The sequence below is a fragment of the Nocardioides cavernaquae genome (assembly GCF_003600895.1).
GTDB lineage: Bacteria > Actinomycetota > Actinomycetes > Propionibacteriales > Nocardioidaceae > Nocardioides > Nocardioides cavernaquae.
The window spans coordinates 2,035,711-2,494,561 of the sequence record NZ_QYRP01000002.1; the positions used below are offsets into that span (position 1 = coordinate 2,035,711).

The following is a 458,851-nucleotide window of genomic DNA, read 5'->3' on the forward strand; positions in this document are numbered from 1 at the left end:
ACATCACCTCCAAGCCCCCGGGCACGATTGAGTGGGAGTGAGTGGCCCTCAGGCCTGGAGCGAGCAGCTCGCTCGCGAAGGCCGGGTGGTGTTCCGGCTGTCGTTCTGGAGGACCCTCAAGATCCTCCTGCTGGTCTTCGGCGTCTGGTTCCTGACGCTCGGGATCTTCGTCGCGGCCGTTGTCGACGGGGCCATCGGCATGGCGGTCCTGGGTGGTATCGGCCTCATCGTGTGGACGCCGCTCGCGGTCGTCATGCACCTGGACCAGCTCACGTCCGGCAGCCCGCGCCTGTACGTCGACACGCTGGGCGTGCACATGGCTCGCTGGCGTCGCCTGGACATCCCGTGGGGCCAGATCCGCGGCGTCACGCACTTCGCGCCGAACAGGTTGCTCTCCAATCCTGTCGTCCACACGACCCCGGAGTTCTTCGTCGGCTACCAGCAGTCGCTCGGCAGCGTGCTCCGGGTGGTGACGGGGATCGGTGGCGCCCTGGCCGGCGCTGGCTTCTACGCCACCCCATGCCTCAAGGGCGACACCTGGGAGATCGCCGACTGGCTGGACGCCCAGGTTGCCGAGCGCACCGGGCGCGACGAGAGCAGGGCGTGAGCAGGGCGTGAGCGAACCCACCTGCCCGGTGGGGGTTCAGCCGCGCCGGATCGTGGAGACTGGATCCATGGATCGTGCCGAGCAGCTTCTCGATGCCCACGTCGCCCATGAGCTGCGCCAGCTGCAGGGGGACAACTTCACCGCGCTGGTCGCGAGCGAGGTGGACTACGCGCTGGCAGCGGCAGCGACGCTGACCCTCGACCAGGTCATGCACCGCGACCAGGTGAAGGCCGTCGCGGTCAAGTACGTCGCGACGTTCCGGCTGCCGGGTGCGATTCCCGAGATCGCGACGGACATCGCCACCCTGGTCCGCCACAGCCCCGCGAACGACGTTGCGCTGGGGACGTTGGTCAGCCGCCCCCGGATCGAGGAGCTCGTCAGCGTCATCGCCGAGATGCGGTCCGTCCGGATCGGCATCCTGCGCGGCATCGCGGACAGCTCCAGCCTGCAGGCCGGCGTCGGGGGCCTGGTGCGTGGTGTCGCGACCGGAGCCATTGGTTCGGGGCGCCGGTGGATCTCCCGTGTGCCGGGTGCCACCGCGGGGTCCGCACTTGCCGGCATGGTGGCGGGCCAGGCCTCGCGTGCGCCCGGTGTCGCTCGCGTCGGTGAGGCGGTGGACGGGCTGGTCTCGCCCGTAGTCGAAGGTGTCGACCAGCGCAGCAGGGAGTTCTCCGAACGGGCCGCGCGGATGCTGCTCGGCTACCTCTCCGACAATGCGGCCGTGGCCGTCACCGATGACGAGTTCCGCCAGGCCGCCCTCGAGATCTGGGACACCCTCGCGACGAGCCCGGTCCGGGTCTTCATGGATGCGGTCACGGACGACCAGCTCGTCGACCTCTTCGTCGCGGCGTACCAGGCGTGGCTGGACCTGCGGACCTCCGACTACCTGCCGGCACTCGTCGAGGCGGGCGTCGACGTCTTCTTCGACACCTACCGCGACTTCACGCTGGACAAGCTCCTCGAGGAGTTCGGGCTCGGTGCGGCCGACCTGGTCGAGGAGGCGCTGCGGTTCGCTCCGCCCGTGATCGAGGCGATGCTCGAGACGGGTCTCCTCGAGGAGCTGATCCGGCGCCGGCTGGCCAGCTTCTACCTCTCCGACGAGGGACGCGCGCTGATCAACGGCTGACCTGCCCCCGATGGTCCCCAACGACAGGACCCCTATCCGTAGCGGATAGGGGTCCTGGTGTTGGGGGGACTATCGGTGGATCAGTCGTCGTCCCAGTCGCGGCGGGGTCCGGTCATCTCGTCGCGCTTGGCGGCGTCGATGCGCGCGGAGCCGACCAGCGAGGCGACCGTGGTCACCAGCAGGGTGCCGAGGATGACCGAGAGCGACACCCAGATCGGGATGTCCGGGGCCCACTCGACGTGGTGGCCACCGTTGATGAAGCCGAGCTGGTTCTCGTGCAGTGCATGCAGGACGAGCTTCACACCGATGAAGCCGAGCAGGAACGCCAGGCCGTAGGACAGGTAGATCAGGCGCTCCAGCAGGCCGCCGATCATGAAGTAGAGCTGGCGCAGACCCATCAGGGCGAAGATGTTGGCGGTGAAGACCAGGTAGGGGTCCTTGGTCAGGCCGTAGATCGCCGGGATCGAGTCGAGAGCGAAGAGCAGGTCGGTCGTGCCGAGCGTGAGGATCACCAGGAACATCGGGGTGATCAGTCGCTTGCCACCCTCGACGACGGTCATCTTCGTGCCGTGCCACTCCTTGGTCGCCGGGAGGTGGTTCTCGGCGAACTTCACGAGCTTGTTCTCTTCGTACTCGTCCTCGTCCTCCGCGCCCTGCTTCGCGAGCTTGATCGCGGTGTAGATGAGGAACGCGCCGAAGAGGTAGAAGACCCAGCTGTACTGGTTGATCGCAGCCGCGCCGACCACGATGAAGATGCCGCGGAAGATCAGCGCCAGCACGATGCCGATGAGCAGCGCCTTCTGCTGGTACTGCCGCGGGACGCCGAAGCTGGCCATGATGATGATGAAGATGAACAGGTTGTCGACCGACAACGAGTACTCCGTCAGCCAGCCGGCGAAGAACTCGGCAGCGGGACTGGGGGAGAGCTCGTGCGGCTCGGCGAAGATCGCCAGGCCGAGGCCGAAGGCGACCGCCAGACCGATGAAGAAGATCAGGTGGCGGGTCACCTCCTTCATCGACGGCTCATGCGGCTTGCGGCCGATGACGACGACATCGATGAGCAGGATGCCGACGGTCACGAGCAGCGTGACGAGCCAGACGGTGGGGGAGGCGACGGAGTCGCCGAGGAGTGCATCCACGAAAGGTTTCTCTCTTCCGGAGTGGTGCGCGGAGTCGACGTACGAGGACAGGCTGCGTGTGCAGCAACCGACATCAGGGGTCGACCGGACAGGTCTCCGGAGGTCTCTTCCGCCTTGAAAAGGCCAGTGGCACCGGGACTCGCGTCCGTATTGACGACACCACCACGAAGGAATACTCCCCTCCTGGGTGGCCCCATCCTAGGGTGACGACATGAGTCTTGCCCAGCGGGCGATGGAACACCGGCTGCTCGCACCCGTCTACCAGCGGGTCTGGCGGCCTGCGTGGTTCCTCTCGGCGATGGCGTTCGACGTCCCGCACTTCCTCCACGAGCGGGAGAAGGCGGTCACTGCGCTCCGCCTCGAACCCGGCGACCGGGTGCTCGACATCGCCTGCGGTCCGGGCAACTTCACCGGTGACTACGCCTCCGCGGTCGGCGCCCCCGGACTGGCCGTCGGCATCGACCTGTCACGCCCGATGCTGACCCGCGCGCTGGTCGACAACGCTGGGACCGGCGCGCACTACGTGCAGGGGAGCGCGCACCTGCTGCCGTTCGCGGACGGCAGCTTCGACGCGGTCGCCTGCTATGGCGCGCTCTACCTGATCCCGGACCCGTTCCGGGCAGTCGCGGAGATGATCCGGGTCGTGCGTCCCGAGGGTCGTGTCGCGGTCATGACCAGCGTGGCGCCGGACGCAGTGCGCCGCCTGGCGCAGCGCGCGGTCGGACCCGCGGGACTCCGGGTCTTCGGCCCCCACGAGGTGACCGAGCGGCTCGAGGCAGCCGGATTCGGCGAGGTGAGCCAGGAGACGCACGGCTTCTTCCAGTACGTCGCGGGCACGGCGCCCCCGTGAGCAGCCGGGGGATGTCCCGGTCGATCGTCAGGGTTTGTCTGGATTCTTCCCCCGACATCTGCCGAAATGAACGATGTTGTCACCAACCATTCGGCACAGTGATGGGGTGATCAGCATGGGGCCCGCGCGATTCGTCGTCCGCAAGGTGCGCACGGCTGCCTTCAGGGCGGCCAGTCGGCGCGGCGGCATCGACCTGTCGCGTCTCGACCGCATCCCCGAGTCGTGGCGCTGGCCGCTCGAGCGCGACGGTGTCGAGGCATCGCCGAAGCTGCGCGAGGCGCCTCCGATCTCCCGGATGGCCTCCATCCTGGGCATGGACGTCTGGCTGGTGACCGGCTACGACATCGCCCGCGACGTCCTCATGGAGACCGCGGCGTACAGCACGGACATCAGGCCGTACGTCGGCGCACGCGGCGCCAAGGGCGGCGACATCGGGGGGCTCGGCTTCACCGACCCGCCGGAGCACACCGAGCTGCGCAAGCTGGTCACTCCCGAGTTCACCCGGCGCAAGCTCGAGTCCATGCGCCCGCGCATCGAGCAGATCGTCGAGGACCAGCTCGACCTGCTGGAGGAGCGCGGGCGTGCGGGGAAGCCCGTGGACTTCTCCTCGACCTTCGCCTTCGACGTGCCGTTCCTGGTGATCTGCGAGCTGCTCGGCCTGCCGATCGATGACCGCGCCACCTTCCGCACCCTCGGCAGTGCCCGGTTCGACGTGTCCGGTGGCGGCATGGGCGCCTTCGGGGCGATCTCCGGCTCTCGTGAGTTCCTCATGGCCGCAACGGCTCGCCAACGCATCACCCCCGGCCCGGGCCTGATCGGCCGGATCGTCACCGAGCACGGTGACGAGATCTCCGACCACGACCTCGGCGGGCTGGCCGACGGCGTCTTCACGGGCGGCATGGAGACCAGCGCGTCGATGTTGGCGCTGGGCACCGGGGTCCTGCTCGACCACCCGGAGGTCTGGGCCTCGCTGGCCGCGGGCGCCGACCCCGAGCCGATCGTGGAGGAGCTCCTGCGCCACCTCGCGGTCGTCCAGGTGGCCTTTCCGCGGTTCGCGCGCAAGGACCTCGTGGTCGGCGGCCAGCAGGTGCGCAAGGGCGACGTCGTACTCGTGTCGATCCCGGGTGCCAACACCGACGGCCGCGACCAGTTCGACCCGACCCGTGAGCCCACCTCGCACCTGGCGTTCGGACATGGACTGCATCGCTGCGTGGGCGGTGAGCTGGCGCGGCTCGAGCTCCAGATCGCGTTCCCGGCACTGGCGCGGCGCTTCCCGACGTTGCAGGCGGCCGGCGCTCCGGTCTACCGCGAGAGCTCGCTCGTGTTCGGCGTCGACGCGATGCCGGTGCGGACCGGCTGCCCGGTCGCGCACTGACGTCTCGGCGAGCCATGCGTGACGTTTCGTCCAACCAGAACTGACGTCTCGGCGGGCCAAACCTGACACCTCGGCGTCACCGGGGGTTTGTGTGGGCATGGGATCAAAGGTGCGTGAGCACCATCGAAACCCGCACGGTTCCTGGCCTCGGGCAGAGTCTCATCCCCACTCCTGCGGTCGTGGGGCACCGCGGCGCGAGCGGTGAACGGCCCGAGCACACGCTCGAGTCCTACCGGCTCGCCATCCGCATGGGTGCCGACGACATCGAGCTCGACCTCGTGATCACCGCGGACGGCGTGCTCGTCGCCCGTCACGACGCAACGCTCTTCGACACCACGGACGTGGCCGAGCGTCCGGAGTTCGCGGACCGTCGTACGACGAAGGTGGTCGACGGCTCCGAGCACACCGACTGGTTCGTCGAGGACTTCACCTTCGCCGAGCTGCGCACGCTGACCGCCCGTGAGCGCTTCCGCAAGATCCGCAAGACGAACACCGACTTCCACGACCGGCTGCCGGTGCCGAGCCTCGACGAGGTGCTGACGCTGGTCGCGCTGGAGTCACGCCGGGCCCGACGCACCGTCGGCGTGATGCTCGAGCTCAAGCACGCGGCATACTTCGAGCAGCGGGGGCTCTCGCTCGTCGCTCCGCTCGTCGGCGCGCTGCAGCAGCACGGGCTCGACCACCCGCGTTCGCGCGTCACGGTGATGTCCTTCGAGCCGACCGTGCTCAAGCAGCTCGCGGCACGCACCGAGGTCAGCATCCTCCAGCTGATCGAGAAGAAGGGCCGCCCGGCCGACCTGGTCGCTGCCGGTGACCCGACGAAGTACCCCGACATGTGTACGCCGGCAGGACTCGCCGCGATCGAGGAGTACGCCGACGGCATCGGTGTCCACAAGCACCTGGTGCTCCCGCGCGATGCTTCCGGCCACACGGCGGAGGTGAGCTCGCTGGTCGCTGATGCCCACCAGCGCCTGCTGACGGTCCATGTCTGGACCCTGCGTGCGGAGAACAGGTTCCTGCCGCAGGAGCTGCGCTCCGACGACCGCCCGGGCCACCACGGCAACCTCATCGCCGAGGCACGGATGTTCCTCGCGGCCGGGGTGGACGGGTTGATCACCGACCACCCGGATCTGGTGCTCGCTGCCCGGGTCCAGCACCTCAAGAGCCTGCGCGTCTCCTGAGAAAAGGCCGGCGCAAGAGCAGCGAACGCAACAGGGTGAAGACTGTTCGTCATCTGCTGACGAACAGTCTTCACCCTGTCTGCGGGCCCGACCGGCCCACCTGCCGGCTGGCGCTCAGCGGCCCTTGCGCTGGTTGCGTGACTGCGACACCAGGACCGCGACCAGGCCGATGCCGCCGCCGAGCAGCCAGGGCACCGGCAGGAGCCAGCGGATGTCGTCGTTCGGAACGGTGTCACTGACCACCAGCGCCCAGATCACGAGCAGGCCGGTGAAGGCGAGGCCCATGACCAGGTGGCCGACGTTGATCGGGTGCCGACCGCCGGTCGGGGTGGCCTCGCGGGCCTCCTCGGGCAGGGGAGGGATGACGGCGGTGTCGCCCGTGTCGCCGGTGGTCCCGCTGGTGGGTGCCTGCTCGTTCATCAGTCCTCATCCCTCTCGTCGTTCACGTCGTGTGCTTCGCTGGCGGTCTGTACGACGATCTCGCCGAACCCGTTCTCTGCGTCGACGGTGAAGGTCGGCGCCTCAAGTCCGCCGTCGTGGCTGGCGGTCTGCTCGGTGCCGATGCCGCCCCCCTCGATCTCGAACAGCTCGTAGCCGCCCGGCCCGTGGATCCAGGACGTCGCCTCCACGTCGACGTCGTCGGGCACGATGATCTCCATGCGACCGAAGTCCATGTTGACCTCGAGACGTCGGCCGTCGAGCTCCTTCGGATCCATGGCGGTCAGGTCGATCACCATCTCGCCGGCACCGAGGCGGTAGCCGAACTCGGGGATCTCCGCGTAGGTGAGCGGCTTGTAGGTCAGCGTGTCGGTCTCGATCTCGCCGGCCGCAGTGGTGGCGGCAGTGATCGGCACGAGCAGCAGGCCCAGGAGGATCAGCCCGCCGGCGCGGCCCCAGAAGGAACCGAGGAGCAGCAGCACGGCGATGATGGCGAGCGCCAGGGCCGGGTACGCCGCGTCGATGACGCCGGCGCCAGCCAGGTCAACCACACCGAGCGTGCCGAGGGCGAGCGCGATCAGTGGGATCGCGATCCAGAACAGCTTCGGCCCACGCTTGCGCGGGTCACGCTGCCAGCGGTAGCCCTTCGCGGGGTCACCGACCACCTGCCACGCACCCATGTCCTTGTACTTGGCCGGATCCGCCTTCGCATCGGCGGCCAGCTGGGCGCCGACGCCCTGGCCGGACGTTCCGTAGGGCGCGGCGTACGGGTTGTTCATGTCCTGGTCCGGGCGGTAGTGCAGGCCGCGGCGGCGGTTGCGCCGGGTCAGCACGACCCAGGCGATCGCCGCGATGACGATGGCGGGGAAGAAGCCCCAGACGCCCGGGCCGCTGTCGAAGGAGTCGCCGATCACCGAGAGCGCGGCGATGACTCCGGCGATGATCAGCACGAACCCGCGGGTGCGCGGCTCCAGGTCGAAGGGTGCACTCGACTCGTCGTCCTCCGGGACGAACAGCCAGCACGCGCCGTACAGGATCAGGCCGGCGCCGCCGAAGAAGGTGAGCACGACGAAGGCGATCCGTACGATCAGCGGGTCGATGTCGAAGTGGCGCGCGATGCCGCCGGCGACACCGGCAACGTGGCGGTCGGTCGTGGAGCGGCGCAGGCGACCGAGGTCGCGCATGTCGCTGCTGTCGACACGGGGGCCGCCCGGGGTCGCCGAGTGCTCCGGTTGACCGGGCTGGTCCGGGTTCGACCCGGTGGGGTCTGCGTTCTGGTTCTCGTCCATGGCTCCAGCCTGTCGGAGCCACCGCCCCACAACCATCGGGGAGAGCCCTGAGCGTCCCCCGGGGTGCTGTCTGCGGGGTGGGGCATCAGGTCAGGGTCGACTCGGGGCCTGTCCCGATGTGTGCGTGCGCCCGCGCGTGCCACGATGGCCGCACGATGACCGAACACGCACCCTCCGGACCTGCCTACGTGCCGCGGCGAGCTGCCCGCGACACGGCTGCCGGCTACCTCGGTGGGGTCGCGGCCGGCCTGGCCGAGCACCTGGCGCTCCCCGTGCTCTGGATCCGGGTCGCGTTCGTCGCCTCCGGTGCCCTGGGCGGCCTCGGCATCGTCATGTACGGCGCGTTGTGGCTCGCGCTCCCCGCCGCAACGCGCGACCCGGACCTTGCCCCGGGCCTCGCGGCAGCATCGCGCGGAGGACGCCGGCCCGGCACGGGCAGGCGGCTCGCGGACGTCGGTCCGGCCATCGCGCTCGCGGCGCTCGGGTTCGGCGCGCTGCTCCTGCTGGAGTCCGTCATCGGACGCGGCACGGTGTTCTGGGTCCTCGCTCTGGGGCTCACTGGTGTCGCCCTGATCTGGCGTCAGGCCGACGAGGCGCAGCGCGAGCGCTGGCGCGACTCCGGTGGCCGCGTCGACCCGGTGCGTGCCCTGATCGGCAACGGCGGCTGGGCCGCCTGGGCCCGCCTGCTCAGTGGCGCTGCGCTCGTGCTGACCGCGTTGGTTCTCTTCGCGCTGCGGAGCGGGCAGCTGCAGGTCGCGCGCGACGTACTCATTGCCACGCTGCTCGGGCTCGTCGGGTTGCTGCTGACCCTCGGACCCTGGGTGATCCGGCTCGCCACTGACCTCTCCGACGAGCGCGAGAAGCGGGTCCGCACCGAGGAGCGCGCCGACGTGGCGGCTCACCTGCACGACTCCGTGCTGCAGACCCTCGCCCTGATCCAGAAGAACGCCGCTGACCCGGCGCAGGTCTCCCGGCTGGCTCGTGCACAGGAGCGTGACCTGCGCACCTGGCTCTTCGAGGGCGACGTCGTGGCCGGCACCCTGTCCGCCGCGCTCGCCGAGATCGCGGCGGACGTCGAGGCCGAGCACGCCATCGCCGTCGAGGTGGTCACCGTCGGTGAGCTGACCCTCACCGAGCGCGCCCACCCCATCGTCCTCGCCACCCGCGAAGCGGTGGTCAACGCCGCGCGCCACTCGGGCGCCACTCGCGTCGACGTGTACGCCGAGGTGGCCGGCGGCGTCCTGTCGGTCTACGTGAAGGACCGCGGTGTCGGTTTCGACCCCGCAGGTGTCGCGGGCGACCGCCAGGGAGTGCGCGGCAGCATCGTCGACCGCATGGTGCGCCACGGCGGCGCTGCCGTGGTGACGTCCACACCAGGCGAGGGCACCGAGATCGTGCTCCGCATGCCCTTGGAAGAAGGAAAGTCATGACGCGCGTCCTGATCGTCGATGACCACGCGATGTTCCGCGGAGGTGTGCGGGCGGAGCTGTCGTCCGAACCCGCGAGGGCCGCAGGTGTGGAGATCGTGGGCGAGGCGGCAGACGTCGACTCCGCGGTGGCTGCCGTCGTGGCACACCGGCCCGACGTCGTACTCCTGGACGTGCACCTGCCCGGCGGCGGTGGTGCCGAGGTCATGCGGCGCACCGGTCCGTCCGGACCGCGCTTCCTCGCGCTGTCGGTCTCCGACGCGGCCGAGGACGTGATCGGCACGATCCGTGCGGGTGCCCGCGGATACGTCACCAAGACGATCACCGGTCCCGAGCTGGTCAGCGCGATCGGGCGCGTGGCCGAGGGCGACGCGGTCTTCTCGCCGCGGCTGGCGGGTTTCGTGCTCGATGCCTTTGCGGGGGCTGGGCTGTCCGCCGACATCGCCGCCGTGGACGAGGACCTCGACCGGCTGACCGAGCGCGAGCGCGAGGTCATGCGGCTCATCGCCCGGGGCTACTCCTACAAGGAGGTCGCGAAGGAGCTCTTCATCTCGGTGAAGACCGTCGAGACCCACATGTCGGCGGTGCTGCGGAAGCTGCAGCTCTCCTCCCGGCACGAGCTGACTCGCTGGGCCAACGACCGCCGCCTGCTCTGACCCATTTACGCTGTGGCCATGGATCTCCTGCGTCAGCTGCTCCTCGTCGTCCACCTCGTCGCGTTCGCGGCCCTGCTCGGCGGGCTGCTCGGTCAGGCGAAGGCCACGCAGAAGGCGGTCCACCAGTCGACGCTCTGGGGCGCGCGCATCGCATTCCTCGCCGGCCTGCTGCTGGTCGGTGTGCTCGAGGGTGGCGACGCTGACGTCGACCACACCAAGGTGGCGGTGAAGCTCGTGATCGGCTTCGCCGTGGTCGGTCTGCTCGAGGCGCGCAGCAAGAAGGGCCTCACCGACGTCCTCTACTGGGTGGCCGTCGGTCTCACTGTTGCCAACGTCGCCGTCGCGGTCCTCTGGACCTCGGCACACCACGCCTGACGGTTCGCGGCGCCAGTCTTGACGGTTCGGCGGACCAAACCTGACCTCTCGGCGGGTGGGGCCGAGTGTCGGTCGCGGGACGTAGGGTTGGCGTCAGCATGAGCACCCCTTTTCCGATCCCCGGCCTTGAGCACCTCCAGCCCGCCCCTGCGACCGATTCGCGCGCCAGGGCCCTGACGGCGGAGGCCCTGCTCGAGGGCCTCAACGCGCCGCAGCGCGCCGCTGTCGTGCACGCGGGTGCCCCGCTGCTGGTCGTGGCGGGCGCCGGCTCGGGCAAGACCCGTGTGCTGACCCGGCGCATCGCGTGGCTGGTCCAGGAGCGGCGAGCCCATCCGGGGAGCATCCTCGCGATCACCTTCACCAACAAGGCCGCGGCCGAGATGAAGGAGCGCGTCGAGGACCTGATCGGCAAGCGCGCGCGGGTGATGTGGGTCAGCACCTTCCACTCCGCGTGCGTGCGGATCCTGCGCAAGGAGGCCGACAAGCTCGGCTTCAAGAGCAACTTCTCGATCTACGACGCGAGCGACTCCAAGAGACTGATGCAGCTGGTCTGCAACGACCTCGACCTCGACCCGAAGAAGTTCCAGCCGCGCGCGGTCCTCAACTGGGTCTCCAACCAGAAGAACGAGCTCAAGGACCCCGACGAGGCGGCGAAGGACGCGGCCAACGGCTTCGAGCAGTCCTACGCCGCGGCGTACGTCAACTACCAGCGGCGGCTGCGCGAGGCCAATGCCCTCGACTTCGATGACCTGATCATGACCACGGTGCACCTGTTCCAGGCGTTCCCGGAGGTGCGCGAGGTCTACCGTCGCCGCTTCCGCCATGTGCTGGTCGACGAGTACCAGGACACCAACCACGCGCAGTACGCGTTCATCCACCAGCTCTGTGCTGACTCCATGGAAGAGGACACGAGCGGTGGCGAGCGTGTGCCGCCGGCCGAGCTGATGGTCGTCGGTGACGCCGACCAGTCGATCTATGCGTTCCGTGGCGCCAACATCCGCAACATCATGGACTTCGAGCAGGACTTCCCCAACGCCAGCTCGATCCTGCTCGAGCAGAACTACCGCTCGACCCAGACCATCCTCAACGCCGCCAACTCGGTGATCAGCAACAACAAGGGCCGCAAGCCGAAGCGGTTGTGGTCGCAGGCCGGCGACGGGGCCAAGATCGTCGGCTACGTCGCAGACGACGAGCACGACGAGGCGCGGTTCATCTCGCGGGAGATCGACACGCTCACCGACGGTGGCTCGCGGCCGGGAGACGTCGCGGTCTTCTACCGGACCAACGCCCAGAGCCGCGTGTTCGAGGAGATCTTCATCCGCCACGGCATGCCCTACAAGGTCGTCGGCGGGGTGCGGTTCTACGAGCGCAAGGAGGTCCGCGACGCGCTGGCCTACCTGCGCATGCTGGCCAACCCGGCCGACGAGATCTCGCTGCGCCGCGTGCTCAACACCCCCAAGCGCGGCATCGGCGACCGCGCCGAGGCCTGCGTCGCGGCGTACGCCGAGCGGGAGCGCATCACCTTCTGGGAGGCACTGCTCAACGCATCCGAGGCTGCGGGCATCGCGACCCGGTCGCTCAACGCGATCAAGCTGTTCACGGACATGGTCCAGGAGCTGCAGTCGATGGTGGCCGCGGGGGAGCGGGCCGACGTCATCCTGGAGTCGGTGCTGACCCGGTCCGGCCTGCTCGCCGAGCTGGAGAGCTCCGACGACCCGCAGGACGAGACCCGCGTCGAGAACCTCGCCGAGCTCGTCGCTGTCGCGCGTGAGTTCAGCGACGACCCCCAGGCCGGCCCGTCCGCCGACCCGGCCGACGTCGACGCCGGCACGGTGACCCCGGGGTTGTCCGACTTCCTCGAGCGGGTCGCCCTGGTCGCTGACTCCGACCAGATCCCCGAGTCGCCGGAGGCGGAGGAGAAGGGCGTCGTCACGCTGATGACGCTCCACACCGCCAAGGGCCTGGAGTTCCCGGTCGTCTTCCTGACCGGCATGGAGGACGGCGTCTTCCCGCACATGCGCGCGCTGGGCGACCTGCCCGAGCTCGAGGAGGAGCGCCGGCTCGCCTACGTCGGCGTCACCCGCGCCCGCGAGCGCCTCTACCTCTCCCGCGCCGTCATGCGCTCGGCCTGGGGCGCACCGTCGCACAACCCTGCCTCGCGCTTCATCGACGAGCTCCCGGTCGACCTCGTCGACTGGCGGCGCACCGAGGGCTCGCAGACCACCTGGCGCCGCTCGTCGTACGACGACAGCTCGACGTCGTGGGGCTCCGGGGGAGAGTCGTTCGGGTCGGGCTTCGCGACTCCGACTGCTGCGGGCCGACGCAACTTCGGCTCGGCGGCCCTCCGCATCGATGCCGCTGCCAAGGCCAAGAAGGCCCGCGCGATCCCGTCACTGGCTCCGGGCGACCGGGTCACCCACGACTCGTTCGGCCTGGGGACTGTCGTGGCCGTCGAGGGGGCAGCCGAGAAGGCGGTCGCGTCGATCGACTTCGGGTCCGAAGGCGTCAAGCGGCTGCTGTTGCGCTACGCCCCGGTCGAGAAGCTCTAGCGTCGACACGGCGCTACTTCGGCGTCGACACGGCGCGACTTCGGGTGTACGCCGCGTCCCTGCGGTTCGCCCGACTCGCTTCGCTCGTTACGGGGTGACCCCGTTGGCCACCAGCGCGGCGTAGGGGTCAACCCCATCTCCACCGCCGGGGTGGACCTCGAGGTGGAGGTGGTTGCCGGTCGAGTGACCGGTGGTGCCGACGTAGCCGATGATCTGGCCGGCCGTGACGCGGGTGCCCACCGAGGTGGCGATCGAGCTCTGGTGGCAGTACTTCAGCTCGGTGCCGTCGTCGAGCACCTGCATCGTCATGTTGCCGCAACCACCGGCGTAGCCGGCGAACGTGATGGTGCCGCTGGCGACGGCGTGGATCGGGGTGCCGCTCGGAGCAGCGAAGTCGAGGCCGGTGTGGGCGTAGCCGCGCCACGAGTAGCCCTCGCCGAAGCCCTCGGAGATGCGGTAGGTGCCGGCATCGAGCGGGAGGACCCACTGGTTGGCCTTGATCTCCTTGGCCTGGTCCTGCGCGGCGCGGGCCAGCTTGGCGAGCTCGGTGGCGCGCTGCTCGGCCTGCTCCTCGGCGGCGTCCTGGAGCTTCTCGGAGGTGGCGGTCTCGAGCGCGTCGCGCTGCGAGTCACGCGAGACGACCTCGGCGCGGGCGTCGTCGAGCTGCGTCGAGCCGACGTCGGTGGAGCCGGAAAGAGCGTTGGCCGGCGCGGCGAAGCGCACGGGCGCGGAGGCGGCTGCGGTCTCGTCGGCGGCCGCGCTGACGGCGCCGGTGGCGGACAGCGAGAGTGCTGCGACGCCAAGCATGACGGGCGCGGACGGCAGGCCCTTGATGATCGGGCCGCGCGGGGCGGCGTGCTTCACAGCCTTGCGCTTGCCAGCGGTGCTGCTCGCTGCTCCGGGGACCCCTCGGCTTGCGTCACGCGCGCCGCGAGATGCTCGGTGGTCAGCCATGAATTGAAATCCTCTGGTCGGGAACGAGACAGCGTGCCCGACTCTAATGGACCCCCGCAGGCCCCGGCCAATCAATGTGACCTGTTCGGTGGAGAAACTACGGAAAGTATCACTCTCCAGAATCGGAGGCGAGTCGGCCCCGGTACGCCGCAGCCTCGCTGCGCCGCGGCGTACGCCCTGTCCGGTCGTTGGAAACGGGGCCGACACCCCGTGAGGTGGTGAGATCCGGTGTGCGATGGGCCACGTTGACCCCCGGATGACCGTCCAAGATCAGGTCCTCATGGTCGCGGGGCCCACTGCAGGTCTAGGGTGCCTGAGGAATCCCCGGACTGTGTCAATCGAAAAGGACTGGGTGGATCAGTGGATCTCATGGAGTACCAGGCGAAGGAACTCTTCGCCAAGCACGGCGTCGCGACCACCCTGGGTGTTGTCGTCGAGACCGCCGAAGAGGCCAAGGCCGCTGCCGAGCAGATCGGCGGCGTGACCGTCATCAAGGCGCAGGTCAAGGCCGGCGGCCGCGGCAAGGCTGGCGGCGTCAAGCTCGCCAAGACCCCGGACGAGGCGTTCGAGCACGCGACGAACATCCTCAACCTGACGATCAAGGACCTTCCGGTCAACCGCGTCCTGGTGACGCCCGCGACCCCGCCGGAGGAGGAGTACTACTTCTCCTTCCTGCTGGACCGCTCGAACCGCCAGTACCTCTGCATCGCGTCCGTCGAGGGTGGTGTCGAGATCGAAGAGGTCGCGAAGACCAACCCCGACGCCGTGAAGAAGATCGCGATCGACCCGGGCAAGGGCGTCGACGCTGCCAAGGCGCGCGAGATCGCGACCGAGGCCGGCTTCCCCGAGGCCGTCTTCGAGCAGGCCGTCACGATGATCGAGAAGCTCTACACGGTCTTCGTCGAAGAGGACGCGACCCTGGTCGAGGTCAACCCGCTTGCTCGCCTCGCCGGCGACAAGCTGGAGGCCCTGGACGGCAAGGTCTCGCTCGACGAGAACGCCTCCGAGGTCCGTCACCCCGACCACGAGCAGTTCGAGATCGCCGAAGAGGCTGACCCGCTCGAGGCGAAGGCCAAGGCGCTCGGCCTCAACTACGTGAAGCTCGACGGCTCCGTCGGCATCATCGGCAACGGCGCGGGTCTCGTGATGAGCACCCTCGACGTCGTCGCGTACGCCGGTGAGAACCACGGCGGCGTGACCCCGGCCAACTTCCTGGACATCGGTGGTGGCGCCAACGCTGAGGTCATGGCCAACGGCCTGGACGTCATCCTGAACGACGAGCAGGTCAAGTCGGTCTTCGTGAACGTCTTCGGTGGCATCACCGCGTGTGACGAGGTCGCGAAGGGCATCGTCGGTGCTCTCGAGCTCCTCGGCGACGCTGCGACCAAGCCGCTGGTCGTCCGTCTCGACGGCAACAACGTGGACCTGGGCCGCCAGATCCTCGCCGAGGCGAACCACCCGCTGGTCACCCTCGTGGACACCATGGACGGTGCGGCCGACAAGGCCGCCGAGCTCGCGAACGCCTGAGGGGACGAGACATGAGCATTTACCTGAACAAGGACAGCAAGATCATCGTCCAGGGCATCACGGGTGGCATGGGTGCCAAGCACACGGCCCTCATGCTTGACTCGGGCGCGACGATCGTGGGCGGCGTCAACGCCCGCAAGGCCGGCACGACCGTGACCCACAAGGACGCCACTGGCGCCGACGTGGAGCTCCCGGTCTTCGGCTCGGTCTCCGAGGCCATGAAGGAGACCGGCGCCAACGTGTCGGTGCTCTTCGTCCCGCCGGCGTTCACGAAGGACGCGGCGATCGAGGCGATTGACGCCGAGATCCCGCTCATCGTCGTGATCACCGAGGGTGTCCCGGTGCAGGACACGGCCGAGGTCTGGTCGTACCTGCAGGGCAAGTCCACGCGCATGATCGGCCCGAACTGCCCCGGCATCATCACGCCGGGCGAGTCGCTGGCCGGCATCACGCCGCACACCATCGCGGGCAAGGGTCCGGTCGGCCTCGTGTCGAAGTCCGGCACCCTGACCTACCAGATGATGTACGAGCTGCGTGACTTCGGCTTCACCACCGCCATCGGCATCGGCGGTGACCCGATCGTCGGCACCACGCACATCGACGCGCTCCAGGCCTTCGAGGAGGACCCGGAGACGAAGCTGATCGTCATGATCGGTGAGATCGGTGGCGACGCCGAAGAGCGTGCGGCTGACTACATCAAGGCCAACATCACCAAGCCGGTCGTCGGCTACGTGGCTGGCTTCACCGCTCCGGAGGGCAAGACCATGGGCCACGCCGGCGCCATCGTCTCGGGCTCCGCGGGCACCGCTGCCGCCAAGCAGGAGGCCCTCGAGGCCGTCGGCGTCAAGGTCGGCAAGACGCCGTCCGCGACTGCTGCTCTGGCGCGCGAGCTCCTGATCGGCCTCGGCATCGAGCCGAACGCCTGAGCCAGGCAACAGCAGTGACGAAGGGCCCCGGCATCACGCCGGGGCCCTTCGTGCATCTGTCGGTACGCCGCGTGCCGCAGTGGTCCCGCTTCAGCAGCCGTCCTGGGTGAACAGGCACATCTTCGGTGCGATCTGCTTGGTGATCTCGGTCATCCACTGGGCGTTGTCGCGCAGGGACTCCGGGCTTCCGCCCTCGCCCGCCCAGACGATGCCGACGAGGGCGCGCCCGACGCGGGTGTACTGCCAGGTGTAGCCGCCCTCCTCGCCGATGGCCCGTGAGGCGGTCACGGTGCTGTAGCCAGTGGTGACGTCGTGGGTGCTCCAGGTCGCTTCGATGCCGTTGGTGAGGGTCTCGTTCGGGCAGTCCGCGACCGCAGCGGCAAGGTTGTCGAGTGCTGCCTGGGCGGTCGCGGCGTCAGGATAGGTCCGGAGCTCGCGCATCTCGTGGAACTCCGGGCCCATCAGGTCGTAGTCGAGCCGGTCGACCGGCTCGCTCACCAGGATCCCCTTGCTGTCGCACGGGTCGGCGTGGGTCATGCGCTCACCTGCGGGGGTGCCGTTCACCGTCCCGTCGGAGCCCAGCGGGTTGGCGAGGCCGAGCGGGAAGTCGGAGGGGATCTCGGTCGTCGACGAGCTCGGGCCGCCACACGGGTCGCTGGCGTAGATGCACATCGCCGCCGTCATCGTGCCGGACCAGCCGACCATCTCCTCGACGGCGCTGCTCGTCTGCTCGTCCGTCATGCCGCCTTCGTTGCTCTCGGTGGTGAGGAAGAGCGCGTTGCCCACGCGGGTGACCAGGAGCGTGGTCATCCCGGGCATGTAGCCCGTCGTCCCGGCCATCTGGTAGCGAGTCGTGATCAGGAAGGTGTCGTCGCTCGCCGGGATCTGGGCGCCCCACACGGTGTTGCGCTTGGTGGTGCCGTCGGCCGTCTCCTCGTCGCAACCCGTGGCTGAGTCACGTGCCCCATCGAGAGCGAGCTGTGCCGCACGGGCGTCGCTGTAGGTGGCGATCACCCGGTCGCGGTAGTCCTCGGGGCCGTTGAAGTCGACGCCCTTGTGGGCAACCGTGCCCGTGTAGCTCCACGGTGTCGTCCCGCAGAAGTCCATGGGCTCGAGCACGAGCCTGGAGGTCGTCGTGGTCTCCTCGCCTTGGTCATTGCGTTCCGGGAGGTCGTGGAGCAACGGGAAGTCGTCCGGGATCGTGGTCCTCCAGCCGCCCGGTGGCGCGGGCTCGGCACTGTCCGTGACGCTGGGGGTGACGGTCGGCGTGATCGTGGTCGACGGCGGCTCGGGCCTGTTGGGCCCTCCACCGAGGAAGGCGAACGGCGCCGCGATGACGGCGACGACGGCGACTGCGCCGGTGGCCACGACGGCATTGCGCCGGGTGCGGCGGCGGTCGCCGAGGCGGCGTACCTCGGCGGGGGACAGGGGAGTCACGGGCACACCTCCGGTGCCGAAGTTCTCGAGATCACGGATCGGGTCGCGCTCAGACATGGTGGGCTCCCGGGTCGCTCTGGGTGTCGGGGGAGAGCAGCACGGCGAGGGCCGCTCGGCCGCGGGAGAGGCGGGCCTTGACGGTCCCCTCGGGTACGCCGACCTCGCGGGCCACGTCATGGACGGGAAGGTCACAGAGGTGGTGGAGGACGAGCGCCTGTCGCTGTGCCTCGGGCAGCTGCCGCAACGCGGTCACCAGGGCGACGCGCGTCTCATCGGACGCCTCGGTCTGCGTCGGCGGCGAAACCGCCCGGTCTGCCGGCCTCCGGCTCAGGCGGGTACGCCGCCAGCGGCTGACCGCGAGCCGGTACGCCGTGGTGCGGACCCATGCCTCGGGGTGGTCCGCCTGGGAGAGCTTGCGGCGATGGGTCCAGGCGCGGACGAACGCTTCCTGCACGCACTCCTGGGCTTCGTCGCGGTCCCCGATCATCGCGTAGAGCTGACCGGTGATCCGGGCGAACGACGCGGTGTAGAAGTCGTCGAACTGCTTCTCATCCATCGCGCTCATCCATCGCGTTTCCCCGTTCCGTGGCTGCTGTCGAGGGGGATACGCGCGGTGTGCCTGCGCGGTTGCGTCCCGACAGGATCATTCTGCGCGCGACACGCCAACCAAGCGCCGTGTCGACCTCAAGGTTGCGACGTGTCGACGGGGAGAGGGGTCAGGTGGGCGGGAGGTTCTCGAGGCGTGCCAGCGCTCGCGCAGCAAGGTCCTCGAAGGCGTCCGTGCCGAACGATGCCTTCTCGACCGGGACGAAGCCGATCTGCGCGACGACGGCCCCGCGGCGTACCAGCGAGACGTAGTAGTCGACCTCGGCCTGGTCGGAGATGGCCGCGGTGAACCGCCAGCTGGTGATCTCGCTCGTCGCGCTGCGCGAGCGCGCCAGCGGCTGCACGGTCGCGGAGAGGTCGCGCTTCTCGCAGCTGCCCATCCGCTTCTGGATGTCGCTCACGAAGCGCTTCGCGGCAGCCTCGTCCTTGAACCGTCCGACCGTCTCGCTGAGGCCGAAGCGTGCGGGCAGGCGCGCCTCGGGGACCAGGAACGTGCGCGTGGCAGACCACGGGATGCCGGCGAAGACGGCCCGGTCGCACGTGGTCGCGGCCGGGTTGGCCCTGGCCGGGACAGGCGCGGTCGCGACCCAGGGCTGGTCGACTCCCCGCACCGGGGGCAGGTCGACGGACTGCAGCATGCCGTGCGCGCTCGGGCCGGGCGCCGGAGCGGCCAGGGTCTTGCGCGGGGTCGTGGCGCAGGCGCCGCCGCCGTCCTCCTTGCAGAGCGAGGACACCGAGCCGCCGACTGCGGACACGAACGGCGGGAGCTCGGGGCCGACGCTGTCGCCGACCGAGCGGCTCAGCGAGGTGACGATCGAACCCGTGCGCGCGACGGCAACGGTGTACGTCGTGACGGGTGCGGCCCAGTCGCGGAGCACCACGAGCGCGGCCTCGTCGCCGGCGCCGGTGAGGGAGTACGACGCGAGGAGCTGCACGCGCTGGTCGGCGCAGTCGGAGAACCACGCCAGCGTCGCGCCGTACGCCGTGTGGGCGGACGTGGCGTCGGTGGACCGCTCGACGACCTGCACCGCGGATGCGGCCGGCTTCGCCGTGCTGCTGAAGGTGCGGACCAGGGCGTCGTGTCCCTTCGTGTCCGCGAACCGGGTCGACTGGCACGGGAGGTTGAGGCCTTCGCCGACGGTGTTGTCGGTGGTGGCGACGGTGCTGAAGGTCGCGCCCGCGGCGAGCCCGGCCAGCTGCTCGGGCGCGAGGAGCGCAGCAGCGGCGAGGTGCGTCTCGGGAGCCACGCGCGCGGGGGCGTCAGCGCCCCTGGCGGAGGCGAGCACGGCGCTGACCCCGGGCCCTGCGCCGACGACGGTGCCGGCTGCAGCCACGGTCGCGAGGCCGAGGGCCACTCCGACGAGCGTGTGGGTGCGGCGGCGGGCCGTGCCCGTGCGGCGCACGATCGTGGCACGGGGGAAGCGGACTTCCTCGGTGCGGGCTGAGAGCCCGCGCAGGGTCGCGCCGACCTCGTCGGGACCGATGTCGCGGTGGATCGCGAACTGGGCCGCAGCCAGTCGCCGCTGGCGATCGGCGGACGCCTCGGGCAGGCCGAGCTCGCGTGCCAGGTCGACTCCCGACAGGCCTGCGAGCTCGTGGAGCAGGAGCGCCTTGCGCTGCTGGCTGGTCAGCTCGCCGAGCGCGTCGAGCGTGGCCCGCAGCTCCGGGGCGAGGCTGCGGTCGCGGTGCCACAGCCGGGCGGTGTGACGGCGCTGGGCGTGCTGCCACGCGTGTGGGCGAACCCACGCTTCCGGCTCGCCGCGGCGGGTGACCTTGTGCCAGTGGTGCCAGGCGGCCACGAAGGCATCACGGACCGCGCTGCGCGCTGCGGGCAGGTCGCCTGTGAGGGCGTAGGTCTGCAGCAGCAGACGCTGACGCGTCTCGGCGTAGAACGCATCGAACTGGTCCGGATCTCGCATGGCGCGACCACGGTACCCGGCGAGTCCTCTCCTGTGCCGCCCGCACTACCGGGGAGGATGGCCCTGTCATGTCGAGTCGCAGCTTCCCCACGCCATCCACCCGGTCCGCCCCTCCTGTCGGGGCCGGTCCTGACGACGAGCGACGGCCGCTGGCCCTCGTCGCGGTGTACGGCGGTGCTGCCGCCGCGTTCGTCCCGCTCCTCGCGATGATGCTGTTCGGCGTCGTGGGGTGGTTCCTCACCGACGGCGGCATCCACGGCTCACCCCGTGACGGCCTGCGCAGCGGTGCTCTCGCCTGGCTGATCGGCCATGGCTCCGGTGTCCACGTGAGCGGCACGCCGGTCACCGCGATGCCGCTCGGGCTGACCCTGATCTGCGCCTTCCTGGTCGCCCGCATCGGCCTGCGCACCGGCGAGCGACTCTCCGACCACGGCCCCGACGCCCACGCGCTCACGGACGGTGAGCGCGACTGGACCGTCCCGGCCGGAGCGACGATGTTCGCCACGACGTACGCCGTGCTGGCGGTGCTGGTGGGCGTGCTCGCCGGCACCGCGTCGACGCAGCCCTCGCTCGGGGGCGTGCTCGGGTGGGCCCTGCTCCTCGGCGGAGCCGTCGGTGGCGCCGGCATCGCGGTCGGCTCCGGCCGCGCTGCAGTCTGGCTGGCGATGGTCCCGCTCGCGGTCCGGGAGACGGTGCAGGGCGCGGTGCGGATCCTCGGCACCTACTTCGTGGTGGCGGGCCTGGCCTTCCTGGTCGCCCTCCTGCTCGACGGCGGCACCGCGCTGACCGTGCTCTCCGAGCTGCAGACCGACCTCGCGGGTGGCCTGCTCTTCGTCCTGCTCAGCCTGCTGGTCGTGCCCAACGCAGTGCTCCTCGCGGGCAGCTACCTGCTCGGTCCGGGCTTCCAGGTCGGCACCGGCACACTGGTCTCGCCCACGGTCGTGGCCCTTGGCCCGGTGCCGATGTTCCCGCTGCTGGCAGCCCTTCCGGACAACGGTCCGACTCCGTTCTGGACCCCGTTCCTCATCGCGTTGCCGCCCCTCGCCGCGGCGTACGCAGTGGCCCGGCACCTGCGCAACCGGCCGCTGCTCGGATGGGACGTCGGCGCCTTGCGTGGGCTCGCCTCGGGTGTGGTGGCGGCGGTGCTGTTCGGCCTGCTCGCCGGCATTGCCGGGGGCGCCGTCGGGCCGGGGCGCATGGCGGACGTCGGCCCCCTGGTCGGCTCGGTCTTCTTCCACGGCATCGTGTCATTCGGCATTGGAGGTCTGGTCGGCGGGCTCGTCGCGACCTGGTGGTCACGTCGCCACCCGGTGCTGGACCTGCCCGACGCCGCCCCGCAGGCTGCCGTGAAGGAGCCGGAGGCGTCGGCGGAGTCCGACACCGAGCGCACGGTGAAGCTGCCCGGGCTGAAGTTCCCGGGACGCAAGCGGGACGAGACGACGTCAGGGGAGACCCCCTCAGACCGATAAACTTCGGTCCCGTGTCCACCCCTTCCAGCTCCGACGACGTCGCAGCGGCCGCCGGTTCTGCTCCGGCCCGCGTCGCGGTTCTCGTCTCCGGGGCCGGCACCAACCTGCAGGCGCTGCTCGACGCGGCGGCCGACCCGGCGTACGGCGCGTCCGTCGTGGTCGTGGGCGCGGACCGCGACGACATCGAGGGCCTTGCCCGCGCGGACCGCGCCGGCGTCCCGACGTTCGTCACCAAGGTGGGCCAGTTCAGCTCGCGGGAGCACTGGGACCTCGCACTCGCGGACCGGGTCGCCGCGTTCGAGCCCGACGTCGTCGTGCTCGCCGGGTTCATGAAGCTTGTCGGCCCGGCCTTCCTCGAGCGGTTCGAGGGGCGTGTGGTCAACACCCATCCGGCGCTGTGCCCGTCGTTCCCCGGCACGACCGGCCCGGCCGATGCGCTGGCCTACGGCGTGAAGGTCACCGGCGCCACCCTCTTCGTGGTCGACGCAGGCGTCGACACCGGGCCGATCGTGGCCCAGACCGTCGTGCCGGTCGAGGACACCGACGACGTCGAGTCGTTGCACGAGCGGATCAAGGGCGCCGAGCGCCGCATGCTCGTCGAGAACGTGGGCCGCATGGCCCGAGAAGGCATCACCATCACCAACAGGAAGGTCCGGTTCGGACTGTGAGCTCCATCGACACCACGAACGTCGTCACCCAGGACAAGATCGCGATCAAGCGCGCTCTCGTCTCCGTCTTCGACAAGACCGGTCTCGAGGAGCTTGTCCGCGGCTTGCACGAGGCCGGCGTCGCGCTGGTCTCCACGGGCGGCTCCGCTGCGCTGATCGAGTCGCTCGGCCTGCCCGTCACCAAGGTCGAGGAGCTCACCGGCTTCCCGGAGTGCCTCGACGGGCGCGTGAAGACGCTGCACCCGCGCGTGCACGCCGGCATCCTGGCCGACCGTCGCCTGCCCTCGCACGTGGAGCAGCTGGCGGAGCTCGACATCGAGGCCTTCGACATGGTCGTGGTGAACCTCTACCCGTTCGTCGACACCGTGATGTCGGGCGCCGGCATCCAGGACTGCATCGAGAAGATCGACATCGGCGGTCCGTCGATGGTGCGCGCCGCGGCCAAGAACCACGCCAACATCGCGATCGTCACCGATGGCGCCGACTACGCCGCTGCCCTCGCCGCCGCGCAGGGTGAGGGCTTCACCTACGAGGAGCGCAAGGTCCTCGCGACGAAGGCCTTCGTCCACACCGGCACGTACGACGTCCAGGTCGCGTCGTGGATGGGTTCGGTCCTGACCGACTCGTCCGTCGACGCCGAGGGTGTCTCGACCGGCTTCCCGGCCTGGATCGGCGGCACCTACGACAAGGCTGCGGTCCTGCGCTACGGCGAGAACCCGCACCAGAAGGCGGCGCTCTACCTCAACGGCTTCGGCCCTGCCGGGCTGGCGCAGGCCGAGCAGCTGCACGGCAAGGAGATGTCGTACAACAACTATGTCGACACCGACGCCGCGCGCCGTGCCGCCAACGACTTCGCCGAGCCTGCGGTCGCGATCATCAAGCACGCGAACCCCTGCGGCATCGCCATCGGCTCCTCCATTGCCGAGGCCCACGCGGCCGCGCACGCCTGCGACCCGGTCTCCGCGTTCGGTGGCGTGATCGCTGCCAACCGCCCGGTCTCGGTCGAGATGGCCAAGCAGGTCGCCGAGGTCTTCACCGAGGTCATCGTGGCTCCGGGCTACGAGGACGGCGCCGTGGAGATCCTGACCCGCAAGAAGAACATCCGGATCCTGGTCGCAACGGTCGACGGTGGCTCCCCGGTCGAGACCCGTCCGATCTCGGGTGGCCTGCTGATGCAGCAGGTCGACCACGTCGACGCCCCCGGAGACGACGTCGCCAACTGGACGCTCGCCACCGGCGAGGCTGCCTCACCCGAGGTGCTCGCCGACCTCGCCTTCGCCTGGAAGGCCTGCCGCTCGGCCAAGTCCAACGCGATCCTGCTGGCTCGCGATGGCGGGTCCGTGGGCATCGGCATGGGCCAGGTGAACCGGGTCGACTCGTGCAAGCTCGCGGTCGAGCGCGCCAACTCGCTGGTCGAGGGTGAGGAGCGGGCGCGGGGTTCCGTTGCTGCTTCGGATGCGTTCTTCCCGTTCGAGGACGGCCCGCAGATCCTGATCGAGGCTGGCGTGAAGGCGATCGTCCAGCCGGGCGGATCCGTGCGCGACGAGCTCACGATCGCAGCCTGCAACGAGGCCGGCGTGACGATGTACTTCACCGGAACGCGTCACTTCTTCCACTGAGTCACAGCTTCATCACGACAGGCGGTCGCCCCGGAAAACCGGGTGCGGCCGCCTGTTGTCCTTTGCAAGGATCACGGCGTGCTGCCGTATCTCGGGCGGATGCTCCCGCCGACCTCCCTCGAGCGTCGGCTCGTCCTCCAGTCGGTGCTGTCCGCCTTCGCGACCGGATCGTTCCTCACCGGGACCGCTGTCTTCTTCACCCGGATCGTCGGGCTGAGCGCCTCCCAGGTCGGACTCGGCCTGTCGCTGTCCGGCCTCGTGGTCTTCGCGCTCTCCGTGCCCGCAGGCCGTCTCGCGGACCGGATCGGTGCCCGTCGCCTCTGGCTGATCGCGTCGGTGCTCGAGGCGCTGGCCTATCTCGCCTTCCCGCTCGCGCGCGGGTTCGTCATGTTCGCGATCCTGATGGCCGTCCTCGGCACCATCGAGACCGCCGCGCGCTCGGGCCGCGGCGCCTACTGGCTGGTGATCTTCGAACGTGAGACCCGCGTGCGCGGCATGGCCTACATGCGCTCGGCCCGCAACATCGGCTACACGCTCGGTGCTGGCGCGGGCGGCTTCGCGCTCGCCATCGGCACGCGCCCGGCGATCATCGCGGTGCCGTTGCTGACGGCGTTCCTGCTGGTGATCAACGCGGTGCTGATCAGCCGCATGCCCGACGTACGCCGGACGGCCGACGCCGGCCCCGACGTCGCGGTCGCTGGGCTCGCCGTCGAGGGCGTGGAGGCCGGGCCAGGTCAGGGCGGCGTACCGGGTCTGCGCAACGTCGGGTTCGTCATCCTCGGCCTGGCCAACGGTGTCCTCGGCACCAACCAGATCCTGCTCAACGTCGTCGTCCCGCTCTGGCTCGTGGAGCGCACGGATGCGCCGCACATCCTGCTGGCCTGGCTCTTCGGCACGAACACCGTGATGGCGGTCCTGCTCCAGGTCCGTGCCGCAAGGGGTGCCGACACTGTGACCGGATGCTTGCGGCTCACCCGCTGGTGCGCGTGGTCGTTCGTGCTCTCCTGCCTGCTGATCGCGGTTACCCACGACACGGTGGGGTGGGTGTCGATCGTGCTGATCTGGGCCGGCCACGTCACGATCACCGGCGCGGAGCTGTGGCAGTCGGCCTCCGCCTGGGGATTCCTGTCCGAGCTGTCGGACCCCGCGCGGCTGGGGGAGTACCAGGGCGTCTTCCACCTCGGCTGGCAGGCCGCCTCGATCATCAGCCCCGCCCTGTTCACCTGGCTCGCGATGGAGCAGGGGGCGGCCGGCTGGTCAGTGATCGCGGCCATCGCGGTTGTCGCGGCGGCCGTCTCGCATCCTGCGGCGAGAGTCGCCGAGGCCCGCCTCCAACAGGAGGCCGCCGTCGTGACGGTGTGACCACGTGCGCGGCAACCCGAGGGACTATGGCGCGGTGACCGGCGCGGCCCTACCGTCGGTGGATGGAGTTCACCCCGGAGCAGCGGGCGCTGCAGGACCAGTTCGACAGCCGGCGCATCGCCGACCGGATCGACCACTTGCTGGTCAATGACGAGATCGATCAGGGCGCCGCGGCGTTCATCGAGTCCCGCGACATGTTCTTCCTCTCGACCGTCGACGCCTCCGGCCAGCCGAGCTGCTCCTACAAGGGCGGCGCGCCCGGCTTCGTCCGCGCGCTCGACGCGGGCACGCTCGCCTTCCCCGTGTACGACGGCAACGGGATGTTCATCAGCATGGGAAATGTGGCCGCCACCAGCAAGGTGGGGATGCTCTTCATCGACTTCGAGCACCCCGGCCGGTTGCGCGTGCACGGCAACGCCACGCTCTCCGTGGATGACGAGCTTGTTGGCAGCTGGCCGGGTGCCATCGCGGTGGTGCGTGTCGCGGTGACGGAGGTCTTCCCGAACTGCCCGCGGTACATCCACCGGATGCAGCGCGTCGCGGAGTCGCCGTACGTCCCGGCGGTGGGGGTGGTCCCGCCGATCCCGGACTGGAAGCGCGCGGAGTGGGCCAATGACGCGCTGCCGGCGAACGATCCGGCGAGGCTCACGTGACGCTCAAGGTGGCCGCCGCGCAGTACGCACCGGTCTTCCTCGACAAGGCAGCCACGCTGGACAAGCTGGAGCAGGTCGCGCGGGAGGCGGGCGCCCAGGGCGTCGGCCTGCTCGTCTTCCCGGAGACCTTCGTCCCGGCGTACCCGGACTGGGTCTGGCGCGCGAAGCCGTGGGACCGCGACTCGCAGGACCTCTACGCGCGCCTGCTGGAGGAGTCGGTCGAGGTCCCGGGACCGGACGCCGAGCGCCTGGGCAGGGTTGCGAGGGTGAACGGGCTGTGGCTGGTCGTCGGAGTCAACGAGCGCGTGGGCTCGACGCTGTGCAACACGCTGCTCTGGTTCGCGCCGGACGGGTCGCTCGCGCACCTCCACCGCAAGCTGATGCCGACCGGGGGAGAGCGCCTGGTCCACGGCTACGGCGACGGCTCGACGCTGCGGGTGCTCGAGACACCGATCGGTCGGCTGGGCGGGCTGATCTGCTGGGAGAACTACATGCCGCTGGCCCGTGCGGCGCTCTACGACCAGGGCATCGAGGTCTACGTCGCGCCGACCTGGGACACCAGCGATGTCTGGGTGCCGACGCTCCAGCACATCGCGAAGGAGGGCCGCTGCTTCGTGATCGGTGCGTGTCAGGCCATCCGCGGTGCCGACATCCCGGCCGACGTGCCGGCGCGGGGTTTGTGGCAGGACGACGAGTGGCTGGCTCGTGGGCTGTCCACGATCGTGGCTCCCGGTGGGTCGGTGATCGCGGGTCCGCTGGAGGAGAAGGAGGGGCTGGTCGTCGCGACGATCGACGTCACGGCAGCTGCCCGCGGACGGATGACGTTCGACCCGACCGGCCACTACGCGCGCCCCGACGTACTGTCCCTGCGCGTCGACACCACGCCGCGTGCGCCGGTGCAGTTCGGCGCGGTGTCCGGCCCGGAGCACGGTGAGCCGGCGAAACCACCGACTCCCTAGAATGAGGCGCGTGACTGCACAGAAGCTGGACGGCAACGCCACCTCCGCGGCGATCAAGGACGAGCTGAAGGTCCGGATCGCCGCTCTCCGCGAGAAGGGCGTCGTGCCCGGACTCGGCACGGTCCTGGTCGGCGACGACCCGGGCTCGCGGTGGTACGTCAACGGCAAGCACAAGGACTGCGCCGAGGTCGGCATCAACTCGATCCGCGTGGACCTGCCGGAGACCGCGTCGCAGGAGGAGATCGAGGAGGCTGTCCGCACCCTCAACGAGGACCCTGCGTGCACCGGCTACATCGTGCAGCTCCCGCTCCCGCGCGGCCGTGACGAGAACCGTGTCCTCGGCCTGATCGACCCGTCGAAGGACGCCGACGGCCTGCACCCGACGAACCTGGGCTGGCTGGTGCTCGGCACCGAGGCACCGCTGCCCTGCACCCCCTACGGCATCGTCGAGCTGCTCCGCCGCCACGACGTCCCGATCGCCGGCGCCGAGGTGGTCGTCGTCGGTCGCGGTGTGACCGTGGGTCGCCCGCTGGGCCTGCTGCTCACCCGCCGCTCGGAGAACGCCACCGTCACGCTGTGCCACACCGGCACCGTCGACCTCGCCGCCCACGTCCGCAAGGCCGACATCGTCGTGGCGGCCGCCGGTGTGCCCGGCATCATCACCGCCGACATGGTCAAGCCCGGCGCTGCCGTCCTCGACGTGGGTGTGTCCCGGGTCGAGGGCAAGGTCACCGGCGACGTCGCCGCCGACGTGTGGGACGTGGCCGGATGGGTCTCGCCCAACCCCGGTGGTGTCGGCCCGATGACCCGCGCCATGCTCCTCGCCAACGTCGTCTCGATCGCCGAGAGCAAGCTGGCCTGACGTGGTCGACGACGCCGAGCAGCCGGTCGAGCCGGTCGACCCCGAGCTGGGGGAGACCGAGCTGGGGGAGACCGAGCCCGGCGAGGTCGACGAGCGCGAGCACGCGCTGCTCGAGGGCCGTGCCCCGTTGCCCCCGCTGCGCGATGTCGCCCGGCTCAAGCAGCCCTCGACACTCGGTGGTGCGATCTATCTCGTGGTCCTGGTGCTCGCCATCGTTGGCGTTGTCATTGCTGCGACAGGTGCATGGCGCCAGGGCGTCAGCTGGCTCGGCGCCTCGATGATCGCAGCCGCGGTGTCCCGCGTGATCCTGCCTGAGGAGAACGCCGGCATGCTGCACGTGCGGCCCAAGCTACTCGACGTACTCACCCTGGCGGGAGCGGGCGGGCTCCTGCTCTTCCTCGCGGCGACCATCCCCAACCAGCCCCACTGATCTCGAGATAGTCCCTAACGAAAAGCGCCCCGGATCCGAGATCCGAGGCGCTTTTCGTTAGGGACTACCGGGGGAGCAACAGCCTCAGATCAGGCCGAGCTCCGTGACGGCCTGACGCTCCTCGGCGAGCTCCGCCGTGGACGCGTCGATCTTCGCGCGCGAGAAGTCGTCGATCTCGAGACCCTGGACGATGCTCCAGTCGCCGTTGGACGTGGTGACCGGGAAGGACGAGATGAGGCCCTCCGGGACGCCGTAGGAACCGTCGGAGACGACGGCCATGGAGACCCAGTCGTCGGCCGGGGTGCCGTTGAGCCAGTCGCGGGCAGCGTTGCAGGTCGCCGACGCGGCGGAGGCAGCCGAGGAGGCGCCACGGGCGTCAATGATCGCCGCGCCACGCTTGGCGACGGTCGGGATGAAGTAGTCCTCGACCCAGGCCTGGTCGTTGATGACCTCGGCGGCGTTCTTGCCGGCGATCTCCGCGTGGAAGAGGTCGGGGTACTGCGTGGCCGAGTGGTTGCCCCAGATCGTCATCTTCTTGATCTCGGTGACGGGGGTGCCGGTCTTGGCAGCCAGCTGCGAGATCGCGCGGTTGTGGTCCAGACGCGTCAGCGCCGAGAACCGCTCACGCGGGATGTCGGGAGCGTTGGTCATCGCGATCAGCGCATTGGTGTTGGCCGGGTTGCCGGTGACACCGATGCGCACGTCGTCAGCGGCGACGGCGTTGAGGGCCTTGCCCTGCGCGGTGAAGATCGCGCCGTTGGCGGACAGCAGGTCGCCACGCTCCATGCCCGGGCCGCGCGGACGCGCGCCGACGAGGAGGGCGAGGTTGACGCCGTCGAAGATCTCGTTCGGGTCGGAGCCGATCTTGACGCCGGCGAGACCCGGGAACGCGCAGTCGTCGAGCTCCATGACGACGCCCTCCAGCGCCTTCAGGGCGGGCTCGATCTCGAGCAGGCGGAGCTCGATCGGACGGTCGCCGAGCGCGCCGCTCGCGAGACGGAAGAGAAGGCTGTAGCCGATCTGGCCGGCGGCGCCGGTGACGGCCACCTTGAGGGGAGTGCTGCTCACGACATCTCCTGGAGAGGGTCGGACAAGGACTTGCCCGACGCTAGCAGCGTGGAGCGCTGTGAGGGAGTGAGTCCGTCTGCCGATGCGCGAGCCGATGTGTACGCCGCGTGCGCGGCGCCCGCGAATGCCAGGAGGCCCCGACGGTGTCGGGGCCTCCTGGTGCTGCCTGCCGGTCGCCCGGCAGTCGTGCGTGTGGAGCTCAGTCCTCGCGGCCACCGATGAAGTGGTGCGTGAAGCCGGCAACGGCAGCGCCGACGACCGGAGCGAGGATGAACGCCCACACCTGGGTCAGGGCGTCCCCGCCGGCGAACCAGGCGACTCCGAGCGAGCGGGCCGGGTTCACGGAGGTGTTGGAGACCGGGATGCTGACCAGGTGGATCAGGGTCAGCGACAGGCCGATCGCCAGGCCGGCGAAGCCGGGAACCGCTGCCTTGGCGCTGGCGCCGAGGATCACGTAGAGGAAGACGGCGGTCAGGACGGCCTCGACCACGAGCACGGCGAGGAGGGAGTAGCCGTCGGGTGACCGGTCGGCGTACCCGTTGGAGGCGAAGCCGTTGTCCAGGGTGAAGCCGTCCTTGCCCGAGGCGACGACGTAGAGGACGGCGGCGGCGATGGTCGCGCCGACGACCTGTGCGATCGCGTAGCCGGGGACCTCGCTCCACGAGAAGCGCCGGGCGCTGGCCAGGCCCACGGTCACGGCCGGGTTGAAGTGACCGCCCGAGATGTGGCCGAACGCGTAGGCGCCGGCGATGACTGTGAGGCCGAACGCGAGGGCGACGCCGATGAAGCCGACGTGCTCGCCGGCGAGGACGGCCGTGCCACAGCCGCCGAAGACAAGGATGAACGTGCCGAGCGCCTCGGCGCTGAGCTTCTGGGTCGTGCTGGGTGTGGACAAGCGAATCCTCCGAGAAAAGAGTTGGGTTGACCTACACGCACACGCTAGAGCCCAAGCAGGCATGACATCCTGACGACATGCGCGCTGCTCTGGGGTTCGGTCGCCTGGCTCTCGTCCTGTCCGTCCCGTTCGCTCTTGCCGGATGTGTCGGCGAGCCGCCGAAGACCGAGCCGGCCGGTGTCGACGAAGTCCCCAGGCCGACGGCATCCACGGACGAGCACTCGCTCGACCCGAGTGACTTCGTGAAGCGGATCGACAATCCGTGGCTTCCCCTCGAGCCCGGTCGCTCCTGGACCTACAGGTCGGTCTCCTCGGACGGCCCGCAGCAGATCACGGTCACGGTGCTCGAGGAGACCAAGGACATCGACGGCGTGACGGCGACCGTCGTGCACGACGTCGTGACCGGACCGCGGGGCAAGGTCCTCGAGGACACCTACGACTGGTACGCCCAGGACAAGAAGGGCAACGTCTGGTACCTCGGCGAGGCCACCACGGAGTACGACGGCAAGTCGTCGTCGACTGCGGGCTCCTGGCAGGCGGGCGTGGACGGTGCCCGCGCGGGGATCGCCATGCTGGCCAGGCCGCGGGTCGGTGACGGCTACAAGCAGGAGTTCCTGAAGGGGGAGGCCGAGGACCAGGCCCAGGTGATCGAGCTCGACGCGGAGGTCGTCGGGCCGGCAGGCAGCTGGGTGGACGAGGTCCTGGTCACGAAGGACACGACGCCGCTGGAGCCTGACCTGGTCGAGCACAAGTTCTACGTGCAGGGCATCGGCGTCGTGCGGGAGCTGACTGTCGAGGGCGGCGACGAGGAAGTCGAGCTGGTGAAGTTCACGGTGCCTGCCGGCGAGACGCCGAGCCCGACGCCCAGCCCGACATCGAGCGCCTCAACCGGCTCCTGAACGACCCCTCGCGCTCGCGCGTGCCCTCGGGCAGGATGGGCCACGGGTCGAGCACGGCCCGGCTGGCCAACAGGCCTGAGATATCTTGATGTCGAGACATCACCCACAGTCTGCAACAAGAGGAGCCCCGGTGACGGACGCTGGCAAGACCCGGATCATCTACACGCACACGGACGAGGCGCCCCTGCTGGCGACGTACTCCTTCCTGCCGATCGTCCAGGCGTACGCCGGCAAGGCCGGCGTTGCGATGGAGACCCGCGACATCTCTGTCGCATCGCGCATCCTGGCGCAGTTCGGCCTGGCGGACGACGCGCTGGCCGAGCTCGGTGCCCTGGCCAAGACCCCGGCCGCCAACATCGTCAAGCTCCCCAACGTCTCCGCCTCGATCCCGCAGCTGAAGGCGGCCATCGCCGAGCTGCAGGCCAAGGGCTACGCGGTCCCCGACCTCCCCGAGTCCGCCGACTCGGAGGAGGACAAGGCGATCCTCGCCAAGTTCGACAAGGTGAAGGGCTCCGCGGTCAACCCGGTCCTGCGCGAGGGCAACTCCGACCGCCGCGCGCCGCTCTCGGTGAAGAACTACGCCAAGAAGCACCCCCACACCAACAAGCCGTTCACCGAGGGCTCGAAGACCAACGTCGCCACCATGGGTGAGCACGACTTCAAGGCCAACGAGAAGTCCGTGACCCTCGCCGCCGACGACACCCTGTCGATCGTGCTCGAGACCGCCAATGGCGAGACGAAGACCCTGCTCGAGGGCCTCAAGGTCCTCGCGGGCGAGATCATCGACTCCACCAAGATGGAGGCGGCCTACCTCGACGAGTTCCTCGTCAACGCGCTGGCGAAGGCCAAGGCCGAGGACGTCCTGTTCTCCGTCCACCTCAAGGCCACGATGATGAAGGTCTCCGACCCGATCATCTTCGGCCACGTCGTGAAGGCCTTCTTCAAGGACGTCTTCGCTCAGTACGGCGACGACCTGGCCGCCGCCGGTCTCTCGGCCAACGACGGCCTCGGTGCGATCCTCGCCGGCCTGGGCGAGCTGCCCAACGGTGCGGAGATCAAGGCTGCCTTCGAGGCCGGCCTGGCAGGTGGCCCGCGCCTGTCCTACACGAACTCCGACAAGGGCATCACCAACCTGCACGTCCCGTCCGACGTCATCGTCGACGCGTCGATGCCGGCCCTGGTCCGCAACGGCGGCCGCCTGTGGGGCGTCGACGGCGGCGAGGACGACACCCTCGCGGTGATCCCCGACTCGTCGTACGCCGGTGTCTACCAGGCCGTCCTCGACGACGTGAAGAAGCACGGCCCGCTCGACCCGGCCACGATCGGCACGGTCCCCAACGTCGGCCTCATGGCGCAGGCCGCGGAGGAATACGGCTCCCACAACAAGACCTTCGAGATCGCCCAGGCCGGCACCGTGCGGATCCTCGGCTCCGACGGCACCGTCCTGATCGAGCACGACGTCGAGGTCGGCGACATCTGGCGCGCGTGCCAGACCAAGGACATCCCGGTCCAGGACTGGGTGAAGCTGGCTGTCACCCGCGCCCGCGCCTCGGCCACGCCCGCGATCTTCTGGCTGGACGAGACCCGTGCGCACGACGCCGAGATCATCAAGAAGGTCACCACCTACCTGGCCGACCACGACACCGACGGCCTGAAGATCGAGATCCTGGCGCCGTCGCTCGCGTGCTCCTACTCCCTCGCGCGCCTGCGCAAGGGTGAGGACACCATCTCGGTGACCGGCAACGTGCTGCGTGACTACAACACCGACCTGTTCCCGATCCTCGAGCTCGGCACGTCGGCCAAGATGCTGTCGGTCGTCCCGCTGATCGCGGGCGGTGGCCTCTTCGAGACCGGCGCCGGTGGCTCCGCGCCGAAGCACGTCGAGCAGCTCGTCAACGAGGACTACCTGCGCTGGGACTCGCTCGGCGAGTTCTTCGCGCTGGTGCCCTCCTTCGAGAAGTACGCCGAGCAGGCCGGTGTCCCGGCCGCCCAGGTGCTCGCCGACACCCTCGACCGCGCCACCGGCACCTTCCTCGACGAGGACCGTTCGCCGGGCCGCAAGCTGGGCACGATCGACAACCGTGGCTCGCACTTCTACGTCGCCCTCTACTGGGCCGAGGAGCTGGCCGCGCAGACCGACGACGCCGAGCTCGCTGCCGCCTTCGCCCCGCTGGCGAAGACGCTGCGTGAGAACGAGGCGACGATCGTCGAGGAGCTGCTGGCCGTGCAGGGCAAGCCCGCCGACATCGGTGGCTACTACCTGCCCGACCCGGAGAAGACCGCTGCGGTCATGCGTCCCTCCGCGACGCTGAACGCCGCCGTCGACTCTCTCTGAGTCAAGTGCCGCAACGGCGCCCGGGTCCCCCAGGGGCCCGGGCGCCGGGCATTTCGCCGCCCTTTCCGGATACGGTCCGGGCATGAACGTGGTCTGGCGGATTCTCGGGTTCCAGCTCCTCGCGCAGGTCGGGGCGCGTCTGCCCGCCCGCTACGCGCGACTGGTGACGGTCGCCCTGCTCGTGGTCTCCAACCTGGTGCCGCTGGTCGGCGCCGCGATGGGGTGGATGAGCCTCGGCGACGTCTTCGCCGTCTACTGGCTCGAGAACGTGATCGTCTGGATCTTCTCGACGATCCGGATCGCGACGGCGAAGGGACCGACGAGCCCGCTCGCCTCGGCGGCGTTCTTCTGCTTCCACTACGGCATATTCACTGTCGTCCACGGTGTCTTCACGATCGTCATGATCGCGATGACGGGCAGTGGATTCGTCCACTACCGCTCGTGGCTGATCGCAGGGGCTGCACTCTTCGTGAGCCACCTGCTGTCCCTGGTGATCCACTGGTTCGGCCGCGGCGAGCGCCTGGTGACGACGCCCCGTCAGGCGATGTTCTGGCCGTACCCGCGCATGCTCGTGCTGCACGTCGCCATCATCGGCAGCTTCTTCCTCCTGCTGCGCGGCCTTGCGGAGGACGGCACTGCCGACGAGGTCCTGCCCGTCTTCCTGCTGGTCGGGCTCAAGCTGACGATCGACATCGTGCTGCACGTGCGCGAGCGGGTCCGGGCAGCAGGCGGCACGGTGTGACCCCGGCTGACCTGGTCGCGGCGGTGCGGGGCTCGCTCGTCGCCGCTGCGGACCCGTCGCTGGCACCGGCCCAGCAGGCCTACATGAAGTCCGCGATGCCGTTCCTCGGTGTGCGTGGCCCCGAGGTGCGCCGGCTGACGCGCGCGGCAGTGCGGGAGGTCGGCGTACGGGACGGGGGAGCGCTGCTCGTCGCATCGCGCGAGCTCTGGGACAACGCCACCCACCGCGAGGAGAGGTACGCCGCGAGCGAGCTGCTGTCGCTCGGCGCGCTGAAGGGCGACTGGTCGCTGGTGCCCCACCTCGAGCACATCGCGCGCACCGGGGCATGGTGGGACCACGTCGACGGCGTCTCGCGCCGGGTGGCAGACCTGCACGACGCGCATCCCGAGGCGACAGCCGCGCTCGTGCGGACCTGGTCGCTGGACGACGACTTCTGGCTGCGGCGACTCGCGATCATCTCCCAGCTGGGCCGCGGTGACCGCACCGACCGGGACCTGCTGGCCGAGGTGATCGGGCCCAGCCTGACCGACCGCGAGTTCTTCCTGCGCAAGGCGATCGGGTGGTCGCTCCGCGACCTGGCGAAGACCGATCCCGACTGGGTGCTGGCCTACGTGGGAGCGCACGAGCTGAGCCCGCTGAGCCGTCGCGAGGCGTTGAAGCACATCGCCGGCTGAGGGCGGGCGTTATCGAGGTGTGACCGAACATGAGGAATGCCTCGGGCATTCGCTCGGTTGGGGCAGACGATGACTGCCACAAGCACGAACACCAGTGATGCCGCTCCGGTCGACCCCGGGGCGGCACCCGTGTACACGGACCAACGCCAGCGCCACACCGGGCTGGCGATCCTCGCGCTCGCGATGGGCGGCTTCACGATCGGGACGACGGAGTTCCTGACGATGGGGGTGCTGCCGGAGATCGCGCGCGGCGTCTCCGTCTCGGTGCCGGCCGCCGGCCACGTGATCTCGGCGTACGCGATCGGGGTGGTGGTCGGCGTGCCGATCCTCGCCTTCTTCGGTGCGGCGCTGCCGCGGCGCGGCGCGCTGATCGGCCTCATGGGCGCGTACGCCGCGTTCAACGTGCTCAGCGCAGCAGCCCCGAACTACGAGGTGCTGACGATCGCCCGGTTCCTCGACGGACTGCCGCACGGCGCCTTCTTCGGCATCGCCAGTCTCGTCGCCGCGGGCCTGGTCGCACCCGAGAGGCGGGGCCGCGCGGTCGCGGCGGTCATGCTCGGGCTGAGCGTCGCCAACGTCCTCGGAGTGCCCGCCGCCACCTGGCTCGGGCAGCACGCGGGCTGGCGCGCGTCGTACCTCCTCAGTGCTGTCCTCGGTCTCGCCGCCGTTGCGATGATCCTCGCCTTCGTGCCGTCGGTCCCGGGCAACAGCGAGGCGAGCGGCCGACGTGAGGCGCGCGCGTTCTTCGGCAACATGCAGGTGTGGCTGACGATGGCCGTCGGTGCGGTCGGCTTCGGCGGGCTCTTCGCGGTCTACTCCTACGTCGCGAAGACCGTCACCGACGTCGGCGGTCTGGACCGCGGCACGGTCCCGGTCTTCGTGCTGGCCCTCGGCCTCGGCATGGTCGTCGGCACCTGGATCGCCGGCGAGCTCGCGGCGTGGTCGGTCTTCCGGTCCTTGATCGCCTCGTCCGTCGGCGGAGCGGTGATCATGGCCGTCTACTGGTTCGCCGCGCCCCACGGCTGGCTGCTGTGGCCCGTCGCGTTCGCGGTCACGGCGATCGGCTCGATCCTGGTGATCAACCTGCAGCTGCGGTTGATGGACGTCGCTGGCGATGCCGTCACCCTCGGTGCCGCGATGAACCACGCCGCGCTCAACACGGCCAACGCGCTCGGTGCCTGGCTCGGCGGATCGGTCATCGCAGCGGGCTACGGCTACCGCTCGCCGGCACTCGTCGGCATCGTGCTCTCGCTCGTGGGCCTGGTGATCCTGCTGGTTTCTGCCCGGCTCCACGTGCGCGGGCGCGCGACCGCCTGAACCCTTCAGCCCTCGGGGAAACGCAGGGGCACGTCCGTCCAGGTCCTGCCGTCGGCCGACTCGGTGACCTTCGGCGACATGCTGTAGAGCCTGCCACCGCTGGCACGGAGCTCGTTGCGGTCGACCTCCGAGCGGTCGTCGGTGTCGGCCAGGGAGACCAGCGTCCCGCCATCCCCGTCGAACGGGGCGATCAGCACCCGGTCGCCGACGAGGCCGAGGATCCACGCATCCTCGAACGGCGGATCGAACGACGTGACGGTCCACATCTTCTCGCCGGCGGAGCGGGTGATCCAGCCAGCCGTCTGCTGCTTCTCGTCGACGAGGGGCACGAGCGTGCGGTCCTGGTCGACGACGAGCCGGGCGGCGTCGATGTCGAGTCCCGGGGGCAGCTCGATCGCCTTGCGCTCCCACGTCGTTCCGCCGTCAGTGGAGTGGAGCAGCACCGGCTTGCGGACGGTGCCGGAGATCGAGGTGATCGCGCCGCTGCCGTCGAGCGCGGTGGGCATCATGCCGCCGAGCGGGTCCTCCTCGGCGACGGGTAGCGGCGCGAAGGTGTGCTCGGTGGGACGGTAGGCCAGGCCGCCGTGGCCGCCGAGGACCAGGTCGCCCGCGAGGACGCGACGGGGGTGCCCGAGGGTCGGCGTCCTGGTGATGACCTCGCCGTCCTCCGACACCAGTCGTGGGTTCGCGAAATCGCCGGCGTCGGGGCCCGCGACGAGGAACCCGCCGTCGTACGCCGCGGGCGGGGCGGGCAGGAACGTGCCCGCCGACTGTGATCCGGTCAGCGTCCCGTCGGGCGCGAACGCGATCCACGCCGAAGCGGTGCGCTCGCCCTCCATCCCCGCGACGCTCCAGGCCAGCAGCGTCGCGCCGCTCGGAGTGCGAACGATGCTCTCTGGTGGGCCTCCGACCTTCGCCAGCGCCAGCGCGTCGTCCTCGCCGATGCCGTCGACGACGTCGGTCACCTCATCCTGGTCGGCCTTCTGCACCCACGGGGCGGCTCCGGCGGGGACGTCGGAGCCGGTGTCGCACGCGCTTGCGCTCAGCGGCAGCAGCAGGACGAGCAACGCTGGAGCAAGCTGGACACTCATGGGACCTCCGGGGGATGTGGCGCCAGCATCTCAGTGGCCCCGGCCCGAGGCCAGCAAGCCCGGCCCTCCTGACAGAATGGACCGTATGTCCAGCACCGAAACCACGACCGCACCAGTCGGCGCGGCCCGTCCCCGGGTGCTCTCGGGGATCCAGCCGACCGCCGACTCGTTCCACTTCGGCAACTACCTCGGTGCGCTGCGGCAGTGGGTGGACCTCCAGGACGAGCACACCCCGTTCTTCTTCATCGCCGACCAACACGCGATCACGGTCGAGCAGGACCCGAAGGTGCTCCGCGAGCGCTGTCTGCGCGCGGCCGCCCAGCTGCTGGCCATGGGCATCGACCCGTCGCGCTCGGCGATCTTCATCCAGAGCCACGTGCCCGCGCACGCGCAACTCGGCTGGGTGCTGAACTGCATCACCGGCTTCGGCGAGGCGCGCCGCATGACCCAGTTCAAGGACAAGTCCGCGAAGCAGGGGGAGGGGCACGCCAGCGTCGGCCTGTTCACCTACCCGATCCTGCAGGCCGCCGACATCCTGCTGTACCGCCCGGCGTACGTGCCGGTGGGCGAGGACCAGCGCCAGCACCTCGAGCTGACCCGCGACCTCGCGCAGCGGTTCAACAGCCGCTACAAGAAGACCTTCCGCGTCCCGGAGCCCTACATCCTCAAGGAGACCGCGAAGATCCTCGATCTCCAGGTGCCGACCGCGAAGATGTCCAAGTCCGCGTCCTCCCCGAGCGGCATCATCGACCTGCTGGACGACCCGAAGGTGAGCGCGAAGAAGATCCGCTCCGCGGTCACCGACTCCGACACGGACGTGCGGTTCGACCGTGAGGAGAAGGCCGGCATCTCCAACCTGCTGACGATCTACAGCGCGCTCACCGGCACCACGATCGAGGCACTCGAGGAGAAGTACGCCGGGCGCGGCTACGGCGACTTCAAGGGCGACCTGGCCGAGGTCGTGGTCGAGTTCGTGACCCCGTTCCGCAACCGCACGCTCGAGCTCCTCGAGGACCGCGACACGCTGCTCGGCGTACTCGGTGACGGCGCGGCGCAGGCCAACGCGGTGGCGGAGGCGACGCTGCGCGACGTCTACGACCGGGTCGGCTTCGTCCCGCCGATCTCCCGCTAGGGTCGCTGCATGCCCACCATCGGTGTGTCGATCGCCCTCCCGGAGCCCTGGGCCAGCCAGCTCCAGGAGTACCGCACGTCGATCGGCGACCTCACCGCCGCGAAGATCCCCACGCACATCACGCTCGTGCCTCCGACCGAGGTGAGCGACGAGGAACTGGTGGCGATCGAGGACCATCTGGCCGTGGTCTGCGCAGATTTTGCCGCCTTCCGCATCCACTTGCGCAGCACGGGTACTTTCCGGCCGGTGTCACCTGTCGTCTTCGTCAATGTCGTCGAGGGCATCTCCCAGTGCGAGCAGCTCGCCGCCATCGTGCGCCGTGGGCCCCTGACCGGCGACCCGGAGTTCCCGTACCACCCCCACGTCACCATCGGTCACCACCTCGACGACGCTGCGCTCGACCGCGCGTTCAACGAGCTGGCCACCTTCGACGGCAGCTTCATCGTCAACGACTTCCATCTCTACCTGCACGACGAGGAAGCGGGCTGGCGCATCGACCGGTCGTTCCCGCTGGTGCCGGTGCCGATCGGTGCGGGTGCCTGAATCGATGGCGGGGGTCAAGGAGCGGCTGACCGGGGCCATCGCCACCGCCCGGGAGCGTGTGCCGGTCCTCGACCACACGATCCGCACCGTCGGGCACTACAGCTCGGTCAACGGGAGCCTGCAGGCCGCGGGCGTCACCTACGCGGCGTTCCTGTCGTTCTTCCCGATCCTCGCGCTCGGCTTCGCTGTCGTCGGGTACGCCGCACGGTGGCTGCCGGACGGGGCGGATGCCGAGGCCAACCTCGTTGCGGCGATCAAGAGCGTCTTTCCGGGCTTGATCGGCGACGGTCCGAACGAGATCAGCCTGGACACCTTCCGGTCGGCCGCTCCCGCCATCCTCTCGATCGGCCTGCCGCTGGCGGTGTGGTCCGGCCTCGGGTGGCTCTCCAGCATGCGCACCGCGCTGCTCGAGGTCTTCGCGCTGCCATCCGATGCGCAGCCCAACTGGCTCTTCGGCAAGCTCCGCGACGTGACCGCGCTGGTTGCGCTCGGCGGCACGCTCTTCCTCGCCGTGGCTGTGTCCGGCGTGGTCGGCGCGCTCTCGGAGCGGATCCTCGGCCTCGTCGACCTTGAGGAGTTCGACTGGGTCCTGGCCTCGCTCGTGCCGCTGGTCGGCATCGCGGCCAACGCGGTGCTCTTCTTCGCGATGTACCAGCTGCTGGCCCGCCCGCAGCTGCCCCGGCGGTCGCTCTGGGCCGCAGCTGCGATCGGAGCTGTCGGCTTCGAGGTGCTCAAGCAGCTCTCGGCGTACCTGCTGAAGTCGACCGCGCAGCAGCCCGCATTCCAGGCCTTCGGTATCGCGCTGGTGCTGTTGGTCTGGATCAACTACTTCACCCAGCTGGTGCTCTACACCGCCGCCTGGGCCCAGACGTCCGACGATCGGAAGAGTGACTGATGCAGTTCGAGAAGAAGCACGCCCGCCTGCTCCTCGGAGTCGCCCTCTGGATGGTCATCACCTGGAGCATGTTCATCAAGAACCTGTCGGCGGCGTACTTCGATGGTGAGGTCCGCCCCGCCGGCTACTGGGTCGCGCACTCGATCCTGATCGTGGTGAACCTGGTCATCGCCGCCATCCTCGGCTCGCTCGGCTGGAAGGCCCACAAAGCCACCCGCTGACGACCGAAATGCAGAACGGCGCCGCGCCCACGAGGGGAGCGGCGCCGTCCGGCGTACTGCTGGTGTGGCTCAGTAACCCTGCGCCATCGCGGTGCGGAGGTCCTTGTTGAGCCGGGAGATCACGTCGAGCGGGATCTCCTTGGGGCACGCGGAGGCGCACTCACCGATGTTGGTGCAGCCGCCGAAGCCCTCGGCGTCGTGCTGGCCGACCATGGAGACGACACGGGTGTCGCGCTCCGGCTGGCCCTGCGGCAGCGAGCCCAGGTGGGTGATCTTCGCGCCGAGGAACAGCGAGGCCGAGCCGTTGGGGCAGGCCGCGACGCACGCGCCACAACCGATGCAGGTCGCGACGTCGAAGGCCAGGTCGGCCAGCGCCTTCTCGACCGGGGCGGCGTGGGCGTCGGGAGCGGAGCCCGTGTTGGCGGAGATGAAACCGCCGTTCTGGATCATCCGGTCGAACGCCGAGCGGTCGACGACGAGGTCCTTCACGACCGGGAACGGGTCCGCACGCCACGGCTCCACCGTGATGTCGTCGCCGTCCTTGAAGGAACGCATGTGCAGCTGGCAGGTCGTGGTGACTTCGGGGCCGTGCGCCTGACCGTTGATCATCAGGCCACACATGCCGCAGATGCCTTCGCGACAGTCGCTGTCGAACGCGATCGGCTCCTCGCCGGCCTCGTTCAGCTGCTCGTTCAGGACATCGAGCATCTCCAGGAAGCTCATGTCCTCGCTGATGCCCTCGAGCTTGTAGCGGTGCATCGCGCCCTTGTCGGATGCGGATGCCTGACGCCAGATGTTGAGGGTGAGGTTCATCGTCGCGCTCACTTGTAGCTCCGCTGCTTCATCTCGATGGCCGTGTAGATCAGGTCTTCCTTGTGCAGGACAGGCTTGCCCATCGCCTCGGGGGTGTCACCACCGGTGAACTCCCAGGCCGCGACGTACGCGAACTCCTCGTCGATGCGAAGAGCCTCGCCGTCCTCGGTCTGCGACTCGGCACGGAAGTGACCACCGCAGGATTCGCGACGGTTCAGCGCGTCGATGCACATCAGCTCGCCCAGCTCGATGAAGTCGATCGTGCGACCGGCCTTCTCGAGGGACTGGTTGAGCGTGTCAGCGGTGCCGAGCACCTTCAGGTTGGTCCAGAACTCGTTCTTCAGCTCCTGGATCAGGCCGATGGCCTTCTTCAGGCCGTCAACGGTCCGCTCCATGCCGCAGTACTCCCACATGATGTGGCCGAGCTCCTTGTGGAAGGAGTCCGCGGAGCGCTCGCCGCCGATGGAGAGGAACTTCTCGATGCGGTCCTCGACCGAGGTGCGGGCCTCGACGACCGCCGGGTGGTCCTCGCTGATCTTCTCGAACGGCGCGTCCGCGAGGTACTCGCGGATGGTGTTCGGAAGGACGAAGTAGCCGTCGGCCAGGCCCTGCATCAGCGCCGAGGCGCCGAGGCGGTTGGCGCCGTGGTCGGAGAAGTTGGCCTCACCCGAGCAGAACAGGCCGGTGATGTTGGTCTGCAGGTGGTAGTCCACCCACAGGCCGCCCATCACGTAGTGAACGGCCGGGTAGATGCGCATCGGCGTCTCGTAGGGGTTCTCGCCCGTGATCCGCGCGTACATGTCGAAGAGGTTGCCGTACTTGGTCTCGACCGCGTGCTGGCCGAGGCGTTCGATGGCGTCGGCGAAGTCGAGGTAGACACCGCGACGGGCCATCACCTCGTTGCCGTCGGCGTCCTTCTCCTTGACCAGGGGACCGACACCGCGACCCTCGTCGCACATGTTCTTGGCCTGACGCGACGCGATGTCGCGGGGGACCAGGTTTCCGAACGAGGGGTAGATCCGCTCCAGGTAGTAGTCGCGGTCCTCCTCGGGGATGTCGCGCGCGTCCTTGCCGCAGTCCTCGGCGTTCTTCGGGACCCAGATGCGACCGTCGTTGCGCAGCGACTCCGACATCAGGGTCAGCTTCGACTGGTGGTCGCCGGTGACCGGGATGCAGGTCGGGTGGATCTGCGTGTAGCAGGGGTTGGCCATGTAGGCGCCCTTGCGGTGCGCACGCCACGCGGCGGTGACGTTGGAACCCATCGCGTTGGTGGAGAGGAAGAAGACGTTGCCGTAGCCACCGGTGGCGAGTACGACGACGTCGGCCAGGTGGGTCTGGATCTCGCCGGTGACGAGGTCGCGGGCGATGATGCCGCGGGCCTTGTCGTCAACGATGACGACTTCGAGCATCTCGTGGCGGGTGAACTGCTCGACCGTGCCGGCCGCGACCTGGCGCTCCATGGCCTGGTAGGCGCCGATCAGCAGCTGCTGACCCGTCTGGCCACGCGCGTAGAACGTGCGGGAGACCTGCACACCACCGAAGGAACGGTTGTCCAGCAGACCGCCGTACTCGCGGGCGAAGGGGACACCCTGCGCGACGCACTGGTCGATGATGTTGGCCGACACCTCAGCGAGGCGGTAGACGTTCGACTCGCGCGAGCGGTAGTCGCCGCCCTTGACGGTGTCGTAGAAGAGGCGCTCGGTGGAGTCGCCGTCCTCCTTGTAGTTCTTGGCGGCGTTGATGCCACCCTGCGCGGCGATCGAGTGCGCACGACGCGGCGAGTCCTGGTAGCAGAAGGACTTCACGTTGTAGCCGGCCTCGCCGAGCGTGGCGGCTGCGGCGCCGCCAGCCAGACCGGTGCCGACGATGATCACGTCGAGCTTGCGGCGGTTGGCCGGGTTGACCAGGCGGTTCTCGAACTTGCGGCGCTGCCAGCGGGTGTTGATCGGGCCGGTCGGGGCCAGCGGGTCGACCAGCGGCGTACCGAGCGTGTAGTAGCCGGCGGCGTCGTCAGTGACCTGGACCGAAGCGGTGTTGGTCGGGACGTTGCCCGACGGGTCAGGGGTACCCATGTTCAGAAATCCCTTACTTCTCGACGATGCCGAAGAGGACGGACAGCGGGACGAGCGCGAAGCCACCAGCGATGACGATCGCGACCAGCAGGCCGGCGTCCTTGGCACGGGCGCGCGAGCGGGCGGAGTTGGTGAAGCCCAGCGTCTGGCAGGCGCTCCACACGCCGTGCAGCAGGTGCATGGCGAGGGCGAACAGCGCGGCCAGGTAGATCAGCGTGATCCACCAGGTCTCGAAGTTGTCGACGACGAGGTTGTAGGGGTCGTTGGTCGCACCACCGGTGGGGTTGACCTTGCCGACGGTGAAGTTGATGAGGTGCCAGATGATGAAGAGGAACAGTGCCACGCCGCCCCAGCGCATCGTGCGCGAGGCGAGCGAGGAGCCCTTGTTCTTCTTCACGACGTACTTCGTCGTCCGCGCCTTCTGCGCACGCCGGGTCAGCGCGACGGCAGCACCCACGTGGGCCACGACCGCGAGGATCAGCACGACGCGGATCACCCACAGCAGGCCCTCGTGCGGAAGCATCGGCTCGCCGATGGTCCGCAGGTGGTGCGCGTAGTCGTTGAACGCGTCGTGACCGGCGAACACCTTGGTGTTGCCGTACATGTGGGCGAGCAGGTAGCCGATGAAGATCAGGCCACTCACTGCCATGAGCATCTTGAGAGCGATGGTCGAGTGCGTCGACCGGCTGCCAGTTACGAGAGTCGGGTTTGCCACGGGGGTCACCGTACCGCCACCCGCAGGGGTGATGCGTGGATCCACGATGTGACATATCCCCGGTTACCAACCGGTTGGGAACTTCCGGGGATCTCGACTCGTCGTACCCTCTTCGGTTCTCACAACCTCACAGCAATTCTGCTGTCGGTCGTGGCCGAAGTCAGGCTGCCGGGATCGCCTTGCCCTGCTGGGCTCTGGCCAGGTGGAGCTCGAGAAGCTCGGTGGCCGCAACGGTCCAGTCGCGGGTTTCGGACAGCTCACGGGCCCTGACGCCGAGGCGCGTGCGGAGCTCCGGATCGGCGAGCAGGTGCGACACGGCCCTGCGCAGCGCCTTCGGCTCGCTCGGGTCGTAGAGGAGTCCGGTCTCGCCGTCGCGGACGATGCCCGGGCTGCCTCCTGCGTTGGGGGCAACGACGGGTACGCCGCTGGCCAGGGCCGCGCGCACGAGGTGTCCGCACGTCTCGATCTCGCTGGGCTGCACGAGGAAGTCGAGGCTGGCCAGCGCAGTGGCGAGCTCGCCGCTCGCGAGGGCTCCGGTGAACTTGGCGTCGGTGACCTGGTTCTCCAGCCAGGTCCGCTGCGGGCCCTCGCCGATGACGACCAGCCGCCCGCCGGGCACGCGCGCGGCATCGACCAGGCGGCGTACGCCGTGACGGCGGCGCAGCTCGCCGGCATGGCCGACCACGATCCGCGCGCCGCCCTTGGAGCGGGCCTTGGCGTAGCTGTCGTGCAGGTAGGCGTCGCGCAGGGCGGGGGTGAACGCGCGGGCATCGACGCCGGGTTCCCAGACCTCGGCGTCGGCGACACCGAGGTCGGCGACCCGCTGCTTCATCCAGGGCGCCGTGACGACGAGGCGGTCAGCGCGCGCACCCACCGTGCGGCTCCACACCTCGGCATCCAGGGTCGCGACAGGGGAGGCCTGGACGACGAGCGTCGGTACGTCGAGCCGGCGGGCGTGCTTGAGCGCCTTCCGGCCGATCTTCGCGGGGGAGACGCTGATCAGTGACTCCGCGCCGAAGTTGAGAAGGGCTTCGCGCACCTGGGCTCCGCGGCCCTCGAGGAGCGTGATGCGGGCGACCGTTGCGCCGCGGTAGTCAGCCAGCCCGGGGGCCGGCGCGAGCAGGAGGACGTCGTGGCCGGCGTCGATCAGGTGGTCCAGGACGGCCTTGACCGTGCGGGTGTCGGTGTCGACAGCCGGGTAGAAGGCCTCGGAGCTGATGGCGATCCTCATGCTTCGAGGTTGCTCGCCCAAGGTGTCCGTTTCGGGCAGTTCGCATGGAGTGAGGGTGAACGAAGTCCGTGACCCCACCCACGTCGACACGGCGCAACTTCGGTGTCGACACGGCGCAAGGTTGGCGTCTCAGGCGGGTCGGGGAGCATCGATCGTGCGTGCCGGGATCTCGCCGCGGCGTACGGCGTCAGCGATCTCGTGGATCTTCATCGCCGACCCGCGCCACTCGCCTGCATCGATCTCGGTCCAGGCGCGCCACCCGCGGCGGAGCTCGACATGCCAATGGCGGCCGAACACCACTCGCCCAAGCACTGCAAACGGCATGAGGACGAGCAGGAGAACGACCTCGAAGGCAGCAAAGAAGATCACCAGGACGATCGGAGCGACCAGGAAGAGCACGAAGACCACGGCGAAGAAGATCAGGCTTAGCCCGAAGTCATCGCCACCGACGTCGGTGGGGAGCTCGAGCCCGATGTCGTCCTTGTTCCGGACGCTGCGACGCCAGGGCAGCCAGCGCCTGCTCACGCGCCAGGTCTGCCCGTCCGGATCCCTGACCTTCATGGCCACACCGTAGGCGGCGAGCGAAATGCCCTCGTCGATCCGAACAAAGAGCCGTGTCGGCACCGAGGTTGCGCCGTGTCGACGTCCGCATGGACGTACTAAGGGTTGGGAAAAGTCACATGGTGTGGCAGGGGAGGCGGATGCTCCCTATTGTTCGCAACATGACTGGCCCTACCACGGACCGTCTTGCACTCGCTTCTGCCGAGGACCAGCACACCGCCGCTGATTGGGAAAAGATCACCGCGGGCGTGCTGCGCAAGTCGGGTCGCCTCACGGATTCCGACCCCGACGACGCTGTCTGGACGAAGCTTGCTCGCACGACGCTCGACGGCATCTCCGTCGCACCGATCGGCACGCTCTCCGACCTCGACGGTCTGGCGACCGCCGGACGTCCCACCCGCGAGGGCGACTGGGACATCCGTGCGCAGTTCGACGGACCCGACGCGAAGGCGGTCAACGCTGCGGCGCTGATGGACCTCGCCAACGGGGTGAACTCGCTCTGGCTCCAGCTCGGCAACGGCTTCGGGCCCGCTGACCTCGAGACGGTCCTGGCCGGTGTCCTCCTCGACATCGCACCGGTCACCCTCGACGCAGGGGCCGACGCCGTCGCTGCCGCGCAGGCGCTGGCCGCCCTCCTCCCGGAGAACGCCAGCCCGGCCACCAACCTTGGCGCGGACCCGTTCGGCACCCAGGTCCGCGGGGGTGCCGCCAGCCTCGACGACCTCGTCACCGTCGCGAAGCTCGCGCAGGAGAAGAACGTGCTCGGCGTCGTCGTGGATGGCACCGCGGTCCACGACCTCGGCGCCTCCGACGGCCAGGAGCTCGGCTACAGCCTCGCCGTCGGCGCGGCGTACCTCCGCGCGCTGACCGAAGCCGGCCTCACCGTCGAGGAGGCCGCCGGTCTCCTCGAGTTCCGCTACGCCGCGACCCCGGAGCAGTTCCCGACGATCGCGAAGTTCCGCGCCGCGCGCCGGCTCTGGGTCCGCGTCCTCGAGCTCTCCGGCCTGGCCGGTGGAGCGCAGCTGCAGCACGCGGTCACCAGCCGTCCGGTCATGACCAAGTACGACCCGTGGGTGAACATGCTCCGCGTCACCGTGGGTGCATTCGCCGCCGGTGTCGGTGGCGCAGAGTCGGTCACCGTCCTGCCGTTCGACTCGACCGCAGGGATCTCCGACGCGTTCGGTCGCCGGATCGCCCGCAACACCTCGAGCCTGCTGATCTCCGAGGCGCACGTCGCCAAGGTGGTCGACCCGGCCGGTGGCTCCTATGCGGTCGAGAAGCTCACTGACGACATCGCCAAGGTCGCCTGGGCCGAGTTCGGCCGTATCGAAGAGGCCGGCGGCATCGCCGCAGCGCTGGCCGACGGCAGCCTCCAGGCCCGCATCGACGAGGTCGTCGCGGTCCGCGAGAAGCAGATCGCTCAGCGCAAGCGCCCGATCACCGGCATCAGCGAGTTCCCTAACCTCGGCGAGACGCTCCCCGAGCGTCCGGCCAGCCCGGCCGCCGACAAGGTCCGTCGCTACGGCGCCAGCTTCGAGGCGCTGCGTGACGAGCCCGTCGCGAGCACGGTCTTCCTGGCCACGATGGGCCCGGTCGCTGCGCACACCGCGCGCGCCACGTTCGCGACCAACCTGCTCGCCGCCGGCGGCATCGCCGTCGACGTCGCAGGTGCGACCGCCAACGCCGACGAGCTCATCAGGGCCTACCAGGGCCAGAAGGTCGTCTGCCTCGCCGGCACCGACGCCGTGTACGCCGAGTGGGCACCCGCCGCGATCGACGCGCTCCGCGCTGCCGGCGCGGCGTACGTGATCCTGGCTGGCAAGCCCGGTGACCTCGCTGTCGACGACTCCGCCGCAATGGGCCTCGATGCCCTTGCGTTCCTCAACAAGACAAGGGAGGCGCTGGCATGAGCATCCCCAGCAGCTTCGCCGGCCTGCCCCTCGAGGGCGGCACCCCGAGCGGCCCGTCGACCAGCGCAGGCGAGGCCTGGCCGAGCCCCGAGGGCATCCCGGTCCTCCCGGTCTACGGCCCCGAGCACCTCGAAGGCCTCGACGCCCTCGACACCTGGCCCGGCCTCTCGCCGTTCCTCAGGGGCCCGTACCCGACGATGTACACCACGCAGCCGTGGACCGTCCGTCAGTACGCCGGGTTCTCGACCGCCGAGGAGTCCAACGCGTTCTACCGCCGCAACCTCGCAGCCGGCCAGAAGGGTCTGAGTGTCGCGTTCGACCTGGCGACCCACCGCGGCTACGACTCCGACCACCCGCGCGTGCGCGGTGACGTCGGCATGGCCGGTGTCGCGATCGACTCGATCTACGACACCCGCACGCTCTTCGACGGCATCCCGCTGGACACGATGAGCGTCTCGATGACCATGAACGGCGCGGTGCTGCCGGTCCTGGCCCTCTACATCGCGGCTGCTGAGGAGCAGGGCGTCGCGCCGGAGAAGCTGACCGGCACGATCCAGAACGACATCCTCAAGGAGTTCATGGTCCGCAACACCTACATCTACCCGCCCGCCGGGTCGATGCGGATCATCTCCGACATCTTCGCGTTCACCGCGCAGAAGATGCCGCGCTTCAACTCGATCTCGATCTCCGGCTACCACATGCAGGAGGCCGGGGCCACGAACGACCTCGAGCTCGCCTACACGCTGGCCGACGGTGTCGAGTACATCCGCGCGGGCCTCGCCGCCGGCATGGACATCGACTCGTTCGCCCCGCGCCTGTCGTTCTTCTGGGCCATCGGCATGAACTTCTACATGGAGGTCGCCAAGATGCGCGCCGCGCGCGCTCTCTGGGCCCGCCTCGTGCGCGAGTTCAACCCGCAGAACCCCAAGTCGCTGTCGCTGCGCACCCACAGCCAGACGAGTGGCTGGAGCCTCACCGCGCAGGACGTCTTCAACAACGTCGGCCGCACCGCGATCGAGGCGATGGCCGCGACCCAGGGTCACACCCAGTCGCTGCACACCAACGCGCTTGACGAGGCCATCGCGCTGCCGACGGACTTCTCTGCCCGCATCGCGCGCAACACCCAGCTGATGCTCCAGCAGGAGTCGGGCACCACGCAGATCATCGACCCGTGGGCCGGTTCCTACTACGTCGAGAAGCTGACGCACGACATCGCCGAGCGCGCCTGGGCCCACATCCAGGAGGCCGAGGCAGCCGGCGGCATGGCGAAGGCGATCGAGCAGGGCATCCCCAAGATGCGCATCGAGGAAGCCGCCGCCCGCACGCAGGCCCGCATCGACTCGGGTCAGCAGAAGGTCATCGGCGTCAACACCTACCGCCTGCCGGTCGAGGACAAGCTCGACGTCCTCAAGGTCGACAACAACGACGTCTACAAGCAGCAGGTCGCGAAGCTCGAGCGCTTGCGCGCCGAGCGCAACGACGAGGACGTACGCCGCACGCTCGACGCCCTCACGGCCGCCGCCGCAGCCGGGTCCTCGACGGACCTTGACCAGAACCTGCTCAAGCTGGCCGTCGACGCCGCGCGCGCCAAGGCCACGGTCGGCGAAATCTCCGACGCGGTCGAGAAGGTCTACGGCCGCCACCAGGCCGTGATCCGTACGATCTCGGGTGTGTACCGCAACGAGGTCGGCAACGACGACGCAGCAGCCGCCGTGCTTGCCGCGACCGAGAAGTTCGAGGAAGAAGAGGGCCGCCGCCCCCGCATCCTCGTCGCCAAGATGGGCCAGGACGGCCACGACCGCGGCCAGAAGGTCGTCGTTTCGGCCTTCGCCGACCTCGGCTTCAACGTTGACGTGGGCCCGCTCTTCTCCACGCCGGAGGAGGTCGCCCAGCAGGCGGTCGACGCCGACGTGCACATCGTGGGCGTCTCCTCGCTGGCGGCCGGTCACCTGACCCTGCTGCCCGCACTGAAGACCGCGCTCGAGGAGCTCGGCCGGCCGGACATCATGGTCGTCATCGGTGGCGTCATCCCGCCCGACGACGTCCCGACGCTGAAGGAGATGGGCGCCGCGGCGGTCTTCCTCCCCGGCACGGTCATCGCCGAGTCCGCGATCGAGCTGCTCGAGAAGCTGTCGGCGGACCTCGGTCACTGATTCACGGCGTACGACGGGCGGTCACCCTTGCGGGTGGCCGCCCGTCAGCGCATTTCGACGCGAAGGGCCATCTCCGACGTCAACGCCCACCGACACGCCGCGCCAGCAGCGTGTCGCGGCTACCCGTCGTCGCAGGTGGTCGTGTCGCCGTGCCATCCGACTAGATTTCAGCTGACCTCCCAACTCGCAAGGAGCACCCATGCCGCACGTCGTCGACTTCGTGAACGTCTCGACCGAGGGGCTGGAGTCCTCTCCGGTGGCCGAGGCCCTGGCCGGACTGCGGGCCAACGAGGCGCGCTACTTCTCCAACAAGTACAAGCACGTCTACACCACCGTTCCAGCGGAAGAGGCGCCCGAGCTGGTGGGCTGGGTGACGCGGATCCTCAAGGAGGAGCGCGGGCTCGAGTTCGCCTCGCCCCTGCTCGAGGTCGCCGACGTCACCGTCGAGGACGAGAAGGCCGGCGCGATCACGTGGCCGGAGCTCTACTTCGAGTCGGGACTCGTGGTCAACGTGCTCTGGACGATCGAGGTCGGCGGCAAACGCGCGGTCGGGTTCAAGCTTTCCGAGGGCATGGAGATCCCCGAGGAGCTGGCGGCCGCGGGCTTCAAGTTCGCGCGCCAGAAGTCGAAGCTCGCCGGTGAGATCCGCGGCTCGTTCTTCGTGATCAAGGGCAGCTACTGAGTCGTGGCCATCCTGCGCTGATCTGGACAGCGGCCCTAGGCTCCCTGTTCATGACCTCTCCTGATCCGGCCCTCTCCGCGAGCGCGAGCGCCGGGTTGCGCGGTGCGCGCGCCTCCTTCGCCCTGCAGGAGCTGCCCGCGGCGCTGCCACGCGCATTTCCCTCGGTCTTCCGGATGCCGCTCGGCGTGAGCGCGGGCCGGGTGGTGTCGGCGGCGCTGTTCCCGGCGCGGGCCGCGATCGCCTTCGGGCACGCCAGCATCGGGGTCGCGCAGCTCGTGCAGCCCGGTGGGCCGATCCGGCTGCTTCACCTGCTCTCGGCGGTGACCGCGGACGACCGCCCGCTGGGTCAGGCGATGCAGCCCGGCGGCGTGATCGACCGGGTGCTCGACGAGGACGGTGTGGTCTCCCTGCTGTCGCAGAGCGACGGAGTCCTCGACCGGATCATCGCTCGCGACGGGCTCCTGGACCGGATCCTTGCCAAGGGTGAGGCCGTCGATCGGCTGCTGGCGCCGGGCGGGTTCGTCGAACGGTTGCTCTCGCGCGACGGTCTGGTCGATCGCCTGCTCGCCACGGATGGAACTGTCGACCGCCTGATCGCGCCCGGTGGCGCACTCGACCGCGTGCTTGCGCAGGGTGGACCACTCGACCGGCTCCTCGCCGAGGAAGGTGCCGTCGACCGGTTGCTCGCCGCAGACGGCACCGTCGACCGCCTGCTGGCCCCTGAAGGCGTGCTCGAGCAACTTGTCGGTGAGGACGGCATCGTCGAGCGTCTCGGCGGCCTGATCGAGAACATCGACCGGCTCAGCCCGGTTCTTGCCTCACTCGAGAGTGTCGTCAACGGGATGGATGACTCGGTCCGGAGCCTGGAGGGCAACCTTGGTCAGCTCTCCGCGGCGCTGGCGCCCCTGAGTGACATCGCCGGCCTCGTGCCCGGCACCAGGCGGCGGCTCGCTGCCCGCCAGACGGCACCGGACGCGTCGGCCTCTCAGGGCTGACGCGACCCGGCCGGGCGCTGCTTCTGCAGCGCTCCCGGCGAACGCGGGTGCCGGCGGGCGTGGATCGTGCGGCGGGCGAGCACCAGCCAGCACACGATGGCGAGGCTCGAGAGCAGCGCCGGGATGCGGTGGTCGAGCAGGACCGACGCGGCGACGGCACAGCCGAAGGCCGCAAGGTTCAGCACCACGTCGTACGCCGGAGCGGTGAAGCGCCTGTTGAGGACATGGGCGAAGGCGATCACGACGCCACAGGCGAACGTGACCGAGAGCAGGAAGCTGACCACGGAGGGAAGTGTGGCAGCCGGACGAAGGCCCGTTAGCCTTGCCGACGTGGTGACTGGAGCAGAGCAGGCGACCAAACGGCGCCAGGTCGACGTACCCGCGCTGGTTGAGGGTGTGCGTGCAGGACAGCGCGCGGCGATCTCCCGCGCGATCACGCTGGTCGAGTCCTCCCGCCGCGACCACCGCCTCGCTGCCCGCGAGCTGCTCGCCGAGCTCACGCCGTACGCCGGCGGCGCGGTGCGGGTGGGCATCTCCGGCGTCCCGGGCGTCGGCAAGTCGACGACCATCGAGGCGCTCGGCTCGAACCTGACCGCGGCCGGCAAGAAGGTCGGCGTCCTCGCGGTCGATCCGTCCAGTGTCCGCACCGGCGGCTCGGTCCTCGGTGACAAGACGCGCATGGCCCGCCTGAGTGTCGACCCGAATGCCTACATCCGCCCGAGTCCTTCGGAGGGCACGCTCGGTGGCGTGGCCCGCGCGACCGCGCAGGCGATGACGATCCTCGAGGCGGCCGGCTACGACGTGATCCTCGTCGAGACCGTCGGCGTCGGCCAGTCCGAGGTCACCGTCGCCGGCATGGTCGACACCTTCCTGTTCCTCACGATCGCCCGCACCGGCGACCAGCTGCAGGGCATCAAGAAGGGCATCCTCGAGATCGCCGACGTCATCGGCGTCAACAAGGCCGACGAGGGGGAGCAGGAGATCGCCGCGAAGTCCGCGGCCCGCGAGCTCTCCGGCGCACTGCGGCTGGTCCGCGGCATGGCCGGCGCGCCGAAGGTGATCACCTACTCCGGGCTGCACAACCGGGGCCTGGACGAGGTCTGGGCCGAGATCGAGGCGCACCGCGAGAAGCTCGGTGACGAGGGCCTCGCGAAGAAGCGCGCCGACCAGCAGCTCGACTTCACCTGGGCACTCGTGCGCGACGAGCTCGAGCAGCGGCTGCGGCACAGCTCGCACGTCGCGGCGATCCGCGAGGAGGTCAGCCAGGCCGTGAAGGCGGGCGACATCAACGCCCCCGAGGCCGCCGACCGCATCCTTGCTGCCTACGACCTGGATTCCGTCGTCGAGGACTGAGCACAGCCAGTTAGATCACTGGCTGGTAACGGTTCGGATTTCGACCTCGCCGCGGTCGCTCGCCCGGTCTACTGTGAGCGCGATATGCGCCCCCGGTGGTTCGGGTGCGTCGAGCATTCCATCGAGGAGGCATCTCTTGCGTCGGTCCACCAGGTTGGCAGCTGTTGTCGCTGTGTTCGCGCTTGCGCTCACGGGCTGCGGCGGCAAGAAGGAAGTTGAGAAGGCGGGGAGCGACGCGCTCTGCGCCAAGACGGGCGACGGACCCAAGATCGGTCTTGCCTACGACGTGGGCGGTCGCGGTGACGACTCCTTCAACGACCTTGCCGCCAAGGGTGTGCGGGACGCGGCGAAGGAGCTCGACGCGACCTGCACCGAGCAGGAGGCCGACAAGGGCGAGCCGGAGACCGCCAAGGAGGAGCGTCTGCGCACGCTCGCCGAGGCGGACCACAACCCGGTCGTCGCTGTCGGTGCGGCCTACGCGGTCGCCACGGCGAAGGTTGCCGCGGAGTACCCCGACATCACCTTCGCGGTGGTCGACGGCTTCACGGAGGCGAAGAACCTCACCAACCTCTCCTTCACGCCGGAGCAGGGCGCCTACCTCGCGGGCATGGCCGCGGGACTGAAGACCGAGACCGACAAGCTCGGCTTCGTCGGCGGTGTCAAGGGTCCGGTCATCGACCCGTTCGCGGCCGGGTTCCAGGCCGGCGCCAAGTCGGTGAACCCGAAGGTCAAGGTCGAGTTCAAGTGGCTCTCCGATGCCCTCGACGACAAGGCCTTCAAGAACATCCCGGGCGGCCGCACCGCTGCCACGGCGCTCTTCGACGGCGGGGCAGACATCGTCTTCCACGCGGCGGGCGAGTCGGGCAACGGTGTCTTCGAGGCCGCTGACACGGCCGACAAGTGGGCCATCGGCGTGGACGCCGACCAGTACCTCGGCGCGGACGAGAAGTTCAAGGACAACATCCTGACCTCCTCGCTGAAGAAGGTCGACGTCGCAGTGATCGACTTCCTCAAGGCCTTCGAGGCGGGCACGGTCAAGGCGGGCTTCGACGTCTACGACCTGAAGCGTGACGGCGTCGGCTACTCCACCAGCGGTGGCCACATCGACGACATCACCTCGCAGCTCGACGAGGCGAAGGCGAAGATCATCGCCGGCGACATCAAGGTGCCGAACACCCTGTGACGTTCGTGGAGGGGCCCGGGGCCACGCAGTAGCGTGGGCCCGGGCCCCTCGCACGTGGACCCGTCGACGGTTTTCCGGGAGTTGGGGATGACTGCAGTAGCGAACGAGGTGGTCGCGGCGAACACCGCCGTGCGACTGCGGGGGATCGGAAAGCGGTTCCCGGGCGTGATCGCCAATCACGACATCGACCTCGACATCGAGGCGGGCACGGTCCACGCCATCGTCGGGGAGAACGGCGCCGGCAAGTCGACGCTGATGAAGATCCTCTACGGGGTGCAGAAGCCCGACGAGGGCACGATCGAGATCGATGGTGCCCCAGTCAGCTTCGCCTCGCCGTCCGAGGCGATCCGGGCCGGCGTGGGCATGGTCTTCCAGCACTTCATGCTGGCCGACAACCTGACCGTGCTCGAGAACGTCGTGCTCGGTGCCGAACGCATGCACGGGATCGGAGCCCGCGCGCGCAAGCGCCTTCGCGAGCTCTCGCAGACCTACGGCTTCGACGTCGATCCCGACACCCTCGTCGAGGACCTGGGGGTCGGCGAGAGGCAGCGCGTCGAGATCCTCAAGGTGCTCTACCGCGGCGCACGGGTCATCATCCTCGACGAGCCGACCGCGGTCCTGGTCCCGCAGGAGGTCGACGCGCTCTTCGACAACCTGCGCGAGCTGCGCCGCGAGGGGCACACGCTCGTCTTCATCTCCCACAAGCTCGACGAGGTGCTGGCCATCGCCGACGACGTCACCGTCGTCCGCCGCGGCACCACCGTCGGCCGGGTCAAGCCCGGTGACGTCAGCGCCCGTCAGCTGGCCGAGCTGATGGTGGGTTCGGAGCTGCCGTCGCCGGAGACCAGCGAGTCCACCGTCACCGACCAGCCCGTGCTCGACCTGGCCGGAGTCACCCTCCACGACGCTGCCGGACGAGCCCTGCTCGACGACATCTCGTTCACCATCCACCGCGGCGAGATCCTCGGCATCGCCGGCGTCGAGGGCAACGGACAGACCGAGCTGGTCGAGGCCGTGATGGGCATGCGGCGCCCGACCGGGGGCACGATCAGCCTGGTCGGCGACGACCTCACCCAGGCCTCGACCCGGACCCGACGCGAGGCAGGCATCGGCTACATCCCGGAGGACCGCCACCGTCACGGCCTCCTGCTCGACGCCCCGCTCTGGGAGAACCGCGTGCTCGGTCACCAGACCCGGGAGCCGTCCGCCAGGGGCGCGCTGATCGACCGTGGGGGCGCGCGCCGCGACAGCGAGCGCATCGTCACGGCGTACGACGTCCGGACGCCGTCGATCGACACCACCGCGCGGGCGCTCTCCGGCGGCAACCAGCAGAAGTTCATCGTCGGCCGCGAGATGAGCGGCGAGCCGGTGCTCCTGCTTGCTGCGCACCCCACCCGTGGGGTCGATGTGGGCGCGCAGGCGGCGATCTGGGACCACATCCGCGAGGCGCGCCGGCAGGGACTCGCGGTCCTGCTCGTCTCCGCCGACCTCGACGAGCTGATCGGCCTGTCCGACACGATCCGGGTGATCCTGCGCGGACGGTTGCAGGGCACCTTCGACCCGTTGTCCGTCACGCCCCAGGACCTGGGCAGCGCCATGACCGGCGCGGGAGAGGACCACTGATGCCCCGTCGTCTGCTGCTCGGCCTCGCGGCTCCGGCACTCTCCGCGCTGATCGCGCTGGTGATCACGCTCGGTGTGCTCATCGCCACGGGCAACTCGCTCGGCGACTTCCTGTCGGTGATGCTGGATCCGCCCAAGGGCCGCAACGTCGTCAACATCCTCAACAACGCCTCGGTGCTCTACCTGTCCGCGATCGCTGCCGCCATCGGCTTCCGGATGAACCTCTTCAACATCGGTGTCGAGGGGCAGTACCGCATCGCCGTGTTCGCCGCGGCCGTGTTCGGTGGCCAGGGCTGGCTGCCCGGCCCGCTCAACGTGCTCGTCGCCATCCTGATCGCCATGCTGACCGGTGGCCTGTGGGCCGCGATCGCGGGCATCCTCAAGGTCACCCGCGGGGTCTCCGAGGTGATCTCGACGATCATGCTCAACGCGATCGCGATCTCGCTGACGTCGTACCTCCTGCGGCAGTGGGGCGAGCGCGCCGGCAGCACCCTCACCACGGACCGGATCCCGGAGGACTCGTGGGTCCCGGGCATCCCGCTGCCCGGCTTCCTGCCGGACGCGCCCAACGAGGTCCACGGCCTGGCCCTGCTGGCCGTGGCGGTCGGCATCGGCTACTCGGTCCTGCTCTCGCGCACGCGCTTCGGCTTCGAGCTCCGCACGACGGGACTCTCGGCCACCGCCGCGGTCGCCAGCGGCATCGACGTACGCCGCATGGTCATCGCCGCGATGCTCCTCTCCGGCGGCGTCGCAGGCCTGGTCGGCCTGCCGATCCTGCTCGGTGATGCCCACAGCTTCACGACGACCTTCCAGACCGGACTCGGCTTCGCCGGCATCGCGGTGGCCCTCCTCGGTCGCAACAACGCGGTCGGCATCGCCTTCGGAGCACTCTTGTTCGCCTGGCTCACCGAGCAGAGCAGCAAGCTCGGCATCGAGGCCGGCATCTCCAACGACCTGATCTCGATCACCCAGGGCGTCCTGGTGCTGTCGGTCGTGGTCGCCTACGAGGTGGTGCGGCGCTACCGGGTCGCCCAGGAGCAACGAGCGGTCGCGCAGGCGCTGGCCGCAGCCCGCCGCGAGAGCACGGAGGCATCCCGATGACCGTCGCCAACGACATCTTCACGCCGTCCTCGCCGCCTGCGGTCGAGAAGCGGCGCCCACTCCCGGTCTGGGTCTGGACGACGGGTGTCCTCCTGCTGGCCCTCGTGCTGATCTCGACGGCCCGGGTGATCACCGGCAGCGAGGAGGTCGACTCCTCGGGCACGCTCCGCGAGGCGATCATGGCCATCGTGCCGATCGCGCTCGCGGCGCTCGCCGGCCTCTGGTCGGAGCGCGCGGGCATCGTCAACATCGGTCTCGAGGGCATGATGATCCTCGGCACGATCGGCGCTGGCTACTTCGGTTTCTGGTACGGGCCGTGGGCCGGCGTGGCAGGTGCCATCGCCTTCGGTGCGCTCGGTGGACTGCTCCATGCCATCGCCACGGTCTGGATGGGCGTCGACCACATCGTCTCCGGTGTGGCGATCACGATCATGGCGGGCGGCGTCGCGGCGTACCTCGCGGCGACCTGGTTCACCGGCCTGCCCGGCGGCAACCCGACGGCCTCGCCGCCGGTGGAGAACCCCGGCACGATCACCCTCGCCGGGGTCGCCGATGCCGCCCGCTCGGTCGAGGACAAGCACTGGTGGCTGGTCTCGGACCTGGCCTCGATCCTCGGCGCCCTGACCCGTGGCATGTCGGTGCTGACCATGCTCGCCGTGGTGCTGATCGTCGCGACCTACTTCATCCTGTGGCGCACGTCGTTCGGGCTGCGGCTCCGCTCGTGTGGCGAGAGCCCGGCGACTGCGGAGAGCCTCGGCGTCAACGTCTACCGCTACAAGACGATCGCGGTGGTCATGTCCGGTGCGCTCTCCGGCCTCGCGGGCGCGTTCATCGTGCTGGCCTGGGCAGGCAGCTACTCCAACGACATGACCAACGGCCGGGGATACCTCGGCCTGGCCGCGATGATCTTCGGCAACTGGCGCCCGGGCGGCCTGCTGGTCGGTTCGGCGCTCTTCGGCTACACCGACGCGCTCCAGCTGCGTGCAGGCGGTGGGGCGGTGCACGCACTGCTGCTGGTGATCGCGGTCGTGCTCGGCGCGTACGCCGTGTGGCAGTTCGTGCGCGGCGCACGCATTGCTGGTGCCGTGACCGCGGTGACCGCCGTGGCGGTCCTGGCCTGGTTCCTGCTGACCGACGAGGTGCCGGAGGACTTCACGCGGATGACGCCCTACGTGCTCACGCTCTTCGTGCTCGCCTTCGCTGCCCAACGGCTGCGCATGCCGGCTGCCGACGGACAGATCTACCGGAAGGGGTCGGCCGGGTGACGGACCAGACCACCTGGCAGGCCCTCCGCAGGTCGGCAGCCGAGGCGATGACGCGCGCCTACGCGCCGTACTCCTCCTACCCGGTCGGCGCCGCTGCCCGCGTCGACGACGGCCGGACGGTCGTTGGCTGCAACGTCGAGAACGCGTCGTACGGACTGACGCTGTGCGCCGAGTGCGGGCTGGTCTCGGAGCTCCACGCATCCGGTGGCGGCCGGCTGACGCACTTCGTCTGCGTGGACGGGCGGGGCGAGCTGCTCATGCCCTGTGGACGCTGCCGCCAGCTGCTCTTCGAGCACGGCGGGTCGTCACTCGAGGTCCTCACCGCGCGCGGCGTACGACGCATGGACGAGCTGTTGCCCGACGCCTTCGGGCCCGACGACCTGAACGAAAGCAAGGAGACGCAGTGAGTCCGCACGACGCCGTCGAGGTGATCATCGCGAAGCGTGGAGGTGGCGCGCTGAGCGACAGCCAGATCGACTGGGTCGTCGACGCCTACACCCGCGGGGAGGTCGCCGACGAGCAGATGTCCTCGCTGGCCATGGCGATCCTGCTCAACGGCATGTCGCGCGCGGAGATCGCGCGCTGGACCAACGCGATGATCGCGTCGGGGGAGCGCATGGACTTCTCCTCGCTGTCGCGGCCGACTGCGGACAAGCACTCCACGGGCGGCGTCGGCGACAAGATCACGCTGCCGCTGGCTCCGCTCGTCGCGGCCTGTGGCGTCGCTGTCCCGCAGCTGTCCGGTCGCGGACTCGGCCACACCGGTGGCACGCTCGACAAGCTCGAGTCGATCCCGGGTTGGCGGGCCTCGCTGTCGAACGCGGAGATGCTTGCCCAGCTCGAGGCCGTCGGAGCCGTGATCTGCGCTGCTGGCGACGGTCTCGCGCCGGCCGACAAGAAGCTCTACGCGCTGCGCGACGTGACCGGCACGGTCGAGGCGATCCCGCTGATCGCCTCCTCGATCATGAGCAAGAAGATCGCCGAGGGCACCGGCTCCCTGGTGCTCGACGTGAAGGTCGGCACGGGTGCCTTCATGAAGTCGGAGGCGGACGCGCGCGAGCTGGCCCGCACGATGGTCGATCTCGGCACCGACGCAGGGGTGCGCACCGTTGCGCTTCTCACGGACATGTCCACGCCGCTCGGGCTGACCGCGGGCAACGCGATCGAGGTCGCAGAGTCCGTCGAGGTGCTCGCGGGTGGGGGACCGGCCGACGTCGTCGAGCTGACCCTCGCCCTGGCGCGGGAGATGCTCACCGCCGCCGGAGTGACCGACATCGATCCGGCTGACGCGCTGGCCAGCGGCAAGGCGATGGACGCGTGGAACGCGATGATCCGCGCGCAGGGCGGAGATCCCACTGCTGCGCTCCCGGTGGCCCGCGAATCACAGGTTGTCACGGCGCCCTCCTCGGGGGTGCTGACCCGGCTCGACGCGATGGCGGTCGGCCTCGCGGCCTGGCGCCTCGGTGCCGGTCGGGCCCGCAAGGAGGACCCGGTGCAGGCCGGGGCGGGCGTCGTCTGGCACGCGCGTCCGGGCGACACGGTCACCGCCGGCCAGCCGCTGTTCACACTGCTCACCGACGAGCCCGCGCGGTTCGACCGGGCACTCGGGTCGCTGGTCGGCGGCTACGACATCTCTCCTGCCGGCACGGTTCACTCGGCGTCGCCCCTCATCATCGACAGGATCTCCTGATGCTCACGCTCGACGACATCCGCGGCCTGCCCAAGGTCCTGCTGCACGACCACCTCGACGGTGGGCTGCGTCCGGGCACCGTGCTCGACCTCGCCGCGGAGTGCGGTCACCAGCTGCCGGACGGCCCCGATGGCAAGCCGATCGGTGACGCCTCCACGCTGGGCGAGTGGTTCCGCGATGCTGCCGACTCGGGGAGCCTGGTGCGCTACCTCGAGACGTTCGCGCACACCGTCGCGGTGACCCAGACGACCGGCGCGCTGACCCGGGTGGCCCGTGAGTGTGTCGAGGACCTGGCCGCCGACGGCGTCGTCTACGCCGAGGTGCGCTACGCGCCCGAGCAGCACCTCGAGCAGGGGCTCACCCTCCACGAGGTCGTTGCCGCGGTGCAGGAGGGCTTCGACGCGGGTGTGGCGGCGGTGTCTGCCGCTGGTGGGCTGATCGTGGTCCGTCAACTGCTCACTGCCATGCGCCACCAGGCCCGCTCGCAGGAGATCGCCGAGCTCGCGGTCGCCTGGCGTGATCGCGGTGTGGCCGGATTCGACATCGCCGGCGCCGAGGCGGGCAACCCGCCCACGCGCCACCTCGATGCGTTCGAGTACCTCCAGCGCGAGAACGCCCACTTCACCATCCACGCCGGCGAGGCCTTCGGTTTGCCGTCGATCTGGGAGGCGCTGCAGTGGTGTGGCGCCGACCGGCTCGGGCACGGCGTACGCATCGTCGACGACATCACGGTCGACGAGTCCGGCGAGGCGAGGCTGGGCCGGCTCGCGGCGTACGTCCGCGACACCCGCGTGCCGCTCGAGATGTGCCCGACCTCCAACGTGCAGACCGGCGCCGCGGCGTCGATCGCCGAGCACCCTCTCGGCGAGCTGACGAAGCTGCGCTTCCGGGTCACCGTCAACACCGACAACCGGCTGATGGGTGGCACCACCCTGAGCGAGGAGTTCTTCGCCCTCGTGCTGGCGTTCGGCTACGACCTCGACGACCTGCGCTGGTTCACCGTCAATGCGATGAAGTCGGCGTTCCTGCCGTTCGACGAGCGGCTGGCGCTGATCAACGACGTGATCAAGCCCGCCTACCGGCGCTGAGTGCCGGGTCGCTCTCGGGCTGGACCTTTGCAGCACACGTGTGCCCCCACGATGACCGGACCAGTGCGGGCGCGTCAGGGGAGCAGGAGCACGACAGTCTCCGCGACGAGTGCGGGCTTGGCCTCTCCCTCGATCTCGATCGTGTGCTTGACCGTGAGCTGCTTGCCCTTGGCGATGTCGACGACCTCACCGAACCCCGTGGTCAGCCGGATCTTCTTGCCCACCAGCAGCGGGGCAGGGAAGCGCACCTTGTTGACGCCGTAGTTCAGCTTCGCGCCCGGCGTGGCCAGTTTGAAGACCTGGCTGCCCAGCCACGGCACGAGCGACAGCGTGAGGTAGCCGTGGGCGATGGTGCCGCCGAACGGACCCTCCTTGGCGCGCTCGATGTCGACATGGATCCACTGGTGGTCACCGGTCGCGTCGGCGAACTGGTTGACCCGGCGCTGGTCGATCGTCACCCATTCGCTCGAACCGAGCTCGGTGTTGGCGGCTGCGGCCACTTCGTCCAGGGTGCTGAACACGCGCATGGGGTTCCTCCTCGAGACTGCGTCGACGTGCTTGACGTCACTTCACGAGAGAACCTAGCGGTTCGCCGTGACGAGCGGGGCGCGTGTCGGACGACTTTTCTCAGTGCGCCGACTTCTCAGTACGACGCGGAGCCGCTGCCGTCTCCGGCGCCTGCCAGCAGCGCGCGACTGCCCGAGACCCCGAGGCGGGTGGCGCCCGCGGCGATCATCGCTTCCGCCTGTTCGAGCGTGCGCACGCCACCCGACGCCTTGACCTGCACGGCCGGGCCGACCGTCTCGGCCATCAGCCGCACCGCGTGCTCACTCGCGCCGCCGGCCGGGTGGAAGCCGGTGGAGGTCTTCACGAAGTCGGCGCCCGCGTCGGCAGCGGCCACGCAGACGGCCACGATCTCCTCGTCGGTCAGCGCCGCCGACTCGATGATCACCTTGAGGATGGTGGGCAACGGTGCCGCGGCACGCACGCCCCGGATGTCGGCGTGGATCGCGTCGTACCTGCCCTCCTTGGCGGCGCCGATGTCGATCACCATGTCGATCTCGTCGGCGCCGTCGCGCACCGCGCCGGCGGCTTCGACGGCCTTGACGGTCGGGGAGTGCTTGCCGCTCGGGAAACCGCAGACGACGGCGACCTTGAGGTCGCTGCCGTTGGGGATCTGGACGGGAAGCATCGACGGCGAGACGCAGACCGAGTAGACGCCGAGCTCGACGGCCTCGGCGATGAGCGCTTCGACGTCGGCCCGGGTGGCCTCCGGCTTGAGCAGCGTGTGGTCGATCATCCGGGCGATGTCAGCGGTGGCGGTCACGTGTCTGAACCTATTCCTTGGTCAGGGAGGGGCTGGTGGGGGAGAGGCGGGGTGCGAGGTCCTGGCGAAGGGCGTCGAGGCGACCGGCGGCGACGATGCGGGCGGCGGCCACGGCCTCGGTGCGCGGTTCATCGGCCTCGACCGGCACGACCACCTCGAGGTAGCACTTCACCTTGGGCTCGGTGCCGCTCGGGCGGACGATCACGCGGCCACCGCCGGCGAGGCGATAACGCAAGCCGTCCGTGGGTGGCAGCCCGTCGCCCCCGAGCGCGAGGTCGTCGACGCGCTCGACAGCGAGCCCGCCGAGGGACGTGGGAGGGGCGGCGCGGAGATCGGCCATCGCCTGCGTGATCAGGGACAGGTCGGCGACGCGCACGGAGAGCTGGTCGGTCGCGTGCAGGCCATAGGCCGCGGCGATCTCCTCCAGCCGGTCCGTCAGCGTCTGCCCACTGGCCTTGAGCAGTGCGGCGAGCTCGACGATGCGCAGCAGCGCGGAGACGCCGTCCTTGTCCTTCACCTGGTGCGGCGCGACGCAGTAGCCGAGCGCCTCCTCGTAACCGAAGACCAGTCCCGGCACGCGCGCGATCCACTTGAACCCGGTCAGGGTCTCCGCGAACGGCTGCCCGTGCGCTGCGGCCATCTTGCCGAGGAGGGAGGAGCTGACGATGGAGCACGCGTAGGTGCCGTGCACGCCTGTGCGGAGCAGGAAGTCCGCCAGCAGCGCCCCGACCTCATCGCCGCGCAGCATCTGCCAGCCGTGGGGGCCCTTGACCGCCACTGCTGCGCGGTCGGCGTCGGGGTCGTTGGCCACCACGATGTCGGCGTCGACCTCCGCTGCGGCTGCAAGGGCAAGGTCCATCGCGCCGGGCTCTTCGGGGTTGGGGAAGGCGACGGTCGGGAAGGTGGGGTCGGGCGCGAACTGGGGCTCGACGATCGTCGGCGCCGCGAACCCGGCCAGGCCCATGACGCGTTGCACGGTTGCACCGCCGACCCCGTGCATCGGCGTGTAGACGACGCTGAGCCCGCGGGGCCCGCAGGTGTCGACCAGCGCGCTGGTGGCCGCCAGGTAGGCCGCCAGCACCTCACGCCCGAGGGTCGTCCAGGCGTCGCTGCGGGGCAGGTCGGCGATCGCGCCGATGGTCGCGATCTGGGCGGCGATCTCGACGTCCGCAGGCGACACGATCTGGCTGCCGTCGCCGAGATAGACCTTGTAGCCGTTGTCCTGAGGCGGGTTGTGGCTCGCGGTGACCATGACACCGGCGGCTGCCTCCAGGTGCCTGATCGCGAACGCCAGCACGGGCGTGGGCAGCGCGCTGGGCAGCACCAGCGCATCGAGTCCGGCGCCCTGCATGATCTCCGCGGTGTCACGGGCGAACACGTCGGAGTTGTGCCGCGCGTCGTACCCGATGACGACGGGGCCGGTCTCGCCGTTGGCCAGGAGGTACGCCGCCAGCCCGGCCGCCGCACGGGCGACGACGACGCGGTTCATCCGGTTGGGACCGGGACCGAGTGCTCCGCGTAGGCCGGCGGTGCCGAACTCGAGCGTGCCGGCGAAGGCATCGGCGAGGTCGACGGGGTCGCCTCCCGCCTCGATCGCCCTGATCGCTTCCTCGAGCTCGGCGCGGGTGACCGGGTCGGGGTCCGCGATCGCCCAGGCGCGTGCCCGTTCGACGAGTCCGCCACGAGGGGTGCTGTGGTCCATGCCGCCACGCTAGCGGCGCCCGGGCCCTGTGCCCGCGCGCGAGGCCCGGCCGTTATCGAGTTGTGAGCCCCGGCCGCGCGTCGTCCTTCAACCCTGCCCGCCGAGATGTGGGTCGTGGCCCGCCGAGATGTCGATGATGGCCTGCCGAGATGTCGATGGTGCCAATCGACGGGCCAGCCCGGCTCGAGCCCCCGCCATCATCCGGGCGTGGTTCCAGCGCAGCAGCGGCCGCGCGACGTACGACGCACAGGCGAGGAGGCGGTCGGTCACCACGACCTCCTGCTCGAACACGAGACGGCAGCCGTCGCCCTCGGGGGCGAGCCGCCAGCGGACCCAGCCCTCGAGGTCACCGGTGATGGTGGTCTCGAGGACGTCGGGCTCACGACGCTCCGCGTGGAGGCGCATCTCGAGCGTGTAGGGGAGCGCCGAGCGACAGAGGACCAGCCCGTCGTCAGGGCCCAGGTGGAGGCACGCGATCACCTGTGGCCACCACTCCGGGTAGCGCTCGACGTCGATCAGCGTCGCGTGGACCGCCGCCACCGTATGGGGCAGCCACCACGTGGAGTGGAACGCGTAGGTGCGCATGGTGCCATGGTGCCGTGGGTAGGGCCATGAGTGACATCTCGGCCGGTCAAACCCGCATCTCGGCGGTCAGAGGCGCGGGACGACCCGCGAGAGGAGCGAGCCGAGGCGTTCACCGGCGGCGCGACCCGCGTCGAGCACCTCACCGTGGTCGAGCGTGTCGCCGCTCATGCCCGCGGCCTGGTTGGTGACCAGCGACAGGCCGAGCACCTCGAGACCCGCGGCGCGGGCCGCGATCGCCTCGAGCGTGGTGCTCATGCCGACCAGGTCGCCACCGATGACCGACGCCATGCGGATCTCGGCAGGGGTTTCGTACTGCGGCCCGGTGAACTGCACGTAGACGCCCTCGTCGAGGGTCGGGTCGACCTCCTTCACCAGCGCGCGCAGGCGTGGTGAGTAGACCTCGGTCAGGTCGACGAAGGTGGCACCGACGAGCGGCGTCTGTGCGGTCAGGTTGATGTGGTCGCGGATGATCACCGGCGTGCCGGGGGACCACTCGGGGCGCAGGCCGCCGCACCCGTTGGTGAGCACGACGGTGCGGCAACCGGCCGCGGCCGCGACCCGGACCGGGTGTGCGACGGACGCGGGCCCGTGGCCCTCGTAGAGGTGCGTGCGGCCGGAGAAGAGGAGCACCTCGAGCCCGCCGACGGACACGCTTGCCACGCGGCCACCGTGGCCGGGCACGCCCGACGCGATGAAGCCGGGCAGCTCCTCGGAGGCGACCTCCAGCCTCGGCGTACCGAGGGCCTCGGCGGCGGCGCCCCAGCCGGAGCCCAGCACGAGCGCGACGTCGTGCTTGTCGACGCCGGTCAGTACGCCGATGCGGTCAGCTGCCTGCTGCGCGAGTGCCTGTACGTCGTCCACGCCGGCGAGCCTAGTGCCGGCGGGGCCGCCGACGAGCCCTCGTGCGCTAACCGTGATCCATCCGTTAGGGGCGGCTGGTCACAGACCGGTCGAGCGGCATGCACGCCGGCGCAGCGCGCCGACGTAGTCGTCCGGAGCATCGGCGGCCTCGGCCGCGTTGGCCAGCACCCCGAGGTACGACGCGGACGGCAGCCCGCCCTCGTGGGCGTCGAGCACGTAGACCCAGACCAGCTGCTCGCCGGTCAGTGTGGAGACGCGGACCTTGGTCTTGCGGAACAGCCCGGTGTCCGCGGACTCCCAGCCGTCGAGCGACTTCTCGTCCTCCGGCGTGACGTCGTAGACCGCGACGAAGACCTGCTCGAAGGGGTCCTGGACGATCGTCGCGAGGGCTCCGTCCCAGCCGTGCTCCTCGCCGCCGAAGGTCAGACGCCAGCCTTCCAGCCAGCCCGTGGTGCGCAGCGGGGAGTGCGGACAGCGCTCGGCCATGCGGAGCGGATCGAGGTTCGTTCCGTAGGCGGCGTACAGGGTCACGAGGTGAGACTAGTCGCCTACTTGCCGGTATCCGGGGACCCCTCACTAGGCTGGCCTCGTGACCCACTTCAACGTACTCGTTCTCGGTGCCGGTCCCGGCGGTTATGTCGCCGCGATCCGCGCCGCCCAGCTCGGCCAGACGGTTGCCGTCATCGAGGAGAAGTACTGGGGAGGTGTCTGTCTCAACGTCGGGTGCATCCCGACGAAGGCCCTGCTCAAGAACGCCGAGCTGGCGCACGTGCTCACGCACGAGAAGGCGAAGTTCGGCATCGAGGGCGACGCCACGATGGCCTACGGCCCGACCCACGCGCGCTCGCGCGCGGTGAGCGCCGGCATCGTCAAGGGCGTCCACTTCCTGATGAAGAAGAACAAGATCAAGGAGATCGACGGCTTCGGCACGCTCACCGGACCGAAGGCGGTCTCGGTGAAGGCCGCCGACGGCACCGTCACGGCCTACACCTGCGACAACCTGATCATCGCGACCGGTGCGCACGTCCGCTCGGTCCCCGGTGTCGACCCCAATGGTCAGAACATCGTCACCTACGAAGAGCTCATCCTCGACGCGAACCCGCCGAAGTCGATGATCATCGGCGGCTCGGGCGCGATCGGCGTCGAGTTCGCCTACGTGCTCAAGAACTTCGGTGTCGACGTCACGATCGTCGAGTACCTCGACCGCATCGTGCCGACCGAGGACGCGGACGTGTCCAAGGAACTGCTCAAGCAGTACAAGAAGCTCGGCATCAAGATCCTCACCTCGACCGCGGTCAAGAAGGCCGTCGACACCGGTGACGGCGTCGAGGTCACCGTCGCGCCCGCCGCTGGTGGCGAGGAGACGGTCCTCAAGGCCGACAAGATGCTGGCCGCCTTCGGCTTCGCGCCGAACGTCGAGGGCTACGGCCTGGAAGCCGCCGGCGTTGCGCTGACCGAGCGTGGCGCCATCGCGGTCGACGGACGTGGCCGCACCAACGTCGAAGGCGTCTACGCCATCGGTGACTGCACCGGCAAGATGATGCTGGCCCACGTCGCCGAGGCCATGGGCATCGTCACCGCCGAGACCATCGCAGGTGCCGAGACCATGGAGATCAACTTCGACATGGTCCCGCGCGCCACCTACTGCCAGCCGCAGATCGGCTCGTTCGGCTACTCCGAGCAGCAGGCGCGCGACAAGGGCTACAACGTCAAGACCTCGACGTTCCCCTTCGCTGCCAACGGCAAGGCCCAGGGCCTCGGCGACGCGGTCGGCTTCGTGAAGGTGATCGCCGACGCCGAGCACAACGAGATCCTCGGTGCCGCGATGATCGGCCCCGACGTCACCGAGCTGCTCCCGGTGCTGACCCTCGCACAGCAGTGGGACCTCACCGCTGACGAGGTCGGGCGCAACGTCTTCGCGCACCCGACCCTGGGTGAGTCGGTCAAGGAAGCCATCCACGGCATCGCCGGGCACATGATCAACTTGTGATCCTTGCAGGTCTCTGACCTGCGCTTATGCAGTGGACGCGGCGTCTGGGTACACATTGGGTACACAGATGGCCGCGTCCACTGCGTTTCTGACGCGTCCGTCGCTGTTCGGCATCAGGTGCGTGTAGGTCCGCAGCGTGAAGGCCGGATCCGCATGGCCGAGGTACTCGCTGACGACCTTGATCGACACCCCGGCATCGAGCAGCGTGCTGGCGTAGAAGTGCCGCAGGGCGTGGCATCCGGTCTCTCTGCTGGGCAGCACGCCAATCCGCCGTAGGGCCGGCCACCACGTGCCCTCGTTGAACACGTCCCGCTTCAACGCCTGCCCCGTCGTCGTCGCGAAGAAGAGTCGGAAGGTCACCGGATCGCCGTCCGGCTTGGCCCACGGGTGGGTCACGTCGGCCGTGGGCCACTGCTCAAGGTGCCGCTCGAAGGCCTGGCGGACCGATCCGGGCAGCGCGACCGTGCGTGTCTTGCCACCCTTCGGGAGGTCGAAGTAGCGGACGTGCCCCCGGTAGAGCTTCACCTGGCGCCTGACCTCGATGACGTCGCGCTCAAGGTCGAAGTCCGATGGAGACAGCCCGAAGATCTCGCCCTGGCGGAGCCCGGTGCCCGCAGCCAGGACGGCTACCAGCTGGTGTCGCGCCACGATCGACTCGATGAGCGCGTTGACCTGGTCGGGTGGCCACGGCACGACCTTGCGCTGCTCAAGCGCCGGCTTCCTCACCGAGGGTGCCTTGCACGGGTTCTTCGCAATCAGCCCGTCATCGACTGCGGCGTTCAGGATTGTCATGACGTGGTCAAAGAGCACCCGCCGGTAGTTGACGGCAAGGTGGTCGAGCCCCTTGAGCCAGGACTGGATGGCTGAGGGCCGCAAGTCACGGAGTTGTGTGTTGCCGAGCACCGGCAGCGTGTGCAACCTCAGCCGGGTTTCGATCAGATCGCGCGTCGCGGGTGTGAAGGTCTGCGCCATCAGCCACTCGGCGGCATGCGTCCGGAACAACACGCGTCCGGCGTCCGGATCGCGGTAGGCGTCGCGGACCAGGTCGGCTGCGATGGTGCTGCGGAACCGGTCGGCGTCGCCCTTGCGGATGAAGGTCTTGGCCTTCTGTCTTCCGTCGGGATCCCGCCAGCGGACCCGGTACCGGATCTCCGTCTTCCCGGACGCGTGTTTGCGGGTCAGCCGCTCGACGCTCGCCATGTCACGCCGCCTGCTCGTCGAGCCATCGCTCGAGTTCGGCCACGGCGTAACGAAGGTGCCTCCCCACGCGAATGCACCGCGGTCCTGAGCCCTTGTGCCGCCACTGATAGAGCGTCGTGACCGGGATGCCCAGGAGTTCCGACACCTCCTCGGTGGTCATCAGTTTGTCCATTTCCCTCTCCTTCCGATCGATCAGGCCGCGGGTGCGGTCTGACGGGCTTGAGTTGCCGAACGGGGTCCGGCGCGTTTGGCCTCGAGATACTGCTGCCGTCTGGCCTGTGCTTCGCGGAGTGAGGCGAGCACGGCGACCCGCCACAGTCCCGAGCTGATGTCGCGTGGGTTGACTGGCTCCCAGCGGAAGCGACCTTCCTCCACATCGGCCGAGCAGCGGTTCAGCGTCGGAATCGACTCCGGGTCGACGCCGGCCTCTTCGAGCACCTGACGCACCACGGCGGCGCGGTCGGCACGATGCTCGTCGAGTGTCTTGCCGGTCCATTGCCGGGACACCAAGACACGTCGCCCGCCGAAGCCCAGGTTCTCGGGATCGTGTGCAGCTCGCGAGCAAGCGCCCGGCTCCAGACCGGCAACAGCGTCCTTCGGCTGGATCCCGAAGCGCAGCCAGTTCGCGCATTCCGGAGAGCAGGGGAGCCAGCGAACCTCGTGCATCAGGCGATCGACGTGGGCGCGCTGGCGGCCCGAGATCGAGTCGGGGTCGTAGGTGTCGGCGATCGACTTGGTCAGGTACTTCGTGACGTAGCCCAGGACCTTGTCAGTGCGAACCGAGTCAGCGACCAGCCACTTGTAGTCGGCTTGCTTGCCGAACCGGAGGACGTGGGCGGGCTGCTTCGCAGGGTTGGCCTCCAGTTCGGCGTCGAGCTCGTCCATCGCCTGTTGCCACGTCTGGAGCGGAGCGCCGGACCACGGGCAGACGTAGGTCTCCAGTTGTTCGTTCCACTCGGGGAAGCGCGTCGTGTAGACGGGCTCGTCGCAGGGCGGCCACCACACCTGGTGGTAAGTCGCGGCGACGACCTGCAGGACGACCGAACGGGGGATCACGCCTCGCACCGCTGCATGGAGGTGAGGGGCGAGCCGCTTCTGTTCCTCGACTGCCGAGAAGTACTGCACCTTGAATCCCGCGCAGCGGCGGAGGTTCTGCCAGAGCCGGTCGACCAGGCGGGGAAAGTGCATCGCGTCGAGCGCCGCTTGCCGGTAGCGGTAGGTGTCGGGATCGAGCGGTGTCCCGTCGGCACGGACCCGGCCGTACGACGGCAGCGTGAAGGTGAGGAACATCGATGGCCGGTACGTCTTCCCGGACGGGGACATCATTGCGCGGCCGACGGTGCGCTCCGTCATCTGCAGCCGTGGGAGGTCGGCAACGTCTTGGCGGCGCCGAGTCGACCGAACGCGACGGGTGACCTCCTCTGGGTCCTCAGGCTCGACGTCGTCGGATTCCTCGGTGTCCTCAGTTTGGTCCTCGGATGCATCGAACTCGGGCTCGTCCTCCCGGTGCCAGCCTTCGCGACACTGCTGGATGCGGAGCCGACGAGCCTTGGCCGCGCAGGGCGGGCACTTGGATTCGCGGGTTGCGCCGCAGGGGATCGCCACTGTGCGGGCGACGCCGGTCTTCGTGTCGATCAGTTCCTGAAGGACCGGCCGAACGCACACGCCGTTGGCCTCGGCAGTCGCGCGCAGGAGGCCGTCATCGCGCGCGAGCTCGAGCTGCTCGAGAGAGGTCATGCGACGTCGCCGCCATCGATGAGGCGCAGGTTGGGCGGGCCGGCGAGCAACCGGATGTCGTCATCGCTGATGAACGGGAAGCGCACGCGCACCGGTTCTGCGACACCGTCCAGCACGACGTAGCCGATGCCCGGCAGGCCTTCGGAGATGCGGTCGCAGAGCGCGCCGCGGCGTCGAGCTCCGTCACCGAGCGTCATGTCCACCTGCTCCGGTTCTGTCAGCCTCAGGGCGATTCGGGTCGGGAAGAGGTCGCGGAACGGCAGCACGTCCTTTCGCGGGTCCTGCAGGGCAGCAACGACAACGACTCCGACGGCACGCCCCTGCGAGAGCAGCAGCGACAGCGCCGCCTTGATCCGCGCCTTGGCATCCCGGTCGTTGACGTACGCCGTGAGCGACGCGAGCTCGTCGACGAAGACGACGATGAGCGGGTCGTCTGTAGTCGGTTCATGCAGTCGCGTGACGCCCCGAAGACGCGATTGCCGGTCGCGCATGACCGAGACGGCCGCCTCGAGGAACCGCGCGAACGCGAGTTCGTAGGAGCGCACCTCGAGCGGGTGTTCGGCGTCCTGGTCTCCGTAGCAGTAGCGCTCGAAGAGCGGAGCACCCGCCGCGAACTCCATGCCGCCCTTCGGATCCAGGACCCACAGGTGGGCCGACCCGGCCCGGAGGGCACCCTGGAGCGACCAGACGAGGGACCAGAGGACCGATCCCTTGCCAGCGCCCGTCGCGCCGACAACGAGGACATGGTTGCCACGGAGCCGAAGGTGGTAGGTCTTGGCGTCCTCACGAAGGGCGACCGGCAGCGCCTCGAGATCGGGCGACTCGTCGGCGTCGAACGTCGGGACCATCTCGCGGAGCGGGTCGTTCACCAGGAACCACAACTCGACCTGACCATGCTTCTGACCGGTTCGGACACGGCACTCCACGGCATCGAGCGTCATGGCGAGGCGCTCGGCCTGCTCTGCGTAGTCCTCGAGGATCTGCCCAGGAAGCATCCGGACCTGCACGCGGTCGACGTTGCCGGTTGAGCGCACAGGACCGAGCTGCGGCAGGTACTGCTGATCGACCACCCGTGCATCCAGTCCGCAGGTCACCATCGCGGGTTGCCACATGCGGCGGTAGACGAATGTCCGGCGGATCGTGGACCGGACTGGCCACGCGACAACCCGCCGGAACGACTCGGGCGCGAGCTTTGCCCAGCCCGCCAAGGTGCTGCCCAAGGCAAAGAGCGGCAAGAAGAGGCCGAGCGGTCCTGTCGCGCGGATCGGGATCACCAGAAGCACGGCCGGGAGCCAGATGCCCGGTCGACGGATGATGCTGGTGATCGATCGCGTCAGCCAGCGTCCCAACAGACCGGCCACGACGATCCACAGCGGCACCTTGACCGACTCCGGACGGAGCGCGAGACCGCGGCCGCCGTACTTCTCGCCAGAGATCCCGATCCGCGCGTCCATCACAGGGACCGTCCGTTCGACCAGATCCAGCCACCCGTTGCGTCCAGCGCCCGGTCGATCCCGGGGCCAGCAGGAGTGGCCGACAGCACGAGGCCGAAGGTGACGGCAACGACGGCGGGGAAGGGCGACAGTCCGTTGCCCTTCATCAGGAGCAGCAGCACCAGTGCGAGCACTAGGGCGACGCTGACGGCAGTCACGACGCCACCTCCTCGACGACTACCCGGGGCGACGACGACAGAACAGCGGGCTCGGCCGCCTCGAGGCGGATCGCGAGTGGACGACGCTGACCTTCGACAATGGTCTGCCGCCATGCCGACCAGGTGCGAACAATCAGCTCGGTCCCATCGGGAAGCGTCTGCACGTCGTGGTCCTCCGACTCCCGAAGCCCGAGCCACCCAGCGAACGCGTTGGCCGCCGTCCAGTCCGCTGCGGTGATTGCGAGCTCGGTGGCGTGTTGTGGCCGGCTGTCTTCAGGGTCGAGAACGAGGGACCGCAGGCGCACGGTTTCGAGAGCATCGCGCGGTCCGTTCGTCAGCAGCAGGATCGCGGGCAGCAGTTCGTCGAAACGGGCAGCCATCACGCAACCGCCTTGTCGCTCGGCTTCTGCGTGGTGGTCTTGGCAGCCGCCGGGACCAGACGCTTGATGGACTCCGCGTCCCAGCGCTCGACCCAGCCGCCGGCCTTGTTCACGCGCGCCTCGACCTTGAGCACGTCGAAGACGATGGGGGAGTAGACGTCGGGGTTGGGCTCCTGCTCAGCGCCGACGGTCACGCCAGCGGTCACGGTGTGCTCACGGCCGAACACCTCGGCCCGGTAGGTGACCTCGATCTGCCAGAGCCGCATGCCGGTGTCCTCGTGGCGGATCTGGAGGTCACCGGGCCGGCGTCGGCCGTCCGGGGTTTCGATCCACTCCATGACCGGCGTGACGATCCCGGTCGCGGTCATCTTCTGGCGCTCGCTGTCGACGTAGTACGTGCTCATGACGGTTCTCCTTGGTGAGTTGCTTGCCCCCGGAGGGGTGGTCGTGTTCGACTCGCTTTCGACGCTAAGGACAGTTCGACTCGGGAACCCGGAATCTTTTTCCGGGGTCTGTCGGAAGGCGGTGCGACGCTCAAGTCATGCGAGGAATGACGGCAGAGCTCACGGTTGGCGAGCGCATCGCCTGGTATCGGCAGCGCCGCGGCTTCTCCCAGGAGGTGCTCGCTGGCTTCGTTGGGCGCACCGCCGACTGGCTCGGGAAGGTCGAGAACGGGCGGATTGAACTCGACCGTGTCTCCGTCCTGCGCCACATCGCTCGCGCACTCGACGTGACGCTGGGTGACCTACTCTCCGAGCCGTCACTGATGGAGTGGACGCCCGACAGCGGCCAGGAGACCGTGCCTGCGCTCAGGGCAGTGCTCATGGACTATCGGCAGGTCAGCGGCCTTGGTCAGAAGCCGATCAATGACGAGCCCGTCGCGCTCGACGTACTACGCGAGGACCTGGACGACGTCTGGTCGGCTTACCAGGAGTCGCGATTTGGCTACGTCACGAACCGGCTGGTCGGGCTGATTCCCACCATGAAGGACGCAGCCAGCCTGTACGACGGTGACGATCGCCGTGTGGCGTCCGGTCGACTGGCGCTGACATACCAGGTCGCCGCCAGCGTGCTCACCAAGCTCGGAGAGGCTGACCTCGCGTGGGGTGCCAGTGACCGGGGCATCAGGGAGGCGCAGGCCAGCCAGAACCCGGTGATCGTCGGATCCCTGCTCCGCTCGGTCGCACATTCGCTGCTGTCGACTGGCGCGTTCGCCGAAGCATCGAACCTTGTCCAGGACACCGCCGACTACCTCGAGCCCCACCTCAAGAGGGGCGGATCCTCGCTGGTGTCCGTCTACGGAACGGCGCTACTCGTCGGAGCGATGGCGGCGGCGCGCAACGAGGACCGCAGCGGATCCCGCGACTTCCTCGACGAGGCAGACCGAGCCGCGCGCCGGCTGGGCGGCGACCACAACCGCCTGTGGACTGCGTTCGGGCCCACGAATGTCTCGATCCACCGCGTATCCACGGCGATGGAGTTGGGCGACGTGCAGATCGCCGTCGATCTTGGACCCGACCTGGACACCTCAGCCGTGCCCACAGAGCGCCGTGTTCGCCACTCGCTCGAGGTGGCGCGGGCGCTGAGTACGACGAACAAGCGCGAGCTCGCACTTGCGGCGATCCTCGATGCGGAGCGGATCGCGCCCGAGCAGGTGCGCTATCACTACCTCAGCAGGCACCTGGTGCAGATGTGGGTCCGGACTCAGAAGGGCAAGCCGAGCCACCAGCTCGCGGGACTCGCCCAGCGACTCAACGTCGCTTGACCTGGTTCCCCTTAGGGTCTTCGCATGACTGACGGCCTGCCTTTGAGTGCTCGTCCCCGCGTAGCCTCCGGCGCACTCTTCGTCAACGACGTCGGCCACGTGCTTCTCGTGAAGCCGACCTATAAGGACGGCTGGGACATCCCGGGTGGCTACGTGGAGCCGGGGGAGACCCCGATCGAGGCATGCGAGCGCGAGATCCGCGAGGAGCTCGGGTTGGAGGTTCACGTTGGCAATCTCCTGGTATCCGACTGGGCTCCCTCAGAGCGCGAGGGCGACAAGCTTCTGTTCGTGTTCGCTGGCGGACGACTGTCGGTAGAGGAACTAGATGCCATTGAGCTTCAGCGGGAGGAGCTCGAGTTCTGGGAGTTTCACGCCATTTCGCGTTTTTCCGAATTGATGCCCGACCGCCTCGCGCGACGCTTGATCGCGGCAGTCGATGCACTGGCTTCGAATACGACCGCTTACCTTGAGCACGGCCTGCTCCGTACGTAGGCAACGAATCAGCGCGTCAGTCGCCTTGGGGATCGTTCGTCAGGTTTGACATTGTTACAAACACTGGCGCGACACCTTCTATCCAATGGCTCGGCGGGTGCGCCATTTACGGATTTTGGAAACAATCCCTTTTCTCCTATTGGAGACGCCGGCTTTCGGTTGCGGCTTCGTTCGAGTTCCGACACGCTCTTGCGCACCACAACAAGTCGACGCGCTCGGGACGTGTCGGATCCAACGGGGGTCTCGCATGTTTGGTCGTTGCTCGGGTGTGCTGCGCGTCATTTCGCCGGCGTTGTCGACTGCCCTGATCGTGGCTGCGTGCCAGGTCGTCGCTGCATCTGAGAGCCCCGCGGTGGCCGCTTCGAAACCAGCCGTCGTGGCTGACAGGCCGGATGCAATCTCGGCGATGTCGACCGCCCGGGCGCAGAAGAAGCGGGTGGAATCGCTTACCGACCGCACCCCCTCCACGGCGACCTTCGCGAACCCCGATGGCACCTGGACCACAGAGGCCTACTCCGGCGTCGTTCGCTCCCGAGGGGACGAGGACAAGTGGGTCGCGGTCGACCCGACGATCGACTCCGCGGGCAAGGGCTTTGCCCCGAAGGCTGTCCCGTACGACGCGGTGTTCTCCGAAGGTGGCGACAAGACGCTCGCCACGCTGAACGGCGCCAACGGCAAGGCGGCGCTGACGCTTGAGTGGCCCACCACGTTGCCGCAGTCGACGCCGAAGGACGACAAGCTGACGTTCGAGGACGCAGCCGGTACCGGGGACCTGGTCCTGACCTCAATGCCGGATGGCTTCAACTTCTCCGTCGTCCTGGACGAGGCCCCGGCCGCCGATGCGACCCCGATCGAGTACCGCGTTCCGCTGCACCTGGCCGAGGGCCGCTTCGTGCCGGCCAAGGATGGCTCATTCGAGGTCCGCAAGGACGGCAAGACCCTCGCCACGATGACCGCACCGGTGATGTGGGACTCCGCCGAGAAGACCGACCGCCAGCCGGTCGATGCCACGCTCGAAGGCACCGGCGCTGACCGGACCCTTGTGCTCCGACCGGATATGAAATACCTCACCGACCCGGCGCGCGTCTATCCACTGACCGTGGACCCGACCCTGCTGATCACCACCATCGGCGACACCTACGTCCAGTCCGCCGGCGACACCTCCACCCAGCCGCTGTCTGCTGAGCTGCGGGTCGGATCAATCGACGCCGGTGCAACGATCGCCCGCTCGTATGCCGTCTTCGACATCGCATCCCTGACGTCCAAGCCGGGCGCGATCGTGTCCTCAGCGACGATGAGCTACTCAAACTTCGTGACCGGGGCCTGCGCCGGCACGGCGACCCGGATCTCGCAGGTCACCGCCTCCTGGGCCATCGGCAACCTCACCTGGGCCACCCAGCCCACGACAACGTCGACTGGATCGACCACCTCGACCCAGTCCTTCGGAACGACAGGATGCGCCACCGAGGGCACGGTCTCGTTCGACGCCAAGACCATAGTTCAGGCCTGGCAGGGCGGCGCCGCCAACTACGGCGTCCAGGTCAAGGCTGACAACGAGACGGCCGCCTCGGGTTGGCGGAAGTTTCGGTCGCTGGAGAACGGCGACTCGGCCAAGGCCCCGAAGCTCTCCATCACCTACAACACCCCTCCGGCGGTCCCGGACTACACGATGGTGACGCCGGCCGGCTCGGTCGGCTCGACCTACAAGACCAGGTCGACCACGCCGACGTTCTCCACCACCCCGGCCGACGCTGATGGCGGCAATGTCACTGCGGAGCTCCGCATCCGGCAGGGCTCGACGGTGGTGCAGTCCTGGACGTCCGGGTCGGTGCTCGCGGGCACGCAGGTCTCCCGCACGTTGACCACTGCACTGGCGGCAGGTTCCTACACCGCCTCCTGGCGGGTCTCGGATGGCATCGCGACCTCGGCATGGTCGACCGATCAGGCTTTCGATGTCGACCTGACCCCACCAACGGCGCCGGCGATGTCGTGCCCGAACTACGCCAACGGCTCCTGGCAGACCACTCGACCGGCGCCGACTACGACCTGCACGATCACCGTCTCGTCCGACACGCAGTGGATCTTGATCAATGACGGCCACGAGTGGGTCACGGTCCCGCCGACGGCGAACAACCAGACCACGCTCCCGCTCGATGTCGCGATCGATTCCACGTTCGTGTTCGGTCTGTATGCCTACGACGCGGCCATGAACGTCTCCGCGTCCTCCTACACCTTCGGTGTCGGTGATGGCGGCTTCACGACCCCCACACCGGGCGCGGCGTTTGCCGGTCAACTTCAGGTCAATGCAGGTAGCCCCGCCGGTATCGGCACCGCCGTTTTGAAGTGGCGCGCTGCAGGAACAAGCACCTGGACCACTGCGACCCAGGTGAAGAAGGCCGGCACGACATGGAACGGATCTGTCGACACGAACGGCGCCATCACCCGCACCGGTGACCTGGTCTGGGACGCCGAAGCCGAAACGGGACTCTCGGCCCCGGCGAACCTCGAGATCCAAGCTTGCTTCACCTTCCCGCCAGCAGCCCAGACCTGCGGCAAAGCCCGTCCGGTGACGCTGGTCGCGCATGCCTTCGGCCGCATGTTCCCCACCGCGACCGTCGGCCCCGCTGAGGTCGCGCTTCTGACGGGTGAATACCAGCACTCCGAGACCGACGTATCGGTGCCCGGTTACCGCACCGACCTCTCGGTGGCCCGTACCTTCCAGTCTCTCGGCGCCGGCGCACGCACCCCGGCTGAGTCGGTCTTCGGGCCCGGCTGGGTAGCGAACCTGCACGGTCCGCAGTTTGGGTTCGCAGGCGCTCAGGTCGTCGACTCCACCGCGGCCGACGGCACGATCACGCTGCTTGACACTGAGGGCTCATCGTCGGTGTACAAGCTCGGCGGACCGGCCGCGCAAGCCGTCGGCGTCTATCTGGGTCAGGGCGAGACCGCAGCCGACAACGACAAGCTCGAACTCAAGACCGGAACACCGAAGACCCTCACCCTGACCGAAGAAGACGGCACCGTCACCACCTGGACCCACGCCGGGGGTACCGCCTGGAAGGCGTCCGGGGTCAAGGAGCCCTCAACGGCACCGTCAGTGACGTACGGCTACACCGGCCCGAGCAGCGAGTACGTCTCCGGAATCTACTCCGGACCGCCCGGCGTCACCTGCAACGCCACCACCCAGGCCCGGGGTTGCCGCGCCTTGGTGCTGACCTACACCGGCACCGGCACGTCCACCCGCCTCGCGCAGGTCGACCTCAAGATCTGGGACCCGAAGCCCGGTATCGACGGCGCCCCGACCGCTGCCGCAGCGATGGTCACTGTCCCGGTGGCGAAGTACTCCTACGACGCCAACAACCGCCTCGCCTCGGTCTGGGACCCGCGGCTGGACTACAACGCAGGCGCCAACCACGTCGCCACCAGCTACGGCTACACAACGATCGCAGGCCGAACCCACCTCGCCTCGCTCACCCCGCCCGGCGAGAAGACCTGGACCTTCACCCTCAACGCCACCACCGGCAAGTTCGAAGGCGCCACCCGCGCCCAAGACGCCGCCGTGGGCGGCACCGCCACCTGGGCGGTCAAGTACGACCTCGCGATTTCGGGGTCCGGGCTCCCCGACCTCACTGGCGACACCAGCAAGGCCTGGGGCCAGAAGACCATCCCCGCCGCCGGGGCTGCCGTCTTCGGGCCCGACGCCCCCGGCACCACGGACTACACCTACGCCGACCTGACCTACTTCACCGCCGACGGCAAGGTCACCAACACCGCCTCCTACGGTGCAGGGGCCTGGTTGATCGACACGGTCGAGTACGACTCGAACGGCAACCAGACCTGGTCGCTGGACGCGGCAGCTCGTGCGAGCGGCCTCGCGACCGGCTCGACCGCGAACCAGATCCGCTACTACAACGGCTCCGTCAACGTCTACTCGGCTGACGGCACGCGCCTGGAACAGTCGTATTCACCGATCGACTGGGTCGTCCGCAACGACCGCAGCTCACTGTGGGGCCGCCAGCGCGTCGACTACCTGTATGACGACGAAGCCACCGCCGCTGAGATGCCCGGCAAGCCTGCCACGTGGACGCCTGCCGACACCCCACGGCACAACGTCGTCATCAAGACCACGAGCTCGGTGGCTGACATGGCCAACGCAACGGCGGATGCTGAAGTTACCTGGAACCGGTATCAGCCGGTCGTCGCTGGTGATGGCGATGGCTGGATCCTGGGCCAGCCCACTCGTGTCTCGACCTCGCTGGGTGGGGGATGGTCCACCACGCTGATCCGCTTCACCCCCGAGGCCAAGGTAGTCGAGACCCGTACCCCGCAAGGTGTCGCCGCCCTCGACGGGGCCGGTTCAGATGCGCGGTCCCGAATCGTTCGCTACTACACCGCCGACGGCTCCAGCCCTCTCGCCGCGTGCCGCAACAAGCCCGAATGGGTCGACGCCGTCTGCTCGGTGGGCCCAGCGGGCGGCAGCGCGCCGACGACCACGTCGGAAGGTTTCGACTACATCGGCGGTCCGACCCGGTCGGTCGAAACTGCCGGCACCACCCAGCGGATCTCTGTCACCACACGGGACAGTGCAGGTCGTGCGACCAAGGACGCAGTGACGTCGGTCAACGCCCCGGCCGGTCAGGTCGCGGTTCCCGACAAGACGTACGGCTACGAACAGACCACCGGCGCTCTGAATGCCACGACCGGAAACGGCCAGACGGCCGCCACCACCGTCGACACCTGGGGTCGGACCCTCACCCAGACCGACGGCAGCGGCAATACGGGAACCTCGACCTACAACGCGGCCGGGAACCTCGCGACGTTCAACGACGGCAAGGGCACCTACACGTATACGTACGACGGCGCCGACGCGAACGGCAAGACCGAACGACGCGGCCTGCTCACCAAGCTCGACGTCGGCCTCTCAACCGGCCCGGACCTCTTCACGGCTGCGACCGACGCGGACGGGAACCTGACCAAGGTCGTGTACCCGAACGGGGTCGTGCGGACCAGCACCTTCACCAATGCCGGCGCCGAGTTCACCCGGACGTACGAGAACGCCGCGGGTGCCGATCTGGTCGGCTGGACCATGTACCGCGACGTCGACGGCCGGGTTCGTCTGGACGTCAATACCCTCGGGTACCAGTGGTACGACTACGACCAGCGTGGCCGCCTGACGAAGGTCGAAGACGGCTTCTGGAATCTGTGCACCACCCGCATCTACGGCTTCAGTCTCGACTCCAACAGGAACACGCTGACCTCCTACGCGCCCGGCGCGGGCGGAGCCTGCCAGACGACCACCCCGAGCTCGACCGTGAACGGAACGTTCGACGGCGACGACAAGAAGACCGACACCGGCTACGTCTACGACACCCTTGGGCGGACCACAACCCTGCCGGGCGCGGACACGGTCGATCCAGCCAACGGCAACCTAACCGCGACGTACTACGCCAACGACCTCGTCGCCTCCCTAACCCGGCCCAACGCCGCCGGCGGCGCCCAAGGCCAGACCTGGGGCCTGGACGCGAACGGGCGCCTCGCCACCATGTCGTCCACCACCGCTGGGGTGGAGCTCCGAAAGACGACCAACCACTACGCCGGCGGGTCGGACTCCCCGGCCTGGCAGTCAACTGACACCCGACCCGACGCAGTGACCGCGTGGACGAACAAGTGGACCCGCAACGTCACCGGCATCGACGGCGGGCTCGCGCTCTTGGCCAACTCCACCGGCGGCGACAAGATCCAGCTCGCCAACCCCCACGGTGACGTCACAGCCACCATGGCCAACACCGTCGGCGCAGCAAGCCTGGAGACCTACTCCGAAACGACCGAGTACGGCCTCTACCGGCCCCAGGCGCCTGCAGCTGGTGGGCAGTACGGATGGCTCGGCTCCAAGCTCCGCTCCGGTGACGCCCTCGCCGGGCTCACCCTCATGGGCGTCCGCCTCTACAACCCCGCCACGGGACGATTCCTTACCCGTGATCCGGTCTACGGCGGCAACGACAACGCATACGTGTACCCCGCGGATCCGATCAACGCGTTCGATCTTGACGGATTGTCGTTCTGGTCGAAGGTGAAGTCCGCGACGAAGTCCACGGTTAAGTTCGTCTCGAAGCACAAGGTCGACATCGCCCTAACCGCGGTCAGCTTCATTCCAGCAGGCGCAGCCGCTCGCGGCGCGTATATGGCCTACAAGGGTGTCCGGGCTGTCCAGGCCGCCCGCAAGACCAGTACTCTCGCCAAGGCGGCAAAAAGCGCCTGCAGCTTCAACTCCTTCGACCATGACACGCCCGTCCTCATGGCCGACGGCACGCTCAAACCGATTAGCGAGGTGGAACTCGGCGACTCCGTTTGGGCGGCCGATCCTGCGACCGGCGAGGAAGGCCCACGTGTCGTTGTCGACCTGATCCGCCACGCCGGCATCCACACCATGGTCGCCATCAGGCTCGCCGACGGCACGATGATCGACGCCACCGACGGACACCCCTTCTGGGTCGAAGGACGCGCCCCGCCGGGCGAAGCCGGTGTGAGTGGAGCCTGGGTCAATGCGATCGACCTTGCCATCGGCGACTGGCTTCTTGATGCGGACGGGCAGGCTGTCCAGATCGAAGGGCTCGCCGTTTCGATCAACGATCTCACGGCCTACAACCTGACAGTTGCGGACCTTCACACGTACCACGTCGGCACTGACTCGATCCTCGTGCACAACCACAAGTGCGAGCCGGGCGGGCTCACTAGACTCAGCAAGAGCTTCGCGAAGCAGCTGACGAAGCGCCACGGCACCGACCCCGAGGCGTTCAAGGCCGAGTACGTCGGGGCGCGCAACGGCGGGCGGTTCGACCTTGCCAAGTGTTCGTGCACGCGAATCAACCTCATTAGCAAGAACGGTCGGGTCAACATCCCAACGTGGATGAAGGCCGACTAGTGGCCGTCTTCAGAGCGCAGCTCGCCATCGAGAGCACCTCACTATCGCTCCAAGAGCTCACGACCGCATTGGGGCGTGAACCAGACGAGGGAGTCGATATCGGTGCAGAAACGTCCCATCGTCCTGGGTTTGCCCGCGCATGGTCGACATGGACGCGATACCTCCGCTGGGAGGATGCCATGCACCCTGGAACAGAGGGCCTGTCCCAAGCAGTAGAGGGGCTCGGCGATGAGGTGGCCACTCGTGTAGCCACATTGGTCGAGCTCGGCTGCGAGGCGGTCGTGACCGCAGTGCAGGAGCTGGACCCCGCCGATTCGGTCACCACAGGTCTTCACCTGTCGAGCGGTGCGCTTCGCTGGCTCGCACTGGCTCGTGCTGAGCTCGACATCGACCAGTACGTCCTCGAATTGGGCGAGGGCGAGGGATGATCCAACGGGACCGGCGGGCGCCCAACCGTGCGGCCGTGCCGCGACCAGTTCCTCGTCGGGCGCAGAGTCCGTCAGGATCTTTGTGTAAGTGCCACCGCGTCATGCCGGGAATCGAGTCCGATGTGGAAGGAACATCACGTCCTGGAGTCCTACTTCGGAGCAATCGCTTGGGCCCGATCGTTTGCTTGAGCGGGCGGTGTCAGCCACTTTCCCTGCCGCATTGACCTCTTAGAACCATCAAGGCCGGCTTCGCCGGCTGGGCCGACTGCGGGCGGCGCTGGCGCGCCGTCCTCGGCGACCCCTACCTCTCTCGCGCCGCAGGACCTGAGGCACGTGGCTGGAGAAGGGGACGGCGTCGTCCTGGCTTCGCGGCAGCTCGTCGTCCAGCGACTCAGCCACCAGCTCGAGGTCGAAACGGTGCCCACTCGCCGAAGGTTTGGCCGGGCCGCCCGGCCAACGTGAGAGGTGGGCGCCCCATCGCCCTGGGCACACATTGGGTACACATGCCAACGAAAAACGGCGGTTGACGCCGCGAAGCGCTGGAAGGCGTTTCCACAGGTCAACCGCCGTTTTCGGCAGGTGTTGCTAGGTGGTGCAAAACCCCGACATCAGAGGATCAACTTCTGATCCTCAGCAGTACGACGGCCGGTCGCCCCTGTGGGGCGGCCGGCCGTTTGCTGTTGCCAGGGTCTCGTCCTCGGCCCTGCGGGCGAGGCGGGCGGAAGCGCGTCACCAACCATTCACAGCAGGCGCGGATACCGAAACAGGCCGTTTACGCAGGGGCGGTTGCCGGGGCTCGCGAACTTCCAGACTGGATGACGTACCAGGGACGCCGCCGGCGTGCCGATCCACGCGCCGAATCCACGATGCGAGCGCCCCAGCAAAGGAAGAACCCACGTGTCCGAGACCAGATCAGCGGGCGTGACCTACACGCGACCCGACGACGAGTACTTCGAGAAGCGGACGCTCAAGCGGAGCGCAGGAGTGTGGGGCCTGTGGGGCCTGGCAGTCGCCGCCGTCATCTCGGGTGACTTCTCCGGTTGGAACTTCGGCGTCGACTTCGCCGGCTTCGGCGGCATGCTGGTCGCCTTCGCGCTGCTGACCGTCATGTACTACGGCATCACGTTCTCCATCGGCGAGATGGCGGCCGCGATGCCCCACAGCGGAGGCGCGTACTCGTTCGCGCGTTCGGCGCTGGGCCCCTGGGGCGGTCTGGCGACCGGACTCAGCGAGACGATCGAGTACGTCGCCACGACGGCCGTCGTCGTCTACTTCTCCGCGTCGTACGCGGACGGGGTGACCGGCGAGCTCCTCGGCCTCCACCTGCCCGGACCGGTCTGGTGGGCCGTTCTCTATGCGACGTTCATCCTTCTGAACACAGCTGGTGCGCACGTGTCGTTCAACGTTGCGATCGCCCTGTCGATCATCAGCATCGCGATCATCGGAGTCTTCTCGCTGATGGCAGTCGTCAGCGGCGCGTTCTCGGTCTCGTCGCTCTGGAACATCGCAGCCGACGGCAGCTTCGGCGCTTCGTCGTTCCTCCCGCACGGGGTCTATCCGATCCTGTTCGCGCTGCCCTTCGCGATGTGGTTCTTCCTCGGCATCGAGGAGCTGCCGCTCGCGGCGGAGGAGTCCCACAACCCGGTCCGGGACATCCCGCGAGCCGGTCTGTGGGCGCGCGGCACCCTGATCGTCACCGGCCTTCTCATCCTCGTCCTCAACACGGGCGTGCTCGGCGCGGAGGACACGGCGACGTCGCTCGAACCGCTCCTGGACGGCTTCCGTGTCATCGTCGGCGACACGGCCGCGGCCGCCCTCGCGCTGGTCGCGCTGATCGGACTGCTCGCTTCCCTGATGGGGATCATGTTCGCCTACGGCCGCAACATGTACTCGCTCTCCCGCGCCGGCTACTACCCGAAGGTCCTGTCGCTGACCGGTCGCAGTCAGACCCCGACCGTCGCCCTCATCGCCGGCGCCGTGATCGGCTACGCCGCCCTCGTCATCGTCGATGCCGCCGGGGGCTCGTCCAGTCCTGCCGGTGCGATCGTCCTGAACATCGCCACGTGGGGTGCGGTCGGTGCCTACGCGCTCCAGATGGTCTCGTTCATCGTGCTGCGCAAGAAGTTCCCGCTGGCCGAGCGGCCCTACGTGAGCCCGTGGGGCCTGGCCGGTGCCTGGTCGGCGCTGGCCATCTCGGCGGCGGTGTTCTTCGGCTTCCTGCTGAACCCGACCTTCCTGCCGGCGATCCTCGCGATCATCGTGGTCTACGTGTTGATCTTCGTCGTGTTCGCCATCTGGGGGCGGCACAACCTGATCATGTCGCCCGAGGAGGAGTACGCGCTCAACGGTGGGCTGCACGCTCGGGTCGACGCCGCGATCGACGCACCCGCTGGCAGCGTCGAGTTCAGCTGATGGTCTTCCGCCACACCCTGCGGGGGCGTACCTACCAGTTCGGGTCGCTCGCCGTGCTCATGGGCAAGGCATCGCCGCTGCGCTCCGGTGACCAGCTCGCCGGATGCGCGGCGGCGACCGCCGAGGAGCGGGTCGCCGCGGCGTACGCTCTGGCGGACGTGCCGCTCCGCCAGTTCCTGACCGAGGTCGTCGTCCCCTACGAGCAGGACGAGGTCACCCGGCTGATCCAGGACGGGCACGACGCGGTGGCGTTCGCCCCGATCGCGTCGCTCACGGTCGGCGAGCTCCGGGAGCACCTGCTGGGGCTGACGCTGCTGGCGGACTGCGCGGAGCGGCTCCGTCAGCTGGCTCCCGGCCTGACGCCCGAGATGGTCGCGGCTGTCTCGAAGATCATGAGCAACCAGGACCTGATCCAGGTGGCTGCCAGCGCCGAGGTCATCACCGGCTTCCGTACGACGATCGGCGGCCGCGGGCGTCTCGCGACGCGGCTCCAGCCCAATCACCCGACCGACGATCCGACCGGGGTCAGCGCGGCGATCCTGGACGGCCTGCTGATGGGATGCGGAGACGCGGTCATCGGCATCAACCCCGCATCGGACTCGCTCCGTAACGCCACCGACCTGCTCGTCCTGATCGACGAGGCCCGCACCCGCTACGACATCCCCGTGCAGTCCTGCGTCCTCACGCACGTCACCTCGACGATCCAGCTGATCGAGGCCGGCGCACCGGTCGACCTGGTCTTCCAGTCGATTGCGGGGACGCAAGGCGCCAACGCGGCGTTCGGCGTCGATCTCGCCGTGCTCCGCGAGGCCAACGAGGCAGGACGGTCCCTGGGGCGCGGCACGGTGGGGAACAACGTGATGTACCTCGAGACGGGTCAGGGGTCGGCGCTCTCCGCAGGGGCGCATCTCGGCGTCGGTGGCGTCCCGATCGACCAGCAGACGCTGGAAGCGCGGGCCTATGCGGTCGCCCGGGACCTCGATCCGCTGCTGGTGAACACCGTTGTCGGCTTCATCGGTCCCGAGTACCTCTACGACGGGAAGCAGATCATCCGCGCGGGCCTGGAGGACCACTTCTGCGGCAAGGTGCTCGGCCTGCCGATGGGCGTCGACGTGTGCTACACCAACCACGCAGACGCCGACAGCGACGACATGGGCACGTTGCTGACGCTCCTGTGCGTAGCCGGCTGCAACTTCGTGATCGCGGTCCCGGGCGCGGACGACGTCATGCTGGGCTACCAGAGCCTTGCCTTCCACGACGTCCTGTACGCCCGCCAGACCCTGGGGCTGCGGCCGGCGCCCGAGTTCGACGCCTGGCTCGCCTCGGTCGACATGCTGGACGAGCGTGGTCGCGTGTCGCCGGCCAGCCTGGAGTCGTCGGTGCTGCGTACGATCGCTGGACCCGTGGAGGTCGTCCGATGACACCGAGTCCTTCGATCTCTCCGTCCGACGACCCGTGGGCGCTGCTGCGGTCGACCACCCAGGCACGCATCGGCCTCGGGCACTCGGGGCACGCGATGCCGACGGCGCATGTCCTCGCCTTCCGGGCGGACCACGCCGCCGCGCGCGACGCCGTGCACGCCGAGCTCGACCTCGATGCCCTGGCGGCCTCGCTCCGTGCGGGCTCGGGACCCGGCCGGCACAGCAACGAGCCGATCGTGGAGGTCGCGAGCCGCGCGACGTCGCGTGGTGAGTACCTCCGGCGCCCGGACCTGGGCCGTCGCCTCCGTGCGGACGACGTCGACCGTTTGCGGACCATCCGTGCCGGGGCGCCCAGCGAGCGCGACCCGGACCTGTCCATCGTGTTGTGCGACGGCCTGTCGTCGACCGCGGTGGCGACGCACGCCGCGCCGTTCCTGCGGGCGGTCGAGCGGGCACTCGGTCCCGGAGTCGAGCTCGGGCCCCTCGTCGTGGCCACCCAGGCGCGGGTGGCCCTGGGCGACGAGGTCGGAGGGGCGCTCGGCTCCCGCGCCGTGCTCGTCCTGATCGGGGAGCGCCCCGGCCTGTCGGTGCCCGACAGCCTCGGTGCCTACCTCACGTTCAACCCCGAGGTCGGCCGTCTGGACTCCGAGCGGAACTGCGTGTCCAACATCCGCCCGCCGCACGGCCTGTCGTACGACGCTGCGGCGCGCACGATCGCGGCACTGTTCGGCGCGGCCCGGGCGCTGGGTCGCACGGGCGTCGACCTCAAGGACCCGACGGAGCTGGACCCGGGGAAGGCGCTCGCCTGAGGGTGAGCCCTCAGCTGGTCAGCCACGCACGGTCGGTCAGGTACCTGTCGGCCACGGTCACGGCACCGGAGACGATCTCGTCGCGCAGGTCGGTCGGGATCGCACCGAGATCGTGCGTGGTCGACCAGCCGAGCATGGTGAGGCGCCGGATCATGGTGAGGCTGCCGATGAGCGCCTCGTCGGCGCTGCTGAGCGGGGCAACCGACCGATAGCCCTCGCACCATGCGGACAGCATGTCGCTGGCTTCGGGAAGGTGCTCGTAGAACGACAGGGCCGCGGCGGCGTCGTACAGGTAGTACCCATGGCCGCAGTCGTCGAAGTCGATCACGTGGACCTCGACGCCGTCGGCGAGCACGTTGCTGGGCCGGAGGTCGCCGTGGATCAGCCCGAAGTCGGCCGGGCCGGTGGTGAGGCCGGCCCGGACGTGATCGACGGCGGCACTCTCGGCGCGGCGCAGGAGATCGTACTCGGTGCCGCCCAAGTCCGCCAGCTGCCAGCGACCCCAGCGCGCCTCCGGCCCGATGAGAGCGTCGAGCCCCCAGCCGAACCGGCGGAAGTGCGCGGGCGGCTCCCACCCCCGCGCGTGACGGTGCATCTCCGCCGTGATGCGCCCCAGCTCAGGGTAGAACCGCTGCGGTCGGGGCTGGCTCTCCAGCGTGGACCCGCTCACGAACTCGAAGGCGACGGCGAGCCAGGCCACTCCGTCGGGATCGCGAAGGGTCTGGATCTGGTCGCCGTCGGCACCGGGAACCGACCGGGGGGTCCTGAGGCCGATCTCGCGGTGGAGTGCCGCCGACCAGCAGAGCTCGGACCGGAGGTGCGTGGCGTCGTCGGAATACCCTGGGCGCGCGACGCGGATGACCATGGTCGGCACATCGAGCAGCTCGACGACGTAGGTGGCGTTCTCGGACACCACGAGCAGCCGGATCGCCGCATTGTCGGGCAGGGCCCAGGCGGCCCGAAGTGCCTCGCTCATCCATGAGTGCGTCGATCGGTCCGGTGCGACAGCGATCGCCTGAGGCGTGCGGGAACGGGACACTGCTCGCACGACGCCTCCTTCGAACTCGACGCTTCCGACCACCCGTCGGCAAGGAGATTCGATCATCCGTAACGAGCCATGTCGTTTCCGTCGCGTTACGCCACACGAACGACGCGCCCTGAGTCGTACGATGACCGACCATGAGCCATCGCCCCAGTGACCCGGACCACGCGGGTGGCGACGAGCGCGTGAGCGCCGCTACCGCGGCGATCATCGCCCGGGTACGCCAGTTGGCACGTGCCAACGAGCTGCTTCCCGGGGAGCGGTTGGGGTCGGAGCGTGCTCTCGCCGAGTCGCTGTCCGTCGCACGATCGGCCCTTCGCAGCGCCCTCGAGTACCTCGAGCAACGAGGCGAGATCCGGCGCGCGATGGGGCGCTCAGGCGGAGTTTTCGTGAGCGATGGCCGGATCGAGCGGAACCTGAACACGATCCAGGGCGTCCCCGATCTGCTGCGCTACCAGGGCTTCACGTCGAGCACGGAGGTCATCCGTGCCGGGCTCGCGACGGCGGGCCCCGCGGAGCGGCGTCACCTGCAGCTGCGGGAGGGAGCGAGCGTGATCAGGCTCCTGCGGCGCAGGGATGCCGACGGGGTGCCGCTGTCCCTCGATGCGATGTCGCTGCCGGCTCAGCTCTTCCCCGGATGGCTGCAGCTGGACCTGACCTCGAGCGTCTACCAGCTGATGTCTGCCCATTACGGCGTGGAGGTCGCTCGGGCGGAGGAGTCGAGCGACGTGAGGGCGGCGTCCCCGGAGGAGGCTGCGATCCTCGGCATCGGGACGGGCGACCCACTCCTGCAGGTCTGGCGCACCACCTGGGATGCCGACGAGCGACCGGTGGAGTTCGCGCACGATCTCTTCAGGGCGGACCGCACGCGGATCACCATGCGGCGCTACGGCGCGAGGTGGAAGCGCGCGGACTGATCCGACGCGCCGGGCAGGAGGACCTCGACCAGGGCCTCGTGCCCGGTCAGGCGCGCGCCGCCTCGACGAGGGACACGAGCTGGGTGGCGACCAGCTCCATCGGCTCGCTCGACTTCCGGGCGAGGCTGAGGATCACGGCGCCCTCGATCGCGGCGAGGGCCAGTGTGGCCAGCGGTCGGGCTCGTTCGTCCGGGACGCCGTCGTTGGTGAGCATCCGGGTGAGGGTGTCGGTCCAGGTCGCGAAGGCATCCCCGGCGAGCTGGCGGGGGATCGGTTCGCTGGTCCCACCCAGGGCGGCTGCGGCGATCGGACATCCGGCGGTGTAGTCGCTGGCCTCGGCCTCCGCTCGCCAGAACTCGACCATCAGCGGGATGGCGTCCACGGAGGGAAGGGTGGCGAGGTACTCGATGCCCGCGGTGTACTCGTCGATGGCGCTCCTGACGGCGTCGGCGACCATCTCGGTCCGGCCACCGGGGAAGTAGTGGTACAGCGAACCCCGGGAACCGCCTGATGCCTTGACCACCTCGAGCATCGTCGTCCCGGGCACGCCGTTGCGCCGGATCAGGTCGCGGGTGGTGCGGACGATGCGGTCGCGGTTCTCGGGGTTCGCTGAGCGGGCCATGGCGGAGTCAGAGCCCCCGGCGGCCGACGCGGACGCTGTCGATCCCGTTGCGCACGAGGTACTGGACGACATTGATGGCCGGGTGGCGGCGGGGCGCGGGCTCGCGGCCGTCGGCCATCCGCCACATCTGCACCGTGTACGCCGTGAGCTCGGTCAGGTTGTCGATCACCTTGATGCCGCTGCGCTTGGGAGTGACGGTGCTCCTTGTGATCGTTCCATCGAGGAGCTGGCCCGGGACGTCGGGCTCGACGGCCAGCGGACGGCCGAGGCCGACCAGGTCGACCGCGCCCGAGGCGATCGCGTCGTTCATGCTCTCGACGGACCGGAAGCCGCCGGTGAGCATCAGCGGCAGGTCGGGGAGCTCGGCCCGCACCCGCTCGGCGTAGTCGAGGAAGTAGGCCTCCCGGCGACGCGTGCTCTCCTTCAGCGACGGGTCGACCCCGAGCATCGCGGCGGAGGAGTAGGTGCCGCCGGAGATCTCCAGCAGGTCGATGCCTTCCGCTGCCAGCGCTCGCACGACCTCGAGCGACTCGTCCTCACTGAACCCGCCTCGCTGGAAGTCCGCGGAGTTGAGCTTGATCGCGAGGGCGGCATCCGGGCCGATCTCGGCGCGGATGGCGCGCACGATCTCGATCACGAAGCGGCGCCGCTTCTCCGGCGTACCTCCCCATGCGTCGGTGCGGTGGTTGGCGAGCGGGGAGAGGAACTGGCTGACGAGGTAGCCGTGGGCGCCGTGGATCTGGACCCCGTCGAACCCGGCGCGGACCAGCACGCCCGCGGTGGTGGCGAACCGCCGGATGATGTCCTCGATCTCGTCGTGCGTGAGCTCGCGAGGTTCGGCGAACATGCCTGCCGTGCCAGTGAGGGCGACCGCCGAGGGGGCAACCGGCTGAGGTGTGAGTGTGCGAGGCGCCTGGCGACCGGGGTGGTTGATCTGCGCCCACGCGGTAGCGCCACCTGAGTTGATGATCTGCGCCCACTCGACGAGGTCATCGAACGCCCGGTCGTCCTCGACGACGACGTTGCCCGGCTCGCCGATCGCGCGGCGGTCGACCATGACGTTGCCGGTGATGACCAGGCCGAGGCCGTTGTCGGCCCAGCGGCGGTAGAGGTTCTTGATCCGCGTGCCGGGCGTGTGGTCGCGGCGCGCCAGGCTCTCGCTGAGGGCGCCCTTCGCCAGGCGGTTCTTGATGACGATGCCGTCGCGCAGCGTGAAGGGCTGGCTCAGTGCGTCGACATCGCTGGCCGTCAGAGTGGGGCGGGTGGCGTTGGGCATGGCAGGGCTCCATCAGTGGTTGGTGCGATAACTATGCACCTATGCATAGTTATCGCACAAGGCTCGCGATGCGTGATGTGGATCGCTGCCCGGCCGTGGTCCCGGAGGGCAAGGCGTGGCAGGGTTCGGGCATGAAGCGCTTTCGTGAGGCCGTCGAGGCCCGTGACCTCGGGTCGGTGGCTGACCTGCTTGCCGACAACGTCGTGTTCACCAGTCCTGTGGCCCACAAGCCCTACGAGGGCAAGGCGATCACCGCGGCGATCCTCCAGACCGTGATCGAGGTGTTCGAGGACTTCCGCTACGTGCGCGAGCTCGAGAGCACCGACGGTGCCGACAGTGCGCTGGTCTTCGAGGCGCGGGTGGGCGACAAGGCGATCACCGGATGCGATTTCATCCACGTCGACGACGACGGGCGCATCGACCAGTTCATGGTGATGGTGCGACCGTTGAGCGCGGCGCAGGCGCTGGCTGCAGCCATGGGGGAGCGGTTCGACGACATCGTGAAGCGCGCCGGCCTGGGCTGACTCGATGGGGCAGGTCGCGCGCCGGATCAGCTCGTGGTGCGCGTGACTAGCTCGGTGGGCTCCTTCCCGATCGCGATCGGCGGGGACCCGACGACGGGCTCGTCTGTCGGCGTACGTCGGCCGACTCGCTGGGCACCTGCTCCTGCCGCCACCACGAGCGCGATCCCGACCAGCTGGAACGCGGCGGGCGTCTGGTGGAGGACCATCGCCCCGAGCAGCACGCCGAACGCCGGCTCGAGCGCCATCAGCGTCCCGAACGCCGTCGGTGTCATGTGGCGAAGTGCGACCATCTCGCACACGAACGGCAGCACGGGCATGAGGAGCGCCAGCCCGAGCGCGGTCAGCAGGACCTGGCCGCTGAGGTGACCGTGGGCCTGGGGGATGCCGGCCACCGCCGCGGTGAGTGCCGCGACCGGGATGGTGAGCGAGAGCCCCGTCGTGCCGGCGTACCGGTCGCCGATGCGCTGCGTCAGCAGGATGTACGTCGCCCAGCCGACGCCGGCGAGCCCGGCGAAGGCGAGGCCGGCGGTGTTGATCTCGCCGGTCCACGGTCGCGTCATCAGCACGACTCCGACGACGGCGAGGGCGGGCCAGGCGAGGGCGCTGCGGGCATGGGCGCGCCATGCGGCGACGGCGAGAGGGCCGAGGAACTCGACGGCGACGGCGGTGCCGAGCGGGATGCGCTCGATGGCGGCGAGGAAGAAGACGGTCATCAGTCCGGTCGCCACACCGAGTACCAGGATCCACGGCACCTCTGGGCGCCGCAGCGACCGAAGCGGCGGACGCGCGATCGCGACGAAGATGACCGCGCCCATGCTCAACCGGAGCCACGCAGTGCCGGCCGGACCGACGGCGTCGATGAGGCCGACCGCGAGTGCCGAGCTCAGCTGGACGGAGAGCATGGCGGTGACGGCGACACTCCACGCCGGGACCGGCAGCGCGCCCGCGCGCGGGCTCACGACCGCCCGCCGACGTCAGGCTCGAAGACGCTCAGGCGGAATCGAGCGGCTCGCTTCCCGGCGTTGGCGTAGCTGTGGGGCACGTCGCCAGGGAACGAGATGGCGTCGCCCTTGCCCAGCGCGAAGGTCTCGCCGGCGATGTCGAGAGTGACCGTCCCGGTGTCGACCATGAGCAACTCCTTGGTGCCGGCCGCGTGTGCCTCGGCGCCGTGGGCCTCGCCGGGCTCGAGGGTCCAGTCCCAGAGCTCGACGACGTCGGGACGCTCCGTGCCCGCCACGAGTACGCCGCGGCCCCCGTTGTCGCCGGTCCACAGCACCGCACCAGTGCCGGCCCGGGTCACCTTCACCGCGGCGGGCTCCGGGGTCTCGACGAGCGCCGGTAGCCCGACGCCCAGAGCGTCGCTGAGTCGCAGGAGCGTGCCGACGCTCGGGTTGGCTGCTCCCTGCTCGACGTTGATGACCATCCGGCGGCTCAGGTCAGAGGCGGTCGCCAACTGGTCGAGGGTCCAGCTGCGGGCCTGGCGTTCCTTGCGGACGCGGGCGCCGATGGCTGTGGCGAGGGAGGAGGTGGCTGCATCCATAAGTGCAGGATAGTGCACTCAGAGTGCAAGGATGAAACCACCTCGACACTCAGCCCGCGGCGCGGGTGATCAGCTCGGTCAGCTTCATCTCGATCGCGGCATTCATCGCGGTCACGGCGTACACCGTCGGCCAGATGTCGCCGTCGTCGAGCTGGGCGAACTCGTTGAACCCGACCTCCGCATAGCGCACCTTGAACTTCGCGGCCGGCTTGAAGAAGACGATGACCTTGCCGTCGCGCGCGTAGGCAGGCATGCCGTACCAGGTCTTGGGCGCCAGGTCCGGCGCGACCGTGGTGACGATGCGGTGCAGCGTCTCGCCGACCGCCTTGTCGGTGCCGTCCATCTCGGCGAGCTTGGCCAGGCAGTCGGCCAGGTCGGCCTCCGCCTTCTTGGCGCCGGCGCCCCGCTTCGACGATGCCTTGAGCTCGGCGGTGCGTTCCTTCATCGCGGCGATCTCGTCCTCGCTGAGCCCCGCGTACGTTGACTTCTCGCTCATGGTCGTTCCTTCCCTCGTGTGTCGATGACTCGAGCGTAGGGAGGGGAGCCGCGTGATGACTTCTCCGATCCTGCTCGATCACCGGAGCGGGGTCGGCGGCTCAGGCGGGTGAGGTGTTGCGCAGGCCGAGGACCGCGGCCGCGACACAGGCCAGGGCGGCGGCTGCCGCGAACCACGGATAGATCGCCGCGAGCCCCCACTCGGTCGCCGCGGCGCCGGCCGCGATCGTCGGGAACGCCATCGCGGAGTAGGCCAGCAGGTAGTACGCCGACATGGTCTCGCCGCGACGGTCCGCCGGGACGACGTTGGAGAGGTGGCGCAACGAGCCGCCGAAGCTGAGGCCGAACGCTCCGCCGAGGGCCGCAGAGACCGCGAACACGGCGTACGGGTTGTGGCTGATCAGAGCGGGGATGGTCAGCAGGAGGGTGGCCGCCATGGCCACGTCCCCGATCAGTGCTGCGCGCCGCGCCTCGAGGTCGGTCACGACCATCTGGACCAGCGCTGCGGCGAAGGCCGACACCGCGACGACCGCACCGCCGAAGACGAGGTTGTGCACGCCGGTCCTGGCGGCGGCGAGGGTCGGGAACAGTGAGAGGAGCACGCCCAGCACGGACCACGAGGCCATCACGCCGAGGGCTGCGAACCAGAAGTCGGTCCGGATCTCGGCGGGGACCGACGGCTTTGCGATGCGCAACGGACCCGAGGTGCGGTCGGTGTGCGTCTCCCGGAGTGCCAGGACGCCGATGCCGATCGCGACCACGAGTGCGCCGATGACGACGAACGGCAGCCGGAGCGGGTACGGCGAGTACTGCGCGAGCAGCGAAGAGCAGAGGATCGCGAAGGTGATGCCGATGTTGAACGCCACGCCGCTGAGCTGACCCGTGCGACGGCCGTGGTCGGGCCGCAGGTCCATCAGTGCGGCGGCTCCGGCGACCACGATCGAACCGACGGCCGCGCCGTGCAGCGTCCGGGCGGCCAGCAGCATCCAGACGTTGCTGGCGAACAGGAAGATGACGAGTCCGACGACCAGCGTCACGGTCGCGGCGAGCAGGACCGGCTTGCGGCCGACTGAGTCCGAGATCGTGCCGGACACCAGGACCGCGCCGAGGGCTGCGAACGCGTAGACGGCGAAGACCACGGTCGTGGTGAGCGGGGTGAGGTGCCACTCGGACTGGTAGATCCCGTAGAGCGGGGCCGGCATGCCGGAGACGCCGAGCGCGATCCCGGTGAGGGTCAGGACCAGGCCGTAGGCCCATCGCTGGACCTCGGGGGAGTCTGCCAACGCGTCGACGGCGGGTGTGGCCGCTGCGCTCGTCACGGTGTGGTCGCGGGGAACGCAACCCCGTTGAGCGCCTGGACCACCGGCGCCAGCTCGGGCTGCTCGTCGGCGAGTACCAGCGCCCTGGCGAGCGCGTCGTCATGGAGGGGCCGCGCTGTGCGGTAGAGCTTGCGCCCTGCCGGGGTGAGCTCGGTGTAGATGCCGCGGCGGTCGTCGGCGCACAGGATGCGGGTGAGCAGTCCCCGGTCCTCGAGGCGGGTGACCAGGCGCGTGGTCGCGCTGGGGGAGAGGGCGGCAGCCCGGGCCAGCTGCTGCATGCGCATGTGCCAGCCGTCCTGGCGGCTGAGCGCGTCGATCACGGTGTACTCGACGACCGACAGCCCGGCCGCACCCGCGAGCGCACGCTCGAGCTCTGCCTCGATCAGGCCGTGCAGGGCTGCGAGGGTCCGCCAACCCTGGGCGCGGACCTCGAGCGCCTCGTCCGTGATACCCATCGGGCCTCCTTGCACGAAAGAACAGATCTTTGCTTGCGCTGGTTACTTGCGTGTGCAACGATAACTTTCATCACGCAACATCCAGCGTGTGCAACTACTCTCTCACATCCAGAGGAGAAACCCATGCCCCTCGGTCTGATCGCTCTCGCACTCGGGAGCTTCGGCATCGGGCTCACCGAGTTCGTCATCATGGGCCTGCTCCCGGAGGTCGCTGCTGACTACGGCGTCTCCGAGTCTGCGGCCGGCTGGCTGATCTCCGGCTACGCCCTGAGCGTGGTGGTCGGCGCCCTGGTCCTCACGGCGGCCACCACGCGCCTGGACCGCAAGAAGGTCCTGCTCGGCCTTGTCGTGCTCTTCATCGTCGGCAACGTGATCACCGCGGCCGCGCCGACCTACAGCATCGCCATGACCGGCCGCATCGTCGCGGCACTGTGCCACGGCGCCTTCTTCGGCATCGGCGCGGTCGTCGCTGCCGGCCTCGTCGCACCCGAGAAGAAGGCCGGTGCGGTCGCGATCATGTTCACCGGCCTCACCGCCGCCAACGTGCTCGGCGTCCCGTTCGGCACCTTCCTGGGCCAGCAGGCCGGCTGGCAGGCCACGTTCTGGGCGATCGCCGGCATCGGGGTCATCGCCCTGGTCGGCATCGCGCTCCTCGTCCCCGACCTCCGGACCGGCACCGAGGAGGTCAGCCTGCGCCGTGAGCTCGGCGCGTTCGCCTCCGGCCAGGTCTGGTTCTCGCTCGTGATCACGGTCCTCGCCTACGGCGGCATGTTCGGCGCCTTCACCTACATCGCCTACACGCTCACCGAGGTGTCCGGCTTCGCCTCGTCGACCGTCCCGTGGCTGCTGGTCCTCTTCGGCGCCGGCCTGGTCGTCGGCAACTGGGTCGGCGGTCGCCTGGCAGATCGCTCCATCGACGGAACGCTGATCGGCGTGGTCGCAGCACTCGTCGTCGTCCTCGCCGGGTTCGGGCTCGTGGCGGGCTCCCAGCCCGCGACCATCGTCGCGCTCTTCCTGATGGGCACGCTCGGGTTCGGCACCGTGCCGGCGCTGCAGAGCCGCGTCATGGCGTACGCCGGTCAGGCTCCGACGCTTGCGTCCGGTGCCAACATCGGAGCGTTCAACGCGGGCAACGCACTCGGCGCCTGGGCGGGCGGAGTCGGCATCTCTGCCGGCCTCGGCTACACCGCACCCATCTGGATCGGTGCGGGCATCACCGCGCTCGGCCTCGTGGTCGTGCTCATCGCGCGGACAGCAGCCACCAGCTCGCTCCGGACCGCAGCGGCCGCTGAACCGGCCGTCGCCACCGTCTGACCGTCCTCACCCCACTCCTGACCACCCGAAAGCAGGCAGAACCATGACCGTCCCCACTGTTCCGACCGTCACCCTCAACAACGGCGTCACGATGCCGCAGCTCGGCTTCGGCGTCTTCCAGGTGCCCGATGACGAGACCGCGGCTGCCGTGACCACCGCCCTCCAGGCCGGCTACCGCAGCATCGACACCGCCGCCATCTACGGCAATGAAGCAGGCGTCGGCCGCGCCATCGCCGACTCCGGCATCTCGCGGGAGGAGCTCTTCCTCACCTCGAAGGTGTGGAATGCCGACCAGGGCTACGACGCCACCCTTCGCGCGTACGACGCGTCCCTGGCGCTGCTCGGCACCGACCACCTCGACCTCTACCTGATCCACTGGCCCACTCCGAGGAAGGAGCTCTTCGTCGACACCTGGCGGGCGTTGGAGCAGATCTACGCCGACGGCCGCGTGCGCGCGATCGGGGTCTCCAACTTCGAGCCGGAGCACCTGCGCCAGGTCGTCGAGGCCGGCAGCGTCGTGCCCGCGGTGAACCAGGTCGAGCTGCACCCCGCCTTCCAGAACCGCGACGTGGCGGCCGCTGACGCGGCGCACGGGATCCTGACCGAGGCCTGGAGCCCGCTCGCCCAGGGCGCCGTCCTCGGCGAGGCGATGGTGACCGAGCTGGCCACCCGGCACGGCAAGACGCCCGCGCAGGTGATCCTGCGCTGGCACCTGCAGCAGGGCCGCATCGTGATCCCGAAGTCGGTCACCCCGTCGCGCATCGCGGAGAACATCGACCTCTTCGACTTCTCGCTGACCGACGAGGAGCTGGCAGCGATTGACTCACTCGAGAACGACGGCCGCACCGGCCCGCACCCGGACGAGTTCCACGGCTAGGACTCCGGGGCCAGCCCGAGCGCGTTCATCGTGAGCCGCTCAACCAGCTGGGCGGCGATGTAGAGCAGCACCGAGGTCAGCGTGGTCACCACCAGCAGCGCCCAGACCAGGTCGAACTGGTAGACCGCCAGCGCCTCGTTGACCGCCTTGCCGATGCTCGGTGGCGTCGTGAAGAACTCCGCGATCAGCGCGCCGGTGATCGCTCCGGGCACGGAGACCCGGATCGCCGCGAACACCGACGGCAGCGCCGAGGGGTAGGCCGCACGCAGGAGGACGTCGGAGGTCGTGCCGCCGTAGACCCGGATCACGTCCTCCATCTGCGCGCTGAGCGAACGCAGGCCGAACGAGATCGTCACCAGTGCGGGGAAGAAGACCACGATGCCGCTCATCACCGCGACGGTCGCGAAGCCGTTGCCGAACACGAGGGTGATGATCGGCGCGAGCGCGACGAGCGGGATCGTGCGCACCACCATGGCGGCGGGCATGGTGGCGGCCTCGACCCCCTTCGACAGGTAGGTCGCGGTGGCGACCGCTGAGGCAGCCGCGAGGCCCGCGACGAATCCGATGCCCGCGTCGAGCAGTGTCTGGCGCAGCGGCGCGAGCACGGCGCGGCGGTGCTCGGCGGCATCGGGCGTGCCGAAGAGGTAGTCCAGCACCTCGGCCGGACGACGCGTGACCAACGGGCTGACGTCGGAGACCTGGAGCAGCACCGTCCAGGCGACCAGGAGGCTGACCACCACGAAGGCCAGGTTGGCCGCGGGCCGGAGGGCGGGGCGGAGGGTGGCGATCATCAGGGCTGCCCCTTTGCCCACGGGGTGACGGTGCGCCCGATCAGGCCGATCAGCACGTAGGCCAGGCCGGAGACCAGCGCGCAGCTCAGTCCGAGGGTCCACGCCAGCGCGGTCTCGCGGTTGTTCTGTGCGAGGTAGAGCGACGGCCCCACTCCGACCTCGAGGTGCCGGTCGAACCACTCGCCCAGCAGTGCGCCGAGGTAGGCCGTCGGGGCTGCCAGCTGCAGAGTGCTGAAGATGGCGGGGAGCGCGGACACCACCCGCACCCGGAAGAACTGCTGGACCGAACCGCCGCCATAGACGCGCACGACGTCGAGGCTGGTGCGATCTGCCGACTGGAAGCCGACGACCGCACCGACGACGGTGGTGAAGACGACCAGGAGCGCGGCGAGGTCGACGGCTGTCTGGGAGATGCCGCCGACGGTCGGGATCTCGTGGCAGATGATCAGGATCGGCGCGAGGACCACGATCGGCACGCAGTAGGTGATCACCGAGAACTGCATGATCACCGGCTCCAGCCAGGGCACGAGCAGCACCACGGTCGCGAGTGCGAGCGCGATCCCCACGCCCCAGAGGTAGCCGATCGCCGCCTCGTGGAGCGTGATCGCGAAGATCCGCTCGTAGTAGCCGAAGCCCTGGTCGTGGAACTCGCGGACCACCGCGAGCGGCGTCGGAATGCCGTGACCCTTGAGCAGGAACGCTGCCGTCAGCCACCACAGCACGATCAAACCGGCGAGCGAAGCTGCACCCACCCCCGCGGTGCGCAGCTTCTCGGGGTCCGGCCGGAGCCTGCCTCGCAGTCCTGCCCTCCCTGCCATCACTCGTCCTCCGCGGCCGCGCCGCCGGTGCCGAAGAGGAGCTCGCTCGCGTGGTCGTGGAGCGCGTGGAACTCCGGCGTGCGCAGCATGTCCGGCGTGCGTGGTCGGGGGAGGTCGACGTCGATGACCTCCTGCACGCGACCCGGCCGGGCGCTCATGACCGCGACCTTGTCGGAGAGGAAGATCGCCTCAGAGATGCCGTGGGTGACCATCAGCGTGGTGGCCGGCTTCTCGGTCCAGATCCGCAGCAGCTCCAGGTTGAGACGCTGCCGGGTCATGTCGTCGAGCGCGCCGAACGGCTCGTCGAGGAGGAGGACCGACGGCCGCACCACCAGCGCGCGGGCAATGGAGACACGCTGCCGCATGCCGCCGGAGAGGTGCGCCGGCTTGGCCTTCTCGAAGCCCTCGAGTCCGACGAGCTTGATCAGCTCCTGAACCAGGCCGGCATCGGCGGAACGTCCCGACACCTGGAAGGGCAGGCGGATGTTGGACTCCACGCTGCGCCACGGGAGAAGGGCCGAGTCCTGGAAGGCGATGCCCAGCGCGTTGTCCTGACGCAGCTCTGCCGGCGTCCTCCCGTTGACCAGCGCCGTGCCCGAGGTCGGTTCCTCGAGCCCGGCCAGGATCCGGAGGATCGTCGACTTGCCGCAGCCCGAGGGTCCGAGCAACGACAGGAAGCTGCCCTCGTCGGTGAAGAGCGTGGCGTCCTGCAGTGCGGTCACCTTGCGGCGGCCGCTGGTGAAGGTCTTGGTCAGCTCGTGGACCCTGACGCCGGTGCCGGTGGAACCCGGCACCGGCGTCAGGTCGGTGGAGATCGTCACTTGAGGCCCGGCTCCTCGGCGTACAGCTCGTCGAGCAGCGACATGTCGAAGAGGTCGTCGGCGGTGATGTCGATGCCGGCTGCCTTGATCGAGGCGATGTTGGCCGCGATCATCTCGGCGCTGATCGTGAAGAGGCCGTTGGCCGCGGTCTCGTCGCTGTTCACGAGGAGCTCGCACTGCTGCTTGGACTGGGCGATCTCCTTGTCCAGCTCCAGCGGCGGGTCGATCTCCTTGCCGTACTTGTTGATCGCGAGCTCGGCGCCGGCCTTGTAGCCCGCCTCGCCGTCGCAGGCGTCCTTCCAGCCGAGGATGTCGGCCTTCAGGAACGCCTTCACCTTGTCCGGGTGATCGGCGATCATCGCGTCCGTCGTGGTGATCGTCTCCGCCACGAACGGCAAGCCGTTGTCGGCGAACATCATGTCGACCGTGTCGAAACCGTGGCCCTTGACCAGCAGGGACTCGTTGGTCGCGTAGGCGACCAGGCCGTCGATCTCGCCGTCCTCGAGCGGCGCGACGTCGAAGCCGTTCGGCACGATGGTGATGTCGCAGGTCAGCTTGTTGGCCGCCACCAGGGCCTTGAAGAGCGAGAGGTTCGGGTCGGCGACACCGATCTTCTTGCCGCACATGTCCTGGGGCGTCACGATGTTGCCCTTGTCCTTGCGCGACAGGATCGTGAACGGGTTCTTCTGGTACGTCGCGCCGACGATCTTCAGCGGGAACTTCGAGTTCGCGATCGCGGAGGCGACCGAGACCGCGTTGCTCATGCCGAAGTCCGCCTTGCCGGTGGCGACGATCGCCTCCTGGGCGACCGGGCCGGAGAGGAATTCGACACTGGAGAACCCGGCGTCCTTGAAGTAGCCGTTGGAGTCGGCGAGGAACTCGCCGGCGAACTCGGCGTTCTTGATCCAGGAGAACTGGACGCTGACCTTGCCCAGGCCCTCGGTGCTGTCGGTCGTCTCGGGAGTGTCCGAACCGCACGCCGTGAGTGCGGCGGAGGAGGCGAGCAGGAGTCCGGCGGCAATCGCGCCGTGCTTGCGGATGTTCATGGAGGCCTTTCCACAGGTTCGGCCGGCCCGAGGCACGGCTCTCGACGTCTGCGGTGGACGCTAGGCGCGCCCGATTTCGGTTGTTGGTCCCCAACGTTTCCCGCGCATTAAAACAGTTGTTTCACGCAATGAAACGAACGCATCAATCAGTAGGTCGCGCGTGCCTCATGAGCCAGCCAGGCAGCGAACGGAGCGAAGGCGCCGCGGTGCTTCCCGGCGTCGACCACCGTGGGCCAGACCGCGTCCGGATCCCCGAAGAGCTCGTAGAACTCGCGATCGTCGAAACCGCCGGCAGCGGCGTCGTCCCGCGTCGCGGCGTACACGACCCGGTCGAGGCGTGCCCACAGCGAGGTGGCGAGGCACATCGGGCAGGGCTCGCAGGAGGTGTACAGGGTCGCGCCCGCCAGGGAGTGGCTCTTGACGGCCCGGCACGCGGCGCGGATCGCGCAGACCTCCGCGTGCGCGCTCGGGTCGAGGTCGCGGGTGACCCGGTTCTGGCCGGTGGCGATCACGAGTCCGTCGCGCACGATGACTGCGCCGAACGGCCCGCCGCCCTCGGCCACGTTGGCGACCGCCAGGTCGACGGCTTGCTTCAGGTAGGTCTCGTCGCTCATCTGGACTCCTCGCGGATCAGTCGCCACACGCGATCGCGGCTCATCGGCAGATGCCTGGCCCGGACGCCGGCGGCGTCCCGGATCGCGTTGGCGAGTGCGGGTGCAACGGGGTTGTAGGGGGCCTCCGACATCGACTTGGACCCGCTCGGGCCGAGCGGGTCGAAGGTGTCGGCGTAGAGGATCCGCGTCGGCGGGACGTCGGCGATCTGCGGGAACCGGTAGTTGCGGAACGTCCGGGTCAGGACCTGCCCGTCGCGGACCACCAGCTCCTCCTGGAGGGCCGAGCCGATGGCCTGGGCAATGCCGCCCTCGACCTGTCCGCGCAGCTGCTCGGGGTTGATGATGACGCCCGCATCGACGGCCTGCACCGAGGTCAGCACGCGGACCGAGCCGGTCGCCGGGTCGACCGCCACCCGGAAGCCGTGGACGTTGAAGGCCACCGAACGCGGGGTGCCGTCGTGCTCTCCGAAGGCCGTCAGCGGAAGGTCTGCACCGTCGTCGATCGCCCTGCGGAGCGAGGTCGCGGCACGCTGCACCGCAAGGCCCGCCACGGCCGAACCGGCGGACCCGAAGGCACCCGTGTCGTACGCCGCGGCGTCGGTGTCACCGGCCACGAGGCGCACGCGTCCGGTCGGCACTCCGAGTGCTTCCGCGGCCAGCTGCACATGGACGGTGGCGGTGCCGTTGCCGAACTCGGCGCTGCCGGCCTGCACCGTGAAGCTGCCGTCGCTCTCGGCGGTGACCGAGGCGGTGGCGTGGTGGCCGCGCGGCGGGATCGTGGCGATCATCGCAACCGCGAGACCTTCGCCGACCGACCAGCCCTCTGGTGCCGTGTCACCCTCGCCCGACGCGAGCGCCGCCTCGACGAGGTCGAGACACTGGTCGAGCCCGTAGGAGCCGTACTGGAGATCGTCAGGCGCGTGCGCGTTGACGACGAACTCGTCGCCCGGGGTGACCACGTTGCGGCGGCGGATCTCTGCCGCGCTGATGCCGATCTCACGGGCCAGGTCGTCGAGCGCGGACTCGACCGCCCACATGACCTGACCCAGGCCGTAGCCCCGGAACGCGCCGCTCGGCGGGTTGTTCGTGTAGACCGCCTCGGCATCGACCCGCTTGTTGGGGCATCGGTACTGCGCGACGGACTCGTGGCAGCCGTGGAACAGCACGCCCACCGCGTGGTTGCCGTAGGCACCGGTGTCGGAGACGACGTCGAGCGCCATCGCGGTCAGCACGCCATCAGCGTCGGCGCCGAGCGTGAGGTCGACGATGAACGGGTGCCGCCACGGGATGGCGGTGAACTGTTCCTCTCGGGTCAGCTCCCACTGGACCGGCCGGCGCAGCCGCAGCGTCGCCAGCGCCACGACGTCCTCGACCAGCAGCTCCTGCTTGCCACCGAAGCCGCCCCCGACCCGCGTCGTCAGGACCCGGACCTGGTCGGCGGGCAGGCCGAGCAGCTGGGCCAGCTCGTCGCGCACGAGGAACGGCACCTGGCTCGAGGTACGAACCACGAGGCGGCCGTCGTCGTCGAGCCAGGCCCGGGCGCCGTGCGTCTCCAGGCTGGCGTGGGTCACGGGGGAGGTGGTCCAGCGGCCGCTGACCGTGGCGGCGGCCGTTGCCAGTCCGGCAGCGACGTCGCCGACCTCGCCATGGGTCTGGGCGACGACGTTGCGGGCGGGATCGGAGATCCGGGCAACGACCGGGTCCTTCTCGCCGTGCAGCAGCGGTGCCCCCGGGAGTCGCGCAGCCTCGGGGTCGAAGACGGCCGGGAGCTGCTCGTAGGTGACGTCGATCAGGTCCAGCGCGCGGGTGGCGATGGCCACGCTGTCGGCCACGACGACCGCGACGCGCTGGCCGGCGAACCGGACCACCGGGTCGAGGACGAGGGTGTCGTCGGGGTCGTCGAGCCGGCTCTCGTGCCGCGCGGTCGAGAAGTGCATGGAGGGGGAGTCGCGGTGGGTGAGCACCAGGTGGACCCCGTCGAGCGCTTCCGCGCGGACCGTGTCGATCGCGATGATCCGCGCGTGAGGGTGCGGACTGCGAAGCGCCTTCGCGTGCAGGACTCCCGCCTCGGGAAGATCCAGGGTGAAGGGCTCTCGCCCCGCCACGATCCGTCGTCCCGCGGGGGCGCCCACGGGATCGCCGAACGTCGAGCCGCCGACGTTGACGGAGCCGGCAAGTGAGTCGCGGATCGCGCGGTAGCCGGTGCAGCGGCAGTAGTTGCCCTTGAAGGTGCGCTCGAGGTCTGTGCTGTGCGGAGCATGACCGGATCCGTGCGCCGTGACGACGAAGCCGGCCGTGCAGTAGCCGCACTGGAACCCCGCTCCGTCGACGAAGCACTGCTGGGTCGCGCACAGTGCACCCTCCGGGGCGAGGCCGGCTGCGGTGGTCACCTCATGTCCGATGGCGCGGACCGCGGGAGTGATGCAGGAGTGCACCGGGCGGCCGTCGAGCAGCACCGAGCACGCGCCGCAGTCTCCGGCGTCGCAGCCCTTCTTCACCGCGGTGTCCCCCTGCTCGCGGAGGTAGGTGCGCAGGCACTGGCCGGGGCGCGGGTCGGTTGTGACGGAGCTGCCGTTGATCCTCATCGCAGCAGCTCCTCGGCCACCTCGGTGACGGCCGAGCCAGTCACGGCAGCACGCCAGTCCGGGCTTCCGTGGACGTCGTCGTGCCAGGTGGTGATCGACCGGACCGCGTCGTCGAGCTCGGCGACAGAGCTGCCGCGCAGGACCACCGGGGCAGGCGTTGACGCCGTCACCGTAAGAACCAGCCCGTCGGACGTTGCCCGGCCGACGACCACCGCCGCCGAGCGGCCGAGATCGGTCAGCGCGTGACGCCGGAATGCGGTCGGCGCGGTGAGGGCTGTCGCAGCAATGTCGAAGGCGCGGATCACCTCACCGTCGCGCAGCGCGGTCGTGCCCGCGCCGGTGATCAGCGCGGCGACCGGCACGTGGCGTTCGCCGTGGCCGGACCGGAGGACCGCCACCGCATCGAGCCCGGCGAGCAGCGAGGTCATGGCGCCGGCAGGAAGACCGAGAGCGACGTTGCCGCCCAGCGTGGCGGCGTACTGGATCTTCCAGCTCATCAGCAGGGCGTCGGCGCACTGGTGCGCGAGCAACGCCGTCGACTCCAACGGCCACGGCACCCGCTCGAGGTCGGCGATGGTGCAGGTCGCCGACAACCGGAGTCCGCCGTCGGGGAGCGACTCCCATGTGGGCCAGCCGAGCGAGGTCAGGTCGACGAGCCCGGTCACGCCGCGCTGCGGTTCGGAGAAGAGCCAGGTGCCGCCGGCGAGGTAGCGCTCACCAGGGAGGAGAGCGAGCTCCGGATCCGTTCGTGGTCGGCGAAGGGTCTCGACATCGACGAGGTCCATCACTCGACCTCGCCGAGATCGCCGTACGCGCGGCTGATGGCGGCGACCCGTTGGCTGCCCTCGCGCCCGCGCTCACCGAGTACGCCGTCGGCAAGGGCCGCGACGAGGCTCATCGCGGCGGCGTAGGAGTCGAACGCGAGCCTGCCCTCGACCGGACACTCCAGGCCCACGTGGGCCCGCGCGAGGTGGACGCGGCCGGTCGGGTCGGCGAGGACGACGAGGCGTGCGTCGGTCTCGAGGACTGCGTCGATGAAGCTGCCGAACAGCTTGGGCCGGCGGCGGAACCCGATCGCCACGACGACATCGTCGGGCCCGAGATCCGTGACCTCCTCACCGATCATCTGGCCGGGCACGGGACCGACGGCGACGGTCGGGCGAGCCTGGATGAGCTGCTCGCGCAGGTGCAGCGCGACGGGATAGGAGTTGCGCCAGCCGACGACGAGGACCTGGCGTGCTCCGGCAAGGAGCTCGACCGCGTCGGCCAGGGCCGGCTGCTGCAGGGCGGCCTCGATCGACGCCGTCTCGGCTGCGGCAAGGGAGGCGATGTCGGGTGGGCCATCGATCCGTTGCGGTTCGCCGGAGGTGCGCAGCGACCGGAGGTGGTCACGCACTTCGTCGAAGTCGGCGAAGCCGAGCGTGCGGAAGAGGCGCGACATGGTCGCCTTCGACACGCCCGCGAGGGCTGCCAGCTCCGCAGCGCGGTAGGTCGCCAGGTCGTCGAGGTGTTCGAGCAAGGTGTCGGCCGCGCGTCGCTCCTGCGGCGGCAGCGTCCCGTAGGACCGCGTGATGCGGCTGTCGAGGCGTTCGGAGGGCTGCGGCGCGGTCATCAACGGACCTCAGCGGAGCCCGGGCACGGGGGCCCAGGCGCGCGGCTCCTCGACGGCGTCCGGGCGCCGAACGGTCGCGGAGATCAGGCCGTAGGGACGGTCGGCGGCGAAGAAGACCTCGCCGGGGTTGTCGAGCCCGAAGGGTTCAAGATCGACCAGGAAGTGGTGCTTGTTGGGGCAGGCGATCCGGATCTCGGCGACCTCGGCACATGCCTCGAGCGCGGCACTGGCCATCGCATGGATGGTCTGCTGGAGCGCGAGGCTGTGGGTCGAGGCGAAGGCGTCGAGCATCGCCGTGCGGATCGCGTCGTACGCAACGTCGAAGTCGACCGTCGCCTCGCTGCCCGGGGCATAGCGCCAGGTCGCGGTCACGCTGGTGGCGAGGACCCGGTCGGAGGTCTCCTTGAGCGCGGTGTAGCGGTCGCGTGGGAATCCGTGGAACTCGCTGCCGGTGCTCTTCAGGACGGTGAGGTCGGTGAGCCCCGCGACGACGAACGTCTCCTCGCCGTCGGTCTGCACGGTGGCGGTCCGGATCTCCTGCCCCGACCGGACGAACGAGTGGCCGTTGGCCGGCAGCCGCAGCCAGGAGTACTCCTCAGCGGTGAAGCAGGTCCCGGTCACCCACTCCTGGGTCCGCCAGTGCGCAGCGAGGGTCAGCAGGAACGCCTCCGGCGTCGCGACGCCGTGCTGGCGAGCGAGTGCGTAGACCGTGTTCTTCTGGGTGTCGGTCGCGTGCACGTGGGCGTTGTCGCCCTCGGTGTACGCCGTGGCGAAGTCGCCGCGCAGCTGCGTCGTGACGTTGAGATCGCGCAGCTCGTGGACCGCGTCGGGCCCTTCGGAGCTGCGCTCGACCTTGACCAGGCGGCACTCCGCCTTGCCGTGCTGCAGGTCCGACAGGATGTAGGAGTTCATTCAGCTGCCTCGGTAGGTGGTGTAGGCGAAGGGACTCAGCAGGAGCGCGACGTGGTGGTGCTCGCCTGCGACGACCTCGAAGCAGACCTCGATGGACGGGTAGAAGGTCGCGCGGTCCTGGGCCGCGAACCACGGTCCGGTCTCGAACGTCAGCGTCCAGATGCCGGGGGCGGCGCCGTCCGGCAGGCGCGCACGACCGTCGGCGTCGGTGCTCAGCGGGTGCGCGGTCCCGTCCGGGTCGGTGAGCGTGAGCGGCAGGTCGGCTGCCGGGCGTCCGAGTGCGGCGTCCAGCACGTGCGTCGAGATGGTGGCAGGTGTGCTGCGACCCGCGTTCTGGTCCGCGCTGTGGCTTGCGTTCTGGTCGGGAGTCATGGCGTGAGGTGTCCTTCCAGGCGGATCAGGGCAATCTCGGCCAGCTGGCCGTGGGTGACATCGAGCTCGGTGGCGAGGTCGTTGCCCAGCCGCTCCTCGAGGAGCCCCAGCATCTCCTCACCAGTGCGTCCCGCGGCACGAACCAGGTAGATCCGCCCGAACCGCTCCTCGTAGCGCCGGTTGCCCTCGGCCAGCCGATCAGCCAGTTCCTCGCTGACGCCGGACTGCTCGCGGCGAGACAGCGCGGTCGGCTTCTCGCCGATGCGGGGGTGCTCGGCCAGGGCGGCGGTGACCTCGACACCGGTCCAGGCCGTGGCGAGCTCACGGGCCCGTTCGAGCAGGGCGGGAGCCGTGCCGAAGGGTCGTGCGGCAACGAGGGAATCGATCCACGAGTCGATGTCGACGCAGCTGCGCAACAGGGCCTCCGCGGTCGCCGCGGGCGCTGCGTCGAACTCCTCGATCCTCATGTTCCCCACTCTATGAAACGTCTGTTTCGATTGATGGCACGAGCGTTTCAATCGTGTTTCGTGTGTGCGGAGCGGCTGTCGCGGCCGGGTTCTGGCAGCTAGCCTCGCACCCCAGGAGCCCATCGTGGCGCAACCGGCAACAGGAAGTGGGCGCTGATGCGCGAGGTCCTCGCCCCCTTGCTCGCGTGGTGCCGTGACGGCGAAGCGGTCGGCGTCGCCACCGTCGTGAGCACCTCGGGATCCACCCCGCTGCCCGTCGGCGCGACGATGCTGGTCGGGCCCGGCGGCACGGCGTACGGCTCGGTCTCCGGGGGTTGCGTCGAGGCCGATGTGCACGCCGTGGCGAGCGAGGTCGTCGTGACCGGCGTCCCCGTCCTGCGGCGTTACGGGATCGCGGACGAGGTGGCGATGAACGTCGGCCTGACCTGTGGCGGGGCACTCGACGTGTTCGTGCGCTGCATCTCGCACCACGACCTCCCCGACCTGGAGGGTCTGATGCGCGCGATCGCCGACGACCAGCCGGTCGTCGCGGCGACGGTCGTCGAGCATCCGGATGCCACGGTCGTGGGCCGGCGAATCGTCGTGCGACGAGATCCTTCCGATGCCACGGACGCAGCGGGTGGCGCGCCCTTCGGTGCCGACGAGCAGGGCCGACGACTCCTGCAGACGGTGAGCTCCGATGCCGCCGGCGTGCTGGCGTCGGGGACGAGTGCGACCCTGTCCTACGGGCCCTCGGGGGAGCGGCAGGGCGTCGGCGCCCGGGTGCTCTACGAGGTGTCTGCGCCGCAGCCCCGGCTGATCATCTTCGGAGCCGTCGACTTCGCCGCTGCTCTTGCCGCTGCGGCGAGCCTGCTCGGCTACCGGGTGACGGTCTGCGACGCCCGGCCGGCTTTCGCCAACCCGGAGCGGTTCGCGGGGGCCGACGAGGTCGTGGTCGACTGGCCGGACCGTTACCTCGCTGCCGAGATCGACGCCGGGCGCATCGGCCCCGACACGGCGCTTGCCGTGTTGACCCATGACCCGAAGTTCGACGTGCCGCTGCTGGCGCTGGCACTCGCGCGCCACCAGGCGCGCGAGATCGGCTACATCGGAGCGATGGGCTCGCGGCGGACCCACGACCTGCGCGAGACGCGGCTGCGTGAGCATGGGCTCGGCGCTGCCGAGCTGGCCGGCCTGCACAGCCCGATCGGGCTGGACCTGGGTGCGCGGACGCCCCAGGAGACCGCCGTCAGCATCCTTGCCGAGATCGTCGCCCATCGATGGGGCGGCTCTGGCAGGCCGCTCGCCGCGGTGACCACCCCGGTTCATGCGCCCGGTCTGTGAGGCTCGTCCGTGAGGCTGGTCCGTGAACTCAGCCTGAAAGGTCAGGACATCAGCCGCGACAGCAGGAGCGGGCCGAACGGCGCGTCGACGCCGAGCACGACGCGGGTCAGGGGCCCATCGCTTCGTGCGCGGCGATCCGCCACCGTCGCGCCCCGGTGGGGACCGTCCGAGGTGTCGACCACGACGTGGGTGTCATGTGCGATCACCGCGCGCACGTCGTCGATGGCGACGGCGGCCGCGAGCGGATCGTGCAGCGCGCACTCCCGCACGCCCAGCCGCGTCGCGTAGAAGTCCAGGTAGAAGTCGACCATCGCGGAGATCGCGACGACCGCGGGTGCTCCGGCCTGTGCCAGTGCTGCGCAGTCGGCTTCGGTGAAGCGGTGCTGGAGGGTGAGGTCCAGCGGCACGAGGGTGACCTTCCAGGCGGCGGACAGCACGGCGGCCGCAGCCTCCGGATCGTTGTGGATGTTGGCCTCCGCGATCGAGGTGACGTTGCCGCCGCCGAGCACGGCTCCGCCCATCACCGTCACCGAATGCACAAGCCCGGCGAGGTCGGGCGCCTCCTGCAGCGCCAGCGCGAGATTCGTGCACGGCCCGATCGCGAGCACGCGCAGCTCGCCCGGGTGTGCTCGTGCAGCACGGACCAGTGCCTCCGCGGCCGACCCGGCCACCGGGCTCGCGTCCGGAGCCGGAAGAGGTACGCCGCCGACACCGTCCGCGCCGTGCACCTGGGGAGCACCGCCACCGAACGTCCCGATCAGCGGGTCGGTCGACCCGATCGCAACGGGGATGTCGATGCGCCCGTCGAGCTGGAGCAGCGCGAGGGTGTTGTGTGCCGCCTGCGCGGCTTCGATGTTGCCGCCGACGGTGCCGATGCCCACGAGATCGACGCCGGGGTGGCGCAGCAGGTAGGCAAGGGTGAGGGCGTCGTCGATGCCGGTGTCGCAGTCGAGGAAGAGCGGAACGCTCACGCCCGGACCCGCTCGCCCGAGGCGGTGTCGAAGACGTGGATCCGTGCCGGATCGGCCGCAACCCGGAGTCGGTCGCCGAACCGGAGATCCTGACGCGTCGATGCCCGGACGATGACCTCCTTCTGCTCCCCGTCGATGCCGGTGGTGCAGTAGACGTAGCCGTCGGCGCCGAGCTCCTCGACGACCGAGACGACGACATCGAGGCCCTCCACGTCCGGGCCGACGACCTGCCACGCCTCGGGCCGCACGCCGACGGTGACCGCGCCGGTGACGGGCATCGGCAAGGTCAGGACGTAGTCACCGATCAGCGCAGTGCCGCGCTCCGCGTACGTCGGAAGCAACGCCATCTGCGGTGAGCCGATGAACGACGCGACGAAGAGGTTGGCGGGCTTGTCGTAGAGGTTGAGCGGGGTGTCGACCTGCTGCAGCCGCCCGTCCTTCATCACCGCGACGCGGTCGCCCATGGTCATGGCCTCGATCTGGTCGTGCGTGACGTAGACGGTGGTGATCCCGAGCTCGCGCTGGAGGCGGGCGATGTCGGTGCGGGTCTGGACCCGCATCTTTGCGTCGAGGTTCGACAGTGGTTCGTCCAGGCAGAAGACCTGCGGCTCGCGCACGAGCGCCCGGCCCATCGCGACCCGCTGGCGCTGGCCGCCGGAGAGTGCCCGCGGCTTGCGGTGGAGGAAGTCGGTGAGGCCGAGCAACTCGGCGGTCGCATGCACCTTCGCGGTGCGCTCGGCGGCCGGCATGCCGGCCATGGCCAGCGGGAAGGCCATGTTGTTCTCGACCGTCTTGTGCGGATAGAGGGCGTAGCTCTGGAAGACCATGGCGATGTCGCGGTTCTTGGGGGCGACGTGCGTGACGTCGCGGTCTCCGATCAGGATCCGGCCACCGTTGATGTCCTCGAGGCCGGCGAGCATCCGCAGGCTTGTCGACTTGCCGCAGCCCGACGGCCCGACCAGGACCATGAACTCGCCGTCCTCGATGGTCAGGTCGAGTCCAGGTACGGCGGGTTCGTCGGTGCCGGGGTACCAGCGCTGGGCGCCTTCGAAGGTGATGCTGGCCATGAGGGTGCTCCTTGGAGGTGGGGTGGGGGTCAGCGGGAGGTGGCTCGAGTGACGGACAACGGCTCGACCAGCTGCGGTGCGACCAGCCGGGAGACGGCACCTCGGCCCTCCAGCTGGTCGACGAGGGCATCGATCGAGGCGGAAGCGGTGGTGTCGATCGGGTTGACGATCCGTGGGAACGGACTGGCGTCGTCACCCTCGAGGCCGGTGCTTCCGAACTCGACGACGTCGCGCTGCGGATCTGCATCGAGCAGCGCGCAGAACTTTCCGGGGAGCCCCTCGGCCCGGTCCAGCCGGCTCGAGAAGGCCAGCCCGGTCGCGCCCGAGTGCTCGACCAGATCGGTGAGGGCTGCTTCGTCGACAGCACGATCGTCCACGGGGTGGTACTCCGTCAGGGTGATCCCGAGCGCCGCGGCCGCCTCCCGGAAGCCCTCCATGATCCGCCCGACGTAGAGCTGGCCGGACTCGACCTCGACCCTGCGAGGACCGAGGTGGATGACCCGGGTGTGCCCGGCGTCCTGGAGCCTGGTCAGGGCGACGACGGCGGCGCGCCGGAAGTCGTAGTCGACATAGGCGAGTGCGCCGTCGGTGGGTTGTCCCAGCGCCACCGCAGGGAAGCGCAGCTTCTCCACCGCAGCGATCCGGGGATCCGCCCGGATGACTGACATCAGGACGACCCCATCGGCGCGCTGCGCGCGGGCGATCTCGCGGACTGCGTCTGCGCCCCCCGCGGTCTCGACCGACACCAGCAGGTCGTATCCCCGACGCCGGGCAGCGAGGGTGAGCCGCATCAGGTAGAAGCCGACCCAGCTGTGGTGGCTGGCCTCGTGGTCGAGGAGCGACACGGCGAGGATGCCGCTGCGTCCGCCGCGCAGTGCCTGGGCCGCGGCGCGCGGTGCGTAGTCGAGCTCCTGGATGGCCGCATCGATCCGCTCCCGCACGTCCTCGGAGATCGGGCGTGCGCCGCTCAGTGCGTAGGAGACGGTGCTCTGCGACACCCCTGCGCGCAGCGCCACATCCTTCATCGAAGGTGCGGGACGCCGGTCCTGTTGCTTCACGACGGTCTCCTGCTGGGTCGGGATTTCTGGTCGTCATCTTTGTCGAACCGAATCGATGATGACACCTATTTCTTTCCGTCGTGTAACGGAAACGCGCTCCAGGTAAATGTCCTGTTGCAAGCGTGGCTTACCTCTGGAACTGATCTACGCAAGCGTTTACGTTAAACATCGATACGAATCGACAACATCCGTGAACACAGTCCCTGAGCTCGGGCCCTCAGCCATCAGAGAGAGACCACCATGCGTCGCAATTCCCCCTTCCGCCGTAGCGCCGTCGCTGGCCTCGCGGTGCTGACCACCAGCGCACTGCTCGCCGCCTGCGGCGGGTCCGGCTCGGACGGCGAGAGTGCCTCCGACACCGTCACCGTCTGGACCGGCCTGCCCTACGACACCTTCCAGAAGCCGAACGCCGAGATCTTCGCCGCGTGCGAGAAGGAGACCGGCATCAAGGCCAAACTGGCCGACTTCCCTGCCGGCGAGCTGACTTCCAAGGCCCTCAAGGCCGCCACCTCGGGCGACCTTCCCGGCCTGCTCTACCTCGAGGGCACCGACCTCGGCCGCGTCGTCGAGACCGGCCTCCTCACCGCGCTGACCGACTACGGCATCACCGGCGACGACTACTCCGAGACCGTGCAGGACATGGGCTCGATCGACGGCGAGCTCTACGGCATCGCCCCGGGTGTCAACACGGTCGCCGCCTTCTACAACAAGGACCTCTTCGCCGCGAAGGGCGTCAAGGTCCCCAGGACGTACGCCGAGTTCCGCGCCGCCGCGAAGAAGGTCAGCGACGACAAGACGATCGGATTCTCCCTGGCTGCCGACACCGGCACGGGCCCCTACGTCTTCCTGCCGTTCCTGCTCGGCGCGGGCGGCGACCCGGCCGACCTCGCCACCCCGGAGGCAGCCACCGCCCTGCAGCTGTGGAACGACCTCGTCGCCGACGGCAGCGCTCCGAAGTCGGCAACCACCGTCGGTTGGGAGGCGCAGGACGCCTTCCGCGAAGGCAAGGCCGCCATGGTCCTGGCAGGCGCCTGGCTCTTCGGTGAGGACCTGCCCTTCGAGGTCGGCGCCTTCCCGGTCCCGACCCCGGACGGCACCGGCAACCCGATCTCTCCCATCGGTGCCGAGCTGTGGACGATCCCCGCGACCGGCGAGAAGACCCAGAAGAACGCGGCCAAGCTTCTTGCCTGCGTCACCAGCGACGAGAACTCCCTGGCGATGGCGGAGGCCTCGCACCGCACCCCGTCGAAGACCACGATCTCGGCGGACTACCTCGCCAAGTTCCCCGCGGAGCAGCCGTTGGTCGACCTCATCGACGACGCCTACCTTCGCGACCCGGAGACCGCGGGCGCCGAGGCTGAGGCCCTGGCCACCGCCATCCAGGACAGCCTCGCCAACGGGACTGCTCCGGCCGACGCTCTCGCGGCGGCTTCCAAGTAGTCCGCCGCAGGGCCGGGTGGCCGCGGCGCAACCCGTCGCGGCCACCCGATCCGGAAAGGAATGGCGCATGCTCGCCCGACTCACTCTCGGCCAGCGCGACCGGCTCGGCCACCTGCTCTTCGTGGTCCCTGCCTACCTCTACATCCTGCTGTTCTTCGGCTACCCCCTGGCGAAGAACGTGTGGATGAGCTTCGTCGACTTCCGCACGGCCACGTTCGTCACCGGCGAGGCCCCCTGGGTCGGGCTGCAGAACTATCGCGAGGTGCTCGACCTCTCGGTGCTCCCGACCGCGACGATCAACACCCTCCTGATCACCGCGGTCACCGTCGTTGCCCAGTTGGTCATCGGCCTGGCCCTCGCATCGTTCTTCACCCGCAGCTTTCCGGGATCGCGGATGCTGGCCAGCGTCATCCCGCTCCCATGGCTGCTTCCCCTTGTCACCACTGCCGCGATCTGGCAGTGGCTGCTGCGTGACGACGGTCCGCTGGTCCGGCTGTTCGCCGCGTCGGGTTCGCCACTGGCCGACCCCGACCTGGCCCTGGTCGTACTGATCGGCGTGAACATCTGGCTGGGCGTGCCGTTCTACGTCATCATCCTGACCGCCGCGCTGCAGAACGTGCCGGTCGACCAGCTCGAGGCGGCCGAGCTCGACGGCGCGGGCCCCTGGCGGCGGTTCGTGCACGTCACCCTGCCGAGCATCCGTCCGCAGCTGGCCGTCTCGACCACCCTGACCATCATCTACACGCTCAAGATCCTCGAGCTGCCCCTCATCCTCACCGGCGGGGGACCGGCCAACTCCACCCAGACCCTCGGCACGGTGGCCTACAACCTCTCGTTCGAGAAGTTCGAGTTCGGCCAGGGCGCTGCGGTCGGCAACCTGCTGATGCTGGTCACCCTTGTCTTCGCCCTCTTCTACGTCATCCAGGCCACCCGGGGAGAGCACCGATGAGCACGCGGACGAGCACCTCCCGCCGGCGCGGTGGGCCCCTCGCGACCCTGCTGGGCATCGCCGTCGTGGCCGTGTTCCTCTATCCGGTCTACTGGCTGGTCAGTGCCTCGCTGCAGCCGGGGACCACGACCTCCTCGGTCCGGGCCGTGCCCGCCTCGCTCGACTTCTCGTCGTACGGCACCGCGCTGGCAGACCAGGGCGGCAACATCCTGACCAGCCTCACGGTGGCGATCGGGTCCGCGATCCTGACGGTGGCCATCGCGGCACCTGCGGCGTTCGGGCTCTCCCGGCTCCGGAGCCGGTTCGTGGACGTCGTCCTGATCACCATGTTCGTGGCCCAGATCGTGCCACCGATCGTGCTCACCAACTCGCTCTACACGATGTTCAACAGCGTCGGGCTGGTGAACACCCTGCCCGGCCTGATCCTCGCCAATGCCAGCGGCACGTTGCCGTTCGCGATCCTGCTGTTGCGCTCCTTCATGCTCGAGCTCGACCCCGAGGTGCTCGAGGCGGCGCGGCTCGACGGGGCGGGGCGGTTGCGCTCATTCGTGCTGATCGTGCTCCCGCTGTCGCGCAACGCCATGGTCGCTGCCGCCGTCTTCGGCTTCCTGGCCGGATGGGGTGACTTCCTCTTCGCGGTCACCCTGACCACCGGGACCGAGCTGCGCACGATGACGGTCGGCATCTTCCAGTACCTCAGCTCGCCCAACGTGCCCTGGAGCGTCGTGATGGCGACCAGCGTGCTGGCCAGCCTCCCCGCCGTGCTCCTGCTGCTCCTGGCTCAGCGTTCGCTCCGCGCAGGCCTGGGCGTGGGGTCCGGCAAGTGAGCCACACCCCCATCTCCCGGAAGGACCCCATGTCTCACCTCGCCGCGTCCGAGTGGTGGCGCACCGCCGTCATCTACCAGGTCTACCCGCGCTCGTTCGCCGACTCGGACGGCGACGGGATCGGAGACCTGCCCGGGATCGCCGCCCGCCTCGACTCCCTGGCGGCGCTCGGCGTCGACGCGCTCTGGTTCTCGCCGTTCTACCCCTCGCCCCAGAACGACGCAGGGTACGACGTCGCGGACTACTGCGACATCGAGCCGGAGTACGGCACCCTGGCTGACTTCGACGCCCTGCTTGCCCGGGCACACGGTCTGGGGATGAAGGTCGTCGTCGACCTGGTGCCCAACCACTCCTCGAGCGCCCATCGCTGGTTCCAGGAGGCGCTCGCGGCGCCCCCGGGCAGCCCCGAGCGCGCGCGCTATCTCTTCCGCCCGGGCGCCGGACCGGACGGCGCGCAGGCGCCCAACAACTGGCAGTCCTGCTTCGGCGGTCCCGCCTGGACCAGGGTCGTCGAACCCGACGGGACCCCGGGGGAGTGGTACCTCCACCTCTTCGACAGCTCGCAGCCGGACTTCGACTGGAGCAACCCATGGGTGCGCGAGCAGTTCCGCGAGATCCTCCGGTTCTGGCTCGACCGGGGCGTCGACGGCTTCCGGGTCGACGTCGCGCACGGACTGATCAAGGAGAACGGACTACCGGACAACCCGAACGGTCCGGACGACTTCTTCGCCCCCACTCCGTTCTGGGCGCAGGACGAGGTCCACGACATCTACCGCGACTGGCGGAAGGTCCTCGATGAGTACGACGGCGACCGGATGATGTGCGGCGAGGTCTGGGTCACCCCGCTCAGCAAGCTCGCCACCTGGGTCCGGCCGGACGAGATGCACCAGGCGTTCAACTTCGTCCACCTCTCGACCGCCTGGGACGCTCCTGCCCTCCGCGGCACGATCGATGACTCGCTGGCCGCCTTCCACGAGGTCGGTGCACCCAGCACCTGGGTGCTCTCCAACCACGACGTGGTCCGTCACGCGACCCGGCTCGGGTTCGCCCCGGACGCCTGGCTGTTCCACGGCATCGGCCCGGACACCGTGGACCTGCCCGACCCCGAGCTGGCCCTGCGGCGAGCGCGCGCCGCGACGCTGTTGATGCTGGCGCTGCCCGGCTCGGCCTACCTCTACCAGGGCGAGGAGCTCGGCCTCCCCGAGGCGGTCGACATCCCCGACGAGGCCCGCCAGGACCCCGCCTGGCACCGCACGGCCGGCGAACGCTACGGGCGCGACGGGTGCCGGGTGCCGATCCCGTGGGAGGCCGACGCTCCGGCGTACGGCTTCAACGACACCGGGGCCAGCTGGCTGCCCCAGCCGGCCGACTGGGCGGCGTACGCCCGCGATGCCCAGGAGCACGACCCCGCGTCGACGCTGCACCTCTATCGCACCGCGCTCGCGGAGCGTCGGGGTCACGACCTCGGCGGCGGTGAGCTGCTGTGGGTCGAGGACGCCGGCGACAACGTGCTGGCCTTCAGCAACCGCGACATCGTCGTCATCGCCAACCTCGGCACGACCCCGGTGCCGCTGCCCGCCGGCTCCACGGTGCTGGCACGGTCGTCGGGCGGCGGTCCCGACCTCGGCACCGACGAAGCAGCCTGGCTGGTCCCGGCGGTGCGTCGGTGACGGCGGATCTCTCCGACCTGGATGCGTACGTCGAGCGGCTGACGCTCGCGGAGAAGGTCGCGCTGACCAGCGGGTCGAGCTTCTGGGAGACGACCGCCGTGCCCCGCACAGGTCTCCCGTCGGTCGTGCTGACCGACGGTCCGCACGGGGTCCGGCTGCAACGTGCCCAGGCCGATCACCTCGGCATCAGCGAGAGCGTCCCGGCGACCTGCTTCCCGCCGGCCGTGACCCTCGGCTCGACCTTCGACCCCGAGCTGCTCGAGCGGGTCGGTCGGGCGCTCGGCGAGGAGGCGCGCGCCGAGGGTGTCGGGGTCCTGCTGGGACCCGGCATCAACATCAAGCGCTCGCCCCTGTGCGGACGGAACTTCGAGTACCTCTCCGAGGACCCGCTGCTCTCGGGTGTGCTCGGCACCGCCCTGGTCAGGGGACTGCAGTCCCAGGGCGTGGGGGCGTCGCTGAAGCACTTCGCCGCCAACAACCAGGAGAGCGACCGGCTCCGGGTCTCGGCGGACATCGACCCGCGGCCGCTGCGCGAGATCTATCTGCGGGGCTTCCAGCGCGTCGTCGAGGACTCCCAGCCGTGGACGGTCATGTGCTCCTACAACCGGGTCAACGGCACCTATGCCAGCGAGGATCCCTGGCTGCTGACGACGGTCCTCCGTGATACGTGGGGCTTCGACGGTCTCGTGGTCTCCGACTGGGGCGCCGTCGAGGATCGTGTCGCCGGAGTGCGTGCCGGGCTCGACCTCGAGATGCCCGGCGGCGACGGCCACACCGATGCGCAGGTGCTCGCGGCCGTCGAGTCGGGCCGGCTCGACGAGGGGGTTCTGGATGTCGCAGTACGACGCGTGCTCCAGCTGGTGGCCCGGGTGTCCGCCGGTTCGCAGGACGGCTCCACCTACGACAGGGAGGCGCACCACGCCCTCGCGCGCGAGGCGGCGGCTCGTGGCGTCGTACTCCTGAAGAACGAGGGCGGCGCCCTGCCGCTCGCGGAGGGCGACAGCGTGGCCGTGCTCGGCGAGTTCGCCCGGACGCCGCGCTACCAGGGGGCCGGGTCCTCCTTGATCAACCCGACGCGGCTCGACAGCCCGCTCGCCGAGATCGAACGAATCGCAGGCACGGGGCGGGTCGCGTTCGCGCCCGCCTTCACCCTCGCCGGGACGGATCCGGCCGCCGACGCGAGGCTCTCCGCGGAGGCCGTTGCCGTGGCCGCAGCGGCTCCCGTCGTGGTGCTCTTCCTCGGTCTTCCTGACCGCGACGAATCGGAGGGCTTCGACCGCGAACACCTCTCGCTGCCGGCCAACCAGCTCGCTCTGCTCGACGCCGTGCGTGCCGTCAACCAACGCGTCGTCGTCGTGATCTCGAACGGTGGCGTCGTCGAGCTGCCCTTCACCGACGACGTGCCCGCGATCGTCGAGGGGTGGCTCGGGGGACAGGCGGGCGGCGGCGCGATCGCCGATGTCCTCTTCGGCCGGATCAACCCGTCGGGACGGTTGGCCGAGACCATCCCGATGCGCCTCGAGGAGACCCCGGCGTACCTCGACTTCCCCGGCGAGTTCGGGCATGTCCGCTACGGCGAGGGCCTCTTCGTCGGCCACCGCTGGTACGACGCCCGGTCGGCGCAGGTGCGCTTCCCCTTCGGCCACGGCCTCTCCTTCACGACCTTCGCCTACACCGGCCTTCGGGTCACCGCAGGCCCGCTCGGGCTCGAGGCGAGGGTGGCCGTGACCAACACCGGCACGCGGTCCGGACGAGAGGTCGTCCAGCTCTACGTGTCCCGACCGGACTCCGTCGTCCAGCGTCCGCCGCGCGAGCTCAAGGGCTTCGCGACCGTCGACCTGGCGCCCGGCGAGACCCGGGAGGTCACGATCGCGGTCCGTCGGTGCGACCTCGCCTACTGGGACGTGCGGGTCGATGACTGGGTGGTCGAGGACGGGCCCTACGCCGTCGCGATCGGCGCATCGAGCCGTGACCTGCGGGTGGCTGCGTTCGTCGACGTCGTGGGGGACCAGGTGTGCCTGCCGCTCACGATGAGCTCGACCGTGGCGGAGCTGCTGGCCCATCCCGTCACTGCCCAGGTGATCGCCGGGGCGCTGGGCGAGATCGACAGCGCGATCATGGCCGACGACGCAGGTCTGGTGAAGCTGATCGGATCCATGCCGATCGGTCGCTGGATCGCATTCCCCGACAACCGCCTCGACCGGGAGCAGGTCGAGGACCTGCTTCGGCAGGCGAACGCCACCCTGATCGGGCCGCAGCGCGATGTCGATCGTCGTGGTCGTGGATGGCCGCTGTCGCGGGCAGCGCATCACTGAAACAATGCCGACCATGCAGCGCGTGGTGATCATCGGTGGCGGCCCTGGTGGATACGAGTCGGCGCTGGTCGCCGCCCAGCTCGGGGCGGAGGTCACCGTCGTCGACACCGACGGCCTCGGCGGCTCCGCGGTGCTCACCGACTGCGTGCCGTCCAAGACCCTGATCGCCACCGCCGAGGTGATGACCGAAGTCGAGGTCGCCGGGGAGCTCGGCATCTTCCTGCGCGACCACCACGGTGACGCGGCGGCCGCGATCGGGGTCGACCTGGCCCGGGTCAACGCCCGCGTGAAGAAGCTCGCCGCCGACCAGTCCCACGACATCGAGGCCCGGCTGGCCCGGGAGGGGGTCCGCGTCGTCAAGGGCCGGGGTCGGCTGGCCAGCCCGTCCAAGGTCGTGGCAACGCTGCCGGACGGCTCCGAGGAGACGTACGACGCCGACGCGGTGCTCATCGCAACGGGTGCATCTCCGCGCACCCTCCCGAGCGCGATGCCCGACGGCGAGCGGATCCTGACCTGGGAGCAGGTCTACGACCTCGACGAGACACCCGAGAAGCTGATCGTGGTCGGCTCGGGTGTCACCGGTGCGGAGTTCGCCAGCGCCTACAACGCCCTCGGCGTCGACGTGACACTCGTGTCGAGCCGCGACCGCGTCCTGCCCGGTGAGGACGCCGACGCCGCGACGGTGCTCGAGGAGGTCTTCGCCCGCCGTGGCATGCAGGTCCTCGGCCGCTCGCGCATGCAGTCGGTCTCCCGCGAGGGGGACACCGTCACGGTCACCCTCAGCGACGGCCGCACGGTCACCGGCTCCCACTGCCTGCTCGCCCTCGGCTCCATCCCCAACACGCAGGGGATCGGGCTGGAGGACGCCGGGGTCGAGGTCGACGAGGGCGGCTTCATCAAGGTCGACCGGGTCTCGCGCACCACCGCTCGCGGCGTCTACTCCGCCGGCGACTGCACCGGCGTCTTCATGCTGGCCAGCGTCGCCGCGATGCAGGGCCGCATCGCCATGGCCCACGTCCTCGGCGACGCGGTCAACCCGCTCGACCTGGGGGTCGTCGCCTCCAATGTCTTCACCGCACCCGAGATCGCGACCGTCGGTGTCACCCAGACCGGCGTCGACGAGGGCAAGGCGTTTGCCGAGGTCGTCCTCCAGCCGCTGGCCACCAACTCCCGCGCCAAGATGCAGGGCGTGCGCGACGGTTTCGTGAAGCTCTTCATCAGCCCGGGCTCCCGGCGGGTGCTCGGCGGTGTCGTCGTCGGACCGCGCGCGAGCGAGCTGATCCACCCGATCGCGATCGCCGTCGACCAGCGCATCACGGCCGACCAGCTGGCCCATGTCTTCACCGTCTACCCGTCGATGTCGGGCTCGGTCGCGGAGGCTGCGCGGCGGCTGCACCAGAGCAGCTGAGAACTACAGATCTGTAGTTCTCCCAACTCGCTTTGAGCGGCGTGGGATCCGTGTTCTCCTGTTGGAGCCCCATGCTTCCCAGCAGCCCCATCAGCAACGGAGCTCCCCTTGCATCGCGTTCTCCAGATCGCACTGTCGGCCGTCCTCGCGGGCGCGCTACTCGGCCTGCCGAGTGCCGCTGAGGCGGACACTGCGCTGCCGGTCCCGGCCACGGGCACCATCACCCTGACCGGGCACGGCTACGGCCACGGTCACGGCATGTCGCAGTACGGCGCACAGGGCGCAGCGCGTCAGGGCAGGACCTGGTCCGAGATCGTCGCCCACTACTACCCGGGCACCCAGCGCGGGAAGATCGCCCGCAACGTGCGTGTCCTGATCAGCGCCGACACGAGTGACGACGTGGTGGTCAGCCCCCAGACCGGGCTCACCGTCATCAACACCGCAACCGGCACCGCCACGACGCTCCCGGCCAACGGAGCCGATCGGTGGCGGCTCGCCGTGGCAGCCTCGGGGAGCCGCACCGTCGTCCACTTCCGCAAGGGTGGCGCCTGGTCCTACTGGAGCAGCTTCGTCGGTGACGGTGCCTTCCGCGACGGAGGTGGTCCGATGACGCTGTGGATCGGCAGCACTGCCCGCCACTACCGCGGCAACCTCGTGGCCGCCTCGCCGTCGGCCGGCTCCCGGTCCCGCGACACCGTCAACGAGCTCGGGATCGAGCCCTACCTCCGGGGGGTCGTCGCCCGCGAGATGCCGTCCTCCTGGGCGCCTGCCGCGCTGGCGGCCCAGGCCGTCGCGGCGCGCAGCTACGCGGCGTACGAGCTGCAGCACCCGCGTGCCTCGCACTACCAGCTCTGCGACACCACGTCGTGCCAGGTCTTCGGTGGAGTGGACGCCGAGACTGCGGCCACCGACCAGGCGATCCGCTCGACCGGTGGCGTCATCCTGACCTACGGAGGCGGACCGGCGTTCACGCAGTTCGCGTCGAGCAGCGGCGGGTTCACGAGCGCCGGCAGCGTGCCGTACCTCGTCTCCAAGGCCGACCCGTGGGACGACTGGACCGGCAACCCGGTCCACGACTGGACCAAGGAGATCGACATCCGGGTGCTCGAGCGGGCCTTCCCTGCCGTCGGCGACCTGAAGTCGATCCAGGTGACGGCGCGCTACGGACCGTCGACCGCCGAGTGGGGCGGGCGGGTCTCGAAGGTCCGCCTGACCGGGGTGAAGAACGGCGTGAAGACGACCTTCGACACCTACGGCGACACGGTCCGCTCGAAGCTCGGCCTGCGGTCGACGTTCTTCACCTTCAGCAAGGCGACCCCCACGCCGACCCCCACGCCGACGCCGACCCCGACTCCCTGATGCAGCGATAGTCCCTAACGAAAAGCGCCTCCAGATCAGATCTGGAGGCGCTTTTCGTTAGGGACTATGCGGAGTGGAGCGTCAGTCCTTGAGCTCGCAGATGACTGCGCCGTTGGAGACCGTGACGCCGACCTCGGCGTCGAGGCCGGTCACGGTGCCGGCCTTGTGGGCCTTGAGCGGCTGCTCCATCTTCATCGCCTCGAGCACCACGATGACGTCGCCTTCGGCGACGGTCTGGCCCTCTTCGACCGCGATCTTGACGATGGTGCCCTGCATCGGCGAGGCAACGGCGTCACCGGAGACAGCAGCACCGGCCTTCTTGCGCGCGGCCTTCGGCTTCTTCGCCGCGCCACCACCGGCTGCACCGCTGCCGATGCCACCGAGGCCTGCCGGGAGGACGACCTCGAGGCGCTTGCCGCCAACCTCGACGGTGACCTTCTGGCGCTCGCCCTGCTCCTCGGCCTCGCCGGCAGCGCCGGCGTAGGGAGTGATGGTGTTGTCGAAGTCGGTCTCGATCCACGTCGTGTAGACGTCGAAGGAGCCCTCGCCGGACGGGTTGGACGCACCGACCCAGGCCGGGTCGTTGACGATGACCTCGTCGAACGTGAGGGCGGTCGGCATGCCGTCGACCTCGAACTCGGCGATGGCACGACGCGAGCGCTCGATGGCCTGCGTGCGGTCACGACCGGTGACGATCAGCTTGGCGACCAGGGAGTCGAACGAGCCCGGGATCGTCTCGCCGACCTCGTAGCCACCGTCGACGCGCACACCGGGGCCGCCGGGGATGTTCCACTTCGTCAGCGTGCCGGGGGCCGGCATGAAGTTGTTGCCGCCGTCCTCGGCGTTGATGCGGAACTCGATCGAGTGGCCACGGACCTCGGGGTCGTCGTAGCCGAGCTCCTCGCCCGCGGCGATGCGGAACATCTCGCGGACCAGGTCGATGCCGGTGACCTCTTCGGAGACACAGTGCTCGACCTGGAGGCGGGTGTTGACCTCGAGGAACGAGATGGTGCCGTCGGCGGCGACGAGGAACTCGCACGTGCCCGCGCCGACGTAGCCGGCCTCGCGCAGGATCGCCTTGGAGGAGTCGTAGAGGCGCTGGTTCTGCTCGTCGGTCAGGAACGGCGCGGGCGCCTCCTCGACCAGCTTCTGGTGGCGACGCTGCAGCGAGCAGTCGCGGGTGGAGACGACCACGACGTTGCCGTACTTGTCGGCGAGGCACTGGGTCTCGACGTGGCGCGGCTTGTCGAGGAACTTCTCGACCAGGCACTCGCCGCGACCGAAGGCGCTGATCGCCTCGCGGACGGCAGATTCGTAGAGCTCGGGGATCTCCTCGAGGGTGCGCGCGACCTTGAGGCCACGGCCACCGCCGCCGAAGACCGCCTTGATGGCGACCGGAAGGCCGTGCTCCTTCGCGAAGCCGATGATCTCGTCGGCGTCCTGGACCGCGTCCTTGAGGCCGGGAGCCAGCGGGGCGCCGGCGGCGAGGGCGATCTGCTTGGCCTTCGCCTTGTCGCCGAGGCCCTCGATCGCGTCCGGGGACGGACCGATCCAGATCAGCCCGGCGTCGATGACGGCCTGGGCGAACTGGGCGTTCTCGGCGAGGAAGCCGTAGCCGGGGTGCACGGAGTCGGCACCCGACTCCTTCGCGACGGCGAGGATCTTGTCGATGACGAGGTACGAGTCGCCGGGCGTGGAGCCGTTGAGCGAGTAGGCCTCGTCGGCCATGCGGACGAACAGCGCGTCGCGGTCGGGCTCGGCGTACACCGCAACGGAGCCGATGCCGGCGTCCTTGCAGGCGCGGATGACGCGGACGGCGATCTCACCTCGGTTGGCGATGAGGACCTTCTGCAGGGGCTTGATCTCGGGCACGGCACACTCCTGTTTCCATGTCGGGCTCGACGCGAGTCTAGGGGTACCGGGCGGTAACGGGCCCACGTGTCCGTGTGGGGAATTGCACGTTGTGCCGGGGGCGCAACGAACCTCAGTCCGAGACGACGTCGCGTCGCCGGAACGCCATGGCACCGAACGCGGCGAGCCCCACGGCCGCCCCGAAGGAGAGGAGAAGGGGCCGCTGGTGCCGCTGACCTGGGCGGCAACAGCCCCGACCGCCGCGAATGGCGTCGCAGGCCGGACGATCCCGCCGGGGAGATCCGATCCGGAAGAAATCCCGCTCGTGACGCAACCGTTTCGCTGTCGCAGCAGTCGTCATCGCAGGAGAGTGGCTCCGACGACCGCGAGACGAGGTGGCATGGACAAGCTCCGGGACGTGTTCGACACGTCGTACCGGCGGCTGGTGGGCCAGCTGTACGGCGTGTGCGGCGACCTCGCCGAGGCCGAGGACGTCGTGTCCGAGGCCTTTGCCCGGGCGGCTGCACACCGTCGCACCTTCGACGCTGTGGACAACCCCGAGGCCTGGCTGAGGACCGTCGCGGTCAACGTGGCGCGGACACGGTTCCGGCGCCGGGCGATGGGGGATCGGCTGCTGCGGAGCTCGCGCACCACGGAGACCCGGCACCCCGACCTGGCCTCGGACCGGCTCGCGCTGGTCGCGGCGATGCGCACCCTTCCGCACGCACAGCGCGAGGCGCTCGCGCTCCACTACTTCGCGGACCTGCCCCTCCACGACATCGCCGTCGCGGCCGGGGTCCCGGTCGGCACCATCAAGGCCCGGTTGAGCCGCGGACGCTCCGCCCTCGCGGGCCTCCTCGACGCACCGGCACGGGAGGACGACCATGCCTGACTACTCGCACGTCTCCCGCGACGCGGGCGCCGAGGCCACGGTTCCGGACTTCTCAGAGATCGTGCGGCGCGGTGCCCGGCAGCGGCGGCGTCGCCGCGCGGCGTACGTCGGGGTGGCGGCGCTGGCGCTCAGCGGCGCCCTCGGGCTCAGCGCCCTCGTGGGCGGCGAGGACCCGCCCCAGCCCACACCCACACCACGGATGGACGGACTGGTCTTCACCCGCGACGACGGCAGCACGTTCCGCGCTGACGACTTCACCGTCTCCTGCGTCCCGGACGAGAACGATCCGGAGACGATGCTGGTGAGGGCGTCGACGACGTTGCTCGGCCCCGGCCGCTCGGGCCACGTCGAGGTGTCCGCGCCGATCGACCTCGTTGCCGACGGTGGCACCTTCGCGCTTCCGTCGCGCGACGCCGTGGGTGACGCGCAGCCTCGGCTCTTCGCGGTGGACCCGCTCGACCGCAACGAGCTCACCACCAACAACGAGCGCTCCCGCGGCCGGCTCTCCGTCACCGCCGCACGCTGTGGTGCGGACCCGGCGCTCTCGTTCACCATCAGCGGGGTGCTGGACAGCGAGCTCGGTGACATGCCCACCGTGCGGGTCTCCGGCGGCGTGGTTGCGCCCACCGCGCCTCGCACACCGGTCGCAGGAACTGCTGCCGAGATCGTCGCCGACCCGCGGTCCCGCATGGAGACCTTCGCCGTCTCGTCGGACGACCCTGATGTCCGCGCCGCAGTGTGGCAGGGCTGCAGCTCGGACCAGCGCTGCGAGCGGAAGTACGCCGTGGCGGTCACCGACGACGGGTTCCGGCACCGGACCGTGCTGCCGACGATCTACCGGGAGGCCCCGATGGTCCACGCGGGCGAGCGTTCCTTCCTCGTGCGCACCGGGCTCGGCACCGGCATCCGTGTCGACGTCGACGGGGCGACGACGGACCTTCGCGTCGACGAGGGCGCAGCGCTGCCGGACAAGGGCCCGGTCGTCAACCTGGGCAGTGGCCAGGGCGTGTGGGTGGTGGCCGATCTCGACGGCGGGGTCGTCGTCCCGATCCCCGGCAGCGCGGACCTGTTCCAGGTCGTGCGCCTGGGCGACGGGAGCCTGGCGTCCCTCTCGCAGGCAGAGGGGACCTCTGGCCTCGGTGACGCCGTGCTCCAGCGCTCCACCGACGGGGGACAGACCTGGAGCCGGCTCCCGCTCGACCTCGGCGAGAACGCACTCCCGTCGATCATCCCGAGTGACGGGTCCGTCCTTGCCGTCGACCAGGGTGGCGACGGGGCGACGCTGTCGCCACTGACCGCGATCCACCGGTTCCTTGCGGGGGAGACGGAGCCGGTCGTCTTCGACTCGTCCGGTCCGACGGCGTTCACTGCCGGGATGGTGGTGCTTCCGGACGGAAGGCTGCTGGTGGCGGTCGAGGAGTGGAGCGGTGGCGACGAGGACCCGGGCCTCTTCGCGGCGCCGGCGGACGACTGGTCGAGCTTGACCCGGGTGCCGAGGGGGGCGCCGTTCGACGACATCGCGGAGCTCGACGGGGGCTTCCTCACGACGACCGTGACGGCAGACCGGGTGTCGGTCTACGTGGCGGCGCCACCCGGCGGCGACCACGCGGCGTACCGGTCGGACGACGGCGGAGGCACGTGGGAGCCGGTGGCCCTGCGCTGACTCAGCGGTCGCTCAGCCCTGCTTCCAGAAGCCGGTCCAGCCGTGCCCGATCTCGGCCAGGAGGTTGCGGACGAGGGGAAGCGAGACACCGACGACGTTGTGGTGGCAACCCTCGATGCCGGTCACGAATGCCCCGCCGAGTCCGTCGACGGTGAAGGCACCTGCGACGTAGAGCGGTTCGCCGGTCGCGACGTACGCCGCGATCTCGGCGTCGGTGACATCCGCGAAGTGAACGATCGTGGAGGCGGTCTTCGAGACGGTCTTTCCGGTGACGGTGTCCGTGAGGGCGTGGCCGGTGTGCAGCACGCCGGAGCGCCCACGCATCGCCTGCCAGCGGTTGATCGCGTCGGCGGCGTCGTCGGGCTTGCCCAGGGCCTGGCCGTCGAGCTCGAGCACGGAGTCGCAGCCGAGCACGACAGCGCCCTCAGGGAGGTCGTCGCGGGCAACGACCGCCGCGCACTTGAGCTGTGCGAGCTGGAGCGCGAGCTCGATCGGCGGAAGCCCGTCGAGCTGGTCCTCGTCCACGCCGCTGACGACCACCTGCGGGTCGATGCCCGCCTTGCGCAGGGTGGCGAGGCGAGCGGGGGAGGCGGAGGCGAGGACGAACGTGGTCACGGGGCCCGACCCTATCCGCGCGGCGGTGGCAACGCTGCGTCGTACGTCAGTCGGGGTCGAGTGAGCGCAGGTGCTTCAGCACGGCCAGGCCGCGCGGGGAGAGCCGGTAGCCAGGACGCAGGCTCTCGGTGAGGCCCAGCTCCTTGAGCCGGCGGATGTCGGCCTTGAACGGCAGCTTCTCGCGTCCGATGCTCGCCGCGATCGTCTCGGCCAGCTCGGAGGGGCGCGAGGCAAGCAGCTCGAGGTGTTCGCGGGTCCACGGTCCGCGCTTGCTCCGCGCGTCCATCCCGGCGAGCTGGTCCACGAGGGCGTCGCGCTGCCTCGGGGTGAGGCGCGACTTCTCGCGCAGCGCCACCCGCTCGTCGGCTCCCGCCCAGCTGAGCCGGATCCGGTAGACGTCACCCGGCTTGCGCCCGAGCACCTCGAGCAGCCGGTCGAGCGTCATCCCGGCGCGCGCGGCCTCGGCCTCGGAGATGTCCTCCGGCTCGACGACGTCGACGGAGTCGAAGCGGATCACGCCGACCGAGGTCCGCTGCGTGCCGCCCGGCACGTGCATCCGCTTGTTCCAGCGGCGGAACGCGAGGTCGATCTCGCCGGCGACGACACCGTCGAGGACGGCACGGGGAAGCATCACCCGCCCAGTCTGCACGCTGAGTCTGCCTGCGCGGGATGCCCGCCCGAAATGGCAACTGGTCTTGATCAACAGCCGGAGGACCGGAAAACCTGCCGTTCAAGACCAGTTGCGAGGGCGGATCAGCGGGGGAGCGAGCTGGCCTTCCAACCACCCAGGCCGTGCGGGCGCGTGACCCGGGCCTTGCGCGCGTTGGCGCTCCACTGCGACACCGGACGCTTGGCCGGAGCAGCCTCGCCCGAGCCGATCGCGGAGAAGACCGCCACGATGGCAGCGATCTCCTCCGGGGTCGCGTTGGCGTTGACGACCTTCAGCAGGGGCTGCTGCGGGGCGGCCTCGGCCTCAGGGGTCTCGTTGGTGCCCGATTCGCTGGCCATCAGAGGGGGATGTTCCCGTGCTTCTTCGGCAGGGTGTCGACGCGCTTGCCCTTGAGCAGACGCAGCGCCTTGACGACCTCGGCGCGGGTCGTCGAGGGCTTGATGACCGCGTCGACATAGCCACGCTCGGCGGCGATGTAGGGGTTGGCCAGCGTGGTCTCGTACTCGTCGATCAGCTCGGCGCGACGGGCCTCGACCTGCTCGACGGACGCACCCGAGTCAGCCAGCGCCGCGAGCTCGCGGCGGTGGATGATGTTGGCCGCGCCCTGGGCGCCCATGACCGCGATCTGCGAGGTCGGCCACGCCAGGTTGACGTCGGCACCGAGGTGCTTGGAGCCCATGACGTCGTAGGCACCGCCGTAGGCCTTGCGGGTGATGATCGTGACCAGCGGGACCGTCGCCTCGGCATAGGCGTAGAGCAGCTTCGCGCCGCGTCGGATGATGCCGGTGTGCTCCTGGTCGGTGCCCGGCAGGAAGCCCGGGACGTCGACGAAGGTCAGCACCGGCACGTTGAACGCGTCGCAGGTGCGCACGAAGCGGGCGGCCTTCTCGGAGGCGTCGATGTCCAGGCATCCGGCGAACTGCATCGGCTGGTTGGCGACGACACCGACAGGCGAGCCCTCGACACGGCCGAAGCCGACGATCAGGTTCGGGGCGAAGAGCTCCTGGACCTCGAGGAAGTCCTCGTCGTCCACGATCGCCTCGATGACCTTGTGCATGTCATAGGGCTGGTTCGCGCCGTCGGGGATGATCGTGTCGAGCGACAGGTCGAGCTCCGTCGGCTCGAGGTCCGCGACCTCGTCGTACGTCGGGAGCTCGTCGAGGTTGTTCTGCGGGAGGTGCGCGAGCAGACCCTTGACGTACTCGATCGCGTCTTCCTCGTCGGCGGCCATGTGGTGGGCCGAGCCGGACTTGGAGTTGTGCGCGCGAGCGCCGCCCAGGTCCTCCATCGAGATGTCCTCGCCGGTGACGGTCTTGATGACGTCAGGTCCGGTGATGAACATCGCGGAGGTCTGGTCGACCATGACGACGAAGTCGGTGAGGGCCGGCGAGTAGACGTGGCCTCCGGCGCAGTTGCCCATGATCAGGGAGATCTGCGGGATGACACCCGAGGCGCGGACGTTGCGCTTGAAGATCTCGCCGTACAGGCCGAGCGAGACGACGCCCTCCTGGATGCGCGCGCCGGCGCCCTCGTTGATGCCGACGATCGGGGAGCCGGTCTTGATCGCGAGGTCCATGACCTTGCAGATCTTCTCGCCGTAGACCTCACCCAGCGACCCGCCGAAGACGGTGAAGTCCTGGGAGAACGCGCAGACCTGGCGGCCGTCGACCGTGCCGTAGCCGGTGACGACGCCGTCGCCGTAGGGGCGGGTCTTCTCCAGGCCGAACGCGACCGAGCGGTGGCGGGCGAACTCGTCGAGCTCGACGAAGGAACCTTCGTCGAAGAGCAGCTCGATCCGCTCGCGGGCGGTCTTGCGGCCCTTGGCGTGCTGCTTCTCCTGCGCCTTCGCGGCCGGAGCGTGCACGGCTTCGTCGGTGCGTCGCTCCAGGTCGGCGAGCTTGCCGGCGGTCGTGTGGAGATCGATCTCGGGGATCGACTCGGCTGCAGTCATGGGGGTCTGGCCTCCTCTTGGTGTGCTGCGCCAATCTAGTGCCCATGACGTCTTCCGCGGACCTTCGCCCACCTCTTGATCCCAGTCGACTTCCTCACACGGTCGAGATCGTCGATGAGGCGGGATCGACCAACGCCCTCGTCGCCGAGCGCGCCCGGGGAGGCGCCGATGCCGGTCTGGTGATCGTCGCCGAGCACCAGACCGCCGGCCGCGGCCGCCTCGACCGCTCGTGGGAAGTGCCGCCCCGCGCAGCGCTGACGTTCTCGGTGCTGGTCCGGCCGACCGTGGAGCCCGCTGCCTGGCCCTGGCTCCCGCTCCTCACCGGGTACGCCGTCCACGCGGCGCTCGCGGACCGTGCCGAGGGCATCGGCCTGAAGTGGCCCAACGACCTTCTCGTCGACAGCCCGAAGGGGCCGCTGAAGCTCGGCGGGATCCTGGTCGAGCGCGTCGAGACCCCGACCGGTCCGGCCGCCGTCCTGGGCATCGGCATCAACGTCCACCAGACCCAGTCCGAGCTGCCGATCCCGGAGGCCGTGAGCCTCGAGCAGCTGGTGGAGGGTGTCCCGGACCGCACCGAGCTCCTGTCGGTGATCCTCGGGTCGCTCGACGCGCTGATGCCGCTGCTCGAGGACACCGAGAGCCTCCGTCGTGCCTACGCCGGCGAGTGCCTCACCCTGGGCAAGGAGGTCCGGGTCGACGTGCCGGCGGGGGAGCCGGTGACAGGCACCGCGATCGACCTCGACGCGGGCGGCCGTCTCGTCGTCCAGACCGCCAGCGGCGAGGTGGCTGTCGGCGCGGGAGACGTGATCCACGTCCGATCCACGGAAGGCTGAGCCCGTGCCCACCTTCCCTGCCCGGCTCCTGAGCGACGGCGAGCGCATCGTCGTCTCCACCCGCACCCACCCCAAGGCGCTGGTCCTTCCGGCGCTGGTCCTCGTGGTCACGCTGGGAGCCGCCGGCTGGCTGACGACTCTCGGCAGCGGCGACGCGGGCAAGGTGCTGCACTGGGTCGTCTGGCTCGTCGCCGCAGCCGTCCTCGTGTGGTGGGTGCTGGTCCCGCTCGTGTCCTGGCTGACCACGACCTACACCTTCACCAGCCGCCGCTTCATCAAGCGCTCCGGCTTCATCGCCAAGATGGGCCGCACGATCCCGCTCAACCGGATCAGCGGCGTCGACTTCGAGATCGGGGTCGTCGACCGGCTCTTCGGCTGCGGCACGCTGGTGGTGAGCGATGCCAGCGAGCAGGGTCGCGTCGAGCTGCACGACATCCCGCGGGTCGAGCAGGTCCAGCTGCTGGTCTCCGACGAGCTGCACCGCCTGGCGGGCGGCGACGACCGCAACGACGACGGCAGCTGACATGCCTCTGCCCCGCGACGAACATGCCCTGGACCGGATCGTGCTCGGCGGCGATCCGGTGGTCTCGGCGCGCGAGCTCGCGGAGTCGCTCGGCATGCCCCTCGACGAGCTGCGGCGCATCTGGCGGACGCTCGGCTTCCCCGAGGCGGACCCCGACGTCCTGTCCTTCACGGACACGGACGCGAGCGCCCTCGGCCTGATCAAGATGGTCCTCGACTCCGGGCTCATCGAGCGTGACGCCGTCATCGGGGTGATCCGCTCGCTCGGGCAGACGATGGCGCGCCTGGCCGACTGGGACGTCACCACGCTGGCGCCTCGGGCCGAGCCGGGGGAGTCCGCCGAGGAGCTCGCCGGCCGGCGGCTGGCCCGGGCACGCCAGATCCTCGACGAGTTCGGGACCATCCGCGACAGCCTGCTGGTCTATGCCTACCGCCGGCACATCACTGCGGCGATCGCCCGGATCCTCGTCGTGGACGAGCCCGTCGCGGACGCCGCGGGCTCGGCGGACAGCCTCATCGACGTGCTCGGGGCCGAGTCGATCCGCGCCGCCGACGTGACCGTGGGGTTCGCGGACCTGGTCGGTTTCACTGCGCTCTCCAACGAGCTCGGTGAGGACCGCATCGGAGACCTGGTCGAGATCTTCGAGTCCCGGTGCCATGACGTGGTGACGGTCTCGGGCGGCAGGCTGATCAAGAGCCTGGGCGACTCGGTGCTCTTCGTGGCCGAGAGCCCCGAGGTCGCCATGGACATCGCCGACGGCATCGTGAAGATGATCGGCCGCGACGAGCGCATGCCCGATGTCCGCATCGGCATGGCGTCCGGGCCGGTCTCGACGCGCCTCGGCGATGTCTTCGGGCCCGCGGTCAACATGGCTGCGCGGCTGACCGCGGTCGCGCGTCGCAACCGGATCATCATCGACGACCGCACCGCGGAGCTGCTGCCCCAGGAGCACTTCGAGGTACGCCGCCTCCCGGCGCGGCCACTGCGCGGATTCGGACTCGTGGAGCCGGTGACCGTCCGTCGTCTGTAGGGTTTCCTGCGTGTCCGCAGCTGCCCCCACCCTCGCGATCATCGGTGGCGGCCAGCTGGCCCGGATGATGGCGGCTCCCGCGCTCAACCTGGGCCTGCCGCTCCGGCTCCTTGCCGAGGCACCCGGCGTGAGCGCTGCCCAGGTGATCCCGGACCAGGTGGTCGGCGACTACCGCGACCTCGACACCCTCCTTGCGGTGACCGAAGGCTGCTCCGTGGTCACCTTCGACCACGAGCACGTCCCGACCGAGCACCTGCACGCGCTCGAGGCCGCCGGCCACACCCCGCGCCCCGGCCCGGCGGCGCTGCTCTACGCCCAGGACAAGGGCGAGATGCGTGCGCGGCTCACCGCGATGGGCGTGCCCTGCCCGAGGTTCTCCCTCGTGTCCTCGGTCGAGGAGGTGGAGGCTTTCGGCTTCCCCTGTGTCCTCAAGACCACCCGCGGTGGCTACGACGGCAAGGGCGTCTGGGTCGTGCGCTCGTCCGCCGGTGCCGTGGAGGCCTTCGAGGTCGCGCAGAGGACCGGCGTGCGGATCCTCGCCGAGGAGCTCGTCGACTTCCGGCGTGAGCTGTCGGCGATCATCGCCCGGTCGCCGAGCGGCCAGGCCGCGGCGTACCCGGTGGTGGCGACGACCCAGCGCGACGGCATCTGTCACGAGGTGGTGGCTCCCGCGCCCGACCTCGACCCGGCGCTCGCGATGCAGGCCCAGGAGGCCGCGCTGCGGATCGCCAAGGAGCTCGATGTCACCGGCGTGATGGCGGTCGAGCTCTTCGAGACCAACGACGGCCGGATCCTCGTCAACGAGCTCGCGATGCGCCCGCACAACACCGGCCACTGGACCCAGGACGGCGCGGTCACCAGCCAGTTTGAAAATCATCTCCGGGCGGTCATGGATCTCCCGCTGGGCTCACCCGAGCCGCGCCAGCCCTGGACCGTCATGGTCAACATCCTTGGGGGTGACCCCGAAGCAGGGCACCTCTACGACGGCTATCCGCACGCCTTCGCGCGCGACCCGAAGCTGCGGGTCCATCTCTACGGCAAGGACATCCGTCCGGGTCGCAAGGTCGGTCACGTCAACACCTATGGCGACGACCTCGACGACTGCCTGGAGCGCGCCCGCCACGCGGCGGCCTGGTTCGCGGGCGACCTCGGCAACGACTCCGACTGAACTCTGGAAGAGTGACTGACATGAGCGAGCAGCAGAGCCCCCTGGTCGGCATCGTGATGGGTTCGGACTCCGACTGGCCCACCATGCAGGCCGCGGCAGACATCCTCACCGAGTTCGGCATCCCGTGGGAGGCCGACGTCGTCTCCGCCCACCGCATGCCGGTCGAGATGGTCGAGTACGGCCGCGAGGCCGCGCGCCGTGGCCTCAAGGCGATCATCGCGGGAGCCGGCGGTGCCGCTCACCTGCCCGGCATGCTCGCCTCGCTCACGCCGCTCCCGGTCATCGGCGTGCCGGTGCCGCTGAAGTACCTCGACGGCATGGACTCTCTGCTCTCCATCGTGCAGATGCCCGCCGGCATCCCGGTCGCCACCGTCGCGATCGGCAACGCCAAGAACGCCGGCATCCTCGCCGCGCGCATCCTCGGCACCTCCGACGCCGCGCTCCAGACCCGCCTCGAGGAGTACGCCGAGGGGCTGAGCGACCAGGCGCACGCCAAGGGCAAGGTCGTCCGCGATGCGAGCGCCGGCCGGCCGAAGCTCGGCTTCTGACGCCAGTCCTTTCGGATCAGCTCTGGGGGGTCCCCTCGGGCGTGGGGCTCGCGAAGGCCTCGGGGGAGACCCCGCGCTCCTCGAGCATCGTGCGGAGCACCAGCCACACCTGCCGTGCCAGCCGGTCGACGAGGGCTTCGCGCTCCTCGTCCCTGTGGTGCACCCACCACACGATGCTGGTGTCGACCATGCCCTTGAGGCCGGCGAACACCGCGTCGAGCGGCACGTCCTCGTAGCCCTCTTCCCTGAGGCGGCTCGCGGCGGCCTCGACCAGCTCCCCGAGGAAGTGGCTGCGTCCCGCGCGGCCGCGCTCCAGGTCGCGGGCCTTGCTGCGGTCCATCAGGAACAGGTAGAGGCCGGGGTTCTCCGCCGCCCATGCGACGGCCTGCTCGATGGGTGCCCGGGTCTTCTCCAGGATCGTGCCGTCGACGGAGAGGGCCGGCAGGACGCGCGCCTTGAGTGACGACGCGGCGTACCGGGCCGTTTCGAGCATGAGCTCGTCCTTGCTGGAGAAGTGCCGGTAGACGTGGGGGCGGGCGACTCCGGCGGCCGCTGCGACCTGGCCGGTGTCGGCGTTCACGCCGTGCTCCTCGATGGCGGCCGCGGCGGCCTGGATGATCCGCTCGCGCGCGGGAGCACGGTGACCGGCCTGGCTGCTCGCCCGGCGGGCCTTCGTGGTGTCCTCCCACTTCTGTGCACTGCTCACGACGCGAACGTAGCAGCGGGGACGGAATGTACCCATATCTGGAACACCGCGTATCATCTTCAGCATCGAAGGGGTACACCGCGTACCCGCCTGAGCATCTTTCTCCCTGGAGGACTTCACATGGCCCGCCCCGTGTCCCGCTGGATGGATGAGGACCTCGCGGACTTCCGCGACCTCGCGCGCACCTTCTGCGAGAAGGAGATCAAGCCCAACATCGAGAACTACATCAACAACAAGCAGGTCGACCGCGACCTGTGGAACCAGGCCGGCAAGGTCGGGCTGCTGTGTGCCTCGATCTCGGAGGAGTTCGGCGGCGGTGGCGGCACCTTCGCCCACGAGGCCGTCCTGATCGAGGAGCAGGCGTACGTCGGCGACTCGTCGTGGGGTGCTTCGCTGCACTCCGGCATCGTGGCCCACTACATCCAGGCCTACGGCACGCCCGAGCAGAAGAACGAGTGGCTTCCGAAGCTGGCCTCCGGCGAGGCCGTCGGCGCCATCGCGATGACCGAGCCCGGCACCGGCTCGGACCTGCAGAACATCAAGACCAAGGCGATCCTCGACGGCGACGAGTACGTCGTGAACGGCGCGAAGACCTTCATCACCAACGGCGCCCAGGCCGACGTCGTCCTCGTCGTCGCGAAGACGAAGCCGGAAGAGGCTGCTGCGGGCATCTCGCTGCTCATCGTTCCCACGGCGACACCTGGTTTTGCTCGCGGTCGTGTGCTCGACAAGATCGGCATGAAGGGCCAGGACACCTCCGAGCTCTTCTTCGAGGACGTCCGGATCCCGGCGACCAACCTGCTCGGCACCGAAGAGGGTCAGGGCTTCATCCAGCTCATGCACCAGCTCCCGCAGGAGCGGCTCATCGTCGCGGTTTCCTGTGTTGCGGCCATGGAAGCGCTTCTCAACCTGACGTTGGAGTACACCGAGGCGCGCAACGCCTTCGGCAAGCCGATCGGCAAGTTCCAGAACACCAAGTTCAAGCTGGCGGAGATCGCCACCGAGGCCCGCGTGGCCCGCGCGTTCGTCGACGAGTGCGTCGAGGCGCACATCAAGGGCGAGCTCGACATCCCGACCGCGGCGATGGTCAAGCTCTGGACCTCCGAGCGCGCTCAGAAGGTCGCCGACATGTGCCTGCAGCTGCACGGCGGCTACGGATACATGAACGAGTACCCCGTCGCCCGTGCGTGGGCCGACCTGCGCATCTCGCAGATCTACGCCGGCACCTCGGAGATCATGAAGGAGATCATCTCCCGCTTCCTGAAGTCGGGTGACGTGATCCCGCGCTGACCGAGCGTGACGAGGCTGTCGGGACGACCGGCGGTACGACGAGGGGCTGGCGCCTGTGTGCCGGCCCCTTTGTCGTCGTGTCTCAGCCGGGTGCCGGGGGAGTGCCGGCCAGAGCGGCGCGCACCCGCTCGGCGACCGCCTCGATCCCGCCAGATGCGCCGATCACGACGACGGCGGTCTCCCCGGTCTCCACGGTTTCCCCGGTCTGAGGTCGCTGGTTGTCGAGCACCAGCGCCATCGCCTCGTCCAGATCGCGCTCGGGAGTGTCGGTGCCTCCCCGCAACCAGGTGCGCAGGACATGGTTGTGTGCGGTGACGACTCCCGCGGCGGTCAGCTCGGCCCGGAGCGCTCCGTTCGGTTCGTCGGACCACCAGTCCGACAGGAGCTGGGTGAAGAGCCTCTGATAGGCGCGCAGGCCGGAGATCTCCCGGGCCTTGAGTGCCGGCACCGTCGAGGTCAGCCGGTAGCGGGCCCGGGCCACCTCGCCCTCGTCGAGGTAGTGCTGCAGCACGACGCGGGCCCCCTCGGCGACTGCCAGCAGGCGGGTCTCGGGTGCCGAGGTGGTCAGCCGCTCCTTGATGCGCGCGAGGATCGCCTCGTGGTCCGGGAAGATCACGTCCTCCTTCGACCCGAAGGTCCGGAAGAAGGTGGAGCGGCCGACGCCGGCACGCTGGGCGATCTCCTCGACGGTCGCTCCGTCGTACCCGTGCTCCTCGAAGAGCTCGAACGCAGCCGTCACGAGGCGGTCTCGTGCTGACGTCTTCACCTGGGGCATGTCCTCACGCTACGATGTTGAAACCGAGTTTCGCAATCATGGCACTCAGTTCCATCCCAGAAAGGTGGGCCGCGCCCCGCATGTCCGAGTACCCGATGTTCGCCCTGTCCGACGAGCAGCAGGAGATCCGCAAGGCGATCCGCGACATCTGCGACGCCAAGATCGCGCCGTACGCCGCGGCCGTTGATGAGGAGGCCCGCTTCCCGCAGGAGGCCTGGGACGCACTGCTCTCGACCGGCTTCTTCGCGCCGCACGTCCCCGAGGCCTACGGCGGTGCCGGTGCCGACGCGCTGGCCACCGTGATCGTGATCGAGGAGGTCGCCCGCGCTGACGTCTCCGCCTCGCTCATCCCCGCGGTCAACAAGCTCGGCTCGCTCCCGGTGCAGATCGGTGGCTCCGAGGAGCTGAAGGCGAAGTACCTGGGCGCGCTGGCGCGGGGTGAGGGTGGCTTCTCCTACTGCCTCTCGGAGCCGGATGCCGGTTCCGACGCCGCCAACCAGAAGACCCGCGCGGTCCGCGATGGCGACGGGTGGGTTCTCAACGGTGTGAAGCGCTGGATCACCAACGCGGGCCAGTCGGAGTTCTACACCGTGCTCGCGATGACCGACCCCACCAAGAAGTCGAAGGGCATCTCCGCTTTCGTGGTCGAGAAGTCGGATGAGGGCGTCTCCTTCGGTGCCCCGGAGAAGAAGCTGGGCATCAAGGGCTCTCCGACCCGCGAGGTCTACCTCGACAACGTCCGTATCCCCGGCGACCGGATCATCGGCGAGGAGGGCAAGGGCTTCGAGTACGCCATGAAGACCCTCGACCACACCCGCATCACCATCGCCGCCCAGGCTGTCGGTGTCGCCCAGGGTGCGCTCGACTACGCGCTGGGCTACGTCCAGGAGCGCATGCAATTTGGTAAGCGGATTTCGGAGTTCCAGGGCATCGAGTTCATGCTCGCCGACATGGGCATGAAGATCGAGGCCGCGCGCCAGCTCACGTATGCCGCGGCCGGCCGCTCCGAGCGTGGCGACAAGGACCTCACCTTCTTCGGTGCCGCTGCCAAGTGCTTCGCGTCCGACGTCGCCATGCAGGTCACGACGGACGCGGTGCAGCTGCTCGGTGGCTACGGCTTCACCCGTGACTACCCGGTCGAGCGCATGATGCGCGACGCCAAGATCACCCAGATCTACGAAGGCACCAACCAGGTCCAGCGGATCGTCATGGGTCGCCAGCTCCTCGCCGGCATCCAGTCGACCCTCTGAGCTGGGGTAGGCGACCAGAGGCGACTCAACGGGTCTCGACTCGCCGTCGGTGTGGCGAGTCGGGGCGCGTTGGCGTCGTAGGCGGCCGGGTCAGTCACGGGGCCGTCACGGGGCCGTCACGCGATGACGGCCTGAACGGTCCGGATGACGTAGTCACGGTTCGCCATGACCTGCTCCCAGGCGAACCTCAGCACGTGCCAGCCAGCTGCGGTGAGGGCGTTGTAGCGCTCGCAGTCCCGCAAGAAGTCAGCCTTCTCCATCCCGTGGTGTGTGTAGGAATCTGCTTCGACGGCGATCCCGAGGATCGGGTTGGCCATGTCGGGATGAAGCGTGAGCCGCTCCGTGACGACCTCGTACTGCGGGATCACCTCGAGCCCCGCGTCGATGCAATGGGCCCGCAGCGCCGACTCGAACGGGTTGGCCGCGCGATCGTCCGCGTACCGGGCCACTCGGCGCGCCCTTTCGCCCTGGGGGCCACGCATGCTCGCCGTCTCCTGGATGAGTTCTGCCTGTGTCACGGCTGCGGCCCGCAGCGCCGAATCCGCGACGGCCAAACCCTCCGCGAAGGTAAGGTCCCGCGCGCAGTCGACGACGGTCCGCAGAGGCGTGGTGGTCCAACCCGCAAGCTCGTCCGGGCGCAGGTGGCGGTGGTGAATCTCTGCGACTTCCAGCGGTTCGACCGGGAGGCGTCGGTCGGGCGGAGTGGTGATGTGAGGAACATCAGGCACGACTGCCACCGGTCAGCCGTGCATCAACGCGGCGGAGGCATGCGACACCACCCCTCCAAAGGACCGCGCGGCTCGCTCCGATCGCCCCTCCAGCGGGAGTGCTAGTTGCTGGCGATGGCCGAGGCGGACGACGTCGCCCCGCTCCTCTGCAGTGCGAAGCCGTCGCCGCGAGCTGAGCTTGACGACCGCGGACACGGACGCGACGCCGCCAGGACGTGTCAGGGCCTCAGTGGCCGAGAGAGGGGTGCCAGTCATCCGGTCAGCGTGCGCCGACCACGTACCCGCCTGCTCTGGATATCCACAGGCCCTGAGCGACGCCACGCAAGCGCAACCCGCCGGCGTACCGGTGTGTCGGGGTAGGCACGCGTCACTGGTGGTCGGGCGGGGAGCCTACTTCTTCAGGCCCGACTCGGTGCAGAGGTCGTTGCCGATCTTCTCGGTCTCGTCGGTCTTGATGAGCTCAAAGAACCGCAGCGCGCGCTGGCGGTCCCAGTGGACCGCGAGGTCGGAGATGGGAACGCCGCAGCTCTTGTCGGGGCTGGACATGGCCAGGGCGAAGCGCCCCAGTGCCACGGCGCCGGTGCCCTCCGAGACGGTGAGGGTCTCGGCGCCGGCGTGGGTCAGGTTCCAGTACCGGACCGGGTTCAGGACGGACCAGGGCGAGACCGCCTTCTTGCCCACGGCGCCCACGACCTCGCGCTGGTGCTTCGCGCGATCGATGTCGCCGAGCGTCTGCGCGTGGCGGGAGCGGGCGTAGCCGAGAGCGGTGAGTCCGTCGACCTCCTGGCAGCCCTTCTTGATGTTCAGTCGAGCATCGCGATCCACCATCCGCTTCTTCGGGCAGATCTCGATGCCGCCGACGGCGTCCACGACGTCGACGAAGCCGCCGAAGCCGATCTGCACGACGTGGTCGATCCGCACACCCGTCACGTTCTCCAGAGTCTGCACGAGCAGGGGTGCGCCGCCGTAGGCGTACGCCGAGTTGATCTTGGTGGTCCCGTGACCGGGAACGGGAACGAGCGAGTCTCTAGGAATGCTTACCAATGTGTCCGGACCCGAGCCGATGTGCAGCAGCATGATGCTGTCAGTGCGTGCGCTCGAGCGCTTGCCTGCGCGGATCGCGCGGCGCTGCTCCGGGGTCAGGCCGTCGGCCTTGTCCGAGCCCAGCACGAGGTACGTCGTGCCGTCCTGCTCGGCCGGGCGCTCGCCCTCCGGGACGGCTGCCATGTTCTCGACCTGCTGCATCGCGAGCAGGGGTACGACGACCAGCCAGGCCACCCACGCCGCGAGCACGAGCAACACCCAGCGGCGTACGCGGCGGGGGCGGCCGCCACCCCGCGACGGGGACGGCGGGGGAGCGACCGGACGCCGCGGAGGTACGCCGGGCGGCGGGGTCGCGGTCCGGTCGGAGCCCCGGTCCGAACTGGTGCGCGTCGAGGGCCGGTCACGGGGGAGCAGCGGCGGCGGCACGGCCATCACCCGGGTCTCGTCCGAGCCCGCATCAGGCAGGGGGACCGGCCGCTTCGTGCCCGATCCGGCAGGAGTCGCCGAGGTGTCCTCGGGGTCGCCGTAGAGCCAGCGGTACTCCGGCGAGCCGGGCTCAGGTGGATTGCGGCGCTCTGGCATGGCCCCAGACGCTACCGTGCGGTCCATGAATGCTGCCCCTGCCACCGCGTCCGGGGACCGTCCCGCGCTCACGTCCGCCTACTCGGCGGTCTCGCTGGCGATGCTCATGCACACCGCCGAGGCCAACCTCCTGGGCAACGTGCACGGCGGCGAGATCATGAAGCTGGTCGACAGCACGGCCGGCGCGACGGCCCAGCGACACAGCGGCGGCCCGGCCGTCACGGCGGCGATGGACGAGATGGCCTTCCTCGCCCCGGTGCACGTCGGCGACATCGTGCGCACGCACGCGCAGGTCAACTGGGCCGGTTCCTCGTCGATGGAGATCGGGGTCCGGGTCGAGGCCCAGCCCTGGAACGACGCCCAGGGCGAGCCGATACACGTGGCATCGGCGTACCTCGTCTTCGTGGCGATCGACGAGCACGGGCGGGCTCGCCCGGTGCCGGCGTTGCAGGCCGAGACCGAGGAAGAGGTACGCCGCCTCCGTGAGGCCGAGATCCGGCGCTCGCACCGGCTGGCGGCGAAGCAGGAGATCCTGCTCGGCCGCGAGCACCCCTGAGCCGCAGCGCCTGACCTCGGCGCGGCGTGACGGGAGTTGCGCCTGTGACTGGTGATACTGACTCTCGAGTCGCTGTCGAGGAGAGAGGCCTGCGATGCCGCCCGTTCTTCCCCCCGGGTCGCAGCTGGAGAGCCGTGAGCACGAGCGCGCTGCGCGCATCCGGTTCCGGCGTGCCGTGACGCTGATGGTCATGACGCTGCTGCTGCCGGGCTCGGCGCAGCTCGTCGCCGGCAACCGCAAGGTCGGCCGTGTCGCCCTGCGGGTCACCATCCTGACCGTCGGCATCGGTCTCTTCCTGCTGCTGCTCTCGCTGGTCTGGCACGACTTCGCGCTTCGCTCCGCGACCAACCCGCTGCTGCTCGGCCTGCTCCGGCTGGTCATGATCGGCCTCGCACTCGGCTGGGCCGGCCTCTTCGTCGACGCCTGGCGCCTCGGGCAGCCGCTCTCGCTGATCAAGAACCAGCGCCTCGCCATGGTCGGCATCAACGGCCTGTTGACCTTCTCGGTCGCGGGCACCCTGCTCTTCGGCGCGCACCTCGTCGGCGTGCACCGCGCCTTCATCGTCGCCAACTTCGGCGACGGTCATGCCACCGGACCGCACGACGGCCGCTACAACGTGCTGCTGCTCGGCGGCGACTCCGGCGCCGGTCGTGACGGCATGCGCCCCGACAGCATCACCGTCGCGAGCATCGATGAGGAGACCGGCCAGACGGTCCTCTTCGGCCTCCCGCGCAACATGCTCAACTTCACCTTCGCCGAGGGCTCGGTCATGGCCGAGCAGTTCCCCGACGGCTATGACTGCGGCACCGAGTGCGAGCTCAACTCGCTCTCCACCTGGGCCAACGACAACAAGTCGCTGTTCAAGGACAGCGAGCGGCCCGCGGGTGTCCAGGCCACCATCGATGGCGTCGAGGGCATCACCGGCCTGAAGATCAACTACTACGCCCAGGTCAACCTCGACGGCTTCAAGAAGTTCGTCACGGCCATGGGTGGCCTGACCCTCAACGTCCGCGACCGCATCCCGATCGGCCGCATCGGCAAGATCGAGGGCTACGTCGAGCCCGGCATCCGCAAGCTCAACGGCTACGAGACGCTCTGGTACGCCCGCTCCCGCGCCGCCGCTGACGACTACTCGCGCATGGCCCGCCAGAAGTGCGTGCTCAACGCGATGCTGCAGCAGCTCACGCCGGGCATGGTGGTCCGCAAGTACCAGAAGCTCACCGAGGCCACCGCCGGCCTGATCGAGACGGACCTGCCTGCCTCCGAGCTCGCGCGGTTCGCCGACCTCGCGCTCGAGGCGAAGGCCAAGCCGGTCCGCACGGTCTCGTTCGTCCCGCCCGCGGTCAGCACCAGCAACCCCGACATCGACGAGATCCACGACATGGTCGACAAGGCGCTCAGCTCCGCCAAGGAGAAGGCGAAGAAGAAGGCCAAGCCCGCGGCGCCGAAGGACGGCTTCACCCGCGACAAGGTGCAGACCCAGGGCGCGTCGAAGGGCAGCTACTCCAGCGGCTACTCGGCCAACGAGGCCACCGACCTCGGCTCGGCCTGCTGAGTGTGACCAACGGTGCGCTCGGTGAGCCCGCTCGCGGCGGCCGCCGTCACCTAGGGTGTACGCCGTGACCCCGGCGCCGAAGACCCCCGACATCATCGCCGTGGTCGTCACCTTCAACCGCCGCGCGCTGCTGGAGAGGGTGCTCGATGCTCTCCGCGTGACGCCCGACCTGGCCGAGATCGTGGTGGTCGACAACGCCTCCACGGACGGCACGACGCAGTGGCTCGCGTCCGGCGTCGTCGCTGACGGGGTGCCGGTGCACGCCGTCACCCTGAGCGAGAACCTCGGGGGCGCCGGTGGCTTCCACGAGGGGCTGCGGCTGGCCCTCGAGCGTGGCGCCGACCTGGTCTGGCTGATGGACGACGACGGTGTGCCGGTGGAGGGTTGCCTGGCGACGCTGCTCGAGCACGACTACGACTTCTGGGGCCCGGCCGTGCTGGCGGAGCAGGACCCGAGCCGACTCTGCTTCCCGATCCGGTTGCCCGGGCGCTCGCAGGTGGTCCACGCGATGGCGGACGTCGAGTCGGCGGCCGCCACCAACGGCGGCGTCCTGGACGACATCGTGATCCCGTTCAACGGCGTCCTCGTGACGCGGCAGCTCGCCGAGGAGATCGGCCTGCCCCGCGAGGAGTTCTTCATCTGGGGCGACGACCACGAGTACCGCCTCCGCGCCGAGAAGGCCGGCGCACGCATCGCGACCGTCGTCGACGCCCACTTCCTGCACCCGGCCACCGACGACCTCGGCACGCCCATGGCGTTCGGCCGCACGACGTACAACCACACGCCGAGCGACCTGAAGCACTACTGCATGGCCCGCAACAACGTGGTCAACCTGCGCGACTACCGCGGCTGGCTCTTCGTTCTCGCGTTCGTGCTCAAGACGCTGTGGTTCTACGCGTTCACGCGCCCGTCGGCCCACCGGATCAGGCTCAGCGCCGAGGGCATCCGGGCCGGCCTGCGCAACGACTTCTCGGGTCACCGGAGGTTCCTCCAGTGAGCGTGGCCCAGGGCGTCGCGGTCGTCGTCGTCACCTACAACCGCGCCGACCTCCTGGTCGGCATGCTCGACGGACTCGCCGCGCAGACCCGTCCGGCCGACGCGATCATCGTCATCGACAACGCCAGCACGGACCACACGCGCAAGGTCCTCGATGCCCGGACCGACCTTCCGCTCGTCATCACCACGACCGAGGACAACCTCGGCGGAGCGGGCGGCTTCCACCTCGGCATGCTCCAGGCCTACGAGGCCGGCCACGACCGCATCCTGCTGATGGACGACGACGTGGTGCCCGCTCCTGACTTCCTCGCGGTCATGACGGCGCACGACGGGCCCTGCCAGATGGCCGTCCGTGAGGACCGCCAGGGCCGGCTGGTCGAGAAGGCCGCGATCCGCTTCGACCTCGACAACCCGCTCGCCATCAAGCCGAAGACGGCGAGCGTCGACTCGACGTACGCCGATCGGGCGAGCCTGCCGGTCGAGGTGCCGGTCGAGGCCGTGGCCTTCGAGGGCTTCATGGTGCGCCGCGAGGTGATCACGGCGATCGGCCTGCCCGACCCGAGCTTCTTCATCTTCTACGACGACGTCGACTTCGCCCTGCGCGCGCAGCAGGCCGGGTTCGGCATCGTCTGCCTGCGTGATGCCGTGCTGGTGCGCCAGCTGGACTTCGACCAGCAGCACGCGCTCGACACGTGGAAGGGGTTCTACATGTACCGCAACCTCTTCGTCGTGCACTTCCGCTACGGCTCCAACGTCCTGGTGCGGCTCAAGCCGTGGCTGATCGTGCTCATGGTCGTCCTCCTCAGCCCGCTGCGCGGAGGGCGCCGGGAGGCGGCCAACGTGATCAAGGCCATCCGTAGCGCGCGACACATGCGCGCGCTTTCCCCCGCGGCGTCCCCCGCCGCCCTCCTTCGCCATCGCTAGACTCACGGTCGATCGGGCCCCGCGGCCTCGAGCAGAATTAGTAGGAGAAACGTGACTGCCCCTGAGCTCCCCGCCCAGACTGATCGGCCTGACCTTGTCGTGGTCGGCTCCGGCTTCTTCGGCCTGACCATCGCCGAACGGTGTGCCACCGAGCTCGACCTCAAGGTGCTGATCCTTGAGCGCCGCTACCACCTGGGTGGCAACGCCTACTCCGAGTTCGACCCGGAGACCGGCATCGAGGTGCACAAGTACGGCACCCACCTGTTCCACACCTCCAACGAGAAGGTCTGGGACTACGTCAACCGGTTCACGACCTTCACGAACTACCAGCACAAGGTGTTCGGCAAGTTCGAGGGACAGGTCTACTCCCTGCCGATGAACCTCGCGCTGATCAACTCCTTCTTCGGCAAGAGCCACACGCCCGACGAGGCCCGTGCCCTGATCGCGGAGCAGTCCAGCGAGATCGACACCAAGGACGCCAAGAACCTCGAGGAGAAGGCGATCTCCCTGATCGGGCGCCCGCTCTACGAGGCGTTCATCAAGGGCTACACCGCCAAGCAGTGGCAGACGGACCCGACGGAGCTGAGCGCGGACATCATCACGCGCCTCCCGGTCCGCTACAACTTCGACAACCGCTACTTCAACGACAAGTACGAGGGCCTGCCGACCGACGGCTACACCGCGTGGCTCGAGCGGATGGCGGACCACCCCAACATCGAGGTCCGCCTCGACACCGACTTCCTCGACGAGGACGTGTCCGCCGAGTTCAAGGGCAAGGTCCCGATCGTCTACACCGGTCCGGTCGACGAGTACTTCGACAACGTCGAGGGCCGGCTGTCCTGGCGCACGGTCGACCTCGAGGTCGAGACCGTCGACGTCGACGACTACCAGGGCACCGGCGTGGTCAACGCCAACGACCCGGACGTCCCGTTCACCCGCGTGCTCGAGTTCAAGCACCTGCACCCGGAGCGCACCTACCTCCCGGGCAAGTCGATCGTCGTGCACGAGTTCTCCCGTTTCGCGGAGCCCGAGGACGAGCCGTACTACCCGATCAACACCGCTGACGACCGCGAGAAGCTGCTGAAGTACCGCGACCTCGCCGAGAAGGAGCCGATGGTGCTCTTCGGCGGTCGCCTCGGCACGTACAAGTACCTCGACATGCACATGGCGATCGCCTCCGCGCTGTCGATGTACGAGAACAAGCTGAAGCCGCACTTCGCGGACGGTGCCGAGCTCAAGAGCGGGGGAGTCGACGCATGAGCGCTGACAACCAGAGCGCGACCCGGGTCCTGCAGCGGTTCGTGATGCCGCTGGACAAGGACCCCGACGTCTTCCCGCTCTACGTCGACCCCGAGGCGATCGTCCTCGATGCCGACAAGGACACCGTCGGTGGTGACAAGTCGGCCAAGGCCCTCAACGCCGCCGCGAGCCGCCAGTCCACCACCACGGGCGCCAAGATCGCGGTCGAGGACGTCCTGGGCCGCCACTCGTTCCGGGTGCGCGCTGGCCAGGAGCTCTCCTTCGGCACGTACTTCAACGGCTTCGCGGCCGGCTACTGGCGTCGCTGGACCATCGTGGACTCCGTGCGCCTCGACGTGACGCTGACCGGTGCCGGTGCTCACCTGATCGTCTACAAGTCGATGGCCAACGGTCGCTCGCAGAAGGTCGACGACGCGGTCGTCACCGGCGACGGCGAGTCGACGCTCTCCTTCGACCTGACCCTCACCCCGTTCCAGGACGGTGGCTGGTACTGGTTCGACGTGATCGCCGGTGGCGCCGATGCCGTCATCACGGCCGCGACCTGGTCCGCCGAGGTCCCCGAGGACCGGGTCACCCCCGGCACCGTCACCGTCGGCATCACGACGATGAACCGCCCCGACTTCTGTGCCGCGCTGCTCTCGCAGATCGGCTCCGACGACGAGGTCAAGGCACTGCTCGACGAGGTCCTCGTCATGGAGCAGGGCACGAAGAAGGTCGCCGACGACGAGGGCTTCCCGGCCGCGGAGAAGTCGCTCGACGGCAAGCTCCGGGTCATCGAGCAGGCCAACCTCGGCGGCTCCGGCGGCTTCGCCCGCGCGCAGCTCGAGACCCTGCGCGCCGGCAACTCGTCGTACGTCCTCTTCCTGGACGACGACATCATCGCCGAGCCCGAGTCGATCCTGCGCACGGTCACCTTCGGTGACCTGGCCCGCCGCCGCACCATCGTGGGCGGCCACATGTTCTCGATCTACAGCCGCGCGGACATGCACTCCTACGGCGAGGTCATCAACCGCTTCCGCTTCTGGTGGCAGTCGGCGCCCTCCGTGCTCCCGAACTGGGACTTCGGAGCCCGCAACCTGCGCTCGACGCGCTGGCTGCACAAGCGCATCGACGTCGACTTCAACCCCTGGTTCTTCTGCCTGATCCCGGTCGAGGTCATGGAGAGCATCGGTCTCGGCCTCCCGCTCTTCATCAAGTGGGACGACTCCGAGTACGGCGTGCGCGCCCAGGCCGCTGGCTTCCCGACCGTCTCGATGCCGGGTGCCGCCGTCTGGCACGTCCCGTGGACGGACAAGAACGACGCGCTCGACTGGCAGGCCTACTTCCACCAGCGCAACCGCTTCGTGGCGGCGCTGCTGCACTCGCCGTTCAAGCGCGGCGGCCGGATGGTCTTCGAGTCCTTCCAGCACCAGGTCATGCACCTGATGTCGATGCAGTACTCCGTGGTCGAGATGCGCCACCAGGCGCTGCTCGACGTGCTCGACGGCCCCGACAAGCTGCACGCCGACCTGCCGACCAAGCTCGGCCAGGTCCGCGAGCTGCGCAAGCAGTGGCAGGACGCCGACCTCCAGGGTGACCCGGACGCCTTCCCGCCGCCTCGTCGCGCCAAGCCCAAGAAGCGCGACATGGACACCGAGGTCCCGACCCGCCGCGAGCAGACGAAGTCGAAGCTGATCGGCGCGGTCCGCCAGTTCAAGGGCGTGCGCCCGCTGTCGCGGGAGTTCCCCGAGGCGGTGCTGCCGGCGATGGACGCCAAGTGGTACCGGCTGGCCACGCTCGACGCAGCGGTCGTCTCGATGCCCGACGGCACCTCCGCCGCCTACTACCAGCGCGACCCCGAGCAGTTCCGGGCCGCGCTGAAGAAGACGGTCGACATCCACAAGCGCCTGCACGCCGAGTGGCCGCGTCTGGCCGCTCTCTACCAGGAGCGTCTCGGCGACGTGACGTCTCCGGACGCATGGGCCCGGACCTTCGGCATCGAGGATGCCGGATGAGGGAGGACTACGCAGACCTCCCTCTTGTCGACCCCGCCGGCGGCAACGGACTGCTCGAGGTCCGCAAGCACCGCTACCTGCTCCGCCTGCTCGTACGCCGCGAGCTGCAGGCCCGCTACTCGGGCTCCGTCTTTGGCATGGCGTGGAGCTACGTCAACCCGCTCTCGCAGCTGTTCATCTACTGGTTCGTCATGGGCAAGATCATGGGCATGGGGGACGAGGTCGAGAACTTCGCGATCCACGTCTTCGTCGGCCTGATCACGGTGCACTTCTTCACCGAGACCTTCAACGCCGGCACGCGCTCGATCGTGCGCAACAAGGCGTTCGTGAAGAAGATGGCGCTGCCGCTGGAGATGTTCCCAGTCTCCTCGATGCTGGTCTCCGCGTTCGGGATGATCCCGGAGCTCGTGATCCTGCTGGTGATCTGTGTCAGCACCGGGTGGACGCCCGATGCGGTCGGCGTCCTCGGGTTCCTCATTGGGGCCGGGATCATGGCGGCGGCCGGCACCGGCCTCGCGTTGATGTTCAGCGTCGCCAACGTCTTCTTCCGCGACTTCGGCCAGCTGGTCGGGATCCTGGTCAACTACGTGCGCTTCGCGGTGCCGATGATGTATCCCTTCACGCTGGTGATGGACAAGTTCCCCAACCACATCGAGTGGTACCTCGCGAACCCGCTGGCCGAGGCGGTCCTGCTGCTCCAGCGGGCCTTCTGGGCGGGCACGACCGGCACCGACGTCGCGGTCATCGAGAACTCCCACTTCCCTGACCACCTGATCGAGCGCGGCCTGATCGCCCTCGGCGTCTCGCTGGTCATCCTGCTGATCGGCCAGCTGGTCTTCACCAGGTTCCAGAACCGCATCCCGGAGCGTGTGTGATGGCCACCGCGATCAAGGTCGAGCACGTCTCCAAGCGCTTCACGATGAGCTACCACCGCACCATGAAGCAGATGGCGGTGGCAGCCTCCAAGGGCAACAAGGTCAGCGAGACCTTCCTGGCCCTCGACGACGTCAGCTTCGAGGTGGAGCAGGGTCAGGCCATCGGCCTGATGGGCCTCAACGGATCCGGCAAGAGCACCCTGCTCAAGCTCGTGCAGGGCGTCATGCGGCCCGACTCCGGCACCGTCCGGACCCGCGGCCGCATCGCCGGCCTGATCGCGACCGGTGCCGGGTTCCACCCGCAGCTGAGTGGTCGCGAGAACATCTTCCTCAACGCCGCTGTCTTCGGCATGAGCGAGGCCGAGACCCGGCGCAAGCTGGACTCGATCATCGAGTTCGCCGGTGTCGGCAAGTTCATCGACACCGAGGTGGGCCACTACAGCTCCGGCATGGGCGCGCGCCTGGGCTTCGCGGTCGCGGTGCACGTGGACTCCGACATCTTCCTGGCCGACGAGGTCCTGGCGGTCGGCGACAAGCCGTTCCGCCAGAAGTGCATGCAGAAGATCGACGAGATCCGCAAGGAGGGCCGCACGCTCTTCTACGTCAGCCACTCCGCCGGGTCCGTCCGCCGGGTCTGCGACCGCGTGATCGTGCTGGAGAAGGGCGTCCTCGGCTTTGACGGCGGCGTGGATGAGGGCATCACCTACCTGCACTACGACGACGATGACGACTCAGGCACGGAGGAGTCGCTCGGCGCCGACATCTGACGCCAGTCACACGACGTACGACGAACGCCCCGGTCTTCTTGACCGGGGCGTTCTCGCATTCTGCCCCCACGAGGCGGGGGAGAGGCGCATCCTGTTCGGGCCGATGAATTTGACATTTCTGCGATTCGTCGGCGTGTCGACTGGAAATTACAGGTTTGTAGTTACTCACGAACTCTTCCGTTATTGGTGTGGCTGTTGTGAAACTTGGGACTCCTGTGACACTTCCCCGCACCGGAGAGCCGGAGATCATGCGCCACAACAAGGCCCGTTTCGTCACCATCTGCCAGCAGGTACTGGTCGTTGGTGCGGCCCTTGCCGTGCTCGGGCCCGCCGCCGATGTGATCTCCCTGGACGTGGTGACGCGCCCCGAGGCCGCCGTCGGGACCTACTCCGACGTTCCTGCCGGCACGGCCACTCCGAGCCCCGCTCCGGTTGCTCCCGCGGCGCCCACGCGTGTCGAGAAGGCGCCGGTCGACCCGACGGTGACCGAGGTCCCGGTCAAGCCGGTGGAGGCAGCATCGCCGCAGGCGGCTGCTTCGGACGCCGACGTCCCCCGGGGCGGACAGGTGCGAGTCAGTGCTCCCGAGGCGGTTGCCGGTTACGGCGCTGTGGGCGTGACCTGGGAAGCCGGCGCAGCTCCGGTGGAGGAGGACCAGATCACGGTCCAGGCGCGGACCCAGCAGGGTGGCACGTGGTCGGACTGGTCCGATGTGAAGTACCACGCGGAGGAGGGCCCCGACGCCCGGAGCGCGGAGGGGCGCAACGCCCGGCCCGGCACCGACCCGCTCATCGTGGGTGACGTCGACCAGGTGCAGACCCGCGTGATCACCTCCGCCGGGGTCAACGCCGACGACCTGCAGATGGCTGTCGTCGACCCGGGCCGCAGCAAGGCCACGGGCGAGGAGACGCCGGCGATCGACGGACCCGCCACGCCGTCCGAGTCGGATGCGACGACCCTCGAGACCAACCAGGGCGACATCGCCCTCCAGGCCGGCACGGTGGCCCGGCCGACCATCTACTCGCGTGCCCAGTGGGGTGCCGACGAGTCGCTGCGCCGCGCTGCCCCGTCGTACGGCACGATCACGGCCGGCTTCGTGCACCACACGGTGAACGCCAACAACTACACGGCCGAGCAGGTTCCCGGCATCATCCGGAGCATCTACGCGTACCACGTGAAGACCCGCGGCTGGAACGACATCGGCTACAACTTCCTGCTCGACCGCTTCGGCCGGGTCTGGGAAGGCCGCTACGGCGGCGTGGACCGGCCCGTCGTCGGTGCGCACACCGAGGGCTACAACTCCTACGCCTTCGCCGGCTCCGCGATCGGCAACTTCGAAGAGGTCCAGCCCACCACCGCGCTGCTCGACGCCTACGGCAAGCTCTTCGCCTGGAAGCTGTCGCTGCACGGGGTGAACGCGCAGAGCACCACCCAGAAGGTGGGCTCGCGGACGCTCCCCGCGATCAACGGGCACCGCGACGTCGGTTCGACCGCCTGCCCGGGTCGCTACCTGTACGCCCAGATCCCGACCATCCGCACGAAGGCCGCGCAGGCGCAGGCCGGCGGCACGCCGACGATGACGCCACGGGCAGGAAACCCGCGCGTCCCGAACCTGGCCGGCGACGCCTATCCCGACCTCGTGGTGCGCCGCGCTTCCGACGGCGCCGCGATGGTGGTCCCGACCGGCGGCCTGCTCTCCTTCGGTGCGCAGAAGACGCTGAGCACGGGCTGGAGCCGCTACGACGTGCACCAGGTCGTCCCGGACATGAATGGCGACGGCAGGGCCGACATGTTCGTCCGCGTGGCCAGCACGGGCACCGCGGGCATCCGTCCGGGCAACGGCGCCGGCGCGTTCGGCCGCGCGCTCAAGGCGACCACGTCCTTCATCGGCTACGACCTGATCACCCCGGTGGGGCGTTTCGACGGCAACCGGACCACGGACATGGTCGCCCGCCAGAAGTCGACCGGAAACCTGGTGCTGTTCCGGGGCGACGGCACGGGCGCCTTCAGCCGCGTGAAGATGGCAACCGGCTTCGCGAAGTACGACCGACTCGTCGCCACCGGCGACCTCACCGGTGACGGCAAGGTCGACCTGCTGGCGCGTGCTGCCGGGTCGCTCGACCGCTTCGCGGGCAACGGCGTGAGTGGTGTCGGGGCGCCTGTGCGCCTGCCGGGCACCTGGGGCACGTCGGTCCTCGCCGGGTTCGGCGACCTGACCGGCGACGGCCGCGGGGACCTGCTGCTGCGCAACAACGCCGGCAACACGTACGTCGCGCCGGGCACCGGCAAGGGTGGTTTCTCCGCCACGCTCGGACCACTGACCGGCAGCCTCGCCGGCCTCAGCTCGGTCGCCACCGCGAACATCACCGGCACGGCCGACAACGACGCCGTCGGCTTCGTCGGTGACTCGCTCGTCGTGGTCCCGCACACCGGCCGCCAGAACCTGCGACCGGCGATCGCCGCCGGCGTGAGCTTCGCGAACGCCAACCTGGTCCTCAACGTGGGCGACTGGGACGGCGACGGTCTCGGCGACGCGATCACCCGCGTGGCGAGCAGCGGTGACCTGTTCCTCTACCGCGGCCTCGGCGCCGGCCGGCTCGCAGCGGGAACCCTGGTCGACACCCGCAACTTCAATGGCGTCACGGAGCTGGCTCCGGCCGGCGACGTCAACGGCGACGGTCGCCCGGACCTGATCGCACGCAAGGCCGGCAGCGTGGTGCTGTTCCCCGGTGCCGGCCTTGCGGCGCTCGGCACCTCGGTCACGTTGCGCGAAGCGGTCACCGGCGACGGCCTGCTCAGCCTGGGCCGCTGGAACGCGGACAGCACGCTGGACCTGGCGGTCCGCAACTCCGCACCGCTGACCTGGCTCCCCAACAGCACGGACGCGCCGCGCGCCCTCGCCGGCGACCTGAGTGGCCTGGGCACCGCGATCAGTGCCGGTGACGTCACGGGCGACGGCCGGGTCGACCTGCTCGGCGTCGAGGGCAGCCGGACCTGGCTCCTCGCCGGAACCACGACGGGCTTCGCTGCCCGCCGCTACCTGGGCGTCGAGCTGGCGGCGTACGACCTGATCGGCTGATCGGCTGATCGGCTGATCGGTTGACCGGTTGACCGGCGCCGCTGGCTCAGGCCTCGCGGGCGACCAGGTGCGTGGCGGTCACGCGCTCTGAGTCGCGGAGCCGGTCCAGCCGGTCCGGGTCCTGGTCAGCGTTGCGCCACAGCACGACCGAACCACCGCCGGCGAGCGGCTGCAGCAGGACGGCGGGATCGCGGAGCGGGTTCACCGTGGTGAGCAGGCGCTCCCCGGTCCACGATCCGGCCAGCGGCAGCTCACCCCACGTCGATCCGTGGAAGAGCCGGTCCTCCGCCTCGGGAACCTCCCACGGCGTGAAGGCGTCGGGCTGGCCCCAGACCTCCACCCCGAAGTCACGTACGCCGGGTGGCAGGGCCTCGCGGAACCGGACCCCGAGCGGCAGCAACGCCGAGGCGAGCACCGGCGCCGAGCCGGCGGCGTACGACTCGAGGCGGCTCGGGATCGGGCTGGCCACCACGAGGTCCACGTCCTGCTCGTTGGTCACCTCGGCGCCGATCGTCCACGCCGCCCCGAGGAACACCGGGACGAGCCAGTGGATCGGGAGGTCGATCAGCACCCGGCTGCCGCGCTCGACGTCGAACTCCTCCGCCAGCAGCGACGCGGTCTTGGCGACCCAGTTGGCGTAGGTGGTCACCGAGAGCTCCACGCGCTCGCCGGTGGCGTCGTCGTAGAACGTGATCAGGGGCCGGCCCGGGTCGCGGCGGAGCAGGTCCGAGAGGAGCTCGGCGAAGGTCGCGGGCTGGCGGCTCGGAGGGGTCATGCGCGCAAGCGTAGGGAAGGCGTCTAGCCTTCGCTGTCATGACCTCGGTTGCGAACTTCTGGGCGGTCATTCCCGCCGGCGGAGCGGGCACGCGCCTGTGGCCCCTGTCCCGGGCCGGCGCGCCCAAGTTCCTCCACGACCTGACCGGCTCCGGTCGTTCGCTGTTGCAGGCAACGGTGGACCGGCTCGACCCGATCGCCGAGGGACGCGTCCTGGTCGTCACCGGCGCCAACCATCGCGATGCCGTCGCCGTCCAGCTGCCCGATCTCTCCGACGAGCACCTGATCGCGGAGCCCTCTCCGCGTGACTCGATGGCGGCGATCGGACTGGCAGCTGCCCTGCTCGAGCGCGAGGACCCTGACGCGGTCATGGGCTCGTTCGCCGCCGACCACGTGATCCTCGACGACGAGGCCTTTGCCGCGTGCGTGCGCGACGCGGTCGCTGCTGCTGCTGAGGGATGGCTGGTCACCCTCGGCATCACGCCGACCCACCCGGCCACCGGCTTCGGCTACATCCACGTGGGTGCCCCCATCGACGGCGTGCCTGCTCATCACGTGCTCGAGTTCGTCGAGAAGCCGTCGGTCTCCGTCGCGACGCAGTACGTCGAGTCGGGCAGCTACAGCTGGAACGCCGGCATGTTCGTCGTCAAGCCGACCGTCCTGCTGGACCTGCTCGCCGAGTCCGACCCGGACTTCGCCGCCGACCTGCGCTCGATCGCCCAGGGTGGCGCGGACGCGATGGCAGAGATCTGGCCGACGCTCCCCAAGATCGCCCTCGACCACGCCGTGGCTGAGCCCGCAGCGGCCGCGGGCCGTGTGGCGGTCGTCCCGGCCGGCTTCGACTGGGAGGACGTCGGCGACTTCGCCTCGCTCGGCGACCTGCTGGACCCCGCGGACTCGGGTGCGCTGACCGTGCTCGGCGATGAGAGCCTGATCCAGCAGTCCCAGGCCTCGGGACTGGTGATCCCGGCGTCGGGTCGCGTCATCGCCGTGATCGGCCTCGACGACATCGTCGTGGTCGACACCCCGGACGCCCTGCTGGTGACCACCCGTGAGCGCGCCCAGGACGTCAAGGCGATCGTGGCGGCCCTCCGTGAGGCGGGCCGCACCGACCTCGTCTGACCGGCATCAGCCGGCGGTCGGCTCCGGGCTGTTGAGGTACGGGTACGTCGCCATGAAGTCCTTCAGGGCGGCACCGGAGACTCCGGAGCAGTAGGTCCACACGCCTGCGGAGTCGGTCACCTTGGCGGCGGCCGCGATCTTCGCGTCTTCCTCGGCCGCGGTCTTGGCCCAGTGGCTGAACGCGACGTGCTGGCCCTTCGGGAACGCCTTGCCGTCGGCCTTCAGCCACGGAACGGCCTTGAACTTCATGCGGTAGTCGTCCTCGCCCTGCAGCTTGTCGGCGATCGCGCGCAGCTCGCGCATCTGGTCCTTGTCGTCGGCGATGGTCTCGTCGTACCAGAGGATCGTGTAGCCGTGCTCGAGGTTGTGGACCAGCATCTCGACGCGCGGGCGGTCCTTCTCCGTGTACAGCTTGCGCGTGATGGAGTCGGGCGCGACCTCGTGCTGCCCGAACGCGGGAGGCGTGTCGGCGTACTTCACCTCGACGCCGGGCTGGACGTGGTCCTGGACGCCCGTGGCGGCCTTGATCACGCGCGGCTGGCAGGCCTTGGCGCCCTCGCCGATCTGGGCGAGCGACTTGTCGGAGAGCGAGCGCAGCGCCCACCAGTCGGTGACCGGCTTGAACGCAGCGATGCCGATGATCACGGCGGCAACCAGGACGCAGACACCGACGATGATCCGGCCCTGGCGCTGGTCGGCGCGCTTCTGGTCGCGACGGATCTTGTCGACGGCATTGCGCCGGTCGGACTTGTTGGAACTGGCCACGGGAGCAGGCTCTCTTCGTCAGGCGGTCAGGACGGCGTGGGGGAGTCTACGGAGTCGAGGGTGGGACCGGGGTCTCAGCCCACCAGCTCGATCGCTGCGGTCGCCATCGTGGCGGTCGCCGCGTGGTCGGTCATCAGCAGCGGCACGGCGCGGCACGCCATGCCGAGCGCCTCGACCTCCGCCACCACGGCCGCGTCGGTCGAGTCGACCAGCCAGCCGTCGAGTACGCCGCCGGCCGAGCGCGCGGCGTACAGCTTCGCGACCCCGGCGGCCGAGACCTCGACCCCGGTCGCGGTCATCAGCTGCTCGCCCATGGACCCGGTGCTGGCCCCCGCGTTGGCGCTGCCCACGAACCGGTCGCCAATGACAGGGGAGACACCGACGACCTTCGCGCTCGTCGCCCGCAGCGCGTCGACGATGCCGGGCACGCCGAGGATCGGGCCGAGCGACACGATCGGGTTGGACGGCGGCAGGATCACGAGGTCCGCCTCCGCGATCGCCGCGAGGACGCCCGGCGCGGGGACGCTCTCGTCCAGACCGATGACGGCGACGGCCTCCGCGGGCACCTCGGCGTGCAGCCGGACGAAGTACTCCTGGACGTGCACCACGCGGCGACCCGACGGCGCGTCGGGATCGGCGATCGCGACATGCGTCTCGACACGGTCGTCGGACATGGGGACCAGTCGCACCGTGTCGCCGTACGCCGGCGAGAGCCAGCGCTTGCAGAGCGCTGCGGTGATCTGCGACAGCGGATAGCCCGCCTCGAGCATCTGGGTGCGCACCAGGTGGGTGGCGATCTCGCGGTCGCCGAGGGTGAACCAGGTCGGCTCCACGCCATATGCCGCGAGCTCCTCCTGGGCACTGCGGGTCTCGTTGCGCCTGCCCGACCCGTGCTCGGGGTCGATGCCGTCACCGAGGGTGTACATCACCGCGTCGAGGTCGGGGGAGATCTTGAGACCGTGCATCCAGACGTCGTCGGCGGTGTTCGCGACGATCGTCACACGCGCGGTGGGGGAGACGAGGCCGCTGTGGATCCCGTGCAGGAGTCCCTGCAAGAATCGTGCTCCGCCCGTGCCGCCGGACAGGACCGTGATCGCGTTCAACTGGCTTTCCATGGTGCACAGCCTGCCTGATGCAGGCGATCTGTCCGATCCGTGTGCGTATAGCAGATACGGGCTTGACTTCCCGGGTATGACAGGCATGTAATTCCCATAGTGTTCTTCACACGGGGAAGTCGTGAAGGGCACCGGCCGGGACACATCGTGACCCGGTGATCAGGGTCGAAAGGGGAGTTCCTATGCGTGAGCTGTACCTGCTCGAGAGCGACGTAGAAGAAATCGGTTGGCAGGAGCGTGCACTGTGCGCCCAGACCGACCCGGAGGCCTTCTTCCCGGAGAAGGGCGGCTCCACCCGTGAGGCGAAGAAGGTCTGCCACACGTGTGAGGTGCGCGACGACTGCCTGGAGTACGCGTTGATGAACGATGAGCGCTTCGGGATCTGGGGCGGTCTGTCGGAGCGTGAGCGTCGCAAGCTGAAGAAGCTCGCGGTCGGATGAGCCCTGACCCGGGCTGATCCGGCTGGAGCGGTAGGGACACGACCGAGGGGCAGTTAGGGTTTCCCCTCGTGACAGTCACTGCCCTGCTCGTCAGCCATGACGGTGCGCGCTGGTTGCAGGCGGTCCTCGACGGACTTCGGAGTCAGCTGCACCGCCCGGACCGCGTCCTCGCGGTCGACACCGGCAGCAGTGATGAGTCAGTCGGCCTGCTGACCGCTGCGTTGGGGGCCGGCGCTGTCCGGTCACACGCGGGTTCCTTCCCGGAGGCAGTGGCCTCCGCACTGGACGAGATCGACACCGACTGGGTGTGGATCCTCCACGACGACTCGAACCCGGCGCCCGAGGCGCTGGGTGTCCTCCTGGCCGCCGCCCGCGAGCGCGGCGCGGCCGTCGTCGGACCGAAGCTGCGGGAGTGGCCCTCCCTGCGGCGCCTCCTCGAGGTGGGCGTGACCATCTCCGCCACCGGCCGCCGCGAGACCGGCCTCGAGCGCGGCGAGTACGACCAGGGCCAGCACGACGCGGTCCGCGAGGTGCTCGCGGTCAACACCGCCGGCATGCTGGTGCGCCGCGACGCACTGCTCGCGGTCGGCGGCTTCGACCCGGCCCTGCCGCTCTACGGCAACGACATCGACTTCGGCTGGCGGATCGCACGCGCCGGCCTCCGCACGATCGTGGCGCCCGAGGCCGTGGTCTTCCACGCCGAGGCCGCCCACCGCGGCGTACGCCGCAGCGCGCTGTCAGGCCGCCGCACCCGCACGCACCGTTACGAGCGCGAGGCGGCGCTCTACACACTGCTGGCCAACACGGAGGGGCGCTGGGCCTGGCTCCAGGGGCTCCGTCTCGTGGTCGGGACCCTGCTGCGCAGCATCGGCTTCCTGCTGGCCCGCCAGCCCGGCCACGCCGGCGACGAGCTCGCCGCGCTGGTGGGTCTGATGGGAGACCTCGGCGCGATCCGCGAGGCCCGTCGCCAGCGCGCCCAGCTCACCGGCGGAGACCCCGCACGCGTACGCCGCCTGCTCGCGCCGTGGTGGTTGCCCTACCGGCACGGCCTGGACGTCCTCGGTGACTTCGCCAACGCCCTGGCCATCCAGGGGCGCGAGGCGGCTGAGCGGCGCAAGGAGGCTCGCGCCGCGCGGCTCGGGCTGCCCGAGCGCCCGGTCGAGGAGGACGAGCTCGAGGACGACACCGGCCTGCTCGCCCGCTACCTGACCAGCCCGCTCGCACTGAGCCTGACCGCGCTCGCCGTGCTGGGCCTCTGGGCGGCCCGCGCGGCACTCGGTCCGCTCGCTGGCGGAGCGCTCTCGCCCGCGCCCTCCGAGGCGTCCGACTGGTGGGGCCTGGTCGCTCACGGGTGGCACCAGCTCGGCCAGGGCACCGACGCTCCGGCACCTGGCTACCTGCTTCCCTTCGCTGCCGTGGCCTCGCTGCTCGGCTCGCCGACCCTCGTCATCTCGCTGCTGTTCCTGCTGGCGGTCCCGTTCGCGGGCTGGGGAGCCTGGCGCTTCCTGCGCGCTGTCGCCGAGCTGGCCACCGGCCGCTCCGACGCGCCGGCCGTCTGCTGGGGCGCCCTCGCGTTCGCCGCGATCCCCGTCGCCAGCGGTGCGTGGGGCCAGGGCCGGTTCGGTGTCGTCGCCTCCGCTGCTCTGCTCCCGTGGCTCGCCCATGCGGTGACCGGCCTCTTCGAGACCTCCGCCGACCGACGGTGGCGTGCCGCCTGGCGTGGTGGCGCGCTGCTCACCCTCGTCACCGCGTTCACGCCGGCCGCGTGGCTCGTCGCGGTGCTCGGTGTGCTGGTGCTCCTCGGCCTCGGCCTGCTGCTCGCGCCCACCGTCGTCCGTGCCGCATCCGTCTGGGCTCCGCTGGTCGTCGTCCTCGTCGTGCCGGCGGTGCTGATGCTTCCCGGCGCTGTCGGGATGGTCGGGCACGACCCCGCTGCGCTCTTCCTGGAGGCCGGGCGGCTGGCGCCGACCCCGGGTCCCTGGGACCTCATGTCCGGCCGGCTGGGTGGCATCGGCGCACCGCACTGGTTCGGCGCGCTGCTGATCATCCCCGGTGTGGTCGCGCTGCTGCGTTCGCGCACGCAGGTGCCCGTACTGGCCTGCTGGATCCTGATCGCGGTCGCTGCCGTCGTTGCCGCGGTGCTCAGCCGCGTCACGGTCGAGCTGCCGGCCGGCCCGGTCCGCCCGGGCCTCGGTTTCCTCGTCGTCGTCATCCAGGGCGCCCTGGTCACCGCTGCGGTCGTCGCCGCACAGGGACTGCGCCCCACGCTCGAGCGGCGCTCGCTCTCCTGGCAGCAGGTCGCCGGCGTGGGCGCTCTCGTTGCCGCGGTCCTGGTCCCTCTCGGAGGCCTCGGCTGGTGGGTCGTCTCCGGTGATGACGAGCTGCACCGTCCGCAGGCGTCCGACGTCCCGGCGTACATGATCCAGGCGGCCGAGGACGGCCTCGGCCACGGCGTGCTGCTGATCCGCGGCGACGTGCCCCGCGGGCTGACCTGGGAGGTTCACCGTGGCGACGGAGTCACCCTCGGTGAGGACGAGGTCCTCGCGCTGACCGGCCCCGACGCGCGTGTCGACAAGGCCGTCGCCGACCTCGTCTCCCGCCCGACCCCCGAGGTGCTCGCGACGCTGACCCGGGAGGGCATCGACTACGTCCTCCTGCCGGCTCCGGCGTCGACCCAGGTCGCCGCCACGCTCGACGCGGCCGATGGCCTGGCGCAGGCGAGCGCCACCGACCGGCGTACCCGGGCCTGGCAGCTCACGGAAGTCGCCAGCGGCGACGCCATCGCCAGGTCGGGGCCGACCTGGCACGGCGTGCTCGTGGCGCTTCAGCTGCTCGCCGTGCTGGTCGTCGCCGTGCTCTGTGGTCCCACCCGACGCGAGGAGGACGCATGAGCGGCCAGCTGCCCGGTCGCCTTCCCGGCCGTCGGATCGCTGATCGGGCCGTCAGGAAGCTCGGTCCCGGCGTGATCATCGCGGTCGCCGCGCCCCTCGTCACGACGGTGGCGCTGCTCGCCCAGGCGCCCGCGGACACGCAGGTCGACACGGCGACCCACGCCCCGACCCGGCACCCGCTGTCGGCCGTCGACCTCATCTGCCCGCCGTCGTCCCACGGTCCGGTGACGCTCGGTTCGGTCCGCCCGGACACGGAGGAGCCCGAGGGTTCGCTGACCTGGCGCGTTCCCGGTTCGGACGCCCGCACAACGGTGGCCCTCGCGGCCGGCGGCACGGCCCAGCTTCCCGACGGGCATGCCCTCCTCCTGCACGGTGACGGTGCCGAGGCGCGTGGCCTCTTCGGCGCGCGGTTCAGCAGCGGCCGTCCCGCTGCAGCAGAGTGCGCGTCGCCCGCTGGAGTCCGCTGGTTCGTCGGCGCCGGCTCAGGGGCCGCGCACCTCTCGACGCTCACGCTGGCCAACCCCGACGGAGGCCCCGCGGTCGCCGACGTCACGATCTGGAGCGTGGACGGCAAGCTCGAGCAGATCGAGTCGCGCGGCCTGACCATCCCGGGCGGGCACGTCTCGACGCTGCCGCTCGAGCGGTTGGCCCCCAACGCGGACGAGCTCGCGGTCCGCGTCGTCGTCGCACGCGGCCGGCTCTCGTCCATGCTCCGTGACGAGTACGGCGATGTCGGCGGCCCGGTGCGCACCGACGGACTCCCGGCCTCGGCGACGCCGGCGCGCACCCAGCTGGTTCCTGCGCTCACGCGCAAGGCGTCCTCGCGGGTCCTCACCCTCGTGAACCCGAGCAGCCACGAGGCCCGGGTCAAGCTGCAGCTCGTCGGGGCGAGGAGCACCTTCACGCCCACCGGGCTGGAGGAGATCCGCGTGCCTGCGGGCCGGGTCGTCGTCACGGACCTGACCAAGGCCCTCAGCTCCGTCATCGCGGAGGAGGACGTCGCGCTCCGGCTGGAGTCGACGTCTCCGGTGACCGCCGGGCTGCGCGAGATCGTGGCGGGCGACCTCCTCCACCACCCTGCCGTTGCCCTGGGCAACGGCTCGACCGCGTCCGTCCTGCCCGCGGCCGGCACGCGTTCGGTCGTGGTCTCCGCGGGCGCGACCGCAGGCCAGGTCACGTTGACCTGGCCGGGTTCGAGCGCGGCAGCGACCGTTGTGCGCCTGGCACCGGGCACGAGCCAGGCGTTCGAGGTGCCGAAGGGCGCGACCACGGTCGTGGTGTCGTCGAAGGTCGACTACGTCGCCGCGGTGCGCGTGCAGTCGGGCGACGGTGCCACGGTGATCCCGCTCCGGCCGCTGCTGTCGGACCTGCTGGTGCCCTCGGTGCGACCGGCCTGGCCGCCGCGCTAGCTCGCTCAGTCGCCCTGGTAGCGCGGGTCGACGTCGTCAGCGTCGATGCCGAGCAGGTCGGCGATCTGCTCGACGATCAGCGTGAGCACGAGCGCCTCGAGCTCCTCGCGCCCGGTCGCGCGATGCTCGATCGGCCGCCGGAAGAGCACCATGCGGTGGGGGCGATCCGGGGTGCCGCGCACCAGCGAGGACAAGGGAGCGGCCTGCTCGCCCCAGTCCTCGGGCAGCAGCGGCGTGTCCTCGACGGCGTACTCGACCGGGCCGAGCTCCTTGGTCCAGCGACGCTCGACCTCGGTGCCGATGGCGAGCACGATCTCGTCGAAGCGCTCCCGCCGGGTCGGTCGTGGCGGCAACGAGCGGACGCCTCCGAGCGAGGGGGGATAGACGGCCGGGCCACGCATGCCACGGCCCCGGCGGTCCCGGACACGACCTCGCGAACTCACGGCCCAACCCTATGACACCGGGCCATGACACGGGCGAGCCTCAACGGGTCTGTGCAGAACGGGCGGTAGCGTCTGCCTCGTGAGTCCTGTCCGTCGTTGTTCGCGCACTGCGTGTGGCCGCCCTGCGGTCATGACGCTGACGTACGTGTACGCCGACCAGACCGCGGTCGTGGGCCCGCTCGCGACCTACGCCGAGCCGCACGCCTACGACCTGTGCGAGGTCCACAGCGAGCGCCTCTCCGCGCCGCGTGGCTGGGAGGTGCTGCGTCTGGCAGCCGACCCGAGCATGGCGGGGCCCTCCGGTGACGACCTGCTGGCACTCGCGGATGCCGTGCGCGAGGCGGCCCGCCCGATCGTGCCGGCGCCAGTGGCGCCGCGTCCTGTGGAGGGTGGTCGCGAGACCGGTCGACGAGGACATCTCAGGGTGCTCACCAGCTCCGACTGACTGGCTATAGGCTCCAGCCATGTCCGCGACGCTCTCTCCGGAGAACCTTCACGCCATCTTCAAGGCCTACGACGTCCGCGGTCTCGTGGGCAGCCAGCTCGACGAGGTCCTCACCCGGCGCATCGGCGCAGCGTTCGTGCAGGTGCTGGGAGTGGACAAGGTGGTCGTCGGCTATGACATGCGGCCCTCCTCGCCCGGCATGGCGGGTGCCTTCGCCGACGGTGCCGCGCAGGCAGGCGCCGACGTCGTCCTGATCGGCCTGGCCTCGACCGACCAGCTCTACTTCGCTGCCGGGCACCTGGAGATGGCCGGCGCGATGTTCACCGCCAGCCACAACCCAGCGGCGTACAACGGCATCAAGCTCTGCAAGGCAGGCGCGGCCCCGGTCGGCATGGAGTCGGGCCTCAAGGAGATCCGCGACCTGGTGCTGAGCGGTTTCGAGCCGGCCGCCGGCATGGGCGGGCGCGTGGGCGAGATCAGCAGCCACGACGTCCTCGAGGCCTACGCGGCGCACCTCCTCTCGCTCGCCCCGGTCGCCGGCCGCCCGCTCAAGGTTGTCGCCGACGCCGGCAACGGCATGGCCGGTCTCACTGCACCCGCCGTCTTCGAGCGCCTCGGTGCGGGCAGCAAGGGGCAGATCGAGCTGATCCCGATGTACTTCGAGCTCGACGGCACCTTCCCCAACCACGAGGCCAACCCGATCGAGCCGGACAACCTCGTCGACCTGCAGAAGCGGGTGCTGTCCGAGGGCGCCGACATCGGCCTGGCCTTCGACGGCGACGCCGACCGCTGCTTCCTCGTCGACGAGCGGGGAGCACTCGTCTCCCCGTCGACGCTGACCGCGCTGATCGCGGCCCGCGAGCTGCTGCGCGTCCCCGGGTCCACCATCATCCACAACCTGATCACGTCGCGCGCCGTGCCGGAGATCGTCACCGAGCTCGGCGGCACCCCGGTCCGCACCCGGGTGGGCCACTCCTTCATCAAGGCCACGATGGCCGAGACCGACGCCATCTTCGGCGGCGAGCACAGCGGCCACTTCTACTTCCGCGACTTCTGGCGCGCCGATTCGGGCATGCTCGCCGCGCTCCACGCGCTGGCGGCACTCGCCGAGTCCGGAGGCACTCTCTCGGAGCTGCTCGCGGAGTACGACCGCTACCCGATGTCCGGAGAGATCAACTCGACGGTCGCCGATCAGGCGGCCGTGATCGCGGAGCTCAAGGCGACCTATGCCGACCAGCCGGGCGTGACCATCGACGAGCTCGACGGCATGACCGTCGCGCACACCGACTGGTGGTTCAACGTCCGCGCATCCAACACCGAGCCGCTGCTGCGCCTCAACGCCGAAGGCAAGGACGAGCCCACGATGACCGCCATCCGCGACGCCGTTCTCGCCGTGATCAGGAGTGACCGATGACCCCGCCACTGAACCTCGACCCGCGTCTGCTGGACATCGTCCGCTGCCCCGACTGCCGGGGCCTGCTCGCGCCCGCGGCCGAGGAGCTGGTCTGCCAGGGCTGCGGTCTTGCCTACCCCGTGCGCGACGACATTCCTGTCCTCCTGGTCGACGAGGCCCGGCAGAGTCGAGGCTGACCCGATGGACGAGTTCGACGAGTCCCTGCTCGACGACCCCGACGTCCTTGCGCGAGCGGACGTCCGGCTGCGTGAGCTCGCCGAGTCCGGTGCCCGCGTACGCCGCGAGGCCGGGCTGGCTGCCGAGGCGATCGACGCTGCCGTCGCCGAGAGCGGCGACGCGCGTCCGCGCGCGGTGATCGCTGCGGGTCCCGACTCGCGACTGCTCCGTGCGGTCCTCGAGCCGTGGTGCCCGGTGCCGTTCGTGGCCTGGCCGGGTCCTGCCCTCCCGGGTTGGGCCGGGAGCCTCGATCTCGTCGTGATGCTGGCACCGCAGGGCTCCGACCCTGCTGCCGCGTCCGCTGTCGCCGAGGCAGTCCGCCGCGGCTGCCAGGTCGTCGTCGCGTGCGCGCCCGGGTCGATGGTGGCCGAGCACGCCGAGGGCCGCTGGAGCTACCTGCTGCCGACCACGGCCGGCGACCAGCTCGCCACCGCGGTCCTCATGCTCGACTACCTGCACCGGATCGGACTCGGGCCGGCCTGCGACGCCGAGGAGGTGGCCCGGTCGCTCGACCAGGTGGCCCTCGACTCCTCGCCGCACAGCGACCTGTCGTCCAACCCGGCCAAGGAGCTGGCGATCGCCCTCGCCGACGCCACGCCCGTGGTCTGGGGCGGCTCCGTGCTGGCCGCCCGTGCCGCCCGCCGGATCGCCGAGCAGCTGCGCCGGTCGTCGGGTCGCACCGCGCTCGCCGGCGATGCCGAGCACCTGCTGCCGGTCCTGGAGGCGGCCCGTCCGCGTGACGTGTTCGCCGACCCGTTCGACGGCGCTGTCGACACCCGCCCGCTCCTGCTGATCCTCGATGACGGCGCAGAAGACCCGGTCGTTCGGGAGCAGCGAGGTCGCCTGCAGGCGGCCGCCGCGCGCGCCGGCGTACGGGTGGAGACATTGACCAGTGACGCCGGCAGCGAGGTGGCGCGCTATGCGTCGTTGCTCCTCGCCGGCACGTACGCCGCGGAGTTCCTGCGGCTCGGGAGGACCTCATGAGTGCCGGTCTGTTCGGACTCCTCGACGACGTGGCCGCGCTGGCCCGTCTGGCAGCCGCATCGGTGGACGACGTGAGCGCTGCCGCGGGCCGCGCGACCGCCAAGGCCGCTGGCGTGGTGGTCGACGACACGGCCGTCACCCCGCAGTACGTCCACGGCGTCGCGGCGCAGCGTGAGCTCCCGATCATCAAGAAGATCGCGGTCGGCTCGCTGCGCAACAAGATCTTCTTCATCCTCCCCGCCCTCCTGGTGCTCAGCCAGTTCGCCGAGTGGGCTCTCACCCCGATCCTGATGATCGGCGGCACCTACCTGGCGTTCGAGGGAGCCGAGAAGGTCTGGGAGCGGATCCGGGGTCACGACGACCACGTCGCTGACCTGCCCGCTGCCGCGCCCCACGCCCACGTGGACGAGGCAGAGGACGAGCGCACGCTGATTGCCGGCGCCGTCCGCACCGACTTCATCCTGTCCGCCGAGATCATGGTGATCGCGCTCAACGAGATCGCTGCCGAGGGCTTCGTCTCCCGGCTGGTGATCCTCGCGGTCGTCGCGGTCTTCATCACCATCGCGGTCTACGGCGTGGTGGCCCTGATCGTGAAGATGGATGACGTCGGCCTGCACCTCGCGGGGCGCAGCTCGCGGGCCTCGCAGAAGATCGGTCTCGGACTCGTCGCCGGCATGCCCAAGCTGCTCGCGGTGATCTCCACGGTCGGCGTCGTGGCCATGCTCTGGGTCGGTGGCCACATCCTGATGGTCGGCGCCGACGAGCTCGGCTTCCACGCGCCGTACGAACTGGTCCACCACCTCGAGCACGAGGTCGAGGTGGCCCTGCACGGTGCGGGCGCTCTCGCCGGTCTGGCCGCCTGGCTGGTCAACACGATCGCCTCCGCGATCATCGGCCTGATCGTCGGCGCGGTGGTGGTTGCGGTGATGCACGTCCTGCCGATCAGCCACGGTGCGCACGAGGGTGCCGGCAAGACGGCGCCCGAAGACGCAGCGGAAGACGCATCGGGCGACGCCCCCGAAGTCGCGCAGGATTGATCGCTCCGGTTGGCGAACTTGTAGGCTGGGCGAACGTCCTGCGCGGGAGATCCCGAACGAGTGCAGATGCACCGCAGACCGCCCTTTCCAGCATGAGGAAATTCATTCATGGACTACAAGGTTGCTGACCTGAGCCTGGCCGAGTTCGGCCGCAAGGAGCTCACCCTCGCCGAGCACGAGATGCCCGGCCTCGTCTCGCTCCGCACGACGTACGGCGACGCCCAGCCGCTCAAGGGCGCCCGGATCGCCGGCTCGCTGCACATGACCATCCAGACGGGCGTTCTCATCGAGACGCTGGTCGCCCTCGGCGCCGACGTGCGCTGGGCCACCTGCAACATCTTCTCCACCCAGGACCACGCCGCCGCCGCGGTCGTCGTTGGCCGGCCCGAAACGGGCGGCACCGCCGAGAACCCCAAGGGCACGCCCGTCTTCGCCTGGAAGGGCGAGACCCTGGCGGAGTACTGGGACGAGGCCGAGAAGGTCTTCGACTTCACCGACGAGGCCGGCAACCCGGTCGGCCCGAACATGCTCCTCGACGACGGCGGGGACATCACGATGCTCCTCCACCTGGGTGTCGAGTTCGAGAAGGCCGGCGCGGTGCCCGGTCAGGACTCCACCGACAACGAGGAGTTCAAGGAGGTCCTCCGGGTCCTCGCTCGTTCCCTGGAGAACAGCAAGACCCGCTGGACGAACATCGCCAACGACGTCAAGGGTGTCTCCGAGGAGACCACCACCGGCGTCCTGCGCCTTTACGACCGCTTCAAGGAGGGCTCGCTCCTCTTCCCGGCGATCAACGTCAACGACTCGGTCACCAAGTCGAAGTTCGACAACAAGTACGGCTGCCGCCACTCGCTGATCGACGGCATCAACCGCGGCACCGACGTCATGATCGGCGGCAAGGTTGCCGTCGTGTGTGGCTACGGCGACGTCGGCAAGGGCTCGGCCGAGTCCCTGCGTGGCCAGGGCGCTCGCGTGATCATCACCGAGATCGACCCGATCTGCGCGCTGCAGGCGGCCATGGACGGCTACGAGGTCAAGCGCCTCGAGACCGTCGTGGACTACGCCGACATCTTCATCACCACGACGGGCAACTTCGACATCATCAAGGTCGAGCACTTCGAGAAGATGAAGCACCAGGCGATCGTCGGCAACATCGGTCACTTCGACAACGAGATCGACATGGCCGGTCTGGCCAAGATCCCGGGCATCGTCAAGGACGAGATCAAGCCGCAGGTCCACCAGTGGATCTTCCCCGACGGCAAGAAGGTCATCGTGCTGTCCGAGGGTCGTCTGCTGAACCTCGGCAACGCCACGGGCCACCCGTCGTTCGTCATGTCGAACTCCTTCACCAACCAGGTGCTGGCGCAGATCGAGCTCTACACGAAGACCGAGGAGTACCCGGTCGGCGTCTACGTCCTGCCGAAGCACCTCGACGAAGAGGTTGCGCGTCTGCACCTCGACGCCCTCGGTGTCGAGCTGACGATCCTCACCCAGGAGCAGGCCGACTACCTCGGCGTCCCCGTCGAGGGCCCGTTCAAGTCGGACCTCTACCGCTACTGAGATCCAGCGCTACTGATATCCCTACGGGGCGCCTCGGGGCGGGACGGAGAAGAACACAGTGACTGAGCAGCCGGTCGGCTATGCCACGAAGGGGCGCGTCCTCGTCGTCGACGACGACGCGTCCCTCGCCGAGATGCTCACCATCGTGTTGCGCCAGGAGGGCTTCGACAGCCGCGTGTGCACACGTGGCGACCTGGCCCTCGCGGCGTTCCGTGAATACCGCCCCGATGTGCTCCTGCTCGACCTGATGCTGCCCGGCAAGGACGGCATCGACGTGTGCAAGGAGATCCGCGCCGAGTCCGGCGTACCGATCGTCATGCTCACCGCCAAGGGCGACACCGTCGACGTGGTCGTCGGCCTCGAATCCGGGGCCGACGACTACGTCGTCAAGCCGTTCAAGCCCAAGGAGCTCGTCGCCCGCATCCGTGCGCGCGTACGACGCCTGGACGCTCCCGCGTCCGAGAACCTCCAGATCGGCGACCTGTCCGTCGACGTCGCGGGCCACTCCGTCACCCGTGACGGCCAGGCGATCAACCTGACTCCGCTCGAGTTCGACCTGCTGGTCTGCCTGGCTCGCAAGCCCTGGCAGGTGTTCACTCGCGAGGTGCTGCTCGAGCAGGTCTGGGGCTACCGTCACGCGGCCGACACCCGGCTGGTCAACGTGCACGTGCAGCGGCTCCGCTCGAAGGTGGAGCACGACCCCGAGAACCCCGAGATCGTGGTGACCGTCCGCGGTGTCGGCTACAAGGCAGGACATTCCTGAGCGTGCCGCACGGGTCGGGGCGCAACCTCTCGGCCGCGCTGCGCAGGGGGCTGACCTTCTGGCGTCGGTCCATCCAGGCACGCCTCGTGGTGAGCACGGTGCTGCTCGGCACGGTCGTGATCAGCGGCATGGGCTGGTTCCTGCTGCGCCAGACCGAGCAGGGCCTCGTCGATGCCCGGGTCCGCTCCGCCATCGCGGAGGCGGCCAACGAGACGGTTGAGGCGGAGAAACGACTGGCGTCCGTGCCCGGCACGGACGCCGATGCCGCCCAGCAGATCGCGCTGCTCTTCGAACCGATCGTCGAGCGCGGCACCTCCCGCGGCTTCGGCGTGGTGCTGGTCGGACCGATCACCGAGGGGCCGGACGCCAGCGAAGGCGGCACCCGGACCTCGCCGGGCCTCGACACCGCCGGCGTACCCGAGTCGCTGCGCGACCACTTCGCCGATGCCAACAGGACCGCCTGGACGTTCACACGGGTCCACCAGCGCCTGGGCGAGGGCGAGGTCGACACGGCGGGTGTTGCCGTCGGGCACCTCGTCCACCTGCCTGCGGATCGAGGCCGTTATGCCCTGTACTTCCTCTTCCCCATGGACCAGGAGGAGGAGACGCTCGCGCTCGTCACCCGGGCCCTGCTCACCGCCGGGGTCCTCCTGCTGGTCCTCGTCGCGGGCCTGACCTGGCTGGTCACGCGCCAGGTGGTCACGCCGATCCGGCTGGCACGGCGGGTCGCGGAGCGGCTTGCCGCCGGTCAGCTCGAGGAGCGGCTGCGGGTTCGGGGCGAGGACGACATCGCCCGTCTGGCCCAGTCCTTCAACCAGATGGCGGCCAACCTGCAGCGGCAGATCCGCCAGCTGGAGGAGCTCTCGCGGGTCCAGCGCCGGTTCACCTCCGACGTGTCGCACGAGCTGCGCACCCCGCTGACCACGGTGCGCATGGCGGGCGACGTCCTGCACGACGCCCGCGGCGACTTCGACCCGGTCACCGCGCGTGCGGCCGAGCTGCTGCAGACCGAGCTCGACCGCTTCGAGGGGCTGCTCAGCGACCTGCTCGAGATCAGCCGGTTCGACGCGGGTGCTGCGGTCCTCGACGTCGACGACGTCAACCTGGTCGACCTCGCCCACCGGATCGTCGACATGACGCGGCCGCTCGCCGAGCAGCGGGGCACCGAGGTGCGGGTCCTGGCGACCAACGCTCCCGTGCTCGCCGAGGCCGACCACCGTCGCGTCGAGCGCATCCTGCGCAACCTGGTCACGAACGCGATCGACCACGCCGAGTCCTCGGGGGTCGTGGTCTACGTCGCGGGCAACGAGCATGCCGCCTCCGTGGCCGTCCGCGACCACGGCATCGGGCTGGCGGCGGGGGAGTCGGCCCTCGTGTTCAACCGCTTCTGGCGTGCGGACCCTGCGCGCGCCCGGACCTCGGGCGGCACGGGTCTCGGGCTCGCGATCTCCCTCGAGGACACCCATCTCCACGGCGGCTGGCTCCAGGCCTGGGGGCAGCCGGGCAAGGGTGCCCAGTTCCGGCTCACCCTGCCGCGTCACGCCGGCGGGATGCTCCGGCAGTCGCCCCTCCCGCTCGTGCCGACGGATGTCAGCGCCACCCCTGCTGGCCGGGAGCAGTCGTGAGCACGCTGCGCGACCTCCGGGTCCTCCTTGCCGGCCTGCTGCTGACCAGCGTGGCCACCGGCTGCGTCCGTCTGCCCGACTCGGGCCAGGTGCGCAGGGTTCCGGAGGAGCGTCCGGCAGTCCTCGAGGAGGGCATCCCCTACCTGCCGCCGGGCCCGTCCCGCGGAGAAGGTCCACGGGATGTCGTGCGGGGCTTCCTCGACGCGATGATGGCCAGCCCGCTCCAGCTCTCCACGGCCCGGGAGTTCCTCACCGAGGACGGCGCGCAGGCATGGCGGCCCCAGCGGCGAGTGGTCACCTACACCGCAGCCACGCTGGGCACGGTCGCGGGCACGGCCGAGATCGACCTCGGCGGCGCGCAGTGGATCGACGCCCGCGGCCGGTGGCGCGGGGAGCTGCCCGCGCGGCAACGCGTCGTACAGCTGCCGCTCGTGGTCGAGGACGGCGAGTGGCGCATCGACCAGGTGCCTGACGCGATGCTCGTGCCCGAGACCTGGTTCGCGGAGCACTACCAGCAGGTCTCGCTGGACTTCCTGGACCCGACGACGAGCATCATCGTTCCCGAGCCCGTCTTCGTCCCGCGCGGCGAGCAGATGGCGACTGCCCTGGTCCGTGGGTTGATCGCCGGCCCGCCCGACGCCGCCGGAGCCGGACTGGTCTCGCTGCTGCGCGGCGCCCACCTGATCGGTGGGGCCGTGACGATCGAGGACGGCGTCGCGTCGGTCGCGCTGGACGGGGACATCACCGCGACCACGGAGGAGAGCCGCGAGCTCCTTGCCGCCCAGCTGGCGTGGACGCTGCGTCAGGTGCCGATCGTGTCCGCGCTGCGCGTGCGCCTCGGGTCCGCCCCGCTCGCGCTGAAGGGTGGCCTCACGGAGTTCCCGGTCGGCATCGGAGCGGCCTACGACCCTCGATCCGCAGGTGCCGCCGACGACCTCTTCGGCCTGCGCAACGGGCACCTGGTCGGTCTGGTCGGGGGAAGCCCGGTTCCCGCGACGGGCCCGCTCGGCACCGGACCGCGGCTGCGCGACGTCGCGGTGTCGCTGCCAGGGAGCATGGCCGCGGGCGTGAGGTCGTCGGGACGTGACCTCCTGGTGGCACCGGTCGATGACGAGACCGGCAGCGCGCTGAAGACTCCGATCCGCGGCGCAGAGGACCTCGCGCATCCGGCGTGGGACTCCGAAGGCCGGCTCTGGGTGCTCGACCGGCGTCGCACCGGAGCAGTGGTCTCGGTCCTGGTCGACAACCGCGTCACGGAGGTGGAGGTGCCGGGGGTGTCGGGTGAGGCAGTCGTCGACCTGCTGGTCTCGCGTGACGGCACCCGCCTCGTCGCCGCCGTACGCCGCGTGGGCGGGGACGAGGTGAGGATCAGCCGCCTGGACTGGCACACCGGCAGGGTCCGTGCGTCCGCCGCGCAGCAGATCGCCCGCCTCGACAGCAGCGGCACCCCGATCCGGGACCTGGCCTGGCGCTCGCCGACCGAGCTCCTCGTCCTCAGTGCCCTCTCCACGCGGCTCGCTGAGGTGCGCACCGTGTCCGTGGACGGGTCTCCCGCCCGGGTCCGTGATGCTGGTCCGCCTGAGCTGGTCCGCGCCGACGTACGCCGCCTCGTCGCCTCACCCGCCGATCGCGCGCTGGCGTGGGCGGAGACCGCTGACGGTGTCCTGGTCGGCGTTGGCCCGATTGGCTCGGCCACCCCGCCCGCCGGGGCACAGCAGATCACCTACGTCGGCTGAAGGCGGGCCGTCGGGGCGGTCGTCCACAGGCGGCTCTGCCCGTGGTTGCCCGCGGGTTCCCGACGGGCTTCGGTGGAGCCCGTGATCCGCATCGGCGTCGACCCGCTGCTCGACCTCCTGGCAGGCAGCTCCTGCGTCGGCTGCCGTCGCCCGGGGCGCCAGCTCTGCCCGGCCTGCGCGACGGCCGTCAGCGGCCGGGCCCGAGCGGTCCGACCGACTCCGTGCCCACCCGGCCTCGCGCCGTGCTGCGCCGCGGGGGAGTACTCCGGGATGCTGCGGGCCCTCGTCCTCGGCCACAAGGAGCATCATCGCCTGCCCCTGCGCGCCCCTCTCGGCTCGCTGCTCGCCGACGCCGTCCTCGTGCTGCTCGCGGGAGACGCGATCGGCCCGGTCGTGCTGGTTCCGGTGCCCTCCCGGCCGGGCAGCGCCCTGCGGCGTGGCCACGACCCGACCTGGGACATCACCCGGTCCGCGGCGCGTGAGCTGGGCCGGCGCGGGGCCCGTGCGTCGGCGCACCGGTTGCTGAGGGTGGGGCGGGTCGGAGACCAGCGCGAGCTCGATGCTGCCGGCCGTGCCGCCAACCTCCGGGATGCGATGTCGGTCGACGGACCGCGGCTCGCCCGGCTGGCGCGCCGCCACGAGCGCGCGGTGATCGTGCTCTGCGACGACGTGCTGACCACCGGATCGACGGCCCGTGAGGCGCAGCGAGCCCTTGCCGCGACCGGTGTGGGCATCGCCGGGGTCGCGGTGGTGGCCGCGACGCGGCGACGCGCACCACCTCATGGCGAAACTTCAGGGAGATTGCTTTCATCGATGGGCCGAAGGGTCTAGCGTCGGTGCATGGAGTCCATTCGGGTCCGTGGTGATGTCAGCGAACGGCCCGTGGTCGGGCCGCGCAGGCAGGCCGAAACCCGCCGAACGGGCTCCTTCTCCGTTCCCGTCACCGTCCCCTGACGGTGACGTGCTGCACCCTGCACACGACACCGAGAAACACGGAGGTCTCCATGGAAATTGTGGTCAACGCCCGGCACTGCGAAGTGTCCGACCGGTTCCGCAGCCACGTCGAGGAGAAGCTCGTTCGCCTGGAGAAGCACGATCATCGGATCATCCGCATGGCAGTTGAAGTAGAGAAGGAACGCAACCCACGACAGACCGACCGTGCTGTCCGCGTCGAGCTGACGGCGTTCTCCAAGGGCCCGGTGATCCGCGCGGAGGCCGCAGCGGTCGACAAGATGGCGGCCCTGGACCTCGCGCTCGACAAGATGGCGTCCCAGATGCGCCGCGCGGCGGATCGTCGCCGCGTGCACCACGGCCGCCACACGCCGGTCTCGGTGGGAGAGGCTCTTGGGCGCAGCGTTCCCGAGCCTGTCCTCCTTTCCGAGGACACCGTCCTCGAGCGCCAGGTCGGACCGATCACCGTGACCGGGGACGGTCCACTGGTGGTCCGCGAGAAGTCACACCCCGCAGCGCCGATGACGCTCGACCAGGCCCTCTACGAGATGGAGCTGGTTGGACACGACTTCTATCTGTACGTCGACAAGGAGAGCGAGCGCCCCGCAGTCGTCTACCGCCGCAAGGGCTATGACTACGGCGTGATCTCGCTGGATCTGGTCAGTTGACCTGTCGTGGCACGGTCCCCACTCGGGACCGTGCCATGATGCACATGTGACAACGATGGACATCTCGGGAGAGCGTGAACCGATCCGCGTCCTGGTCGTCGACGACCAGGAGCTGTTTCGTGGCGGGCTGACGATGATCCTCGGCACCGACCCGGGCATCGAGGTGGTCGGCCAGGCCGGCGACGGCATCGAGGGCACCACCCTTGCGGCGGCCCTTGCGCCGGACGTGGTCCTGCTCGACGTGCGCATGCCCAAGCGCTCGGGCATCGAGGCCTGCGTGGCGATCAAGGAGACGGTCCCGTCCGCCAAGATCATCATGCTCACCGTCAGCGACGAGGAGGCCGACCTCTACGAGGCGGTCAAGTCCGGAGCTGCGGGCTACCTGCTCAAGGACTCCTCGATCGACGAGGTCACCCAGGCGGTGCGGGTGGTCGCCGACGGACAGTCGCTGATCTCCCCGTCGATGGCGGTCAAGCTGATCGACGAGTTCAAGCAGATGTCGCGTCCCGACCGCGACCAGGTCTCGCCGCTGCGGCTGACGGACCGCGAGCTCGAGGTGCTCCGGCTGGTGGCCACCGGCATGAACAACCGCGAGATCGCGCGGCAGCTCTTCATCAGCGAGAACACCGTCAAGAACCATGTGCGCAACATCCTGGAGAAGCTCCAGCTGCACTCGCGCATGGAGGCCGTCATGTATGCCGTCCGCGAGAAGCTGCTCGACATCCCCTGACCGGCGTTCCGACGGAGTTGTCGGTGCTCGGTTCTAGGCTGCCGACATGGAGTCGCTGAGCAACGCCCAGGCGCGTCGCATCGCGCTCGCGGCGCAGGGGTTCCTTGACCCGCCGCACGAGCGACCGACGCTGCGCACGTTCGACCGCACGATCGCGCGCACGGGTGTGCTGCAGATCGACTCGGTCAACGTCCTGCAGCGGGCGCACTACATGCCGCTCTACGCGCGCATGGGCCCCTACGACACCGACCTGCTCCGGCGAGCCGCCGAGGAGCGTCCCCGCCGCGTGGTGGAGTACTGGGCGCACGAGGCCGCCTTCATGCCCGTCGACCTGTGGCCGTTCCTGCAGCACCGCATGGAGCGGGCACACACCCAGGCATGGGGAGGGCCGCGTTCCATCGCGCAGGAGAACCCGGGGCTGGTCAAGGACGTCCTCGACGACGTACGCCGCCGCGGCCGGCGGTCGGCGCGGCAGATCGATGCCGACCTCACCGGCGACCGTGATCGCGCGCGCACCCACTGGGGGTGGAACTGGTCAGACGTGAAGAAGGCGCTCGAGTTCCTCTTCTACGCAGGCGACCTGACCGTCTCGGGGCGCAACGCCCAGTTCGAGCGGCTCTATGACGTCCCGGAGCGGGTGCTGCCAGCTGACGTCCTCGACACCCCGACACCGTCACCCGCCGAGGCGCAGCGCGAGCTGGTCCGGCGTGCAGCACGAAGCCATGGCGTGGCGAGCGAGCGGTGCCTGCGTGACTACTACCGGATGGGCGCCGACGAGGCCCGGGTGGCGGTCGCGAGCCTGGTCGAGGCCGGCGAGATCGAGCCGGTCACCGTCGAGGGCTGGGGCCGCCCGGCGTACGTTCATCGTGATGCGCGCCTGCCGCGCCGGGTCGCCGCGCGCACGCTGTTGAGCCCGTTCGATCCGGTCGTGTGGGAGCGGACCCGCACGGAGGCGCTGTTCGGTTTCCGCTATCGGATCGAGATCTACGTGCCGGCGGAGAAGCGCGTCCATGGCTACTACGTGCTGCCTTTCCTCCTCGGTGACCGGCTCGTCGGGCGGGTGGACCTCAAGGCCGACCGCGGCAACCGGCGACTGCTCGTTCTGGGCTCCTACGCGGAGCCCGATGCACCTGCCGACACCGCCACGGAGCTCGCGCATGAGCTGCGGAGACTGGCGGGCTGGCTCGACCTCGACGATGTTGTCGTCTCGCCCCGCGGTGACCTCGCCACCGCCCTGAACGAGGGTTTGCTCCGCGGGTAGCATGACCGGCGGCCCGTTCGAATGAATCGGGCCCGACTACTTCCAGGAGATCCGCAGTGGCCGTGCTCGACAAGATCCTCCGCATCGGCGAGGGCAAGATCCTCCGCGAGCTCGAGGCGATCGCCAAGGCCGTCAACGCCATCGAGGACGACTTCGTCGCGATGAGTGACGACGAGCTGCGCGGCCAGACCGCGGAGTTCCGCGAGCGCCTGGACAAGGGTGAGTCCCTCGACGACCTCATGCCGGAGGCCTTTGCGACGGTTCGTGAGGCAGCGCGCCGGGTCCTCGGCCAGCGCCACTACGACGTGCAGCTCCTGGGTGGTGCCGCGCTCCACCTCGGCAACATCGCCGAGATGAAGACCGGTGAGGGCAAGACCCTCGTCTCGACGCTGCCGGCCTACCTCAACGCCCTCGCGGGCGAGGGCGTCCACATCGTCACGGTCAACGACTACCTGGCCAAGTTCCAGTCCGAGATGATGGGCCGCGTCCACCACTTCCTGGGCATGAGCGTCGGCGTCATCCTGCCGTCGATGACGCCTGCGGAGCGCCGTGAGGCCTACGCCTGCGACATCACCTACGCGACCAACAACGAGCTCGGCTTCGACTACCTGCGCGACAACATGGCGACGAGCATCGAGGACTGCGTCCAGCGCGGCCACGCCTACGCGATCGTCGACGAGGTCGACTCGATCCTCATCGACGAGGCCCGCACGCCGCTGATCATCTCCGGTCCGACCCAGGACGAGGTGAAGTGGTACGACGAGTTCGCCAAGATCGCGGCGACCATGACGCGCGACGTCGACTACGAGGTCGACGAGAAGAAGCGCACGATCTCGGTCCTCGAACCCGGCATCACCAAGGTCGAGGACTACCTCGGCATCGAGAACCTCTACGACACGGTCAACACTCCGCTGATCTCGTTCATGAACAACTCCATCAAGGCCAAGGAGCTGTTCCGCAACGACAAGGAGTACGTCGTCATGAACGGCGAGGTGCTCATCGTCGACGAGCACACCGGCCGCATGCTGGCCGGTCGCCGTTACAACGAGGGCCTGCACCAGGCGATTGAGGCCAAGGAGGGGGTGCAGGTCCGCGAGGAGTACCAGACCCTCGCCACCGTCACCCTGCAGAACTTCTTCCGGCTCTACAAGAAGCTCTCCGGCATGACCGGCACGGCCATGACCGAGGCCAGTGAGTTCGACAAGATCTACAACCTCGGCGTCGTCCCGATCCGCACCAACAAGCCGATGCTGCGCATCGACCAGGCCGACCTCGTCTACCGCACCGAGCTGGCGAAGTACGCCGCCGTCGTGGACGACATCGCCGAGCGCAACAAGGCCGGTCAGCCGGTCCTCGTCGGCACCGTGTCGGTCGAGAAGTCCGAGCACATCTCCCAGCTGCTGAAGAAGAAGGGCGTCCCGCACTCGGTGCTGAACGCCAAGTTCCACGCCGACGAGGCCAAGATCGTCGCGCTGGCCGGCCACAAGGGCGCGGTCACGGTTGCCACCAACATGGCGGGGCGAGGCACCGACATCATGCTCGGTGGATCGGTGGAGTTCCTCGCCGACGCGGAGCTGCGCAAGAAGGGCCTCGAGCCCGTCGGGGAGACCGCCGACGAGTACGACGCCGCGTGGCCCGAGACCATCGAGCGGATCAAGGCGCAGGTCCAGACCGAGCACGACGAGGTCAAGGAGGCCGGCGGCCTCTACGTCGTCGGCACCGAGCGCCACGAGTCGCGCCGCATCGACAACCAGCTCCGTGGTCGTTCCGGTCGTCAGGGTGACCCGGGCGAGTCCCGCTTCTACCTGTCGCTGCAGGACGAGCTCATGCGCCTGTTCAAGTCGGACTGGGTCGACCGGATCCTCACCGTCCTCAAGGTGCCGGACGACGTGCCGATCGAGAACAAGCGCGTCACGGGCGCGATCGCCAACGCCCAGGGCCAGATCGAGGGCCAGAACTTCGAGTCCCGCAAGAACGTCCTCAAGTACGACGACGTCATGGACCGCCAGCGCAAGGTCATCTACGGCGAGCGCCGCGAGGTCCTCGAGGGTGCCGACATCCGCGAGCAGATCCGGGGCTTCGTCGACGACGTCGTGGCCGGCTACGTCGGAGGTGCCACCGACGGCTATGCCGAGCAGTGGGACCTCCCGGCCCTGTGGACCGCGCTGCGCCAGCTCTACCCGATCACGCTGCGCCACGAGGACGTCTCCGGCCTCGACCGCGAGGAGCTCATCGCGGCGATCCAGGCCGACGCCCACGCGGCGTACGACGTGCGTGAGGACGACCTCGGCTCCGAGACCATGCGTGAGCTCGAGCGCCGCGTGATCCTCTCGGTGCTCGACCGCAAGTGGCGCGAGCACCTCTACGAGATGGACTACCTGCGCGAGGGCATCTACCTGCGGGCCTACTCGCAGCGCGACCCGCTGGTGGAGTACCAGCGCGAGGGCTTCGAGATGTTCACCGCGATGATGGACGCGATCAAGGAGGAGTCGGTCGGCTTCCTCTTCAACGTGGAGGTCCAGGTCGAGGGCGATGCGGAGCCGGTCGAGGGTGGCGAGTTCCACTTCCACGCCGACGGCACCCGCCACGAGGGCCCGATGCACGAGGGCGCACTCGCGGAGCCCCCGGCGGCAGCGCAGCGGCCCCACGTCCAGGCGAAGGGCCTCGACGCGCCCGCTGCGCCGCGGAACCTCTCCTACGCCGGTCCTACCGAGGACGGCGAGGTCGAGATCCGCAAGGACGCCGCTGAGGAGGACCCGTTCGCGGGCACCGGTCGCAACGACAAGTGCCCGTGCGGCTCCGGCAAGAAGTTCAAGCAGTGCCACGGCGCCCCGGGCGGCCCCACCGGTCTGACCACGCGGGTGAATGGCTGACCTCAGCCGAACTCGAGGGCGGTGCACTGCCATCGGCCGCTGATCACTTCGAGCCGGGCCGCGATCGCGCGGTGACGGGCGCCGTGCTGGACGGTGAGCGCCACCTCGGCGACCCCCGCGCCGACGAAGCACGCCCGCACCTGGCGCACCTGCGGGCGGACCGCCGGACGACGGGGACCGTGCCCGCCGGCCTGACGCAGGGTGGCCTGGGCGACCACGCGCGCGCGGTAGGCCAGCTCACGGTGGATCGACGGCGTGGTCCAGCGGACGAGCTGGGTCACCGGTCGATCACCCAGGACGACCTCGAGGCAGGCCTGGCCGAAGGTCAGGGCCCACTGCTGCAGCTCGCTCCGGACGGCGGGGGAGACGACGACCGTGTCGGCGCCCCGGAGCGCGGACGTCTCGGGGGTCATCGGTCGCGGTGCCGGCGAGGGCTCCGCGCCGAGGTCGAGTGCCAGCGAACCCTGGACCGCGCGCAGCGGCACGGGTGCCGGTGTCCAACGGACCTCCGCGACGGCGCTCATCGACCCGCCTCCGGCATCGTGAGTCGCTGACCGGGGAGGATCAGATCAGGGTCGGTGCCGACCGTGTCGCGGTTGGCGGCCCAGATCGCGCGCCACTGGCGGTCGACGTCGGCCGCCGTGGCGTCGGGGGACAGGCTGACCTCGGCGAGGTGCCACAGGCAGTCGCCCTCGCGGACGTCCACGGCACGAGCAGTCGGGGAGGCCCCTGTCGTGGACGCCACGGGTGTGGGCGGCATCCCGGCCTGGCCGGTGTCCGCGTTGGCGGGCGCCACGCTCGCGGCGAGCGCCACTCCGCAGGCGGTCATGAGGACCCGCCTGACCGCGCGTGGGCAACCGGGCAGCGTCCTCATCCGGGCGCCGCGTGCCGCGTCGTACGCCGTGAGGGAGGTGATGAGCCAGAGCCAGGCGGTGCACGCGGCCAGCGCGACGGACGCGGCGCGCGTCAGGGCGCCGTCGAAGTCCGGCGGCGCGGCGCCGAGGTCCCGGCCGAGCAGGGCCAGCAGAAGTGCGGAAACGGCGGTGACCGCCGACCAGACGAGGAGGCACCGGAGGACAGGTGCACGCCGAAGATCCCGAGACATCGACCCCAACCTTTGCGTTTGCGTGTGTTTGCATCACTACACGTCTATTCGACGACGATGTCAACGCCTTCTCCACAGGTTCATTCGTAGACTCCGGGGAATCACTTCTCGGGAAGGTGCGCAGCGTGGACGAACCGTGGGAGGCGCGACTCTTCGCGTTCCTCGATGACCTCGAGCAGCAGGCGGGGGCGACCTTCGCCGCTGAGCGCGACCAGGAGGTCGCCGAGCGGGCGCGCGCGGAGTACGCACGGGTGGTGCTGGCGGCCCGGCTGATGGCCAGTGTCGAGCGCGACGTGACGCTCACCGTCGACGGCGTGGGGCCGGTGTCGGGCCGGCTGCGCCGCGTGGCGGACGGCTGGTGCCTGGTCGTCGCGTCGACCGGTAGCTGGATCGTCCGCCTGGACGCCGTCGCCCTCGTGCGTGGCGGCGCAGCCACAGCGGTGCCTCCAGAGGCATGGCCGGCCACCGCCCGGCTCGGACTCGGCTCCGCGCTGCGGCGGCTGACTGGCGAGCGCTGCCAGATCCACCCCCGGAGGGGAACCCCTTATGAGGCGCGTCTGGGCCGCGTGGGTGCTGACTTCGTCGAGGCCGTTGTGGGCGCCGATCCCGCGCCGGTGCTCATCGCATTCAGCGGCCTGGCCGCGGTGCAGCAGCGGGGCTGATCAGGCTCTGTCGCGGCGCACAGGCGTCCCGGACTACGTCGCGTCGGCGTCGTACGGCGGGAGCTCGCCCTCGGCCAGCGGACGCAGCCCCTCGCGGACTGGTTCATCGTCGGCCAGCGCCATCGCGTCGGTGATGTGCTTGCGGACCAGGTTGCGTGGGTCGAGGTCGCGCAGCTCGAGGTCGGAGTACTCCGGGCCGAGCTCGCGGCGCAGCTCGTCGCGCGCGACGTCGGCATAGCCCTTCATGCGACGCACGAAGCGTCCGGCCTGCGCCGCGAACTCGGGCAGCCGCTCCGGTCCGAGCACGAGGACTGCAACAAGGGCGATGATCGCCAGCTCGCCGAGCCCGATGTCGAACATGCGTCAGAACTTGCTCGACGGAGTGAGGCCGAGCTGCAGGCCGGCAAGTCCGCGTCCGCGCCCGGAGAGGTCGTCGGCGATCTTCGTGATCGCCACGGCGGCGGCTGAGGTCGGGTCGGAGTCGACGATCGGCTTGCCGGAGTCGCCGCCCTCGCGCAGCGACGGGTCGAGCGGGATCTGTCCGAGCAGGCGGACGTTGTAGCCGAACCGCTGCGAAAGGGTCTCCGCCACGCGCTCGCCACCGCCCGAGCCGAAGACCTCGATGCGCTCGCCGGACGGAAGCTCCATCCAGGACATGTTCTCGACGACGCCGATGACGCGCTGGTGCATCATCGAAGCCATGGTGCCGGCGCGCTCGGCCACCTCGGCGGCGGCCTCCTGCGGCGTGGTGACGACGATGACCTCGGCGTTGGGCAGGTGCTGGCCCAGCGAGATGGCGATGTCGCCGGTGCCCGGGGGAAGATCGAGGAGGAGCGCGTCGAGGTCGCCCCAGTAGACGTCTGCGAGCATCTGCACGAGGGCACGGTCGAGCATCGGTCCGCGCCAGGCGACGACCTGGTCACGCTTGGGCTTGAGCATGCCGATCGAGATGACGGAGACGCCCGAGGCGGTCGGCACCGGCATGATCAGGTCCTCGACCTGGGTCGGTCGGGTGTCCGCGATGCCGAGCATGGCCGGGATCGAGTGGCCGTAGATGTCGGCGTCGACGATGCCGACCTTGAGGCCCTGCTTGGCGAGCGCCAGGGCGAGGTTCACCGTGAGGGACGACTTGCCGACGCCGCCCTTGCCGGACGCGATCGCATAGACCTTGGTCAGCGAGCCGGGCTTGGCGAACGGGATCTCGCGCTGCGCCTGACCGTTGCGGAGCACCTCCTGCAGACCGGCACGCTGCTCGGCCGTCATCACGCCGAGGTCGAGGCTGACTCCGGTCACGCCGGGGACCTTCGAGACCGCAGCGGTGACGTCGCGGGTGATCGTGTCCTTGAGCGGGCACCCGGCCACCGTCAGCAGCACGACGACGGCGACGTGGCCGTCCTCGCCGATGACGACCGAGTCGACCATGTTCAGGTCGGTGATGGGGCGCTTGATCTCCGGGTCGTTGACCGTGGCCAGTGCCGCGTTGACCTGCTCGAGAGTGGGGGTGCTCATGATGCCTCAGCCTACGTGGTCGGGACACGTGGTCGCCCACAGGTCCGGTCCGGGATCAGCGGGTGGAGGCGTGATCCTCGTCGCCCGAGCCGTCCGGGTCGGGCGTGAGGTCCTCGCGCAGCGAGCGGAGCTCCGAGCGCAGGAAGTCGCGGGTCGCGACCTCGCCGACGGACATGCGGAGCGAGGCGACCTCGCGGGCGAGGAACTCCATGTCCGCGTGGGCCCGGGCGTTGGCCTGACGGTCCTGCTCGGCGATCACCTTGTCGCGCTGCTCCTGACGGTTCTGCGCAAGCAGGATCAGCGGCGCGGCGTACGACGCCTGGAGGCTGAGCATCAGGGTGAGGAAGATGAACGGGAACTCGTCGAACCGCAGGCTCGCCGGCGCGAGGGCGTTCCACGCGACCCAGGCGGCCACGAAGAGCGTCATCCACATCAGGAACCGGGCGGTGCCCATGAAGCGGGCGAACTGCTCGGCGAAGATGCCGAACACCTCGGGGTTGTAGGCGGGGCGCGGCAGCGAGCGCCGCTGGTCGCGGGGCTGGTCCAGGCGTGCCTTGCGGGAGGACGGCCTGCGGAGGTCGCTCACGGCCGCACCGCCTGGTCACGCCAGCCGCTGGGCAGCATGTGGTCGAGCAGGTCGTCCACGCTGACGGCACCGAGCAGCCGGTGCTCCTCGTCGACGACCGGCGCAGCCACGAGGTTGTACGTCGCGAGGTGGGCTGCGACTTCCTGGATCGACATCTCGGGGCGCAGAGGCGACAACGAGTCATCGAGCGCCGCGGCCACCAGCGTGGACGGGGGCTCCCGCAGCAGGCGCTGGATGTGGGCGACGCCGAGCAGCCGGCCCGTCGGCGGCTCAAGAGGAGCGCGGCACACGTAGACCAGTGCGGCGAGGGCGGGGGTCAGGTCGGGGTTGCGGACGTGGGCCAGCGCGTCGGCGATCGTGGCGTCGGGTCCGAGGATCACGGGCTCGACGGTCATCATGCCGCCGGCCGTCTCCTCGGCGTAGGACATGAGGCGCTTGACGTCCTCGGCCTCGTCCGGCTCCATCAGCTCGAGCAGCGTGGCCGCGGTCTCGGGGGAGAGGTCTGCGATCAGGTCGGCAGCGTCATCGGGTGACATCTCCTCGAGGACATCTGCCGCTCGCTCGGAGTCGAGGTGCTCGAGGATCTCGACCTGGTCCTCCTCGGGAAGCTCCTCGAGGACGTCAGCCAGGCGCTCGTCGTTCATGGCCGCGACAACCGCGCTCCGGCGCTCGCGGGGCAGGTCGTGGATCGCGTTGGCGGCGTCGGCAGGGCGCATCTCGGCGAGGGAGGCGATCAGGTGCTCCGCGCCCTGGGCCGCCTGGCCCTGGGTCAGGCCGAGCACGTCGCTCCACTCGATGATGTGGCTCTGGCCACGCCGGCGAAGGCCCTTGCCCGGCTCCTGGATGGCAACCCGCGAGAGCACCCAGTCGCGGGTGCGGGCCTGCTCCATCGCGACGTCGTAGACGGTGCCGGCAACCGCGCTCGCGCGGGCGGTGACGGCGCGGTCGAGCATCTCGCCCATGACCAGGGTCTCGGTGGCCCGCTGCTCGAAGCGGCGCATGTTGACCAGGCCGGTCGTGTGCACCTGGCCGCTGTCGATGCTGATCACGCGGGTCATCGGCACGAAGACCCGGCGGCGGCCCAGGACCTCGACGACGAGCCCGAGCACGCGGGGCTGACGTCCGTCGGTGCGGAGTGTCACGACGACGTCGCGCACCTTGCCCACCTGGTCGCCCCGGGGGTCGAAAATCGGCATCCCGACGAGGCGGGCGACGAAGACGCGGGAGGGGGAGGTGCTCACGTCAGCCAACCGTAGCGGTTCACCACGTGCCGAAGGCGTTGAAGTTCTGGTAGCCGTTCAGGTTGCTGCCCGGGAGTGCCGGAAGCTGCAGCGCAGTGGTCACCAGGTTGGCGGCGTAGGCGTTGCGCACCGGCTGCCACCCGGAGTAGGGCGGGATGGTGGCGCTGGGCCAGCGCAGGTCCGGATTCATCCGGTACAGGTCCTGGCCAGCGGGGACCGCGGGACCCCAGACGTAGAACGGAACCCGGGTCGATCCGAGGGTCTTGGTGACGTGGTCGCGTCGGGCACCACCGTGCTCGCCGGCGACGACGAGCAACGTCTTTCCCTTCAGCCGGGGGTTCGTGCGGATCGCGTTCCAGATGCCGCGCAGCTGGCTGTCGGTGCGCTTCACCGCGCTGAGGTACTCGGCCGAGCCGAACCCGTAGCGGTGGCCGGCGACGTCGGGGGCGGACAGCTGGACATAGCTGAACCTCGCGGGTGCCGTGGCGAGGCGGTCACGCGCGGCAATCGCCAGTCGCTGCGACACCGGGTCGACCCGGAACAGGTCGATCTTGTCGCGGCCGTTGTCGGTCCAGGTCGTGTCGACGGCGCCATATTTCGGGCCCCAGCTGCGGTCGAGGAGCGCAGCGGCCGGATCGCTGGAGAACAGCGCGGTGGAGTACCCGTTGTCGTGGGCAACGTCGAAGATGCTCGGCACGTAGCGCCCGGCGGTCTGCGCCACCGTGGTCGCCCGCGTGCCGTCGACGACGCCGTGGCCGCTCATGGTCGTGGTGACCGGCCGGCCCGTGAGCATCGAGGTGACGTTGGACAGGCTGGTGGTGCGCTCGACGGTGCGCGCGTTGGAGGTGGCGGATCCTTCTGCGCCGAGCTGGTGGAACGCCGGCGCCTGGGTCGGGCCGAGCGTGGAGATGGAGCTCGAGGTGAGGCCCTCGACCGAGACCATCACGACGTGGGTGATGCCGGTGGTGGCTGTGGCACGGGGCGGGATGGCCACGTTGCTGATGACGACGGGGTGGTCGGTCGTCTTCCGGACGAGCGCGTCCTGGTACTTCGTCCACCCGCTCAGAGCCGCCGGAGCAGTCCCGAAGACCCAGTCCACGGGCATCGGGTACGCCGGGGGCTTGCAGGCCGTGGGTGTCGCCCAGCCGCCGTTGGCGGCTCGCAGAGCGCTGTTGCCGACCAGCTTGCAGAACGTGGCCTCGCGCTCGTTGAAGTCGCCGGTGAAGATGACCGGCACACCCGGGTTCTCGGTGGTGAGCCGGTTGGCCAGGGCGATCTCGGCGGCGATCTCCTCGTTGCGGCGGGCCTGGGCGCCCCCGGAGATCTCGCTGTTGAACTTGTCGGAGACATTGTGGAAGTTGGCCATGATCATGGTCTGGCCGCTGACCTTGTTGCGCAGCCACACCACGGGGTAGTTCACGGTGTTGTCGTTGTTGACGTACCGGTGGGACTGGTACTCCCGGCGCGTCGCCTCCCAGACGTCGGTGCGCCAAGCGAGGCTGTTGGCGATGTGGCGCTGCGCGAAGACGGTGGTGTTGACCGGGCGCTCGGGCCACACGTCCCAGCCGGTGCCCGTGAGGCGGTTGAACTCGTCGTACTGGTCGAGGCGCATCTCCTGGAAGCCGACCGCCGACAGGCCCTGCTCCCGCAGGATCCGCACGGTGTAGCCCATGCGGACCACGCCGGAGGCCATCGTCGGGTTCTCCGTGCCGGGGCCGGTGTGGCCCGATCCGAGGACGTTGAAGGTGGCGAGTCGCAGGCGCGTCGACCCGAGCGGGTACGGCGGGGCCGGGGGCGGCGTGTCCGCCGCCTTCTCGGCGCGGGTGGGGCCGTCATGATGACCACCGAAGGTGCCGCTGCGCCAGGTCAGGAGACCCGCCGCGACGAGCGCGAGCACCAGAGCGGTGATGATCATGAGCGGCACGCGGGTGGCGTGCCGGGGAAGGGCCCGCATCGTGAATCCTTTGGTCGGTGACTGGCCGTCCTTGCATCGTAGGTTCGCACCGGCCGGTTGGAGGGGAGGACGCGCGTACTGGTGGCTATCATGCGTCCCACGGTCCGGCCCACCTGTCGGCCGGACCCGCCCAGGAAATGTCAGGAGTCGCGCTTGAGCGCCAGAGCGAAACGGTCGGGACTGTCCGGTCTTCGCGTCGACGACGCCGGCATCCACGCCACCTCGCGAGCCGAGGCGATCCTCGACGTCCATGTCGACGGACGACGGATCTTCTCGTTCTGGCTGCACCGTGACGGAGTGCCCGAGGGCGAGGGTCACCTGATGGCGTGGCCCGAGACGCTGCGCTCGTTCCTCGACGGTTCGGCGCGGATCACGGTCGCCGAGCACGGCACCGACCAGGTCGCCTTCGACGAGCAGGTCGTCCTCGGCGCGGGGACGGGCATCATCAAGTTCGAGACCGCCGACGGCAAGCCGATCGCGCTCGACAAGTCCATGCGGCGCGTGCAGACCTTCGACACCCGCTCGGCAGAGCACGTCGTGCCGTTGATGCGGGCGATCGATGACGTCCTCAAGGTGCTGCACGGCCTCGGGATCGACGCGTTCCTGGCCTACGGAACCCTGCTGGGCGCGGTCCGCAACGGGCAGCTGATCGGCCATGACAGCGACGCCGACCTCGGCTACGTGTCGCACTACGAGCACCCCGCCGACGTCATGCGCGAGTCCTTCAACCTGCAGCGCGCCCTGATGGAGCGTGGCTACCCGGTCACGCGCTACTCCGGTGCCGCGTTCAAGGTCGACGTCCGTGAGTCCGACGGGTCGGTGCGCGGCCTCGACGTGTTCGGCGGCTTCATGCTGGACGGCAAGCTCCACCTGATGGGCGAGATCATCACGCCGTTCCGCAGCGAGTGGGTGCTCCCGCTCGGCACGGCCACGCTCGAGGGCTGGGAGTTCGCGGTCCCGGCCGACACCGACCGCTTCCTGACGGCGACCTACGGCGCCGGATGGCGGGTCCCCGATCCGGCCTTCCACTTCCCGACACCGCGCTCGACCCATCGCCGCTTCAACGGGTGGTTCCGCGGCACGCGCGACGGGCGCAACGTGTGGGACCGGTTCTACTCCGTCTCCCGGGAGCCGTCCTTCGAGCCGACGGACGTCGGCCGCTGGGCGGCCGAGAGCGAGCCGGATGCTGTGCACGTGGTCGACCTCGGCTGCGGCTACGGCTCCGACGTCTGGTGGTTCGCGGGCCGCGGGGTGAAGGCGACCGGCCTCGACTTCGTCAGGCGGTCCTACGAGGACATGGCCGCGCGCGTCCGCGACGACGGCCGCGACGCGACGTACCTCTTCTTCAACCCGCTCGAGCTGCGATCCGCCCTCAGCACGGCGGCGCTGGTGGCCCGCACGGAGGGGCCGCGGGTCCTCCTGTCGCGCCACATGATCGACTCGATGCACACCGGCGCGCGCCTCACCCTGTGGCGCGCGGCCGACATGATGCTGCGCGACGGCGGGCGGCTCTACCTGCAGTTCCTGGCCGTCGCCGGCAAGGACGGGTACGCCGCGCGGTTGCGCTCCACGCCGCTCGATCCGGACCGGATCGCGGCCGAGCTCGAGGCGTCCGGTGCCACGATCGTGCACCGCGAGCTGCGTGACGTCACGACCAGTCAGGGCGTCTCCGGCGCCTCCCAGATCTGTCGAATGGTGGTCCAATGGGATCGATGAACATCAAGCAGCGGGTCAAGACGCGTGCCTCCCAGAGCGCCACGTTCGACCTGCGCAAGCGCGTGAAGGTGCTCGAGGACGAGGTCCAGGAGTGCCGCCGGCTGAACCTCCGGGTCGCCGAGCTCACCGACCTGGTCATGGAGCTGCTCCTGCCGGTCTCCCAGCAGGACGAGCAGAAGGTTCGCGACCTGCTCGTCCGCTACCAGGACAGCCTCTGATCCGTGGCCGCCAAGGTCTTTCTCCACGTCGGCCTCCCCAAGACGGGCACGACCTACCTCCAGTCCGTTCTCTGGGCGAACAGGGACCGTCTGCTCGATCAGGGGGTCCTGCTCCCGGGAGCATCGGCGCGCGAGCAGATGTGGGCCTCGCTGCAGGTCCGGCAGCACCCCGGCAAGCACCTGCGCCACCCGGACGCACAGACAGCGTGGCCGCGGATCGTCGAGCAGGCGAACGCCTGGTCGGGGACTGCGGTGATCAGTCACGAGTTCTTCGGAGCGGCGACCGAGGAGCAGGCCGCCGACGCGATCGCTGCGTTCGGCGAGGCCGAGGTGCACCTCGTGGTGACCGCTCGTGACCTGCTCACGGTCGTCGCGTCGTACTGGCAGGAGTACGTCAAGCACGGCTGGTTCGACCAGACCCTCGAGGAGTTCCCGTCCGAGGGGCTCCACTACGAGGAGTGGAGCTGGCGCACCCTCGACCTCCAGGCGGTGCTGACCCGCTGGTCGGCGACGCTTCCCGCCGACCGGGTCCATGTCCTGGTCCTTCCCGGTCCCGACGAGCCACGTGAGGCGCTCTGGCTGCGCTTCGCCGAGGTCCTCGGTGTGTCCGGCGCGGGGGACTTCGACACCGAGAGAGCTCGGGAGAACAGCTCGCTCGCGGTCGTGGAGGCCGAGCTGATGCGCCGCATCGGTGAGGCCTCGCCCGAGTTCGCCAACGCCCTCGACCGGGGTGTGTGGCTCCGCAGCTACCTCGCGCACGGCAAGCTCGTGCCGCGTGGGGGAGACCGGGCATTGCCGTCGGAGCGCCGGATCGACGAGCTGCGCAGTCGCGCCGACGACGCGGTCGCCCACATCGCCGGGTCGGGGTTCGAGGTGGTCGGCGATCTCGAGCGACTCCGCGTGCCGCTCACCCCTCGACCGGGGCGGGAGCCCGACACCGTCACCGAGGAGGAGATCGCGGCTGCCGGCGTCGCGACCATCGCCGCGATGCTGATCGACGTACGCCGTCTCCGGCAGGAGAACACCGCCTTCCGGAAGGCTGAGGCTGAACGGCGGCAGGAGGACGCGCGGACCGCTGAGGAACGTTCCCGAACGTTCACCAGCCGGGCCCGGCGGATGGCTCGGCGCTGGCTAGGATGACCGCCATGTCGGCCATGTCGGGGACCCCGGGACGCGCGCTCTTCCTCCACATCGGGTTGCAGAAGACCGGGACGTCCTATCTCCAGAGCATCTTCTGGCAGAGCAAGCAGGAGCTCGCGCGGCAGGGCCTCGACATGGTGCCGGGGTCCAAGCGCGACACGTTCCACCTCATGCTCCGGGCGCGCGACCGCTATCGGCCTGCGGTGGATCCGCACAGCGTCGAGGGCGCGCTCGACCGGCTCCCGCAGCAGCTCGCCGACGCACCGGGGGACCGGGCTCTCATCACCGAGGAGTCCTTCGCGCCTGCGCCGCCGGAGCAGATCGAGCGTCTCCTCGCGCACTGCGGCGACCGCGAGGTGCACCTCGTCGTCACACTGCGCGACCTGGGGCGCCAGATCCCGTCGGCCTGGCAGCAGGACATCCAGTCCGGTGCCTACCTCTCGTACCCCGACTACTTCCGCCGGATGCGGGAGACCGCGGACGACCCGCTGGGACGCTTCTGGAGCAGCAAGGACGTCCCGGCCATCCTCGAGCGCTGGGGCGCGCACATTCCTCCCGAGCGGATCCACGTGGTCACGGTGCCGCCCCCGGGCAGCGACCCAGAGCTCCTGCTGCACCGCTTCTGCGAGGTGCTGGGTGTGGATCACGCGACCCTCGACAAGGAGGTCGCCCGGTCCAACCGGGGCATCGGCCGGGTCCAGGTCGAGGTCCTCCGGCGGGTGAACCGCCAGCTCGCGCCCGAGAACCGCCGTCGCGACGTCTTCGGTGAGGTCGGCAAGCGGTATTTCGCGGTCCAGGTGCTCGGCTCGCAACGCGGCGAGAAGATCCTCGTCCCGGAGGAGGAGGCAGCGTGGGTGCGCGACCTGTCCACCCGCTACTCGGCCGCCATCCGGGCCGGCGGTTACCACGTGGTCGGTGACCTGGCCGATCTCGATCCCGCTCCCGAGGCGTTCGTCCAGGGCTCCGACGAGGTCTCGGCGGAGGATGTCCTGACTGCTTCGTCCGAGGCGCTGGCGTTCATGCTCGCCGAGCGGATGGAGACCGTCCGCGAGCGCCGGGCCGCCGCGACAGCCGCAGACCAGCAGGTTCCCTCCAGCCGCTGGGCGCGTGTCCTTCGGCGCTGACGCGCCCGTGACCTGCGCCATTCACGAGCAGGGGAGTGGGTCTGCTGTGGTCTACTGAGTCTCCAGACTTGTGCATCACCATGGGGGTTTTCACGTGTTCCGCCGGACTCTTGTCGTTATCGCTGCCGTGCTGCTCGTCGGCTCGCTGTCCTCAGCGCCGTCGCAGGCGGCCGACACCTGGGTCCCGCCCGGCGGGGCTGCGTTCAACAACCCCGTGGCCGGCTACACGGGCCGGACGGCACTCGTCCGCCGTGTCATCGCAGCCGTCGACCACAGCCCGCGTGGCTCGGTCATCCGCATCGCGGCGTACTCCTTCGATCGCAAGGACGTCGCCGATGCGCTGGTGCGCGCGCACCGTCGCGGCGTCCTGGTCCAGATGGTGCTGAACGACAACTGGACCTCGACGCAGACGCGACGTCTCCGCAAGATCCTCGGCGGCAACCCCAGCGCCTCCCGCTTCGTCCGCATCTGTGACGGCAGCTGCCGCGGCGGTGCCGGCAACCTCCACATGAAGGTCTACGCCTTCTCGCGGACGGGCGCGGCGACCAACGTGATCATGACCGGTTCGGCGAACATGACCGACCGTGCCGTCCAGCTGCAGTGGAACGACATGGTCACCCTGCGCGGCCAGAACGGTCTCTTCAACACGTTCGTCGGGGTCTTCAACCAGCTCAAGTACGACCGGCCGGTCTCGCCGCAGTGGGTCTACTACGAGCAGCCCGACATGCAGGCGCAGTTCTACCGCACCTCCGCGCGGCAGCGCACCGGCACCACGACGTCGCGGACCCCCACGCCCGACGAGGATCCGGTGATGAAGCGTCTCCGTGCGGTCAACTGTGTGGCACAGCCCGGGTTCGGCCTCAACGGCAAGACCCAGATCCGGGTCATGATGTATGGCTGGAACGGCGATCGCGGCAAGTACCTCGCTGACCAGGTCGCGCGGCTGAAGCGGCAGGGCTGCGGCATCAAGGTGATCACCAGCGTCGCCGGTGGTGGCGTGATCAAGGTCCTGAACGAGGCCGGCATCCCGGTCAAGAGCGCCGACTACAAGTACCTCTCCGACGGCACTGTCGACTTCTACTCGCACCTCAAGGTCATGTGGATCGACGGCACCATGCGCAAGCCCGTCACCACGACGACGACGCCCGAGCCGACCCTGACCGACCCGAGCCCGGCGCCGACCACGACCACGACGATCCAGAACGTCGGCACGCGGATGGTGTGGACCGGCTCCGAGAACTGGTCGGAGATGTCGTTCCGCAACGACGAGCTCTGCCTCGGACTCACCAACTCGACGATCGTGCGGAAGTACAAGTCCGAGTTCGACTACCTCTGGACCAACTACAGCCACCGGGTCGGCCTGCGTCCGCTCAACAAGCCCCGCTACGTGGGGTGACCCGTCTCATGCCGGACGTCGACCGCCTTCGGTGACGTCGGCTACTAGACTCTGCCCGTTTGCGGCCCCCGTAACAGGGACTGTTCTGCCGCCCATCCAGGAAGGGACACCATGGCGAAGCTGTGCCAGACCGAGGACCTGACGGAGATCCAGCAGGAGATCCTGTCGACTGTTCGTCAGTTCGTGAACGACAAGATCATCCCGGTCGCGCAGGACCTCGAGCACGCCGATGAGTACCCCACCGACATCATCGAGGGCCTCAAGGAGCTCGGTGTCTTCGGCCTGACCATCCCCGAGGAGTTCGGTGGTCTGGGTGAGTCGATCCTGACCTACGCCCTGGTGGTGGAGGAGATCGCGCGCGGGTGGATGTCCGTGTCGGGTGTCATCAACACCCACTTCATCGTGGCGTACCTGCTGATGCAGCACGGCACCGATGAGCAGAAGGCGAAGTACCTTCCGCGGATGGCGACCGGCGAGGTCCGCGGTGCGTTCTCGATGTCCGAGCCGGGCCTGGGCTCCGACGTGTCCGCGATCGCGACCAAGGGCACGAAGCTGCCCGACGGTGGCTACTCGATCACCGGCCAGAAGATGTGGCTGACCAACGGCGGCACCTCCACCCTGGTCGCGCTGCTGACCAAGACCGACGAGGGCGCTGACTCGGTCTACAAGAACATGACCACCTTCCTGGTCGAGAAGGAGCCGGGCTTCGGCGAGACCGCCCAGGGCGTCACGGTGCCGGGCAAGATCGACAAGATGGGCTACAAGGGCGTCGAGACGACCGAGCTCATCCTGGAGGACCACCGCATCGGTGCCGACCAGATCCTCGGCGGCGAGCCGGGCAAGGGCTTCTTCCAGATGATGGACGGTGTCGAGGTCGGCCGCGTCAACGTCGCCGCCCGCGCCTGCGGTCTGGCCTGGCGTGGTTTCGAGCTGGGGGTGGCCTACGCCCAGCAGCGCAAGACCTTCGGCAAGGTCATCGCCGAGCACCAGGCGATCCTGTTCCGGCTGGCTGACATGGCCACCAAGGTCGAGGTCTCGCACTCGATGATGGTCCGCGCCGCGCGCCTGAAGGACACCGGCAAGCGGATGGACGTCGAGGCCGGCATGGCCAAGATGGTTGCTGCCGAGTACGCCAACGAGGTCGTGGAGGACTCCTTCCGGATCCACGGTGGCTACGGCTACTCCAAGGAGTACGAGATCGAGCGCCTGATGCGCGAGGTCAAGTTCATGCTGATCGGTGAGGGCACCTCCGACATCCAGAAGATGATCATCGGCCGCCAGCTCCTCAAGGAGTACAAGCTCTGACCTGAGCAGCCGTGCGCCCGACTTTCTCCTCGGGCCAGGTGCAATGCGTTCGACATCGGTGGGGCCGGGATGTGATGGTGGAGACACCTGCACGTCCCGGCCCTGCTGCGTTCCCGGAGGACACATGAGCAACGAAGATCTCAAGGCCAAGATGCGCGAAGCGCTGGACAAGAAGAAGGCCGCGTCGCACGGCTCGGCCCAGTCGGCCGACGCCCAGGAGAAGGTCCACGGCTCGGAGGTCGTGGGCGGTGGACCGAAGATCCACCGCCGCAAGGCGGGCGCGTCCTGACCCTCCTCTCGCGCCGGTAGACTCTGCGCCCGCTGCACACTGCCCGCGCGAGAGGACCCCATGAGCAAGACGAATCCCGGCAACTTCTTCGAGGACTTCTCGATCGGTCAGGTGATCGAGCACGCCACGCCGCGCACCGTCACCGAGGGTGACCGCGCGCTGTACGGCGCGCTCTACCCGACCCGCTTCGCCGTGCCGTCTTCTGCCGAGTTCGCCGCGTCGGTCGGCCTCACCGCGTCCGGCAAGGGCCACCCGGTGGAGGAGCTCATCGCCTTCCACATCGCCTTCGGCAAGACCGTGCCGGACATCTCGCTGAACGCCGTTGCGAACCTCGGCTACGCCGAGTGCCGCTTCCACCAGCCGGTCGTGCCGGGCGACACGCTGCGCACGAAGTCCGAGGTCATCGGCCTCAAGCAGAACTCCAACGGCAAGTCGGGTGTCGTCTACGTCCGCTCGACCGCCACCAACCAGCGTGGCGAGGTCGCCCTGGACTGGTGCCGCTGGGTGATGGTGCACAAGCGTGATGTCGACGCAGCGGCCCCCGAGGTCGTCGTGCCCGAGCTGGCGCCGGTCGTCGCTCCCGAGAACCTGGTCATCCCCGATGGCCTCGACTTCGCGTCGTACGACTTCGGTGCGGCGGGGGAGACCTTCCGCTTCGACGACTACGCGGTCGGCGAGAAGATCGACCACGTCGATGGCGTGACGCTGACCGACCCCGAGCACATGCTGGCCACGCGCCTGTGGCAGAACACCGCCAAGGTGCACTTCAACACCGAGGCCCGTCCCGATGGCAACCGGCTGATCTACGGCGGTCACGTGATCTCGATGGCGCGTGCGCTGTCGTTCAACGGCCTGGCCAACGCCCAGCTGATCGCCGCGATCAACGGTGGCTCGCACGTGGCCCCTGCCTTCGCCGGCGACACGATCTACGCGTGGTCGGAGGTGCTCGACAAGGCCGTCATCTCCGAGAGCATCGGCGCACTCCGGCTGCGACTGGTCGCGACCAAGGGCCGCGACGAGTCGACCACGTTGCGCAACGCTGAGGGAAAGTACGCCGCGGGCGTGCTGCTCGACCTGGACGTCTGGGCCCTCGTCCCGCGATGACCGCCCCGCCCCTGCACCGCGATCCCGGCGCCGGCTCGTGATCCCGAACCTGCTCATCGCCGGAGCGCAGAAGTCGGGCACGAGCTGGCTCCACCGGATGCTGGTGCACCACCCTGCGTTCGAGATGTCGCGGCGCAAGGAGCTGAGCTACTTCAGCCTGCCCGAGGCTGCGTACGACGAGGGCTGGGGCGCCTACCAGGAGAACTGGTCGACCTCCGCGCGCTGGCGGGGCGAGTCGACGCCGCACTACTTCTGGAAGCGCGAAGGCCCGTTCGGGCCGGCGCAGGGGCCCGATGTCGCGCGGCGTGTCGCCACGCGACTCGGGGCCGATGTCGACGTCCTGGTGTCGCTGCGCGATCCCGTCTCGCGCGCGATCTCGGGCTACTGGCACAACTTCTCCCGGGGACGCTTCGACCTGCCGACGAGCCTGTTCCAGCTGGCGCCGTCGATGGGTGTCATCGACCTCGGGTTCTACCGGCGACACCACGAGCACTGGATCCGCACCCTGGGCGCGGAGCGTGTCCACGTCCTGCTGTACGACGACCTGCGCGCTGACCCCCGCGCGTTCCTCGCGGGGGCCCTCGAAGCGCTCCGTGCCCCTGTCGACGACCAGGCGTTCTGGCGGGCTGTTCCGCTCGACAAGGTGGTCCACCGCAAGGACTGGATGGCCCCCATCCGCGAAGCCCGGAACCCCGTCACCGCGACGGAGGTGGCAGCGCTCCTCGAGCTCTACCGCGACGACATCGCCTACGTCGAGCACCTCATCGGACGGGACCTCTCCGAGTGGCGCGACCTCGACGTGCTGATCGCCCGCCACGTGCGGAGCTGAAGCCTGCTCGTGCGGGCGCGCGGGCGGCGTGGAGCGGTCGCCCGATACGGTGGGGGCATGGCATATGGAGCGGGCCCTGAGCTGTGGTTGGTCCGGCACGGCGAGACCGAGTGGAGCCGCGACGGCCGGCACACCTCGACGACCGACCTGCCGCTGACCCCGGAGGGCGAAGCTGTTGCCGAAGGACTGAGCGCGGTCCTCGGCGACGAGCACTTCGATCTCGTGCTCACCTCACCGCGGCTGCGTGCGCGACGCACGGCCGAGCTGACCGGGTTCGGGTCTGCGGAGACCGACGACGACCTCGTCGAGTGGGACTACGGCTCCTACGAGGGGATCACCACCGCGGAGATCCGCGAGACGGTGCCGGGCTGGACCGTGTGGAGCCACCCGGTGCCCGGCGGCGAGAGCGCTGACGCGGTGGCGGAGCGGCTCGACCGTGTCGTCGCCCGTGCGCGTTCGGTCGACCAGGCCCTGGTCTTCGGCCACGGTCACGCGCTCCGGGCGCTGGCTGCCCGCTGGCTCGGCCTCCCGGCGACCGATGGCCGCCTGTTCCGCCTCGACACCGCCACCGTGTCCGTGCTCGGCTTCGAGCGGGAGTCGCCGACGATCCTGCACTGGAACGCCTGACCCTGTCTCAGGGGGCCTCTCGCCGCTACCGTGGGGGGATGGCGCTGCTGGCTGGGTGTCCGCGTTGCTCGGCCTCCGTCTCCGGAGCCGCCGAGGACTGGGAGTGCCCGGAGCACGGTCCGGTGACGCCGCTCTGGCGACCGGCCGAGGCGTCGTACGACGCGTTCGTCGAGCACCTCTCGCTGGCCGAGTCCTTTCCGACGTACCTTCCCTGGCCGCTCGGGCCTGGATGGCAGGTGACCGACTTCGGCACGGTGGGCACGCCGGGTCGCGCGCGGGCCTCCTTCAGCGCGGTCACGGGCACGAGTGACCTCGACGGCCCCGTCGAGGTGCTGCTGGTGGCCGAGGAGCCCGGCGTCGGGCTCGGGGCGCGGGTGGCACGCACGCGCCACTCGGATCCGGGCACCGAGATCGCCGGACGCCAGCCCGAGGCACGCCTCCGGCTGGGTTCGACCTCGGTGCCGCTCTGGTCGATCTCGACCCACGACACGGATGCCGAGCTCGACCGCAGCGTGCTCGCGGGCGAGGCGGAGGGCCGCTGGCTGTGGGTGGTCCTGCGGCCTGCCTCGGCCATTCTGCTGATGTCGGATGCGTGGAAGCTGGCGGACGCCTCCGAGTTCGGCCCACACCTGGTCGCGACGCCTTTCGGCGGGCATCCGTCGGTCTGGTGAGCCCGGCCGGTTCTCCCGGGATGGCTCCGAGGTCCTAGGCTGCTCGCGTGCGCATCGACCTCCACACCCACTCGCGGATCAGCGATGGCACGCAGTCCCCGACCGAGCTGGTCCACGCCGCCAAGGCAGCCGGGCTCGACGTCCTGGCCATCACGGACCACGACACCGCCGCCGGTTGGGCCGAGGCGGCCCGGGCCGCGGACGAGGTCGGCATCGAGCTGGTGCGGGGCATGGAGATCAGCACCCGCCACCGCGGTCGTGCCGTCCACCTGCTGGCCTACCTGCCCGACCCGTCGTACGAGCCGCTGGTCAGCGGGCTGCAGAAGGTCCTCGACGGTCGCAACTCGCGGGTGCCGGCGATCCTCGAGCGCCTGGACGCGATCGGCCTTCATCTCGAGCTCGCGCAGGTGCAGGCGGTGTCCGGTGATGCGGCGGCTGTCGGCCGCCCCCACGTCGCTGACGCGCTGGTCAACGCCGGCTACGTCCGTGATCGGGACCAGGCCTTCGCGGAGCTGCTCAGCCCCGGCCGCCCGGCGTACGTCGATCGGTATGCCGCGCCCCTGGAGCCGATGATCCGCACGGTCGCCGAGGCCGGGGGAGTCAGCGTGATCGCGCACCCCTGGGGCCGCAACAACGATGCCGGACCGCTCGGGGTGGACGGCCTCGCCGGTCTGCGCGAGCTCGGGCTGGCAGGCATCGAGGTCGACCACGAGGACCACGACCCCGAGACCCGCACCCGGCTCCGGGCGATCGCGCGCGACCTCGACCTCGTCGCGACCGGCTCCAGTGACCACCACGGGGTCGGCAAGTCAGGTCACGGGCTGGGCTGCAACACGACCGGACCCGACCAGTACGCCCGCCTGCTCGATCTTGCCGCCGCTGCGTCGGCGTTGTCGGGCCGCTCGACCCCGCAGGTGGTCACGCCATGAGCGTCGTCGACTCGGTCCTGCTCGCCGAGGTCTTCGTGACCCTGTTCGTGATCATGGACCCGCCGGGATCGATCCCGATCTTCCTGTCGCTGACCGCCGGGCGCGCGCCCGGCGCAGTGCGTCGAGCCGCGTGGCAGGCCGTGCTGGTGTCGTTCTCCGTGATCGTGGTCTTCGCGTTCTTCGGCCAGGGGATCCTCGGCTACCTGCACATCTCGCTGCCCGCACTGCAGGGCGCGGGCGGCCTGCTGCTGTTGATGGTGGCCCTCGAGCTGCTCACCAACAAGGACGGGCTGGAGCCGACGGCGCCCTCGGACGTCAACGTCGCGCTCGTGCCGCTCGGCACACCGCTGCTGGCCGGCCCCGGCGCGATCGTGGCGACGATGCTGTTCACGAAGCAGGTCGATGACGGACCGAGCTTCCTCGCCGTTGCCGGCGGCATCCTCGGCGTGCACCTGTGCATCTGGATGGCCATGCGGTTCTCGGTCCCGATCCTGCGCGTGATCCGGGAGAGCGGCGTCCTGCTGGTCAGCCGGATCGCCGGTCTCCTGCTGTGCGCGATCGCGGTGCAGATGATCGCCGACGCGGTCCGCGCCTTCGTCACCAACGAGTTCTGAGCGTGCGCTCGGTGATCCGCAGGATCACTTGCGGCCGAGCGACTGCGCCTTCTGGAGCACGCCGCGCGGCACGGCTCTCGACACGCTGACCAGCGCCTTGTAGCGCTTGCTCGGGATCGAGAAGACCTTGCCGGCCTCGAAGTCCGCGAGGGCGTCGGCGACGAGCCGGTCGGCGTCCAGCCACATCCACGCGGGCGCGCTGGCGTCGCGGTCGATGCCGAGCCGCTCGTGGAACTCCGTCTTCACGAAGCCGGGGCACAGCGCCATGACCTGGACCCCGCGGGCGGCGTACTCGTTGTGGGCCCACTCGCTGAAGCTGTTCACCCAGGCCTTCGCCGCGGAGTAGGTGCCGCGCGGGAGGAACGCGGCGACGCTGGAGACGTTGAGGACGCCGCCGTGGCCGCGCTCGGACATGCCGCCGAGTGCAGCATGGGTCAGCCGGAGCACGGCGCGCACGAGCACGTCCTGCTGCGCCTGCTCGAGCGCGATCGGGTTGTCGAGGAAGCGCTCCTTGAGGCCGAAGCCGGCATTGTTGACGAGCAGGTCGACGGGACGGCCCGCGTCGGCGAGACGCGCCTCGACCACGGCCAGCTGGTCGGCGTCGGCGAGGTCGGCGGGCAGCACCTCCACACGTACGCCGTGGGCAGTGGTGAGCTCGTCGGCGACGGCCGCGAGGCGGTCGGTGTCGCGGGCCACGAGCACGAGGTCAAGGCCCCGGGCGGCGAGCTGACGGGCGAACTCGAGGCCGATCCCGGCGGTGGGGCCGGTGATGAGGGCGGTGCCGGACAGGGTCTGCGAGGAGGACATGGTGGCCAGCATTCAGGGCGGAGCGTGATCCGGGCAACTCGTCAGGCATGATGGGACGTGATGACCACCACGCTCGCCATCGCCAACCAGAAGGGTGGCGTCGCCAAGACGACCACCGTCGCCTCGCTCGGTGCTGCGCTTGCAGAGGCCGGGCACAAGGTCCTGCTCGTCGACCTCGACCCCCAGGCCTGCCTGACGTTCTCGCTGGGCATCGACCCGGAGGACCTCGAGCTCTCGGTCCACCACGTGCTCACCAAGGGTCTGGACGCCCGCGAGGTGATCATCCAGACCGAGGAGGGTGTCGACCTGCTGCCCGCGACCATCGAGCTCGCCCGCGCGGAGGCAGACCTGCTGACCCGCACCGGCCGCGAGCAGGTCCTCAAGGGCACGCTGGAGGACCTTGCCGAGGCAGGAGCCGACTACGACTGGGTCCTGCTCGACTGCCCGCCGTCGCTCGGCGTGCTGACGGTCGCGGCGCTGACCGCTGCACGCGGCGTACTCATCCCGTTGCAGTGCGAGACGCTCTCGCACCGCGGTGTGGGCCAGCTGCTCGACACGGTCCACGACGTGCGCCGGTTCACGAACCGTCGCCTCGAGGTCTGGGGCGTGCTCCCGACGCTGTACGACGGCCGCACCAACCACTCGCGCCGGGTGCTGGACACGATCTCCGAGACCTACGAGCTCGCGGTCTTCGAGCCGCCGATCCCGAAGACGATCAAGTTCGCCGAGGCACCCGCGAGCGGACGGTCGATCCTGTCGACGAACCGCACCAGCAAGGGCGCGGTGGCCTATCGCGAGGTGGCCGAGAAGCTGGTCGCCCGCGCTGCGCAGAAGTGAGCACCGCGACCGCGCCGCGGTCGCCGTGAGCTGACCGGGAAATGACGAATCCCGGTGCCGCTCCCCGCAGTGGGGGAGCAGCACCGGGACCCGGTGCAGGTCAGGCGGTGGCAGGAGCCTCGCTGGGCGTCGTGCCGCCCTGGCCGCCACCGGAGCGACGACGACGGTTGCGGTTGCGGTTGCGGCTCGGAGTGCCCTCGCCGCCCTCGGCGGAGTCGGTCGACGTGGTCGGCTTGTCCTCGGCCTTGGTTGCGGGCGCATCGCCGGCCACGGTCTGGCCGCTGCGGGTCCGGCTGCGGTTGCGGTTGTTGCTCGAGGTGCGCTCACGGGAGGCCCCGTCACGCGAGCCGCCGTCACGCCCACCGCGCTCGCCGCCACGGTCCTCGCGCGGCTTGCGCTCGACCGGGGCAGCATCCTTGATCCGGCCCTTGGTGCCGGCCGGGATGCCCTGGTCGTGGAACAGGTGCTCCGAGGTGGAGTAGGTCTCCGTCGGCTCGTCGAACGGAAGGTCGAGGGCCTTGTTGATCAGCTTCCACTTGGTCAGGTCGGCCCAGTCGACGAAGGTGATCGCGGTGCCCGTCGCGCCCGCGCGGCCCGTGCGGCCGATGCGGTGGACGTAGGTCTTCTCGTCGTCCGGCGACATGTAGTTGATGACGTGGGAGACGCCCTGGACGTCGATGCCGCGGGCGGCGACGTCGGTGGCGACCAGGACCCGGATCTTGTCCTCGCGGAACTTGGTCATGGCCTTCTCGCGCGCGACCTGCGCCATGTCGCCGTGCAGCGGCGAGGCGGAGAAGCCGCGGTCGACCAGGTCATCGGCGACCCGCTGCGCCTGGCGCTTGGTGCGGGTGAAGATGACGACCTTGTCGACGTCGTCGGCCTGCAGGACGCGGCCGATGATCTCCGGCTTGTCGAGGTCGTGCACCTGGTAGATGAACTGCGCCGTGGCGGGGACCATCTGGTCGTCACCGGCGGACTCGGCGCGGATGTTCATCGGGTGGCGCATGTGCATGCGGGCCAGCGTGATGATCGCGGCCGGCATGGTCGCGGAGAAGAGCATCGTCTGGCGGGTCTCCGGCGTCTGACGGAGCAGGCGCTCCACGTCGGGGAGGAAGCCCAGGTCGAGCATCTCGTCGGCCTCGTCGAGGACGAGCGACTTCACGTGCGAGATGTCGAGCGCGCGCTTGTTCATCAGGTCGATGAGGCGGCCCGGGGTGCCGACGACGACGTCGACGCCCGACGCGAGCGCGTCGAGCTGCCCGTCGTAGCCCACGCCGCCGTAGACGGTGAGGACCCGGACGCCGCGGTCGGCGCCAGCCAGCTCGAGGTCGCTGGAGACCTGGAGCGCGAGCTCACGGGTCGGGGCGACGACGAGGGCCTGGGGCTTGCCCTGGGCCATCTCGGCGTAGTCCGGGTCATGCTGGACGACCGTGCGCTGGAGGATCGGGATGCCGAACGCCAGCGTCTTGCCGGTGCCCGTGCGGGCCTGGCCGATCAGGTCCGTGCCCAGGAGGGCGATGGAGAGGGTCATCTCCTGGATCGGGAAGGCTTCGGTGATGTTGCGGCGCTCGAGCGCCGTGCAGATCTCGGGCAGGACGCCGAGCTCTCTGAAGGTGGTCACGATGTGGAGTTCTTCCGTCGAGGGGCTGTCTGCAGCCGACACCAGGACGGGTCCGCCGCGCACATACAGGGGGTGTTGCAAGGCCGATCCTACCGGTACGCCGAGAAGCCCCCCGCATTGTCGGTGCGAGGGGCTCCTGCGGACGGTCGGCCCGTGTGATGGTGCGTGTGATGGTGCGGGTGGTGCGTCAGGCCTTCTTGCTGCGACCCGTGATGCCGGCGGCGATGACGACGAGGACCGCAGCGACGACGATCTGCGTGAGGTGCCGGAAGAAGTCGAAGCCCTCGGCGTCGGCCTGGCCACCGAAGACCTCGGTCCACAGGTAGGTGCCGGCGACGATGCCGCCGATGCCGCACAGGATGGTGAGCCACAGCGGGATCTGGTCACGGCCACCCGGGGCGACGACCTTGCCGAGGATGCCGATGATCGTGCCGCCGATGAGGGCTACAAGGATGTCCGAGATCCCCATGAGTACACCTTTCGCAGGCGGACCGGCCGCTGTCGGCCGGACCTCATGCCCGCCACCTTGCCAACTATCGGGTCCAATGGCAACGACCGCTCTCCGGCGTGGCCGGAAGAGCGGTCGTCAGCCGATCAGGTTGGTTCAGGAGCGGAAGCCGACGTGGCCGGCGACCCCGCCGCCGAAGTCGACGTACGCCAAGGAGGCGCCGGGGACGGCGATGTGGCGCCCCTTGCCGTCGGTGATCGTGAGCACGCCGCCGTCGGCCATGGCGCCCGCGACCAGCTTCTCGATCGCCTCGACCGTCTCGTTGGTCTCGATGACCAACTCGCGGACGACGTTCTGGATACCGATCTTGACCTCCATGAGGTCCTCCTTCATAGCGTGGGGTGAGCGTTGTGGCCGAGGGTGATGACGGGATGCGGCGAGAGGTCAGTCGTGGCGGGGGTAGCCACCGATGCCGCGCCAGGCCAGGCCCGCGATCAGGGCGGCGGCCTTCTCGCGCGGGGTCGTCGACTCGTCGGCCAGCCAGTAGCGGGCACTGACCTGCGCCATGCCGACCAGGGCGACGGCGAGCAGGTGGGACGCCTCGGCCGGAAGGCCGGTGTCCTCGGCGATCACCTGGGTGATCAGCTCGGCGCACTCGGTGGTGACCCGCTCGACCTGCTCGCGCACGCTGGGCTCGTTGGTCAGGTCGGACTCGAAGACCAGGCGGAAGGCACCGGTCTCGGAGGCGACGTAGTCGAAGAAGACGTCCATCGTGGCGGCGACGCGCTGCTTGTTGTCCTGGGTGGAGAGCAGCGCCTGGCGGCAGTTGTGGATGATCGTGTCGCAGGAGACCTCGAGCAGGGCGAGGTAGAGGTCCAGCTTGCCGGGGAAGTGCTGGTAGAGCACCGGCTTGGACACACCCGCGCGCACGGCGATGTCATCCATGGCGGCAGCGTGGTAGCCCTGGGCAGCGAAGACCTCGAGGGCGGACTCGAGGAGCTGGGCCCGGCGCGCCTTGCGCGGCAGGCGACCACCACGGGGGCGGGCGGCGTCTAGATCGGGCCGCTGCTCGATGGTCATGATGTTCCTCTCGGTCCTGCGTGCTGAAGCAGCCTACAAGCAGCGAAGGAGGGACCCCGTGACCGGAGCCCCTCCCACGCCGCCAATGTTCAGCGGCAGTGCTCAGCTGGCGGGATTCGCCACGGCCACAGACAGGACCCCGCCGGTCTCGCCGGTGACGGTCGCGGTGACACCGTGACCGGCGACCTTGACCGAGTTCTGCGGGTTCACCGACGACCAGTACGCCAGCGGGTCGCTGTCGTCGAAGGTCGGCTTGGCCGCCAGGTCGGTCGCACATGCGGCGTACGTCGAGTAGCCAGCGGCCGAGGTGTCGGCGACCTGCTTGTGCAGGCAGACCGGGTCGACCGGCTGGAGCCCGAAGGTCGCGTCGAACGGCTGGCGCCGGTTGGACGGACGCGTGCCGTCGGGGTAGGTCAGCGAGAGCGGCCGGGCGTCGACCACCATCGCACTGCCCGCGCCCGGGTGGGCACTGACGTTGTTGTCGGCGTAGGAGCCGTCGACGTACCAGACCAGCATGCCGTCCTGGAAACTGAAGTGCTCCACCCAGTCGGGCCGGGTGACGGCCTCGCTGAACTGGTACGGCCCGGTCTCCAGGGTCGCGTCGTAGCCGACGTACTGGCGGTTCTCGATCAGGTAGTAGCGCGGCGACGTGTTGCTCTCCGAGCCCGTGCTGATCGTGAAGCCCTGGGGTGTCCAGCCGTTGTTGCCTGCCTCGGCACCATCAGCGAACGAGTACGCCGTGCCGGCACCGACGACGATGCTGTCGACGAACGCGCCGGCCTCGTTGACGCCACCGTCGGTCTGGTAGCGGAACCGGAACAGCGACGGCTGGCCACCGGCGTTGTAGGACCAGCGCTTCGTGACCCAGCCGCGCGAGGCCCCGTCGATCGGGGTGCCGGTGCGGTTCCAGGTGGCGCCACCGTCGGTGGACCACTCGGCGTACAGGTAGTCGTAGCCGGCCTCGATCTGGTGCCAGACGTCCGCCTTCACCGTGACCCGGCCCGCAGCCGGCACCTCGCGGGTCAGCTTGTTGTTGAGCTGGTCGCCACGGCCGGTCCACCAGGCGTGCGTGCCCTCCGGCGGCGTCGTGTACGACGTCGTCGTGACCGCGTCCGGGAGGTTCACCTTGACCGCCTGCTCCTGCCCGTCGACGGTGTTCTGCGAGGGGGAGAGCTGGTAGCTGCCGGACTGCCCGGGGGAGACCTCGGCGTAGTCGAGCCAGCCCAGGTAGAGCTTCTCCTCGGGCCCCATCAGGCCGGGCACGGAGCCGATGTCCTCGGTGCCGTGGTTGAGCCAGGATCCGGACGACATGAGCGTCCAGAAGGCGGTGCCGTTCTCGCCGCCGGCGGTGTCGTAGTAGTCGGGCAGGCCGAGGTCGTGGCCGAACTCGTGGGCGAAGACGCCGAGGCCGCCGTTCTCCGGCTCGACGGTGTAGTCGCCGATGAAGTACTTCGAGTCACCCACGCGGGTGCCGCCGAGCAGGTTGGCAACAGGTTCGGGGCCGCCGACCGTCGGACCGGTCTGGCCGTAGAGGTTGCCGTCGACGTACCACCGGTGGGACCAGATCGCGTCCTCGCCGAGACTGCCGCCACCGGCCTCCTCGCCCTCCCCGGCGTGGACCGCCTGGAAGTGGTCGATGTAGCCGTCGGCCTCGTTGAAGTCGCCGTCGCTGTCGTGGTCGTAGCGGTCCCACTCGTCGAACTGCGCCAGGTAGGCGTCGATCTCGGCCGGTGTCTTGCCGGCCGCGACCTGCCCGGCGTACCAGCTGTTGACGGAGTCGGTGATGAAGTCCCACGAGCCGCCCTCGTCCTCACGTGGGTTGGCGCCGTAGTACTGCCCGTTGTAGGGGACCGTGGTCCAGTCCTCGACGGTGTTGATCGCGGTGTACTTCCCGCCGGAGAGCTTGGCGTAGTAGTCGGCGAAGGACTCGCCGGAGCCGTTGAACATCTCGTCGTAGTGCGCCTGGGAGAAGTCCTGCGTCCAGATGGTCGAGTTGTCCCTGGCGCGGTCCGGCTGCGCGATCTGGTTGTGCAGCGGGCCCGGCGTGCGGCCGTACTTGCCGGCGGTCTGGGTGCCGAACTGGCTGAGCACCGTCCAGACCTTCTCCTGCTTGTCGGTCGGGAACTCGACGAACGAGTCAGCATCGAGCTGGACCGTGGAGCCGCCCTCCGGCTGCGCCTTGGCACGCCGCGAGCCGTTGTCGAGCATCGTGAGGGCCTTCTGCTTCAGCCTCTCCTGCCGGGCCGTGAGGGGCCCCGGACGGTTGTCCTCCCGGTGTGCCTGGTGCCGCTCTGCCTGGGCCGCTGTCGTGTCCTGTGCCGCTGCGGACTGGACCGGGCTGAGCGCCAGTGCAAGTCCGATCGACAGTCCTGCCGTGCCGGCTCCGAGGCCGGTTACGAGCTTCTTCACTTGACGAGGTGCCTTCCTGTCCCGAGACCAATTCCCCCACGTGACTCTCGTCCGCGACCCACGCGATGTCCAGACACAGTGCGGACGTCGTTTGGTTGCGATTCGGTCACGGGGGAGAATCGGGAACACGCCTCACCATGTGTTTGTTGGGAGGCCGTAACGCACTTGTCCTGACTGAGGAGACCCTGTGTCCTTTCCCGCTCTCGTGGAGCCGGCAGCCGAGCTGACCGTCGACGAGGTCCGTCGCTACAGCCGGCACCTGATCATCCCGGACGTCGGCATGACCGGCCAGAAGCGCCTGAAGAACGCCAAGGTCCTGGTCATCGGTGCCGGTGGCCTCGGCTCGCCCGCGCTGCTCTACCTCGCCGCCGCGGGCGTCGGCACGCTGGGCATCGCCGAGTTCGACACCGTCGACGAGTCGAACCTGCAGCGCCAGGTCATCCACGGCGTCTCCGACATCGACAAGCCCAAGGGCCAGTCGGCCAAGGAGTCGATCGCGGAGATCAACCCCTACGTGAAGGTGATCCTGCACGAGGAGCGCCTCGACAACGACAACGTGTTCTCGGTCTTCGAGGGCTACGACCTGATCGTCGACGGCACCGACAACTTCGCGACGCGCTACATGGTCAACGACGCGGCGTACTTCCTGAAGATCCCCTACGTCTGGGGCTCGATCTACCGCTTCGACGGCCAGGCCTCGGTCTTCGCGCCGACGTTGTCGGACGAGGCGCCGTGCTACCGCTGCCTCTACCCCGAGCCGCCGCCGCCGGGCATGGTCCCCTCCTGCGCCGAGGGTGGCGTGCTGGGTGTGCTCTGCGCGTCCATCGGCTCGATCCAGGTCAACGAGGCCATCAAGCTGCTCACCGGCATCGGCGACCCGATCGTGGGCAAGCTGATGATCTACGACGGGCTCGAGATGGAGTACCGCAAGCTGCGGATCCGCAAGGACCCCAACTGCGCGCTCTGCGGCGAGCACGCCACCGTCACCGGTCTGATCGACTACGACACCTTCTGTGGTGCCGTCTCCGAGGAGGCCGCTGACGCGGCTGCCGGCTCGACCATCTCGGTGACCCAGCTGGAGACGATGCTCAAGGAGCGCGAGGCCGGTGAGCGCGACTTCGTGCTGGTCGACGTCCGCGAGCCCAACGAGGCGGAGATCAACCACATCCCGGGTGCGGTGCTGATCCCGAAGGGTGAGTTCCTCAACGGCTCGGCGCTCGAGCAGCTGCCTGCCGACAAGCAGATCGTCATGCACTGCAAGACCGGTGTGCGCTCTGCGGAGACCCTCGCGATCGTGAAGGGCGCCGGCTGGTCCGACGCCGTCCACGTCGGTGGTGGCGTCGTGGCCTGGGTCAACCAGATCGACCCGTCCCAGCCGTCCTACTGAGCTGAAAGTTGCGGGCGCCCTCTCCCTCCGGGGTGGGGGCGCCGCTGCTTTTCGCTAGCGTTCGGTCAGTGTCCAGCCCCGAGGAGTACGCCGAGGCCGTGCTCGTGCTGGTCGAATCCGTGCCGGCCGGCCGCGCGACGACGTACGGCGCGATCGCCGACGTCCTCCAGGAGCAGCTGGGAACGGGCGGCCCGCGGACCGTGGCGCGGGTGATGGCGACCGATGGCAGCGGCGTTCCGTGGTGGCGCTGCGTGCGTGCCGACGGCACCCTTCCGGGACACCTGATCGCCGAGGCCCTCCAGAGCTGGTACGCCGAGGGGACGCCGGTCCGCGGTGACCGGGTCGACCTGCCGAAGGCGTTCTGGCAGCCGTCGCCCGGAGCCTGATCGGGATTCGCCCAGGGGTCCGATCGGTCTTGTCGGAGGTGCGTGCCAAGGTGTCACCCGTGTCCGCCAACCCCGTCTCCTACCGTCTGGCGCCGCAGGCCGCTGTGGCCGGTCCGGCGCCGGTGCTGGACGCTGCCCAGCAAGCAGTGGTGGACCATGCGGGTGGCCCGCTGCTGGTGCTGGCCGGACCGGGCACGGGCAAGACGACGACCCTGGTCGAGGCGATCGCGGCACGCATCGAGCGCGACGGTGTCGCGCCTGACCAGATCCTCGCCCTGACCTTCTCCCGCAAGGCGGCAGAGCAGCTGCGCGACCGGGTCACCGCGCGCATCGGGCGGACCACCGCAGCCACGATGAGCTCGACCTTCCACTCGTTCGCCTACGGGCTGATCCGCGCCTACGCACCTGCCGAGCTCTACGACGCCCCGCTGCGGCTGCTCTCCGCGCCCGAGCAGGACGTGGTGCTCCGCGAGCTGCTGACCGACCACCCCGAGTCGGTGCAGTGGCCCCCGTCGCTCCGGGCCGCGCTGGGCACACGCGGGTTCGCGCGCGAGGTCACGATGGTGCTCGGGCGGGCCCGGGAGAAGGGGCTCGACCCGTCGCAGCTGAGCGCACTGGGGCGCGAGCACGAGCTGCCCGAGTTCATCGCGGCCGGGGCCTTCCTCGATCAGTACCTCACGGTGCTCGACAGCCAGGGTGCCACCGACTATGCCGACCTGATCCGCCGGGCCACGCTCGAGGCCGAGCTGCACCGCGACGAGCTGCGGTCGCGCTTCACCCACGTCTTCGTCGACGAGTACCAGGACACCGATCCCGGCCAGGTCCAGCTGCTGCGTGCGTTGGCCGGCGACGGTCGCAACCTCACTGTTGTCGGCGACCCGCACCAGTCCATCTACGGCTTCCGAGGTGCCGAGGTGCGCGGCATCCTCGAGTTCCCGACCGCCTTCCCGACCACGGCGGGGGAGTCTGCTCCGGTCATCGCGCTGCGCACGACGCGACGCTTCGGGCCGCGGCTGCTCCGGGCGAGCCAGCAGGTCGCCGGCCGGCTCTCGCTGATCGGCACCATCCCCGAGGCGGCCAGGGAGGCGTTCCTCGAGCCGGTCGCGGCGCCGGGTGACCACGGCGCCGGCAAGGTCGACGTCCTCACCTTCGACAGCGAGCGGGCCGAGGCCGAGCACCTCGCCGACCTGCTGCGCCGCGCTCACCTCGAGGACGGCATCGGCTGGGACGAGATGGCCGTGCTGGTGCGCTCGGGGCGCTCCTCGATCCCTGCGCTGCGACGGTCGCTCGGCGCCGCGGGCGTGCCGGTCGAGGTCGCGTCCGACGACCTCCCGCTGGTCCAGGACCCGGCGGTCGCGCCGCTGCTCGACGCGCTCCGTGCCGTGGTCAACCTCGAGGAGACCGACACCGAGCACGTGGGCCACCTCGACGCCGGCCGCGCCGAGGCGTTGCTGACGGGGCCCCTGGGGGGCCTCGACGCCGGCGACGTACGCCGCCTCGCGCGGCAGCTGCGCGCCCGGGAGAAGGCGCAGGCACAGGGGGCGGCTCGCACTCCGCAGCCGTCGCGGGAGCTGGTCCGGCTGGCCGTGGTGGGCCCGGGTTTCCTGGACGGGCTGAGCGGGGTCGAGGCGACCCGCGCACGTTCGCTCGCGGCCCTGCTTCGCGGAGCACGGGAGCAGATGCTCGCGGGCGCCACCGCCGAGGAGGTGCTCTGGACGCTGTGGTCAGGCACCGGCTGGCCCGCCCGACTCAGGCGAGGGGTCGAGGCCGGGGGTGGACAGGCCCGGCGCGCGCACCGCGACCTCGACTCGGTCTGTGCGCTCTTCGAGGCGGCATCCCGTGCCGAGGAGCAACGCGACCACGTCGGCGTCATCAACTTCCTCGCCACTCTCGTGGCGCAGCAGTTGCCCGGCGACACGCTGGCCGAGCGCGGCGTGCGCGGGTCGGCTGTTCGCCTGCTCACCGCTCACCGGTCCAAGGGCCTGGAGTGGCGGCTCGTCGTCGTCGCCCACGTCCAGCAGGACGCCTGGCCTGACCTGCGCCGTCGCTCGTCCCTGCTCGGTGCCGACCTGATCGGCGTCGACGGCATCCAGCCCCCGCTGACCACCCGCGAGCTGCTGATGGAGGAGCGCCGGCTCTTCTACGTCGCCTGCACGCGCGCCCGAGAGCGCCTCGTCGTCACTGCGGTGAAGTCGAGCGACGACGAGGGTGAGCAGCCGTCGCGGTTCCTCGACGACCTCTATCCGACCGCGGCCGAGCACCGGGCCGTGCATGTCGCGGGCCGGCCCCGGCGCCCGCTCTCGCTTTCCGGCCTGGTGGCCGACCTGCGTCGCACCGTGACCGACCCGGAGGCGTCGGAGCCCCTGCGTGAGACCGCCGCGCGTCGGCTCGCCCAGCTCGCGTCGGAGACCGTGGGAGACCGACCGCTCGTGCCTGCTGCCGACCCGTCCCAGTGGTGGGGGACGCGCTCGGCCTCGCGATCCGTGCAGCCGGTCCGCGATCCCGAGGCGCCGGTGCCGGTCTCGGCGAGCATGCTGGAGAAGATCCTGACCTGCCCGACCCAGTGGTTCCTCGAGCGCGAGGCCGGGGGAGCCGGGGCCTCGGCCCAGTCGGCCAACGTCGGGCAGCTGGTCCACGCCGTCGCGGAGCGGGTCGCGACGGGTGAGCTGGAGCCGGAGCTCACCGCCCTGATGGAGCACGTCGACGTGGTCTGGGACCGGCTCTCGTTCCGCACCCCGTGGTCCAAGGCGCGCGAGCACGAACGGGTGCGGAGCGGCCTGGCCAAGTTCCTCGCCTGGCATGCCACCAATCCACGCGCGGGGCTCGGCACCGAGCGCACGTTCTCCGCCGAGATCGAGCTCCCTGATGGTGAGCGGGTGCGGCTGGCCGGTCAGGTGGACCGGCTGGAGCTGAGCTCCGACAACCGGGTCGTCGTGGTCGACCTCAAGTCCGGGCGGGCTGCACCAACCGGGCCCGCCGTGCTCAAGCACACCCAGCTCGCGCTCTACCAGCTCGCGGTCGACGCGGGCGGGTTTGATGACGCCCCGGCCGTCACCGGTGGCGCCGAGCTGGTGCAGCTCGGGCTCGAGGACGGCAAGCCCGAGCCGACGGTGCAGCGGCAGCCGGCCCACGACCCCGACGGCCCCGAGCGCGCCCTGCTGGTCTCGCAGCTGGAGCTGGCGGCGGCGCTGATCCGCAGCGAGACCTTCCCTGCGGTGATCGGCCCCCAGTGCGAGCGCTGCGCGTTCACAGCGATCTGCCCGGCGAAGAGCGCCGGATCGGTGGTGACCCAGTGACGCCCCTCGAGATCACCACCCCGGCGGACCTGCAGCGGGTGATGAAGACCGACTACGCCCCGAGTGCGCAGCAGTGGGAGGCCATCTCCGCGCCGCTCGCCCCGGCCGTCGTGATCGCCGGTGCCGGATCCGGCAAGACCACGCTGATGGCAGCCCGGGTCGTCTACCTTGTCGCGACCGGTCAGGTCAGGCCCGACGAGATCCTCGGCCTCACCTTCACCACCAAGGCGGCCGCGGAGCTCCGCGCGCGGATCCGTGAGGCGCTGCAGCAGGCCGGCGCCCTCGAGCCGGTCGTTGCTGACGACGGCACCGTCGAGGACGTGCTGGAGCCGACTGTCGCGACCTACAACGCCTACGCCTCGGCGCTCCTCACCGACCACGGCCTCCGCATCGGCCACGAGCCCGACACCCGCGTCATCACCGACGCCTCGCGCTTCCAGCTGGGCGCACGGGTCGTGGAGCGCTACGCCGGCGAGGTGCGCGCGCTCTCCGACCACCCGCCCACCGTGATCCAGAACCTCCTCGCCCTCGATGGCGCGATGTCCGAGCACCTCGTCACCGTCGATGACGTCCGCCGCGTGGACGCCGAGGCCCGCGCGCGTTTCGCTGCCTCGCTGGTGATCGCCGAGGCGGAGCTCGATGCCGGCAAGAAGGTCAAGGGGCAGGTCGACGCGATCAAGAAGGCGCTCAACGTGATCGAGCGGCGAGGCGAGCTGCTCGGCCTCGTCGCGTCGTACCGGCGGCTCAAGCGCGAGCTCGGGCTGATGGACTTTTCCGACCAGATCGAGCTCGGTGCCCGGCTGGCCACCGGCCAACCCGGGGTCGGCGAGGCTGAGCGGGCACGGTTCAAGGTCGTGCTCCTCGACGAGTACCAGGACACCTCGGTGGCCCAGGCGACCATGCTGTCGCGGCTCTTCGGCGACGGACATCCAGTGACTGCGGTCGGTGACCCCAACCAGGCGATCTACGGCTGGCGCGGCGCCTCGGTCTCCAACATCCTCAACTTCGCCGATGCGTTCCCCTCAGCGGCCGGTGTCGTGAGCTTCCCGCTGACCGTCAACCGCCGCTCCGACCGGCGCATCCTCGAGGTCGCCAACCGGCTGGCCGGCCCACTCCTCGAGAAGTACCCCCAGGTCGCTCCGCTGGAGCCGGCCCCCGGTGCTGCCGACGGGGTGGTCGAGGCGCTGGTGTTCGAGACCAACGCCGAGGAGCTCGCGTGGCTGGCCACCGCCGTCGCCGACGCGCACACGGGGGACACGGGTGGGATGTGGTCCGACATCGGCGTGCTGACCCGCGACAACGCCCACGCGGCCGACGTCTTCGACGCGCTGACCACTGCCGGCATCCCGGTGGAGATCGTCGGCCTCTCGGGTCTGTTGCGGCTGCCCGAGGTCGCCGAGGTGGTCGCCACGCTCCACCTGCTCCACGATGTCACCGCCAACGCGTCGCTGCTCACCCTGCTCAACGGGCCACGCTGGGCGATCGGGCCGCGCGACCTGAAGCTGCTCGGCAAGCGCTCGGCAGAGATCGCGGGCGGCCGTCGGTCATCGGCGGGCGACGTCGCCGAGCACCTCGTCCAGATCACCGACGGAGTCGACCCGGCCGAGCTGCCCTCGCTCAGCGATGCACTCGACGATCTCGGCGATTCCGCCGACTGGCCCTACTCCGCCGAGGCCCGCGAGCGCTTCGGTCTGCTGTCGTCGGAGCTGCGCATGCTGCGCACCTCCGTCGGCGAGCCGCTGCTCGACGTGGTGCGCCGCATCATCGACACCACCGGTGTCGACGTGGAGCTGGCCTCCTCCATCAGCCCCGCGGCGGCTGCCCGACGCGACAACCTCGACCTGTTCGTGAAGGCCGTCGCGGACTTCCAGGCGGTCGACGGCGACGTGACGCTGCCGGCGTTGCTGGCCTACCTGACCGCGGAGGACGACCAGGGCAATGGCCTCGACATCGCGACCCCGACGGAGGCCGACTCGGTGAAGCTGCTGACGGTGCACCGGTCCAAGGGACTCGAGTGGGGATGCGTCTTCTCGGTCGGCGTCTGCGAGACCCGCTTCCCGACCAACCGCTCGCGGACGCTGTGGACCTCGTCGCCGCCGGTCCTTCCCGCTCCGTTGCGCGGTGACGCGGGCGACCTGCCGCAGCTCGCGGCGTACGACAAGGCGGGGCTCGACGCCTACCGCGACGCGACACGTGCGCACGATGCGGAGGAGGAGCTCCGACTGGGCTACGTCGCGTTCACCCGCGCCGCGCACCGGCTGGTGGTCAGCTCGTACCTCTGGAACAAGAACAAGACCCCGCTCGGGCCGTCCGCCTATCAGCAGACCGTGCGCGCGTCGCTCGAGGCGTGGGGCATCCCGCCGAAGCATTGGCTGGTCAAGCCGGAGAAGGGGGCGCTGAACCCGCTCGCCGAGCTCGACACGAGCCGACCCTGGCCGGTCGATGGCGTCGGCCGCGAGGCGCTGCTCCGCCGCGAGGCAGCAGAGCGGGTGATCGCTGTCGACCTGTCCGCGGATGACCCGGAGCTGGACATGGTCGAGGCATCGACCGTGGCGGAGTGGGACGCCGAGCTCGAGCGCCTCGTCGTCGAGGCGCGCCAGGAGCGGGCCACCGACATCGACGTGCCGCTTCCGTCCTCGCTCTCCGCGACGTCGCTGGCGAAGCTGCGCGACGACCCCGACGCCTTCGCCCGCGACCTGGCCCGGCCGATGCCACGCCCGCCGTCGTCGGCGGCCCGCTTCGGCACGCGCTTCCATGCGTACGTCGAGGCGCGGTTCGGGCAGCAGCAGCTGATCGGGCTCGACGAGCTGCCGGGTGCGGGTGATGCCGAGATCGACGAGGTCGAGCTGCGCGAGCTGGTGGCCGCCTTCGAGACAGGGGAGTTCGCCGACCGGGTGCCCCATGCCGTCGAGCCGCCCTTTGCGCTGGTGCTCGACGGCCAGGTGGTCCGCGGACGCATCGACGCTGTCTACGCCGAGCCGGGTGGATCGTTCCTGGTCGTCGACTGGAAGACCAGCCGGAGCGAGAACGCCGATCCGCTGCAGCTCGCGATCTACCGGTTGGCCTGGGCGGAGCTCACCGGCCTGCCGCTCGAGCAGGTGCGCGCTGCGTTCCACTACGTCCGGTCGGGTCGGACCGTCGAGCCGACAGACCTGCCGGGTCGCGACGAGCTCGAGAAGCTGCTCCGCGTCTGAGCGCGGACGTCAGGCCTGGGCGGTGATCGCCTCGAGGGCGATCTCGACCATCGCGCCGAACCCCTGCTCACGCTCGGCTGCGGAGGTGTGCTCCCCGGTGACGATGTGGTCGGAGACGGTGCAGATCGCGAGCGCCCTGCCGCCGTGCTTCGCGGCCAGCGTGTAGAGCGCGGACGCCTCCATCTCGACGGCCAGCACACCGTACTCGACCATGCGTGCTGTCAGCTCCGGCCGCGCGGCGTAGAAGGAGTCGGCGGAGAAGATCAGGCCCGTGTGCACCTCGACGTCGAGCATTCGACCGTGCGCTGCGTCGTACGCCGCCCGGAGCAGGCCGAAGTCGGCGACCGGTGCGTAGTCGAGCCCCTCAAAAGCGATCCGGTTCATCGCCGAGTCGGTGCATGCGCCCGAGGCGATCACGATGTCGCGGAGGGCGACCTTCCCGGTCAGCGCGCCACAGGAGCCCACGCGGATGACCGACTCGACGTCGTACTCGGAGAAGAGCTCGTTGACGTAGATCGCCAGCGACGGCTGGCCCATGCCTGATCCCTGGACCGAGATCGGCTGGCCGCGCCAGGTGCCGGTGAAGCCGAGCATCCCGCGGACCTCGCTGTAGCAACGGGCATCATCGAGGAAGGTCTCCGCGATCCATTTCGCCCGCAGCGGGTCACCGGGGAGCAGGACGTGGGGCGCGATCTCGCCGGGCCGGGCGCCGATGTGGGTGCTCATTCGCGCAGCCTAGGAGTGTGCCTGACAGGATGCCGTTGTGATCAGGGAACGATCCGACAACGATCAACCGGCCACCGGCCCGAAGCCCACGGACAGCTGGGCACACGACCGGCTTGCCCACCGACGCGACGACGAGGCCTGGCTGGCCGGGGCGTGGGCAGACCCCGCCACCCGCGTCGTGCCGCTCTCGGGAGGCCGTGTGTACGCCGTGGAGGGCAGGCCGCAGTGGCTGAGTCCGGCCGGGCTCGTCGAGGCCCTCCCGGGTGTCGACGTGACGGACGGGGTGCGCGTGCTGCTCGGCGAGCGTGACGGCGTGGCCCGGTTCGCCCTGCACGTCCAGGGTGCTGGTCGCGATGCAACGACGTCCGCTGCAGGGTCTGCGCCGCGCCCACCCGAGGACGCTTCAGCCGTCACGGGCTGGGTCGGGCTGCGCTCGCTGGGCCTGCACCTGATGCAGGACATCGCGGACGCACGCCTGCTCTTCCACGCGGTCGGGATCGGCGAGTGGCTGGAACGCACCCGGTTCTGCGCCCGTTGCGGCGGCACCCTGACGGCACGCCAGTCGGGTCACGTCCAGGTGTGCGACTCCTGCGGACGCGAACAGTTCCCGCGGATCGAGCCGGCCGTGATCATGCTGATCACCCAGGGCGAGCCGGGTTCTCCTGACGAGCGGTGCCTGCTCGGCAGCGGCCTGCAGTGGGGCCCGACGAGGTTCTCGACGCTGGCCGGCTTCGCCGAGCCGGGCGAGGCCCTCGAGGACGCCGTGCGCCGCGAGGTCTTCGAGGAGGCCGGCGTCAGGGTCGGCCGGGTGGAGTGGTTCGCCAGTCAGCCGTGGCCGTTCCCGAGCTCGTTGATGCTCGGCTTCACGGGACGCGCGATCAGCACGGAGATCACGATCGACCCCTCCGAGATCGCCGACGCCCGGTGGTTCACCCGCGCCGAGCTGAAGGCACAGGCCGAGAGCGGCGAGATCAGCCTGCCCACCCGCGGCATCTCGATCTCGCGGACCCTGATCGAGTCCTGGTACGGAGGACCGCTGCCCGGCAGCTGGTGACCGGCGCTGCGGTCAGTTGAGGGAGGCGAGCTTGGCCTTCACCTGGGCGACGGACGGGTTGGTGTGCGCCGAGCCGTCGGCGTACACGAGTGTGGGGACGGTCTGGTTGCCGCCGTTGACCTGCTCGACGATGAACGCGGCATCCTCGTTCTTCTCGATGTCGACCACGGTGTACGGGATGCCCTCGCGGTCGAGCTGGCTCGTCAGGCGGTGGCAGTAGCCGCACCAGGTGGTGCTGTACATGGTGATCATCGGGCTGTCGGTCCTCACGTCTAGGCTGTGACGACCGTTCCAACCGTGCCTGCCAGGAGTCCATTCCCATGCGATCCAACGACTTGCTCACAGGGCTCGATCCTGAGCAGCGTCAGGTCGCCGAGGCGCTCCGCGGCCCGGTCCAGGTGCTGGCCGGTGCCGGCACCGGAAAGACCCGCGCGATCACGCACCGCATCGCGCACGGGGTCGCGACGGGGGTCTACCAGCCGACCGAGGTCCTGGCGGTCACCTTCACCGCCCGGGCAGCGGGGGAGATGCGCACCCGCCTGCGGGCCCTCGGTGCGCCAGGGGTCCAGGCCCGCACCTTCCATGCGGCGGCCCTTCGCCAGCTGCGCTACTTCTGGCCCAACGTCTACGGCGCCGACCTGCCGCAGCTGACCGAGTCCAAGCTCGCCCTGATGGCGCAGGCTGCCCGCAAGCAGCGGCTCTCGCCCGACCAGGGGATGCTGCGCGACCTCGCCAGCGAGGTCGAGTGGTGCAAGGTCAGCAACGTCCGCCCCGATGACTACGCGGCGCTCGCCCCGACGCGGGGCCGCGAGGTCAGCGGTGTCGACCCCGCGACCGTCGCGCGCGTCTTCGGCTCCTACGAGGAGGTCAAGCGGGCCGCCAACCGCATGGACATGGAGGACGTCCTGCTGCTGACGGCCGCCCTGCTGGCCGAGGACGAGCGGGTCGCTGCCCAGGTCCGCCGGCAATACAAGTTCTTCACCGTCGACGAGTTCCAGGACGTCTCGCCGCTCCAGTCGGCGCTGCTCGACCTCTGGCTCGGCGGGCGTGACGAGCTCTGCGTGGTCGGCGACCCGGCCCAGACGATCTACAGCTTCGCCGGCGCCGATGCAGACTTCCTGCGCAACTTCCCGCAGCGCTATCCCGGGGCGTCGAAGGTCGAGCTGGTCCGCAACTACCGCTCCACGCCTGAGGTGGTCACGGCGGCCAACAGCCTGCTCTCCGGCACCCGTTCACGGGGTGTCGAGCTCCGCTCCCAGCGTTCGGCCGGCCCCGCGGTTCGCTATGTCGAGCACGACGACGAGGTCGCCGAGGCCGAGGCGGTCGCCTCCGAGATCGCGAAGCTCGTGGCCAGCGGAGTGCCGGTCGGCGAGATCGCCGTCCTGTTCCGCATCAACGCCCAGTCCGAGGCCTTCGAGGACGCACTCGCGGCCCGTCAGGTGCCCTACGTGGTCCGTGGCGCGGCCCGCTTCTACGACCGCCCTGAGGTGCGCCAGGCGATCACCCTGCTGCGCGGCACGGCGCGGTCGGAAGGTGATCCCGACGACCTGATGGATGGCGTGCGCGCGACCCTGTCCGGCATGGGCTGGGCGCCCGAGCCGCCGACCGCGCGCGGCAGCGCCCGCGACCGGTGGGAGTCGCTGCAGGCGCTCTTCACCCAGGCCGAGATCTATGCGGCCGAGCACCCGGGCCGACTCGGCGACTTCGTCGACGACCTCGACCGCCGCGCCGCCGAGCAGCACGCTCCGGTCGCGGGCGGCGTCACGCTGGCCACGCTCCACACCGCGAAGGGCCTCGAGTGGGACGCCGTCTTCCTGTGCGGTGTGCAGGAGGGGTCGATCCCGATCACCTTCGCGCAGACTCCTGTCGAGGTCGAGGAGGAGCGGCGGCTGCTCTACGTCGGCATGACGCGCGCCCGCGTTCACCTTCGGGTCTCGTGGGCCGCAGCGCGCAACCCCGGCGGTCGCAAGACCCGCAAGCCGTCCCGGTTCCTCGACGGTCTGCGGCCGGCGGGCTCGTCGAGCTCGTCCACCGGTCCGACCCGCAGCCGCGGTCACCAGATGTGCCGCACCTGCGGCACGCCGCTCAGCTCGGCCGGCGAGCGCAAGGTGGGCCGTTGCGACGGCTGCCCCGCGGCCTACGACGAGGCCCTGTTCGACCGGCTCAAGTCCTGGCGGCTCGAGCGGGCCGGCGAGGCGAAGGTCCCGGCCTACGTCGTCTTCACCGACCGGACGCTCGAGGCCATCGCCGAGGTCCGCCCGGGCAGCCCCGAGGCGCTGCTGCGGATCGGGGGCATCGGGGCCAAGAAGGTCGAGCAGTACGGCGACGACGTCCTTGCTCTCGTTGCCCAGGACTGAGGGGCCGGACCGGCAACAGGACCCGATTGGCAGGATCTCGTTGCCATTCGTCATTAATTCGTTTGCCCCTTACATGCGAACTCAGTTACGGTCGTCTCACGGCGACCGCAACTGATCGCCAGCAGCACCAGAAACAGCAACGCAGCCCGTCCCGACCCGAGACACCGAAGGAGGTGGATTCCATGGAGAACACGTACGAGATCACGCCGGTCGTCATCCGACCGCGCTTCGCCATGCCGTCCACCGCTGCCTTCGCCAGCACCTGCACGTGGCGTGCCCTGACGCACAACCACAAGCAGGTCGTTGCCCTTCGCGGTGACGTCCCGGGTGTTCCTGTCTGGAGTCCAACACACTGACCGACATCAGTGCTGGCGCTCTCCAGGCCGCGGAACCCGAAACCCGGGATCCGCGGCCGTTTTGTTTTTTCCGACAACCCCTCACCACCGATCCACAAGATCAGGTCCCCCAGGAGGTGACTTCAGATGACCATCAGCGTTCTCGAGCGCACATCGGTCGAGCTGATCGATCAGAGCACCCTGCCGTGCCACACGCACGACCCGGAGCTCTTCTTCGCTGAGCTCCCGGCCGATGTCGAGTACGCCAAGGCCCTCTGTCGCACGTGCCCGCTTCAGGCCATGTGCCTGGACGGCGCACTCGAGCGGCGCGAGCCATGGGGCGTGTGGGGTGGTGAGCTGTTCCTCCAGGGAGTGGTGATCCCCCGCAAGCGCCCGCGTGGCCGGCCGCGCAAGGACGAGGCAGCCGCGTGACCCGCTGCGCCTCCGTTCACGAAAGTCCCACACCTCGTTGTCGAAATGGAGCACCCGAGATGTATCTGCAGTCCCAGGCCCTGGCGCGCGAGCAGTACGCCGCGCGCGTCGCGGAGATGGAGCGTCAGCGCCGTCTCCGGGTCCTGGCACAGGCGGCGCGGCTCAGCCGCAAGGCCGAGAAGGCGGCATTCGACGCCCGTCTCGCCCTGGCCCGCCTGGGAGCCTAGGACCACCCGGAATGGCGAGCCGGCACCCCGCGCGGGGTGCCGGCTCGCTTCATTTTCCGGCCATTCCCCAGGTCAGCTGGCGACCGTGCCGGCCCAGGAGCACCCGCACCCCGGATGCCTGTGCCACCGGATGCGGGAGAGGTGCAGCTGGGGATCCACGTCGATCGTGCTCGACCACGTCCCCGGTTGCTCGCCGTCGGCCCAACGGGTGATGTCGCGGGCGAGCAGGCCGACGGCGACGTCGACCAGGTCTGCGGGCACCGGCGCCGGCAGGCCACAGGTCCCGGACGTCCCGGCATCGGAGTACTGCTGGGTGACCACGCCGTGCCGAGGGTCCGACTCGTGCCGGTGGGCGTCGATGCACCGCAGGCACGCGGTGACGCCCGGCTGCACGAACGGCCCGACCCGCACCCGGCCTTCGGACACGGTCAGCAGCACGTGGGCCTGGTCGTGCCGGAGCAACGGGTCCAGGTCTGCGCGGTCCGTCTCCCCGCGGCGTACGACGAGGAGGAGGTCGGCGGCTGGCGGCGGGCCGACGGTGAGCCCGGCCATGGTCAGCAGGTCCTCGAGCCGGGTGGCGGCACGGCTGAGCCCGCTGCAGTCCAGCGCCACACTTCTGGACGAGCGGCGCTCGAGCGCCTCGCCGGCGCGCAGACCGTGCTCGGCCACGATCGACGTGCGGGTCTCGGCCCGCTCCGTGTCGTTGCCGCCGAGCTGGCGGCACCAGAGGTCGCTGTCGACGACCAGGCCGTGGGCCAGGAGGCGCTCACAGGCGAGCAGCACGACAGGCGAGAGCGTGCCCGGGACACCGGGCGGACGGCCCTCCTGGAGGCCCGACAGCAGGGCACGCACCTCGGGAAGCTCGGGGAGGACGACGGCCAGGTCGGGGGAGAGCCCGACCTGGAGCTCGTCGTGCGAGCGACGGCACACGTGCACACCGGGCCGCAGCATCGGGCGGGCCGGGAATCCGGGGTGCCGGTCGAGGTGGGGAAGTGGGCTGGGCTCCGTCATCCCCGCAGGTTCGCACGAGGCGCGCCTGCGCGTCGTACGTCCTCCACAGGCGGCCGAGCCGCCAGCTCTGGTGTGCCGAACCGTCAACTCTGGTGTGCCGAGGGGTCAGGAAATGCGCGAAGGCGCGGTCCCCGCAGGGGCCGCGCCTTCGAACGTCAGTTGGGCCTGAATCAGGCCTTGCCGAGGATCCGGTTGAGGTTGGTGCTGCAGACGGGGCAGACAGCCTTGGCCATCTTGGTGCCCTTGTCGTTGACACGGATCTCGCCCGTGGCCTCGCGCTTCTCCTTGCACTTCACGCAGTAGAACTCGCCGCTCCAGGTCTCCGCCATGACGGCCTCCTTGCCTAGGTTTTTCTTGGTCGTCGCGACGGGGAGGATGGGGAAGCCCGCCGGGATCGTGACAACTTTCACTGCCACGACCAACGAGACAGTAGTCCACGCGCAAGCCGACCGTGGCAGGCGCCACGCCGTAGGGTGCCGCCATGTCTTCTGAACACCCCGATCTGGTCATCGAAAACCCTGCCCACCTCCGCGTTGACCGCCCCAGCCCCGGGGTCGTGCTGATCACCCTCGACAACCCGACGCAGCGCAACGCGATGTCGGATGAGATGACGCGTTCCTGGGTCGCGGCGGTCGAGGAGCTCAAGGGCGACGAGTCCGTGCGGTGCGTGGTCGTGACGGGTGCGGGCAGCGCGTTCTCGTCGGGTGGCAACGTGAGCTGGCTGGCCGGCCATGGCGAGTCAACGGTCCCGGCCCTGCGCGACGGCATGCTGGCCTTCTACCGCGCGTGGCTGACGATCCGCGAACTCGAGGTGCCCACGATCGCGGCCATCAACGGCCACGCGATCGGGGCCGGCCTGTGCATCGCGATGGCATGCGACCTGCGCTTCGCGTCGAGCGCCGCCAAGCTGGGCGCGCCTTTCGTGAAGCTGGGCATCCACCCGGGCATGGCATCGACCTTCCTCTTCCCGGACGTCGTCGGCGAGGCGATCGCACGCGACCTGCTGCTCACCGGACGGCTGGTCGAGGGGGAGGAGGCCCAGCGACTCGGGCTGGTCTCGCGGGTCCTCCCGCCGGAGGAGTTGCTCGCGACGGCGCTGGCGGCGGCGGCGGAGATCGCAGCGACCGCACCACTGGCCAGCCGCTTCACGAAGGTCGCTCTCCAGCGACGGCATGCCTCGATCGAGGACTGCCTCCAGTGGGAGGCCATGGCGCAGCCGGTCACGCTGGCCACCGAGGACCTCCAGGAAGGCATCCAGGCGGTCCTGGAGAAGCGGGATCCCCGCTTCTCTGGTCGCTGATCTTCTCTGGTCGCTGAAATGGCAGGAGGCCCCCGTTTTCCTGACCACCACGTCTGCCTTCCCCTTGCCTACGTGGCGGCGGAGCCCGGGGGCCTCACCTGGGTACGACGCTAGGAGGCCGGTGCGTGAGGGTCAATGGGTGCCTGTGGACACAGCTGTGGATAACGTGGGGAAATCATGCGATCTACTGGGGAAAACGTCGGGAGAACCCTGTGGACGACACGCCCGGCCTGCGGCGTACCTGATGCCGTGACCTGCGACGGAGCCCGTCCCCAGCCTGTGGAGGAGAAATAGTTGAGTGCCCTTTACTCCGCCGGGCCGGTTGCTGCGCTACGCCGGATCGCCTTCCTCCTCGAGCGCGGGCGTGAGGACAGCTACAAGGTCAAGGCCTTTCGCAGCGCGACCGCGACCCTGCTGCCGCTGTCCGCAGCCGACCTCGCAGCACATGTCGCGAACGGCACGCTGACCACGCTCCCTGGCATCGGGGCGAGCACCGCCAAGGTGATCGTGCAGGCCGTCCAGGGCGAGATGCCGGACCGACTGGCAGACCTCGAGGAGAAGTACGCCGCGCCGATGGTCGCCGGCGGTCGCGACCTGCTCGCGCTCGTGCGCGGCGACCTGCACTCGCACTCGGACTGGTCCGACGGCGGCTCGCCGATCGAGGAGATGGCGATGACTGCCATGGAGCTCGGCCGGGAGTACCTCGTCCTGACCGATCACTCGCCCCGGCTGACCATTGCGCACGGACTGAGCGCGGAGCGGTTGACCCGCCAGCTCGACGTCGTCGACGCGGTCAACGCCCACCTCGGATCGTCGGGTTTCCGGCTGTTGCGAGGGATCGAGGTGGACATCCTGGACAACGGTGCGCTCGACCAGACCGACACGATGCTCGCGCAGCTCGAGGTCCGGGTCGCGAGCGTCCACTCGAAGCTGGCGATGGACGCCGACGCCATGACGCGCCGCATGGTCGCGGCGGTGCGCAACCCATTCACCAACGTCCTCGGCCACTGCACCGGTCGCCTGGTCACGGGAAACCGCGGAACCCGCCCACAGTCACGGTTCGACGCACGCGCCGTCTTCGAGGCGTGCGCTGAGGAGGGCGTCGCCGTCGAGATCAACTCCCGTCCCGAGCGTCGCGACCCACCGACCCGGCTGCTCGAGCTCGCACGGGACATCGGCTGCGTGTTCTCCATCGACTCCGACGCCCACGCCCCCGGACAGCTCGACTTCCTGGCCTACGGCTGCGAGCGCGCCGAGCAGGCGGGCATCGACCCGGAGCGCATCGTGACCACCTGGCCGGTCGACCGCCTCCTTGCCTGGGCGGCAGCGAGGCTCCCGGGATCCGCCGCTGCAAACAAGTAGCGTTGCTCACATGGAAGCCCCCGCCGAGGCCGAGATCGAGGTACGCCGCTCGAAGCGACGCCGCCGCACCGTCTCTGCCTATCGAGAGGGGGACCGGATCGTCATCCTCATCCCGGCCTCGCTCAGCCGCGCGCAGGAGCAGTCCTGGGTCGAGAAGATGGTGGACCGCCTCGAGCGCCAGGAGAAGCGTGCCAGTCGCACGGACGAGGACCTCGCGAAGCGGGCGAAGCATCTCTCGGACACGTTCCTCGGCGGGCTCGCCGTGCCTGCTTCGGTCCGCTGGGTCTCCAACCAGAAGTCGCGCTGGGGCTCCTGCACGCCGGGGGAGCGCACGATCAGGCTCTCCGAGCGCCTCAAGGGCATGCCCGGCTGGGTTGTCGACTACGTCCTCATCCACGAGCTCGCGCACCTGATCGAGCACGGCCACACCGACGAGTTCTGGGCGTGGGTGCACAACTACCCGCTCGCCGAGAAGGCGAAGGGGTACCTCGAGGGTTACTCCGCCGGTGCGCACCTGGAGCCCGGCGGCGCCGTCGACTGAGCCCCGCCGCGCGGCACGCCCATTCAACGACCCGTTCCTCCGACCCGATTCGGCTCGGTACGACGACATCCTGGCCGATGGAGTCGTTCACCTGCGAACTTCCGTCTGCGCCTCCAGCCGGGCCTGAGCCAGCGAGACCAGCTCGACCATGTCTGCGTCGGGGGTGGGCAGTGCGTCCGCGGGCCACCAGCGCACATCGAGTGACTCGTCGCTGACGGCGTGCGAACCGTCATCCGGCGCGACGGCCAGGAAGCGCACGTCGAGGTGATGTACGACGCGTTCGCCAGGCCCGGGCGGCCCGCCGCAGAACGGCACTTCATGTTCCGAGAGCTGGACCGGCACCGGATCGATCACGAGGCCGGACAGCCCGGACTCCTCGGTGGCCTCACGCAGTGCTGCGCCGGCGAGGGTGAGGTCGCCCGGTTCGCAGTGTCCGCCGAACTGGAACCAGGCCTGGGCCTTTGCGTGGAGCGTGAGCAGGACGCGTGAACCGTCCGGGGTCATGACCAGGGTCGACGCGGTCAGGTGATCCGGGCGGCAGGCGCGGGTCATCGCATCCGCCCGCTCGCCGAGGTGGGCGACATAGCGATCGCGCAGCCCAGCCTGTTCCTCAGTCGGCGCGGCCCAGCCCGTCAGGACATGGACGGCGTCGGCGTGCAGGCTCACTCGGCAGGCGGAGGGGGAGTGCCGGGAGCGCCCGATCCACCCTCGTCGAGCAGCTTTGCCAGCGCCTCGTCGAAGTCCTCCTCCGACATCTCCGTCGGGGTGCCGAGGTCTTCGCGGAAGCCGAGCGGGTCATCCAGGTCGGCCGCAGTGGGCAGCAGGTCCGGGTGCAGCCAGACGGCGTCGCGTGCCTCGGTGCCCTGACGGGTGCGCAGCGAGCCCCACAGGGTCGAGGCATCGCGCAGACGACGCGGGCGCAGCTCCAGACCGACGAGTGCCGCGAAGGTCTCCTCGGCCGGCCCGCCTGCAGCGCGGCGGCGGCGTACGGCTTCCTGGAGCTTGGCGGCCGACGGCATGCGCTCGTGCGTCGCCTGGCCGACGACCTCGTCGACCCAGCCCTCGACGAGCGCGAGCGTGGTCTCGAGACGCGAGAGGGCAGCCTCCTGCGCGGGGGTCTTCTTCGGCTCGAAGAGTCCGCCCTCGAGGGCACCCTGCAGGTCGGCCATGTTGGACGGATCGATCGAGCGCAGCTGCTCCTCGATGCCGGCCGTGTCGATGGCGATGCCGCGGCCGTAGTCGGCGACCGAGGCGAGCAGGTGCTCGCGCAGCCACGGGACGTGGGCGAACAGGCGCTGGTGCGCGGCTTCGCGCAGCGCGAGGTAGAGGAGCACGTCGTCGGCGGAGACATCCAGCCCGTTGGCGAAGGTGGCGACGTTGGCCGGCACGAGAGCCGCGCGGCCGGTGGGACCGAGGGGAAGGCCGATGTCGGACGCGGTCAGCACCTCGCCGGCAAGGGTGCCGAGCGCGGTGCCGATCTGGCTGCCGAACATGGCGCCACCCATCTGGGTGAGCATGCCGAGGAACGGGCCGGCCATGGCCTTGGCCTCGGCCGGGAGTGCGTTGCCCATCGCGCCGACGACGTGCTCGGCGACCGGCTCGACCAGGCGCTGCCAGACCTCGCGGGTGGACTCGATCCACTCGGCGCGGCTCCACGCAGCGGTCGAGGTGACGCCCGAGGAGAACTCGCACGCCTCGTCGAGCCACAGGTCGGCGAGGTGGACGGCGTCAGCGATGGCAGTCTGCTGCGCGGTCGAGGGCGAGGGGTCGGGTTGCTGCGCGACGGTCTTGCGGGCGAGGTCTGTCGCCAGGGTCCAGTTCACCGGGCCGTCGTACGGCTGCATCATCGCCTGCACCTGGCTCATCAGACCCGAGAGGTCGGGCATGCCAGCCATGTTCGGGATGCCGCCCGCGCCGAAGAGCTGCTCGAAAGGCGTGCCTTCAAAGGGGTTCTTCGGACCGTCCGGGTCCCCTGCGCCGGGGTTGTCATTCATGCTCCCACCGTACTCGGCGGATGGGAGGTCGCCAGCCTTGGATAGCCTTGGATCCATGACAGAAGTCCTGCGCCTGGTCGACCTCCGAGCTACCCCGCTGGACATCTCCGAGGTCCTCGACGCCGTGGGTGACGACGCGTCTGGTGGCGTCAACCTCTTCGTCGGCCGAGTGCGTGACCACGACGGCGGGCAGGGTGTCACCGGCCTCGACTACTCCGCACACCCGACCGCGCTCGCCCAGCTCGAGGACGTGTGCCGTCGCGTCGCGGGGGAGTACGACGTCCAGGCACTCGCCGCGGTGCACCGCACCGGCCGGCTCGCGATCGGCGACATCGCGGTCATCGTGGCGACCGCGTCCGCCCACCGCGGCACGTCCTTCGACGCGACCCGGGCCTTGATCGACACCCTCAAGGCCGAGGTGCCGATCTGGAAGCACCAGAGCTTCGACAACGGCTCCGAGGAGTGGGTCGGCACGCCCTGACGGATTTGGCTTGGCGGCCATGGGAGGCTGTGGCCGTGGAGATCCTGTGGTGGCTGGCCCCGCCCGTCGTGGTGACTGTCGTCGCCATGGCCTGGGTGACGTGGGCCGGCGAGCGACGCGGCCAGGTCGACCGTGAGGTTGCCGTCGAGCGGCTCGCCCGCGCGCTGCGCCAGGAGAGCCCCGGACAGAAGGTTCCCGGCCCCGCCGCGACCCGCCCGCGTGACCGCAGCACCGGCATCGCCGTACGCCCTTCCCGTGGCGAGTGACGGGCCTGCATCTGTGTCCTCGATGACCCGGCGCACCACTGCGACCCTGGTGGCGGGTGGCATGACCGCACTGCTCGCTCTCGGTGTGCTCGCCCTGCCGCTGCCCTACGTGCGTTACCAGCCGGGCGTGACCATCGACCTGCTGTCCGAGACGAAGGGCGACGAGCGGATCGAGGTCACGGGCCACAAGGTGTACCGCGACGACGGCGAGCTGCGCATGCTGACGATCATGGCGACGCCGCCGAAGACCAGGATCACGCTGATGACCGCGATGAGCGCCTGGCTGTCGCCGGACGACTCGGTGAAGCCGTACGACGAGGTCTACGGCAAGGACGAGACCGAGAAGCAGCAGGAACGCGACGCCGCGGTGCAGATGTCGACCTCCCAGGACGACGCGATCGTGGCGGCGATGACGCAGCTCGGCTACGACGTGCCGCGCGTGCCCGTCGTGGGACCGCTGACGGACGGCAAGCCTGCCGTCGGCAAGCTCGTCCCGCGGGACCGCTACCTCAAGATCGGCGGCACCCCGATCAAGTCCTGGGACGACGTCGTGAAGGCCATCTCGGGGGCGACTCCCGGCAAGCCGCTGCAGTTCGTCGTCGAGCGTGCCGGCAAGAAGGTCACGACCGAGATCGAGCCCGTCCTCGACGGCGGTCGGGTGGTCATCGGTGTCGCGCGGGCCTATGACTACAAGATGCCGTTCACCGTGAAGGTCAACGTCGCCGAGAACATCGGCGGGCCGAGCGCAGGCCTCCTGTTCGCGCTGTCGATCTACGACACCTTGACACCGGGTTCGCTGACCGGCGGCCGACGCATCGCCGGCACGGGCACGATCACCCCGGAGGGGGCGGTCGGCCCGATCGGCGGCATCCAGCAGAAGGTTGCCGGTGCCCGCCGCGCCGGCGCCACGCTCTTCCTCGTGCCAGCGGTCAACTGCGACGAAGCAGTGACCGGGGCCCGGGGTTCCATGCGCCTGACAGCGGTCGAGACACTGGCCGACGCCGAGAAGGCCATCACGACCTACGCCGCGAACCCCAAGGCAGACCTGCCTACCTGTGAGGAGTACCTCGCCAGATGAGCGACCCGACTGATCCGACTGACCCGATTGGCCCGGTTGGCCGTGGCCCTGCCGAGCCGTCCGGTGACTTCCCCGAGCTGAACGTCGATCCCGGGCTGGACGTCGACCCCGCCCTGGCGGCTGCGGTGCTCGAGATCGAGGAGCACGCCGCCGAGGCCGGGTGGAACCGCCAGGCGCGGCTCTTCTCGCTGGTCGACACCCGCGAGCTCGTCGCCCGCGAGCCGGCTCTCGCCTCGCTGATGGGCCTGGACGCATCCGATGCCGAGGGGTCCTTCACCCCTGTCGAGCAGGATCTGCCGGCCGATCTGCCGCTCGAGCAGGTCCTCGAGTCAGTGGGCTGGCCCGACGACGTCGTCGGGTGCGCGGTTGTCGTCGAGCGGCTGGTGCTCCCGCCGAGCGCCGATGGTCAGGTGCCTGACGACATCGATGCTGCGCAGGCGTTCGCCGCTGATCACCCCCTTCGGCAGGAAGTTCGCATGGTTGCTGGTGTGACCCGCGCGGGCGCGACGTACTGTGCGATGCGGCTGCGCGCGTACGACAACCCACAATCTGTCGTCACGGGCGCTGACCTCGTGCCGGCGCTGCTTGCCATGCTGCGCGGCACACTGGATGAGGAGGGTGAGGCATGAGCTCGATCTTCGAAGACCCCACACGGGGACAGGCGCCGCGACCGGAGCGCCCCGGCTGGGCGCGCGGCGTCCTGATCACCGCGATCGTGATGCTCGTGCTGTTCTTCGCGATGAGTGCGTTCACCGGCTTCTGGACGGAGCGGCTCTGGTTCGGCTCGGTCGGCTACTCAGGTGTGTTCACCCGCCTGGTGGTCACCAAGACCGTGCTCTTCCTGGTCTTCGGAGCGCTCCTGGCCGCTGTCGTCGTGCTCAACATGGTGCTCGCGTACCGCACCCGCCCACGCTTCCGGCCGGCCTCGCCCGAGCAGATCGGGCTGGACCGCTATCGCCAGGCGATCGACCCGATCCGGCTCTGGGTGACGATCGGCGTCGGCCTCGTGGTCGGCGCGTTCGCCGGCGCCTCGGGGTCGGGCATGTGGCGAGACTTCCTGCTGTGGCGCAACGGCACGTCGTTCGGGCGCAAGGACCCGTACTTCAAGAAGGACATCGGGTTCTACGTCTTCGACCTGCCGTGGCTGCACCACCTGGTCGACTTCGCGATGGCGGTCACGGTCGTCTCCTTGCTGGCCGCGGTCCTCGTTCACTACCTGTACGGCGGCATCCGCCTGCAGGCCACCCGTGACCGGCTCAGCGGCGCGGCCGCTGCCCAGATCTCGGTGCTGCTCGGCTTCTTCGTTCTCGCGAAGGCCGCTGACTACTGGCTGGACCGCTACGACCTGCTCAACGCATCCGGTGGCCTGGTCACCGGCATCACCTACACCGATGACCACGCGGTCCTGCCCGCCAAGACGATCCTGATGTCGATCGCGCTGATCTGCGCGGCGCTCTTCTTCGCCAACGTCATCAAGCGCACGTGGATGCTCCCGTCGGTCGGACTCGGCCTGCTGCTGCTCTCCGCGATCCTGCTCGGCGTGATCTGGCCGGGTGCGGTCCAGCAGTTCCAGGTGAACCCCTCGCAGTCCGACAAGGAACCTCCCTACATCCAGCGCAACATCGAGGCCACGCGTGCGGCGTACGACATCGCCGACGCCAAGGTGGAGCCGTACGGCGGCGAGTCACAGCTCACCAGCGCCCAGCGCAAGGGCGAGGTCGAGAACGCTCCGGGCATCCGGCTCGTTGACCCGAAACTGATCCAGCAGGCGTTCGAGCAGCAGCAGCAGCTGCGTCGCTACTACTCGGTGGCGCCCGTGCTCGACGTCGACCGCTACGTCGTCAACGGCGAGGAGCGCGACGTCGTGCTCGGCGTTCGCGAGATCGACCAGTCCGGCATGACGGAGGACTCCAAGAACTGGTCGAACCTCCACACGGTCTACACCCACGGCTACGGAGTGGTCGCGGCCTACGGCAACCAGCGCAACGCCGACGGCGTCGAGAAGGGCCTCGGCACGGGCACCGCTCCGGAGTGGGCCGGTGTCCAGGGTGCCAATGCAGCCGCTGACCTGGCACCGGACGGGTACCGGGCGCAGGTGTACTTCGGTGAGAAGTCGCCGGAGTACTCCATCGTGGGCAAGGCCTCCAAGGACGCTCGCGATGTCGAGCTCGACCAACCATCGGGCGAGGACACCGACTCGACCAGCACGTACGACGGCAAGGCCGGCGTGGGAGTTGGCGGCCTCTTCCGCAAGCTGCTCTATGCCTGGAAGTACGGCGAGCCGAACATCCTGCTCTCCGAGCGTGTGTACGACGAGTCGAAGATCCTCTACGACCGTGACCCGTCGAAGATGGTCGAGAAGGTCGCTCCCTGGCTGACCGTCGATCGGGACCCGTTCCCCGCCATCGTGGACGGCAAGGTCGTGTGGCTGCTCGACGGCTACACGACCACAGACCAGTACCCGCTCTCGCAGCGCGCGTCCTACCAGGACATGATCACGGACTCGCTGGCCAACCCGTCCGAGTTCCGCACGCTGCCGACCGACGAGATCAACTACATGCGCAACGCGGTCAAGGCGGTTGTCGACGCGTACGACGGCACTGTGACGCTCTACGCCTGGGACGAGAAGGACCCGCTGCTCAAGGCGTGGCGCGCGTCGTTCCCCGGGACCGTCAAGGACAAGAAGGACATCCCCGCGAACCTGCTCGAGCACATGCGCTACCCCGAGGACATGTTCAAGGTGCAGCGCTACCAGCTGGCGCGCTACCACGTCACCGACGCTGACACGTTCTACGAGGACACCCAGCGCTGGGAGGTCCCGACCGACCCGACCGGTTCGCAGAACAGCCCGAAGCTGCAGCCGCCCTACCGCCTCTCGGTGCGCAGTGCCGATCCGGCAAAGGACGGCGCCGCCCCGGTGTTCTCCCTGACCTCGACGTACGTCCCGTACAAGAAGCAGAACCTTGCGGCGTTCGTCTCCGTCGACGGTGACGCCTCGCGGGACAGCTACGGCACGATCCGTGTGCTCGAGCTGCCGACGAGCGGTCCGGTCAAGGGTCCTCGCCAGATCGCCAACGACTTCTCCACCGACGCCGAGATCCAGAAGGAGCTGCAGCAGACCAACGTCCAGACGAACGTCCACAAGGTCTACGGCAACCTGCTGACCCTGCCGGTGGGCGACAGCCTGCTCTATGTCCAGCCGCTCTACACGCAACGTGAGGGTGCAGAGGACAGCGGCAACTTCCCCGTGCTCAACTTCGTCCTGGTCTCCTTCGGTGACCGGCTCGCGATCGGGCGCTCGATGTCCGAGGCGATCGCGAAGGTCCTGGGCGCTGAAGAGACCGAGACTCCGACGACGCCGGGGGGTGAGGGCGAAGAGCCGGCTCTCGGCGAATCGGTGATCGGACTGCTGCAGAAGGCCGATGACGAGTTCGCGGCGGCGAAGGCCGCACTGGCGAAGGGCGACCTGGCCGGCTATGCCGAGCACACGGAGGCAGCCGAGCGCTTCGTGAACCGTGCGCTCGCCGAGGCAGAGAAGGCGGCCGAGGCGAAGCCCGCGAAGACGCCCGCGAAGGCTGCCAAGACCGGGAGCTGACCCCGCTCAACCCGCTCAACGAGCTCAACCCAGAAGGCCCGGACCCATCAGGTCCGGGCCTTCTGCGTTGTCCGCCTGGACCAGCGCAGGAAAGACCGGACGGGTGATCAGACGGCGAGGCGACCGAAGGCGCTGCGGTGGAAGACCAGCGGCTGGCCGGGGGAGTGCTGCACGGCATGCAGCTCCAGCAGGATGACCAGGTGGTCACCGGCCTCGACCTCTGAGTAGACGGTGCAGTCGAACTGCGCAATGCCGTCGTCGAGGGTGATCGCGCCCTCGACGCTCGCGCTCACCGCGACACCGGTGAACCGGTCGTTGACCGGGCCGGCGAGCTGGCGGCACACCTGACCGTGGTGCTCGGCGAGGATCGTGATGCCGAGGTGTGGAGCGCGGCGCAGGTCGGGCCACGTCTTCGACGTACGCGCGATGGAGAAGGAGACCAGGGGCGGGTCGAGGCTCACCGAGGTGAAGGAGCTGGCGGCGAGACCGGTCAGCGTGCCATCGACCTCGGCCGCCACCGCGATGACCCCGCTCGGGAAGACCCCGAAGGCATCGCGCAGGGCTCGCGGGTCGAGGTCCTGGTTGGTCCAGAGCGTGGTCGTCACGTGGGCTCCGTTTCGTGGGCTTGGCGTCCATGGGTTAACGTCTGTGCATTAAGTCTAGTAAGTTACTAGGAAATGACCTAATACGGAGAAGGAAGACCCATGAGTCGACAGCTCAGCCTCAACGCGTTCCTGCACGACACCGGCCACCACGAGGCTTCGTGGCGTCACCCCGACAGCGGCGCGGAGCGCGTCGGCGACATCACGTGGTACCAGGAGATCGCGCAGAAGGCCGAGGCCGCCAAGCTCGACGCGGTCTTCCTCGCTGACGGTCCGGTGCTGTGGGGGACGGGTCACCGGCCCAGCAACCAGTTCGAGCCGATCACCCTGCTCACCGCGCTCGCGGTGGTGACCGAGAGGATCGGACTGATCGCGACGGCGTCGACCAGCTACTACGAGCCCTACAACCTCGCCCGCCTCTTCGGCAGCCTCGACCGGATCTCCGGCGGCCGCGCCGGCTGGAACATCGTCACCACGCAGGGCGACGAGGCCGCGGCCAACTTCGGTCAGGCCCAGGCGGCCAGCCCCGAGACGCGCTACGAGCGCGCGCAGGAGTTCGTCGATGTGATCACGAAGCTGTGGGACAGCTGGGAGGACGACGCCCAGGTCGCCGACCGTGAGCGCGGCGTCTTCTTCGACCCGGACAAGGTGCACGCCCTCAACCACGTCGGCAAGCACCTGTCCGTGAAGGGCGCCTTCAACGCGCCGCGCATCCCGCAGGGCCGCCCGGTCTACGTGCAGGCCGGATCGTCCAACGACGGCCGCAACTTCGCCGGCCGCAACGCCGAGGCCATCTTCACCGCCCACCAGACGCTCGCGGACGCGCAGGCCTTCTACGCCGACATCAAGGCCAAGGCAGTCGGCTTCGGCCGCAGCCCGGAGTCGGTGAGGATCCTGCCCGGCATCAGCCCGTTCATCGGTGACACCGAGGCCGAGGCCAAGGCGCTGTACGACGAGTTCAACCGCCTCACCGTCCCGGCGTACGGCCTCCGTCAGCTGGAGAACATCGCCGGCGTCTCGCTCGACCACCTCGAGCTCGACGAGCCGGTCCCGGCCGGGATCTTCGGCGGCGCCGGCAACGTCCTCGACAACAAGCGCAGCCGCCTCCAGGTCGTCGCGAACATCGTCGAGCGCGACCGCCCGACCGTGCGCGAGCTGCTGCACCGCCTCGCCGGCGGCCGCGGCCACTTCGTCGTGCACGGCACCCCGGTCCAGATCGCCGACACCATCCAGGAGTGGTTCGAGGGCGGCGCGGCCGACGGCTTCAACGTCCTGCCGCCGCTCTACCCGCAGCACCTCGATGCCTTCACCTCGAAGGTGGTGCCGATCCTCCAGGACCGCGGCCTGTTCCGCACCGAGTACGTCGGCACGACGCTGCGCGAGCACTACGGACTGGACCGCCCCGAGAGCCAGTACGCCGTGCAGCACCCCGCCGCCGTCGGCTCCGCCTGAGCCCGATTCGCCCCACCCCCAACCCCAGAAGAACTGTTTCCGAGAGGCACATCATGAGCACCATCACCGGTCTGAAGACCGCCCGCACCCGACGACTGATCGCCGGCGTCGCCGCCGCAGCCGCCCTGTTGGGTGCATCGACGGCCTGCGGTGGCTCCGCGGGGGCGGAGAACGCCGACGGCACGACGACCGTTCGCTACCAGAGCGCGCTCGGGTCCGTCGACACGCTGCAGCTGGCCGCTGCCCTCGGCAAGCTGCCGGGCATCAAGCTCGACAAGGTCGGTGACGTCACCGGCGGCCCGGCATCACTCCAGGCGCTGGTCAGCAACCAGATCGACATCTCGTCCTCCGCGTTCTACGGCGCGGTCGCCCAGGTCGTCGCGACCGGTGCGCCGATCCAGGCGGTGGTGTCGACCTACGGCACCAACGCGAAGACGGGTGCCGCAGTCGTGGCGAAGAAGGGATCCAGCCTGACCGAGGACCCCCGCAGCTTCATCGGCAAGAAGGTCGCGGTGAACACGCTCGGCGCCAACGCCGAGGCAGTGCTGGACACCTGGTTCGAGAAGGGCGGCCTGTCCACGGCCGAGATCAAGAAGGTCACGCTCGTCGCACTGCCACCGCTGAACACCGTGCAGGCGCTGAAGGAAGGCCAGATCGACGCGGCGTACATCGGCATCGGCCAGCTGAAGGCGGCCCAGGAGGCACTGCCGCTCGACGTGATCTTCAAGGACAGCGACGTCATCGGCTTCTACAACGGCGGCGGGGTCTCCCTGCGCACCGACTGGATCAAGAACGAGAAGGAGGCCAGCAAGACGCTGGTCTCGGGCATCTCCTACGCCGTCGACTACATCGAGTCCCACGACCGCCAGCAGGTGCTCGACGTGTACGTCCCGTGGTTGAAGGAGCAGGGGTTCACCGACGCCGTCGAGGCCGTCGAGAAGAACTGGGCCGGAAGCACAGGTGTCTCCAGCAAGGGCGGCCTGATCGCGGACAAGGACATCTCGATCTGGCTCGACTGGCTCGCCGGTCGTGGCGACGTCGATCCGTCGAAGATCAAGGCCTCCGACGTCTACACCAACCAGTTCAACCCGCAGAGCTGAGGACCTGAGATGAGTTCCCGAATCGAGCTGAGCGGCGTGGGCCAGACCTTCCTGGTCCGCGGCAACGACGACAAGAAGCTGCGTGAGTTCGTCGCACTCGACGATCTCAGCATCGACATCACGGCGGGGGAGTTCCTCACCGTCGTGGGCCCGAGCGGCTGCGGAAAGTCCACGGTGCTCGACCTGATCGCGGGGCTCACCAGGCCCACCTCGGGCACCGTCTCCGTCGACGGCCGGGTCATCACCGGACCCGGCCTCGACCGGAGCGTGGTCTTCCAGCAGTACACCCTGCTCCCGTGGCGGACCGCTCAGGCCAACATCGAGTTTGCGCTCGAGGCCGGCAAGAAGGGGGAGCGCCTGTCGAAGGCCGAGCGGGTCGAGCGGGCGCGCACCTATCTCGAGCTGGTCGGCCTGGCGGACTTCGCCTCCCGCTATCCGCACGAGCTCTCGGGCGGCATGAAGCAGCGAGTGGCGATCGCGCGCAGCCTCTCCTACCAGCCCGAGGTGCTGCTGATGGACGAGCCGTTCGGCGCGCTCGACGCCCAGACCCGTGAGCGCCTCCAGGAGGAGCTCGTCTCGATCTGGGACCGCACCGGCACCACGGTCGTCTTCATCACCCATGACATCGACGAGGCCGTCTTCCTGGGCCAGCGAGTCGCGGTGATGAGCGCTCGCCCGGGCCGGATCCAGGAGGTCATCGAGGTCGACCTGGACCGCAGCCACGCGAATGACGTCGACCTGCGTGCGACGCCCGAGTTCGCGGCGTACCGGCACAGGATCTGGAGCCTGCTGCGCGAGCAGCAGGTCGCCACCCGCGCGGACGCACCCACGAAGGAGGTCGCTCATGTCGCCTAGCCTCCTCGCCGAGCGCACTGCCGCCCGGCTGAACCCACGCCAGGAGCAGGCCGCACAGGCCAAGGCCGCGTCGCCCGGACGGGAGCGTGCGGTCGGGCTCGCCCGAGGTGTCACCGGCGTGGTGGCCCTGGGCCTGCTCTGGGAGTTCCTGCCGCGCATCGGGGTGCTGGATGCCTACTTCATCCCGCCGCTCCACGTGGTCCTCGGCGCGGTCGTCGACCTGGCGCGGAGTGGCGAGCTGTGGCGACACCTCCAGGCCAGCCTGGTCCGGTCGGGTGTCGGGTTCTTCCTCGCGACGAGCCTGGCGATCCCGATCGGTGCCGCGATCGCGTGGTACCGCCCGGTGCGCCAGGTGACCCAGCCGGTCTTCGAGATCTATCGCAACACCGCTGCGCTCGCGCTGCTGCCGGTGTTCACCCTGATCCTCGGGCTCGGCGAGTCGTCGAAGATCGCGATCATCACCTACGCCTGCTTCTTCCCGATCCTGCTCAGCACGATTGCGGGCGTGGCCACGGTGGATCCGCAGCTGTTGCGCTCGGCGAAGGTGCTCGGCCTGTCGCCGGTCGCAACCTTCCGCAAGGTGGTCTTCCCGGCCGCGGTGCCCACGATCTTCACCGGGATCCGGATCGCGGGCGCTGCCTCGATCCTCGTGCTGATCGCGGCAGAGATGGTCGGTGCCAAGGCAGGGCTGGGGTTCCTGATCATGTACGCCAACTACAACTTCCTGATCCCGAAGATGTACGCCGCGATCCTGATCACCACGCTCCTCGGCCTGGCCGTGAACTACAGCCTGGTCGCCCTGGAACGTCACTTCTCCCGCTGGCGTGCATAGGACCGGCGGCCGGGGGCCTCGCTTGCTCCGTCTCGCACGTCGAGGCGATGCCCCCGGGCGCCCGCGCCTGACCTTCGCGGCGCTGGTCGTCGGCGTGTGCTCCTACACGCTGCTGCAGTCGATGACGGTGCCGGCGCTCCCGCACATCCAGGCCGAGCTCCACGCCAGCCAGTCCTCGGCGTCATGGATCCTCACGTCGTTCCTGATCTCGGCCTCAGTCGCCACGCCGATCCTGGGCCGGCTCGGCGACGCGCACGGCAAGATCCGCATGCTCGTGATCAGCCTCGGCCTGCTGTCGCTGGGTGCTCTCGGTGCGGCGCTGGCCACGACCCTGCCGCAGATGGTGGCGGCGCGGGTGGTGCAGGGGCTGGCCGGGGGAGTGCTGCCGCTCGCCTTCGGCATCATCCGCGACGAGCTCCCTGCCCGCCGGGTGCCGGGCGCGGTCGCCCTGCTTTCATCGCTGATGTCGGTCGGTTTCGGAGCGGGCATCGTCGTCGCCGGACCGATCGTTGACCTGGTCGGGTATCGCGCCCTGTTCCTCCTGCCGACGGCGGCGGGGGTCGCCGCTGCGATCACGGTCGCGCTGCTGGTGCGGGAGTCGCCGGTGCGGACCGGCCGGCGGGTGCGGACCCTGCCCGCCGTCGCGCTGGCCGGCTGGCTGGTCGCCGGGTTGCTGGCCGTCTCCGGTGCACCGCACGCGGGCTGGACCTCACCGCGGACGCTCGGGCTGCTCCTCCTGGCCGTGGTCCTGCTCGGTGCCTGGGTGTGGATCGAGTCGCGGATCGACGTACCCCTGATCGACCTCGGGCTGCTCGTCGATCGCCGAGTCATCGGTGCCAACCTGGTGGCGCTGCTGATCGGCATCTCGATGTATGCGTCGTTCGGCTTCCTGCCGCAGCTGACCCAGACCCCGGCAGCGAGCGGCTACGGTTTGGGCGCTTCGGTCGCGCTCTCGGGCTACCTGACGCTGCCGACTGCGGTGATGTCGTTCGTCGGTGGCATCAGCTCACCGTGGCTGGGCGAGCGGCTGGGGCGTCACGTCCTGATCACGACAGGGTGCTGCCTGTCCTCGGCCGGCCTGCTCTCGATCGCGCTCGCCCACGACCACGCGTGGCAGTTCCTGGTGGCCAACGCGCTGACCGGCCTGGGCAGCGGGTTCGTCTTCGCTGCGCTGGCCAACGTGGTCGTGGCTGCCGCACCGCTCGGGAGCACGAGCGTGGCGGCGGGCCTCAACGCCAACCTCCGCACCATCGGTGGTGCGATCGGATCGGCGGTGATGGCGAGCATCGTCACGCACCACCTGCTGCCCACCGGATGGCCCGACGAGTCGGGCTACACCTTCGGCTTCGCACTGCTCGCGGCGACGTCTCTGGTCGCAGCTGTGGTCGCAGCTCGCATCCCCGGCTGTCGGCAGGCCCCGCACGCACTGCAGAGGTTGGACGATAGGACAATCAGTGCGGGCATCGTTGGCAACAGAGGGCAAGCAATGTCCGATTCGCTTGTGCGAACGTCTGAGTAGGTAGTGATCGTTCGCACAGCAGGAGGAGCCATGAGCACACCGAAGGCAGATGCAGGCACCGCATCCGCGATGCCCTGGAAGGACAAGAAGCGTCACCTGTGGGTGCTCGGGCTCGTGGTCCCGATGCTTCCCCTCGCCGGGATGGCCCTTCACCACACGACCGGTGTCGGCGCGTTCCTCTGGATGACGCCGGTGGTCTTCCTCGGCGTGATCCCGCTGCTCGACCTGATCTCCGGCTACGACGACACCAACCCGCCGGATGAGGTGATCGAGGCACTCGAGGAGGACCGCTACTACCGCTGGGTGACCTACCTCTACCTCCCCGTGCAGTACGCCGGCTTCGTGCTGGCGGTCTGGTACCTCGCGACCGCAGACCTCGGTGTCGCCGGCAAGATCGGCCTGGCCATCTCCATCGGCACCGTGGCCGGTGTCGCGATCAACACCGCGCACGAGCTGGGTCACAAGAAGGAGAGCCACGAGCGCTGGTTCTCCAAGATCGCCCTGGCCCAGAGCTTCTACGGCCACTTCTACATCGAGCACAACCGGGGCCACCACGTCCGCGTGGCGACCCCCGACGACCCGGCCTCGAGCCGCCTCGGTGAGAGCGTGTACCGATTCTGGCCGCGCACGGTCGTCGGCTCGCTGAAGAGCGCCTGGCACCTCGAGGCGAAGCGCTACCAGCGCAAGCACACACACCCGTTCCACCTCGGCAACGACGTCCTCAACGCGTGGCTGATGACGGTCGTTCTCTGGGGCGCCATGGTCGCCTGGCTCGGCCTCGGGATCCTTCCGTACCTCGTGCTGCAGGCGATCGTCGGCTTCAGCCTGCTCGAGATCGTGAACTACATGGAGCACTACGGCATGCTCCGCCAGAAGGTCGGCCCGGAGGGTCGCCAGCGCTACGAGCGTGTTGACCCGAGCCACAGCTGGAACTCCAACAACATCGCGACCAACGTGCTGCTCTACCACCTGCAGCGGCACAGCGACCACCACGCCAACCCGACGCGGCGCTACCAGACGCTCCGCGACTTCCGTGAGGCTCCGGTCCTGCCGACCGGCTACACCGGCATGATCGTCGTCGCGCTCTTCCCGCCGCTGTTCCGCAGGGTCATGGACAAGCGCGTGGTGGCCCACTACGACGGCGACATCCGGCTGGCCAACGTGCACCCGGCCAAGCTCGCGAAGCTGCTGCGTCGCTACCCGGCACCGGTTGAAGTAGTCGACGAGAGCGAGCACGCGGACGTCACCGCCCACACCTTCACTGACGACGTGATGGCGGCCCGTTGCCCGGGCTGCGGTTACACCTACGAGGTCGCGGTTGGCAACGAGCTCGAGGGTTTCGCGGCCGGCACGTCCTGGGCCGAGATCCCGAACGACTGGTGCTGCCCCGACTGCGGCGTGCGCGAGAAGGTCGACTTCGTGCCCCTCGCCAGCGCGGATGTCTGAGCCATGCAGATCACGGTCGACCGCAACACCTGCGAGGGCCTCGGCATGTGCGAGTCGATGGCGCACGAGTACTTCGAGGTCGATGACGACGACATGCTGGTCATCCACGACGAGAACCCGCCGGAGGAGGACCGCAAGCTGGTCCTGGCCGCGGTGAACTCCTGCCCGGTGCTGGCGCTCAGACTCGAGGGTTGAACGGGGGAGCCTGCAAGCCCGGGGGACGTCCTACGGAGGGTGCCAGCTACGGCACCCTCCGTAGGACGTTGTGCGCTCAGGAGGGTCGGGCCATGAACGTGTCGTAGTAGCGGATCGCGAGGGCCACCTCGGCGGGCACGTAGCCGAGCGGCTGCGCGAGGAGTGCCTCTGCTTGGTTGACCCGGTAGCGGACGGTGTTCTTGTGGACCGAGAGCAGGCGCGAGGCCGCGTCCACGCTGCCGGTCGAGAGCAGCGCATGGAGGGTCTGGCGCAGACGGGTCGGTCCCTCGGCCTCGTCGGCCAGCGCGCCGAGCGTGCGGGTGGCGAAGCGTTGGGCGGCCTCGCCGGAGCTCCACAGGAGCGAGAGCAGTTCCACGTCGCTGAAGAGCGTCAGCGTGGGGGTCGCCACTGACCGGAAGGCGATCTTCTGGGCCTGCTGTGCTTCCTGGTGGCTGAGCCGGAAGCCCTCCACCCCGACCAGCGGCGTCCCGACAGCCACCGAGATGCCCCGCTCCTGCAGCCAGTCGACCGAGTCGCTCAGGGCGTGGAGGTCGGGAGCCGAGCGGTTCGTGAACCAGCACCACAGGTCGCGGCCCCCCGGGCTGACGAGAAGTGGGTTGCGGCTCTGGGTGACCCGCGCGAGAACCGTGACCGCCTCACGCAGCTCGGAGACGCGGTCGGCGTCATCTGTGCGCAGCAGCAGCGCGGTGTTGTACGCCGAGAGCGGGTGCCCGCCGAGGGCGGCGGAGAGCTCGCGCGGGTCGCTGCCGCCACCGGCGAGGATCGAGCGGACGGCGACGAGGCGCTGTGCCGCGGCACCCTGGCGCACCCGATCGCGCTCCTCCTGGAAGATCTCGGCCGACTCCTCGATCGAGGCGTTGATCCAGCTGCTGGCCCGGCTCCAGAAGAAGATCACGAAGTCGGTGTCGCTGGCGCCCGGAGTGGCCACAGTGCCGACGACCGATGTGAGGAACTCCCAGACCGCCTGCTGTGCTGTGCGGTAGATGCCGAACATCGCCGTCAGGGGATGGCCGCGGCGGGCCAGCTCGGCGGCAAAGTCCGCAGCCGCTTGCACCAGGTGCACCTCGCGCTCGGGCTCCGAGAGGCTGGTGAGGAAGGCCTGCCAGTGCGCCCGCACCGCTGCGTACAGGCTCTCGGTGAGGGTCGTGTCCTCGGCGAGCTCTGGAAGGGCAGCCAGCACCGGCGCTGCGATCCGCTCGACCCAGCGCTCCAGGGCCTCGGGGCGTGACTCGGCGGTCACGAACGCCTTGACCAGCGGCAGGAGTGCCTGTTCCTTGTCGTTCACCCAAACCTCCTCATTTGGAGCAACGTACAACAGGTCATGCTGATCTTGGCCCCAGAGACGGAGATCGGGCCCCTGCGTTGTGTCAATCTCAGTATTCGGGTGTGACGACCGCAACAAGACGCGAAAGGGGCCGGACGTGGGTGCAGAGGCCTTTGACTACGACGTGCTCGTAGTGGGATCGGGATTCGGCGGATCAGTGACAGCCCTCCGGCTGACGGAGAAGGGCTATCGCGTCGGTGTCCTCGAGGCCGGCCGCCGCTTCGCCGACGACGACTTCGCGAAGACGAACTGGGACGTCAAGAACTTCTACTGGGCCCCGCGCCTGCGCTGCTTCGGCATCCAGCGGATCCGGGTCCTCAAGAACGTGGTCGTGCTCGCCGGCGCGGGCGTCGGTGGTGGTTCGCTGGTCTACGCGAACACGCTCTACGAACCCCAGACCGACGCGTTCTTCAAGGACCGCCAGTGGGCCGGGATCGCCGACTGGAAGCAGGAGCTCACCCCGCACTACGACCAGGCCAAGCGGATGCTCGGCGTGACGCTGAACCCGACCGTCACCGCCGCCGACGAGGTGCTCAAGAAAGTCGCCGGCAAGATGGGCGTGGGGGACAGCTACCACGCCGCGCCCGTGGGCGTCTTCTTCGGACGTGACGGCGCCAAGGAGCCCGGCACGCTTGTCGAGGACCCGTTCTTCGGTGGTGCCGGTCCGGCCCGCAACGGCTGCCTCGAGTGCGGGGAGTGCATGGTCGGCTGCCGCCACAACGCCAAGAACACGCTCGTCAAGAACTACCTCCACCTCGCCGAGAAGGCGGGTGCCGAGGTGCTGCCGATGACCACGGTCGTCGGCCTGCGCCAGCGTGAGGACGGCGCGTACGCCGTCGAGGTCGCGCCGACGGGGAAGAACGGCAGCAGGCATCGTCGTACCCTCACCGCGCGGGAGGTCGTCCTTGCCGCCGGCACCTGGGGCACCCAGGAGCTGTTGCACCAGATGAAGATGTCCGGCTCGTTGCCGCACATCTCCGACCGGCTCGGCCACCTCACCCGCACCAACTCCGAGTCGATCTGCAGCGCCAGCCTGAACCTGCGCAACCGCAAGGACCAGGACTTCCATCACGGCGTCGCGATCACCTCCTCGATCCACCCCGACGAGCGCACCCACATCGAGCCGGTGCGCTACGGCCAGGGGTCGAACTCGATGTCGTTCCTGCAGACCGTCATGACCGACGGCGGAGGACGTACGCCGCGTCCCCTGCGCTGGCTCCTCGCGGTCCTGCGGCACCCGCTCAACTTCCTCGCGCTCTATCTCGGCATCAAGGACTGGTCGAACCGCACGATCATCGCCCTGGTCATGCAGACGCATGACAACTCGATCACGGTCTTCGGCAAGAAGAACTGGCGCGGCAGGATCAAGCTCTCCTCGCGCCAGGGCCATGGCGAGCCCAACCCGACCTGGATCCCGGCGGCCAACGAGGCGACACGGCTGATGGCCGAGGAGATCGGGGGAGCGGCCTACGGCAGCACGGGCGAGATCTTCGACATCCCGATGACCGCGCACTTCCTCGGTGGTGCCGTGATCGGCACCTCGCCGGAGGACGGCGTGATCGACGCCTACCACCGCGTCTTCGGCCACACCGGCCTGCACGTGGTCGACGGCGCGGCCATCTCGGCCAACATCGGCGTGAACCCCTCGCTGACGATCACTGCCCAGGCGGAGCGCGCCATGTCGCTGTGGCCCAACAAGGGCGAGGCCGACCAGCGCCCGCCGCTGGGCGCGGCGTACCAGCGGATCGCTGCGGTGCTCCCGACCTCGCCGGTGGTCCCGCCCACCGCTCCTGCCGCCCTGCGGCTGCCGATCTTCCCCGTCCAGCGCACGGGGTCCATCGCGTGAGCCCGGCGACCGACGCCCGGGAACGGGCGGACGAGAAGCGCGCCCAGAAGGCCGGCAAGCGTGCCCTGACCGGGATGACCCCGGAGAGCCAGGAGCTCGCTCGCGACGCGCTGGAGAAGAGCGTGCCGTTCGTGGCCTTCAAGGCGATCGGCGGGTTCTACGCCTTCGTCATCGACACCTTCAAGAAGATGTTCACGCGGCGGTTCCACTTCCGCGAGTTCGTCTCGCAGACCTGGTTCATCATCACGGTCTCGTTCGGGCCGGCGCTCCTGGTGGCCATCCCGTTCTGCGTGATCATCATCTTCCAGGTCAACCAGCTGCTGATCCAGATCGGCGCTGTGGACCTGGCCGGCGCGGGCGCCGCCGTCGCCGTCGTCCGCGAGATCGGGCCGATCGTCAGCGTGCTCGTCGTCGCCGGCGCCGGAGCCACCGCCATCTGCGCGGACCTCGGCTCGCGGACGATCCGCGAGGAGATCGACGCCATGAAGACGCTCGGCATCGATCCGATCGAGCGCCTCGTCGTGCCGCGGGTGATCGCCTCGACGCTGGTCGGCGTCGCCCTCAACGGCATGGTGACCGTCGTCGGACTGGTCGGCGGCTACTTCTTCTCGGTCGTGCTCCAGGGCGCGACACCTGGCCTCTACGTCTCCAACCTGACCCTGCTCGTCGGGCTCCCGGACTTCCTCGCCTCGGAGCTCAAGGCCGGTGTCTTCGGCATGCTCGCGGGCCTCACGGCCTGCTACCTCGGACTCAACGCCAAGGGTGGCCCGAAGGGTGTCGGTGACGCCGTGAACCAGACCGTGGTCTTCGCGTTCATGCTGCTCTTCGCGGCCAACAGCGTCATCTCGACGATCTTCTTGAACATCAAGCTGGGGGCGTGATGAGCACCGACCGCCCATCGACCATGAGCCGCATGGCCGCGGCACCGGCCCACCGGGTCCGCGAGCTCGGCAAGCAGCTCTCCTTCCACCTGGAGGCCTTCGGCCACTTCCCGCGCACGATCCGGCACTACCGCGGAGAGATCGTCCGGCTGCTCGCCGAGGTCAGCCTGGGCTCGGGTGCGCTCGCGCTGATCGGCGGCACCGTCCTGGTCATCGGCTTCCTCACCGCCGCGTCCGGCATCGAGGTCGGCCTGCAGGCCTACACCTCGTTCGACAACATCGGCGTCGGTGCGCTGTCCGGCTTCTTCTCGGCGTACTTCAACACCCGCGAGGTCGCTCCGATCATTGCCGGCATCGCCCTGACAGCCACAGTCGGCGCCGGGTTCACCGCCCAGATCGGCGCCATGCGCGTGAGCGAGGAGATCGACGCCCTCGAGGTCATGGCGGTCCACCCGGTGCCGTTCCTGGTCACCACGCGGATCATCGCCGGCCTGATCGCGGTCGTCCCGCTCTTCTGCATCGCGGTGATCATGTGCTGGCTGGCGACGCGCTTCGTCGTGGTCATCGGCTACGGCCAGCCCTCGGGCAACTACCAGCACTACTTCGACACCTTCCTCATCCCCGGGGACCTGTTCCTGGCGATGATCAAGGTGCTCGTGATGGCGCTCGTCGTCGTCTCCGTCTGCTGCTACCACGGCTTCCACGCCAGCGGCGGACCGGCGGGCGTCGGCCGCGCCGTCGGAGCCGCCGTACGCACGGCCCTCATTGCCACCATGTTCGTCGACCTGATCTTCGGTATCGCCATCTGGGGCGGTCCGTCGGTCCACATCTCGGGGTGACCTCGCCGATGAATCTCATTGCTGACCGCCAGCTCCGGCTCGGAGTGGCCTTCCTGCTGCTCCTCGCAGCCGTGATCGCAGGTGCCGTGCTGCAGTACCGCGGAGCCTTCCGCTCCACCATCCCCGTGACCGTCCAGGCGGACCGTGCCGGCCTGACCATGGACAAGGGTGCGCCGGTGAAGTTCCGCGGGGTCGAGGTCGGCAAGGTCCGCTCGATCGAGGCCCGCGACGGCCACGTCGAGATCGGGCTGGCCATCGACAAGGACTCGGTCGAGGACGTCCCCGCCGGGTTGACCGCCCAGCTCGTCCCGCCGACCGCGTTCGGCGCCCGCTACGTGCAGCTGAGCGAGTCTGCCGCTGAGACTGGCTCCTCCTCGAAGCAGATCGCGGAGGGTCAGCGCATCGCCGCCGACCACGTGACCGTCGAGGTCGACGAGGCATTCACCCACCTCACCGAGGTGCTCGACGCCGCCCGCCCGAGCGACGTCAACAACGCCCTCACCGCGGTCGCGGGCGCCGTCGACCAGCGCGGTCAGCGCCTCGGCGGCCTGATCGACCAGTCCGACCGCTACCTCAGCAAGCTGCGCCCGTCGCTGGACGCCCTCGCTGTCGACGTACGCCGCGGCGACGACGTCATCGCCGGCTACGACAAGGCGATGCCGGACCTCCTCAAGACGTTCGACAACCTCGGCAAGACCAGCGACACGCTGGTGGCGCAGCAGGCGAAGCTGCACGAGACCACGCAGGCGCTGAGCGACTTCAGCGTCCAGACCCGAGACCTGGTCCGGGTCTCGGCTGCGGGCCTGAAGTCGACCCTCACCCTGATCGCTCCGGTGTCAGCCCTGCTGGAGCGTTACTCGCCCGAGATCCCGTGCCTCGTCGGGGGCCTGGCCGGAGTGAACGAGCTCGCCGAGAACGCCGTCGGCGGCACCAACCCGGGCGTCACCACGATCACCCGGATCCAGCCGGGGGCCGAGCCCTACCGCTACCCCGACAACCTCCCCGTGGTGGGGGACCGCCGCGGCCCCGGCTGCTTCGGCCTGCCGTGGATCGACGCCGCCGAGGCCCGCCAGCCCAGCCCGTCCTTCGTCTCCGGATCGAACCCGCACGCGCGTCCCGGCACCACGCCGCAGCAGGACGTCGCGACCACGCTCTTCGGTGCCCTCGCCGGTCTGGTGGTGGGGCGATGAGCGTCCGCAAGGAGCAGGCCCGCGACCTGATGAAGCTGTCGGTCTTCCTCGCCTTCGCCGTCTTCGTGACGGTCTGGCTCGCCGCTGTCACCGGCGACATGCAGTCGGGCGAGAAGACCGGCTACCGCGCCGAGTTCGCCGACGTCTCCGGCCTCCAGGTCGGCGACCAGGTCCGTGTCGCCGGTGTCTCGGTGGGCCGCGTCACCGGCATCGACGTGCAGGAGGACAGCACCGTGATGGTCGACTTCGACGTGGACCGGAAGCTCCAGCTGGACCGTGCGACCTCCGCCACCGTCCGCTACCGCAACCTGATCGGAGACCGGCTGCTCGAGCTCGACCGCGGGGCATCCGGTGCCCAGCCGCTGGCTGCAGGCGGGGTGATCGCGCTGGCCCAGACGGCCCCCGCCGTCGACCTCGACTCGCTGCTCAACGGCTTCAAGCCGCTCTTCGCCGGCCTCAACCCGTCGCAGATCAACCAGCTCTCGGGGCAGCTCGTCGAGGTGCTCCAGGGGCAGACCGCAGCCATCGACCACCTGGTCTCCTCGGTCGGTTCCTTCACCTCGACGCTGGGCGACCGTTCGGTGCTGATCACGCAGGTGGTGACCAACCTGAACTCCGTGCTCGGCGAGGTGTCCTCCCGCAAGGACGGCCTCGGCCAGCTGGTCACCCAGCTCAGCACGCTCGTGGACGGCCTGAACAAGCAGGACACCCAGGTCCTCGACGCAGCCGCAGACATCGACCGCATGGCCCGCTCCGGCGCTGACCTGCTGGCCCGCTCGCGCAACGACCTCACGCCCACGCTCGAGGCGCTCCGCACCTCGGCGCGCGGGCTCAACCAGCACGCACCGGCGCTCCAGGCACTGCTCACGCAGTGGCCCAAGCACTACGCACGGATCCAGGACACCGCGTCGTACGGCGCGTTCTTCAACTTCTTCCTGTGTGGCATCCGGGTGCAGTTCACCAACGACCAGGGAGCCCCCGTGCGTACGCCGTACATCGGCAGCGAAGCAAAGAGGTGCCAGCGATGAAGAGTGCCGTGCGCGGCGTGCTCGGCACGCTCCTGATCATCGCGGTGGTGATCTCCACGCTGACCTACCGCAACTGGCCGCTCCTGCGGAACACCGACACCGTCCAGGTCGAGTTCGCCGAGGCGGGCGGGCTGAAGAAGAGCGACGAGGTGGTCGTCTCCGGCGCCAGCGTCGGCAAGGTGTCCGACATCCGGCTCGACGGCGACCGGGTCGTGGTGACGCTCAAGCTGTCCGACCACGACCTCCGGCTCGGCGACGACACCCGGGCCGACATCATCACGGTCACCCTGCTCGGCCGGGCCGCGGTGCGGCTCGAGCCGCGCGGTCGTGGTGACCTGGAGCGCGGGGCGACGATCCCGCTGGCCCGCACCGGCTCGCCGTACGACGTGACGCAGGCGCTCAGCGAGCTGACGGGGGAGACCCAGCAGATCGACACCGACCAGGTCGCAGCTGCGCTGCGCCAGGTGTCGACGACGTTTGCGGACACCCCGCGGACCCTCGGCCCGGCGCTGACCGGCATCAAGAAGGTCTCCGAGACCCTCGCCGCCAACGACCGGGCGCTGCAGGACCTGCTGGCCAACGCCAGCGACGTGACCGGCGTCCTGGCGTCGCGGGACCAGGAGATCGCCCGGATCCTCACCTCCGGCAACGACCTGCTCGCCGAGCTCGATGCGCGGCAAGAGGTGATCACGGGCCTGCTGGCCAGCGCCCGATCCCTCTCGCACCAGCTCACCGCTGTCGCGAAGGAGAACGGCGCCGTCCTGCCGAAGACGCTGGCCGAGGTCAACCAGGTCGTCGACCTGCTCAACCGCAACAAGCGGAACCTCCAGCTCACCATCACCGGGCTGCGCAACTACGCGACCGCGTTCGGTGAGGCGATCTCCAGCGGCCCGTTCTTCGACGCCTACATCCAGAACCTCACCTCGCCCGGGACCCTCGCGCCCGTGATCTCAGGACTGACCCCGTGATGGCCCTCTCGAAGCTCCTGACCCCCCGACGCCTCGCGATCGGGCTGGTCCTCGCCCTCGTGCTCGCCTCCGTGCTCGCGCTCCGCTCGCCGTCGGGCACCGAGGTGACCGCCCGCTTCGACTCCGCATCGGGCCTCTACAAGGGCGATGACGTCCGGGTGCTCGGCGTGAAGGTCGGCACCGTGACCTCCGTGGACGCGCACGACGGGGGAGTCGATGTCCGTTTCCAGGTCGAGGGTGACCAGAAGGTGCCGGCTGACGTGCGCGCCGCGATCGTGGCACCGAGCCTGGTCAGCGGCCGGTTCGTCCAGCTGGCGCCCGTGTGGACGAGTGGCCCGACACTGGAGGACGGCGCCGAGATCCCGGTCGACCGCACGGCGGTCCCGATCTCCTTCGACGAGGTGAAGAAGGAGCTCATCGACCTGACCACGGCCCTCGGGCCCGAGTCGGGCAAGCAGGGCTCCCTCAACGAGGCGATCACCACGATCGAGGCCAACCTGGCCGACGGCAACAGCGGGGAGCTGCGCGCCTCGGTGGCAGCGCTGCACGACGCCGCTGCTGCGCTCTCGTCCGGTCGCACGAACCTCTTCGACACCGTGCACAACCTGAACCAGTTCACCCGCAACCTCGCGGTGCACGACGCGGCGGTCGGGGGCTTCACCACCCAGCTCGACAACGTGGCAACGGTGCTGCGCGACAACCGCACGCAGGTGACCGGTGCGGTGCGTGACCTGCGCGTCGCGCTCCGGGCCTCTGCCGGTGTGCTCGGCAAGAACCAGGCCCAGCTCACCCGCGCGCTGAACGGCACGACGGAGCTGACCGGCACCGTCGCCTCCCGCGCCGACGAGCTCGCCGGCGTCCTCCACGTGGCACCGCACTCGCTGATGGGCCTCTACAACATCGTCGACCGCCAGGCCATCACCGGCCGGGCCGTGCTCGCCAACGTCGACAGCCTTGCCGCGCTGCTCTGCTCGGCCGTCCTCGGTGCCGGGGGCACTGCCGAGACCTGCCGCGCGGCGATCCTGCCGCTGGTCAACCTGCTCGGCCTCGAGAAGGCGGGGGAGGCTCTTCCCGGTGGGGTGGGCGCGGCGTTGACCGGTGGCTCCGGCGCCGCTGCTCCTGGTGTCGACCAGCTCGTCAACGGCCTTCTCGGCCAGGTCGGAGGTCTGCTGTGAAGTGGCGTGCCGCTTTCTCGGTCGCGGGTGCCGTGATCCTGCTCGGGGCGGGCACGGGATGCGACCTGCAGCCCAACTCCTACACGTTCCCCGGCCAGAAGGCGGTCGGCGACGACGGCTACACGGTCACGGTGGCGTTCGACAAGGTCGAGAACCTGGTCCCCAACTCCAACGTCCAGCTCGACAACGTGACCATCGGCACCGTCACGAAGATCAAGGTTGACGACGACTGGCGCGCCCAGGTGACCCTGCGGATAGCGGACGACCAGCGGCTGCCGATCGACTCCCGGTTCGCGATCGGCCAGAAGACCCTCCTCGGTGCCCAGTACGTCGAGGTCTCGACGCCGGCAGCTGCCGGCAAGGCCGCCGGTGCCTCCGCTGCCCGGGGCGCGGCGTACCTCGAGGACGGCGCAGCCGTGCCGGTCGCGCAGACCGGCACCTACCCGTCGACCGAGCACGTGCTCGGTGCGGCGTCGCTGCTGCTCAACAACGGCGGTCTCTCCCAGATCAGCACGATCACGGGGGAGCTCAGCACCGCGCTCAGCGGCCGGGTGCCCCAGACCCGCGACCTGGTCGAGCAGCTCGACCAGCTGCTCACCGTGCTCGATGCCAACCGGGGAGACATCGTGCACGCGCTGGAGGCGCTCGGTCGGCTGTCGAAGAACCTGCGGACCAACCAGGCCGTCATCGGCTCGGCGATCGACCGGATCACGCCCGGCCTCCGTGCCCTCAACGAGGAGCGCGACGACCTGGTGCGGGCGATCCGCGACACCGGTCGGCTCGGCGTCGATGCGGGCCGCGTCATCGAGATCAACCAGCGCGCGATCCTTGCAAACCTGGACTCGCTCCGTCCGGTGCTCTCGCAAGTGGGTGCCGCGTCGGGCCAGCTCGTCGATGCGCTGAAGATCGGCTTCTCGATCCCGTTCCCGGCGATGACGACGACGGACGCGATCCGCGGTGACTACGCCAACCTGTTCGCCACGCTGGACCTCAGCGCGACGTCGCTCGCGCAGATGTGGCTCGGCGGCGGTGCGGCGTTCGAGTCGGGTGACCCGGTCACCTCGCCGCTGGCGACACCCACCGCGCCGCGGAAGACGGCCGGAGCCACGCAGCCGACTGCCCCGGCGCCGTCCTCGCCGACAGCACCCTCAACCGGGAGCTCGCCATCGCCGAGTCCCACGAAGTCGCCCTGTTCCCTCGTGCAGATCCTGGTGGGTTGCTGATGATGCTCACGCCCCTGATCCGGCGCCAGCTCCGGGTCTTCGTCCTCCTCACGGTCGTCTGTGTCGGCCTGACCACCGTCGTCTACGCCCGCGTGCCACAGCAGATGGGCATCGGCGTCTACGACGTGTCCGCTGACTTCACGGACGCGAGCGGGCTCTATCCCCGCGCGATGGTGACCTTCCGCGGGGTCAAGGTCGGCACGGTGTCCGCGCTCGAGCTCGACGGCGAGGGCGCACGCGCGACGCTCCAGCTCGACTCGGATGCCGAGGTTCCCTCGGACGCCGTTGCCGAGCTGCACAGCACCTCCGCCATCGGTGAGCAGTACATCGACCTGGTCCCGGGCAAGTCCACGTCGTACCTCGAGCACGGTGCGGTCATCCCGCCGGCACGCACCCGCGAGATGCCGCAGATCAGCCCGGTGCTGGACAAGCTCAACGGCCTGCTCAAGTCGGTCCCGACCGACAAGACCCGTCGCGTCCTCGAGCAGCTCGACGAGGGCCTCGGCGGATCGGGCGACGACCTCGGTGGCGTCATCGACAGCACGAGCGAGATCATCGCCGCAGCCAGCGCCGAGCTCGACTCGACCACATCGCTGATCGCCACGCTCCAGCCGGTGCTCGCCACGCAGCAGGCCCAGATGGGCCACACCCAGGCGTACGCCGACGCGCTGGCCAGTTTCACCACGGAGCTCGCCGCGCACGACGCGGAGTTCCGGGACCTGCTGGCGTCCAGCCCTCAGGACCTGCGCACGTTGCGCGGCGTGGTCGGTGACATCCGCCCGACGCTGCCGAAGCTGCTCAAGAACACGACGACCGATGCCCGGGTGCTCAACACGTACCTGGCCAACCTCGAGCAGATCCTCGTGGTCTACCCGGCCACGGCGGCTCGCCTGCAGTCGACGGTCAACCCACGGGCTGCTCAGGGGGACGTGCAGCTCGACCTGCGCGGCAACCTCGATGCTCCGCGCCACTGCACCGAGGGCTATCTCGGCACCGGTCAACGGCGTTCACCCGCGGACGGCTCCGTGCGCGCGGTCGACGGCACGGCGCACTGCAAGCTCGCGAAGAGTGCACCGTCGAGCGTGCGCGGCGCGCGCAACCTGCCCTGCCCCAACTCGTCGGCTCGCGCGGCGCTTCCGGCGGGCTGCGGCCTGACCTTCGGCAGCAGTGCGCGTGGGAGCAGCGGCCGGCCCGTGATGGCCGACCTGGCCGCACTGATGCTCGGGGCCGAGGGCCTCGACGGTGCGCACGGCACACCTCTGACGGGCACCGCAATGACAGAAGGAGACTCCGCATGGCAGTCACTCGTTCTCGGACCGCTGGGGCTGGCATGAGCCGGCTGACTGAGTCCTCGGCGTCCTCGGCGTCCTCGGCAGCCGTGGGAGTCACCGGGCTGATCGCCGTCGCGGCGCTGGGACTGGGGATCCAGAGCGGGCTCTCGCTCCGCGATGACGCTCGGGAGACGGACGGTCGGGCGGCGGCGGTGGCTGCGGCGTCAGCCGAGGTCAGCGGACTGATCTCGGTCAGCGACAAGACCACCACCGAGGAGATCGACAAGCTCCGCGCCGGCGCCACCGATGACTTCGGCGCCGAGCTGGAGGAGCAGTCCACGGCGCTGCGACGCGCACTGCAGGCGCAAAAGGTGACCTCGACCGGGTCAGTCGCCTCAGCCGGAGTGGTCGCCTGGGCACCGTCCAAGGCACGGGTGCTGGTGGCGGCTGTCGGTGAGGTCAGCAACGAGTCCTCTGCACAGGCAACACCCCGCGCCTATCGGCTGCGTGTCGACCTGCGCAACGTCGAGGGCCGCTGGCTCGTGAGCGATATGGAGTTCGTGTCATGAACACCCTCGAAGAAGCCCCCTCGCTGGAGATGCCGTCCCTCCGTGTGCCGTTCCGCTCCCGGTCCGGTTCCTGGCACCGCTGGCTCATCGTCACGACGCTGGCGCTGGTCGCAGCGGCCGTCGTGCTCGGCGTACTTGCTCAGCGCTCGGCTGGTCTGGGTGAGGCGCGGGACGCCGCGGCCGCCAGTGCGAGCAAGCGCCTTCCGGTGCTGCTCAGCTACGAGCACGGCTCGCTGGAGGCCGATCTGGACAGGGCGATCGCGCAGACGACCGGTGGTTTCCGCGATGAGTACGGCAAGGTGATCGACGACGTCGTCACGCCCACCGCTACCCGCAAGAAGGTCGACACCGCGGCCGTCGTCAGTGGCGTCGGTGTGGTCTCGGCTGACCGCGACCAGGTCGTCGTCCTGGCCTTCCTCACCCAGACCACCACCACGAACGGAGGCGCTCCGACCGTGGCCGGGAGCCGCGTCGAGGTGACCATGGAAAAGCACGGAAGCACCTGGCTGGTCTCTGATCTGAAGCCGGTCTGATGCCTCGATTTGGTCCTGCAGGACACGTCCCGTAAGGTTGTTTTCACCGGCGCGGGGTGGAGCAGCTCGGTAGCTCGCTGGGCTCATAACCCAGAGGTCACAGGTTCAAATCCTGTCCCCGCTACAAAGGAAGTCCAGGTCAGCCACAGGTTGACCTGGACTTTTTCTTTGGGGCAATCATGCGATCCCATCGTTTACCCATCACATTGACAGGTGCGCCGCGCCGCCCAGCCGGGCGCGAGCGCCGTTGGTTCCGGTCGTTTCGGGCTCGCTCGGCAGTGGTCGCACACCTGTTGGGCATGAGTACGACGAAGCTGGGGCTCGAGCCCCTCATCGGGGTCGAGGAACTCGCTGAGTACCTCAGCGTCCCCGTGCAGACCATCTACGACTGGCGGATGTCCGGCAGGGCGCCGCGGGCCTACAAGTTCGGCAAGCACCTGCGATTCGCGGCCGCCGACATCGCCGAGTGGCTCGAGCAGCGACACGAGGACGGCCCTCATGAGTAGGCCACGCATCCCGATCGGCGGCTACGGCGAGGTCGCCTTCATCCAGCGCGGCTCAGGGAAGGTCGAGGCGCGCACCCGCTTCCGCGACTGGGACGGACAGACCCGACTGGTCCAGGCGACCGCGTCGTCGAAGGCGGCGGCCGAGGTCGCGCTGAAGAAGAGACTCACCCAGCGCAACGCCTTCCAGCCCGTCGACACGACGCTGACCCCGGACAGCCCGTTCACGGCGTTGGTCGACTACTGGTTGGCGGACCTCGACCTGGAGGGACGGATCGCGCCGGCAACCCGGTTCGGCTACGAGCGCGACATGCACCGGCTCGTGCTTCCGGCGTTCCGCGGCTACGCGCTGCGTGAGATCGGTGTCGCTCGCTGCGACGCGCTGCTCAAGCAGCTCGGCAAGGAGTCCTACGCACGCTCCAAGCGGGCGAAGACCGTGCTGCGCCTGGCCTTCGGGCTCGCGGTCCGGCACGAGGTGATTCACCGGAACCCGATCGACGGGGTGGCGCGCCTGTACAAGCCGAAGCGCACACCGACCGCGCTGACCGCGACCGAGGTGAACGCGATCCGCGCCGTCATCAAGGCCTGGGAGCAGACGCGGGGGACATCCGGGCCGAACCCGGACGGCCAGCTCGGCCAGATCGTCGAGGTAATGCTCGGCACCTCCGCACGGATCGGCGAAGTCCTCGCCATCCGCCGCCGCGACCTGGACCTGACCACGACGCCGGCCACACTGCGGATCTGCGGCACCGTGATCTCCGAGCGGGGTGTCGGCACCTACCGCCAGGAGCACCCGAAGACCGACCGCTCCAACCGGGTCATCGCCTTGCCGACCTTCACCGCCGAAGCACTCCGCCGGCGCCTGGCGATCATGGCGGACCGCTCGCTCGACGCACTCGTGTTCCGCAGCCGTGAAGCGACTCCACTCTCCACGGCCAACGTCCGCCGCCAGCTGCGGAAGGTCCTCGGTGACGCGGGCATCGAAGGCGTCAGCCCGCACATGTTCCGCCGCACGGTCGCGACGGTGATCAACGAGCAGGCCAGTCTGAACCTTGCCTCCGAGCTACTTGGCCACACCGACCCCAAGGTGACGATCGAGCACTACATCCAGCGGAACGAGCACGTGAACCCGCTGACTGCCGAGCTCCTCGACCAGGCCTTCGCCCGGCCTGATGACGAGTAAATCGGTTGGCCGCTGTCGGTCGTCGTCCGTAGCGTCGGAGCCGGGGTCGACCTGAGGGAAGAAGCAAAGGATGAATACGAGATCTGCGAGTGCTGCTGTCAAACTGGTCGACTCTCGCAGCGAGGCGGGGGCGGTTGGCACCGGACGCTCTGCGCGGCGTGCGCAGGGAAGCTCAACTACGCGCCTCTCGGCGACGACGAGCTGGACTGAGGCGAGGACGCCATGCAGAAGATCGTTGTGAACGCGAAGCCCGGCGGCTTCGCGCTGTCCAGGGAGGCCGCTGTCGCGCTGGGCCTCGAGATCTTTGAGGAGACGACCTTCGGACAGCCCTATCAAGTCGTCGGTGAGCATGCGCTCCGCCGCGACGACGTGCGGTTCGTCGAGGTCGTCGAGACCCTCGGTCGGGCGGCCAGCGGGCCCTATGCCGAACTCATCATCGTGTGCATCCCCGACGGCATCGACTGGGGGATTGCGGCGTACGACGGCGCCGAATGGGTCGCCGAACGCCACCGCGAATGGCTGCCCGCATCACACGATGCCGTCGGCTACGAGGGCGTGCTTCAACAGCCGGAGGCGGCGATCGCGCCGAGGCGCGACGCGGGTCGCACCCGCTAGACCTTGGCCTAACGCCAGGCCAGATCCTCGGCTGACCAGGCCCTGCCGTTCGCCGCGCCGGTGAGCACGGGATCGATCAAGCGGCTGACGAGGGCGCCCGCAAGGTCGACGGTGGGGTGGTCCGCGCAGTAGGGGACGGTCTTGCTGAGTTTCGCGTAGCCGCGACCCCAGGCCTGAGGTCGGACGAAGCGGTCCCCGAGTTGCAGCTTGCGCCGACTGGCCTCGGTGCTGATCGCGACCTGGAGCGCCGTGCCGTCGATGTTCTGGGTCGTCGCGAAAACGACGAGGTCGACCAGGTCCTTCTCCCGGCTTGACGGTCCGTGGGTGTAGTCCGTCATCGTCGCGCAGACCTTGTCGGCAATCTGGTCGACAACGGGAAACAGGCGGTAGTCGTAATGCACGAGTCGAGGAAGATCCAGAGCGTTCGCCGGGACGGAGGTCGTGACCTGCCCGGTCGGCTCGGTGCCTACCGCGAGGTCGACACCGAGCGTGCCCTTGTTCCGCGCGCCTATGAAGATTGCGAAGCGGACTTGAAGGCCGTCGGTGTAGGGCTGGTTGTCGGTTCCGATCGATCGCTCGTGGTCGAGGTACTCGAACCGAAAGTGGTCGCCGAGGTCGACGGTGGCCAGTCGGATGAGATCGGCGAGCGCCTGATGGAGATCGGAGCCTCGTCGAGTCAGATCGATGTCACGAGTGGCTCGCGTCGACGGAATCCGGGCAAGCATGCCGGTTCCGCCCTTGAGCACCCACTCGGAGTCTCCGGCTTCTGAGAACACTCGACTCAGGAATCGATTGAAGTACTCGAGCTGGATCCGTTTGTTTGTGTCCAGGGAGGGGTCGGCCTTCGCGGCTCGCTTCGCCGCGTCCTTGATGGCCGACTCGACCGCGGCAGCCGTCGGATACGGATCGCGGTCAGGCATCGGAAACAGCTCTCTGCGCTTCGCGGAGCACCGCAGAGTTCTCCGGCTTGAATGCGATGCTGTCGCTCAGGGACTTGCCCAGTGCATGGCTGAACGCAGTGAGGGCCTCACCGGACGTGAACTGCGCCGAGATCCTCTTGCTGAGCTCGTCGAAGTCGGGATTCTTCACGAGGCTGGAGCTCATGGATTCCATTGCTGGCGAGAGGATGCCCTGAAGGTTCGCGGCGATGGTCGCCTGCATCGACTGCAGGGTCTTCTGCATCTCGGGAGTCATGATGAGTCGTTCTAGGACGTTCTTGCTGATGCCGTTGAGGTACTCGGCGGCCACCCGGGTTCCCAGATCGCTGTCGGCTGCAACGCGCCGCGCGACGGCAGTCGGGTTGATGCCGGCGACCTCCATCAGCCGACTCAGGAGCGCTGATCCGTCGTCCTTCTTGAATCCGTTGCGCGCGGCGAGCGGGTCCAGTAGTTCGCTCAGTCGCCCGAGGTTGAGGTTGCGCTTTCGCCAAGCATCGCGGAGTGCATCGCCAACGAGGCTGAGGTCGCCGACCGCCTCGACGAGGTCGGCGATGGTGCGTTCCAGCGTCATGACCGGCAGCCCCTCGGTCACCGTGACGTCTCGTGGGTCGAGGACGCGCTGGCGGTAGCGAATCTCCGCGCGCTGACTCTGGCGGCGTACAGGAGCGACGAAGTCGTGGGGCCCCTCCCACATGTCGCCGATGTCATGGAGTCGGGCAGCCGACAGACCCGCCGCAACCACGCCGTTGTCCCGGTCCCGCAGTCGATCCTCTGCCATCAGCTTGGGGTCGGTGCTGAGCCAGGCAGCCCGGAGATCGTCGAACTGATCCCCGGGGGTCCCGCTGTCCATGTAGACGCCGTGGGCCAGCCGGGTCAGGTGCCCGGAATCGGCGAGTCGCGCGAGGTCCAGGCGCGTGACTCCATGCATGCTGGCTTGAGCCGACGTCACCATGCCCCATTGAGAGGCCGTGACCTCGGCAAGCACGCAGAGGGCATCCTTCGACTTCATGCTTGAAGTGTATCGCCTACATAGATACAGACCAAGCGTTTCCGGTGAGCGCCGCCCTGACCCTGCGTATGAGCAGGAGATGTCTTCCAGTGATGCGAAGTGCTGGCCCGGCACTGAAGCAAGGCGTTCCGATCAGCGAGCCGGTGGTTCCGCCCCTGACGTCCACCGCCATTGCCCCTGCCCACCCCCTTACCCCGCATCGTCCTTCTCCTACCCGCCACCTCTGCCTTCTCCCGCAGCCCCCGTCCCGCCCCCTTCCCCTTCCCCAGCCTCCATTCCCTTCACGCCTCTTGCAATCGAGGTCTGACCGCCCGGGCCGCCGGGCAGGCGAGCGCACCTACCTCCTGACAGGAGGTAGGCGACGTGACGGTCACGATCAACAAGATGAGCGCGGGCAACGGGTGCGAATACCTCCTCCGCACCGTCGCGGTCGGCGACGGCAAGAGGTCGCTGTCGACACCGCTGACCCGCTACTACACCGAGGCGGGCACTCCGCCCGGCCACTGGATGGGGTCCGGTCTCCCCGCACTGGAGAGCGCGATCATCGCAGGGGACGAGGTCACCGAGGACCAGCTCAGGAAGCTCATCGGACTGGGGGCGCACCCCGTCACCGGCGAACCGCTCGGTCGTCGATACAGCGCCTACAGCCCCCACGAACCCGGTAGGCGTCGGCACGCCGTCGCTGGCTACGACCTGACCTTCTCGATCCCCAAGTCGGCCAGCATCCTCTGGGGAGTCGCCGACGCTGGCACTCAAGCGCTGATCGCCGAAGCGCACCATGCGGCCATCGCCGACGCGCTCGACTTCCTCGAACGCGAGATCGTTGCTACTCGCGTCGGTGCCAAGGGACCCAAAGGATCCGTCGCTCAGGTCGAGGTCACTGGTGTCGTCGCGGCCGCGTTCGACCACTTCGACTCCCGGGCGAACGATCCGCACCTGCACACCCACGTCGTGATCTCCAACAAGGTCAGGACCGCTCGTGACGGCAAGTGGCGCACCATCGACGGCGCGCCGCTGCACGCCTGGGTGGTCGCTCTCTCGGAGCTGCACGAGGCATCGTTCAGCGATCACCTGACCCGCACGCTTGGTGTGGGGTGGGAGCGCCGACCGCGCGGCCGTGACCGCAACCCTGCCTGGGAGATCGCCGGAGTACCTCAGCCGCTGGTCGAGAAGTTCTCCAGCCGCGCCCGCAACATCGATGCCGCGACCGACCACCTCATTGAGGAGTACGTCGCCCGCCACGGTCACCGTCCTCGTCGCGCCGCGATCATGAAGCTGCGCCAGCAGGCCAACCTGTCCAGTCGGCCGGAGAAGCACATCCACTCGCTCGCCGATCTCACCGACATGTGGCGCGGTCGTACCGCACACCACCTCGGCGTCGATCCGGTCGAATGGGCACGCCGGACGACAACAAGCCCGGCTGCCCGGCTGCTTCGTGCCGATGACATCCCGCTCGACTTCGTCGAGGAACTCGGCCGTCGCGTCGTCACAGCGGTCGGCGAGAGGCGGTCCACCTGGCGGCGCGCCAACCTGTACGCCGAGGCCGCACGCCAGACGCTCGGCTGGCGCGTCACCAGTACGGCCGATCGCGAGGCGATCACCGGGCTCGTCGTCGATGCAGCCGAGCGCGGCTCACTCCGGCTCACCCCACCCGAGCTCGCGGCGACGCCCCAGGTCTTCGTCCGAGGCGACGGCACCAGCGCCTTCCGGCCCAAACACTCCACCGTCTTCTCTGCCGAGCACCTCCTCGCGGCCGAGGACCGGTTGCTCGAACGGTCCGCCACGACGACCGCGCCCACAGTGGGCAGCAAGATCATCGACGCCATCGCAACCCGAGGAGCCAAGGGCGACCACCTGAGCCCGGAGCAGCTGGAGGCGATCGCGAAGATCGCGGCCTCCGGACGCGTCGTTGACCTGCTCATCGGACCGGCAGGTGCCGGCAAGACAACCGCCATGCGGGCGCTCCGCAACGCGTGGACCGATCAGCATGGCAAGGGCAGCCTCGTCGGACTGGCGCCGAGCGCGGGGGCCGCCGCAGTCCTTGCCGAGGACCTCGGCATCACCTGCGAGAACACCGCCAAGTGGCTCCATGAGCACAGCCAAGGCAGGACGGCCTTCAGGAAGAACCAGCTCGTGATCATCGACGAGGCGACGCTCGCTGGCACCAAGACCCTCGATGAGATCACCGGGCATGCCGCCGCGGCCGGAGCCAAGGTGCTGCTCGTCGGCGACTGGGCACAACTCCAGTCCGTCGAGGCCGGCGGAGCGTTCGCGATGCTCGCCGACGACCGCGACGATGCCCCCGAGCTCGTCGACGTCCATCGCTTCACCCACGCGTGGGAGAAACGAGCCTCGCTCGACCTGCGCCACGGCCGGGTCGAAGCCGTCGACAACTACCTCCTTCACGATCGTGTCAGCGATGGCGACGCAGACGACATGACCGACGCCGCCTACCGAGCCTGGCGCGACGACATCGAGGCGGGACGGACGAGCATCCTGATCGCCGACACCTCGCACGCGGTCCGCGAACTCAACGACAAGGCGCGAACCGAACGGATCCTCACCCATCAAACGCAGGATGGCCCTGAAGCATCCCTGCTCGATGGCACTCGGGCCTCGGTCGGCGACTGGGTCATCACACGCAAGAACGACCGCCGACTCCGGACACTGCGGTCCGGCTGGGTGCGCAACGGCGATCGCTGGCGAGTCACGAACGTCCACGCCGACGGCTCCCTCGCCGTACGCCGCCTCGATCGCAGGCACGGAGGCGCAGTGCTGCTTCCCGCCGCGTACGTCGCCGAGCACGTCGACCTCGGCTACGCCATCACCGCCCACCGTGCCCAGGGCGTCACCGTCGACACCGCGCACGTCATCGTCTCCGAGTACACGACGAAGGAAAACCTGTACGTCGCGATGACCCGCGGCCGCGACCACAACCAGGCCTACGTGGTCACCGCTGCCGCCGACGAGAACCACGGAGCACCCGACGGCGACGACAGCACCGCGCGTTCCGTGCTCATCGGCGTCCTCGCCAACAGCGGAGCCGAGCTCTCCGCCCACCAGACGATCACGGCCGAGCAGGAGGCCTGGGGCTCGATCGCCCAACTCGCCGCCGAGTACGAAACGATCGCCGCGGCCGCGCAACGCGACCGGTGGGCCACCCTGCTCCGGGCCTCCGCGCTCACCACCGATGAGGTCGACGACGTGCTCAACTCCGAGGCATTCGGCCCACTGGCTGCAGACCTGCGTCGCGCCGAGGCCAACGGCCACGACATCGACCGGGCCCTTCCGGCCGCGGTCGCACGCCACGGTCTCGGCGACGCCCAGGACCGGGCCGCAGTTCTGCGGCACCGAGTCCAGCTCGCGACCGGCCAGCGGCCCGGACGAAGCCAGCACCTCATCGTCGGGCTCATTCCCGAGGCACTGGGGGCTATGGCTCCAGACATGCGTCTCGCGCTCGACGAGCGTCGCGACCTCATCGAAGAACGCGCCCAGACGCTGGCTGACACTGCCGTTCGGGACAGGCTGCCGTGGACGACTGTCCTGGGCCCGAGGCCCGTCGATCGAGCTCTCCGCGCTCGCTGGGACCGGGCCCTGATCACTATCGCTGCCTACCGTGACCGCTACGGCATCGATGACCGGAAGACCCTCGGCGCCAATCCGGAATCGGACAGCCAGCGTCTCGACCATGCACGAGCGCTCGCCGCGATCCGTCGCGTTGAGCCGACCCGCGCAACCCTGCCGCGAACGGATCCCGCCGCGACCCTGCGGCTGTGACCCCTCGGGCCTCAACCACGGCGGGATGAGTCAACGTCCAGCCAGTTCCGGCGTGGCAGGAGCCGCCTTGGTGTCGGTGCGAAGGGGGAGGGCGGCGGGCTTCTGGCCCGGTTCCAGCTTCCGGTACGCCGTCGGGGAGAGGCCGACCTCGGCGAGGAACTGCCGGTTGAAGTTCGACATGTTGTTGTAGCCGCTCGCGACCGCCACCCGCGCAGCTGACATCTCGGTGGTGTCGAGCAATCGTCTGGCGTGCGCGATGCGGAGCCGCTTCACCATCGTGCTGAACGTCGTGCCGGCTGCGCGCCGGAAGTACTTGGAGAACGTGGGCTCGGACATGTGCGCAAGGCTGGCCGCGGTCGACATGCGGATGTCGCCGGTCAGGTTGTCGAAGATATAGGCCAGTCCGGCCTCCGCAGCCAGGTTGGCCGACGCGTTGTCGCTGGTGCCCAGCCACTCGCTCGCCAGCGGAGTCACCTCATCGGCAGGTGCCTGTGCGAGCAGCCCGAGGAGCTCGATCAAACGCGCGATCTGCGTCGGGCCGTTCGCGCCGACGACACCCCGGATCAGGTCGCCTGCCCGGGCAGCCGACTCTCCGTGGAACTCGAGGCCGCGAGCTGAGCGCTGGAGCAGCCCGTCCAGGATGCCGAGCTCCGGCATGACGTCCATGGATGCACGCACCCACTCGTCGGTGAAGTGCACGACGACATCACGATCGACCACCACCTCGCCGGGGGCGAGATCGCTGACCCAGTCGTGGGGGAGGTGCGGACCCATCAGCGAGACGTGGCCCGGCTCGAACGTGCCGACGTAGTCACCTGCGATCACGCTGCCGCTCGACTTCTGGATCAGGTGGATCTCGTACTCCGGGTGCGAAGCCCACCCACAGATCTCGCTCGGAAAGTCGTGGACGATGCACCGGAAGGAGTGCCGCGGGTCGCGGGCGATGATCTCGCGCGGCACGATCCCGGAGTGGTAGTGCGTGAGCGATGAGCGGGGATCACTCATGGTGAAGCCTCCTTCATGTGCAGTGGCGCTGCCTTGCACGCATGCGCAAGAAAGTATCAAATGCGCATCGCTCGCGTGATTGTTGTGACTGCGGTCACTTCCCTAGATTCGTAGTCGATCACCGGCTCGATCGACGCGCAACACCTGCGAATCAGGCGTAGTTCCTGACGCTGAGGCGCGGCCTGGCGGGCCCTTCAGAACAGGAGTTTCAGATGCTCACGAAGAAGCGTGCGCTGGGAGTCGTGACTGCGGTCACCCTCTCTGCGTCTTTTCTTGCCTCGTGTACGCCCGGCGGCGGAAGCAGCGACGGCACGGTCACCCTCAATCTGGCGACGGTCAACAACCCCCAGATGAAGGACATGGAGAAGCTCAAGTCGGTCTACGAGGCTGACCACCCGGGGGTCAAGATCAACTTCCAGGTGATGGAGGAGTCCGACCTCCGCAGCGCCGTCACGGCAGACGTGGCGAGTGGCGCCGGCCAGTACGACGTCGTCACCATCGGTGCCTACGAGACCCCGCAGTGGGGCGCGAACGACTGGCTCGTGGACCTGACTTCGTTCGACGACGACGCCGAGTACGACGCGAAGGACATCCTCCCGCCGGTCCGCGAAGCCCTGTCCCACAAGGACAAGCTCTACGCGGTTCCGTTCTACGGCGAGTCCTCGATCCTCATGTACAACAAGCAGGTCCTCGACAAGGCCGGCGTGAAGATCTCCGACCACCCGACCTGGCAGCAGATCGCCGATGCTGCGGCGAAGGTGAAGACCGCGGACTCCGCCGGCATCTGCATGCGCGGCAAGCCCGGCTGGGGCGACCTGTTCGCCCCGCTGACGACGGTCGTCCAGACCTTCGGCGGCAACTGGTACGACGAGGACTGGAATGCGACCGTTGACACCCCGGAGTGGAAGGAAGCGGTCACCTTCTACAAGAAGATGCTCGACGACTCCGGTGAGAGCGACCCGGTCTCCTACAGCTTCAACGAGTGCCTGACCGCGCTCAAGGAGGGCAAGGTGGCGATGTGGGCCGATGCTTCGGTTGCCGCATCGATCCTCGAGGCCGATGACTCGCCCGTGAAGGGAAAGATGGGCTACGCCCACATGCCGGTCGACAAGACCGAAGAGTCGGGCTGGCTCTGGAGCTGGAACCTCGCCATCCCGAAGTCCTCGAAGAACCAGGACGCGGCCGAGGAGTTCGTGAAGTGGGCGACCAGCAAGGAGTACATCAACCTGGTCGGCACGAAGCTGGGCTGGTCGCTGGTCCCGCCGGGCTCGCGCGCGTCGACCTACGAGCTTCCTGAGTACCAGAAGGCCGCCGCCGCCTACGCACCCATCACGCTCGACGTGATGCAGTCCGTGAACCCGGAGCAGCCCGGAGTGGACCCGCAGCCGTGGGTCGGCATCCAGTACGTCTCGATCCCGGAGTTCCAGGACGTCGGTAACCAGTGCGCCCAGCTGGTGGCGGACTACCTCGCCAACCGCACCTCGATCGACAGCGCGCTGGAGAAGTGCCAGTCGATCGCCCAGAAGGCCGGCGACGCCCACAAGGACTGACCCGCCCCCGTGCCGGACGCTGGGACTGGCTCGAACCCGGTCCCAGCGTCCGTCCCACCCACCTCACATCGAGCTAGCAGAGGGGAGGCGCTGACCGCCATGACAACGGCCACGCGCACTCACGACGTCGAATCCGCGGCACCGCCCGCGGACGACATCGGTCGAAGGATCCGCCGCAAGCGAGCCTGGGGCAACCGGGCCCTGCTCCTCCCGGCGCTGATCTACGCGATCGTCCTGACCCAGGTCCCGTTCCTGGTCACCATTGGGTACTCCACCACCAAGTGGAACCTGCTCTACCCGCAAGACCGCGAGTTCAGCGGCCTGGACAACTACAAGTCGGTGTTCTCCTCGGGAGACCTGTGGCCGTCCGTCCGGGCGACGCTCCTGATCACTGGCCTGGCGGTCGGCGGCGCCATGATCTGCGGGCTCGGGTTCGCGCTCCTGCTCAACCGCGCCTTCCGGGGTCGTGCCATCGCCCGCACGCTGATGATCACGCCGTTCCTGCTGATGCCGGCTGCGGCCGCCCTGATCTGGAAGTACTCGATGTTCGACACGAACATCGGAATGATCAACTGGGTGCTGCGAAGCATCGGGCTTCCGGAGGTTGCCTGGAGCACCAATCACCCGATGGCCACCGTCGTGATCGTGCTCGTGTGGCAGTTCACGCCCTTCATGATGCTGATCCTGCTGGCGGGGCTCCAGGGCCAGTCCCTGGAGGCGCTCGAAGCAGCGCGGGTCGACGGCGCGTCCTCGTTCCAGATCTTCCGGTACCTCACGCTGCCGCACCTGCGGATGTACGCCGAGATCTCGGGCCTGCTCGGCACGATCATCATCCTGCAGGTCTTCGACCCGATCGCCATCCTCACCAAGGGCACCGGCGGCACGAAGACCCTCGCCTATCTCCTCTACGAGCGGGCCTTCATCGGGCTCGACGTGGGCCAGGCAGCGGCGTACGGCGTCGTCAGCGTCGTCCTCACGATCATCGTCGCCTCGATCACCCTCAAGAAGCTGTTCGGTGTCTTCATGTCAGGAGGCGAACGATGAAGTCGTACAAGGAATTCATGCTCACCGCACTCACCTGGGTGCTGGTCCTCGGGTTCTTCTTCCCGGTCTTCTGGATGTTCCTCAACGGGTTCAAGCCGGAGTCCAAGGCCTCCACGGTTGACCCGGTCTTCTTCTTCACGCCGGTGCTGGACGGTTACCGGGCGGCCATGGACCGCGGGATGTTCGCCTACCTGGGCAACTCGATGATCGCCGCGGTTGGATCGACCCTGATCGTCATCCTGCTGGCCTTCCCCGCGGCGTACTCACTGAGTGTGCGGCGGATCAAGAAGGTCGACGACGCGATGTTCTTCTTCATCTCGACGAGGTTCATGCCGATCGCCGCCGCCGTCCTGCCGCTCTACATGATCCTCAAGTCGATCGGCGGGCTGGACAACATCTACCTGCTGACCCTGATCTACGCGAGCATCAACCTCCCGATCGCGATCTGGATGATGCGCTCCTTCCTGCTTGAGGTGCCTGGCGAGGTGATCGAGGCGTGCCGGCTCGACGGCGCGGGCTTCCTCCGGGAGATGACCCGGATCGTCCTGCCCCTGGTTCTTCCGGGACTCTCGGCCGCCGCCCTGATCTGCTTCATCTTCGCCTGGAACGAGTACTTCCTGGCGCTGCTGCTGACCAGCTCTGATTCGAAGACGGCACCTCCGTTCCTCGGCAGCTTCGTCGACGGCCGGGGCCAGTTCCTCGCCGTGCTCTCGGCCGCAGCAACGATCGCGGCGCTGCCGGTCATCGTCGCCGGCTGGGTCGCCCAGAAGCAGCTCGTCCGCGGCCTCTCGATGGGAGCCGTCAAGTGAGTCCTCTCCCTTCCGTCCAAGGAGTTCCTCCCATGTCTGCATCCATGCGCAGTCTCGACAACACCGTCATCGTCATCACCGGCGCAGGGGGCGGCATCGGCGGAGCAACCGCCCGCCTCGCCCTCGAGGCCGGCGCCAGGGTCGTTGCGGCCGACCTCAAGGAGTCCGAGGTCCAGCACCTCGTCGAGACGTGGGGCCCCGCCCGGGTCGCCGTCGTGGCGGGCGACATCCGTGAGGAAGCGACCTCTGACGCCATCGTGCGCGCTGGCGTGGAGGCCTTCGGCCGTGTTGACAGCGTCATCGCCAACGCCGGCATCGGCTTCTACGGCGGCATCCTCGACGCGACGCCCGAGCAGGTCCGGATGATGGTCGATGTCAACCTGCTGGGCTCGGTCTGGCTGGCGCGTGCGGCGGTGCGCCAGTTCCGCGCGCAGGGCGACGGTGGCGATGTCGTCATCATCGGTTCCGTCGCCGGCCTCCTGATCGGCGGCGGCAAGGAAGCGGTGTACGCCGCGACCAAGGGCGCGCAGATCAACCTCGGCCATGCGCTCGACCGGGAGCTTCGCCAGGAGGGCATCCGCACCACAGTGATCGCTCCCGCGGGCGTGAACACCCGGTTCGCCGCGGCGGACGGACGCTTCGGCGACACCGAGCCTGAGGACGGGCCGTTCATGCAGCCGGCGGACATCGCCGGAGCGGTGGTCTACACGCTCACGCAACCGCGCCGGATGCGCACCGAGCTGTGGACCATGTGGAGCCTCGCAGAGCAGCACTGACGTCTCACCCCGGTCCGCCAATCGGCGGACCGGATTCAGCAGACGCGTTTCTTACTACGGATCGTCCGGCACGTTCCTGCCGGTGAAGGGATGACAGAGTCATGGCTGGAATCAGTTTTGAGAAGGCACAGCGTTGGTACCCGGGGGCGGACAAGCCTGCCGTCCCGGGCATCGATCTGGAGATCAAGGACGGCGAGTTCATGGTTCTCGTCGGGCCCTCGGGGTGCGGCAAGTCCACGACACTCCGGATGCTGGCGGGCCTGGAGGACATCAACGCCGGGCAGATCCTGATCGGCGACAGGGACGTGACCCACCTGGCGCCCAAGGACCGCGACATCGCCATGGTGTTCCAGAGCTACGCGCTCTACCCGCACATGACTGTGGCCGACAACATGGCCTTTGCCCTGAAGATGGCGAAGGTCCCCGCGGATGAGTGCAAGCGTCGCGTCAACGAGGCCGCCCGGGTCCTGGGGCTGACCGACTACCTGGACCGCAAGCCGAAGGCGCTCTCGGGTGGTCAGCGTCAGCGGGTGGCGATGGGTCGCGCGATCGTCCGCAAGCCGCAGGTGTTCTGCATGGACGAGCCGCTGTCGAACCTGGACGCGAAGATGCGTGTGCAGACCCGCACCGACATCGCCAAGCTCCAGCGCGACCTCGGGGTCACGACCGTCTACGTGACCCACGACCAGGTCGAGGCGATGACGATGGGCGACCGCGTCGCGGTGATGAAGGACGGCGTGATCCAGCAGGTCGACACCCCGCTGGCCCTCTACGACCGGCCGGCGAACCTGTTCGTGGCGGGGTTCATCGGCTCGCCGCAGATGAACCTCCTCACGGGTGAGAAGGTTGACGACTCGGTCCGCGTGGGGGAGTACCTCGTGCCCGTCGATCCTGCCGCCCTCAGCGCTGCGTCCGGCACGGTCGTGGTCGGCGTGCGCCCGGAGAACTGGCGCCTGGTCGGCCCCGGCGAGGGACTTCCGGTCACGGTCAACGTCATCGAGGAGCTCGGCGCCGATGCCTACGTGTACGGCACGTGCGAGGCACAGGGGACCCCGCACGATGTCATCGTTCGCGCTCCCGGCCGCGACTCCACGGCCAAGGGTGACGTCATCCACGTGACCACGGACCCGGCGAACGTGCACGTCTTCGACAAGGAAACCGGGGCTCGGCTGTCGGCCTGAGTCGACCGCATACGAACGACCATGACGAACTCATCTGCCCTCGTGATCGGCGAGGCGCTCATCGACCTCATCCAGCGCTCCCGCCTCCCCGCGATCGCGCGGGTAGGTGGGAGTCCGCTCAACGTTGCGATCGGCCTCAGCCGGCTCGGCATGAGGGTGGACTTGCAGACGCAGATCGGCGCTGATCATCACGGAACCCTCATCGAGCAGCACCTGGCGGCAGACGGCGTTGCCCTCGTGGCCGGCTCCGTTTCCGAACAGCCGACGTCGACCGCAGTGGCGACGATCGGCGACGACGGATCAGCAACCTACGAGTTCGACATCTCGTGGGCGCTGTCGGCGGCTGACGGGCTGATGCCGACCGTGGCGCACACGGGGTCGATCGCGGCAGTGGTCGAGCCGGGAGCGTCTGCCGTCAGGAACGCGATCAGGGCGCTTCGTGCGACCGCGACCGTCTCCTACGACCCGAACGTCCGACCGCAGCTCATGGGCGATCGGTCGGATGCGTGTCGGCGGATCGAGTCGCTCGTCGCGCTGGCTGACGTGGTCAAGGTCAGCAGCGAGGACCTCGCGTGGCTCCATCCCGACGTGGAGCCCTCCGCCGTCGCGCGGCGGTGGGTCGGACTCGGGGCGGCGCTGGTCGTCATCACAGACGGGGAGTCTGGCGCGACGGCACTGACTCAATACGTCACCGTCGAGGTGCCGGCCCGGCGGACCGACGTGGTCGACACGATCGGTGCGGGCGACTCCTTCATGGCCGGGCTGCTGGCCGCTCTCGACGACGCCGGGCTACTCGGACGGAACAACGAGGTGCGCCTACGAGCCATCGACGCATCCGTGCTCCGCGACGTACTGGCCTTCGCAGCTGAGTGCGCGGCGATCACCGTCTCTCGCCCGGGCGCCGACCCGCCGCGTCGCAGTGAGGTGCCGCAAGCCCGCAGAGCCTGAGCTTCGCTCAGCACGGTCCCGCGCCGAGCGCGGGACCGATCACTACGGGGTGAGCGGGGATACGGTGCCGGACACTGTCCGGCACCGGCGTCCGTGCGTCGACGTTGCATGGTGCCGCACCGGGTGCGGCACCGTGGTCCCCGCATTCGAGCCCTGGCTCGGCGCGGCAGCCAACAGCATCGTGGGCACGCCGCAAACCCGAGAGGTCATGACTCGAAGGTGCGCCTCGATCGCGACGGTGTCAACCACCAGATCGTGACCGACTTGGAGGATTCCGAACCGGCGGGAGACAGTCCGAGACAAGGAAAGACAGCGGTAGACACCAAGCACCGAAAATTCCTCCGGGCTGATCTCACGACGTGAACCGCGCCATCGGATTTGCCCATCGAAAACCCATCAGGGACAAGACGATCGATGCCGAGACAACCGGAACCAACCGGTAGAGTGGTGGCGTCGGCAGCCGCCGATCTCCGTGTAGATCGAGGCAACCAAAGCTAACCAAAGACATTCCGAAGTAGCGGAAATCGGACACGATCGTCCCAGAGGTCACAGGTTCAAATCCTGTCCCCGCTACAAAATGTTCAGGCCCGGGATCTTCGGATCCCGGGCCTGAATGCATGTGCGGGCCTGTCGCCAGCGCCCCTTGCTCACTGACTCACCAGACCCGACACGTAGGCGTGCGCCTGCACGAGCGAAGGTCCGTACCAGGTCAACAGCCGCCCGTTGACCAGCTCAGTCCGTGCCTTGGTGAACGCCTCGGGCCCGTCCTCGGCCGTGAACACATACGGCTCGTCCGGAAGCAGGACGACATCGAGGTCGGAGCTGTCGATCCGGGCGATGTCGACGTGTGGATAGCGCTCCGCCTCCTGACAGAACGCGTTGACCAGCCCCGCCCGGCGGACCAGGTCGCCGGTGAAGGTGCCGCTGCCGACGACCATCCAGGGATCACGCCAGATCGGGATGGCGACTCGTGCGCGCGGCGCAGGAAGTGCGCCCGACCAGAGTGCCTCGGCCTCCTCGAGCCACGTCGGCACCGCGACATCGAGAGCCGACGTGAAGAGTCGCTTCATCGAGGTGATCGCTTCCGGAACGGTCTCGATCTGCGTGACCCACACCTGTACGCCGGCCTCGCGGAGTCGGCGTACGTCGAGCTCCCTGTTCTCCTCCTTGTTGGCGATCACGAGGTCCGGCTCAAGCGCCTGGATCATTGCCCGGTCGGGGTTCTTCGTCCCGCGCACGCGGGGCACGTCGAGGTCGGTCGGATGCGTGCACCAGTCGGTCGCCCCTACCAGCAGACCGGTCGGGGCGACCGCCTCGGTCAGTGAGGGGACCAGCGAGACCACGCGCCGAACCGGGCGGGTGGGTTCGAAGGAATAGCCGAGGTCGTCGATCACTGTTCAGACGCTACTGGTCGCCTTGGCCGGCAGGATCATCACGGCTCGCGCGAAGCAGTCATCCACAGGATGCAGACCCCTTCGGGCACCCGGCGGACGCTTGTCACGGTGCCGCCGCGTGCGCGGATCCGGGCCAGGAGCGTGGTGACGCGCTCGGCGGGAACGGTCACGGTCCGCCAGGTCATCGCCGGCTCCCCACGACCTGGACGCGCGGACCGTTCAGGACCTTGCCGCTGAGCGGGTGTGCTGAACGGGTCGGGGTGACGCTGAACCAGCCATCCCAGTACGCCGAGTCGGGACCGCGGCGTGTGCCGAATTCGAGCTGGACGTAGCCGACCTCTTGATCCGGATCGACGACGCATGCGCCGTCCCTGATCGGGGAGCCGAAGGCATCGCGGAGGTACTTCTCGTTCTGGGGCAGCACGACTGTCGCGCTGGCTGACGCGTGGATGGTGGTCATCTCGGTCACGCCCTTTCCAGTGGCGCTGGGGTGGCGGCGTAGTTGCGCGCCGCGTGGACAATGCGGGTCGCGGCCCGCGGGCCGAGGTCTCGTGCCCGGCGGACCAGCCACGGCACGCTGGCGGCGAGCAGGATGCGTGCGGACTCCCTCCGGTCTGCTGTCGATCCGGTCGGGGCCAGCGGGGGCAGGTCGAAGGCAAGTCCGAGTGAGTTCAGGTGCTCCGCGACGTTGCGGGCCAGCAGCCGGTGGCCGGCCTCGGAGGGATGGAGGCGGTCGATGGCCCAGTAGCCGCGCTGCGCGCCGATGCCGAGATCCTCGAGGTCGATCTGGATGCATCCGAATCGCTCGCACACCTCGTCATAGATCGCGTTGAGCTCCTCGATCCGTTCGCGCATCGGTCGTGCCAGCCAACGTGGCAGCCCGAGAACCCGGCTGTGGTCGTGGAAACGCACGGTGACCACGATCGCGCCGGACTGGGTCAGTGCCTCCACGCAGTCGAGGAGGTCCGCGCGGGTCCGCGACCGATCCCAGCTGGAGCGCATCACGTCGTTGATGCCCACGACGAGTGAGGCGACCTGGGGACGGTGGTCGAGCGCTTCGCCAAGTTGCGTGCCTCGCACGTCGCGCACCGTGGCACCCGACTGGGCGAGGTTGCAGAAGGAGATGTGGTGAGCGGTCCCGATCGCTTCGGTCAGGATCGCGGCCCAGCCGCGCCAGTGGTCGCCGACGCGGTCACCGAGGCCGTACGTCGCGGAGTCGCCGAGAGCAACCACGCGGACGTAGCCAGTCAGACAGCTGGTCGGCACACCGCCATTGCTGTTGGTCGATCCGCCGGGAATCTGCTGGTTCATCGTGGTCACCTCCGCCGAGTGGTCTCTTCCTCAACGGTCGTGCGACACGGGCGTGCAGACATGCCGGGAACTACGCGGAGCGGTACCTGATTGCCTGTCCAGACAGTGACTGCTCAGGTGTTGGAGCCGCTGCTCTCGACGTGGTCGGCCACCCAGGCGGCGATCTGGGTGCGCGAAGTGCACGCGAGTTTCATCAGGACGTTCTCGACATGTCCTTCCGCAGTGCGTTCGGAGATGACGAGACTGGCCGCGATCTCTCGGTTGCTCAGCCCGTCGGCAACGAGTGAGGCCACCTGGCGCTCGCGCCGGGTCAAGATCGACCATGCCGACGGAGCAGAGGCCTGAGCGGGCGCGGGTTCGGAGAGTGCGAACGCAGTCGCCTCGGCGACATCCATCGAGCTGCCGCGCTGGCGGGCCCGATCGGCGGCGGTGGCGCTGAGCATCCGCGCAATGCGCGCCTCGCAGGCGAGGAGCGCGTCCTCCAGCTCGGGGAAGATCGAGGGCGGAGCGCCAGCTGCCCGGGTGAGTGACGTGACGACCCCCAGGAGCACGGCTGATCCCTCGAGGTCGCCGAGGTCAGCATGTGCCAGCGCGAGCGCGGCCAGTGCCCACACCGATCCCATGCTGTCTGCCATCGACCTTCGCAGCCGAAGGCTCTCCTCGAGGTCGCGGCGGGCGCCCTCTGGATCGCCGTGTCGCCAGGCGGAGAGTCCGAGGGCCCAGAGTGACGTGGCGCGCCACCAGATCTCGCCGCGCGGCTGAGTGATCTCGAGGACCCGCTGGTGCGAGGCGTCGGTGCCTCCCTGGTCGCCGGCCATGGCAAGTGTGAATCCCTGCGCGACCAGAAGCTCCACCTCGCGGCTCAGGTCGCCAGATCGATGGTGGCCGTCGATCGCGGCAGGAAAGTGCGCGAGGGCACCTTCCGGATCGCCCTCGAAGATCGCGAGTACGCCGGGGATGGTGGCGGCGTACGCGTCCCTCTCAGCACCTTCGAGGACGGGGACGAGGGAGAGCGCCGCGTTGGCCGAACGGCGCGCTGCTTCAAGGTTCCCCTGGAGGCCGGCGCAGGTCATCGCCGTGTAGAGGCCGACGATGCGCTCCTTCGGGGTGCCGACCTGCTCCTGTCCCAGTGCGCGGCCGAGCCAGTAGCGAGCCTCGGTCATCAGACCGCGCGAGAGCCAGTAGAGATAGAGGCCGTTGACGGACCGGAGGGCCTCGGCGGACTCGCCGGCCGGCTGCAGGCTGAAGTCGAGGGCCTCGCGGATGTTGGACAGATCCGCGTCGATCCGGGCGGCCATGACGGCCTGCTCCTGGCTGAGCAGGTCGGCCTCGAAGGTGCGGATGGATTGGTGATACCAGGATGCGTGACGACTGCGTATCGAGGTGGTCTCGGCTGATGCCAGCAGCTGTTCCGCCCCATAGGCGCGGATCGACTCCAGCAACTTGAAGGAAGGCCGGCTGCGGCGCATCTCGCGCGTCACGATGGACTTGTCGACCAGCGACTCGACCAGGTCAAGGACCTCCTCGCGCTCGACGGTGCCGCCGGCGCAGATGCCCTCCGCGGCCTCCAGATCGAAGCTGCCGACGAACACTGACAGTCGACTCCAGAGCAGTTGCTCCTTCTCGCTGCACTGGTCGAAGCTCCAGTCGATGCATTGCCGCAGCGTCTTGTGGCGGCTCGGTGCGATCCTGCTGCCGTTCGTCAGGACGGCGAAGAGGTCTGCGAGCCGGTCGACCAGCTGGTCGGGGGCGAGCGTGCGAACCCGAGCTGCGGCGAGCTCGATGGCGAGGGGTACGCCGTCCACCTGCGAGCAGATCCGGGCCACATCCCGGCTGTTCTCGTCGGTGAGCTCGAAGTCGGTCGTCGCGGTGGTGGCCCGGTCGATGAACAGCTGCACCGACTCGTAGCGCGTCACCGAGGTGGCAGTCGTCTCGTCAGGGTTGTCCGGGACCCCCAGCGGACTCAGCCTCAGGGTCGTCTCGCCGGGGACGCCGAGCGGTTCGCGACTGGTGGCAAGGATTCGAAGGGCAGGGGCCGCGCGAAGCAAGTCATGGGCCGCGAGGGCGCTCGCCTCGAGGAGGTGTTCGCAGTTGTCCAGCACAACCAGGAGCTGTGCGTCTGACATCAGCTGGGCAAGCGAGAAGGGGGTGAGTTCGGTCGATGACTCGGCGACACCGAGAGCGTCCGCCACCGCCTGGGTGACCAAGGCGGGGTCGTGGACCTGCCCGAGCTCGCACAGCCAGACGCCGTCGCGGAAAGACCGGGAAACCGACGCTGCGGTTCGGAGCGCCAGCCGGGTCTTGCCGACGCCACCTGGCCCGACGATGGTCACCAGCGGCGAGCGCGTGAAGAGCCGGCGGACCTCCTCGAGCTCTTTTCTGCGTCCGACGAAGCTGTCGATCTCCCCGGGCAGGAAGCCAGCTCGCGGCCGAAGCGGAGACCTCGCGACAGTCGGCGGCATCTCGACCTCTCTGCTCAGGCCCTCCCACTTCGCATGGTATGCCCGAGAGGGCCTGCGGGGCTCGTGAAGTTGAGTGGGGCGCCGATTCGAGCCACGACGAGTGTGAAGCTAACGGCGATGGGCCCGGAGAAGCCCACCATCAGCGCCGCGATCATCCCGACTGGGTAGCCCCACAGGATCGCGGACGCGAGGTGGACCATCACCACGCCGAGCGGTGCGATGGCTGCACCCCATGCCAGCCAGCGCCAGCGCAGCTCGAGCGCTGCGTCGCGGGCGCGGCGAGCGCCACGGACCCCGCAGAGGCATGACGCCGTGTATGCGACCGAACAGCCCAGGGGGATCCACAGGACCCCGGCCGGGACGACTGCGCTCGCCTGGTCAACGCGGAGGGCCAGGAGGCCGACGGACCCCGCGGCGACGGCAAGCAGCCACACGTACGTCGAGGCGGCGGCGCGAACGGCGGCGTCGTCGTGACGGCTGCGCAAGCTCAGCTGAACGGCGATTGCCGCACCTCCGGGGGCAAGGACGCCGAGCATGCTCGACCCCATGTCCACGTTGTCGAGAAGGCTGTGGTGCGGAAAGAGCGGCGCAAGCAAGATCCACACAGCACGCAGCAGCGGAGCCGTCATCATGAAGGCGAAGTTCAGATACATCCAGGCCTGGTGCGTGATGACATCGCGACGCCGTATGGCCCAGATGGCGATGAATCCGCTTGCGAGGGTGCTCAGATCGAGCGACCACAGCTGGAGGTACATCGCGTTGCCGCCCAGGTAGTCGGCGGTACCGCCCCGGACCAGGAAGACCAACGCTGCGCCCATGCTGATCGTCATGAGCCCGACGTAGATCCGACCGACCCAGCGGTGCTCCACCAGGCTGCGCCGCCGGCGGCGCGCGCTCAGCTGGTGCACTGCCAGGATCAGTGCCAGGCCGCCGAGGACCGTGTGGAGCAACAGGACCCAGGTGTTGTCGAGGTAGTCGACTCGGCGAATCGAGCTGATCGAGCCAGCCCCAGAGGTGTACTCAGCGCCGTTGATCGCCGCCGTGATGGCTTGCTGCCACTGCGGTGCATCCGCCACGAAGGCGAACCACATGTAGGACATCGCGAGGGGTGCGTAGAGGACGGCGATGACCATCAGCACGATCCGCCCCGCGCGGCGGACCGAGGGTGCTGGGAGGCGCCGGGTCATGGACGGAGTCATGATTGGAGTTGGCGACGTCAGTCCTCGGTGGACTTGGCGGCGCCTGAAGTGATGAGGTCCATGATCCCGGAGTCAGAGAGCGTGGTCGTGTCGCCGACGGCGCGGTTCTCGGCGACGTCGCGGAGCAGCCGGCGCATGATCTTGCCTGAGCGGGTCTTGGGGAGCTCGGGGACGATCAGGATCTGGCGTGGCTTGGCAATGGCGCCGATCTCCTTGGCCACGTGGTTGCGGAGCTCCTGGACCAGGTCCTCGCCAGCGGAGGAGCCGGAGTCGGAGCCTTGGCGCAGGATCACGTACGCACAGACGGCCTGACCGGTGGTCTCGTCCGACGCACCCACGACGGCCGCCTCGGCCACGCGCGGGTGGGAGACCAGCGCGGACTCGATCTCGGTGGTGGAGAGCCGGTGGCCGGATACGTTCATGACGTCGTCGACGCGTCCGAGCAGCCAGAGATCGCCATCGGCGTCCTTCTTGGCCCCGTCGCCGGCGAAGTACCACGGGCCTCGCCCCGCACCGTGGGGGAACTTCTCCCAGTACGTCGAGACGAAGCGTTCGTCGTCACCCCACAGCGTGCGCAGCATCGCGGGCCAGGGCTGGGTGAGGACGAGGTAGCCGCCGGAGCCGTTGGGCACGGGCACACCGGCATCGTCGACGACGTCGGCACCGATGCCGGGCAGGGCCTTCATCGCAGAGCCGGGCTTGCCGGCGGTGACACCGGGGAGCGGGCTGATCATCATCTGGCCGGTCTCGGTCTGCCACCAGGTGTCGACCACAGGGCACCGGTCACCACCGATCACGGAGCGGTACCAGACGTAGGCCTCGGGGTTGATGGGCTCACCGACCGAACCCAGGATGCGCAGCGAGGAGAGGTCGAAGCCATCGGGGATCGACCGGCCCCATTTCATGAACGTCCGGATGGCAGTGGGTGCCGTGTAGAACAGGGTCACGCCGTAGCGCTGGATGATCTCCCACCAGCGGCCCTGGTGGGGGCTGTCGGGGGTGCCCTCGTAGAGCACCTGCGTGGCGCCGTTGGCCAGCGGCCCGTAGACGATGTAGCTGTGGCCGGTCACCCACCCGATGTCAGCGGTGCACCAGTAGACATCGGTCGGCTTGAGGTCGAAGACCGCGTGGTGCGTGTATGCCGTGCCGACGAGGTAGCCGCCGGTGGTGTGCAGGATGCCCTTGGGCTTGCCCGTGGTGCCCGACGAGTACATGACGTAGAGTGGGTGCTCCGCATCGAACGCGGTCGGTTCGTGTGAGGGTGAGGCGGAGTCGACGGCGTCGTGCCACCAGGTGTCCGTCGCGTCGTTGAACGCGACCGCCTGGCCGGTGCGGCGTACGACCAGGACGTGGTCCACCGGACTCCTCGACCCCAGCTTTGCGATCGCCTCGTCCACCGCGGGCTTCAGCGCGAAGGGAGCGCCGCGGCGGTAGCCACCGTCCGAGGTGACGACGACCTTCGCGTTGCAGTCCTCGATGCGTGAGGCCAGGGCCTCGGCGGAGAAGCCGCCGAAGACCACCGTGTGGACGGCGCCGATGCGGGCACAGGCCAGCATCGCGACGACGGCCTCGGGGATCATCGGCAGGTAGATCGCCACGAGATCGCCCTCCACCACGCCCAGCGCGGTCAACGCGTTCGCAGCCCTCGAGACCTCGTCCTTGAGCTGGGCGTAGGTGATGTCGCGCGTGTCGCCGGGCTCGCCGACGAAGTGGAAGGCGACCTTGTCGCCGTTCCCCGCGAGGACGTGCCGGTCGACGCAGTTGTACGACGCGTTGAGCCTGCCGCCGACGAACCACTTCGCAAACGGCGGATTGCTCCAGTCGAGGACCTCCGTGAACGGGGTCTCCCAGTCGAGACGACCCGCCTGCTCGGCCCAGAAGGCCAGGCGGTCGGCGTCGGCCGCGACGTACGCGTCGGCCTTCACGTTCGCAGCCGCAGCAAGCGCGGCGGGCGGCTCGAAGCGGCGGTTCTCGGTCGACAGGTTGGACAGCATCGAACTGGAGTCGTCGGCCCGGGTGCTCATGGTGATCCTGCTCTTCGTCGTCGTGCTGGGAAGTGAGGACGGGTGCGCGCGCTCGGACTGTGTGTGAACAGCGCGCGCACCCGGATTGGGGGACCGTCAGGCAGGGAAGCCTGTTCCGGTCTCGACCAGCCCGCGCAGGTACGGCGTGGGCCGGAGGTGCTCGCCGTACGCGTCCGCGAGCTCGTCGGCGCGATCGATGAAGGCCGCGAGACCGACCGATCCGTCAGCAGCCTCGAAGCCGGTCATGTACTGCGCGGCACCGCCGGTGAGGCCGGGGAAGCCGATGCCGAGGATGGAGCCGACGTTGGCGTGGGCAGCTGACATGAGGACGCCCTCTTCGATGCAGTGTGCCGTCTCGAGCGCCTCGCGGACCAGCATCCGGTCGCGCAGGTCCGCGATCGGAACCTCGATCCCCGATGGCGGGAAGAGGCTGGAGAGGCCGTTCCAGATCGAGCCGCGGCGCCCGTCGGCGTAGTCGTAGAAGCCCGCGCCGCGGAGCTTGCCGGCGCGGCTCGCGTCGATCATCGCGTAGCAGACCCGCTCGGTCACGGTCTGCTCGGTGCTCCCGCTCGCTTCCCGGGTCGTGCTTGCGATCTTCACGAGCAGTTCCAGGTTGAGCTCGTCGGCGAGCTGCAGCGGGCCGACCGGGTAGCCGGCCTGGGTGGCGGCCCGCTCGATCGAGAGCGGGTGGACACCTTCGTCGAGCAGCGCGAGGCCTTCCTCGATGCGTGTGCAGATGACACGGGAGGTGAAGAAGCCACGGGAGTCGTTGACGACGATCGGGGTCTTGCGGATCTGGAGGACCACGTCGTACGCCTTGGCGAGCGCCTCGTCGGAGGTGTCGGCACCGCGGATGATCTCGACGAGCGGCATCTTGTCGACCGGCGAGAAGAAGTGCATGCCGATGAAGTCCGTGGGGCGGTCGATGCCCTTGGCCAGGTCGGTGATCGGCAGGGTCGAGGTGTTCGAGCAGAGCAGCGCGTCGTTGTTGATGTAGGGCGCGACCTCGGCGAAGACGTTCTGCTTCAGCGCGACGTCCTCGAAGACGGCCTCGATGACCAGGTCGCACCCGGTGAGGTCGGCAGGGTTCGACGTGGGGGTGATCAGGGCCAGCAGCTCGTCGGACTTCTCCTGGCTCAGCTTGCCTCGTGAGATCGCCCGGTCGTTGATGTTGGCGGTGTAGGCCTTGCCGCGCTCGGCAGCCTCCAGGGTGACGTCCTTCAGGACGACCTCCATGCCCGCCTGGGCACACACGTAGGCGATGCCGGCGCCCATCATGCCGGCGCCGAGGACACCCACCTTGGTGCCGCGGTAGGTAGGCACACCCGCAGGCCGGAGACCACCTGCGTTGATCGACTGCAGGTCGAAGAAGAAGGCCTGGATCATGTTCTTCGCCTGCTGGCCGGTGGCGAGCTTCGCGAAGTAGCGGGACTCGATGCGCGAGGCGGTGTCGAAGTCGACCTGGGCGCCCTCGATGGCCGCGGAGACGATCGCCTTGGGGGCGCGGTAGTCGGCCTGCCGGAGCTGCTTGCGCAGCATGGGCGCGAAGACAGGGAGGTACGCCGCCATCTGCGGCGAGCCCGGAGCGCCGCCCGGAAGCTTGAACCCCTTGATGTCCCACGGCTGGGTGTGCGCCTCGGGGTTGGCCTTGATCCACGCCTTCGCGGCGGGGAGCAGCTCCTCGCGGGTGGCGACGACCTCATCGATGAGGCCGATCTCCTTCGCCGCCGCGGGCTTGAACTTCCTGCCGGCTCCGATGATCTCGCCGATCGCCTTGGCCAGCCCGAACATGCGGACCGTGCGGGTGATGCCACCGCCGCCCGGGAGGAGGCCGAGCTGCACCTCGGGAAGGCCGATCGGGTAGGAACCGTCGACGGCGATGCGGTGGTTCGCGGCGAGCGCGAGCTCGAGGCCGCCGCCCATCGTCGCCCCGTTGATGGCGGCAACGACAGGCTTGTCGAGGAGCTCGAGCTTGCGCAGCGGCGCCTTGTTCGACTCGACCATGGTGAAGGCCGCGTCGGCGTTCGCCGGGGTGATCGCGACGATCGCCTTGAGGTCGCCGCCGGCGAGGAACGTCTTCTTGGCCGACGTGATGACCACGCCCGTGACCTCGTCGGATGCCGCGAGGATGCGGGCGACGGCCTCGTTCATCGACGCCAGGTAGGCGTCGTTCATCGTGTTCGTCGACTGGGTCGGGTCGTCCAGGGTGAGGGTGACGATGCCGTCGGAGTCGATGTCGTACCGGACGGCGGGTGCATTGGTGGTCATGTCAGTCCTTGGGTGAGTACGTCGGTGGGCGGAGTCGACTCAGACGAGCTCGACGATGGTGGCGATGCCGATCCCACCGCCGACGCAGAGCGTGGCCAGGCCGCGACGCTTGCCCTGGCGCTTCAGCTCGTCGATCAGCGCGCCGAGGATGATGGCGCCGGTGGCGCCCAACGGGTGACCCATCGCGATGGCGCCGCCGTTGACGTTGGTGATCTCGTGCGAGATGCCCATGTCCTGCATGAACCGCATCGCGACAGCAGCGAACGCTTCGTTGATCTCCCACAAGTCGATGTCGTCGACGGTGAGGCCGGCCTTCGCCAGGGCCTTGCGGGCCGCCGGCGCGGGGCCGGTCAGCATGATCGTCGGGTCGGCACCCGAGACGGCGGCCGAGATGATCTTGGCCTTCGGGGTCAGGCCGAGCTCCTGGCCGACCTCCCCGGTGCCGATCAGCATCAGGGCGGCGCCGTCGACGATGCCGGAGCTGTTGCCGGCGTGGTGGACGTGGTCGATGGACTCGACCCAGTGGTACTTGCTGAGCGCGACGTCGTCGAATCCGGCATCGCGGCCCATGGCGGTGAAGGAGGCGCGCAGGCCGGAGAGGGACTCGACGCTCGTGTCCGGGCGGACCAGCTCGTCGTGGTCGAGGATGACCTGGCCGAGGTCATCGGTCACCGGGACGACGCAGTCGGCGAAGTAGCCGTTGGCCCAGGCCTTGGCAGCGCGCGCGTGCGACTCGGCTGCATAGGCGTCGACGTCCTGGCGGCTCCAGCCGGCCATGGTCGCGATGAGGTCCGCGCCGATGCCCTGGGGGACGAAGCTCGTCTCGAAGTTGGTGGCCGGGTCGTTGGCCCAGGGACCGCCGTCCGAGCCCATCGGCACGCGTGACATCGACTCGACGCCACCGGCGAGGATCAGGTCCTCGAACCCGCCGCGGACCCGCGAGGCCGCCTGGTTGACCGCCTCGAGCCCGGAGGCGCAGTAGCGGTTCAGCTGGACGCCAGCAGTGGTCTCGGGCAGGCCGGCCTTGATGGCGGCGGTCTTGGCGATGTCGGCACCCTGGTCGCCGACGGGGGTCACCACACCAAGCACGACGTCGTCGATGCGGTGCGTGTCGAGGGACGGGTTGCGCTTGCGGAGCTCGTCGATGAGGCCGACGACGAGGTCGATCGGCTTGACCTCGTGCAGGGCTCCGGTCTGCTTGCCGCGGCCGCGCGGCGTACGCAGGTGGTCGTAGATGAATGCTTCGGGCATCGACTTTGCTCCTCGTTGTGTGCTGGATGGGCTGTTCGCGTTCACGAGCTGCTGCCGATCAAGGAGCGGGCCATGACCACGCGCTGGATCTGGTTCGTGCCCTCGTAGATCTGCGTGATCTTGGCGTCGCGCATCATCCGCTCGAGGGGGAAGTCGCGGGTGTAGCCGGCACCGCCGAGCAGCTGGACGGCGTCGGTGGTCACCTGCATGGCGACGTCGGAGGCGTAGCACTTGGCTGCGGCGCCGAAGAAGGAGAGGTCGGGGTCGTTGCGTTCGGACTTCGAGGCCGCGACGTAGACCATCTGGCGAGCGGCCTCGAGGTGCATGGCCATGTCGGCGAGCATGAACTGGAGGCCCTGGAAGTCGGCGATGCGCTTGCCGAACTGCTTGCGCTCGCGGACGTAGTCGAGGGCGTGGTCGAGTGCGCCCTGGGCGATGCCGACGGCCTGTGCACCGATCGTCACGCGCGTGTGGTCCAGTGTGCGCAGCGCGAGCTTGAGGCCTTCGCCCTGCCCGCCGACCATGCGGTCGCCGGGGATGCGCACGTTGTCGAAGTTGAGCTCGCGGGTCGGGGATCCCTTGATCCCGAGCTTCCGCTCGGGGGCACCGAAGGTGAAGCCCTCGTCGGACTTCTCCAGCACGAAGGCGGTGACGTTCGCGCCCCGACGGCCGTCGGGGTCGGTCACGGCGAGGACCGTGTAGTACTCGGCGGCACCAGCGTTGGTGATCCAGGACTTCTGGCCGTTGATCACCCAGCCGTCGCCGTCGGGGGTGGCGCGGCACTTCATCGACGCGGTGTCGCTGCCGGCCTCGCGCTCGGAGAGGCCGTAGGCGAAGAGTGCCTCCCCGCGGGCCACCGGCGGCAGGTACTTCGCCTTGACCTCCTCGGACGCCCCGAGCAGCAGCGGCATCGTGCCGAGCTTGTTCACCGCGGGGATCAGCGAGGAGGACGCACATGCGCGGGCGACTTCCTCGATGACGATGCAGGTGGCGAGGGCGTCGGCGCCGGCGCCGCCGTACTCCTCGGGGATGTGCGGCGCGTGGAAGTCCGCTGCGCGCAGTGCGTCGTACGCCGTCTGCGGGAAGGAGGCGGTCTCGTCGACCTGCGCGGCGTCGGGCGCGATCTTGTCCTCGGCCAGCGAGCGGACCGCCTGGCGGATCTCCTCGTGCTCCTCGGTGATGCGGAAGAGGTCGAAGTCGTTGTTGCGGGTCATGGAAGGGGTCTCCGGGATCAGTAGGTGTAGAAGCCGCGGCCGGCCTTGCGACCGAGCAGGCCGGCGTCGACCATGCGCAGCAGGAGTGGGGGAGCGGCGTACAGGGGCTCCTTGAACTCTTCGTAGAGGGAGTCGGCCACGGCCTTGGTGGTGTCGAGGCCGATCAGGTCGGCGAGGGCAAGCGGGCCCTGCGGGTGCGCGGCGCCGAGGACCAGGCCGCGGTCGATGTCCTCGGGGCTGGCGAAGCCGGACTCGAGCATCCGGATCGCGGAGAGGATGAAGGGGATCAGGAGGGCGTTGACGACGAAGCCGGCGCGGTCCTGGCAGTCGATGGCCTGCTTGCCGAGCCTGCCTTCGACCAGCGCGCGAGCCCGCTCGGTGACCTCGGGCGAGGTGAGCAGGGAGGGGACGATCTCGACCAGCTTGAGAACGGGCACGGGGTTGAAGAAGTGGATGCCGACGACGTTCTCGGGGCGGTTGGTGACGACGCCGAGCTTCATGATCGGGATCGAGGAGGTGTTGGAGGCAAGGATCGCGTCCGGGGCCTCCACCACCTTGTCGAGGCGGCTGAAGAGGTCGGCCTTGGCCTGCTCGTCCTCGACGATCGCCTCGATCACGATCTCGCGGTCGGCCATCGCGTCGACGGTGGTCTCGAGGCGGATGCGGGAGAGGACTTCGTCGGCGGAGTCGATCTTGCCCTTCGCCTCGGCGCGCTGCAGCGACCGCTCGAGCCGCTTGCGGCCCGCGTCAGCCGCGAGGACGCTCGACTCCACGACGACCACGTCGAGTCCGGCTCGTGCCGAGACCTCCGCGATGCCGGCGCCCATCAGGCCGCAGCCCACCACACCAAGCTTGTCCACTGTCCTGCTCCTCGTCTGTCGCTGAAAATGTCGGGGGAATCTCGGGGTCTGGCTGATCTGTCGGGTGGTCAGACGTTGCGGCGGTACTGGCCGCCGACTTCGAAGAACGCCTCGGTGACCTGCTGCAAGGTGCAGACCCGCGCGGCATCCATCAGGACCGCGAAGACGTTGTGGCCCTTGACGGCTGCGTCCTTGAGGGCGATCAGCGCCTGCGTCGCCTCGTCGGTGTGTGCGGCCTGGTAGGCGATGACGCGGTCGAGCTGGGACTTCTTCTCGTCCTCGGTGGCACGCGCCAGCTCGATGGTCGGCTCGACCTCGTCGCCGTTGCTTGGCTTGCGGAACGTGTTGACACCGATGAGCGGCAGCGAGCCATCGTGCTTGCGGTGCTCGTAGAGCATCGATTCGTCCTGGATCCGGCCGCGCTGGTAGCCGGTCTCCATGGCGCCGAGCACGCCGCCGCGCTCGTTGATCCGGTCGAACTCGAGGAGCACGGCCTCCTCGACGAGGTCCGTGAGCTCGTCGATGATGAACGATCCCTGGAGCGGGTTCTCGTTCATGGCCAGGCCCCACTCGCGGTTGATGATCAGCTGGATCGCCAGCGCGCGACGCACGGACTCCTCGGTCGGGGTGGTGACGGCCTCGTCGTAGGCGTTGGTGTGCAGCGAGTTGGCGTTGTCGTAGATCGCGCAGAGCGCCTGCAGCGACGTCCGGATGTCGTTGAAGTCCATCTCCTGCGCGTGCAGGGAGCGGCCCGACGTCTGCACGTGGTACTTCAGCTTCTGGCTGCGCTCGTTGGCGCCGTACTTGTCACGCATGGCGACCGCCCAGATCCGGCGCGCGACGCGGCCCATCACCGAGTACTCCGGGTCCATGCCGTTGGAGAAGAAGAACGACAGGTTCGGCGCGAAGTCGTTGATGTCCATGCCGCGGGCGAGGTAGGACTCGACGTAGGTGAAGCCGTTGGTCAAGGTGAAGGCGAGCTGGCTGATCGGGTTGGCCCCGGCCTCGGCGATGTGATAGCCGGAGATCGACACCGAGTAGAAGTTCCGGACCTCTCGGTCGATGAAGTACTGCTGGATGTCGCCCATCATGCGCAGCGAGAACTCGGTGGAGAACAGTGCCGTGTTCTGGCCCTGGTCCTCCTTGAGGATGTCGGCCTGCACGGTCCCGCGGACATTCTTGAGTGCGTACGCCGCGATCTCGTCGCGCTCGACGGCGCTCGGCTGGCGGCCCTCGCGCTCGGCGAACGCCGCGACCTGTTGGTCGATGGCGGCGTTGAGGTAGAAGGCGAGCACGGTCGGGGCCGGGCCGTTGATGGTCAGGGACACCGAGGTCGACGGGGCAACCAGGTCGAAGCCGTCGAAGAGCACCTTCATGTCGTCGAGCGTGGCCACGGAGACGCCGGCGTTGCCGACCTTGCCGTAGATGTCGGGGCGCAGGCCCGGGTCGCGGCCGTAGAGGGTCACGGAATCGAACGCGGTGGACAGGCGGGTGGCGTCGGCGTGCTCGGAGAGCACCTTGAAGCGGCGGTTCGTGCGGAACGGGTCGCCCTCCCCGGCGAACATGCGCGCCGGGTCCTCGCCCTCGCGCTTGAACGGGAAGACTCCGGCCGTGTAGGGGAAGTAGCCCGGCAGGTTCTCGTTGCGCCAGTACTTCACCAGCTCGCCGTGGTCGGTGAAGCGGGGGAGTGCGACGCGTCGGATCTTGTTGCCCGACAGCGACTCGCGGACCAGTGCGGTGTGAATCTCCTTGTCGCGGACCTTGACCACCTGCTCGTCGCCTTCGTACGACGCGACGACGGCCGGCCAGGCGGCGATCTGATCGGTGATCTCCTCCGGGACGGCCTTGCGGGCACCCTCGGCGAGCTGCTCCAGCTCGTCGTTGCTCCCGACCAGTTCACCCTGGACCAGCTCGATGCGCTGCAGCCGACTGGCTGAGGCGGCGAGGCGCTCGGTGTCGTGGTGGTAGCTGCGGACGGTCTCCGCGATCTCGGCGAGGTAGCGCACCCGGCTGGGCGGCACGATGTGGCCGGCATCGGTCGAGTGGCGCACGCTCACCTGAGGGAGGGCGCCCTCGTCGACGACGAGCCCCTTGGCCACCAGCTGCGTCTTCAGCTCCTGGTAGAGCGCGGTGACGCCGTCGTCGTTGAAGTGTGCTGCGGAGGTGCCGAAGACCGGCATCTCCTCGGGCTTCTTGTCGAACGCCTGGCGGTTCCGGATCATCTGGCGACCCACGTCGCGCAGCGCATCCATGGCGCCGCGGCGCTCGAACTTGTTGATCGCGACCACGTCGGCGAAGTCGAGCATGTCGATCTTCTCGAGCTGAGAGGCTGCGCCGAACTCCGGCGTCATCACGTACATGCTGACGTCGACGAACGGCACGATCGCGGAGTCGCCCTGGCCGACGCCGGGGGTCTCCACGATGACCAGGTCGAAGCCTGCGGCCTTGGCCACGTCGATGACGTCGGAGAGGTGCTCGGGCAGCTCGTGGGCGCCGCGGGTGGCGAGGCTGCGGAAGTAGGCGCGGTCGCCGTCGAGAGAGTTCATCCGGATCCGGTCCCCGAGCAGCGAGCCGCCACCGCGGCGACGCGTCGGGTCGACGGCGATCACGGCGATGCGGAGCTTGTCCTGCTGGTCGACCCGCAGCCGGCGGACGAGCTCGTCGGTGAGGCTGGACTTGCCTGAGCCGCCGGTGCCGGTGATGCCGAGGACGGGCACGGGACGGGTGGTGGCAGCTTCCTTGAGCCGGGCGAGCATCTCCTCCGGAAGCTGGCCGGACTCCGCGCCGCTGAAGGCCCGTGCCAGGGAGAAGCGGTCGCCGGAGATGACCGCGTCCGCGTCGACCGGGCCCAGGGTCCACGTGTCGACGTCGCACTCGCGGATCATCGACTTGATCATGCCGACCAGCCCGAGCTTGACGCCGTCCTCGGGGGAGAAGATCTTCACCCCGGACCTGGCCAGACGCTCGATCTCCTCAGCGACGATCACGCCGCCGCCGCCGCCGTACACCTTGACGTGGCCGGCGCCGCGCGCCCGGAGGGACTCGACGAGGTACTCGAAGTACTCCACGTGCCCGCCCTGGTACGACGACACGGCGACGCCCTGGACGTCCTCCTCGATCGCCGCGTCCACGACCTCCTGGACCGAGCGGTTGTGACCGAGGTGGATCACCTCGCAGCCCTGCGACTGCAGGATGCGACGCATGATGTTGATCGACGCGTCGTGCCCGTCGAACAGGCTCGAGGCCGTCACGAATCGGACTGGGTTCCGAGGGGCGGAGAGCTCGGTCACGGAGATCCTTCAGGTAGATACTAGGACGTCCAAGTAAGTTGTGGCACGCCCTGATCCGTTGTCAATGAAAGCCACGCCTACCTCCCTCCGACGGGTGGTCAGGTCACCCCTGCGGGGGGACGGCGGCCGCATGTGAGCGCCCTAGCGTCGTGATCACGCGGAGTCCGGGCAGCGGACCCGGTCCCGCTCCTTCGGAAACGAATCGAGGAGCCGACATGGGCCGCATGCCCTCAGATGTCCTGAACCACGAGCTCAGCCTGATCTGGCAGCAGGTCTTCACCTGGGCCAGCTGGGCGATCGTCGTCGCGATGCTTGTCGTCGCTGTGCGGATGGGGATCCGTCAGCGAACCCCGTTCTACGTCTTCGCCTGTTCGGCTGCGGCCGTGGCTGCCTTCGCGGAGCCGCTCTATGACGTCGCCTTCGACCTGTGGTTCTACGACGTCCACAACGGTGCGCCGGGTGCGATGTGGTCGCACTTCACTGCCTTCGGCGTCGTCCAGCCGAACTGGACCCACAGCGGCTACGTGATTCTGTACACCAGTGCCTGCCTGTACGCCGGGCGCCGGCTCTACCTCGGCGGCCTGGGACGCCGGGGGCTCTTCCTCATCTGGGGGATCGAGATCGCCGCTTCGGTCGTGTTCGAGGTGATCGGCACGGCCACGGTCTACACCTACTACGGGCCCTACGAGCTGAGGATCGGCAACTACCCGCTTGTGATCGGCGTCCTCGAGGGCACGCAGGTCGTGCTGTTCACGGTGGTCGCGGTGCAGATCTGGCGACGCGTCTCGTCGGCCTGGGGTCTGACCGCACTGTTCGTGGCTTTCCCGATGACGTTCTTCGCAGCGAACTTCGGCCTCGGCGCGCCCATCATCATCGCGCTCCACCTGGACGAGAGCGCCTTCTCCAGCGGCATCGTCTGGACGGCAACCCTGCTGACGATGGGACTGTGCGCCATCGCCGTCAACGGACTCAGCAGGTTCATCCCGAGGCCGCTCGGTGCCGCTGAGCCCGACGGCGCCACGTCGCCGCAGGCCGCCGTCGTCGGCTGACCCGGAGGCGGGCCGCCACCGCGCGGGAGGGCAAGAACCCCCGTTCGGACGGCCAACCCCCCACCACGGGGGGACGCCCCACCCAGCAGCCGGACCCTACGTTCGGTGAAGGCCGTCAGGTGGCGACCCGCCCGCCCGAGTGGGCACGATCAGGAGGTACCCCGTGAGTACGTTCAAGGATGCCGACGAGGTGTACGCCTTCATTGGCAAGGCAATGGAAGCCTGCGTCGTCGACCCGCAGTTCGTCGAGGCAACCAAGGACGGCAACCTCGTCGTCCTCATCAAGCAGACCGACCCCGAGGCCCACGTCCTGGTCGACTTCCCCGGCCAGAAGGTCCTGACCGGAGACGCCGCCGCTGCGGCGGAGTCGACCGTGCAGCTGCGGATGAGCTCGGACAACGCCAACCGCTTCTGGCAGGGCAAGCTCAACTTCACCCTCGCCATGGCGCAGCGCAAGGTCAAGCTCGAGGGCAAGCGCACCACCGCGCTCGGTCTCCTGCCCCTGACCGGCCCGATCTTCGACACCTACAAGGCCATCCTCACCGAGGCCGGCCGCACCGACCTGCTCGTCGACTGACGACAGCTCGCCTTCCACGCATTCCGGCAATGACATCGGCAGGAGCCACCATGAACGACAAGATCACCGAGGCGGAGTTCGACGCCGTCTTCACGAAGGCCCAGGAGCTCTCGCAGTTCTTCCGCGAGATCGGCCCGAAGTACGACATCGAGAACACCTTCGCCTACCCGTCCATCGAGGCCTTCAAGAAGAGCGGGCTGGGCGCGCTTCCCGTCCCGAAGCAGTACGGCGGCATGGGAGGCGACCTGCTCGCCACCTCGAAGGTGGTCAGCGAGCTGTCGAAGGGTGACTCCGCGATCACCCTCGCCTACAACATGCACTACATCATGGTCGGCATCACGATGGGCCTGATGAGCGAGACCCAGAACAAGTACTGGCTCGGCCGCGTCGCTGATGGCGACATCATGTTCGGCCCGTTCTCCGAGCAGCGCGCCGGCTTCAGCGGCCTTGCGGACATGAAGGCCATCCCGCAGGAAGGTGGCGGCTGGAAGCTCTACGGCAAGAAGGTGTGGGGCACGCTGTGCGAGGCCGCCGACATCGTCACCACGAACGCGACCATCACCGACGCCGACGGCAACCTGCCCGAGAACTTCGAGGAGCGCGTCAGCGCTGAGTCCTTCTTCATCGGCGAGTTCAACGTTGATGAGAACGGCCAGGGCGACGGCATCAGCATCGTCAAGACGTGGGACGCGCTGGGCATGCACGCCACTGGCACCCAGACGGTCATCTTCGACGGCTACTACGTGCCCGAGGACGGCTTCATCTGCGAGTGGCGCACCGGCGCCTTCGGCGTACTCGAGTGGGCCTCGCTGATGTTCGCGAGCATCTACCTCGGCATGCAGGACCGGATCCTTGAAGAGGCACGCGCGGTGCTCTCCAAGAAGACGCTTGGTGCTGTTTTCGGTGCCGTGGTAGCAGCCGACGTCAAGGTCGCGGGGGTTGGCCACATCATCGACGGCGTCGGTGACATGGCGTCCCGTTACGAGCTGTCACGCCGCGTGCTCTACCGGACGTGCGAGGAAGTCAGCGGCGGCTACGACGACAACTGGCCGATCGAGCTCCGGTTCCCCTACATCGGCCTGGCCAAGACCTTCATCGCGGAGAACGTCATGCACATGAGTCGGCACGCCATGAGCCTCGTCGGCGGCCAGTCGTTCAAGAAGGGCGCCATCTTCGAGCGCCTCTACCGCGACTCGGCGGCGTCGATGTTCCAGCCGCTCAACTCCGACCAGTCGCGCACCTACATCGGTGAGGTCCTGCTCGCCCCGGAGGAGCTCGAAGACTGATCCCGCAAGCCCACGACGACCCGCTCCCCTCGACCCGGAGCGGGTTTTCGTGCTTCCCGGGGACGTCCTCGAGGAGGCCTCCCCACAAGGACGGCAGGGATCCTCCCGTGGGGGGAAGTGGCGGACTTCCTGCGCTCCTACGGTCGTGATGTGGGGTTCGTCTCAATCACATGACGGCCGGCCCTACCAACTCGACCAAGGAGATCTCATGAACTACGCGTTTGCCGTCAAGTGGCTGAAGGCGTTCCGTGACAGCGCGGAGTCGATCTGCGAGCTGTACGCCGACGACTTCGTCTTCGAGGACCCGATCCTCGACCAGTACCAGATCCGCGACAAGGGCGACCTCGCGCGCATCTTCGTGCTCTACGCCAACAAGGACCGCACCAACGGTTACGGCGTGCACAACTTCCGGATCCGTGGCTACGAGGGCGACCACCGCAGCGGCCTGATCCGCTGGGAGTGGTCCCCGGAGGACTGCGCCAACTTCATCGGCATCGATGTCGTGGACAAGCCCTTCTTCACGCAGGGCCACACCTTCCACATCTACGACGACGAGGGCCGCATCGTGCGCGAGTCGTCCTGGTGGGACTCCGGCGCGATCATGACCGCCGTGGGTGTCCCCGGGGTGCAGAAGCCCCAGTTCGTCGCCAAGACCGCCGTCCCGGCCTGAGAGAGGACCTGAAATGACGGACATCGCATTCGCCCAGCGCTGGGCAGAGACTCGCACCAACGACCTCGCCGCGCACCGTGAGCTCTACGCCGCACCGGAGTTCTTCTGTGTCGAGACCCGGATGGTCGACGACCACCTCGGCGACACGCTCTCGACCGACGGAGAGTTCGCGGAGGGCCTGGCGCCCTACGCCAACAAGGACGAGTCCAACGGTCTCGGCGTCCAGAGCATCACGGTCACCGATGCCTTCGTCGGCAACGGCCACCTGTTCATCCACTGGGACTGGAAGGTCGATGGCGCGGACAGCTACCGCGGGCTCCCGGTCGAGGGCAAGTCCCTGACCAGCAAGGGATCGACGTTCCTGCAGTTCGACGCCGCCGGCAAGATCATTCTCGAGTCGACGTTCCTCAACGAGAACCCGGTCTTCCAGCAGCTCGGCCTGCCGATCATCACCCCGCACTACTGGGAGGAGGGCTTCGACCCGGCGTCGCTGGGTTGATCCTTCACCGCAACAAGAATGGCCGGGGACGAGGTCCCCGGCCATTCTGCATTTGCGACTGAGGCGTCAGCCGAGGTTGAGGGCCACCACGCCGAGGATCACGAAGACCAGACCGGCGGCCCTGGCCGGCGTGAGCGTTTCGTCGAGGAAGACGATCCCGATGCCGGCAACGGCAGCGGTGCCGACTCCCGACCAGATCGCGTAGACGACGCCGACCGGCATCCGCTGCACGACCTGGGCGACGAGCGCGAAGGACACGGCGTACCCGGTCAGGCATCCGAGCGTTGGCAGCAGCCTGCTGAAGCCCTCGGTGGTCTTGAGCATGGAGGTGGCGAGCACCTCGACGGCGATCGCGACGCCCAGCAGTAACGGTGCCATGACCTCACGCTAGGTCCGCTCCGACTCCCTGCCGCCTCCCAGCGGGAGCACATCCGCCCTCCTGGTGGGGGAGGCAGAAATGCGGCCTCCCCCCAAGGGGGGTGGGTGTTCCTCCCCTGAGGTGTCGTCCACGTCACATCGCCAGACCTACGTTCGTGACACAGCCAACAAAGAGCTGGGCGGCGGGGGGAACCAGGCGCCGCAGACACGAGCAGCAAGGAAGCAGGAGCCATGTGGGGCACGATGCCGGACGTTCTGGACAGGGCATGTGGGGACTACACGAAGTCCGTCGCGGTCGTCGACGGCGAGCGACGGATCACGTACGGCGAGCTGCGCGACTGGTCGAACCAGGTCGCCAACGCGCTGATCTCCCTGGGGCTGCAGAAGGGTGAGCGGGTTGGCCTGCTCCTCCCGAACTGTCTCGAGTTCATCCCGTCGCAGCACGGCATCTGGAAGGCCGGCGGTGTGCTGGTGCAGATGCCCGGCCGCGCCGCCGCATCGGTGCACCGCGCGAACCTTGACCAGACCGACGTCACGACGCTCATCTACCACGCGGCGTACGACGGCGTGGTCGAGGAGATGCGCGAGGGGCTGCCGAAGCTGGCCCGCGTCATCCGTGTCGGTGGCGACGTGGCCGCGTCCAGCGACCACCCGTTCGAGGCGCTGGTCTCCGCTCAGTCCACCGTGCGCCCCGCTGTCCCGCTCGACGAGCACGACGAGGCCTATGTCCTCTTCACCTCGGGCAGCACCGGTGACCCGAAGGGTGTCGTGCAGTCGCACTTCACGTGGGCCCACTACAGCATCACCGCCGGACTCGAGATCGGCGACATCCAGCCCGGTGAGGTCTTCGCCCATGGTGCGCCGCTGACCCACTTCACGCAGATCTTCGTGCACCCGACCTTCCTGCGGGGAGGCACCAATGTCATGCTGCCGGGCCTCGAGGTGGACACCCTGCTGTCCGCGATCGAGCGCGAGAAGATCACCGCCACTGCAGTGGTGCCGACCATCATCTACCTGCTCCTGGACCACCCCGAGCGCAGCAAGTACGACCTCTCGTCGCTGCGCACGATGATCTACGCCGGCTCGCCGATCGCCCCCGACCGGCTCAAGGACGCGCTCGAGGCGCTCGGCCCGATCTTCGTCCAGACCTACGCCGGCACAGAGCCGGGCTACGTCTCCTGCCTCCGCAAGACCGACCACCGCGTCGACTCCGACGAAGCGATCAAGCGTCTGGCATCCGGTGGACGTCCGCTTCCGTTCGTCCAGGTGAGCATCCAGGACGACGAGGACAACCCGCTCGCTGTAGGCGAGGTCGGTGAGATCTGCTCCCGCCAGCTCGGCCAGATGCTCGGGTACGTCGACTCGTCGCGCAACGCAGAGGCCCTCCGCGACGGGTGGGTGCACACGGGCGACATCGGCCGCCTCGATGAGGACGGCTTCCTCTACCTGGTCGACCGCAAGAAGGACATGGTCGTCAGCGGTGGTTTCAACGTCTTCCCGCGCCAGGTGGAGGACGTGCTCCTCGAGGACGCGGCCGTCGCTGGAACTGCCGTGGTCGGCATCCCGCACCCCAAGTGGGGCGAAGCGGTCCACGCCTTCGTCGTCGTCAAGGACGGCGTCGCCGCTGACGAGGCGCTCGTCGAGCAGCTCCAGGGCCGGGTCAAGACCGCGCTCGGCTCGGTCTCCGCACCCAAGACCGTGGACTTCATCACCGAACTGCCCCTCAACCCCGCCGGGAAGGTCGACAAGAAGACCCTCCGCGCCCCGTTCTGGCAAGGCCGCGACCGTCAGGTCGGCTGACCCAACCACCACCAACAGGAGAATCCGATGAGCGTTCCGCACTACCCCCTCCACATCAACGGCGAGTGGGTCGACACCGACGAGAACTACGAGGTCCGCAGCCCCGCGACGGGCGAGCTGGTGGCCACCGTCGCCAAGGGTGGCGCTGCCGAGATCGACGCGGCTGTTGCCGCCGCCAAGGCCGCACACAAGAGCGGCGTCTGGCGCAACACGCCTCCCGCCGAGCGTGCCGCGATCATCAACACGGTCGCGGCGAGCCTCGCCGGCCGCCTCGAGGAGCTGGCCGCGCTGCAGAGCCGGGAGAACGGCGCGACCATCCGCGTCACCGGTGCCCTTCACGTGGGCCTCTCGATCGCAAACATGCAGTCGGTTGCTGCCCAGACGCTCGAGTACGAGTTCGAGAAGGCCGGCCCGGAGATCGGCCCGGTCCCGGCTGAGGGCATCCTCCGTCGCGAGCCGCTCGGTGTCGTCGGCGCGATCGTGCCGTGGAACATCCCGCTCCTGACCATCGTCTGGAAGGTCACCCCTGCGCTGGCAGCCGGCAACACCGTCGTCCTCAAGCCGGACGAGCACGCTCCGCTGCTCGCGCTCGAGCTCATGAAGGAGTTCGAGGCTGCAGGTCTGCCGAAGGGCGTCCTCAACGTCGTCGTCGGTGACGGCCACGACGCCGGTGCACGCCTCAGCCAGCACCCGGACGTCCGCAAGGTCGGCTTCACGGGCTCCACCGAGGTCGGCAAGAGCATCCTCGGCGCCTCTGCCGACAACATGAAGCGGGTCACCCTCGAGCTCGGCGGCAAGGGCCCGAACATCCTGCTCGACGACGCTGACCTGGATGTCGCGATCGACGGCGCCATCTACGCCTGCATGGCCAACAACGGCGAGGCCTGCGAGGCGGGCACCCGCCTGCTCGTCCCGAGCTGGCAGAAGGACGACATCGTGGCGCGCCTGGTCGCCCGGATCGGCACGATGAAGATCGGCGACCCGCTCGACATGGCCACCGACATGGGCCCGCTGATCACCGGCGAGCAGCGTGACCGGGTGCTCGCGCACATCGCCAAGGCCCAGACGCAGGGCGCCAAGGTCGCCATCGGCGGTGCCGCTCCTGTCGGTGAGGAGTTCGCCAACGGCTACTTCGTCGAGCCGACCGTCCTGACCGACGTCACCCCCGACATGACGGTCGCCTGCGAGGAGGTCTTCGGACCGGTCCTCAGCGTCATCAGCTACGAGACCGTCGAAGAGGCGATCGAGATCGCCAACGACACCGAGTACGGCCTGTCCGCCGGCGTCTGGGGCGCCGATGAGACCCGCGTCCTCGACGTAGCCCGCCAGCTCGAGGCCGGCATGGTCTACGTCAACGACTGGCACGTCCTCCACCCGGCGTACCCCTTCGGTGGCTACAAGCAGAGCGGCCTTGGCCGTGAGGGCGGCCCGAACGCCCTCGACCAGTACACCGAGCAGAAGTACATCTCCGTCGACCGCTCCGGTGGCGTCGAGAACAAGGCGTACGCGCTGGTTCTCGGTACCCCCGCCTGAGCGATCCGCCTGATCGACCCGCTCAACCGACATCCCCGACCGAGGAGCAGCCATGCACAAGGAACAGATGAGTCGTCGTGAACTCGTTGAAGCCGCATGTCGTGAGCTGCGCCTCGGCCGGGGGGTCATCGTCTTCGACGACGGCGAGCGCGAGAACGAGGGCGACCTCATCTTCGCCGCCGAGTACATGACGCCGGAGTCGATGGCATTCGTCATCCGGCACACCAGTGGCCTGGTCTGCGTGGGCATGGACGGGGCTCGCCTCGATGAGCTGAAGCTCCCGCCGATGGTGGAAGCCTCGGACGATCCTCGCGGGACGGCGTTCACGATCTCCGTGGATCTCGGTGGCGGCGCGACGACGACAGGCATCTCGGCCTCGGACCGTGCGCTCACAGTGCGAGCTCTTGCGGACCCTCAGGTCACGGGCGCGGAGTTCACGAAGCCCGGCCACGTGTTTCCGCTCCGGGCCCGCCCCGGTGGGGTCCTCCAGCGGGCTGGGCACACCGAGGCAGCGGTCGACCTCTGCCGTCTGGCGGGGCTCCAGCCGGCCGGAGTGCTGGCGGAGATCACGAACGACGACGGAACGATGGCACGGATGCCGGACCTGGTCCGGTTCGCGCGCAAGCACAACCTGCTGCTGCTCTCGGTCGCTGACCTGGTGCACGTGAGGATGGCGAGCGAGTCGCTGCTCAGCTGCGAGGCGAGTGCCCGCGTGCCCACGGCGTACGGCGAGTTTCGCGCCTCCACCTACCTGTCTGCCGTCGACGGCGTCGAGCACGTCGCGCTCGTCTTCGGTGACCCGGCCGGCCGCCCTGACGTCCTGGTACGTGTGCACTCGGAGTGCTTCACCGGCGATGTCGTCGGTGCGCTCCGCTGCGACTGTGGGGAGCAGTTGCAGCTCGCCATGGCCAAGGTCAGCGCGGCCGGCGCGGGGGTCATCGTCTACCTGCGCGGACACGAAGGGCGCGGCATCGGCCTGACCCACAAGCTCCGCGCCTACCAGCTCCAGGACGAAGCAGGCCTCGACACCGTCGACGCCAACCTCGCCCTCGGACTTCCCATCGACAGCCGCGAGTACGGCGTGGGCGCGCAGATCCTGCGCGACCTCGGCATCTCGTCCATCCGGCTGATGAGCAACAACCCGGCCAAGTTCACCGGCCTCTCCGACTACGGGATCACCATCACCGAGCGTGTGCCGCTCCGGGTGACCCCCAACCTCCACAACCACGGCTACCTCGGAACAAAGGCAGCCCGACTCGACCATGACCTCGGCGCCCAGCGGGCACCGGAACGGAGCGCATCGTGACCAGCACCGCCACCCCTGTCAGCAGCGTCCCGGAGAAGTTCCGTGAGGCGATGTCGGCGTTCCCCAGCGGCGTGACGCTCATGACGACCGTGGGGTCGGACGGCGAGCCACGCGGCTTCGCGGCAAGCTCGTTCTGCTCGGTCTCGGTGGACCCGGCCCTCGTTCTCGTGTGCATCGCGAAGACCGCCCAGTGCCACGATGCCTTCCTGCACAACGACCAGTGGGCGATCCAGATTGCCGGCTCGGCCCACCTCGACCTGGTCAACCGATTCGCGATGAAGGGTGCCGACAAGTTCGGTGGGGGAGAGTTCGTGCCCGACCACCGCGGCGTACCCGTGCTTGTCGACGCCGCGGTGCTCATCGAGTGCGAGGCCTACGAACGGCTCGATGGCGGCGACCACACGATCCTGCTCGCGCGGGTCATCGAAGTGGACGTGGACGACCGCCCGGCCCTCCTCTACTTCCAGCGCGGATTCCGGCACCTTGACCAGTTCCCGATGCCGGGCGGCTTCTGATGGCGCTCGAAGTTGCCCCGCCCGATGAGGTGGAGGAGACCGATCGGCCCCTGACGGCGTCCGGGCGAGTGATGCACCGCGCCCCAGCCGGCGTGCAGCGCGTCCTCGTCGACATGGGCGAGGCGGGTCGGCTGCTCGGCTACCTCGTGAAGACGGCGGTCAAGGAGCCCCGCGGCTACTGGACTGCCACCCGCGACGAGATGTACTACATGCTCCAGTTCTGCTGGCTCCCCGTGATGCTGGCGGTCGGCGGCTTCTCGTTCCTGATCGCCAACTACGCCTACGACCTGGTCAGCCTGCTCGGTGCCGGCAACCGGCTCGGGACCTACTTCGTCTTCGCCAGCCTCCGCGAGATCTCGCCGTTCGCCACTGGCATGGCCGTCGCGGGCGTCATGGGCACCGCGATGACGGCCGACCTGGGTGCCCGCAAGATCCGTGAGGAGCTCGACGCGTTCACCGTGCTCGGTATCGACGCCGTGCGGATCCTGGTGCTCCCGCGCGTCATCGCGATCACGGTGATGATGGTCGCCTTCAACATCGTCGGCAGCCTCCTCGGCATGAGCATGGCGATGATCTCCGCGACCTGGTTGGGGACAACCTCCCCGGGAGCCTTCCTGGGCAACCTGCTCGGCTCCATGACGGTGCCCGAGCTCGTCGGCACCACCGTCAAGTGCACCCTGATCGGCATCTTCATCGGGGTCATCTCCGCCCAGAAGGGCCTCAACGCCAAGGGCGGAGCAGAGGGCGTCGGTCGCGCGGTCAACGAGGCAGTCGTGCTCTCGTTCGCCGCCGTCTGGGTCTTCAACTTCATCGTCAACGCCACGATGCTCGGGCTCAACCCCGAGATGCTGATCAGCAGGTAGGGGCAGACCATGACCACCACACACGACACGACCCCCAACACCGACGAGGACGAGGGCCCTCAGCCCAGCGTCAACAGCGCAGGCGGAATGGGTGGCTACAGCGACGGAAGCTCGCTGCTCTCCGACCTCGGCGGCATCGCCCTCTTCGGCATCCAGATCGTGAAGTCGATGCCCGATGTCCGGCACTACGGCACCGAGGTGTTGCGCCAGGCCGGCATCATCATCCTCAAGAGCACTTTCATCATCTGGTTCATGATGTGCATGCTCGCGGCGGAAATCGCCCTCGAGGCGCACTACCTCCTCGCGCAGCTGGGCGCCGGCGGCTACACCGCGGTCTTCAGCGCGACCGGTGACTACACCGTGGCTCCCGAGATGTGGGGCTGGATCCTGTCGGCGAAGGTTGCCTGCGGTCTGGTCGCCGAACTCGGATCGATGCGGATCAGTGAAGAGATCGACGCGCTCGACGTCATGGGACTCGACTCGCGGGCCTATCTCGTCAACACCCGGGTGCTCGCGATGGTGATCGTCACGCCGTTCATGTTCGTGACCGGCACGGGGCTGATGTACATCCTCGGCTACTACATGAACGTCCACCTGTTCCACAGCGTCTCCGCCGGTGGCTACCTGTCGGTCTTCTGGTCGTTCACGACCCAGCAGGACCTCCTGCTGTCGCTCTTGCAGGGCACGATCATGGGCCTCCTCATCGTCCTCGTCGGCTGTTACTACGGCTTCAACGCGAGTGGCGGTCCCGTCGGCGTCGGCAAGGCCACAGCGAAGTCGATGGTCATCAACCTCGTCATCGTCAGCGTGCTGGGCGCCGTCTTCCAGCAGCTCTTCTTCGGCGCGCTCAGTCGCGCTCCCATCAGCTTCTGACGGCACCTGCGGAATCGGAACCACCGAGAGGAAATCGGCATGTCAACGAACGTTGCCACCATCGACGACGAGCGGACCTACGAGGATATCTACGCGCAGGGCGTCATCGTCGACCCCGAGCCAGGCGTCGACCACAACGTCCGGATTCGTGAGGTCAAGAAGTCCTTTGGTTCCTTCGACGTCCTGACCGGACTGAACCTCAACTTCCCCGACAACGCGATCACCACCGTGCTCGGTCCGTCGGGCACGGGAAAGAGCGTGCTGCTCAAGCACATCGTCGGCCTGCTCGAGCCTGACTCGGGCCTGGTCGAGGTGTTCGGACAGGACCTCTGGCGGATCAACGACAAGGACCGCCAAGAGATCCGCAAGCGGATGGGCATCCTCTTCCAGGACGGCGCCCTCTTCGGATCGATGAACATCTACGACAACGTCGCGTTCCCGCTGCGCAAGCACACCCACAAGCGCGAGGCCGAGATCCGCAAGATCGTCATGGGGCACCTCGACGAGGTTGGCCTGACCAAGGCCATCTCAAAGTTCCCCGGTGAGGTGTCGGGCGGCATGAAGAAGCGGGCTGGCTTTGCCCGGGCACTCGTGCTCAACCCGAGCGTTGTGATGTTCGACGAGCCCGACTCCGGCCTCGACCCCGTGCGCACCAGCCTGCTCAACGACCTGATCCTCCGGATGCACGCCGAGCACGGCGGCACCTACGTCCTGGTCACGCACGACATCCGCACCGCCCGCAAGGTCAGTGACTACGTGGGCGTCGTGTGGAAGGGAAAGCTCATTCACTACGGCGACACCGAAGAGGCGTTCAACTCGGACATGCCCTTCGTGCGCCAGTTCCTGTCCGGCGACTCCGTCGGCCCTCTCGGGATGGACTGAAAAGACGATGTTGCAGAAGCGCTGGTTGGTCGGCCTGGCCGCCGTCGGAGTCGTGGCCGCCGGGACCGCCATCACGGGCGGGGACGACTACGAGGTGAGCCTCGTGGTGCCGTCCGCTGCCCAGATCTCCAATCGATCACCTGTCTGGATCAACGGCCATCACGCCGGCAAGGTGACCGACCTGGCCGTGAAGAACGGCAAGGCCGTGGTGACCCTTGCGATCGATGACGACTTTGCTCCGATTCACGACGGGACGACGTCCCGGGTCGAGTGGGTTTCCGCCGTCGGTGAACGAGTCCTCACGCTGTACCCGGGCAAGCCCGGGAGCGTTGAGCTCCCGGATGGCGCCTTGATCGAGTCGACGTCGCACCAGGTCGAGGTCGACCAGGTGCTCCAGGCGCTCGACGAGCCGACGCGCAAGCGTCTGACCTCGCTCCTGGCCGAGCTCAACGACACCATCGGTGGCCACGAGGCCGATGTCCGGGCAACGATCCAGGGAGCATCAGGCACCGTGCGAGCCCTGGGCGAGGTCCTGAACGCCGTGGACCAGGACGGCCCCGCGATCCGCTCGCTGGTCACCCAGCTCAGCGACCTGACCGGCGTTGCCGCGTCTCGGCGCGAGCGGATCGCCTCGAGCGTCGCGGACCTCGAGTCGCTCTCGACTGCTGTGGCGGGTGAGCAGGAGCAGCTCAGCCGCACGCTGGAGCAGCTCCCCGACACGTTGCACACGGCCCGCACGACCCTCGGGAAGGTGCCTGGCGCCTCCGATGCCACGGTCGGGCTGCTGCGCGACCTCCAGCCGGCGACTGCTCGTCTTCCCAAGGTGTCGAAGAACCTCGCGCCCGTGCTCGTGGACCTGCGACCCACCGTGGCCGAGCTGCGCCCGCTCCTCAGCGCGGCTGACCAGCTGCTGCGGCAGACCCCCGGTCTGCTCGACAGCAGCCACGGTGTGCTGCCCTCGCTCGACACCTTCCTCACCAGCATGGGTCCCGCGCTGGCCTTCCTCCGCCCGTACACCCCCGAGGCGATCGGTGGTCTGGCCAACTGGGGCCAGGCATTCGCGCCATACGACGGAGCGGGGCACACCTGGGCGGGTCTGCTCGGGCCTGGCACCAACGCTCTGAACGAAAGCCTCGTGCCTTTGCCCACCTCCCGTTTGAACCCGGCCCCGCCCCCTGGGCAGCCCGTCGGCCAGCCCTGGACCGACGCCAATGGAAGCGAGATCCGATGACTACGCGCTGGCTCGCCGCGGTCGTGACCGCAGCGGTCGTGACACTGAGTGGCTACGTCTTCGCCCAAGGCCCTGGCGAGGGCGACGAGGAGGACGTCGAACTGGTTGCCGTCTTCACCGACGCCAGCCCACTCGTGGCAGGAAACGTCGTCAAGGCATCCGGGGTCGACGTCGGGACGATCACCGACGTCGCTCTCCGGAACGGCAAGGCGGAGGTCACCATGCAGGTCGACCCCCGGGTGCTTCCGCTGCACGAGGACGCCACCGCGACCATCACCACCCAGGACCTCCTCGGCGAGCGCTTCGTCCTGCTGAAGCGAGGCACGCCCGACGCACCCGCCATGGGATCGCCGATGACGATCCCCGTCGAGAACACGAAGCGGGTGGTGGATCTCCAGGACGTGCTCGACTCGGTCGACACCCCCACCTCCGTGGCGCTCGCAGCTCTCCTCACCGACACCGGTGAGGGCCTCCGAGGTGAGGGCAAGCAGGCCGACAAGGCGATCGCCGCGCTGGCCCCCGCCATGCGACAGGCCAAGGACCTGACGGCGATCCTTGATGACCAGAACGCCCTCCTGACCCGTCTGATCGACAACGCACAGCCCGTGGCATCCGCGCTCGCGTCGAATCGCGGCGCACAGCTGAACCAGCTCGTGGATTCTGCGACTCAGTCCCTCGAGGTCGTTGCCTCCGAGCGCACTGCCTTGCGAACGGCGCTGGAGCGGCTCCCTCAGACGATCACCAGCTCACGGGCGGCACTGGCGCAGCTCGCCGGTGCGGCCGAGCCAGCTCGCCGCACACTCGCAGCGTTGCGGCCCGTCACGGACGATCTCGAGGACATCAGTGGCGAGCTGAAGCGGTTCTCCGACGCGGCTGATCCCGCACTCGCGTCCCTTCCGCCAGTCCTCCGCCGCGCCGACAAGCTGCTCGCGCAGGCAGCCCCCGTCGTCAAGGCCCTGCGCCCCGCGGCACGCGACCTGGTCCCGACCTCGGCTGCGGCGGCGCAGCTCACGACGGAGTCGCTCAGCGGCAAGAGCTTGACGGACCTCCTGGAGTTCGTGAAGGGCTGGTCGATGGCAACCAGCGACTACGACGCGATCAGTCACTACTTCAAGGCAATGGTGCCCTTGTCGCCGAACTCCCTTGGCGATGACGCTGCGGCGCTCGTCCCCATCCTTCCGGACGATCTCCTGCACGGCCTCCCCATGCCCACGGCACCACAGCTGCCGAACGACGGTGAACCAGGCTCGTCCGTGTCTCTCCCGATCCCGGGCGGCGACGACAGCCTGAGCTCCACCGGTCTCTCCCAGCAGCAGGAGTCCAGCCTCGTCGAGCAGCTCATCGGAGGTCTGCTGTGAGTATCAAGGTGACGCCCGAGTTCCGGGCCCGCGCCCTTGCCTTCAAGGCCGGCATGGTCGTCCTCGTCCTCGTGTCGGCCCTCCTCTTCGTGACGTTCAAGGCACAGACGGGCATGCCGTTCGCCAAGACCACCGAGGTGCAGGCGTTGGTGTCCGACGTCCACTCGCTGCGTGCAAACGATGCCGTCCGCCAGAACAGCAGGCGCATCGGCCGGGTCAGCGAGGTCGACTACCAGGACGGTGCTGCGCTGGTGACGATGGTCCTCGACGGAGAAGTCAAGGTCTACCGCGACGCCCACGCCGCGGTGTGGGACCTGTCGGCGCTGGCAACCAAGTTCGTGGAGCTCAACCCAGGCACGCCTGAGGCGGGCGCCCTTGGCGCCACGCCGATTCCGGCAAGCCAGACCGAACCCTCGGCTGACCTCTACGAGTTGCTCGACGTCCTCGACCCGAAGACGCGAGCCGCAGCGACTTCCATGCTTCGTGAGGTCGGGGGCGGAGTTGCCGGCCACGCCGAGGACCTGCACGCCTTCCTTGAGACCTCGCCGGACCTCCTCGCCGACCTCGGCACGGTTTCGCACGCCCTTGCCTCGCCCGAGGCCGACCTGCCTGAACTCCTCGAGGACGTGGACGCGCTGTCCAGCAGGTTCCGTGGCCGCGAGCGCGAGCTGCAGCAGCTCGTGGCGCAGAGTGCGACAACCCTGACGTCTCTGCGGGTGGACGCGGGGGAGCCCTTGCGTCAGACCCTCCACCGCCTTCCGGACACGCTGGCCCACACGGAGCGGGCGATGAGCCGCCTCCAGACCCCGCTGGCCAACACCGCTCAGGCGATGCGAGCCCTTGAGCCCGGCGCCGTGGCGCTGGGGCACTCGGAGAAGGACCTGCGCGGCTTCCTGCGTGACTCCGTGCCGGTCGCGCGAAAGGTGGCCCCGGTGGCTCACCTGGCCACCCCCGCCCTCGAAAGGCTCACCCAGATGATGTCCGCGGCACGTGCACTTGCACCTCGCGTCCAGGAGGCCATTGCGTATCTCAGGGTGCCGCTGTCCGTCCTGGCGCCGTACGCCCCCGAGATGGCGTCGCTCTTCCTGCGTGGCAGGAGCTTCGTGTCGCAGGGGCCCGAGCCGGGCGTCCGCTATGCCCGCCTCGGTGTGACGCCTGGCGTCAACACCCTGACGGGCGGACTGATCGCCTCGGGCGACCAGAGCCTGCCCCAGAACCAGTACCCGAAGCCGGGTGAAGCCGAGAACGATCGTGCCAAGGGGCTGTTGCCCCCCGGCCTCCCCCTGGGAGGGAACTGATGAACACGCGACGTACGTTCGTGAAGTCCATTCCGGCATCGCCCAAGGCGGCAGGAATCGCCGTCATGGTCGGCCTGCTGGCCTTCGCCCTGATCGCCTTCAACCGGCCCCGGGTGCAGACCATGCTCACCTCGGGTGAAGTCCTCAACGCCGACTTCTCCCAGTCCTACAAGCTCGTTCCCTTCCAGAGCGTTGTGAAGCTGGCTGGCGTCGAGGTCGGCACCGTGACGGGTGTCGACCGTGCTCAGGACAACCAGGCCCACGTCGAGATGAAGCTCGATGACGGCACCCTGGACAAGCTCGGCACTGCACCTGAGGCGAACGTCCGGCCGACCCTTGTCCTGGGCGGGACCTACTACGTCGAGCTGGTACGCGGCGGCGAGAATGCTGCAGCCAGGGAGGGCTCCACGATCCCGGTCGACCACACGACTGTGCCTGTGGAGCTGGACAAGGTCATCTCCGCGCTCACCCCGTCAGCGGTGGAATCGGTCCACGGCACGATCGGCAGCCTGGAGAAGACGTTCGACAAGGACGGACAGCGCGAGGTCGCAGACCTCGTGACAACCGCCCCGCCGACCTTGCGGTCCTCCACCAAGGTTCTGGACGCGCTCCGGGGAACAAGGCCCACCACGGACCTCACGGTGCTCGTCGCCGGGCTGCAGCACACGTCGGCCGCGTTGACGGAGGAGCGCGGTCGCCTCACGGCGATCCTCGACGACCTGGCGACGACGACCGACGCCCTGTCCGACGAGCGACGCGCGATCGCCGCGACGCTCGACGAGGCACCGCAGACCCTGGCCGTGACCCGGGCCGGCCTCGCCGACCTGGACAGCACGCTCGACAAGCTGAGGGCCACGGCCGACGACTTCAGGCCGTCCGCCCGTGCGCTCGGCCCGCTCCTCGCCGACCTCGACCCGGTCCTCGTCACCGCCCGTCCGGTCATCGCGGATGCCCGAGCAGTCTCGCGACTCGCACGTCCGCTGGTGGAGGACCTGGTTCCGGCCGCGGTCGATGCGAAGAGCGTGCTCGACGACGTCAACGGCCCAGTCATGGACCGCGCGAACGGACCGCTCACGAAGGCGGTGCTCAACCCCTGGCACGGCACCGGCAAGTACAGCGGTGGCGGCAACGACCAGGAGCTGTACAAGGAGCTGGCCTACTTCCTCTCCGACACCGCTGACGTCTTCAAGTTCCACGACCAGAACGGGGCACACGGACGCCTGATGGCCGGCGTCGGCCTCAGCACCGTGGGCGGCATCATCGGCGGATCGCTCGAGGAGTACCTCGAGTCACTCGGCCTCCAGCTGCCGGCCGGGCCGCAGGAAGGCGCCAACCTCGGTGAACCGGCGCCGCCGCTCGGCAGTTCCCCGTCCTCGAGCGCCGGAAGCGGCGCGTCCCTTCCCGGTGCGGGCCTCGTGCCCCTCCAGCTCCCGCTGGTCACCCCCAGGAGTTCCCGATGAATGATCAAGGCAGGCTTGCCGCATGGCTCGAGCGGCTGAGGACCGTCCCCGGCCTGGGGCGCGACGTGTCAGCACTGGCGGTCCTCATCCTCGTCGGCGTGCTCTCCACCGTGGGCATCAAGTCGTATCTCGGTGGCTCAGCCCCGTGGAGCGACGAAACCATCCTCAAGGTCGAGTTCGCGCAGGTTCCGGGGCTCAACCCGAAGAGCCAGAACAGCGTGACCATGGCCGGCGTTCGCATTGGCAAGGTCACTGCGGCCGAAGCGACCAAGCGGGGCACGGCTGTCATCACGATGACGCTCGAGGGAAAGCATGAGGTGTTCAAGGACGCCCGCGCGGTGCTGCGCCCCAAGAACCCCTTGAACGAGATGCAGATCGAGCTCAACCCGGGATCGGACTCCGCCGGCCTGCTGGGTGAGGACGAGGTCATCCCGGTCAGCCAGACCGCGCGTCCTGTCCAGGCGGACGAGATCCTGAGTCACCTCGACGAGCGTTCGCAGCTCGCGCTGACGGACCTGCTCCAGGAGTCCGATGTGGCTCTTGCCCGGGCACCGGAGACACTGCCCGCCGGGCTCAACGCCACCAACGAGACGCTCGGCTCACTGGGGCCGGTGGTGGAAGCACTCGAGACCAGGCGCGCGAAGATCGCTGCACTGGTCAGCGCGCTCTCCGACATCGCAGGGGCCGTCGGTCTCAACGACGAGCGGGTGACGCGGCTTGCCAGCGCCACCCAGGGGACCCTGTCGGCGCTCGCGGAGAGTGACGGCGCCTTGAGGGCGAGCCTGCGCCAGATGCCCGGGCTGACACACGACCTTCGCCAGGCGCTCGACAGCACCAGCGCTCTCACCACCCAGCTCGACCCGACCCTCGACAACCTCAGGAATGCCTCGGACGTCCTCCCGGGAGCGCTCACCCGCTTCCGCTCGACCGTGGGGCACCTTGGCGAGACGCTCGATGCCGCCAAGCCGGTCCTCGACAAGGCCCGGACCGTCGTCGTCGATGCACGGCCCCTGGTCGCGGATGCCCGGACCTCCCTGCGGACCATCAAGACGATCACCGGCCCGCTGGACCGGGACACCCAGACCGTCATGAGCTACCTGACCGACATCCAGGCATTCATCTACAACACCTCGTCCGTCTTCGGAGCCGGCGACGCCAACGGCAGCATCATCCGCGGCCACCTGATCGTCCCGTTGCCGGGTGGCGGCGTGCTGCCCAACTCACTCACCCAGGGCCAAGGAGACAGCCGATGAACAGGCAACTCACCCAAGGCGCGGGCCGGACTGCAGCACTGCTCGTGTTCTTCGGAGTCTGCGCAATCATCATGTACGTCCTGTTCTCGGGCACCGGCGTGCGTCGTCCGTTCGTCGACAGCGGCGAGTACACCTCGACCGTCGTCATGAAGGACGTCGACAACCTGGTCAAGGCCGGTCAGGTGCAGATTGCCGGTGTGAAGGTCGGCCAGGTCCGCTTGGTCGAGCCCAACCCGGACGGTGAAGGGCTGCGCGTCGAGTTCGCGATCGATGACGAGATCGCGCCGATCCACGAGGGAGCCCGGCTTCGGGTCGCCGAACGCTCCCTGGTGGGGGAGACCTACCTCCAGCTGACCGACGGGCAGGGTCCGGAGCTGCCGAGCGGCACGGAGCTCCCGGCAACCGCAGTGCAGCAGAGTGTCCAGCTCACCGACGTGCTTGCCAGTCTCGATGAGGAGTCGCGCGGCGAGATGCGGACCCTGCTCCAGACCCTCGGTGCGACAACCCGCGGGTCGAAGGGCGACTTCGACAGCCTGATGACGGGACTGGGGAACCTCGGAACTGAGGGCTACACGGCCATCGACGCGATCGCGTCCCAGTCCGAGGACCTGGAGAAGCTTGCGCGCCAGACCTCGCAGGTGCTCGAGGCACTCGACACCGGCGAGGGGCAGATCGCCACCTTGGTGCGCAGCGCGAACCGGGTCACCGCCGCGACCGCCGGTCAGCGCGGAGCCATCGAGGACACCCTCCGCCAGGCCCCGGGAACGCTCGACACGCTGTCGACCGCCAGCGACTCGCTGGTGACACTGGGTGACGCGCTCAACCCGGTTGCGAAGGACCTTCGTGCTGCCGCTCCGGACCTCACCACGGCACTGCGCGAGCTCCCGGCGACGACGAAGGACCTGCACGGCATGCTGGCACCGATGTCGGGTGTTCTCGACAAGGCGCCCGCGACACTGAAGCGGGTTCCGACGTTCGCGGGCGACGTCACGACGTTGATCCCGACGGCCCGCGCGACGCTGGCTGATGCCAACCCGATGCTGGCCTACCTGAAGCCCTACGGGCCCGAGCTGGCGGCGTACTTCGCCAACTTCAACGCGGTGCTGAACTACCGCGACGAGAACGGCGCGTACTACCTGCGCCTCACTCCTCTGGTGAACACCCACTCGCCGCAGCTGCCCGTGTCGACCAACAACCTGCTCGGCAACTACACGAACCCCTACCCGGCACCTGGCGCCGGATCGCGTCCCGGACCGTTCAAGGGTGAGTACCCGCGCATCCACAGGGCGGGCGAGTAGCCATGCGGATCGTGCGGATCCTGGGCTGGGTCGTCACCGCCGCGGCTGTCGTCGCGGTAGTGGTGGCCGGCCTGGCTCAGGTCCGCACGGACACGACCACCCGGTCGATCCTGCCGCTCTCGGACCCGAGCCAGAAGGCCAGCCTCGAGGCAGCTCGCTCGTTCGGCGGCGACCCGGTGGTCGTCCTGGCCGAGACCACGAAGGCTGGAGCCCTGCTCGAGAGTGAGCAGGTCGAGCGACTTGTCGGCCTCGAAGGCCGACTCTCCAGGCTTCCCGACGTCGCTGTGGTCTTCGGGCCGGGCACCGTGCTCAACCAGGTCGCCGGGCAGGCCCAGAACATGCTCGCGACCATCGTCGGCCGCCGGGACGCCTTGCAGATGGCCGCCGAGGCTCGGGCGCAAAAGGCGGGCCTGTCGGCACCGGCCGTTCGGGCAGCTGGCCGCAAGGCCACCGAGGCATACGACGTGCGCTACGGCAGCCTCCTGGTGAAGGGTTTGCCCGCCGGTCTCCCGACGCTCCGCAACCCCCGGTTCGTCCGGGCTGTGGTCCTTGACCAGGACGGCCAGCCCCGCCAGCAGTGGCGCTTCGTCGTCCCGAGCCCGTACGCCGTGGCGATCGTCGTCCGCCCGCGCGACCAGCTCGACCAGTCCGCTACCGAGCGCCTGGTGAAGGCGGTCAAGCGTGAGGTGAAGGCAGCCGGCCTGGACACCGAGCGCGTGACGGTGACCGGCATGCCGGTCGTTGCTGCCGGGCTGGGCGATGTGCTGGCCCGAGAGATCCCGCGGCTGGGCGGCATCGGCCTCGCCCTGATCGCTGGTTGTTACCTCCTGCTGCCGTGGCTGCGCCCGCGCCGGGCCCGGCTGTTGCCGCTGCTCGCGACAGTGTCTGCGACGCTGGCCGTGCTCGCCGCCTTCGGATGGCTCGACCACCCGCTCTCGCTCGGTGTCGTTGCGTTCCTGCCGATCGTCCTCGGCACCGGCAGCGACTTCCCGGCGTACCTGGTCCGGGGAGCAGACCGCCGGAAGGTGGTCGTCGCGGCGTTGGCCGCGGCCGCGGGTTTCGGATCCCTCGCGGTCTCCTCGGTGCCCTTTGTCCGCGACCTCGGCCTGGCGCTCGCGATGGGCGTCCTGGCTGCAACCGCACTGGGCCTGCTCATTGCGCGCGGTCGTCAGCTCACGACACCGGCGTTGCCCGAGACGGGGGACCCGGGCAACGACCGCGGCACACCACTCCCGCCGCGGCTTGGTTCGCGTGCACGTGGCGCGGTCCTTCTCGTGGCCGCCGCCTGTGCGATCGCCGGTTGGGTCGCGCTTCCCGGCCTGAAGGTGGAGTCGCAGCCGGAGCAGCTGGCCGCTGGCCTGCCTGCCCTCGACGACGCGAAGCACGCCGAGGAAGTCATCGGCTCGGCTGGTGAGGTGCAGATCCTGGTTCGCGGCAAGAACGTCCTCGAACCGAAGACGCTGGCCTGGATGCGTGAAGTGCAGGACGTGGCCGTCCGCCGCTTCGGGGACCGTCTCCACCCGATCGTCAGCCCCCCGAGCCTGCTCGCCTTCCTCGGCACGGACCCGACGCCCGAGCAGATCCGTGCCGGTCTGGCCCAGTTGCCGTCGTACCTGCGAGGTGCGGCACTGCGCAGTGACGGTCGTCAGGCGGTGCTCAGCTTCGGCATCGAGCTGGAGGATGTCGCTCAGCAGCGGGATCTCCTCGATGACCTCCGGGCCGCCATCCCTGAGCCCCCGGCTGGCATCGACGCGGATCTTGCCGGTCTTCCCGTGGTGACCGCGCGAAGCTACGAGCTGGTCTCCAGTGGCAGGTATCTGGACGGCTTCGTGGGCATTGCCGCTGCTGGACTCGTCCTGCTGATCGGTCTCCGTCGTCGCTCGGATGCGCTACGCGCGATCCTCGCCGCTTGCCTCGCCACCGGTTGGGGCTTCGCGGGTGCAGGAGTGCTCGGCCTGACCCTCACCCCGTTGACCGTGGCGCTCGGATCGCTGGCGACCGCGACCGCCTGCGAGTTCACGGTCCTGCTCGGGGCGGCCCGCGCAGGGCGGGGCGATCTCCTGGGCCGGTCGGTCCTCGTTGCGGCGCTCGCGGCCACCTGCGGCTACCTGGCTCTCGCATTCTCCGGGCTCGCGGTCATCCGCGACTTCGGACTCTTCCTGGCGTCGACCGTGGCCCTCTCGTTGCTCGCGGCCCACGTCGTACGCCTCGTCCTCCCCGACCGCGGTGCGCGGCCACGCACGCCTGTTGTCGACCTTGCTCCAGTCCCCGAGGAAGTGCTCGTATGAAGCTCCCCGCCTTCGTGAGTGATCGATCCACGACCATCAAGATCGCCGCTGTTGCGGTCGTGGTGGCGCTCGTCGTCGGGGGAGCGGTGGGCCTGCGCGCGACGCGCGGCCTGCCGGATGACGCAGCCTTCGCCTACGGCGACCAGGTGGTGACACAGGCCGACCTCGACCGTCGCATGGAGGTGCTTCGTGCGCTGTACGGCGTGCAGGAGCCCACGGACAAGGCTGACCGGGAGGAGTTCCTTCGTGCCTCCGCGAAGGCAGTCGCGGTGAGCATGGTCCTCGACGATGCAGCTCAGGACAAGGACGTCGTGATCTCCGAGAAGAGCGCGCGCGACACCCTCGACCGGATGGTCGCGCAACAACTAGGAGCAGACCCCGACCAGGCGTTCACTGACCTGCTTGCGAACTTCGGGGTCTCCGAGGACGACGTCCTTGATGAGGTGCGCCGCCAGCAGGCCATTGCCCGGCTGTTCCAGGTGGTCACTGAACACGTCGTTGACGGGGTGACGCAGGACGACGCCGAGGCGTTCTACGACGAGGACCCGGCGCAGTTCGCCATGCCGGAGCGACGCAAGCTCGGCAACATCGTCGTCGCAACCCGTCGTGAGGCCGCAGCACTGATGACCCGGCTCGCCGATGGGGAGAGCTTCGCCGCCCTCGCCCGCGCACAGAGCCTCGATGACTCCACGCGCGACCAGGGTGGTGCACTCGGCACGGTCGCCGCCAGCGAGCTGGAGGACGGCTATGCAGCGGTGGCCTTCAAGGCAAGGGAGCGCACCGTGTTCGGGCCGGTGCAGACCGATGACGGCTGGAACGTCGGGATCGTGCTGAGCGTCGTTCCCGCGGGGCAACCGTCCTTCGTCGATGTCGAGAAGCAGGCAACGGAGTCGGCGCGCTCGGACCGTGCTCTCAAGACCTGGCGTTCCTGGTTGAAGAAGCGGATCGAGCAGGCCGACATCGAGTACGCCGCTGCGTACCTCCCGACCGATCCGAACGAACCCCCGGCCCTGGCGGGAGACACGCCGTGAGCGGCGCGATCATCGGGGCGACGGTGGCGCTCGTGGCGTTCTTCCTCGGCTGGTGGGGCCTGAACAACGGTGCCGGCCTGGTCCCTGCGAGTGCCTCGGCCGCACGTCGTGAGCGGGAGGAACGGGCCATCCGGCGCGGCGCGCGTTCCCTGATGGCGATGGCGGGGCTCTTCGCCGTCATGGCTGCGCTCTCCCTGGTGACTGCGCTTGCGGACCACCCCACTCCTTAGGAGGGGTAACCCCCTCCTCTGCGGCGACGCGGACCACATCGCCGCAGCGGAATCATCAAGTCCAGACAGCATCCCCGTCGCGATAGGAGTGAGGCGTTGACAACGCTGAGATCGACGTTGGACCCGACCGGGGAGCAGTACGCGCTCAACCGCAAGGCACAGGAGGACGCTCTGGGAGAGCTGGACGCCCAGCTCGAGCTCGTGCTGGCCGGCGGTGGCGAGAAGTACGCCACCCGGCACCACGAGCGCGGCAAGTTGCTGGCCCGGGAGCGCATCGAGCTCCTGCTGGACCGCGACGCCTCGTTCCTCGAGTTCTCATCGCTCGCCGCGTGGGGCACCCAGTTCACCGTGGGCGCCAGCATCGTGACCGGCCTGGGCGTCGTCTCCGGCGTGGAGTGCGTGATCATCGCGCACGACCCGACGGTCCGCGGCGGCACGATGAACCCCTACACGCTGAAGAAGAACCTGCGTGCTCTCGAGATCGCCAAGACCAACCGACTGCCCGTCATCAACCTGGTGGAGTCGGGCGGTGCGGACCTCCCGACCCAGTCGGAGCTGTTCGTCAACGCCGGCAAGATCTTCCAGGGACTGAGCGAGCTCTCCGGAATGGGCGTTCCCACCCTGGCCCTCGTGTTCGGCAACTCGACCGCCGGTGGCGCCTACGTGCCCGGCATGTGCGACTACGCCGTGCTCGTGGACAAGGCGGCCAAGGTCTTCCTCGGCGGACCGCCGCTGGTCAAGATGGCGACCGGCGAGGAGTCCAACGACGAGGAGCTCGGCGGCGCCGAGATGCACTGCCGGGTCTCCGGTCTGGGCGACCACTTCGCGGTCGACGAGCGCGACGCGATCCGGATCGGCCGCCAGATCATGTCGGAGATCAACTGGCGCAAGGCCGGCCCCGGCCCGTCGCTGCCCGCCGACGCCCCCCTGTACGACGAGGACGAGCTGCTCGGCATCGCAGCCGCCGACTTCCGGGTCCCGATCGACCCGCGCGAGGTGATCGCACGGATCGCCGACGGCTCCCGCTTCGGTGAGTACAAGCCGACGTACGGCACGGCGCTGATGACCGGGTGGGCGTCGATCCACGGGTTCCCTGTCGGCATCATCACGAACTCGCGCGGCATCCTCTTCAGCGAGGAGGCCCAGAAGGGCACCGAGTTCATCCTGCTGGCCAACCAGCTCGACATCCCGCTGATCTTCCTGCAGAACTGCACCGGCTTCATGGTCGGCAAGTCCTACGAGCAGGGCGGCATCATCAAGGATGGCGCGAAGATGATCAACGCGGTGACCAACAGCAAGGTCCCGCACATCACCATCAACATGGGCGCGTCCTTCGGTGCCGGCAACTACGGCATGTCCGGTCGTGCCTTCGACCCGCGGTTCATGTTCAGCTGGGTCAACGCGAAGCTCGCCGTGATGGGCGCCCAGCAGCTCGCCGGCGTGCTCTCCATCGTCGGTCGCCAGGCCGCCGAGTCGGCAGGCAGGGAGTTTGACCTCGAGGCCGATGCCAAGCGCACCGCTCAGATCGAGGAGCAGATCGAAGCCGAGTCGCACGCGTTCTTCACCACCGCACGCGTGTACGACGACGGCGTCATCGATCCCCGCGACACCCGGACCATCCTCGGCATCACGCTGTCGGCGGTCCACACCCAGGTCATCCAAGGCCAGCGCGGCTTCGGCGTCTTCCGGATGTGAGAACGGATCCCATGTCACCCATCACCAAGCTCCTCATCGCCAACCGCGGAGAGATCGCGTCCCGCGTGATCCGCACCGCGCGCGAGATGGACATCGCCTGCGTCGCCGTCTACTCGGACGCCGACGCCGATGCCCTCTTCGTCCGCGAGGCCGACGAGGCGGTCCGGCTCCCCGGCACCGCACCGGCGGACACCTACCTGCGCGGCGACCTCATCCTCGAGGCCGCTCGTGCGACCGGGGTGGACGCGATCCACCCCGGCTACGGGTTCCTCTCTGAGAACTCCGGGTTCGCCCGCGACTGTGCCGCTGCCGGCATCATCTTCGTCGGTCCGCCGCCCGAGGCGATCGACAGCATGGGCTCGAAGATCGAGGCCAAGAAGACCATGGCGGCGGCCGGTGTCCCGGTCCTTCCGGGCATCACCATCGACACCGAGGCCGAGATCGACGCCTCCGCGCTGTCCGCTCGCGTGGCTGCCGAGATCGGTTACCCGGTCCTGGTCAAGGCTGCGTTCGGCGGCGGTGGGCGAGGCATGCGCATCGTTCGTGACGAGGCCGGCCTGATCGAGGCCGTCGAGGGCGCCCGCCGCGAAGCCGTGACTGCGTTCGGCGACGGCACCGTCTTCCTCGAGCGCTTCCTCGACTCGCCGCGGCACATCGAGGTCCAGATCTTCGCGGACACCCAGGGCAACGTTGTCCACCTCTTCGAGCGCGAGTGCTCGATCCAGCGGCGCTACCAGAAGATCATCGAAGAGGCGCCGTCGCCGGTCGTCGACGACGCGCTCCGTGAGGAGCTCGGCCGCGCGGCCGTGGCTGCAGGCAAGGCCATCGGCTACGTCGGAGCCGGCACCGCGGAGTTCGTCATGGGCTCGGACGGCGGCTTCTACTTCCTCGAGGTCAACACTCGTCTCCAGGTGGAGCACCCCGTGACCGAGCTGGTGACCGGCCTCGACCTGGTGCGCCTCCAGCTGGAGGTCGCCGAAGGCAACCCGCTCCCCGACGAGGCCCTCCACGCGACCGTCACCGGTCACGCCATCGAGGTCCGTCTGTACGCCGAGGACGTCCCGGCCGGCTTCTTGCCGGCGACCGGCACGGTCCACGGCTTCAGCGTTCCCGACCTGCCCGGCATCCGGGTCGACGCCGGTGTCTCCGAGGGTTCCGAAGTGGGTGTCCACTACGACCCCATGCTGGCCAAGGTGATCGCCTGGGGCGCCACCCGTGACCAGGCGCGTCGCCGGCTGGCACGTGCACTCGCGGAGAGCTCCCTCCACGGCGTCGTGACCAACCGGGAGCTCCTGGTCGGGATCCTGCGCGAGCCCGAGTTCGCGGCCGGGACCATCGACACCGGCTACCTGACACGCCACGACCCCGTCACCCTGTCCCGCGCTGGCAGGGGAGCCAACATCGTCGCGGTGCACGCGCTCGCGGCTGCCCTTGCGGCACAGGCCGTTCGGCGAGCAAGCGCGCGGGTCCTGGGTCACGTCCGATCCGGCTACCGCAACGCCCCGAGCGGCTGGCAGGAGGCGGTCTTCGACATCGAGGGGGAGGAAGTCGACGTCCGGTACCGGGTCGGACGCTCCGGACTGCGCGCGATTGTCGACGGGACGGAGCTGCCGGGTGTGGTCCTGCACTCGGCAACCCCCGATCGCGTCGACCTTCTCGTCGGCGGCGTCCGCCGACCCTGCGCGATCCGCAGGGTCGGCGACACGGCGTACGTCGACAGCGCGCTCGGAAGCACCACGGTCGTCGAAGCGGAACGGTTCCCCGAGCCGGGCTCGCGCAACGCGCCTGGTTCGCTCCTCGCGCCCATGCCCGGCACCGTGGTCCGGGTGCCGGTCGAGGTCGGTGCGGAGGTCAAGGAAGGCACCACGATCCTCGTCCTCGAGGCGATGAAGATGGAGCACACCGTCTCGGCTCCCGTGGACGGGACCGTGACCGAGCTTCGCGTGCGGCCCGGCCAGACAGTCGACCTGGGAGCAGTGCTGGCGGTCGTCGAGGCGCCCGAATGACGACGTCCCCGGGGCTCACGGCAACCGAGGCGGTGACCTACGCGGTCACCAACGGCGTTGCCTGGCTCACGATCAACCGGCCCGAGGCCCACAACGCCCTCAACAAGGCCGTGCGGGATGGGCTCTTCGCCGGTCTCCGCCGCTTCAACGAGGATGACGACGCGAAGGTCCTGGTCCTGACCGGCGCGGGGGAGAAGGCGTTCTGCGCGGGCGGGGACCTCAAGGAGATGGCGGACGACGCGCTCCGGGTCCCGCCGCTGGACTTCGTCCCCCAGCTGGGACGAAACATCACCGTCGACAAGCCGACCATCGCCGCCGTGAACGGGGTGGCCCTGGCCGGCGGGTTCCTGCTCGCCCAGACCATGGACCTCTGCATCGCCGCGGACCACGCGAAGTTTGCGATCAGCGAGGTCAAGGTCGGACGTGGAGCGCCCTGGGCGGCACCGCTGCCGTGGATGATCCCGCCTCGGGTGGCGATGCAGATCCTGCTCACCGGTGACCCGATCGACGCCCGTCGCGCGCAGGAGGTCGGCCTCGTCAACGAGGTGGTGCCCGGCGACCAGCTGGTCGCCACGGCACAGCGCGTGGCCGAGCGGATCGCCGCCAACGCGCCGCTCTCGGTCCGCGCCGCCAAGCAGACCGTGCGCCTGGTCGCCGAGCTACCCCTCGCCGCGGCGTACGACGAGGCCGAGCGGATCTGGGAGCCCGTCTACCTCAGCGATGACGCGCAGGAAGGCCCTGCGTCCTTCCGGGACAAGCGACCACCTCAATGGACGGGGCGATGAAGATGAGCACGCTGCACCAGCTCCTGTCGGATCTCGTCGCCGAGACCGCCGTGCTCGACGACCTGCTTGCGGGACTTCGTGATGACGAATGGGAGACCGCGACCCCGGCCGAGGGCTGGGCCGTGCGTGACCAGGTCTCGCACCTCGCGTTCTTCGACGAGGCCGCGGTTGTCGCGGCCACCAACCCGGAGCGGTTCCGGACAGATGCCGAGCGTCTCAAGGCGCTCGGTCCGAACTTTCCCGACGTCGTTGCTGCCGGCTTCCAGGAGACCCCGGTCTCCGAGCTCAACACCTGGTTCCGCAACGCGCGCTCTGAGCTGATCGCAACGTTCGCCAAGCTCGACGGCAAGGCCCGGATGCCCTGGTTCGGCCCGGACATGAGCGTCACCAGCTGCGTGACCGCACGCCTCATGGAGACGTGGGCGCACACCCAGGACGTGCTGGACGCATTCGGTGTCGTGCGCAAGCCGACCATGCGTCTGCGCCACGTGGCCCACCTGGGGGTCAGGACCATGCACTTCAGCTTCCACCTGAACGGCCGACCAGCACCCGAAGCCCCGGTCCACGTCTCGCTGAAGGCGCCGGACGGATCGGTGTGGAGCTGGGGTCCGGAGGACTCGCATGACCGCGTGGAGGGCGACGCCCTCGACTTCTGCCTCGTGGTGACCCAGCGCCGCAACGTCGCCGACACCGGCCTCGTCGTGTCTGGGCCGGTCGCCTCGGAGTGGCTCACCATCGCCCAGGCGTACGCCGGTGCGCCAGGCCCCGGGCGCGAGCCCCTGATCAGCATCCGGAGCGTGTCATGACCCAGCGTCGCCCCGTCCGTATCGCCAACTGCTCCGGCTTCTACGGCGACCGCGTCGCCGCGGCGCGCGAGGTCGTCGAGGGCGGTCCCATCGACGTGCTCACCGGTGACTACCTTGCCGAGCTCACGATGCTCATCCTGTGGAAGGCGCGTCAGAAGGACCCCGCGGCGGGCTACGCCAAGACCTTCCTCACGCAGATGGAGCAGGTGCTCGGCACCTGCCTGGACAAGGGAATCCGGGTGGTGGCCAACGCAGGCGGCCTGAACCCGGGTGGCCTCGCGGCCGAGCTGACAAGCTTGGCTGAGCGCCTCGGCCTCGCGCCGAAGATCGCGTACATCGACGGGGACGACCTGACCGACCGGTTGCCTGAGCTGGTCGCAGCTGGACACCCCCTCTCGAACATGGACACCGGCCAGACCCTCGAGGACGCCGGCGCGAAGCCGGTGACGGCCAACGCCTACCTCGGCGGCTGGGGCATCGCGGAGGCGCTGGGTGCCGGCGCCGACATCGTCGTGTGCCCACGGGTCACCGATGCCTCGCTCGTCGTGGGCCCTGCTGCGTGGTGGCACGGATGGTCCCGCACCGACTACGACCAGCTTGCTGGCGCGGTTGCCGCGGGGCACGTGATCGAGTGCGGTCCTCAGGCAACCGGCGGCAACTACTCGTGGATCTCCGAGGTCGTCGACCGTCGCTACCCGGGCTTCCCGATCGCGGAGGTCGCGGCCGATGGCAGCAGCGTGATCACCAAGCACGACGGCACTGGGGGACTGGTCTCGCCAGGAACGGTCACCGCCCAGCTGCTCTACGAGATCCAGACCCCGGCGTACGCCAACCCCGATGTCGTCGCCCACTTCGACACCATCCGCCTCGAGCAGGAGGGGATGAACCGCGTCCTCATGTCGGGAGCCACGGGCACCCCGCCGCCGCCGTCCCTCAAGGTCGCGGTCAACTTCCTCGGCGGCTACCGCAACACGATGACGCTGGTCCTGACCGGTCTCGACATCGAGGAGAAGGCGTCCTGGGCCCGCGCGGCGCTCTTCGACATCCTCGGCGGCGAGGACCAGTTCGACGAGGTCGACGTACGACTTCTTCGCTTTGACCGGGAGGACGCCCCGACCAACGAGCAGGCGACCGCCCACCTCCGCGTGTCGGTCAAGGATGGAGACCCGGCGAAGGTCGGTCGCCGCTTCGCGAACGCGACGATGGAGCTCGCGCTCGGGGGCTACGCGGGCTTCCACACCACGACTCCTCCAACCGCCGAGAGCGCGTACGGCGTGTACTGGCCGGCGCTCGTGCCCACGGAGACCGTGACGCATCGCGTGGTCCTGCCAGATGGTTCCGAACGGGTGATCCCGCCCGGGCCGGTGGCCGACCTCCAGCCCTGGCCTGCGGTCGATGTGGTTCCGTCTCCGGTCGCCGGCCCCACGAGGCGGGTTCCGCTGGGCACCATCTGTGCGGCGCGCTCCGGCGACAAGGGCGGCAACGCCAACGTCGGACTGTGGACCCGCACGCCCGAGGCCTTCGCGTGGCTGCAGGCCCATCTGACCGAGGACCGGCTCCGGGAGCTCCTTCCCGAGGCTGCCAACCTTGAGGTCCGCCGCTACGACCTGCCGAACCTGAATGCACTCAACTTCATCGTCGTCGGCCTGCTCGGTGCCGGGGTTGCTTCCTCGACCCGGCCTGACCCGCAGGCCAAGGGGCTGGGCGAGTACCTCCGATCGCGCCATGTGAGCATCCCGCTGTCGCTGCTCAACGGACTGGCCGTCCGATGACCACGACGGTCGAGGTCGTCGACGACGGTCCGGTCCGGACGCTGATCCTGACCGGACCCATGACGCTGAACGCACTGGCGGAGTCGACGGCGAATGCGCTCCACGACGAGATCCTCCGTGCGGAGCGCGACGACTCAGTCCATGCCCTTGTGCTGACCGGAGCGGGTGAGCACTTCTCCGCGGGCGGTGACGCCGAGGGTGTGCTGCGGGCAAACGACCGCCCTGACGATGATGCCCTGCTCCGCTTCATGCGCGCCTACCAGCGTGCGGCCAAGGCGGTCTGGGAGAGCCCGCTGCCTATCATCGCGGCAGTCTCGGGCGTCGCCTACGGTGGCGCGTTCAATCTCGCGATCGCCTGCGACCTCGTGGTCTGCTCGCGGAACGCCCGCTTCTGCCAGGTCTTCTTGCGACGCGGCCTCGTTCCGGACTTCGGTGGAGCGTTCCTCCTGCCGCGAATCGTCGGCATGCAGCGCGCGAAGGCCTTGATGCTCCTCGCCGACGAGATCGACGCGGTCACCGCGTATGAGTACGGCCTGGTCAACGTCGTCGTCGACACCCCCGATGAGGCCCGCATCCATGCGCTCGGACTCGCTCACCGGATCGCTGCGGACTCGCGCCTCGCGGTTTCGCTGACCAAGAGGCTGATCCACCAGAGTGCCAGTGGATCCTTCCCCTCCGCACTCGAGCTGGAGGCCTTGAGCCAGACGATGGTGTTGGGCTCGAACACCGCCCGGAGCGCGTTCGAGGCCTTCCGCGAGCGCTGACCTCAGAGCTGCACGTCGAGGATCCGCCTGCAGATGGACCGCAGGTCGTCGTCGACCGCTGGCCGTGCCCGGAGGTGGTCGGTGCGGGCGACGTCGTTGATCACCGTGAGGGCGGCGTGGACCACGAACCGTGCCTGTGACTCGTCGAGGGCGGGTCGAGTTTCGCGGATCAGCCGGATCCACTCGGCGACGTAGTCATGCTGTGCCCGCCGCACGTCCCGGCGGTGTTCGTCCGGGAGGTTCGTGACCTCAGCGACGAGGATGCCGACGAGGTCGTGGTGGACGAGAGCAAACTCCACGTAGGCATCGAGCAGGTTCTCGAGGCCTTCCCGGCTGTCGCGAGCGCGAGCGAGGGCGCGCGTGGCGCCGAGCTGGAGCGGCTCCGAGGCCCGCGCGATCACCGCGGAAAGAAGGTCGGCCTTGCGCGGGAAGTACTTGTAGATGGCGGCGCCGCTGATGCCGACACTCTCGCCGACGTCCTCCATGGAGACCGCCTGATAGCCCCGATCGTGGAAGAGGCGGGTCGCTGCCGCCAGCGTGGCCTCGCGGCGCCCGTGAGGCAGGAGCCCAGGGGACTCCGGCTCCGGCGCCGATCCCGTGGGCGATGGGTGCGCGAGCGGGGTGGTGCACGCGGCAAGGGTCATCTGCTCGAGGAGGTCCACGAGCGCTCCGGGATCCATGCTGCTGCCGTGGTAGGACGGGCTGGTCAGGACGGCGAGCGCCGACCATGCCAGCAGGTCAGCGTCGGCCGCGGACAGGTCGGGTCGGGTCGACCGGAGCTGGCGGGCGAACTCGTCGAGGAAGGCGAAGAACCGCTCGCGCATCGCTGCCCGCGCATCGTCGCTGAGAAAACGTGCCTCGCGGTTCCACAGGATGCCGAGGTAGCGACGTTCGCCCGCAGTGGATGCGATGCGCCTGATCAGGTCCTGGAGGTCACGGGGAGGGTTCTGAGTGACGAGGCGCGTCGCCTGATCGAACGCCTCGGTCAGGGTGTGGCTGAGGAGGTCCTGTTTCCCCTTGAAGTGGCGGTACAGCGCTCCGGCAGTGATGCCGACCGAATCCGCGATCTGCCCGGTGCCGACGTTGTGGAAACCGTGGCGGTAGAACAGCTCGCCCGCAGCAGCAACGATCTGCTGCTTGCGATCGCGTGGTCGTGGCGTCCGCTTGAGCGGCGCTCGTCGCGTCACCTCGGTCACTTTCCTCCCCTGTCCGTCCGGCCGTGGAGCGATTGCCCACGTAGGTTATGCGTGGTTTACTTAGGGCAACTAGTGCGGTTCGATTCTCGGTCCGCAGTGATTATCTTGGCCGGTCATCGATTTACTTATCATGTCACGCCGGCCGCGCCGGAGGTATCGCAATGACCGTGTCGCCTGCCCTTTTGAAGCGCCTGGCCCTACCGTTGATCGCGGCCCCGATGACGGGCGTTTCGGGTGAGGACCTCGTCATCGCCGCCTGTCGCAATGGCGTGGTCGGGTCCTTTCCCACGCACAACGCGCCTTCGGTGGACGAGCTCGACCGCTGGCTCGGGCGGATGTCGGACGAGCTGGGTGCGGACGCCGCGCCGATCGCTCCGAACCTGGTCGTGCACCCGACCAACAAGCGACTCGATGCCGACCTCGATCGCCTCGTGGCGCATGGCGTGGAGCTGGTGATCACCAGCGTCGGATCGCCCGCGCCGGTCATGGACCGGTTCCACGCAGCGGGCTGCGCGGTGTTCGCCGACGTCGCCACGCTGCGCCAGGCGCAGAAGGCCATTGCTGCCGGCGTTGACGGTCTGGTGCTGCTGACTGCCGGTGCCGGCGGGCAGACCGGCCAGGCCAATCCGTTCGCGTTCGTGCGGGCAGTGCGCGAGATCTTCGACGGCGCGATCGTTGCCGCGGGCGGCATCGCTGACGGCCGCGCTGTCCTTGCCGCCCAGGTGCTCGGAGCCGACCTCGCCTACATGGGCACCCAGTTCATCGCGACCCGCGAGAGTCTCGCTTCTCGCGAGTACCGCGACGCTCTCGTGCGATCGACGATGGATGACGTCCGGCTGACCAGTGAGGTGAGTGGACTCCCCGCGAGCCTGTTGGCCGAGTGGCTCGACAACCGCGAGTCGGCTCCGGTCTCGGCGGGCGACTTCCGGGAGGACCGGCTGACGTCGAGCCCGGACCTGTGGAGCGCCGGGCACAGCGTCTCCGGCGTGCGGGACATCCCCGACGTCGCGACGCTCATCGCCAGGATCTCCGGTCAGTACGCCGCGGCGAAGGCCGAGACGCGCGCCAGCCTCGCCAGCTGAGCAAGCCGGCTGAGTACTTCGGTTCGGCACTTCGGCTGGGGACGCCGACTGCTCGATCACAGCAGGCGGATGCCGGCGACCTTCCATGCGTCGCCCGCGTTGTGCATCCGGAGAACCAGCTGCGCCGGCCCGCTCCCGGTCTGACCGGACGGCGTCGTCGCCAGCTGGTCGGCGAAGACAAGCAGCTCTGCGTCGTCGCCCTTCAGCCAGATCACGCCGAGCGTGCGTACCGTCGTACGGAGCGTGAGACCCTGGCCCTTCGCTCGTCGGAGGTGGGGGCCGTAGAGCTTGTCGTACTGGGCCACGCCGTCACCCACGAGCGCGGACGCTGCCTGCCGCTGGGTCTCGGCGACCCGGTCGGGACGGATGGAGAAGATCTTCTCGGTGGTGGCGGTGCCCTCGCGCAACAGCGCCTCTGTGGTGGTTGCGGAGACGAAGGCGACGTTGTCGTCGCCGCCGTCTGTCTGCCAGACCTGGAGTGCGAGCGCAGCGATGACTGCAAGGACGAGAACGGCCGCGAGGGCTGCAATGGTCCTCGCCCGGGTGGTGGCGGGAGCGCTGATCATGACGTCGTCCTCACGGTCTCCAGGTAGGTGATCTTCCAGTCCGTCCCGAGCCGCTGCATCAGCACGCGGAACCGGGAGACGGATGTGGTGGCCTTGCCGCTCGTTGGCGTCGCCCGGATCTCAACGACGCCGAGGATGGTCGCCATCCCTGCGGTCTCGTCCAGTGCGGACACGGCGGTCTCCAGGACGGTTGCTGTCGTCGACCCTCCACGCTTCATGGTCCGGATGGCCTTGGTGCGGCCCTTCTTGAGCTTGGACTCGAGTGCGCCACCTGAGCGCCCGATCCATCCGTCGACGGTCTGCTCGGCGGCATGGGGGTCGACCGTGTTGAGGGCTGCGAGCGCACGCGACGCAGCTTCGGAGGCTCCGTCGCGGGCCTGCACCGTCCGCTGCTCGGCGCTGCCCTTGTCGCTGCTCCACGGCTTCCACGCCGCCAGTGCGCCCAGCGCGAGCGCCAGCGCGAGAGCGGCAAGCACGAACCGCCTGGTCAGCGTGGCGGCGTGGCCATCGATCTGGAGATTCGCGGCCGGGGTCGTGTCCGGCGCGTGCCCCTCGGCCTCTTCTGTGGTCGTGTCCACTGACCAACCTCCTGATCGCAGCGGATACCGGCAGTGGGGGAGGGTTCCGAGGCTGCCGATGATTTCCTCGAAGTAAACCATGCGTAACCCCCAGGAGGCCACGGTCGCTTTCGCGGATGCTGGCCGACTGAGGGCGAGAGCGCCGCAATATGGCCTGACGACGGCCTGCGCGCCGGGGTTGACTTGCGCTGTGACGACCGTCACGATGGGAGGGAAGTAAATGCTCCGCAAGTTTACGGCGACAAGGGGTTGGGTCCGACAGATGACTGTTTCACTGGGCTGCGAGGCGGGATCGTTCCTCGAGGGTGAGGGGCTGGAAGGTCGGCGCCGCGGGATCGAGGCAAGGATCCGCTCCCTTGCGGTCGCAGCGGCCCTGCCCGCCAACACGTCCGGCCTCGAAGCGCTTGACTCGCCGAGCGTGCTGGGGTGGAGCGGCGTCGAGCTGGATGACCAGCGTGCGCTGTATGCCGCGACCGAGGCCGCGATCGCCGTTGTCGCCGACCGAATTCTCCCTGCTCCGCTGCTCGCGGCCCGTCGCGTCAACCTCGCGCTCGAGCGGATCCAGGCCGCCACGTGCCTGGTCGATGTTCTCCGTGCGCTGCCGTCGGAGCTTGCCTGGGCAGGGAACTTCGATCGAGTGCTCTTCTCCCGGGTTGAGGGTTCGTCGTGGTCGCCGGAGACGTGGTTCACGACCCAACCCGGCGCGCCCGAGGACAAAGCCTTCGGCGAGTTCGTTCACGGGGCAACCTTCACCTTGGCAAGTGGCTCGATCGAGGCGGAGATCGTGCGCCGACGGGTCACTGCCCTCGTGTGCGATGCAGCTGATGAGACCCGGACCTTTGCTCCGCTGCTGAGCGTCGCGCACTGCGAGTCCTACGTCATCGCGCCGGTGGTGTCCGGCGACTCGGTCGTGGGGCTCCTCCATGCTGACGCGACTGCGTCAGGACGCGCTCTGGTCGAGGCTGACCGGGTGACCATCCGCGCCTTCGGCGACGGCATCGGACTGGTAATCGAGCGACTGGCGCTGCTCGAGGCTCTGGAGGAGCAGCGTCGCCAGATTCACGCTGCGCTCGCTCGCGCCGAGCTCGTGGTGGATCAGCTCTGTGATGCCCCCGTCGTTCTCACGGGGGAGGCTCCCGCACCTGTCGTGCGGAGAGACTCCGGGGGCGGTGCCCCTGCGGATGGGCTCACCTCCCGTGAGCGGGAGGTCTTCGCGCTCCTCATCTCGGGTGCCACCAATCCTGAGATTGCGGACCGACTGACTGTCTCCGAGACCACGGTGAAGTCCCACGTGAAGCACATCCTTCGCAAGATGCGCGTCAGCAACCGCGCGGAGGCGATTGCCAAGCATCTCAGGAGCAACGACCGGTTCGGAGTTGCGTCATGAGCGTGGCCGCGCAGGCCAAGTCAACCGTTTTCGCGTCGACCGGACGCAGCGTGCGGCCGCGCCTGACCGGGCAGCACCGCGCTCGCGCGACCGAGTTGAGGTTGCTCGTGGGTGACGCCCTCGGCGTCAACCCCGGCGCGTTGATGGCCGAGGATCCGACGGAGGACTACTCGCCCGAGCGCGTCGCGACACTCGCACGCATCTGCGTCGGAGAGGCGCAGGTGGATGACAGAGGGGACGAGCAGCGCGCTCGCGACCTGCTGGACCTCGCGCTGCAGCTCCAACAGGTTGCTCTCGACATGCACGAGGAGAACCTGGTCCAGCGCAACCGCCGACTGGCCGAGTGTGCCGAGGGGTTGGCCCGGCTACGCGGCCTGCCCACCTCGCACGACCTGGTCGAGACCGCATGTGAGGAGATCGCGAACCGCGCCGGATTCGGTCGCGTCACCATCTCGAGTGTCGAAGGAAATGCATGGAAGCCGCGCAAGGCCTTCTTCGCGGAGGCCGACGACGCCTGGTTCGATGACTGGATCGGACAGGAGATCCCGCTTCAGGGGCTGACTCCCGAGGCGCGCTTGCTCACGGAGCGTCGTCCGGCGCTGATCCTGGACACCGCCTCGACGCAGGTCCACGAGGACATCATCGTCGAAGCGGGGAGTTCCTTGTCGTACGTTGTGGCACCGGTCTGCTCGCGCGGCTCGGTCGTTGCGTTCCTGCATGCCGATCACTTCCCGACCAACCGCGTGGCGTCGGAAGCGGACCGTGACCTGCTCTGGGCCTTCGCGGATGGCTTCGCACGCATCCATGAGCGCACCGTTCTCATGGAGAGGGTCCAGGCACAGCGCGCTCAGGTGGGCGCGATCCTGGACACCGCGCTCCGGTCGCTTCCTGACTCGCTCGGGGCAGCCCCGCGGTCGGGCGAGCTCGCGACTCGTGCGCGCCTGCAGGCCTTCGCCGAGTTGACCGCACGCGAGACCGAAGTGCTCGGTCTCATGGTCGCCGGCGCGGCCAACCGCGCCATCGCCGCTCGACTGGTCATCGCTGAGGACACTGTGAAGTCCCACGTCAAGCAGATCCTGCGAAAGCTCGGTGTCTCCAACCGCGCGCAGGCGATCGCGCGTGCTGCGGGCACCTCGACCTTCTGAGATCGTCTGCCCCTTGGTGGGGGTGTGGTGACCACCGCAGGGTGATGTGACGCACGCCACGCCCTTCGTACGGTGGAAACCACAGTTCCCACACCCCTTCGGAGGAGCCATGTCGACCATGGATCGCCCTTCACCCAGGCCACTTCCCATGTACTTCGTGTCGGCGCCGCACGGCACCCGTGGCCGCGAGGCCGCTGGTGAGAGCGGGTCGCGCCCGGTCGGCGAGCAGCATGCTCGCAAGCCCGGCTCGCCGTACACGGCCTGCGGGCGGGTAGCGCTCGACTGGCGCATGTTCTGGGAGCTGCCATTTCCCGTTGCGTCGGCAGCGACGTGCAGGCACTGCATGATCAGTTGCGGCCTCACGGACCAGCACGTCGTCCCGGCCGAGCTGGTGGGGGGCTCGCGATGACCACCCACGCAAGCGCCAGCACCGAGATGATTGTCGCTCTGGCGCGCGAGCTGCGCAGGCTGGCGAAGGCGGAGGATGACCGGGCTGCTGCGGAGGCAGCCGAGGTGCCCTACTGGGTTCCCTGCCCGTCATCGGTGCTGGGCGCCCGCGCCGCGGCCCAAGCCCTCCGGGCAGACGCCGAGCGGCTCGATGCCGCGTGGTGTTCCCGGCCCCTGGCGAGCTGAGGTCGTTGATGACGACCGCCGGTCGCCGCGTGAAAGCACAGGATGCGCGCACATCCTCTCCCCGTTTTGGCAATGCCCAGAAGGCAACTGCCCTGGTCCCGCTGGCGTTCCTGTCGGCGGCCTGGACGGCCAACCTGGTGGGGGTCGGGGGAGCCCTGTCAGCCGAGGATTCGCCCCTCCCGGACGGTTCGATGGTGCCGATCGAGGCCCTCGAAGACCCAGCGACCTACTCCGTCTCCGGCAACGCCGGCCTGGGCATCGCCGAGGGTGACGGCGCCAAGATCGTCGCCGCCTCCTCGACCAACGGCATCCCCACCGCAGCCCTCGCCGCCTACCAGCGCGCCGAGACCGTCATCAACGCCGCCGACAAGGCCTGCCACATCGACTGGGCCCTCATCGCCGCCATCGGCCGCGTCGAGTCCGACCACGGCCGCTACGGCGGCAACACCCTCGACACCTTGGGTGTCTCACACCCCGGCATCTACGGCATCGCCCTCGACGGCACCCACAACACCCAGGCCATCAGCGACACCGACGCCGGGCAGTACGACCGCGACAAGGTCTGGGACCGCGCCGTCGGCGCCATGCAGTTCATCCCCTCCACCTGGTCCGTCGTCGGCGTCGACGCCGACGGCGACGGCAAGCGCAACCCCCAAGACATCGACGACGCAGCCCTCGCCGCCGCCGTCTACCTCTGCTCCGGCAACGACGACCTCGGCGGCGAGACCGGCCGACGCACCGCCGTCTTCCGCTACAACCACTCCCAGGAGTACGTCGACCTGGTCCTCAAGATCCGCGACGCCTACCTCCAGGGCGACTACACCGCCGTCCCCAACTACCTTGCCTCCGCCTACACCTTCAGCCCGCCGACCAGCTACACGCAGGGCGGCGGCAGGGGAGGCAAGGGTGCATCGAGCACGAAGGCCGGTGGCACCGGAACCGGGAAGACGGGTTCTGCAACGGGACCCGTCACCTCCGCCGGCTCCTCGGGCGGCTCGAGCGGCGCTGGTGTGACCACCGGCTCCGGCAGTCAGTCGGGCGGAGGGTCCGCCGGTGGGAGCAGTTCGACGACCGGCGCGTTGACCGAGGCCATCTCCAAGACAACGCAATCCGTCGACAAGGTGCTCGAGCCCGTCACCGGAACGTCGAGCGGCGTCGGCGCGGTGGTCGAGAGCACTGTCAACGGCACGCTCTCGCTCGTCGAGGCAACGGCGTCATGCACGACCAAGGGTTACAACCTTCTGCTCACCCCGGTGCAGTGGAACGCGTGCATGGCCACCTACGGCAACTGATCGAACCGCAGATTCCGCGCCCGTCCCCAGGTCGGGCACGGCTCAAACGGCGGGTGGTCTCGGCACCACAGAGGGCTCGCTCAGCCAGTGCTCGACGCGCCGGCAGCCGAGACCGCCCGCTTCCCCGTTGCTCCGCTCCACCAACAGACACGCAGCGACCTTGCTCGCAGAACAGGACTCGACTCATGACCAGTGCAGTGGTTACCCCATGACTGCCGTGGCAGCCGACCTCGTCGGCCCGCATCGCCGCCCCGGGCTGCGCAGCGTGCCGTCTCAGCGCCGACGCACCCGGAAGTCGGACGGCTCGCCAGTCGTCGTGCCGGTCCTGTCCGAGAATGCCGTGCGTGCCATTCGCGAAGGTCAATGCCTTCCGGGCACCGGCTGCGCCGGCGCCGACTGGTTGGTCACGGCCCCGCATCAGCAGCCGCGTTCCGCCTCTGTCGATCGGGCTCCGTGGGGGACCTACCACGTCAAGGAGAATGGGGGCGTTCTCACTGCCTGTGGCGAGTACGCCGTCTCCTGGTACGTCTTCTGGGGTCATGAGGTCAATCCCCTCGAGCGGGAGGCCTGCCGTGCATGCATCCGGGCCATGCGGGGCTCCCTGATCGACATCGCCCTCTACCCCCGGGCGAACAGCGGTCCGGAGGACTGCGATGGCTGACCTGCGATCCTTGCGACGCTTCCACCTGACGCTCCGGATGCTCTGGTGGGGGTTGCTGGTTGTCCCGCTGCTCGGTGGGGGATTCGTGGGAGCTCGGCTCGGATTCCCCATGGGCGTCCGGACTGCCACCGTGCTGTTCCTCGGCGGGGCCGTCGTCCTGGTCCTGGTCCACGTGTCGCATCTCGCCCGCCGACCCGGATGCCCGCGCTGCCTCCAGACGATCGACTGGCTCGCACTCGCGCGAGAGGCGCACAACGCAGGCATGGAGCCCGAGGCCTACGTGGCCCTTGTGCGGCCTCGAGGAAGGATCGACGCCGCACTCTCGCTCGAGCCTTGGGAAGCCACGCATGCATGCACCAGCAGGCTCAGCTGCCACCCCCGCGCTGCAGCGGGGGTTCGGGCCGCGAACGATGCGCGCAGGCCCATCTCGGGAGATCTCTGACCGCGGGCCATTGGGATTCGAGTGCGGGGGACATCGTGAGTCTGACGGACTGCTATCCGTTCGGATACCGAGACCTGTGGTTCATCGAGCAGAGTCCGCGCGCTGCCCAGCTCGTCACTCCGTGTCGCGCGACGGGGTGTCGATGTCGTGGCCCGTCGCCAGATCGCCACATTCGACGAGCGTCACCAGGTGCGTCCTGAGGTAGTCGCGCGCTCCGCTGTCTCCACGGGTCCGCGCGAGGAGTGGAGCCCAGTGCGCACGGCCGAGCAGGACCGGGTGCCCCGGCGTTCCGTCGTACCCCGCACGCGCCAGTACCGCGCTGTCGTCGCCGAGGTCCACGAGACGACGGATGACGTCCGGCGTCACGTCCGGCAGGTCGACGAGGTGGACGAGGACGGCCGTGGCCGAGGTCGGCTCCAGTGCCTCGAGCCCGGCGCGGAGCGACGCGGACATGCCCAGGTGCCAGTCGCGTGCGTGGACGATCAACGCCCCTTGCGGGACGAGGGCTCTGGCCAGCTCCGCCTGGGCGCCCACGACGACCGTCACGGACTGGCACCCTCCCTGCCGGAGCCGCTCGACCGAGGTGGTGACCCACGCGGCACCGTCTTGATCGCGCACCAGCGCCTTGGGCATCCCCATGCGGCTGCCCGACCCTGCGGCCAGCAACAGTGCGTGCATCGTCGTCCTCGGCGTCCTTCGTCTGGTGCTCGATCGTGTCATGGCCCAGGCCGATGCAGTTCCTGAGGGAACGGGATCGGGCGGACCTATGCTGAAGCGCATGGGTGCTGATGACTCGTGGGTGACGGTCGGAGTCTCGCTGTGAGGACCTCGCCATCACCAACAGCAGTCGAGATCGCCGCAGCGACGCGAGCAGGCACGGGCACCGCACGCGGCGCGGTCGAAGCCGCCCTCGCGCGCATCGCCGCCACCCAGGCAACGACGAATGCCTGGCAGGTGCTCCGACCGGACGCCGCGCTGGCCGAGGCCGACGCAGTCGACGCACACCCTGATCGCAGCTCGTTGCCACTTGCTGGGGTGCCGATCGCCATCAAGGACAACATCCCGGTCGCGGGCGAGCCGATGCGCGACGGTGCACAGGCGTCCGACCCCGCACCACAGCAGGCCGACCACGAGGTCGTACGCCGCCTGCGCGCTGCCGGCGCAGTCGTGGTCGGCCTCACCCGGGTGCCCGAGCTCTGCATCTGGGGAGCCACGGACTCGGCGTTCGGGGTGACCCACAACCCCTGGTCGCCGGACCGGACGCCGGGTGGGTCCTCCGGCGGATCTGCTGCCGCCGTCGCCGTGGGTGATGTGCCGATTGCCCACGGCAACGACGGCATGGGGTCGATCCGGATCCCGGCTGCCTGTTGCGGACTGGTGGGGCTCAAGCCGGGAACCGGCGTGGTCCCGGCTGACCTCGGCGCGAACGACTGGCACGGGATGGCCGAGAACGGTCCGCTCGCCACCACCGTCGGGGATGCGGCGCTGATGCTGTCGGTGCTCGCCGGGGACCCGTCGTACGCCGAGGTCGTCGAGCCCGGACGGCTCCGGATCGCTGTCTCGACCGCACCGCCGGCCACGGGCATCCCGGTGGCTCGTGCGTGGTCGGGCGCGACCACACGCACGGCGCAGCTGCTCCGGGAGGCCCACGACGTCCGCGAAGCGACGCCGCGTTACCCCGCGACGCTGATCCCGGTGACCGCACTGGCACTGTGGACCACGGGAGCCCTGGCCGACGCCGAGATGCTGGACGATCCGTCCGCTCTGGAGCCGCGCAACCGTCGCCACGTCGCGATCGGTCGGGCGATGGCGCGGCTCGGACACCCGAAGCAGGCTCCACGGGAGCACTGGCGGGCCCGGGCGGAGGAGTTCTTCGCCGACGTCGACGTGCTGATCACGCCGACCCTGGCGCAGCCGCCGATCGCCGCCAAGCAGTGGTCTGCCGGCGGTTGGCTGCCGACGATGCTCGCCAACGCCCGCTACGCGCCGTTCGCGGCGCCGTGGAACGTGATCGGCTGGCCGGCCGTGTCCGTGCCGGCAGGTTTCGATCAGTCCGGGCTCCCGGTTGCGGTTCAGCTCGTCGGCCGGCCGGGGAGCGAGCGCCTCCTCCTCGGGATCGCGGCCCAGATCGAACGGATGCAGCCGTGGACCCGCACGGCTCCGCTGACTGTTCCCGGATGAGCCGACCGAGATTCAACGCCCTGCTGTCGCCGCCGGGGCGGGTCGCTCACAGCACGCGCGGGATCACCCAACGCGTGCGTGCCTTGTAGGCAGCCCACTCGGGGTAGCGGCTCATGCTCGCTTCCTTGGCCAGCATGTTCGCTGTGAACAGACCACCCCACACCCACGCCAGCACGACGAACGGCAACCAGTGCCAGACCATCAGCGCGAACCCGAGGTAGATCATCATCTCGCCGGTGTAGTTCGGGTGCCGCACGAAGCGGAACATCCCGTCGGTGATGAGCCCGCCCTGGATCCGCAGGGTGAAGAACTTCTGAGCGTCGGCCGCGATCATCACGACTGAGCCGAGCGTGACGAGGGTGATGCACAACGCGAACCATGGCTTGTCGTCGATCGGGTAGTCGCCCCCACGGCCGGAGATCAGCAACCAGCCGAACAGCCAGTACCAACCCAGGACGCCGAGGATCGCGTTCACGGCACCGGGCAGGGTCAGCCGATGCTGCCACCCGGGATCCGGGAAGGCCTTGTCCTTGAGGTACCAGACCAGGCCGTACGAGCCGTGCAGGGCGAGATAGATCCAGGCCGCCATGCTGGTGGCAGCGGCCGTGTGATCGTCGTACAGCCACATGAGTGCGCCCAGATAGGCGAACATCAGGCACTTCTGGAAGTTGATGACGGTCGAGAAGCGGATGAGGCGTGGTCCGCCGGGCATGTCGTTGACCAGGCGCTGCTGCAGTCCGCGCACGACCCGTGAGTATCGCGGCACGGGTCGGGCCTCTCGCCGGGCAGATGGTTCAGGCGTCGTGGTCAAGGCGGACCTCCTTCGTCTCGAGGGCGGTCTCCAGCTCGGTCAGTGCCTCGCCGGTGTAGACAGCGAGCCGCTGGAGGTGGGGCACGGTGTCCGGGCAGCCGACGAAGCCGACGCTGAAGGTGCCCGAGATGGTGCACGAGGCAACGAACAACGTCGCCCCGTGGTAGATGCAGGCGAGCGGATAGATCCCCTCCAGCTGGGCGCCCGCGAGGTAGAAGGGCTCGGCGGGTCCGGGGATGCAGGACACCGTGACGTTGTACGGCGGCGGACGGCGGCCGGCGAGACCGGTCAGCTGGTTGACGACGAACGCGCCGCCGATCAGCGTCCCGTAGTGGGCAGCAACCTCCCTGGTCCTGCTCCGGATGTCGTCCTTCGCGATGGTGCTGGACCGGGCCACTGCCCTGAGGCGCTCGATGGGGTCGGCGATGTCGGTGAACATCTTCACGAGCACGATGCTGAACGCATTGCCGGTGCTGTCGTCACCAGGGGCACGCACGTTGACCGGGGTGCCTGCGGTCAACGGTTGCGTGGGCAGGTCGCCGTGCTCGGCGAGGTAGCTCCGTAGTCCTCCGGCCACGATGGTCACGAACAGGTCGTTGACGGTGACCTCCGCCGCCCTGGCGACCGCCTTGATCCGCGCGAGGTCAAAGGACTGGGTCGCAATGCGGCGCTGCTCGGAGAGCCGACTGTTGATCGCCGTTCCCGGTGCGGCGTACGGTGCCGCAGTGGCCGGATCGACCGGCCTCCTTGCGTTGCGCTTCATGTCGCGTCGGGCTGCGAGCAGGCCGCTGACCGTGCTGAGCGAGCTGGCCCGGGCCTTGTGCCCCGAACGGGCACGTCGGGGGCGCGGCCCGATGGTCCACAGGGGACGCAGGGCGGTGTCGTGCGGGTCCGGGGTGACCATCTGGGTGTAGCGCAGCACGCCACCGACGCCGTCCATCAGGGCGTGGTGCCCCTTGAAGTACAGGGCGAACCGGCCATCGTCCAGGCCGTCGATCAGGTGGCACTCCCACAGCGGTCGACGCCAGTCCAGACGCTCGGTGTGCAGGGCCGAGATGAGCTCGCCGAACTCCCGCTCACCGCCGGGCGCCGGCAGGGTGTGCCGGCGGAAGTGGTGGTCGAGGTCGATCTCGTGGTCGCCCAGTACCCGCCACGATGGCGCCACCCGACGGAGAACCCGGCTATGCAGCATGTAGTTGAACGGCGCAGCGAACGTCCGCGTGGCGCGGAACTGCTCGGCCAGCGCATCGACGAAGCCGGGGCCCGCACCGGCAGGCGGTGTGAAGGTGCCGAGCGCGGCGATGTGCTGGGGCATCCTGGCCCCGTCGACGATGAGGAACAGTCGTTCGTTGACACCGAGCTTGGGCATCTCAACTCACCTCGACGATCGGTAGCCGCAGAGCGCCGGGGGCGGCGTCAGGGACTGCGGGGTTCTTCGGTGCCACCGGCGTGATCCGCTGGTAGGCAGCTCCGAGCTCGGGACGGCTGTCTGCCTCGCCGTTGTTCGGCCAGAGCGCCATCGCCCGCTCGGACTGCGCAGTGATGGTCAGTGACGGGTTGACGCCGAGGTTGGCCGAGATCGCCGATCCGTCGACGACGTGCAGCCCGGGGTGGCCATACAGCCGCTGGTAGGGGTCGATGACTCCGGTCTCCGGGGAGTCGCCGATGGCGCAGCCGCCGAGGAAGTGCGCGGTCATCGGGATGTTGGCGACCTCGCCGAAGCTGCCGCCGGGAAGCCCGCCGATCTTGCGTGCGACGTCGCGGGCCACCTCGTTGCCGACGGGGATCCAGGTCGGGTTGGGTGCCCCGTGGCCTGGCCCAGAGGTGAGTCGGTAGCCGAGCCGGGTCTTGCGGCCGGACACGGTGATGGAGTTGTCCAGCGTCTGCATGACCAGCAGGATGATCGTCTTCTCGGACCAGCGGCGCACCGAGATCCATGTGAGGTAGCGGGGATGCCGCGCGATCGCACCGAGCCAGGTGACCCAGCGAGGCCACCGTTTGCCGCCGTCTGCCAGTGCGGTCTGCAGCAGCCCCATGGCATTGCTGCCCTTTCCGTAGCGGACGGGCTCGACGTGGGTGTGCTCGTCGGGGTGGAACGACGACGTGATGGCTATGCCTTGTGTGTAGTCAGCCTCCGCGCTCCTGGCGGTTGCGCCGAGGATGGACTCGGAGTTGGTGCGGGTGAGCGTTCCCAGGCGGGCGGAAACCTCGGGCAGCACCCCGGTGTCGCGCATGCGGTGCAGCAGCTTCTGGGTGTTGTAGGTGCCCGCCGAGAAGACGACCTGCGCGGCGGTGAAGGTGCGCACGTTCTTCTGTCGCCGAGCGGAGCGCCCGGTGCGAACCGTGGTGACCGCATAGCCCCCTTCGGGAAGCGGGCGGACCTCGGTGACCGTGGTCAGCGGGTGCACGTGAGCGCCATGGTGCTCGGCCAGGTACAGGTAGTTCTTGTCCAGCGTGTTCTTCGCATTGTGCGGGCAGCCGGTCATGCACGAACCGCAGCCGATGCACGTTCGGCGAGTGGGACCTGCGCCACCGAAGAACGGGTCGTCCACCTCCGTGCCCGGCGCGGTGCCGGGACCGCCGAAGTACACCCCCACGGACGTGGGATGGAAGGTGTTGCCCACGCCCATGTCGTCGGCGACCGACTTGACGACCTTGTCGGCGGCGGTCATGACCGGGTTGAGGGTCACGCCGAGCATGCGTCTGGCCTGGTCGTAGTGGGGCGCCAACTCCTTGCGCCAGTCGGTGATGCCTGACCACTGCGGATCCTCGTAGAACGGGGGCAGCGGTTCGTAGAGCGTGTTGGCGTAGATGAGCGACCCGCCGCCGACTCCCGCGCCGGCGAGGATCATCACATCCTTGAGCAGGTGGATGCGCTGCATGCCGAAGAGGCGGAGCCTCGGCGCCCACAGGAAGCGGCGTACGTCCCAGGAGGTCTTGGGGAAGTCAGCTGCGTCGAAGCGCCGACCGGCCTCCAGCACGCCGACCCGGTAGCCCTTCTCCGTCAGCCGGAGCGCGGAGACCGATCCGCCGAAACCGGAGCCGATGATCAGTGCGTCGTAGTCGTGGGGCGCCGCGGGCGTGGCAGTGGACATCGGATTCCTCAGTTCTCGAGCTGGTCAGGTGAAGGCGAGGGCGGCGCGGACCGCCTTGGTGGCTCGAAGCTGGAGGAGCTTCACGGCCCCCTGGCTCCGGCCGAGTGCCTGCGCGGTCTGGGCGATGGTCTGGCCTTCGAGGAAGCGCAGCCGGAGGCAGGTCTCGTAGTCGATCGCGACCAGGCGCATGGCCTTCTCGACCCGCGCCAGGCTCGAGCGCGACTCATGCTCGGCGAGTCGTTCGATCAGCACGTCCTCGGGACCTTGCGTCGTGGCTGCTTCACGTTCGACGTCGCGCACCTCGTCGACGGTCAGCTCCAGCCTCGTGCTCGAGAGCCTGAAGTGGTCGAGCAGGAGGTTGCGCGCGATGGTGGTCAGCCAGGCCTCGAAGTTCCCGTCCGTGAACGACCCGATCCTGGTGAGGGCGCGGATGAAGGTCTCGCTGACGACGTCCTCGGCCAGTTCCCGGTTTCCGGCCCGGCGCATGACGTACCCGCGGATCATGTCGACGTGGCGTTCGTAGAGTGCGCCGAAGGCCTCGACGTCCCCGCTCCGCGCCTTCTCGATCTGACCTGCCACAGTCATGGGCAGCCGGGAGTCGCGGCCCGGTGGGGCCGTGTTCGATGACATGGCTTCAGGCGTCGTAGTCGATGGTGACGGCTGGCGTGGTCGGGTGTGACTGGCAGGTGAGCACGTAGCCGTCCTCCACCGCGGCAGGCGAGAGGGCGAGGTTCTGCTCCATCGTCACCGCCCCCAGAAGCACCTTCGCCTTGCAGGTGCCGCAGGCCCCGCCGAGACACGCGTACGGCGCGTCCAGTCCCGCCTTCAACGCGGACTCGAGGACGGTGTCGCCGGCCTCCAGCGGGACCGTGTGCTCGCGTCCGCCCAGACCGACTGCGAGCGTCGCGGGGGCGAAGTCGCGGGCGTCCCTGGGCTTCTGGTAGCCGTGGAACAGCTCGACATGGACGTTCTCGGGCTCGGCGCCGCGCTCGAGCAGCAGTCCGTGCAGGTCGGTCACCATCTCGACCGGACCGCACAGGAACCAGTGATCGACCAGGGCGGGGGCGAGATCGGCGCCGAGCCAGTACTGGAGCTTTGTCCTGTCGACCCGGCCACGCAGGTGTGAGGGGTGCCGCGGATCGCGGGAGCGCACGTGGATGATCCGGAGCCGGTCGACGTACCGCGCCTCGATCTCGTCCAGCTCGTCGCGGAACATCGTGCTGTCCGCGTCCCGGTTGCCGTAGATCAGCGTGAAGCGGCTCTCGGTCTCGATGGCAAGCGTCGTCTGGAGGATCGACAGGATCGGCGTGATCCCACTGCCGACGGCGATCGCGACGTAGTTGTTTGTCGCGAGGGGGTGCAACGCAGTGCCGAACGATCCCGTCGGTGTCATCAGGTCCAGGGTGTCCCCGGCCCGGAGCTGTTCCCTCGCGAAGGTCGAGAAGGCTCCCTCAGGAATGTGCTTGACGGCGATGGCGAGTGTGTCGGAGGTGGCCGGCGAGCAGATGGAGTAGTTGCGTCGCACGCCCTCGCCTCCGAGGTCGGTGCGGACCGTGACGTGCTGGCCGGGCTCGAACGAGAACTGGTCGCGCAGGTGGTCGGGCACGTCGAAGCGGATCAGCACGCTGTCGTCGGTCAGCGGCTCCACGCTGGCCACCTCCATCGAGTGGAACACCGCGGATCGGGCGGTGGATCGCTTCGGCATCCGCACGGGGAGGATGCGGGCCAGCTTGCCGTTCAGCTTCTTCCAGTCGCGGTACTCGTCCGCGTCGAGCTGCTGGCCGAAGACCGTCCCGATCGCGGCGTCGCGCTCGAGGTACGCCTCCTCGTTGCGCCGCCAGGCCGCGACGTAGCGGTGGAACGGGATCGAGGGGTGCAGGTGGTGGACCAGGTGGTAGTTCTGCGAGAGCAGCAGCGGCGTGAGGATCCATTCGGAGCCGACCCGGTTGCGGGTGGCGCGGTAGCGGTTCTCCTGCTGGGTGTCCTCGAGGTCGTGGTGCGGCAGCCAGTCGAACCACCAGGCCAGGACGAACATGGCCACTCGCGCCGGGATCAGGTAGACCACCGCCAGCGTCCAGAGGTGCCCGGCGGCCGTCGCGGAGACGATCAGCACGACGGTCATCCCCATGAGGAACACGGTCTCCAGCACCTCCGCCCGGGGACGGCGCTTCACGTTGCGCACCAGGAAGGTCAGGTAGGGCACGTCCATCAGCGGGAATCGGACCGGGACCTGCCACCACGGTGCGCCGCTGACGAAGTGGTCGGGGTCGTTGTCTCCGTCGTTGGTGTAGCGGTGGTGCTCGATGTGGATGAACGCGAACGACTTGAACGAGATCAGCGGCGAGACGAAGAGCATCGCGACGCGGCCGAAGGTCACGTTGACCCAGCGGTGGGTGCTGATCGAGTAGTGCGCGGCGTCGTGAAGCACCGTGAACAGCACGAAGATCGTGGTCGCGCTGAGCGCGATGGTCACGGGGGCAGGGAGCCTGTCAGCGACCGCCGCCCATGTGGAGAACGCGAAGGTCGCGATGGAACCGGAGAAGATGCCCACGATGGGCCAGGAGATCGTCTTGATGCCTTCGCCCGGGTCCGGAAGCGCGTGGCGCGAAGACGCCATCGCGGGCTGCTCTGTGGTTGCTGACATGTTCCTGACGATAGGAACGGGCAACGGCTCCTGCCAGTGGTGTCGCGCCCACCATGATGTGCGCGCAGCACACCAGTCAGTCTCGCGGGGCCTCCGGGGACAGCACGACGGTGCCGAGCGCCCGGGCCAGCCGCAGAGCGGTGTGCACTTCGACCACGCGCTCCGTGGAGGGATGCCCGATGCGTTCCTCTGCCCGGCGCACGCGCTGCAGCACGGTGTTGCGGTGTACGCCGAGCTCTTCGGCCGCAGCGGCCAGCCCGCCCTGGGCGTCGAGCACCGCCAGCAGCGTTCGACGTTCCTCGTCCTCCCGGCGTCCCCGGGCCGCCAGGGCACCGAGCTCCGTGGCGACGAAGCCACGAGCGAGGTTCACGTCACCGCTCATCAGGTCCACCAGCGCCATTTCGGCGTACGGCGTCACCTGGGCGACGTGGCCGGCGAGCTCGATGATCCTGCGGCCGCGCTGGGCCTGGGCATGGGAGTCACGGAACCCGGCGGGTCCCAGTGCAGGCATGCCGATGGAGATCCGCACGGTCCTCGGGATGCGGCCCGCCAGTGGTGCGAAGTCTTCACGGGTCAGGCCAGGAGCGCGCGCGGTCGCCACCCACCCCCACAGCGCCTGGGCGCCGTCTGGCACGAGCAGCGGGTGCAGGGCGCCGAGATGAGCGCCGAGGGTCGCGCCCACGCGCAGCAGGTCGGCATCATCGCGATCGGTCCAGCAGACGAAGGCCGTCTGCCATCCGGTGAGCCGATGGGACAGGGCGCGTTCGGCGCGACCGACGTCGACCTTGTCGCCGGCGATCAGACCTCGGACCGCGTCGGTCCGGGCCGCGCGGGCCCGGTTCTGGATGCGGTCGAGCTCCGCGACGTACTCGGCGGCGACCTCGCTGGAGATGCGGTCGACGTAGGCGAAGGCGAAGCCCTGCAGGTTGGACACCACGGACAGGGCGAGGGCCGGATCGGGCATCACCCTGGTGATCTCGGTGAGGACCCTCGAGCTGAAGTAGGCGTGCCCCATCCGGTAGAAGCGGAGCATCACGTCGACGCTGTAGCCGCGGGCGGCCATGGCGCGCGCGTGCTCGAGGGCCGTCACCGGCGCGCTGGCGGCGTCGACATCGATGCCGTGCCGGACCATGGACAGGGCTGCCTCGAGGTTCGACGAGCACGAACCCAGGGTCAGGCCGCGGAGCTCGTCATCGGCGCCGGCCTCCGGGACGCGTTCGAGGATGTAGCCGAGCATGTCGTCGGCGTACGACGAGATGTTCCCCAGCAGCTCGGTGGCGATGCGGCGCAGCTCGAGCACCACCTGCTCGGGGAGCTCTGCCGCGTCACCCGCACTCATGCCCATGAGCGCAGACTAGCGAGGCGCGACCTCGTCCCTGAGGCGGCCAACCGGACAGACCTCAGGCCGGCAGCTGGTTGAGCTTGCGGATCTGCTTGTCGAAGGCGCGCCACGGGACGAGACGCCGAAGAGTGCTGACCCGGCCAGCGAGCGATCCGGCGGTGTAGCGGACGCGCGGGTTGGCGTCGGTGGCAGCGGCCACGATCACCTTCGCGACGACGGTCGGGTCGTCGGCCTTCTCCATGGCGCTGGTCACCAGGTCACGCGCGATGTCGCGCTGGCGTGCGTAGGCAGGGATGGGGGAGTCGGACCACGCGGCGTTCGTGTCGAAGCCGGTGCTGGTGTAGCCCGGCTCGACGAGGATGACGCGGACGCCATGCTCGCGGACCTCGTGGTCGAGCGACTCGGAGTAGCCCTCAACGGCGTGCTTGGTCGCTGCGTAGACGGCCATGTACGGGGCCGGGATCAGGCCCAGGATCGAGGAGATGTTCACGATCCGCCCCGCGCCCTGCGCACGCATGTGGGGCAGGACCGCGTTGGTCATCCGGATGGTGCCGAACACGTTCGTCTCGAAGGATGCCTTGGTCTGGCCGATCGAGCTCTCCTCGGCGGCGCCTGCCATGCCTGCACCCGCGTTGTTGACGAGTACGTCGACGCGGCCGAAGCGCTCGATGACCTCACTGACCAGCGTCGCGACCGACTCGTCGCTGACCACGTCGAGGTCGAGGAACTCGACTCCGGCGAGAGGTTCAGTCCGCCCGGCGTTCCGGCTGGTGCCGATGACGGTGAATCCGGCGGCGGTGAGCTCGCGTGCAGCTGCGCGGCCGATGCCGGTCGATGCGCCCGTCACGAGTGCCACCTGGGGGTTCGGATCCTGACTCGTCATGAGGAGCCCTTTCGATTGTCTGCTGCCCATAATATTATGACTAGCAGACAATAGGTTAGGATCGGTCTCGAGACAAGCGGCCGGAGGAGTGGATCGACGTGGTGCGCTATAAGACCGATCACAAGGCCGAGACCCGGCAGCGGATCATCGAGCAGGCTGGTCGCCGGCTCAAGCGCGATGGTGTGGACCGGTCCGGCATCGTCTCGCTGATGGCCGACGCCGGCCTCACCAACGGTGCCTTCTATGCCCACTTCTCCTCGAAGGACGACCTGATCGCCACGGTTGTGGCGGACCAGCTGCAGCGCCAGCGCGAGCGCAACTGGAGCGGCGAGCTCGACCGCGCGTCGTTCGAGTGCTTCGTGCGTGACTACCTCTCGCCTGCTCATCGTGACCACCCGGAGGAGGGTTGCCCGTCGGCCGCGCTGCTCGACGACATCGCGCGCAGCGGCGACGCGGTCAGGCAGTCCTACACGGTGGGGATGTTGGCCATGAGCGATGACGTGGCGAAGCTCCTGGCTGAGCCTGACCCGATCCGCGCCCGGTCCGTTGCGCTCTCGGTGTTCGCGTCGATGGCCGGGACCCTTCAGGTCGCGCGGGCGATCTCGGACGACCAACTGTCCCGTGACCTGCTGGACCAGGGCATCGCCAACGTGCTCCTCCTTCTTGACCGGTCTGCTCCTGACTGAGAGGGCAGCGCTGGCCGGCTCGGGCCTTGTGCGACAGGGGCAACAGGCTTACGCTCCTTTCACCACGGCGTCGAGGAGATTCGAGATCACCTCGCGGAGGGCGCGCTCCGATGGCCACCACGGCACTACAGGAGCAGACCCATGTCCCACGTGACCCACCATGTCGAGAACCAGGTCGCGGTGCTGACCATCGAGCACGCACCGCAGAACCGCATCGGCGACCAGATGGTTGCCGGCCTCGTCGAGGCACTCGACGCGATCGAGCGCAGCGATGCCCGGGCGTTGGTGCTGCAGGCCGCCGGCGCCGACTTCTGCTTCGGCGGTGACATCCGGACGTGGCCGGAGACCTCGAGTCGTGAGCTTCGCGCCTCGTTCACGCGCTACCTCGATGTCTTCAACCGGCTCGAGCAGCTGCCGATGCCGGTGGTCGCCGCGGTCCAGGGGATGTGCCTGGGCGGAGGGTTCGAGCTCGCCCTGCGGGCAGACGTCATCATCGCGGGGGAGTCCGCCCACTTCGGCCACCCGGAGCAGAGCATCGCGATCACCACGATCATGGGCGGCATCTACCGCGTCGCGGAGCGTGCCGGTCGGGCTCGGGCGATCGAGTGGGCCTTCACCTCCGAGCGTGTGCCCGCCCAGGAAATGGCAAACGCCGGCGTCGTCAACCGAGTCGTTGCCGATGATGTCGTCCACAAGGAAGCCCTCGCCCTTGCGGAGCAGCTTGCGCGTGGCCCCACGCTGGCGCACGCCGCGCACAAGGCACTGCTCAGGACCTGGTCGGTGGGCGGTGTGGCTGCTGCGGACCAGGCGATGTTCGACATCTCCATGCCGCTCTTCGAGACCGATGACGCCCAGCTGGCCATGCGCAGCGCGGTCAAGGCGATGGCCGCCGGCCAGCCTCGCCCGGACGTCGAGTTCCAGGGTCGCTGAGGCACGCTCATGCGCTGGCCCGCCACGACCCGCTACGGCCTCGACCCTGCTCCTGGCCCGCTCGCATTCGTCCAGGACTTCCTGAACTCGATTGCCGCCGGGAGCCCGCGTCGCGCAGATCTGCTTGCGGACCTGGCGAGTGCGCAGGACTGGCTGGACGGTGCACTGGGTGTGTGGAGCGGGGCGCGCGCGCTTCCCGTGGATCACGTTGCACTCGGCGACGCTGACCTCGGGAGGCTGCGCAACCTGCGCGCCGAGCTCGTGGACCTGGTGCGAGGGGGCAAGGGCGACGCTGTCGGAGATCGCCCGGGAATGCGGGTGGTCCAGGTCCCGGTCGCGCTGCAGGTCGACGGTGCAGGGATGGTGAGCTCCGTGCCCGTCGGCACGGGCTGGAGGTACGTCGCGTCCGTGCTCCTCATGGAGATGCAGGACGCCCAGCGGACGGATGGCTGGCGACGGCTCAAGACATGCGCAAACCACCGCTGCTCGGCTGCGTTCTACGACCGATCCCGCAACAACAGCGGGGTGTGGCATGACGGTGCCGTGTGCGGCAATGCCGCCAACCTCCGCGCGCATCGCGCGCGGAGGTTGGCGGAGGGCGACGCGCCCTGACCTGGCTGGCTTCGTCAGACCGGGCTGAGGTCGACGGTCGGCACCGCGGTAGTGGTCCTCGAGTTGGTCATCCCAAGAGCGGCGACCGACGAGACGAGCGAGGTGGCCGCGATGAAGAACCAGGCCCATCGGACGTGGTCAAGGTCCGTGACGCCGGTGCCCAGGATGCTGACCAGGATGCTCACGCCCAGGACGAGACCGACCTGGCGCGCCATGCTGATGATCCCGCTGCCGGTGGACGACTGCTCGGGCGGCAGCCCGGCCGTCCCGGCGGCCACCAGGTTCGGGAAGCCGAGCCCGACGCCCACGCCGATCACCAGCCACCCCGGAAGGACGGTCGACGCGTAGGACGGCTGGGTGTCCAGGGCGAGGAGCAGCATGACCGATCCGATTGCCACGGCAACGCCACCGAGCGCGATGAGCCGCGACGGGTGGACGTGCCCGAAGAAGCGTGCGGCGAGGATGCTCGTCGGAGGTACGACGAGGGGGCCGGCCGCCACGGCGAACCCGGTCTCCAGCGCTGAGAAGCCCCACGCCTGCTGCATCCACAGGATCGCGAGCAGCAGCGAGGCCCCGAAGGCGCCGTTGAACAGGAGGGTTGCGGCGTTGACCCATGCGAAGGAGCGGACGCGGAAGAGGGCCGGGTCGATGATCGGGTGAGCGTGTCGTCGCGAGAGGCCGGCGAAGGCGACGAAGGCCAGGCCGGATCCGGCGAAGGCGCCCAGCGTTCTGGCGGAGGTCCATCCCCAGTCGTTGGACTGGACCAGGCCGAGCACCAGCGCACCGACTGCGACGGCCAGGACGAGGCCGCCGAGCAGGTCCGGGCGTGGAGCGCCCTCGTTGTGGCGAACGTCGGGAACGAGGCGGGCCGCGACGACCATCAGCAGGATCCCGATGGGCAGGTTGATCCAGAATGCCCACTGCCAGGAGAGCTGGACGAGCATGCCGCCGACCGCAGGCCCGAGAGCGGCGGCGATTGCTCCAGCGAGCGCCCACAGCCGGGCGCCAGCCGCCTGTCGCTCCGGCGGGAGGGCGCCGAGCAGGAGGCTGAGGCTGGCGGGAGTCATCAGTGCGGCGCCGATGGCCTGCAGCGCGCGGAATGCGACGAGGATCCAGACGCCATCGGCGAAACCGCACGCGAGGCTGGCGAGGGTGAAGAGACCGAGGCCGCCGATGAAGCCGCTCTTTCGGCCGTAGCGGTCGGTGAGTCGGCCAGCCGGGATCAGCAGCGCGGCGTACACGACCGCGTAGGCGGTCAGGATCCAGCTCAGTGCGCTCAGCGTGGGGGCATGGGCGCCGTCGCTGAAGTCCCGTCCGATGTCGTCGAAGGCGACGTTCACGATGAACAGGTCGAGGCCGGTCATGAAGGAGGAGCCGATGAGCACCGCGGTGATGGCGAGCGCGTGCCTCGGCTGACTAGAGGTTTCCATAGCCAGACACTAAGATGCTGGCTATGGATAAAGCAAGCCAGTTGTGAGTACGCTCCTGCCATGACGATTCAGACGGGAGGTCGGCTGGCCGCGCGCGGGGACGCTCCGCTGGGGGACCGGTGCCCGATCGACCGCACCCTGCAGCTGCTCGGCAATCGCACCGCGCTCCTCCTGCTTCGGGAGTCCTTCTACGGCGCCACGCGGTTCGACCAGCTCTGGAAGCGGGTGGGGGTGACCGAGGCGTCAGCGTCACAGCGGCTGCGCGAGCTGGTGGCGGCCGGCGTGCTGACGAAGGAGCCCTATCAGGAGCCGGGCAAGCGGACCCGTTTCGAGTACCTCCTGACCCCGTCCGGCCACGACCTGATGCCGGTGATCCTCGGGCTCTTCCAATGGGGGGCGGACCATGTCCCTGAGCGGAGCGGCCCGGAGGTCACGCACGATGGCTGTGGTGCTCCGGCGCGGGTCGTCGTCCGTTGCGACGCTGGCCATGAGGTGGCCGAGTCCGAGGTGCTGATCGCTGGAGGTGGCCCAGCACGCTGACGGCACTTCCGTGGCCGGGGCGCGGCGATCCCACGCCGTGGCGCGATCGTCCTATGAGACGGCGATCACATCTTTCTACGTTTGAACAGCAGACCGCGAGGTCGGCGCAAACGGGATGGATCGATGAACTCACCACTGGATGTCACCGCCGCTCGGCCCTCCGCCGAGCCGGGCCGGACGCACCGCAAGGAGGCTCGCCCGGGCCCTGAGGGCATGACGCCCGAGGCGCTCCAGCTGGCGCGCGAGGCAGTGCGCAACTCCCTGCCCTTCAAGACGTTCTCGACCTTCGGCGACTTCTACAGCTTCGTCGGCAAGGTCTTCGCGCAGATGTTCACCCGCCGGTTCCACTTCCGCGAGTTTGTCTCCCAGGCGTGGTTCATCACCACCGTGTCGTTCGGTCCGGCCCTGCTGGTCTCGATCCCGTTCTGCGTGGTGATCATCTTCCAGGTCAACCAGATCCTGATCCAGATCGGCGCGGTCGACCTCGCGGGAGCCGGCGCCGCCGTAGCCGTCGTACGCGAGATCGGTCCGATCGTCAGTGTTCTCGTCGTCGCCGGTGCCGGTGCGACCGCGATCTGCGCGGACCTGGGTTCGCGCAAGATCCGCGAGGAGATCGATGCGCTCGTGACCCTCGGCATCGACCCGATCTCGCGCCTGGTCGTGCCCCGGGTGGTGGCATCGACCCTGGTCGGGGTCGCGCTGAACGGCATGGTGACGATCGTCGGGCTGATCGGCGGGTACTTCTTCTCAGTCGTGCTCCAGGGCGCCACGCCGGGCCTCTATCTCGCGGACCTGACTCTCCTCGTCGGTCTTTCCGACTTCCTCGCTTCCGAGGCGAAAGCGGCCGTCTTCGGCCTCCTCGCCGGCCTGACCGCCTGCTACCTCGGGCTCAACGCCAAGGGCGGCCCCAAGGGCGTCGGGGAGGCCGTGAACCAGACCGTGGTCTTCGCGTTCATGCTTCTGTTCGCAGCCAACAGCGTGATCACGGCCGTCTTCCTTCAGCTCAAGCTGGGAGCCTGACATGGCCACGATCAACCGCGTCGGAGCGCAGCTCCGCCGGCACCTGGTGACGAAGCGGATCGAGTCCCTTCGTGGCGTCGGCGACCAGCTGAGCTTCCACGGCAGTGCGTACGCACATGCGCCGCGGGCCATCAGGCACTACCCGAGGGAGGTCCTGCGCCTTCTCGCTGAGGTCTCGATGGGCTCCGGTGCCCTTGCGCTGATCGGCGGGACGGTCATGGTGATCGGCTTCCTCACCGCTGCCTCAGGCATCGAGGTCGGGCTGCAGGCCTACACCTCCTTCGACAACATCGGCGTCTCGACGCTGGCCGGCTTCTTCTCCGCCTACTTCAACACCCGCGAGGTCGCTCCGATCATCGCCAGCATCGCGCTGACTGCCACCGTGGGAGCCGGATTCACGGCCCAGATCGGAGCCATGCGGGTCAGCGAGGAGATCGACGCCCTCGAGGTGATGGCGGTGCCGCCCGTTCCCTACCTGGTGACCACGCGCATCATCGCCGGTCTCATCGCGGTCGTCCCGCTCTTCGCGATCGCCGTGATGCTCTGCTGGCTCGCGACGTACCTGGTGGTGGTCGTCGGCTACGACCAGGCCCCGGGCACCTACCAGCACTACTTCGAGACGTTCCTGATCCCCGGCGATCTCTTCCTCGCAATCGTGAAGGTGGTCCTGATGGCGCTCGTGATCGTGTCGATCTGCTGCTACCACGGATTCCGGGCGTCGGGAGGCCCGGCAGGAGTCGGCAAGGCGGTGGGTACGGCGGTGCGCTCGGCCCTCATCTGCACGATGTTCATCGACCTGATCTTCGCCATCGCCATCTGGGGTGGCCCGTCCGTCCACATCGCGGGGTGAGCCGGCCATGATCGAGTCACCACACCGCATCGACCGCCAGGTGCTCTACGGGCTGCTCTTCCTCGCCCTGGTCGCCGCTCTCATAGCCGGCACCATCGCGAAGTACCGCGGCGTCTTCGAGGACAACGTCGCGGTCGTTCTGGAGGCAGACCGTGCTGGTCTCACGCTCGCGAAGGGCGCGCCGATCAAGCTCCGCGGCGTCGAGATCGGCCACGTGGGCAGCGTCGACACCGACGGGAAGTCCGTGCGGATCGGGCTCAAGATCGACTCCGAGAGTGTCGGCGACGTCCCTGCGGATGTGACCGCGCAGATCGTGCCGCCGACGGCGTTCGGCGCGAAGTACGTGCAGCTGACCGCAGCAGGCCCGAGCAGCGATCCGCGGATCGCGGCCGGAGACGTCATCCCGGCAACCCGGGTGACCGTCGAGGTCAACGAGGTGTTCGACAACCTCAGCGAAGTCCTCGACGTGGCCCGCCCGGCGCAGGTCAATGCAGCGCTCACTGCTGTGGCCGGCGCGGTCGACGAGCGCGGTGAGCTTCTCGGCGACCTGATCAGCCGGACCGATGCCTATCTCACCGGCTTCAACCCGGCCCTCACGACGATGAGCAAGGACCTGGCCCTGGCCGACGACGTCCTCGATGTGTACGCCGCGGCCCGGCCGGCGCTCGTCGGCACCCTCGACCACGCGGCTGACCTCTCCGACACCGCCGTCCGCCGACAGGCATCGCTGCGCGCCTTCATGCTCAGCCTCGGTGCGTTCAGTGACCGGACCGACATGTTGTTACGCAGCTCGCAGGACGGGATCTTCACCTCGCTCACGCTGATCGAGCCGGTCGGCCGCACGGTTGCGCGGTACTCACCCGAGCTCCCGTGCATCATCCTCGGCCTCGCCACGCTCAACGCTGCGCTCGAGCCCGCAGTCGGTGGCGTCAGGCCCGGTCTCACGACGGCAACCCGGATCGTGCCGGGCCGGCCGGCTTACGTCCCCGGCAAGAACCTGCCGCTGGTCGGCGACGATCGCGGGCCGTTCTGCTTCGGGCTGCCGTTCGTCACGCCCGCCGAGTCCGAGCAGCCGCCGCCGGTCCTGCACACCGGCGCCAACCCGTACGCCGGGTCCCCGTCGACGCCACAGCGGGCGACTCTCGACACCTTGTTCGGGCTCGGGGGAGGGGCGAACCAGCCATGAAGCTGAGTGTCGAGCGCAGGCGCCAACGCGCGGACCTGATCAAGCTGGTCACCTTCCTGGTGCTGGCCGCAGTGGTCACGCTCTGGGTCGCGGCGGTGACGGCGGCGTATAGGCCGGGGGACCGCGAGACCTACTCGGCCGTCTTCGACGACGTCTCCGGCCTCGCCGCGGGTGACGCGGTTCGGATCTCGGGTGTCGACGTGGGCAAGGTCGAGTCGATCGATGTCCAGGACGACGGCTCCGTTCTGGTGACCGTCCAGGTGCGACGCGACCAGGAGCTGACGACCGCGACGCGGGCTGCCATCCAGTACCGCAACCTCACCGGTGACCGCATCGTGCAGCTCAGCCAGGGTCGACCCGGAGCCCCCCGGCTCGCCGCTGGTGGCACGATCCCGATCGGCCAGACGGCTGCAGCCCTCGACCTCGACACGCTGCTCAACGGCTTCCGTCCGCTCTTCGCGGGCCTGGTGCCCTCCGAGATCAACGAGCTGTCGGGACAGCTGATCGGGGTGCTGCAGGGCCAGCGCGCAGCGGTGGCGAACCTTGTCTCACACGTTGCCCGGTTCACCACGACCATCGGCAACCGAGAGCAGCTGATCGGCCAGGTCGTCCGCAACCTCAACAGCGTCCTCGGCGCCGTCGACGAGCGCTCGGGAGCCCTGAGCGACCTCATCGTCCAGATGGACGCACTGCTCACCGGTCTCGAGCGGCAGGACACGCGGCTCCTCGACGCAGCCTCGAGCATCGACGTCTTCGCCCGCCAGGCGACAGGGCTCCTGAAGGACGCCCGGGGCGACATGCGCACCGACCTCAGCTCACTCACAGTGGCTGCGCGCGGGGTGAACCGACAGGCGACCACGTTCCAGGAGGTGCTGACCAACTTGCCGAAGCACTACCGCGCCATGCAGGAGGTCACGTCCTACGGCAACTTCTTCAACTTCTTCATGTGTGGCGTGCGGATCCAGACCGACCTCGGTACGAGCCCGTGGATCAGCTCCGACGCCGCGAGGTGCGGGCGATGAGGACCGTCACTCCCGACCGGCTGGCCGTCCGCGGGATCATCGGGACGATCGTGATGGCTGTGGTCGTCTTGGCCGCGCTCAATATCAACCGGCTCCCGCTGATCGGCAGCAACGACGTCCTTCATGTCCAGTTCGCCGAGGCTGGCGGGCTCCGCGGCGGGGACGACGTGCTGATCTCGGGCGCCAAGGTCGGCAAGGTCCGCGACGTCCGGCTCGACGGAGTGCATGTCGTCGCCGACATCGTCATGTCGGATCGCGACGTGGAGCTCGGCGACCTGACCGAGGCACGGATCGTCACGGTGACCCTGCTCGGGAGGGCGGCGATCGAGCTCGAACCACGTGGCTCCGGTGCGCTGAAGGTGGGCGAGACCATCCCGCCGGCGCGCACGTCCTCGCCGTACAACCTGACCAGCACGCTGGGTGAGCTGTCCGACACCTCGGCCGGGATCGACAAGGGCCAGCTCGCGCGCGCCCTCCAGGAAGCGTCGTCGACCCTGAGCACCGCCAGCCCGGACCTCGGGCCTGCGCTCGACGGCATCACGGCCCTGTCGTCGGCGGTGTCCGCGAACGACGACGAGCTCCGGTCGCTGGTCGATCGGGCAGACCGGGTGACCGGAGTCCTGGCCGGGCGCGACCAGGAGATCGCCTCGCTCCTCGGCGCGGGCAGGTCCCTGCTGTCGGAGCTCGATGCCCGCCAGGACACGGTGATCAGCCTGCTCCACAGCGCCCGCAGTCTTGCGACGCAGCTGCGGCTCACGCTCAAGGACACCGACGACGTGATCGGCCCTGCGCTCGACGAGCTCGATCAGGTCGTCGCCCTGCTCAACAAGAACCGAAAGAACCTCCAGGACAGCATCACCGGACTGCGGAACTACGCCACGTCGATCAGCGAGGCGCTGGCGAGCGGGCCCTGGTTCGACATCTACATCCAGAACCTCACGTCACCGGCCTCCATGGCCCCGATCCTGTCAGGGATGATCCCGTGAAGGCCCAGATCGGCTCCGCCCGGCCCGGCATCCCGAAGCCCGACCCCTGGCGGCCCGGCCGCGGAACCGTCGCCGCACTCATCGCCCTCATCCTCGGGGTGGCCGGGTTCGTGTGGCTCGGCGAGCGTGGCCAGACGATCCACGCCCGCTTCGTCAGTGCCGAGGGTCTCCACGTGAACGACGACGTGAAGGTGCTCGGCGTCTCTGTCGGCAAGATCTCGGGGATCGACAACGAGGGCGGCTCAGTGCTCGTCACCATGACCGTTGACTCCGGTCAGCCGATCCCGGCTTCGGCCCGTGCGGCGATCGTGTCACCCAGCCTGGTCAGCGGTCGTTTCGTCCAGCTCGCTCCGGTGTGGTCCGGGGGAGACCGCCTCGAGGACGGCGCGACGATCGGGATCGAGCACACCGTGGTGCCGGTGACCTTCGACGAGGTCAAGCAGCAGCTCACCGACCTCGCCACCTCGCTCGGGCCGGTGGGGGGCCGGGGCGGTGGCGCGCTTGCGGAGACGATCGCTGCGCTCGACCGCAGCCTTCGGGATGGCAACTCCGGCCGTCTCCGAGCCGCGATCGCCGAGCTGCGCGGCGCCGCCGCAGCACTGTCAGACGGCGGCTCCGACCTCTTCGGCACCATCGAGAACCTCAACAAGTTCACCCGCAACCTCGCCTTGAACGACGCCGCCGTCCGGGGCTTCACCCAGGAGCTCGACGCAGTCGGCACGGTGCTGGCCGACAACCGGACCACCCTCGTGGGAGCGGTGCGCGACCTGGCCGATGTGCTCGGCGTGACCCAGGCCTACCTCAAGCGTCACTCAGGGAACCTCACGGGCACGGTGAAGGAGCTCAACCTCCTGTCCGCCGCAATGGCGGACCGCTCCAACGAGCTGGCCGGGGTCCTGCACGTGGCTCCTCACGCGCTCAGCAACCTGACGAACGCGGTGGAGAACAAGGCGCTCACGGCCCGTCCGAGCACCACCGGCTTCGACAGCGTCGCGCAGCTGCTCTGCGGTGCGATCCTCGGGGTCGGCGGGACCAGCAAGCAGTGCTCAGGCGCCCTTGCACCGCTCCTCGACCTGCTCGGCCTGCAGCCGGGAGGCGCGCGATGAGAAAGGCCCTCGCCCTGTTCTGCGGCATCGCGCTGTTCTCCACCTCGGCCTGTGCGCTCCAGCCCAACGACAACACGCTGCCCGGCCAGACGGCGGTCGGCGACGACGGCTACAGCGTCACGGTCCACTTCGGCCAGATCGAGAACCTCGTGCCCAACTCGACGGTCCAGAAGGACAACGTCGTCATCGGGACGGTCGCCTCGATCGACACCCGGGACTGGGAGGCGATCGTGCACCTCCGCCTGCTGGACGACGTGCCGCTGCCGGCCGACGCGGTGTTCTCCATCGGGCAGAAGACCCTCCTCGGCGCGCAGTACGTCGAGGTGTCCGCGCCGCCCGCGCCTGGTGCCGAGCTCCTCGCCGAGAACGCCGTCGTGCCCGCTTCGCAGACCGGCACCTACCCGGCCACGGAGCAGGTGCTCGGTGCGGTTGCCCTCCTCCTCAACAACGGTGGACTCTCGCAGATCAGCACGATCACGGGCCAGTTCGCGACCGCACTGCACGAGCGGGTCCCGAACACGAGGAACCTGATCCGCCACGCCAACGACCTGCTCGCAGTGCTCGACGACAACCGGGGGGAGATCGTTGCGGCCCTGGAGTCGCTCGACTCCTTCAGCGCGGGCCTGCGCGAGGACCAGGACCGGATCGCGAGCGCCATCAGCCGCATCGCTCCCGGACTGCGAACGCTGGAGGAGGAGCGCAACCGCCTGATCGGCGCGGTCAGCCAGGCTGCGCGCACGAGCGACCGGGCAGTCGGGGTGATCCGGGCCAGCGGCCCGGCACTGCTGGCCAACCTGGACTCCCTCGGACCGATCCTCAGCAACCTCGGTGAGGCCAGCGAGACCTTGCCGGAGGCCCTCAAGATCGGGTTCACCCTGCCGTGGCCGGCCCTGACGACCCGCAACGGGATCAAGGGGGACTACATGAACCTCTTCACCACGCTCGACCTGCGCGGAGCCAGCCTCGCCGGGTCCTGGCTGTCCGGCCTCCCGTCGGTGCTGCCGCCGGCGCTCCAGGCGGGTAACCCCTTGCAGGACCCGCTGTCGATCCTGAACGAAACCACCTCCGGGCTCAAGCTCCCGGGTGGGCTCGATGCCGGGGTGCAGCAGCTGCTGAACCCGCTCCTCGGTGCCCCGGCGCCCGCGCCGTCGTCCGGCCCCGCGCCCGGCCAGCCGAAGCCCGCTCCCACGAGTGGCTGCCTGCTCGCCCTGTTGGGAGCCTGCTGATGTTGCTCTCTGCCCTGATCAAGCGACAGCTGCGGATCTTCCTCGTGATCGCGCTGGTCGCACTCGGCCTGACCTTCTTCCTCTACGCCAAGGTGCAGACGATGGTCGGCGTCGGTGTCTTCGACGCGACCGTCGACTTCGAGGACGCCAGCGGGCTCTATCCGACTGCACTTGTCACCTACCGCGGCGTGGAGGTCGGCAAGGTCGCGAGGCTCGAGGTGAGTGACGACGGAGCGACAGCGACGTTGCGCATCGACAGCGATGCCGACGTCCCGGCTGACGCGCGTGCCGAGCTGCACAGCACCTCCGCGATCGGCGAGCAGTACGTCGACCTCGTGGCCGCCGACGGGGACGGGCCGTTCCTGACCGACGGCTCGGAGATCGTCCGCGAGCGGGCCATCGCCATGCCTCAGATCACCCCGGTCCTTGACTCGGTCAACCGCTTGTTGGCATCTGTCCCACGCGACCAGACGAGCCGGGTGCTGAACGAGGTCGGCGAGGGACTCGGCGGAGCCGGACCGGACCTCGGCAAGGTCATCGACGCCTCCAGCCGGCTGGTCACCGAGGCGCAGGCGCACCTCGACGCGACCACCTCACTGGTGGCTGCGCTGCAGCCGGTCCTCGCCACACAGAAGGAGCTCGGACCGACCACGCGGCACTACGCGAGGAGCCTCGAGTCGCTGACGGGCGCCCTGGCGGCCGATGACACCGCCGCCCTGCGTGCCCTGCTGCGCACCGGCCCGGGCGGCCTCGATGCCCTGACCCGGACGGTGACCGAGCTGCAGCCGACGCTTCCGATGCTGCTCGACAACCTGACCACCAGTGCGCAGGTGCTGAACACGTACCTCCCCGGCCTTCGCCAGCTTCTCGTCGTCTATCCCGCGACCATCGCGAACCTCCAGGGGATGGCCAACCCGCACGCGAACTCCGGGGACGCGCAGTACGACCTGAGGGCGGCACTCGGTCCTCCGGGGAGCTGTTCCTCCGGCTACCTGCCGCGCAACCAGCGACGTTCGCCGAGCGACACGACGTACCGCGAGGTGGATCCGCAAGCGCACTGCAAGATCCCGGCCGACGACCCGATCGCGGTCCGCGGTGCCCGGAACCTCCCGTGCCCGACCTCGGCGCGGCGGGGTGCGCTGCCGGAGGACTGCGGGCTCACCTTCCGGTCGGGCCGTTGGCCCGGCTCAAGCGGATCGGTGGCGTACGACCTCGCCGTCGGCAGGTCCACCGACACACCCCGGACCGATCCGGAACAGAACGATCCAGAGCTGAAGAATGGAGAAGACCTGTGGAAGATCCTGGTACTCGCACCGTTGACGGTGCGGTGAAGGAGCGTCTGTCCGGGCAGGTCGTTGCCGCGGTCGTGGTCGCGCTCGCCCTGGTGGCGTTGGCGGCGCAGCAGTTCCTCTCCTGGCGTGACGAGCGCCAACGCACCGCGGATGGAAGCGACGCCACCGCAGCCGCGGCTGCCGAGGTCGTCGGCCTGATCGGCATCAGCAGCGCCACCTCCGGCGACGACATCGACGCGCTGCTCGACGGAGCCACCGCCGACTTCCGCTCAGATCTCGCCGACCAGGCCAAGCGACTGCGTGAGGAGCTCGCCAGGAACAAGGTGAGCGCCACGGGCAAGGTGGTCTCGACCGGCATCGTGAAGCTCGAGGACGGCAAGGCGACGGTCATCGTGGCGGCGACGGGCACGGTGACCAACAAGAAGGCTGTGGAACCGGAGCCGCGCAACTACCGGCTCCGGGTCGACCTGGTGGAGACGCGTGGCCGCTGGCTGGTCTCCGGATTGGAGTTCGTGGCATGAGCCGCACCCGCATCATCTCCGTGGCCGTCCTTCTGGCAGCACTTGCACTCGCCGTCGTGGCCACCCTGCAGGCGCGTTCGGCTGCAGCCCATGCCGACGCGCGCAGCGATGCGCTCGCTGCCGCGAAGGCGCTGGTCCCGGACCTGCTGAGCTACGAGAACGCCACCCTCCACGACGACCTCGCGCGCGCCGGGGCGCAGGCCACCGGGCCGTTCGGCGCCGACTACCGGAAGATCCTCAAGGACGTCGTCGAGCCGACCGCCACGAAGCAGGGCATCAGCACCCAGGCGTCGGTGAGCGCAGCCGGCATCGTCTCGGGCAACCGCGAGAAGGTCGTCGCGCTGGTCTTCCTCACGCAGACCACGACGGCCCGAGGCAACCACACCGCGGTGTCGGGAAGCCGGGTCGAGGTGACGATGAAGCGTGACGGCGACACGTGGAAGATCGCTGGTCTCAAGCCGGTGTGAGGTGCCTCAGCTGAAGGCGGGCTTTCGCTTGGCGAGGAAGGCGTCGACGCCCTCAACACCGTCCGGGCTCGCGATGTTGCGCGCGATCGAGGCCGCCTCCTCGTCCATCTGCTCGGCGTAGTCCCGGTCCGCTGATGCAGCCATCAGGCGCTTCGTGTCGGCCAGGGCAGTCGCTGCGCCGTCGCGAAGATCGGCGACGACGGCCTCGACGGTCGCGTCGAGCTCAGCGCCCGGCACGGCCCGGCTGACCAGTCCCCACTCGGCGGCCTCCGCACCCGTGATCAGGCGGTTCGTCAGTGCGAGGTCCATGGCGCGCACCCACGAGATCCGTTGGGGGACGATCGAGGTCAGCCCGCAGTCGGGGGTGAGGCCGGACGCGGTGTAGGCGAAGACCAGCTTCGCCTCCGCGGCCGCGAGGACGATGTCACCGCACAGTGCGATGCCGAGGCCACCACCGGCAGCCGTCCCCTGGATCACGGAGACCACGGGCACGTCCAACGACCGCAGGATGGCGAGTCCGGCGTGCAGCCCGTCCGCCGTCGCCTTCACCTGGGCACCTCGGTCCGGCGAGCTGCCGAACTCGGCCAGGTCACCGCCCACGCTGAAGGCCCGCCCCTGGGCGCTGAGCACCACGACGCGCGCTTCGCCGCGGCGTACGTCGGCGGCGGCGCGCTCGGCGGCGAGCAACAGGGCCTGTCCCATCTGGCCGTCGAGGCTGTTGTGCGCCTTGCTGTGGGTGAGCTCGATGCGGGCAACCCGCTCGACCAGGTCGTAGCTGATCCGGTCGTTGATGTTCTCGGGCACGGGTTCTCCTTGGTGGGGGTTGATCGGGTCAGTTGGTGGTGCCGACGGGGACCGGGGCCGGATCCGGAGCGACCGGACGGCTCGCGCGGGGCAGGGCGAGTGCGGCCACCGAAGCCAGCACTCCGCAGGCGAGGATCAGCGACCACACTCGCTGGAAGTGCTCGACGGCGTCGGAGGGTGTTGCGCCCGCGAGGAGTGCCACGGTCAGGGCGATGCCGAACGTCGCGCCGAACTGTCGAATGGCCTGGTTGACCGCGGCGCCCGCGCCGTACTCGTCGGAGGAGAGCTCGCGCACGGCGGCGCTGGTCAGCTGGGGGAGGACCAGCGAGGCGCCGATCCCGGTGAGCAAGGAGGCAGGCAGGAGATCGGTGGCCCAGGCAGGGTCGGTGTCGAGCGAGAACAGCAGGTAGGCGCCGGACGCCGCGTAGACGAGCCCGCCCGGGACCAGCAGCCGCCGCTGGCCGTACCTCGCGGCGACGCGGCCCATGAAGGGAGCCAGCACCATGACGATGAAGGCAGCGGGCATCATCGCCAGGCCGGTCTCGACGACGCTGTAGTGCCACACGGTGGTCATGAACTGGATGAGCGCGAAGAACATCGCGGTGAAGCCGATCGTGAAGACCGCGGTGGTGATGTTCGCCCACCGGAACGACGGCCGCGTGAACAGGCTCAGGTCGAGGGCCGGGTGGGGCACCGCCAGGGAACGCCGGACGAACCAGGCGAGCACAGCCAGGCCGCAGGCAACGACGCTGGCGGTGGGGATCGAGACCGCGCCCCATTGCTCACTCTGCACGATGCCGAGGGACAGCAGGGTGAGTGAGCCGGCGAGGAGCAGGATGCCCAGCACATCGGGGAAGCGTTCGCGGACCGCCTCACGGGATTCGGGGAGGAGGCGGATCGACAGCGCCACCGCGACGATCCCGACGGGCACGTTGACGAGGAACACCGAGCGCCAGCCGAAGCCCTCCACGAGGAGGGCGCCGACCGTCGGGCCAACACCTGCGGCGAAGGCGCCGGCCGCGCCCCACGTGGCGACGGCGACGGGCACCCGCGCAGAGGGGAAGACGGAGAGCACGAGGGCCAGCGAAGAAGGCATCAGCGCCGCGGCGCCGAAGGCCTGGACCACCCGGAAGGCAACCAGCAGGCCCGGTGTCGGCGCGAGTCCGCAGAGCAACGATGCAGTGGTGAAGACGACCAGCCCGGTGACGAAGGTGCGGCGGCGACCGAACCGGTCCGTCATGCGGCCCGCGGTCACCAGGGTGGCGGCCAGCGCGATCGTGTACGCCGACAGCGTCCACGACATCGTGGTGAAGGAGACGGACGGGAAGCTCGCCCGGATGTCGTCGAAGGCGACGAAGAGCACCTGCGTATCGAGCATCACCATGAAGGTGGCCGCACTCGCGATGGCGAGAACGATCCATGGATTGACTGTGCGGGTCGGGGAAGACGTCATGGCGGGCCTCGGGCGAGCGTGGGTGCGGCGGGCGGATGGGCCCGGAGGTGTGGACACATGAGGCCCGGGCGGATGACGCGCCCGGGCCCCACGTGGGACTCAGTTGAGGCGCTCGATGACCATGGCCATGCCCTGGCCACCGCCGACGCACATCGTCTCCAGACCGATGGTCTTGTCGGTCGACCGCAGGTTGTTGATCAGGGTGCCGGTGATGCGGGCACCGCTCATGCCGAACGGGTGGCCCAGCGCGATCGCGCCGCCGTTGATGTTCAGCTTGTCCTCGTCGAGCTTCAGCGCGTCGGCGGAGCCGAGCACCTGGACCGCGAAGGCCTCGTTGATCTCGGCAAGGTCGATGTCGCCGATGCTCATGCCGGCGTGGGCGAGCGCCTGCTTGGTCGCCTCGATCGGGCCGAGGCCCATGATCTCCGGCGATAGGCCGGTGACGCCGGTCGAGATGATCCGGGCGAGTGGGGTCAGACCGAGCTCGCGGGCGCGGACGTCGGACATGATCACGAGTGCGGCTGCGCCGTCGTTGAGCGGGCAGGCGTTGCCGGCGGTGACCGAGCCGCCCTCACGGAAGACCGGCTTGAGGCCGGCCAGCGCGTCGTACGTCGTGCCGGGGCGCGGGCAGTCGTCGTTGGAGACGACGGTGCCGTCGGCCAGCGTGATCTCGGTGATCTCGGAGGCGAAGTGGCCACGTTCGATGGCCGCCGCTGCCCGCTGCTGGGACCGCAGGGCCCACTCGTCCTGGCGCTCACGGGAGATGCCGGTGACCGAGGCGACGTTCTCTGCGGTCTCGCCCATGTCGAGGTAGACATCGGGAACGAGCCCGTCCTCGCGCGGGTCGTGCCACGGGGAGTTGCTCGCCTTGCGGGCCGCGGTGCGCGCCATCGCGTCGATGAAGAGCGGGTTCTCGGTGCCCGGGAAGTGGTCCGAGCTGCCGCGAGCGAAGCTCGAGACGGACTCGACGCCGGCCGACAGGAAGGCGGTGCCCTCGCCGGACTTGATCGCGTGGAAGGCCATGCGGGTGGTCTGGAGCGAGGAGGAGCAGTAGCGGGTGATCGTGGTGCCGGGGACGGTGTCGAGTCCGAGCTGCACGGCGACACGTCGGGCCATGTTCCAGCCCTGCTCGCCGCCGGGGAGACCGCAGCCGACCATCAGGTCGCCGATCTCCTCAGGCGACAGCTCGGGGACGTCGGCGAGGACGGAGGCGAGGACCTGCGTGAGCAGGTCATCGGCGCGAATGTCCTTCAGGGAGCCCTTGAAGGCGCGTCCGATGGGGGAGCGGGTGTGGGCGACGATGACTGCTTCAGGCATGGGAGTTCACTCTCTGTGGTGATGGTCGACGGACCAGGTGGTGCGGGGAATGGGTGGATGAGGTCCTGGGGCACGGAGTGCGCGCCGTGCCCCAGGTCCTCGGTCTTGGGGACGCTGGTCAGGAAGCGATGGGCTCGAGGGGGAGCAGGGTCTCCTCGTCGTACGGGATCGGCCGGTTCTCCTTGGCCCAGAGCCGCTCCAGGTCGGACTCGGCCGGCGGGCCGGCCAGGCCCTGGACGCGCCACAGGTCGACCGGCGTCTCGTCGAAGTGGATCTCCCAGTTGTAGCCGCGGTCGCGGATGTAGGGAGCGAGGGTCGCCTCGAAGACCGACATCGCCAGCTTGCGGAACTCCGGGTCGTCCATCTGGCGGGCGATGTGGTCCACCACGAGCCGGACGAAGTTGGTCTGCGGCACGCCGCCGACGTACATCTCGTTCTCTGCCATCTCGTGGAAGCGGATCACGACGTAGAACTCCGGAAGGTTCACGAAGTCGACGTACACCTTCGTGAGGTCCTTGGACAGGTTCGCCTTGTCCTCGGGCGTGAAGGCGCCCTCGGGGGTGAAGATTTCCCAGTACGGCATTGCATTCCTCCTGATGAGTGATTTCAGCCCGCCACGCGGTCTGTTCGGGGTGACCCTCGGTGGGTCGGGTGGGGTCGGTGGGGTGGAGTCACGCCCTGGCCAGGGCCGCGATTCGATAGGCCTCGATGGCGTCGTAGTTGGTGACCGATCCCGGGGAGACGACCTGCTCCGGCGGGGCGCCGGCCAGGATCTTCTTGATGGGTGTTTCGAGCTTCTTGCCGGTGAGGGTGCGGGGCACAGCCGGGACTGCGGCGACGAGGTCGGGCACGTGGCGCGGCGAGAGCTCCTTGCGGATGACGCCCTTGAGCGCCTTCACGGTGTCCTCGTTCATCTCGTGGCCGTCGGCGAGCTGGACGAAGAGCATCAGCTCGCCCGGACCGCCGGCGGCGTCCTCGAGGTGGACGACGAGGCTGTCCTGGATCTCGGGAAGGGCCTCGACGAGGTTGTAGAACTCCGCGGTCCCGATGCGGACGCCACCGCGGTTGAGGGTGGCGTCGGAGCGACCCTGGATCACGACGCTCTGGCGGTCGGAGACCGTGACCCAGTCGCCGTGGCGCCAGATGCCTGGATAGATGTCGAAGTACGCCGCGAGGTAGCGCTCCATGCCGTTGTCGTTCCAGAACGCCACGGGCATCGACGGCATCGGGGCACGTACGACGAGCTCCCCGACCTGGTTGACGACGGAAAGACCGTCGTCGTTGAAGGCCGCCACGTCGGAACCGAGAGCCGGTGCGGACAGCTCGCCCCGGTAGACCGGGACCCAGGCATTGCCCGACACGAAGTTCGAGCAGATGTCCGTGCCACCGCTCATCGAGTTCAGGTACACCTCGCCGGGCAGGACGTCGTAGATCCAGTCGTAGGCCTCGGGAGGAAGCACAGCGCCGGTCACGCCGAGGGTGCGGAGCGCACTCAGGTCGAACCTGTCGGCGGGTCGCACCGACTCGGTCCGACAGGCCATGAGGTAGCCCGGGCTGGTGCCGAAGTTGGTCACTCCGGTCTCGGCCGCGATCCGCCACGGCTCCTCGAGCTCGGGGAAGAACGGGTTGCCGTCCGTCACCACGATGCTGGCCCCGACCATGAGCGCGCTCACCATGCAGTTCCACACGGTCCAGCCGGTGGTGCTCATCAGCATCACGCGGTCACCGGACCGGGTGTCGAGGTGCAGCGCATGGAGCTTGAGGTGCTCCAGCGTGATGCCGCCGTGGCTGTGGACGACCGCCTTGGGCAGGCCCGTCGTCCCGGAGGAGAAGAGGGTCCACAGCGGGTGGTCGAACGAGACCGGCTCGAACTCGAGCGGTTCGTCGGCACCCTGCTCCGCGAGTAGCGACGTCCAGTCATGGGCGTTGCTGACCTCGTGGACCCCGTAGGTGAGACCCACGACGTTCTCCACCGTCGGCAGCGCGTCGCGGATGGTCTGCAGCTCGGCGGCCCGGTCCACCTCCTTGGCGCCGTAGTTGTAGCCGGAGACGGCCAGGAGGAGCCTCGGCTCGAGCTGCGCCAGCCGGTCGACGACGCTCTTCACGCCGAACTCGGGCGGACAGCAGGCCCAGGTCGCCCCGAGGGAGACGGTGGCGAGCATCGCCACCACCGCCTCCGGGATGTTCGGCAGGTAGCCGACGACGCGGTCACCCTTGCGGACGCCCAGGGAGCGGAAAGCCGCCCGGGCGCGGCGCACCTCCTCTGCCAGTTCGCCGAAGGTGAGCTCGACGGGCCCGCGGGCCTGCGAGCGACCCACGATGGCCACGCGGTCGGGATCCTCGATCGTGCCGAGGATCGTCTCCGCATAGTTCAACCGTGCGGTCGGGAACCAGCTGGCGCCCGGCATCGTCCGGTCGGGGAGGACACAGTTGCCCTGGGAGCCGGGAACCTCGAAGTGGTCCCAGATGGAGGTCCAGAAGCCTTCGAGGTCCTCGACGGACCAGGCCCACAGCTCGCTGTACGTCGCGAAGTGCTGGCCGCGGTCCGCGAGCCACGCGACGTACTTGCCGAGCCCGGTCGCGGCCAGCTCGTCGCCCTCGAAGGCGGGCCTCATGACCGCGCCAAGATCCCCGGCGAGGCCGGTGGGATCGGGGCGGTCGGTAGCGGTACTCATCATCGAGCTCGATCAGGCGCCGAGGTGCTTGACGAAGTGGTCGCGCGCCGCGGAAGCGCACTCCTCGAAGCCCGGGCCGCCGTAGGCGTCGAAGTGGCCACCGGAGACGACCTTCAGCTCCTTGGGCTGGCGGGCCTCCTCGAAGGCGTCGAGCGCGAACTGGAAGGGAGCGACTGTGTCGTTGTCGGCGACGAGCATCAGAAGGGGAGTCGGCGAGATCCGGCTGATGTAGCTGCCCGGCTCGTATTCCGAGGCCCACTCCAGGCTGCGGGCGGTGACTTCGTTCTTCCAGTTGGGTGCGCGGTTGGCGGCGCCCTTGGTGAACCACTCGTAGGCGTCGGGGGCCGGCATCATCGCCTGACCGGCAGGGTCGTCCGTCACTGCCGCAAGAATCGCGGGCTCGCCACCGGTGAACCGGTTCAGCCGGTCGCCGTTGAACTGGTCGCGGACGTGAGCTGCGTGACCGAGGGGGACCTGTGCCGCAAAGGACTTGGAGCCCGAGATGAACGGCACCTGGGACACGACGGCCTTGACCCGCTTGTCGATCGCCGCGACGAGGAGGGCGTGGCCGCCGGCGAAGCTGGTGCCCCACACGCCGATCCGCGCGGCGTCGACCTCGGGCCGCGTGCTGGCGTAGCTGATCGCGTTGCGGATGTCGCGGTGCTGGAGGATCGGGTCGGTCTCCTGGCGGGGGAGGCCGTCGCTCTCGCCGTAGTTGCGGTGGTCGTAGACGACCACGTTGAGGCCAGCGGCCGCGAAGTACTCCGCGTAGTCGTCGAGGTAGAGCTCCTTGACCGCCGTCATCCCGTGCGTCATCACGACGGTGGGAGCGGGGCCCGTGGCGTTCTCCGCCGGGTAGAACCAACCACGCAGGGTGACCCCGGCTTCGCCGGTGAATTCGATGTTCTCGCGAGTCATGTCAGTGCCGCCTTCTCTTGTGTCTCGGACACTTCGAAGGTAGAAAAATGTGACCCCCGCCTCATAGGACGGTTGCGCCCGCGGGTGGAATCGGAGCGCCATCCCATCGGCGGGGGCCGCTGCGAGCTGGGTCAGGCGATGCCGTGAGCTGCCCGGTAGTCACCCGGAGACATCGCGAACTCCCGGCGGAACTCACGCCCGAGGTGGCTCGCGTCGCAGAAACCCCATCGGTGCGCGATGGCGGCGACGGACGCTGCTGTGTGCACCAGGTCGTTGCGCGCCGCTGCGAGTCGGTGGGCGCGGACGACCGATCCCATGGTGTCGCCCGTCGCCGCGAAGGCGCGGTGGACGGTGCGCGCCGCGACGTTGTACGCCGCGGCCAGGTCACCGACCCGGATCACGCCCTCGGTCACGTGATCGGCGATCCACCGCTCCATCTGCTTGCGCAGGAAGGGCAGGAAGTCGGTCTCGTTGACGTCGGGCGCGTGCCCCGAGCGGATCATCCCGGCGATCAGGGTCAGCAGTGCGCCCCGTGCGCCCTCGACCTCGGTCGGCGTCAGCCGGTCGAGCTGGGCATCGACCCCGGACATGAAGTCCTGGGTCAGCTGTGCCAGCCGGTTCTCCCTCGTGTCCAGCAACAGGAAGTCCGGGATGCCCACCCCGGTGTCGTAGGGAGCCAGGGCCGTGAGCGGCACTCGGAGGGTGCGCTTGGTCGCAGCCTCCGGGATGACGAAGTTTCCCGTGGCGCGGGTGCTCATCACCAGGAGCACGCCGGGTCGCAGGACCACGGTCTTCTCGGGCGTCTGGATGATCTGGCGACCCGTCGTCACGGTGAACAGCACGAGTGCGTCGGCGTCGTTCCTGGCTGCGGAGGTGCTCCGCACGCCCTCGGCCTCGGGGCACTGCCAGTCCGTGATCAGCAGGTCGCCCAGGTCCCGCGCCTCCAGTGAGCCGACCCCCGGGATCGCTCCGGTGGATCTCAGGTCCATGGGTGCGAGGCGGTCGTGGACGGCGTCGCGCCAGCGCGCGTCGAGCTCGTCGAACGAGGTTCCCTGCTTCGCGACGGAAGGGGGTGCGGATCGGACTTGGGTCATGGTCACGGTGTTGCTCCTGCGGTCGGACTCGACTTCATCGTTCTCTTGAAGTGTGCTTCGATGTGACGTCCGTTACTTGCCTTCAGACGACAAGGATTTGGCCTTGCGCGACAGTGACCTGCCGATTCGGGCGGGCATCCTGCGCGGTCTTCCGGCGCTGGTCACCGAGCTCGGCGGCGAGGGCGACGCGCTCCTCGCGGCGTACGGATTCGATGCCGAGCAGATCGCCCAGCACGACGCTTTCGTCAGCCTGCGAAGGGTCGAGCAGCTCCTGGAGGACGGCGCGAGCCGTCTCGGTGTGCCTGACCTCGGCCTCCGCATGGCCGCCCAGCAGGACCTGCACATCCTGGGTCCGCTGGCGATCGCGATGGAGAACGCGGCGACCGTCGGGGACGCTCTTCTTTCGGCGGACCGGTTCCTGTTCGTGCTCAGTCCGGCGCTGTCGCACGAGGTGATCGCGGACCCGCTGGGGAACCAGTCGCTCGTCGCACTTCGCTACGCGAGTACGACGGGCACGGTGTCGCCGCAGTCGATCGACTACGGCCTGGGTCTGGTCCACCGGGTGGTGTCGGTGGTCAGCGGTGGTGGGTCCTACGGGCTGCGGTCAGTGCAGCTGCCACACGGGAGGATCGCGCCCGAGGCGGTCTATCGGGAGTACTTCGGTGCCGACGTGTCGTTCGACAGCCCTGAAGCGATCCTGCGGATTCCGAGGCAGCTTCTGGGCGTCCCGGTCGTCGGTGGCAACGAGGTGCTGCGGGACATCGCTGTCGATTTCCTGGAGTCCCACTTCGGCCAGGACGAGGTCCCGATGACTGACCTCGTCCTCGCAATTCTCGAGGGCCAGCCCGGGCCGGACCGGCCCGACCTCGCCAAGGTTGCTCGCTTGCTGAGCCTGCACCCGCGATCGCTCCAGCGGCTCCTGGTCGCTGAGGGGGCCGGGTTCAAGGAACTCGTCGACCGGGTTCGCCGCGAGCAGGCACGCAAGCTGATCAGGACGACCAAGATGTCGTTCTCGCAGATCGCGGTCCAGGTCGGGTTGCGCGAGCAGTCGAGCCTGACCCGGGCTGTGCAGCGATGGTTCGGCACGTCGCCTTCTGCGCTACGCCGCGACGCGGACGACGCCTCCCGCTGACCCGTCGATCGGCTCGGTGCGAGCCGCTTCCAGCAGGGCGGGCGCAGCCGTCCCACGGGGAGGCGCAGCCGTTCTAGTGAGGCGGTCTGGCGATTCATAGCCTGCAGAGACAGCCCCACAACGAAAGGCGTTTGCTCATGTCTCTGCCGGAATCCACGGAACAGTTCACGTTGGAGGATGCCGACGGCGTCCTGGTCGTGACCTTCTCGTCCGCCCCCCTGAACTACCTCAACGTCAACAGCCTCGACCAGCTCGGCAAGCTGGTCCCGGTGATGTCTGACCCGAAGTACCGCGCGATCGTCTTCCAGTCGAAGCCCGAGGAGGTCGGCAACTTCACCCACTTCGCCGTCGAGGAGCTCTACGAGCTCGTCGTCAAGGCCCCCGAGACCTCCCGCTACGCAGCTGAGGTCGTGCGTCAGTTCAAGGCGCTGCTGGACCAGATCGCGGCGCTGCCGAAGGTGACCATCGCGGCACTCAACGGCGACACGATGGGCGGCGGCCAGGAGCTGGCGCTCGCGTGCGACATCCGCATCGGCGAGCGTGGCGACTACCGCTACGGCCAGCCCGAGGTCCGCCTCGGCATCATCCCGGGCGCGGGCGGAAGCCAGCGCCTCTCGCGCCTCATCGGCCTGGGCAAGGCCGTCAACATGATCCTGCGCGGCCGTGTGGTGACGCCGGAGGAGGCCCAGGAGATGGGCATCACCTCCGAGCTCGTCGACGACGCCCCGGCGCGCGCCCTCGAGATCGCGCGCGAGATCGCGCAGATCCCGCCCGTCGGCATCGCCAAGGCCAAGGCCTCGATCTACAAGGGCTTCGACACCAACATCCAGGCCGGCTTCGAGATGGAGAGCCTGTTCTGGATGGAGGCCATGCAGTCCGACGACGCCAAGGCGGCGATGATCAACTTCCTCGAGCTGTCCTACGAGAAGCGCCGTGACTTCATCGAGAACGGCCCGTTCCCGGCGAGCATCGGCATGTGACAGCCCTCAGCTCAAAGACCACGGGCCCCACGCAGAAAAGCGTGGGGCCCGTGGTCTTTCGTCTTTCAGCGTCTCTCAGCGCGCTGCTCCGCGGCCGGTGTGGGTGAACAACACCACGCCCTCAGGCGAGATCGCGCGCGTGGCGAGACCACGTGCGACGAGCAGCTCCAGGTGCGCCTTGGTCTCCATCGCCGCGATGCCCTGGTTGAACTGGTCGAGCTCGTCGAACGAGCGCTCGTGCCGGGTCCAGCCGAGCTGGTGGGCGGCCTCGAACGCGGTGAGGGGACGGGCGAGGAGGGTCGCGAGGCTCTTGGTCAGGCGCACCTCGTGGTGCGCGAGCAACTCGTCGATGCGGGCGTGGGTCGACGGCGCCACCGGCCCGTGGGCGGGCAGCAGCCTCAGGTCGGGGAGTGCCCGAACCTTGGTCAGCGAGGCCATGAAGTCGCCCAGCGGGTCGGGTGCCGGCGGCTGGGTGAAGCCGATCGACGGAGTGATGGTCGGGAGGACGTGGTCGCCCGCGAACAGCAGCGCGGCTGATTTCTCCGCGAAGACGTAATGGCCCGCCGTGTGGCCCGGCGTGTGGACCGCGTCGAGGGTCCGGGCACCGACGGCGATCGCGTGGTCGCCCTCCAGCCAGGTGTCCGGATACCGCCACTCGGTCTGGGCGGGCACGGCGCCGTGGAGGTTGTTCCACTGTCGGGCCAGGTCCTCGGCACCCGCGCTGACCAGGCTCGCGAAGAACGGGGTCTCCTCCCGTGGACGCCCCTGGTCGTTGAGCAGGTCGAGGGTGGCCTTCTCGTCGGCGCCGAGGGCGACGTCCGCGCCGTACTCCTCGCCGATCTCGGCCGCCAGGCTGTAGTGGTCGCGGTGCACGTGCGTGACCAGGAACCGGTCGATGTCGCCGAAGCCGGCGCCGATCAGGCCGAGGCTTCGCTCGAGCACTTCGCGCGCGTCCTTGATGGCCCAGCCGCCATCCACGAGGGTGAGGCCGGACGGGGTCTCGATCGCGTAGACGTTGACGGCTTTCAGGACGTCCGACGGCAAGGGCAGCGGGATCCGGTGGATGCCCGGCGCCACCGGCCACGCGCCCTCATCCGCCCAGTGCCGGCCGGAGTCCGGCGAGACGGCGTACGCGGTGGGCGTGGTGCTGAACGGAGTCGCAGCTGGTACGTCGCGCTGCTCCGGCTCGCTGACATCGACCAGGACCTTGCCGATCGCCCCGGCCTCCACGGCGTCGTGGGCGACCGCGGTCTGCTCGAGAGGGAAGTGGTGCAGGGGGAGACCGGCCTGCTCGCCGACGCGCAGTGCGCCGCATGCCACGGCGGCGTTCACGTCCTCGGCGGCAGCCCGGAGCAGCTCCGGATCGAGTGGGTAGAGCAGCACGAACTGGTAGCGCACGTTGAGCCACATGGCCGGCAGGAGGGGAGCCGCGAGGGTGCCGCCGCCGTTGTCGGCGTAGATGGCCACTGTCCCGTGGTTGCGCAGGACGGCGAGGTCGAGCGCGTTGTTCTGGGCGGGCGCTACCTCCACCACGAGGTCAACGCCACCGGGTGCGATGGTGCGGATCTCGGCTGCCGCGTCGGTGGTGCGGTAGTTGACGACGTGATGTGCACCGGCTGTGGTGGCCAGGGCTGCCTTCTCATCGCCGGAGACGGTGGTGATGACTGTGGCGCCCGCCCAGCGGGCCAGCTGGATCGCGGCGTTGCCGACCGCTCCGGCGCCTCCCGCGACGAGCACGACGTGGTCGGTGAGAGCCCCGGGCGCAAGACGAGTCGGGCCGTCCTGGGCACAGGTCAACGCGCGGTGAGCGGTGATCGCGGGCACGCCGAGTGACGCGCCGAGGTCGAAGTCAGCTCCAGCCGGCAGCGCGAAGACGCGCTCGACCGGCTGCACCGTGTGGTCGGCGGCGGTGCCGTGGGCGCGGCCGTGCTGGGCGAGGACGAGCCAGACCCGGTCGCCGACCGAGAACTCATCGACCCCCTCGCCGACGGCGTCGACGAGGCCGGCGCCGTCCTGACCGGGCACGATCTCGTCGTACGGCTGGGGAAAGCGCGAGCGGAACTTCCAGTCCGTGGGGTTGATCCCCGACCGCAGGACGCGCACCCGCACCTCACCCGGCCCGGGCTCGGGATCGGGCCGGTCAACAACACTGAGGACCGACGACGGTCCGTTCTCGGAGTAGATCACTGCACGCATGGGGTCATTCCTTGTTGGCGGTTGGACGGTCGCGGTCCCGGATGTTGAAGCTGATGCCGACCCACAGCGCGGTCCGGTTGAGCCGCTCGTGGTGCGTCTCGATCAGGCTGTCGAAGATCTCCTCGGCAGGCGAGCCCGAGTCGAGCGCAGCGTCGAGGTCGTCGAGGAACTTGCGGGTCTCGGTGACGTGCCGGGGATCGTCACTGGCGGTCGGAGCCTTGTGGCCCGCGACGACGTGCTGCGGCCCGAGTGCTGCGATGTCGGCGAGCGCTGTGCGCCATTCCTCGCGCGAGGCGCGATCGGTCTCGACGGTGTAGGGAAAGACGCCGTTGTAGACGATGTCGCCGGCCACCACGAGATCCAGGTCGGGGACGTGGACGTACGTCGTGTCCGAGCGGTCGGTGTGGCCCGCGCGGTGCACGACCAGCTCGTGTCCCTCGAGCTCGATCACGTTGCCCTCCAGCGGGGAGGCCACGACGATCTCGTCGGGGATCTGCTCGCCGAAGAGTGGCCGCCACAGAGCGTCGTACACCGCCGGGGAGGTCTGCTCCTCCATGTGCGCAATGACCTCGGGCAGCGCGACGACCTGGACGCCGGGGTGTTGCGCGACGAGCGGTCCGAGGCCGAAGAAGTGGTCGCCGTGCCCATGGGTGATGTAGATCGTCTGCAGCCTGAGGCCGCGCCGTGCGATCCAGTCGACGAGGGCCTGCGCGTGCTCGCGGGTGGTGAGGCCATCGATGAGGACCGCGCTGTGATCACCGCAGATCAACGTCGCTGACGTGGGCGACCACATGCTCGGCGACCCGTCGGGCGCAGGGCGACCGGGGATCGGCTGGCCATCCACGACCAGCACCTCGTATGTCAGTCGTCGTGTGGTCATTGCACCACCGTAGGAATCCGTGCGCGGCGGCCAGTAGGACGACCGTGCCCGGCATTGGTACGGCACCGCCACGGTCGGTCGGTCCTCTTGCGTGCGGTTCCTGCGCCGATCGACGCTGCGAGAAGTGGACCTGCGCATGCAGTGACGAAAGGAGCCCGTGGTGGCCGATCACGGTCGTGTGAACGTCTTTGCGAGCCCCTGGGATGTCGAGCTGGTGGCCGAGTCCCTGCTCGGGATCCGCAGGTTCAACGACTTCCAGGCTGCTCTCGGGATCTCCCGGCACGTGTTGACGCTTCGGTTGCGCCACCTCGTCGCCGACGGAGTCATGACCCGGGAGCGCTACCAGAGCGGGCCGGATCGGTTCGAGTACGCGCTCACCGACAAGGGACGCGACCTCGTCCCCGTCCTGATGGCGATGCGGCAGTGGTCAGCGCGCTGGCAGTCGTCCTCGGTGGAGGGCAGGAGAGGAGCCGGTGGTGGCATCCAGGGATCGTGACTGCTTCGGCAAGACCGTTGAAGTGAGCTCGGGCGTCTACGCCTACATCCAGGGCGACGGGAGCTGGTGGATCAACAACACCGGCTTTCTGGTTGGCTCACGCGGAGTCGTGAGCATCGATGCCTGCTCGACGGAAGCCCGCACCCGGGCGTATCTGGACGCGATCGATGACCTCAGCGATCAGCCCGTCCGCACCTTGATCAACACCCACCACCACGGTGACCACACCTTCGGGAACTACCTGTTTCCCGAAGCCACCATCGTGGGCCAGGAGCGGTCGCGCGCTGCCATCCAGGCCTGGGGCACGCCGAGGTCCGCGCCGTTCTGGACCGAGGTCGAGTGGGGCGACATCGAGCTCGCGCCACCTTTCCTGACCTTTGACGAGTCCGTGACGGTCTACGTCGATGACCTCGCGTGCAAGGTGATGCACATGGGCGTGCCGGCGCACACGAACAACGATGCGGTGGCCTGGCTGCCCGAGCGCAAGGTCCTCTTCGCGGGAGATCTCCTCTTTCGCGATGTCACGCCGTTCATCTTCCAGGGCTCGCTGGGCGGCATGCTGCAGACCCTGTCCGCCGTCGAGGAGCTCGGTGCCGAGACGATCGTTCCCGGTCATGGTCCGGTCAGTGGGCCGGAGATCTTCGGAGAGGTGACCAGCTACCTCCGGTTCGTGCAGCAGGTTGCCGCCGACGGCATCGCGGCTGGCCTCACCCCGCTCGAGGCCGCCCGTGAAACCGACCTCGGCGAGTTCGCGGATCTCCTCGACTACGAGCGGATCGTCGGGAACCTCCACCGCGCGTACTCGGAGGCGCGGGGCGAGCAGTGGGGGACTCCGCTCGACGCCGTGGCGGCACTCGAGGACATGGTCATCTTCAACGGCGGCAAGCCGCTGAGCTGCCACGCCTGATGACCGCGTGTGATGGCCGCGGCTGGCGGCACAAGGACCGGCAACGATGACCGTCGAGGGAGCTCCGGGGTCGGCCTCGGTCATCGACCTGCCCTCTCCGCGCCGGAGTGCTGGCCTTCGCAGGGTGCCTTCGCAGCGCCTTGGCGTCCGAGACACGGACCAGGCCGCCGTCGTGGTGCCGCTGCTTTCCGAGAGGGCCGTGCGTGCCTCCCGGGAAGGCCGGTGTCGCCCGGGCGCCGGGTGCTCAGGCGGCGGGTGGCTCGTCACGGCGCCGCATCAAAAGCCCGCGTCCGTCTCCCGTGGCAGGGCTCCCTGGGGCACGTTTCACTTCAAGGAGAACGGGGGCCTGCTCACCGCCTGCGGCGAGTATGCGGTCGCCTGGCATGTGTTCTGGGGCCTTGAGGTCAATCCCCTGGAGCGTCAGGCCTGTCGTGTGTGCGCCCGGATGGTGCTGGGCCAGTTCGGCGACTTCGTCGACCGATTCGAAGGCTGGACCTGAACGCGCCCAACTCCTGCTGGGCGAACGCAGCTCTCTTCCTCCCGCTGTTCGCCGTGCCCTGCGGATTGGCGCTCCATGGGCGCTCGTCAGCGAGTGACCACGATCTTGCCCTTGGCCTTGCCCTGCTCGACGTAGGCCATCGCCTCGATCGTCTCCGCGAAACCGAAGGTGCGGTCGAGGACCGGGCGGAGGATGCCGGTGTCGTAGAGCGCAGCGAGCGTCGTCAGCTGCGCGCCGCTCGCCTTCATGAAGAGGAACGAGTAGCGCACGCCGTGCTTCCTCGCGCGGGAGCGGATCTTGCGACTCATGATCGCCATGACCGGCTTGAGGACCGGCTGGCCGAGCTGCACTGCGAAGTGGGGATCGGGTGGACCGACGACGCTGATTGCCAGGCCACCGGGCTTGAGCACGGTCAGCGACTTCTCGAGGCTGGCGAGACCGAGCGAGTCCACCACGACGTCGTACCCCGACAGGACATCGGCGAGGTCGGCCTGCGTGTAGTCGACGACCTCGTCGGCGCCGAGGTCGCGGACCTTCTCGATGTCCCTGGTGCTGGCCGTCGTCGCGACGTACGCACCGAGGTGCTTCGCGACCTGGATCACGGTGGAGCCGAGGCCGCCGGCGCCGGCGTGGACCAGGACCTTCTGGCCGGCCCTGATGGCAGCGACGTCGACCAGGGCCTGCCAGGCGGCGAGGGCGACGAGCGGGACGGCGGCGGCCTCCTCGAACGAGAGTGACGTCGGCTTCAGGGCGACGTCAGCGGCGTCGATGGCGATCTGCTCGGCGAAGGTCCCGATCCGCAGGTCGCGCGGACGGGACCAGACCTCGTCGCCGACCTTGAAGTCGTGGACCTCGCCACCCACGCGGGTCACGACTCCGGCGACGTCGTGGCCGAGAACGAACGGCCGCTTGTACTTGATCAGCTGCTTGAACTCGCCGTTGCGGACCATCTTGTCGAGCGGGTTGATGCTCGCCGCCCGCACCTCGACGAGCACGTCGTGGGGGCCGACCTCCGGCGCCGGGACCTCGGCCGCCTCCAGTCCATCGGGGCCGTAGTGGGTGACGACGAAGGCCTTCATTCGGTGTCCTGATCTGTGGGGCGTGCGGAGGTGAGTGGAGCCGTGGCGAGGGTCATCGCATTGGAGTACGCCGCGGCGAGGATGCGGTCGGACAGCTCGGGGTCGGTCACGGCGCGGGCGGCCTGGAGTGAGCCGACCAGCAGCGAGAAGAGCCCGATCGCACGCTCCTCGGTGCGCTGCGCGTCGCCCCCGTCGAGGTGGCGGACGATCGCCTGGATCATCGCGGCAGCCCCGTCGGTGTAGGCCTCCCGGACAGCCACGTCGCAACGGCCGATCTCGTCCAGCAGCGCTGCGGACGGGCAGCCGCCGGCAAGATCAGCGCGATGGTCGGGGGAGAGGTACCAACGCAGGAACCCCTCGACCGACTCGAGCCCCGGGGGCAGGGAGTTGACCACCGCGACCTGGTCCTCGAGCTGCTGCGCGACGACGGAGGCGATGAGGTCGTCCTTCGAGGAGAAGTGGCCGTAGAAGGCGCCGTTGGTCAGGCCGGCGTCCGCGACCAGGGTCGCGATGCCGGAGCCGTCGATGCCATCGCTCTTGAACCGACGGCCGGCGGTCTCGATCATCCGGCGGCGGGTGGCTTCCTTGTGCTCCGGGCTGTAGCGGGCCATGACGTGGATCTCCTTCCGGGGGCTTGTCAGAACTTTAGCAGTACGACCATACTATTACGAACGTACTGCAATCACGAACTGGAGCATCCCATGGCCTCGCTCAACGATCCGCTCGAACTCCCGTCCGGTCTGCGACTGCGCAACCGCATCGCGAAGGCCGCCCTCAGCGAGGCCCTCGGGGATGGCGACAACTCGCCCGACGAGCGGATCGTGACGCTCTACCGCCGGTGGGCGCAGGGTGGTTACGGCCTCCTGATCACCGGCAACGTGATGGTCGACCGGGCGCACCTCGGCGAGCCGGGCAACATCGTGATCGAGGACGACCGGGCCCTGCCGCAGCTCACGGCCTGGTCCAAGGCGGCCCACGACGGGGGAGCGGCGATCTTCGCCCAGCTGAACCACCCCGGCCGCCAGTCCAACCTCCTCAACATCGGCCACCAGCCGGTCGCGCCGAGCGCCGTACCTCTGGCCCTTCCGGGCGCCGCCACCCCGCGCGCCCTCACCTCCGCCGAGATCGAGGAGATCATCGAGCGGTTCGCTGCCGCGGCGGAGGTCTGCGAGGACGCCGGGTTCGACGGCGTACAGATCCACGCCGCTCACGGCTACCTGGTCACGCAGTTCCTCTCGCCGCTGACCAACCTGCGCGACGACGAGTGGGGCGGTGACCCGACCCGGCGGATGCGCTTCCTGCTTGAGGTCGTACGCCGCGTGCGTGCCCGGGTCAGCCCCGGCTTCGCCGTCGCGGTCAAGCTCAACTCAGCCGACTTCCAGCGCGGCGGCTTCACCGAGGACGACTCCCGCGCCGTCGTCGCAGCACTCGCCCAGGAGGACGTCGACCTGATCGAGGTCAGCGGCGGCAACTACGAGTCGCCGGCGATGTCCGGCTCGGAGTCGCCCTCGACCCGGGCCCGCGAGGCCTACTTCCTCGACTACGCCCGGTCCGTACGCCGTGAGGCCGGCACCGTCCCGCTGGCCGTCACCGGCGGGTTCCGGACCCGGGCTGGCATGGAGGAGGCGCTCGCCGCAGGCGACTGCGAGGTCGTCGGGATCGGTCGCCCGACCGTCACCACGACCGACGCTGCCGACGCGATCCTCGGCGGTCACACGGAGACCCTGATCACGCACGAGATCCAGACCGGCATGCGCCGGGTGATCGGCCGGTTCGCCGACCTCAAGGCCCTCGACGGGATCCTCAACCTGACCTGGAACGAGGACCAGATGCACCGCCTCGCCCGCGGCCTCGAGCCGGACCTCAACCGCGGTCCGCTGGTCTCGGCGCTGTCGATGCTGCGTCGCAACGGGCGGATCTCCTTCAAGCCGCGCCGTGGTGTCGCATGACCCGCCAGGCCTACGACCTCGCCGGCAAGGTCGTTCTCATCACCGGCGGCAACGGTGGCATCGGAAACGCCACCGCGCGCGAGCTGTTGAGCCGCGGAGCCCGGGTGGTGATCGCGGACCTGGCCCCGGAGACGCCGCAGCGTGCCGCCGAGCTCAACGCGCAGATGGCGCTGGGCTGCGTCGCCGATGTCCGTGACCGGGCATCGCTCGATGCGGCCGTCGCGCAGACCCTCGAGCGCTTCGGGCGCCTGGACATCGTGATCGCCAACGCCGGCCTGCTGGCCAAGGCGGCGACCCTGCGCAACACCCCGATCGCCGACCTTGAGGCGACCCTCGCGGTCAACGTCACCGGTGTCGCCAACACGGTGGCCGCCGGTCTGGAGGCCGTGATCGCGAGCCAGGGCCAGATCGTGCTGATCAGCTCGGTCTTCGCGTTCGTCAACGGCATGGGGACGATCCCGTACGCCATGAGCAAGGCGGCCGTGGAGCAGCTGGGGCGCGGGTTGCGCGTCGAGCTCGCGGACCACGGCGTGTCTGTCCTCACGGCGTTCTTCTCGCTGGTGCAGACCGACATGATCGCCCGTGGCGTCGACGAGGACCCGATGGTCATGGAGCTGCTCAGGACGCTCCCCAAGCCCATGCTCAAGCGGATCACTCCAGCCGTTGCCGCGACAGCCATCGCCGACGGGCTCGAAGTCCGATCCAGCCGCGTCATCCGTCCGGCGCTGTGGCGTCCGGTCTCCGCGCTGCGCGGGCTGCTCGGCCCTGCCCTCGACGCCCGGTTCGCCAGCGACCGCCGCATCCTCGACGTCCTCGCGCGGCTCGACGCCCGCGGTGTCGCCGCACCCCGACCTGGAGCGGAAATGCCCGCACCTCGACGGAGCTCGACTCGACAGGCCACCACCCGAAAGAAGGCACGCGCATGACCACCTGGAAGTCCACCCCCAACAAGACGATCGACGTCAACGGCACCTCGTTCGCCTACCGCGAGCTCGGCAAGCGTGGCGGCGTACCGGTGGTGTTCCTGCACCACTTCACCGCCGTCCTCGACGACTGGGACCCGCGCGTCCTCGACGGCGTCGCGTCGCAGCACCACGTGATCGCCTTCGACAACCGCGGTGTCGGCGCGACCGGCGGCAAGGTGCCCACCGACATCGAGCACATGGGTGCCGACGCGATCGCCTTCATCCGTGCGCTCGGGCACGAGCAGGTCGACCTGATCGGCTTCTCGCTCGGCGGCGCCGTCGCCCAGATGGTCGCCCTCCAGGCTCCCGACCTCGTACGCCGCATGGTCGTCGCCGGCAGCGGCCCCCGCGGCGGCGGCGGGATCTGGAAGATGCCCTTCATCGTCGGTGGTGCCTACGCGAAGGCGTTCCTGCTGCGGAAGGACCCGCGCCACTTCCTCTTCTTTCCGCGCACGACGGTCGGCAAGAAGGCGGCCAACGCCTACTTCGAGCGGCTCGGGGAGCGGACGGTCGGTCGCGACAAGCCGATCTCCTCGCAGGCGCGTCTCGCCCAGCTGAAGGCCATCACCACGGCCGGGATGCACGCGAAGGACGACCTGTCGCAGATCACGATCCCGGTCTTCGTCGCCAATGGGGACAAGGACCTGATGGTCGCCAGTGAGCACTCGAAGGACATGGCTGCGCGGCTGCCCGACAGCCGGCTGCGGATCTACCCGGATTCCGGCCATGGCGGCGTCTTCCAGTACCACCAGGAGTTCGTGCCGGAGGTCCTCGACTTCCTGGGCGCCGGGTCCGCAGCGGCAGCGTCCTGAGCGGGCCTTGATGAGCACCCCTGACTTCCTGACCATCGATGCTTTCCTTCGCCCGCCGGGTGGGCGGATCAGGTGGCGACGCAGTCTCCGGCGGGCGATCGACGACGGGATCGACGGCCTTCGGGGCTCGACCGTGAACCACGCCAACAACGGCACGCACAGCCTGGCTCCGCGGGTGCTGCCGGGCGGGGTCGCCCTCGTTGCGGCGTGGGAGTCGGCGGACGCGGCCGAGGCGGCCTTCGCCGGCCCACTGCGGTGGGCGGTCGATGGCCCGGGGCGCTTCAGCCTCGACGCCGAGATCGTGCGCGTGAAGATCGGGACGGACTCCGAGCGCGACCACTGGCACGGCTGGAAGCCGAGCGCTGCTGGGGCCGAGCCGCTCATCGACGGCGAGCCCATGATCGCCATCGTGCACGGCATCCTCCGGCGCGGCCGACTCATGGAGTTCCTGCGCAACAACGTGCATGCGGCCAGCCGGGCTGCCCACCACCCCGGGCATCGCGGCAGCATCGACATCTCCTCCCAGCTGCCCTACGAGCACACCTCGATCAGCCTGTGGCGGACCTACGCCCTCGCCCAGGACTTCGCCTACAAGAAGGGCGGCCACGCGAGCGCGATGACCCATGCACTGAAGCAGAGCACCCATCGCGCCAGCGTCTTCCTGCAGGCCAGGCCGCTGGCTTGCTCGGGCACGCTCGGCATCGACAAGCCGCCGTACCCGAAGCTGCCCGAGGCCAACCGGGCCGGGATGTAGCTCGTGCCGAAGGCACCCGGGCGGGTCAGGGTCCCGGGTGCCAGGCACGCCGGAGCGCGGTCTCGTGCGAGGCGAGGGCCGAGGCACGGTCGGCCCCGAGGCCGACGCAGAACGTGACCCCCATCGGGACCAGCACCTGACGGACCGGGTCGGCGAACTCGGCGAAGTGGTTGGACAGCTCGAGGGTGATGTAGCCGTGGACGTAGCTCCACATTGCGCCGGCCGCGGCGGCCGGGTGGTCGATCGTGAGCTCGCCAACTGTGCGGAGTCTCTCGGCTGCCTCGATCACATGGGCGTATGCCGCGTTGAACGCGGGGGAGTGACCGGCTCGGCGTTCGCCCTTGGCGGGTGTGGGTCGATAGGTCGCACGAGTCGAGAGGCCGAACATCGCGTCGTACAGGTGCGGGTTAGCCCGTGCGTAGGCCAGCGTGGTGAGTGCCATCGTGAACAGGTCGGCCACGGGATCCTCGCTCGCGCCGACCGCTGCGAAAGCCTCGCCGAGCTGGTTGAAGCCGTGGTCCTCCACCGCGCTGAGCAGCTCGGGGATGCCTCCGAAGTAGTTGTAGACGACCATGCTCGACATGCCGGCTCGCGCAGCCACCGTCCTGGCCTTGATCGCCGAGGGGCCCTCCTCGGCGAGCATGGCGACCGCGGCCTCGATGAGTCGCTCGGCTATCCCGTTGGAGGGGCTGTCGGTCACCGTGGAATCTCTCGCCATGCCGGTCATCGTCCCAAACCGGCGGCAGGGATGTGCGACATGGCGTGCTCGGCCAGCGCGGTGATCGTCAGCGCCGGGTTCACGCCGGGGTTGGCCGGCAGGGCGGCGGCGTCGCCGACGACCATGTTCCGGTAGCCGAACACCTGCAGCTGGGCGTCCACGACCCCGGTCGCCGGGCTCGCGCCGATCACTGCGCCGCCGAGCACGTGCGCGGTCATCGGCCGGTTGCCGAAGACCTCGAAGACACTGCTCTGCGCGATGCCTCCGGTGCGCTCCGCCAACCACCTCGCGACCTGATGACCTGCATCGATGTACGTCGGGGCGGGCCGCTCGTCGTCACGCCCTGTCGTGAGTCGGTACCCGCTCCGCAGCAACCGCTTCCTGGCCGTGAACCGGATCGCGTTGTCGCGCGGCTGCATGACCAGCATCATCAGCGTGCGCGCTCCCCAGCCTGATCGCAGCGTGGAGATCCATCGGCGGGGGTTTCGCGCCACTGTGCCGACCCAGGTCAGGCTGCGACGGGCGGCGCCGCCCTCGCCGATGAGGAGCGTGAACATCAGCCGCATGAAGTCGCCTCGTGGTCCATAGGTGAGGAACTCGATCTGGGTGTCGCCGTCGACGACGACCCGACTGCTCGCGGTGACGTCCCGCCACGCCCCGATGTCCTCAGGCAGCAGGACGGACAGCACGGTCTCGCTGTTGGTGCGCGCGAGGTGCCCCAGTCGGTCGCTGATGGCGGGCAGGGAACCTCGGTGCTTGCAGTCTGCGAGGAGCGCGTTGGTTCCCACCGCGCCACCCGCGAACACCACCCCGCGTGTGGTGATGCTGGTTGGGTCGCTGCGCCAGCGGGCACCGGGGCGGCGCGTGGTGATCCGGTAGCCGTCGCTTCCATCAGGGGCGCCGATCGGAGTCACGTCCACCACCTCGCGCTCCGCGAGCACCCGGGCACCGTGCTTCTCGGCGAACCAGAGGTAGTTCTTCGTGAGCCGGTTGGCGGCACCGGTGCGACAACCCGTCATGCACTGCCCGCACCGGGTGCACCCCGTGCGGTCCGGGCCCTCGCCGCCAAAGTAGGGATCCGGCACGGTGGCGCCCGGCTCGCCGAAGAACACGGCCACCGGCGCCTGGGCGAAGCTGCCGCCGAAATGATCAGCGACTTCGCGGGTCAGGCTGCTCGTCACCGACTCCCACGGAGTCGTGCTGGCTCCGAGCATCCGCTCTGCTGTCCGGTAGTGAGGCTCGAGGCGCGCCTCCCATCCGGCGAGCGCCGTCCACTGGGGATGGGTGAAGAAGGCCTCGTGGGGGCGGAAGAGGACGCCTCCGTAGACGAGGCTTCCGCCGCCGACGCCGGTCTGGGTGGAGCTGAACACGTGCCGGAAGAGGACGTTGCGCATGATCCCGCGCAGTCCCAGTGCCGGAGCCCAGACGAATCGGCGACTGTCCGAGGCCGATGCCGGCAGCTCCTCGTCGGCGTACGCGCGTCCACGTTCGATCACGGCGACGCGGTGGCCCTTCTCGGCCAGGCGCAGGGCAGCGACGCTCCCGCCGAATCCGGACCCGACGACGACCCAGTCCTGGTCCAGTGGGGGATGGGTGGTGCTGCTCACGGCGACTCCTCAGGGGGTTGTCGCATCAGGATAACTTCGTTATCTTGATTGAACAAGCGGCGCCCGAACGCCGTCACAGCACCCGCAACGGAGACCGGTCATGGCACAAGAAGTACGAGGCAACCTCGAGATCGAGGACCGAGGCGCGGTGCTGGTCGCCCGCATCGACGGCGGCCCGCTCGGCCTGTTCGGCAACGACATCGCCGAACAGCTCGACGCGCTGGTCGACCGGGCTGACCGCGACCCGGCCGTGCAGGCCGTTGTCTTCATCGGCACCCACCCGGACCGCTTCGTCTCGCACGCGGAGGTGCGCTGGCTGCAGGAGGGCGGGGCGACCGTCCCCTCCGTCGGTGTCCGCGGCGCCTCCGCGCTCGCCCACACAGCGCGCGGAGTGAATCGCGCCGGCGGGCTGAAGGCGGCACTCGGCAAGACACCGCTATGGCCCGCGGTCCAGCTGGAGCGGGTGCACCAGACCTTCCTCAAGATGAACCGCAGCGGCGTCATCTTCATCGCCGCCCTCAACGGGTCGGCGCTCGGCCTCGGTGCCGAGTTCTGCTGGGCCAACGACCTGCGTGTCATGGCTGACGGGGACTACTTCATCGGCCAGCCCGAGGTCCTGCTCGGGATCATGCCGGGCGGCGGCGGCAGCCAGCGGCTCCCGCGGCTGGTCGGCAACCACAAGGCGCTGCTGGCGATCCTGTCGGGTGAGCCGTTCACGCCTGCACAGGCACTGGAGATCGGCGCCGTGGATGACGTCGTCGCCCCGGACCGGGTGCTCGACCGGGCGATCGAGCTCGCCCAGCACCTCGGCTCGCGACCGAAGGCATCGCGGGCGGCGATCAAGCGATCGGTCTACTTCGGCGGATCGGCGAGCCTGGAGGAGGGACTGCACATCGAGCGCTCGGAGTTCCTCGCCACCGCGCTCTCTGCCATCGGCCAGGAGTTGATGCTCGACTACATGGCCAATACCGACGCCGCGGGCGAGCTGCCGCTCTACCAGCCTGGCGTCTTCGACGAGGTGCTTCAGGCGGGCACCACCCGTGGGGCCGGCGCCCCGCAGAAGGAGGACCAGCGATGAGCAACCACAGCGATGTCGGCTACGGGGTCACCCGCCACGATGTCAGCTTCGCCTCGTCCGGCGACAGCTGCGCGGCCTGGCTCTTCCTGCCCGAGGGCGTCATCAACCCGCCTGTCGTGATCCTCGGCCATGGACTCGGCGCCACACGCGAGATGGGCCTCGCCGCGTTCGCCGAGCGATTCGCGCAGGCCGGCGTCGCGGCTCTCGCCTTCACCTACCGGCACTTCGGCGACTCCGCGGGCCAGCCACGGCAACTGCTCTCCATCAAGCGTCAGCTGGCCGACTGGGACGCGGCCATCTCCCACGTGAAGACCCGCTCAGATGTCGACGGCACCCGGATCGCCGTCTGGGGGAGTTCCTTCGGCGGTGGGCACGCCATCATCGTCGCCTCCCGCCACCCCGAGCTGCGCGCAGCCGTTTCGCAGTGCCCGTTCACCGACGGGCTCGCCTCGGCCAGGGCGCTGGGCCCGGTCGGGACGATGCGGTTGCTGCCGACCGTCGGGCGCGACGTCCTCGCCATGGCCACTCGCAAGGACCCCGTCCTGATCACGCTCGCGGGGGCGCCGGGGGACAAGGCGCTGATGACGGCACCCGATGCCCTGCCGGGCTACCTCGCGCTCGTTCCGGAAGGCGGCACGTTCATCAACGAGGTCGCCGCTCGCGTCGCGCCCACCATCACCCGGCACCGTCCGGGCAAGGCCGCGAAGGACGTGAAGATGCCGATCCTCTTCTGCATCTGCGACCACGACTCCGTCACCCCGCCCGAGGAGACCGTCGCCTATGCCAGGACTGCGCCTCGGGGCGAGATCAAGCAGTACGACGCCGGCCACTTCGACATCTACCTCGGCGAACCGTTCGAGGCAGTCGTCGCCGATCAGACCGAGTTCCTCACCCGCCACCTGAAGGCCTGAACCATGACGCTCTCCACGCTCATCGACCGGCGCGCCATCGACGATCCGACCGGTCCAGCCGTCGCCGACTCGGCCCAGAGCCTGACCAACGCCGACCTCCTCGGCCGCGTCCGTGCAGCAGCCGGGCATCTTGCTGACCTGGGGATCGGCGCTGGGGACGTTGTCGCCCTCAAGCTCACCAACCGTGTCGAGTTCGTCGTGCTCCTCTTCGCCGCCTGGCGCCTCGGCGCGACCGTCACGCCGATCAACCCGGCCCTGACAGACGCTGAGAGCGCACGGCAGCTCGACGACTCAAGCGCGAGGTTGCTCGTCGTTGAAGCCGGCGCGCACTCGATCGGCGACATCGCCACCCTGTCAGTCGCGGACCTGCGCATGGAGGACGGGCGAGGCGCGGCGCAGCCTGTCGAGGACCCCTCCGCCCTGGCCCTGCTGATCTACACCTCGGGCACGACTGGCGTGCCCAAGGGGGTCATGCTCGACCACGCCAACCTGGACGCCATGACGTCCATGGGGCGCGATGCCCTCAGGGCCGGTCCAGACGATCGTTGCCTGCTGATCCTGCCGCTCTTCCACGTCAACGGGATCGTCGTCAGTGTCCTGACACCGCTCCTCGTCGGGGCCAGTGTCGTCATCGCGGACCGGTTCAACCCGCAGACGTTCTTCGAGATCCTCGAGAAGGAGCGACCCACCTTCTTCTCCGCCGTTCCCACGATCTACAGCATGCTCGCGGCCCTCCCCGACGACGTACGACCAGACACCAGCTCGGTGAGGTTCGCCGTCTGCGGCGCTGCGCCGGCCTCGGCCGAGCTGCTCGCCCGCTTCGAGGACCGCTTCGGGTTTCCGCTGGTCGAGGGCTATGGGCTCTCCGAAGCCACCTGCGGCTCGACCATCAACCCGGTCGATGGCCCGCGCAAGACTGGCACCGTCGGAAGGGCATTCCCCGGTCAGGAGCTGCGCATCCTCGGCGCGGACGGCAACGAAGTGGTGACCGGCGAGGCCGGCGAGGTGGAAGTCCGGGGTGACAACGTCATGCGCGGCTATCTCGGTCGCCCGGAGGAAACTGCCGCCGTCATCAGCAGCGACGGCTGGCTTCGCACCGGAGACGTCGGTCGACTCGATGACGACGGCTACCTCACGCTCGTCGGCAGGTCCAAGGAGATGATCATCCGCGGCGGCGAGAACATCTACCCCAAGGAGATCGAGGACGTCCTCGCCAGCGACCCTGCCGTCCTCGAGGCCGCTGTCATCGGCGTACCCGACGAGAAGTGGGGCGAGGTCGTCGTGGCCTTCGTCCAGGCCCGCCCGGGCGCGACGGTCGACATTGACGCACTCCATGCGCGCTGCAGTGAGCGGCTCAGCGGCTACAAGCGCCCCGCGGTCATCCGCCTTCTGGACATGCTGCCGAAGAGCGCCGTGGGAAAGCTCGACAAGCGGTCGCTGCGTGACGGGCTTGTGCGCGCGTAACGGTGAACGTCTTCAAGCGCTCGTGGGACCTCGACATCGTCGCGGCGGGGTCTCTGGGCGTGTGCCGGTTCGATGACTTCCAGAGGACCCTCGGCATCTCGCGGAAGGTTCTCTCGGAGCGCCTGAAGTGGCTCACCGGCGCCGGGATCCTGGAGCGGCGGAAGTATCAGAACGCTCCGGACCGCTACGAATACCTGCTGACCGAAAAGGGGCGTGGCCTGCTGCCGGTTCTCGCCGCGATGAAGCAGTGGGAGGAGCGGTGGGGGCAGTGACGGTTCAGAGCAACGCCGCGAGAATCTGTCGCTCGCCGTTCTGGCAGGCGTCATGGCCGATGCTCGACGTGCGGGTGTCGACGTAGGTGGCGCGGTGGAGCCTGGCCTGCTCCTCCATCCGCGCGTTGAGCCGATCGATGAGGCTCTGGATGTAGGTCGCGTCCTGAGCCCAATCCCCCCTCCGCGAACGGTGCGCAAGCGCTGGGTCCATCGCATTTCAGTGCACAAATGTGCACTGTATCGAGGATCACGTCGACATCGCTTGGCGTGGCTCGCACGCATGGCCTAACTTCATTAGTGCACACCTGTTCACTGAAAGGAGCCGGGCATGTCGCTCATCGCTCAGAGGCTGACGTCGTCAGCGCTTGCTCGTCGCGTGCTGAACTCGTCCTTCGCCGCAGCGCTCACCACGCCCCACGGCGTCGACCGCTACGTCGAGATGATCGACCCGCTGTGGTCCAGCACCGAGATCCGCGCCGAGGTCACCGAGGTCGAGCGGAAGACCGCCGACTCCGTGACGCTGACGCTGCGGCCCAACAGCCTCTTCAACGGCTTCAAGGCAGGCCAGTTCGTCAAGCTCTCCGTCGAGATCGACGGCATCCGTCGCACTCGCTGCTACTCGCCGGCGAACTCCCAGTTCCGCCGCGACGGCCAGATCGAGCTGACCATCAAGGTCGACCCGAACGGCCTGGTCTCCCCGTGGCTGCTGGCCAACGCGAAGCCCGGGATGATCGTGCAGGTCTCGCAGGCGCAGGGTGAGTTCTTCATCCCGCTGCCGCACCCGCGCAGCATCCTGCTGATCAGCGGCGGCTCCGGCATCACTCCGGTGATGTCGATGCTCCGCACGCTCACCGAGCGCGCCTACATCGGCAAGGTCACCTTCCTGCACTACTCCTTCACCGAGGACGACGTGATCTACCGCAAGGAGATCGCCGAGATCGAGGAGAAGTACGAGGGCATCCGCATCATCCGCGCCTACACCAACGCGGACAACGGTGACCTCCAGGGCTTCTTCAGCCGTGAGCACCTGGTCGCTGCCGACAAGCACTTCGCCGAGGCCGAGACCTTCCTCTGTGGCCCGATGCCGCTGATGGACGGCGTCCGCGCCGTGTTCGAGGCCGAGGGCATCTCCGACCGCCTCCACCTCGAGCAGTTCGCGGCGCCGACGCGCACCGTAGCCACCGACGAGGCGACCGGAACCCTGACGTTCGGCGCCTCGGAGGTCGAGGTCGAGAACAACGGCCAGACCATCCTCGAGCAGGCAGAAGCTGCCGGCCTGACGCCGGACTACGGCTGCCGGATCGGCATCTGCAACACCTGCGTGTTCAAGAAGGACTCAGGTACGACGCGCAACGTCCTGACCGGCGAGATCGACAGCGACGAAGACGTGAACATCAAGACCTGCATCTCGGCGCCCTGCGGCGACGTGTCCATCGCCCTCTGACCACCACCTGACTTTCCAAGGAGCCATCATGAGCACCGCTACCGCTACCAAGCCCGCTGTTGCTGCTGCCCCCACGTCGGGCAAGAAGCTGACCCCCGAGCAGATCGAGGCCTTCGGCAAGGAGCTGGACGACCTGCGCGCCCGCATCGTCGCCGACCTGGGCGAGAAGGACGCGGACTACATCCGCGACATCGTTGCCAAGCAGAAGAAGCTCGAGCTCACCGGCCGCGCGCTGCTGTGGGCCGGCTGGTTCCCGCCGGCGTTCGTCGGTGGCGTCGCCGCCCTCTCCCTGTCGAAGATCATCGACAACATGGAGATCGGCCACAACATCATGCACGGCCAGTACGACTTCATGAACGACCCGGCGTACACGTCGAAGAACTTCGACTGGGACAACACGATCCACGCCGACTCGTGGCTGTACACGCACAACTACATCCACCACACGTTCACGAACATCTACGGCAAGGACCACGACGCCGAGGGCTATGGCGTCATGCGGATGAGCGAAGAGCAGCCGTGGCACCCGATCTGGCTGCTGAACCCGGTCTTCTGTGGCCTGCTGCAGACGTTCTTCCAGTGGGGCACCGCGATCCAGGAGTTCGAGACCGAGAAGGTCTTCAAGGGCGAGCGCACTCTGGCGGACCTCAAGCCCGCCTTCGCCCGCTTCAAGGAGAAGGCCCTCAAGCAGGCGCTGAAGGACTACGTCCTCTTCCCGGCCCTCTCCGGCCCGGGTGCGCCGTTCACCTTCGCCGGCAACGCGCTGGCCAACCTGACGCGCAACCTGTGGGCCTCGTCGGTCATCTGGTGTGGCCACTTCCCCGAGGACGTGGAGATCTTCACGGTCGCGGAGACCGAGGACGAGAGCCACGCCGAGTGGTACTACCGCCAGATCCGCGGCTCGGCGAACTTCACGGGCAGCAAGACGGTCGACATGCTCTCGGGCAACCTGAGCCACCAGATCGAGCACCACCTCTTCCCGGACATCCCGGCGTACCGCTACAAGGAGATCTCCGTCGAGGTCAAGGCGCTCTGCGAGAAGTACGGCGTGCCGTACCACCAGGACACGATGGTCAACCAGCTCCTCAGCGTCTACAAGAAGGTCTACAAGCTCTCCCTCCCGGACAGCTTCTGGACCAAGTCCAAGTAGGCAGGCATCGCCGAGATCGTCACCTTCCCGCTGCGCAGCATGAAGCAGAAGCAGACGACCGCCGCCTGAGGCGCGGGGGCGTACTGTCGAAGGTCGGAGCCATTCAGGCTCCCTCTCAGAGAGAACCCCCGCATGAGCGACACGTCGCCGCGCCAGAACATCCTCACGACGCAAGAACCGACGTTGCTGGGGCTGGGGGTCATCGGCTCGTCGGCCAAGGAGAACGAGCACCGGCTGCCGATCCACCCCGAGCACATCCCGCACCTCGACGCGGATCTGCGGGCACGCATCACGCTGGAGCACGGGTACGGCGCGAAGTTCGGCGTCGCGGACGCGTCGCTGCGCGAGTATGTCGCCGGGTTCGCATCGCGCGAGGAGCTTCTGACGAGCTCCGATGTCGTTCTGCTGCCCAAGCCGCAGCTCTCGGACCTGGAGGCGATGCGTCCCGGGACCGTGCTGTGGGGCTGGCCGCACTGCGTCCAGGATGCCGAGCTCACCCAGGTCGCGATCGACCGTCGCCTGACCCTGATCGCCTTCGAGGCGATGAACCACTGGACGCGTGACGGCGCGGTCGGGCTGCACGTCTTCCACAAGAACAACGAACTGGCCGGATACTGCTCGGTCCTCCATGCGCTCGAGATTGCCGGGCTGACCGGGGACTACGGCCGCCGGCTCAGCGCGGTGGTCATCGGGTTCGGAGCGACAGCGCGAGGCGCTGTGACCGCGCTCAACGCACACGGCGTACATGAGGTTGCGGTGCTGACGAACCGGGGCGTGGCAGCGGTGGGGTCGCCCATCCACTCCGTGCGGATCCGGCAGTTCGAGCACGACCCGGACGGCGAGAGTGACGTGATCACCGAGCGAGGGCGCGAGCCGCTGCCGGCCTACCTCGCCGAGAACGACATCGTCGTCAACTGCACCTTCCAGGACACCGACAACCCGCTGGTCTACCTGCACGACCACGACATGGCTGCGTTCCGTCCGGGCAGCCTGATCGTCGACGTGTCCTGCGATCTGGGGATGGGCTTCAGCTTCGCGCGCCCCACGAGCTTCGACGAGCCGACGTTCGTGGTGGGGGAGAACGTCCTCTACTACGGCGTCGACCACTCGCCTTCCTACCTGTGGAACTCAGCGACCTGGGAGAACAGCAACGCGCTGATCCCGTTCGTCCGGCGCGTGCTCGAGGGCGGCGCAGCATGGGACGCGGACGAGACGCTGAGCCGGGCCATCGAGGTCCGCGAGGGCCGGGTCGTCAACCCAGCGGTCCTGTCGTTCCAGGGGCGAGAGGTCGAGGCGCCCTTCCGGATTGCGTGAGGGCGCGGTCCCGGATGAGCCCTGCGCGCGAGGCACGTGTGGGAGGTCCCACAACATTCGGAATGCGCCGAAGCCCCGAAAGCGTCGCTCATGCCCTATCGTTGCTCTTGTTGAAGGGATGGCTCTGTAAGTCATCCTGGCCGCACACGATGCGCGGCTTGTATCTCGCACTTCCTGGTTTTCGGTTCGCTGGACATCAGCACAGGTAGATGTCTTCAGCGGCTCGGGGCACGTTGCCCCTGGCACGTAAAACAAAGGAAATCATCATGGCTCAGGGCACCGTCAAGTGGTTCAACGCTGAAAAGGGCTTCGGCTTCATCGCTCAGGATGGTGGCGGCGAGGACGTGTTCGTTCACTACTCCGCGATCCAGACCAACGGCTACAAGTCGCTGGACGAGAACCAGAAGGTCGAGTTCGACCTCGCCGCTGGCCCCAAGGGTCCGCAGGCTGAGAACGTTCGCGTTTCCTGATTTCTCTCGACGAGCCCCGACCGCTTCGGCGGGCGGGGCTCGTTGTGCATTTTGCGGATGTCCGTCGCGGCGGTGTTCGCCCGAACGGGGCGATCGTCGGTTAGCGTCCGAGGATGGACAGCAATGGGCACCGCAACCCGTCCGAGGTCGATGAGGACCGCAACTGGTTCGACAAGCTCGCCTCGCGTGCGCACGACGTCGCGTCGCGCGACATCTTCTTCCTGATCATCGTCGGGCTCACGGTGTTGTGGGCACCGAGCTACTTCCTGATGCACAAGCTCGATCACTGGTACATCGCCTTCGTGCTCCCGGCCGAGATCGTCACGCTCTTCCTGGTGGTCCTGCTGGAGAACCACAACCGGCGCTCGGAGCAGGCTCTGCACCGCAAGCTGGACGCCTTCGCCGTGGCACTCGCGGCCATCGCCGCGGAGTCGTCCTCTGCGGAGGTTCGCCAGCACGCCGAGGAGCTCCGGGCTGCGGTCGGCCTGCAGGATCGCGAGAGCACGGACGACTGAAACCGTAGGATCCGCGCATGGAAGCGGCGGCGGATCGGTATCACATCAATCCGGAGACCGGTCTGCCCAACAAGTGCCTCGATGGTGATCACTGCACCTTCGGCGGCGACCCGTTCCACTACCCCGACAGGCACGATGCCCAGGTGGCCTGGCAGGCGCGGCAGCTCGAGCGCGGCATCCTCGCCTACCGCAACGTGATGCGGGCGAAGGAGAAGGAAGAAGAGGACGCCGCGCTCGCCAAGGTCGCGGGCAACGCCAAGGGCCTCTCGAAGAAGCTCTCCTGGGGCGTCGCCCGCTCGATCCTGGTCAAGAACATCTCCAAGTACGTCGTGAACTTCCTCGGCGTCTTCATCGCGTACGCCGTGGCGTCGGGCAAGTGGCTCAGCGAGGACTGGATCCGGCGGCTGCTCCCGACGATCGCGACCGTCGTACTCGTGGCGCTCCTGACCTGGTTCGGCCTCAAGCTCTACAAGGGGAGCAAGGAGGCAGCGGTCGTCGTCAAACGGCGCACCAGGGCTACCGGTGCAGGACCTCGGGTCCGAGCCACTCGCAGGCGATGAGGGCCAGCTCGAGGTCGAGCCGATCTTCGTCAAGGGGACGACCGCGGACCTCTGCGGCCTTCTCCAGGCGGTAGCGCACGGTGTTCTTGTGGACGTTCAGCCGGGACGCGGCTGACGCGAAGCTGCTGCCCTCGGCCAGGAAGGTCCGTGTGGTCTCGCGCAGACGCGCGGTGGCCTCGTCGTCATCTGCGAGCGCTCCGAGGGCGGAGGCGACGAGCCGTCGGCTGGTGTCGATGTCGCGGAGGAGCAGGGTTGCCGCCCGGACGTCAGGATCGGACCAGAAGGTTGCGCGTGCGAGTCGCCCGCGAGCATTCAGTGCGAGCTGATGCGCCGCCCGCGCCTCCTGGTGTGTCGAGCGGAATCCTTCGAGGCCCACGGAGGGACTTCCGACGGCGACGTGCGCACCGATCCGCTCCGCCTCATCGAGAACGGCGCGGCTGAGGGTGTCGGCGCGCGCGTTGGTCCTCCCGAACGGAAGCCAGGCCCACGCGGTCGAGCGGTCCTGCGGGATGAAGAGGCCGCTTCCGGCACCGAGCTCCTTGCCGATGGCGGCGAGCAGGCGCTCGAGAGCGCGGAGGTCGTCTGGCGAGCCCACGCCGTCGAGCCAGAGCACGAGGCCGACGTGGTGCTGGCGAAGGCGATAACCCAGCGCTGCTTCGGTCGCGGCCGTTTCGCCGACCTTGCCTGCGAGTACGTCGCTCAGCGTTGCGCTCCGCACCGAGTTGCTGTTGGCGAGCCAGCGCACGCGCTCACTCTCGTACTCGGCGACGACCTGGGTCGACACGGCGTCGATGTAGCGGAACGACGCCTCCACGAACCTGTGTGTCGCTTCGATCGCAACCGGGCGATCGGGAGCGTGACCGTCCACGCGGTGCAGCGCCCACGAGAGGGTCGTCTCCTGGCCGAGGCGATACGCGCGGAGCAGCGCCACGGGGTCGGTGCCCCGCTGCGCGAGCCGGCGGGCGTACTCGGCAGCGGCCGGTGGTGCGGTGGCCTCGGGGACGGCGAGGCCGTAGCGGAGGATCCTGCCGAGGGCGTCGATGTTGCTCTCGATGCTGGCGTGGAGAAGCTCCTGCACTGCCGGATCGCCGCGTAGGTCGGTGATCTCGCCGGTCAGGCGTTCCTGGACGAGTGTCGTGAGCTCGGCGAGGTGCTCCCCGAGCTCGGCGCCCACGGTCAGGACCACGGAGTCGACGGCAGCCGTGAACTCCTCGTCGGGTTCGTGCACCCTGCGCTCTCCTCTGACTTGGTCGATTGTGCCAACAGATTCGATGGTTGCACGCTGCGGGCGGCGCGGAGATGTATCCGGGATACAAATCAGTCGACAGAGTCTGTTCGGGATCGCCAGTGACATCGGTCACTGGTGATCCGATCGTTGAAGTGACCCCGACGAGAGGAACCGACGTGTCCGTGGCCTACCTTCCCTGGAGCCGACCTGCCGACTTCGACCCGCGGCCCTGCGTGCGGGACGCCGAGCAGGAGCTCACGTACGCCGAGTTCTCGGCCCGGGTGGACGCGGCCGCCGAGCAGCTGGCCGAGCTCGGCGTCCAGCCCGGATCGGTCGTGGCGATCATGCTCCCCAACCGGGTCGAGCTGCTCGTCGCGATGGTGGCCGCGTGGCGCCTCCGTGCCGCCGCGACACCGATGAACCCGACCTTCACCGCCACCGAGGCCGCGCACCAGCTCACCGACTCGGGAGCCGTCGTGCTGGTCACCGACCGGACCGAGCCGATCCCGGACGGGCCGAGCGTCCTTCCGGTCTCCGAGCTGCGGCGGGAGTCCCGTGGCGCCGGTCTGCCCGCGCCTGCGACGGACCTGGCCGATGTCGCGCTGCTGATCTACACCAGTGGGTCGACCGGTCGGCCCAAGGGCGTCGTGCTCAGTCACGACAACCTCGGGTCGATGGCCGACATGATGGGCAGCTTCACCGGGATCACCGGCGACGACCACTGCCTCCTGGTCCTGCCGCTCTTCCACGTCAACGCCATCCTGGTCAGCTGCCTCGTCCCGATGTGCGCCGGCGGTCAGGTCAGCCTCCTCCAGCGGTTCCACCCGGTCGACTTCCTCGAGAACATCGCCCGTCTCCGCCCGACGTACTTCTCGGCGGTCCCGACGATCTATGCCTACCTGGTCGGGGCGGTCGAGGCCGGGGCGCCGGCGGACCTGTCATCGGTGCGCCTCGCGATCTGCGGCGCGGCACCGGCTCCGGCAGGACTGCTCGCGAAAGCTGAGAAGCTCTTCGGCTTCCCGATCTGTGAGGGATACGGGCTCTCCGAGGGCACGTGTGCCTCGACCTGCAACCCGTTCGACGGCGAGCGCAAGCCCGGCTCGGTCGGCGTCCCGCTGCCGGGCCAGACCATCGGCATCATGGCCCCCGACGGCACGCTGCTCCCGACGGGCGAGCGCGGCGAGGTCGTGATCCAGGGCACCAACGTCATGCAGGGCTACCTGAACAACCCGGAGGCCACGGCGCAGGCGCTCGGCGACGGCTGGCTGCACACCGGCGACGTCGGCATCCTCGACGAGGACGGCTACCTCACCATCGTCGACCGGATCAAGGACATGATCATCCGCGGCGGCGAGAACATCTACCCCAAGGAGATCGAGACCGTCCTCAACGAGCACCCGGCCGTTGCCGAAGCGGCCGTGGTCGGTGCGCCGGATGCCGCCCTGGGTGAGGTCGTGGCGGCGTTCGTGGCCGTCGCGGACCCGACGGCGATCGATGAGGATGCGCTCAAGGCGCACTGCGCGACCCACCTCGCCAAGATCAAGGTGCCCGTCTCGATCGCGGTGCTGGACGCGCTGCCGAAGAACCCGGTAGGCAAGACCGACAAGCCCACACTGCGCCGGCAGCTCGCCGACCTGTCCCAGGGAGCGTAGCCATGCCGTTCACCCAACCCACGCTGCCGCCGGTCGATCCGGCCGAGTTCCGCACCCGCCCGCTCATGGACCGGCTCAAGCTCCTCACCACGTTCTGGGCCGAGAACGGCTACGGCAGCCCGTACATGCTGCACGCGATCTACGTCGCGAAGTTCCTGCTGATCTCCACGCTTGGCGGACTGCTCGTCGTCACGCTCACCTCCCCGGGCATCGGCTCGATCCTCGACGCCGGCACCTGGTGGCACGAGCCGATCATGTACCAGAAGCTCATCCTCTGGGTGGCCTTCCTGGAGGTCTTCGGCATCGGTGGTGCCTGGGGTCCGCTGACCGGCCACTTCAAGCCGTTCTACGGTGGCGCACGCTACTTCTCCCGCCCCGGCCTGCTGCGGATGGCGCCCTGGCCGGACAAGGTCCCGCTCACCGGTGGCGTCCGACGCACGCCCGTTGATGCGGCGCTCTACCTCGGCTACCTGGCCAGCCTCGTCGTGGCCCTGGTGCTTCCGGGGGTGCAGTACGACGCGTCCCTGCCGCACTCCGACGGGGGAGTTGTCCGGCACTGGGCGTTGTTCGCCCCGATCGTTCTGCTCGTCGTGCTCGGGCTGCGTGACAAGGTGATCTTCCTGTGCAGCCGCGGCGAGCAGTACCTCCCGGCGATGCTCTTCTTCGCGTTCCTCGAGCCGCACGACATGTTGATCGCCGGCAAGATGCTGATCGTGGTCGTGTGGGTCGGCGCGGGCTGGTCCAAGGTCGGCAAGCACTTCGAGAACGTCGTGCCCGTGATGGTGTCGAACACCCCGTGGGCGCAGAAGTTCGCGCGCAGGGCGCACTACCGCGACTTCCCCCACGACCTGCGACCGTCGACGCTGGCGAAGCTGATGGCGCACGTGGGCGGCACCACGGCCGAGATCATCGTGCCGCTGATCCTGCTCTTCACGACCAGCTGGACCGTCACTCTCTGCGGGGTGATCTTCATGGTCTGCTTCCACGCCTTCATCACCTCGACGTTCCCGCTCGCGGTGCCGTTGGAGTGGAACATCCTGTTCGGGTTCATCGCGGTCGCGCTCTTCGCGGGCTACCCGAACGGTGACGGCTACGGGATCTTCGACTTCAGCGAGCCGTGGATGCTGCCGGTCATCGCGGTGGGCCTGCTGTTCTTCCCCGTGCTCGGAAACCTCCGCCCGGACCTGGTCTCCTTCCTGCCCTCCATGCGTCAGTACGCCGGCAACTGGGCGTCGGCGCTGTGGACCTTCGCCCCGGGTGCCGACGAGAAGCTGAAGCGCGCGGGCATGCCGGTGGGCCTGCACCGTGAGCAGCTGGCGGCACTGGGCATCGAGACGGACGTCGCCGCGATCAACATCGACCTGTTCGTGGCCTGGCGCTCCATGCACAGCCAGGGGCGCGGGCTGCTGTCGGTGCTGCGCACCTACCTGGGCGACGACGGCCTGGACCGACGCGACGTCTGGGAGGGGGAGACCGGCGCCAACCTGCTGCTGGGATGGAACTTCGGTGACGGCCACATCCACGGCATCCGGTTCCTGGAGGCCCTGCGCGAGTCGTGCGGGTTCGAGCCCGGCGAGTTCGTTGTCGCCTGGGTGGAGTCGCAGCCGGTGCACAAGAACTTCCAGGAGTGGTTCGTCTTCGACGGTGCCCTCGGGGTGGTCCAGCGCGGCACGTGGAAGGTCGCCGACTGCGTGGCCGAGCAGCCATGGCTGCCCAACGGCCCGGTCCCGCTCAACGTGACGTGGAGCGCGGCGGGGGCGGCGTCGTGACGTCAGCGGTCATCGTCGGCAGCGGACCCAACGGGCTCGCTGCAGCGGCCGCCCTGGCCCGCGCCGGGGTGAGCGTCACGGTGCTCGAAGCGGCCGACGAGATCGGGGGAGGCACCCGCACGAGCGAGGCGATCCTTCCGGGTCTGCTGCATGACCACTGCGCCGCGGTCCACCCGATGGCGGTCGGCTCGGCCTTCCTCCAGGGCCTCGACCTGGGCCGCCACGGACTCGAGTGGCGACTCCCCGAGATCGACTGCGTGCACCCTCTCGACGACGGGACTGCCGGTGTGCTGCGCCGTTCCGTGGCCGAGACGTCGGCCGGCCTCGGCGTCGACGGCAAGAAGTGGAAGCGGCTGTTCGGGAAGACCTCCGCGTCGTACGACGAGCTGGCCGAGGACATCCTCGCCCCGTTGATCCGCTTCCCCTCCCACCCGGTCAAGCTGGCCCGGTTCGGTGCCCCCACGACGCTGCCCGCGTCCACGCTCTCCCGCTACTTCCACAGCGAGCAGGGCAAGGCGCTCTTCGGTGGCGTCGCGGCCCACGCCTTCCAGCCGCTGACCCGGCCGCTCAGCTCCGCGATCGGACTGGGCATCATCACCGCCGGACACCGGCACGGCTGGGCGGTTGCCGCAGGCGGATCGCAGTCGATCACCAACGCGCTGGCCGCCGTCGTCCTCGAGAACGGCGGCACCATCGAGACCGGCGTCCGGGTGACGAGCGCCGACCAGCTGCCGCCGTCCGATGTCGTGCTCTACGACCTCGATCCGGCGCAGGTGGCGGGGATCCTCGGCGACCGGCTCCCGAGACGCGCCGCGAAGGGGTACAACAAGTTCCGCTTCGGTCCGGGGGCCTTCAAGGTCGACTTCGCGGTCGAGGGTGGCGTGCCGTGGGCCTCCGAGTCGGCGCGGCGCGCGGGCACGGTCCACCTCGGCGGCACCTTCTCGGAGATCGCCGCGACCGAGCAGGACGTGTGGGCCGGCCGCATGCCGGAGCGCCCCTTCGTGCTGGTCGGTCAGCAGTACCTCGCCGACCCGCAGCGCTCCGTCGGCAACGTGCACCCGCTCTACTCCTATGCCCATGTCCCGCACGGCTACACGGGGGATGCGACGGAGGCGATCATCAGCCAGGTCGAGCGCTTCGCGCCCGGCTTCCGCGACCGCATCGTCGGCAAGGTCGTGCGCACGACGCCCGGATTCGCGGCGTACAACGCGAACTTCGTCGGGGGCGACATCCTCACCGGCGCGAAGAGCATTCCCCAGCTGGTGTTCGGTCCGCGACCGACCATGCGTCCCTACGACGTCGGCGTGCCCGGTCACTTCATCTGCTCGGCCGCGACCCCGCCGGGGCCGGGCGCGCACGGCATGTGCGGAGCGAACGCCGCCGAGCGGGCGCTGCGCTACCTCGAGAGGAGCCAGTGACCGGTTCGCCCGCTTCACCCGCCTCGGACCGAAGGCAACCTTTTGCTGCTCCGCCGCGTCCTACACTGCGGAAACGTCCAACGGGGGAGCACTGCATGAAGCGTCGAGGTCGGATTCGTCGGGTGGTGCTTCCGGCACTGTGGTTGCTGATCGGGGCGTTGATCGCCGCGAGCCTGGTCAAGCTGGCCTTCCTGGGCGGCAGCGCCTCCGCCCGGGAGGACAACCCGCTCAAGCCGACGGGGGAGGTGCCGGCGCAGACCGTGCCGGTCGAGGTCCGCGACATCGAGAACACGCTCGTCGTCGAGGGCACGATCGAGCTCGACCCGGCCAAGTCCGCGCTCTCCCCGGCCGAGGGCACCTTCGTCTACTCTTGGGTGAGGGAGGGCCAGGCTGTCGCGGCGGGGGAGCGGCTCTTCCAGATCCGCAGCGAGGGCGAGCCGGTGGAGATCGCCGAGGCCATCGAGGAGGCGCAACCCGATGCGCGCCGCAAGCCCCGGGCCCCGATCGTGCCGACAGCACCCAGGCCGACGTACACCAATGTGGTGGCGCCCGTGGCCGGCAAGGTCAGCGGCTTCGCGGTCGCCCTGGGAGACCCGGTGTCGAAGGGCCTGGCGATCGCATCGGTGCAGCCGCGCACCTTCAAGGCGGTCGGCAACATCACGCCGCTGGACCGCTATCGCCTCCTGAACAGGCCGTCGACGGCACGCGTCACGATCAAGGGTGGCCCCAAGCCGTTCAAGTGCCTGCAGCTGGCGATCGGCGACGCAGCCGCTGCTGCGCCGTCGAGCGGCGGCGAGGGCGGCGAGATGGGCGGCGGCGAGGGCGGCGGCGAGGGCGACGCGGCCACGACGATCACCTGCCGGGTGCCCGAGCGCGTCACGGTGTTCGACGGGCTGAACATGTCGATGGACGTCGCCGCCGGCGCCGCCAGCGAGGTCCTCGCAGTGCCCGTGACCGGTGTGCGAGGGCTGCTCGGGACCGGCACGGTCTGGGTGGTCGGAGACGACGGCCTGGAGACCGAACGCCGGGTGCGCCTCGGCATCACCGACGGCAAGGTCGTCGAGGTGAGGTCCGGGCTCAAGCCCGGCGACAACGTGCTGCGCTACGTCCCCGGTGCCCCGCAGGGTGAGGGCGACATGGAAGGCATGGAGGGCGAGGTGATCTACCGGTGACCGCCGAGCTGGTCCGGCTCGAGGCTGTCACCCGCACCGTCGTGCTCCCCGACGACACCGATCTCCACATCCTCACTGGCGTCGACCTGCAGGTCCACGAGGGCGACCACATCGGCATCGTGGGGCGTTCGGGCACCGGCAAGAGCACGCTGCTGAACCTCCTCGGACTGCTCGACCGACCGACCTCCGGCACCCTGACCTGGTCCGGCAAGGACGCCTCGAGGCTCCGGGCCCGCGAGGCGGCCCACATCCGCGGCCGCGACCTCGGCTTCGTGTTCCAGCAGTTCAACCTGCTGCCCGGGCGCACCGCCATCGAGAACGTGATGGCCCCGCTGATGTATGCCAGCGGGCGGGAGTTCTGGCAGCGGCGCCGGCTCGCGGGCGAGATGCTCGAGCTGGTCGGCCTCTCCAAGCGCGCCGACTCCATGCCACAGAACCTCTCGGGCGGCGAGCAGCAGCGGGTCGCGATCGCGCGGGCGCTGGTGCGCTCACCACGCGTCGTACTCGCTGACGAGCCGACCGGTGCCCTCGACCTGGAGACCGGCCAGGCAGTGATGAGCCTGCTCGACGCCGCGACCCTCGAGTCCGGCGCCGCGCTGATCACCATCACCCACGACACCAACGTGGCCGCCATGGCCCGCGAGCGCTTCCGCCTGGAGGGCGGTCGCCTCCACGTGCTGACGGACCTGACCGACGTGGTCGCATGAGGCGACGGGCCGATCGCTGGGCCACCGGCTTCATCGCTGCGACCGTCGAGGCCTGGCACGAGTTGCGTATCCACAAGCTGCGGGTGCTGCTCTCGCTGGTCGGCGTGATGATCGCGGTCGCCTCGCTGACCTCGGCCATCGCTGCGGCGGGCATCGCCAAGCAGGTGCTGGTCGAGCAGTACGAACACGAGGGACGTCCGGCGCTGCTCGGGGTGTGGGCCTACTCGAACGAGGGGATGTCGCCATCGCCCGACGTGGTCCGGCCCGCCTTCTTCGCCGCGGCCGACAAGATGGACATCCGCTACGCGGCGATGGCTTCCTCCCGCGGGATCATGGCCACGAACGCCGGGCTGAGGCAGGACGCGGAGATGCGCGTCATCGACCCCGACTACGCCATCCTGCACCGGATCGTGGCCGCCCGCGGGCGCTGGCTGGAGCCGGCGGATGCCCGCAACATGTCGCCGGCGGTCGTCGTCGGTGAGCGGATCATGTCCAAGCTCGGCCTCAAGACCAGCCAGCTGCCGGTGACCATCGAGCTCGGCGGCGCCGTCCCGGTGACGGCGACCGTGGTCGGCACCGCGCCCAAGGGCTACTCCGGCCACACCATCTACATGCTGGCCGAGGCCTACGAGCACTGGTTCGCGGCCGACGAACCGCTGACGGACGCGCAGTACGAGATGTGGGTGCCTCCAAAGGAGGCCAAGAAGCTGAGCTTCGAGGTACGCCGCGTGCTAGCGGCCGAGCTGCCCGGCTACCAGGTCGACGTCGGTCGCCAGGACTACCTGGCCTACGCCGACGAGGATCCGCTGCGTGAGGTCACCCTGGTGGTGAGCGTGATCGCCGGAGTCATCCTGCTGCTGGGGGCGCTCAGCCTGCTCAATGTCGCGCTGGTGACGATCCAGCAACGCGTGCGCGAGGTCGGCATCCGGCGCAGCTTCGGAGCCACGACCGGCCGGGTCTTCTTCTCGGTGATGATGGAGAGCGTCGTGGCAACCGTGGTGGCAGGCGCGGTCGGCGTGATGCTCTCCGTCGCGCTGATCACCAACCCGTGGGTGGCCGACAAGCTGCTCGACGGCATCGACGACGTCCCGCCGTTCCCGCTCGAGGCCGCGTTCCTCGGCCTGGCCGTCTCGGTCGGCGTGGGTGCGCTGGCCGGCGTCCTTCCTGCGCTGCTCGCCGCGCGGGTCAAGATCGTCGACGCCATCCGGTTCTAGGGCTCAGCCCGGGATCAACAACCGAAGTGCGTTGATCGCCGGTCATCTGGGTGTTTCCGCAGCGCCCACGTTGCTGACACGGTGGGTGCGTGACCACGTGGAAGAACTGGGCCGGCGACGAGACCTGCACGCCCGCGGCGATCGAGCGACCGGAGTCGGTGGACGACGTCTGCGCAGCCGTACGCCGCGCGGTCGACGCCGGCCGCACCGTCCGGGTGGCGGGTGCCGGTCACTCCTTCGGCGACCTGGTCTGCACCGACGGCGTCCTGATGTCGCTCGACGCGCTCAGCGGCCTCCAGCAGGTCGACCGTGAGCGCGGACTGGTCCGGGTCGCGGCCGGCACCCAGCTCCACGCCCTCAACCGGGTGCTCGACGCCGAGGGGCTGGCCTTCGCCAACCTCGGCGACATCGACGTGCAGAGCGTGGCCGGTGCGGTCTCGACGGGCACCCACGGCACGGGGAAGCTGATCGGAAACCTGGCCACGATGGTGGAGTCGCTGCAGCTGGTGACGGCCGGGGGAGCGGTCCTCGAGCTCACCGGCGACGACGCGGAGAACCTGGCCGCCGCGCGCATCAGCCTGGGAGCGCTGGGTGTGGTCACGGCGTACACGCTGCGGGTCGTGCCCTCCTTCAACCTGCGTGGCGTCGACCAGCCGATGCCGCTCGGCGAGGTGATGGACGGCCTGGACGATCTCGTCGACGGGAACGACCACTTCGAGTTCTTCTGGTTCCCGCACACCTCCGTCGCGCTGACCCGCCGGAACAACCGGACCGACGAGGAGGCCGCGCCGGAGGGCAAGGTCGCGGCGTACGTCCGCAACACGCTGGTGGAGAACCAGCTGCTCGACCTGGTCTGCCGGACGGGCCGTCGCTTCCCCGGTCAGATCCCGCGCCTGAACCGGCTGGTCACCCGGGCGCTGACGCCCGCGACCCGCGTCGACAAGAGCTACCGGATCTTCGCCTCGCAGCGGTCGGTTCGGTTCACCGAGACCGAGTGGGCAGTGCCGCGCAGCGAGCTGGAGGCCACGCTCACCGAGCTCCAGGACCTCGTCCAGGGCACCGACTACGCGGTGAACTTCCCGTTCGAGGTGCGGTTCGTCGCCGGGGACGAGGCGTCGCTGCTCAGCCCGGCCTATGGCCGGGAGTCCGCCTACATCGCGATGCACTGCTACCAGGGCATGCCGTGGCAGGACTTCTTCCGGCGCGCGCAGGAGATCGCGGTGGCACATGGCGGCCGCCCCCACTGGGGCAAGCGGCACAGCCTTGACGCGTCGACCCTCGCGACGCTCTACCCGGAGTGGGACCGCTTCCAGGAGGTCCGGTCGACCCTCGATCCCGACGGGGTCTTCGCCAACGACCACCTGCGTCGCGTCTTCGAGGCACGATGACGACCTTCGCTCTCGACGGCGCCACTCCCACCCGGGGCCAGGGCTATGCAGCGCTCGCCGCGGCCACCGCCGGCCTCGAGCCGCCGTTCGCCGTGGTCGACGTGGATGCGCTGCAGGCCAACGCCCGGGCGCTGGTCCGCCGGGCCGCAGGCAAGCCCGTGCGGCTCGCCTCGAAGTCGGTGCGGTGCCGAGGGATCACCAACGCCGTCCTGGCCACCGACGGCTTCCGAGGGATCCTCGCCCTCACTCTCCCGGAGGCGCTCTGGCTGGCGGAGGACTGCGACGACGTGGTCGTCGGCTACCCGACCACCGACGCCGCTGCGCTGCGTCGGCTGGCCGGCGATGAACTGCTCGCGAGCCGCGTGACGATCATGGTCGACTCCGCCGACCAGCTGGACCTGGTCGAGCGGATCGTGGGCGACAACGGCCATCCGATCCGGGTCTGCCTGGACCTCGACGCCTCGTTGGAGCTGCTCGGTGGCCGGCTCCACCTCGGCCCGCGGCGCTCGCCCGTGCACTCGGCGGATGCCGCCGTGGCACTCGCGCGCGACGTCGTACGCCGCAAGGGATTCACGCTCGTCGGACTCATGGCCTACGAGGGCCAGACCGCCGGCGTCGGCGACAACGCACCGGGTCCGCTCGCGAAGCGGCTGACCGTCCGGGCCATGCAGAAGGCGTCCGTCATCGAACTCGCGCGGCGTCGTGCCGACGTCGTCGCAGCCGTACGCCGCGTCGCGCCGCTGGAGTTCGTCAACGGGGGAGGCACCGGCAGCATCGAGCAGACCGTGGCTGAGGACGCCGTGACCGAGGTGGCTGCGGGATCGGGGCTCTACTGCCCGACGCTCTTCGACACCTACCGCTCGTTCCGGCCGCACCCGGCAGCGTTCTACGTGCTGCCTGTCGTCCGGCGCCCGTCACCGGAGTTCGCGACGGTGCTCGGTGGCGGGTGGGTCGCGTCGGGTGCCTCCGGTGCCGACAGGTTGCCCACGCCGAGCTGGCCGCCTGGCCTCGAGCTGACCGCGCTCGAAGGGGCCGGTGAGGCACAGACCCCGCTGACCGGGCCGGGCGCCGCCGCGCTCCAGATCGGCGACCGGGTCTTCTTCCGGCACGCCAAGGCGGGTGAGCTCTGTGAACGGGTCGACGAGCTGCACCTGGTCCGCGGCGGCGCCGTCGTCGCGACCGTCCCCACCTATCGCGGTGAGGGCAGGGCGTTCCTCTGACCGGTCGCGTTACGATCCGGGGATCACTGACCTGCACACGCGCAAGCTGCGCTACTTCATCGCCGTCGCCGAGGAGCTCCACTTCAGCCGGGCCGCGGCGCGGCTCTTCGTTGCCCAACAGGCGTTGTCCCGCCAGATCCGCGAGCTCGAGGACGAGCTCGGCACGCCGCTCTTCCTCCGCAGCTCCCGCCGGGTCGAGCTCACCGCAGCCGGCGTGGTCTTCCTCGCCGGTGCGCGTGCGGTGGTCGATGCGCTCGACGAAGCCGTTGCCACGACGGTCCGGACCGGGCGGTCGGTCACGGGCACCCTCCGCGTGGGCTTCTGCCCTGGCGCTGCGCTGGAGCTGACCGAGCCGATCCTGTCGGGGTTCCGTGACCGCTACCCGGACGTCACGGTGGAACTGCACGAGGTGCCGCTCTCCGATCCGAGCGCTGGCGTCGCGGGCGGCGCCTCAGATGTCGGCATTGTGCGTGCACCGCTTACGACGGACGGGATCGAGGTCGAGACGCTCTTCACGGAGCCGCTCGTCGCCGCTGTCTCGGTGCGGCACCGGCTCGCTGACCGCGCGACGGTCAACGTCGCCGAGCTGTTGACCGATCCGATCACGTTGACGCGGACCGAGGACGCGGCGTACCGGGCGTTCTGGAGCCTTGAGGCATTCCGCGACGGCGCAGCGCCCCGGATCGTCGAGACCAGGTCAGTGACCGAGGAGGTCCAGTTCGTCTCCGCGGGCGGCGCGATCGGTGTGACCGCTGCTGCCGCGATCCGCTACATGCCGCACCCGAGCATCCGCTTCATCCCGATCAGCGACGCTCCCCGATCGACGTGTGCTGTGGGATGGCGTGCGGACGCAGCGAACCCCCTCATCGACCGCTTCCGCGAGGTGGCCCGCGCGGTGCTTGAGCAGGCGCCGCAGCTCGTCAGCGCCATCGAGGACCCGTTCGGCGCATCAGCTGGAACGGGATCAACAACGACAGTGGGTTGATCCCGCCCGAACTGGGTGTTTCCCCGAAGGCCCTGCCCGCTGGGACTGTGAGACATGCCCGACCTCGCCCGCTCCGTGCCGTCCAGCCGCTGGTCCGTCGTCGCGGCGTTCGCGATGGTCGCCGCTGCAACCCAGCTCCTCTGGCTCAACTTCGCCGGTGTCACCACTGTCGCGTCGGAGCACTACGGCGTCTCCGAGACGGCGATCGGATGGCTCGCGTCGGTCTTCCCGCTCCTGTACGTCGTCCTCGCGATCCCGGCGGGCAAGCTCCTGGACCGCTGGTTCCGTGGTGCCCTGGCCGCGGGCGCGCTGCTCACCCTCGTCGGAGCCGCAGTGCGCCTGGTCGCCGACGACTTCACCTCGGTGCTGATCGGGCAGGTGCTGATCGCCGACGCGCAGCCGCTCGTGCTCAACGCGATCACCGGCGTGAGCCGCAACTACCTGGTTGAGCAGGACCGGGCCACCGGCATCGCGATCGGCACTGCCAGCACGTTCGCGGGCATGCTCCTCGCCTTCGTGCTCGGGTTCGTCTTCGCCGGCGGTGACCAGCTGCGCACGATGCTCGTCGTCTCGACCGTCTTCACGGCCGCAGCGGCAGCCCTGCTGCTTCTTGCACTGAGAAGGCCGGGGGAGCAGCACGTCACGGTCGCCGGATCGAAGGGTTCCGTGAAGGCGACCTGGTCCGACCCCTTCATTCGCCGGCTCTGCTTCCTGGTCGCCCTTCCGTTCGGCACGTTCATCGCGCTCACCACGTTTGCCCAGCCGCTGCTCGAACCCGCGGGCGTCAGCGCCGACACCGCGAACCTGATGCTGATCCTCAACGTGGTGGCCGGGATCGTGGGTTGCGCGGTCGTCCCGGTCCTTGCCACGCGGCTTGGTCGGGAGGTGGCGTTCATGGTCGTCGGCCTCGTTGCCGCGGGCGTCGGCTGCGCTGCTCTGGCCTTCGCCCCGAGCGCAGCGGTCGGCTTCCTCGCGCTCCTCGCTGTCGGCCTGCTCCTCGTGCCCGCGCTCCCGATCGTCCTCGCCCTCACCGAGCGCCGCACGGGTGAGGCCGAGGGCACGGCAGCAGGGTTGATCTGGCTGGCCGGCAACCTCGGCGGACTGGTCATCGCGACGGTCGTCGGGTTCCTGGTCGACCACCCGACGCCCGCCTTCCTGGTCGCGGCGCTCGCCGCGCTCGCCGGCGTACCTGCCGTGCTGTCCCTGCGCGAGCACGAGGACGTGCGGCCACTCCGCCCCGGTCCCGTGGCGGCTGTCGCTTGCCTGCTCGCCGTCGCGCTGACCATCACCGTCGCGCCCGCGCAGCCGCCTGCGAGTGCAGCGGTCACGTCGGAGAAGCAGGTCGTCGCGCAGGTGCAGGTGAAGCGCGGATACCTGGTTGGCCGCGGTATCGCCGACGTCACCGGCGAGCCCGCCAACAACGGGATGATGGGCTACGGCGACCTCGCGCAGCTCACCTCCGGCATCCACCAGCGCCAGCGATCGCGCGCCTTCATCGTGGTCGACCGGCGCACGGGCCGCCGGGTCGTTCACGTGGTCGCCGACATCGGGATGATCTTCCAGAGCGTCCGCGACGAGGTGCTCGAGCGGCTCCGGGCGCGCTACGGGGCGAAGTACGGCGAGAGCAACGTGATGCTCACCGCGACGCACACGCACGCCGGGCCGGGCGGCTACTCCCACCACGGCCTCTACAACGTCACCACCGGGGGCTTCCACCGCAAGACCTATGAGGCCATCGTCAGCGGCATCGTCACGTCGATCGTCCGCGCGGACGCCGACCTCGCTCCGTCGAAGCTCAGCTTGCGTTCGACGACGCTGCACAACTCGAGCGTCAACCGCGCGCGGCCGGCCTTCGACCGCAACCCCGCCGCCGACCGGGCCTTCTTCCCCGGAGCGATCGACCCGCTGAACACCACGCTCCAGGTGCGGCGCAAGCGGAAGCTGGTCGGCGCGATCAACTGGTTCCCCGTGCACAACACGAGCATGACCACGCACAACACCTTGATCAGCCCCGACAACAAGGGCTACGCGGCGTACCACTGGGAGCGCGATGTCCGCGGCGTCGACTACGTGCGGCAGACCGATCCCGGGTTCATCGCCTCGTTCGCCCAGACCAACGCCGGCGACATGTCGCCCAACCTCGCCCTGAAGCCGGGCACCGGCCCGACCACGGACGAGGTCGCGAACACCCGCATCCTCGGCACCCGGCAGTACGCCGCGGCGGAGCGCACCGCCCGCACCCGCGGCACGGCCGTCCGGGGTGGCGTCGACTCGCGGATCATCTACGTCGACCTGGCCAACTTCACGGTCAGCGGGAAGCACACCCCTGACGGCAAGGATCACCGCACCTGCCCGGCCGGGCTCGGTTCGGCGTTCACCGGCGGCAGCACCGAGGACGGCGGCGGCGGGCTCCCGCTGCTCGAGGAGAACGACGGTCTGCTCAACCCGGTGGCCGACCTGATCATGAGCGCGCTCTACACGGTGAGCCCGGCGTTCAAGGAGTGCCAGTCGCCGAAGCGCCTCCCGATGCCGGTCGGCGCACTGGACCTGGTGCAGCAGAAGGTGCCGGTCCAGCTCATGCGCATCGGCCAGCTCAACCTCGTCGGCATGCCCGGCGAGGTGACGATCGTGAGCGGCCTGCGACTGCGGCGGACCGTCGCGGCCATCGTCGGGGCGCCGCTCAGGAACGTGCTCGTCCAGGGCTACGCCAACGCGTACCTGCACTACGTGACCACGCCGGAGGAGTACTCCGCCGACCAGTACGAAGGTGCCAGCACGCTGTTCGGCCGCTATGAGCTTCCCGCGTTGATGCAGGTCAGTGCACGTCTTGCGACCGCCATGCGTGGGGGAGTCGCTGTGCCGCTGGGCCTCAAGGAACGGGACCGCAGCAGCGAGCAGGTAGTCAGCCCGCTCACCGATCTGCCTCCGGACGCAGCTCCGCTGCTCGGCTCCTTCGGGCAGGTGACCGCAGCCCCCGCGTCGGCGTACACGAGGGGGGCGCTGGTGTCGGTCACCTTCGCCGCGGCCAACCCCAACAACAACCTGCACCTCGGCGGCACCTATCTGGCCGTCGAGCGGCGCGTCGACGGTGGCTGGCGACGCATCGCGGACGACGGCGACTGGTCGACGAAGTTCACGTGGGCAATGGGATTCCCGAACTCGACGGCCACCATCACCTGGCAGACAGGCGCGACGACGGTGCCCGGGACCTACCGGATCCGCTACTTCGGTGATCAGCGGTCCGGCGGGTCCACGAGCCCGTTCGTCGGCACCAGTCCGGCGTTCAGCCTTCGCTAGGGAGTTGTCTCGGCGCCGGGGCTCACGTCGTCCGCAGGGGTGTCGAACCCGCACTGCTTGCGCTCCTGCTCGACCTGGAGCGTGAGCCGCTCCTTCCCGGCCGCGTGGGCCTCGGCGACCGTGCCGGAGTAGATCGTGTTGTCCTTCGACTCCAGGTTGACCGCCGAGACGTCCTCGCAGAGGTGGAAGACCTTGCCCTCCTTGGTCCAGTAGACGAGGTCGCGACCGGTCGCGTCCTGGACCTTGTTGCTCTCCTCGGTGTACTGCTCGACCGAGGGCGGGTTCCAGTCGATGCCGATCGTGGTCGCGACGAGCATGACCACCACGCCGATGCCGCCGGCGAGCGCCTTCTGGTTCTTGCTCATGTCCTTGTTCATCAGGATCAGGACGATGAGCGGCAGGAACGCGATCACGGTGATGATCGCGCCGAGCTGGTTCTGGACGAAGAAGCGGATCGTGTCGCTCTTGCGTGCGGGGTCGAGGCGGTTGGCCTTCTTCCACAGCAGCGAGCCTGCGATCGCGAGGACGCCGATCACGACGATCAGCGCGATCAGCAGGACCATGTTGACCGGGGTCTGCCGCAGCACCCCGAAGATCCCGTAGAGCTCGCCGCCGATCGCCACCAGCCACAGGGCGGCTGCGATCAGGCGGAGTTTCGTGGCCTGGCCGTTGGCCTCGGCCGTCGGCTTCCAGGTGGCGTCGTTCTTCGGTTCATCGCCGGACTCGTGGTCGACCCGGACGACCTTCTTGTCAGTCATTGCGCACCCCTCGAGAGTGTGGTTTGTGCGAGGAGCGTACGACGAGTCCGGCCAGCGGCATCAGCTCTGGAGCGCCCGGATCTTCCTGCTGGAGAAGGGCCCGCCGAGCAGGCCGCTGATGTAGCAGAGGTTGAAGGAGCCGGCGGTGAGCGGAACGATGCTCCACACCATCAAGGCGATGCCGACAGGTGAGTGACGCAGCAGGATGCCCGCCGCCAGGAAGGCCACAAAGGCGCCGAGCCGGAAGACCCGCCCGGCCGGGCTGTTGATGAAGCGGCTGAAACCGGTCTGGTTGAAGCGTGCTGCGGCACTCATCGTCATCACACCCCTTGGGCGACTTCGTAGATCTTGTCGGCGACCAGGCCGTGCGCCTCGCGGTGCACGGTGATGGCGGCTTCGGCGTCGGGCGCCTCGACCAGGCAGAAAGCCTTGCGGCTGGACTCGTCGACCCAGTACGCGCGATAGGTCACGCCGTACTTCTCCTGGATCGCGACGTCGGCCTCGTGTGCCTGGGCGACGTCGGCGACCGTGGCGCCTTCGGGAAGTTCCTCGTGGACGTCCATGAAAAGCGGCATTTCGATTCTCCTTCGGGTGAGTTCCTGCGGTGACACACTGAGTCTCATGCCGTCCGCGCTCACCGGCCATGACCGGGACGCCGCCGCAGATGACCGTTCGCCCGGAGCTGGCGCTCGTGCTCAGAGCGGGCCCGATCTGGCCTCTGCGCTGGCTCGCCTGCGGCTCGACGGCGCGATCTTCCTGCGCGGCGTCTACAGCGAGGCATGGGCCTACGAGTCGGTCCCGGGGGCGGACGCGAGCGCCCTGCTGGCGCCCGGCGCTCCACGCGTGATCCTCTTCCACGTCGTCGCGAGCGGGCGGGCCTGGATCGAGGTCGACGGCGAGGAACGGCTGTACGCCGGAGCCGGCGACGTGATCGTCCTTCCCTACGGCGACACGCACCGGATGGGTGGATCGGGTGCTGCGACCTGCACTCCGCTCGGCACGCTGATCGCACCTCCGCCCTGGTCGGAGATGCCGGTCGTGCAGCTGGGCGGCGGGGGAGCGCAGACCGAGCTGGTCTGCGGCTACCTGACCTGCGAGGACCCGCTCTTCGACCCGAAGCTGCGGGCGCTCCCACCGATCTTCGTGGTCTCCCCGCCCCAGGGCGCCGCCCGCGACTGGGTGCGCGCCGGCATCGACTACGCCCTGAGCCAGACCTCCATGGTGCAGACCTCGATCAGCGGGGGACATCTCGAGGGTCCCGTCCAGATCCCCGAGTCGCTCCTGGTCGAGGTGCTCAAGCTGCACCTGGCCTCGGCGCCCGCAGCGCAGCAGGGGTGGCTACGCGCCATCAGGGACCCGCTTCTCGGGCGCGCCCTGGCGGCGATCCACCGGGAGCCCGAGTGCAAGTGGACCGTGGACAGCCTCGCGCGTGAGGCCAACACCTCCGGGTCGGTGCTCGACGAGCGGTTCCGCGAGGTCCTCGGACTCGCTCCGATTCGCTACCTCGCGGGCTGGCGCATGCATGTTGCCGGAGATCTCCTGCGCAGCTCGGACCTGCCCGTCGCTGTGGTCGCGCGTCGCGTCGGGTACGACGCCGAGGAGGCGTTCAGCCGGGCCTTCAAGCGGACACACGGCGAGTCGCCCAGCGTGTGGCGGACCCGTCGCAGCCAGGGCCTCTCCTGACTGCCGCAGGCTGGCTCCTAGCCCAACCCGAGGATCCGCGCGCCCTCGAGCGCCACATGGATCCGCGCTGCATCCACGGGGTGCGTGAGGTCGCACCCGACCAGCTCCTCCAGCCGACGCAGGCGATAGCGGACCGTGTTGCGGTGCAGGTGCAGCGTCTTCGCCGCCGCCGAGGTCGATCCACCCGCAGCCAGCCAGGTCCGTGCGGTCTCCAGGATGATCGCCGCCTCGTCGGCCGGAAGGACGAGGACCGGCCCGAGGGCGCGGCGTACCAGGCTGGTCGCGGCGTCGGACGACGCGGCGACCAGGACGGCGAGCGGATGCTCCTCGAACCTGATCACCTCCGCACTCCCGGGGGTCGCCGCCGCGAGCGCCAGGCGGGCCTCCTGCCGTGCATCGTGCGAAGCATCGATGCGGTGGAAGACGGCGCTGATGCCGACCCGAGCGGTGCTCAGCTCGGCGAGTGCCTCGACCAGGCGTGCCACGTCGAACCCCAGGGGGAGGACGACGAGGCCCTCGTGACGGTCGTGGTCGAGGCGCCAGGCGCCGGCCAGGTTCTGGCGCCGGAGAATGCGCTCCACGTCGGGTAGGGCCTCGGAGCCCGGCGAGGTGCACTCCGCCGACACGACGACGAACCCGCCGTCCTGCGGAAGGCCGAGAACGGTGGCGGCGCGCCAGTCCTTCTCGGCACCGGTGGTCTCCCCGTCGAGCAGCGCACCGACCATCACGCCCCGGAGCTGTTCGCTGCGTCGGGCGCGGTCGACGAGAGTCGACCGATACGCGTCGGTCACGGTGCTCGAGAGTTCGTCGACCACTGCCCAGATGTCGGCGGCAGCGCGCAGCAGGTTGTCGCGTGAGTCATCGTCGGCCCGATCGACGAGCCTCTCCCAGAGGAACCGGCCGCCCACGCGAAAGGCCTCGAGCACATCGGAGTACGCCATGCCCTGCTCCGCGCGCCTGAGCCCGGTGGCGCGGGGCGCATCGCGGTCGATCGAGGGCTGCCCCGCGAGGATGCCCAGGATGTAGCGGACGTTGTCGGTGCACGAGCTGACGACGTCCTCGAAGTCGATGTGCTCGCCCTGGTAGGCCGGGATGGCAGCGGTGATCCGCTCTGCCATCTGGAGTCCGAGCTCCGCCGCGTCGGGGAGCGTTCGCCTGCTGAGCGCCTGCAGGGTCGGGTCGACATCACGAGTGGTCACGGGCAGACGGTAGCGCTGCCGATTGTGCACGTGCACCAGCCCGGACCCCCCAACTCTGTGGTCCCGTCCGAAGCCAGGACGCAGGTCAGCGCGCCATGGTTGTCGCGACGCCCCAACCACCCTCCGGGAGACGCACATGACCAGCACGAAGCTGGCCGGCCTGAACCAGGCCGGCCCGAACCAGACGGGCCCGAACCGGACCAGCATGGCCAGTCAGGCGGCGCCGCTCGACGCTCTCCTCGTGGAGGCTGCGCGGGGCCCACTGCGCCGCTTCCTTCCGGACAGCGCGACCGCGAAGTGGGCAGTCTCGATGGCCCGGCAGCCCGGCGCGACCGTACGCCGCCTCCGCGCGCTCGGCGGTGAGGCGGGACGCATCGCCCTCGGCAGCTCGGAGCTGGCGCCGGACCGCCGCGATCGCCGCTTCACCGACGTCGCCTGGTCGCAGAACCCGCTGCTCAAGCGCCTCGTGCAGCTCTACCTGGCGGGCGGCAAGACGGTCGAGGAGCTCCTCGCCGATGCGGACCTGACGCTGACGCAGCGCCGACGCCTGCAGTTCCAGGTCGAGAACGTCCTGGCCGCGATCGCGCCGAGCAACATCCCGCTGGTCAACCCCGAGTCGGCCAAGGCGGTCATCGACACCGCCGGCCTCAGCCTGGTGCGTGGCGGTCGGCAGCTGGTCAGGGACCTCGCGTCCAGCCCCCGGATCCCGGAGATGGTGGACACCTCCGGCTTCAAGCTCGGCGACAACGTCGCCGCGACCCCTGGTGCGGTGGTGCTCCGGACCGAGGTGCTCGAGCTGATCCAGTACCAGCCGCAGACCGACGAGGTCCGTGAGGTGCCGCTGATGATCGTGCCGCCGACGATCAACAAGTTCTACGCGATCGACCTCTCGCCCGAGCGCAGCCTGGTGGAGTTCAGCGTGCGCCAGGGCCGGCAGATCTTCGTGATCTCCTGGCGCAACCCGGATGCGCGGCACGCCGACTGGGACTTCGACACCTACGTCCGCGCCATCCTCGATGCCCTCGACGCGGTCGAGGAGATCACGGGCAGCAAGCAGACCGTCCTGGGCGGCATCTGCTCCGGCGGCATCCTGGCCTCGATCACCGCGGCGTACCTCGCCGGGATCGGGCGCCAGGACCGCCTCGCCGCGCTCTGCCTCGCCGTCACCGTCATCGACAACGCGAACGCCGGCACGGTCTCCGCGCTGGTCGACCGGCGCGGTGCCGAGCTGGCCAAGCGGCTCTCGCGCCGCAAGGGCTACCTCGACGGCAACGCCCTCGCGGAGATCTTCGCGTGGCTGCGCCCCGGTGACCTGATCTGGAACTACTGGGTCAACAACTACCTGCTCGGCAAGCGGCCGCCGGCGTTCGACATCCTGTTCTGGAACGCCGACACGACCCGGATGACGGCCGGCCTCCACGCCGACTTCGTCGACCTGGCCATGGAGAACAAGCTGCTCCGAGCGGGCGCGGTCACGGTGCTCGGGGTGCCGATCGACCTCAAGGCAGTCACCGTCGATGCGTACGTCGTGGCGGGCATCGCCGACCACATCACGCCGTGGGAGAACTGCTACCAGTCGACGCAGCTCTTCGGCGGCAAGACCCGGTTCGTGCTGTCGACCAGCGGCCACATCGCCGCGCTGGTGAACCCTCCGGGCAACCCGAAAGCGTCCTTCCGCACCAACGACGAGAACCCGGCAGATGCGAAGGCATGGCTGCGTGAGGCGGAGACGCACCAGGGCACCTGGTGGACCGACGTGGCAGCCTGGCTGAGTGCCCGCAGCGGGGACCTGAGGCCGGCGCCGAGGGAGCTCGGCACCGCAGTGCTGCCGCCACTGGCCGAGGCCCCCGGCACGTACGTCTTCGACAAGTGAAGGGCGGCATGAAGAGCACTCCCACGACAGGACGGGCGCCCATGAGCGACGAGCTCCTCTGGATCACGGTGATGGGGCAGCAGGTCCGCGTCTCGATCCGGCGTGCTGTTCGTGCGTCCGGCGACGAACCGGTTGCGCCGACGGTGCCGCTGGTGCTGTGCAACGGCATCGGTGCCAGCCTCGAGCTCCTGCAGCCCTTCGTCGACGAGGTCGATCCCGCGATCGAGGTCGTGCGCTTCGACGTCCCCGGAGTCGGGGGATCGCCGCTGCCGAAGCTGCCCTACAACTTCGCGGGGCTGGCGTGGTTCCTCAGCCGGGCGCTCGACGAGCTCGGCTACGACCGCTTCGACGTCCTGGGTATCTCATGGGGTGGGGGACTGACCCAGCAGATCGCCTTCCAGCACCGACGGCGCTGCCGGCGGCTCGTGCTGGTGAGCACGGGGACGGGCTCGCTGATGGTGCCCGCGCGCCCCGGCGTACTCGCGAAGATGGTCACGCCGCGCCGTTACCGCGACAAGGAGTACGCCAAGCAGATCGCGGCCGAGCTGTACGGCGGGCGCCTGCGTGACGAACCGGGCCTGGCGGGGGCGCTGCTGCACGACCAGTCGCGCGTCGGCTCGCGGCGGGGCTACCTCTACCAGCTGCTCGCGGGGGTCGGCTGGTCGAGCCTTCCCGCGCTGCCGCTGATCCGCCAGCGCACCTTGATCCTGGCTGGCACGGACGACCCGATCATCCCGTTCGTCAACGCGCGGATCATCGCGCGGCTGATGCCGCACGCCACGCTCCACGCCTACGACGACGGGCACCTCGGGCTGGTCACGCTGGCCGACGAGCTCGGTCCGCTGGTGTCGCGCTTCGTGCTCGCGGAGTGAGGTGACGCTCGTCGTGCCTCGCGGCGGGTGACCGTAGAGCGGACAGTTGGCGTTTGGAAACATGAGGGGAACATCACATTCGCTAACCTTCCAGTGACCTAGCTCGACGACTGGCCCGCGACCCGGACCCGAGCGTCGACCACGTGCTCAGCCCGGCCATGGTGACCCCCGGCCGGCAGGAAGGGGTCCGGATTCCATGACCTCGCAGACCATCAGCAGCCAGACGACCAGCAGTGGTGACAGCCCGTCGGAGGCGACCTCCTCCGGTGAGATCGAGGTGGCGAGCGACCACATCGATCCCGAGCTCCGCGCAGACATCGCGCACGTCACGACCCTGCTCGGGGACGTCCTTCGCCGCACCGAGGGTGAGGAGTTCCTCGAGCTGGTCGAGCAGGTACGCACTCTCGATGACGAGTCCCGAGCCCGTGTGCTCGCCGCACTGGACATCCCGACGGCCACGCGGCTCGCCCGTGCCTTCACGGCGTACTTCCACCTGGCCAACACCACCGAGCAGGTGCACCGCGCGCGTGCCTACCGCCGCGACCGGCAGGAGGCCGGCGGCTGGCTCGAGCGCGCTGTCGCCCGCGTCACCGAGGGCGGGCTCAGCGACGAGCTCGCCGCCCAGGTCGCCTCGCTCGCGGTCCGCCCGGTCTTCACCGCGCACCCCACCGAGGCCGCCCGCCGCTCGACGCTGGACAAGCTGCGTCGCATCGCCGCCCTGCTCGAGCTGCCCGAGGACCACGCCCGCACCCGCCGGATGGCGGAGGCGATCGAGCTGCTCTGGCTCACTGACGAGGTGCGCATCGAGCCGCCGAACCCGGTCGACGAGGCGCGCAACGGCATCTACTACCTCGAGTCCCTGTCGCGCGAGTCGATCCCGGAGGTGCTCGACGAGCTCCGCGCGCGCCTCGACGACGCGGGCGTGCCGGTGCCGCCGGCCTGGCGCCCGCTGCGTTTCGGCAGCTGGATGGGTGGCGACCGCGACGGCAACCCGCGCGTCACGCCGTCCATCACCCGCGAGATCCTCGTGCTCCAGGCTCGCCACGGCATTGGCGTCATCCGCGACATGCTCGCCGAGCTGCGACGCACCCTCTCGGTCAGCGAGCGGATCAGTCCGGTCGACCAGGAGGTCCGCGACCGCGCCGTTGCGATGCTCGCGGTGCTTCCCGGGGTGGACCCGCGCTACCCCCGGCTGAACGCCGAGGAGCCCTACCGCCTCTACCTGACCTGCGTCGACGTCCGGCTCCAGCTCACCGCCGACCGGCTCACGCGAGGCACACCGCACCTGGCGGGCCAGGACTACCGCGATGACGACGAGCTGCTCGCCGACCTCGAGCTGCTGCACCGCTCCGTCCTCACGCACCAGGGACCGACGATCGGCACGGGCCAGGTGCAGCAGGTGGTCGACGCGGTCGCCGCGAGCGGCCTCACCCTCGCGACGCTCGACATCCGCGAGCACGCCGAGAGGCACCACCAGGCGCTGGGTCAGCTGGTCGACCGGCTCGACATCCTCGACCGTCCGTACGCCGACCTCGACCGGCCGACGCGCACCGCACTGCTGGCCCGGGAGCTCGGCAGCCGACGCCCCCTCGCGCCGTACCCGCCCGCGCTCGACGAGCAGGGTGCAGCCACGCTGGCCATCTTCGACACCGTCCGCTGGGCGCTCGACGCGCTCGGCGAGCGGGTCATCGACAGCTACATCATCTCGATGACCCAGGGTGCTGACGACGTCCTCGCTGCCGCACTACTGGCGCGGGAGGCCGGCCTGATCGACCTCACCGGGGGCATCGCGCGGATCGGGTTCGCGCCGCTCCTGGAGACGCTCGTCGAGCTCGAGCACGCGGGCGAGATCCTCGACAAGCTGCTCATCGACCCGGCGTACCGGCGGCTGGTGGCGCTCCGGGGCGACGTCCAGGAGGTCATGCTCGGCTACTCCGACTCCAACAAGCAGGGCGGCATCGCTGCCTCGCAGTGGCTGATCCAGAAGGCACAGCGGCAGGCGCGCGACGTCGGCCGGCGCCATGGTGTCCAGGTCCGGTTCTTCCACGGCCGGGGCGGCTCGGTCGGACGCGGTGGCGGCCCGACGTACGAGGCGATCATGTCGCTGCCGCCGGGTGCCGTCGAAGGCACCGTGAAGCTGACCGAGCAGGGCGAGGTGATCAGCGACAAGTACGCCCTGCCGCAGCTCGCGCGCGAGAACCTCGAGCTGATGCTCGCGGCGACCCTCGAGGCCACCGTGCTGCACCGCAAGGACCGTCGCGCACCCCGCGATGCCGCTGCGTGGGACGCCGTGATGGAGAAGGTCGCGCTGGCGGCCGAGGGTCGCTACCGCGAGCTGGTCGCGCGGCCCGAGCTGCCGGCGTACTTCCTCGCGGCGACGCCCGTGGACCAGCTCGGCGCGCTGCGCCTGGGCTCGCGGCCCTCGCGCCGCCCGGACTCGTCCGCCGGCCTCGACGGCCTGCGCGCGATCCCGTGGGTCTTCGGCTGGACGCAGTCGCGCCAGGTCGTCCCCGGTTGGTACGGCGTGGGCACCGGCCTCGCGCACGCCGCCGGTGACCTCGAGGCCCTGCAGAAGATGTACGCCGGCTGGCCGTTCTTCCGCGCCTTCATCGACAACGTGGCCATGACGCTCGCGAAGACCGACCTCGGCATCGCGCGCAACTACGTGGCGACCCTCGCGCCGGAGCTCGGTGCCGAGATCCTCGAGGACCTCGAGACCGAGTTCGCGCTCACCCTGGCCCAGGTGCTCGCGGTGTGCGGCGACGCGGAGCTGCTGGCCCGCCAGCCCTCACTGCGCGCGACCCTCGAGGTGCGCGAGCGCTATCTCGCGCCGCTCCACCACCTGCAGGTCCAGCTGCTCGCGCGCCACCGGGCGGGGGAGAGCGACCCCGAGCTCGAGCGCGCTCTGATGCTGACCACCAACGGCATCGCCGCGGGCATGCGCAACACCGGCTGACGTCGACACGGCGCAACCTTGGCGTCGACACGGCGCAAGGTTGCGCCGTGTCGACGGGTCAGCCGCGGGTGATCGCGGCGATGATCTCGGGGCGGAGCTGACGGGCCGAGATGACGGCGTCGACCGAACCCACTCGCACGGCGCGGTGGATGTCGTGGACACCGTCGAACTCACCGGCGACCTCGCTCAGTTTCTCGGCACGCACCGACGCACGGAGCCGGCCGAGCTCGACGGCCAGCCGACCGCGTTCGGCGGGCGCAGCATCGGCCACCAGGGTCTCGAGCTCCAGCACCTGCGCGTCGCGCGCAGTGCGCTTGTCGACCTCCGCGGAGAACACGACGGCTGCCGCGGGAGCACCACCGATCACCGACGCGAACGATCCCTCGAGAGCCAGCACGGTCATGCGCGGGTTCAGCGCCTTGGAGAACACCACGAAAGCGCCGCCGTGGTAGCGCGAGATCACCACGAACACGATCGGGCCGTCGAAGTTCGTGATCGCACGGCCGATCTCGGCGCCGTACTCCAGCTGGAGGTTGCGCATCGAGTCCGGTGAGCCGTCGAAGCCGGACAGGTTCGCCAGGACCACCAACGGCCGGTTGCCGCTCGCCGCATTGATCGCGCGGGCTGCCTTCTTCGACGAACGCGGGAACAGCGTGCCGCCCGTGTAGACATCGGGACCGTCCGCCGGCGGGAAGCCGCGGCGCGGCACCGGCTTGGACTCGATGCCCAGCAGGCACACGGGATGGCCGCCGAGGTGGGCGTCGAAGACCACCGCGGTGTCGGCGTCGGCCATGCCGGCCCAGCGCTCGAGCGTCGTGTGGTCCTGGTCCGCGACGGCCCGCATCACGGTCCGGATGTCGAAGGCCTTCTTGCGATCCGGGTTGGTGGCCGCGGAGAAGATCTCGCCGACGGTCGTGAAGTCACTCGACGGGTCCGTGTGCGGGAACGACGAGACGTCCCGGTCGTCCGGGTCGGACGTGACGGCGCGCCGCGGACCGGCCTCGCCGGGCGCGGCGTACGTGTGCTCGTAGTGGGCCATCAGCACCTCGAAGGCGCCCGGGAGGTCGGGAGCCCAGTACTGCGCCTGGCCGTTCTGGCCCATGACCCGGTCGTAGCCGCCGATGCCGAAGTTGTCCTCCGCGGAGACGCCGCCGGAGAAGTCGAGCGACTGCTTGCCGGTGAGGACCATGGCGCTGTCCGGCGTCATCACGAGGATGCCCTTCGTGTGCATCAGCATGGTTGCCTCGGCGTTCCAGTAAGGCTGCGCGCCGACGTTGATGCCGGCCACCACGACGTTGATCTCGCCGCCTGCCTGGGTGAACTCGATGATGCGGCGCAGGCCGGCGGCCACCCAGTCCATGTTCTCCGTGCCGGAGTCCATGGAGATCCGGGCGCCGGCCGAGAGGGCATACCACTCCAGCGGCACTCCCATCTGCTCGGCGAGGTCGATGGCCGCGATGACCCGCGTGCACTCGGCCTCGGCGACCGCGCCCAGGGCTTTCGTCGGGTCGCCGCACAGCACGACGCGCGTGACGCCCTCGGGGTGGAGGTCGGTCGGGGTGGAGACGACGCCGGCGATGATGCCGGCCTTGTTGAGGCCGCGCGGACGGTCGACGGGCACGAGTACGCCGGTGTCGTCGAGGTCGTGCTCCACGAACGAGCCCCGCGGCCCGGTCAGCAGCGGTAGCAGCTCGTAGGGGTAGACGAGTCCGCGACGCTTGGCGCGGAGCACCTTGCTGTCGTAGCTGTCGAGGGTCTTCAGCGGCTCGGTCGGAGGAGCCTCGATCGAGCTCACGACGCGGCCGCCGGGCCCGGGGGCGAAGCGGAGGGACATCGGGACGGGGCTGCCGTCGGGTCCGGCAACGCGGCCGACCGCGAGCACCTCGGCGATGCCGGCGGCGTCGGTGAGGGGTGTGATCTTCCGCTGCAGACCGGTGATCTGCTCGAGGTCGCCCTCGACCACGGGCCACACGTGCACCCAGACGTGGTTGAGGTCCAGCCTTGCGCCGGCCGCGCCGCGCGACGTCCGTGCGCGGCGTACGGCCTCGAGGCAGCTCTCGATCGCCCGCTCCGCGTGGGGTACGCCGGTCACGCGGCCGTCCTCGTCACGGACCACGGCGAGCTGGCGCACCTGGGCGAGCGCGACGAGCCGACGGTCGTCAGCGTTCTCGCGGGCGACGCACTCGTAGAGGAGGACGTCGTCGGGTGCGTCGAGGCGGGTGATCTGGAAGTCGCGCAGGCGCCACAGGTCCAGGCGCCGCGCGACCATCGGGTGCACGCCGTGGACGAGGTCGTCCTCGACGACGGGCTCCTCGGTGGCGTCACCGGGGCGGAAGGTGAAGTAGTCGACCCGGCGCTCGTCGCCGGTGCAGACCGCGACCGTGATCCGGCGTGCCCGGGTGATCAGGTCCGTGCCGGCCAGCGCGTCCTGCAGGACGGCCGCGACGTCGGTGGACGACTCGGGAGCCGTGGGCCAGAGCAGGTAGAGGTCCGCGACGGCGGCTGCGGTAGCTCCCGCGTCGGCGAGCGCGGCAGCCAGGCCGGTCACGAGCACGGAGGAGGGGTCGGCCAGCTCGTCGTACGAGCCGCTGGTCGTGACCAGCTGCCGCCCGGTCCCGTCGAGGTCGTAGGCGGCGCGCAGGAACGAGCGCCCGTCGCGCTGCGTGACCGTGAGGTCCCGCACGAGGTCGCGATAGTGGCGACGCGTCATCACCTCGAGCATCGGGTCGTCGCCACCGTCACCACCGCTGGCAAGGCGCTCCCCGAGCTGTGCGCTGAGGAGGGCGACGATCTGCTCGGGGATCGCGGCGAGGGCCTCGATCCGTGCGACGCGGTCCGCGGCGGCCGGGGCACCGGCGAGCGCGGCCACCTCATCGCGTACGCCGCTGAGCACGGCCGCGCGGTCCGCGTCGACCAGCGGCTGGTCGAACCAGCGGAAGCGGATGCTCCGGGCGAGGTCGCCCACGACGGGGAACCGGCGCTGTGAGGCGCCCTTGAGCCGTTCGAGCTGCTCGCGGATGTCGCCGGCGCGCTCGGGGTCGGGGGCCGGCTCGCTGATCCAGCGCTGGAGCAGGGCGATGACGATGTCGGCGTCGGAGGCCGGTCCCTGCTGGGCGAGGAAGATCCGCAGGACCGCGTCCTCGAGGCGCGGAGTGCGGTCGAGGTCGGTGACCCCGTAGTGGGCGAGGACCCGGGAGAGCCGCTGGCGGAAGTGCTCGGGCAGGCCGCCTCGCTCGGGGTCGAGGCTGCGCAGGTAGGTGTGGAAGTGCTCGCGCGAGCTGTGCACGCGCAGCTCCGTGCGGCGTTCGTCGTCTGCCGGGCGGTCGCGGTGGAGGTCGGCGACATCGGTGAACAGGTCGACCAGCGCTGCGTCCGACGCGATGACGTCCACGCCGGAGGCCCGCAGCTCGTCGCGCGCGGCGAGGTACTCCTTCAGTGCACCGGCCCGGTCGCCCGCGGGCACGTCGTAGCCGAGGATCAGGCCGGTGAGGTCTGCCCGGGCGCGGTCGGCGCGCTGCTGCAGCGTGGGCACGGCGGTGTCCGTGGGCAGGAACAGCGCGGCGCTGTCGTCGTCGGCGACCGCTGCCGCGGTCGAAGCGTCACCGTCGACCGCGACCGGCTCCAGCCGGAGGAGGGGTGCGCCGGTCTCGACCTGGGAGCCGGTGATCACGAGGAGGTCCCGCACGCGAGCAGCGAACGGCGCGTGGATGACGGTCTCCATCTTCATGCTCTCCAGCACGAGCACGGGAGCGCCGGCGGCGACGACGTCGCCGATCGCGGCCGGGGTGGCGACGACCAGGGCGGGAGCGGGCGAGCGGACGATGCCGCCCTCGTCGCGGCTGATGCGGTGGGTGATGCCGTCGACCTCGACCAGGTGGACCGGGCCGTGGACCGCCGAGACGATGCGGTGGCGGTGCTGGCTGGACTGGCCACCGACCACCAGGTGGGCGTGGAAGGTGTCGAGCCACTCGAGCTCGACGTCGGCGGTGACGGATTCACCGGTCGGCTGCGCGCCGGCCGTGATGGTCACCCGGTAGCGGCCGGCGGCGGGCTGCACGGCCGTGAGCCGGTACGTCGTGCCGCGGAGCTTGACCTCCACCGGCTCGCCGACCTTGTGCTGCACCTGGGGACGGCCACCGTGGGCGGTCTCCAGCAGGCGAGTGCGCTCGACGGCGAGCTCCTCGTCGTACGCCGTGATGGCGGCGACGAGCAAGGCGACCTCGCGGTGGGTGTCGGGGGCGAGACGTCCCTCGCCGCGGGCCCGGTCGATCCACGCGGTGTCGGCCCAGGCGGGCTCGCCCGTGAGGACCTCGGGCTGGTCGAGGAGGTCGAGGATGAAGCCCTTGTTGGTGGTGCCGCCCTCGATCACGACGGTGGTCTCGGCCATCGCGCGGCGCAGGCGGGCCAGCGCCTCGTCGCGGTCGCGGCCGTAGGCGATGACCTTGGCGATCATCGAGTCGAAGTCGGCGGGGATGACGTCACCCTCGCCGAGGCCGGTGTCGACGCGGACGCCGGGACCGCTGGGCAGCTTGAGCAGCGAAACCCGGCCCGGTGCGGGGGCGAAGTCGCGGTCGGGGTCCTCGGCGTTGAGCCGGGCTTCGACGGCGTGGCCGATCTCGTCGGGACGTCCGCCGTCGTTGTTGAGGGCCTCGAGACGCCCACCTGCGGCGACAGCGATCTGGGCCTTCACGAGGTCGACGTTGGTGGTCAGCTCGGTGATCGGGTGCTCGACCTGGAGCCGGGTGTTGACCTCGAGGAAGGCGAAGGACTTCTCCTCGGGCTGGTAGAGGAACTCGACGGTGCCCGCACCGGCGTAGCCGACCGCGACGGCCAGCCGCTCGGCCGACTCCTTCAGCAGGTCCACCTGGGAAGGCGAGAGCAGGGGAGAGGCGGACTCCTCGATGACCTTCTGGTTGCGTCGCTGCACGGAGCAGTCACGCACGCCAAGGGCCCAAGCGGTGCCGTGGCTGTCCGCGATCAGCTGGACCTCGACGTGGCGCGCGCCCGTGACGACGCGCTCCAGGAAGACGATGCCGTTGCCGAAGGCGCGCTCTGCCTCGTCGCGCGTGCGCTGGTAGGCGTCCTCGAGCTCGGCGGCGGTGTTGACCTTGCGGATGCCGCGTCCGCCGCCGCCGGCGGTGGCCTTGAGCATCATCGGGTAGCCGATCGTCTCGGCGGCCGCGAGCGCCTCCTCCAGCGTGTCGACCGGCCCGTTGCTCCAGGGGGCGACCGGCACGCCGACCTTCTCGGCGATGCGCTTCGAGCCGATCTTGTCGCCGAGCTGGCGCATCGCCTCGGCGCTGGGGCCGATGAAGGTGACGCCCAGGCGGTCGCACAGGTCCACGAACGTCGGGTCCTCGGCGACGAAGCCCCAGCCGACCCAGACGGCGTCGGCGCGGGTCTCGACGAGTGCGCGCTCCAGCACGGCGAGGTCGAGGTAGGGCCGTGCGGAGGCCGGGCCGAGCCCGTAGGACTCGTCCGCCTCACGCACGAACATGGCGTGCCGCTCGACGTCGGTGAACAGTGCGATCGTCGTCAGCTCCTGGCCGGACGACGTCAGGTCGCGGACGGCGTGGATCAGCCGCATGGCCGCCTCGCCGCGGTTCACGATCGCGATTCGGGAGAACACCACTACCTCCGGTTGCGCCTCCGAGGCGCCTAGGAAAATGTGCAGGGAAACGTGTCGAGAAAAGGTGAGGGAACCATCATGATCGAAACATGAGGAAATACTCAACTAAAACTTGAGAATACCCTCATGTTTCTGTTTTCATGGTGTGCGTGACCCCAGACACCGCTCTCGCCACCACGGCCATTGACACCGCCTCCGGTTCCTCCACGACTTCGGTCAACGGCGCCTCCAACGGTGCCTCCAACGGACTTCCCGACCACACCGGCAAGCGCCTGCTCGACCGCCTTGCGGCCGGCACTCCCTTTGCCGTTGCCTTCGGTGGCCAGGGCGCCGACTGGCTCGAGCCGCTCGCGGAGCTGGTGCGCGTGCACCGCCTCGAGCTCGGTCCGATCGTCACCGCCGCCGAGGCCCGCCTCGCACCCGTTGCGGCCGAGCTGCTCCGCGCGGATGCGGACTTCCGGCCGGTGGCGTGGCTCGACGCGGTCGTCGAGTCCCACTCCGCCGAGGTCGAGGACGCTCCCGAGATCCCCTCGCGTGAGCGCCTCCTCTCGCCGTCCCGGTCGCTGCCCGGCATCACGCTCAGCCACCTCGGTGCCCTCCACGCGCTGCGCGACATGGGTCTCGACCCGCGCGGTGCCGTGGCCAAGATCGGCCACTCGCAGGGTTGCCTCCCGATCTCCGTCATCGACGGTGCCGACGAAGCCGACGTACTCGCGCTCTCCCGCCTGATCGGTGCGGCAGCCGAGGTCGTCGGCGTACGACGTGGTCTCCTGGGGGAGTGCCTCGTCGCCGTCCCGCTTCCTCACGCCGAGGTGCAGGAGGCCATCGACGGACTGCCCGCCTCGAGCCGCCTCGTCGCCGCGATCGTCAACGGTCCTTCGTCCACGGTCGTCTCCGGCCCGGTCGTCGGCCAGGAGCGGCTGCGCCAGGCACTCGGTGACGACGTCACCGTCGACCCGGTCCTCGCTCGCGCTGCTTACCACCACCCCGAGTTCGCCGAGGCCGTCGACCTGACCGTCGAGTGGGCCGTCCGCTGCGGCCTCGACGCCGACTGGGCCCGTGACCTCGCCCACCGCTCGCTCGTCGAGCCGATCGACTGGCCCGCGCAGGTCGAGACCGTCGCCGACGCCGGCGCCCGCTGGCTGCTCGACCTCGGCCCGGTCAACCTGGCCAGCCAGATCTCGGCAGGCACCGCCCGCGCGCACGGCATCGGCATCGTCGCCCCGACGACGCCCCGCGGCCTGCGCGAGCTCACCGTCGCTGGTGCGGCTCCGCGCCGCACTGCCGCCTGGACGAGCTTCGCCCCCGAGGTCGTGGCCCTGCCCGACGGCACCCGCCGCGTCGAGACCCGCTTCACCCGCCTGACCGGCCGCTCGCCGATCATCCTGGCCGGCATGACGCCGACCACGGTCGACCCCGCCATCGTCGCCGCGGCCGCCAACGCCGGCTTCTGGGCCGAGCTCGCCGGAGGTGGCCAGGTCACCGAGGAGATCTTCGCCGAGAACCTCGAGCGCCTCGGCAGCATGCTCGAGCCCGGACGCACCGCCGCGTTCAACGCGCTCCTGCTCGACCCCTACCTGTGGAAGCTCCAGCTCGGTGGCAACCGCCTCGTCCAGAAGGCCCGCGCGGCCGGTGCCGCCATCGACGCGGTCATCGTCACCGCCGGTGTGCCCGAGATCGAGGACGCGGTCGCGCTGATCCACGAGCTCCGTGAGGGCGGCATCGAGTACGTCGTCTTCAAGCCCGGCACCGTGGCCCAGATCAAGAAGGTCCTCGCCATCGCCGACGAGGTCGCTCCCGTCCCCGTGATCATCCAGGTCGAGGGTGGCAAGGCCGGTGGCCACCACAGCTGGGAGGACCTCGACGCGCTCCTCCTCACGACGTACGCCGACCTGCGCCGCCGCGCCAACGTCGTCGTCTGCGTCGGCGGCGGCATCGGCACCCCCGAGAGCGCCGCGTCCTACGTGACCGGTTCGTGGTCGATCGGCCACGGCCGTCCCGCGATGCCGCTCGACGGCATCCTGGTCGGCACCGCCGCGATGGCCACGCTCGAGGCGACCACCTCGCCGGCCGTCAAGCAGCTGCTGGTCGACACCCCCGGCACCCCGATCTGGCTCGAGGACGGCGCCGTCGACGGCGGCATGACGTCCGGGCGCAGCCAGCTCGGCGCCTCGATTCACGAGGTCGAGAACACCTCCGCCAAGGTCGGCCGCATCCTCGACGAGGTCGCCGGCGACGCCAAGGCCGTCGCGGCCCGGCGTCACGAGATCGCCGAGCTGCTCGACCTGACCGCCAAGCCCTACTTCGGCGACGTCGCCACGATGAGCTACGGCACCTGGCTGGCGCGCTACCTGGAGCTCTCGGCCCCCGTCTCCGCGGCCGGTCCCGAGTGGCTCGACGTGACGATCCGCGACCGGTTCCACGCGCTCGTTCAGCGTGCCGAGGCCCGCCTCGCCGACGCCGACAACGGCCCGATCGCCACGCTCTTCCCGACGTCGGCCGACGTCGAGGACGGTGCCGCGGCGCTCGACGCCCTCCGCGCGGCGTACCCGGCTCTGGACGAGGTGCAGCTGCACCCCGCCGACGTCCCGTTCTTCGTCACGGTCTGCCGCCGCGCCGGCAAGCCGGTGCCGTTCGTCCCCGTCATCGACGCCGACGTACGCCGCTGGTGGCGCGCCGACTCCCTGTGGCAGTCGCACGACCCGCGCTTCCCGGCCGACGCCGTCTCGGTGATCCCGGGTCCGGTCGCTGTTGCGGGCATCACCCGCGTCGACGAGCCCGTCGCCGACCTGCTCCGCCGCTTCGAGGCGGGCATCCTCGAGGCCGTCGTCGACACCATCGACGGAGCTCCCGCTGCCGTGGCCGGCCTGCGTCGCGCCCCCGACACGACGGGCGCCGTCTCGCTCGTGCTCGCCGCCCCGGACGCCGTCTGGGCCGGGCGCACCGTCATCAACCCCGTACGCCGGTTGGGCGACGACTGGCTCGTCGTCCACCCCGCGCGTGCCGAGCACCCCGCCACCGGCTCGGTGCTCACGGGCGAAGGCGACGTGGCCGTCCTGGAGGTGCCCGTCGGCGCCACCGTCCTCCGCTTCCGCATCGCTGCCGGTGCCGACGTCGCCGCCGGTGCCGCTCCGGTGGTGCTCAACCCGGCATCCGAGATGACCGCGCTCCTCGAGCTCGCCGCCGGCGGTCCGTCCGCAGGTGTCGCCCGCTGGGAGCCGACCACCGGCGCCGAGCACGCCGCCGCGACCGCCGCTGGTGGGCCGGCAACGGCCGTCGTCCCCGATGCGCTCGTCGGCCTGGTCTGGCCGTCCGTCTTCGGTGCGCTCGCGCAGCGCCCCGACGTCGTCGAGGGCATGCTCGACCTGGTCCACCTCGACCACGCGCTGATCGGCTCGGTCCCCGTGGACGCAACCGACCTCGACGTCGACGTGCAGATCCGCAGCGTCGTCGACACCGAGGTCGGCCGAGTCGTCACGGTGGACGTCGACGTGGCGACCGGTTCGGGGGAGCCGGTCGCCACCCTCGTCGAGCGGTTCGCGATCCGCGGCCGCACGGGTGCCGTCGCCCTCGCCGACCCCGAGCGGGCCGGCGGCGCAGTGACCGACGAGCGCAAGGCCGAGCGTCGTCGGCGGGCCCACGCGACCGTCACCGCGCCCTCCGACCTGCGCACGTTCGCCAGCGTCACCGGCGACCACAACCCGATCCACACCAGCACCGCAGCCGCTGCCCTTGCCGGCCTCGGCGGGCCGATCGTCCACGGCATGTGGATCTCCGCGGTCAGCCAGCGCGTCGTCATGGAGCAGACCGGCCGGGCTCTGACCGGCTGGACCGCCCGCTTCCTCGCCCCGGTCCGCCCCGGCGCCTCCGTCGAGATCACCGCCCACCGCGTCGGCATCGACGCCGGTGTCGAGGTGGTCGAGGTCAGCGCCCGCGTCGACGGCGACCTCGTGCTGCTCGCGACCGCACGTCTGGCGGCTGCCCGCACCGCGTACGTCTTCCCGGGACAGGGCATCCAGCACGCCGGCATGGGCATGGAGGGCTACCGCCGCAGCAAGGCTGCCAAGGCCATCTGGGACCGCGCCGACGACCACACCCGCAAGGTGCTCGGCTTCTCGGTGCTCGAGGTCGTCCGTGACAACCCGACCGAGCTCGTCGCCTTCGACGGCGTCCACAGCCACCCCGATGGCGTCCTCTTCCTGACCCAGTTCACCCAGGTCGGCATGGCGGTCCTCGCGGCCGCCCAGATGGCGGAGCTGGTCGAGGCCGGAGTCGCCGTCGACGACGCGATCATCGCCGGCCACTCCGTCGGTGAGTACAACGCGCTCGCTGCCGTCTCGGGCGTCCTCTCGCTCGAGGCCGTCGTCGAGGTGGTCTTCCAGCGCGGCTCCGTCATGCACACGCTGGTCCCGCGCGACGAGAAGGGCCGCAGCAACTACCGCCTCGCGGCGATCCGTCCGGCCCAGTTCGGCGTTGCCGACGCTGACGTCCGCGCGTTCGTCGAGGGTGTCGCTGCCGAGAGCGGCGAGTTCCTCGAGATCGCCAACTACAACCTCCGCGGTTCGCAGTACGCCATCGCCGGAACCGTCGCCGGACTCGAGGTCCTCGAGGAGGAGATCGAGCGTCGTCGCGCCGCAGTCGGCGGCAAGGCGTCGTACATCGTCGTTCCGGGTGTGGACGTGCCGTTCCACTCGGGCGTCCTGCGCGGCGGCGTCGACGACTTCCGCGCCAAGCTCGGCGAGCTGCTGCCGCCGACGGTCGACCCGTCGCCGCTCCTCGGCCGCTACGTGCCGAACCTCGTGGCGCGACCGTTCGCGCTCGACAAGCCGTTCCTCGAGTCGATCCTCGAGGTCGCGCCCGCGGTCCGCATCGAGGAGGCGCTCGCCAACTGGGCCACCTGGTCGCAGAGGCCCGAAGAGTTGTGCCGCCTCGTGCTGATCGAGCTGCTGGCCTGGCAGTTCGCCAGCCCGGTGCGCTGGATCGAGACCCAGGACCTGTTCGTGGCCGACGCCGCCGACGGTGGCCTCGGTGTCGAGCGGATCATCGAGGTCGGCGTGGGCCGCGCGCCCACCGTCGCCAACCTCGCCTCGGCGACGCTCAAGCTTCCCGAGGTACGCCGCACCCTGGCCGGTCCGGTCGAGGTGCTGAACGTCGAGCGCGACGCCCTCGTGGTGTTCGCTCGTGATGAAGACCCCGTCGATCTCCCCGAGACCGACGAGGCGTCGCCGGATGTCCCCGCATCCGCTGCGACGGTGCCGGGTGGATCTCCCTCCCTCGTCCCGGCAACCCCGGCGCCTGCGGCGTCGGGCGGGCCGCGTCCCGCTGACATCCCCTTCGTCGGCGCGGACGCGACCCGGCTGCTTCTGGCCTGGTGGACCAAGGTCCGCCCGGACCAGCTCGGTGACGCCGACTCCATCGAGTCGCTCACCGATGGCGCCTCCTCGCGCCGCAACCAGCTGCTCGTCGACCTCGGTGCCGAGCTCAGCCTCGGTGCGATCGACGGTGCGGCCGAGGCCGACCTGCCGACGCTCTGCGCCCAGGTCAACGGCCTCTCGCGTGGCTACCGCCCGCTCGGTCCGGTGCTCTCCGCCGCGACCGGCGACCACCTGCGCAAGGTGCTCGGCCCGCTGGGTGCTCGCCAGTCCGCGATCGCCGACCGCGTGACTGGTGCCTGGCAGCTCGGTGAGGGCTGGGCGCTGCACACGCTCGTCGAGGTCGCCGCCGGCACCCGCGAGGGTGCCAGCGTGCGCGGCGGTGACCTGGCCACGCTCACGGTGCCCGGTTCCGCTGCCGAGCTCGACGGCCTGATCGACGCCGCCGTCGCCGCCGTCGCCGCCCGCCAGGGCGTCTCGGTGAGCCTGCCTTCCGCAGGTGGGGGTGGCGAGGTCACCCTCGACGCTGCCGCTCTGGCCGGGGTCACCGGTGGCATCACCAGCGCCCTTGCCTCGACCGCCCGGCACCTGCTCGCCCAGCTCGGCGAGGACGCCCCTGCGGCAGCCGTCGCCGAGGACACCGCCGAGGCGCGCGCCGCGCTCGACCGCATCGAGGTCGAGCTCGGCTCCGAGTGGCTGAACCTGACCGCCCCGGCCTTCGACGCCGGCCGTGCCGTGCTGCTCGACGACCGCTGGGCGTCCGCCCGTGAGGACGTCGCCCGCGTCGCCACCGGCCAGCTCTCCGACGCCGCCGTGACCGGTGCCGGCCCGATCGTCGCCGCCCAGGCCCGCTGGCTCGGTCTCGACGACCTCGCCACGCAGGCCGAGGACACCACCCGCGGTGTCTGGGCCGACGAGGTCGCTGTCGTCACCGGCGCCAGCAAGGGCTCGATCGCCTCCGCGATCGTCGAGGACCTCCTCGCCGGTGGCGCGACGGTCGTCGCCACGACCTCCAACCTGGACGGCAAGCGTCTGGCCTGGTTCAAGGAGCTCTACCGCACCCACGCCCGCGTCGGTGCGTCGCTCTGGGTCGTCCCGGCCAACCTCGCGTCGTACGCCGACGTGGACGCGCTGGTCGCCTGGGTCACCTCCGAGCAGACCCGCCGCCTCGGCCCGACGACCGAGGTCGTCAAGCCGGCGCTGCACCCGACCCTGCTCTTCCCGTTCGCTGCCGGCCCGGTCATGGGTGACCTCGCCGAGGCGGGCGGCAAGGCCGAGCTGCAGGCCCGCATCCTGCTGTGGTCGGTCGAGCGCCTCGTCGGTGCCGACTGGGGCCGCAACCGCGTCCACGTCGTGCTCCCGGGCTCGCCCAACCGCGGCATCTTCGGTGGCGACGGTGCCTACGGCGAGGCCAAGGCCGCGCTCGACGCCATGGTCGCCAAGTGGAGCTCCGAGTCCGGCTGGCCCGAGCGGGTCACCCTGGCCCACGCCATCATCGGCTGGGTGGCGGGCACCGGTCTGATGGGCGCCAACGACGCCATGGTCACCGCCGTCCGCAACGCCGGCGTCAAGGTCTGGACCCCCGACACGATGGCCGCCGAGCTGCTCGCGCTCTGCACCACCGCTGCCCGCGAGTCCGCTGCCGAGCGTCCGCTCCACCTGGACCTCGCCGAGGGCCTGGAGAACGTCAACCTCCGCGACGTCGCGGCCGAGGCACAGAAGGCCATGGCCGCTGCCGCCGCGGAGGAGGTCGAGGTCGCTGAGACGGTCACCATCGACGCGCTTCCGTCCTCGCCCGCCCAGCTCCCGGCGTACTCCTCGATCGACCTTGCCGACGTGCCCGCCGCCCCCGAGGACCTCGTGGTCATCGTCGGTGCCGGCGAGCTCGGTCCGTGGGGCTCGTCCCGCACCCGGCACCAGGTCGAGGTCGGGGACGGCCTCTCCGCCGCCGGCGTGCTCGAGCTCGCCTGGTCCACCGGCCTGGTCCGCTGGGATGCACAGGGCTCCTCCTGGTACGACGTGGAGAGCGGCGACGCCGTCGCCGAGCAGGAGATCCGCGACCGCTACCACGACACCGTCGTCGAGCGTGCGGGCATCCGCACCTACGGCGACGACGGCACCATGGTCGACAACACCGCGCCGCTCATGGCGCAGGTCTTCCTCGACCAGGACCTGACCTTCCGCGTGGAGAGCGAGGCGGAGGCACGCGCCTTCGTCGCTGCCAACCCGGCACAGACGACCGCCGCCCCGACGGCGGACGGTGGCTGGCTGGTGACCCGCAAGGCAGGCACCGAGGTCCGGGTGCCGCGGCGGGTCGAAATCACCCGCACCGCGGGTGGCCAGATCCCGACCGGGTTCGACCCCGGTGTGTGGGGCATCCCTGCCGAGATGCTCGAGTCGGTCGACCGCGTGGCGCTGTGGAACCTGGTCTGCACGGTGGACGCCTTCCTCTCGAGCGGCTTCACGCCGGCCGAGCTGATGCGTTGGGTCCACCCCGCCCGGGTGGCCAACACCCAGGGCACCGGCCTCGGTGGCATGACCTCCATGCAGTCGCTCTACATCGACAACCTGCTCGGCGAGAGCGTCGCCAACGACCTCCTCCAGGAGGCCCTGCCCAACGTCATCGCCGCCCACGTCGTCCAGTCGTACGTCGGCAGCTACGGCGCGATGATCCACCCGGTCGCCGCCTGCGCGACGACCGCGGTCTCCATCGAGGAGGGCGTCGACAAGATCAAGGTCGGCAAGGCGGACGTGGTCGTGGCCGGTGGCTTCGACGACCTGGGCACGGAGGGCATCGTCGGCTTCGCCGCCATGTCGGCCACGGCCGACACCCAGGCGATGCTCGACCAGGGCATCGACATCCGCCACATCAGCCGGCCCAACGACCGCCGTCGTGGTGGTTTCGTCGAGTCGCAGGGTGGCGGCACGATCCTGCTGGCCCGCGGTGACGTGGCGGCCCGCATGGGCCTGCCGGTCCTCGGTGTCGTGGCCTACGCCGCGTCGTTCGCCGACGGCATCCACACCTCGATCCCCGCCCCGGGCATCGGTGCCCTCGCGGCTGGTCTCGGTCGCAAGGAGTCGCCGCTGGCGAAGGCGCTCGGGGAGCTCGGCCTCGGTGCCGACGACGTGGGTCTGGTGAGCAAGCACGACACCTCGACCAACGCCAACGACCCCAACGAGTCCGACCTGCACGAGCGGCTCGCCGCCGCGCTGGGTCGCTCCGAGGGCAACCCCCTGTACGTCGTGTCGCAGAAGTCGCTGACCGGTCACGCCAAGGGTGGCGCTGCGGCGTTCCAGGTGATCGGCCTGTGCCAGGTCCTGCGTGAGGGTGTCCTTCCGCCCAACCGCGCCCTGGACTGCGTCGACCCGGAGCTCGCGAAGCACCCGCACCTGGTCTGGCCCCGCAGCCCGCTGGCGACCGGTCCGCTCAAGGCGGGCCTGGTCACGAGCCTCGGCTTCGGCCATGTCGCCGGTCTGCTGGCGATCGCGCACCCGGACGTGTTCATCGCGTCACTGCCGGCCGACGAGCGCGCGGCGTACGTCGCCTCCGCTCGCCGCCGCGAGACCGAGGGCGCGCTGACCACCACCCGGGTGATGCTCGGCGAGCCGGGCTTCGTGAAGACGACGGACCGCCGCCTGGGCGACGGTGCAGCCGGCGAACGCAAGGAGAACGAGGCGGCTCTGCTGCTCGACCCGAACGCGCGGCTGGCTGCGGACGGTCGGTTCGAGTGCCGCTGAACCCTGGCGCGGGCGAGAGCCCGGACGTCGCAGGCCTGACCGGTGTCGTGGGGGTGGGCGTGGACCTGGTCCACGTCCCCTCCTTCGCCGAGCAGCTTGGTCAGCCCGGTTCCCGCTTCCCTGACGTGTTCACGTCGGGGGAGCGGGCCGACGTCGGCTCGCGCGGCGATGACCACCCCCGGCACTGGGCGGCTCGTTGGGCGGCACGCGAGGCCGTGGTCAAGGCCTGGTCGTCGGCCCTGCACGGCTATCCGCCGGTGCTCGGGGACGAGGCGTTGCGCGACATCTCCGTCGCGTGCGACGCCTGGGGCCGGCCGCGTCTCGTGCTGGCCGGTGCGGTCAGCCGACACCTCGCGGGCTTCCGGCTCGATCTCTCGTTGTCACACGACGGTGACTACGCGATCGCCTACGTCGTGCTCTCGGCAGCCACGAGGTAGCTGGCGAGCAGCCGCTTGAGCTCGATCACCGCTTCGTCGTGGGACTGGCCGTCGCGGATCGAGAAGTTGAGCATCGAGTACGTCACGTGGACGAGCACCTCGGCGATGATCCGCCGACGGTCACGAGGCGTGCCGGGCGTCAGCGGCGCGAGCACGCGCGCCACATCGGCGGCAACCTCGCGCTCGGTGACCGCTGCGGTCGCACGGGTCGCGGGCGTTGACTGCACGGCGTGCCAGACGGCCCGTCGTGAGGGGTCGGTGCGCCACAGCGTGACCAGATGCTCGAGCAGCTGGTTGAGCAGCTTGAGCCAGTCAAGCGTGGGCAGCTGCTCGGCAAGCGCGTGGATCTCCTCGCGCACGGCGACAGCGTCGACGCGGTCGAGCTCGCACACGATGACGTACTTGTTCGCGAAGAACTGGTAGAGCGTGCCGATCGGGAGGCTGGCCCGGTGCGCCACCTCCTCACAGGTGAACGACTCGAAGCCGACCTCGATCAGGAGCTCGCGCGACACCCTGAGCAGGTGGTCGAACTTCACGTGGCTGCGCTCCTGGGAGGGGCGGCGCCGCGGCTCGAGGATTTCTGTCGTCACACCACGAGCCTAATGGGAAGAATCCCTCTCGGGGTGAAGGCTGCGACAGAACATGAGGTCTCTCTCATGATGACTGCGGTCTAGACTCGCTGGATGCGGGTCTGGCGGGCATCCCGGGCGACGGTCACGTCGCACCGTCAGCGCGCCCCGCGCCGCCGCAAGCTCCGGCTGTTCCTCGCCCTCGCGGCCATCCATGTGGTGGGACTCGGCGGCGCCGCGGTCGTGCTGGTCGAGAAGCCGGGCGGTGTTCCCGTGCTGGCGAAGGGTGCGGTGGACGCCGCCGGCCAGGCCGCCGAAGGCGCTGCCTCACGCCTCATCGACGAGGCAGCCGGCAGGCCCTACCTCCGCCCCGCGAAGTCACCCGCGGACTCCGGGACGCCCCCGGTGCCGCAGCACGCGTCGGGCAGGTTCGCCGTCGCCCCTGTGCGTTCCGGCAGGGCGGCCGAGTCCGGCGCGCTGACCTACCGGGTCGAGGTCGAACGTGGCCTGCCCTACGACGCCGCGGGATTCGCCCGTGCCGTCGACCGGACCCTTTCCGACCCGAGGGGATGGACCGCCGACCCGAGCCACCGCTTGTCGCGGGTCGAGGGCGAGGCCGACTTCCGCATCGTGCTCGCGTCCCCCGACACGGTCGACCGCCTCTGCGCCCCGCTCGACACCAAGGGCCGCGTCTCCTGCCGCAACGGCGACGACGTCGTTATCAACGCCTGGCGCTGGTGGCGCGGAGCCAGGAGCTACGACGGCGACCTCGCGGCGTACCGGAACTACGTCGTCAACCACGAGACCGGCCACTTCCTCGGCTTCGGCCACGTCGGCTGCCCGGGCAGGGGTGAGCCAGCCCCCGTCATGCACCAGCAGACCCTCGGGCTCCAGGGCTGCAAGGCCAACCCCTGGCCAACGGCGTCCGAGCTCGAGTAATCGGGTCAGGAGCGGTACTCGGGGTTCTCGAAGTCGAACCGGGCCCCGGCGTTCCACTCCTCGCGAGAGTTGCCGTGGTTCGGAACCCCGCCTGCGCTCTTCAGCATCTGCGCGAGGTGCATGAGGTTCCAGGTCATGAAGGTGGTGTTGCGGTTGGTGAAGTCGTTCTCGGGGCCGCCGCTGCCCGGGTCGAGGTAGGAGGGGCCGGGGCCGGCCTCGCCGATCCAGCCGGCGTCGGCGTTCGGTGGGATCGTGTAGCCGACGTGCTGCATGGAGTAGAGGACGTTCTGGGCGCAGTGCTTGATGCCGTCCTCGTTGCCGGTGATCAGGCAGCCACCGACGCGGCCGTAGTAGAGGTACTGACCCTTGTCGTTGAGCATCCCGGAGAGTGCGTAGAGGCGCTCGATGACCTGCTTCATCACGCTGGAGTTGTCGCCCAGCCAGATCGGGCCGGCCAGCACGAGGATGTCGGAGGCCAGCAGTCGCGGATAGATCTCCGGCCAGGCATCGACCTCCCAGCCGTGCTCGCGCATGTCCGGGTACACCCCGGTGGCGATCGGGTGGTCGATCGCGCGCAGCACCTCGACCTCGACGCCGTGCTTGCGCATGATCGCCGCGCTCGCATCGACCAGCCCCTCGGTGTTGCTGATCTCGGGGCTCTTCTTGAGGGTGCAGTTGATGAACATGGCCTTGAGGCCGGTGAAGTCGGGCGCGCTCATGGCGGCCTCCTCAGCTCGTGGGGGAGTCGCTGACCCGGGCGAGCGCGAGGGCGTAGTCGCCATCGGCGTCCGTCCACCAGCCGACGAGGTCGAGCCCGGCAGCTGCCAGCTCGGGCGAGATCCGCTCACGGCGGAACTTGGCGGAGATCTCGGTGCGGATCTCCTCGTCTGCGGCCAGCTCGATGGTGAGGTCGAGGCCCGCGAGGCGCACCGTCATGGGGCGGGTTGCGCGCAGGCGCATCTCCATCCACTCGTTCCGGGCGTCCCACACCGCGACGTGCTCGAACGCGTCGACGTTGAAGTCGGCCTCGAGCTCACGGTTCAGGACGCGCAGCACGTTGCGGTTGAAGTCCGCGGTGACGCCCGCAGAGTCGTCGTACGCCGCGACGAGGCGCCGCGGGTCCTTGACCAGGTCGAGGCCGAGCAGGAGCGACTCACCGGGCGAGAGAGCGTCGGCAAGCCCGCGCAGGAACGACGCGCGCTCGATCGGCGCGAAGTTGCCGATCGTGCTGCCGAGGAAGGCGACCAGGCGCCGGCCGGGAGCGGGCAGGTCGGCGAGGTGGTGCTCGAAGTCGGCGACGACGTCGATGACCGGCAGCTCCGGACGGCTGACCTGGAGCTCAGCAACCGCTCCGCGCAGCGCTGCGGAGCTGACATCGACAGGCACGTAGGCCGCGAGCCGGCCCGCGCCAGCCAGCGCGTCGAGCAGGTAGCCGGTCTTCTCCGACGAACCCGAACCGAGCTCGAGGAGGACCTCGGCCCCTGCAGCAGCAGCGATCTCGGGGGCGACCTCGGCGAGCAGGGAGCGCTCGGTCCGGGTCGGGTAGTACTCCGGAAGGCGGGTGATCTCCTCGAAGAGCTCACTGCCGCGGGCGTCGTAGAAGTACTTCGGCGGCAGCCACTTCGGCGAGGCGGTCAGGCCGGCGCGTGCATCGGCGACCAGCGCCTCGCGCAGGGCATCAGGCTCGAGGAGGACGGTCGTCATCGGGTGGGCTCCAGGGGAGTCGGGTGCAAGATCGTGGTGGTGACCCCGCACGGGTCGATCAGGATGACGGCGCAGGCCGGGACCGGAGCCCACGGCTCGTCATGGCGTGCGGGCGGCATGGCGCTGACTGCGTACTCCCCGCGGCCGAGGTCGAGCAGGTGGAGTCCGGTGCCGCAGGCGGCGACCTGGCTTCCGTCGGAGACGAGCACGTCGAGCGGCCGGCCCGGCTCACGGTCAGCGAGGCGGAGGAGTGCGCCAGCCAGGGAGCAGCCCGCCTCGAGCTCGTCGAGGATGGCCGGCGCCACCGGACCGGGCGCGGCGACCTGCCAGGTCCCGCGGGTCACCGGCGGTGCGCAGTCGGCGTGCGCGGGAAGCGCAGCGACGGCGCCCGCTCCCAGAGCAGCCTGGTGCCGGCAGGCGACGACGGCCCCAGTCATCGACCCGCTCATCGGCCACCGTCGTCGGCCAGGCGGACCCCGGTCACCGGCCAGCGCGCGCCGGCCGGGAAGAAGTTGCGATAGCTGGCCCGGGCGTGGCCGGGCGGAGTCAGCGCACAACCGCCGCGCAGCACCATCTGGCCGGACATGAACTTGCCGTTGTACTCGCCGATCGCACCCGGGGCCGGACGGAATCCGGGATAGGGGAGATAGGCCGAGGAGGTCCACTCCCAGCAGTCTCCGAAGAGCTGGCGCAGCGTGCCGTCGGCTGGACCTGCGGCCCGCGGGTGCCACGTCTCCGTCGACACGTCGCTTCCTCGAGGTGGAGACGTCGCTTCCTGGGGGCCCTGCAGCGCGGCCGCGTGCTCCCACTCGGCCTCCGTCGGCAGCCGCTTGCCCGCCCAGGTCGCGTAGGCATCGGCCTCGTAGTGGCTGACGTGGCACACGGGCAGCGTCGGATCGACAGGCCAGGTGCCGTGCAGCGTGTGCTCGAACCAGACGCCGTCGATCTGCGACCAGTAGAACGGCGCGCACCAGCCCTCGTCGTTGACCCGGCCCCAGCCGTCGGAGAGCCACAGCTCGGCCCGCCGGTAGCCACCATCCGCGATGAACTCCATCCACTCGCCGTTGGTGACGAGCCTGTCGGCGAGCCGGTACGACGCGAGCCACTGCTGGTGCCGGGGCAGCTCGTTGTCGAAGCAGAAGCTCCCGCCCCTGTCGGCACTACCCTCGTGGCCGATCTCGACCAGGCCGCCGTCGAAGTCGAGCCAGCTCAGCGGGGTCGCCGGAGTGGCGGCGGCCGGGGACCCGGCGTACACGGGGCGGAGCGGGTTGAGCGAGAGCACGTGCTTGATGTCCATCAGCAGCAGCTCCTGGTGCTGCTGCTCGTGGTGGAAGCCGAGCTCGACGGTCGCGGCGATCTTGGCCAGCGTGCCCTCGTCGACCCGGTCGAGCAGGTCGGACATGCGGTCGTCGACGTTGCTCCGGTAGCGGCCGACATCGTGCGCGCCCGGCCGGCTGATCACACCGCGCATCGGCCGGGAGTAGCGCGGGCCGATCGCCTCGTAGTAGCTGTTGAAGAGGAACCAGTACTGCTCCTGGAAGGCCGAGAAGCCCGGCTCGTTCTCCGCGAGCACGAAGGTCTCGAAGAACCAGGTCACATGCGCGCGGTGCCACTTGGTCGGTGACACGTCGGGCATCGACTGGACGGTCTGGTCCTCGGGGGAGAGCGGCGCCGCGAGCCGCTCGGTCCAGGCACGCACTTCCCGGTAACGCGAGACCAGGTCGTGGGCCTCGCCAGCGGGCGTCGAAGTGGGTTCCACGCCTCGATCCTTGCACCTGGCTCCGCATCGGAACAGACGTTTGTCCGGCGGCGCCATGGGGAATAACTCGCCTCGACCGTGTCGTTGACGCGTCATCCGTTTTGATTGGCTGACCCAACCAGGAGCCCGCGATGAGCCTCGACCGCCTTGCCCTGCCGCCTGCTCCTGTGCTTCCTGCGGCAGGTGTCCGGACGTCCGTCACGGTCCCGCTCGAGTTCGCGGACGGCTACGCGACGTCGGCCCAGGTGCACACCTTCGACGGCCTCGTCGATGGCAAGGAGCACCTGCTGCTCGCGCTCGGCGACTGGCAGGGAGCACTCCTGCGTTCGGCGGCCGGTGGTGCAGCGCCGCTCGTGCGTCCGCACAGCGAGTGCCTCACCGGCGACGTCTTCGGCTCGCAGCGCTGCGACTGCGGTCCGCAGCTGCGGGAGGCAGTGGAGCGGATCGCTTCCGAGGGTGGGTTCCTGCTCTACCTGCGCCAGGAAGGCCGCGGCATCGGCCTCTACGCGAAGCTCGACGCCTACGCCCTCCAGGACGCCGGCCTCGACACGTACGCCGCGAACCGCGCGCTCGGTCACGCCGACGACGAGCGGGACTACGCGGCCGCCGCCCAGATGCTTGCCGCCCTCGACGCCGACCGGATCCGCCTGCTGAGCAACAACCCCGACAAGGCGCTCCAGCTGGAGGCCTACGGCGTCGAGGTCACCGAGCGTGTGGTCACGGGGGTGCACCTCTCGCCGGCCAACGCGGCGTACCTGAGTGCGAAGCGCGACCAGACCGACCACACGCTCGAGCTGGGTGCCACGGTCCCGCTGTCCCGGATCGCGTGAGGCCCGGATCGCCTGAGGCCCGGATCACCTGAAGTCAGCCGGTGGCTTCACCGGGTTCGGACGCCAGGGCGGCGATCTGGGCGGCCACCTCGGTCGCGCGCTCGTAGGGGAGCATGTGGCCCGCCTTCGGGTAGACCACGAGCTCGGCGTGCGGCAGTGCCTCCGCCAGCGCGCGCGAGTGCGCGATCGGCGTGAGGCCGTCGCGCGTGCCGGCGAGCACGACGGTGCGGACGGTGTCGAAGGCCCGGAGCATCTCGCGGCGGTCATGCCGGATGATCGCGGCGGCGAGTGCGGCCGTCGTCTCCGGGTGGCTGCGCGCCACCTGGATCGCCGTGCGCTTGCGGTTGTACGGCGTCGCGTGGCCGGGCGCGTAGAGGCCGAGCCGCACCGCCTCCGCGATCAGGCGCGGGAACCTCGTGTTGACCCGCGCGCGCGACAGCGTGCGCAGGCGCAGGATGCCCGGCGCGACGAGGAGCAGCGGGGTCGTGATCGTGCCAGGGAGGCCGAGGATGTCGCGTCCGATGCCAGCCGCGGAGGTCGCGACCATCGCGATCCCGACGACGCGATCGGTGAACAGCGTCGTGTGGCGCTCGGCGAACGCCATCAGCACCGGGCCGCCGAGCGAGTGCCCGGCCAGCACCACCGGCCCGCGAGGGATGAGGTGGACGATCACGTCAGCCAGGTCATCGGCCAGCTGCTCGATGGTCGCGCTGCCCCGTGGTCCGGCGTCGGAAGCGCCGTGGCCGCGTGCGTCGTAGGTGATGACGCGCAGGTCGCTCGCCAGGATCCGCGCGACGTCCTCCCAGCTGGTGTGGTCCTGCGTCCACCCGTGGTGGAGTACGACGGTCGCGGCAGCGTCGCTGCGGCCCGAGACCTGGACCGCGATGACCGTGCCGTCGGCGAGCTCGAAGGTCTCGGAGCCGTCGACGGGCCCGCCTCGTCCAGACAGTGGTGCGGTGCTCACGGGACCTCCATGGATCGATGCTGGGCTGATCGGCTTGCTCAGCCGAGGTTCAACGAGCGACCGATGATTTCGGTCATGATCTCCGAGGTGCCGCCGTAGATCCGCTGGATGCGGTTGTCGATGTAGGCGCGCGCGATCGGGTACTCGAGCATGTAGCCGTAGCCGCCGTGCAGCTGCACGCAGGCGTCGACGACCCGGCCCTGCAGCTCGGTCGACCACAGCTTCGCCTTGGCGGCGTCCTCGACCGACAGGGTGCCCGCGTTGAGCGCCAGGATGCACCGGTCGACGTACGTCTGGGTGATCTCGACCTCGGTGACCAGCAGGGCGAGGCGGTGCTTGATGGTCTGCAGGTTGCCGATCGGCTTGCCGAACGCCTTGCGGTCGCGGACGTACTGCATCGTCTGGTCGAGCGCTGCCTGGGCGCCGGCGATCGCGCCGATCGCGATGTTGAGGCGCTCCTGCGGCAGGTTGTTGGTGAGGCCGAAGAAGCCCTCGCCCTCCTTGCCCAGGAGGTTCGCGATCGGGACGCGGCAGCTCTCGAAGATCAGCTCCGCGGTGTCCTGCGCGTGCATGCCGACCTTCTCGAGGTTGCGGCCGCGGGAGAAGCCCGGGGTGCCGTCCTCGACCACGATCAGGCTCAGCCCGCGGTGCGGGTGCTCGCCGGTGCGGACCACGAGGATGACGAGATCGGCGTTGATGCCGTTCGTGATGAACGTCTTCGCGCCGTCGACGACGTAGTCGTCACCGTCGCGCACGGCCTTGGTGCGGATGCCCGAGAGATCCGAGCCGGCACCCGGCTCGGTCATCGCGATCGCCACGACGAACTCGCCGGACGCGACCTTGGGGAGCCAGCGGTGCTTCTGCTCGTCGGTGGTCAGCTCGAGGAGGTAGGGCATGCAGATGTCGGAGTGCAGCGTCGGGCCGAGCAGGGCGGGGCCGACACCGGCGTACGCGCCTTCCTCGATGGCGATCGCGTTGTAGCGGAAGTCCTTGATGCCGGCTCCGCCGAATTCCTCGGGCACCGCGGCATTGAGGCCGAGGTCTGCCAGACCGGTGAAGAGCGACTTCGGAACGATCCCGGCCTTCTCCCAGTCGGGGTAGTTCGGGACGACCTCGCGCTCCATGAACGCGCGGACGCTGCGGCGGTAGTCGTCGTGCTCTGCCTCGAAGATGTTCCGTTCCATGCCGGCTAGGTTAGCGCTCGTTAACCGGTGGTGGATCGAGGTGTTCCATTCCCTTCCGGCGCGGTGGGCGACAGACTGCGCTCATGCGCGAACGGATCGTCCGGTGGCTCTACCGCCGCTGTGGAAGCTCGGCCAACTACTGGGCCGTCATGGCTGTCGCCCAAGGTGCCTCGTCCGTCTTCGTCGCGGTGGTCACCGTGGTCCTCGCTGCGACGTTCTTCGACCCGCCGCTGACGGAGGTCGTGGTCGTCGCGCTGGTCGGGTCGGTGCTGACGATGCTGGCCATCGGCGCGGCGACGATGCGGGTCCGGCCGATGCTGGTGCGGTTCGTCGCCTGGCGTGCCGAGCCCGACCCGTCGCACGAGGAGACCGCCGAGATCTGGGCGGACGCGACGACCGGCACCTGGCGGACCTTCCGGCGCAGCTCGGGGATCGTCAACCTGCTGGCCGTCCTGCCCGCGACGGCGGTGGCATGGTGGCAGTGGGACACCGGGCTCCCGGGTGCGCTCGCGATGCTGGTCGCCTGCGTGATCCCCGCCTTCTACGGCACCGTTGTCAGCTACTCGGTCGGGGAGCTGCTGTCCCGTCCCATCGTCGACGAGATCGCCGCGCGGCTGCCCGACGAGGTCCCGTTCCGCTCGGGCGGGTTGTCGCTGGCGCGCCGGATCAAGTTCGCCCTCCCGGCGTACACGACGACTGCAGCGATGCTCTCGGTGGGACTGCTCGGTCACGCCGATGGCGCGCGGTCGCTCGCGATCACTGCACTCGTCTCCGGTGTGGTGGGTGTCCTCCTCGCCACCGAGCTGACCGTCCTCGTCGGCGATGCGGTCACCGGGCAGGTCCACAGCATGCGCGAGCAGCTGGTGCGCGTACGCGGTGGTGACCTCTCCGCCCGGACGCTGGTCTCGACCGGGGACGAGCTCGGCGAGCTGGCCCACGACTTCAACCTGATGGCGCGCGGGCTCCAGGAGCGCGAGGAGATCCGCACTGCCTTCGGCACCTACATGGATCGCTCGGTCGTCGACCTGATCCTGTCGGGGGACGTCGCGCCCGAGGGTGTCGAGGTCACGGTGTCGATCCTCTTCTGCGACGTGCGCGGCTTCACGTCGTACGCCGAGCAGGCGAGCGCGCCCGAAGTCATCGCGACCCTCAACGACATGTTCACCGCGATCGTCCCCGTGGTGGAGAAGCACGGCGGTCACGTCGACAAGTTCCTGGGGGACGGCATGCTCGCCGTCTTCGGGACGCCGCGGCCGCTCGCCGACCACGCCGACCGTGCGTTTGCTGCTGCCTGCGAGATCGTCGACGTCGTCTCCCTGGGATCGTCGGGTCTGTCGGTCGGTGCCGGGGTCAACACGGGCGTCGTCGTGGCCGGACCCCTGGGCGGTGCGGGCCGGCTCAACTTCAGCGTCATCGGCGACGCGGTCAACGTGGCCGCGCGCGTCGAGGCCGCCACCCGGCAGACCGGTGACGACGTGCTGATCACCTCGGCCACCCGTGCTGCGTTGCACGGGGAGTGGGACCTGGTCTCGCGCGGCGGCATCGAGCTCAAGGGCAAGGCCGCCCCCGTCGAGCTCTTCGCGCCGCAGGTCCGTTCCCATGTCGGGGCACCCGCCCTGCCGCAGTGACACCCCGCCGACACGGCGCAACCTTGACGTCGACACGGCGCAACCTTGACGTCGACACGGCGCAAAGTTGCGGCAGCCGTAGGGCGCGCATGCCGCGTTGGCGGCTCGCCGAGCTGTCGGTAGCCGGGTCTAGTGTCGGGACATGGTGACCTGGCATCTCACGATCGACGCGAACGATCCGGCAGTGATGGCGCGTTTCTGGGGCCCGCTGCTGGGCTACGTGCCCGAGCCGCCGCCGGAGGGCTTTGACTCCTGGCTGGCCTACTACCAGCACGTCGTGCCCGAGGAGGACCTCGGCGGTGACCCCGACGACTACATCGACCGGCTCATCGACCCGGCCGGTGAGGGGCCGAAGATCTGGTTCCAGCCGGTGCCGGAGAAGAAGACGGTCAAGACCCGGTTCCACTTCGACATCTACGTGGCCGACCGCTCCGCCCCGATAGAGGAGATCATCGCCACCGTCGATGCCAAGGTGGCCGAGCTGGTCGCCCTCGGCGCGACGATCGATCACCCGAACCGGATCGACACCGAAACCCTCCAGCGCTACGCCGTCGTGATGCACGATCCGGAAGGAAACGAGTTCTGCGTGGCGTGAGGCGCCGCCGCCCCTCGCGGTCATGGCGGGCGCGCTCCCGCCCCGCTCGCGAGTTCCGAAGGAACCGGCAGGCGACAACCGATCGCTGCGCTGGAGCGTCTCACCGTCATGACCCGAGTCGTGGTGCTCCTGGCTGGCGCTCTGTTGGCGATCACCTCATGCGCCGGGGGCGCAGCGAGTCCGTCAGGCCCGGACAGGCCCGGGGCGAGGCCCGCCGCGATCCCCAGTGGGGTGAAGACCTGGGCCGAGCTCGAGAAGGGAGTGCCTCCCCGGATCCCCTACATCCAGGACGATCGCTACGTCACTCCGTCGGGCCCCGGCCTCGACCTGCCCACGGGGAGGCGGGGCGTCAGCGGGGTCGCAAGGTTCTCGGGCGGCCTGCTCCTGTCGGATGCGACCTACTTCGAGGGGACCAACGGCATTGCCCTGGTCAAGGACGGCGCACGCGTCAGGTCGTGGCCTTCGGCTGGTCACTGCTCCAGCGGAGGGCCTATCGGGTCTGCGGATGGGGAGTACGTCGCGTGGGTGACCGTGCGCTGCCCGGAGAGCGAGGACACCTCGGTGGGCGCGGTCCACGTCGCGCGTGTCGACGGCACGGGCGAGGTGACCCAGCCGGTCGGCGCCGAGCGTGTGGCCGTCGTCGGTTTCCTCGGTCGAAGCGTCGTCTACAACACCGGCTTCATCCGTGGAGCGTGGATCACCAGCAGTGATGGCCGCCCCCGCCGCATTCCAGGCGTCGACACGGTGCAGGCGGTCAGCCCGGCGACGGGCGACCTGATCGGACAGGTCGCGGACCGAGCGCATCTGGTGCTGGATGGTGACGGCGAAGTGCTGTGGCGAGCGCCTACCGGTGGCCTGGTCTCGTTCAGCCCCGACGGCACCAAGGTCCTCGGGATCGTGGCCCCCGGGCGCCTCTCCGTGCTCCACTCCCGCACGGGCGATGCGGCCACCACCATCGACATGCCGAGGGGAGCCGATCTCGAGTCCGTCGTCTGGGAGACGGAGCGGACCCTCCTGACGCTGTTGCGGTGCGACGGAGCGGTAGCCATCGTGCGCGTCCACCTCGACGGCCACATCGAGCGGGCCACACTCCCGTTGGGCCTGGAGGATGACCGGTCTCCGTACGTCCTGGTGCAGGCATGGGCCGCTGAGAGGCGCTGAGGCCCCGCCCGGGCCGGTCGGGCGAGCGGAGACAACGAGCCGCCGCACAGTGTTCTGAGGCCGTTCGCCCAGCGTCGGTGACTGAGCCACCGCGGCTGGCGAGCGTGGTCCTCCGTGAAGCGAATCTGGACGTTCTCGGTGCTCGCCCTCCTTGCCGTCATCCCGGTGGTCGCGCCACACATCGACGAGGATCCCCGGCAGGCCCCGTCCCTGAGGGCAGCGGCCCTCGAGCTCGAGGCGACTTCGACCGACGCAGTCTCGACCGCGCCCTCCGCAACGCTTCTGACCAATGACCCGCAAACGGCACCGCATGCCATTTCCGATGCGCTGGTGAGCGACATCGAGGCAGTGCCGGCGGGGGAGTCGATCGACGTCACGACCTACTGGATCTCGTCGCCGCGCGTGGCCTCGGCGCTCGCGGCTGCCTTCGGTCGCGGTGTGCAGGTGCGGATCCTGATCGATGGCGGACGGCGTTCCCGCTCGAGCGCGGCGAGGTCGCTGGACGACCTCCTGAACGCGGTGGCGACGGATTCGTCCTGGCTGCGGCGCACTGACGGGGCAGCGCGGGGCGCCGGCGGGATCATGCACGAGAAGACCTACCGCTTCTCCCGGGTCGGCGACGTGCCGTGGGTGACCGTCACCGGGTCGTGGAACACCGCAGAGTCCGCCGACCTCGGTGAGTACGCCGCGATGCTGCGGCTCGCCGGTCGTCAGGACGTCTACGAGCTCTGGTCCGACATTGCCGAGGAGCAGCGGGCGGGACGGTCCGCCGGCGGTGTCGCGCGTGAGTACGCCGGCGCCGACTGGTCGGCGTACTTCCTGCCGGCGGCGGACTCGCGAGCGACCGACCCGGTGCTGCGCCGGTTGCGTTCGATCCCGTCACGTCCGGGCACTGTGGTGCGCGTGGCGATGTTCTCGATGTGGGGCGACCGGGCCGGCTGGCTCTCGCGACGGCTGGCGCGGATGAGTCGCGGTGGTGCCGACATCACGGTCGTGGCAGGGCCGACGGTCTCCCGCAGCGCGAGGTCCACGCTGCGCCGCGGCGGCGTCCGTGTCGTCGCTGGATGTTTCCGCGACGGCGACTTCGTGCACGGCAAGGACATGTCAGCGTCCTGGGTGCGCGACGGAGTCCGGCGCGAGTGGACCTGGATCGGTTCGGACAACTGGACGTCGCGGGGGATGAGCAGCGACCAGGCAGTCCTCGGCATTCGTGACGCCGCGGTCTACGACCAGTTCGGAGCGGCCTTCGCGCGGGCGTCCCGACGACCGGGTGGTGTCGTCGGGCGCGCCTGTCCGTTTGGATGAGTGCCGGTCAGCGACCGGCGTCGAGCATGCCCTCGCGCGTGGGGACCTTGACGCGCAGGCGCTCCTGGACCTCGCCCAGCGCGACCTCGTGGGCGTCGAGCTTGAGCCAGTTGTCGTGGTCGAAGACCTCGACACCGCGCTCGACGAAGTAGGCGTCAACGGCCTCGGTGGTGCGCTGCGGGGCCGTCTCCGTGGTCGCGGCCAGCAGGTGACCGACCGTCTGGGCAGCATCCGACTTGGTGTGACCGATGAGGCCGACCGGGCCGCGCTTGATCCACCCGGTCACGAACGTGCCGGGGATCGGGTTGCCGTTGATGTCGAGGACCTTGCCCTCGTCGTTGGGGATGACCGCGTTGCGCTCGTCCCACGGCAGGCCGGGGAGGGCGGAGCTGCGGTAACCGATGGCGCGGTAGACCTGCTGGACATCCCAGTCGGTGAACTCGCCGGTGCCCTCGACGTTGCCGTCCTCGTTGGGGGAGTGAGTGCGCTCGGTGCGGAACGACGTCACGCGGCCGTCCTCGCCCGTGATCGAGACCGGGGCCTCGGCGAAGTGCAGGTGGATCCGGTGCGGCTTGCCCTCCAGGTCACGACCGACCCAGTTCGACAGCGTGTTGAGCACCATCTTCTGCGCCTTGTGCTTGCCGATGTGCTCCATGCCGTCGGCATCGACGTCGAAGCCCTCGGGGTGGACGACCACCTCGACGTTGGGGGAGTGGTTGAGCTCGCGGAGCTCCAGCGGCGAGAACTTCGCGTACGCCGGGCCGCGGCGAGCGAAGACGTGGACGTCGGTGATCTTCTTCGTGGCCAGGCCTTCGTAGACCTGAGCCGGGATGTCCGTCACGAGCATCTCGTCGGCGGTCTTGGCGAGCACGCGGGCCACATCGAGCGCCACGTTGCCGACGCCGAGGACGGCAACCGACGTCGCGTCGTCGAAGGACCAGGTCGGAGCGTCGTCCGGGTGCGCGTCGTACCAGGAGACGAAGTCAGCGGCGCCGAGCGAGAGCTCCTCGCCGGGGATGCCGAGGTCGCGGTCCGCCTTGGCGCCGGTCGAGAAGACGACGGCGTCGTAGTACTCGCGGAGGTCCTCGAGCTTGACGTCGGTGCCGAAGTCCACGTTGCCGAGGAAGCGGATCTCGTCCTTGGCCAGGACGCGGTCGAGCGCCTTGATGATCTCCTTGATGCGCGGGTGGTCCGGCGCAACGCCGTAGCGGACCAGGCCGAACGGCGCGGGAAGGCGCTCGAGGATGTCGACGGAGACGTCGACCTCGGACTTGGTCAGGATGTCGGCGGCGTAGATGCCGGCCGGGCCACCGCCCACGATCGCAACACGAAGAGTCATGTTCCTTATTGTGAAGGGAAAACCCGTTCACCCAAAACGAGGTTGTGGTTGTGGGGTCACAAGGATACGTTGTGACGCGTGCTGGGCTCCCACGTTCCTGACCTGCGTGCGCTGGAATTGCTCGTCCTCGTCGCGCGCACCGGCAGCCTGAGCGCGGCCGCAGCTGAGATCGGAATCACACAACAAGCAGCGTCCTCACGCATGCGCACGACAGAAGCACTGGTCGGCGCGCCCCTCCTGAGCCGCAGCCGGCGCGGGTCGGCGCTGACCGAGCTGGGTGAGCTGGTCGTCCAGTGGGCCAGCCGCGTCCTCGACGCAGCCGAGGAGCTCGACGCGGGTATCACCGCCCTCCGTTCCGACCGCAGGGGACACCTTGCTGTCGCAGCAAGCCTGACCATCGCGGAGTACCTGCTGCCGGGATGGCTGGTCGCCGTGCGTGCCCAGCAGCAACGCCACGGCGTACCCCAGACCGAGTTCACGATGACCGCCACCAACAGCGAGCGGGTCGCCGCGCTCGTGGCCGCCGGCACCGTCGACCTGGGCTTCGTCGAAGGCCCCGAGGCGCCGCCCGGCCTCCACGCGGAGCTGATCGGCGTGGACGAGCTCGTGGTTGTGGTCGGCCCGTCCCACCCGTGGGCGCAGCGCTCCAAGCACCGGGTCTCCGCGGCGACCCTCGCGGCGACCCCCCTCGTCGTGCGGGAGGCCGGCTCCGGCACCCGCACGGTGCTGGAGCGCGCACTGGCCGGACTCGAGATCGCTCCGCCCGTGCTCGAGCTCTCCAGCACGGCCGCGGTGCGCGCCGCGGTCGCCGCCGGCGCCGGACCCGCAGCGGTCAGCATGCACGCGGTGCGCGATGACCTCGCCAGCGGACGGCTGGTCGCCGTCGCCGTGACGGGTCTCGACCTGGCGCGGCGGCTGCACGCGGTCTGGACCGGAGGCAGCACCCCGCCGGCCGGGCCTGCGCGCGACCTCGTGCAGTGGGCCGTGGCCCGCGGCCAGCGCCCCCGCACCTGATCCGTGCCCGATCCGGGGCTGCTCCGGCGCTGGGCTCAGGTCAGTGAGCTCGGGTCATCGGGTACGTCGACAGCGGAGGCCCGCAGCGCTTCGACCGGGATGATCTCCAGCGCCCGGGCATTGGTGGACGCGAGCACGACCGGTGCCGCGACCCCGTCGTCGTACGCCTGCTGCCAGCGGACGGCGACCACGCACCAGTTGTCCCCCGGCTGCAGCCCGGGGAAGTTCCACTCGGGCCGGGGCGTGGAGAGGTCGTTGCCGACCGACCGCTGGTGTTCGAGGAACTCCCGCGTCATCACGGCACAGACCGCGTGGAGGCCGCGGTCCTCGGGGCCGCACGCGCAGTTGCCGTCGCGGTAGAACCCGGTGACGGGGTCGGTGCCGCACGGTTGGAGTGGCTGGCCGAGGACGTTGAGTTCCGACATGGGTCCAATGTGGCATGGTCGGGGGCATCGGCGAACCGCTATCGCGCCGTAGCACCGTTCGATCGAATTGTGACGGGCGCCACCCCTCCAGTGTGGCGGGCGCCTCGGCGGAATCGTTGTGAGGTCGTTAGGATCGCCTGCGCGACGGGTCCGGGAGCAGACTGCTCACCGGACCCGCATCACACTGAACGGAGATCGCATGATCATCGGAGTCCTCAAGGAGGCTCAGGCCGGCGAGACGCGTGTTGCCGCGACGCCTGCGACCGTGGTTCAGCTGTTGAAGCTGGGTTATGAGGTCGTGGTCGAGTCTGGTGCTGGCGAGCTGTCCAGCTTCTCGGACGAGGCGTACGTCGAGGCGGGCGCGTCCATCGGTGACCCGCTGGCGGCCGACATTGTCTTTGGCGTGAACACCCCCTCCATCGCCCAGCGTGACGGCCTGCGGCCGGGCGCGACGCTGATCGCCATCCTCAACGCCCGTATCGACGAGGAGACGGTCGCCGACCTGACCCAGCGTCCGATCACGGCGCTGGCCATGGACGCGGTCCCGCGCATCTCGCGCGCGCAGTCCCTCGACGTGCTGTCCTCGATGGCCAACATCGCGGGTTACCGCGCTGTGGTCGAGTCTGCGCACCAGTTCGGCCGGTTCTTCACCGGCCAGGTGACGGCGGCGGGCAAGGTCAACCCGGCCAACGTGCTGATCGTGGGCGCCGGTGTTGCCGGTCTCGCCGCGATCGGCGCCGCCGGTTCGATGGGCGCCATCGTGCGCGCCACGGACCCGCGTCCCGAGGTTGCCGACCAGGTCCGCTCGCTCGGTGGTGAGTACCTCTCCATCGAGTCGCCCGAGGTCGAGGTCTCGGCCACGGGTTATGCCAAGGAGATGGGCGACGACTACAAGGCCCGCGAGGCCGAGCTGTACGCCGACCAGGCCAAGATCGCCGACATCATCATCACCACCGCGCTGATCCCGGGACGCCCCGCGCCCCGCATCATCACCGCCGAGATGGTGGCCTCGATGAAGCCGGGCTCGGTCATCGTCGACATGGCCGCGCAGAACGGCGGCAACGTCGAGGGCACGGTCAAGGGCGAGAAGGTCGTCACCGCCAACGGTGTCACGATCATCGGCTACACCGACCTGGCCGGTCGCCTGCCCGCCCAGGCCTCGCAGCTCTACGGCCAGAACCTGGTCAACCTGCTCAAGCTGATGACCCCGGAGAAGGACGGCCAGCTGGTCCTCGACTTCGACGACGTCGTCCAGCGTGGCGTGTGCGTGGTCCGCGAGGGTGAGTCCACGTGGCCGCCGCCGCCGGTCCAGGTCTCCGCTGCCCCGGCTGCCGCGGCCGCTGCGGCTCCGGTGGAGTCGAAGCCCAAGAAGGTCACCAGCCAGAGCACCAAGCTGGCCCGTGTGGCGATCGCTGCTGCCGTGCTGTTCGCGCTGATCGCGATCTCCCCGGCCGCGCTGCAGATCCACCTGACGGTGTTCGCCCTGGCGATCGTCATCGGCTACTACGTGATCGGCCACGTGCACCACGCGCTGCACACGCCGCTCATGTCGGTGACCAACGCGATCTCCGGCATCATCGTGGTCGGTGCGCTGCTCCAGATCGGTCAGGACAACGACGTGATCACCGGCCTGGCCGCGGTCGCGATCCTGCTTGCGTCCATCAACGTCTTCGGTGGCTTCGCGGTGACTCGCCGCATGCTCGCCATGTTCTCCCGGTCTTGAGAGGACTGAGCACTCATGAATGACATCCTCACCGTAGAGAGCGCTGCCCAGTCGGCGTACATCGTCGCGGCACTGCTCTTCATCCTGGCCCTCGCGGGCCTGTCGAAGCACGAGTCGGCGAAGCTCGGCAACTACTTCGGCATCGCCGGCATGGGCATCGCCCTGGTCGCCACCGTGGCCCTCGCGATCGACCGCGAGGTCGAGCCGGCCGGCCTCGGCCTGCTGCTCGGGGCCACCGCCATCGGTGCCGCGATCGGTCTGTGGCGTGCCAAGAAGGTCGAGATGACCGGCATGCCCGAGCTCATCGCGCTGCTGCACTCGTTCGTCGGTCTGGCCGCCGTGCTGGTGGGCTGGAACGGCTACCTGCACGTCGAGAACCACCTGCACGGCGAGGAGGCCCACCTCCTCGACGCTGCCGGCCTGCTCGGCATCCACTCCGCCGAGGTCTTCATCGGCGTCTTCATCGGCGCGGTCACCTTCACCGGCTCGATCGTCGCCAACCTCAAGCTGTCGGCGCGGATCAAGTCCAACCCGCTGATGCTGCCGGGCAAGAACTTCCTCAACATCGGTGCGCTCGTGCTCTTCGCTGCGCTGACCGTGTGGTTCGTCGTCGACCCGCAGCTGTGGCTGCTGATCGTCGTCACCGTGCTCGCGCTGCTGCTCGGCTGGCACCTGGTCGCCTCCATCGGTGGCGGCGACATGCCGGTCGTCGTGTCGATGCTCAACTCGTACTCCGGTTGGGCCGCGGCGGCCTCGGGCTTCCTGCTCGAGAACGACCTGCTGATCATCACCGGTGCGCTCGTGGGCTCCTCCGGTGCGTACCTGTCCTACATCATGTGCAAGGCGATGAACCGCTCGTTCATCTCGGTCATCGCCGGTGGCTTCGGCATCGCTGCCGGCCCGGCCGAGGACAAGGACTACGGCGAGCACCGCGAGATCACTGCCGAGGGCGTGGCGGAGATGCTGGCCGGCGCGAGCTCGGTCGTGATCACCCCGGGCTACGGGATGGCGGTGGCCCAGGCGCAGTACGGCGTCGCCGACCTGACTCGCAAGCTGCGGGACAAGGGCGTCAACGTCCGCTTCGGCATCCACCCCGTCGCGGGTCGCCTCCCGGGTCACATGAACGTGCTCCTGGCCGAGGCCAAGGTGCCCTACGACATCGTGCTCGAGATGGACGAGATCAACGACGACTTCTCCGACACCGACGTCGTCCTCGTCATCGGCGCCAACGACACGGTCAACCCGGCCGCGTCCGAGGACCCCGCCAGCCCGATCGCCGGCATGCCGGTGCTCACCGTCTGGGAGGCCGACAACGTGATCGTGTTCAAGCGCTCCATGGCCTCGGGCTACGCCGGCGTGCAGAACCCGCTGTTCTTCCGTGAGAACTCGGCGATGCTCTTCGGTGACGCCAAGGACCGCGTCGAGGACATCCTCCGCGCACTCTGATCCACAGCAGCGAACGAAGAAGCGCCCCGGACCATCTGGTCCGGGGCGCTTCTTCGTTCTGCTCGCGGTTACAGGATCCGCGTGGCTGCGACAGCGATCTCGATCGTCGCACCGACCGGGAGGCCGGCCTGAGCAGTCGAGAGCTCGACGTAGACGCCGCGGATGATGTTCCACGGGCCGTTCTGGATCTGCTGGTTGATGACGACCTTGCCCAGGCCCGCGACGTTGATCGTGGTGTTGGGCTTCACGTCCAGCGGGATCACGACGCCCGCGACCTTGAGGTTGACCAGCGTCATGTTCATCTTGCCCGTGTAGGCGCCGCTCACGCGCTTGCCGTGCGCGGTCACGCCGACAGCATCAGCGGTGATGACGCCACCGAGCACGTTGACCTTGGCGAGCTGGTTGGAGTTGGTGATCTCCGCGTCCAGCGTCCCGATGACCTTGGTCGATGTCGTCGTGGAGGTGATGACACCGGTGGACAGGATGCCGGGCACGTTGACCGACGCGGTGCTGTTGGTCAGCGGCTTGCCGAAGCTGCCGGCGTACGGCGTCTGGATCATCGCCGTCGGGCCGGAATTGATCCCGACCGTGCTGCCCGCGGCTGCCTGAACCCACGTGCCAAAGGCGTTGCCGGCGATGTCCGCGCCCTGGGCGGGCGGGACCGGCATGACCGACTGGTACGTCGGGTTCACGTAGACCGCTGCACCGGGCTGGGCGCCGCCCAGACCCTTCAGGAGCACGATGCCGAGGCCCCAGGCCTGGCTGGCCCGGCCGCCGTCAGCGGTGCCGCTGATGAAGCCGTTGATGCCGATCTTGGCGACGCCCGGGATCTCCACGAAGTAGTTCCGCGGAATGTTGACCGGCAGGTTGATACCCGCGATCTTCAGGTTCACGAACTTGGTGCCGCCGTCGGTGCTGCTCGTGCCGTCAGGGTTGGCAGTGAGCGTCGAGGTGGTCTCGATGGCGTCGGCCGTGATCAGGCCGCCGAGCAGGTTGACCCCGGCAGTCTTGGCGGTCGAGACCAGTTGGTTGGCGCCGCCGGCAACGGCGGTCGACGTGGCACTGGTCGTGATGACGCCCGCATTGACGAGTCCGGCGACGTTGACCGAGGCGGTGCTGTTGCTGGACTTCTTCCCGACCGGTCCGCCGGTGATGCCGGACCGTGCGGTGAGCTGCGAGCTGATGTTGGAGTCGAGCGCTTGGACATAGGTGCCTCCAGCAGTGGACACGTACGCCCACGCCGTGGCGGCCTGTGCCGGCACAGAGAAGCCGGTGGCGAACAGGGCCAGCAGGCCCGCCGCCATTCCGGCGCGAAGAGTTGTTCTTGTCATTCGTGGGCCCCATCCCGGAGAACTGTGAAGTTGCATTGGAAAGCAAAGGTTGCTAATTGCAAGGAACCTATGCGCCTAGTGTGCCCCCAGATCCGACGTCCGGCAGAACCGGGCTGGACATTTCTCGGATTCAACGGCCGAACCCCGGGGTTCTGCCACTAGCCTCGGCCCATGGCTGACCTCCCGTTCGACCCGATCGCGCTGCTCAACAAGTCACAGAAGATCGCCCTGGGCGTCGCGGGCGAGGCCTTCGATGCGCTGATCGGTGTCGGCAAGACCGCGGTGCAGCCTGAAGAGGCGATCCGCCAGCTGTCCGCGCTCGTGGCTGCTGTCGGCGACCTCGCGGCCGCGTCGGTGAACCCGCTCCAGGACTTCATCGCCAAGCAGCGCGAGATCGCGGACACGATGGCCAACCTGGCCACGGTGCAGGCCGACCTCGCCGGTCTGGTCGAGACGCTGGCCCACCGTCACGCCGCGATCGTGGAGTCGCTGGAGAACATCACGGCTCCCGTGTTCGGCCTGGTGGCCCGGGACGACGCCGACAGCTGAGCGGGCTCAGCGCCAGGCGGTGGCCTTGAACGTCGTGGTGCGTCCGTTGACCGAGCTCGCGTTGCCGAGGTGGAGCGCGACCCGCTGCACGGTGCCCGCCCGGAACGGCACGCTGAACGTCTTGTTGCCGTAGCGGTCCAGCGCCACCGGGATCCGGCGCGGCGCGGTGCCGTTGCTGAAGAACACGACGGCGTAGGCCGTGGACGCTCCAGCGGGTGCGTTGATCGCGAGCCGGAGGTTCCAGCGGCCGGTGAGCGTGCCGCCGGGCCGGAAGTCGTACGCCGCGCCCGCGAGGTGGGCGAGCCGGATGCTCCGAGTGCCGGTCGAGCGCGCACTCCGGGTGAGCTTCCAGGATCGGCTCAGCTGGGCCGACGGGTAGGCAGCGCCCTCGGCATAGAACAGGCGCGGTGCCAGGGAGGAGCCGCCGAACGTGCGGAATGCCGTGGTCAGGCTCCATCCCGCGTTGCTCAGGGCGGTGCTGAGGGCGCCGCGATAGTTGACGCCAGTGGCGGCCGCCTGCTCCCACACGCGACGTACGACGGTGTCACCCAGACTGCGGGTGTAGAGCTCATGGAAGACCCACGTGCCGTACTCGGCTCCGCCGTTGCGGGTGTCGAGGGGGAGGTGCGGCTGACGGAGGGAGCCCAGCCGGATGTAGTTGCGGCTGTCGTTGACTGATGGATAGACCTGCTCCTCCATCCAGGTGGCTGTCGACTCCATGAGCCAGCCGTCCTCGTAGGAGTCGTAGCCGAACTGGACGATGTGGAAGAACTCGTGGGCAGCGGTGACCTGGCGGAACTCGGTGGCGCTGGTCCCGGAGTTCACGAACTCCGTGAAGTCGTTCTCCAGGACGAGGTAGCCAGCGCTCTCCTTCGGGTCGTCCTCGGGCACCGCGTAACCGAAGTAGTCATAGGGGTCGTTGCCCGCGTCGCTGCCGGCGATGTCGGCCAGGTACACGTCGAGCCTGCCGTCGGCGGTCCCGCCGCGAGCACCGTCGAGGATCGGCGTCTTGTAGTGCAGGCCGCTGATCTCTGCGTCCCAGACCCGCTGCATGGTCGTGACGGTCTCGGTGACCTCGGCAGCGGTCGCGTAGTGGCGGCTGCCAGCGTTGTCGATCCAGTGCACGCAGAACGGGTGGTCGCCGTAGACCAACGCGTTGTCGCAGGTCGACTTGGGGGTGCCGTCGAGGAGGCCATACGTCGCGCTCAGCGGGGTGTCGTTGGCCGTGCCGTTCTCGCCGTCGGGGCGGGCCATCAGGGCCCGGGCCTGACGTCGGTCGGCGGCGGAGAGCTGGGGGAGCTGCTTGCGCAGCTCAAGCAGTGCCAGCGTCGCGTCGGTGGGTCCGGACGTGGCCGCTCCGAGGCCTTCGGTGGCTCCGTCGCCAACGCCGGTCAGCAGCGCGGTGGCGTCCTCGAGTGCCTGCTCGGCGGCGGGCGCCGACACCTCGGGTGGGCCGGCCGGGCTCGGCGGCGCGACGGGGTCGGCGTACGCCGGGACGAGGGCCAGCGGCGTCGCCAGGACGGCCGTAGGCAGGGCGAGGGCCAGGGCCCGGACAGGGGTGCTACGGCGAGTGCGGCGCATGGTTCCCGAGTGGGTTGAGGATGGTTGGCAACCTCAGGTTACGCGTTGCCGGAGATCTTCTCGATCAGGGCTGTGGTCGAGATCGCCGGAGTGCGCGGCAGGTAGACGACCTCGCAGATGTCCTTGAACTCGTCGAAACGGCCCTCCCAGTCGTCGCCCATGACGAGGACGTCGGCGCCGAACTTGAGGATGTAGTCGCGCTTGAGCTCGAGGCTCTCCTCGACGAAGACCTCGTCAACGGGCTTGAGCGCGCTGACGATCGCGAGGCGCTCGCCCTCGGAGAAGACCGGGAGCCGGTCCTTCTTGCGCATGTTGAGCGCGTCGGCCGACACGCCCACGACCAGCCGGTCGCCCAGCGCTGCGGCGCGCTCGATGACGCGGAGATGGCCGACGTGGAACACGTCGAAGGTGCCGAAGGTGATCACAGTGCGGGCCATGTGGCAATTGTCCCATGGGCTCACCTGTGGTCCGTGCACAGATCAGGTTAGGCTCACCTTAGACATATCGCCGTCGTCGTACGCCTGTTCCAGGAGACCTCATGCGCACCTCTGCCCTGCTCGCCACCGGCCTCGCACTGGCCGCCTTCGCGACCACGGGTTGCTCGGTCCTCGGCGGCGAGGACCCTGCCGACCTGCAGGTCTACACCGGGCGCCACTACGGCTCGGAGAAGGTCTTCGAGAAGTTCACCAAGGACACCGGGATCACCGTCGACATCCTCTCGGGCGACGACGCCGACCTCCTCGAGCGGATCAAGGCCGAGGGTGCCAAGTCCACGGCGGACATCTTCATGACCGTCAGCGCCGGGCCGCTCTGGAATGCCGCTGACCAGGGCCTGCTCGAGTCGCTCGACAGCACGGTCCTCGACAAGGCCGTCCCTGCGCAGTACCGCGACGCCGACGACCGCTGGTTCGGCCTCGTACGCCGCGCACGCACCGTGGTCTACGACCCCGCGAAGGTGGACCCGAAGGAGTTCGACGCGAAGGACACCTACGCCGGGCTCACCGACCCGAAGTGGAAGGGCCGGCTCTGCATGCGCGACCTCAGCGGTGCCTACACCACGTCGCTGGTCGCCTCCCTGATCAACCTCCACGGCTACGACAAGACCCTCGCGATGGTGAAGGGCTGGCTGGCCAACGACGTCGAGATCATGGGCAACGACGTCGAGCTGCTCGAAGCGATCTCCGCGGGCACCTGCGAGGTCGGCATCTCCAACCACTACTACCTCGCCCGTGGCCAGGCTGACGGTGAGCTCAAGGACGTCGCCCTCTACTGGGCCTCCCAGCAGGGTGCCGGCGTCCACGAGAACATCTCCGGCGCCGGTGTCGTCGCGACGAGCGACGCGAAGGCGAAGGCCCAGGAGTTCCTCGAGTGGCTGGCCACCGAGGGCCAGGACGACATGCTCGAGGGCAACCACGAGTTCCCGGTCAACCCCGAGGTCCCGGCAGACGAGGCCGCGCTTGCATTCGGCCCGTTCAAGGCGATGTCGGTCGACGCGGAGGCCTACGGCCAGCTCAACCCGGACGCGGTGAAGCTGCTCGCTGAGGCCGACTACAAGTGACCCAGTTGGCCATCCTGACCCGTCGCGCGTCCCTGCGCGGCCGCCCCGGATGGTCAGCGCTCGTCCTCCTGCTCGCGGTGCTCACCGCAGCACCCGTCGTCTCCGTGCTCCTCGACGGGGCGACGAGTGAGGCGCGGGCCTGGCCCTCCGACCTCGGCGCGATGGTGGTCACCACCGTCCTGCTGATGCTCGGGGTCGGCGCGGGCACGCTGGTGATCGGCTGCGGGCTGGCCTGGCTGGTCACGGCGTACACCTTCCCGCTGCGCAACCTGATGGTCTGGCTGCTCGTGCTGCCGCTGGCCATGCCGGCATACATCCTCGGCTTCGTCTTCCTCTCCACCTTCGACGCTGCCAGCCCCGTGCAGCAGTGGCTTCGCGCGCACGTGAACGACAGCATCCAGGTCGACGTCTCGACGCTGGCCGGCTGCGCCGTGGTGATGAGCCTGACGCTCTACCCCTACGTCTACCTGATGGCCCGCGCGGCCTTCGCCGAGCAGGCCCCGACGACGTACGACGCGGCGCGGGTGCTCGGCGCGAGTCGCCGGCGCGCGTTCTTCAGGGTCCTGCTCCCGATGGCTCGTCCGTCGCTGGCGGCGGGACTGGCACTGGTGATGATGGAGGTCCTCACCGACTTCGCGACGATCCAGTACTTCGGCGTCCAGACCGTCTCCTACGGCGTCTACACGACCTTCAAGCAGAGCTTCAACTTCGCCGCGGCAGCTCAGCTCGCCAGCCTCGTCATGCTCTTCGCGGTCGTCGTGATGGCGGGGGAGCGACTGCTGCGCGGACGTGCCCGCTACACGCAGCGGGGAGGCCGTGGCAGCGGCCTGGCCCCGACGCGGCTGCCGCTGGTGAAGGGTCTGCTCGCGACCGGTGCGTGCGTCGCCGCGCTCCTGGCAGCGGTGATCGTCCCCGTCATCCGGCTCACCGGTTGGGCCGTGGACCACGCCCGCAACGGTGACGGCCGTCCGGCGCTGGGCGAGGGCTTCCTCCAGGCCCTCACCAACTCCGCCGTCGTCGCCGTCCTCGCTGCCCTGCTCTGCGTCGCGCTGGCGGTGCTGATGGGCCACGCACTGCGGCTGGGCGCTGGTCGCCTGGTCCGCTCGGCTGCGCAGCTCACCACCTTCGGGTACGCCGTGCCCGGCGTCGTCATCGGCATCGGGGTGCTGTTGCTGCTGCGCCACCTCGACGGCGCGCTGGTGGCCGTCGGGATTCCTGGTGGCACCGGGCTGCTGGCCACGGGCTCGGTGGTGGCGATCCTGTGTGCCTACGCGGTCCGGTTCCTCGGCCCGGCCTTCCAGGCGGTCGACGCGTCGTACGCGAAGCTGCCGGTGTCGGTGACCCAGAGTGCGCTGAGTCTCGGATCCGGCCCGATGCGGCTGTTCGGCCGTGTGCACATGCCGCTCATCCGCCCGGGGGTGGCGGTTGCCCTGGTGCTGGTCGCGATCGATGCGATCAAGGAGCTGCCGATCGTGCTGATGCTGCGCCCGATCGGCTTCGACACGGTGTCGGCGTGGGTGCACCGCCTGGCGACCGAGAACCTCTGGGGCCTGGCCGCGGCCCCCGCCCTGGTCATCGTCGGGCTGGCCGTCGTGCCGGTCGCTATCCTCGGCCGGCAGGTCCGCGCCGCGGACCGCAGGGAAGGAGGCCGACGGTGAAGCGCCCCGACGAACCCGCAACTCCTGCCCTCGTGCTCTCCGCGGTCTCGCGCTCCTACGGCGACGTCGGCGCTGCCCGCGGCCTGGACCTCGTCGTCCAGCCCGGAGAGCTGGTCACACTGATCGGCCCGTCGGGGTGCGGGAAGTCGACCGCCCTGCGCCTGATCGCGGGCCTGGAGCGCCCGGATGCCGGCCGGATCGAGATCGCCGGCGAGGTGGTCGCCGACGGCAGCACCTTCCGCCAGCCCGAGAAGCGGCGGGTCGGACTGGTCTTCCAGGACCACGCGCTGTTCCCCCACCTGAGCGTCGCGGCCAACGTCGGTTTCGGCCTGAACAAGCTTCCGCGTGCCGAGCGTGCGGCCCGGGTCGCTGAGGTGCTCGACCTGGTCCGGCTCGGCGACCATGCCAGGCGGTTCCCTCACGAGCTCTCCGGCGGCGAGCAGCAGCGGGTCGCACTCGCCCGAGCCCTCGCGCCCAGGCCGGCCGTCGTGCTCCTCGACGAGCCGTTCTCCTCCCTCGACGAGAACCTCCGTGGCCACGTGCGCGCCGAGCTGGTCGGCGTACTCCGCACCACCGGCACGACCGCCGTCTTCGTCACGCACGACCAGACCGAGGCACTCGCGATCGGCGACCGCGTGGTCGTGATGCAGGGCGGCCGGATCGATCAGGCCGACACCCCGCAGCGGGTCTTCGAGCAACCGGCGACGCGGTTCGTCGCCTCGTTCATGGGCGACGCCGATTTCCTGCGTGCCCACGTGCACAACGCTTTGCTGACCTGCGAGATCGGCGTCGTCTCCACGGTCCCCGGCTGGGGCAACTCGGACGTCGACGTCGACGTCGTGCTGCGCCCGCACGAGGTGGACCTGCGCCCCGACCACGGCCGCACCGAGCCCGGTCCCGAGGTGATCGCCGTGGAGTATCACGGTGCCTTCGTCCTGCACACCGTCCGGCTGCTCTCGGGGCAGACCCTGCGCTCGTGGCAGCCGCACACCGTGAGGCACCCGGTCGGCACTCCCGTGGCGGTCAGTGTCGTCCTGGGAGTGACCCCGACCCTGCTGATCGGCGATCGCGCCGTGGTGGAGCCTCCCGCTGGAATCACCGTCGCCTGACATGATCGCGGCGTGGCTCTCCTGACCCCCTCGCCCGCCGCTGCTCCTGGCCCGACCGGCCCGTCCGGTCCGCTGGTCGACTCGGCAGCGGACGCCGAACGTCGCACGGCGCTGCGCCGCATGCGCGCCGTCGCACTGTCCCTGCTGGTCCTCGCCGCCATCGTGTACGCCGTGACGCTCGGCCAGGACGGCTTCCTCGGGTTCGTCAACGCTGGAGCCGAGGCGAGCATGGTCGGTGCCATCGCTGACTGGTTCGCGGTGACGGCGCTGTTCCGGCACCCGCTCGGGCTGCCGATCCCGCACACGGCCCTGATCCCGAAGCGCAAGGACGACCTCGGTCGTGGCCTGGAGGACTTCGTCGGCGAGAACTTCCTGCAGGAGGCCGTGATCCGCGACCGGGTCGGAGCGGCCGATCTCAGCCGCCGAGTCGGGGTGTGGGCCTCCGAGCCGGAGAACGCCCGCAAGGTGGTCCACGAGGTCATGGACGTGGCAGCGATCGCGGTCACGAAGGTCAAGGACCACCACATCGTCGAGGTCGTCGAGACGGTGCTCGTGCCGCGGTTCCGTGAGGAGCCGATCGCCCCGATCCTCGGCACGTTCGTCGTCGAGGCGGTCCGCGACGACCTGCACCACGGGCTGGTCGACCTGGCGCTCGAGGAGCTGCACGGGTGGCTGGCCCACAACCAGGAGACCTTCGCCGAGGTGCTCATCGAGCGGGCGCCCTGGTGGGCCCCCGACCGGGTCAACGAGATGGTCACCGAGCGGCTCCACGTCGAGGCGCTGCGCTGGCTCAACGACATCCGCAACGACCCGCGGCACCGGGCGCGCAAGGCCCTCGACTCGATGCTGGCACGGCTCGGCCAGGACCTGCTGACCAACGAGTCCACGCAGACCCGCGCCGAGAGCTTCAAGCTCCGCATGCTCGAGCACCCGCAGTTCGCGGCCACCACTGTCTCCCTGTGGAAGGCGTTCCGCAACGCGCTCCTGGAGGCCCTGCGTGACAAGGACGGCCTCCTCGCGCAGCGGCTCGAGCAGGAGCTCGTCGCGTTTGCCCACCGGCTCCTGGTCGACCACGAGCTGCGCGCGAAGCTCGACGGTCTCGCCGCCGATGCGGCTGTGTTCGCCGTCAGCCGCTACGGCTCGGAGCTCACCGCGGTCATCACCCACACCATCGAGAAGTGGGACGGCAAGGAGGCCTCCGACCGCATCGAGCTGCACGTGGGTCGCGACCTGCAGTTCATCCGGATCAACGGAACGATCGTCGGTGGCCTGGTCGGTGTGCTCATTCATGCGGCCACCGTCCTCGTGCACTGACACCCGGGGGACAATGTGTCCATGAGCAGCAACCTCCCGGCACAGGGACCCAAGCGTCCCCGCCACCTGATGGATCCCAACGCCCCGGTCCGGGCGGCCAGCAACCAGTCCGTCACCGGCGTCCAGCGCTGGGTCATGACCGCACTGGCCATGACCGTCGCGTTCCTGCTGGCCGGCGGCTGGGTCGTGATCGCTGCCGAGATCGTGACCAAGCAGTCGGGTCAGATCATCCTGCTGGTGAACTCCGCTGCCTTCGGGGTCGCCGGCGTGGTCGCCGCCCTCGTCATCCACCAGAAGTCGCCACTCAGCCCCTGGCTGCTGGTCGGCTTCATCCCGGCCGTCGTCGGCGCCTTCGTGGTGCTGTGATGTCCCTCTTCAAGCGCGGTGGCCTCAAGCGGGGCGGCGCCTCCCCGCAGGAGCCGCAGGGACCCGTGCCCGTCGACGTACCTGTGCGCGACGAGATGATCCGGCTCGGTCAGTTCCTGAAGCTGGCCAACCTGATCGAGACCGGCGCCGAGGCCAAGGAGGTCTGCCCCGCGGGCCTGGTCAAGGTCAACGGCGAGGTGGACGTCCGCCGCGGCCGGCAGCTGCACCACGGCGATGTCGTCGAGCTGCGGGGCATGGCCGCGCGCGTAGCCGAGGACACCTTCGGCGCCCCCGACGGCCTGCCCTGGTGAGAGCCGCTGGACCAACATGGCCGGGGGAAGCGATGCAGCAGAAGGCAGTGGCACTCGACGTCGCACCGCGCCCGAAATGCAACGACGGGTGGGATCGCAGTCAGCCAGTGACCGCGATCCCACCCGTTGTTCGTTGCCGGGTCTGAGTCAGCTCACGCCGAGCAGGTCGACCACGAAGATGAGCGTCTCGCCGGGCTTGATGACGCCACCAGCACCGCGGCTGCCGTAGCCGAGGTGCGGCGGGATGACCAGCTGGCGGCGGCCGCCGACCTTCATGCCCTGCACGCCGGTGTCCCAGCCGGCGATGACCTGGCCGACGCCGAGGCGGAACTGCAGCGGGGTCCCGCGGTTGTACGACGCGTCGAACTCCTCGCCGGTCGAGTGGGCCACGCCCACGTAGTGGACGGAGACGGTCTGCCCGGCCTTGGCCTCGTCGCCATCACCCACGGTGATGTCGGTGATGACGAGCTCGGACGGCGGCTCGGGGTCGAAGAAGTCGATTTCAGGCTTGTTCATGGCGCTGAGTTTGCCACGGCGGCCATGGCCCGAGGACTACGGGCCGTCGGACGGATTGCTCGCGCAGTCGACGTCGGGGTGGCTGGTGCCGCCGAGCTCGGAGTCGGCACGGTTCCGGCCGAAGTTCCATTCCAGCCAGTCGCCGTCCGATGGCCGCCGGGTCGCGAGCGCACAGGGTGCGGACTCGCCCTCGACCTCCGCCAGGACCGGGACTGCGTCCTCCGAGAGCCCCTGCAGGTACCACCAGTCGACCTTGCCGGTCGCGGCGTACCGGTCGAGGTTGTGGCGCGCGATCCAGGCGTCGGGGTTCACCAGTGCCAGTGCGAGGACCAGGCCGGCACCGGTGAGCAGGGCGGTGCGGGGGAGCCACGCGGCCCGCAGCGTGACCCCTGCGGCGGCGACGGCCAGCACCAGGAAGCCCAGCCAGCCCTCGAAGACGTCGACCAGCAGTCGCAGGCGGGTGAAGCCGTAGGCCTCCTGGTAGAGGTGCATCCGGTAGAGCGCCGATGCCACGACGATCAGCGTCGCGACGCACAGCAGGCCGAGTGAGGCGCGGATCCAGGCCCGGTCAGCGCTGGTCTCCTTCGACGCCTTCCGGGCTGCCGCCCAGACCACGAGCAGCGTGAGCACGGTGGCCACGGTGAGCTGACCGAAGCCCTGGTGGACGTACTCGGCGTACGTCAGACCGGTTGTGCGCTGGAGGTAGTCGTCGCCGCCGAAGACGACGGTCGCCTGGGCGATCAGGAAGAGCACGAAGACGGCATCGACCAGCAGCACCGGTGCCAGCCACTCGAAGCGGTGCGCCACGGGGCGAGGAGCGGCTCCGGAGCGCTCGAGGTGGGGCGGGTTGATCGCGAGGTACGCCGCGGCGAGGGTCACGCCGCCGACGGCACAGGTCACGAAGGCACGGGCCACGACCATGTCGACGTGGAGGTCGGGGACGAGGGCACCCATCCAGGTGGCGAACAGGGCGTCAGCCGAGGCGAAGAGCAGGCCGAACACGAGCAGCCCGAGCAGGGACCAGACCGCGGTGCGCAGGATGGCGGTGCCGTGGTTGAGCCGTCCGAGTGCGCCCAGGGACCGGCCGAGCCAGGGGAGACCGCGCAGCGCGGCGAGCGGCCACGAGATCCCGGCGAGGACGAAGGACGGCAGCGTGCGGCCGTGGGCCAGGCCTGCCATGCAGGTGGCGATGCCTGCCAGCACGGAGAGGACGGCGATCCACTCGGCATCACGGATGGACGGGACGATCGCGAGCAGGGCACAGAGTGCGGCGCAGGCCAGCGTGAACGGCGAGCGACGGTGACGGCTGAAGGAGAGGATGACTCCACCGCAGCTGAGCAGGACCAGGGTCGTGCCGATGCCGAAGTCGCGCTCGGGAAGGACCAGTCCGGCGAGCAGACCGACCAGCAGGCTCGCGACGACCGCCCGGACGCTGCCGGGCACGCCTGCATCGGGCCAGAACCGTCCGAAGAGCGTGTCGAGGCTCAGCGGCTCGACGGCCAGTGGTGGGAGTGGTGCCGGCACGGGCGCCGGGGAGACAACGGGGGTGTCCATGCGGACCTCCTGAGGAGATGGGGAAGACAGGGAGGACGGGGCGGCGAGGGAGGAGGGCAGGTCGACGCGCGCACGGGCGCCGCCTGTGCCGGGAGCGGGTTCGACGAAGCCGATCGAGCCGCCGTGCAGGTCGGTCACCCAACGGGCGATGGCGAGGCCCAATCCCGTGCCCCCGCCTCCCGCGGAGTCCGCGAGCGTGCCGAAGCGTTCGAAGACTCGCTCGCGGTCGTCGGGGGTGATGCCGGGGCCCTCGTCGGCGACCTCGAGCCGCCAGCCGTCGGTGGTTGCTGTCGCAAGGACGTGCACGGAGGCGCCGGCAGGGCTGTGTCGCGAGGCGTTGTCGAGGAGGTTGGCCACGAGCTGACGGAGTCGGGCCGGATCTGCCCGGACCTGCAGGTCGTCGGGGATGACCGAGACGACGAACCCGACATCCCGGCCGGTGAACCGTGCCTCACCCACGGCCCTGCTCAGCAGGTCGCCGACGGCCATCGGCTCGACCGCGAGGGGGGCCTTGCCTGCGTCCACGCGCGAGAGGTCGAGCAGGTCTGCGACCAGGGCCGTCAGCCGTTCCGCCTGGTCGAGCGCGGCGCGCAGGCTCGCGGGATCCGGAGCGGCGACTCCGTCGGCGAGGTTCTCCAGCAGCGCGCAGAGCGCGGCCAGCGGCGTACGCAGCTCGTGGCTGACGTTGGCGACGAGCTCGCGGCGCTGCCGGTCCACGCCGGCAAGGTCCTCGGCCATGCGATTGAAGGCGCGGGCGAGCTGGCCGATCTCGTCGCTGGACGTCGCGGTGACACGGACGCCGTAGTCCCCGCGTGCCATGCTCCGGGCAGCCGTCGTCATCTCGCGCAGAGGCGAGGTCATGCCGACCGCGAGCAGCTGCGTGACGGCGAGCGCGAGCGCGACCGTGACCGGGAGGGTGAGCCAGAAGGAGACGTCCGATCGCGTGCCGAGGCTCGCCACCACCGTCGCGACCAGGACGCTGATCGCGACCAGGAGCCCGAGCTTGACCTTGACGGAGCTGACCGGGTCGAGGGTGCGTGGCGCGCTCATGAGGAGGCGACCGGTTCGAAGGCGTAGCCGACCCCGTGGACGGTGCGCACGCGCTCCGCCCCGATCTTCGCGCGCAGGGCCTTCACATGGCTGTCGACCGTGCGGGTGCCCGAGGCACCGGGCCAGCCCCACACCTCGGCCAGCAGGCGCTCGCGCGTCAACACCTCGCGCGGGGAGGAGGCCAGGCAGACGAGAAGGTCGAACTCGGTCGGGGTGAGGTGCTGCTCCTCACCTGCCACCGAGACCCGCCGCGCCGCGGTGTCGAGCACCAGGTCGCCGAGGTCAGGGTCGGCGGTCGAGGCGAGGGATGCGGCCCGCTCGACGCGACGCAGCAGCGCGGAGATCCGGGCCACCAGCTCGCGCATCCGGAACGGTTTGGTGAGGTAGTCGTCCGCGCCGACGCCGAGGCCGACGAGCACGTCCTCCTCCGCGTCCCGCGCGGTCAGCATCAGCACCGGGACGTAGCGAACAGCCTGGATCCGGCGGCACACCTCGTGCCCGTCGAAGCCGGGCAGCATCACGTCGAGTACGACGAGATCGGGTGTCGTCTCGGCGAAGACGTCGACCGCTCCCGGTCCGTCCCACGCGCGCACGACGTCGTACCCCTCGGCGGCGAGCCGGTCGGTGACCGCTTGGTTGATGACGGGTTCGTCCTCGACCACGAGGATGCGCCGGGCGTTGCTGGAAGGCATGCTCCGAGCGTAGGAGTCAGACCGCGCAGTAGGTGCGGACGACTCGTGAAGGTCCTGTGCAGATCGTCGGGGGAGATCCGCAGGCGGTTCAGCCCTGGTGCAGGTAGTGATCCAGCTGGTCACGCTCGAACTCGAGCTGGTCGATGCGGCCCTTGACGACGTCGCCGATCGAGATGATGCCGACCAGGCGGCCCTCATCGACCACGGGCACGTGGCGGAACCGGTGCTCGGTCATCAGCTGCATCAGGTCGTCCACGGGTGTGCTCGACTCGCAACTGCGCACGGAGCGGGTCATGATCGCGCTGACGGGGCCGTCGAGGACCCGCTCGTCGGTGCCAAGCCGGCGGACGACGTCCCGCTCGGAGACGATGCCGTCGAGCCTGCTGCCGTCGTCGCTGACGATGACCGCGCCGATGTTGTGCTCGGCCAGCAAGGACAGCAACTCCCGGACGCCGGCACCGGGCCGGATGGTCACCACGCCGCTCTCGGTCTTGCCGCGGAGCAGGTCCTGAATGCGCATGTGGCTCTCCTTCTGTCTCTCTTGCCACGCTAGTCCTGCGTGGCCCCGGCGAACAGAGGAAAGATCGCGACGCGCCGGTCGGCCCACCCGCGAGCGTCAGTCAGCCGAGCGGGGGCTCGTCCGGATCGGCCGGGGTGCGCCGTCGCGAGCGGAGCTCCGAGAGGGAACCTCGAGGAGCCGGCGCCTCGTCGGGATCGTCGCTGTCCTGGACCGATCCGAGGAACGCGAGGGCTGCCTCGTGCAGGTGGCCGTTGCTGGCGACGGCATTGCCGCCCCACGGACCCGGGGTGCCGTCGAGCGAGGTGAACTGGCCGCCTGCCTCGCGCACGATGATGTCGAGCGCAGCCATGTCGTAGAGCTCGAGCTCGGGCTCGGCAGCGATGTCGACAGCGCCCTCGGCCAGCAGCATGTAGCTCCAGAAGTCGCCGTAGGCGCGTGTGCGCCAGACCCGGCGCGAGAGCGACAGGAAGTCGTCGAGCTGGCCGCGCTGCTCCCAGCCGGTGAGCGAGGAGTACGACATCGAAGCGTCCTCCAGGCGGCGTACGTCGGAGGTGTGGATCTGTGTCGACTTCATCAGGCTCTTGCCGGTGAAGGCGCCGCCGCCCTTGACCGCCCACCAGCGGCGCTGCAGCTGCGGTGCGGACACGACCCCCATCACCACCTCGCCGTCGACCTCGAGGGCGATGAGCGTGGCCCAGACGGGCACGCCGCGGACGAAGTTCTTGGTGCCGTCGATCGGGTCGACGATCCAGCGTCGCTGGCTGTGGCCGGTGGAGCCCTGCTCCTCGCCGAGGACGGCGTCGCGAGAGCGGGCGCGGGCCAGCGTGCGGCGGATCGCTTCCTCGACGGCACGGTCGGCATCGGTCACGGGCGTCAGGTCCGGCTTGCTCATGACGTGCAGGTCCATCGCCTTGAACCGGTCCTGCGTCAGCGAGTCGGCGTCGTCGGCCATCACATGGGCGAGGCGGAGGTCATCGGTGTAGTCGGGCATGCTCGGCACGGCCCCCACCCTAGGGGATCCATCTCCCGTCCCCCCGCGCACCGCGAACGGTGGCTAATCTCGGTCCATGAGCATCGACGGCCTGCCGATCCATCCGCTCGTTGTCCACGCCGCTGTCATGTTGACGCCCGTGGCAGCCCTCCTCGCCATCGTGTACGCCGCGGTGCCGCGCTGGCGCCGTCTCCTGCGGCATCCCCTGGCGCTGGCGGCGCTCGGTGCGGCCGGTGCGGTCGAGGTGGCGTTCCTCTCGGGCCGCGCGTTCATCGAGGACGTCCCGGCACTGGCGGACGCGGTCGACGTGCACGCCGTGTGGGGCGAGCGGCTGCTGTGGTGCGCCTGGGTGCTGGCGGTCGTGTCGGTCCTGGCCTGGTGGGCGCTGCCGGTGCCCGGGGGCCGTGGCGGCAAGGGTGCAGCGGTGGACGTGGCTGTCCGCGTGGCGCTCGTGGTCGCCGCCCTCGTCGTCCTCGTCGTGGTCGTGCGGACCGGGCACTCGGGCTCGACCGCCGTCTGGGGCGGGATCCTCGGCCAGTAGTCCGGCCCGGTCAGGACTAGTAGTCCGGGCTGCCCTCGCGCGCCGTGAGCAGTCGGCGGAAGGACTCGACGCGGTCGGGGTCGGCCTCGCCGGCGATCACCGCTGCATCGAGGCCGCACTCGGGCGTGCCTTCGCCGTGGGTGCAGCCGCGCGGGCAGTCCTCGGTCATCTCGTCGAGGTCGGGGAACGCGCCGATCAGGTCGGACGGGTCGACGTGCGCGAGGCCGAACGAGCGGATGCCCGGGGTGTCGATGATCCAGCCGGTGTCGTCTGGCAGCGCCAGCATGTAGGCGCTGGTCGAGGTGTGCCGGCCGCGTCCGGTGACGGCGTTGACGTGACCGACCTCGCGATGCGCGGCGGGCACGAGGGCGTTGACCAGCGTCGACTTGCCGACCCCGCTGTGGCCGACCAGCACGCTGACATGGCCCTTGAGCACTGCGCGCACCTCGTCGAGGGGCCCGCCGCGCTCGGTGACGACGTACGGGACGCCGAGGGAGCGGTAGGTCGAGAGCAGCGTCTCGGGGTCGGCCAGGTCCGCCTTGGTGAGGCAGAGGACCGGCTTCATGCCCGATGCGTACGCCGCGACGAGGGCGCGGTCGATCAGCCGCGGGCGCGGCTCGGGGTCGGCCAGGGCAGCGACCACGACGAGCTGGTCGGCGTTGGAGACGATGACGCGCTCGACGGGGTCGTCGTCATCGGCGGTGCGGCGCAGGGTGGTGGTGCGCTCGACGACCTCGACGATGCGGGCCAGGGACCCGTCGTTGCCCGTGACGTCACCGACGACGCGGACCCGGTCGCCGACGACGACTCCCTTGCGGCCGAGCGGACGCGACTTCATCGCCATGACGATCGTGCCGTTGAGCAGAAGCGTGTAGCGGCCGCGGTCGACGGTGACGACGACCCCCTCGACGGCATCGTCGTACGTCGGGCGGTCCTTGGTGCGGGGACGGGTCCTCCGACGCGGGCGCTCGTAGTGCTCCTGGTCGTGGTCGGAGTACCGGTTGCTCACAGCAGACCGCTCCAGAAGTCGGCGAAGTGGGGAAAGGTCTTGGAGGTGGTCTCGACGTTCTCCACGAGGACGCCGTCGATCGCCGCGCCGATGATGACACCGGCGTGCGCCATGCGGTGGTCGGCGTAGGTGTGGAACACCCCGCCGCTCAGCGTCGCCGGCCGGATCTCGAGTCCGTCGGGAAGCTCGGTGACGTCAGCCCCGAGAGAAGTCAGCTCGGTGGCGAGAGCGGCCAGCCGGTCGGTCTCGTGGGCCCGGATGTGGGCGACTCCGGTGAGCCGCGACGGCGTCTCGGCGAGGGCGCAGAGAGCGGCGATCGCGGGGGTCAGCTCGCCGACATCATGGAGGTCGAGCTCGACACCCTGGAGCGGACCGTTGCCGGTGACGGCCAGGCCGTCGTCGACGAACTCGACGGTGCAACCCATCCGGGTCAGGATCTCGCGCAGAGCGTCGCCGGCCTGGGTCGTGCGCTCGGGCCAGTCGCGGACGGTGACCGTCCCGCCCGAGACCGCAGCCAGCGCGAGGAACGGCGCGGCGTTGGAGAGGTCGGGCTCGATCGCGCGGTCGACCGCGTGGATCGGTCCGGGCAGGACCTTCCAGCGGTCCTTCTGCGAGTCGTCGACCGTGATGCCCTGCTCACGCAGCATCTCCACGGTCATCTCGATGTGGGGGAGCGACGGCACCGGCGGGCCCTCGTGGCGCACGTCGACGCCGTCGTCGTAGCGGGCTCCGGCGAGCAGCAGTGCGGAGATGAACTGGGACGACGCCGACGCGTCGACGACGACGGTGCCGCCTCGGACATGGCCCGCGCCCGACACCGTGAACGGCAGCCGGTCGCCGGCCGAGATGTCCATCCGCAGCGTCCGGAGTGCGTGCAGGACCTCGCCCACGGGCCGGTTGCGCATGTGGGGGTCGCCGTCGAAATCGATCTTCCCGGTCGACAGCCCGGCCACCGGGGGCACGAACCGCATGACCGTGCCGGCGAGGCCGCAGTCGATCTCCGCGTCGGCGTCGAACGGGCCGGGCGTGACGGTCCAGTCCTCACCGGAGGTGTCTACGGTCGAACCGAGGGCCGTGAGCGCGTCGGCCATCAGCAACGTGTCGCGCGACCGCAGGGCGCGGCGTACGACGGACGGGCCGTCCGCGATCGCGGCCAGCAGCAGCGCGCGGTTGGTGAGCGACTTCGATCCGGGAAGCGAGACAGTGGCGTCGACGGGTACGACGGCGCGCGGCGCCGGCCAGGGATCGAGAGGGGTCACGAGGAGAAGGTTATCGACCCTGCCCGGGGTCAATGCGGCCAGACGTCGTTGGACGGATTGCTGTCCGCCGCGGCGTAGCCCGCGGAGGTGGGGTCACCCTCGACCTCGATCCGGAAGGTCGGGTCTCCGGTGAGAAGCCCCTTCTTGATCTCGAACATGTAGCTGCCGTCCGTGATGCCCGTGCACTCGACGGACGTGCCGAGCAAAGGCCATGGGTCGCTGCATCCGTCGGGCGCGGTGACGGGGGTCCAGATACCACCCACGTTCATCGTGAGGGCCCCGGTGAAGCCTGTCGGGAGGCCGGCGACCACAGCGGTCCACTTGCCCGAGTTGCCGTTCTCGCTGGCGGTCACCGACACGTCGTACGGCGTGGGCTCGGCGGCTGCGGGCTGGAGCGTCACGGTGCGGGAGTTGTCGCTGCGGTCGGTGTCGTTGATGCCTGCGGAGGGGACCAGGGTGATCCTCAGCTGCTGCGGCTGGTCTCCGAGGACCGTCGCGGTGAGGGTCAGGGTGCTTCGGGTCGAGGTGAGGGTGCAGTCGGCGGCCGAGCAGGTGACCTCGACACCGGACACGGCAGCCGACGCCGCGCGGGCGAAGGACTGCCGCGGAGCGCCTGACCCGCTGGACCAGGTGACCTCGACGCTCTCGCCGGCAGGGATGCCGCTGACCGCGATGGCGATCGTGGAGGTGCCGTCCGCGCCCGGCGAGGGCGTGACGACGAGCGGTGCGTCGAACCCGACCGGCTCGTCCGTCGGGGTGGAGGTGGGTGTCGTCGTGGGAGCGGTCGTCGGCGCCGTCGTCGGAGCGGTGGTGGGCGCGGTCGTCGGTGCCGTTGTCGGCGCGACACTCGGGGCGACCGTCGGGCTGTCGACTGTCGGGCTGTCGGCCGGAGGAACCACGGGGGAGTCGGTCGGCGGTGCATCATCCGGCGGAGTGTCGGCCGGCGGTGCCACGGGAGCAGTGGCTCCCGGACGGGCGATGCCAGCCTCCGGCGGGCCTGCGGGTGCCCGGTCGCCGGCCTGGAGTGCGAAGACGGCGGTCGCGGCGATGACGCCGGCGGCGGCCACGCCGACGCCGGCGGTGGCCGGGCCGTTGGAGGTGACAGCGTCCTTGGCCCGGTCGAGGAAGAGCAGGAACGCGCCCTTGGTCGCTGCGCCCGCGGAGGCGAGGTAGCCGATGCCCGCGCTGCCCAGCAGCAGGGGAGCGAGGATGCCGGCGAGGTTGCTGTTGACCTCGCTCAGCTCGAGGTAGATCGCCATGCACTTGCGGCACTCGTCGATGTGCTTCTCGACCTTGCCGGCGTCGCGCTTGCTGATGCCGTCGCGGATGTAGCCACCGAGGTGCTGGTGCGTCCAGCCGCAGGCGTCGTCCTCGACGTCCATGGCGTGGGAGTTCAGGAACGCCTGACGCAGTCCTTCCCGGGCCCGGTAGGCGAGCGCGGAGACCGAGTTGGGGGTCATGCCGAGGATCTCGGCGACCTCGGCGGGCTTCTGCCCCTCGACCTCGGTGTGCCACAGGACGGCCTGCCAACGCTCGGGCAGGGAAGCGAACGCCTTGGCGGCCGCGGCGCTCTCGAAGCCTTCGACCGCGGTGTCGCGGAACGGCACACCCGGGTCGAACATCTCGAGGTTGTCGGTGGTGTGCAGCTTGGAGTTGGCGCGGATCTTGTCGACGTGCAGCCGACGGACGGCGGTCAGCAGGTAGGCGCGGAACGCGACATCCGGGCCCCCGCCGTTCTGCAGGACGCGGAGCACCTTGGCGAAGGCGTCCGAGACCAGGTCGTCAGCGTCGGCGGCACCGACCAGCTGGCGGGCCAGGCGACGGGCCGCCTCGACGTGGCGCTCGAAGAGCGGGCCGTATGCGGACACGTCTCCACCACGGACGGCCGAGATGAGCTCGGCGTCGCCCGGTCCCTCGAGGCGGGGAAGAGTGTCGGTCACATGCCCTCAACGATCGACTGTCTGAATGATGACGCCATCCTAGTCGCCGAACCTGTCCCGGAGGCTGGGAAAAATATCTGCACATTCCCACCAGAACCCGCGTCATGACCCCAGTCCTTGCCCGTTTCATCCATGTTCGAGGCCCGCTTGACGGGGGCGGGTCTCGCCGTCTTCGTGTGGAGCACGACAAAACCGAGGGGAGCAACCGTGGGACTGTTCGCGACCAAGACGCGCAATCATCCTGCGGACCGACCCGAGGCAGGGCGTGAGCTGCCCGAGCAGGTCAGGGCCCTCGTGCCCCGACAGTTCGAGGCAGTGGGGGAAGCCCTTGCCTCGGGGTCGGGCTCGCTCGAGGCGTGCGATGTCGCCGGGCGCCGGATGGCCCAGGACGGCGCCGCCCTCGACGAGGTCCTCGACGGGCTCCGCGCCACCACCCGGCTCGTGACCGGCTCCGACCCGTCGTACGACGCGGTCCGCGCCGTCAGCGTGGCCTGGAGCGAGGCGACGCTCGCCTACCTCCACCAGATCTCCTGCGAGGACCCGCTGACCGGGCTCGCCAGCCTGGCGCACGTGCGCGCCCGGATCGCAGATGTCTACCGGGCCCAGGCCCGCACCGGCATCGACGTGCGCGGCACGCATGCGCTGGTCGTGGTGGACCTTCCCTACGATCGGCCCGGGGCCGGCACCGTGGATGACGGATTCTCCCGGACCCTCCGTCTTGCTCGTGTCGGCCAGTCCACCCGGACTGTCTTTGATGGCAGCGAGACGATCGGCCGGCTCGGCACCAACCGGGTCGTGGCCGTGGTCGAGCGCGATGAGCAGCTCGGCCGAAGGGTGGCGCTGCTGCACACCCTCCTCAGCTCCACGTCGTTCCCCACCAGGGTCTGGATCGAGGGCCTTCCCGGGAGCGACGT

General features: G+C 69.4%; 413 protein-coding genes and 1 tRNA gene (2 of these 414 running past the window's edge). 261 read left to right on the top strand and 153 right to left on the bottom strand.

The features are described 5' to 3' along the window. The 3 genes from guaA to D4739_RS09925 form a co-directional block, all read left to right on the top strand. On the top strand, positions 1-41 hold the end of the coding sequence (gene guaA, locus D4739_RS09915; RefSeq protein ID WP_120060468.1) for a glutamine-hydrolyzing GMP synthase. 1,534 nt of this gene lie to the left of the window's left edge; only the last 41 of its 1,575 coding nucleotides appear in the window; its start codon lies off the left edge, out of view; it ends in the stop codon at positions 39-41. Continuing rightward, the gene (locus D4739_RS09920; protein WP_120060469.1) at positions 38-607 is read left to right on the top strand and encodes a hypothetical protein; all 570 of its coding nucleotides are present in this window, start codon (positions 38-40) and stop codon (positions 605-607) included. Before guaA ends, D4739_RS09920 begins: the two co-directional genes overlap by 4 nt. Positions 608-674: 67 nt before the next feature. Continuing rightward, positions 675-1,733 (top strand): hypothetical protein, encoded by a 1,059-nt coding sequence (locus tag D4739_RS09925; protein WP_120060470.1) that lies wholly within the window; start codon positions 675-677, stop codon positions 1,731-1,733. A gap of 80 nt (positions 1,734-1,813) precedes the next feature. On the opposite strand, the gene D4739_RS09930 is transcribed toward D4739_RS09925, so the two are convergent. Next, positions 1,814-2,872, bottom strand: coding sequence for a TerC family protein (locus tag D4739_RS09930; protein ID WP_120060471.1), 1,059 nt, complete (start codon positions 2,870-2,872; stop codon positions 1,814-1,816). A gap of 211 nt (positions 2,873-3,083) precedes the next feature. Here D4739_RS09930 and D4739_RS09935 point away from each other — a divergent pair, with 211 nt between their 5' ends. From D4739_RS09935 to D4739_RS09945, 3 genes are all read left to right on the top strand, one after another. Beyond that, positions 3,084-3,722: a class I SAM-dependent methyltransferase gene (locus D4739_RS09935; protein ID WP_120060472.1), complete on the top strand. Its 639-nt coding sequence runs from the start codon at positions 3,084-3,086 to the stop codon at positions 3,720-3,722. Between the two features lie 115 nt (positions 3,723-3,837). Further along, on the top strand, positions 3,838-5,097 hold the full coding sequence (locus tag D4739_RS09940; RefSeq protein WP_120061841.1) for a cytochrome P450: 1,260 nt from the start codon (positions 3,838-3,840) through the stop codon (positions 5,095-5,097). Between the two features lie 113 nt (positions 5,098-5,210). Further along, the gene (locus tag D4739_RS09945; protein WP_182920367.1) at positions 5,211-6,278 is read left to right on the top strand and encodes a glycerophosphodiester phosphodiesterase family protein; all 1,068 of its coding nucleotides are present in this window, start codon (positions 5,211-5,213) and stop codon (positions 6,276-6,278) included. A 114-nt stretch (positions 6,279-6,392) separates the two neighbouring features. Here the strand turns inward: D4739_RS09945 and D4739_RS09950 are convergent, their stop codons facing one another. Next, complete coding sequence (locus tag D4739_RS09950) at positions 6,393-6,698, bottom strand: hypothetical protein (RefSeq protein ID WP_120060474.1); 306 nt, start codon at positions 6,696-6,698, stop codon at positions 6,393-6,395. Next, complete coding sequence (locus D4739_RS09955) at positions 6,698-8,005, bottom strand: PspC domain-containing protein (RefSeq protein ID WP_182920368.1); 1,308 nt, start codon at positions 8,003-8,005, stop codon at positions 6,698-6,700. Before D4739_RS09955 ends, D4739_RS09950 begins: the two co-directional genes overlap by 1 nt. A 155-nt stretch (positions 8,006-8,160) precedes the next feature. On the opposite strand from D4739_RS09955, the gene D4739_RS09960 reads away from it, so the two are divergent. From D4739_RS09960 to pcrA, 4 genes are all read left to right on the top strand, one after another. Continuing rightward, positions 8,161-9,435, top strand: a complete 1,275-nt coding sequence (locus D4739_RS09960) for an ATP-binding protein (protein ID WP_120060476.1) — start codon at positions 8,161-8,163, stop codon at positions 9,433-9,435. Further along, a complete protein-coding gene (locus D4739_RS09965; protein ID WP_120060477.1) occupies positions 9,432-10,088 on the top strand; it encodes a LuxR C-terminal-related transcriptional regulator in 657 nt (218 codons plus the stop codon). The genes D4739_RS09960 and D4739_RS09965 overlap by 4 nt, the downstream gene beginning before the upstream one ends. A gap of 18 nt (positions 10,089-10,106) precedes the next feature. Next, positions 10,107-10,463 (top strand): hypothetical protein, encoded by a 357-nt coding sequence (locus D4739_RS09970; RefSeq protein WP_120060478.1) that lies wholly within the window; start codon positions 10,107-10,109, stop codon positions 10,461-10,463. Between the two features lie 98 nt (positions 10,464-10,561). Further along, positions 10,562-13,012 carry a DNA helicase PcrA gene (pcrA, locus tag D4739_RS09975; RefSeq protein WP_120060479.1) on the top strand — a complete coding sequence of 817 codons (2,451 nt, stop codon included), beginning with the start codon at positions 10,562-10,564 and terminating at the stop codon, positions 13,010-13,012. Positions 13,013-13,099: 87 nt separating this feature from the next. Here the strand turns inward: pcrA and D4739_RS17045 are convergent, their stop codons facing one another. Next, the gene (locus tag D4739_RS17045; RefSeq protein WP_220699268.1) at positions 13,100-13,966 is read right to left on the bottom strand and encodes a M23 family metallopeptidase; all 867 of its coding nucleotides are present in this window, start codon (positions 13,964-13,966) and stop codon (positions 13,100-13,102) included. A gap of 360 nt (positions 13,967-14,326) precedes the next feature. Here D4739_RS17045 and sucC point away from each other — a divergent pair, with 360 nt between their 5' ends. Continuing rightward, the gene (gene sucC, locus D4739_RS09985; RefSeq protein WP_120060480.1) at positions 14,327-15,493 is read left to right on the top strand and encodes an ADP-forming succinate--CoA ligase subunit beta; all 1,167 of its coding nucleotides are present in this window, start codon (positions 14,327-14,329) and stop codon (positions 15,491-15,493) included. 11 nt (positions 15,494-15,504) lie between these two features. Further along, complete coding sequence (gene sucD / locus D4739_RS09990) at positions 15,505-16,419, top strand: succinate--CoA ligase subunit alpha (RefSeq protein WP_120060481.1); 915 nt, start codon at positions 15,505-15,507, stop codon at positions 16,417-16,419. A 90-nt stretch (positions 16,420-16,509) separates the two neighbouring features. On the opposite strand, the gene D4739_RS09995 is transcribed toward sucD, so the two are convergent. The 3 genes from D4739_RS09995 to D4739_RS10005 all read right to left on the bottom strand — a co-directional run bounded on the left by D4739_RS09995 (position 16,510) and on the right by D4739_RS10005 (position 20,381). Then, positions 16,510-17,913 (bottom strand): sensor domain-containing protein, encoded by a 1,404-nt coding sequence (locus D4739_RS09995; RefSeq protein ID WP_120060482.1) that lies wholly within the window; start codon positions 17,911-17,913, stop codon positions 16,510-16,512. Then, on the bottom strand, positions 17,906-18,412 hold the full coding sequence (locus tag D4739_RS10000) for an RNA polymerase sigma factor (RefSeq protein WP_120060483.1): 507 nt from the start codon (positions 18,410-18,412) through the stop codon (positions 17,906-17,908). The genes D4739_RS09995 and D4739_RS10000 overlap by 8 nt, the downstream gene beginning before the upstream one ends. A gap of 160 nt (positions 18,413-18,572) precedes the next feature. After that, positions 18,573-20,381 carry a sigma factor-like helix-turn-helix DNA-binding protein gene (locus tag D4739_RS10005; protein ID WP_120060484.1) on the bottom strand — a complete coding sequence of 603 codons (1,809 nt, stop codon included), beginning with the start codon at positions 20,379-20,381 and terminating at the stop codon, positions 18,573-18,575. A gap of 68 nt (positions 20,382-20,449) precedes the next feature. Here D4739_RS10005 and D4739_RS10010 point away from each other — a divergent pair, with 68 nt between their 5' ends. The 8 genes from D4739_RS10010 to D4739_RS10045 all read left to right on the top strand — a co-directional run bounded on the left by D4739_RS10010 (position 20,450) and on the right by D4739_RS10045 (position 28,403). Continuing rightward, on the top strand, positions 20,450-21,850 hold the full coding sequence (locus D4739_RS10010) for a cell division protein PerM (protein WP_120060485.1): 1,401 nt from the start codon (positions 20,450-20,452) through the stop codon (positions 21,848-21,850). 11 nt (positions 21,851-21,861) lie between these two features. Next, complete coding sequence (gene purN, locus D4739_RS10015; RefSeq protein ID WP_120060486.1) at positions 21,862-22,518, top strand: phosphoribosylglycinamide formyltransferase; 657 nt, start codon at positions 21,862-21,864, stop codon at positions 22,516-22,518. Continuing rightward, positions 22,515-24,137: a bifunctional phosphoribosylaminoimidazolecarboxamide formyltransferase/IMP cyclohydrolase gene (purH, locus tag D4739_RS10020; protein ID WP_182920369.1), complete on the top strand. Its 1,623-nt coding sequence runs from the start codon at positions 22,515-22,517 to the stop codon at positions 24,135-24,137. Before purN ends, purH begins: the two co-directional genes overlap by 4 nt. Before the next feature lie 78 nt (positions 24,138-24,215). Further along, positions 24,216-25,499, top strand: a complete 1,284-nt coding sequence (locus D4739_RS10025; protein ID WP_238473600.1) for an MFS transporter — start codon at positions 24,216-24,218, stop codon at positions 25,497-25,499. Positions 25,500-25,561: 62 nt separating this feature from the next. Next, entirely contained in the window at positions 25,562-26,152 is a 591-nt protein-coding gene (locus D4739_RS10030; protein ID WP_120060487.1) for a pyridoxamine 5'-phosphate oxidase family protein, read from the top strand. Then, complete coding sequence (locus tag D4739_RS10035) at positions 26,149-27,111, top strand: carbon-nitrogen hydrolase family protein (RefSeq protein WP_120060488.1); 963 nt, start codon at positions 26,149-26,151, stop codon at positions 27,109-27,111. Before D4739_RS10030 ends, D4739_RS10035 begins: the two co-directional genes overlap by 4 nt. A gap of 10 nt (positions 27,112-27,121) precedes the next feature. Further along, on the top strand, positions 27,122-27,973 hold the full coding sequence (locus D4739_RS10040; RefSeq protein WP_120060489.1) for a bifunctional methylenetetrahydrofolate dehydrogenase/methenyltetrahydrofolate cyclohydrolase: 852 nt from the start codon (positions 27,122-27,124) through the stop codon (positions 27,971-27,973). A 1-nt stretch (position 27,974) separates the two neighbouring features. Next, positions 27,975-28,403 carry a DUF3017 domain-containing protein gene (locus D4739_RS10045; protein WP_120060490.1) on the top strand — a complete coding sequence of 143 codons (429 nt, stop codon included), beginning with the start codon at positions 27,975-27,977 and terminating at the stop codon, positions 28,401-28,403. 84 nt (positions 28,404-28,487) lie between these two features. Here D4739_RS10045 and D4739_RS10050 read toward each other — a convergent pair whose 3' ends face one another. Together D4739_RS10050 and aqpZ are read right to left on the bottom strand one after the other, a co-directional pair. Continuing rightward, complete coding sequence (locus D4739_RS10050; RefSeq protein WP_120060491.1) at positions 28,488-29,471, bottom strand: malate dehydrogenase; 984 nt, start codon at positions 29,469-29,471, stop codon at positions 28,488-28,490. A gap of 199 nt (positions 29,472-29,670) precedes the next feature. After that, complete coding sequence (gene aqpZ, locus D4739_RS10055; protein WP_238473601.1) at positions 29,671-30,366, bottom strand: aquaporin Z; 696 nt, start codon at positions 30,364-30,366, stop codon at positions 29,671-29,673. A 77-nt stretch (positions 30,367-30,443) separates the two neighbouring features. Here aqpZ and D4739_RS10060 point away from each other — a divergent pair, with 77 nt between their 5' ends. The 5 genes from D4739_RS10060 (at position 30,444) to D4739_RS10080 (ending at position 36,333) form a co-directional block, all read left to right on the top strand. Further along, a complete protein-coding gene (locus tag D4739_RS10060; protein ID WP_120060493.1) occupies positions 30,444-31,265 on the top strand; it encodes a hypothetical protein in 822 nt (273 codons plus the stop codon). A 130-nt stretch (positions 31,266-31,395) separates the two neighbouring features. Further along, positions 31,396-33,600, top strand: a complete 2,205-nt coding sequence (locus D4739_RS10065; RefSeq protein ID WP_238473602.1) for an NADP-dependent isocitrate dehydrogenase — start codon at positions 31,396-31,398, stop codon at positions 33,598-33,600. Positions 33,601-33,682: 82 nt separating this feature from the next. Beyond that, a complete protein-coding gene (locus D4739_RS10070) occupies positions 33,683-34,342 on the top strand; it encodes a DUF6498-containing protein (RefSeq protein WP_120060495.1) in 660 nt (219 codons plus the stop codon). Beyond that, positions 34,339-35,016: a DNA alkylation repair protein gene (locus D4739_RS10075; protein ID WP_120060496.1), complete on the top strand. Its 678-nt coding sequence runs from the start codon at positions 34,339-34,341 to the stop codon at positions 35,014-35,016. Before D4739_RS10070 ends, D4739_RS10075 begins: the two co-directional genes overlap by 4 nt. Positions 35,017-35,085: 69 nt before the next feature. Next, positions 35,086-36,333 (top strand): MFS transporter, encoded by a 1,248-nt coding sequence (locus tag D4739_RS10080; protein WP_120060497.1) that lies wholly within the window; start codon positions 35,086-35,088, stop codon positions 36,331-36,333. Positions 36,334-36,338: 5 nt separating this feature from the next. Here D4739_RS10080 and D4739_RS10085 read toward each other — a convergent pair whose 3' ends face one another. Continuing rightward, positions 36,339-37,424: a hypothetical protein gene (locus D4739_RS10085; protein ID WP_120060498.1), complete on the bottom strand. Its 1,086-nt coding sequence runs from the start codon at positions 37,422-37,424 to the stop codon at positions 36,339-36,341. Positions 37,425-37,509: 85 nt separating this feature from the next. Between D4739_RS10085 and trpS the strand changes: the two genes are divergently transcribed. From trpS to D4739_RS10105, 4 genes are read left to right on the top strand one after another with little or no spacing between them, the layout of a single operon-like run. Further along, positions 37,510-38,556: a tryptophan--tRNA ligase gene (gene trpS, locus D4739_RS10090; protein WP_120060499.1), complete on the top strand. Its 1,047-nt coding sequence runs from the start codon at positions 37,510-37,512 to the stop codon at positions 38,554-38,556. A gap of 9 nt (positions 38,557-38,565) precedes the next feature. After that, positions 38,566-39,099: a 2'-5' RNA ligase family protein gene (locus tag D4739_RS10095; protein ID WP_120060500.1), complete on the top strand. Its 534-nt coding sequence runs from the start codon at positions 38,566-38,568 to the stop codon at positions 39,097-39,099. Further along, entirely contained in the window at positions 39,092-39,994 is a 903-nt protein-coding gene (locus D4739_RS10100; protein ID WP_147384870.1) for a YihY/virulence factor BrkB family protein, read from the top strand. Before D4739_RS10095 ends, D4739_RS10100 begins: the two co-directional genes overlap by 8 nt. Beyond that, the gene (locus D4739_RS10105; RefSeq protein ID WP_120060502.1) at positions 39,994-40,215 is read left to right on the top strand and encodes an SCO4848 family membrane protein; all 222 of its coding nucleotides are present in this window, start codon (positions 39,994-39,996) and stop codon (positions 40,213-40,215) included. The genes D4739_RS10100 and D4739_RS10105 overlap by 1 nt, the downstream gene beginning before the upstream one ends. A gap of 69 nt (positions 40,216-40,284) precedes the next feature. Here the strand turns inward: D4739_RS10105 and D4739_RS10110 are convergent, their stop codons facing one another. The 5 genes from D4739_RS10110 to D4739_RS10130 all read right to left on the bottom strand — a co-directional run bounded on the left by D4739_RS10110 (position 40,285) and on the right by D4739_RS10130 (position 45,607). After that, the gene (locus D4739_RS10110) at positions 40,285-41,028 is read right to left on the bottom strand and encodes a succinate dehydrogenase/fumarate reductase iron-sulfur subunit (RefSeq protein WP_120061845.1); all 744 of its coding nucleotides are present in this window, start codon (positions 41,026-41,028) and stop codon (positions 40,285-40,287) included. Positions 41,029-41,036: 8 nt separating this feature from the next. Further along, positions 41,037-43,100 (bottom strand): fumarate reductase/succinate dehydrogenase flavoprotein subunit, encoded by a 2,064-nt coding sequence (locus D4739_RS10115; protein ID WP_120060503.1) that lies wholly within the window; start codon positions 43,098-43,100, stop codon positions 41,037-41,039. A gap of 13 nt (positions 43,101-43,113) precedes the next feature. Continuing rightward, positions 43,114-43,815, bottom strand: coding sequence for a succinate dehydrogenase cytochrome b subunit (locus D4739_RS10120; RefSeq protein ID WP_120061846.1), 702 nt, complete (start codon positions 43,813-43,815; stop codon positions 43,114-43,116). Positions 43,816-43,975: 160 nt separating this feature from the next. Then, entirely contained in the window at positions 43,976-45,046 is a 1,071-nt protein-coding gene (locus D4739_RS10125) for a glycosyltransferase (RefSeq protein WP_120060504.1), read from the bottom strand. Positions 45,047-45,175: 129 nt separating this feature from the next. After that, on the bottom strand, positions 45,176-45,607 hold the full coding sequence (locus D4739_RS10130; RefSeq protein WP_147384871.1) for a hypothetical protein: 432 nt from the start codon (positions 45,605-45,607) through the stop codon (positions 45,176-45,178). 161 nt (positions 45,608-45,768) lie between these two features. Between D4739_RS10130 and D4739_RS10135 the strand changes: the two genes are divergently transcribed. The 4 genes from D4739_RS10135 (at position 45,769) to D4739_RS10150 (ending at position 51,347) form a co-directional block, all read left to right on the top strand. Further along, positions 45,769-47,517, top strand: coding sequence for a methylmalonyl-CoA mutase family protein (locus D4739_RS10135; protein WP_120060506.1), 1,749 nt, complete (start codon positions 45,769-45,771; stop codon positions 47,515-47,517). Then, positions 47,514-49,670: a methylmalonyl-CoA mutase gene (gene scpA, locus D4739_RS10140; protein ID WP_120060507.1), complete on the top strand. Its 2,157-nt coding sequence runs from the start codon at positions 47,514-47,516 to the stop codon at positions 49,668-49,670. The genes D4739_RS10135 and scpA overlap by 4 nt, the downstream gene beginning before the upstream one ends. A 199-nt stretch (positions 49,671-49,869) precedes the next feature. After that, entirely contained in the window at positions 49,870-50,352 is a 483-nt protein-coding gene (locus tag D4739_RS10145) for a phage tail protein (protein ID WP_120060508.1), read from the top strand. Between the two features lie 50 nt (positions 50,353-50,402). Further along, positions 50,403-51,347, top strand: a complete 945-nt coding sequence (locus D4739_RS10150) for a hypothetical protein (protein ID WP_220699270.1) — start codon at positions 50,403-50,405, stop codon at positions 51,345-51,347. On the opposite strand, the gene D4739_RS10155 is transcribed toward D4739_RS10150, so the two are convergent. Then, positions 51,338-51,631 (bottom strand): hypothetical protein, encoded by a 294-nt coding sequence (locus tag D4739_RS10155; protein ID WP_120060509.1) that lies wholly within the window; start codon positions 51,629-51,631, stop codon positions 51,338-51,340. The genes D4739_RS10150 and D4739_RS10155 overlap by 10 nt on opposite strands. A gap of 46 nt (positions 51,632-51,677) precedes the next feature. Between D4739_RS10155 and meaB the strand changes: the two genes are divergently transcribed. The 8 genes from meaB to D4739_RS10195 all read left to right on the top strand — a co-directional run bounded on the left by meaB (position 51,678) and on the right by D4739_RS10195 (position 60,649). Then, positions 51,678-52,700, top strand: coding sequence for a methylmalonyl Co-A mutase-associated GTPase MeaB (meaB, locus tag D4739_RS10160; protein ID WP_238473603.1), 1,023 nt, complete (start codon positions 51,678-51,680; stop codon positions 52,698-52,700). A gap of 136 nt (positions 52,701-52,836) precedes the next feature. After that, a complete protein-coding gene (locus D4739_RS10165) occupies positions 52,837-53,883 on the top strand; it encodes a BMP family lipoprotein (RefSeq protein WP_120060510.1) in 1,047 nt (348 codons plus the stop codon). Between the two features lie 87 nt (positions 53,884-53,970). Next, entirely contained in the window at positions 53,971-55,506 is a 1,536-nt protein-coding gene (locus D4739_RS10170) for an ABC transporter ATP-binding protein (protein WP_120060511.1), read from the top strand. After that, a complete protein-coding gene (locus tag D4739_RS10175; RefSeq protein WP_120060512.1) occupies positions 55,506-56,606 on the top strand; it encodes an ABC transporter permease in 1,101 nt (366 codons plus the stop codon). Before D4739_RS10170 ends, D4739_RS10175 begins: the two co-directional genes overlap by 1 nt. Continuing rightward, positions 56,603-57,871 carry an ABC transporter permease gene (locus tag D4739_RS10180; protein ID WP_120060513.1) on the top strand — a complete coding sequence of 423 codons (1,269 nt, stop codon included), beginning with the start codon at positions 56,603-56,605 and terminating at the stop codon, positions 57,869-57,871. The genes D4739_RS10175 and D4739_RS10180 overlap by 4 nt, the downstream gene beginning before the upstream one ends. Further along, complete coding sequence (locus tag D4739_RS10185) at positions 57,868-58,278, top strand: cytidine deaminase (RefSeq protein ID WP_120060514.1); 411 nt, start codon at positions 57,868-57,870, stop codon at positions 58,276-58,278. The genes D4739_RS10180 and D4739_RS10185 overlap by 4 nt, the downstream gene beginning before the upstream one ends. Then, complete coding sequence (locus D4739_RS10190; RefSeq protein ID WP_120060515.1) at positions 58,275-59,561, top strand: thymidine phosphorylase; 1,287 nt, start codon at positions 58,275-58,277, stop codon at positions 59,559-59,561. Before D4739_RS10185 ends, D4739_RS10190 begins: the two co-directional genes overlap by 4 nt. Beyond that, positions 59,561-60,649, top strand: coding sequence for an adenosine deaminase (locus D4739_RS10195; RefSeq protein WP_120060516.1), 1,089 nt, complete (start codon positions 59,561-59,563; stop codon positions 60,647-60,649). The genes D4739_RS10190 and D4739_RS10195 overlap by 1 nt, the downstream gene beginning before the upstream one ends. A gap of 74 nt (positions 60,650-60,723) precedes the next feature. On the opposite strand, the gene D4739_RS10200 is transcribed toward D4739_RS10195, so the two are convergent. The 6 genes from D4739_RS10200 to D4739_RS10225 all read right to left on the bottom strand — a co-directional run bounded on the left by D4739_RS10200 (position 60,724) and on the right by D4739_RS10225 (position 65,655). Then, positions 60,724-61,176 carry a MaoC family dehydratase gene (locus D4739_RS10200; protein ID WP_120060517.1) on the bottom strand — a complete coding sequence of 151 codons (453 nt, stop codon included), beginning with the start codon at positions 61,174-61,176 and terminating at the stop codon, positions 60,724-60,726. Between the two features lie 116 nt (positions 61,177-61,292). Beyond that, a complete protein-coding gene (gene deoC, locus D4739_RS10205) occupies positions 61,293-61,949 on the bottom strand; it encodes a deoxyribose-phosphate aldolase (protein ID WP_220699374.1) in 657 nt (218 codons plus the stop codon). Between the two features lie 37 nt (positions 61,950-61,986). After that, positions 61,987-63,678: a phospho-sugar mutase gene (locus tag D4739_RS10210; RefSeq protein WP_120060519.1), complete on the bottom strand. Its 1,692-nt coding sequence runs from the start codon at positions 63,676-63,678 to the stop codon at positions 61,987-61,989. Positions 63,679-63,765: 87 nt separating this feature from the next. Further along, positions 63,766-64,263: an SRPBCC family protein gene (locus D4739_RS10215; protein ID WP_120060520.1), complete on the bottom strand. Its 498-nt coding sequence runs from the start codon at positions 64,261-64,263 to the stop codon at positions 63,766-63,768. Positions 64,264-64,329: 66 nt separating this feature from the next. Beyond that, positions 64,330-65,124 (bottom strand): purine-nucleoside phosphorylase, encoded by a 795-nt coding sequence (locus D4739_RS10220; protein WP_120060521.1) that lies wholly within the window; start codon positions 65,122-65,124, stop codon positions 64,330-64,332. Positions 65,125-65,202: 78 nt separating this feature from the next. Beyond that, positions 65,203-65,655, bottom strand: coding sequence for a gamma-glutamylcyclotransferase (locus D4739_RS10225; protein WP_120060522.1), 453 nt, complete (start codon positions 65,653-65,655; stop codon positions 65,203-65,205). Positions 65,656-65,713: 58 nt separating this feature from the next. Between D4739_RS10225 and lpdA the strand changes: the two genes are divergently transcribed. After that, positions 65,714-67,114, top strand: a complete 1,401-nt coding sequence (gene lpdA / locus D4739_RS10230) for a dihydrolipoyl dehydrogenase (RefSeq protein ID WP_120060523.1) — start codon at positions 65,714-65,716, stop codon at positions 67,112-67,114. A 24-nt stretch (positions 67,115-67,138) separates the two neighbouring features. On the opposite strand, the gene D4739_RS10235 is transcribed toward lpdA, so the two are convergent. From D4739_RS10235 to D4739_RS10260, 7 genes are read right to left on the bottom strand one after another with little or no spacing between them, the layout of a single operon-like run. Beyond that, positions 67,139-68,314 (bottom strand): tyrosine-type recombinase/integrase, encoded by a 1,176-nt coding sequence (locus D4739_RS10235; RefSeq protein ID WP_120060524.1) that lies wholly within the window; start codon positions 68,312-68,314, stop codon positions 67,139-67,141. A 1-nt stretch (position 68,315) separates the two neighbouring features. After that, positions 68,316-68,486, bottom strand: a complete 171-nt coding sequence (locus tag D4739_RS10240; RefSeq protein ID WP_120060525.1) for a helix-turn-helix transcriptional regulator — start codon at positions 68,484-68,486, stop codon at positions 68,316-68,318. Between the two features lie 20 nt (positions 68,487-68,506). Next, complete coding sequence (locus tag D4739_RS10245; RefSeq protein ID WP_120060526.1) at positions 68,507-70,051, bottom strand: replication initiator; 1,545 nt, start codon at positions 70,049-70,051, stop codon at positions 68,507-68,509. After that, positions 70,048-71,505: an FtsK/SpoIIIE domain-containing protein gene (locus tag D4739_RS10250; protein WP_120060527.1), complete on the bottom strand. Its 1,458-nt coding sequence runs from the start codon at positions 71,503-71,505 to the stop codon at positions 70,048-70,050. Before D4739_RS10250 ends, D4739_RS10245 begins: the two co-directional genes overlap by 4 nt. Next, positions 71,505-71,702 carry a hypothetical protein gene (locus D4739_RS16685; protein ID WP_147384873.1) on the bottom strand — a complete coding sequence of 66 codons (198 nt, stop codon included), beginning with the start codon at positions 71,700-71,702 and terminating at the stop codon, positions 71,505-71,507. The genes D4739_RS10250 and D4739_RS16685 overlap by 1 nt, the downstream gene beginning before the upstream one ends. Continuing rightward, positions 71,699-72,082, bottom strand: a complete 384-nt coding sequence (locus D4739_RS10255; RefSeq protein ID WP_120060528.1) for a hypothetical protein — start codon at positions 72,080-72,082, stop codon at positions 71,699-71,701. The genes D4739_RS16685 and D4739_RS10255 overlap by 4 nt, the downstream gene beginning before the upstream one ends. Further along, on the bottom strand, positions 72,082-72,486 hold the full coding sequence (locus D4739_RS10260; RefSeq protein ID WP_120060529.1) for a hypothetical protein: 405 nt from the start codon (positions 72,484-72,486) through the stop codon (positions 72,082-72,084). The genes D4739_RS10255 and D4739_RS10260 overlap by 1 nt, the downstream gene beginning before the upstream one ends. Positions 72,487-72,623: 137 nt before the next feature. Between D4739_RS10260 and D4739_RS10265 the strand changes: the two genes are divergently transcribed. The 7 genes from D4739_RS10265 to eutC all read left to right on the top strand — a co-directional run bounded on the left by D4739_RS10265 (position 72,624) and on the right by eutC (position 86,331). Next, positions 72,624-73,847: a helix-turn-helix domain-containing protein gene (locus D4739_RS10265; protein WP_220699271.1), complete on the top strand. Its 1,224-nt coding sequence runs from the start codon at positions 72,624-72,626 to the stop codon at positions 73,845-73,847. Between the two features lie 24 nt (positions 73,848-73,871). After that, complete coding sequence (locus D4739_RS10270; protein ID WP_120060531.1) at positions 73,872-74,339, top strand: NUDIX domain-containing protein; 468 nt, start codon at positions 73,872-73,874, stop codon at positions 74,337-74,339. A gap of 436 nt (positions 74,340-74,775) precedes the next feature. Then, positions 74,776-81,261: a DNRLRE domain-containing protein gene (locus D4739_RS17365; RefSeq protein ID WP_182920370.1), complete on the top strand. Its 6,486-nt coding sequence runs from the start codon at positions 74,776-74,778 to the stop codon at positions 81,259-81,261. A gap of 233 nt (positions 81,262-81,494) precedes the next feature. After that, positions 81,495-81,689, top strand: coding sequence for a hypothetical protein (locus D4739_RS16690; RefSeq protein ID WP_147384875.1), 195 nt, complete (start codon positions 81,495-81,497; stop codon positions 81,687-81,689). Between the two features lie 897 nt (positions 81,690-82,586). Further along, positions 82,587-84,101 carry an amino acid permease gene (locus D4739_RS10280; protein ID WP_120060533.1) on the top strand — a complete coding sequence of 505 codons (1,515 nt, stop codon included), beginning with the start codon at positions 82,587-82,589 and terminating at the stop codon, positions 84,099-84,101. Further along, positions 84,101-85,522 (top strand): ethanolamine ammonia-lyase subunit EutB, encoded by a 1,422-nt coding sequence (locus tag D4739_RS10285; protein WP_120060534.1) that lies wholly within the window; start codon positions 84,101-84,103, stop codon positions 85,520-85,522. The genes D4739_RS10280 and D4739_RS10285 overlap by 1 nt, the downstream gene beginning before the upstream one ends. Next, positions 85,519-86,331 (top strand): ethanolamine ammonia-lyase subunit EutC, encoded by an 813-nt coding sequence (gene eutC / locus D4739_RS10290; protein ID WP_120060535.1) that lies wholly within the window; start codon positions 85,519-85,521, stop codon positions 86,329-86,331. The genes D4739_RS10285 and eutC overlap by 4 nt, the downstream gene beginning before the upstream one ends. Before the next feature lie 10 nt (positions 86,332-86,341). Here the strand turns inward: eutC and D4739_RS10295 are convergent, their stop codons facing one another. Continuing rightward, positions 86,342-87,307 (bottom strand): phosphotransferase enzyme family protein, encoded by a 966-nt coding sequence (locus D4739_RS10295; protein ID WP_182920371.1) that lies wholly within the window; start codon positions 87,305-87,307, stop codon positions 86,342-86,344. Positions 87,308-87,510: 203 nt separating this feature from the next. Here D4739_RS10295 and D4739_RS10300 point away from each other — a divergent pair, with 203 nt between their 5' ends. Further along, the gene (locus tag D4739_RS10300) at positions 87,511-88,290 is read left to right on the top strand and encodes a GntR family transcriptional regulator (protein ID WP_120060537.1); all 780 of its coding nucleotides are present in this window, start codon (positions 87,511-87,513) and stop codon (positions 88,288-88,290) included. Between the two features lie 46 nt (positions 88,291-88,336). Here D4739_RS10300 and D4739_RS10305 read toward each other — a convergent pair whose 3' ends face one another. Together D4739_RS10305 and D4739_RS10310 are read right to left on the bottom strand one after the other, a co-directional pair. Beyond that, positions 88,337-88,912: a TetR/AcrR family transcriptional regulator gene (locus D4739_RS10305; RefSeq protein ID WP_182920372.1), complete on the bottom strand. Its 576-nt coding sequence runs from the start codon at positions 88,910-88,912 to the stop codon at positions 88,337-88,339. Positions 88,913-88,919: 7 nt separating this feature from the next. Next, positions 88,920-90,188 (bottom strand): NADH:flavin oxidoreductase/NADH oxidase family protein, encoded by a 1,269-nt coding sequence (locus tag D4739_RS10310; RefSeq protein WP_120060539.1) that lies wholly within the window; start codon positions 90,186-90,188, stop codon positions 88,920-88,922. Positions 90,189-90,256: 68 nt separating this feature from the next. On the opposite strand from D4739_RS10310, the gene D4739_RS10315 reads away from it, so the two are divergent. Then, positions 90,257-90,712 carry a nuclear transport factor 2 family protein gene (locus tag D4739_RS10315; protein ID WP_238473604.1) on the top strand — a complete coding sequence of 152 codons (456 nt, stop codon included), beginning with the start codon at positions 90,257-90,259 and terminating at the stop codon, positions 90,710-90,712. Positions 90,713-90,738: 26 nt separating this feature from the next. On the opposite strand, the gene D4739_RS10320 is transcribed toward D4739_RS10315, so the two are convergent. The 5 genes from D4739_RS10320 to D4739_RS10340 all read right to left on the bottom strand — a co-directional run bounded on the left by D4739_RS10320 (position 90,739) and on the right by D4739_RS10340 (position 94,521). Further along, positions 90,739-91,671, bottom strand: a complete 933-nt coding sequence (locus D4739_RS10320; protein ID WP_238473605.1) for an EamA family transporter — start codon at positions 91,669-91,671, stop codon at positions 90,739-90,741. Beyond that, on the bottom strand, positions 91,668-92,252 hold the full coding sequence (locus D4739_RS10325; RefSeq protein ID WP_120060540.1) for a helix-turn-helix domain-containing protein: 585 nt from the start codon (positions 92,250-92,252) through the stop codon (positions 91,668-91,670). Before D4739_RS10325 ends, D4739_RS10320 begins: the two co-directional genes overlap by 4 nt. Before the next feature lie 49 nt (positions 92,253-92,301). After that, the gene (locus D4739_RS10330; RefSeq protein ID WP_120060541.1) at positions 92,302-92,748 is read right to left on the bottom strand and encodes a hypothetical protein; all 447 of its coding nucleotides are present in this window, start codon (positions 92,746-92,748) and stop codon (positions 92,302-92,304) included. A gap of 100 nt (positions 92,749-92,848) precedes the next feature. Next, entirely contained in the window at positions 92,849-94,066 is a 1,218-nt protein-coding gene (locus D4739_RS10335) for an MFS transporter (protein WP_120060542.1), read from the bottom strand. Beyond that, positions 94,063-94,521, bottom strand: coding sequence for a MarR family winged helix-turn-helix transcriptional regulator (locus D4739_RS10340; protein ID WP_120060543.1), 459 nt, complete (start codon positions 94,519-94,521; stop codon positions 94,063-94,065). The genes D4739_RS10335 and D4739_RS10340 overlap by 4 nt, the downstream gene beginning before the upstream one ends. Before the next feature lie 123 nt (positions 94,522-94,644). On the opposite strand from D4739_RS10340, the gene D4739_RS10345 reads away from it, so the two are divergent. Together D4739_RS10345 and D4739_RS10350 are read left to right on the top strand one after the other, a co-directional pair. Continuing rightward, complete coding sequence (locus D4739_RS10345; protein ID WP_120060544.1) at positions 94,645-95,835, top strand: MFS transporter; 1,191 nt, start codon at positions 94,645-94,647, stop codon at positions 95,833-95,835. Positions 95,836-95,878: 43 nt separating this feature from the next. Next, positions 95,879-96,712, top strand: coding sequence for an aldo/keto reductase (locus D4739_RS10350; RefSeq protein ID WP_120060545.1), 834 nt, complete (start codon positions 95,879-95,881; stop codon positions 96,710-96,712). Here D4739_RS10350 and D4739_RS10355 read toward each other — a convergent pair. The 11 genes from D4739_RS10355 to uraD form a co-directional block, all read right to left on the bottom strand. Then, positions 96,709-97,503: an ABC transporter permease gene (locus tag D4739_RS10355; RefSeq protein ID WP_147384877.1), complete on the bottom strand. Its 795-nt coding sequence runs from the start codon at positions 97,501-97,503 to the stop codon at positions 96,709-96,711. The two genes, D4739_RS10350 and D4739_RS10355, sit on opposite strands and share 4 nt — an antisense overlap. Next, a complete protein-coding gene (locus D4739_RS10360) occupies positions 97,503-98,321 on the bottom strand; it encodes an ABC transporter permease (RefSeq protein ID WP_120060547.1) in 819 nt (272 codons plus the stop codon). Before D4739_RS10360 ends, D4739_RS10355 begins: the two co-directional genes overlap by 1 nt. Next, complete coding sequence (locus D4739_RS10365; RefSeq protein WP_120060548.1) at positions 98,321-99,142, bottom strand: ABC transporter ATP-binding protein; 822 nt, start codon at positions 99,140-99,142, stop codon at positions 98,321-98,323. The genes D4739_RS10360 and D4739_RS10365 overlap by 1 nt, the downstream gene beginning before the upstream one ends. Next, a complete protein-coding gene (locus tag D4739_RS10370) occupies positions 99,139-100,188 on the bottom strand; it encodes an ABC transporter substrate-binding protein (RefSeq protein ID WP_120060549.1) in 1,050 nt (349 codons plus the stop codon). Before D4739_RS10370 ends, D4739_RS10365 begins: the two co-directional genes overlap by 4 nt. 146 nt (positions 100,189-100,334) lie before the next feature. Next, on the bottom strand, positions 100,335-100,802 hold the full coding sequence (locus D4739_RS10375) for a nucleoside deaminase (protein ID WP_120060550.1): 468 nt from the start codon (positions 100,800-100,802) through the stop codon (positions 100,335-100,337). Then, positions 100,799-103,387: a molybdopterin-dependent oxidoreductase gene (locus D4739_RS10380; protein WP_120060551.1), complete on the bottom strand. Its 2,589-nt coding sequence runs from the start codon at positions 103,385-103,387 to the stop codon at positions 100,799-100,801. Before D4739_RS10380 ends, D4739_RS10375 begins: the two co-directional genes overlap by 4 nt. Continuing rightward, complete coding sequence (locus D4739_RS10385; protein ID WP_120060552.1) at positions 103,384-104,172, bottom strand: FAD binding domain-containing protein; 789 nt, start codon at positions 104,170-104,172, stop codon at positions 103,384-103,386. Before D4739_RS10385 ends, D4739_RS10380 begins: the two co-directional genes overlap by 4 nt. Then, positions 104,172-104,999, bottom strand: a complete 828-nt coding sequence (locus D4739_RS10390) for a MurR/RpiR family transcriptional regulator (RefSeq protein WP_120060553.1) — start codon at positions 104,997-104,999, stop codon at positions 104,172-104,174. The genes D4739_RS10385 and D4739_RS10390 overlap by 1 nt, the downstream gene beginning before the upstream one ends. Before the next feature lie 9 nt (positions 105,000-105,008). After that, positions 105,009-105,911: a factor-independent urate hydroxylase gene (gene pucL, locus D4739_RS10395; protein WP_120060554.1), complete on the bottom strand. Its 903-nt coding sequence runs from the start codon at positions 105,909-105,911 to the stop codon at positions 105,009-105,011. Continuing rightward, positions 105,912-106,283: a hydroxyisourate hydrolase gene (gene uraH / locus D4739_RS10400; RefSeq protein ID WP_120060555.1), complete on the bottom strand. Its 372-nt coding sequence runs from the start codon at positions 106,281-106,283 to the stop codon at positions 105,912-105,914. Further along, positions 106,280-106,750 (bottom strand): 2-oxo-4-hydroxy-4-carboxy-5-ureidoimidazoline decarboxylase, encoded by a 471-nt coding sequence (gene uraD, locus D4739_RS10405; RefSeq protein ID WP_120060556.1) that lies wholly within the window; start codon positions 106,748-106,750, stop codon positions 106,280-106,282. The genes uraH and uraD overlap by 4 nt, the downstream gene beginning before the upstream one ends. Before the next feature lie 156 nt (positions 106,751-106,906). Here uraD and D4739_RS10410 point away from each other — a divergent pair, with 156 nt between their 5' ends. Continuing rightward, entirely contained in the window at positions 106,907-108,073 is a 1,167-nt protein-coding gene (locus tag D4739_RS10410) for an XdhC family protein (RefSeq protein ID WP_120060557.1), read from the top strand. A gap of 41 nt (positions 108,074-108,114) precedes the next feature. On the opposite strand, the gene D4739_RS10415 is transcribed toward D4739_RS10410, so the two are convergent. From D4739_RS10415 to D4739_RS10425, 3 genes are read right to left on the bottom strand one after another with little or no spacing between them, the layout of a single operon-like run. Beyond that, on the bottom strand, positions 108,115-109,044 hold the full coding sequence (locus D4739_RS10415) for a nucleoside hydrolase (protein WP_120060558.1): 930 nt from the start codon (positions 109,042-109,044) through the stop codon (positions 108,115-108,117). Further along, the gene (locus tag D4739_RS10420) at positions 109,041-110,111 is read right to left on the bottom strand and encodes an ABC transporter ATP-binding protein (RefSeq protein WP_120060559.1); all 1,071 of its coding nucleotides are present in this window, start codon (positions 110,109-110,111) and stop codon (positions 109,041-109,043) included. Before D4739_RS10420 ends, D4739_RS10415 begins: the two co-directional genes overlap by 4 nt. A gap of 29 nt (positions 110,112-110,140) precedes the next feature. Then, positions 110,141-111,169, bottom strand: coding sequence for a LacI family DNA-binding transcriptional regulator (locus tag D4739_RS10425; protein WP_147384878.1), 1,029 nt, complete (start codon positions 111,167-111,169; stop codon positions 110,141-110,143). Between the two features lie 240 nt (positions 111,170-111,409). On the opposite strand from D4739_RS10425, the gene D4739_RS10430 reads away from it, so the two are divergent. From D4739_RS10430 to D4739_RS10460, 7 genes are all read left to right on the top strand, one after another. Further along, the gene (locus D4739_RS10430; protein ID WP_120060561.1) at positions 111,410-112,609 is read left to right on the top strand and encodes an ABC transporter substrate-binding protein; all 1,200 of its coding nucleotides are present in this window, start codon (positions 111,410-111,412) and stop codon (positions 112,607-112,609) included. A gap of 67 nt (positions 112,610-112,676) precedes the next feature. Next, entirely contained in the window at positions 112,677-113,558 is an 882-nt protein-coding gene (locus D4739_RS10435) for a carbohydrate ABC transporter permease (protein WP_120060562.1), read from the top strand. Further along, positions 113,555-114,385, top strand: coding sequence for a carbohydrate ABC transporter permease (locus D4739_RS10440; RefSeq protein ID WP_120060563.1), 831 nt, complete (start codon positions 113,555-113,557; stop codon positions 114,383-114,385). Before D4739_RS10435 ends, D4739_RS10440 begins: the two co-directional genes overlap by 4 nt. A gap of 29 nt (positions 114,386-114,414) precedes the next feature. Then, positions 114,415-116,055 carry a glycoside hydrolase family 13 protein gene (locus D4739_RS10445; protein WP_120060564.1) on the top strand — a complete coding sequence of 547 codons (1,641 nt, stop codon included), beginning with the start codon at positions 114,415-114,417 and terminating at the stop codon, positions 116,053-116,055. After that, complete coding sequence (locus tag D4739_RS10450) at positions 116,052-118,370, top strand: glycoside hydrolase family 3 C-terminal domain-containing protein (protein ID WP_182920373.1); 2,319 nt, start codon at positions 116,052-116,054, stop codon at positions 118,368-118,370. Before D4739_RS10445 ends, D4739_RS10450 begins: the two co-directional genes overlap by 4 nt. A gap of 13 nt (positions 118,371-118,383) precedes the next feature. Beyond that, entirely contained in the window at positions 118,384-119,778 is a 1,395-nt protein-coding gene (locus D4739_RS10455; RefSeq protein ID WP_220699272.1) for an NAD(P)H-quinone dehydrogenase, read from the top strand. 108 nt (positions 119,779-119,886) lie between these two features. Then, entirely contained in the window at positions 119,887-121,137 is a 1,251-nt protein-coding gene (locus D4739_RS10460; protein WP_120060566.1) for a SpoIID/LytB domain-containing protein, read from the top strand. A gap of 81 nt (positions 121,138-121,218) precedes the next feature. On the opposite strand, the gene D4739_RS10465 is transcribed toward D4739_RS10460, so the two are convergent. Further along, positions 121,219-123,009: an acetyl/propionyl/methylcrotonyl-CoA carboxylase subunit alpha gene (locus D4739_RS10465; RefSeq protein ID WP_120060567.1), complete on the bottom strand. Its 1,791-nt coding sequence runs from the start codon at positions 123,007-123,009 to the stop codon at positions 121,219-121,221. Between the two features lie 379 nt (positions 123,010-123,388). Here D4739_RS10465 and D4739_RS10470 point away from each other — a divergent pair, with 379 nt between their 5' ends. Both D4739_RS10470 and D4739_RS10475 read left to right on the top strand, forming a co-directional pair. Beyond that, complete coding sequence (locus tag D4739_RS10470; RefSeq protein WP_120060568.1) at positions 123,389-123,880, top strand: RNA polymerase sigma factor; 492 nt, start codon at positions 123,389-123,391, stop codon at positions 123,878-123,880. Next, positions 123,873-125,543, top strand: coding sequence for a sialidase family protein (locus D4739_RS10475; RefSeq protein WP_120060569.1), 1,671 nt, complete (start codon positions 123,873-123,875; stop codon positions 125,541-125,543). The genes D4739_RS10470 and D4739_RS10475 overlap by 8 nt, the downstream gene beginning before the upstream one ends. A gap of 12 nt (positions 125,544-125,555) precedes the next feature. Here D4739_RS10475 and D4739_RS10480 read toward each other — a convergent pair whose 3' ends face one another. The 4 genes from D4739_RS10480 to D4739_RS10495 all read right to left on the bottom strand — a co-directional run bounded on the left by D4739_RS10480 (position 125,556) and on the right by D4739_RS10495 (position 128,779). After that, positions 125,556-126,158 (bottom strand): Maf family protein, encoded by a 603-nt coding sequence (locus D4739_RS10480; protein ID WP_120060570.1) that lies wholly within the window; start codon positions 126,156-126,158, stop codon positions 125,556-125,558. Between the two features lie 46 nt (positions 126,159-126,204). After that, a complete protein-coding gene (locus D4739_RS10485) occupies positions 126,205-126,789 on the bottom strand; it encodes a hypothetical protein (protein ID WP_238473728.1) in 585 nt (194 codons plus the stop codon). A gap of 122 nt (positions 126,790-126,911) precedes the next feature. Continuing rightward, complete coding sequence (locus D4739_RS10490) at positions 126,912-127,166, bottom strand: acyl-CoA carboxylase subunit epsilon (RefSeq protein WP_120060572.1); 255 nt, start codon at positions 127,164-127,166, stop codon at positions 126,912-126,914. Beyond that, positions 127,166-128,779 (bottom strand): acyl-CoA carboxylase subunit beta, encoded by a 1,614-nt coding sequence (locus D4739_RS10495; RefSeq protein ID WP_120060573.1) that lies wholly within the window; start codon positions 128,777-128,779, stop codon positions 127,166-127,168. The genes D4739_RS10490 and D4739_RS10495 overlap by 1 nt, the downstream gene beginning before the upstream one ends. Positions 128,780-128,823: 44 nt before the next feature. Between D4739_RS10495 and D4739_RS10500 the strand changes: the two genes are divergently transcribed. The 5 genes from D4739_RS10500 to purE are packed head-to-tail and all read left to right on the top strand — an operon-like array spanning position 128,824 to position 132,881. Further along, complete coding sequence (locus D4739_RS10500) at positions 128,824-129,612, top strand: biotin--[acetyl-CoA-carboxylase] ligase (protein ID WP_120060574.1); 789 nt, start codon at positions 128,824-128,826, stop codon at positions 129,610-129,612. A gap of 4 nt (positions 129,613-129,616) precedes the next feature. After that, positions 129,617-130,135 carry a PH domain-containing protein gene (locus D4739_RS10505; RefSeq protein ID WP_120060575.1) on the top strand — a complete coding sequence of 173 codons (519 nt, stop codon included), beginning with the start codon at positions 129,617-129,619 and terminating at the stop codon, positions 130,133-130,135. A gap of 1 nt (position 130,136) precedes the next feature. After that, the gene (locus D4739_RS10510; RefSeq protein ID WP_120060576.1) at positions 130,137-131,165 is read left to right on the top strand and encodes an adenylate/guanylate cyclase domain-containing protein; all 1,029 of its coding nucleotides are present in this window, start codon (positions 130,137-130,139) and stop codon (positions 131,163-131,165) included. 10 nt (positions 131,166-131,175) lie between these two features. Beyond that, entirely contained in the window at positions 131,176-132,333 is a 1,158-nt protein-coding gene (locus D4739_RS10515; protein ID WP_120060577.1) for a 5-(carboxyamino)imidazole ribonucleotide synthase, read from the top strand. Positions 132,334-132,353: 20 nt separating this feature from the next. After that, positions 132,354-132,881 (top strand): 5-(carboxyamino)imidazole ribonucleotide mutase, encoded by a 528-nt coding sequence (purE, locus tag D4739_RS10520; protein ID WP_120060578.1) that lies wholly within the window; start codon positions 132,354-132,356, stop codon positions 132,879-132,881. A 16-nt stretch (positions 132,882-132,897) separates the two neighbouring features. Here purE and D4739_RS10525 read toward each other — a convergent pair whose 3' ends face one another. Continuing rightward, the gene (locus D4739_RS10525; protein ID WP_182920374.1) at positions 132,898-133,587 is read right to left on the bottom strand and encodes a TetR/AcrR family transcriptional regulator; all 690 of its coding nucleotides are present in this window, start codon (positions 133,585-133,587) and stop codon (positions 132,898-132,900) included. Between the two features lie 120 nt (positions 133,588-133,707). Here D4739_RS10525 and D4739_RS10530 point away from each other — a divergent pair, with 120 nt between their 5' ends. Beyond that, a complete protein-coding gene (locus D4739_RS10530) occupies positions 133,708-134,877 on the top strand; it encodes an acyl-CoA dehydrogenase family protein (RefSeq protein WP_238473606.1) in 1,170 nt (389 codons plus the stop codon). Positions 134,878-134,959: 82 nt separating this feature from the next. Here the strand turns inward: D4739_RS10530 and D4739_RS10535 are convergent, their stop codons facing one another. Next, the gene (locus D4739_RS10535; RefSeq protein ID WP_120060580.1) at positions 134,960-135,652 is read right to left on the bottom strand and encodes a TetR/AcrR family transcriptional regulator; all 693 of its coding nucleotides are present in this window, start codon (positions 135,650-135,652) and stop codon (positions 134,960-134,962) included. Positions 135,653-135,732: 80 nt separating this feature from the next. Here D4739_RS10535 and D4739_RS10540 point away from each other — a divergent pair, with 80 nt between their 5' ends. Further along, complete coding sequence (locus D4739_RS10540; protein ID WP_120060581.1) at positions 135,733-136,902, top strand: acyl-CoA dehydrogenase family protein; 1,170 nt, start codon at positions 135,733-135,735, stop codon at positions 136,900-136,902. A 116-nt stretch (positions 136,903-137,018) separates the two neighbouring features. Here the strand turns inward: D4739_RS10540 and D4739_RS16695 are convergent, their stop codons facing one another. Beyond that, on the bottom strand, positions 137,019-137,351 hold the full coding sequence (locus D4739_RS16695) for an endonuclease domain-containing protein (RefSeq protein WP_182920375.1): 333 nt from the start codon (positions 137,349-137,351) through the stop codon (positions 137,019-137,021). A 669-nt stretch (positions 137,352-138,020) separates the two neighbouring features. Next, on the bottom strand, positions 138,021-139,256 hold the full coding sequence (locus D4739_RS10550) for an LCP family protein (protein WP_120060583.1): 1,236 nt from the start codon (positions 139,254-139,256) through the stop codon (positions 138,021-138,023). A 25-nt stretch (positions 139,257-139,281) separates the two neighbouring features. On the opposite strand from D4739_RS10550, the gene D4739_RS10555 reads away from it, so the two are divergent. The 9 genes from D4739_RS10555 to D4739_RS10595 all read left to right on the top strand — a co-directional run bounded on the left by D4739_RS10555 (position 139,282) and on the right by D4739_RS10595 (position 151,260). Next, entirely contained in the window at positions 139,282-139,812 is a 531-nt protein-coding gene (locus tag D4739_RS10555) for an acyl-CoA thioesterase (protein WP_120060584.1), read from the top strand. Positions 139,813-139,906: 94 nt separating this feature from the next. Next, on the top strand, positions 139,907-141,367 hold the full coding sequence (locus D4739_RS10560; RefSeq protein ID WP_120060585.1) for an LCP family protein: 1,461 nt from the start codon (positions 139,907-139,909) through the stop codon (positions 141,365-141,367). A gap of 64 nt (positions 141,368-141,431) precedes the next feature. Beyond that, positions 141,432-142,364 carry a glycosyltransferase family 2 protein gene (locus D4739_RS10565; RefSeq protein ID WP_120061853.1) on the top strand — a complete coding sequence of 311 codons (933 nt, stop codon included), beginning with the start codon at positions 141,432-141,434 and terminating at the stop codon, positions 142,362-142,364. Beyond that, a complete protein-coding gene (locus tag D4739_RS10570) occupies positions 142,361-143,287 on the top strand; it encodes a glycosyltransferase family 2 protein (RefSeq protein ID WP_120060586.1) in 927 nt (308 codons plus the stop codon). Before D4739_RS10565 ends, D4739_RS10570 begins: the two co-directional genes overlap by 4 nt. 51 nt (positions 143,288-143,338) lie before the next feature. Then, on the top strand, positions 143,339-144,547 hold the full coding sequence (glf, locus tag D4739_RS10575) for a UDP-galactopyranose mutase (protein WP_182920376.1): 1,209 nt from the start codon (positions 143,339-143,341) through the stop codon (positions 144,545-144,547). Then, positions 144,544-146,541, top strand: coding sequence for a glycosyltransferase (locus D4739_RS10580; RefSeq protein ID WP_120060588.1), 1,998 nt, complete (start codon positions 144,544-144,546; stop codon positions 146,539-146,541). The genes glf and D4739_RS10580 overlap by 4 nt, the downstream gene beginning before the upstream one ends. Then, positions 146,538-147,416: an ABC transporter permease gene (locus D4739_RS10585; RefSeq protein ID WP_120060589.1), complete on the top strand. Its 879-nt coding sequence runs from the start codon at positions 146,538-146,540 to the stop codon at positions 147,414-147,416. Before D4739_RS10580 ends, D4739_RS10585 begins: the two co-directional genes overlap by 4 nt. After that, positions 147,416-148,183, top strand: coding sequence for an ABC transporter ATP-binding protein (locus D4739_RS10590; RefSeq protein WP_120060590.1), 768 nt, complete (start codon positions 147,416-147,418; stop codon positions 148,181-148,183). Before D4739_RS10585 ends, D4739_RS10590 begins: the two co-directional genes overlap by 1 nt. A 215-nt stretch (positions 148,184-148,398) precedes the next feature. After that, entirely contained in the window at positions 148,399-151,260 is a 2,862-nt protein-coding gene (locus D4739_RS10595; protein WP_147384883.1) for an FG-GAP-like repeat-containing protein, read from the top strand. Between the two features lie 46 nt (positions 151,261-151,306). Here the strand turns inward: D4739_RS10595 and D4739_RS10600 are convergent, their stop codons facing one another. Continuing rightward, positions 151,307-152,035 (bottom strand): TIGR03089 family protein, encoded by a 729-nt coding sequence (locus D4739_RS10600; protein WP_120060592.1) that lies wholly within the window; start codon positions 152,033-152,035, stop codon positions 151,307-151,309. 38 nt (positions 152,036-152,073) lie between these two features. On the opposite strand from D4739_RS10600, the gene D4739_RS10605 reads away from it, so the two are divergent. Then, positions 152,074-153,156 carry a mannose-1-phosphate guanylyltransferase gene (locus D4739_RS10605; protein WP_120060593.1) on the top strand — a complete coding sequence of 361 codons (1,083 nt, stop codon included), beginning with the start codon at positions 152,074-152,076 and terminating at the stop codon, positions 153,154-153,156. Between the two features lie 6 nt (positions 153,157-153,162). Here D4739_RS10605 and D4739_RS10610 read toward each other — a convergent pair whose 3' ends face one another. Then, positions 153,163-153,921 (bottom strand): DUF3105 domain-containing protein, encoded by a 759-nt coding sequence (locus D4739_RS10610; RefSeq protein WP_120060594.1) that lies wholly within the window; start codon positions 153,919-153,921, stop codon positions 153,163-153,165. A 74-nt stretch (positions 153,922-153,995) separates the two neighbouring features. Continuing rightward, positions 153,996-155,036, bottom strand: coding sequence for a 2-phospho-L-lactate transferase (gene cofD / locus D4739_RS10615; RefSeq protein WP_120060595.1), 1,041 nt, complete (start codon positions 155,034-155,036; stop codon positions 153,996-153,998). Positions 155,037-155,218: 182 nt separating this feature from the next. Here cofD and D4739_RS10620 point away from each other — a divergent pair, with 182 nt between their 5' ends. From D4739_RS10620 to D4739_RS10630, 3 genes are all read left to right on the top strand, one after another. After that, on the top strand, positions 155,219-155,476 hold the full coding sequence (locus D4739_RS10620; RefSeq protein ID WP_120060596.1) for a WhiB family transcriptional regulator: 258 nt from the start codon (positions 155,219-155,221) through the stop codon (positions 155,474-155,476). Positions 155,477-155,544: 68 nt separating this feature from the next. Continuing rightward, complete coding sequence (locus D4739_RS10625; RefSeq protein ID WP_120060597.1) at positions 155,545-158,367, top strand: glycosyltransferase; 2,823 nt, start codon at positions 155,545-155,547, stop codon at positions 158,365-158,367. Then, entirely contained in the window at positions 158,364-159,776 is a 1,413-nt protein-coding gene (locus D4739_RS10630; RefSeq protein WP_120060598.1) for a DUF5719 family protein, read from the top strand. The genes D4739_RS10625 and D4739_RS10630 overlap by 4 nt, the downstream gene beginning before the upstream one ends. A gap of 5 nt (positions 159,777-159,781) precedes the next feature. Here the strand turns inward: D4739_RS10630 and D4739_RS10635 are convergent, their stop codons facing one another. Then, positions 159,782-160,219, bottom strand: a complete 438-nt coding sequence (locus D4739_RS10635) for a metallopeptidase family protein (protein WP_238473607.1) — start codon at positions 160,217-160,219, stop codon at positions 159,782-159,784. 79 nt (positions 160,220-160,298) lie between these two features. Between D4739_RS10635 and D4739_RS10640 the strand changes: the two genes are divergently transcribed. The 14 genes from D4739_RS10640 (at position 160,299) to secA (ending at position 176,482) form a co-directional block, all read left to right on the top strand. Further along, positions 160,299-160,664: a DUF3499 domain-containing protein gene (locus D4739_RS10640; RefSeq protein ID WP_120060600.1), complete on the top strand. Its 366-nt coding sequence runs from the start codon at positions 160,299-160,301 to the stop codon at positions 160,662-160,664. Between the two features lie 19 nt (positions 160,665-160,683). Further along, positions 160,684-162,078, top strand: a complete 1,395-nt coding sequence (locus D4739_RS10645) for a phosphomannomutase/phosphoglucomutase (RefSeq protein ID WP_120060601.1) — start codon at positions 160,684-160,686, stop codon at positions 162,076-162,078. Next, entirely contained in the window at positions 162,075-162,254 is a 180-nt protein-coding gene (locus D4739_RS10650; protein ID WP_182920377.1) for a Trm112 family protein, read from the top strand. Before D4739_RS10645 ends, D4739_RS10650 begins: the two co-directional genes overlap by 4 nt. Positions 162,255-162,258: 4 nt before the next feature. Beyond that, entirely contained in the window at positions 162,259-163,278 is a 1,020-nt protein-coding gene (locus tag D4739_RS10655) for an SIS domain-containing protein (protein ID WP_120060602.1), read from the top strand. Continuing rightward, positions 163,275-164,315, top strand: coding sequence for a DUF808 domain-containing protein (locus D4739_RS10660; protein WP_120060603.1), 1,041 nt, complete (start codon positions 163,275-163,277; stop codon positions 164,313-164,315). The genes D4739_RS10655 and D4739_RS10660 overlap by 4 nt, the downstream gene beginning before the upstream one ends. A 108-nt stretch (positions 164,316-164,423) precedes the next feature. Further along, positions 164,424-165,875: an adenosylhomocysteinase gene (gene ahcY, locus D4739_RS10665; protein WP_120060604.1), complete on the top strand. Its 1,452-nt coding sequence runs from the start codon at positions 164,424-164,426 to the stop codon at positions 165,873-165,875. Between the two features lie 58 nt (positions 165,876-165,933). After that, the gene (gene mtrA, locus D4739_RS10670) at positions 165,934-166,638 is read left to right on the top strand and encodes an MtrAB system response regulator MtrA (protein ID WP_120060605.1); all 705 of its coding nucleotides are present in this window, start codon (positions 165,934-165,936) and stop codon (positions 166,636-166,638) included. Between the two features lie 2 nt (positions 166,639-166,640). Then, entirely contained in the window at positions 166,641-168,263 is a 1,623-nt protein-coding gene (mtrB, locus tag D4739_RS10675; RefSeq protein WP_238473609.1) for an MtrAB system histidine kinase MtrB, read from the top strand. Beyond that, on the top strand, positions 168,260-169,999 hold the full coding sequence (locus D4739_RS10680) for an LpqB family beta-propeller domain-containing protein (RefSeq protein ID WP_120060607.1): 1,740 nt from the start codon (positions 168,260-168,262) through the stop codon (positions 169,997-169,999). Before mtrB ends, D4739_RS10680 begins: the two co-directional genes overlap by 4 nt. A gap of 81 nt (positions 170,000-170,080) precedes the next feature. Beyond that, positions 170,081-170,830: a ComF family protein gene (locus tag D4739_RS10685; RefSeq protein WP_238473610.1), complete on the top strand. Its 750-nt coding sequence runs from the start codon at positions 170,081-170,083 to the stop codon at positions 170,828-170,830. A 173-nt stretch (positions 170,831-171,003) separates the two neighbouring features. Continuing rightward, on the top strand, positions 171,004-171,618 hold the full coding sequence (hpf, locus tag D4739_RS10690) for a ribosome hibernation-promoting factor, HPF/YfiA family (protein ID WP_120060609.1): 615 nt from the start codon (positions 171,004-171,006) through the stop codon (positions 171,616-171,618). Between the two features lie 55 nt (positions 171,619-171,673). Continuing rightward, complete coding sequence (locus D4739_RS10695) at positions 171,674-172,348, top strand: response regulator (protein WP_120060610.1); 675 nt, start codon at positions 171,674-171,676, stop codon at positions 172,346-172,348. A gap of 46 nt (positions 172,349-172,394) precedes the next feature. After that, positions 172,395-173,609 carry a winged helix-turn-helix domain-containing protein gene (locus tag D4739_RS10700; RefSeq protein ID WP_120060611.1) on the top strand — a complete coding sequence of 405 codons (1,215 nt, stop codon included), beginning with the start codon at positions 172,395-172,397 and terminating at the stop codon, positions 173,607-173,609. 56 nt (positions 173,610-173,665) lie between these two features. Further along, positions 173,666-176,482, top strand: coding sequence for a preprotein translocase subunit SecA (secA, locus tag D4739_RS10705; protein WP_120060612.1), 2,817 nt, complete (start codon positions 173,666-173,668; stop codon positions 176,480-176,482). A gap of 2 nt (positions 176,483-176,484) precedes the next feature. Here secA and D4739_RS10710 read toward each other — a convergent pair whose 3' ends face one another. Then, on the bottom strand, positions 176,485-177,006 hold the full coding sequence (locus tag D4739_RS10710) for an Rv3235 family protein (protein ID WP_120060613.1): 522 nt from the start codon (positions 177,004-177,006) through the stop codon (positions 176,485-176,487). Then, positions 177,003-177,587: a LysM peptidoglycan-binding domain-containing protein gene (locus D4739_RS10715; protein ID WP_120060614.1), complete on the bottom strand. Its 585-nt coding sequence runs from the start codon at positions 177,585-177,587 to the stop codon at positions 177,003-177,005. Before D4739_RS10715 ends, D4739_RS10710 begins: the two co-directional genes overlap by 4 nt. A 125-nt stretch (positions 177,588-177,712) precedes the next feature. Here D4739_RS10715 and D4739_RS10720 point away from each other — a divergent pair, with 125 nt between their 5' ends. After that, on the top strand, positions 177,713-178,249 hold the full coding sequence (locus D4739_RS10720) for a hypothetical protein (RefSeq protein ID WP_120060615.1): 537 nt from the start codon (positions 177,713-177,715) through the stop codon (positions 178,247-178,249). A 33-nt stretch (positions 178,250-178,282) separates the two neighbouring features. Here the strand turns inward: D4739_RS10720 and D4739_RS10725 are convergent, their stop codons facing one another. The 5 genes from D4739_RS10725 to D4739_RS10745 are packed head-to-tail and all read right to left on the bottom strand — an operon-like array spanning position 178,283 to position 183,539. Then, positions 178,283-178,609, bottom strand: coding sequence for a sec-independent translocase (locus tag D4739_RS10725; RefSeq protein WP_120060616.1), 327 nt, complete (start codon positions 178,607-178,609; stop codon positions 178,283-178,285). Positions 178,610-178,612: 3 nt separating this feature from the next. Next, a complete protein-coding gene (locus D4739_RS10730; RefSeq protein WP_120060617.1) occupies positions 178,613-179,758 on the bottom strand; it encodes an Mrp/NBP35 family ATP-binding protein in 1,146 nt (381 codons plus the stop codon). A gap of 55 nt (positions 179,759-179,813) precedes the next feature. Continuing rightward, positions 179,814-180,344, bottom strand: coding sequence for a DUF1003 domain-containing protein (locus D4739_RS10735; RefSeq protein ID WP_120060618.1), 531 nt, complete (start codon positions 180,342-180,344; stop codon positions 179,814-179,816). Then, complete coding sequence (locus D4739_RS10740) at positions 180,341-181,585, bottom strand: magnesium transporter MgtE N-terminal domain-containing protein (protein WP_120060619.1); 1,245 nt, start codon at positions 181,583-181,585, stop codon at positions 180,341-180,343. Before D4739_RS10740 ends, D4739_RS10735 begins: the two co-directional genes overlap by 4 nt. Positions 181,586-181,604: 19 nt before the next feature. Beyond that, positions 181,605-183,539, bottom strand: coding sequence for an alkaline phosphatase family protein (locus D4739_RS10745; RefSeq protein ID WP_182920378.1), 1,935 nt, complete (start codon positions 183,537-183,539; stop codon positions 181,605-181,607). A 153-nt stretch (positions 183,540-183,692) separates the two neighbouring features. On the opposite strand from D4739_RS10745, the gene D4739_RS10750 reads away from it, so the two are divergent. The 13 genes from D4739_RS10750 to D4739_RS10805 all read left to right on the top strand — a co-directional run bounded on the left by D4739_RS10750 (position 183,693) and on the right by D4739_RS10805 (position 195,501). Further along, on the top strand, positions 183,693-185,255 hold the full coding sequence (locus tag D4739_RS10750; RefSeq protein WP_182920379.1) for a LicD family protein: 1,563 nt from the start codon (positions 183,693-183,695) through the stop codon (positions 185,253-185,255). Next, positions 185,252-185,473, top strand: coding sequence for a DUF6752 domain-containing protein (locus D4739_RS10755; RefSeq protein ID WP_120060621.1), 222 nt, complete (start codon positions 185,252-185,254; stop codon positions 185,471-185,473). Before D4739_RS10750 ends, D4739_RS10755 begins: the two co-directional genes overlap by 4 nt. 3 nt (positions 185,474-185,476) lie before the next feature. Further along, a complete protein-coding gene (locus tag D4739_RS10760; RefSeq protein WP_120060622.1) occupies positions 185,477-186,613 on the top strand; it encodes a hypothetical protein in 1,137 nt (378 codons plus the stop codon). A 5-nt stretch (positions 186,614-186,618) separates the two neighbouring features. After that, positions 186,619-187,737: a hypothetical protein gene (locus tag D4739_RS10765; protein ID WP_120060623.1), complete on the top strand. Its 1,119-nt coding sequence runs from the start codon at positions 186,619-186,621 to the stop codon at positions 187,735-187,737. 94 nt (positions 187,738-187,831) lie between these two features. Then, positions 187,832-189,133 (top strand): phospholipase D-like domain-containing protein, encoded by a 1,302-nt coding sequence (locus D4739_RS10770; RefSeq protein ID WP_182920380.1) that lies wholly within the window; start codon positions 187,832-187,834, stop codon positions 189,131-189,133. A 111-nt stretch (positions 189,134-189,244) separates the two neighbouring features. Continuing rightward, positions 189,245-190,438 (top strand): acyl-CoA dehydrogenase family protein, encoded by a 1,194-nt coding sequence (locus D4739_RS10775; protein ID WP_120060625.1) that lies wholly within the window; start codon positions 189,245-189,247, stop codon positions 190,436-190,438. Between the two features lie 124 nt (positions 190,439-190,562). Continuing rightward, positions 190,563-190,727, top strand: coding sequence for a DUF5302 domain-containing protein (locus D4739_RS16875; RefSeq protein ID WP_182920381.1), 165 nt, complete (start codon positions 190,563-190,565; stop codon positions 190,725-190,727). 60 nt (positions 190,728-190,787) lie between these two features. Continuing rightward, a complete protein-coding gene (locus D4739_RS10780) occupies positions 190,788-191,831 on the top strand; it encodes a MaoC family dehydratase (protein WP_120060626.1) in 1,044 nt (347 codons plus the stop codon). Positions 191,832-191,868: 37 nt separating this feature from the next. Further along, positions 191,869-192,660 (top strand): sulfotransferase family protein, encoded by a 792-nt coding sequence (locus D4739_RS10785; RefSeq protein WP_120060627.1) that lies wholly within the window; start codon positions 191,869-191,871, stop codon positions 192,658-192,660. Between the two features lie 57 nt (positions 192,661-192,717). Then, entirely contained in the window at positions 192,718-193,287 is a 570-nt protein-coding gene (locus D4739_RS10790; protein ID WP_120060628.1) for a histidine phosphatase family protein, read from the top strand. Positions 193,288-193,325: 38 nt separating this feature from the next. Beyond that, a complete protein-coding gene (locus D4739_RS10795; RefSeq protein WP_120060629.1) occupies positions 193,326-193,958 on the top strand; it encodes a DUF6758 family protein in 633 nt (210 codons plus the stop codon). A 47-nt stretch (positions 193,959-194,005) separates the two neighbouring features. Continuing rightward, the gene (locus D4739_RS10800) at positions 194,006-194,887 is read left to right on the top strand and encodes a PHP domain-containing protein (RefSeq protein WP_120060630.1); all 882 of its coding nucleotides are present in this window, start codon (positions 194,006-194,008) and stop codon (positions 194,885-194,887) included. Then, positions 194,884-195,501 (top strand): MarC family protein, encoded by a 618-nt coding sequence (locus D4739_RS10805; RefSeq protein WP_120060631.1) that lies wholly within the window; start codon positions 194,884-194,886, stop codon positions 195,499-195,501. The genes D4739_RS10800 and D4739_RS10805 overlap by 4 nt, the downstream gene beginning before the upstream one ends. A gap of 24 nt (positions 195,502-195,525) precedes the next feature. Here D4739_RS10805 and D4739_RS10810 read toward each other — a convergent pair whose 3' ends face one another. Continuing rightward, positions 195,526-196,308 (bottom strand): SDR family NAD(P)-dependent oxidoreductase, encoded by a 783-nt coding sequence (locus tag D4739_RS10810; protein WP_120061855.1) that lies wholly within the window; start codon positions 196,306-196,308, stop codon positions 195,526-195,528. A gap of 60 nt (positions 196,309-196,368) precedes the next feature. Between D4739_RS10810 and D4739_RS10815 the strand changes: the two genes are divergently transcribed. Then, positions 196,369-197,145: a ParA family protein gene (locus tag D4739_RS10815; protein WP_120060632.1), complete on the top strand. Its 777-nt coding sequence runs from the start codon at positions 196,369-196,371 to the stop codon at positions 197,143-197,145. 100 nt (positions 197,146-197,245) lie between these two features. Here D4739_RS10815 and D4739_RS10820 read toward each other — a convergent pair whose 3' ends face one another. The 5 genes from D4739_RS10820 to D4739_RS10840 form a co-directional block, all read right to left on the bottom strand. Further along, a complete protein-coding gene (locus tag D4739_RS10820; RefSeq protein ID WP_182920382.1) occupies positions 197,246-198,766 on the bottom strand; it encodes a DEAD/DEAH box helicase in 1,521 nt (506 codons plus the stop codon). Between the two features lie 187 nt (positions 198,767-198,953). Then, positions 198,954-199,235: a GlsB/YeaQ/YmgE family stress response membrane protein gene (locus D4739_RS10825; protein WP_120060633.1), complete on the bottom strand. Its 282-nt coding sequence runs from the start codon at positions 199,233-199,235 to the stop codon at positions 198,954-198,956. Between the two features lie 135 nt (positions 199,236-199,370). After that, positions 199,371-199,592, bottom strand: a complete 222-nt coding sequence (locus tag D4739_RS10830) for a DUF3107 domain-containing protein (RefSeq protein ID WP_120060634.1) — start codon at positions 199,590-199,592, stop codon at positions 199,371-199,373. 66 nt (positions 199,593-199,658) lie between these two features. After that, entirely contained in the window at positions 199,659-200,294 is a 636-nt protein-coding gene (locus D4739_RS10835) for a TetR/AcrR family transcriptional regulator (protein ID WP_120060635.1), read from the bottom strand. A gap of 102 nt (positions 200,295-200,396) precedes the next feature. Continuing rightward, positions 200,397-202,703 carry an immune inhibitor A domain-containing protein gene (locus tag D4739_RS10840; RefSeq protein ID WP_120060636.1) on the bottom strand — a complete coding sequence of 769 codons (2,307 nt, stop codon included), beginning with the start codon at positions 202,701-202,703 and terminating at the stop codon, positions 200,397-200,399. 187 nt (positions 202,704-202,890) lie between these two features. Between D4739_RS10840 and moeZ the strand changes: the two genes are divergently transcribed. The 4 genes from moeZ (at position 202,891) to D4739_RS10860 (ending at position 210,966) form a co-directional block, all read left to right on the top strand. Continuing rightward, the gene (moeZ, locus tag D4739_RS10845) at positions 202,891-204,090 is read left to right on the top strand and encodes an adenylyltransferase/sulfurtransferase MoeZ (RefSeq protein ID WP_120060637.1); all 1,200 of its coding nucleotides are present in this window, start codon (positions 202,891-202,893) and stop codon (positions 204,088-204,090) included. 68 nt (positions 204,091-204,158) lie between these two features. Beyond that, a complete protein-coding gene (locus D4739_RS10850; protein ID WP_120060638.1) occupies positions 204,159-204,476 on the top strand; it encodes an MGMT family protein in 318 nt (105 codons plus the stop codon). 59 nt (positions 204,477-204,535) lie between these two features. After that, positions 204,536-207,772: an ATP-dependent helicase gene (locus D4739_RS10855; protein WP_182920383.1), complete on the top strand. Its 3,237-nt coding sequence runs from the start codon at positions 204,536-204,538 to the stop codon at positions 207,770-207,772. 41 nt (positions 207,773-207,813) lie between these two features. After that, on the top strand, positions 207,814-210,966 hold the full coding sequence (locus D4739_RS10860) for an ATP-dependent helicase (protein WP_120061857.1): 3,153 nt from the start codon (positions 207,814-207,816) through the stop codon (positions 210,964-210,966). Between the two features lie 9 nt (positions 210,967-210,975). On the opposite strand, the gene deoD is transcribed toward D4739_RS10860, so the two are convergent. After that, the gene (gene deoD, locus D4739_RS10865) at positions 210,976-211,692 is read right to left on the bottom strand and encodes a purine-nucleoside phosphorylase (RefSeq protein ID WP_120060639.1); all 717 of its coding nucleotides are present in this window, start codon (positions 211,690-211,692) and stop codon (positions 210,976-210,978) included. Positions 211,693-211,729: 37 nt separating this feature from the next. On the opposite strand from deoD, the gene nudC reads away from it, so the two are divergent. Further along, a complete protein-coding gene (gene nudC, locus D4739_RS10870) occupies positions 211,730-212,746 on the top strand; it encodes an NAD(+) diphosphatase (RefSeq protein ID WP_238473612.1) in 1,017 nt (338 codons plus the stop codon). Between the two features lie 12 nt (positions 212,747-212,758). Here nudC and D4739_RS10875 read toward each other — a convergent pair whose 3' ends face one another. Next, positions 212,759-212,998, bottom strand: a complete 240-nt coding sequence (locus tag D4739_RS10875; RefSeq protein ID WP_120060640.1) for a mycoredoxin — start codon at positions 212,996-212,998, stop codon at positions 212,759-212,761. 68 nt (positions 212,999-213,066) lie between these two features. Here D4739_RS10875 and D4739_RS10880 point away from each other — a divergent pair, with 68 nt between their 5' ends. From D4739_RS10880 to D4739_RS16885, 4 genes are all read left to right on the top strand, one after another. Continuing rightward, positions 213,067-215,103: an ATP-dependent DNA helicase UvrD2 gene (locus tag D4739_RS10880; protein WP_120060641.1), complete on the top strand. Its 2,037-nt coding sequence runs from the start codon at positions 213,067-213,069 to the stop codon at positions 215,101-215,103. 182 nt (positions 215,104-215,285) lie between these two features. Beyond that, the gene (locus tag D4739_RS16880; RefSeq protein ID WP_182920384.1) at positions 215,286-215,459 is read left to right on the top strand and encodes an immunoglobulin domain-containing protein; all 174 of its coding nucleotides are present in this window, start codon (positions 215,286-215,288) and stop codon (positions 215,457-215,459) included. A 126-nt stretch (positions 215,460-215,585) separates the two neighbouring features. Next, on the top strand, positions 215,586-215,870 hold the full coding sequence (locus D4739_RS10885) for a WhiB family transcriptional regulator (protein WP_120060642.1): 285 nt from the start codon (positions 215,586-215,588) through the stop codon (positions 215,868-215,870). Positions 215,871-215,929: 59 nt separating this feature from the next. Then, the gene (locus tag D4739_RS16885) at positions 215,930-216,097 is read left to right on the top strand and encodes a hypothetical protein (RefSeq protein WP_182920385.1); all 168 of its coding nucleotides are present in this window, start codon (positions 215,930-215,932) and stop codon (positions 216,095-216,097) included. A gap of 72 nt (positions 216,098-216,169) precedes the next feature. Here the strand turns inward: D4739_RS16885 and D4739_RS10890 are convergent, their stop codons facing one another. Beyond that, positions 216,170-217,108, bottom strand: a complete 939-nt coding sequence (locus tag D4739_RS10890) for a TOMM precursor leader peptide-binding protein (protein ID WP_147384887.1) — start codon at positions 217,106-217,108, stop codon at positions 216,170-216,172. Between the two features lie 170 nt (positions 217,109-217,278). Next, positions 217,279-217,437 carry a DUF5679 domain-containing protein gene (locus D4739_RS17050; protein ID WP_091051197.1) on the bottom strand — a complete coding sequence of 53 codons (159 nt, stop codon included), beginning with the start codon at positions 217,435-217,437 and terminating at the stop codon, positions 217,279-217,281. Positions 217,438-217,589: 152 nt separating this feature from the next. Between D4739_RS17050 and D4739_RS10895 the strand changes: the two genes are divergently transcribed. From D4739_RS10895 to D4739_RS10905, 3 genes are all read left to right on the top strand, one after another. Continuing rightward, on the top strand, positions 217,590-218,408 hold the full coding sequence (locus tag D4739_RS10895; RefSeq protein WP_120060644.1) for an enoyl-CoA hydratase/isomerase family protein: 819 nt from the start codon (positions 217,590-217,592) through the stop codon (positions 218,406-218,408). Positions 218,409-218,702: 294 nt separating this feature from the next. Beyond that, positions 218,703-219,770 carry a PHP domain-containing protein gene (locus D4739_RS10900; protein WP_120060645.1) on the top strand — a complete coding sequence of 356 codons (1,068 nt, stop codon included), beginning with the start codon at positions 218,703-218,705 and terminating at the stop codon, positions 219,768-219,770. Between the two features lie 10 nt (positions 219,771-219,780). Next, entirely contained in the window at positions 219,781-220,311 is a 531-nt protein-coding gene (locus tag D4739_RS10905; protein ID WP_120060646.1) for a M48 metallopeptidase family protein, read from the top strand. Between the two features lie 87 nt (positions 220,312-220,398). Here the strand turns inward: D4739_RS10905 and D4739_RS10910 are convergent, their stop codons facing one another. Together D4739_RS10910 and D4739_RS10915 are read right to left on the bottom strand one after the other, a co-directional pair. Further along, positions 220,399-220,977: an NUDIX hydrolase gene (locus tag D4739_RS10910; protein ID WP_120060647.1), complete on the bottom strand. Its 579-nt coding sequence runs from the start codon at positions 220,975-220,977 to the stop codon at positions 220,399-220,401. Next, positions 220,974-222,305, bottom strand: a complete 1,332-nt coding sequence (locus D4739_RS10915; RefSeq protein WP_120060648.1) for a zinc-dependent metalloprotease — start codon at positions 222,303-222,305, stop codon at positions 220,974-220,976. Before D4739_RS10915 ends, D4739_RS10910 begins: the two co-directional genes overlap by 4 nt. Before the next feature lie 55 nt (positions 222,306-222,360). On the opposite strand from D4739_RS10915, the gene D4739_RS10920 reads away from it, so the two are divergent. The 5 genes from D4739_RS10920 to D4739_RS10940 are packed head-to-tail and all read left to right on the top strand — an operon-like array spanning position 222,361 to position 227,725. After that, positions 222,361-222,786, top strand: a complete 426-nt coding sequence (locus tag D4739_RS10920) for a molybdenum cofactor biosynthesis protein MoaE (RefSeq protein WP_120060649.1) — start codon at positions 222,361-222,363, stop codon at positions 222,784-222,786. A 35-nt stretch (positions 222,787-222,821) separates the two neighbouring features. Further along, a complete protein-coding gene (locus D4739_RS10925) occupies positions 222,822-223,052 on the top strand; it encodes a hypothetical protein (RefSeq protein ID WP_238473613.1) in 231 nt (76 codons plus the stop codon). A gap of 22 nt (positions 223,053-223,074) precedes the next feature. Continuing rightward, complete coding sequence (locus tag D4739_RS10930) at positions 223,075-224,130, top strand: YlbL family protein (protein ID WP_147384889.1); 1,056 nt, start codon at positions 223,075-223,077, stop codon at positions 224,128-224,130. Next, positions 224,127-224,759 carry a PPA1309 family protein gene (locus D4739_RS10935; RefSeq protein WP_238473614.1) on the top strand — a complete coding sequence of 211 codons (633 nt, stop codon included), beginning with the start codon at positions 224,127-224,129 and terminating at the stop codon, positions 224,757-224,759. Before D4739_RS10930 ends, D4739_RS10935 begins: the two co-directional genes overlap by 4 nt. Then, on the top strand, positions 224,756-227,725 hold the full coding sequence (locus D4739_RS10940) for a UPF0182 family membrane protein (protein WP_120060652.1): 2,970 nt from the start codon (positions 224,756-224,758) through the stop codon (positions 227,723-227,725). The genes D4739_RS10935 and D4739_RS10940 overlap by 4 nt, the downstream gene beginning before the upstream one ends. A 107-nt stretch (positions 227,726-227,832) precedes the next feature. Here D4739_RS10940 and D4739_RS10945 read toward each other — a convergent pair whose 3' ends face one another. Beyond that, a complete protein-coding gene (locus tag D4739_RS10945; RefSeq protein ID WP_120060653.1) occupies positions 227,833-228,330 on the bottom strand; it encodes a flavin reductase family protein in 498 nt (165 codons plus the stop codon). Between the two features lie 99 nt (positions 228,331-228,429). Here D4739_RS10945 and D4739_RS10950 point away from each other — a divergent pair, with 99 nt between their 5' ends. Genes D4739_RS10950 through D4739_RS10980 form a run of 7 tightly spaced genes read left to right on the top strand, consistent with a single transcriptional unit; the run spans position 228,430 to position 235,726 of the window. Beyond that, entirely contained in the window at positions 228,430-229,779 is a 1,350-nt protein-coding gene (locus tag D4739_RS10950) for an LLM class flavin-dependent oxidoreductase (RefSeq protein ID WP_120060654.1), read from the top strand. Positions 229,780-229,832: 53 nt separating this feature from the next. After that, positions 229,833-230,879, top strand: coding sequence for an ABC transporter substrate-binding protein (locus tag D4739_RS10955; RefSeq protein ID WP_120060655.1), 1,047 nt, complete (start codon positions 229,833-229,835; stop codon positions 230,877-230,879). Between the two features lie 9 nt (positions 230,880-230,888). Then, entirely contained in the window at positions 230,889-231,734 is an 846-nt protein-coding gene (locus D4739_RS10960; RefSeq protein ID WP_120060656.1) for an ABC transporter ATP-binding protein, read from the top strand. Further along, complete coding sequence (locus D4739_RS10965; RefSeq protein WP_120060657.1) at positions 231,724-232,566, top strand: ABC transporter permease; 843 nt, start codon at positions 231,724-231,726, stop codon at positions 232,564-232,566. Before D4739_RS10960 ends, D4739_RS10965 begins: the two co-directional genes overlap by 11 nt. Positions 232,567-232,588: 22 nt before the next feature. Next, positions 232,589-234,085 carry an MFS transporter gene (locus D4739_RS10970; protein ID WP_120060658.1) on the top strand — a complete coding sequence of 499 codons (1,497 nt, stop codon included), beginning with the start codon at positions 232,589-232,591 and terminating at the stop codon, positions 234,083-234,085. A gap of 30 nt (positions 234,086-234,115) precedes the next feature. After that, a complete protein-coding gene (locus D4739_RS17370; protein WP_120060659.1) occupies positions 234,116-235,531 on the top strand; it encodes a fatty acid desaturase in 1,416 nt (471 codons plus the stop codon). Positions 235,532-235,534: 3 nt separating this feature from the next. Beyond that, positions 235,535-235,726: a ferredoxin gene (locus tag D4739_RS10980; protein ID WP_120060660.1), complete on the top strand. Its 192-nt coding sequence runs from the start codon at positions 235,535-235,537 to the stop codon at positions 235,724-235,726. A 76-nt stretch (positions 235,727-235,802) separates the two neighbouring features. Here D4739_RS10980 and D4739_RS10985 read toward each other — a convergent pair whose 3' ends face one another. Further along, positions 235,803-237,032 carry a PucR family transcriptional regulator gene (locus D4739_RS10985; protein WP_120060661.1) on the bottom strand — a complete coding sequence of 410 codons (1,230 nt, stop codon included), beginning with the start codon at positions 237,030-237,032 and terminating at the stop codon, positions 235,803-235,805. Positions 237,033-237,168: 136 nt separating this feature from the next. Here D4739_RS10985 and D4739_RS10990 point away from each other — a divergent pair, with 136 nt between their 5' ends. From D4739_RS10990 to D4739_RS11060, 15 genes are all read left to right on the top strand, one after another. Further along, positions 237,169-238,917, top strand: coding sequence for an FAD-dependent oxidoreductase (locus D4739_RS10990; RefSeq protein ID WP_120060662.1), 1,749 nt, complete (start codon positions 237,169-237,171; stop codon positions 238,915-238,917). Further along, complete coding sequence (locus tag D4739_RS10995) at positions 238,914-239,798, top strand: MlaE family ABC transporter permease (RefSeq protein ID WP_238473615.1); 885 nt, start codon at positions 238,914-238,916, stop codon at positions 239,796-239,798. The genes D4739_RS10990 and D4739_RS10995 overlap by 4 nt, the downstream gene beginning before the upstream one ends. Beyond that, the gene (locus tag D4739_RS11000) at positions 239,798-240,637 is read left to right on the top strand and encodes an MlaE family ABC transporter permease (protein ID WP_238473616.1); all 840 of its coding nucleotides are present in this window, start codon (positions 239,798-239,800) and stop codon (positions 240,635-240,637) included. The genes D4739_RS10995 and D4739_RS11000 overlap by 1 nt, the downstream gene beginning before the upstream one ends. An 8-nt stretch (positions 240,638-240,645) precedes the next feature. Then, the gene (locus D4739_RS11005) at positions 240,646-241,827 is read left to right on the top strand and encodes an MCE family protein (RefSeq protein WP_120060663.1); all 1,182 of its coding nucleotides are present in this window, start codon (positions 240,646-240,648) and stop codon (positions 241,825-241,827) included. Next, positions 241,824-242,855 carry an MCE family protein gene (locus D4739_RS11010; RefSeq protein WP_120060664.1) on the top strand — a complete coding sequence of 344 codons (1,032 nt, stop codon included), beginning with the start codon at positions 241,824-241,826 and terminating at the stop codon, positions 242,853-242,855. Before D4739_RS11005 ends, D4739_RS11010 begins: the two co-directional genes overlap by 4 nt. Next, a complete protein-coding gene (locus D4739_RS11015; RefSeq protein ID WP_120060665.1) occupies positions 242,852-243,823 on the top strand; it encodes an MCE family protein in 972 nt (323 codons plus the stop codon). Before D4739_RS11010 ends, D4739_RS11015 begins: the two co-directional genes overlap by 4 nt. Continuing rightward, the gene (locus D4739_RS11020) at positions 243,823-244,998 is read left to right on the top strand and encodes an MCE family protein (RefSeq protein WP_120060666.1); all 1,176 of its coding nucleotides are present in this window, start codon (positions 243,823-243,825) and stop codon (positions 244,996-244,998) included. The genes D4739_RS11015 and D4739_RS11020 overlap by 1 nt, the downstream gene beginning before the upstream one ends. After that, complete coding sequence (locus D4739_RS11025; protein ID WP_120060667.1) at positions 244,995-246,221, top strand: MCE family protein; 1,227 nt, start codon at positions 244,995-244,997, stop codon at positions 246,219-246,221. The genes D4739_RS11020 and D4739_RS11025 overlap by 4 nt, the downstream gene beginning before the upstream one ends. Next, positions 246,221-247,555, top strand: coding sequence for an MCE family protein (locus D4739_RS11030; RefSeq protein WP_120060668.1), 1,335 nt, complete (start codon positions 246,221-246,223; stop codon positions 247,553-247,555). The genes D4739_RS11025 and D4739_RS11030 overlap by 1 nt, the downstream gene beginning before the upstream one ends. Next, positions 247,552-248,061, top strand: a complete 510-nt coding sequence (locus tag D4739_RS11035) for a hypothetical protein (RefSeq protein ID WP_120060669.1) — start codon at positions 247,552-247,554, stop codon at positions 248,059-248,061. The genes D4739_RS11030 and D4739_RS11035 overlap by 4 nt, the downstream gene beginning before the upstream one ends. After that, positions 248,058-248,594, top strand: a complete 537-nt coding sequence (locus tag D4739_RS11040; RefSeq protein ID WP_120060670.1) for a hypothetical protein — start codon at positions 248,058-248,060, stop codon at positions 248,592-248,594. Before D4739_RS11035 ends, D4739_RS11040 begins: the two co-directional genes overlap by 4 nt. A 50-nt stretch (positions 248,595-248,644) precedes the next feature. Then, positions 248,645-248,718 (top strand) — tRNA-Met (locus D4739_RS11045). Between the two features lie 175 nt (positions 248,719-248,893). Then, positions 248,894-249,100 carry a helix-turn-helix domain-containing protein gene (locus tag D4739_RS11050; RefSeq protein ID WP_182920386.1) on the top strand — a complete coding sequence of 69 codons (207 nt, stop codon included), beginning with the start codon at positions 248,894-248,896 and terminating at the stop codon, positions 249,098-249,100. Next, on the top strand, positions 249,093-250,280 hold the full coding sequence (locus D4739_RS11055; RefSeq protein ID WP_120060671.1) for a tyrosine-type recombinase/integrase: 1,188 nt from the start codon (positions 249,093-249,095) through the stop codon (positions 250,278-250,280). Before D4739_RS11050 ends, D4739_RS11055 begins: the two co-directional genes overlap by 8 nt. A 222-nt stretch (positions 250,281-250,502) precedes the next feature. Beyond that, positions 250,503-250,895: a hypothetical protein gene (locus D4739_RS11060; protein WP_120060672.1), complete on the top strand. Its 393-nt coding sequence runs from the start codon at positions 250,503-250,505 to the stop codon at positions 250,893-250,895. An 8-nt stretch (positions 250,896-250,903) separates the two neighbouring features. On the opposite strand, the gene D4739_RS11065 is transcribed toward D4739_RS11060, so the two are convergent. After that, positions 250,904-251,815: a nucleotidyl transferase AbiEii/AbiGii toxin family protein gene (locus tag D4739_RS11065; RefSeq protein ID WP_120060673.1), complete on the bottom strand. Its 912-nt coding sequence runs from the start codon at positions 251,813-251,815 to the stop codon at positions 250,904-250,906. Beyond that, a complete protein-coding gene (locus D4739_RS11070; RefSeq protein ID WP_182920387.1) occupies positions 251,808-252,818 on the bottom strand; it encodes a type IV toxin-antitoxin system AbiEi family antitoxin domain-containing protein in 1,011 nt (336 codons plus the stop codon). The genes D4739_RS11065 and D4739_RS11070 overlap by 8 nt, the downstream gene beginning before the upstream one ends. A gap of 387 nt (positions 252,819-253,205) precedes the next feature. Between D4739_RS11070 and mobF the strand changes: the two genes are divergently transcribed. Further along, positions 253,206-256,619, top strand: a complete 3,414-nt coding sequence (gene mobF, locus D4739_RS11075; RefSeq protein WP_220699273.1) for a MobF family relaxase — start codon at positions 253,206-253,208, stop codon at positions 256,617-256,619. A gap of 30 nt (positions 256,620-256,649) precedes the next feature. On the opposite strand, the gene D4739_RS11080 is transcribed toward mobF, so the two are convergent. Then, complete coding sequence (locus tag D4739_RS11080) at positions 256,650-257,624, bottom strand: AraC family transcriptional regulator (RefSeq protein ID WP_120060675.1); 975 nt, start codon at positions 257,622-257,624, stop codon at positions 256,650-256,652. A gap of 212 nt (positions 257,625-257,836) precedes the next feature. Here D4739_RS11080 and D4739_RS11085 point away from each other — a divergent pair, with 212 nt between their 5' ends. The 6 genes from D4739_RS11085 (at position 257,837) to D4739_RS11110 (ending at position 263,932) form a co-directional block, all read left to right on the top strand. Beyond that, positions 257,837-259,174: an ABC transporter substrate-binding protein gene (locus tag D4739_RS11085; RefSeq protein WP_120060676.1), complete on the top strand. Its 1,338-nt coding sequence runs from the start codon at positions 257,837-257,839 to the stop codon at positions 259,172-259,174. A gap of 99 nt (positions 259,175-259,273) precedes the next feature. Continuing rightward, positions 259,274-260,218, top strand: a complete 945-nt coding sequence (locus tag D4739_RS11090; RefSeq protein ID WP_120060677.1) for a carbohydrate ABC transporter permease — start codon at positions 259,274-259,276, stop codon at positions 260,216-260,218. Further along, positions 260,215-261,027, top strand: a complete 813-nt coding sequence (locus tag D4739_RS11095; RefSeq protein WP_120060678.1) for a carbohydrate ABC transporter permease — start codon at positions 260,215-260,217, stop codon at positions 261,025-261,027. Before D4739_RS11090 ends, D4739_RS11095 begins: the two co-directional genes overlap by 4 nt. A 32-nt stretch (positions 261,028-261,059) precedes the next feature. After that, positions 261,060-261,803, top strand: coding sequence for an SDR family oxidoreductase (locus tag D4739_RS11100; protein ID WP_120060679.1), 744 nt, complete (start codon positions 261,060-261,062; stop codon positions 261,801-261,803). Positions 261,804-261,904: 101 nt separating this feature from the next. Next, positions 261,905-262,984, top strand: coding sequence for an ABC transporter ATP-binding protein (locus D4739_RS11105; protein WP_120060680.1), 1,080 nt, complete (start codon positions 261,905-261,907; stop codon positions 262,982-262,984). Positions 262,985-263,005: 21 nt separating this feature from the next. Beyond that, on the top strand, positions 263,006-263,932 hold the full coding sequence (locus D4739_RS11110) for a carbohydrate kinase family protein (RefSeq protein ID WP_120060681.1): 927 nt from the start codon (positions 263,006-263,008) through the stop codon (positions 263,930-263,932). Between the two features lie 647 nt (positions 263,933-264,579). Here the strand turns inward: D4739_RS11110 and D4739_RS11115 are convergent. The 12 genes from D4739_RS11115 to icmF all read right to left on the bottom strand — a co-directional run bounded on the left by D4739_RS11115 (position 264,580) and on the right by icmF (position 281,205). After that, positions 264,580-265,326 (bottom strand): helical backbone metal receptor, encoded by a 747-nt coding sequence (locus D4739_RS11115; protein WP_120060682.1) that lies wholly within the window; start codon positions 265,324-265,326, stop codon positions 264,580-264,582. A 38-nt stretch (positions 265,327-265,364) separates the two neighbouring features. Further along, positions 265,365-265,511: a hypothetical protein gene (locus tag D4739_RS16895; protein WP_182920388.1), complete on the bottom strand. Its 147-nt coding sequence runs from the start codon at positions 265,509-265,511 to the stop codon at positions 265,365-265,367. Further along, a complete protein-coding gene (locus tag D4739_RS11120; RefSeq protein ID WP_120061864.1) occupies positions 265,508-265,786 on the bottom strand; it encodes a hypothetical protein in 279 nt (92 codons plus the stop codon). Before D4739_RS11120 ends, D4739_RS16895 begins: the two co-directional genes overlap by 4 nt. A 5-nt stretch (positions 265,787-265,791) precedes the next feature. Beyond that, a complete protein-coding gene (locus tag D4739_RS11125; protein WP_147384895.1) occupies positions 265,792-266,637 on the bottom strand; it encodes an SGNH/GDSL hydrolase family protein in 846 nt (281 codons plus the stop codon). A 113-nt stretch (positions 266,638-266,750) separates the two neighbouring features. Then, on the bottom strand, positions 266,751-269,099 hold the full coding sequence (locus tag D4739_RS11130; RefSeq protein ID WP_120060684.1) for an ATP-binding protein: 2,349 nt from the start codon (positions 269,097-269,099) through the stop codon (positions 266,751-266,753). A gap of 14 nt (positions 269,100-269,113) precedes the next feature. Next, the gene (locus tag D4739_RS11135) at positions 269,114-270,286 is read right to left on the bottom strand and encodes a DUF2306 domain-containing protein (protein ID WP_182920389.1); all 1,173 of its coding nucleotides are present in this window, start codon (positions 270,284-270,286) and stop codon (positions 269,114-269,116) included. A 29-nt stretch (positions 270,287-270,315) separates the two neighbouring features. After that, positions 270,316-272,322, bottom strand: coding sequence for an acetate--CoA ligase (gene acs / locus D4739_RS11140; protein WP_120060686.1), 2,007 nt, complete (start codon positions 272,320-272,322; stop codon positions 270,316-270,318). 96 nt (positions 272,323-272,418) lie between these two features. Continuing rightward, complete coding sequence (locus D4739_RS11145) at positions 272,419-274,590, bottom strand: 3-hydroxyacyl-CoA dehydrogenase NAD-binding domain-containing protein (RefSeq protein ID WP_120060687.1); 2,172 nt, start codon at positions 274,588-274,590, stop codon at positions 272,419-272,421. Between the two features lie 39 nt (positions 274,591-274,629). Further along, positions 274,630-275,841: an acetyl-CoA C-acetyltransferase gene (locus D4739_RS11150; RefSeq protein WP_120060688.1), complete on the bottom strand. Its 1,212-nt coding sequence runs from the start codon at positions 275,839-275,841 to the stop codon at positions 274,630-274,632. Between the two features lie 41 nt (positions 275,842-275,882). Further along, a complete protein-coding gene (locus D4739_RS11155) occupies positions 275,883-277,055 on the bottom strand; it encodes an acyl-CoA dehydrogenase family protein (RefSeq protein WP_120060689.1) in 1,173 nt (390 codons plus the stop codon). A gap of 17 nt (positions 277,056-277,072) precedes the next feature. After that, positions 277,073-277,915 carry a 3-hydroxybutyryl-CoA dehydrogenase gene (locus tag D4739_RS11160; RefSeq protein WP_120060690.1) on the bottom strand — a complete coding sequence of 281 codons (843 nt, stop codon included), beginning with the start codon at positions 277,913-277,915 and terminating at the stop codon, positions 277,073-277,075. A gap of 68 nt (positions 277,916-277,983) precedes the next feature. Next, on the bottom strand, positions 277,984-281,205 hold the full coding sequence (gene icmF / locus D4739_RS11165) for a fused isobutyryl-CoA mutase/GTPase IcmF (protein ID WP_120060691.1): 3,222 nt from the start codon (positions 281,203-281,205) through the stop codon (positions 277,984-277,986). A 215-nt stretch (positions 281,206-281,420) separates the two neighbouring features. On the opposite strand from icmF, the gene D4739_RS11170 reads away from it, so the two are divergent. From D4739_RS11170 to D4739_RS11190, 5 genes are all read left to right on the top strand, one after another. Then, the gene (locus tag D4739_RS11170; RefSeq protein WP_120060692.1) at positions 281,421-282,254 is read left to right on the top strand and encodes a hypothetical protein; all 834 of its coding nucleotides are present in this window, start codon (positions 281,421-281,423) and stop codon (positions 282,252-282,254) included. Positions 282,255-282,417: 163 nt separating this feature from the next. Then, positions 282,418-282,831 carry an SCP2 sterol-binding domain-containing protein gene (locus tag D4739_RS11175; RefSeq protein WP_120060693.1) on the top strand — a complete coding sequence of 138 codons (414 nt, stop codon included), beginning with the start codon at positions 282,418-282,420 and terminating at the stop codon, positions 282,829-282,831. A 50-nt stretch (positions 282,832-282,881) separates the two neighbouring features. Continuing rightward, positions 282,882-284,117, top strand: coding sequence for an acyl-CoA dehydrogenase family protein (locus D4739_RS11180; protein ID WP_120060694.1), 1,236 nt, complete (start codon positions 282,882-282,884; stop codon positions 284,115-284,117). 208 nt (positions 284,118-284,325) lie between these two features. Next, positions 284,326-284,787 (top strand): nuclear transport factor 2 family protein, encoded by a 462-nt coding sequence (locus D4739_RS11185; protein ID WP_120060695.1) that lies wholly within the window; start codon positions 284,326-284,328, stop codon positions 284,785-284,787. A 13-nt stretch (positions 284,788-284,800) separates the two neighbouring features. Next, on the top strand, positions 284,801-285,286 hold the full coding sequence (locus D4739_RS11190) for a nuclear transport factor 2 family protein (protein WP_120060696.1): 486 nt from the start codon (positions 284,801-284,803) through the stop codon (positions 285,284-285,286). A gap of 66 nt (positions 285,287-285,352) precedes the next feature. On the opposite strand, the gene D4739_RS11195 is transcribed toward D4739_RS11190, so the two are convergent. Then, positions 285,353-285,664 carry a DMT family transporter gene (locus D4739_RS11195; protein ID WP_120060697.1) on the bottom strand — a complete coding sequence of 104 codons (312 nt, stop codon included), beginning with the start codon at positions 285,662-285,664 and terminating at the stop codon, positions 285,353-285,355. 243 nt (positions 285,665-285,907) lie between these two features. Between D4739_RS11195 and D4739_RS11200 the strand changes: the two genes are divergently transcribed. The 22 genes from D4739_RS11200 to D4739_RS11305 all read left to right on the top strand — a co-directional run bounded on the left by D4739_RS11200 (position 285,908) and on the right by D4739_RS11305 (position 312,711). Then, on the top strand, positions 285,908-287,464 hold the full coding sequence (locus D4739_RS11200; RefSeq protein WP_238473617.1) for an AMP-binding protein: 1,557 nt from the start codon (positions 285,908-285,910) through the stop codon (positions 287,462-287,464). Positions 287,465-287,491: 27 nt separating this feature from the next. After that, the gene (locus tag D4739_RS11205) at positions 287,492-288,997 is read left to right on the top strand and encodes an aldehyde dehydrogenase family protein (RefSeq protein ID WP_120060699.1); all 1,506 of its coding nucleotides are present in this window, start codon (positions 287,492-287,494) and stop codon (positions 288,995-288,997) included. 52 nt (positions 288,998-289,049) lie between these two features. Beyond that, positions 289,050-290,303: a bifunctional 3,4-dihydroxy-2-butanone-4-phosphate synthase/GTP cyclohydrolase II gene (locus D4739_RS11210; protein ID WP_120060700.1), complete on the top strand. Its 1,254-nt coding sequence runs from the start codon at positions 289,050-289,052 to the stop codon at positions 290,301-290,303. Continuing rightward, positions 290,300-290,818 carry a flavin reductase family protein gene (locus D4739_RS11215; protein ID WP_220699274.1) on the top strand — a complete coding sequence of 173 codons (519 nt, stop codon included), beginning with the start codon at positions 290,300-290,302 and terminating at the stop codon, positions 290,816-290,818. The genes D4739_RS11210 and D4739_RS11215 overlap by 4 nt, the downstream gene beginning before the upstream one ends. Beyond that, a complete protein-coding gene (locus tag D4739_RS11220; RefSeq protein WP_238473618.1) occupies positions 290,818-291,681 on the top strand; it encodes an MlaE family ABC transporter permease in 864 nt (287 codons plus the stop codon). Before D4739_RS11215 ends, D4739_RS11220 begins: the two co-directional genes overlap by 1 nt. 9 nt (positions 291,682-291,690) lie before the next feature. Beyond that, on the top strand, positions 291,691-292,554 hold the full coding sequence (locus D4739_RS11225) for an ABC transporter permease (RefSeq protein ID WP_120060701.1): 864 nt from the start codon (positions 291,691-291,693) through the stop codon (positions 292,552-292,554). Between the two features lie 39 nt (positions 292,555-292,593). Then, a complete protein-coding gene (locus D4739_RS11230; RefSeq protein ID WP_120060702.1) occupies positions 292,594-293,436 on the top strand; it encodes an ABC transporter ATP-binding protein in 843 nt (280 codons plus the stop codon). Positions 293,437-293,443: 7 nt separating this feature from the next. After that, a complete protein-coding gene (locus D4739_RS11235; protein ID WP_238473619.1) occupies positions 293,444-294,667 on the top strand; it encodes an MlaD family protein in 1,224 nt (407 codons plus the stop codon). Further along, the gene (locus D4739_RS11240; protein WP_120060703.1) at positions 294,664-296,025 is read left to right on the top strand and encodes an MlaD family protein; all 1,362 of its coding nucleotides are present in this window, start codon (positions 294,664-294,666) and stop codon (positions 296,023-296,025) included. Before D4739_RS11235 ends, D4739_RS11240 begins: the two co-directional genes overlap by 4 nt. Further along, positions 296,022-297,323, top strand: coding sequence for an MlaD family protein (locus D4739_RS11245; protein ID WP_120060704.1), 1,302 nt, complete (start codon positions 296,022-296,024; stop codon positions 297,321-297,323). Before D4739_RS11240 ends, D4739_RS11245 begins: the two co-directional genes overlap by 4 nt. Continuing rightward, positions 297,323-298,783, top strand: a complete 1,461-nt coding sequence (locus D4739_RS11250) for an MlaD family protein (protein ID WP_120060705.1) — start codon at positions 297,323-297,325, stop codon at positions 298,781-298,783. The genes D4739_RS11245 and D4739_RS11250 overlap by 1 nt, the downstream gene beginning before the upstream one ends. Next, positions 298,780-300,036 (top strand): MlaD family protein, encoded by a 1,257-nt coding sequence (locus D4739_RS11255; RefSeq protein WP_120060706.1) that lies wholly within the window; start codon positions 298,780-298,782, stop codon positions 300,034-300,036. Before D4739_RS11250 ends, D4739_RS11255 begins: the two co-directional genes overlap by 4 nt. Next, entirely contained in the window at positions 300,033-301,334 is a 1,302-nt protein-coding gene (locus D4739_RS11260) for an MlaD family protein (RefSeq protein WP_120060707.1), read from the top strand. The genes D4739_RS11255 and D4739_RS11260 overlap by 4 nt, the downstream gene beginning before the upstream one ends. 2 nt (positions 301,335-301,336) lie before the next feature. Beyond that, on the top strand, positions 301,337-303,622 hold the full coding sequence (locus tag D4739_RS11265) for an MMPL family transporter (RefSeq protein WP_120060708.1): 2,286 nt from the start codon (positions 301,337-301,339) through the stop codon (positions 303,620-303,622). After that, positions 303,619-304,653, top strand: coding sequence for a peptidylprolyl isomerase (locus D4739_RS11270; RefSeq protein WP_120060709.1), 1,035 nt, complete (start codon positions 303,619-303,621; stop codon positions 304,651-304,653). The genes D4739_RS11265 and D4739_RS11270 overlap by 4 nt, the downstream gene beginning before the upstream one ends. Next, positions 304,650-304,883, top strand: coding sequence for a hypothetical protein (locus tag D4739_RS11275; protein WP_120060710.1), 234 nt, complete (start codon positions 304,650-304,652; stop codon positions 304,881-304,883). The genes D4739_RS11270 and D4739_RS11275 overlap by 4 nt, the downstream gene beginning before the upstream one ends. Before the next feature lie 105 nt (positions 304,884-304,988). Continuing rightward, the gene (locus D4739_RS11280) at positions 304,989-306,578 is read left to right on the top strand and encodes an acyl-CoA carboxylase subunit beta (protein ID WP_476638912.1); all 1,590 of its coding nucleotides are present in this window, start codon (positions 304,989-304,991) and stop codon (positions 306,576-306,578) included. Between the two features lie 11 nt (positions 306,579-306,589). Beyond that, on the top strand, positions 306,590-308,584 hold the full coding sequence (locus D4739_RS11285; RefSeq protein ID WP_120060712.1) for an acetyl/propionyl/methylcrotonyl-CoA carboxylase subunit alpha: 1,995 nt from the start codon (positions 306,590-306,592) through the stop codon (positions 308,582-308,584). Further along, the gene (locus tag D4739_RS11290; protein WP_120060713.1) at positions 308,581-309,369 is read left to right on the top strand and encodes an enoyl-CoA hydratase/isomerase family protein; all 789 of its coding nucleotides are present in this window, start codon (positions 308,581-308,583) and stop codon (positions 309,367-309,369) included. Before D4739_RS11285 ends, D4739_RS11290 begins: the two co-directional genes overlap by 4 nt. A 2-nt stretch (positions 309,370-309,371) precedes the next feature. Next, positions 309,372-310,175, top strand: coding sequence for a TIGR03084 family metal-binding protein (locus tag D4739_RS11295; protein WP_238473620.1), 804 nt, complete (start codon positions 309,372-309,374; stop codon positions 310,173-310,175). Then, complete coding sequence (locus D4739_RS11300; protein ID WP_120060714.1) at positions 310,172-311,947, top strand: acyclic terpene utilization AtuA family protein; 1,776 nt, start codon at positions 310,172-310,174, stop codon at positions 311,945-311,947. The genes D4739_RS11295 and D4739_RS11300 overlap by 4 nt, the downstream gene beginning before the upstream one ends. Continuing rightward, on the top strand, positions 311,944-312,711 hold the full coding sequence (locus D4739_RS11305) for an enoyl-CoA hydratase/isomerase family protein (protein ID WP_120060715.1): 768 nt from the start codon (positions 311,944-311,946) through the stop codon (positions 312,709-312,711). The genes D4739_RS11300 and D4739_RS11305 overlap by 4 nt, the downstream gene beginning before the upstream one ends. Positions 312,712-312,713: 2 nt before the next feature. Here the strand turns inward: D4739_RS11305 and D4739_RS11310 are convergent, their stop codons facing one another. Further along, positions 312,714-313,907 (bottom strand): TetR/AcrR family transcriptional regulator, encoded by a 1,194-nt coding sequence (locus D4739_RS11310; protein WP_120060716.1) that lies wholly within the window; start codon positions 313,905-313,907, stop codon positions 312,714-312,716. Between the two features lie 218 nt (positions 313,908-314,125). Here D4739_RS11310 and D4739_RS11315 point away from each other — a divergent pair, with 218 nt between their 5' ends. Beyond that, on the top strand, positions 314,126-314,989 hold the full coding sequence (locus D4739_RS11315; protein ID WP_220699275.1) for an NAD(P)H-dependent flavin oxidoreductase: 864 nt from the start codon (positions 314,126-314,128) through the stop codon (positions 314,987-314,989). A gap of 56 nt (positions 314,990-315,045) precedes the next feature. Here the strand turns inward: D4739_RS11315 and D4739_RS11320 are convergent, their stop codons facing one another. Together D4739_RS11320 and D4739_RS11325 are read right to left on the bottom strand one after the other, a co-directional pair. Further along, complete coding sequence (locus tag D4739_RS11320) at positions 315,046-315,555, bottom strand: hypothetical protein (protein WP_120060718.1); 510 nt, start codon at positions 315,553-315,555, stop codon at positions 315,046-315,048. Beyond that, a complete protein-coding gene (locus D4739_RS11325; protein ID WP_120060719.1) occupies positions 315,552-316,133 on the bottom strand; it encodes a hypothetical protein in 582 nt (193 codons plus the stop codon). The genes D4739_RS11320 and D4739_RS11325 overlap by 4 nt, the downstream gene beginning before the upstream one ends. Positions 316,134-316,395: 262 nt before the next feature. Here D4739_RS11325 and D4739_RS11330 point away from each other — a divergent pair, with 262 nt between their 5' ends. From D4739_RS11330 to D4739_RS11360, 7 genes are all read left to right on the top strand, one after another. Continuing rightward, entirely contained in the window at positions 316,396-317,520 is a 1,125-nt protein-coding gene (locus D4739_RS11330; protein ID WP_220699276.1) for a LuxR C-terminal-related transcriptional regulator, read from the top strand. After that, positions 317,517-318,665: a LuxR C-terminal-related transcriptional regulator gene (locus D4739_RS17210; RefSeq protein WP_120060721.1), complete on the top strand. Its 1,149-nt coding sequence runs from the start codon at positions 317,517-317,519 to the stop codon at positions 318,663-318,665. The genes D4739_RS11330 and D4739_RS17210 overlap by 4 nt, the downstream gene beginning before the upstream one ends. 148 nt (positions 318,666-318,813) lie before the next feature. Further along, a complete protein-coding gene (locus D4739_RS11340) occupies positions 318,814-319,074 on the top strand; it encodes a hypothetical protein (RefSeq protein WP_120060722.1) in 261 nt (86 codons plus the stop codon). Then, complete coding sequence (locus D4739_RS11345; RefSeq protein ID WP_120060723.1) at positions 319,071-319,298, top strand: hypothetical protein; 228 nt, start codon at positions 319,071-319,073, stop codon at positions 319,296-319,298. Before D4739_RS11340 ends, D4739_RS11345 begins: the two co-directional genes overlap by 4 nt. 8 nt (positions 319,299-319,306) lie before the next feature. Continuing rightward, positions 319,307-320,590, top strand: coding sequence for a lytic transglycosylase domain-containing protein (locus tag D4739_RS11350; RefSeq protein ID WP_120060724.1), 1,284 nt, complete (start codon positions 319,307-319,309; stop codon positions 320,588-320,590). A 208-nt stretch (positions 320,591-320,798) separates the two neighbouring features. Then, complete coding sequence (locus tag D4739_RS11355) at positions 320,799-321,251, top strand: hypothetical protein (protein WP_120060725.1); 453 nt, start codon at positions 320,799-320,801, stop codon at positions 321,249-321,251. Beyond that, complete coding sequence (locus tag D4739_RS11360) at positions 321,244-321,693, top strand: hypothetical protein (RefSeq protein ID WP_120060726.1); 450 nt, start codon at positions 321,244-321,246, stop codon at positions 321,691-321,693. Before D4739_RS11355 ends, D4739_RS11360 begins: the two co-directional genes overlap by 8 nt. 114 nt (positions 321,694-321,807) lie before the next feature. Here D4739_RS11360 and D4739_RS11365 read toward each other — a convergent pair whose 3' ends face one another. Beyond that, the gene (locus D4739_RS11365) at positions 321,808-322,371 is read right to left on the bottom strand and encodes a nucleotidyltransferase family protein (protein ID WP_120060727.1); all 564 of its coding nucleotides are present in this window, start codon (positions 322,369-322,371) and stop codon (positions 321,808-321,810) included. A gap of 141 nt (positions 322,372-322,512) precedes the next feature. On the opposite strand from D4739_RS11365, the gene D4739_RS11370 reads away from it, so the two are divergent. Next, positions 322,513-323,874: an amidase gene (locus D4739_RS11370; protein ID WP_120060728.1), complete on the top strand. Its 1,362-nt coding sequence runs from the start codon at positions 322,513-322,515 to the stop codon at positions 323,872-323,874. A 46-nt stretch (positions 323,875-323,920) separates the two neighbouring features. Here D4739_RS11370 and D4739_RS11375 read toward each other — a convergent pair whose 3' ends face one another. The 7 genes from D4739_RS11375 to D4739_RS11405 form a co-directional block, all read right to left on the bottom strand. Beyond that, positions 323,921-324,619 carry a methyltransferase family protein gene (locus D4739_RS11375; protein ID WP_220699277.1) on the bottom strand — a complete coding sequence of 233 codons (699 nt, stop codon included), beginning with the start codon at positions 324,617-324,619 and terminating at the stop codon, positions 323,921-323,923. 49 nt (positions 324,620-324,668) lie between these two features. Further along, a complete protein-coding gene (locus D4739_RS11380; RefSeq protein ID WP_120060729.1) occupies positions 324,669-326,054 on the bottom strand; it encodes a wax ester/triacylglycerol synthase family O-acyltransferase in 1,386 nt (461 codons plus the stop codon). Between the two features lies 1 nt (position 326,055). Next, positions 326,056-327,780, bottom strand: a complete 1,725-nt coding sequence (locus tag D4739_RS11385) for a GMC oxidoreductase (protein WP_120060730.1) — start codon at positions 327,778-327,780, stop codon at positions 326,056-326,058. Between the two features lie 24 nt (positions 327,781-327,804). Beyond that, on the bottom strand, positions 327,805-328,365 hold the full coding sequence (locus D4739_RS11390; protein ID WP_182920390.1) for a sigma-70 family RNA polymerase sigma factor: 561 nt from the start codon (positions 328,363-328,365) through the stop codon (positions 327,805-327,807). 49 nt (positions 328,366-328,414) lie between these two features. Continuing rightward, on the bottom strand, positions 328,415-330,424 hold the full coding sequence (locus tag D4739_RS11395; protein WP_120060732.1) for a fatty acid desaturase: 2,010 nt from the start codon (positions 330,422-330,424) through the stop codon (positions 328,415-328,417). Between the two features lie 76 nt (positions 330,425-330,500). Further along, on the bottom strand, positions 330,501-331,769 hold the full coding sequence (locus D4739_RS11400) for a PucR family transcriptional regulator (RefSeq protein WP_220699278.1): 1,269 nt from the start codon (positions 331,767-331,769) through the stop codon (positions 330,501-330,503). 55 nt (positions 331,770-331,824) lie between these two features. Then, entirely contained in the window at positions 331,825-332,649 is an 825-nt protein-coding gene (locus D4739_RS11405; RefSeq protein WP_120060733.1) for an oxidoreductase, read from the bottom strand. A gap of 98 nt (positions 332,650-332,747) precedes the next feature. Between D4739_RS11405 and D4739_RS11410 the strand changes: the two genes are divergently transcribed. The 3 genes from D4739_RS11410 (at position 332,748) to D4739_RS11420 (ending at position 334,877) form a co-directional block, all read left to right on the top strand. Continuing rightward, entirely contained in the window at positions 332,748-333,335 is a 588-nt protein-coding gene (locus D4739_RS11410; protein ID WP_120060734.1) for a TetR/AcrR family transcriptional regulator, read from the top strand. 141 nt (positions 333,336-333,476) lie between these two features. Further along, positions 333,477-334,265: an enoyl-CoA hydratase/isomerase family protein gene (locus D4739_RS11415; protein WP_120060735.1), complete on the top strand. Its 789-nt coding sequence runs from the start codon at positions 333,477-333,479 to the stop codon at positions 334,263-334,265. 9 nt (positions 334,266-334,274) lie between these two features. Next, positions 334,275-334,877, top strand: a complete 603-nt coding sequence (locus D4739_RS11420) for a CGNR zinc finger domain-containing protein (protein WP_120060736.1) — start codon at positions 334,275-334,277, stop codon at positions 334,875-334,877. Positions 334,878-334,891: 14 nt separating this feature from the next. On the opposite strand, the gene D4739_RS11425 is transcribed toward D4739_RS11420, so the two are convergent. Further along, positions 334,892-336,307, bottom strand: coding sequence for an MFS transporter (locus tag D4739_RS11425; protein WP_238473621.1), 1,416 nt, complete (start codon positions 336,305-336,307; stop codon positions 334,892-334,894). A 60-nt stretch (positions 336,308-336,367) separates the two neighbouring features. Here D4739_RS11425 and D4739_RS11430 point away from each other — a divergent pair, with 60 nt between their 5' ends. From D4739_RS11430 to D4739_RS11480, 11 genes are all read left to right on the top strand, one after another. Beyond that, positions 336,368-336,847, top strand: a complete 480-nt coding sequence (locus D4739_RS11430) for a winged helix-turn-helix transcriptional regulator (protein WP_120060737.1) — start codon at positions 336,368-336,370, stop codon at positions 336,845-336,847. Between the two features lie 123 nt (positions 336,848-336,970). Continuing rightward, positions 336,971-337,867, top strand: coding sequence for an MlaE family ABC transporter permease (locus D4739_RS11435; RefSeq protein ID WP_238473622.1), 897 nt, complete (start codon positions 336,971-336,973; stop codon positions 337,865-337,867). A gap of 1 nt (position 337,868) precedes the next feature. Then, positions 337,869-338,717, top strand: coding sequence for an MlaE family ABC transporter permease (locus D4739_RS11440; protein WP_120060739.1), 849 nt, complete (start codon positions 337,869-337,871; stop codon positions 338,715-338,717). Between the two features lie 7 nt (positions 338,718-338,724). Beyond that, positions 338,725-339,903, top strand: a complete 1,179-nt coding sequence (locus tag D4739_RS11445; protein ID WP_120060740.1) for an MCE family protein — start codon at positions 338,725-338,727, stop codon at positions 339,901-339,903. Further along, a complete protein-coding gene (locus D4739_RS11450) occupies positions 339,900-340,925 on the top strand; it encodes an MCE family protein (protein ID WP_120060741.1) in 1,026 nt (341 codons plus the stop codon). Before D4739_RS11445 ends, D4739_RS11450 begins: the two co-directional genes overlap by 4 nt. Continuing rightward, on the top strand, positions 340,922-341,911 hold the full coding sequence (locus D4739_RS11455; protein ID WP_147384897.1) for an MCE family protein: 990 nt from the start codon (positions 340,922-340,924) through the stop codon (positions 341,909-341,911). The genes D4739_RS11450 and D4739_RS11455 overlap by 4 nt, the downstream gene beginning before the upstream one ends. Further along, positions 341,908-343,017, top strand: a complete 1,110-nt coding sequence (locus D4739_RS11460) for an MCE family protein (protein ID WP_182920391.1) — start codon at positions 341,908-341,910, stop codon at positions 343,015-343,017. Before D4739_RS11455 ends, D4739_RS11460 begins: the two co-directional genes overlap by 4 nt. After that, positions 343,014-344,243: an MCE family protein gene (locus D4739_RS11465; RefSeq protein WP_120060744.1), complete on the top strand. Its 1,230-nt coding sequence runs from the start codon at positions 343,014-343,016 to the stop codon at positions 344,241-344,243. The genes D4739_RS11460 and D4739_RS11465 overlap by 4 nt, the downstream gene beginning before the upstream one ends. Then, on the top strand, positions 344,243-345,574 hold the full coding sequence (locus tag D4739_RS11470; RefSeq protein WP_120060745.1) for an MCE family protein: 1,332 nt from the start codon (positions 344,243-344,245) through the stop codon (positions 345,572-345,574). Before D4739_RS11465 ends, D4739_RS11470 begins: the two co-directional genes overlap by 1 nt. Further along, a complete protein-coding gene (locus tag D4739_RS11475; protein ID WP_120060746.1) occupies positions 345,571-346,056 on the top strand; it encodes a hypothetical protein in 486 nt (161 codons plus the stop codon). The genes D4739_RS11470 and D4739_RS11475 overlap by 4 nt, the downstream gene beginning before the upstream one ends. Beyond that, the gene (locus D4739_RS11480) at positions 346,053-346,523 is read left to right on the top strand and encodes a hypothetical protein (protein WP_120060747.1); all 471 of its coding nucleotides are present in this window, start codon (positions 346,053-346,055) and stop codon (positions 346,521-346,523) included. Before D4739_RS11475 ends, D4739_RS11480 begins: the two co-directional genes overlap by 4 nt. Positions 346,524-346,529: 6 nt before the next feature. Here D4739_RS11480 and D4739_RS11485 read toward each other — a convergent pair whose 3' ends face one another. The 7 genes from D4739_RS11485 to D4739_RS11515 form a co-directional block, all read right to left on the bottom strand. Then, a complete protein-coding gene (locus D4739_RS11485) occupies positions 346,530-347,327 on the bottom strand; it encodes an enoyl-CoA hydratase/isomerase family protein (protein WP_182920392.1) in 798 nt (265 codons plus the stop codon). A gap of 28 nt (positions 347,328-347,355) precedes the next feature. Beyond that, on the bottom strand, positions 347,356-348,780 hold the full coding sequence (locus tag D4739_RS11490) for an MFS transporter (protein WP_120060749.1): 1,425 nt from the start codon (positions 348,778-348,780) through the stop codon (positions 347,356-347,358). A gap of 99 nt (positions 348,781-348,879) precedes the next feature. Beyond that, positions 348,880-350,097, bottom strand: coding sequence for an acetyl-CoA C-acetyltransferase (locus D4739_RS11495; protein WP_120060750.1), 1,218 nt, complete (start codon positions 350,095-350,097; stop codon positions 348,880-348,882). A gap of 118 nt (positions 350,098-350,215) precedes the next feature. Continuing rightward, positions 350,216-350,680, bottom strand: a complete 465-nt coding sequence (locus D4739_RS11500; RefSeq protein ID WP_120060751.1) for a tautomerase family protein — start codon at positions 350,678-350,680, stop codon at positions 350,216-350,218. Positions 350,681-350,768: 88 nt separating this feature from the next. Next, on the bottom strand, positions 350,769-352,712 hold the full coding sequence (locus D4739_RS11505) for an acetoacetate--CoA ligase (protein WP_120060752.1): 1,944 nt from the start codon (positions 352,710-352,712) through the stop codon (positions 350,769-350,771). Positions 352,713-352,784: 72 nt separating this feature from the next. Then, positions 352,785-353,690 carry an alpha/beta hydrolase gene (locus D4739_RS11510; RefSeq protein ID WP_120060753.1) on the bottom strand — a complete coding sequence of 302 codons (906 nt, stop codon included), beginning with the start codon at positions 353,688-353,690 and terminating at the stop codon, positions 352,785-352,787. Between the two features lie 131 nt (positions 353,691-353,821). Then, a complete protein-coding gene (locus D4739_RS11515; RefSeq protein WP_120061872.1) occupies positions 353,822-354,784 on the bottom strand; it encodes an AraC family transcriptional regulator in 963 nt (320 codons plus the stop codon). Positions 354,785-354,887: 103 nt separating this feature from the next. Here D4739_RS11515 and D4739_RS11520 point away from each other — a divergent pair, with 103 nt between their 5' ends. Together D4739_RS11520 and D4739_RS11525 are read left to right on the top strand one after the other, a co-directional pair. Further along, positions 354,888-355,916: an AraC family transcriptional regulator gene (locus D4739_RS11520; RefSeq protein ID WP_120060754.1), complete on the top strand. Its 1,029-nt coding sequence runs from the start codon at positions 354,888-354,890 to the stop codon at positions 355,914-355,916. A gap of 137 nt (positions 355,917-356,053) precedes the next feature. After that, entirely contained in the window at positions 356,054-356,896 is an 843-nt protein-coding gene (locus D4739_RS11525) for an enoyl-CoA hydratase/isomerase family protein (protein ID WP_120060755.1), read from the top strand. 75 nt (positions 356,897-356,971) lie between these two features. Here D4739_RS11525 and D4739_RS17215 read toward each other — a convergent pair whose 3' ends face one another. Continuing rightward, positions 356,972-359,092, bottom strand: a complete 2,121-nt coding sequence (locus D4739_RS17215) for an MBL fold metallo-hydrolase (RefSeq protein ID WP_238473623.1) — start codon at positions 359,090-359,092, stop codon at positions 356,972-356,974. A 4-nt stretch (positions 359,093-359,096) separates the two neighbouring features. Next, the gene (locus D4739_RS11535) at positions 359,097-359,972 is read right to left on the bottom strand and encodes an MBL fold metallo-hydrolase (protein WP_182920393.1); all 876 of its coding nucleotides are present in this window, start codon (positions 359,970-359,972) and stop codon (positions 359,097-359,099) included. A gap of 160 nt (positions 359,973-360,132) precedes the next feature. On the opposite strand from D4739_RS11535, the gene D4739_RS11540 reads away from it, so the two are divergent. From D4739_RS11540 to D4739_RS11550, 3 genes are all read left to right on the top strand, one after another. Further along, on the top strand, positions 360,133-360,468 hold the full coding sequence (locus D4739_RS11540; RefSeq protein WP_182920394.1) for a winged helix-turn-helix transcriptional regulator: 336 nt from the start codon (positions 360,133-360,135) through the stop codon (positions 360,466-360,468). Beyond that, positions 360,449-361,375, top strand: a complete 927-nt coding sequence (locus D4739_RS11545; protein WP_182920395.1) for an MBL fold metallo-hydrolase — start codon at positions 360,449-360,451, stop codon at positions 361,373-361,375. Before D4739_RS11540 ends, D4739_RS11545 begins: the two co-directional genes overlap by 20 nt. A 124-nt stretch (positions 361,376-361,499) precedes the next feature. Continuing rightward, complete coding sequence (locus D4739_RS11550) at positions 361,500-361,874, top strand: hypothetical protein (RefSeq protein WP_147384899.1); 375 nt, start codon at positions 361,500-361,502, stop codon at positions 361,872-361,874. An 86-nt stretch (positions 361,875-361,960) separates the two neighbouring features. On the opposite strand, the gene D4739_RS11555 is transcribed toward D4739_RS11550, so the two are convergent. Together D4739_RS11555 and D4739_RS11560 are read right to left on the bottom strand one after the other, a co-directional pair. Next, entirely contained in the window at positions 361,961-362,953 is a 993-nt protein-coding gene (locus D4739_RS11555) for an NADP-dependent oxidoreductase (protein WP_120060760.1), read from the bottom strand. Continuing rightward, on the bottom strand, positions 362,950-363,564 hold the full coding sequence (locus D4739_RS11560; protein WP_120060761.1) for a TetR/AcrR family transcriptional regulator: 615 nt from the start codon (positions 363,562-363,564) through the stop codon (positions 362,950-362,952). The genes D4739_RS11555 and D4739_RS11560 overlap by 4 nt, the downstream gene beginning before the upstream one ends. 90 nt (positions 363,565-363,654) lie before the next feature. Between D4739_RS11560 and D4739_RS11565 the strand changes: the two genes are divergently transcribed. From D4739_RS11565 to D4739_RS11580, 4 genes are read left to right on the top strand one after another with little or no spacing between them, the layout of a single operon-like run. Further along, complete coding sequence (locus D4739_RS11565; protein WP_120060762.1) at positions 363,655-364,902, top strand: NADH:flavin oxidoreductase/NADH oxidase family protein; 1,248 nt, start codon at positions 363,655-363,657, stop codon at positions 364,900-364,902. Further along, the gene (locus D4739_RS11570) at positions 364,899-365,828 is read left to right on the top strand and encodes an SDR family NAD(P)-dependent oxidoreductase (protein WP_120060763.1); all 930 of its coding nucleotides are present in this window, start codon (positions 364,899-364,901) and stop codon (positions 365,826-365,828) included. The genes D4739_RS11565 and D4739_RS11570 overlap by 4 nt, the downstream gene beginning before the upstream one ends. Beyond that, positions 365,825-366,679, top strand: a complete 855-nt coding sequence (locus D4739_RS11575) for an alpha/beta fold hydrolase (RefSeq protein WP_120060764.1) — start codon at positions 365,825-365,827, stop codon at positions 366,677-366,679. The genes D4739_RS11570 and D4739_RS11575 overlap by 4 nt, the downstream gene beginning before the upstream one ends. A gap of 10 nt (positions 366,680-366,689) precedes the next feature. Then, positions 366,690-367,433 (top strand): hypothetical protein, encoded by a 744-nt coding sequence (locus D4739_RS11580; protein WP_220699280.1) that lies wholly within the window; start codon positions 366,690-366,692, stop codon positions 367,431-367,433. Positions 367,434-367,458: 25 nt separating this feature from the next. On the opposite strand, the gene D4739_RS11585 is transcribed toward D4739_RS11580, so the two are convergent. Both D4739_RS11585 and D4739_RS11590 read right to left on the bottom strand, forming a co-directional pair. Beyond that, on the bottom strand, positions 367,459-368,151 hold the full coding sequence (locus tag D4739_RS11585; protein ID WP_120061875.1) for a TetR/AcrR family transcriptional regulator: 693 nt from the start codon (positions 368,149-368,151) through the stop codon (positions 367,459-367,461). Between the two features lie 5 nt (positions 368,152-368,156). Further along, positions 368,157-369,758, bottom strand: coding sequence for a GMC oxidoreductase (locus D4739_RS11590; RefSeq protein WP_120060765.1), 1,602 nt, complete (start codon positions 369,756-369,758; stop codon positions 368,157-368,159). 100 nt (positions 369,759-369,858) lie between these two features. Here D4739_RS11590 and D4739_RS11595 point away from each other — a divergent pair, with 100 nt between their 5' ends. The 4 genes from D4739_RS11595 to D4739_RS11610 are packed head-to-tail and all read left to right on the top strand — an operon-like array spanning position 369,859 to position 373,483. Further along, positions 369,859-370,836 carry an enoyl-CoA hydratase/isomerase family protein gene (locus D4739_RS11595; protein WP_120060766.1) on the top strand — a complete coding sequence of 326 codons (978 nt, stop codon included), beginning with the start codon at positions 369,859-369,861 and terminating at the stop codon, positions 370,834-370,836. Further along, a complete protein-coding gene (locus D4739_RS11600) occupies positions 370,833-371,747 on the top strand; it encodes an alpha/beta hydrolase (RefSeq protein WP_120060767.1) in 915 nt (304 codons plus the stop codon). The genes D4739_RS11595 and D4739_RS11600 overlap by 4 nt, the downstream gene beginning before the upstream one ends. 3 nt (positions 371,748-371,750) lie before the next feature. Further along, complete coding sequence (locus D4739_RS11605; protein WP_120060768.1) at positions 371,751-373,211, top strand: class I adenylate-forming enzyme family protein; 1,461 nt, start codon at positions 371,751-371,753, stop codon at positions 373,209-373,211. A 2-nt stretch (positions 373,212-373,213) separates the two neighbouring features. Further along, the gene (locus D4739_RS11610; RefSeq protein WP_120060769.1) at positions 373,214-373,483 is read left to right on the top strand and encodes a winged helix-turn-helix transcriptional regulator; all 270 of its coding nucleotides are present in this window, start codon (positions 373,214-373,216) and stop codon (positions 373,481-373,483) included. Between the two features lie 4 nt (positions 373,484-373,487). On the opposite strand, the gene D4739_RS17060 is transcribed toward D4739_RS11610, so the two are convergent. Continuing rightward, on the bottom strand, positions 373,488-373,694 hold the full coding sequence (locus D4739_RS17060; RefSeq protein WP_220699281.1) for a hypothetical protein: 207 nt from the start codon (positions 373,692-373,694) through the stop codon (positions 373,488-373,490). 117 nt (positions 373,695-373,811) lie between these two features. On the opposite strand from D4739_RS17060, the gene D4739_RS11620 reads away from it, so the two are divergent. The 6 genes from D4739_RS11620 to D4739_RS11645 all read left to right on the top strand — a co-directional run bounded on the left by D4739_RS11620 (position 373,812) and on the right by D4739_RS11645 (position 378,936). Further along, entirely contained in the window at positions 373,812-374,927 is a 1,116-nt protein-coding gene (locus tag D4739_RS11620) for a ferredoxin reductase (protein WP_182920396.1), read from the top strand. A gap of 28 nt (positions 374,928-374,955) precedes the next feature. Continuing rightward, positions 374,956-376,077, top strand: a complete 1,122-nt coding sequence (locus D4739_RS11625; RefSeq protein ID WP_120060770.1) for a fatty acid desaturase family protein — start codon at positions 374,956-374,958, stop codon at positions 376,075-376,077. Between the two features lie 132 nt (positions 376,078-376,209). Then, positions 376,210-377,391: a N(5)-(carboxyethyl)ornithine synthase gene (locus tag D4739_RS11630; protein WP_120060771.1), complete on the top strand. Its 1,182-nt coding sequence runs from the start codon at positions 376,210-376,212 to the stop codon at positions 377,389-377,391. A 266-nt stretch (positions 377,392-377,657) separates the two neighbouring features. Continuing rightward, entirely contained in the window at positions 377,658-377,861 is a 204-nt protein-coding gene (locus D4739_RS11635) for a cold-shock protein (RefSeq protein ID WP_120060772.1), read from the top strand. 113 nt (positions 377,862-377,974) lie between these two features. Next, complete coding sequence (locus D4739_RS11640; protein ID WP_120060773.1) at positions 377,975-378,376, top strand: low affinity iron permease family protein; 402 nt, start codon at positions 377,975-377,977, stop codon at positions 378,374-378,376. 17 nt (positions 378,377-378,393) lie between these two features. After that, the gene (locus tag D4739_RS11645; RefSeq protein WP_120060774.1) at positions 378,394-378,936 is read left to right on the top strand and encodes a hypothetical protein; all 543 of its coding nucleotides are present in this window, start codon (positions 378,394-378,396) and stop codon (positions 378,934-378,936) included. Here D4739_RS11645 and D4739_RS11650 read toward each other — a convergent pair. After that, positions 378,893-380,164 (bottom strand): PucR family transcriptional regulator, encoded by a 1,272-nt coding sequence (locus D4739_RS11650; protein ID WP_238473624.1) that lies wholly within the window; start codon positions 380,162-380,164, stop codon positions 378,893-378,895. The two genes, D4739_RS11645 and D4739_RS11650, sit on opposite strands and share 44 nt — an antisense overlap. 182 nt (positions 380,165-380,346) lie before the next feature. On the opposite strand from D4739_RS11650, the gene D4739_RS11655 reads away from it, so the two are divergent. From D4739_RS11655 to D4739_RS17220, 10 genes are all read left to right on the top strand, one after another. After that, entirely contained in the window at positions 380,347-381,816 is a 1,470-nt protein-coding gene (locus D4739_RS11655) for a class I adenylate-forming enzyme family protein (RefSeq protein WP_238473625.1), read from the top strand. 2 nt (positions 381,817-381,818) lie between these two features. Continuing rightward, entirely contained in the window at positions 381,819-383,585 is a 1,767-nt protein-coding gene (locus D4739_RS11660) for a DUF3556 domain-containing protein (RefSeq protein ID WP_120060777.1), read from the top strand. Further along, on the top strand, positions 383,582-385,003 hold the full coding sequence (locus tag D4739_RS11665) for a phytoene desaturase family protein (protein ID WP_120061877.1): 1,422 nt from the start codon (positions 383,582-383,584) through the stop codon (positions 385,001-385,003). The genes D4739_RS11660 and D4739_RS11665 overlap by 4 nt, the downstream gene beginning before the upstream one ends. Before the next feature lie 95 nt (positions 385,004-385,098). Beyond that, positions 385,099-386,175, top strand: coding sequence for a permuted SH3 domain-containing protein (locus tag D4739_RS11670; protein ID WP_147384900.1), 1,077 nt, complete (start codon positions 385,099-385,101; stop codon positions 386,173-386,175). Continuing rightward, a complete protein-coding gene (locus D4739_RS11675; RefSeq protein ID WP_120060779.1) occupies positions 386,172-386,882 on the top strand; it encodes an ABC transporter ATP-binding protein in 711 nt (236 codons plus the stop codon). Before D4739_RS11670 ends, D4739_RS11675 begins: the two co-directional genes overlap by 4 nt. Beyond that, complete coding sequence (locus D4739_RS11680) at positions 386,879-388,096, top strand: ABC transporter permease (RefSeq protein ID WP_120060780.1); 1,218 nt, start codon at positions 386,879-386,881, stop codon at positions 388,094-388,096. Before D4739_RS11675 ends, D4739_RS11680 begins: the two co-directional genes overlap by 4 nt. An 89-nt stretch (positions 388,097-388,185) precedes the next feature. Then, entirely contained in the window at positions 388,186-389,484 is a 1,299-nt protein-coding gene (locus D4739_RS11685; RefSeq protein WP_120060781.1) for a D-arabinono-1,4-lactone oxidase, read from the top strand. Next, a complete protein-coding gene (locus tag D4739_RS11690) occupies positions 389,481-390,704 on the top strand; it encodes an amino acid deaminase/aldolase (protein WP_120060782.1) in 1,224 nt (407 codons plus the stop codon). Before D4739_RS11685 ends, D4739_RS11690 begins: the two co-directional genes overlap by 4 nt. Continuing rightward, the gene (locus D4739_RS11695) at positions 390,682-391,689 is read left to right on the top strand and encodes a LysR family transcriptional regulator (RefSeq protein WP_182920398.1); all 1,008 of its coding nucleotides are present in this window, start codon (positions 390,682-390,684) and stop codon (positions 391,687-391,689) included. The genes D4739_RS11690 and D4739_RS11695 overlap by 23 nt, the downstream gene beginning before the upstream one ends. Positions 391,690-391,743: 54 nt before the next feature. Beyond that, on the top strand, positions 391,744-394,986 hold the full coding sequence (locus tag D4739_RS17220; protein ID WP_120060784.1) for a neutral/alkaline non-lysosomal ceramidase N-terminal domain-containing protein: 3,243 nt from the start codon (positions 391,744-391,746) through the stop codon (positions 394,984-394,986). On the opposite strand, the gene D4739_RS11705 is transcribed toward D4739_RS17220, so the two are convergent. The 3 genes from D4739_RS11705 to D4739_RS11715 are packed head-to-tail and all read right to left on the bottom strand — an operon-like array spanning position 394,983 to position 396,319. Then, entirely contained in the window at positions 394,983-395,744 is a 762-nt protein-coding gene (locus D4739_RS11705) for a hypothetical protein (RefSeq protein WP_120060785.1), read from the bottom strand. The genes D4739_RS17220 and D4739_RS11705 overlap by 4 nt on opposite strands. A 60-nt stretch (positions 395,745-395,804) precedes the next feature. Next, positions 395,805-396,065 (bottom strand): hypothetical protein, encoded by a 261-nt coding sequence (locus D4739_RS11710; protein ID WP_120060786.1) that lies wholly within the window; start codon positions 396,063-396,065, stop codon positions 395,805-395,807. Then, a complete protein-coding gene (locus D4739_RS11715; protein ID WP_120060787.1) occupies positions 396,065-396,319 on the bottom strand; it encodes a DUF4242 domain-containing protein in 255 nt (84 codons plus the stop codon). The genes D4739_RS11710 and D4739_RS11715 overlap by 1 nt, the downstream gene beginning before the upstream one ends. Positions 396,320-396,365: 46 nt before the next feature. On the opposite strand from D4739_RS11715, the gene D4739_RS11720 reads away from it, so the two are divergent. Then, a complete protein-coding gene (locus tag D4739_RS11720; RefSeq protein ID WP_120060788.1) occupies positions 396,366-397,427 on the top strand; it encodes an AraC family transcriptional regulator in 1,062 nt (353 codons plus the stop codon). Between the two features lie 17 nt (positions 397,428-397,444). Here the strand turns inward: D4739_RS11720 and D4739_RS11725 are convergent, their stop codons facing one another. Continuing rightward, positions 397,445-398,626 (bottom strand): PucR family transcriptional regulator, encoded by a 1,182-nt coding sequence (locus D4739_RS11725; RefSeq protein ID WP_147384902.1) that lies wholly within the window; start codon positions 398,624-398,626, stop codon positions 397,445-397,447. Between the two features lie 136 nt (positions 398,627-398,762). On the opposite strand from D4739_RS11725, the gene D4739_RS11730 reads away from it, so the two are divergent. The 3 genes from D4739_RS11730 to ppc all read left to right on the top strand — a co-directional run bounded on the left by D4739_RS11730 (position 398,763) and on the right by ppc (position 404,327). Beyond that, complete coding sequence (locus D4739_RS11730; RefSeq protein ID WP_220699282.1) at positions 398,763-400,499, top strand: PHA/PHB synthase family protein; 1,737 nt, start codon at positions 398,763-398,765, stop codon at positions 400,497-400,499. Between the two features lie 41 nt (positions 400,500-400,540). Further along, a complete protein-coding gene (gene phaZ, locus D4739_RS11735) occupies positions 400,541-401,371 on the top strand; it encodes a poly(3-hydroxyalkanoate) depolymerase (protein ID WP_120060790.1) in 831 nt (276 codons plus the stop codon). 196 nt (positions 401,372-401,567) lie between these two features. Further along, entirely contained in the window at positions 401,568-404,327 is a 2,760-nt protein-coding gene (ppc, locus tag D4739_RS11740; RefSeq protein WP_120060791.1) for a phosphoenolpyruvate carboxylase, read from the top strand. A gap of 58 nt (positions 404,328-404,385) precedes the next feature. Here ppc and D4739_RS11745 read toward each other — a convergent pair whose 3' ends face one another. Further along, the gene (locus D4739_RS11745) at positions 404,386-409,956 is read right to left on the bottom strand and encodes an ATP-binding protein (RefSeq protein ID WP_120060792.1); all 5,571 of its coding nucleotides are present in this window, start codon (positions 409,954-409,956) and stop codon (positions 404,386-404,388) included. Positions 409,957-410,105: 149 nt separating this feature from the next. Here D4739_RS11745 and D4739_RS11750 point away from each other — a divergent pair, with 149 nt between their 5' ends. After that, entirely contained in the window at positions 410,106-419,066 is an 8,961-nt protein-coding gene (locus D4739_RS11750) for a type I polyketide synthase (protein ID WP_238473626.1), read from the top strand. Then, complete coding sequence (acpS, locus tag D4739_RS11755; protein WP_238473627.1) at positions 419,057-419,503, top strand: holo-ACP synthase AcpS; 447 nt, start codon at positions 419,057-419,059, stop codon at positions 419,501-419,503. The genes D4739_RS11750 and acpS overlap by 10 nt, the downstream gene beginning before the upstream one ends. Here acpS and D4739_RS11760 read toward each other — a convergent pair. After that, positions 419,473-420,093, bottom strand: a complete 621-nt coding sequence (locus D4739_RS11760; protein ID WP_182920400.1) for a TetR/AcrR family transcriptional regulator — start codon at positions 420,091-420,093, stop codon at positions 419,473-419,475. The two genes, acpS and D4739_RS11760, sit on opposite strands and share 31 nt — an antisense overlap. Positions 420,094-420,186: 93 nt before the next feature. On the opposite strand from D4739_RS11760, the gene D4739_RS11765 reads away from it, so the two are divergent. Then, positions 420,187-421,011, top strand: coding sequence for a DUF3152 domain-containing protein (locus D4739_RS11765; RefSeq protein WP_220699283.1), 825 nt, complete (start codon positions 420,187-420,189; stop codon positions 421,009-421,011). A gap of 5 nt (positions 421,012-421,016) precedes the next feature. On the opposite strand, the gene D4739_RS11770 is transcribed toward D4739_RS11765, so the two are convergent. Genes D4739_RS11770 through egtB form a run of 4 tightly spaced genes read right to left on the bottom strand, consistent with a single transcriptional unit; the run spans position 421,017 to position 424,474 of the window. Further along, positions 421,017-421,730 carry a flavodoxin family protein gene (locus D4739_RS11770; RefSeq protein WP_120060794.1) on the bottom strand — a complete coding sequence of 238 codons (714 nt, stop codon included), beginning with the start codon at positions 421,728-421,730 and terminating at the stop codon, positions 421,017-421,019. A gap of 10 nt (positions 421,731-421,740) precedes the next feature. Further along, a complete protein-coding gene (egtD, locus tag D4739_RS11775) occupies positions 421,741-422,715 on the bottom strand; it encodes an L-histidine N(alpha)-methyltransferase (protein WP_120060795.1) in 975 nt (324 codons plus the stop codon). Then, on the bottom strand, positions 422,712-423,152 hold the full coding sequence (locus D4739_RS11780) for a hypothetical protein (RefSeq protein WP_120060796.1): 441 nt from the start codon (positions 423,150-423,152) through the stop codon (positions 422,712-422,714). The genes egtD and D4739_RS11780 overlap by 4 nt, the downstream gene beginning before the upstream one ends. A gap of 8 nt (positions 423,153-423,160) precedes the next feature. Further along, positions 423,161-424,474, bottom strand: coding sequence for an ergothioneine biosynthesis protein EgtB (gene egtB / locus D4739_RS11785; RefSeq protein WP_238473628.1), 1,314 nt, complete (start codon positions 424,472-424,474; stop codon positions 423,161-423,163). A 131-nt stretch (positions 424,475-424,605) separates the two neighbouring features. Between egtB and D4739_RS11790 the strand changes: the two genes are divergently transcribed. After that, positions 424,606-425,304 (top strand): GTP cyclohydrolase II, encoded by a 699-nt coding sequence (locus D4739_RS11790; RefSeq protein ID WP_120060798.1) that lies wholly within the window; start codon positions 424,606-424,608, stop codon positions 425,302-425,304. Between the two features lie 34 nt (positions 425,305-425,338). Here D4739_RS11790 and D4739_RS11795 read toward each other — a convergent pair whose 3' ends face one another. Beyond that, entirely contained in the window at positions 425,339-426,268 is a 930-nt protein-coding gene (locus D4739_RS11795) for an alpha/beta fold hydrolase (protein ID WP_182920402.1), read from the bottom strand. A 38-nt stretch (positions 426,269-426,306) separates the two neighbouring features. Next, on the bottom strand, positions 426,307-427,452 hold the full coding sequence (locus D4739_RS11800; RefSeq protein WP_120060800.1) for an acyl-CoA dehydrogenase family protein: 1,146 nt from the start codon (positions 427,450-427,452) through the stop codon (positions 426,307-426,309). An 83-nt stretch (positions 427,453-427,535) separates the two neighbouring features. On the opposite strand from D4739_RS11800, the gene D4739_RS11805 reads away from it, so the two are divergent. From D4739_RS11805 to D4739_RS11820, 4 genes are all read left to right on the top strand, one after another. After that, positions 427,536-429,080: an adenylate/guanylate cyclase domain-containing protein gene (locus D4739_RS11805; protein WP_120060801.1), complete on the top strand. Its 1,545-nt coding sequence runs from the start codon at positions 427,536-427,538 to the stop codon at positions 429,078-429,080. Positions 429,081-429,222: 142 nt separating this feature from the next. Continuing rightward, positions 429,223-429,675, top strand: coding sequence for a VOC family protein (locus D4739_RS11810; RefSeq protein ID WP_120060802.1), 453 nt, complete (start codon positions 429,223-429,225; stop codon positions 429,673-429,675). A gap of 231 nt (positions 429,676-429,906) precedes the next feature. Then, positions 429,907-430,836 carry a hypothetical protein gene (locus tag D4739_RS11815; protein ID WP_120060803.1) on the top strand — a complete coding sequence of 310 codons (930 nt, stop codon included), beginning with the start codon at positions 429,907-429,909 and terminating at the stop codon, positions 430,834-430,836. Between the two features lie 114 nt (positions 430,837-430,950). Continuing rightward, entirely contained in the window at positions 430,951-432,141 is a 1,191-nt protein-coding gene (locus D4739_RS11820; protein WP_182920403.1) for a phospholipase D-like domain-containing protein, read from the top strand. 7 nt (positions 432,142-432,148) lie between these two features. Here D4739_RS11820 and D4739_RS11825 read toward each other — a convergent pair whose 3' ends face one another. Then, entirely contained in the window at positions 432,149-433,480 is a 1,332-nt protein-coding gene (locus tag D4739_RS11825) for an FAD-dependent oxidoreductase (RefSeq protein WP_120060805.1), read from the bottom strand. Positions 433,481-433,558: 78 nt separating this feature from the next. Here D4739_RS11825 and D4739_RS11830 point away from each other — a divergent pair, with 78 nt between their 5' ends. Continuing rightward, entirely contained in the window at positions 433,559-434,494 is a 936-nt protein-coding gene (locus tag D4739_RS11830) for a LysR family transcriptional regulator (RefSeq protein WP_120060806.1), read from the top strand. Between the two features lie 35 nt (positions 434,495-434,529). Here the strand turns inward: D4739_RS11830 and D4739_RS11835 are convergent, their stop codons facing one another. Further along, positions 434,530-434,919 carry a DUF2237 family protein gene (locus tag D4739_RS11835; RefSeq protein ID WP_120060807.1) on the bottom strand — a complete coding sequence of 130 codons (390 nt, stop codon included), beginning with the start codon at positions 434,917-434,919 and terminating at the stop codon, positions 434,530-434,532. A gap of 199 nt (positions 434,920-435,118) precedes the next feature. Here D4739_RS11835 and D4739_RS11840 point away from each other — a divergent pair, with 199 nt between their 5' ends. Together D4739_RS11840 and pntB are read left to right on the top strand one after the other, a co-directional pair. Then, complete coding sequence (locus D4739_RS11840; RefSeq protein WP_120060808.1) at positions 435,119-436,642, top strand: Re/Si-specific NAD(P)(+) transhydrogenase subunit alpha; 1,524 nt, start codon at positions 435,119-435,121, stop codon at positions 436,640-436,642. Between the two features lie 15 nt (positions 436,643-436,657). Further along, positions 436,658-438,088 carry a Re/Si-specific NAD(P)(+) transhydrogenase subunit beta gene (pntB, locus tag D4739_RS11845; protein WP_220699284.1) on the top strand — a complete coding sequence of 477 codons (1,431 nt, stop codon included), beginning with the start codon at positions 436,658-436,660 and terminating at the stop codon, positions 438,086-438,088. Between the two features lie 68 nt (positions 438,089-438,156). Here the strand turns inward: pntB and D4739_RS11850 are convergent, their stop codons facing one another. Then, the gene (locus D4739_RS11850; RefSeq protein ID WP_147384904.1) at positions 438,157-439,419 is read right to left on the bottom strand and encodes a choice-of-anchor P family protein; all 1,263 of its coding nucleotides are present in this window, start codon (positions 439,417-439,419) and stop codon (positions 438,157-438,159) included. 171 nt (positions 439,420-439,590) lie between these two features. On the opposite strand from D4739_RS11850, the gene D4739_RS11855 reads away from it, so the two are divergent. Continuing rightward, on the top strand, positions 439,591-439,968 hold the full coding sequence (locus D4739_RS11855) for a hypothetical protein (RefSeq protein WP_120060810.1): 378 nt from the start codon (positions 439,591-439,593) through the stop codon (positions 439,966-439,968). Between the two features lie 6 nt (positions 439,969-439,974). Here the strand turns inward: D4739_RS11855 and D4739_RS11860 are convergent, their stop codons facing one another. Then, entirely contained in the window at positions 439,975-441,549 is a 1,575-nt protein-coding gene (locus D4739_RS11860; protein WP_120060811.1) for an MXAN_6640 family putative metalloprotease, read from the bottom strand. A 38-nt stretch (positions 441,550-441,587) separates the two neighbouring features. Next, positions 441,588-441,986: an FAD synthase family protein gene (locus D4739_RS11865; protein ID WP_120060812.1), complete on the bottom strand. Its 399-nt coding sequence runs from the start codon at positions 441,984-441,986 to the stop codon at positions 441,588-441,590. 101 nt (positions 441,987-442,087) lie between these two features. Here D4739_RS11865 and D4739_RS11870 point away from each other — a divergent pair, with 101 nt between their 5' ends. The 6 genes from D4739_RS11870 (at position 442,088) to D4739_RS11895 (ending at position 447,865) form a co-directional block, all read left to right on the top strand. Continuing rightward, positions 442,088-443,107: an extracellular solute-binding protein gene (locus D4739_RS11870; protein WP_120060813.1), complete on the top strand. Its 1,020-nt coding sequence runs from the start codon at positions 442,088-442,090 to the stop codon at positions 443,105-443,107. Beyond that, positions 443,104-444,765: an ABC transporter permease gene (locus D4739_RS11875; protein WP_120060814.1), complete on the top strand. Its 1,662-nt coding sequence runs from the start codon at positions 443,104-443,106 to the stop codon at positions 444,763-444,765. The genes D4739_RS11870 and D4739_RS11875 overlap by 4 nt, the downstream gene beginning before the upstream one ends. After that, complete coding sequence (locus D4739_RS11880) at positions 444,762-445,874, top strand: ABC transporter ATP-binding protein (RefSeq protein ID WP_120060815.1); 1,113 nt, start codon at positions 444,762-444,764, stop codon at positions 445,872-445,874. The genes D4739_RS11875 and D4739_RS11880 overlap by 4 nt, the downstream gene beginning before the upstream one ends. A gap of 12 nt (positions 445,875-445,886) precedes the next feature. Then, positions 445,887-447,188, top strand: a complete 1,302-nt coding sequence (locus tag D4739_RS11885) for a DUF445 domain-containing protein (RefSeq protein WP_238473629.1) — start codon at positions 445,887-445,889, stop codon at positions 447,186-447,188. 21 nt (positions 447,189-447,209) lie between these two features. After that, a complete protein-coding gene (locus D4739_RS11890; protein WP_120060816.1) occupies positions 447,210-447,554 on the top strand; it encodes a hypothetical protein in 345 nt (114 codons plus the stop codon). Positions 447,555-447,637: 83 nt separating this feature from the next. Next, on the top strand, positions 447,638-447,865 hold the full coding sequence (locus D4739_RS11895) for an RNA-binding S4 domain-containing protein (RefSeq protein WP_274380510.1): 228 nt from the start codon (positions 447,638-447,640) through the stop codon (positions 447,863-447,865). 147 nt (positions 447,866-448,012) lie between these two features. On the opposite strand, the gene D4739_RS11900 is transcribed toward D4739_RS11895, so the two are convergent. The 5 genes from D4739_RS11900 to hisN all read right to left on the bottom strand — a co-directional run bounded on the left by D4739_RS11900 (position 448,013) and on the right by hisN (position 453,188). After that, positions 448,013-448,381: an FKBP-type peptidyl-prolyl cis-trans isomerase gene (locus D4739_RS11900; protein ID WP_120060818.1), complete on the bottom strand. Its 369-nt coding sequence runs from the start codon at positions 448,379-448,381 to the stop codon at positions 448,013-448,015. Between the two features lie 36 nt (positions 448,382-448,417). Then, complete coding sequence (locus D4739_RS11905) at positions 448,418-450,985, bottom strand: DUF4153 domain-containing protein (RefSeq protein ID WP_120060819.1); 2,568 nt, start codon at positions 450,983-450,985, stop codon at positions 448,418-448,420. Then, positions 450,982-451,677 (bottom strand): response regulator transcription factor, encoded by a 696-nt coding sequence (locus D4739_RS11910; RefSeq protein ID WP_120060820.1) that lies wholly within the window; start codon positions 451,675-451,677, stop codon positions 450,982-450,984. The genes D4739_RS11905 and D4739_RS11910 overlap by 4 nt, the downstream gene beginning before the upstream one ends. Before the next feature lie 88 nt (positions 451,678-451,765). Next, the gene (locus D4739_RS11915) at positions 451,766-452,197 is read right to left on the bottom strand and encodes a CBS domain-containing protein (RefSeq protein WP_120060821.1); all 432 of its coding nucleotides are present in this window, start codon (positions 452,195-452,197) and stop codon (positions 451,766-451,768) included. A 100-nt stretch (positions 452,198-452,297) separates the two neighbouring features. After that, positions 452,298-453,188 carry a histidinol-phosphatase gene (gene hisN / locus D4739_RS11920; RefSeq protein WP_120060822.1) on the bottom strand — a complete coding sequence of 297 codons (891 nt, stop codon included), beginning with the start codon at positions 453,186-453,188 and terminating at the stop codon, positions 452,298-452,300. 76 nt (positions 453,189-453,264) lie between these two features. On the opposite strand from hisN, the gene D4739_RS11925 reads away from it, so the two are divergent. Further along, the gene (locus D4739_RS11925) at positions 453,265-453,729 is read left to right on the top strand and encodes a DUF2231 domain-containing protein (RefSeq protein WP_120060823.1); all 465 of its coding nucleotides are present in this window, start codon (positions 453,265-453,267) and stop codon (positions 453,727-453,729) included. 16 nt (positions 453,730-453,745) lie between these two features. Here D4739_RS11925 and rsgA read toward each other — a convergent pair whose 3' ends face one another. From rsgA to D4739_RS11940, 3 genes are read right to left on the bottom strand one after another with little or no spacing between them, the layout of a single operon-like run. After that, complete coding sequence (gene rsgA / locus D4739_RS11930; protein ID WP_120060824.1) at positions 453,746-454,738, bottom strand: ribosome small subunit-dependent GTPase A; 993 nt, start codon at positions 454,736-454,738, stop codon at positions 453,746-453,748. Further along, complete coding sequence (gene aroA / locus D4739_RS11935; protein ID WP_120060825.1) at positions 454,735-455,997, bottom strand: 3-phosphoshikimate 1-carboxyvinyltransferase; 1,263 nt, start codon at positions 455,995-455,997, stop codon at positions 454,735-454,737. The genes rsgA and aroA overlap by 4 nt, the downstream gene beginning before the upstream one ends. 29 nt (positions 455,998-456,026) lie before the next feature. Beyond that, a complete protein-coding gene (locus D4739_RS11940) occupies positions 456,027-457,937 on the bottom strand; it encodes a sigma-70 family RNA polymerase sigma factor (protein WP_120060826.1) in 1,911 nt (636 codons plus the stop codon). 207 nt (positions 457,938-458,144) lie between these two features. Here D4739_RS11940 and D4739_RS11945 point away from each other — a divergent pair, with 207 nt between their 5' ends. Continuing rightward, on the top strand, positions 458,145-458,851 hold the 5' portion of the coding sequence (locus tag D4739_RS11945) for a hypothetical protein (RefSeq protein ID WP_120060827.1). The gene runs 40 nt beyond the window's last position; only the first 707 of its 747 coding nucleotides appear in the window; it begins with the start codon at positions 458,145-458,147; its stop codon lies beyond the right edge, outside the window.

What these genes read in the sequence shown, in the direction of transcription:
- D4739_RS09925 (WP_120060470.1), top strand. Translation starts at nt 675, where the DNA reads ATGGATCGTGCCGAGCAGCTTCTCGATGCCCACGTCGCCCATGAGCTG.
- D4739_RS09935 (WP_120060472.1), top strand. Translation starts at nt 3,084, where the DNA reads ATGAGTCTTGCCCAGCGGGCGATGGAACACCGGCTGCTCGCACCCGTC.
- D4739_RS09940 (WP_120061841.1), top strand. Translation starts at nt 3,838, where the DNA reads ATGGGGCCCGCGCGATTCGTCGTCCGCAAGGTGCGCACGGCTGCCTTC.
- D4739_RS09950 (WP_120060474.1), bottom strand. Translation starts at nt 6,698, where the DNA reads ATGAACGAGCAGGCACCCACCAGCGGGACCACCGGCGACACGGGCGAC.
- D4739_RS09955 (WP_182920368.1), bottom strand. Translation starts at nt 8,005, where the DNA reads ATGGACGAGAACCAGAACGCAGACCCCACCGGGTCGAACCCGGACCAG.
- D4739_RS09960 (WP_120060476.1), top strand. Translation starts at nt 8,161, where the DNA reads ATGACCGAACACGCACCCTCCGGACCTGCCTACGTGCCGCGGCGAGCT.
- D4739_RS09965 (WP_120060477.1), top strand. Translation starts at nt 9,432, where the DNA reads ATGACGCGCGTCCTGATCGTCGATGACCACGCGATGTTCCGCGGAGGT.
- D4739_RS09970 (WP_120060478.1), top strand. Translation starts at nt 10,107, where the DNA reads ATGGATCTCCTGCGTCAGCTGCTCCTCGTCGTCCACCTCGTCGCGTTC.
- pcrA (WP_120060479.1), top strand. Translation starts at nt 10,562, where the DNA reads ATGAGCACCCCTTTTCCGATCCCCGGCCTTGAGCACCTCCAGCCCGCC.
- D4739_RS17045 (WP_220699268.1), bottom strand. Translation starts at nt 13,966, where the DNA reads ATGGCTGACCACCGAGCATCTCGCGGCGCGCGTGACGCAAGCCGAGGG.
- sucD (WP_120060481.1), top strand. Translation starts at nt 15,505, where the DNA reads ATGAGCATTTACCTGAACAAGGACAGCAAGATCATCGTCCAGGGCATC.
- D4739_RS09995 (WP_120060482.1), bottom strand. Translation starts at nt 17,913, where the DNA reads ATGTCTGAGCGCGACCCGATCCGTGATCTCGAGAACTTCGGCACCGGA.
- D4739_RS10000 (WP_120060483.1), bottom strand. Translation starts at nt 18,412, where the DNA reads ATGGATGAGAAGCAGTTCGACGACTTCTACACCGCGTCGTTCGCCCGG.
- D4739_RS10005 (WP_120060484.1), bottom strand. Translation starts at nt 20,381, where the DNA reads ATGCGAGATCCGGACCAGTTCGATGCGTTCTACGCCGAGACGCGTCAG.
- D4739_RS10010 (WP_120060485.1), top strand. Translation starts at nt 20,450, where the DNA reads ATGTCGAGTCGCAGCTTCCCCACGCCATCCACCCGGTCCGCCCCTCCT.
- D4739_RS10030 (WP_120060487.1), top strand. Translation starts at nt 25,562, where the DNA reads ATGGAGTTCACCCCGGAGCAGCGGGCGCTGCAGGACCAGTTCGACAGC.
- D4739_RS10060 (WP_120060493.1), top strand. Translation starts at nt 30,444, where the DNA reads ATGCGCGCTGCTCTGGGGTTCGGTCGCCTGGCTCTCGTCCTGTCCGTC.
- D4739_RS10070 (WP_120060495.1), top strand. Translation starts at nt 33,683, where the DNA reads ATGAACGTGGTCTGGCGGATTCTCGGGTTCCAGCTCCTCGCGCAGGTC.
- D4739_RS10080 (WP_120060497.1), top strand. Translation starts at nt 35,086, where the DNA reads ATGACTGCCACAAGCACGAACACCAGTGATGCCGCTCCGGTCGACCCC.
- D4739_RS10085 (WP_120060498.1), bottom strand. Translation starts at nt 37,424, where the DNA reads ATGAGTGTCCAGCTTGCTCCAGCGTTGCTCGTCCTGCTGCTGCCGCTG.
- trpS (WP_120060499.1), top strand. Translation starts at nt 37,510, where the DNA reads ATGTCCAGCACCGAAACCACGACCGCACCAGTCGGCGCGGCCCGTCCC.
- D4739_RS10095 (WP_120060500.1), top strand. Translation starts at nt 38,566, where the DNA reads ATGCCCACCATCGGTGTGTCGATCGCCCTCCCGGAGCCCTGGGCCAGC.
- D4739_RS10105 (WP_120060502.1), top strand. Translation starts at nt 39,994, where the DNA reads ATGCAGTTCGAGAAGAAGCACGCCCGCCTGCTCCTCGGAGTCGCCCTC.
- D4739_RS10110 (WP_120061845.1), bottom strand. Translation starts at nt 41,028, where the DNA reads ATGAACCTCACCCTCAACATCTGGCGTCAGGCATCCGCATCCGACAAG.
- D4739_RS10115 (WP_120060503.1), bottom strand. Translation starts at nt 43,100, where the DNA reads ATGGGTACCCCTGACCCGTCGGGCAACGTCCCGACCAACACCGCTTCG.
- D4739_RS10125 (WP_120060504.1), bottom strand. Translation starts at nt 45,046, where the DNA reads ATGAGGATCGCCATCAGCTCCGAGGCCTTCTACCCGGCTGTCGACACC.
- D4739_RS10130 (WP_147384871.1), bottom strand. Translation starts at nt 45,607, where the DNA reads ATGAAGGTCAGGGATCCGGACGGGCAGACCTGGCGCGTGAGCAGGCGC.
- D4739_RS10135 (WP_120060506.1), top strand. Translation starts at nt 45,769, where the DNA reads ATGACTGGCCCTACCACGGACCGTCTTGCACTCGCTTCTGCCGAGGAC.
- scpA (WP_120060507.1), top strand. Translation starts at nt 47,514, where the DNA reads ATGAGCATCCCCAGCAGCTTCGCCGGCCTGCCCCTCGAGGGCGGCACC.
- D4739_RS10145 (WP_120060508.1), top strand. Translation starts at nt 49,870, where the DNA reads ATGCCGCACGTCGTCGACTTCGTGAACGTCTCGACCGAGGGGCTGGAG.
- D4739_RS10150 (WP_220699270.1), top strand. Translation starts at nt 50,403, where the DNA reads ATGACCTCTCCTGATCCGGCCCTCTCCGCGAGCGCGAGCGCCGGGTTG.
- D4739_RS10170 (WP_120060511.1), top strand. Translation starts at nt 53,971, where the DNA reads ATGACTGCAGTAGCGAACGAGGTGGTCGCGGCGAACACCGCCGTGCGA.
- D4739_RS10175 (WP_120060512.1), top strand. Translation starts at nt 55,506, where the DNA reads ATGCCCCGTCGTCTGCTGCTCGGCCTCGCGGCTCCGGCACTCTCCGCG.
- D4739_RS10180 (WP_120060513.1), top strand. Translation starts at nt 56,603, where the DNA reads ATGACCGTCGCCAACGACATCTTCACGCCGTCCTCGCCGCCTGCGGTC.
- D4739_RS10195 (WP_120060516.1), top strand. Translation starts at nt 59,561, where the DNA reads ATGCTCACGCTCGACGACATCCGCGGCCTGCCCAAGGTCCTGCTGCAC.
- D4739_RS10200 (WP_120060517.1), bottom strand. Translation starts at nt 61,176, where the DNA reads ATGCGCGTGTTCAGCACCCTGGACGAAGTGGCCGCAGCCGCCAACACC.
- deoC (WP_220699374.1), bottom strand. Translation starts at nt 61,949, where the DNA reads ATGATCGACCACACGCTGCTCAAGCCGGAGGCCACCCGGGCCGACGTC.
- D4739_RS10210 (WP_120060519.1), bottom strand. Translation starts at nt 63,678, where the DNA reads ATGGACCACAGCACCCCTCGTGGCGGACTCGTCGAACGGGCACGCGCC.
- D4739_RS10215 (WP_120060520.1), bottom strand. Translation starts at nt 64,263, where the DNA reads ATGCGCACCTACGCGTTCCACTCCACGTGGTGGCTGCCCCATACGGTG.
- D4739_RS10235 (WP_120060524.1), bottom strand. Translation starts at nt 68,314, where the DNA reads ATGGCGAGCGTCGAGCGGCTGACCCGCAAACACGCGTCCGGGAAGACG.
- D4739_RS10240 (WP_120060525.1), bottom strand. Translation starts at nt 68,486, where the DNA reads ATGGACAAACTGATGACCACCGAGGAGGTGTCGGAACTCCTGGGCATC.
- D4739_RS10245 (WP_120060526.1), bottom strand. Translation starts at nt 70,051, where the DNA reads ATGACCTCTCTCGAGCAGCTCGAGCTCGCGCGCGATGACGGCCTCCTG.
- D4739_RS10250 (WP_120060527.1), bottom strand. Translation starts at nt 71,505, where the DNA reads ATGGACGCGCGGATCGGGATCTCTGGCGAGAAGTACGGCGGCCGCGGT.
- D4739_RS10255 (WP_120060528.1), bottom strand. Translation starts at nt 72,082, where the DNA reads ATGGCTGCCCGTTTCGACGAACTGCTGCCCGCGATCCTGCTGCTGACG.
- D4739_RS10260 (WP_120060529.1), bottom strand. Translation starts at nt 72,486, where the DNA reads ATGAGCACGTACTACGTCGACAGCGAGCGCCAGAAGATGACCGCGACC.
- D4739_RS10265 (WP_220699271.1), top strand. Translation starts at nt 72,624, where the DNA reads ATGCGAGGAATGACGGCAGAGCTCACGGTTGGCGAGCGCATCGCCTGG.
- D4739_RS10270 (WP_120060531.1), top strand. Translation starts at nt 73,872, where the DNA reads ATGACTGACGGCCTGCCTTTGAGTGCTCGTCCCCGCGTAGCCTCCGGC.
- D4739_RS10285 (WP_120060534.1), top strand. Translation starts at nt 84,101, where the DNA reads ATGGTCTTCCGCCACACCCTGCGGGGGCGTACCTACCAGTTCGGGTCG.
- eutC (WP_120060535.1), top strand. Translation starts at nt 85,519, where the DNA reads ATGACACCGAGTCCTTCGATCTCTCCGTCCGACGACCCGTGGGCGCTG.
- D4739_RS10295 (WP_182920371.1), bottom strand. Translation starts at nt 87,307, where the DNA reads ATGAGCGAGGCACTTCGGGCCGCCTGGGCCCTGCCCGACAATGCGGCG.
- D4739_RS10300 (WP_120060537.1), top strand. Translation starts at nt 87,511, where the DNA reads ATGAGCCATCGCCCCAGTGACCCGGACCACGCGGGTGGCGACGAGCGC.
- D4739_RS10305 (WP_182920372.1), bottom strand. Translation starts at nt 88,912, where the DNA reads ATGGCCCGCTCAGCGAACCCCGAGAACCGCGACCGCATCGTCCGCACC.
- D4739_RS10310 (WP_120060539.1), bottom strand. Translation starts at nt 90,188, where the DNA reads ATGCCCAACGCCACCCGCCCCACTCTGACGGCCAGCGATGTCGACGCA.
- D4739_RS10315 (WP_238473604.1), top strand. Translation starts at nt 90,257, where the DNA reads ATGCGTGATGTGGATCGCTGCCCGGCCGTGGTCCCGGAGGGCAAGGCG.
- D4739_RS10325 (WP_120060540.1), bottom strand. Translation starts at nt 92,252, where the DNA reads ATGGATGCAGCCACCTCCTCCCTCGCCACAGCCATCGGCGCCCGCGTC.
- D4739_RS10330 (WP_120060541.1), bottom strand. Translation starts at nt 92,748, where the DNA reads ATGAGCGAGAAGTCAACGTACGCGGGGCTCAGCGAGGACGAGATCGCC.
- D4739_RS10340 (WP_120060543.1), bottom strand. Translation starts at nt 94,521, where the DNA reads ATGGGTATCACGGACGAGGCGCTCGAGGTCCGCGCCCAGGGTTGGCGG.
- D4739_RS10345 (WP_120060544.1), top strand. Translation starts at nt 94,645, where the DNA reads ATGCCCCTCGGTCTGATCGCTCTCGCACTCGGGAGCTTCGGCATCGGG.
- D4739_RS10350 (WP_120060545.1), top strand. Translation starts at nt 95,879, where the DNA reads ATGACCGTCCCCACTGTTCCGACCGTCACCCTCAACAACGGCGTCACG.
- D4739_RS10355 (WP_147384877.1), bottom strand. Translation starts at nt 97,503, where the DNA reads ATGATCGCCACCCTCCGCCCCGCCCTCCGGCCCGCGGCCAACCTGGCC.
- D4739_RS10360 (WP_120060547.1), bottom strand. Translation starts at nt 98,321, where the DNA reads ATGGCAGGGAGGGCAGGACTGCGAGGCAGGCTCCGGCCGGACCCCGAG.
- D4739_RS10370 (WP_120060549.1), bottom strand. Translation starts at nt 100,188, where the DNA reads ATGAACATCCGCAAGCACGGCGCGATTGCCGCCGGACTCCTGCTCGCC.
- D4739_RS10375 (WP_120060550.1), bottom strand. Translation starts at nt 100,802, where the DNA reads ATGAGCGACGAGACCTACCTGAAGCAAGCCGTCGACCTGGCGGTCGCC.
- D4739_RS10380 (WP_120060551.1), bottom strand. Translation starts at nt 103,387, where the DNA reads ATGAGGATCAACGGCAGCTCCGTCACAACCGACCCGCGCCCCGGCCAG.
- D4739_RS10385 (WP_120060552.1), bottom strand. Translation starts at nt 104,172, where the DNA reads ATGGACCTCGTCGATGTCGAGACCCTTCGCCGACCACGAACGGATCCG.
- D4739_RS10390 (WP_120060553.1), bottom strand. Translation starts at nt 104,999, where the DNA reads ATGACCGCGCCGCAGCCCTCCGAACGCCTCGACAGCCGCATCACGCGG.
- pucL (WP_120060554.1), bottom strand. Translation starts at nt 105,911, where the DNA reads ATGAACTCCTACATCCTGTCGGACCTGCAGCACGGCAAGGCGGAGTGC.
- uraH (WP_120060555.1), bottom strand. Translation starts at nt 106,283, where the DNA reads ATGACTCCCGACCAGAACGCAAGCCACAGCGCGGACCAGAACGCGGGT.
- uraD (WP_120060556.1), bottom strand. Translation starts at nt 106,750, where the DNA reads ATGAGGATCGAGGAGTTCGACGCAGCGCCCGCGGCGACCGCGGAGGCC.
- D4739_RS10410 (WP_120060557.1), top strand. Translation starts at nt 106,907, where the DNA reads ATGCGCGAGGTCCTCGCCCCCTTGCTCGCGTGGTGCCGTGACGGCGAA.
- D4739_RS10420 (WP_120060559.1), bottom strand. Translation starts at nt 110,111, where the DNA reads ATGGCCAGCATCACCTTCGAAGGCGCCCAGCGCTGGTACCCCGGCACC.
- D4739_RS10430 (WP_120060561.1), top strand. Translation starts at nt 111,410, where the DNA reads ATGCGTCGCAATTCCCCCTTCCGCCGTAGCGCCGTCGCTGGCCTCGCG.
- D4739_RS10435 (WP_120060562.1), top strand. Translation starts at nt 112,677, where the DNA reads ATGCTCGCCCGACTCACTCTCGGCCAGCGCGACCGGCTCGGCCACCTG.
- D4739_RS10440 (WP_120060563.1), top strand. Translation starts at nt 113,555, where the DNA reads ATGAGCACGCGGACGAGCACCTCCCGCCGGCGCGGTGGGCCCCTCGCG.
- D4739_RS10445 (WP_120060564.1), top strand. Translation starts at nt 114,415, where the DNA reads ATGTCTCACCTCGCCGCGTCCGAGTGGTGGCGCACCGCCGTCATCTAC.
- D4739_RS10455 (WP_220699272.1), top strand. Translation starts at nt 118,384, where the DNA reads ATGCAGCGCGTGGTGATCATCGGTGGCGGCCCTGGTGGATACGAGTCG.
- D4739_RS10470 (WP_120060568.1), top strand. Translation starts at nt 123,389, where the DNA reads ATGGACAAGCTCCGGGACGTGTTCGACACGTCGTACCGGCGGCTGGTG.
- D4739_RS10475 (WP_120060569.1), top strand. Translation starts at nt 123,873, where the DNA reads ATGCCTGACTACTCGCACGTCTCCCGCGACGCGGGCGCCGAGGCCACG.
- D4739_RS10485 (WP_238473728.1), bottom strand. Translation starts at nt 126,789, where the DNA reads ATGCTTCCCCGTGCCGTCCTCGACGGTGTCGTCGCCGGCGAGATCGAC.
- D4739_RS10490 (WP_120060572.1), bottom strand. Translation starts at nt 127,166, where the DNA reads ATGGCCAGCGAATCGGGCACCAACGAGACCCCTGAGGCCGAGGCCGCC.
- D4739_RS10495 (WP_120060573.1), bottom strand. Translation starts at nt 128,779, where the DNA reads ATGACTGCAGCCGAGTCGATCCCCGAGATCGATCTCCACACGACCGCC.
- D4739_RS10500 (WP_120060574.1), top strand. Translation starts at nt 128,824, where the DNA reads ATGACGTCTTCCGCGGACCTTCGCCCACCTCTTGATCCCAGTCGACTT.
- D4739_RS10510 (WP_120060576.1), top strand. Translation starts at nt 130,137, where the DNA reads ATGCCTCTGCCCCGCGACGAACATGCCCTGGACCGGATCGTGCTCGGC.
- purE (WP_120060578.1), top strand. Translation starts at nt 132,354, where the DNA reads ATGAGCGAGCAGCAGAGCCCCCTGGTCGGCATCGTGATGGGTTCGGAC.
- D4739_RS10530 (WP_238473606.1), top strand. Translation starts at nt 133,708, where the DNA reads ATGGCCCGCCCCGTGTCCCGCTGGATGGATGAGGACCTCGCGGACTTC.
- D4739_RS10535 (WP_120060580.1), bottom strand. Translation starts at nt 135,652, where the DNA reads ATGCCCCAGGTGAAGACGTCAGCACGAGACCGCCTCGTGACGGCTGCG.
- D4739_RS10540 (WP_120060581.1), top strand. Translation starts at nt 135,733, where the DNA reads ATGTCCGAGTACCCGATGTTCGCCCTGTCCGACGAGCAGCAGGAGATC.
- D4739_RS10550 (WP_120060583.1), bottom strand. Translation starts at nt 139,256, where the DNA reads ATGCCAGAGCGCCGCAATCCACCTGAGCCCGGCTCGCCGGAGTACCGC.
- D4739_RS10555 (WP_120060584.1), top strand. Translation starts at nt 139,282, where the DNA reads ATGAATGCTGCCCCTGCCACCGCGTCCGGGGACCGTCCCGCGCTCACG.
- D4739_RS10560 (WP_120060585.1), top strand. Translation starts at nt 139,907, where the DNA reads ATGCCGCCCGTTCTTCCCCCCGGGTCGCAGCTGGAGAGCCGTGAGCAC.
- D4739_RS10580 (WP_120060588.1), top strand. Translation starts at nt 144,544, where the DNA reads ATGAGCGCTGACAACCAGAGCGCGACCCGGGTCCTGCAGCGGTTCGTG.
- D4739_RS10585 (WP_120060589.1), top strand. Translation starts at nt 146,538, where the DNA reads ATGAGGGAGGACTACGCAGACCTCCCTCTTGTCGACCCCGCCGGCGGC.
- D4739_RS10590 (WP_120060590.1), top strand. Translation starts at nt 147,416, where the DNA reads ATGGCCACCGCGATCAAGGTCGAGCACGTCTCCAAGCGCTTCACGATG.
- D4739_RS10600 (WP_120060592.1), bottom strand. Translation starts at nt 152,035, where the DNA reads ATGACCCCTCCGAGCCGCCAGCCCGCGACCTTCGCCGAGCTCCTCTCG.
- D4739_RS10605 (WP_120060593.1), top strand. Translation starts at nt 152,074, where the DNA reads ATGACCTCGGTTGCGAACTTCTGGGCGGTCATTCCCGCCGGCGGAGCG.
- cofD (WP_120060595.1), bottom strand. Translation starts at nt 155,036, where the DNA reads ATGGAAAGCCAGTTGAACGCGATCACGGTCCTGTCCGGCGGCACGGGC.
- D4739_RS10620 (WP_120060596.1), top strand. Translation starts at nt 155,219, where the DNA reads ATGCGTGAGCTGTACCTGCTCGAGAGCGACGTAGAAGAAATCGGTTGG.
- D4739_RS10630 (WP_120060598.1), top strand. Translation starts at nt 158,364, where the DNA reads ATGAGCGGCCAGCTGCCCGGTCGCCTTCCCGGCCGTCGGATCGCTGAT.
- D4739_RS10645 (WP_120060601.1), top strand. Translation starts at nt 160,684, where the DNA reads ATGTCCGCGACGCTCTCTCCGGAGAACCTTCACGCCATCTTCAAGGCC.
- D4739_RS10650 (WP_182920377.1), top strand. Translation starts at nt 162,075, where the DNA reads ATGACCCCGCCACTGAACCTCGACCCGCGTCTGCTGGACATCGTCCGC.
- D4739_RS10655 (WP_120060602.1), top strand. Translation starts at nt 162,259, where the DNA reads ATGGACGAGTTCGACGAGTCCCTGCTCGACGACCCCGACGTCCTTGCG.
- D4739_RS10660 (WP_120060603.1), top strand. Translation starts at nt 163,275, where the DNA reads ATGAGTGCCGGTCTGTTCGGACTCCTCGACGACGTGGCCGCGCTGGCC.
- ahcY (WP_120060604.1), top strand. Translation starts at nt 164,424, where the DNA reads ATGGACTACAAGGTTGCTGACCTGAGCCTGGCCGAGTTCGGCCGCAAG.
- hpf (WP_120060609.1), top strand. Translation starts at nt 171,004, where the DNA reads ATGGAAATTGTGGTCAACGCCCGGCACTGCGAAGTGTCCGACCGGTTC.
- D4739_RS10695 (WP_120060610.1), top strand. Translation starts at nt 171,674, where the DNA reads ATGGACATCTCGGGAGAGCGTGAACCGATCCGCGTCCTGGTCGTCGAC.
- D4739_RS10700 (WP_120060611.1), top strand. Translation starts at nt 172,395, where the DNA reads ATGGAGTCGCTGAGCAACGCCCAGGCGCGTCGCATCGCGCTCGCGGCG.
- D4739_RS10710 (WP_120060613.1), bottom strand. Translation starts at nt 177,006, where the DNA reads ATGAGCGCCGTCGCGGAGGTCCGTTGGACACCGGCACCCGTGCCGCTG.
- D4739_RS10715 (WP_120060614.1), bottom strand. Translation starts at nt 177,587, where the DNA reads ATGTCTCGGGATCTTCGGCGTGCACCTGTCCTCCGGTGCCTCCTCGTC.
- D4739_RS10725 (WP_120060616.1), bottom strand. Translation starts at nt 178,609, where the DNA reads ATGTTCGACATCGGGCTCGGCGAGCTGGCGATCATCGCCCTTGTTGCA.
- D4739_RS10730 (WP_120060617.1), bottom strand. Translation starts at nt 179,758, where the DNA reads ATGAGCACCCCCACTCTCGAGCAGGTCAACGCGGCACTGGCCACGGTC.
- D4739_RS10745 (WP_182920378.1), bottom strand. Translation starts at nt 183,539, where the DNA reads ATGCGGGCCCTTCCCCGGCACGCCACCCGCGTGCCGCTCATGATCATC.
- D4739_RS10755 (WP_120060621.1), top strand. Translation starts at nt 185,252, where the DNA reads ATGAACATCAAGCAGCGGGTCAAGACGCGTGCCTCCCAGAGCGCCACG.
- D4739_RS10765 (WP_120060623.1), top strand. Translation starts at nt 186,619, where the DNA reads ATGTCGGCCATGTCGGGGACCCCGGGACGCGCGCTCTTCCTCCACATC.
- D4739_RS10775 (WP_120060625.1), top strand. Translation starts at nt 189,245, where the DNA reads ATGGCGAAGCTGTGCCAGACCGAGGACCTGACGGAGATCCAGCAGGAG.
- D4739_RS16875 (WP_182920381.1), top strand. Translation starts at nt 190,563, where the DNA reads ATGAGCAACGAAGATCTCAAGGCCAAGATGCGCGAAGCGCTGGACAAG.
- D4739_RS10780 (WP_120060626.1), top strand. Translation starts at nt 190,788, where the DNA reads ATGAGCAAGACGAATCCCGGCAACTTCTTCGAGGACTTCTCGATCGGT.
- D4739_RS10790 (WP_120060628.1), top strand. Translation starts at nt 192,718, where the DNA reads ATGGCATATGGAGCGGGCCCTGAGCTGTGGTTGGTCCGGCACGGCGAG.
- D4739_RS10795 (WP_120060629.1), top strand. Translation starts at nt 193,326, where the DNA reads ATGGCGCTGCTGGCTGGGTGTCCGCGTTGCTCGGCCTCCGTCTCCGGA.
- D4739_RS10805 (WP_120060631.1), top strand. Translation starts at nt 194,884, where the DNA reads ATGAGCGTCGTCGACTCGGTCCTGCTCGCCGAGGTCTTCGTGACCCTG.
- D4739_RS10810 (WP_120061855.1), bottom strand. Translation starts at nt 196,308, where the DNA reads ATGTCCTCCTCGCAGACCCTGTCCGGCACCGCCCTCATCACCGGCCCC.
- D4739_RS10815 (WP_120060632.1), top strand. Translation starts at nt 196,369, where the DNA reads ATGACCACCACGCTCGCCATCGCCAACCAGAAGGGTGGCGTCGCCAAG.
- D4739_RS10825 (WP_120060633.1), bottom strand. Translation starts at nt 199,235, where the DNA reads ATGGGGATCTCGGACATCCTTGTAGCCCTCATCGGCGGCACGATCATC.
- D4739_RS10830 (WP_120060634.1), bottom strand. Translation starts at nt 199,592, where the DNA reads ATGGAGGTCAAGATCGGTATCCAGAACGTCGTCCGCGAGTTGGTCATC.
- D4739_RS10835 (WP_120060635.1), bottom strand. Translation starts at nt 200,294, where the DNA reads ATGACCATCGAGCAGCGGCCCGATCTAGACGCCGCCCGCCCCCGTGGT.
- D4739_RS10860 (WP_120061857.1), top strand. Translation starts at nt 207,814, where the DNA reads ATGAAGACCGACTACGCCCCGAGTGCGCAGCAGTGGGAGGCCATCTCC.
- deoD (WP_120060639.1), bottom strand. Translation starts at nt 211,692, where the DNA reads ATGAGCACCCACATCGGCGCCCGGCCCGGCGAGATCGCGCCCCACGTC.
- D4739_RS10875 (WP_120060640.1), bottom strand. Translation starts at nt 212,998, where the DNA reads ATGATCACCATGTACAGCACCACCTGGTGCGGCTACTGCCACCGCCTG.
- D4739_RS10880 (WP_120060641.1), top strand. Translation starts at nt 213,067, where the DNA reads ATGCGATCCAACGACTTGCTCACAGGGCTCGATCCTGAGCAGCGTCAG.
- D4739_RS16880 (WP_182920384.1), top strand. Translation starts at nt 215,286, where the DNA reads ATGGAGAACACGTACGAGATCACGCCGGTCGTCATCCGACCGCGCTTC.
- D4739_RS10885 (WP_120060642.1), top strand. Translation starts at nt 215,586, where the DNA reads ATGACCATCAGCGTTCTCGAGCGCACATCGGTCGAGCTGATCGATCAG.
- D4739_RS16885 (WP_182920385.1), top strand. Translation starts at nt 215,930, where the DNA reads ATGTATCTGCAGTCCCAGGCCCTGGCGCGCGAGCAGTACGCCGCGCGC.
- D4739_RS10890 (WP_147384887.1), bottom strand. Translation starts at nt 217,108, where the DNA reads ATGACGGAGCCCAGCCCACTTCCCCACCTCGACCGGCACCCCGGATTC.
- D4739_RS17050 (WP_091051197.1), bottom strand. Translation starts at nt 217,437, where the DNA reads ATGGCGGAGACCTGGAGCGGCGAGTTCTACTGCGTGAAGTGCAAGGAG.
- D4739_RS10895 (WP_120060644.1), top strand. Translation starts at nt 217,590, where the DNA reads ATGTCTTCTGAACACCCCGATCTGGTCATCGAAAACCCTGCCCACCTC.
- D4739_RS10905 (WP_120060646.1), top strand. Translation starts at nt 219,781, where the DNA reads ATGGAAGCCCCCGCCGAGGCCGAGATCGAGGTACGCCGCTCGAAGCGA.
- D4739_RS10915 (WP_120060648.1), bottom strand. Translation starts at nt 222,305, where the DNA reads ATGAATGACAACCCCGGCGCAGGGGACCCGGACGGTCCGAAGAACCCC.
- D4739_RS10920 (WP_120060649.1), top strand. Translation starts at nt 222,361, where the DNA reads ATGACAGAAGTCCTGCGCCTGGTCGACCTCCGAGCTACCCCGCTGGAC.
- D4739_RS10930 (WP_147384889.1), top strand. Translation starts at nt 223,075, where the DNA reads ATGACCCGGCGCACCACTGCGACCCTGGTGGCGGGTGGCATGACCGCA.
- D4739_RS10935 (WP_238473614.1), top strand. Translation starts at nt 224,127, where the DNA reads ATGAGCGACCCGACTGATCCGACTGACCCGATTGGCCCGGTTGGCCGT.
- D4739_RS10940 (WP_120060652.1), top strand. Translation starts at nt 224,756, where the DNA reads ATGAGCTCGATCTTCGAAGACCCCACACGGGGACAGGCGCCGCGACCG.
- D4739_RS10950 (WP_120060654.1), top strand. Translation starts at nt 228,430, where the DNA reads ATGAGTCGACAGCTCAGCCTCAACGCGTTCCTGCACGACACCGGCCAC.
- D4739_RS10955 (WP_120060655.1), top strand. Translation starts at nt 229,833, where the DNA reads ATGAGCACCATCACCGGTCTGAAGACCGCCCGCACCCGACGACTGATC.
- D4739_RS10960 (WP_120060656.1), top strand. Translation starts at nt 230,889, where the DNA reads ATGAGTTCCCGAATCGAGCTGAGCGGCGTGGGCCAGACCTTCCTGGTC.
- D4739_RS10965 (WP_120060657.1), top strand. Translation starts at nt 231,724, where the DNA reads ATGTCGCCTAGCCTCCTCGCCGAGCGCACTGCCGCCCGGCTGAACCCA.
- D4739_RS17370 (WP_120060659.1), top strand. Translation starts at nt 234,116, where the DNA reads ATGAGCACACCGAAGGCAGATGCAGGCACCGCATCCGCGATGCCCTGG.
- D4739_RS10980 (WP_120060660.1), top strand. Translation starts at nt 235,535, where the DNA reads ATGCAGATCACGGTCGACCGCAACACCTGCGAGGGCCTCGGCATGTGC.
- D4739_RS11000 (WP_238473616.1), top strand. Translation starts at nt 239,798, where the DNA reads ATGAGCACCGACCGCCCATCGACCATGAGCCGCATGGCCGCGGCACCG.
- D4739_RS11005 (WP_120060663.1), top strand. Translation starts at nt 240,646, where the DNA reads ATGAATCTCATTGCTGACCGCCAGCTCCGGCTCGGAGTGGCCTTCCTG.
- D4739_RS11010 (WP_120060664.1), top strand. Translation starts at nt 241,824, where the DNA reads ATGAGCGTCCGCAAGGAGCAGGCCCGCGACCTGATGAAGCTGTCGGTC.
- D4739_RS11015 (WP_120060665.1), top strand. Translation starts at nt 242,852, where the DNA reads ATGAAGAGTGCCGTGCGCGGCGTGCTCGGCACGCTCCTGATCATCGCG.
- D4739_RS11020 (WP_120060666.1), top strand. Translation starts at nt 243,823, where the DNA reads ATGGCCCTCTCGAAGCTCCTGACCCCCCGACGCCTCGCGATCGGGCTG.
- D4739_RS11030 (WP_120060668.1), top strand. Translation starts at nt 246,221, where the DNA reads ATGATGCTCACGCCCCTGATCCGGCGCCAGCTCCGGGTCTTCGTCCTC.
- D4739_RS11035 (WP_120060669.1), top strand. Translation starts at nt 247,552, where the DNA reads ATGAGCCGGCTGACTGAGTCCTCGGCGTCCTCGGCGTCCTCGGCAGCC.
- D4739_RS11040 (WP_120060670.1), top strand. Translation starts at nt 248,058, where the DNA reads ATGAACACCCTCGAAGAAGCCCCCTCGCTGGAGATGCCGTCCCTCCGT.
- D4739_RS11050 (WP_182920386.1), top strand. Translation starts at nt 248,894, where the DNA reads ATGAGTACGACGAAGCTGGGGCTCGAGCCCCTCATCGGGGTCGAGGAA.
- D4739_RS11055 (WP_120060671.1), top strand. Translation starts at nt 249,093, where the DNA reads ATGAGTAGGCCACGCATCCCGATCGGCGGCTACGGCGAGGTCGCCTTC.
- D4739_RS11060 (WP_120060672.1), top strand. Translation starts at nt 250,503, where the DNA reads ATGCAGAAGATCGTTGTGAACGCGAAGCCCGGCGGCTTCGCGCTGTCC.
- D4739_RS11065 (WP_120060673.1), bottom strand. Translation starts at nt 251,815, where the DNA reads ATGCCTGACCGCGATCCGTATCCGACGGCTGCCGCGGTCGAGTCGGCC.
- D4739_RS11080 (WP_120060675.1), bottom strand. Translation starts at nt 257,624, where the DNA reads ATGAGTGATCCCCGCTCATCGCTCACGCACTACCACTCCGGGATCGTG.
- D4739_RS11085 (WP_120060676.1), top strand. Translation starts at nt 257,837, where the DNA reads ATGCTCACGAAGAAGCGTGCGCTGGGAGTCGTGACTGCGGTCACCCTC.
- D4739_RS11090 (WP_120060677.1), top strand. Translation starts at nt 259,274, where the DNA reads ATGACAACGGCCACGCGCACTCACGACGTCGAATCCGCGGCACCGCCC.
- D4739_RS11095 (WP_120060678.1), top strand. Translation starts at nt 260,215, where the DNA reads ATGAAGTCGTACAAGGAATTCATGCTCACCGCACTCACCTGGGTGCTG.
- D4739_RS11100 (WP_120060679.1), top strand. Translation starts at nt 261,060, where the DNA reads ATGTCTGCATCCATGCGCAGTCTCGACAACACCGTCATCGTCATCACC.
- D4739_RS11105 (WP_120060680.1), top strand. Translation starts at nt 261,905, where the DNA reads ATGGCTGGAATCAGTTTTGAGAAGGCACAGCGTTGGTACCCGGGGGCG.
- D4739_RS11110 (WP_120060681.1), top strand. Translation starts at nt 263,006, where the DNA reads ATGACGAACTCATCTGCCCTCGTGATCGGCGAGGCGCTCATCGACCTC.
- D4739_RS16895 (WP_182920388.1), bottom strand. Translation starts at nt 265,511, where the DNA reads ATGACCTGGCGGACCGTGACCGTTCCCGCCGAGCGCGTCACCACGCTC.
- D4739_RS11120 (WP_120061864.1), bottom strand. Translation starts at nt 265,786, where the DNA reads ATGACCACCATCCACGCGTCAGCCAGCGCGACAGTCGTGCTGCCCCAG.
- D4739_RS11125 (WP_147384895.1), bottom strand. Translation starts at nt 266,637, where the DNA reads ATGAACCAGCAGATTCCCGGCGGATCGACCAACAGCAATGGCGGTGTG.
- D4739_RS11130 (WP_120060684.1), bottom strand. Translation starts at nt 269,099, where the DNA reads ATGCCGCCGACTGTCGCGAGGTCTCCGCTTCGGCCGCGAGCTGGCTTC.
- D4739_RS11135 (WP_182920389.1), bottom strand. Translation starts at nt 270,286, where the DNA reads ATGACCCGGCGCCTCCCAGCACCCTCGGTCCGCCGCGCGGGGCGGATC.
- acs (WP_120060686.1), bottom strand. Translation starts at nt 272,322, where the DNA reads ATGAGCACCCGGGCCGACGACTCCAGTTCGATGCTGTCCAACCTGTCG.
- D4739_RS11145 (WP_120060687.1), bottom strand. Translation starts at nt 274,590, where the DNA reads ATGACCACCAATGCACCCGCCGTCCGGTACGACATCGACTCCGACGGC.
- D4739_RS11150 (WP_120060688.1), bottom strand. Translation starts at nt 275,841, where the DNA reads ATGCCCGAAGCATTCATCTACGACCACCTGCGTACGCCGCGCGGCCGC.
- D4739_RS11155 (WP_120060689.1), bottom strand. Translation starts at nt 277,055, where the DNA reads ATGACCCGCAACAACGACTTCGACCTCTTCCGCATCACCGAGGAGCAC.
- D4739_RS11170 (WP_120060692.1), top strand. Translation starts at nt 281,421, where the DNA reads ATGGGCCGCATGCCCTCAGATGTCCTGAACCACGAGCTCAGCCTGATC.
- D4739_RS11180 (WP_120060694.1), top strand. Translation starts at nt 282,882, where the DNA reads ATGAACGACAAGATCACCGAGGCGGAGTTCGACGCCGTCTTCACGAAG.
- D4739_RS11185 (WP_120060695.1), top strand. Translation starts at nt 284,326, where the DNA reads ATGAACTACGCGTTTGCCGTCAAGTGGCTGAAGGCGTTCCGTGACAGC.
- D4739_RS11190 (WP_120060696.1), top strand. Translation starts at nt 284,801, where the DNA reads ATGACGGACATCGCATTCGCCCAGCGCTGGGCAGAGACTCGCACCAAC.
- D4739_RS11195 (WP_120060697.1), bottom strand. Translation starts at nt 285,664, where the DNA reads ATGGCACCGTTACTGCTGGGCGTCGCGATCGCCGTCGAGGTGCTCGCC.
- D4739_RS11200 (WP_238473617.1), top strand. Translation starts at nt 285,908, where the DNA reads ATGCCGGACGTTCTGGACAGGGCATGTGGGGACTACACGAAGTCCGTC.
- D4739_RS11205 (WP_120060699.1), top strand. Translation starts at nt 287,492, where the DNA reads ATGAGCGTTCCGCACTACCCCCTCCACATCAACGGCGAGTGGGTCGAC.
- D4739_RS11210 (WP_120060700.1), top strand. Translation starts at nt 289,050, where the DNA reads ATGCACAAGGAACAGATGAGTCGTCGTGAACTCGTTGAAGCCGCATGT.
- D4739_RS11220 (WP_238473618.1), top strand. Translation starts at nt 290,818, where the DNA reads ATGGCGCTCGAAGTTGCCCCGCCCGATGAGGTGGAGGAGACCGATCGG.
- D4739_RS11225 (WP_120060701.1), top strand. Translation starts at nt 291,691, where the DNA reads ATGACCACCACACACGACACGACCCCCAACACCGACGAGGACGAGGGC.
- D4739_RS11230 (WP_120060702.1), top strand. Translation starts at nt 292,594, where the DNA reads ATGTCAACGAACGTTGCCACCATCGACGACGAGCGGACCTACGAGGAT.
- D4739_RS11235 (WP_238473619.1), top strand. Translation starts at nt 293,444, where the DNA reads ATGTTGCAGAAGCGCTGGTTGGTCGGCCTGGCCGCCGTCGGAGTCGTG.
- D4739_RS11240 (WP_120060703.1), top strand. Translation starts at nt 294,664, where the DNA reads ATGACTACGCGCTGGCTCGCCGCGGTCGTGACCGCAGCGGTCGTGACA.
- D4739_RS11250 (WP_120060705.1), top strand. Translation starts at nt 297,323, where the DNA reads ATGAACACGCGACGTACGTTCGTGAAGTCCATTCCGGCATCGCCCAAG.
- D4739_RS11255 (WP_120060706.1), top strand. Translation starts at nt 298,780, where the DNA reads ATGAATGATCAAGGCAGGCTTGCCGCATGGCTCGAGCGGCTGAGGACC.
- D4739_RS11260 (WP_120060707.1), top strand. Translation starts at nt 300,033, where the DNA reads ATGAACAGGCAACTCACCCAAGGCGCGGGCCGGACTGCAGCACTGCTC.
- D4739_RS11265 (WP_120060708.1), top strand. Translation starts at nt 301,337, where the DNA reads ATGCGGATCGTGCGGATCCTGGGCTGGGTCGTCACCGCCGCGGCTGTC.
- D4739_RS11270 (WP_120060709.1), top strand. Translation starts at nt 303,619, where the DNA reads ATGAAGCTCCCCGCCTTCGTGAGTGATCGATCCACGACCATCAAGATC.
- D4739_RS11285 (WP_120060712.1), top strand. Translation starts at nt 306,590, where the DNA reads ATGTCACCCATCACCAAGCTCCTCATCGCCAACCGCGGAGAGATCGCG.
- D4739_RS11290 (WP_120060713.1), top strand. Translation starts at nt 308,581, where the DNA reads ATGACGACGTCCCCGGGGCTCACGGCAACCGAGGCGGTGACCTACGCG.
- D4739_RS11295 (WP_238473620.1), top strand. Translation starts at nt 309,372, where the DNA reads ATGAGCACGCTGCACCAGCTCCTGTCGGATCTCGTCGCCGAGACCGCC.
- D4739_RS11300 (WP_120060714.1), top strand. Translation starts at nt 310,172, where the DNA reads ATGACCCAGCGTCGCCCCGTCCGTATCGCCAACTGCTCCGGCTTCTAC.
- D4739_RS11305 (WP_120060715.1), top strand. Translation starts at nt 311,944, where the DNA reads ATGACCACGACGGTCGAGGTCGTCGACGACGGTCCGGTCCGGACGCTG.
- D4739_RS11315 (WP_220699275.1), top strand. Translation starts at nt 314,126, where the DNA reads ATGACGGGCGTTTCGGGTGAGGACCTCGTCATCGCCGCCTGTCGCAAT.
- D4739_RS11320 (WP_120060718.1), bottom strand. Translation starts at nt 315,555, where the DNA reads ATGATCAGCGCTCCCGCCACCACCCGGGCGAGGACCATTGCAGCCCTC.
- D4739_RS11330 (WP_220699276.1), top strand. Translation starts at nt 316,396, where the DNA reads ATGACTGTTTCACTGGGCTGCGAGGCGGGATCGTTCCTCGAGGGTGAG.
- D4739_RS17210 (WP_120060721.1), top strand. Translation starts at nt 317,517, where the DNA reads ATGAGCGTGGCCGCGCAGGCCAAGTCAACCGTTTTCGCGTCGACCGGA.
- D4739_RS11340 (WP_120060722.1), top strand. Translation starts at nt 318,814, where the DNA reads ATGTACTTCGTGTCGGCGCCGCACGGCACCCGTGGCCGCGAGGCCGCT.
- D4739_RS11345 (WP_120060723.1), top strand. Translation starts at nt 319,071, where the DNA reads ATGACCACCCACGCAAGCGCCAGCACCGAGATGATTGTCGCTCTGGCG.
- D4739_RS11350 (WP_120060724.1), top strand. Translation starts at nt 319,307, where the DNA reads ATGACGACCGCCGGTCGCCGCGTGAAAGCACAGGATGCGCGCACATCC.
- D4739_RS11355 (WP_120060725.1), top strand. Translation starts at nt 320,799, where the DNA reads ATGACTGCCGTGGCAGCCGACCTCGTCGGCCCGCATCGCCGCCCCGGG.
- D4739_RS11360 (WP_120060726.1), top strand. Translation starts at nt 321,244, where the DNA reads ATGGCTGACCTGCGATCCTTGCGACGCTTCCACCTGACGCTCCGGATG.
- D4739_RS11365 (WP_120060727.1), bottom strand. Translation starts at nt 322,371, where the DNA reads ATGCACGCACTGTTGCTGGCCGCAGGGTCGGGCAGCCGCATGGGGATG.
- D4739_RS11380 (WP_120060729.1), bottom strand. Translation starts at nt 326,054, where the DNA reads ATGCCCAAGCTCGGTGTCAACGAACGACTGTTCCTCATCGTCGACGGG.
- D4739_RS11385 (WP_120060730.1), bottom strand. Translation starts at nt 327,780, where the DNA reads ATGTCCACTGCCACGCCCGCGGCGCCCCACGACTACGACGCACTGATC.
- D4739_RS11390 (WP_182920390.1), bottom strand. Translation starts at nt 328,365, where the DNA reads ATGACTGTGGCAGGTCAGATCGAGAAGGCGCGGAGCGGGGACGTCGAG.
- D4739_RS11395 (WP_120060732.1), bottom strand. Translation starts at nt 330,424, where the DNA reads ATGTCAGCAACCACAGAGCAGCCCGCGATGGCGTCTTCGCGCCACGCG.
- D4739_RS11400 (WP_220699278.1), bottom strand. Translation starts at nt 331,769, where the DNA reads ATGGGCATGAGTGCGGGTGACGCGGCAGAGCTCCCCGAGCAGGTGGTG.
- D4739_RS11405 (WP_120060733.1), bottom strand. Translation starts at nt 332,649, where the DNA reads ATGACGAGTCAGGATCCGAACCCCCAGGTGGCACTCGTGACGGGCGCA.
- D4739_RS11415 (WP_120060735.1), top strand. Translation starts at nt 333,477, where the DNA reads ATGTCCCACGTGACCCACCATGTCGAGAACCAGGTCGCGGTGCTGACC.
- D4739_RS11420 (WP_120060736.1), top strand. Translation starts at nt 334,275, where the DNA reads ATGCGCTGGCCCGCCACGACCCGCTACGGCCTCGACCCTGCTCCTGGC.
- D4739_RS11425 (WP_238473621.1), bottom strand. Translation starts at nt 336,307, where the DNA reads ATGGAAACCTCTAGTCAGCCGAGGCACGCGCTCGCCATCACCGCGGTG.
- D4739_RS11430 (WP_120060737.1), top strand. Translation starts at nt 336,368, where the DNA reads ATGACGATTCAGACGGGAGGTCGGCTGGCCGCGCGCGGGGACGCTCCG.
- D4739_RS11435 (WP_238473622.1), top strand. Translation starts at nt 336,971, where the DNA reads ATGAACTCACCACTGGATGTCACCGCCGCTCGGCCCTCCGCCGAGCCG.
- D4739_RS11440 (WP_120060739.1), top strand. Translation starts at nt 337,869, where the DNA reads ATGGCCACGATCAACCGCGTCGGAGCGCAGCTCCGCCGGCACCTGGTG.
- D4739_RS11445 (WP_120060740.1), top strand. Translation starts at nt 338,725, where the DNA reads ATGATCGAGTCACCACACCGCATCGACCGCCAGGTGCTCTACGGGCTG.
- D4739_RS11450 (WP_120060741.1), top strand. Translation starts at nt 339,900, where the DNA reads ATGAAGCTGAGTGTCGAGCGCAGGCGCCAACGCGCGGACCTGATCAAG.
- D4739_RS11455 (WP_147384897.1), top strand. Translation starts at nt 340,922, where the DNA reads ATGAGGACCGTCACTCCCGACCGGCTGGCCGTCCGCGGGATCATCGGG.
- D4739_RS11465 (WP_120060744.1), top strand. Translation starts at nt 343,014, where the DNA reads ATGAGAAAGGCCCTCGCCCTGTTCTGCGGCATCGCGCTGTTCTCCACC.
- D4739_RS11470 (WP_120060745.1), top strand. Translation starts at nt 344,243, where the DNA reads ATGTTGCTCTCTGCCCTGATCAAGCGACAGCTGCGGATCTTCCTCGTG.
- D4739_RS11480 (WP_120060747.1), top strand. Translation starts at nt 346,053, where the DNA reads ATGAGCCGCACCCGCATCATCTCCGTGGCCGTCCTTCTGGCAGCACTT.
- D4739_RS11490 (WP_120060749.1), bottom strand. Translation starts at nt 348,780, where the DNA reads ATGACGTCTTCCCCGACCCGCACAGTCAATCCATGGATCGTTCTCGCC.
- D4739_RS11495 (WP_120060750.1), bottom strand. Translation starts at nt 350,097, where the DNA reads ATGCCTGAAGCAGTCATCGTCGCCCACACCCGCTCCCCCATCGGACGC.
- D4739_RS11500 (WP_120060751.1), bottom strand. Translation starts at nt 350,680, where the DNA reads ATGCCGTACTGGGAAATCTTCACCCCCGAGGGCGCCTTCACGCCCGAG.
- D4739_RS11505 (WP_120060752.1), bottom strand. Translation starts at nt 352,712, where the DNA reads ATGAGGCCCGCCTTCGAGGGCGACGAGCTGGCCGCGACCGGGCTCGGC.
- D4739_RS11510 (WP_120060753.1), bottom strand. Translation starts at nt 353,690, where the DNA reads ATGACTCGCGAGAACATCGAATTCACCGGCGAAGCCGGGGTCACCCTG.
- D4739_RS11515 (WP_120061872.1), bottom strand. Translation starts at nt 354,784, where the DNA reads ATGACCCAAGTCCGATCCGCACCCCCTTCCGTCGCGAAGCAGGGAACC.
- D4739_RS11525 (WP_120060755.1), top strand. Translation starts at nt 356,054, where the DNA reads ATGTCTCTGCCGGAATCCACGGAACAGTTCACGTTGGAGGATGCCGAC.
- D4739_RS17215 (WP_238473623.1), bottom strand. Translation starts at nt 359,092, where the DNA reads ATGCGTGCAGTGATCTACTCCGAGAACGGACCGTCGTCGGTCCTCAGT.
- D4739_RS11535 (WP_182920393.1), bottom strand. Translation starts at nt 359,972, where the DNA reads ATGACCACACGACGACTGACATACGAGGTGCTGGTCGTGGATGGCCAG.
- D4739_RS11555 (WP_120060760.1), bottom strand. Translation starts at nt 362,953, where the DNA reads ATGAAGGCCTTCGTCGTCACCCACTACGGCCCCGATGGACTGGAGGCG.
- D4739_RS11560 (WP_120060761.1), bottom strand. Translation starts at nt 363,564, where the DNA reads ATGGCCCGCTACAGCCCGGAGCACAAGGAAGCCACCCGCCGCCGGATG.
- D4739_RS11565 (WP_120060762.1), top strand. Translation starts at nt 363,655, where the DNA reads ATGGCCTCGCTCAACGATCCGCTCGAACTCCCGTCCGGTCTGCGACTG.
- D4739_RS11570 (WP_120060763.1), top strand. Translation starts at nt 364,899, where the DNA reads ATGACCCGCCAGGCCTACGACCTCGCCGGCAAGGTCGTTCTCATCACC.
- D4739_RS11575 (WP_120060764.1), top strand. Translation starts at nt 365,825, where the DNA reads ATGACCACCTGGAAGTCCACCCCCAACAAGACGATCGACGTCAACGGC.
- D4739_RS11580 (WP_220699280.1), top strand. Translation starts at nt 366,690, where the DNA reads ATGAGCACCCCTGACTTCCTGACCATCGATGCTTTCCTTCGCCCGCCG.
- D4739_RS11585 (WP_120061875.1), bottom strand. Translation starts at nt 368,151, where the DNA reads ATGGCGAGAGATTCCACGGTGACCGACAGCCCCTCCAACGGGATAGCC.
- D4739_RS11595 (WP_120060766.1), top strand. Translation starts at nt 369,859, where the DNA reads ATGGCACAAGAAGTACGAGGCAACCTCGAGATCGAGGACCGAGGCGCG.
- D4739_RS11600 (WP_120060767.1), top strand. Translation starts at nt 370,833, where the DNA reads ATGAGCAACCACAGCGATGTCGGCTACGGGGTCACCCGCCACGATGTC.
- D4739_RS11605 (WP_120060768.1), top strand. Translation starts at nt 371,751, where the DNA reads ATGACGCTCTCCACGCTCATCGACCGGCGCGCCATCGACGATCCGACC.
- D4739_RS17060 (WP_220699281.1), bottom strand. Translation starts at nt 373,694, where the DNA reads ATGGACCCAGCGCTTGCGCACCGTTCGCGGAGGGGGGATTGGGCTCAG.
- D4739_RS11620 (WP_182920396.1), top strand. Translation starts at nt 373,812, where the DNA reads ATGTCGCTCATCGCTCAGAGGCTGACGTCGTCAGCGCTTGCTCGTCGC.
- D4739_RS11625 (WP_120060770.1), top strand. Translation starts at nt 374,956, where the DNA reads ATGAGCACCGCTACCGCTACCAAGCCCGCTGTTGCTGCTGCCCCCACG.
- D4739_RS11630 (WP_120060771.1), top strand. Translation starts at nt 376,210, where the DNA reads ATGAGCGACACGTCGCCGCGCCAGAACATCCTCACGACGCAAGAACCG.
- D4739_RS11635 (WP_120060772.1), top strand. Translation starts at nt 377,658, where the DNA reads ATGGCTCAGGGCACCGTCAAGTGGTTCAACGCTGAAAAGGGCTTCGGC.
- D4739_RS11640 (WP_120060773.1), top strand. Translation starts at nt 377,975, where the DNA reads ATGGACAGCAATGGGCACCGCAACCCGTCCGAGGTCGATGAGGACCGC.
- D4739_RS11645 (WP_120060774.1), top strand. Translation starts at nt 378,394, where the DNA reads ATGGAAGCGGCGGCGGATCGGTATCACATCAATCCGGAGACCGGTCTG.
- D4739_RS11660 (WP_120060777.1), top strand. Translation starts at nt 381,819, where the DNA reads ATGCCGTTCACCCAACCCACGCTGCCGCCGGTCGATCCGGCCGAGTTC.
- D4739_RS11670 (WP_147384900.1), top strand. Translation starts at nt 385,099, where the DNA reads ATGAAGCGTCGAGGTCGGATTCGTCGGGTGGTGCTTCCGGCACTGTGG.
- D4739_RS11680 (WP_120060780.1), top strand. Translation starts at nt 386,879, where the DNA reads ATGAGGCGACGGGCCGATCGCTGGGCCACCGGCTTCATCGCTGCGACC.
- D4739_RS11690 (WP_120060782.1), top strand. Translation starts at nt 389,481, where the DNA reads ATGACGACCTTCGCTCTCGACGGCGCCACTCCCACCCGGGGCCAGGGC.
- D4739_RS17220 (WP_120060784.1), top strand. Translation starts at nt 391,744, where the DNA reads ATGCCCGACCTCGCCCGCTCCGTGCCGTCCAGCCGCTGGTCCGTCGTC.
- D4739_RS11705 (WP_120060785.1), bottom strand. Translation starts at nt 395,744, where the DNA reads ATGACTGACAAGAAGGTCGTCCGGGTCGACCACGAGTCCGGCGATGAA.
- D4739_RS11710 (WP_120060786.1), bottom strand. Translation starts at nt 396,065, where the DNA reads ATGACGATGAGTGCCGCAGCACGCTTCAACCAGACCGGTTTCAGCCGC.
- D4739_RS11715 (WP_120060787.1), bottom strand. Translation starts at nt 396,319, where the DNA reads ATGCCGCTTTTCATGGACGTCCACGAGGAACTTCCCGAAGGCGCCACG.
- D4739_RS11720 (WP_120060788.1), top strand. Translation starts at nt 396,366, where the DNA reads ATGCCGTCCGCGCTCACCGGCCATGACCGGGACGCCGCCGCAGATGAC.
- D4739_RS11730 (WP_220699282.1), top strand. Translation starts at nt 398,763, where the DNA reads ATGACCAGCACGAAGCTGGCCGGCCTGAACCAGGCCGGCCCGAACCAG.
- phaZ (WP_120060790.1), top strand. Translation starts at nt 400,541, where the DNA reads ATGAGCGACGAGCTCCTCTGGATCACGGTGATGGGGCAGCAGGTCCGC.
- ppc (WP_120060791.1), top strand. Translation starts at nt 401,568, where the DNA reads ATGACCTCGCAGACCATCAGCAGCCAGACGACCAGCAGTGGTGACAGC.
- D4739_RS11765 (WP_220699283.1), top strand. Translation starts at nt 420,187, where the DNA reads ATGCGGGTCTGGCGGGCATCCCGGGCGACGGTCACGTCGCACCGTCAG.
- D4739_RS11770 (WP_120060794.1), bottom strand. Translation starts at nt 421,730, where the DNA reads ATGAGCGCGCCCGACTTCACCGGCCTCAAGGCCATGTTCATCAACTGC.
- egtD (WP_120060795.1), bottom strand. Translation starts at nt 422,715, where the DNA reads ATGACGACCGTCCTCCTCGAGCCTGATGCCCTGCGCGAGGCGCTGGTC.
- D4739_RS11780 (WP_120060796.1), bottom strand. Translation starts at nt 423,152, where the DNA reads ATGACTGGGGCCGTCGTCGCCTGCCGGCACCAGGCTGCTCTGGGAGCG.
- D4739_RS11790 (WP_120060798.1), top strand. Translation starts at nt 424,606, where the DNA reads ATGAGCCTCGACCGCCTTGCCCTGCCGCCTGCTCCTGTGCTTCCTGCG.
- D4739_RS11800 (WP_120060800.1), bottom strand. Translation starts at nt 427,452, where the DNA reads ATGGAACGGAACATCTTCGAGGCAGAGCACGACGACTACCGCCGCAGC.
- D4739_RS11805 (WP_120060801.1), top strand. Translation starts at nt 427,536, where the DNA reads ATGCGCGAACGGATCGTCCGGTGGCTCTACCGCCGCTGTGGAAGCTCG.
- D4739_RS11810 (WP_120060802.1), top strand. Translation starts at nt 429,223, where the DNA reads ATGGTGACCTGGCATCTCACGATCGACGCGAACGATCCGGCAGTGATG.
- D4739_RS11825 (WP_120060805.1), bottom strand. Translation starts at nt 433,480, where the DNA reads ATGACTCTTCGTGTTGCGATCGTGGGCGGTGGCCCGGCCGGCATCTAC.
- D4739_RS11835 (WP_120060807.1), bottom strand. Translation starts at nt 434,919, where the DNA reads ATGTCGGAACTCAACGTCCTCGGCCAGCCACTCCAACCGTGCGGCACC.
- D4739_RS11840 (WP_120060808.1), top strand. Translation starts at nt 435,119, where the DNA reads ATGATCATCGGAGTCCTCAAGGAGGCTCAGGCCGGCGAGACGCGTGTT.
- pntB (WP_220699284.1), top strand. Translation starts at nt 436,658, where the DNA reads ATGAATGACATCCTCACCGTAGAGAGCGCTGCCCAGTCGGCGTACATC.
- D4739_RS11850 (WP_147384904.1), bottom strand. Translation starts at nt 439,419, where the DNA reads ATGACAAGAACAACTCTTCGCGCCGGAATGGCGGCGGGCCTGCTGGCC.
- D4739_RS11855 (WP_120060810.1), top strand. Translation starts at nt 439,591, where the DNA reads ATGGCTGACCTCCCGTTCGACCCGATCGCGCTGCTCAACAAGTCACAG.
- D4739_RS11860 (WP_120060811.1), bottom strand. Translation starts at nt 441,549, where the DNA reads ATGCGCCGCACTCGCCGTAGCACCCCTGTCCGGGCCCTGGCCCTCGCC.
- D4739_RS11865 (WP_120060812.1), bottom strand. Translation starts at nt 441,986, where the DNA reads ATGGCCCGCACTGTGATCACCTTCGGCACCTTCGACGTGTTCCACGTC.
- D4739_RS11870 (WP_120060813.1), top strand. Translation starts at nt 442,088, where the DNA reads ATGCGCACCTCTGCCCTGCTCGCCACCGGCCTCGCACTGGCCGCCTTC.
- D4739_RS11890 (WP_120060816.1), top strand. Translation starts at nt 447,210, where the DNA reads ATGAGCAGCAACCTCCCGGCACAGGGACCCAAGCGTCCCCGCCACCTG.
- D4739_RS11900 (WP_120060818.1), bottom strand. Translation starts at nt 448,381, where the DNA reads ATGAACAAGCCTGAAATCGACTTCTTCGACCCCGAGCCGCCGTCCGAG.
- D4739_RS11905 (WP_120060819.1), bottom strand. Translation starts at nt 450,985, where the DNA reads ATGAGCGCGCCACGCACCCTCGACCCGGTCAGCTCCGTCAAGGTCAAG.
- D4739_RS11910 (WP_120060820.1), bottom strand. Translation starts at nt 451,677, where the DNA reads ATGCCTTCCAGCAACGCCCGGCGCATCCTCGTGGTCGAGGACGAACCC.
- D4739_RS11915 (WP_120060821.1), bottom strand. Translation starts at nt 452,197, where the DNA reads ATGCGCATTCAGGACCTGCTCCGCGGCAAGACCGAGAGCGGCGTGGTG.
- hisN (WP_120060822.1), bottom strand. Translation starts at nt 453,188, where the DNA reads ATGCCCGACTACACCGATGACCTCCGCCTCGCCCATGTGATGGCCGAC.
- D4739_RS11925 (WP_120060823.1), top strand. Translation starts at nt 453,265, where the DNA reads ATGAGCATCGACGGCCTGCCGATCCATCCGCTCGTTGTCCACGCCGCT.